This is a genomic window from Pseudomonas campi (assembly GCF_013200955.2).
In the GTDB taxonomy this organism is placed as follows: Bacteria; Pseudomonadota; Gammaproteobacteria; order Pseudomonadales; family Pseudomonadaceae; genus Aquipseudomonas; species Aquipseudomonas campi.
This window is the reverse complement of record NZ_CP053697.2, coordinates 3,513,324-3,972,431: the sequence shown is the minus strand read 5'-3', so window position 1 is coordinate 3,972,431 and position 459,108 is coordinate 3,513,324. Positions and strand designations below refer to the sequence as shown.

Here is a 459,108-nt window from a genome sequence, read left to right as displayed (position 1 = left end):
TGCCAGGTGCACGGCGCCATTGGCCTGTTTGCCTTCGAGGCTGACCAGAATGTCACCGGCCCAGGCTGGCGAGCTGACGAACAGCAGGCCTAACAGGCCTTGATAGCCGGCCCGGGTTACGGTTTGAAGAATTCGCTGTGGCATAATTCGGCCATTTTGCAGGGAATTCGCTCGCGATGCGCCAGGTTTTGGTGGTCCATTTTTCGCAAACCGGCCAGCTCGATCGGCTGGTGCAGTCGGTATGTGCGCCTTTGCAGGCGTGCAGCGATATCCAGGTGGACTTCCTCGCCTTGCAGCCGGCGCAGCCCTTTCCCTTCCCCTGGCCGTTCCTCGGTTTCTTCCGCATCTTCCCGGAAACCGTGCTGCAGCGTCCGCAGCCACTGCTGCCGCTGGCGGTGGATGCCGGCAAGCGTTACGACCTGGTGATCCTTGCCTACCAGGTGTGGTTCCTCTCACCGTCGCTGCCGTTGACCAGCTTCCTCGCCTCGCCCGAGGCCGCGCGCCTGCTCCAGGGCAGCCCGGTGGTGACCCTGATCGGCTGCCGCAACATGTGGCTGATGGCCCAGGAGAAGGTCAAGGTGCGGCTCGCCGAACTGGGCGCGCGGCTGGTCGACAACATCGCCCTGACCGACGCCTGCGGCACCGCGGCAAGCTTCCTGGCTACCCCGCTGTGGCTGTTCACCGGTCGGCAGAAATCTTACAGCTGGGTGCCGCGTGCCGGCATAGATCCGGCCGAGATCGCCGCCGCCAGCCGTTTCGGCGCGGCCATGGCGCAGCGCCTGACGCATGACGGGCTGCCGATCGAGCAGCCGATGCTCAAGGGCCTGGGCGCGGTGAAGATCGACGAGAAGCTGATTGCCAGCGAGAAGGTCGGCAACCGCAGCTTCCAGCTGTGGAGCCGCCTGCTCGCCGCCCTCGGCCCGCAGCAAAGCCGCCGGCGTAGCGTGGGCTTGGTTGTCTATATCGTTTTCCTGTTGTGCCTGATCGTCACCGTGGTGCCGCTCAGTGCCCTGTTGAAGAAGTTGCTGGCGCCGTTGTTCAAGGCGCGCATCCAGCGTGAGAAGGCCTACTTTGCCGGCCCGTCCGGCGAGTGAAGTGACCCGAGGAATGCCCGTGGTACAACCCGTATTCATCAACCGCATCAGCGCCTGCCTGCCGCACGACCCGGTGGACAACGAGCAGATGGAAGCGCGCCTGGGCCTGGTCGGCGGCCAGCCGTCGCGGGCGCGCAAACTGGTGCTGCGGCGCAACGGCATCCAGCAGCGCCACTATGTGATCGACCCCGTCAGTGGCGAGCCGAGCCTGAGCAATGCCCAGCTCAGCGCCGCTGCCGTGCGCGGCCTGATAGGTGGCGGCTTCGAGTTGGCCGATCTGGATTGCCTGGTGGCCAGCAGCTCCTCGCCGGACCAGGTGATGCCCAACCATGCGGTGATGGTCCAGGGCGAACTGGGCAACCCGCCGTGCGAGGTGGTCTCCACCGCCGGCATCTGTCTGTGCGGCATGACCGCGCTGAAGTACGCCTGGCTCAGCGTGGCCAGCGGCGAGAGCCGCAACGCCGTGGCCTGCGGCTCGGAAGTCGCCTCCAGCCTGATGCACGCGCGCAACTTCAATGCCGAATACGAAAGCCGCGTCGACGAGCTGGAACACCACCCGGAGATCGCCTTCGAGAAGGACTTCCTGCGCTGGATGCTCTCCGACGGTGCCGGTGCAGTACTGCTGCAGGGCCAGCCGAATACCAGTGGGCCGAGCCTGCGAATCGACTGGATCGACATTCTTTCCTTCGCCGACCAGATGCCGCCGTGCATGTACGCCGGCGCCGAAATGCAGGATGGCCAGCTGACCGGCTGGAGCCGTTACGATGGCGAAGAGCGCAACCGCCGCTCGGTGATGGCGATCAAGCAGGACGTCAAACTGCTCAACGACAACATCGTCAAATACACCGTGGAAGAAACGCTCAAACGCATCATGGCGCGCCGCGAGCTGCGCGTGGCGGAGATCGACTACTTCCTGCCGCACTACAGCTCGGAGTTCTTCCGCGAACCGCTGGCCGTGGGCCTGGCCAATGCCGATCTGCCGATACCGCAGGAGCGCTGGTTCACCAACCTGACCAGCAAAGGCAACACCGGCGCGGCCTCGATCTTCATCATCCTCGAAGAACTGTTCAATGGCGGCAGCCTGCGCAGCGGTCAGCGCCTGCTCTGCTATGTCCCGGAAAGCGGGCGTTTCTCCAGCGCCTTTATGCATCTGACGGTGGTCTAAGAACCTGTTCACGATTTCCCGACTGTCGGCCATACCGCGTTAAAAATGTCCTCGGAATGCTCATTTACAACTCGTAAACTGCGCTTCCTCGGCGCTTTGACCAGCCGGAGGCTGTTACTGGCGTAGCGCCTTGTCTGGCTCTAATTCAGAAAATCGTGAAAAGGTTCTAAACGATGAAGCTCGACGAAGTGCCCCAGGACCACAGCTCCACCTACGGCGGCCACAGCAAGCTGGTCTACGCGGTGGACGCCAGCGGCCATTACCAGCGCGCGCAGAGCGATGGCTGGGAGCCGGAGGCCTATGCCACTCAGCTTGCCGTGGCCGAGCTGCAGGAGCAGGAAGCCGCCGCCGAAGCCGCCTGGCAACGCGGCGAGCTGTCGCCACTGAAATGCCTGATGTACCGCTACCGCCTGGACGAGCCGGCGCTGGCGCAGATCACCGGGCTGTGGCAATGGCGCATTCGCCGGCATTTTCGCCCGGCCATCTATCGAAACCTGAGCGCCGCCATCCTGGCTCGTTACGCCGATGCGTTCGGCTTGCCCGTCGCGCAATTGATCGCTTACCAGAAGGCCCCGGCATGACCCGCTTCGAACCGCATTTCCAGCACCGCCAGAGCGCCCACTGCGAGAGCGGGGTGATGGCCAGCCTGCTGAGCCATGCAGGCCTGCCGATGAGCGAGCCGATGGCCTTCGGTCTGGCCTCGGGCCTGGCCTTCGCCTACCTGCCGATCGTCAAGCTCAGCGGTATGCCGCTGATTGCCTACCGCATGCCGCCCAAGCACCTGATCAAGACCCTCAGCAAGCGTCTCGGCGCGCGCCTGCACAGCCGCACCTTCGGCAACCCCGAGCAGGGTCGCCGTGAGCTCGACGCGCTGCTCGACAGCGGGCGTCTGGCCGGCCTGCAAAGCTCGGTGTTCTGGCTGCCGTACTTCCCGCCGGAGATGCGTTTCCACTTCAACGCGCACAACCTGCTGGCCTACGGCCGGGATGGCGACGAGTACCTGATCAGCGACCCGGTATTCGAGGAGCCGGTGCGCTGTGCCAGCGCCGACCTGCAGAAGGCGCGCTTCGCCAAGGGCGCACTGGCCGCCAAGGGCCTGATGTACTGGCTCGACGAGGTGCCGCTGGAGCAGGACTGGGACCAGCTGATCCGCCAGAGCGTGCTGTCGACCACGCGCATCCTCGACGGCATGCCGCTGCCGTGGATCGGCATTCGTGGCATCCAGCACCTGGCCAAGCAGATCGAGCAGCTCGACCCGGCGCAGGCCAAGTACAACCGCCTGTACCTGACCCATATCGTGCGCATGCAGGAAGAGATCGGCACCGGCGGCGCCGGCTTCCGCTTCATGTACGCCAGCTTCCTGCAGGAGGCCGGCGAGCTGATCGGCGCTGCCCCGCTGCAGCAGGCCTCGGCCCAGCTCACCGCCATCGGCGACGACTGGCGCCAGTTCGCCTCGGCCTGCGTACGCGCCAGCCGCAACAAGGGCGAGGCGCCGGACTTCCGCCCGATCGCCGAGATGCTGCGCGGCATTGCCGGGCAGGAACGGGTATTGATGAAAGAGCTGGGTGCCTGGGCCAAGCGCAAGGGCTGATGGCTCCCCTCTCCCACTTGTGGGAGAGGGGCCGGGGGAGAGGGCTACCGTAGGGTGGATCGCGCTTTATCGATCCACCGAGCGGGGCTGGTGGTGGATGAAAAGAGCGTCATCCACCCTACGGATCTGGGTGCCTGGGCTAAGCGCAGGGGAGAGGGTCACCGTAGCCCGGATGCAATCCGGGGAGCGCGTTACGGTCTGACTCCATTCCAGGATTGCATCCGGGCTACCCTATGGATCGCGCTTTATCGATCCACCGGGCGTGGCGGGTGGTGGATGAAAGGAACGTCATCCACCCTACAGGTCGAGGCGCCGTACCTCGATGCCGGCGGTCAGCGCGGTGAAGTCCGCGGCTGGCGCGCCAGGCTCATCTCCCTCCAGCAATACCGCCTGCACACGAAAATCTTTGCTTTCCTCGACCAACAACAACAGCGCCTGGCCGATCAGCCCATCCTGCAAGTCCAGCCCGGCCAGCGTCTGTAGCTGTGGCCATACGCGCGGCCCGGCGCCGATAAACAGGTTTGGCCCTTCCAGGCCCAGCTGCTGGGCGACATGGAAGCCGGCGGCATTGCTCACGCTGTTGACGAATTCAAAGGGCTTGGGCTGCTTGTGCTGCACGCACACCGCATCCAGCAGCGCACCCATGGTCGGTCGCGCCGGATGGCGTGAGGCCAGGTACAGACCGCAGTCGCTGCGCACCTGTGCCTTGAGCGCGGCGGCGCCGAGCAGGGCCTGGAAGATCAGGCGGTCGATGCGCCGGGGCGGACTGTCCAGCCACTGGCTCAGCGCGGCCTTGAGCTGCTTGTCGCTGGTGGCGGCGCGGCCGTGGATTTCACTGGCGGCGATCACCTTCATGCTTGACCTCCGTTGGCGCAGCCTTGCAGCACCAGGCTGGCATTGTTGCCGCCGAAACCGAAGAAGTTGGCCAGCAGCAGGGCATCCGTCGCCACGTCGAAGGGCTTGCCCGGCAGGGGCAGCAGCGCCTGGCTGGCGTAGTCGAGGCCGGGCAGGGCGCCCTGTTGCAGGCGTTGGGCCAGCAGCAGGGTCTCGCTCAGGCCGCAGGCGCCGAGGGTGTGGCCGAGCCAGGGCTTGAGCACGCACAGCGCCGGCAGTTGTGCGCCGAACAGGCGGCGCATGCCGTTGCTCTCCGCGTGGTCGTTGGCGCCGGTGGCGGTGCCGTGCAGCTTGACCAGGGCGACCTCTGCGGCGCTGTGTCCGGCGCTGCGCAGGGCCTGCTGCATCACCGCGTCGATATGGCTGCCGTCTTCGCGGGTGGTGGTCAGGCTGCTGGTGTCGCAGGCGCTGTAGCCGCCGAGCAGGCGCGCCAGGGGGGCGGGGCCAGGCTCCAGGCCAAGCAGGCAGGCGGCATAGCATTCGCCAAGGACCAGGCCGTCGCGCTCGGGATGGAACGGCCGGTACTGACCGCTGGCGCTGGTCAGCTCCAGCGCGCCGAAGCCTTGCATGGCCAGGGCGCTGGGCGTCTCGAAGGCCAGCACCACCCCCCGTTGGTACGCGCCTGCGGCGAGCAGACGGGCGCCATACAGCAGGCCGTTGGCCGCGCTGGTGCAGGCGGTGTTGAGGGTGAAGGCCTCGGCAAAGCCGCGGCGCTGGCTCAGTCGTTCGGCCAGCAGGTCGAGCGGCGTCGAGTGCTCCGGGCGAAAGCCCTGCTCGGCGCTGGCGCGGCTTTCCAGCTCGGTGATATCCAGGCTGGTGCTGGCGATGATCAGCAGGCAGTCGTCCAGGTCCTGAGAATCGGCGCCGAGCAGTTCATCGAGCAGGCGCTCCAGGCGCTGGTCGAGGTCGTCCGCGCTGGCGCCGGCGTACAGGTAGGGGCGTGGCTGGTGCTGTTCATGCAAAAGAAACTGCCCGGCCTGAGGCAGCGAGCGCTGGCCGAGCGCGTGGGCGGCGCTGGCCAGGTCGGCGCCCAGGCAGCTGTGCAACACACCGCGTTGCAAGTAGACCGGAATCACTTTGTGTTGCTGCGAATGTAGGCGGCGATGCTGGCAATGCTGCCGAGAATCTTGCGACCGTCCTTGGCGCCTTCGATACGCACGCGGTAGTGCTGCTGCAGGGCCAGCGACACCTGCAGGGCGTCCAGGCTGTCCATCGCAATGCGGCTCTTGCTGCCGAACAGCGGCTCGTCGTCGGCGATGCTCTGCCAGTCGATATCGTCTTCCTTGTCGCACTCGCGAATCAGCAGTTGCTTGAGTTGTTGTTCTAGTAGTGTGTGGTCCATTGCGTTTGCTGCACTCGGTGGCGGAACAGGAGCAGCCCGGCCACGCCGCACGCCGCTGCAAACAGCAGCAGGCGCGCGCAGTAGGGGGCGATGTCGAGCGATGAGCCGTGGCCCACCAGCAGGGTGAGGAAGGCGTCCAGCGCCCAGCTCATCGGAGAAACTTCGGCCAGCTGGGCCATGGCCGCCGGCATCACGCTTTTCGGCACCATGATCCCGCCGATGGCGGCGAGCAGGATATTCAGCCCGCCGCCGAGCAGCAGCGCCTGCTCGCTGCTGCGCGCCAGGGCGGCCAGCAACAGGCCGAGGCTGCAGGTGGCCAGGGCCACGCTGACCGCCAGCAGGGCATAGGCGCCAGCGCTGCCGGGCAGGCTCAGGGCCTGCAGGCCGATGGCGGGCAGGCCATAGACGCCGAGCGCCAGGAGCAGGACGAACTGCAGCAGGTTGAGGGCGAAGTAGGGCAGCAGCTTGCTCAGGGCCAGGGTGCCGAGGCTCAACCCCAGGCAGCGGAAACGCAGCAGGGTGCCGCTCTGCTGTTCGCGCTGGAAGCCGCCAGCCATCGGCAGGGTAATAAAGAACATGCCGAAGATCAGCCAGGCCGGCACGCTCAGCTGGCTGGCATTGGCGCGGCCACTGAGGTCGCCGCTGGCCAGCTGCTCCTGCTCGTCGATCCGGCTCTGGGTGCGTTGCTGCACCTGCTGCAGGCGCTCGTCCAGGCTCAGCGCCGGGTCGAGCATGCCGCTGTCGGCGAGGAAGGCCTGCAAGCGGGTTTGTGCCAGGGCGATGCTTACCGCGCTGTGCAGGCGCTGGCGCGCCAGCTTGTCGAACTGCGCGGGGAAACTCAGGCTGGGGCCCTGGTGCGGGCTGTCCAGCAGGGTGGCGGCGAACGCGGCGCTCAGGCGCACATGGGCCAGGGGTTCGCTGCTCTTAGCCAGCAGCTCGCTGCCAGGCAACTGCGCCTGCAGGGCGGCCTGGAAGAACTGGCTGGAGTCGCTGGCGCTGGGGACATTGAGCACCAGACGCAGGGCTGGCGGGCGATCCTGCAGGTAGCTGGACATGGCGCCGGCCATCAGCAGCAGAAACAGCGCCGGCATGATGAACAGCACGGCCAGTGCATGGGGGTCGCGCAGCAGCAGGCGGATTTCCTTGCGCACCAGGGCTTGCAGCCTCATAGCCGGCCTCCGTTGAGGCGCAGGTAGAGCTGCTCCAGCGACGGCCGGCCGAAGCGCAGCAGACTGGGCAGCTGTTTTTGCTCGGCGATGAACTGGCTGATCTGCAGCAGTTGTTGGCCATCCAGGTGGGGAATGCGCAGGCCGCCGGGCAGCACCTCGACCGTCAGCTGCAGGCGCGCGAGCAGCTCCTGCAGGCCCACCGGCGCGGCGTCCGGCCATTCCAGCAGCAGGCCGTGGTCGTCGCCGAGCAGCTGGCGCTTGTCCAGATCCAGGCGCACCTGACCTTCGTGCAGCAGGAGGATGCGCTGGGCGACGCGCTCGACTTCTTCCAGGTAGTGACTGGTGTAGATCACCGTCTTGCCGGCGGCGCTCAGCTGTTCGATGGCGCCGAGCAGGGCCTGGCGGTTTGCCGCATCGACGCCCACCGTGGCCTCGTCGAACAGGTACAGGTCGGCCGGCTGTAGCAGGCCGATGGCGAAGTTCAGGCGGCGCTGCTCGCCGCCGGAGAGGCCTTCGGCGCGGCGTGACAGCTTGTCTTCTAGAGCGCAGGTGGCGATGCACTGGTCGAGGCGCTGGCGGCGCTCGTCGCCGCTCAGGCGATAGAGGTCGGCGAACAGTTCGAGGTTCTCGCGCACCTTGAGCCCGGCGTAGAAGGCCAGTTGCTGCGGCACCAGGCCCAGGCGCGGGGTGGCGCTCCAGCGCAGCTCGCCCTGTTGCAGCGGCAGCACGCCGCTGAGCAGCGACAGCAGGGTGGTCTTGCCGGCGCCGTTACTGCCGAGCAGGCCCAGGCACTGGCCGGCCTGCAGCTGCAGGTTGATGCCATGCAGCGCCGCCCGTTCGCTGCCCGGGTAGCGGAAACCTAGGTCGCGCAACTCAAGCACGGACCAGCACCAGCAGCAGTTTGCCGTCGAGCAGCAGGCGCTCCTCGCTATGGATGGTGAAGGCGTACAGCGCGCCAGCCGGGCTCAAGGCCTCCTGGCTGGCGGCGACCCGCAACGCGCCCTGGCGCTGGCTCGGCTGGTGGTGCAGCTGCAGCTGCGAGAGCTTGCCGACCAGGGCCATTTCGATGGCACTATCGGCGCCGTATAGGGCACCATGCGCCGCGCACAATTGTGCCGCCGCCTCGAACAGCAGGCAGGGCGAGGCATCGACGCCGAAGGCGGCGAGATGCTGCCAGGCGCTGAGCCCTTCGATACGCTGGGCGTCGTGCGACAGCAGGCCATCCAGCCAGAGGGCGGGGCCTTGATGGGGCAGGAGCCTGTGCAGTTGGGTGCGATCCATTGCGGGCGGTCGAAACAGGTGGTCGGGCAGTGTAACAGAGGGCCTGCAGCAGGCGCAGCGCCTGGGCTGTGGCCTGCGGGCAGATTGAAAAAAGGAGTGCAAGGATGATGTGGCAGCAGTGGTTGGCATTTGCCCTGGGCTCGGTAGCCCTGATCGGTATTTCCTGGCGCGTGCTGCGCCGTCCGCAGTCCCATGGTTTCTACCGCTTCTTCGCCTGGGAGGTGATGCTGGCGCTGCTGGTGCTGAATGCGCCGCTCTGGTTCGAGGATCGCTACGCCCTGCACCAGAAGGTCTCCTGGGTGTTGCTGTTCACTTCGTTGCTGGTGCTGGTGCTGGGCATCTTCCAGCTGCACCGCGATGGCCGGCCGAGCGAGCAGCGCGTCGACGACGAACTGTATGCCTTCGAGCGCACCTCGCAGCTGGTCACCGGCGGCATCTACCGCTTCATCCGCCACCCGCTGTTCTGCTCGTTGCTGCTGCTGACCTGGGGCATCGCCTGCAAGCGAGTCGAGGCTCTGAGCTTTGCTCTGGGCCTGCTCGCCAGCGTGCTGTTGTACCTGGCGGCGCGGCGTGACGAGGTGGAATGCCTGGCCTACTTCGGCGACGCATACCGCGCCTACATGGCGCGCAGCAAGATGTTCGTGCCCTACCTGTTCTAGTGGCAGGTTGCAGCCTGTAGGAGCGAGCTCTGCTCGCGAAGGGGTTGCGAAAGTGCTTCGCGAGCAGAGCTCGCTTCTACGTTATTTCCTGCATACGCATTATTCCCAGTCGAGCTTGGCCAGGCGCCATTCGCCGTCTTCCAGCCACCACTCCAGTTTGACGCTGTAATGCCGGGCGCTGTCCGGAATCAGGCCCTCGGCGCCACTCATGGCGATCTGCGCCTCGGTGTAGCCCTTGCTGCTGTAGGTCGGGTCGATGTTGCTGCTCTTGCTCAGGGCCAGCACCTTGACCTGCTTGTGGCGCAGGAACAGCAGAGCCATGGTGCGCCCCGCCCATTCGCTGTCGTACTGCTGCTGGGCGCTGAACTGCGGGTGCAGCTGTTCCATGACCGTACTGGCTTTCTTGGCCTCCAGATTATCTTGCAGCTGCTGCACGGCCGCTTCCAGCGCCGCCTGCGGGTCGCTCTTGGTGCAGCCGCCGAGCAGGGTGAGCAAGACGAGGAAAGGCACAGCAAATAGCTTGGTAGGCATGCTCAACTCCGTTTTCATGGTTATGATGGCCGCCACCACAGATGTTCGGCACCTGATCAAAAGGGACCTTAAAGTCTGCGCGGGATGGCTGGCACATACGCCGCTACCGGGCAGTCTCTTTCGCACAGATTCGGGAGTGCAGCATGCAGACTTTGTATCCGGAGATTAAACCCTTTGCCCGCCACGAGTTGGCGGTGCAGGAACCGCACGTCCTCTATGTGGACGAAAGCGGCACTCCGGATGGGCTGACGGTGGTGTTCATCCATGGCGGCCCGGGTGCCGGCTGCGATGGCGCCAGTCGCCGCTACTTCGACCCCAACCTGTATCGCATCGTCACCTTCGACCAGCGCGGCTGCGGCCGCTCCACCCCGCACGCCAGCCTGGAAAACAACACCACCCAGGAGCTGGTGGCCGATATGGAGCGCATCCGCGAGCACCTCGGCATCGACAAGTGGGTGCTGTTCGGTGGTTCCTGGGGTTCGACCCTGGCGCTGGCCTATGCCCAGGCGCACCCCGAGCGAGTGCACGGGCTGATCCTGCGCGGCATCTTCCTGTGCCGCCCGCAGGACTTCCACTGGTTCTACCAGGAAGGCGCCAGTCGCCTGTTCCCGGACTTCTGGGAAGACTACCTGGCGCCGATTCCGGCCGATGAGCGGGGCGACCTGATGCAGGCGTTCTACAAGCGCCTCACTGGCCCCGACCAGATCGCCCAGATGCACGCGGCCAAGGCCTGGTCGACCTGGGAAGGGCGCACCGCCACCCTGCGCCCCAATCCGCAGGTGGTCGATCGTTTCAGCGAGCCGCACCGCGCCCTGTCGATCGCCCGCATCGAGTGCCACTATTTCGTCAACAATGCCTTCCTCGCCCCCGACCAGCTGCTGCGCGACATGCCGAAGATCGCCCATCTGCCGGGGGTGATCGTGCATGGTCGCTACGACCTGATCTGCCCGTTGGACAACGCCTGGGCGCTGCACCAGGCCTGGCCCAACAGCGAGCTGCAGATCATCCGCGATGCCGGTCACGCCGCCGCCGAAGTCGGCATCACCGACGCCCTGGTGCGCGCCGCCGACCAATTGGCGCGGCGCCTGCTCGACCTGCCCCTCGAAGAAGCATGAAGGCACTGATCCAGCGCGTGCGCGGCGCACGCGTCGAAGTGGCCGGCGAAATCGTCGGTGCCATCGACCAGGGCCTGCTCGCGCTGGTCGGCGTCGAGCCGCAAGACAACCTGGCCAGTGTCGCCAAACTGCTGCACAAGCTGCTCAATTACCGGGTGTTCAGCGATGCCGACGGCAAGATGAACCTGTCGCTCAAGGACGTCGGCGGCGGCCTGCTGCTGGTCTCGCAGTTCACCCTGGCGGCCGATACCAAAAGCGGCTTGCGCCCGAGCTTCTCCAGCGCCGCAGCCCCGGCGCTGGGCGCCGAACTGTTCGAGCAGCTGGTCGAGCTGGCCCGCCAGCAGCACCCACAGGTGGCCACCGGGCGTTTTGGTGCGGACATGCAGGTGCACCTGGTCAACGACGGGCCGGTGACCTTTCTGCTGGAAAGCTGAGTAATGCCGTAGCCCGGATGCAATCCGGGGACGGAGTTGCCTGATCCCGGATTGCATCCGGGCTACGCACTGGGTCTACGCACGCAGCTCCAGCTGATTCTCCGCCAGCCAGTCCAGCGCCAGCTCGCGCAGGCGTTCGGCCTCGAAGGCCTGCCAGGCGGATTGCACGTCGGGGAACTGCTTGAGGGCGTTGTGGAAGCTGCGCAGCGGCTTGCGACTGTCCAGGGCGGCTTGCAGGGCGGTGTAGGCAGCCAGCTGCTCGACTTCCGGGAGGAATTCGGCCATCAGTGCGAGCATCGCCCCGGGCGTCAGGCTGTCCACCGCCAGCAGGCGCTCGGGCTCTTCTTCCAGCAGCTGTTCGATTTGCGGGTCTTCGCCGGCGGGCGGGATGTCGAGGATCTTGCCGCTCAGCAGGTCGAGGCGAAAGTCGCTGTCGGCGCTGATGAAGGCGGCGGCCAGGCGGTCGAGGTCGATGGTCAGTGGGCGCATGACGGTCTCCGCAGTGGCTGGAGGTGTAGTCAGACTATGCCGAAATCGATGATCAGAACAACCGCGCCAGCAGCGCCGGCACTGCCGTTTCCACGCGCAGGATGCGTTCGCCCAGTTGCACTGGCGTAAGGCCCGCCTCGCGCAGCTTGTCGACCTCGTAGGAAATCCAGCCGCCTTCCGGGCCGATGGCCAGGGTCACCGCCTGCTCGACGGCCCGTGGGCAGGCGGGAAAGTCGCCGGGATGGCCGACCAGGCCGAGGCTGCCGGCGGTGATGCCTGGCAGCTGGTCTTCGACGAAGGGCTTGAAGCGTTTCTCGATGATCACTTCGGGCAGCACGGTGTCGCGTGCCTGCTCCAGACCGAGGATCAGTTGCTCGCGCAGCGCTTCCTCTTCTAGGAAGGGCGTCTGCCAGAAGCTCTTTTCCACCCGGTAGCTGTTGAGCAGGATCAGTCGCGGCACGCCCATGGCGCTCACCGTCTGCAGCACGCGCTTGAGCATCTTCGGCCGCGGCAGGGCCAGCAGCAGGGTCAGCGGCAGTTTGGCCGGCGGCGGCTGGTCCAGGCTGACCTGCAGCTCGGCGTGTTGCTCACTCAGTTGCAGCAGGGTGCCGCTGCCCATCAGGCCACCGAGGCGGCCGACCCGCAGGCTGTCGCCGACGGCAGCGCGGTGAACTTCCTGCAGGTGCTTGAGGCGCCGCCCGGCGAGGACGACGCGATCCGCCGCAACGAAGTCGGCGTCTTCCAGGAGCAGCAGGTTCACGGCAGCGTGGCGGGCGGCTGGTCGCCGGCGTCGTCGTCCGGTTCATGCTCGCTGCGCTTGCGCACCAGGCCGCCAAACAGCAGGCCTACCTCGAACAGCATCCACATCGGCACGGCCAGCAGGGTCTGCGAGAAGATGTCCGGCGGGGTGAGGATCATGCCGACCACGAAGCAGCCGACGATCACGTAGGGACGGCTCTTCTTCAGGGTGGCGATGTCGACCACGCCGACCCAGATCACCAGAAAGGTCGCCACCGGTATCTCGAACGCGACACCGAAGGCGAAGAACAGGGTGAGGACGAAGTCCAGGTACTCGTTGATGTCGGTCATCATCGCCACCCCTTCCGGGGTTACGCTGGCGAAGAAGTGGAAGATCAGCGGGAAGACCAGAAAGTAGGCGAAGGCCATGCCGCCGTAGAACAGCAGGATGCTGGAGACCAGCAAGGGCATGGCGATGCGCTTCTCGTGCTTGTACAGCCCCGGCGCGATAAAGCCCCAAACCTGATGCAGGATGATCGGGATGGCGAGGAACAACGCGCACCAGGCGGTCAGCTTGAACGGCGTGAGGAACGGCGAGGCGACGCCGGTGGCGATCATCGTCGCGCCTTCCGGCAGGTAGGCGCGCAGCGGCGCCGAGACGATGGTGTAGATGTCCTGGGCGAAGTAGAACAGCCCGGCGAAGACGATGAAGATCGCAATCACGCAGCGCAGCAGGCGCGAGCGCAGCTCGGTCAGGTGCGCCACCAGGGGCATCTCGGCATCCGGTTCGGCTTTGGATTCACTCATGGCAGGCGCGAAGGCTCCGAAGGCTGGACGGGGGCGCTGCTGACGGGACTCGGCGCGGGCTCTGTACCGGCGGTTGCGGGCGGCTCGGCGGGCGCAGCGTCAGCCGGAGCAATGGCCGGCGGCAGAATCGACTGCTTGAGCTCGCGCTCCATCTGCAGGATCTGTTCGTTATGCAGCTGGCGGCGGATCTCGTCGGCGCCGATCTCGCGCTCCACTTCGGCCTTGATCGCGCTGAAGCTACGCTTCAGCCGGCCGACCCACAGGCCGGCCGTGCGCGCGGCACCGGGCAAGCGCTCGGGACCGAAGACGATCAGCGCGACCAGGCCGACCAGCAGCAGTTCGGAAAAGCCGATATCGAACATGGCCGGGGGTCAGTCCTTGCGCGCAGGCTCTTCGACCCGCTGGGCCTGGGCGTCGATGGTCTGCGGCTTGTGCAGCTGCTCGCCGGCCGCGGGGGCGGCTTGTTGCTGCGGCTCGGCGGGCTTGTCGCCTTCTTCGGTGTTCATCGCCTTGCGGAAGCCCTTGATGGTCTCGCCCAGGTCGGAGCCGAGGTTTTTCAGGCGCTTGGTGCCAAACACCAGTACCACCACGATCAGAATGACGACCCAGTGTTTCCAGTCGAAAATGCCCATGTACTCAGTCCTCGCAAATGATCAGTCGGATGTGGGACGCGCCGCTTTTTCGACGTGCCCGGACAGGCCGAAACGCCGGTCCAGCTCGTCCAGCACGGCCTGCGGGTGCTGGCCGAGGGCGGCGAGCATGATCAGGCTGTGGAACCAGAGGTCCGCAGTTTCGTAGATCAGGTCGCTGCAATCGCCGTTGATGGCTGCGTCCTTGGCCGCAAGAATGGTTTCGATCGACTCTTCGCCGACCTTCTCCAGAATCTTGTTGAGGCCCTTGTGATACAGGCTGGCAACGTAGGAGCTGTCCGGCGCCGCGCCTTTGCGCGCCTCCAGCACCTCGGCCAGGCGGGTGAGGGTGTCACTCATGCTTGTGTTCCGTATGGTAGATGGCGTGCGGGTCTTTCAGTACCGGATCGACGGTGTGCCACGCGCCCTCTTGCCACACCCGATAGAAGCAACTTTCGCGCCCGGTATGGCAGGCGATGCCGCCGAGCTGTTCGACCAGCAGGATGATCACGTCGGCATCGCAGTCCAGGCGCAGTTCGTGGAGCTTCTGCACATGGCCGGATTCCTCGCCCTTGCGCCACAGCTTGCCACGCGAACGTGACCAGTAGATGGCACGCTGCTCCGCGGCGGTGAGGGCCAGGGCCTCGCGGTTCATCCAGGCCATCATCAGCACGCGCCCGGTCTTGTGATCCTGGGCGATGGCCGGCACCAGGCCGTCTTCGTTCCAGGTGATTTCGTCGAGCCAGTCAGTCATCGCTATTCCGCCCGTCCGGGCTTGTCTCATGCTGCGCTGGGCGCAGCCGGTAAATGCTGGGCGCTGTTGGTGCAGGTGCTGCACACAAATGGCGCTCGGCTAGTGTGCCAGCCGTAGCCGGCACTGGCTATCGACGCAGGATCAGCAGCAGACCGGCGCTCAGGCTGAGCCAGGCGGCCCAGCTGGCAACGGCCAGGCTCAGGCCCTGGCTGACGCCGCCGGCGATCAGCGCTGCGCCGATCAGGCGCAGTGGCCAGGCGTGCGTTGGTGCGGCCGCCACAGGGGCGGCGGCAGGCTGCTGGTTGAGGCGCTCCAGGGTGTCGCGGGCCATTTGCGACAGGTGCGGCACCTGCTCGGCCTGCTGCTGCAGGTTGCGCAGCAGGTGCAGCGGGCTGATGCGCTCACGCATCCAGCGTTCGAGGAACGGCTGCGCGGTGCTCCACAGGTCCAGGTCCGGGTACAGCTGGCGGCCCAGGCCTTCGATGTTGAGCAGGGTCTTCTGCAGCAGCACCAGCTGCGGCTGAACTTCCATGTTGAAGCGGCGTGCGGTCTGGAACAGGCGCAGCAGCAGCTGACCGAAGGAGATGTCCTTCAGCGGCTTCTCGAAGATCGGCTCGCAGACGGTGCGGATCGCCGCCTCGAAATCGTTGACCTTGGTTTCCGCCGGCACCCAGCCGGAGTCGATGTGCAGCTGCGCCACGCGGCGGTAGTCGCGCTTGAAGAAGGCGATCAGGTTGCGCGCCAGATAGTCCTGGTCCTCGGGGGTGAGGCTGCCGACGATGCCGCAGTCGATCGCAATGTACTGCGGGCTCCACGGCGTGCGGGTGCTGACGAAGATGTTGCCGGGGTGCATGTCGGCATGGAAGAAGCTGTCGCGGAACACCTGGGTGAAGAAAATTTCCACGCCGCGCTCGGCCAGCAGTTTCATGTTGGTGCGCTGGTCGGCCAGGGTGGCCATGTCGGTCACCGGCACGCCGTAGATGCGTTCCATCACCAGCACTTTCGGCCGGCACCAGTCCCAGTACACCTGCGGTACGTAGAGCAGGTCGGAACCCTCGAAGTTGCGCCGCAGCTGGCTGGCGTTGGCCGCCTCGCGCAGCAGGTCGAGTTCGTCGTAGATGGTCTTCTCGTAGTCGCTGACCACTTCCACCGGGCGCAGGCGACGGGCATCGGCCGAAGCTTTCTCGGCCAGGCGCGCGGCGAGGTACAGCCAGGCCAGGTCCGAGCGGATGATCGGCTTGAGCCCCGGGCGGATCACCTTGACCACCACTTCCTCGCCGCTCTTCAGCTGTGCGGCATGCACCTGGGCCACCGAGGCCGAGGCCAGCGGTTCGACCTCGAAGCGGGCGAACACTTCAGTGACGCTGGCACCGAGCTGCTCTTCGATGCGTGCCACCGACTCGGCGGCGGGGAAGGGCGGCACCTGGTCCTGCAGCTTGGCCAGTTCGTCGGCCATGTCCGGCGGCAGCAGGTCGCGACGGGTGGAGAGCAGTTGCCCGAACTTGATGAAGATCGGCCCGAGGTCTTCCAGGGCCAGGCGCAGGGCTTCGCCACGGCTCAGCTGGGACGGGCGGCGCGGCAGCCAGCGCCAGGGCAGGGCGAAGCGCAGCATGCGCATCCAGGTGGGCAACGGCAGGTGCAGCAGCTGGTCGTCGAGGCGGTAGCGAATCACCACGCGCAGGATGCGCAGCAGGCGGCGGGCGGCAAGCAGCTTCATTCGGAGGGTTTTACCTTGCGGGCGAGGTGCTCGATACGCGCGTCGAGGCGGTCGAGGGCGAGCTTGAGGTGGTCGAGTTCGGCGAAGCGCGCGTCGGCCTCGCGCTGGCCGACCAGGTGGCGCGATTCTTCGCTGAGGTAGTCGGCGAGGTTGTGGCGCAGGCTGTCCAGGCTGTTGCCGGCCCAGTTCGCCCGGCTACGCAGGTGGCCACTGAGCAACTGGCTGCCGACCGGACCGAGCCAGCGCGACAGCTCGTATTCCCAGTCCAGCTCGAGGTCCTGGAGGATCTGGGTCAGCTCCAGCAGGGCGGCGCTATCGCCGTCCAGTTCGACTTCCGGGCGGTGCAGGACGCTGGTCTTGTCCTTGGCCAGGGCCAGGCGCAGCAGGCTGGCCGCCGGCGCGCGCAGGGTGCAGTCGGCGCCACTCCACTGGCTGGCCAGCTGCAGGCCCTCGCCGCTGGGCAGGAGGAACAGTTGCAGTGCCGGGCTCTGGCAGTCGATGGCGATGACCTTGCCGTCCAGCCGGGCCAGGCGCGGCAGCGCGGTGCTGTCCATCGCCAGCACGCGGTTGAGGCCGTGTTCGACGCCGGCCAGTAGCCCACTCAGCAACATCAGGGCTTGATGCCGCGGTGCAGGGCGACGATGCCGCCGGTCATGTTGTGGTAGGTGACGCGCTCGAAACCGGCCTCGACCATCATCGCCTTGAGGGTGTCCTGGTCCGGGTGCATGCGGATCGATTCGGCCAGGTAGCGGTAGCTTTCCGAGTCGTTGGTGATCAGCTTGCCGGCCAGCGGCATGAAGGCGAACGAGTAGGCGTCGTAGGCCTTGGCCAGCAGTGGGCTGGCGGGCTTGGAGAACTCCAGCACCAGCAGGCGACCGCCCGGCTTGAGCACACGCAGCATCGAGCGCAGGGCGTCTTCCTTGTGGGTGACGTTGCGCAGGCCGAAGGCGATGGTGACCACGTCGAAGTGGTTGTCCGGGAACGGCAGTTTCTCTGCGTCAGCCTGGACGAACACCACGTTGCCGGCCACGCCCTTGTCGAGCAGGCGATCACGGCCGACTTTCAGCATCGACTCGTTGATGTCGGCCAGCACCACTTCGCCGGTCGGGCCGACCAGGCTGGAAAATTTGCGCGCCAGGTCGCCAGTGCCGCCGGCGATATCCAGCACGCGATTGCCCACGCGTACGCCGGATAGTTCGATGGTGAAGCGCTTCCACAGGCGGTGCATGCCGCCGGACAGCACGTCGTTCATCAGGTCGTATTTGGCCGCTACCGAGTGGAACACCTCGGCGACCTTCTCAGCCTTCTGGCTTTCCGGAACGTCCTGAAAGCCGAAGTGGGTGGTCGGTTCGCTGTCGTGGGCCTTGCGCGGGTCGTTCATGTCGCGGTCACCGGAATCAAAGTGGCGGCCATTCTAAACCCGTGGCCGGCCTTTGTCTTGGCGCCAGGCGGCGCGGTATAGTCGTGCGACACCAGGTCGCTGTCGGAGTTGTGCATGGCCCGTATTACCGTCGAACGTTCCCATTCCCTTGGCCGCGAAGCCGCTCGCGAGAAAGCCGAGATGCTCGCCGAGCGCCTGGCACGCGAATACGACGTGAAATACCGCTGGGCCGGCGACACCCTGGAGTTCAAGCGCAGCGGCGCCGACGGCACCATCGAAGTGAGTGCCGATCAGGTGCGCGTCAAACTCAACCTTGGCCTGCTGCTGTCGGCTCTGGGCGGCACCATCAAGCGCGAAATCGAAGACACCCTGGACAAGCATCTGCAGGCTTGAAAGCCGGGGTGGACAATCTATTTCGCGACCTAGTATGTGATTTCTAATTTTTCTCCCTACCTTGAGCTCAAGTCCTGCGAAAGGACCAACTTTCCATCACATTGAGCGTGAGGTGCCCCATGGCCACTAAAGCCGTCGTTAAGAAGAAAGCCGAAGTCGAAAGCAAAGCTACCGTCCTGACCGATGTGAAGGCCTACGCCCACAAGGTCTGGCTGGCCGGTCTGGGTGCCTATGTCAAGGCAGGCCAGGAAGGCGCTGACTACTTCAAAGAGCTGGTCAAGGCCGGCGAAGGCGTTGAGAAGCAAGGCAAGAAGCTGGTGAACGAGCAGGTCGAAGCTGCCAACAGCCAGATCACTACCCAGCTGGAAAGCGTCAAGACCAGCGTTTTCGGTGTTAAAGAGAAAGTTGAAGTGCAGCTCGATAAGGTCGAAAAAGCTTTCGACAATCGTGTTGCCAGCGCGCTGAACCGTATGGGCATTCCCTCCAAGCAAGACGTTGAGGCACTCTCTGCTAAGCTGGACGAGTTGAATGCATTGCTTGAACGTGTCGCGCGTACCCAATAAGGAGAGCAGGATGGCTGTTAAAAAACCTACCGCTGCAAAACCCGCAGCTAAGAAGCCAGTGGCGAAGAAGGAAACCAGTTCCTGGATCGGCGAGATCGAGAAGTACTCGCGGCAGATCTGGCTGGCCGGCCTCGGCGCCTATTCCAAAGTCAGCAAGGACGGCACCAAGCTGTTCGACGGCCTGGTCAAGGATGGCGAGAAAGCCGAGAAGCAAGCCAAGACTGAAGTCGACAAGCAGCTGGGCGCGGTGAAAACCACCGTTGACTCCACTGTTGGTTCGGCCAAGTCGAAAGTCGACGAAGTCAAAGACAAGGCCCTGGGCAAGTGGAACGAACTGGAAGAGGCTTTTGACAAGCGTCTGAACAGTGCGATCTCCCGCCTCGGTGTGCCGAGCCGCAACGAAGTGAAGGCGCTGCAGGCCAAGGTTGACACCCTGACCAAGCAGATCGAGAAGCTCACCGGTGTATCGGTGAAGTCGGTCGCCAAGCCAGCTGCCAAAGCTGCTGCCAAGCCTGCAGCTAAACCGGCCGCCAAGCCGGTTGCCAAAGCTGCCGCCAAGCCTGCGGCTAAACCGGCTGCCAAGCCGGTCGCCAAAGCTGCTGCTAAGCCTGTTGCGAAACCGGCTGCCAAGCCGGCTGCACCGAAAGCCGTAGCCAAGCCGGTCGCAGCTAAGCCGGCCGCTCCGGCCGCTGCACCCGCAGCCGCTCCGGCTCCGGTAGCTGCTCCGGTAGCACCTGCTACCCCGTCCTGAGTTTCCGCTCAGTACCACAAACGCCCGGCCTAGTGCCGGGCGTTTGCGTTTCAGAACCTGTTTACGACCTTCTGAATTAGAGCCAGACAAGGCAAAAACGGCCGAGGAAGCGCAGTTTACGAGCTGTAAATGAGCATTCCGAGGCCGTTTTTAACGCGGTATGGCCGCGAGTCAGGAGATCGTAAACAGGTTCTCAGGCCTGCAGGTAGCGCTGGGCAATGTGTTCGGCGGCGTGGCGTGAACCTGGGGTGAGGTGTGGGGCGACCAGCATCATGATCTGGTAGACCACCAGGCGCACTTCACCATCGGCACCGACGATGCGCTGGTAGTCGAGGGAGAACAGCAGGGTCAGGGTGATCTGTTCGACCAGTTGGCCGAGTGACTGGGTTTCGCTGAGCAGTTGGCCCTCGGCCTTGAGGCGGGCCAGCAGGGTGGCCAGGGTGCGCTTGAGCTGGTTGAGCCAGTGGCGAATGCCACGGGCCAACTTGGGCAGGCGTCCGGCCAGGTTGGACAGGTCCTGGAAGAGGAAGCGGTACTGCGCCAGGCGCTCCACGATCAGGTGCAGGAACAGCCAGTAGTCCTCGGCACCCAGTTCGACATCCAGCGGCGGATCCAGCAGCGGCGCCATATCGTTCTGGAAGCGCTCGAACAGCTCCAGAATCACCGGCTCCTTGCCATGGAAGTGGTAATACAGATTGCCTGGGCTGATGCCCATTTCATTGGCGATTTCGAGGGTGGAGACGTTGGGCTCGCCCTCCTGGTTGAACAGGATCAGGGCGCATTCGAGGATGCGGTCGCGAGTCTTCATTCCATGAGCATTTTATGGCCGCGGGGCTTTGACGATAACCGGCCGAGCGCTGCTCGGCCAGTCGTTTTCACTGAGCTTCAGCGTATATGCACATAGGTGCCGGGCGCGGCTTCCATGGCGGGGTATTTGCTGTTGCCGATGGCGACCTGCGTCTCGTGCCGCTCCCCCGAGCGCTGTTGAATCCACTCCAGCCACGCGGGCCACCAGCTGCCTTCAAGCTTCTTCGCGTCGTAGTACCAGGCGCGGTGGTCGGAGCTGAGCTTGCCGTTTTCCATGAAGGTGGCTTTGGGGTTGCCCGGCGGGTTGAGGATGCTCTGGATATGCCCGCTGTTGGACAGTACGAAGCGACGGTTGCCGCCCAGCAGCAAGGCCGAGCGATACACCGACTCCCAAGGCGTGATGTGGTCGTTGATGCCGGCCACACTGAAGCTGTCCAGGTTGACCTTGCTCATGTCGATGGGGCTGCCGCAGATTTCCATGGCGCCGCTGCGGGTCAGCGGGTTGTGCTTGAACAGCTCGAGCAGGTCGCCATGCAGGGCCGCCGGTAGGCGGGTGTTGTCGTTGTTCCAGAACAGGATGTCGAACGCCGGCGGCTCTTTGCCGAGCAGGTAGTTATTGACCCAGTAGTTCCAGATCAGGTCGTTGGGGCGCATCCAGGCAAACACCCGGGCCATGTCGCGACCATCCAGCACGCCGCTCTGGTAGGAGCGGCGCTTGGCCGACTCCAGGGTCTGTTCGTCGGCAAACAGCATCGCTGGGCTGTCGACCTGGCTGTCCAGCAGGCTGACTAGGTAAGTGGCGCAGCCGATCTTGCGCAGCTGCTTCTTGGCCTGCAGGTGGCCTTGCAGGGCCGCGATGGTGAGGCCGCCGGCACAGGCGCCGATCAGGTTGACTTCTTTGCTGCCGGTAATCGCGCGGCAGACTTCGCTGGCTTCTTCGAGGGCCTGCACGTAGCTCGACAGACCCCACTCGCGATGGCGCGCGTCCGGGTTGCGCCAGCTGATGGCGAAGGTTTGCAGGTCATTCTTCAGGCAGTACTGAATAAAGCTCTTTTCCGGACTGAGATCGAAAATGTAGTACTTGTTGATCTGCGGCGGGACGACCAGCAGCGGTGTGGCGAACTGCTTTTCACTCATCGGCTTGTAGTGGATCAGCTCCAGCATTTCACTGCGGAACACCACGGCGCCGGTTGTGGTGGCCAGGTTGCGCCCGACCTCGAAGGCCTGCTTGCTGACTTGGCTGGGTAGCCCGCTGTTGTGCAGCAGGTCGTCGAGCATATGCCGCGCACCGCGCAGCACGCTGCTGCCGCCGGTATTGAACAGCTCCTTGATCGCCTGCGGATTGAGCAGGCTATTGGAGGGGGCGATGGCGTCATTGAGCAGCGAGAACAGGAAGTGCGCGCGGGTCCGATCATCCGGCGACAGGTCGCTTTCGTCGATCCACGCCTTGAGCTGCTTCTGCCAGGTCAGATAGGCCTGCAGGCTGCGGCTGTAGAACGGGTTGAGCTGCCAGGTCGGATCGCTGAAGCGAGCATCCTGCGGGTTGGGTTTGTGCAGCGTGTCGCCCAGCATCACGCGGCCGAGTTGCTTGCCGAACGCAAAGGCGTGGCGGGCGCTGTGCACGGGTTGGCGCAAGCCCTGGAAAGCCAGGGTGCGCAGGGTGGAGAACAGATCACGGCCGCGCAGGCCAACCATGGCACTCTGCGCGTTCATGAAGTTTGCGGGTACCGGCAGGGATCCCGGTGCAGTCTTTTCACGCATGAGGCAGGCTCCGTCGTCAAACTGTCACGCAAATGACAGCAAGGCTTGTACCAAGGCGCGCCGGAAGGCATTCCAGACTGCCGCGCGAAAATCCATTTAGTCCGGCGGGGCCCTGTATGGGGGCAAGCCTGCCGGGGCAGCACTACAGTTGTGCGATCAGTGACCGCGAATAGGCATGGGTTGTGGGTGCATCACGGCACGGCGCCGTTCCTCCTCGAGGAACTTCATGATAATCGGCGCCACGGCCTCGGCACGGGTCACCAGGAACAGGTGCCCATCGTCGATGATGTGGAACTCGGAGTTGGGGATGCGCCACGCCAGCAGGCGCATGTTGACCAGTGGAATCAGCGGGTCATCATCGCCCGCCAGTACCAGCGTAGGCTGCTTGATTCGATGTAGCCAATGGATGCTGGTCCAGCCGAGGCCAGCAAACAGCTGCCAGTAGTAACCCATCTTGCCGCCCGAGCGGACCTTGCTGGCGTGCGCCAGGGCCAGTTTGGGGTCGCGGCGGAAGGCGCCACCGTAGATGTCCGGGGCGATATGCACGCCATATGACGGCTGGATATAACGACGCGGGCTGGCCATGCGCCAGAGCACCTTGGGCTTGCCCGGCACCATGATGGCGCCAGCGGAGGTGGCGGCGAGCACCAGTTTCTTGCAGCGCTCGGGGTAGTCGTGGGCAAACTGCTGAGCCAGTGCCCCGCCCCAGGACACGCCGATGGCATTGACCTGGCCGTAGTCCAGGTAGTCGAGCATGCGTGCGGCCAGCTTGGCCAGGCCGGGGAAGCGATAGGGCGTATTCGGTGTCGACGAGCCGCCGACGCCGGGGACATCGAAGGCGATGACTTCCAGTTCCGGGTCGAGGGCCTGGACGAAAGGCATGACCAACTCGAGGTTGGCACCAATGCCGTTGAAGATCAGCAGAGGTGTGAGCTTGCTGTTGCCGGGACGGACCGCCGTGCGGATGGTCTGGCCATCCAGTTCGATGGTACGGAATGCGAAAGGTTGCGGCATGCGCTGAGCCCTATGGTTTGATCCGTGGCGAGCCGACATCCAAAGCGGCTCTCCAGTGACCCACCGGGAGGGTGGGCAGGCACTGCTCCGGCCATACGGCTCCGGAGCGGTGAGCGGCACTTCCAAGTGCCGCGGGCAGTACTGCGCAAGGTGCAGCGGTGCAAATGGTGCTGTTGTTGGTTATGGCGTGGGGCAAATGCTTAGCGCTCGTGTACGTAAGTGCCGGGAGCGGCCTCGCCAGGCTGATAAGCCTTGTTGCCGAGGCTGGTGGGTGATTTCTTCAGTTTGCCCGAGCGATCAGCCAGCCAGGTCTGCCAGTGCAGCCACCAGGAGTCAGCGTGCTTGGTGGCGCTGGCCTGCCAGGCGCGCGGGTCAAGCGGCATCTCGGTGTTGGTCATGTAGCGTGCCTTGGGGTTGCCTGGCGGGTTGAGAATGCTCTGGATATGCCCGCTGTTGGACAGCACGAAGTCAACCTTGCCGCCGAACAGGTGCGCCGACTTGTAGCAGGCGTCCCACGGGGTGATGTGGTCGGTGGTGCCGGCCAGGCAGAACAGGTCGCAGGTGACCTGCTTGAGGTCGATCGGCGTACCGCAGACTTCCAGCGCACCGGCGCGGGTCAGCGGGTTGGTCTTGAACATCTCGATGAATTCGCCGTGCAGGGCGGCCGGCAGGCGCGTGGTGTCGTTGTTCCAGTAGAGGATGTCGAACACCGGCGGCTCGTTGCCGAGCAGGTAGTTGTTGACCCAGTAATTCCAGATCAGGTCGTTCGGGCGCATCCAGGCGAATACCTTGGCCATGTCGCTGCCTTCCAGTACGCCGGACTGATAGGAGCGGCGCTTGGCAGCCTCGAGGGTTTTCTCGTCGGCGAACAGGGCGACCTGGGTGTCGAGTTTGGTGTCGAGTACGCTGACCAGCAGGGTCAGGGCATGTACTTTCTGGTCGCCGATGGCGGCGTAGTGGCCGAGCAGGGAGGCTGTGGTCAGGCCGCCGGAGCAGGCGCCGAGCATGTTCAGGTCCTTGCTGCCGGTGATCGCCAGAACCACCTCGATGGCTTCCTTGAGCGCCTCGATGTAGCTCGACAGGCCCCACTCGCGCTGAGCCTTGGTCGGGTTGCGCCAGCTGACCACGAAGGTCTGGATGCCGTTGCGCAGGAGGAAGCGGGCGACGCTCTTTTCCTGCGACAGGTCGAAGACGTAGTACTTGTTGATCTGCGGCGGCACCACCAGCAGTGGGCGCTCCTGCACCTGCTCGGTGATCGGCTTGTACTGGATCAGTTCCAGCAGGTCATTGCGGAACACTACGGCACCATCGCTGGTGGCGAGGTTCTTGCCGACTTCGAAGGCATCCATGTTGACCTGGCTGGGCATGCCACCGTTGTGCACGATGTCCTTGGCCAGGTGCGACAGGCCGTCGAGCAGGCTCTTGCCGCCGGTTTCGAAGAAGCGTTTGACCGCGGCCGGGTTGGCCATGCTGTTGGTCGGCGCCATGGCTTCGGTCAACAGGTTGATGACGAAGTGACCGCGGCTGGTGTCCTGTTCGGTGAGGTTGCTGTCCTCGATCCACTCATGCAGTTCCTTGCGCCAGGCCAGGTAGGTCTGCAGGTAGCGGCGGTACAGCGGGTTCTGGCTCCATGCCGGGTCGGCGAAACGACGGTCGCCTTCCTCGGGGGTCAGTTCCGATTGTCCGAGCAGAACGTTCTTCAGCTCGAAGACGAAATGGGTGGCATGTTTGGCGCTGTGGAAGGGTTGCTTCAGTGCTTGGGCCAGCACCATGCGGGCAGAGCTCAGGATGTCCTTGCCACGCAAGCCAATAACCGGGTTGAGACCCAAGGTACTTTCCGAGGCCTGCTGCTTCAAATCTTCGTTGTTCTTGTTGGTCATCTTCTACGACGCTCCATTGTCCTGAGACGAATACCTGCACGCTGACACAGGGCGAGGGGCTGGTACTGCTCGGGTTACCGGTTGCGGAGGTTTTCCGCGATTTCTCAACATTTGGCTTTGCCAAATGCATGGAACTTGCCAGTTCCTTGGTTACCCGAGTTTCCGCTTTTGCGCAAGTTCGCTAATCCTGATTGCACAGCGCGCGGCAGTATGCCCGGGTGCATTAGAAAGTGCGCCCTAACCATGTAATGCGTATGACGGCAGGCGCAGGCTAGAGCATCAGCTTGACGATGGACTCGTTTGGGTCGCGGCCTTTTCCGGCCTTGGCCAGTTGCGCGAGGTAGTCGGCCCAGAGTTCGTCGTGGCGGGTCGCCAGTTGATAAAGATAGTCCCAAGTGAACAATCCGCTGTCATGACCGTCGTCGAAGCACAGTTTCAGTGCGTAGTTGCCGGCCGGCTCCAGGCTGTTCAGGCCGACGTGGAGCTTGCCCGTTTGCAGGATGGGCTTGCCGTGGCCCTGCACCTCGGCCGAGGGCGAGTGCACGCGGAGGAATTCGGCGCTGAGGGTATAGCTGTGCGCGTCGTACTGTAGCTCGAGGGTCTTCGACGCCTTGTGCAGTTTGATCGCGGTGGGCATGCGCATGGAGGGGCTTCCGGGTAACGGGTGGATAACGCTGGGCATTATCCACCCGCAACCTTAGAGGATATAGCGCGACAGGTCTTCGTTCTGTGCTAGCTCGCCGAGGTGGCTGTTGACGTAGGCGGCGTCGATGCGGATCGGCGCGCCGTTCTGCTGGCCGGCCAGGTCGCCGGCGCTGAAGGAGACTTCTTCGAGCAGGCGTTCGAGCAGGGTGTGCAGGCGGCGTGCACCGATGTTCTCGGTCTTCTCGTTGACCTGCCAGGCGATCTCGGCGATGCGCTTGATGCCGTCCTGGAGGAACTCGATCTGCAGTCCTTCGGTGTTCAGCAGCGCGGTGTACTGTTCGGTCAGCGCGGCGTGCGGCTCGGTGAGGATGCGTTCGAAGTCCTGCGGCGACAGGGCCTTGAGCTCGACGCGGATCGGCAGGCGGCCCTGCAGTTCGGGCACCAGGTCGCTCGGCTTGCTCAGGTGGAAGGCGCCGGAGGCGATGAACAGGATGTGGTCGGTCTTGACCATGCCCAGCTTGGTGTTGACCGTGCAGCCTTCGATCAACGGAAGCAGGTCGCGCTGCACGCCTTCGCGCGAGACATCGGCGCCGCCGACATTGCCGCGCTTGGCGACCTTGTCGATCTCGTCGATGAACACGATGCCGTTCTGTTCCACCGCTTCCAGGGCCTTGGCCTTGAGTTCTTCCTCGTTGACCAGGCGCGCGGCTTCCTCGTCGCGCACCAGTTTGAGCGCTTCCTTGACCTTGAGCTTGCGGCTCTTCTTCTTGCCCTTGCCGAGGTTGGCGAACAGGCTCTGCAGCTGGTTGGTCATCTCCTCCATGCCCGGCGGGGTCATGATCTCGACGCCGGCCGGCTGTTCGGCCACCTCGATGTCGATTTCCTTGTCGTCCAGTTGGCCTTCGCGCAGGCGCTTGCGGAACAGTTGGCGGGTGTTGGAGTCCTGGCTCGGCGCCGGGTCCTCATTGAAGCCGGTGCGCGCCGGTGGCAGCAGGGCATCGAGGATGCGTTCCTCGGCGGCGTCTTCGGCACGGTGCTGGACGCGGACGATTTCCTGCTCACGCAGCAGCTTGATGGCGGCGTCGGCGAGGTCACGAATGATCGACTCGACGTCACGGCCGACATAGCCCACCTCGGTGAACTTGGTCGCTTCTACCTTGATGAACGGTGCATTGGCCAGCTTGGCCAGGCGCCGGGCGATCTCGGTCTTGCCGACGCCGGTAGGACCGATCATCAGGATGTTCTTCGGTGTCACCTCGGCGCGCAGCTCGGCCGGCAGCTGCATGCGCCGCCAGCGGTTGCGCAGGGCGATAGCCACGGCGCGCTTGGCGTCGTCCTGGCCGATGATGTGGCGGTTGAGCTCGGAAACGATCTCGCGGGGAGTCATGGACATGCAGGTTTGCTCCAGAAAAAGACGCGCTTATTCAGCGCAGTCTTCTTCTTCGATAGTTAGATTCTGGTTAGTGAAGACACAGATGGAACCGGCAATGTTCAACGCGGTTTCGGTGATTTCACGGGCGCTCAAGTCGGTTTTCTGCAGCAGGGCCATTGCTGCGGCCTGGGCGAAGCCGCCGCCGGAGCCCATGGCGATCAGGCCCTGCTCGGGCTCAACCACGTCACCGTTGCCGGTAATGATCAGCGAGGCGTCCTTGTTGGCCACCGCCAGCATGGCTTCCAGGCGGCTCAGGCTGCGATCGGTACGCCAGTCCTTGGCCAGCTCGACGGCGGCACGCACCAGATGACCCTGGTGTTTCTCCAGCTGGCCTTCAAAGCGCTCGAACAGGGTGAAGGCGTCGGCGGTGGCGCCGGCGAAGCCGGCCAGCACCTGGCCGTGGTACAGGCGCCGGACTTTCTTGGCATTGCCTTTCATCACGGTATTGCCGAGCGATACCTGGCCGTCGCCGCCCATGACGACTTTGCCGTTGCGGCGCACTGAAACGATGGTGGTCAAGGGGAGAGTCTCCACACAGCGGGGCGAAGTTGCCCGGATGGAGAATCAGATGGGGTGAGCGGCCCGGCTTTTCAACCGGGCGGTCACAAATTGGCGATCAACGTGACTGGCGCTGCTGTAACAGCAGATTGCTGAAACCGCTGCCAGCCAGCTGTTTCTGCGCGCTGGCCAGCTGCTCGCGGTTGGCGTAGGGACCGACCAGCACGCGGTACCAGGTTTCCTCGCGCACGGTGCCGGACTCCACCTGCACGTTCTGGCCAAGCAGGATGATCTGCGCGCGCACCTTGTCGGCATCGTCCTGTTTGCGGAACGAGCCTGCCTGGAGGAAGAACAGGGTCCTGGCTGGTGCCTTGGCGATTACCGGCGGTGGCGGCGGGGTCTGGCCATTGAGCAGGGCCTCGGCGCGGGCGGCGTCGATCTTCGCTGCTTCTTCCGGGGTGACCGGCTTGCTTTCGGCGGCCTGTTTTTCGGTCGGCAAGGCCTCCGGCGGCACGATGACTTCGGATTCCGGCAACAGGGTGTAGAAGTCGTACTTGGGCTTGACCGCTTCTGGCTTGCTTTGTGGCTTGGCCTGAGTCGTGGCCGGCGCGCCGCTCGGGCGCTGGGCGTCTTCGGGCTTGGCGCGCTTGACGTCATCGCGGCCCGGTTCGAGGCTGAACAGGAACACCATGAAACCGCCGATCACCAGGCCGCAGGCCAGCCACACCCAACCTGGCACCGGGCTTTTCGCCGGGGCCTGGTAGCGACTGGCGCCGCGCTTGGGGGCTGGCTTCTTCTTCGCTGCCACTTACATGCGCTCCAGGGTGTCCAGGCCGAGCAGCTGCAGGCCCTGCTTGAGGGTGCGGCCGGTCAGCGCAGCAAGGCGCAGGCGGCTGTTGCGCACGGCCTCGTCTTCGGCACTGAGGATCGGGCAGTTCTCGTAGAAGCTGGAGAACAGCCCGGCCAGGTCGTACAGGTAGGCGCACAGCAGGTGCGGGGTGCCCTTGTCGGCGATGCCGTTGAGCACGTCGGCGAACTGCGCCAGCTTGCCGGCCAGGGCTTGTTCCTGCTCGGCGCCCAGGCTGATCTGTCCGCCGATTTCCTCGACGCTCTTGCCCAGCTTGCGGAACACGCTGGCCACGCGGGTGTAGGCGTACAGCAGGTAGGGCGCGGTGTTGCCCTCGAAGCTCAGCATCAGCTCGAAGTTGAAGCTGTAGTCGCTGGTGCGGTGCTTGGACAGGTCGGCGTATTTCACCGCACCCACGCCTACGGCGCGGGCGATCTGGCGCAGCTCGGCTTCGTCCAGCTCGGGGTTCTTGCCCTTGACCAGGGCGTAGGCGCGCTCTTCGGCTTCATTGATCAGGTCGACCAGCTTCACCGTGCCGCCGTCGCGGGTCTTGAACGGGCGGCCGTCGGCGCCGTTCATGGTGCCGAAGCCCATGTGCTCGAGCTGCATGTCGGCAGGCACGAAGCCGGCCAGGCGCGCGGCGCTGAAGACCATCTGGAAGTGCAGGGCCTGGCGCTGGTCGACAAAGTACAGGGCGCGGTCGGCTTTCAATACATTGGCGCGGTAGCGGGTGGCGGCCAGGTCGGTGGTGGCGTAGAGGTAGCCGCCGCCGGCCTTCTGCACGATCAGCGGCAGCGGGTTGCCTTCGGCGTTTTTGAACTCGTCCATGAACACGCACTGGGCGCCATCGCTTTCGCTGAGCAGGCCTTTGGCCTTGAGGTCGGCGACCACGTTGGCCAGGTCGTCGTTGTAGGCGCTCTCGCCCTTGACGTCGGCCATGGAGAGTTTAACCCCGAGGCGGTCGTACAGGGCCTGGCAGTGGCTCAGGGAAATATCGTTGAAGCGGTGCCACAGGCGCAGGCACTCGGCGTCGCCGGCTTGCAGCTGAACCACCAGCTCACGGGCGCGGTCGGCAAATTCGGGCGATTCGTCGAAGCGCTTCTTCGCCGCGCGGTAGAAGTTCTCCAGGTCGGCCAGCTCGCTTTCGGCCGCCGCCGGGTTTTCCTGCATATAGGCCAGGAGCATGCCGAACTGGGTACCCCAGTCGCCGACGTGGTTCTGCCGGATCACGGTGTCGCCGAGGAATTCCAGCACGCGCGCCACGCCGTCGCCGATGATGGTCGAGCGCAGATGGCCGACGTGCATTTCCTTGGCCAGGTTGGGCGCCGACAGGTCGACCACCACGCGCTGCGCCGGGCCGGCCTTGCGCACGCCGAGCTGGGCGTCGGCCAGCGCTGCTTCCAGGCGCTGGGCCAGGGCGTCGCTGTTCTGGAAGAAGTTGAGGAAGCCGGGGCCGGCGATATCCACTTTGCTCACCTCGGCATCGGCGGGCAGCGCGGCGACCAGTTTCTCGGCCAGCTCGCGCGGCTTCATGCCGGCCGGTTTGGCCAGCATCATGGCGATGTTGCTGGCGAAGTCGCCGTTGCTCTTGTCCTTGGTGTTCTCCACTTGGATCACCGGGCTCAGGCCCTCGGGCAGCACGCCCTCGGCGGTGAGGCGGGTCAAGGCTTGCTGGATCAGGTGGCGAATGTTGTCTTTCATGGTCTGCTCGGTCGGCCGTGGCGGGTCGAAAACTGGGCATTATCCGCGGCTGGAGGGCAGTGCTTCAAGCTTTGCCCGTAGCCCGGATGAAATCCGGGAGGTTTGTGCCCCGGATTTCATCCGGGCTACGGCCTGTCTGGCAGCACAAGATCCGGCCTCAGAACAGGTCGATCGGGTCGATATCCAGCGACCAGCGCACGGCGCGCCCACCGGGCATCGCTTCGAGAATCGGCAACCAGGCGGCCAGCAGCTTGTGCAGGGGCACGCGGCTGCTGGACTGCAGTAGCAGCTGGGCGCGATGGCGGCCGGCGCGGCGTTCCATCGGTGCCGGGACCGGGCCGAGCAGCTCGATGGCGGGCAGGCGTAGCTCCTGCTGCAGCTGTTCGGCGTAGCTGCAGGCCTCATCGAGAAAGCCTTCGGCCTGGCCCGGCTTGTGCGCTTCGGCGCGCAGCAGGGCGAGGTGGGCGAAGGGCGGCAGGCCGGCGCCACGGCGCTCGCTCAGCGCCTGCTCGGCGAAGGCCGGGTAACCCTGCTCGGTGAGCTGGACCAGCAGCGGGTGGTCGGCCAGATGCGACTGGATGATCACCTTGCCCGGTTCCTCGGCCCGTCCGGCGCGGCCGGCGACCTGGACGATCAGCTGGGCCATGCGCTCGCTGGCGCGAAAATCCGCGGAGTACAGGCCGCCGTCGGCGTCGAGGATTGCCACCAGGGTGACGCGCGGGAAGTGGTGGCCCTTGGCGAGCATCTGCGTGCCGACCAGGATGCACGGCTCGCCACGGGTGATGGTGCTGAACAGCTTGTCCATGGTGCCCTTGCGCGCCGTGGTGTCACGGTCGATGCGCAGCACTGGGAAGTTGGGGAAGAGGATGTTCAGGCGCTCCTCGGCGCGCTCGGTGCCGGCGCCGACCGGACGCAGGTCGACCTTGGCGCAGTCCGGGCACTGCCGTGGCGGGCGTTCGGCATGTCCGCAGTGGTGGCAGCGCAATTCGCCAGAGCGCTGGTGCAGGGTCATCCGTGCATCGCAGCGCTGACACTGGCTGATCCAGCCGCAATCGTGACACAGCAGGGTCGGGGCGAAACCGCGGCGGTTGAGGAACACCAGCACCTGCTGGCCGGCGGCCAAGGTCTGGCCGATGGCCTGTTGCAGCGGGCCGGAAATACCGGAGTCGAGCGGCAGGCTCTTCACGTCCAGGCGCAGGAAGCGCGGCGGCTGGGCACCGCCGGCGCGCTGGTTGAGCTTGAGCAGGGCGTAGCGGCCGGCGTGGGCGTTGTGCAGGCTTTCCAGCGATGGCGTGGCGGAGCCGAGGACGATCGGCAGGTTCTCCTGGCGGGCGCGCACCAGGGCCAGGTCGCGAGCGTGGTAGCGCAGGCCTTCCTGCTGCTTATAGGAGGCGTCGTGCTCCTCGTCGATGATGATCAGCCCCGGATTCTTTAGCGGGGTGAACAGCGCGGAACGGGTGCCGATGACGATATCCGCCTCGCCATCGCGCGCCGCCAGCCAGGCGTCCAGGCGCTCGCGGTCGTTGACTCCGGAGTGCAGCAGGGCGATGCGTGCATTGAAGCGCCGGGCGAAGCGTTCGAGGGTCTGCGGGCCGAGGTTGATCTCCGGGATCAGCACCAGCGCCTGCTTGCCGGCTTCCAGGCATTGGTGGATCAGCTGCAGGTAGACCTCGGTCTTGCCGCTGCCGGTGACGCCATAGAGCAGATAGGCGCCAAAGTCATACATGCCCGACTGGATGGCGGTGAAGGCGGCGCGCTGCTCGGCATTCAGCGGCAGCTCCGGCTGCGCCAGCCAGCCGCCGTGGCGCACCAGCGGGGCGCTGCGGCGCACTTCGACCTGCACCAGGCCCTTCTCCAGCAGCAGATCGAGGCTGTCCTTGTTCAGCAGCAACTTGCTCAGCAGGCTGTGCGCCACGCCATGCGGGTGCTGGGCCAGAGTGCGCAGGGCCTCGCGCTGGCGCGGTGCGCGGGCCAGGCGCGGGTCATTGAGGTCGGCGCCTGGGGCTGCGTGCCAGAAGCGCTCCTGGCGCGCTTCTGCCGGCTCGCCCTGGCGTAGCAACACCGGCAGGGCCCAGCTGAGGGTGTCACCGAGGCTGTGCTGGTAATACTGCGCGGTCCATAAACACAGCTTGAACAGTGCCGGCGGCAGCGGCGTGCGGCGGTCGAGCAGTTCCAGGGCCGGTTTGAGCTTGTCCAGGGGCACTTCGCTGTGTTCGACCACTTCGATCAGCACGCCGATCATCTCGCGGCGACCGAACGGCACGCGCAGGCGCATGCCCGGCTGCAGGGCGCTGCGCGGCACGCCGGCGGGGGCGCGGTAGTCGAACAGGCGGCGCAGTGGCGAGGGCAGGGCGAGGCGTAGAATGGTGTCGGGCACAGCAGGCTCCCAGTGAACGCGGCGATGCTAACACGGCCACACGTCGCCGAGATTTACCGGCGACTTGCGCAGATAACGCGCTCTGGTATGATCCGCGGCCTATTTCCGTGCGGTACTTGGCAACCAGCCAAGTGGCGGCACACCAACCGAGGAAAGTGCGATGAAAGCCGAAATCCATCCCCAGTACGAAGAAATGGTTGCAACCTGCAGCTGTGGCAACGTGATCAAGACCCGTTCCACCCTGTGCAAGCCGATGAGCCTGGACGTCTGCTCCGAGTGCCACCCGTTCTACACCGGCAAGCAGAAAATGCTGGATACCGGCGGCCGTGTTGACCGCTTCAAGCAGCGCTTCGGCATGTTCGGCGCCAAGTAAGCGGCCGAGCTGTCACGGAAGACCTGATGGGTTATTCCGCGCTGCTGAAAAAGGCGTCCCTAGTGGGCGCCTTTTTCGTTTCCGTCTTCCTGGTTGTCCCGGTATGGGCGTTGTGCCCTGCGCCAGGCAAGCTGCCGCAGGCCAAGGTCGAGCGGGTGGTGGACGGCGATACCCTGCGCCTGACCGATGGCCGCAGTGTGCGGCTGATCGGCCTGAATGCGCCCGAGCGCGCTCGCGACGGGCGTCCGGCCGAGCCTTTCGCCGAGGCGGCGCGTAAGCGTTTGCAGGCGTTGGTCGCGGCCAATGACGGGCGGGTCGGCCTGCGCCAGGGGGAACCGGCGCGCGATCACTACGGGCGTACCCTGGCCCATGCCTACGATGTCGCTGGGCGTAATCTGGAAGCGCAACTGCTGGCCGAGGGCCTGGCCTATCGGGTGGCGTTCGCTCCGGATAGCGGGTTGGTTGACTGTCAGCAGGTGGCTGAGCGCCAGGCACGCAGCGCGCGGCTCGGGCTGTGGCGGCAGACTCAGGTGGTCGCGCCTGCGGCAGTCAAGCGCGGCGGCTTCGCCCTGGTGCGCGGGCGCGTGGTGAGCGTGCAGCGTAATCGCGGCGGGCTGTGGCTCGAACTCGACGGCCCGTTGGTGCTGCGGGTGGCGCCCAAGCTGTTGCGCTACTTCGATGTCGACGCCCTGCAGCGCCTCGACGGGCGTCAGGTCGAGGTGCGCGGCTGGGTGGTTGACCGGGCGCGCCAGGGCGGCGTAAAACCGGGGCAGGCACGCTGGATGTTGTCGCTCAGCCATGCGGCCATGCTTGAGGTGTTTCCATGACTTTGCGTGTTGCGTTGCTGCTGTTGTTGCTGGGTCAGTTGGTCGGTTGTGCGGTCAATCCGGCGACCGGACGCAATGACTTCGTGATGATGAGTGAGCAGCAGGAAATCGAGCTGGGCCAGCGCTACAACGAAGAGATCCGCAAGCAGTACCCGCGCTACGCCGACGAGAAGCTGCAGGCCTATGTGCAGCAGGTCGGTGAGCGCGTCGCCCGCTACGGCCATCGCAGTCACCTGAAGTACAGCTTCACGGTGATCGACAGTCCGGACATCAATGCCTTCGCTCTGCCGGGCGGGCATATCTACATTCACCGCGGATTGATGGCCTATCTCAGTTCGGAAGCCGAACTGGCAGCCGTGCTCGGCCATGAAGTCGGCCATGTCACGGCGCGCCACAGTGTGCGCCAGCAGAGCCAGTCGACCGCCTGGGGGCTGCTCGGTCAGGCCGTGGCCATCGGCACCGGCGTCGGCGCCGCGGGCGATCTGACCAATGCCTTGGGCGGTGCCTTTGTCAGCGGTTACGGCCGCGACATGGAGCTGGAGGCCGACGGTCTCGGTGCCCAGTACCTGGCGCGCAGTGGCTATGACCCGCAGGCGATGATCGAAGTGGTCAAGGTGCTCAAGAGTCAGGAAGACTTCGCCCGCGACCAGGCTCAGGCCAAGGGGCAGGAGGTGCCAGCGGCTGGCTACCATGGTCTGTTCGACACTCACCCGGACAACGATACCCGCCTGCGCCAGGTGGTGGCCGCAGCCAGTCCGCTGGCCACCGGGCAGGGCGAAGTCGGTCGGGATGTCTACCTGAAGCATATCGACGGCATGCCCTTTGGCGATTCGGCCGAGGCCGGCGTGCGCCGCGGCCAGCATTTCTATCATTCGGGTCTGGATTTCACCCTGGCCTTCCCGCAGGGCTGGGAGCTGATCAATCGCGCCGATGCGCTGATCGTGCACAGTGCCGATCAGCAGGCGTTCGTGGTCATGAGTCTGGAGCCACTGCCCAAGACGCTGAGCGCCGAGCAGTACCTGCGGCAGCGGGCCGGGCGCCAGCAGCTGGTGCAGCAAGACAATTTCCGCCAGGCCGGCCTGGATGTCGCGACAGCCGTTGTGCCGGGCGCGGCAGCCAAGCGCGTGGCGGTGATCACCCGTGAGCGCCAGGCCTTCCTGTTTATCGGCGCGGTCAAGGGGCATGCCTCCCTGGAAAGCGAGGATGAGCGTTTCCTTGAGGTGGTGCGCAGCTTCCGTCCCCTGCGAGCGCAGGAGCGCGCCCTGAGCGAGCCGCGGCGACTGCGCCTGCTGCAGTTCAAGGCGGGTCAGAGTCTGGATGGGTTGAGCAAGCAGATGAGTGGTGAGGGCGATCAGCTGGTGCGCTTACGCCTGCTCAATGGCCTCTATCCCGAGGGGCAGCCGAGCCCGGGTGACTGGCTGAAGACGGTACGTTAGGCCGTTGTGGTCCCCGCTGGTCGGCTTGTGGGGTGGTGCCTTCTTGCGTATGCTCGCTCGCCTGCGTTTCATAGCAAAAGCGGAAATAGCCAACATGTCAGATCTGAAAACTGCCGCTCTCGAGTACCACGCTCACCCCCGTCCGGGCAAACTGAGTGTGGAACTGACCAAGCCTACTGCCACCGCCCGCGATTTGTCCCTGGCCTACAGCCCAGGTGTGGCTGAGCCAGTGCGCGAAATTGCCCGCGATGCCGAACTGGCTTATCGCTACACCGGCAAGGGTAACCTGGTGGCAGTGATTTCCGACGGCACCGCAATCCTTGGGCTGGGTAACCTTGGCCCGCTGGCCTCCAAGCCGGTGATGGAAGGCAAGGGTGTGTTGTTCAAGCGTTTCGCCGGCATTGACGTCTTCGATATCGAAGTCGACTCCGAGAGCCCGCAGGCGTTCATCGACACGGTCAAGCGCATCTCCATCACTTTCGGCGGCATCAACCTCGAAGACATCAAGGCACCCGAGTGCTTCGAGATCGAGCGTGCGCTGATCGAACAGTGTGACATCCCGGTATTCCACGATGACCAGCACGGTACCGCCATCGTCACCGCGGCCGGCATGCTCAACGCTCTGGAAATCGCTGGCAAGACTCTGCCGGAAGCCAAGATCGTCTGCCTCGGTGCTGGCGCTGCGGCTATTTCCTGCATGAAATTGCTGGTCAGCATGGGCGCCAAGGTCGAGAACATCTTCATGCTCGATCGCAAAGGTGTGATCCACGCCGCGCGCGACGACCTCAACCAGTACAAGGCGGTATTCGCCCACCAGACCGACAAGCGCACGCTGTCCGAGGCTCTGGATGGTGCGGACGTGTTCGTCGGTCTGTCCGGTGCCAACCTGCTCAGTCCTGAAGACCTCAAGCGCATGGCACGCGACCCGATCGTGTTTGCTTGCTCCAACCCGGATCCGGAAATCAAGCCGGAGCTGGCCCGCGAGGCGCGCCCGGATGTGATCATGGCCACCGGCCGTTCGGACTACCCGAACCAGGTCAACAACGTGCTTGGTTTCCCCTTCATTTTCCGGGGTGCCCTGGACGTTCGCGCGACCCGCATCAACGAAGAAATGAAGATCGCCGCCGCCCTGGCCCTGCGTGATCTGGCCAAACTGCCGGTGCCGCAGGACGTCTGTGACGCCTACGGTGGTATCTCACTGTCCTTCGGTCGTGAGTACATCATTCCGAAGCCGCTGGATGCCCGCCTGATCACCGTGATCGCCGATGCCGTGGCCAAAGCCGCGATCGAGAGCGGTGTGGCCAGTCTGCCGTATCCGAAGCACTATCCGCTGCAGTCGGTGGATGATGTGTTCAACGGCTGATTCTTCAGCCAATAAAAAGCCCCGCGATTGCGGGGCTTTTTATTGGGCGTCGGTTCGGTTTGTGGTGCTCAGTATGGTGAGTGCTTAGAACAGATCGATCGGCGCCGCTTCGTCTGCCGGCAGTGGGCTGCCGGGGATGGCCAGGCCATCCAGCTCGCTGGTGGGTGGCGGCGAGTCTTCACTCTTGAATAGCTCGAAGTAGGCGTCGGGCGCACCGGGTGAGGCGGCACGGCCACTCATTGGGTCGATGCGCAGGGTCAGCAGGCCAGCCGGCTCGGGTGGCAAGTGCTCCGGTTTGTCCTTGAGGGCTGCGCTCATGTAGCTCATCCAGATCGGCAGCGCCACGGTGCCGCCGTATTCATGGCGGCCGAGGCTCTCCGGCTGGTCGAAACCGGACCAGACAGTGGTGACATAGTCAGCGTTATAGCCGGAGAACCAGCTGTCCTTGGACTCGTTGGTGGTGCCGGTCTTGCCCGCCAGGTCGCCACGTCCCATAGCCAGCGCGCGGCGGCCGGTGCCGCGCTTGATCACGTCCTGCAGCATGTTGGTGAGGATGTAGGCAGTGCGCTCGTCGACGATCTGTTCGGCAATTACCGGTTTGACAATGTCGGCGTTGGGATCCTGCGACAGCGCGACAGCGTTCTGCTCTTCCAGGTTGTTTGCACTGATCGCCGTGCGCGGCGGGTTGGCGACAAACAATGCCTTGCCGTCGCGGCTGTCGATGCGTTCGATCAGGTAGGGCTGGATCTTGTAGCCACCATTGGCAAAAGCCGTCCAGCCGGTAGCGATTTCCAGCGGGGTAAGGTTGGCAGTACCGAGCGCCAGCGACAGGTTGCGTGGCAAGTCCTGCTTATTGAAGCCGAAGTTGCTGATGTAGTTGAGGGTGTAGTCGATACCGATGGTCTGCAGCAGGCGAATCGATACCAGGTTGCGCGACTTGTACAAAGCCTCGCGCAGGCGGATCGGGCCGAGGAAGGTGTTGTTGTCGTTCTTCGGGCGCCAGGCCTCATCCATGCCGGCTTCCTGGAACACGATGGGGGCATCGTTGACCAGGCTGGCGGCGGTGAAGCCGCTGTCGAGGGCGGCGCTATAGATGAAGGGTTTGAAGCTGGATCCAGGTTGGCGCTTGGCCTGGGCGGCGCGGTTGTAATTGCTCTGCTCGAAGGAGAAACCGCCGACTAGGGCGCGGATGGCGCCGTTCTGTGGGTCGAGGGAGACCAGTGCGCTCTGTGCGGCCGGAATCTGGCGGAACAGCAGATTGTTGTCTTTGGCTTCGCGCTCGACGCGCACCAAGTCGCCGATCTGTACCACGTCGGCTGGCTGCTGCGGGCGTGGCCCCAGGCTGTTGGTGTTGAGGAATTGGCGTGCCCATTTCATGCTATCCCAGGCGACAGGGGATTCCTGGCCGCTGCGGTCGAGCACCAGAATGCCACTCTTCTCGACCTGGCTAACGATCACCGGCTCCAGACCGCCAATGCTTTTGTGCTTGCTCAGTTCCTGAAGCCACGCCTCGCGGGTCAGGCCGGGTAGACGGGTTTCCGGACCTCGGTAGCCATGGCGCTGGTCATAGCTGATCAGGCCGTCATGCAGGGACTGGTTGGCGGCCTCTTGCAGTGCTGCGGGTGCGGTGGTGGTGACGCGGAAGCCTTCGGTATAGGCATCACTGCCATAGCGGCCGACCATTTCTGCGCGGGCCATTTCAGCAATATAGGGCGCGTTCAGTTCTGGCGGCTGGACATGGTGCCGCACAGCAACAGGCTCCGCGACGGCGGAGTCATGGCGGGCCTGATCAATGGCGCCGAGCTTGAGCATACGGCCGAGAATCCAGTCGCGCCGCTCCATGCTGCGCTCGGGATTGATCAGTGGGTTGTAGCGCGACGGAGCCTTGGGCAAGCCTGCAATCATGGCCATCTGGGCTAGGCTGGTTTCGCGGATCGACTTGCCATAGTAGACCTGGGCGGCGGCCTCGATGCCGTAGGCGCGGTTGCCCAGATAAATCTTGTTGACGTAGAGCTCGAAAATCTCGTTCTTGCTCAGCTCTCGCTCTATCTGAAGCGCCAGGAGGATTTCGCTGATCTTGCGCGAAAAGCTTCTTTCGTTGGTGAGGAAGAAGTTCTTCGCCACCTGCATGGTGATGGTACTGCCACCAGTCTGGATGTGTCCGCTCGACAATAACTGAGTGGCAGCGCGCATCAGGCTGGTGAAGTCGACGCCATAATGATTGGCGAAATTGTCGTCTTCGGCAGCCAGCAGCGCATGGATGAAATCCTGCGGGATGTCCTCGAAGCGGATAGGCGAGCGGCGCATCTCGCCGAACTCGGCAATCAGCTTGTTATCGCTGCTATAGACTCGGAGGGGAATCTGTAGCTGGATGCTGCGCAGTGACTCGACGGATGGCAGGCCGGGGCTAAGATAGAGGAAGGCGCCGCTGAAACTGAGCGTTAGCCCACAAAAAACGGCGACGCAAGACCACCAGAAAAACTTCAGCAGACGCATTAGGGCTCTTGGATTTCCAGATAAAAGAATGGGTTAAGCGCTGGTTGGTGCTAAAAGAGGAAAACTGTTCACATTATAAGCGGTTTTTTTGCAGGGTAGCCATTTGCGCTTCTGTCAAGACTGCTATTTAATGTGGAAAAACATAAATAGTCCGTAAGTCTCGGATGCAGATAGGAAATCGGTCGTGCTAGGGCTCTTCAATAAGAAAGCGAACACGCTTCTGGGGATCGACATCAGTTCGACCTCGGTCAAGCTCCTCGAATTGAGTCGCTCAGGAAGCCGCTACAAAGTAGAGGCCTACGCTGTCGAGCCGCTCCCCCCAAATGCTGTCGTCGAAAAGAACATTGCCGAACTGGAAGGTGTCGGGCAGGCGCTTTCACGGGTGCTGGCCAAGGCCAAGACCGGTGTGCGTTCGGTTGCCGTTGCCGTTGCCGGCTCTGCGGTGATCACCAAGACGATCGAGATGGAGTCCGGTCTCAACGATGACGAGCTGGAAAATCAGCTGAAGATCGAAGCAGACCAATACATCCCCTATCCGCTGGAAGAGGTTGCCATCGACTTCGAGGTTCAGGGTGCTTCTGCGCGTAACCCCGAACGCGTCGAAGTGCTGCTGGCGGCTTGCCGGAAAGAGAACGTCGAAGTTCGTGAGGCAGCCCTGGCTTTGTCGGGGCTTACTGCCAAGGTCGTCGATGTCGAGGCCTATGCGCTTGAACGTGCCTACGGTTTGCTTGCCGCTCAGTTGGGCAGTGGTCATGACGAGCTGACGGTTGCAGTAGTCGATATCGGCGCGACCATGACAACGCTGAGTGTTCTGCACAACGGACGCACCATCTACACCCGTGAGCAGATGTTTGGTGGTCGTCAGTTGACTGAAGAAATTCAGCGGCGCTACGGGCTGTCGGTAGAAGAGGCTGGCCTGGCCAAGAAGCAGGGTGGCCTGCCGGATGACTACGACAGTGAAGTGCTGCAGCCATTCAAGGAGGCTGTAGTGCAGCAGGTTTCTCGTTCGCTGCAGTTCTTTTTCGCTGCCGGGCAGTTCAATGATGTCGACTACATCCTGCTTGCAGGCGGGACGGCATCTATCCCAGATCTTGATCGACTGATTCAGCAAAAGATCGGTACTCCTACCCAGGTTGCCAACCCATTTGCCGATATGGCGCTGGGGGGCAAGGTCAATGCGGGTGCGCTGGCAAGTGACGCACCGTCCTTGATGATTGCCTGTGGTCTGGCGATGAGGAGTTTTGACTGATGGCACGGATCAACCTTCTTCCCTGGCGCGAACAGCTGCGAGAAGAGCGCAAACAGCGTTTTCTGGTGGCTCTTGGTGGTGTGCTTGTGGTTTCGGCGGGCGTGGTATTTCTCGCCGGTCAATATTTGAACTCGGCCATTGAGCAGCAGACTGCGCGTAACGAGTTTGTGCGCAAGGAAATTGCTGTGCTCGATGCTCGAATCAAAGAAATCAGCGAGCTGAAGACTCGTCGTGAGCAATTGCTGGAGCGGATGAAAATTATCCAGGATCTGCAGGGTAATCGTCCGATCATAGGTCGAGTTTTCGACCAGTTCGTGCGGACTCTGCCGGATGGGGTTTTCTTCACCAATCTGAAAATGACTGGTAAGTCGATCGCCATAACCGGCGCTGCAGAGTCGAATAACCGCGTATCCAACCTTATGCGTAACCTAGACTCTTCGGATTGGCTTAAAGAGCCGAATCTGACCGAGGTCAAGGCAATTACCGCTGGGGCGGTCGATCAGGCCAACGTATTCAAACTCACTGTCAAACAGACTCGGCCGGGTGAAGAGGCTAAGGAAGAGGCTGTTATCGAGACGGGCGGCAAGAAAAAGACACAGGGCAAAGCAGGAGGTAAAAAGTAATGAGCCTTTCTGAGTCTCTGGAGTCCTTGCGTAAGGTCGATCTGTCTGATCTTGATTTTAACAATGTTGGCTCCTGGCCTGTTGCGCTTAAGGGGATAGCCTGCATATTTCTGCTGATTGGTGCGGTTGCGTTTGGTTACTATTTTTACCTGCAGGATTTGCAGGGGCAGTTAGATGTCAAACGTGCCGAAGAGGGAACGCTGAAGCAGCAATTCTCCAGCAAGGCCTTTCAAGCCGCTAATTTGGATGCTTACAAAGTTCAGATGAAGGAAATGGAGGAGTCATTTGGTGCGTTGCTACGGCAGCTGCCCAGTGACACTGAAGTGCCGGGTTTGCTTGAGGACATTACTAGGACTGGTTTGGGCAGTGGCTTGGAGTTCGAAGAGATCAAGCTTCAGCCGGAAGTAATCCAGCAGTTTTATATCGAGCTCCCAATTCAAATATCGGTTGTTGGCAGTTATCACGATCTGGCTACATTTGTCAGTGGTGTTGCCAGTCTGCCGCGAATTGTGACGCTGCACGATTTCGAGATTAAACCAGCTGAGGCGGATAGTGTTTCGCGGTTGAGTATGAGTGTTCTTGCGAAAACCTATCGATACAACGACCAGGAGCTGAAGAAATGACTGCGGTTCGTTTGTTCTTTAGCGGTTTAGTGACTTTTACTCTGTCTGGTTGCATGGGCGGTAATGATTTTTCTGACCTGCAAACGTTTATGGATCAGGAACGTGCTCGCCCTAAAGGCTCCATTGAGCCTTTGCCAAAGTTTCAGCCCTATGAGGCTTTTACTTATGGTGCGGCTGCGCTCCGGAGTCCGTTCCAGCCGCCGATAAAAATTGATCTTGCTATGCAGCAAAAGGGCTCTAAGGACATCAAGCCGGATGAGGCTCGCGTTCGTCAGTTCCTAGAAGGCTTCAATATTGAAACTTTCGAGATGGTCGGAACCTTGGCCAATGATGGCGCCACCTATGCGCTGGTTCGCGGTGCGGGTGGCGTGCATCGAGTAAAGGTTGGTGACTATCTTGGGCGCAATCACGGTCGAGTGACCCTGATTGACGAGGCAAAAGTGGATGTGACTGAAATTGTTCCCGATGGTGAGGGTGGATGGCTCGAGCGTCCTCGCAGTCTAACTCTCAAAGAGCGCTCTTAATGGCGGGGTCAATCATGAAAAACAATTATAGATCTGCAGAATGGAACAGGCTGATGAATAGCTCTTTATCTCGTCTTGGCATTTCGCTTTTTGTTGCCATGTTTGCGCCTGCATTGCTGGCTGCAAACCTAGAAGCTCTAGATGTAGCTTCGCTACCTGGTGACAAGGTCGAGCTGAAACTCACATTCGACGAGCCTGTTGCCGCCCCGCGTGGCTACACCATTGAACAACCTGCTCGAATTGCACTGGATATGCCAGGTGTGGCCAATAAGCTGGGTACGAAGAATCGTGAACTCGGTGTGGGCAATGCGCGTAGCGTGACAGTGGTCGAGGCAAAAGATCGTACTCGCCTGATTATCAATCTTTCTACTCTCGTCCCATACAGCACCCGTGCCGATGGCAAGAATCTCTACGTGGTGGTTGGTGATACTGCGAATGTAAGTGCCGCGCAAAGTGCTTCAAGCGCGGTTCCCCAGTCTGTGCAGGCATATGCCCCCGTCGGTCGTGCAATCAAGGGCATTGACTTCCAGCGCGGCGAAATGGGAGAGGGGAATGTTGTTATCGATTTGTCCGATCCGACTGTGAGCCCTGACATTCAGGAGCAGGGTGGAAAAATTCGTTTGGACTTCGCCAAAACCCAGCTGCCGGAAGCGCTGCGTGCCCGCTTGGATGTGAAGGATTTCGCCACCCCTGTTCAGTTCGTTAATGCAGTGGCCAAGGGCGATGGCGCCACCGTAACTGTGGAGCCTACAGGCTTCTATGATTACCTAGTTTTCCAGGCGGATAACAAGCTGACCATCAGTATCAAGCCGCTAACTCAGGATGATGTCGAGAAGCGTAAGGCTGAACGTTTTGCCTACTCCGGCGAGAAGTTGTCGCTGAATTTTCAGGATATTGATGTTCGTTCGGTTCTGCAGCTGATTGCCGATTTCACCGATCTCAATCTGGTGGCTAGCGACACGGTGCAGGGCAACATCACTCTGCGTCTGCAGAATGTGCCGTGGGATCAGGCGCTGGATCTGGTACTGAAGACTCGTGGCCTCGACAAACGCAAGGTGGGCAATGTGCTGCTGGTGGCTCCTGCCGATGAGATTGCGGCACGGGAGCGTCAGGAGCTTGAAGCCAAGCAGCAGCTAGCTGAACTTGCTCCGCTGCGTCGGGAAGTTGTTCAGTTGAACTATGCCAAGGCTTCCGATATCGCCAAGCTGTTCGAAGATGCGGGCGAGCAAGGCTCTCTGGATAAAGACATGCGTGGCAAGATCATTTTCGATGATCGAACCAACAGCCTCATTGCTTATTTGACTCAGGAGCGCATAGACGAACTGCGTCGGATCGTGACTCAGCTCGATATTCCGGTGCGTCAGGTGATGATCGAGGCTCGCATCGTTGAGGCCAATGTGGATTTTAACAAAGAGCTGGGTGTCGAGTGGCGTGGTGTGGGCCTTGGAGATAACAATTGGGTAGCAGGTGGTACCAATAGTGTCGAGAAAGGCACAGATCCGCTTGAGTTTCAGGCCGGTAACTTTGTCGATCTTGGTGCAGCGGGTCGTACTGCTGGGCTGAACCTGGGCTTCATCACCGATAACACCTTGCTGGATCTTGAGCTGTCGGCCATGGAAAAGACCGGTAACGGTGAAGTCATTTCCCAGCCGAAAGTCGTTACCTCCGATAAAGAGACCGCCAAGATCCTCAAGGGTGCGAAAATTCCGTACCCGGAAGCCTCCTCCAGCGGTGCTGCGACTACGGCTTTCGCTGAAGCCAACTTGTCCTTGGAAGTCACCCCGCAGATTACCCCGGATAACCGGGTGATCATCGAAGTGAAGGTCAACAAGGATGCGGCAGACTTCTCCAATCAGGTGAATGGCACGCCATCCATCCTGACCAACGAAGTGAATGCCAAGGTACTGGTAAGCGATGGTGAGACCATCGTGATCGGCGGTATTTTCAGCAATACGCAGTCCACGGCTGTCGACAAGGTGCCGCTGCTGGGCGATATGCCTTACATCGGCCGCCTGTTCCGTCGCGATGTGGTTCAGGACTCCAAGTCTGAACTGCTGGTGTTCCTCACTCCGCGTATCATGAACAATCAAGCCATTGCAGTGAGCCCGTGATGCTGTGCGGAATTTGATACTGGTTGGCCCGATGGGGGCTGGTAAAAGCACCATCGGGCGATTGTTGGCGAAAGAATTGAAGCTGCAGTTCAAAGATTCAGACAAGGAAATCGAGCAACGTACCGGTGCCGATATTCCTTGGATCTTTGATGTGGAGGGCGAGCAAGGCTTTCGCGAGCGCGAGCAGTCGATGATCGCGGAGCTTTGCGAGCTTTCTGGTGCAGTGATCGCGACGGGTGGCGGTGTGGTGTTGCGGCCGGAGAATCGTCAGGCTCTCAGTTCCGGTGGTCGTGTTGTCTATCTGCATGCGTCAGTTGAGCAGCAGTTGGATCGCACTTCCCGTGATCGAAACCGTCCGCTTTTGCGCAATTCAGATCCCGCTAAAGTGCTCGGTAGTCTGATGGAGATTCGCGACCCGCTGTACCGCGAAATCGCTGATGTGATTGTCGAGACCGATGAGCGCCCGCCACGCATGGTGGTTCAGGAGATCATCGACCGACTCGATGCACTTGCTCCCCATTAAAGGACGGACCTAACTGCGCTATCCTAGGGCCCTTTCATAACGGGGGCGTCATGCGGACTCTTACAGTCGATCTAGGTGAGCGCAGTTATCCCATCTACATAGGGGCAGGTTTGCTGGCTCGTGCCGACCTGTTCAAGGCGCATCTGGCGGGTCGCCAGGTGGCCATTGTCACCAATGAAACCGTTGCCCCTCTCTATTTGAAGCAGCTTGAGGCCAGCTTGTCTGGCTGTGAACTGACGGCGATCGTGTTGCCCGATGGCGAGGCTTTCAAAACCTGGGAAACCCTTCAGCTGATTTTCAACGGCCTGTTGCAGGCTCGACATGATCGCCGTACTACTGTGATCGCCCTGGGCGGCGGTGTGATTGGTGATATGGCGGGCTTCGCTGCAGCCTGTTACCAGCGTGGGGTGGACTTCATTCAGGTGCCGACCACGCTGCTGTCCCAGGTCGACTCGTCGGTTGGCGGCAAAACCGGGATCAATCATCCGTTGGGCAAGAACATGGTAGGGGCTTTCTATCAGCCTCAGGCGGTGATTATTGATACCACGGTGCTGGCAACCCTGCCTGCGCGCGAGTTGTCCGCCGGCCTGGCTGAAGTGATTAAGTACGGCCTGATTTGCGATGAAGACTTTCTCGCCTGGCTTGAGCAGCACATCGATGCGCTGCGCGCTCTCGATGGCCAGGCGCTTATCGAGGCAATCGAACGCTCCTGTGCCGCCAAGGCGCGGGTTGTCGGGGCGGATGAGCGTGAGTCCGGGCTGCGTGCGATCCTTAATCTCGGCCATACATTTGGCCATGCCATAGAAACCCATATGGGCTATGGCGTCTGGCTACATGGCGAAGCGGTTGGCGCTGGAACTGCAATGGCGCTCGAGATGTCTACGCGCTTGGGGTGGATATCCTCTGATGAGCGAGATCGCGCGTTGCGGCTGCTGATCAAGGCCGGTCTGCCGGTGGTGCCGCCGGCTGAGATGACGCCCGAGCACTTCCTCGAACACATGGCGGTAGACAAGAAGGTTCTCGATGGCCGTCTGCGCCTGGTGTTGTTGCGCCGCATGGGTGATGCCACCGTGACCGATGAATTTCCGCGTGAAGTGTTGGATGCCACGCTGAGTGCTGATTACAGCGCTCTGGTGGCACAACTTGATCAATAACGAGAGCTCCATGACCAGTCTGCATGCCGATGAGGCCTATCTGGGCCATTACCAGTTCAGCCATGACCCGTTCGCTGCACGCGTTCCTGGTTTTCGTTTCTTCCCGGCGCAGCGCAAACCGGTGCTCGGGCAGCTGCATCATCTCGCGCGCTACAGCCAGCTACTGTTGGTGGTTACTGGCCCGCTCGGTAGCGGCAAGACACTGCTGCGTCAGGCGCTGGTTGCCAGTACCAACAAGCAGGCTGTGCATAGCGTGGTTGTCTCTGCGCGTGGCGCGGGAGATGTGGCCGGTGTTCTCCGCCAGGTTGCTCAGGGATTGGCAATTCAGCAGCTGGATGTGCGCAGTATCCTGGCGCACATTGCCCAGTTGGCGCTTACGGGTCAGGAAGTCTACCTGTTGGTCGACGATGCCGAGCTGTTGGCAGATGCTGCCATTGAAGGTCTGCTGACGCTGGCGGCGGGTACCGCCGAGGCTCGCCCGCATGTCTTCCTGTTTGCCGAGCCTGAGCTTGTCTCGCGTCTGGAGGCTCTGGCTGACGGTGAGGAGCGCTTCCATGCCATCGAGCTGCTGCCTTACAGCGAGGATGAAACTCGCGAATATCTGGCGCAGCGCCTGGATGGTGCAGGTCAGGGTATCGAGTTGCTTACCGATGACCAGGTCAGCGATATCCACATCAGCTCCGGCGGCTGGCCCGGCGGGATCAATCAGATTGCGCGCGATGTGCTGATCGAGGCGATGTTGGCGCAGCGCAGTGCAGCGAGTGCGGCAAGTGGTGCGCTGGGTTTGCCGAAGAAGCATCTGTTGGCGGTGGCAGTGGTGGTCCTTGGGCTGGGTGCCGCCTGGTTCATGCAGGGGCGCCAGGAGCTTGCGGCTGTAGATACGCCAGTCGCGGTGCTGCCTGATGCGGTGGCGCCCGTAGCGGCAACCGAGAGTGCCGCGTCGGCGCCAGCTACCAAGCCTGAGGGGGGCGCCGCTATAGAGTTCGCCGGCACCAGCCAGCCGTTGCCCTTGCCTCTTGTGGGTGAGGCGCAGCCGGTTATTCGTGAGCCCTTGGCGCAGGCATCCGGCATGGACGAAGGTGAAGAAGGCGGTGAGGCGGAAAGCCTGACGGCTTTGCCTTCTGCTCAGCCTATTGCCCAGGTGGATCCAGTCGCCACGCCAGCACCAGTCGCTCCGACTGCGCCTGCAGTGCCGGTTGCTCCAGTGCAGCCGGTCGCTGCGGTTGCTGCGGTTGCTCAGCCGGTGCGGCCTATTGCCGCGCCAGCTCCCGCTCCGGTGGTGGCGGCCAAGCCCGCTCCCGTAGTCAAGCCGGTAGAGGTCAAGCCTGCGCCAGTCGCGGTGGCCAAGGTTGGTTCTGCCAGTACCGGTTGGTACGGTGCGCAGCCAGCCAGTCAGTTTGCCCTGCAGATTCTCGGTACCCGTTCCGAGGCAGGTGCGCAGACCTTCGTGAGCAAGAACGGCGCCGAGTACCGCTACTTCAAGAAGATGCACCAGGGGCAGCCGCTGTATGTGGTGACCTACGGCAAGTTCTCCAGTCGGGCGGCGGCGCAAGCGGCGATCAAGTTGCTGCCGGCTAGCGTGCAGGCGGGCAAGCCGTGGCCACGCAGTTTTGCCAGTATCCAGCAAGAGGCGGTGCAGGCTCGTTAGAGCTTGCCTTGGATCTCTTGATCGTCGGCCATGCTGCGTTGCAGCGCAGTAACAGCCGCAGGCTGGTCAATTGGGTTCGGAAAGCCGCTTGGGGCTAACGCGCTTCAGCGCGGCCCGAAGGGCGAGTGCAGCGAGTACTGCTCATTTACAGCTCGTAAACTCCGCGCCCTCGCCCAATTGCGCCTTGCCCGGCTCTAGCTCAAAAGATCCCAGGCAGGTTCTAAGTGGCCTGTGATTTGCCTGTCATTTGGTGACCGGTCGGTGCTAGCACGAGCCGCCGGTCGCTGCCTTTCGCTAGTGCGACATAAGAATTCATCCCGCCGTCACGAAGATTTGTGACGTCAGGGGTGCGTATGTACAATGTCTGCCCTTTGCCTGCACCAAGCTGGAGCTTGCTCCTGCGCGCGTGGCAGGTAGGTCGATGAATTAGAAAGCAATTTGCCTTTAAAGGCAGCCTGGTGAGAGTCCCTATGAAAGCAGGTCTGTACCATCCTGATGAGTTCAAGGATAACTGCGGCTTCGGTTTGATCGCCCATATGCAGGGCGAGGCAAGCCATCACTTGCTGCAGACTGCCATTGAAGCCCTGACCTGTATGACCCACCGCGGCGGGATTAACGCCGACGGCAAGACCGGTGACGGTTGTGGTCTGCTGATCCAGAAGCCGGACCAGTTCCTGCGCGCCATGTCCGTGCAGCACTTCGGCGTCGAGCTGCCGCAGCAGTACGCCGTTGGCATGGTGTTCTTCAACCAGGACAACGCCAAGGCCGAAGCCGCACGCGAGAACATGAACCGCGAAATCCTCGCCGCCGGCCTGACCCTGGTCGGCTGGCGCAAGGTGCCGGTGGATACCAGCGTACTCGGCCGCCTGGCCCTGGAGCGCCTACCGCAGATCGAACAGGTGTTCATCGGCGGTGAAGGCCTGTCCGACCAGGAATTTGCCATCAAGCTGTTCAGCGCCCGTCGTCGTTCCTCGGTGGCCAACGCCGCCGACACCGACCACTACATCTGCAGCTTTTCGCCCAAGACCATCATCTATAAAGGCCTGATGATGCCGGCCGACCTGCAGCAGTTCTACCCGGACCTGGGTGACGAGCGCCTGCAGACTGCCATTTGCGTCTTCCACCAGCGCTTCTCCACCAACACCCTGCCGAAATGGCCGCTGGCGCAGCCGTTCCGCTTCCTCGCCCACAACGGCGAGATCAACACCATCACCGGCAACCGCAACTGGGCCCAGGCCCGTCGCACCAAGTTTGCCAACGAGCTGATCCCCGATCTGGAAGAGCTCGGCCCGCTGGTCAACCGCGTCGGTTCCGACTCCTCGAGCATGGACAACATGCTCGAGCTGATGGTCACCGGCGGCATCGACCTGTTCCGCGGCGTGCGCATGATCATCCCGCCGGCCTGGCAGAACATGGAGACCATGGACGCCGACCTGCGTGCGTTCTATGAGTACAACTCCATGCACATGGAGCCGTGGGACGGCCCGGCCGGTGTGGTGCTGACCGACGGTCGCTACGCGGTCTGCCTGCTCGACCGTAACGGCCTGCGCCCGGCGCGCTGGGTCACCACCAAGAACGGCTACATCACCCTCGCCTCGGAAATCGGCGTGTGGGATTACCAGCCGGAAGACGTGATCGCCAAGGGCCGTGTCGGTCCGGGGCAGATCCTCGCGGTGGATACCGAGACCGGCCAGGTGCTCAACACCGACGACATCGACAACCGCCTGAAGTCGCGCCACCCCTACAAGCAGTGGCTGCGTCAGGGGGCCGTGCGCATCCAGGCGACCCTGGCCGATGACCAGGGCGTGGCCAGCTACGACGCTGACCAGCTCAAGCAGTTCATGAAGATGTTCCAGGTCACCTTCGAGGAGCGTGACCAGGTGCTGCGTCCGCTGGCCGAACAGGGCCAGGAAGCGGTCGGTTCGATGGGCGATGACACGCCGATGGCCGTGCTGTCCAAGCGCGTGCGCTCGACCTACGATTACTTCCGTCAGCAGTTCGCCCAGGTCACCAACCCGCCGATCGACCCGCTGCGCGAAGCCATCGTCATGTCGCTGGAGATCTGCCTCGGTGCCGAGCGCAACATCTTCCAGGAGTCGCCTGCGCATGCCAGCCGCGTGATCCTCAGCTCGCCGGTGATCTCGCCGGCCAAGTGGCGTTCGCTGATGGCCCTGAACGAGCCGGACTTCGAGCGCCATGTTATCGACCTCAACTATGACGAGAGCATCGGTCTCGAAGCCGCGGTGCGCAATATTGCCGACCAGGCCGAAGAAGCCGTGCGTGCCGGCAAGGCGCTGCTGGTGCTGACCGACCGTCACATCGGCCCCGGCAAGCTGCCGGCGCACGCCTCGCTGGCGGTCGGTGCCGTGCACCACCGTCTGACCGAGACCGGCCTGCGTTGCGACAGCAACATCCTGGTTGAAACCGCCACTGCCCGTGACCCGCATCACTTCGCCGTGCTGCTCGGTTTCGGCGCTTCGGCGGTGTACCCGTACCTCGCCTACGAAGTGCTGGCCGACCTGATCCGCACCGGCGAAGTGCTCGGCGACTTGGACGAAGTGTTCAAGCACTACCGCAAGGGCATCTCCAAAGGCCTGCTGAAGATTCTCTCGAAGATGGGTATCTCCACGGTTGCTTCCTACCGCGGCGCGCAGCTGTTCGAAGCCGTTGGTCTGGCCGAAGAAGTGGTCGACCTGAGCTTTCGTGGTGTGGCCAGCCGCCTGAAAGGCGCGCGCTTCGTCGATATCGAGGCCGAGCAGAAACTGCTGGCCGCCGAGGCCTGGAACAACCGCAAGCCGATCCAGCAAGGCGGCCTGCTCAAGTTCGTCTACGGCGGCGAGTACCACGCCTACAACCCGGACGTGGTCAACACCTTGCAGGCCGCCGTGCAGCAGGGCAGCTACGACAAGTACAAGGAGTACGCATCGCTGGTTGATACCCGCCCGGTATCGATGCTGCGTGACCTGCTGCAGGTCAAGCTGGCCGAGCAGCCGCTGCCGCTCGATCAGGTCGAGCCGCTGCAGGCGATCTTCAAGCGATTCGATGCCGCCGGGATCTCCCTCGGGGCCCTGTCGCCGGAAGCCCACGAAGCCATCGCCGAGGCGATGAACCGCATCGGTGGTCGTTCCAACTCCGGTGAGGGCGGCGAAGACCCGGCCCGTTACGGCACCGTGCGCAGTTCGAAGATCAAGCAGGTGGCCACCGGCCGTTTCGGCGTGACCCCGGAATACCTGGTCAATGCCGAAGTGCTGCAGATCAAGGTGGCCCAGGGCGCCAAGCCCGGCGAGGGCGGCCAGCTGCCCGGCGGCAAGGTCAATGGCCTGATCGCCCGTCTGCGCTATGCGGTACCCGGCGTGACCCTGATCTCGCCGCCGCCGCACCACGACATTTACTCGATCGAAGACCTGTCGCAGCTGATTTTCGACCTCAAGCAGGTCAACCCGCAGGCGCTGGTCTCGGTCAAGCTGGTAGCGGAAGCCGGCGTCGGCACCATCGCCGCAGGTGTGGCCAAGGCCTATGCCGACCTGATCACCATCTCCGGCTATGACGGCGGCACCGGCGCTTCGCCGCTGAGCTCGATCAAGTACGCCGGCAGCCCGTGGGAACTCGGCCTGGCCGAAACCCACCAGACCCTGCGCGGCAACGATCTGCGCGGCAAGGTCCGGGTACAGACCGACGGCGGCCTGAAGACCGGCCTCGACGTGATCAAGGCCGCCATCCTCGGCGCCGAGAGCTTCGGCTTCGGTACCGGGCCGATGGTCGCCCTGGGCTGTAAATACCTGCGCATCTGCCACCTGAACAACTGCGCCACCGGCGTCGCCACGCAGAACGACAAGCTGCGCAAGGACCACTTCATCGGTACCGTCGAGATGGTGGTGAACTACTTCACCTACGTCGCCGAAGATACCCGCGAGTGGCTGGCCAAGCTGGGCGTGCCGAGCCTGGGCGAGCTGATCGGGCGTACCGACCTGCTGGAAATGCTGCCGGGTGAAACCGCCAAGCAGCAGCACCTCGACCTGTCGCCGCTGCTCGGCAGCGATCACGTACCGGCCGACAAGCCGCAGTTCTGCGAAGTCGACCGCAACCCGCCGTTCGACCAGGGCCTGCTGGCCGAGAAGATGGTCGAGCTGGCCAAGGCCGCCATCGCCGACAAGAGCGGCGGCGAGTACGAGCTGGATATCTGCAACTGCGACCGTTCGATCGGCGCGCGGATTTCCGGCGAGATCGCCAAGCAGCACGGCAACCAGGGCATGAAGGACGCACCGCTGACCTTCCGCTTCAAGGGCACCGCCGGGCAGAGCTTCGGCGTATGGAACGCCGGCGGCCTGCACATGTACCTCGAAGGCGACGCCAACGACTACGTCGGCAAGGGCATGACCGGCGGCAAGCTGGTGATCGTTCCGCCGCAAGGCAGCCCGTTCAAGACCCAGGAATCGGCGATCATCGGCAACACCTGCCTGTACGGCGCCACCGGCGGCAAGCTGTTCGCCGTCGGCACCGCGGGTGAGCGTTTCGCCGTGCGCAACTCCGGCGCTCACGCCGTGGTAGAAGGCACTGGCGACCACTGCTGCGAATACATGACCGGCGGTTTCGTTTGCGTGCTGGGCAAGACCGGGGTCAACTTCGGTTCCGGCATGACCGGCGGCTTCGCCTACGTGCTCGACCTGGACAACAGCTTCGTCGACCGCGTCAACCACGAGCTGGTGGAGATCCAACGCATCAACAACGAAGCCATGGAAGCCTACCGCAGTCACCTGCGCGGCGTGCTGGCCGAGTATGTGGCGGAGACTGCCAGCGAGTGGGGCAGCAACCTCCTGGAAAACCTGGACGACTACCTGCGCAAGTTCTGGCTGGTCAAACCGAAAGCGGCCAGCCTGGGCTCGTTGCTCAGCAGCACCCGTGCTAACCCGCAGTAATTGCGCCTGAAGTAGTTTGATGAGGTTTTGAAATGACTGAACGTCTGAATAACGACTTCCAGTTCATCGAAGTCGGGCGCAAGGATCCGAAGAAGAAGCTCCTGCGCCAGCGCAAGAAGGAGTTCGTGGAAATCTACGAACCCTTCAAGCCGGCCCAGGCCGCCGACCAGGCACACCGTTGCCTGGGCTGCGGCAACCCGTATTGCGAGTGGAAGTGCCCGGTGCACAACTTCATTCCCAACTGGTTGAAGCTGGTTTCCGAGGGCAACATCCTGGCTGCCGCCGAGCTGAGCCACCAGACCAACACCCTGCCGGAAGTCTGCGGCCGCGTGTGCCCGCAGGACCGTCTGTGCGAGGGTGCCTGCACCCTCAACGACGGCTTCGGCGCGGTGACCATCGGTTCGGTGGAGAAGTACATCACCGACACGGCCTTCGCCATGGGCTGGCGCCCGGACATGTCCAACGTCAAGCCAACCGGCAAGCGTGTCGCGGTGATCGGTGCCGGTCCGGCCGGTCTCGGCTGCGCCGACGTGCTGGTGCGCAACGGCGTGACCCCGGTGGTGTTCGACAAGAACCCGGAAATCGGTGGCCTGCTGACCTTCGGCATCCCCGAGTTCAAGCTGGAAAAGAGCGTACTCAGCCGCCGGCGTGACATCTTTACCGGCATGGGCATCGAGTTCCGCCTGAACACCGAGATCGGCAAGGACATCACCCTGCAGCAGTTGCTGGATGAGTACGATGCCGTGTTCATGGGCATGGGCACCTACACCTACATGAAGGGCGGCTTCCCCGGTGAAGACCTGCCGGGCGTCAGCGATGCCCTCGACTTCCTGATCGCCAACGTCAACCGCAACCTCGGTTTCGAGAAGTCCGCCGAGGACTTCATCGACATGAAGGGCAAGCGCGTGGTGGTACTCGGCGGCGGCGACACGGCGATGGACTGCAACCGCACCTCCATCCGTCAGGGCGCCAAGTCGGTCACCTGCGCCTACCGTCGTGACGAAGAGAACATGCCGGGCTCGCGCAAGGAAGTGAAGAACGCCAAGGAAGAGGGCGTGAAGTTCCTCTTCAACCGGCAGCCCATCGCCATCGTCGGCGAGGACAAGGTGGAAGGCGTCAAGGTGGTCGAGACCCGTCTCGGCGAACCGGACGCCCGTGGCCGTCGCAGCCCCGAGCCGATCCCCGGTTCCGAGGAAATCATCCCGGCCGACGCCGTGCTGATCGCCTTCGGTTTCCGCCCGAGCCCGGCGCCGTGGTTTGCCGACTTCCAGATCGCAACCGACAGCCAGGGCCGTGTCGTGGCCCCGGAGCAGAGCCAGTTCAAGCACCAGACCAGCAACCCGAAGATCTTCGCCGGTGGCGACATGGTCCGTGGTTCCGACCTGGTGGTGACGGCGATCTTCGAAGGCCGTAACGCCGCCGAAGGTATTCTCGACTACCTCGGCGTCTGATCCTCGACGCCCCATCCTGGGGCGTCTGCGCGGCTAGGCCCGCTAGCCGCGCGGATCAATCCTCTCTCTACACAAAGCCCCAAGGTCACCCGCTGCCCGTCCTCGGTGCGCTGCCCGCACGCGCTGTGCCTGGCCGTCGTCGGCCTGGTACGACTCCTGCTTCGTCTCTTCACACACCCTATCCGGCTCGCCGCCTGGCGATGCCCATGACCGTCGTGAAGGAGTTTTTCCATGGACAAGCAGCAGATGAGTGCGGCCATCATCGAGGCCCGCCAGCGTCTCGACCTCAGCTGGGCCGACCTGGCCCGCGCTATCGAGATGTCGCCGGTGTGGACCACTTCGGCCTGCCTGGGCATGAACAGCATGCCGGCCGACAAGGCCGAGGCCCTGTGCCACAGGCTGGGCCTGCCCGGCGAGGTCGCCCTGGCTCTGCAGGCTTTCCCGCACAAGCACTGGGACAAGAGCGTGCCGACCGACCCGCTGGTGTACCGCTTCTACGAGATGATCAATGTCTACGGCGACACCATCAAGGAGCTGATCAACGAGGAGTTCGGCGACGGCATCATGAGCGCCATCGACTTCAGCATGGACATCTCGCGGGTTGCCGATCCCAAGGGCGACCGCGTGCAGATCGTGCTCAACGGCAAGTTCCTGCCCTACAAGGCCTGGTGACACAGGCGCGGCATAAGGTCGCGAAAGACGAAAGGCACGGCACTCGCCGTGCCTTTTGTTTTGGGGTCTGCGAAAATGCGCGCACTTTTTCTGCGCCACGCTGCGCGGCGCGTCTGTACTCCAGGCGCCCGCCCGGAGGAGGGGGACGCCGCCGAGCGCTGCCGCCATACTCCTGCCGTGAAGTTTCCCAGCCGCATTTCCAGGAATCCTGCCGATGTCCGTCCTGAAGAACGACCGTTTCCTCCGTGCCCTGCTCAAGCAGCCAGTCGACGTCACCCCGGTGTGGATGATGCGCCAGGCCGGTCGTTACCTGCCGGAATACCGCGCCACCCGTGCCAAGGCCGGCAACTTCGTCAACCTGATGAAGAGCCCCGAGCTGGCCTGCGAGGTCACCATCCAGCCGCTGGACCGCTACCCGCAGCTGGACGCGGCGATCCTGTTCTCCGACATCCTCACCATCCCCGATGCCATGGGTCAGGGCCTGTACTTCGAGACTGGCGAAGGCCCGCGTTTCCAGAAAGTGATCAGCAGCCTGGCTGACATCGAGGCCCTGCCGATCCCCGACCCGGAACAGGACCTGGGCTACGTGATGGATGCCGTGCGCAATATCCGCCGCGAGCTGAACGGCCGTGTGCCGCTGATCGGCTTCTCCGGCAGCCCCTGGACCCTGGCCACCTACATGGTCGAGGGCGGCTCGTCGAAGGACTTCCGCAAGTCCAAGGCCATGCTCTACGACAACCCGCAGGCCATGCACGCGCTGCTCGACAAGCTGGCGCAGTCGGTCACCAGTTACCTCAACGGGCAGATCAAGGCCGGCGTCCAGGCCGTGCAGATCTTCGACTCCTGGGGTGGCAGCCTGTCCGCGGCGGCCTACCAGGAGTTCTCCCTGGCCTATATGAAGAAGATCGTCGACGGCCTGATCCGCGAACACGATGGTCGTCGTGTGCCGGTGATCCTGTTCACCAAGGGTGGCGGCCTATGGCTGGAGTCCATGGCCGACACCGGCGCCGAGGCCCTGGGCCTGGACTGGACCTGCGATATCGGCAGTGCCCGCGGCCGGGTCGGTAGCAAGGTGGCCCTGCAGGGCAACATGGACCCGAGCGTGCTGTACGCCAACCCGGCGGCGATCCGCGCCGAAGTCGGGCGCATCCTCGCCAGCTATGGCCAAGGCAGCGGCCAGGTGTTCAACCTTGGCCACGGCATCACCCCGGAAGTCGATCCGGAGCATGCCAAGGCCTTCTTCGAAGCGGTGCACGAGCTGTCGGCGCAGTACCACGGTTGATTATTAGCCAATAAGAAAGGGCCGCTACTGCGGCCCTTTTGGCTTACGGCGCGGCGCTGGGAACCTCGGCCAGCAACTGGTCGATCACCGGGGTCATCTTGGTTTCCGTACTCTGGTACTTCTTTACGGCAAGCATGCCGCGGCCGCGGAAGCGGTAGTAGGCGCTGGCCAGCATCTGCCCGCGCTGGTCGCGGATGGTCAGCTCGGCCAGGGACAGATAGGTCACCACCGACCAGGAGCGGCGCGCCGTGTAGGTGAGCACCATCGGGCAACTGCCATCGGCTGGCTGCTGGATGCGGCGGGTACTGATGCCGTGGCGGGCGAAGCCACGTTCCACCACGCCGAGGAAGTCGTCGACCTGGACAGCCGGGTTCTCCTGGATGCACATCGAGTCGCTCGGGGTTTTCAGGGGTTCGACGCGAATCACCGTGCAGGCGCTGCTCAGGCCGATCAGGGCCAGCAGCACGAGAAGGCGGGTGCGGTACAGGGGCAGAGCGGGCATGTGCAGCTTCCTTGGATGATCGCCTGACATGCCGCCGAACGGCCACTGCGCCAGTGACAACGCCTGGGCATTGCCAGCTAAAACGAAGCCCGCGTCACGCTCGGCCGTGCCGGGTGATGCGGGCTGGGGCGGGATGGCCGAGTGGGCCGCCGCGGGGCTTACTTGACGGTGGCCAGGTCACCCTTGAGTGCAACACCGGCCATGATCGCGCCGGCGTGGCATTCGTAGTTCTGCGCGTTCTTGTACTCGATGTTCTTGTAGTTGCTGGCCAGGTTGACCACGGCATTGGCACCGGCGGCCTTGGCGGCGTTCTGGAAGGTGATCAGCGCCGATTGCAGGGCCCAGGAGCAGGCACCTTCGTCGCTCTTGTTGAAGGCGTTGGTCTTCTTGCTGGTGGTCACGCCCGACTTGATCACGCTGACCTTGCCCGCAGGCTGGGTGCCGGCCAGGTAGAACTTCACGCTGCCATCCAGGCGTCCGGCGGCGGTGGCTTCCTGCACGGCGGCCTGGAAGTCCGGGAACAGGGTAGTGTCGCGGGCCTGGCTGACGCTCGGCAGGGTAGCGGCACACAGCAGGGCGGCCAGGGTCCAGTTCTTCATTGTTTTCATGCTTCTCTCCTTGATGAGGCGTGGTTAAAGCGGGTTCTGCGCAAGGTGTGGCTTTGTTGACCCAGCGATTGTAGTTGTAATGAATCCGACCGTCGTAGTCCCTGTTTACAGTCTTCCTTGCATCGATTTAGCGGCGCATAGAGGTAGATGCGGAGCGCTTCTGCCCCCTCTCCCGTTCACGGGAGAGGGTTGGGGAGAGGGGCGTTTCCGCGATCCTCAACAGGTTCTTAGCTCCAGCGCTTGAAAATCAGCGAAGTATTCACCCCGCCGAAGGCGAAGTTGTTGTTCATCACGTACTGGTTGCTCATCTGCCGGAACTCGCCGCGCAGGTAGTCCAGCTCGGCGCATTCCGGGTCGAGGTGGTCCAGGTTGAGGGTGTAGACGTAGCTGTCGCTGTTCATCATCTCGATGCTGAACCAGGACTCCAACGCGCCGCAGGCCCCCAGGGTGTGACCGAAGAAACTCTTCTGCGAGCTGATCGGCATGCGCGGGCCGAACAGGCTGCTGGTGGCCAGGCTCTCGGCCACGTCGCCCTGGGCGGTGGCGGTGCCGTGGCCGTTGACGTAGCCAATGGCCTCCGGTGCCAGGCCGGCATCGTCGAGGGCCAGCTGCATGGCGCCACGCATGGTTGCCTGTTCCGGCTTGGTCGCGTGAATACCATCGGAGTTGCAGCCGAAGCCGACGATCTCGGCATGGATGGTGGCGCCGCGCGCCAGCGCGTGTTCCAGCTCCTCCAGCACCAGGATGCCGGCGCCCTCGCCGATTACCAGGCCGTCGCGGCCGCTGTCGTAGGGGCGTGGCGACAGGTGCGGGGTGTCGTTCTTCAGGCTGGTGGCGTACAGCGCGTCGAACACCATGGCCTCGGTCGGGCACAGCTCCTCGGCGCCACCGGCCAGCATCATCTTCAGGCGGCCGAACTTGATCGCCTCGTAGGCGTAGCCGATGCCCTGGCTGCCGCTGGTGCAGGCGCTGGAGGTGGGGATCAGACGGCCCTTGAGGCCGAAGAAGATGCTGATATTGGCCGCCGTGGTGTGCGGCATCATGCGGATATAGGAGTTGGCGTTGAGGCCATCCGCGACGGAATTCAGCAGCATATTGCCGAACGCCTTGACCTCTTCGGTGCTGCCGGTGGACGAGCCGCAGGCCACGCCCATGCGCCCGTCCCGGATGCATTCGTCGCCGAGCAGGCCGGCGTGCTCCAGGGCGCATTCGGCGGCATACACCGCCAGCTTGGACACCCGGCCCATGCTGCGGGTCTGCTTGCGTGTCCAGTGCTTGGGCTGGACGAAATCGTCCACCGGGCCGCCGAGGCGGGTGTTCAGCTCGCCGAAGCGGTCCCACTCATGCATGTAGCGGATGCCGCTCTTGCCGGCCTTGAAGTTAGCCTCAATCGTCGGCCAGTCGCTGCCCAGCGAGGTCACCCCGGCCATGCCGGTGACTACAACCCGTTTACATCCGTTCATCAGCACAATCCACCATTCACGGCGAGAACCTGGCGGGTAATGTACGCCGCCTCTTCAGACATCAGGAAATTCACCGCGCCGGCGACTTCTTCCGGGGTGCCCATGCGCGCCGCCGGCACCATCTTGAGGATCTCCTCCACCGGCACCTGCTCGTCGAGGATCTCGGTGTCGATCAGCCCCGGCGCCACGCAGTTGACCGTGATCTTGCGCTTGCCCAGCTCGATCGCCAGGGCCTTGGCCGCGCCGATCACGCCGGCTTTGGAGGCGCTGTAGTTGACCTGGCCACGGTTGCCGATCAGCCCCGAAACCGAGGTGATGCAGACGATGCGCCCGGCCTTGCGGCGGCGGATCATCGGCATGCACAGCGGGTGCAGAACGTTGTAGAAACCGTCCAGGTTGGTGCGCAGAACTTGGTCCCAGTCGTCCTCGGTGAGTGCCGGGAAGGCGCCGTCGCGGGTCAGCCCGGCGTTGCACACCACGCCGTAGTAGGCGCCGTGCTGCTCGATGTCCGCTTCCAGGGCCTCGCGGCAGGCCGCACGGTCTGAGACGTCGAACTGCAGGATGCGCGCTTGCCGGCCCAGTTCGGCGATCTGCGCCTGCACCGCCTCGGCCTCATCGCGGCGCGAGCGGCAGTGCAGCACCAGATCGTAGCCGGAACGCGCCAGGCGCAGGGCGATGGCCCGGCCGATGCCGCGGCTGGAGCCGGTGACCAGAATGGTTTCGCTCATGACTGGGGTTCCTGAAATTGTTCCTGAAGATAACTGGCCACCTGCGGTGGGCGGAATACGTTGAGGCGGGCGAACACCTCGATGCCGGGGCCGCTCAGGCGGCATTCGAACACACCCATGCCGTTGTCGTCCTGCAGGGTGCGGGTGGCCTGGATATGCAGCTCGGCACCGAGCGGGAAGCACTCGACGTTGCACTCGTACTTGCGCGTGCCGAGGAGAAAGCCCAGCTCCACCGGCAGGCCAGCCTGGCGCGCCTGGCAGCCGGCGTAGGCGGCCACGCTCTGCGCCATCAGCTCGATGCCGACCCAGGCCGGCAGGCTGCCATCGGCCTGGTTGAACAGGCCACCGGGATGCACGGTCAGGCGGGTCTCGACGTCGTCGTCGCCGAAGCGCAGCACTTCGTCGATGAGGATCATGTTGCCGGCATGGGGGAGCAGCTCGGCGATCGGCCAGCGGCTCATGGCGTCTCTCCGGGTGCATCGCCGAGGATCAGGCTGACATTGCTGCCACCAAAGGCGAAGGAGTTGCTCATCAGCCGGCGGCCGCCGGTTTTGTCCAGGCGCGTGCCGCGCGCGACCAGCTGCAGGGCCGGCAGCTCCGGTTCGCCCTGGCCGTCCCACAGGTGCGGCGGCAACAGCGCGTCGGGGTTGTACTCGCTCAGGCTCAGCCAGCAGAACGCTGCTTCCAGCGCCCCGGCGGCGCCGAGGGTGTGCCCGGTCAGCGGTTTGCTCGAGGAGCAGGGCACTCCGGCGGGGAAGATCGCCGCGGTGGTCAGGCTTTCCATGGCGTCGTTGTGCGTGGTGGCCGTGCCATGCAGGTTGAGGTAGTCGATGTCGCTGGCCGCCAGGCCGGCACTGCGCAGCGCCTGGCGCATTGCCGCCTGGGCGCCGAGGCCTTGCGGGTGCGGCGCGGAAATATGGTGGGCGTCGGAGCTGGCGCCGCCGCCGTAGAAGGCAATCGGGGCCGGCTCTTTAGTCATCAACTCTTTAGTCATGAGGAAGAGCGCCGCACCCTCGCCGATATTGATGCCGTGGCGGTTGCGCGAGAACGGGTTGCACGGCTCGGCGGACACGGCTTCGAGCGCCGAGAAGCCGTTGAGGGTCAGCCGACAGAGGCTATCTACCCCGCCGCAGATCACCGCATCGCACAGCCCCTGTTGCAGCAGCCGATGGGCGCTGAGCAGGGCGCGGGCGCTGGAGGTGCAGGCGGTGGAGATGCTGTAGCACGGGCCGTCCAGGCCCAGCCACGCGGCGAGGAAGCTGGCCGGGGCGACCAGCTCCTGCTGGGCGTAGTGGTAGTGCGCCGGCAGCGCGCCCTGGTTGTAGTACTGGGCGATGCTCTGGCTGGCTTCGGCGATGCCCGAGGTGCTGGTGCCGAGCACCACGCCGACGCGAGTGGCGCCGTAGCGGGCGATGGCTTCGCGCAGCGGCGCTTCGATCTGCAGGGCGGCGGCCAGCAGCAGCTGGTTGTTGCGGCTCGGCGGCAGCGCCAGGTCGGGCAGCGCCGGCAGTGCGCCGCGCACGGCGCCGACGGTCAGCTCGCGTTCGGCGACCCAGCCGGGCTCAGCGCGCATGCCGCTGGCATCGCCGGCGAACAGCGCGTGGGCCACGGCTTGCTTGCCCTGGCCGAGGGCGCAGAGCAGGCCGAGGGCGTTGAGGTAACTGGGTATCAAGGGCTTTCTTCCGGTTGCAGCGGCGCGACCCGGTAGTGCAGGTCGGGCGGGGTGTTCAGGGTGAAGTGCAGCGGCGTGCGGTAGTCGATCTGCCAGTCTGGCTTGAGTCGGCGCTGGTCAGCGCCGGCCAGTTGCCAGTCGCCTTGCGGGTAGCGCTGCGCCAGCTCGGTGCTGGGTGTCAGGGCGAACAGCAGGGCGGCGAACAACTCGCGGGCCTCGGCATTCGGCGGCAGCAGGCCGTCATTGCGCCACTGGCCGTTATCCAGCAACTGACGCGCCAGCGGCACGCCGAGCGGGTCGAACAGCGACCAGCGCAGCGCCGTGCCCTCTGCCTGCACCACCAGCAGCCAGTCCGCACTCGTCCCGGCCTGCGCGCGCTGGATATGCAGCGACAGCGGCAGGCTCAGGCTGGGCGCGGATTCCGGCAACGGCGTGCGGCTGGCGCAGGCGCCGAGCAGCAGGCCGAGCAGGAGGACGAAGGAGCAGCGCAGCAGCGGCATGGTCGGCTCAGTTCATCGCACAGATTTCGGCGAGCACGCCGAGGCGGCGCTTGGGCTCGGCGACATAGGGGTTGTTCAGGTCCCAGGCGTAGCCGGCGAGGATCGAGCAGATCATCCGGCGGATTTCCGGCTGGGCCTTCTCGTAATAGATCACGTCCTGGAAGCTGCCGTCGTACCAGCCTTCGACATAGGCGCGGAAGGTGTCGACGCCGCGTTTCAGCGGGAGGGCGAAGTCCTGCTGCCAGTCCACCGCCTCGCCGCTCAGCTGGCGGTGCAGCAGGCCGGCGGCCATGCTCGCCGAGCGCATGGCGATGGTCACCCCGGAGCTGAACACCGGGTCGAGGAATTCGGCGGCGTTGCCCAGCAGGGCGAAGCCCGGGCCGTGCAGGCTCTTGACGTTGGCCGAGTAGCCTTTCAGCTCGCGCACCGGGGTGTCCCACACGGCGTCTTGCAGCACCTTGCCGAGCGATGGCGTTTCGGCGACGAACTGGCGCAGGCAGGCCTCCATGTCTTCGGGGTAGCCTTCGTAGCGCCCGGCTTCCGCAACCACGCCCAGCGAGCAGCGGCCGTTGCTGAACGGGATGGTCCAGAACCACACGTCGCGCAGGGTCGGGTGGGTGGTGATGAGGATTTTCTCGCGGTCGAAGCCGGCGTCGGCGGCGATGCGGTCCTCGACATGGGTGAACAGCGCGCGGCGCATCGGCATGTTGGACGGGGTGTCGAGGTCGAGCAGGCGCGGCAGCACGCGGCCGTAGCCGCTGCCGTCGAGGACGAAGGCGCACTCGACCTGATACTCGCCGCCATCGGCCAGGCGCCGCACGATCAGGCGCGGGCAGGCGCCACTGAAGTCGACGGCAGTGATCTCTTCCTCGTAGCGGATCTCCACGCCCTGGCGCTCGGCGTCATCGGCCAGCACCTTGTCGAAGCTGGCGCGCAGCACCTGGTAGGTGGAGCCTTTGCCCGGGGTGAACTTGTCGCGGAAGTCGAACTCGGTGTAGCGCTCGCCCCAGGCGAAGGCCGCGCCGTGCTTGGTCTGGAAACCGGCGGCCTGCACCGCGTCGAGCATCCCGGCTTCCTCGACGAAGTCCAGGCAGTGCGACAGCAGGCTCTCGCCGATGGAGAAGCGCGGGAAACGCTGGCGCTCCAGCACCAGTACGTCGTGGCCGTTGCGTTTGAGCAGGGCGGCGGCGATGGCGCCGGAGGGGCCGGCGCCGATTACCACGACCTGGCGTTGTTCGAGTTCAGGAGTGTTCATAGTGGCTTCTTGCCTCATGGGTCGTGGTGGCAGGACGAGGGTAGGCGCCGGTGAAGGCCGGCAGCAAGGTGGAGATCAGGCCCATCAGCATCAGGGCAAAGTACAGCTGGGTGCTGATCACCTGCTGGTGCAGCAGCAGGTTGAGGAAAACGATTTCGGTCAGGCCGCGGGTGTTCAGCAGCACGCTCTCACGCCACTGCCCGGGGCTCGGTGCCAGGCGCCCGGCCGCCCAGCTCAGGCCCAGCCAGTTGCCCAGCAGCTTGCTGGCGATCGGCAGCAGCAACAGCGCGCCGAACTGCAGCCAGGAATAGCCCAGCCAGGCATTCTGCCAGTCGATCTGCAGCAGACCGTAAGCCAGGATCAGCGGCACCGCCAGCCAGGTCTGCAGGGCGGCGAACACGCTGCTCGGCAGCGGCAGGCGCAGCGGCACACGCAGTACGGCGCTGCACAGCAGGTAGGCGATGCCGAACACCAGGGCATTCAGTTTGAGCTGCTGCATGACCAGCAGCAGCACCAGGAAACACAGGCCGTTGAAGCGCGCCGAACGACACGGCAGCAGCTTGAACAGCAGCGGCAGGCTGGCGGCCAGCAGCGGCCAGAGCAGGGTGGCCGGCTGGCTGCTGCCCTGGGCCAGGCCGAAGATCAGCCAGCACAGCAGGTCCATGAGGATCGCCGCCTGCAGCAACTGGCGGATGCGTGGGGCGGGATAGCGCAGGTGCTGCAGGTAGAGGAACAGCACCGGGATGGCGGTCAGGGCGAACAGCAGGCCGACGGCGATGCTGCCCAGCAGGCTCTGCGCCGGCAGCAGCCACAGCGCACAGGCCAGGCCGCAAAAGAACGGCAGGAAGAAGCTCGGCAAGGCGATCTTCACGCTGTCGGCCTGCAGGTCGAGGTCGATCACATCGCTGAGGATATGCCCCAGCAGCAGGGTGAAGGCCACGCCGTACAGCGGCTTGAGCCAGTCGGCGGCGAGCAGCTCGCTGGCGCCGAAACCCAGGGGCGCGCTCCACTGCATCAGCAGCGGCAGGCCGAGGGTGGCCAGCAGCAACTGGCTGACAATCGGGATCAGGCGCAGGCGGCTGCCCAGCCAGGTCGCGGCGGCGAACAGGCCGAGCAGGCCTAGCCAGAACAGCGCGATGCTCATGCCGGCACCGCCTTGGTCTGGGGCTCACGGGTGCCAGCCCAGGGCGCGAGGATGAAGCAGAACAGCAGGCCGAGGCTGATCGCCAGGCCGAAGTTGGCGATGGCCGGGGTGTCACTGACCAGCAGCAGGCCGAACGACAGCCAGCTGGTCAGCGCCGAGAGCAGGGTGCCGAGCAGGCTGACCGCGGCGCCGCCGATGTTCTCGCGCATAAGGATGGCGTAGTCGACACCGATGGCGGTGATCAGCAGCAGGCCGAACAGGCTGAACAGGGTCAGCGGCTGGCCCAGCCAGCCGAGCCCGGCCAGGGCGGCGAGGGCCGCCAGCAGCGGCAGGCAGACCACGCGCAGGGCGCCGGCCAGGCCGAAGGGGATGCACAGCAGCAAGAGAATTGCGGCGCTGGCGACCAGCTTGAGCTGCGCGGCGCTGAGCTGGGTGGCACTGAACAGACCGTTCAGCTCGCCGAGGCGGTCGACCAGCTGCACGCCGGGCAGGTACGCGCCGAGGCTGTGCAGCAGGGCACTGTCGGCCTGACCCTGCAGGCTGACCAGACCGGCCACGCCCTCGACGCCCGCGCCCAGCCACAGCGGCCGCCAGGCTTCGCCCAGCGGGCCGGCCAGGGCCTGATCGAGGTTGGGCGGCGCGCCGTCAGTCAATTCGTTCAGCTCGGCCTGCAGCGCGGCGGGCGGGATGCCCATGGCCAGCAGCGGCTGCCAGTGTTGCGGCAGGCGTTGCAGGGCGTCGCGCAGCGGTTGGCGCTGGCTGTCGGCGGCGACCAGCTGGCTGAGCGCGCGGTAACCGCGCAACTGGCCGGCGGCCACGGCCCGGTCGAGGCGCTGGGCGAGGGCGGCCTGGCGTTCGAGCAGCTGCGCCTCGTCGTCGGCGCGCACCAGGAAGAACTGGCTGGTGGGTTGCTGCCCGGTCTGCTCGGCGATGCGCTTGGCTTCGGCGAGCAGTTGCGGCTGCTGGCCCAGCCACTGGCGGATATCGTTCTGCGTGTGCAGCTGCCACAGGCCGCCGGCGCAGAACAGCAGCAACAGGGCCAGCAGCGGCAGGCTGCCGACGCGGCCCAGCAGGCGCGCGCGCAGGGCCAGCAGGGCGCTGCTGAAACCGAGCAGGCTGGGTGGCGGACGCAGGCGCAGGCCATTCAGCCAGGCCGGCAGCAGGCACACCGAGCAGAGGTAGGCGCCGATCAGCCCGGCGGCGGAGAACAGGGCGATCTGGGTCAGCGCCGGGAAGGGGGTAAAGGCCAGCGCCAGGTAGCCGACCAGGTTGGTGCCCAGGCTCAGGGTCAGCCCCGGCAGGGTGGCGCGCAGGGCGCCCCAGCTGGTCCACTCAGCGCTGCCCCAGCTCTTGCTCAGGTAGTGCTGCGGGTAGTCGGCGGCCACGCCGATCAGGCTGGCGCCGAGTACCAGGGTCAGCACGTTGATCTGGCCGAATACCAATACGCAGGCGGTGCAGCCGGCCAGCAGGGCGACTCCGATCGGCAGCAGGCTGACCAGCACGCGCGGGCGGCGGAAGGCCAGCAGCAATAGCAACAGGGTGCCGAGGGTGGCGCCACCACCGATCCAGCTGACTTCGCGGGTGGCCTTGGCCTGGCCGGCGGCGGCATACAGCACGCCGCCGGCGGCCAGCAGTTGACCGCCGGCGGCCGTCACCTCGGCCCGCGCCGCCGCCACGCTGGCGGCAATCGCCGGTGGCGCCTGCATGTCGAAGGCGCTGCCCAGGGTGCGCACGCGCAACAGAGCCCAGGTCATGCCCGGCTCTTCCAGCAGCAGGGCGCCGCTGCCGAGGTCGGCCTGAATGCGGCTGTTCGGGTTCAGCGCCTGCTGGGCGCGGGTGCCGATACCGAGCCAGTCCTGCTCGGGCGGCAGCAGGTTGAAGCCTGCGAAGGTGTCGAACAACTGGGCGCTGCGCTGCTGGATAAAGACGTCCGGCTGCTCGATCAGCAACTGGCGATCAGCCGCCGGCAGCAGCGCCAGGCGGTTGCCGCGCAGTTGTTGGCGCAGCGCGGCCAGGTCGCTGTCCAGGCTCCATTGCACCCGCTCGAAGCGCTGGCTGGCCTGCCACTGCTGGCCGAGTTGCTGGACCAGGGCAATCGCCTGCTGGCGCTGCGGATGGCCGACCAGCAACAGCAGGTCGCGATTCAGCGGCTCCTGCATGCGCTGTTCGGCCTGCTGCACCAGCTCGTCGCCGGCGCCCTTGGGCAGCAGGGCGAGCATGCTCGCCGCCACCGGCGGGCCGTTGCGCCACTGCCAGACGGCCAGGGCCAGCAGCGCCAGCAGCGCGACGCTGAACAGGCGCGGCAGGCTGCGCTGGGCGGCGAAGAGCTTAGCGGGCAAAGGCGTCTAGCTCCTGGGCGCTGAGGGCATCGCCCGCCTGGCTCTGTGGCATGCGCATGAGCGTGCGGTCACCCTGGGTCTCGTGCAGTTCGATGCGCTCGACCAGGGCGCCGCCGTCGATGCGGATACTGCTGAAGATCTGCTTGAGCAGCAGCGAATGCGGGATCAGGGTCAGTTGCCAGGCGGTGCTGCTGCCGCTCAGCTGCAGTTCGAAGTCGCGGGCCAGGCCCGAGTGGTCGCCCTTGAGTACGGCGAGGAACAGCCGGCTCTGCTGGGCGGCGACGTCCTGGCCAGGCTGCAGTTGCCAGCCCTGGGCGGTGCGGCGGGCGATGCCGGCGGCGTCGATGCGGTAGTCCTGGGTCAGCGGACTGCGCAGCTGCCAGAGCAGGCCGGCGTCGCGGCTGAGGACGAACTCGCCCTTGCTGGTCAGCGGCTGGGGCAGGGCGCGCAGGTGCTTTTCCTGGATGAACGGACCGCGGACTACGGCGGGTTTGGCCAGTTGGGCGCCGAGCTGGTCGAGGTCGAAGGCGTGGGCGGTCTGTGTTTGGGCTGCAAGTAGCAGGCACAGGGCTTTTAGTGTTTGGCTGATTGCCGAAGTGGCCTTGGCCTTTGGTTGCGCCCCCCCGGGCGCGTCACTTTTTCTTGCTTGCCCAAGAAAAAGTAACCAAAAAGAAGGGCCCCCCGACATGCGGGTCTCGCTGCGCTCGACTTCCCTCGCTCCGGCACTGCTCCGGGGGCCGTCACGAAGGGACATCCCTGTCCCATCGTGACTCGCTCGGCGTCCTGCCTCGGCTTTGGCTTCCTGCGTCGCTCTACCTCCTGCATCCATGCAGTCGTCGCGTCCCCCTACGCAGTGCCTGCACTCGGCCTCCTGACGGGGAGTCGGCGCGCCTGATACTGCTTTGAGGGGCACAGAGGTCGGCTGCGTCTGTAGGAGCGAGCCCTGCTCGCGAAAGCGGCCCTCTCCCCAACCCTCTCCCATAAATGGGAGAGGGGGCAGGCCGTGCAGGTTGAGACCTCGTAGCCCGGATGAAATCCGGGAAAGGTGGTTCAGGAAAGTTTCGTTCCCGGATTTCATCCGGGCTACTTGATGCCAGCTATTTACTCTTGATGGATTGCAACGGCTGGGGCCGGGATATGGGGTCCCCTCAGGAGGCCGAGTGGAGTTGGCCTGTAGGGGGATGAGCCGCATGGATGCGGCGAAAGGCGTAAAGGGCCAGGGATGGCCCTTGTACGCCGGCCCCCGGAAGGGTAACGGAGCGAGGGAAGTCGAGCGTAGCGAGACCCGGATGTGGGGTGTGCTTTCTCTTTGGTTACTTTCTCTTTGCACAAGCAAAGAGAAACGGAGCGAAGCAGAGTAACAGCCGAAGGCTGGCCCGAAGGGCGAGCGCAGCGAGTCAAGGACTCGCCCGGCGGGGCGAAATAAAACGCTAATGCAACGCAGAAAATCAGCCGAGCGCTGTTCGGCAGGCTTAAACAGAGCGCTCAGTAAACGTAGCAAGCCAGCCGGGCCAGAAAAAATCACGAAATCGCCCTCTCCACCGCGTCGACAAACACGCGAGGCGAAGCCAGCAGCATCTCCCGCGTGGCGATCTCCACCGCCACCTGCACGCTGCTGCCGCGGGTCATGCGTTCGCCGGTGGCGGCGTCGGTGATCAGGTAGTGGATCTTCAGGCGGTTCTCCCACTCGACCAGATCGGCGCGCACGATGATCCGCTGGCCGAACTGGGCGCCGCGGATGTAGCGCAGCTGCAGGTCGATCACCGGCCAGGCGTAGCCGGCCTCGCGCATGTGCCGATAGTTGTGGCCGAGCTTGTCGAGCAGGGCGCAGCGCGCTTCCTCGAAGTATTTGACGTAGTGGCCGTGCCAGACCACTTCCAGCATGTCGACGTCGAAGAAGGGAACGGCCAGTTCGATCTGGGCCTGCAGCACGCCTTCCTTACGCATGGGCAGTGACTCCAGGCGCATTGCGCTGTTGTAGGAGCCAGCTTGCTGGCGATCCGGGCTGGCACAAGAGCATCGCCAGCAAGCTGGCTCCTACAGGAGTTGGCCGTTGCTTACGCATACAGCCTCCAATGCTGGGCACGGATGCGCTCCAGGCACAGGCGCAGTTCGCCTTCCAGGGCGCGATCCTCGATCACCGGCGGGAAGTCGGCGGCCAGCAGCTCGCGCATGGCGGCAACCGGAGCAGGGATATCGATCTTGCCATCGCGCTGACGCAGCCAGACGCCCTGATTGGCGGCCAGCAGGGTGGCGGCGGCAACCTGTTCGCTCAGCTCCAGGCTGCGCAGGGCATCGCGCGCGGCGATGGTGCCCATGCTCACCTTGTCCTGGTTGTGGCATTCGGTGGAACGCGAGAACACGCTGGCCGGCATGGTGTTCTTCAAGGCTTCGGCGGTCCAGGCGCTGGTGCCGATCTGCACGGCCTTGAAGCCGTGGTTGATCATTGCGGTGACGCTCGGCGCGCCGGACAGGTTGCTCGGCAGGCCGTGGTTGTAGCGCACGTCGACCAGCAGGGCGAGCTGGCGGTCGAGCAGGTCGGCGACGTTGCCGACCAGGTTCTTCAGGCTGTCCATGGCGAAGGCGATATGCCCGCCGTAGAAGTGCCCGCCGTGCAGCACGCGCTCGGCCTCGGCGTCGATCAGCGGGTTGTCGTTGGCACTGTTCAGTTCGGTTTCGATGAACTGGCGCAGCAGGCCCAGGCTGTCGGCCAGCACGCCGAGCACATGCGGCGCGCAGCGCAGCGAGTAGCGGTCCTGCAGGCGGTGCAGCGGCGCGGTCGGCGCGTCGATGGCGAGGTCCTGGCGCAGCCAGGCGGCGACCTGCATCTGCCCGGGGTGCGGTTTGGCGGCAAACAGGCGCTCGTCGAAGTGTTCCGGGTTGCCTTCCAGCGCCACCACGTTGAGCGCGGTGATGCGGGTGGCCAGCTTGAGCAGGTAGTCGGCTCTGGAGAACGCCAGGCAGGCCAGGGCGGTCATCACCGCGGTGCCGTTCATCAGCGCCAGGGCTTCCTTGGGGCGCAGGGTCAGCGGCGTCCAGCCCAGTTCGTTGTGCACCTCGGCGGCGCTGCGGCGTTCGCCCTGGTACAGCACTTCACGTTCGCCACTGAGGGTGGCGGCGACGTAGGACAGCGGAGTCAGATCACCACTGGCGCCGACCGAGCCTTCTTCCGGGATCAGCGGCAGCACATCGTGATCGAGGAACGCCTGCAGGCGCTCCAGCAGCTCCACGCGCACGCCGGAAATGCCATAGCACAGCGACTGCAGGCGCGCGGCCAGCACGGCGCGGGTGCTGGCCGGATCGAGCAACTTGCCCAGGCCACAGCCGTGGAAAGTGAACAGGTGCTTGGGCAGCGCCTCGACCTGGTGCAGCGGCACGGCCACCACGCAGGAGTCACCGTAGCCGGTGGTGACGCCGTAGATCACGCCTTCCTTGTCCAGCAGGGTATCGAGGAAGCGCGCGCCCTTGGCGATCTTCTCGCGGTAGGCGGCGTCGTCCTGCAGCTGCGCGCGGGCCTGGCGCTGGGACAGGGCCACGACCTGCTCGATGGACAGGTGGGCTTCGCCGAAGATCACCGGGTCAGGCTGATGTGTCGTCATGTGCATTCCAGAACGGATAGAAGTTGAACCATTGCAACGGCGCGTCCAGGCAGCGTTGGCCCAGGCGCTCGGCATAGCGTTGTACCCACTGGCGGATCACCGCCTCGCGCTCGCTGCGCTTCCACTCGATGCGCTCGGCGAACGGCTCGATGATCACCTGGTAGCGGCCGTCGATCTTCAGGCAGTTGAGCAGGTTGACCGAGCAGTGCAGCAGCCCGGCCAGCAGCCAGGGCCCTTGCGGGAAGGCGGCGGGCTGACCGAGGAAGTCCACGTTGGTGTTGCGCCCGCCGTGCAGCGGCACACGGTCGCCGGCGATGGCCAGCCACTCGCCGCGCTCCAGGCGTTCGGACAATTGCAGCATGATCGCCGGGTCCAGTTCGCTGACCTGGATCAGCCGCAGGTGCGTGGCGCCGGCTTCACCGAGCAGGCGGTTGAACTGTTCGGCGTGCTTGGTGTGCACCAGCACGTTCATCGTCACATGCTCGCCGAGCTCGGCCAGGGCGCGACAGACCTCGAGGTTGCCCAGGTGCGCGCCGACCAGCATCTGCCCGCGCTCCTGGCGGTGCAGCTGGCCGCGCAGGTCATGCGGGTCGACCAGGGTGATCTGCTGCAGGCCGAGCTTGCCGTTCCACACATCAAGCTTGTCGAGCAGGGTGTCGGCGAAGCACATGAACTGGCGGAACACCCGGCGCCAGCTTGGGCGCAACTCGTCGCGGCCGCTCCAGGTGGCGAGGTGGCTCTGGTACTGCCAGATGCTGCGCCGCGCCTGGGCGCCGAAGACGAAAAAGTACAGCACGATGGCATAGATCAGCGGGCTGATCAGGCGCCGGCCGAGCAGGCGCGCCAGCACCGCGGTGAGCTTCATCAGCGCGTAGCTGCCGCGCTCGCGCTGGCCGGCCCAGTGGGCTGCCGGTTGCTGGCTCATGCCTGCCACCGCCGCCAGAGGATCGCCGGGGCGCGCAGCAACATGCCGAAGAACAGCTTGGCGTGCATCTTCGAGATCAGCGCGTTGTCCAGCCACAGGCGAAAGTGCGAGAGGCCGTCCAGCGGGTAGTGCACCTGGGTCGGCAGCCAGCGCATCGGCTGATTACGCCAGGCCAGGCGCACCAGAATCTCGGTGTCGAAGTCCATGCGCTTGCCGATGTTCACCGAGTCGATCAATGCCAGGGTGGCGGGCAGCGGGTAGACGCGAAAGCCGCACATGGAGTCGCGGATCGCCAGCGACAGGCTGTTGATCCACACCCACACGTGAGTCAGGTAGCGCGCGTACAGGCGGGTTTTCGGCACGCTGTCGTCGTACAGCGGATAGCCGCAGATCAGCGCCTGCGGGTGGACTCGGGATTCGGCGAGAAAACCGGCGACATCGCTCAGGTCGTGCTGGCCATCGGCGTCGACCTGCAGCGCGTGGCTGAAGCCCAGGCGCTGCGCTTCACGCAGGCCGGCCATCACCGCGCCGCCCTTGCCCTGGTTGACCGGCAGGCGCAACAGGAAGGTATCGGCCTGTTCGGCCAGCTGATCGATTACGGCGGCGCACGCGGGGCTGGAGGCGTCGTCGACCAGCACGCAGGGCAGGCCGGCGTCGCGCAGGGCGGCGACCACGATTGGCAGGGCGTGTTCGTGGTTGTACACCGGAATCACGGCACAAGCTTTATGCACCGGCGGCCTCCAGCAGGATGCGCCCGGAGGAGCAGGCCGCCTCGCCGTTGCGATAGGCGAAGTACAGTTTGCCGCGCTCGGCGTCGAAGCGCAGGCTCAGTTGCAGGCGGTCGCCGGGGCGTACCAGCTGCTGGAACTTCAGCACTTCCATGCCGCAGAAGCGTGGTGGCAGGTCGGCAATCAGCTCGCGGGCCAGCTGCTGGGCCCAGTCGACCTGGACCACGCCGGGCAGCACCGGGGTCTGCGGGAAGTGGCCGGTGAAGTGCGCCAGGTCCGGCGGTATGTCCAGCTCCAACTGCCATTCGCCGTCCTGCTCGATAGCCGAGCGCGGCGCCACGCGGGTCGGCCGCTCGCTGGCCAGCAGCTGTTCGACCTCGGCCTGGGCCAGCTTGCCCTGGCTGCTGTAGGGCAGCTCGGCGAGCAGGCGCCAGCGGCGTGGCAGGGCCAGCGCTTCGCAGTGCCCGGCCAGGTGCTGGCGCAAGGTTTCGATGAGGGTCTTGCGCCCCTGGTTGCGCAGGGCGTGCAGGCCGCTGGGGCTGAGGGCGAGCAGGGCGCCGAGGTAGGCACGGCCCTGCTGGATCACCCCCAGGCGCGCGTCGGCGACCCACTCGTGGCTGAGCAGGGCCTGTTCCAGCATGGGCAGGGAGATGCGTTTTTCTTCCAGTTTGACGATGCGGTCCAGGCGCCCGCGCAGGACGAAGCGACCATCGCTGCCGATCTCCACCGCGTCGGCGGTCTGTTCGCGCTGCCCGGCCGGCAGGTAGGGCGAGCTCAGGTTGAGCGCGCCGTCGGCATTCTGTCCCAGCTCGATGCCGACAAACGGCGTCCACAGCTCGCCACCCTGGCGCCAGGCGATCCCGCCGGTTTCCGAACTGCCATAGATTTCCGTCGGCCACTGGCCGAGCAGACCGTGCAGTTCGGTGGCGGTCTCGGCCGGCAGGGCGCCGCCGGAGGAGAACACTCGACGCACCTGGCGCAGGGCCGGCCAGTTGAGGTTATCGCCCATGCGTTTGAGCAAAGCCGGGCTGGCGATCCAGGCGAACGCTGGGTACTGCAGGCTTTCCCGTTGCAGATCCTCGGGAAACGGCTGGGCGCGGCGCAGGAATGGCCGGCCGGCGCACAGGGGCCAGAGCACGCGGAACAGCAGGCCGTAGATGTGCTGGGCGGCGACGCTGCCAAGAATGGTGGCACCGGCAAGCTCGGCGCCCCACAGCTGCTCCAGGGCGTCCACTTCATTGGCCAGTTGGCGCAGGGACTTGTCGATCAGCTTGGGCTCGCCGCTGGAGCCGGAGGTGCATAGGGTCAGGCGGCACTGGTCGAGATCGAGGGCGGCGGCGGGCAGTGGTTCGCCGTCCAGCGCAGCGTCGTCCAGATTGTCCAGCCACAGCTCGACCTGGGCGCCCAGGCGCTCGCGGGTCTGCGCCTGTGCATCGGCCGGCAGCAGCACCTGCACGCCGGCGCGCCAGGCGCCGAGCAGGGCGATGGCCAGCTCGCCGGCATCTTCGATATGCACGGCCAGGCGGCGCACGCCACGCGCCTGCAGGGCGCCGGCCAGTGCCAGGGCGCGCTGGCGCAGGGCGGCATGCTGCATATCCGGCGTCACCGCACGGCCCGGCTGAGCCTCCAGCAGCAGGTCGCTAAGGGGCAACCAGGTCATGCAACTCTCCTCGATCCGGCTCGAACGCGCTGGCGCACCAGCCACTCACCGGCAAACAGCAGGCCCATCAGGCCGTAGGCGATCAGCCCGGTATACAGGGTCCACCAGCTCAGCGGTGCCCACAGGTTGAGGGCGATCACCACCAGGCCGTTGGCCAGAAAGAACAGCGCCCACACCTGGGTCACGCGGCGCGTGTAGCGCACCGCCACGTCCGGCAGGTCGGGCTCGCTGAGGCGTGCCAGGCGCTCGATCAGCGGCGGGCCGAACTTCAGGCTGAGGCCGAACAGCGCCAGCAGCAGGCCGTTGAGCAGCACCGGGTACCAGCGCAGCAGCTCCGGCTCGCCGGCCAGGCCGAGCAGCAAGCAGAAGCCCAGGGCCACGCCGGCCATCCAGCGGTTGCCCGGCTTGCCGCGTTGCACCAAGGCGCGCGCCAGCCACAGGCCGCCGAGCAGCAGGGCAAACACGCGCGGCGACAGGTGCTCCATGCCGAAATAAACAGCAAACGGATAGAGCAGCCCCGCCACCACCAGCAGCAGGCCCAGCAACTTACTCATGTTCAGTCTGGCGCCGGGCGGCGTTAACCACCTGGTACACGGCCTCGACCACGTCGCCGACGGTGCGCACGGCCTTGAACTCCTCGGCGGCGATCTTCTTGCCGGTCTGGCGCTTGATATGGTCGATCAGGTCGACGGCGTCGATGCTGTCGATTTCCAGGTCCTGGTACAGGTTGGCGTCCAGGGTCACGCGCTCGGCGTCCAGCTCGAACAGCTCGACCAGAGCGTCCTGCAGGGTGACGAAAATCTCTTCACGGCTTTGCATCACGGCGTCCTCAGGCGACCTTTTTCGCGGCAACGAAGGCAGCCAGGCTGGCCACGTTGGCGAAATGTTGGCGGGTGTCCTTGGCTTCGGCGTCGATCTTGATGCCGAAACGTTTCTGGATCGCCAGGCCCAGCTCGAGGGCGTCCACCGAATCCAGGCCCAGGCCGTCACCGAACAGGGTCAGGTCGGCGGCGATGTCTTCGGCCACCATGTCTTCGAGGCCGAGGGCTTCGATGATCAGGTTCTTGATCTCAGTTTGCAGATCGCTCATCTGTTGCGAGCTCCTTCATAAAGTGTTGGTGCAGATGGTCGTTGAGTTTGCGCGAGGCGATGGGCAGCGGGGCCTGCGCGGTGAATTGCTGTGGGTCGATATCCTCGCCCACACGCAGGCGAAAGTGAAAACGGCGCGACGGAATGCTGTACCAGGGCTCGGCCTTGGTCAGGGTGGTCGGGCTGACGCTGATCACCACCGGGGTGACCAGGCGTGCGCCGCGCACGGCAATGGCCGCGGCGCCACGATGAAATTCCGGGGTGTGCCCCGGCGTGGTGCGCGTGCCTTCGGGGAAGATCACCAGGGTCTGGCCTTCCTGCAGGGCGCCGGCGGCCTCGTCGAGCATGTCCATGCTGCCGCTGTTGCTGATGAAACCGGCGGCGCGGATCGGTCCGCGCATGCTCGGGTTGTCCCACAGGCTCTGTTTGACCACGCAGTTGGCATCGCGGATGAAGGCGATCAGCACCACCACGTCGATCAACGAGGGGTGGTTGGCGATCACCATCTGCCCGGGGCGGCCGAGGCGTTCGATGCCTTCGACTTCGTAGGTCAGTACGCCGCTGTGGTACATGAAGCGCACGAACTTGTAGAAGGTCCAGCTGACCACGGCGCGCGCACGGGTGCGCCGGGTCAGGGCATCGCCGGGCAGCAAGCTGAGCAATGGGAATACCAGCACGCGCAGCAGTACGCCGCCGATGCCGAACAGGCTGAAGCTGGCGGCCGTGGCGAACAGGCGCCAGAGGTAGGGCGCGCTGCGCGGGCTCAGGCCGTGTTGCGAGACCATGTCCATTGCCTGTTCTTCCAGTGGTGGTGCAGGGAGGTTTGCCCGTTGCCCAGGGCGCGAACCAGTTCGAGCGCATGCGGCCAGGTGCTGCGCGGCCCGCTGCCGGGCTGCAGGCTCAGTTGCCAGTCGTTGCCGGGCGTCAGCAGCAGGGCGACGGCGTAGGAAAACGGCACGTCGTCGATAAAGGGGGCGTACAGCGCCGGCGGGGTTTCTTCGGCAACCACCAGCAGTACGGCGGGCGCACCGTCGCCGAGCAGGCTGGCGGCTTCCAGCAGGCCCTGTTCGAGGCCATCGCCTTCGCCGGCCAGGGCGCTCATTTCGCTGCTGTCGGCGCGCAGGATCGACCACAGGCCGATGATCGCGTTATGCACGGAGAGGCTGAACTGGGTCGGCGACAGCGGCTCGTTGCGCGCCAGGTCGGCGAGGATGTTCAGGGTGCGCGGGGTTTCCCCATGCCGGCTGACGAACACCAGCGGCAGCGGGCCCTGGGTTTCGGCGATGGGCCAGGACACATGGAACAGCATGCGCGCCAGACGGCTCAGGCGGCGGCGTTGCATGGCGGGGAGAAAGCTGACATCTGGCTGCTGGCCTTCATCGGCGGGCGCGAAAGGCGCCTGCTGCCAGGCCTGCCAGTCATCCACGGTGTCGAGGCTAGGTGCCCAGGCGCGCCATTGATCGATCTTGAAATAAGTCACGCGGCGCACTCTTCCCGGCCCCTTGCGGCCTTCCTTGTCTACGGCGAAACCCCCGCCGGCAGTGGAATTGCGGTCGGGGTCATGGCGAGGTGCCGGCATTATCCCGTCCCGGCCCGACCTGTGCAAACTTTGACACAATTGAGGCGCCAGGCGGTTTTTTGCCCGATTTTGCGATTTCCTCGCCCTTGTCATGCGCTTTGCATAGAATCCACCCCATTCGGGCTCAGGGAGGTGTGACATGCGGCGTGTTGTGTTTAATCAGAAAGGCGGTGTGGGCAAGTCGAGCATTGCCTGCAACCTGGCAGCGGTAAGCGCAGCGGAGGGCTATCGCACCCTGCTGGTCGACCTGGATGCCCAGGCCAACTCGACCCATTACCTGACCGGCCTGACTGGCGACGACATCCCCATGGGGATTGCCGAGTTCTTCAAGCAGTCGCTGTCGTCGTTTGCCAAGAAAGGTACGGTGGACATCTACGAGACGCCGTTCGACAACCTGCATGTGGTCACCGCCACCGCCGAGCTGGCCGATCTGCAGCCCAAGCTCGAGGCCAAACACAAGATCAACAAGCTGCGCAAACTGCTGGAAGAACTGGGCGAGGAATACGACCGGATCTACCTGGATACCCCGCCAGCGTTGAACTTCTATACCGTTTCCGCGCTGATCGCCGCCGACCGTGTGCTGATTCCTTTCGACTGCGACAGTTTTTCCCGCCAGGCCCTGTACGGCCTGCTGCGTGAGATCGAGGAGCTCAAGGCAGACCACAACGAGGGCCTGGAAGTCGAAGGCATCGTGGTCAACCAGTTCCAGCCCCGGGCGACCCTGCCGCAGCAACTGCTCGATGAGCTGATCGAGGAAGGTCTGCCGGTATTGCCGGTCAATTTGATGAGCTCGGTGCGCATGCGCGAGTCGCACCAGGCCTGCATTCCGCTGATCTACCTGGACCGCAGCCACAAGCTGACCCAGCAGTTTGTCGAACTGCACAAGCTGCTGGAAAACGGCGCCTGACGATAGGCCAAGAATGAACAAAGGCGCCCGAGGGCGCCTTTCTTGTTTCTGACTTGAAAGCCTGCGAGCTAGAGCCAGGCTAGGCGCAACGACCAGCGGGAGTAACAGCCGAAGGCTGGCCCGGAGGGTAAGCGCCAGCGAATAAATCGGGTGAGGGCGCGGAGTTTACGCCTGTAAATGAGCAGTACTCATTGCACTCGCCCTTCGGGCCGCGCTGAAGCGCGTTAGTCGCAAGCGACTTTCCGAACCCGATTGACCAACCTTCGGCTGTTACTGCGTTGCAACAACGCCTGGCCGACGCGCAGCTGGTTTTCAACGCACCACGAAGATGTCGCACGGTGCCTTGTGCAAAAAGTGCTGGGCCAGGCTGCCGAGCAGTGCCTGGGACAACGCGCCGCGGCCATGGCAACCGAGAGCCAGCAATTGCGGCTGGCGCGTATTGATGCATTCCTGCAGGCCGCGCAGGATGCTGCCCTGCTTGATTTCATAGGACAGGCTCGGGCTGCCCGGCGGCAGTTGCGCGGTCTCATCGGCAATCAGCTGATCGATCAGGGCGTGCTGGGTGGCTACCTGAGTGGCGCTATCGGCCTGCTTCTTCTGGGGTTCGAAGACGTGCAGGGCATGGATATTGGCCTCGGCCGGCAACAGCTGGCAGGCGCGGTTGAGTGCGGTGCAGGCACACAGGGAGAAATCCAGGGCCGATAGCGCGCTGCTGTAGGGCGTCGCTTCGTCACGGGCCACCAGCAACAGCGGCACCGTGCAGCGCCGGGCAATACGGTCGAGGGTGGTGCCGGAGAAGAACTCGTGGCGCTGGTGGTGGGCGCCCAGTACCAGCAGGTCGGCACCGAGCAGTTGCACCTGTTCCAGCACAGCATCGGATGGCTTGCCGTGGCAGAGTTTGAGCTCACTGCCGGGTGGGGCGAACTGGGTGAGGCTGTTGTCCAGGCTCTGTTGGACCTTCTCCTGTTCGGCTTGGCTGAGGCCACCGTCGAGGACATGCAGCAGGGTCAGGCGGGCATTGTGCTGGCGGGCCAGCTGCGTGGCGCGGCGTAGGGCGAGGTCGGCAGTGCTGCGCAGGTCATGGGCAATAAGGATGTGTCTGATCATCTGGTGTTCCCCTCTGCGTAGCGAACTCCCGCCACGCTGTAAAACCTCTATTGGGTTCTTAATCTGGCTCCCATTGATAGACCTGCTTTTGATTTACGGCAAGTCCCGTGCGTCTGGGTTTTTCAATTGTGCGGGGCTTTTCTCCGTGCGCTGCCGCGTTTTTGTCCTGCTGCAATCACTCGATGGTTTCCTGCCGGTCGAGGGTCTTCTGTCGCAGCCAGTCGTTGAAGGCGCGCAGCAACCCATCCAGCTCGTTGTCCAGCAGTTGCAGTTGCAGCTCGATCTGCGCCTGATCGCCGCGCTGGATGGCGTCCTCCAGGCGCAGGGTCAGGGGTGGCAAGCTGACCGCGCCGAGGCTGCCAAGGCTGCCGCGCAGGTTGTGGATCAGGCTGATGGCGTCGGCCTCGCGGCCTTCCTGCAGGGCGGTGGCGGTTTGCCGGAGCGGCTCGTTGCCACGGGCGATCAGTTCCTTCACCAGAGCACGCAGGGTCTGGTTCATCTGCGGGTTGACCGTGCAGAGCAGGTCGAGGGTGTCCACGGCCAGCAGCGTCGAGCTTTCGCCGGGCAGCGGCAGGTGGGTGCCGATTGCCTTGAGATCGCCAGGGGTATAACGCAGGCGTTTGAGGCTGCTCAGCAGGGCGCTGACATCCACTGGTTTGGCGATGAACAGGTCCATGCCGGCCTGCTCGCACTCGTCGCGTTCGGCAGGGCTGACGCCTGCGCTCATGGCCACCACCGGCAGGCGCAGGCGCAGATCCTGACGAATGATACGGGTGGCGGTGATGCCGTCCATTCCGGGCATCTGCACGTCCATCAAGATCAGGTCGAAGGCCTCGGGCTGTTGGCGCAGCAGATCGAGGGCATGGCGGCCATCGCTGGCCAGGGTCAGTCGGGCGCCCTGCTGTTCGAGGATGCCCTGGGTGACGATCTGATCCAGCAGGTTGTCTTCCACCAGCAGGATGCGCATGGCCTGCAATTCGCGCCGCGCCGCCGGTTCGCTGTTGCTGGCTGTCGTGTGTGGCTGGCTCAGGGTTTCCTGGAGTACGCCGAGCAGGCTGGAGCGGGTCACCGGCTTGAGCAGCAGGTCGTTGACCGGCAGCTGGCGGCCATTGGTGGTGAGGTGCTCGCGGGCGAAGGCGTTGACCATCAGCAGGCTGGGCGGCAGGGCTGTCGGCGAACTCTCGGCGAGCATGGCGAGGGTCTGCAGGCCGTTGAGCTCGGCCATGTTCCAGTCGACCAGCAGCAGGTCATAGGGCTGCTGTGCCGTGCCGGCCTGCTGGAACAGCAGTTGCGCCACCGAACCGGAGTCGGCCTGGTCGACCTGGCAGTGCAGGCTCTCGAGCAGTTGCTGGAGGATCTGCCGGCTTTTCTGGTTGTCGTCCACCAGCAACACGCGCAGGTCGTGCAAGGGTTCGGGCAGGTCCGGCAGGGGCGACTCGTCGAGTGTCGCGGCTAAAGGCAGGCTGAACTGGAATGCACTGCCCTGGCTGGGGGTGCTGCGCACATCCATGCGCCCGCCCATCAGCTCTACCAGGCGGGCACTGATTTCCAGTCCCAGGCCGACATCGGCGTGCCGGCGCGACTGGCTGGCGTCTTCCTGGGTGAAGACCTCGTGCAGGTTGTTCAGTTGGGCCTGGCTCATGCCGATGCCGCTATCGGTGACGCTGAACAGCAGCTGTTGCTCTTCGCCAGACGCTTGCCGCTCGATGCGCAGTTCGATCTCGCCCTGCTGGGTGTACTTGATGGCATTGGCGACCAGGTTGACCAGCACCTGTTGCAGACGTTGGCGATCGGCCTGCAGCTGTTGCGGCACGTCGGGCGCCACCTGGATGAGCAGTTCCACATCGCGATTGCCGGCCAGCAGGGTCATCAGCGAGGCCATCTGCCGCAGCAACTCTTGCAGTTCGAATTGCACCGGCTCCAGTTGCAGGCGCCCGGCTTCGATCTTGGAAAAGTCGAGGATGTCGCTGATCACCGCCAGCAGCGACTTGCCGGCATCGCGCAGCATGTCCAGGTACTTGCGTTGGGTGGCGTTGAGCTCGGTGTTGCCGAGCAGGTGGGCGATACCCAGTACGCCATTCATCGGGGTGCGGATCTCCCGGCTCATGTTGGCGAGGAACTCGCTCTTGGTGCGATTGGCCTTCTCCGCAGCGATGCGCAGCAGGTTGAGCTTGTGCTGGGCTTCGACCTTGTCGTTGATGTCGTCGATCTGCACGATCAGCTCGTCGGCGCCGGCATGGCCGGGCAGGTGCGCCACGGTGACATGGGCCCAGAACGGCTGGCCGTCGTGGCGCAGCAGGCGCTTGTCGAGGGCGTAGTAGGCAATCTCGCCGGCCAGTAGCTCCGCGAGCTTGTCGTGGCTGCTGGTGCGGTCATCGGGATGGCTGAGGTCGAGGTGGTGCATGCCGAGCAGCTGCGCGCGCGGGTAGCCGAACATCTCGCACAGGCGGCTGTTGGCTTCGCAGATCTGCCCCTGGGCATTGGCCAGGGCCACGCCGGTGCCGGCAAACGCCAGGGCGCCGCGGAAGCGTTGCTCGCTGATGCGAAAGTCGTTCTCGCGCTGGCGCGCCTGCTGCAGACTGCTGGCCAGCAGCAGGGCCGGCAGCATGACCAGCAGGATCGGCAGGTACAGCAGCAGGTTCTGCCATTGCGCAATGAACGGTGGCGGAAGGAAGTAGCCGAATGACAGCAGGGCGCTGACCAGCAGGGCCACGCAGAGGTTGAACAGGGCGACATTGATCACGTTCAGGTACAGCGCGGCGAGGATCAGCGGCACGCTCAGGTAAACGAACGGGAACGGCAGGAACAGCAGGGCCAGGATGCTCACGCCCATGCTCAGCATCAGCAGCGCCGGGGTCAGCAGTGGGTCCAGCGCTGCCAGCAAGGCGGCGCTGCCACGCTGGCGCCAGATCAGCGCCAACGGCAGCACGGCCACCGCGCCGGTGCAGGCGCTGGCGAACCAGCCCAGCCAGAGGTCGCGGTAGCTGCCCATGTGTCCCTGGCCGAGTAGCAGGGCGCCCAGGCTGGCGCTGGCGAGGACCGGCCAGAAGCAGCCATTGAGCAGTACGGCCAGCAGTGCCCGCGGGTTTTCAGTGAAGTTGTCGGCCATGCCGCAGCGTTGCACCAGCCAGGCGGCCAGGGTGGCTTCACAGAGGTTTGCCGCGGTGAAATACAGGGCAATGCGCAGGGGGTCGCCAAACAGCAACTCGCAGACGATGTTGGTCAGGGCTACGGCCAGCAGCAGCAATGGCCAGCGGCGCAGCGGATGCATCACCAGGAAGGCGCAGGCGATGGCGTTGGCGGGCCACAGGTTGGCCATGCTCGACGGTTGCCGGGTCAGGTACAGGGCCAACAGGGCGGCGCCGGTGTAGCACAGGGCCAGCAGCAGGGCTTCGCGCAGCAGAGATGGCTGGCGGCTGTTCATGATGGCTGTACGCGGCGTTGGCGCCGGTAGGCGAGGAAGGCCAGCAGGCCGGTGAGCGCCAGGAGGCCCAGGCCGACTGCGGCGAGCAGCAGGTAGCCGGGCTGTTTGCTGGTGCCCGGTAGTTGCTCCAACCAGGGCTGCATCAACTCTTCGCGTTCGGCCAGGCTGAGGGAGTGCAGGCCGGCTTCGAGGATGCGCCCCAGTTCGGGCCAGTCCTTGCGGTAGGCAAAACTCAGCGGGTAGTTGAAGCCGATCCCCGTGCCGATCTGCAGGCTCTGGAAGGCCTCTTCCTGGAGCAGGTAGCTGGCGCTGCCCAGGTCCATCACCACCGCGGCAACCTGGCGTTTCTGCAGGGCTTGCAGGCCGGCGCGATCGGTCGGCAGGGCCAGCCATTGCACCGTGGGATAGCTGTCGCGGACAAAACGCTCGACCGCATAGCCATCACCCACGGCCACGCGCATGCCGGCCAGTTGCTTGAGGGTCAGGCTGTTGCGCTGTTCGCCGCGCAGCACCAGCACCGTGGGGACCTCTACATAAGGTGAAGTGAAGGCCAGGTATTCGGCCCGCTCGGCGGTCGGGCGCAGCGAGGTGAGCAGGTCGAGATGGCCGCGCCGGGCCTGGTCGAGCAGTTCGTTCAGCGGCAGCGCCGGCTGTTGCTGCAGGGGCAGACCGAGGCGCTCCTGGAGGATGCGCAGCACATCATGGGAGAGGCCCTGGGCCTGACGCTGTGCGTCAACGAAGATGAACGGCGCGTAGTCGGCCTCGGCCGCCCAGTTGATTGTCGGGTGACTAGCCAGCCATTGCTGCAGCTCCGGCTCCAGTTGCAGCGGTGCGGCCGCCAGCCGGGTGCAGGCCAGTACGAGCAGAAGCAGAGGGAGGAGACGCCGCAAGCGTTGCATGTCCAGCCGGTCCTTCAGCGTCCTGCTGTGGTGGTTGAACGAGGATGGGGCCTACCGTGCGGGCGCTGTTCCATCAGGGTAGCTGCTCTGTCGGCGGTTGCAGAGTTGATCCGCTATCCCTGCATCAGTGGCGACGCAGCTGATAAAGCGCCTGGCTGATGGCGACCACCTCGCCGTTGCTATCGGTCAGTTGCAGTTCCAGGCGGTATTCGGCCTTGCCCTCGCGCTCGGCTGTGTCCTGGATGCTGGCGATCTGTTCGGCGCTCAGGCTGGCCTCGACCAGGATGTCGCTGCTGGCCGGGCGGCGAAAGCGCAGGTTGATTTCCTTGATCAGCGGATAGAAACGCTGCACGTCGAAGCTGGTGAGAAACAGTGCGCCGCCGGGGATTTCCGCCAGGGTGAACAGGGCGCCGGCGTACATGCTGCCGATATGGTTCTGGTTGCCCTGCAGCGGCATGCGCAGGCGCACATGGCCGGGTTCCAGCAGCTCGGCCTTCAGCCCGCTGCGTTTGACGAAGTCGATCTTCTCTTCGGTAAAGACACGGGCCATTTCGGCGGGCAGTGGCATGGGCGGCGTTCCTGCTGGGAGATGCCGCCAGCCTAGCGTCTGCCGGGGGCGCGGCAATGACAGCTGTGCTCGTCGGGGCTGACCGATTCGCTCAGATGCCCTGCTGGCGCAACCAGCCAAACAGTTGCGGCAGGGGCAGGGCACCGCTCTGCCGGGCCACCTCCACACCGCCCTTGAGCAGGATCAGCGTGGGGATCGAGCGGATGCCCATTTCTGCCGACAGTTGCGGATTGGCTTCGCTGTCCAGCTTGGCCAGGCGGCAGTGGCCCTGCAGCTGCGCGGCGGCCTGTTCATAGATGGGGGCAAAGCTGCGGCAGGGGCCGCACCAGCTGGCCCAGACATCGATCAGCAGCGGCAGGTCGCCCTTGTTCTGCGCGTCGAAGCTGGCCTGGGTCAGGTCGAAGGGCTTGCTCGGCAGCACCTCGGCCTTGCAGCGGCCGCAGCGTGGCGCATCGCTCAGGCGCTCGGCGGGAATGCGATTGAGGCCGTTGCAGTGCGGGCAGGGGATCAGCAGGGGATTGGACATGGGCGACTCCAGAGGCGGTATGCCTAATCTGGAGTCGCTTGCGCGGATATCAAGGGCGATCAGCCCGCCGCAGCGTCCAACGCCTGGGCCAGGTCGGCGAGGATGTCGTCGCTGTGCTCGATGCCGATCGACAGGCGCACCATGTCGCGCGGCACGCCGGCGCGCTCCAGCTCCTCGTCATTCAGCTGGCGGTGGGTGGTCGAGGCCGGGTGGCAGGCCAGTGACTTGGCGTCGCCGATATTGACCAGGCGCACCACCAGCTTCAGTGCGTCGATAAAGCGCGCGCCGGCTGCCTGGCCGCCGACGATACCGAAGGAGAGGATCGAGGCCGGTTTGCCGCCGGTGTAGCGCAGGGCCAGTGCATGCTCGGGGTGATCGGGCAGACCAGCGTATTTCACCCAGGCCACCTGCGGGTGGTTCTGCAGGTAGTGCGCCACCTTCAGCGCGTTCTCGCAATGGCGCTCCATGCGCAACGCCAGGGTCTCCAGGCCTTGCAGGATAAGGAAGGCATTGAACGGCGACAGCGCCGCGCCAGTGTTGCGCAGCGGCACCACGCGGCAGCGACCGATAAAGGCGGCGGGGCCGAAGGCCTCGGTGTAGGTCACGCCGTGGTAGGACGGGTCCGGGGTATTGAGGAGCGGGAAGCGCGCCTTGTGCTCGGCCCAGGGGAACTTGCCGGAGTCGACCACGATGCCACCGATGCTCGTGCCGTGGCCGCCGATGTATTTGGTCAGCGAGTGTACGACGATGTCGGCGCCATGCTCGAACGGCCGGCAGAGGATCGGTGTGGCCACGGTGTTGTCGACGATCAGCGGCACGCCGTGGCGGTGTGCGGCGTCGGCCAGGGCCTGCAGGTCGACGATATTGCCGGCCGGGTTGCCGATGGATTCGCAGAATACCGCCTTGGTTTTGTCATCGATCAGCGCTTCGAGGGCGGCGATGTCGTCATGGGCGGCGAAGCGGGTCTGGATGCCGAAGCGCGGCAGGGTGTGGGCCAGCAGGTTGTAGGTGCCGCCATACAGCTTGGCCACCGAAACAATGTTGTCGCCGACCTCGGCCAGGGTCTGGATGGCGTAGGTGATGGCCGCCATGCCGGAGGCCACGGCCAGCGCACCGACGCCGCCTTCCAGGGCCGCCACTCGCTCTTCGAGCACGGCATTGGTCGGGTTCATGATGCGTGAATAGATGTTGCCGGCGACCTTCAGGTCGAACAGGTCGGCACCATGCTGGGTGTCGTCGAAGGCAAAGGAGCTGGTCTGGTAGATCGGCACCGCCACCGCCTTGGTGGTCGGGTCGGGGCTGTAGCCGGCGTGGATGGCCAGGGTTTCCAGTTTCATGCGCGCGTTCCTTCAGGGCAGAGTGGAAGGTTCGCAGCATGGAGAAAGCAGCAAGGCCCGGTCAATGCGCGGGAGCAATGAAACGGGCCTTGGGTTAGATCGATATGTTCGCCGCTTATGCCGCTACACCGGCACCAGTGGCCAGAACCAGGGGATCACGAAGCTGGCCACCACCCAGAGAATCAGGTTGAGCGGAATACCGACCTTCATGAAGTCGGTAAAGCGGTAGCCGCCGGCGTTGTAGACGAAGGTGTTGGTCTGGTAACCGATAGGCGTGGCGAAGCTGGCGCTGGCGGCGAACATCACCGCGACCACAAAGGCGCGGGGGTCGACGCCCAGGTGCTGGGCCATGCCGATGGCAATCGGGGTGACCAGCACGGCGACTGCGTTGTTCGACAGCACTTCGGTGAGGATCGAGGTGAACAGGTAGATGAATGACAGCATCAGCAACGGCCCGGCCCACGGCAGCCAGCCCATGAGGTTCTCCACCATCAGCTTGACCAGACCGACCTTGTCCATGGCGATGCTGATGGCCAGCATGCCGAAGATCAGGCTGAGAATCTTCCAGTCCACCGCCTTGTAGGCGTCGTCCACATCCAGGCAGCGGGTGGCCAGTACGGTCACTGCGCCAATGATCGCCAGACCCTCGATAGGCATCACACCGAAGGCGGCCAGCAGCATCACGGCCAGGGTGGCAATGATCGCAATCGGCGCCTTCTCGCGGCGGAAGGAGCGCTCTTGCACGGTGTTGAGACTGATCAGCTCGCCGTTGTCGGCAAAGCGCTTGATCTGTGCCGGGGTGCCTTCGACCAGCATCACGTCACCGAACTGCAGCTGGAATTCGTCCAGGTTGCCAGAGACGTTTTCGTCCTGGCGATGCACGGCCAGCACGGCGATGCCGTAGCGCGCGGTGAGGTCGAGATCGCGCATGGGGCGGTTGCTGTAGCGCGAGTTGCGTCCGACGATGGCCTCGGCCAGCACTACATCGTGGCTGCTGATGGTCTCGAAGGCTTCGCTGCGGTTGAAGCTCAGGTGGCCGCTGCCGCGCAGCTCGACCACGTCCTTGACCTGGCCATGGATCACCAGTTGGTCGCCGGCGGCCAGCAGGGTGTCATGGGCCGGCTCGGTGAACTCTTCCTGGTCGCGGAAGATCTTCAGCACCTGCAGGCCGCTGCCGCCATTGAGGTTGGCCTCGCCGAGGGTCTTGCCGATCATCGGCGAGTCGTGCGGTACCAGCAGCTCGCTCATGAAGGTGCGATCCAGATCCGGGCGCAGCTGCTTGGACAGCGTCTCGCGCTCGGGCAGCAGGTGGCGGCCGATGGTCAGCAGGTAGGCCATGCCAGCGGCGGCGAGAATCAGGCCGGCACCGGTGATTTCGAAGATGCCGAAGGGTTCCAGGCCGGCCTTGCGCGCCACGCCGTCGACCAGAATGTTGGTCGAGGTGCCGATCATGGTCAGGGTGCCGCCGAGGATGGTGGCGTAGGACAGCGGGATCAGCAGTTTCGATGGCAGGGTGCCGGCCCGGCGCGCCAGGGAAATCGCCACCGGAGTGAGGATGGCCACCACCGGGGTGTTGTTGAGGAAAGCGGAGATCACCAGGGCGGTCAGGGTCAGCCCGGTGAGTACACGAATCGGGCTGGTGCCGACCAGGTCGCCGAGCCAGTTGCCCAGGGCGTCGATGCAGCCGGTGCGCTCCAGCGCGGCGGACAGCACGAACATGCAGGCGATGGTCACCGGCGCCGAGTTGCTCAGCACGCTGAGCACTTCCGCCGGGGTCAGCAGCTGGGTAATCAGCAGGGCGGCCACGGCGATGGCGGCGACAATGTCCGGACTCCATTTCTCACGGACAAAGGCAACCAGCACCCAAACCAGCAGGGCAGCGACGAAAATCAGGGGGAGTGAGTCCCAGGACATGGGCTTCCTTAAGCGTGCGAATCTCGTATGAGGTATCGGGCACGCGCTAGGCGGCCGCACAGGGGCGAAAAGATAATGGGCTTCGCTTAGATAGTCTAAGAATGTTTAAGCAGGTTTATATTCCAATATTTTTGGTTTAGTGTTCCTGGCTCACATTGCCCTAGCCGTTGAACGGGCATGTCGAGTCAGAATTTTTCAGCCAGGCAGGAGTGGTAATGAACAGGGTGGAACCCTCGATCGGCTCGATCAGTTTGTATGAGACGAATCCGTACCTTTCACCTGACGCGGGACTGTTAGATGAGGCTTCGTCAGTGCAGCCGGTGCCTCGGCTCTTCGATTTTTCCGGACGCTTGTCGCTTTCCCGGTTTTGGCTTTGGCACCTGATCTTTGCGGTCTGCATTCCTTGGACGCTTCTGTTCGTTTTGTATTTAGGGTTGCGGCACAATCTTTATGCACTGATAGGTGCCTGTTTGGCCGTAATTATCCCGAGTGCCCTGCTGGAACTTGGGCTGCTGATGAGGCGCGCTCGTGATGTGGCGATTCATCCAGGATGGGGAGCCTTTGCTCTGCTGGTTCCGCTGGTCGGCAGCCTGGTATGGCTTTTTCTGGGATTGATTCCAGGGGGTAAGCGGCAGAACCGCTATGGCGCCGCCAATCCCCCGTTGCCACTGTGGGCAAAGCTGCTTATTCCGATGCTTTTACTGGGGGTTCCCTGTGCAGGAATGATGGTTGGTCTTGCATATCCGGAGCTGATGAAGACTCTTCCGCTCGCGTTTTAATTGCTCAGAAGGCTGGCCCCTGTGGCCGGCTCACTGTTAGGCCGACTTTCCGAGTCACCTGTCAATGAAGCTTACCGATCGCCCCGGCAATGCCACCCTGGTTCTCCTCGCTTCCCTCTACTGTGCCCAGGGCTTGCCGTCCGGCCTGGTGGCGCATTCGCTGCCGGTGCTGCTACGCCAGCATGGCGTCGATCTGGGGCTGATCGGCCTGCTCAAGCTGCTGGCCTTGCCCTGGCTGCTCAAGGTGCTCTGGGCGCCGTGGGTCGACCGGATGGGTTCGTCGCGTCTGGGTCATCACCGCGGCTGGATCCTGCCCCTGCAGGGCACGGTGATCCTCTGCCTCGGTGGCTTGGCGCTGCTGGCGCCGCACTTGCTGTTCGGCAGTGCGTTCTGGTTGCTGCTCGGCTTGCTGCTGCTGATCAACCTGGCGGCCGCCAGCCAGGACGTGGCCACCGACGGTCTGGCGGTGCGCTTGCTGCCGGCGCGCTGGCGCGGCCTGGGCAACAGCCTGCAGGTGGGCGGCTACAAGGTCGGCATGCTCGCCAGCGGCAGCGGCCTGCTGTTGCTGATCGGCCCGCTGGGCTGGAACCTCAGCATCGCCCTGCTGGCCGTGGGTCTGTTGCTGCTGACCCTGCCGATCTGGCGCTTTCGCGAACGTCAGCTGCTGCCGCGCCACGCCGCCCTGGCTGAGCCGGCCGGCCCCGGCCTGCTGCTGCGCCACTACCGTGGCTTGCTGGCGCAGCCCGGCATGCTCGCCTGGTTGCTGGTGGTGCTGACCTTCAAGCTTGGCGATGCCCTCGGCTCGCCGATGATCAAGCCGATGCTGGTGGACCAGGGCTGGGATACCGCCGCGCTGGGCCAGCTGACCCTGATCAGCAGCCTCGCCGGGATCGGCGGCGCACTGCTCGGCGGCTTGCTGTATGCGCGGCTGGGCGCTTTGCGTTCGCTGCTGGCGTTCGGCGCGCTGCAGGCGCTGGGCCTCGCCGGCATGGCCCTGCTGGTCGGGGCGGGCGGCAAGCCGCTGCTGGTCTATGCGTTGTGCCTGTTCGAGCAGGCGGCCGATGGCATGTCCACGGTCGCCCTGTTCGCCGTGATGATGAGCATGTGCCGTGCCGAGCATGAAGGTGCGGACTTTACCCTGCAGGCCAGCACGCAGATTCTGCTGGCCGGCCTGGTGGGCGCCTGCAGCGGGGTACTGGCCAAACTGCTGGGTTATCAGGCGCTGTTTGTCGGCGCCGGGGTGCTGGCGGCGGCGATGCTGGGGCTGGTCCTGTGGTACTTCCTGCGGGTCAGGCAGACGGTGGTCGTTGCGTAGCGAGGCACGGACGTTGAGTCGGACGGGTGAAACCCGCGCCTGCCACACGCGGGTTTCACCCGCCCTACGGCTTCAGCCATGCAGCCTATGACGCAGATGCTTGCTCCATTGCGCTGCGCTAGAAATCGAGGGCCTGATCGGTTTGTTGCGGGGTCAGGTACTTGAGGTAGATGCCCCGGAGGGTGCCATCCGCTTTCATCTCGTCTACCACAGCTTTCATGTTCAGGTAGGCCTGTTCCGAGAAGTGCGCCTTGCTGAGGATCAGGCCGAGGGCAGTCGGCGGCTGTTCGGGCTCCCAGTCATGCACGATGACGCTGTCGGTGAGCCCCAGCTCATCCAGTTCTTTGACATAGAACACCGGCTGGGAAACGATGAGGCTGACTCGGTTGCCGGCTTTGAGCATGAGGAACAGATTGTGAGCCGTCAGCACTTCATTGACTCGGCCCCGGGCGCGAAGCCTGTCGATCAGGCCATCGAAATAGGCGCCGTGTTTGAACCCACGCACTACTGCAGCTGTGGCGGTTTCATCCTGTAGCAGAGTGGCGGCCGTGGTGTATTTGGCATCGGTCACCAAGGCCATGTTCTTCTGCGCGATATAGGGAATGAAAAAAGCGAACTCATCGCGCTCGGCCGTGCGCAGGCCGGAGACGCTCATGGGCAGCGTGCCCTCCTTCAGCTCCTTCCAGATCCGCGCGCGCGGTCGTTCGATGTAGGCGAAGCTGTAACCGCCGCGGTTCTTCAGCTCATCGACCACGTCCTTGTCGATGCCGGCGCCGTTTGAGTAAAGGTAGCCAGCCTCATAAAAGGCGACCTTGTAGGGGCTCCCCAGCAAGTCTTGCACGTTTGCCTGGCACAAGCCTGGCAGCAGGGCCAGGCAGCCGATCAGTAGCCTGCACCAGGTAAGGAGGATTTTCGGGGTAGCCATGCAAAATTCTTCCTTGGCGTACTCACGGCAGAGCTGCGAGCTGCGGGGGTGGCTGCAGTGTAGTTGGCCTAGGCACGCGGGTGTGGAGGCAGACTCTAGGACGAGCAACTGATTTCCAGGTGTTTGCCCCATTCCGGTGGGCGTTCGGCGTAGCGTTGCATGCCGTCTTGTTCCTCGAAGGGCCGGCTGAGTACCGCGTGCAGTTCGCGTACCGGGGCGTAGTCGCCGTTCTCCGCCGCCTCGATGGCCTGCTGGGCCAGGTAGTTGCGCAGCACATACAGCGGGTTGACCGCGTGCATGCGTGTGCGTCGCGCCTCCTGGCTGCCGTTCTCGCGGGCGCTGCGGGCGCAATAGCTCTCGGCCCAGGCGTCGAAGGCGCTGCGGTCGACGAAGTCGTCGCGCAGCAGGCGCACGACCGCTTCGGGCGCCTGCTCGCCCAGGCGGCGGAAGAACAGGCTGTAGTCCACTGCACCACTCTGCTGCATCAGTTGCAGCAGCTGTTGGATCAGTCCCTCGTCGCCGTCTTCGGCGCTGCTCAGGCCCAGGCGCTGGCGCATCAGGGCCAGGTAGTGCGCCTGGTACAGCGGCAGGAACAGTTCCAGGCTGGCGCGCAGCTGTTCGAGCTCGACCAGCGGCGTCAGCGCCTGGCCGAGGGCGGCCAGGTTCCACTGGGCGATCGGCACCTGGTTGCTGAAGCTGTAGCGGCCGCTGCCATCGGAGTGGTTGCAGATGTGGTTGGCGTCGAAGTCGTCGAGGAAGGCGTAGGGGCCGTAGTCGAAGGTGATGCCGAGGATCGACATGTTGTCGCTGTTCATCACCCCGTGGCAGAAGCCGTAGGCCTGCCAGTGGGCGATCAGCGCGGCGTTGCGCTCGACCACTTCCTGGAACAGTGCGGCAAAGGGCTGCGGTTGTGTTTGGCAGGTGGGGAAATGGCAGGCCAGCACATGCTCGCCGAGCTGGCGCAGTTGCTCGTGCTGGTTGGTGTAATAGAAGTACTCGAAGTGGCCGAAGCGCACATGGCTCTGCGCCAGGCGCAGGACCATGGCCGCGCTTTCGCGTTTCTCGCGCCATACCGGGGTGCTCGAACCGGTCACGCACAGCGCGCGGCTGGTGGGGATGGCCAGGGCGTGCAGGTATTCGCTGGCGAGGAACTCGCGGATCGAACTGCGCAGCACCGCGCGGCCATCGCCCATGCGTGACCAGGGCGTCAGCCCGGCGCCTTTCAGGTGCAGGTCCCAGTATTCGCCAGCCCCGTTGACCACCTCGCCCAGGAGCAGGCCGCGGCCATCCCCCAGGCGCGGGTTGTAGCTGCCGAACTGGTGCCCGGAATAGACCATGGCGCGCGGCTCGGCGTCGCTCCACAGCTTGTGTCCGGCGAAGACCTGGGCGAACACCTCGCTGTCGGCTTCGGCCGGATCCAGGTCGAGCAGGGCCATGGCTGCCGGGCTCGCCACCACCAGACGCGGCGCCTCGATCGGCTCGGGCAACACGTGGCTGGAGAAGGCGTCGCCCAGGCGGGCGTAGCGGTTATCGAAAACGAGGTCGGTGAGGGCTTTCACTGCAGGGCTCCGCGACAATTCCGAGCATTTTGCTTGGTTTTGTCGCGGAGCGTCCAGCCGACCAGTCACCCTGGCCGGTGGGCACACTTACTGCGGGTCGATGGAGGGTGCTGGCGGCGGCAGGGGTCTCTGTTGGGTGTCCGCAGCAGCCGTGGCCGCGACCATCTGCCCGGTGGTCAGGTTGAGCTCTTCGCCATGCAGGTTCTTGATCATCACCTCGACCTGGTTGAAGGCCATCTCCACCTTGTGCTCGCGGAAGGTCAGGGCGATGCGCGTGAGGATCTCGTCGGTGGCGGCGTTGCGGTCACCCAGCTCGCGCACGTGGAAGCGCAGTTCGTAGTCGAAGGTGCTGGCGCTGATGGTGAGGAAATACAGCAGCGGCTCGGGGTCGCGCAGCACCCGCGGGTTCTCGATGGCGGCCTGCATCATCAGCTTGCGCGCCAGCGGCAGGTCGGTCTCGTAGGCCACGCCGATCTTGATGATGACCCGCGTGACTGTGTCGTTGAGCGACCAGTTGACCAGCTGGTCGGTGACGAAGGTCTTGTTCGGCACGATGATTTCTTTGCGGTCGAAATCGGTGATGGTGGTCGCGCGGATGCGGATCTTGCTGACCGTGCCGGACAGGTTGCCGATGGTCACCACGTCGCCGATGCGCGCCGGGCGCTCGAACAGGATGATCAGGCCGGAGATGAAGTTGGCGAAGATCTCCTGCATGCCGAAACCGATACCCAGCGACAGTGCGGCCACCAGCCACTGCAGCTTGTCCCAGCTGACGCCGAGTACCGACAGGGTCATGACGAAGCCGATGCCGCTGATCGCATACGACAGCAGGGTGGTGGTGGCGTAGGCGCTGCCCTGGGCCAAAGACAGGCGCGACAGCACCAGCACTTCCAGCAGGCCGGGCAGGTTGCTGGCCAGGGCTACGGTGATGGCGACGATGATCAGGCCGCCGAGCAGGTCGAGCAGGCTGAGCGGCACCATGGTGGCCGCGTCGCCGCTGCCGCTGCTGTATTCGTAGAGGGTGATGTTGTCGAGGTAGGTGAACACGCTGAGCAGGTCGGCCCATACCCAGTACAGGCAGACCACGAAGCCGCTGAGCAGGGCCAGGCGGATCAGACGCATGGACTGCTGGTTGATCTGCTCGATGTCCAGGGTTGGCTCCTCGATCACCCCTTCGCTGCCGTCCAGGCCTTCCCTGGGTTGCGCCTGGCGCTGAGTCAGGGCGCGGGCGTAAGCCAGACGGCGCGCCGCAACGGCCATGCCGCGCTCGAAGGCCGCTTCGAGGATCATCCACAGCACCAGCAGGTAGAGGGTGTCGATCAGGCGGTCAGTCAGTTTCAGCGCGGTGTAGTAGTAGCCGAAGCACACCGCGACGAACAGGCCGACCGGCAGGGCGGTGAAGCTTACGCCGACCACCAGGCGAAAGGCGGTGGAGCGTTCGTGCATTGGTCCGGCCAGTAGCAGGCGGCCGAGCAGCCAGGCCATCAGGGCGTAGCAGCTGAGCACCACGGCAATGCCGATGACATCCTCGGCCAGCGCCGCCGGCTGATGCTCGGCTACCGCGACCACGCCGACCAGGGCCATGACCACCAGGCCCAGACGGCGCACCTGGGTGTTGAGGAAGGCCACCCGTGGTCGCTCCCAGCGGAAATGCAGTTCGCCAACGCCATGCGGCGCGACGATGCGATAGAGGGTGTAGAACACCAGCCAGGCCTGGGCCATTTCCAGCAGGGCGGTGCCCAGGTTGGCGTTCTGGCCACGCGCATCGATCAGCAGGGCCACACCGCAGAGGGTGAGGAACAGCGTGACCGGCAGGGCCAGAAGGATGTTGATGAAGATCGCCATCGGTGTGTGCAGCTGGCTGTCATGCTTGTAGTGGCCGATGTCCTGGTGCAGGCCGCGGAGTTTTTCGTACAGCCAGCTGCGCCGCCAGATCAGGGCGCCGATCAGCAGCAGCAGCGGAATGAACAGCCACGGCCGGTCGACCAGGCCGGCGCCCAGCTCGCGGGCGGCGGAGCCCCAGGGCACGGCATTCAGCTGGCGCTCCAGCAAGGTCGGTACCTGCTGCAGCCAGGCCAGGCTGAGTGGCTTGTTGCTGGGAATCCAGAACATCTGTTCTTCGAGGGTGTTGCGCAGGCTACTGGCCGTGGCCTGCAGCTGCTTCTGGTTGAGCTGCAGGGTGATCGATTCGTTGAGCAGGGCATTCAGCTCGCGGTTCAGCCGGTCGAGCAGCTCGCTGCGGGTGGTGACCAGCTCCAGCAGGGTCTGGCGCAGTTCCGCGGTGACCTGCTCCGGCGGCTGCTTGGCCAGCAGGCTGTCGACGTGCTCGGAGAGGTTGGTCAGGACATCGCGCTTCTGGTTCAACTCGAACTGGTACAGGCGTATGTCGGCGATCTGGTCGGCCAGGTTCTTGTCCAGCTGCAGTTGCGGCAGGGCCTGCTTCTGCTGGTAGAGGATCTTGGCCAGCAGCAGGCTGCCCCTGAGCACGTCGATCTGTTCTTCCAGGGCCTGGTCGGCCTGGTTGACGCTGTCCAGTTGCTGCTTGGTCTGCAGGTTGAGGCGGGTCAGTTCGTTGAGGCGGTCGGTGATGCGCAGCAGGTAGTCGGAGAGCTTGAGGTTTTCCGCACTTTCCTTGGCCAGCAGGCTGTCCGGGGTGGCTTTCTCGGCTTCACGCGACAGCTCGGCGACGGTCTGCTCCGAGCTTGCCCGGCGCTTGTCGTTGATCAGCGACTGCAGCTCGAGGCTTTCCTGTTCCAGGCGGCGGATGCGCTCGGTGAGCAAGTCGTGACGGCTGTTGCCGAGGTCCTGCAGCAGGCTGTTGCCGGCCAGTTCCTGGCGGCGCAACTCGGTCAGTGCGGCCAGCGCCGCCAATTCGGCATTGAGTTGGTCGCGCTGCTCGGGGCCGATCGGCTTGCCGGCATCCTTGCCGACCTTGAGCATGTTGTTGATCTTCATGGCGCGGGTCTGGTTGCTGCTGATCTCGGCCTGGGCGCGCTCCGGGCGGGTCTGCGCGGTGATCAGCAGGCTGTTGGCTTCGGCCAGTTCCTGTTGCCAGCCGGAGAGCTGGCTGGTGCGCTCACTGAGCAGCTTTTCCAGCTGGCTGGCGCTGGATTTGCCATGCCGCTCCGCGGCCGGTTTGACCGGGCTGGCCTTGAGCCGGGTGAATTCGCGCTGGGCTTCAGCGATCAGCCGCGGCGCATCATTGAGCTGGCGCTTGAGGTCGCTCAGGCGCTGCTCGCTGTCGGCCTGGTTGGCGAGGAAGGCCAGGGTCTGCTCCAGCGTCTGCTGTAGGGCCTTCTGTTCGGCTTCCGGCAACTTGCGCTCGGCCAAACCATCGAGGCTCTGCTGCACGGCCGTACGGCTCGGTGCCTGGGCGGCAACCTGGCCAGCGGAAAGAAGACACAAGCCCAACAGGGCGGCGGCGAGGTAGGGGCGTAATACAGGCATGGTCGCTTCGGGCGGCTCGGAAAATGATGCGGCTAATGATATGCCAGGCGGGCAGTCGCGTGGCGTGCGCGATTGCCAATTGCCGGTCAAGTGCTTAGAAACCGTCGACGATCAAGAGATCGTCGGCCAGGTTGTTACAGGAACAGCCCAGGGCCGGGCTTACCCTGGCCTTCGGGGAATCTGACGCCGACTTTGCGCACCTTGTTCCCTTCCATCACGGCCACGGTCCAGGTCAGGCCGTTCCATTCCACCTGGTCGCCGACCACCGGCTGGCCGCCGATCTGGTGGGCGATGAAGCGGCCCAGGTGCAGCTGGCCTTCGGCGCCTTCCAGTTTCAGGCCGTAGAGAGTGGCCACGGCGCTGAGCTGGGCATCGCCTTCGAGGATGAAGTCACCGAAGAAGCGCAGGTCCTGGGTGCGTGTCGGGGCCTCGATGAACAGTTTGCCGAGGGCCGGCAGGTCATGTTCATGACCGACCACGCAGAGCACGTCGCCGGCCTCCAGTTTGGTACTGCCGGAGGTGTGCAGCAGCTCGCGGCCACGGAACAGCGCAGCGATGCGCGTGCCTTCGGGCATCCTCAGGTCGCGCAGCGGTGCACCGATGCACCACTTTTCCGCGCCCAGGCGGTAGATGAACAGCTCCCACTCGCTGGTCGGGTGGGTTTCCAGGCCGGCGCGGGAAATCGGCGCCGGGTCCGGCGGTACGGTGACCTTCAGCAGCTTGGCCGCCCAAGGCAGGCTGGTGCCCTGCAGCAGCAGGGAGACCAGCACGATGAAGAAGGCCACGTTGAAGAACAGCTGGGCATTCGGCAGGCCGGCCATCAGCGGGAACACGGCGAGAATGATCGGCACCGCGCCACGCAGGCCGACCCAGGCGATAAAGGCCTTCTCGCGGTCGTGGAAGGCGCGGAACGGCAGCAGGCCGAGGAATACCGACAGCGGCCGGGCGAACAGGATCATCCACAGCGCCAGGCCGAGGGCCGGGAGGATGATCGGCAGCAGCTCGTGGGGCGTGACCAGCAGGCCGAGGACCAGGAACATGCCGATCTGCGCCAGCCAGGTGAGGCCGTCGAGGATATGCAGGATGCCGTGGCGCGAGCGGATCGGCCGGTTGCCCAGTAGCAGGCCGCACAGGTAGATGGCGAGAATGCCGCTGCCGCCAACGGCGTTGGTGATGGCGAAGATGATCAGTCCGCCACTCACCACCAGCAGCGGATAGAGGCCGTTGGCCAGGGTCATGCGGTTGACCACCTGCAGCAGCAACCAGCCACCGCCGAGGCCAAGCAGGCCGCCGATGCCGAACTGCTGGATCAGGTGCACGACGAAGGTCCAGCTGAAACCGGACTCGCCGCTGGCGAGCATCTCGATCAGGGTTACGGTGAGGAAGACCGCCATCGGGTCGTTGCTGCCCGATTCGATTTCCAGGGTGGCGCTGACCCGCTCGTTGAGCCCGCGCCCGCCGAGTAGGCTGAATACCGCTGCGGCGTCGGTGGAGCCGACGATGGCGCCGATCAGCAGACCCTCCAGCAGACTCAGGTTGAACAGCCAGGCGGCGGCCACACCGGTCAGCCCGGCGGTGACCAGCACGCCCAGGGTGGCCAGCGACAGTGAGGGCCAGAGTGCCACGCGAAAGCTCGATACGCGGGTGCGCATGCCGCCATCGAGGAGAATGATGGCCAGTGCCAGGTTGCCGACCAGATAGGCCTGCGAGTAGTCGTTGAAAACGATGCCGCCGGGGCCGTCGACACCGGCGAGCATGCCGACCGCGAGGAAAATCACCAGGATCGGGATGCCGAAGCGCGAGCCGAAGGCGCTGACCAGGATGCTCAGTGCTACCAGCAGCGCGCCAATCAGGAACAGGCTGTTGATGGTGCTGGCGTCCAAGGGCGTACTCCGGGCGAATGGGCGAGGGGCGCCGCTGCTATGCAGAGGTCATGCCGGATTCTAACCCGCGGCTTTGCCAGGCGCTCAAAAAAACGCCCCGCTCGTGCGGGGCATATTCTTGCCAGATAAATCAGATGGTTAGATGCCTCTGGCGGGGCTAGCCACTGCGTCGGGTGGATCAGGCGGAGCGCTGCCGTAGCCCTGATGCAATCCGGGAAGCAGGCAGCACCGCTCCCGGATTACAGCCGGGCTACAGACTTGAGGGCGCGGCGGGCTGCTTGTCTCCATACGCCGCTCAGGCGCTGCAGATAAGGTCGTAAACAGGCCTTTAGAACCAGGCGTCCTGCATGCTCAGGCAGGTGTCGTCGCGCGCCTCGAGGATGGCCAGGTCGTGGTGGCAGCTCGGCACTTCCCAGGTCAGGAAGTAGCGCGCGGCCTGCAGCTTGCCCTGATAGAAGTCGACATCGGCGGCGTTGCCCCCGCCTTTATGAATAAGCGCCAGGCCTTCCTCGGCGCGAATCGCCTGTTCCAGCCAGCGCCAGCCGATCACCATATGGCCGAACACCTTGAGGTACAGCGCCGAGTTGGCCAGGCCCTGGTTGACCTTGCCGGCCATCAGGTCGCCGAGCAGGGCCAGGGTCACCGTTTGCAGGCGGGCCAGCAATTGTTCCAGCGGCTGGCGCAGGGTATTGAGCGATGCGTACTCGGTGGCGCGCTGGCAGGTGCCGTGGATCAGCTTGAGCAGCTGTTTGAGCGCCGCGCCGCCATTCATCGACACCTTGCGCCCGAGCAGGTCGAGCGATTGGATACCGTGGGTGCCTTCATGGATCGGGTTGAGGCGGTTGTCGCGGTAGTACTGCTCCACCGGGTATTCGCGGGTGTAGCCGTGACCGCCGAGAATCTGGATGGCCAGTTCGTTGGCCTTCAGGCAGAACTCCGATGGCCAGGATTTGACGATCGGGGTGAGCAGGTCGAGCAGCTCCAGGGCGGTCTTGCGCTGCTCCTCGGTCTCCAGGGTCTGGGTGTCGTCGAACAGCCGCGCGGCATACAGGCCGAGGTCGAAGGCGCCTTCGACATAGGCCTTCTGGGTCAGCAGCATACGGCGCACGTCGGCATGCTCGATGATCGAGACCTGCTGCGAAGCCGGGTCCTTGCCATCCGGGTGACGGCCCTGCGGGCGGTTGCGGGCGTAGTCCAGCGAGTACAGGTAACCGGCATAGCCGAGCATGATCGCGCCCATGCCGACGCCGATGCGCGCTTCGTTCATCATCTGGAACATGTAGCTCAGGCCGTGATGCGGCTTGCCTACCAGATAGCCGACGCAGTTGTCGTTATCGCCGAAGTTCAGCGCGGTGGAGGTGGTGCCGCGCCAGCCCATCTTGTGGAACAGGCCGGCCAGCAGGGCGTCATTGCGCTGGCCCAGGCTGCCGTCATCGTTGACCAGGAACTTCGGCACGATAAACAGGCTGATGCCCTTCACCCCGGGCGGCGCGTCCGGCAGCTTGGCCAGCACCATGTGCACGATGTTCTCCGAGATCGGCTGGTCGCCGCCGGAGATGAAGATCTTGTTGCCCTTGATCCGGTAGCTGCCGTCGGCGTGCGGTTCGGCCTTGGTGCGGATGTCCGACAGCGAGGAGCCGGCGTGCGGTTCGGTCAGGGCCATGGTGCCGAAGAAGCGACCGTCGATGATCGGCTGCAGGTATTTGCTCTTCTGCTCGTCATTGCCGAAGGCTTCGATCAGGTTGGCCACGCCCATGGTCAGCATCGAGTAAGAGCTGGTGGCGATGTTGGCCGACTGGAAGTGGGCGAAGCAGGCCTGCGACAGCAGGTTGGGCAGCTGCATACCGCCGTGTTCGAAGTCGCGGGTGGCGTTGAGGAAACCCGCTTCGTGGAAGGCGCGCAGGGCCGGCTCGACTTCCGGAATCAGCACCGCGGCGCCGTCCACGTACTGCGGCTCGTGTTCGTCGTTCTTGCGGTTGTGCGGGGCGAACAGCTCTTCGGCAATGCTGCGCGCCGTGTCGATGGCCGCATCGAAGGTCTCGCGGTTGTGCTCGGCGAAACGCTCGCGCTGGGTCAGGGCTTGCGCATCCAGCACTTCGTAAAGCTCGAAGGCCAGGTTACGGGAACTGAGCAGAGTCTCGGACATGGGGCGTGCCTCCAGTGGAATGGCTGGAGTCTAGGTCGGTGAATGAAGGCTGCCTAGCAACATCCATAAGCGTGATAAAGCCGCCAAACCTTGTAGGAGCGAGCTCTGCTCGCGAAGCCGGCCGTGCAAAAGCTTCGCGAGCAGAGCTCGCTCCTACAGACGCCGGGCTGCCATGCGTCGTGGCGGGCATCCAGGCTACAATCCGCGCCTCGCGAGGATTTTTCCATGAACTACCGTCACGCCTTCCACGCCGGCAACCACGCCGACGTGCTCAAGCACATCACCCTGAGCCGCCTTATCGCCCTGCTGTCACGCAAGGAGGCGCCATTCGTCTGCCTCGACAGCCATGCCGGCGTCGGCCTCTATGACCTCAAGGGCGACCAGGCCAGCCGCACCGGCGAATGGCTGGAAGGCATCGCCCGCCTGTGGGATGCGCCGGATCTGCCCGAGCTGACCGCCGACTACTTCGGCGTGCTGCGCGCGCTTAATCCTGATGACCAGCTGCGCTACTACCCCGGCTCGCCCGAGCTGGCGCGCCAGCTGACGCGCATGCAGGACCGCGTGCTGCTCAACGAGAAGCACCCGGAAGACGGCCAACTGCTGAAAGACAACATGCGCGGCGACCGCCGCGTGGCCGTGCACTTGGGCGAAGGCTGGCACGTGCCGCGCGCCCTGCTGCCGGTGGCGGAAAAGCGTGCCCTGCTGCTGATCGATCCGCCATTCGAGCAGGCCGACGAACTGGAGCGCTGCATCACCGCGCTGAATGAAACCATCAGTCGCATGCGCCAGACCGTTGTGGCGATCTGGTACCCGATCAAGGACGAGCGTCAGCTCAAGCGCTTCTACCAGGGCCTGGAGAAGTCCAGCGCACCCAAGCTGCTGCGCGTCGAACTGTTCGTCCACAGTCCGGACGACGCCACCCGCCTGAGCGGCTCCGGACTGGCCATCGCCAACCCGCCATGGGGCCTGGAAGACGAGCTGAATCAGCTGCTGCCCTGGCTGGCGAGCAAGCTGGCACAGAGCCAGGGTGACTGGCGGCTGGATTGGTTGGTGCAGGAGAAGTAAGCGACACGGAGCCTGGCCCCGTGCCGCTCGGATCATGCATTACTCGGCGTTGCCGTTGACCGTCACGCTGACCTGATCCCCCGGATTGACCTGCAGGCCGGCCTGCTTGCAGTCGAACAGGGCAGCGCTGCTGCGACGGATCAGGCTCTGGCCGCTGGTGCGGTTCAGGCAGGTGTAGGTCTTCACCGCGACCCCGCTGGTGGTGACGCCCAGGGGTGTTTCCAGGTTGTAGCTGAGCTGGCCGCGCAGGGCCGGGGCGTTGCCCTCGCAATGCTGCTCGAAACTGGCATTCAGCGCCGTCACCACGCCATCGCTGCCGTAGGTCACTTCGAAGATATCGAAGCGGCCGGTCAGGCTGTTGCAGCCGCGGCCATCACCGGAAAAGCTCAGGCCCGGTTTGTCCGCTGTCTGAAAGGGGAAGCGCATTGCTCCCTCATAGGTGCCGGGTTGCAGGGTGGCATTGGCTGACGCGGCCAGATCCAGGTACCACCAGGTGTCGGGGGTGGTTACGGCCAGCGAGATGCCGTTGTCGTAGTTCTTGCTGTAGCGGAAGGTCGCGTTGGCGTCGGTATAGAGGTAGTTCTGGCCCTGGCCGATGTAGTCGCCGGCATCGCTTTTCAGGATCAGACGGGTTTCGGCGCTGGCGATGCAGCTGGCGGCCAGCAGCAGGCCGGCAACAAGAGGCTTGAGTGCGTTCATGCAATGTCCCTTTGCGGGTTGAGAGGATAGACGGTGGGGCTGCCCGACTCCTTTCTGGTGAGCCCGCACCGCAGCCAGCTTAGTCGCTCTTTGACCCTCTGCCTGCGAGGCAGTCCGCAGGGTTTTGCATCGCCCAGTAAGTGCTATCTACTGCGCTGGCGCGGGTCGACGTAGTAGCTCAGCTGCTGGCGCGGGTTGAGGTATTCGAGTGCCTCCGCCGGTAGCTGTGCGGGGCGCAGGCTGCGGGCGATGGCCAGGTTGGGTTCTTCTTCGAGGTTGACGATCAGCGCCTCTTCCTTGGGGATCTTCGGCTCGAACAGAATCAGCGTCGGCTTCAGCGGCAGGCTCGGGTGCATGCCCAGCACCAGCGCGTAACGCTCGTCCTCCAGCTGCACCAGGCTGCCCGGTGGGTAGACGCCCATGCTGCGGATAAAGGCTTTCAGTGCCACCTCGTCGAAGTACTCGCGCTGCTGCTTGAACATCTTCGCCAGGGCCTCATGGGGGCTGATGGCGTCACGCGGGTTGAGCGGGTTGCACAGGTTGTCGAAGTGGTTGGTGATGCACACCACCCGGCTCAACCGGCCAATCGCCGCTTCGCGCAGGCCGCGCGGGTAGCCACTGCCATCGCAGTGTTCATGGTGTTCGTGGATGATCCGCAGCACCTCGTCGTCGAGCATCAGCTGCTGGCCGCGGCGCAGGCCGAACTCTGTGTGCAGCTGGAAAAGCTGTTGTTCGGGACGGGTCAGCGGTTCGTTCTTCAGCAGCACCTTGCTCGGCACTTCCATCTTGCCGATGTCGTGCAGCAGCGCGCCGAGGCCCAGGCTGTGGCAGGCCTCGCTGTCGTAACCGAGCTGGCGGCCGAGCATCACCGACAGCACGGTGACGTTGAGCAGATGCGAGTAGGCATCGTCGGCGGCCTTGCCATTGATGCTGTGCAGGGCCGCGCCGTCTTCGCCGAGCAGCGCCGCGACCAGTTCGCGGACCACTTCGCCGGCCTGCTTGAGCGCCTCTTCCGGTTGATTGCGCAGGGTCTGGTTGAGCGTCTTCACGCGCTGGCTGGCCTGGACAAAGGTGCGATCGACTTCGGCCAGGCGTTTGCGCAGCACTCCGAGCTTGGCGGCACGGGCCTGGCGGGCGAGTTCCGCGGGGTCCGGCTTGGCCTGTTCGACGGGCTCGGGCGCCGGTTCGGCGACCAGTTCCAGCGGCGCGCAATCGCTGCGCGCCGGGTCATAGCGCAGGCGCTGCAGGCCCAGGGCACGCAGGGCCTTGAGCTGCGCCTCGTCCTTGATCTTGAAGTTGCTGAAGGTGAAATCGTGCTCCCACCAGCCGAGCTCGAGCTGCACATACAGGCCGATGCACAGTTGCTCGGGGGTGATGTAGACGGCGGGGGCTGCGGGCATGCTGGTGTCGAAGGCTGCTGGCTATTGGCTGGCAGTCTAGCGTTTCGCGCGCGAACTGGCAGTAGTGCGCGGGCCTGGCGCGTGGTTAATCCTGGGCGTCAGTTGTGCTGGATTACCGGCTGAGGTTTCAGTCGCGGGCGAGTTCCTGTTCGACTTCATCCGCCCAGGCCAGCCAGGACTGCTCGCCGAGGATGCCGCGGCGCAGGGTCAGGTAGGGCAGGCGCAGCGCCTGGCGTTGCTCCTCGGGCAAAGCCTGGTAGTCGCGCTCGATGCTGAGCAGGCTGTCCAGGGTCTTGCGGTGCACGGCCACGTGGCGCTGCATTTCCTCGCGCAGGTTGGCGGTCGAGGTATGGGCGCCGGCGTACAGCTTGACCAGCAGCGCATCGTTGATCTTGTTCGGCTGCACCGGCTCGCCCAGCCAGCGCAATAGCTCGGCGTGGCCGCTCGGGGTCAGGCGGTAGATCTTCTTGTCCGGGCGGGTGTCCTGGGCCTCGGCCTCGAACTCCAGCCAGCCGGCCTCGTTGAGCTTTTTCAGTTCCAGGTAGACCTGCTGGTGCTTGGCGTTCCAGAAATAGCCGAGGCCATCCTTGAAGCGCTTGAGCAGGTCGTAGCCGCTGCCGGGTTCGCTTTCCAGGAGGATGAGGATGGCGTGCTTGAGCGACATGGGCGGGTTTCACCGGCTGTTATGGAAGTGCGCCGCAGTATACGGATTATGCAAAAAGTTGCATGGATGGAGAATGCTGCCTAGTATGCAAAAAATTGCATAACAACAATAACGCAGGAGCCCTCCATGAAACGCACCGGTACCCGCTTCCGTCCGCGCCTGGTTCGCGATGACTACGACGCCATCATCATCGGCTCCGGCATCGGCGGCCTGACCACCGCCGCGCTGCTGGCCAAGCTCGGCAAGCGCGTGTGCGTGCTGGAACAGCACTACACCGCTGGCGGTTACACCCACAGCTACGAGCGCGAAGGCTACGAGTGGGACGTGGGTGTGCATTACATCGGCGAGGTGCACAAACCCTGGTCGGCGATCCGCCGGGTGTTCGATGTGATCAGCGACGGCAAGCTGGAATGGGCGCCGATGGATGCCCACTACGACCGCATCGTCATCGGCGAGCAGACCTACGACTACGTGGCCGGGCGCGAGGAATTCAAGGCGGAGATGGCGCGCCACTTCCCCGGGGAAGTGGCGGTGCTCGAGCGTTATGTCGACCTGCTCAGCGAGGTCAGCGCCAGGGTGCCGCGCTTCTTCGCCGGCCAGGCCCTGCCGCGCTCGCTGGGCATGCTCTACGGCAAGCTGCGCCGGTTGTGGCTGCCGGATTACTTCTTCAAGACCACCCGCGAAGTGCTCGAAGGCCTGACCAGCAATCAAGAGCTGATCGGCGTGCTGACCGCGCAGTGGGGCGACTACGGCCTGCCACCGGCCGAGGCCGCCTTCGTCATGCACGCCATGGTCGCCAAGCACTACATCACTGGCGGCAACTACCCGGTGGGCGGCGCGACGAAGATTTCCGAGACCATCATCCCGGTGATCGAGGCGGCCGGCGGCCATGTGTTCACCTATGCCGGGGTCGACAAGATCCTGGTGGAGAACGGTCGCGCGGTCGGCGTGCGCATGCAGAAGGATGGCTTCGAGATCCGCGCGCCACAGATCGTCAGCTGCGCCGGCCTGGTTCCGACCTATACCCGCCTGCTCGAACCACAGGTGGCCAGCGACTATGGCCTGCTGGAGCAGCTGCCCAAGGTCAAACTGTCGGCCGCCACCCTGTGCCTGTACGCCGGTTTCAAGGGCAGCGCCGCCGAGCTGAAGCTGCCGAAGACCAACTACTGGGTCTACCCGACCCATGATCACGATCACAACGTCAGCAGCTTTATGGCCGGGCAGAACCCGGCAATGCCGCTGATCTATATCAGCTTCCCCTCGGCCAAGGACCCGGCCTGGGATGCGCATTACCCGAACAAGGCCACGGTGGAAATCGTCGCGCCGACCCAGCCGCAGTGGTTCGCCCAGTGGAAGGGCACTACCTGGGGCAAGCGCGGCGCCGACTACGAGGCGTTCAAGGCCCAGCTCACTGAACAGCTGCTGGAAACCCTCTACCAGCATCAGCCGCAACTGCGCGGCGCGCTGGACTTCTGCGAGCTGGGTACGCCGCTGTCCACCGAGTGGTACCAGTGGAACGAGCAGGGCGAGATCTATGGCATCGACCACAGGGTAGAGCGCTTCGAGCAGCACTGGATTCACAGCCAGACGCCGATCAAGGGCCTCTATCTGACCGGAGCCGATACGGTGACTGCCGGGGTCGGCGGCGCGCTGATGGCCGGGGTGCTGACCGCCTCGCGCATGCTCGGCTGGCGCGGCTATCGGGTCGGCCAGTTGCTGAAGAGCTGGAAGCCGGAGAGCAAGGCCGAGGCGGGAGAGCCGACGCAGGCGCTGTAAGCGTTCGTCTTCCCTCTCCCACCAGTGGGAGAGGGGCCGGGGGAGAGGGCGCAACAGCTGCTTCGCTTCAACCCGGGTCCGTCGCCCGTTGCTGCAACTGCTCGGCCAGTTGCCCGAGTGCCTGGCCGTGTTGCTGCAGCTCAGTCATGGCGCTGGTATCCAGCGGCGGCAGGCTGATGGCGTTGGCCTGGTCGGCGCTGGTCTGCAGCAGTTGTTCCAGCTGAGCGGCGGCATCCAGGGCCTGGCTGTGCTGCTGGGCGAGCGTAGCGATGTGTTCGGCAATCTGCAGGCGGGCGCCCTCGACGGCCGACTGATCGGCCTCGGCCAGGCTGCAGGCGTGTTGGTCGGCGCGCTGCAGATCGTCGCGCATGCCGAGCACGGTACGGCGGATCTCCTGGGAGAAGTCGGCCGAACGGCTGGACAGGGCGCGCACCTCGTCGGCGACCACGGCGAAGCCGCGTCCGCTGTCGCCCGCTCGCGCGGCCTCGATGGCAGCATTCAGGGCGAGCAGGTTGGTCTGCTTGGCAATCGAGTCCATGTCATCGCTGGCACGCAGGATCGCTTCGGCCTGGGTGGTGACCTGGCGCATCTGGCTGGCCAGTTCGCCGGCCTGGTGGCGGCTTTGCTGCAGGCTGGCGGTCAGGCTGGCGAGTGCCGCCTCGCTGCCTGGCCGCGCGGCCTGGCTAGCGGTGGTCTGGATCGGCGCCAGCAGGTGGGCGGCGTGTGCACGTTGTTGTGCCAGCTGCTCGATCAGCATCTGCCAGTGCTGGTGCTGGACGGCGTCATGGGCGTGCAGCTGCTGTTGAAGGTGTTCGAGCTGCTGCAGCTGCGTGGCGCTATGACTGCTCAGGTCGGCGGCCAGTGGCGGCAGCCAGTCGGGCGTGGTGGCGATGCTCGGGCGCGGTTGTGTCAGTGCCTGCCAGTGGGTCGCAGTGGCCAGTGCCGGCAACAGGCCGAGGCTGAGGATGGCGCCGCAGGGCACGGCAATCCACAGCGGCAGACCACCCCAGAGCGCCGCGCCGATCAGCAGCCAGGGCACGATCTGCAACGCCAGGGCGGCCGGGCTGAAGGCTTTCGGTGGAATCTCGTGAATATCGGAAAAGCGCGTGCTGTGCATGGCTGGCCGTGAACACGGACTCCTGGCTGGAATGAGTGGCCCGCCATTTGGCGGGCGGGCTGCCAGTGAGTGTAAGCGTTCTCAGCCGGGCAGGCACACGCCCGTGCCCCCCAGCCCGCAATAGCCGCCCGGGTTCTTCGCCAGGTACTGCTGGTGGTAGGCCTCGGCGTAATAGAAGGTCGGTGCCGCGGCGATCTCGGTGGTGATGGGGCCGAAACCGGCGCGCTCCAGCTGGCCCTGGAACATGGCCTGGCTGACTTCCGCCGCCTGTAGTTGGGCATCGTCGTTGCAGTAGATGGCCGAGCGGTACTGGGTGCCGACATCGTTGCCCTGGCGCATGCCCTGGGTCGGGTTGTGCGCTTCCCAGAACACCTTGAGCAGGGCGTCATAGCTGGTCTGCTGCGGGTCGAAGACCACCAGCACCACTTCGGTATGCCCGGTCAGGCCGGAGCAGACTTCGTCGTAGCTCGGGTTCGGCGTATGTCCACCGGCATAGCCGACCGCCGTGCTCCAGACGCCCGGTTGCTGCCAGAAGCGTCGCTCGGCTCCCCAGAAGCAGCCGAGGGCAAATACCGCCTGCTGCAGGCCGGCGGGGAAGGGTGGCTTGAGCGGGTTGCCGTTGACGAAGTGTTGGGCCTGCACCGGCATGGGCGTGGCGCGACCGGGCAGGGCCTGTTCGGCCGTCGGCAATTCGAGCTTGTGGGCGAGGATTTGCGAGCGCAGGACCATGGGAGTTCCTCGGTGCGGCGGGGTGGATGGACACAGTCTACCCTCTGGCGCTGGACTGCCGGGGTTGTCTGATAGACGTTGCAGGGTGGCGGACGTTACAACCGGAACAGTCGTCGTGAACCCAGCCTCTCCCCCGGCCCCTCTCCCACAAGTGGGCGAGGGGGGGCTTACGCGCCCCGGCAGGGGTAGCGGCGCAGGCGCTCGATCAACTCGCGGCTGGAGATCGGTCGGTCGAACAGGTAGCCCTGACCGACATCGCACTTGTGCCGACGGAGGAAGGCCAGTTGGGCGGCAGTCTCGATGCCTTCGGCGACCACCTTGAGCTTGAGGTTGTGGGCCATGGCGATTACCGCCGAGGTGATCTCCATGTCGTCCTGGTTCTCGGGGATGTCCTTAATGAAGCTGCGGTCGATCTTGATCACGTCGATCGGGAACTTCTTCAGGTAACTCAGCGAGGAATAGCCGGTGCCGAAGTCGTCCATCGCCAGGGTCAGGCCCAGGGCCTTGAGGCGGGCCACCTGCTGGCGGGTGTCGTCAGTGCCTTCGAGCAGCAGGCTCTCGGTCAGCTCCAGCTCGAGCAGGTGCGGCGGCAGTTGTTCCTCATCGAGGATGGCAGCGATCGAGCCGACCAGGTCGGGGTCGGTGAACTGTTTGGGTGACAGGTTGATGGCCACCTGTACCTCGCCCATACCGAGGGCGGCCAGTTCCTGGCTGACACGGCAGGCCTGGCGTGCCACCCATTTGCCAATGGGAATGATCAGCCCGGTTTCCTCGGCGACGCTGATGAACTGGTCCGGATTGATCATGCCTTTTTCTGGATGCAGCCAGCGCAACAGGGCTTCGAGGCCGGTGAGCTGGCCGGTCTTGAGGCACAGCTTGGGCTGGTAGTAGACCTCCAGCTCGTTCTGGGTGAGGGCGCGGCGCAGGTTGTTCTCGACGAACAGCTTGTAGTGCGCCTCGGCATTCAGCGCCTCGGTGAAGATCTGCACCTGGTTCTTGCCGTTGGCCTTGGCCTTGTGCAAGGCCAGACCGGCGTGCTTCATGAGCACATGCGGGTCGTCGCCGTGGGCCGGCGCGCAGGCCAGGCCGACCGAGGCGGTGACGCTGATCAACTGGTTGTCGACGAACAGCGGCTTGTCCAGGGTCTGCAGGATTTCCGCGGCCAGCTGCAGGCCGCCCTGTTCATCGGCGCCATCCAGCAGCACGGCGAACTCGTTGCTGGCGAAACGCGCCAGGCTGGTGTGCTGGCTCAGGCTGTTGCGCAGGCGGCGGGCCAGGCTCGACAGCAGCTTGTCGCCGGTCTGGTGGCCGAGGCTGTCGTTGATCCGCTTGAAGTTGTCGATGTCGACCAGCAGCAGGTTGAACGGCCGGCCGTTGTTGCGCGCGAAGCGCTCTTCCAGGCTGCGGATGAAGTACGGCCGATTGCCCAGCCCGGTGAGGTTGTCGCTGTAGGCCAGGCGTTCGATGCGCTGCTGGGCCAGCTTGCCCTGGGTGATGTCTTCGTAGATGCCGATGTAGTGGGTCAGCTCGCCGTCGTCGTTGTACACCTTGGAGATCGACAGCTGCCCCCAGTAGGGCTCGAAGTTCTTCCGTCGGCTGCGGAACTCGCCCTGCCAGCTGCTGCGCTCGGCCAGCCCGGACTGCGGGTCGAACAGCACGTCGCCGAGGTTTTCCAGGGCCGGCAGATCGGAGATGCGCCGGCCGTGGACTTCCTCGCTGCTGTACTGGGTGATCGAGGTGAAGCTGGGGTTGACGTACTCCACCAGGCCGTCACGGTCGATCAGCAGGAAGGCGCTGGCGCTCTGCTCGACGGCGCGCTGGAACAGGTGCAGGGCGCTGGTGGCGTCACGTCGTTGCTGATGGCTCATGACCTGGGCGAACTGGTCGGCCAGCTCGCCGGCGAAGGCTACTTCGTCGCTCTGCCAGATCCGCGGCGCGCCGATATGCTCCAGGCACAGCACGCCGACCACCTCGCCACCTTGGCGCACACTGGCGTCAAGCATGGCGTTGATACCCAGCGGCTTCAGGTAGTCCTGCGCCAGCTCGGCGGTGCGCGGGTCGAGCTGGGCGTTGTGCGCATCGATGGCGCGGCCGCTGTGCAGGGCTTCGAGATACTGCGGGTAGGGCCGCGCATCGATACCGGCCGGTAGCTCGTGGCGATCAATATCGCGGCGGTACATGGCCACCGGCTGCAGGCTGTCGCCGTGCAACAGCCAGACACTGGCGCGGGCCACGTCGTAGGTTTCGCAGGCGGCCTGGGTGATCAGCTCGGCGGCTTCCTTGAGCGGATTCAGGGCGCTGTAGCGATGGCGCGCCAGGCGCACGATCAGGCTCTGTTGGGCGCGCGAGCGGATCAGGTGCTGCAGGTGCTCGTCCTGGGCGCGCTGGTACAGCTCCACGGAGGTCTGCAGCTTGACGTTATGGGCTTCGAGTTCCTGCAGGCGCTCGCCGGGGCTGTCGTCGTGACGGGCGGTGACCAGCAGATAGCCGCGCAGCAGCGGGCGGTTGTGCAGCAGATAGGGTTCGCCGATTTCCAGCAGGCTGAGGGTGCCGCGCGGCACGTGCAGGTTGTAGCGCACCGTATAGTGCTGACTGGCGGCCAGTTGCTGCTGGATGTCGTCATGCAGGCGGTAGCGTGCTTCCGGTTCCATCAGGCTGGCGAAGGGCGAGTCGATCAGCGCGCAGAGGTCGCTGGCGGCCACGCCCAGCTGACGCTCGCAGGTCGGGTCCAGGTAGAGCAAGGCCCAGCTGGCCTCGTTCAAACGCTCGAAGCGCAGCATTCCCAGGCGCGATGGCACTGGCAACTGCGTCACAACCTCGGCCGCCGTACGGCTGGCGGCATCGGGATGGCTTTTCATCAAGCGGTTGGCTTCCAGTATGCTGCTGGGGTTCAGGCCAAGAGCCTGTGTCATTAATCAAGTTCGGCAAGGGTGCATTATGCAGCTGGGACTGACAAGAAGACTTAGCGGGTTATTGCTGTTGCTCAGCCTGGGTGGCGCTGCCCCCGTGGCGGTAGCGGCCGAGGCTCAGCTGGGCGGGGATGAGCAGGCGCGGTACCTGGCCGAGCTCAAGCGCCTGTACCTGACCCAGGACGAACGCAAGGCGTTGCTGGCGCACAGCAATACCCTGCTGGATACCTATGCACTGCGCGCCGCCTACCAGGTGGGCCAGGCGCAGCGCAGTGACCTGCGTTACCAACTGAGCGTGCCGGCGCCCGGCGAGCTGCTGATACGCCAGGAGGTACGTGCCGAGAAGGGCATGGACTTGACCGTGAGCAACCAGCGTCTCTCGGTGTTCGGCCTCGATCCCTACATTCGCTACGAATGCCCGGCTACCGGCATCGTCTGCGTGCTGCAGAACCCGGCCGATGGCAGCCCCTGGTTGCGCGTGTTGCGCGATCACCAGGGCGCGGCTGAGCTGGCCAAGGCGATCAGTTTCCTGATTCGCAATATGCAGAAGAGCTGAGCCCGCACACGACAAGGCCCGGAAATCCGGGCCTTGTTGCATCTGCAGTCGTCAGAGGCAGGCGTCAGAGTACGGAGAAGGGTGCGGCATCATCGGCCTGCCCGACCCTGGCGCTGCTGAGCAGTACCTGGCGGAAGGGTTTGCGGTTGCTGAGGGCTGCCTTGTAGGCGGTTTCCTCGGCCTCGGCTGCGCTGTGGCAGACGATGAAGAAAGTGTTGAGGTAGACCCGCCAGATAGGCGGTTGGCTCTCGATGGCGACGATGCGAATGTCCACTGCTCTTCCACCACTGCTTTTGAGGTCAGGGAAACCTTAGCAGCCGCGGTGAATCCTGCAGGCGTAAAAAAGCCGCCAGGCCCGGTTGGGCATGGCGGCCTGGTTTACGGCGTTACAACAGCAGGGTGCGGATATCGCCGAGCACCTCGCCGAGGCGCTTGGTGAAGCGCGCGGCGGCGGCGCCGTTGATCACCCGGTGATCGTAGGACAGCGACAGCGGCAGGGTCAGGCGCGGCTGGAAGGCCTTGCCATCCCACACCGGCTGCATGGTCGCCTTGCTCACCCCGAGGATCGCCACTTCCGGCGCGTTGACGATCGGCGTGAAGCCGGTGCCGCCAATATGGCCGAGGCTGGAGATGGTGAAGCAGGCGCCCTGCATGGCATCCACCGAGAGCTTCTTGGTGCGTGCCTTCTCCGCCAGTTCGGCGGCCTCAGCGGCCAGCTGCAGCAGGCTTTTCTGGTCGACGTCACGGATTACCGGGACCAGCAGACCGTCCGGGGTGTCCACGGCGAAGCCGATGTGCACGTACTTCTTGCGGATCAGCGCCTTGCCCGATGGGGCCAGCGAGCTGTTGAAGTCCGGCAGTTCGCGCAGCAGGTAGGCGCAGGCCTTGAGCAGCAGCGGCAGCACGGTCAGCTTGACTCCGGCCTTCTCGGCCACGGCTTTCTGCGCCACGCGGAAGGCTTCCAGCTCGGTGATGTCGGCGTTGTCGAACTGGGTTACGTGCGGCACGTTGAGCCAGCTGCGGTGCAGATTGCTGGCACCGACCTGCATCAGGCGGGTCATCGGCACTTCTTCGATGGCGCCGAACTTGCTGAAGTCGACCTCCGGAATCGGCGGGATGCCGGCGCCGCCGGTAGTAGCGGCCGGCGCTTGCTTGGCCTTCTGCAACATGGCCTGTACATAGGCCTGTACGTCTTCCTTGAGGATGCGCCCTTTTGGCCCGCTGCCGCTGATGGCGGCCAGGTCGACGCCGAACTCGCGGGCAATCATGCGCACGGCGGGGCCGGCATGCACCTTGCTGCCGTCACGCACCGGTGCGGTGACCGCGGCGGCAGCTGCGGCCAGCGCGGCGATGGCGCCGACTTCCGCGGCCACGGCCGGGGCTGCGCCGGCTGGGGTGGTGTGCATCGGCGCCGAGGCAGCAGGTGCTGACGCTGGTGCGGCAGCGGCCGTCGGTGCAGCACCGGCCCCTTGCGGGGCGGATGATGACGCTGCTGAAGCAGCGCCTCCTGCCACGCGCAGCTTGATGATCAGGTCGCCGGTGCCGACATCGGCGCCCAGCTGCACCAGCACGGCTTCCACGGTGCCGGCAGCCGGCGCGGGGATTTCCATGCTGGCCTTGTCCGACTCCAGGGTGATCAGCGACTGCTCGGCGCTGATCACGTCGCCGGCCTTGACCAGTACCTCGATGACCTTGGCCTTGCCGGCCGAGCCGATGTCCGGCACATGGACGTCCTGCACGCTTTCGGCGGCGGGGGCTGTGGGTATCGGCGCGGCGGCAACGGGCGCGGGCTCGGGTGCGGTAGGCGCCGCCGCGGCTGCAGCCGGGGCCGTTTCGCCAGCGCCCTCGCTGTCCAGTTCCAGCAACTCGTCGCCGGTTTTCAGTTTGTCGCCCAGCTTGACCTTCAGGGCGGTGATGACCCCGGCGCGTGGCGCGGGGATTTCCATGCTGGCCTTGTCCGACTCCAGGGTCAGCAGGCTCTGGTCTGCTTCGATACGGTCGCCGACCTTGACCAGCAGTTCGATCACTTCACCCTCGCCACTGCCGATGTCGGGCACGCGAATCAATTCACTCATCGCTCAGCTCCTCAGCAATCCAGCGGGTTGGCTTTGTCGGGGTTGAACCCGAATTTGACGATGGCCTCGGCCACCACCTTGGCGTCGATCTCGCCGCGCTCGGCCAGGGCTTCCAGGGCGGTCAGCGCCACCCAGTAGCGGTCCACCTCGAAGAAGTGGCGCAGCTTCTGCCGCGAGTCGCTGCGGCCGAAGCCATCGGTGCCGAGCACCTTGTATTCCTTGCTCGGTACCCACTGGCGAATCTGCTCGGCGAACAGCTTCATGTAGTCGGTGCTGGCCACCACCGGGCCCTTGCGTCCGGACAGACACTGCTCGACATAGCTCTGCTGCGGCTTCTGCCCCGGGTGCAGGCGGTTCCAGCGCTCCACGGCCAGGCCGTCGCGGCGCAGCTCGTTGAAGCTCGGCACGCTCCACACGTCGGCGCCGATGTTGAACTCGTCACGGAGGATCTTCGCCGCCTCGCGCACTTCACGCAGGATGGTGCCGCTGCCCAGCAACTGCACGTGGTGGGCGGCCTCCTTCTTGTCCTCTTCGAGCAGGTACATGCCCTTGATGATGCCGTCCTCGACCCCTTCCGGCATGGCCGGCTGGGCGTAGGCCTCGTTCATCACGGTGATGTAGTAGAAGACGTTCTGCTGCTCCTCGGTCATCGCCTTGATGCCGTGACGGATGATCACCGCCAGCTCGTAGGCGTAGGTCGGATCGAAGGTGCGGCAGTTGGGGATGGTAGCGGCGAGGATGTGGCTGTGGCCGTCCTCGTGCTGCAGGCCTTCGCCGTTGAGGGTGGTGCGCCCGGCGGTGCCGCCGATTAGGAAGCCACGGGCGCGGCTGTCGCCGGCGGCCCAGGCCAGGTCGCCGATGCGCTGGAAGCCGAACATCGAATAGAAGATGTAGAACGGCAGCATCGGCTGGTTGTGCGTGGAGTACGAGGTGCCGGCGGCGATCCAGCTGGACATGGCGCCGGCCTCGTTGATGCCTTCCTCGAGGATCTGGCCCTTCTTGTCCTCGCGGTAGAACATCACCTGGTCTTTATCCACCGGCTCATACAGCTGGCCGACCGAGGAGTAGATGCCGAGTTGGCGGAACATGCCTTCCATGCCGAAGGTGCGCGCCTCGTCCGGCACGATGGGCACGATGCGCTGGCCCAGGTCCTTGTCCTTGACCAGCTGCGAGAGGATGCGCACGAAGGCCATGGTGGTGGAAATGTCGCGGTCGCCAGTGCCGTCGAGGAGTGCCTTGAGCGTTTCCAGCGGCGGGGTGGGAATGCTGAAACTCTCTGCTCGGCGCTGCGGCACGAAACCGCCGAGCTTGTCGCGGCGCTCCTGCAGGTAGCGCGCTTCGGCGCTGCCCGGCTCGGGTTTGACGAAGGGCAGGTTCTCCAGCTCTTCGTCCTTGACCGGGATGTCGAAGCGGTCGCGGAATTTCTTCAGGCTGTCGACATCGACCTTCTTGGTGTTGTGCGCGGTGTTCTTCGCTTCACCGGCGCCGGTGCCGTAACCCTTGATGGTCTTGGCCAGCACCACGGTCGGCTGGCCCTGATGGTTGACCGCCTGGTGGTAGGCCGCATACATCTTGTAGGGGTCGTGGCCGCCGCGGTTGAGGTTCCAGATTTCCTGGTCGGAAAGATCCTTGACCATCTCCTTCAGCTCGGGGCTGTTGAAGAAGTGTTCACGCACGAAGGCGCCGTCTTTGGCCTTGTAGTTCTGGTAGTCGCCGTCGACCACCTCATCCATCCGCCGTTGCAGGATGCCGTCGACGTCCTTGGCCAGCAGCGGGTCCCAGAAGCGGCCCCAGATCACCTTGTTGACGTTCCACTCGGCGCCACGGAACACGCCTTCCAGTTCCTGGATGATCTTGCCGTTGCCGCGCACCGGGCCGTCCAGGCGCTGCAGGTTGCAGTTGATCACGAAGATCAGGTTGTCCAGCTTCTCGCGGCCGGCCAGGGAGATGGCGCCGAGGGATTCCGGCTCGTCGCACTCGCCGTCGCCCATGAAGCACCAGACTTTCTGCTTGCCGGCGGGGATAAAGCCGCGGCTCTCCAGGTACTTCATGAAGCGCGCCTGGTAGATCGCCTGGATCGGGCCCAGGCCCATGGATACGGTGGGGAACTGCCAGAAGTCGGGCATCAGCCAGGGGTGCGGATAGGAGGACAGGCCCTTGCCGTCCACTTCCTGGCGGAAGTTGTTCATCTGTTCTTCGCTGATCCGCCCTTCCATGAAGGCGCGGGCGTAGACGCCGGGTGAGGCGTGGCCCTGGAAGAAGATCAGGTCGCCGCCGTGCTCGTCGGTCGGGGCCTGGAAGAAGTAGTTGAAGCCGATGTCGTACAGGGTGGCGCTGGAGGCGAAGCTGGAAATGTGGCCGCCCAGGTCCGGGTCTTTCAGGTTGGTGCGCATCACCATGGCCAGTGCGTTCCAGCGCACCAGCGAGCGGATCCGCCGCTCCATGAACAGGTCGCCGGGCATACGTGCCTCATGGCCGACCGGGATGGTGTTGCGGTAGGGCGTGGTGATCGCATACGGCAGCTGAGTGCCGCTGCGGGTGGCCAGTTCACCCATGCGGGTCAGCAGGTAGTGGGCGCGCTTCTCGCCCTCTTGGTCGAGAACGGATTCCAGGGCGTCCAGCCACTCCTGGGTTTCGACGGGATCAAGGTCTTGCATGGCTTGCTCCAGGGCGGAAAGGCTTCCAGAATCGGAAAGCCTGGGCTCGTGCACGCTTTTTGGGCGGGCTACGTGAAAGTCGTTATTGCCGGGATTAGACCGGCTGTCTGTAGTTTTACTACAAAATGACGGCTCGCGCAGCGCTTGAGACACAATCTTTAGTAGTAAAACTACAAGTATTCGATCATCGGAAAGCTGTCGAAACCCGCAGCTTTCCGCTCCCAAGGATAGACCATGAGCCTGCCTCCACTGGCTGCAGTTCCAGCCGCGCTCCAGCCCCTCGCCGACCGTGCCCGCAGCGTGCTGCCGGCGTCCTGGCCACCCCTGCGTCAGGAGACGCTGCAACGGGTCTGTGCCTGCAGTGATTTCGTTTATGAGCAGGCCGTACGCGACCCGCAGCTGTTGCCGGTGCTGGCCGACAGTGGCGAGCTGGAGCGGGCTTTTACCCCCGGTGAGCTACGCGGCCAGTTGCAGACGTTGCTGGCCGACTGTGCTGATGAGGACGAGCTGGGTCGCCGCCTGCGCCGCTTCCGCAATCGCCAGCAGGTGCGCATCGTCTGGCGCGACATCAGCCGCCAGGCCGACTTGGCGGAAACCTGCCGCGACCTCTCCGACCTGGCCGATGCCTGCATCGATCTGGCCTACCACTGGCTCTACCCGCGCCACTGCGAGCAGTTCGGCACGCCCATCGGTCGGCGTAGCGGCGAGGCGCAGCACATGGTCATCCTCGGCATGGGCAAGCTCGGTGCTCATGAGCTGAACCTGTCTTCCGACATCGACCTGATCTTCGGCTACCCGGAAGGCGGCGAGACCGAGGGCGTCAAGCGCTCGCTGGATAATCAAGAGTTCTTCATTCGCCTCGGTCAGCGGTTGATCAAGGCGCTGGACCCGATCACCGCCGAAGGCTTCGTCTTCCGCGTCGACATGCGTCTGCGCCCCTACGGCTCGGCCGGCGCCCTGGTGCTCAGCTTCAACGCCCTGGAGCAGTACTACCAGGACCAGGGCCGCGACTGGGAACGCTACGCGATGATCAAGGCGCGCGTGGTCGGTGGCGACCAGGCGGCTGGCAAGCAGCTGCTGGAGATGCTGCGACCGTTCGTCTACCGGCGTTACCTGGACTTCTCCGCCATCGAGGCGCTGCGCGCGATGAAGCTGCTGATCCAGCAGGAAGTGCGGCGCAAGGGCATGGCCGATAACATCAAGCTCGGCTCCGGCGGCATCCGCGAGATTGAATTCATCGCCCAGGCCTTCCAGCTGATCCACGGCGGGCGCGACCTCAGCCTGCAGCAGCGGCCGCTGCTCAAGGTGCTCGCGACGCTCGAAGGCCAGGGCTACCTGCCGGCGCCGATCATTGCCGAGATGCGCCAGGGCTACGAGTTCCTGCGTTACGTCGAGCACGCCCTGCAGGCCATCGGTGACCGGCAGACGCAGATGCTGCCCGACAACGACCAGGATCGCGCGCGGGTTGCGCTGATCATGGGCTGCGACTCCTGGACGGCGTTCCGCGAGCAGCTGCTGCACTGGCGTGGGCGTATCGAATGGCACTTCCGCCAGGTGATCGCCGATCCCGACGAAGAGGAGGGCGTCGAGGCCGAGCTGTGCGTCGGCAGCGAATGGCTGCCGCTGTGGGAAGAAGCGCTGGACGAGGAAATGGCCGGGCGCCAGCTGGCCGAAGCCGGTTTCAGCGAGCCGGCGGCCGCGCTCAAACGGCTGATCGACCTGCGTGGTGGCTCCCAGGTGCGCACCATGCAGCGCCTCGGTCGCGAGCGCCTGGATGCCTTTATCCCGCGTCTGCTGGCCCAGGCGGTGGAGCACGCTGATCCGGACTTGGTGCTGGAGCGTGTGCTGCCGCTGGTCGAGGCGGTGGCGCGGCGTTCGGCCTACCTGGTGCTGCTTACCGAGAACCCCTCGGCCCTGCAGCGTCTGCTTAACCTGTGCGCAGCCAGTCCGTGGATCGCCGAGCAGATCACTCGCTTCCCACTGTTGCTCGACGAACTGCTCAACGAGGGTCGACTGTTCAGTCCGCCGCTGGCGCCGGAGCTGGCCGCCGAGCTGCGCGAGCGCCTGACGCGGATTCCTGAGGGCGATCTGGAACAGCAGATGGAGGCCTTGCGCCACTTCAAGCTGGCTCACCGCCTGCGCGTGGCGGCTTCGGAAATCGCCGGCACCCTGCCGCTGATGAAGGTCAGCGATTATCTGACCTGGCTGGCCGAGGCCATGCTCGAGCAGGTGCTGGCCCTGGCCTGGCGCCACACCGTGGCCAAGCACGGTACGCCGAAGCGCGCCGATGGCAGTCTGTGCGACCCGGACTTCATCATCGTCGGTTACGGCAAGGTCGGCGGCCTGGAGTTGGGCCACGGCTCGGACCTGGATCTGGTGTTTATCCACGACGGCGACTCCCAGGCCGAGACCGATGGCGCCAAGCCGATCGACGGCGCGCAGTTCTTCGCCCGCCTGGGCCAGCGCATCATTCACCTGCTGACCACCCAGACCACCTCGGGACAGTTGTACGAGGTGGACATGCGCCTGCGTCCGTCCGGCGCCTCGGGGCTGCTGGTCAGCTCGCTCGGCGCCTTCGAGCGCTACCAGCAGAGCGAAGCCTGGACCTGGGAGCACCAGGCGCTGGTGCGTGCCCGTGTGTTGGTTGGCTGTGCACGGGTCGGTGCGGCCTTCGAGCAGGTGCGCGCCGCCGTGCTTGGTCGTGAGCGTGATTTGCCCACCCTGCAGGCGGAGGTCAGCGAGATGCGCGCGAAGATGCGCGATAACCTCGGTACCCCGTCAACCGCCGCCGGCCGGGGCGCGAATGCCTTCGACGCGGCGGCTTCCTTCGATCTGAAGCAGGACGCCGGAGGTATCGTCGATATTGAATTTATGGTGCAATACGCGGCCCTGGCGTGGTCGCGGCAGCACCCGCAACTGCACCGCTACACCGACAATATCCGCATCCTCGATGGCCTGCGCGATGCCGGGCTGATGCCCGCCGCCGACGTCGAACTGTTGCAGGAGGCTTACAAGGCCTACCGCGCCGCCGCCCACCGGCAGGCGTTGCAGAAGCAGCCGGGCAAGGTCGGTGGCGAGCAGTTTGCCGAGGAGCGCCGCAGCGTGATGCGCCTGTGGCGTGAGCTGGGCCTGAGCTAAGCGGTGCCTGTGGCACCCGACGAATTGATGACCGAGACGAACACTGAGGAGTAGGCAACGATGTCGATGGCCGATCGTGATGGCGTGATCTGGTATGACGGCAAGCTGGTGGAATGGCGCAGCGCGACCACCCACGTGCTGACCCACACCCTGCATTACGGCATGGGCGTGTTCGAGGGCGTACGCGCCTACAACACCCCGCAGGGCACTGCCATCTTCCGCCTGCAGGCGCACACCGACCGCCTGTTCGACTCGGCCCACATCATGGGCATGAAGATCCCGTTCAGCAAAGACGAGATCAACGAAGCCACCCGCGCCGCCGTGCGTGAGAACAACCTGGAAACCGCCTACATCCGGCCGATGGTGTTCTACGGATCGGAAGCCATGGGCCTGCGCGCCACCGGCCTGAAGACCCAGGTCATCGTCGGTGCCTGGCACTGGGGCGCCTACATGGGCGAAGAGGCGCTGCAGAAGGGCATCAAGGTGCGCACCAGCTCCTTCACCCGTCATCACGTCAATATCTCGATGACCCGCGCCAAGGCCAACGGCAACTACATCAACTCGATGCTGGCCCTGCAGGAAGCCATCTCCGGCGGTGCCGACGAGGCCATGCTGCTGGACCCGGAAGGCTACGTGGCCGAGGGCTCGGGCGAGAACATCTTCCTGGTCAAGAACGGCGTGGTGTACACCCCGGAAGTGACCTCGTGCCTGAACGGCATCACCCGCGACACCATCCTGACCCTGGCCGCCGAGCTGGGCATCAAAGTGATCGAGAAGCGCATCACCCGCGACGAGGTGTACATCGCCGACGAGGCCTTCTTCACCGGCACCGCCGCGGAAGTCACGCCGATCCGCGAAGTCGACGGTCGCAGCATCGGTATCGGCAGCCGTGGCCCGGTCACCGAGAAGCTGCAGAAGGCCTACTTCGACCTGGTCACCGGTAAGACCGATGCCCACCCCGAGTGGCGTACGCTGGTCAAATAAGCGGTTGTCGAGGCTGTGCTAGGGAGGCGTATGCCTCCCTGGTCGTTTCTGGAATGAGCATGAAAATACTGATCGTAGGCCCCAGCTGGGTCGGTGACATGGTGATGGCGCAGACCCTGTTCGTCTGCCTCAAACAGCGTCACCCGGACTGCGAGATCGACGTGTTGGCCCCCGAGTGGAGCCGGCCGATTCTCGAACGCATGCCCGAAGTGCGCGCGGCGCTGAGCTTCCCGCTCGGCCACGGCGTGCTGGATATCGCCAGCCGCCGGCGCATCGGCAAGTCCCTGGCCGGTCAGTACGATCAGGCGATCCTGTTGCCCAACTCGCTGAAGTCGGCCCTGGTGCCGTTCTTCGCCGACATCCCGCTGCGTACCGGCTGGAAGGGCGAGATGCGCTACGGCCTGCTCAACGATATCCGCAAGCTGGACAAGGACCGCCTGCCGCTGATGATCGAGCGCTTTATGGCGCTGGCCTTCGAGCCCGGCGCCGAACTGCCCAAGCCCTATCCGCAGCCGCGCCTGCAGATCGACGAAGCCAGCCGCAGCGCGGCGCTGGCCAAGTTCGGCCTGAGCCTGGATCGCCCGGTGCTGGCGCTGTGCCCCGGCGCCGAGTTTGGCGAGGCCAAGCGCTGGCCGGCCGAGCACTACGCCAAGGTCGCCGAAGTGAAGATCCGCGCCGGCTGGCAGGTATGGTTGTTCGGCTCGAAGAACGATCATCCGGGCGGTGAAGATATCCGCAATCGCCTGATTCCCGGCCTGCGCGAGGAAGTGGTCAACCTGGCCGGGGAAACCTCGCTGGCCGAGGCCATCGACCTGATGTCCGCTGCCGCGGCCGTGGTCTCCAACGACTCCGGGCTGATGCACGTGGCTGCCGCGCTGAACCGTCCGCTGGTGGGCGTGTATGGCTCCACCTCGCCGCAGTTCACCCCGCCGCTGGCCGACCAGGTGGAGATCGTCCGTCTCGGCCTGGACTGCAGCCCGTGCTTCGAGCGCACCTGCCGTTATGGCCACTACAACTGCCTGCGTGAGCTCAAGCCGCGCCCGGTGATCGAGGCGCTGGAGCGCCTGGTCGCCGATCCGGTCGAGGTGGAATAGTTTGCGGGTACTGCTGATTAAAACGTCTTCCCTCGGCGACGTGATCCACACCCTGCCGGCGCTGACCGATGCGGCGCGGGCCATTCCCGGCATCCAGTTCGACTGGGTGGTGGAGGAGGGTTTCGCCGAGATCCCGGCCTGGCACCCGGCCGTGGCCCAGGTGATTCCGGTGGCCATCCGTCGCTGGCGCAAGAACCTCTGGCAGACCCTGAAGAATGGTGACTGGCGCCGCTTCAAGGCGCGCCTGCGCGAGGCCGATTACGACCTGGTGATCGATGCCCAGGGCCTGCTGAAAAGCGCCTGGCTGACCCGTTATGTGAAGGCGCCGATTGCCGGTCTTGACCGTGAATCGGCGCGCGAGCCGATCTCCTGCCGCTTCTACGACCGCCTGTACCCGGTGGCGAAGAGCCAGCATGCGCTGGAGCGTACCCGCCAGCTGTTCGCCCAGGCACTCGGCTATCAACTGCCGGCCAGCATCGGCGACTACGGCCTGGATCGCGCGGCCATGGCCGATGCCTCGCAGGCGCCTTACCTGCTGTTCCTGCATGGCACCACCTGGGCCAGCAAGCACTGGCCGGAAGCCGACTGGCGCGCCCTGGCCGAGCGCATGGCCGGGCAGGGCTGGGCGGTGCGTCTGCCCTGGGGCAACGAGACCGAGAAGGCGCGTGCCGAACGCATCGTCGCCGGCATCGACGGGGCTGCCGTGCTACCGAAACTCAACCTGGCCGGCGTGGCCAAGGTGATCGCCGGCGCCAGCGCCTGCGTGGCGGTGGACACCGGGCTCGGCCATCTGGCGGCGGCGCTGGATGTGCCGAGCATTTCCCTGTACGGCCCGACCCTGCCGGGCCGCGTCGGCGCCTATGGGCGCGGCCAGGTGCACCTGTGCGCCAGCGGGCCGCATGCCGGCAGCGGTGATCGGCATAAACCTTGTTTCGAAGGCCTGGGCGCCGAGCGCGTGGGCAACGAGCTGAACGCCTTGCTCCTGGCGCAGCAGGAGGCGGTGTAATGCAGCTGGCGTTCGTGCTCTACAAGTATTTTCCCTATGGCGGCCTGCAGCGCGACTTCCTGCGCATCGCCCTGGAATGCCAGGCGCGTGGCCATGCCATCCGCGTCTACACGCCGATCTGGGAGGGCGAGGTGCCCGCCGGTTTCGATGTGCGCGTGGCGCCGGTCAAGGCGCTGTTCAACCACCACCGCAACGAGAAGTTCAGCGCCTGGCTGGCCGCCGACCTGGCCCGCGAGCCGGTGGGCCGGGTGATCGGCTTCAACAAGATGCCGGGCCTGGACGTGTACTACGCCGCTGATGGCTGCTTTGAGGACAAGGCGCAGACCCTGCGCAACCCGATCTACAAGCGCTGGGGCCGCTACAAGCATTTCGCCGACTACGAACGGGCGGTGTTCGCCCCCGAGTCGAAGACCGAAATCCTGATGATTTCCGAAGTGCAGCAGCCGCTGTTCATCAAGCACTACCAGACCCCGGAAGCGCGCTTCCATCTGCTGCCACCGGGCATCGCTGCCGACCGCCGCGCGCCGGCCAATGCCGCTGAGATCCGTGCCGAGTTCCGCCGCGAGTTCAAGCTGGGCGATAGCGACCTGCTGCTGGTGCAGATCGGCTCCGGCTTCAAGACCAAGGGCCTGGACCGCAGTCTCAAGGCCCTGGCCGCCCTGCCGCGCGAGCTTAAACAGCGCACCCGCCTGATTGCCATCGGCCAGGACGACCCGCGCTCGTTCCAGCTGCAGGCCAAGGCCCTGGGCGTGTCCGAACAGGTGCAGATCCTCAAGGGGCGCAGCGACATTCCGCGTTTCCTGCTCGGCGCCGACCTGCTGATCCACCCGGCCTACAACGAGAACACCGGCACCGTGCTGCTGGAGGCGCTGGTTTCCGGCCTGCCGGTGCTGGTCAGTGATGTCTGCGGCTATGCCCACTACATCGCCGAAGCCGATGCCGGGCGCGTGCTGCCCAGCCCGTTCCAGCAGGAGCGACTCAATAGCATGCTCACCGAGATGTTGACCGACGATGCGGCCAGGGCAAGCTGGGGCGCCAACGGCCTGGCCTTCGCCGATACGGCCGACCTGTATTCCATGCCGCAGCACGCGGCCGACGTGATCCTGGCGGAGCGGGCATGAAGCTGATCCTCACCGAACCGTTCAAGGGTCTGTGGACTGGCCAGGATCCCTTCGTCGCCGTGGAGGCGCTGCAGGGCCAGGTCTATCGCGAACTGGAAGGACGGCGCACGCTGCGCACCGAAGTCGCCGGGCGTGGTTATTTCGTCAAGATCCACCGCGGCATCGGCTGGGGCGAGATCGTCAAGAACCTGCTCAGCGCCAAGCTGCCGGTGCTCGGCGCGGCCCAGGAATGGCAGGCCATCCAGCGCCTGACCGAGGCCGGTGTGGCGACTATGACCGCCGTGGCCTATGGCGAGCGCGGCAGCAATCCGGCGGCGCAGCATTCCTTTATCGTCACCGAGGAACTGGCGCCGACCATCGATCTGGAGCAGCTGACGCTCGACTGGGCGCGCCAATCGCCCAGTCCGCGCCTCAAGCGTGCGCTGATCGCCGAAGTGGCGAAGATGACCGGTGCCATGCACCGCGCTGGGGTCAATCACCGCGACTGCTACATCTGCCACTTCCTGCTGCACACCGACACACCGGTGACGGCGGATAACCTGCGCCTGTCGCTGATCGACTTGCACCGCGCTCAGGTGCGCAGCGCCGTGCCCCTGCGCTGGCGCAACAAGGACCTGGCCGCGCTGTATTTCTCTGCGCTGAATATCGGCCTGACCCGCGCTGACAAGCTGCGTTTTCTGCGCGGCTATTTCAGCGCATTGCAAGGCGCTCAGCCGCTGCGCGCCATCCTGCGTGATGAGGCCCGGCTGCTGGCCTGGCTGGAGCGCAAGGCGGAGCGTTTGCTGCAGCGTTATGCCCGCAAATATGCGCCGGGAGCCGGGCAATGAGTGAGTGGCGGGTAACCGATCTTTGTCCCGCTGCATTGCGGGATGAGCTGGCTGATTTGCAGCGGGTGTTTGCCATCGAGGGCCATCGCCTGACCCGTGATCCGCTGTCGGAGGTGGTGCGTATCGAGCGTGATGGCGTGTGCTATTACGTCAAGCGCTACTGGGGCGCGGGCAAAGGTCTGCGTCGCTATATCGGGCGGCCGCGGGTCAAGGCCGAGTGGCAGAACCTCAAATATTTTGCCAAGTGGGGCATCCCCACGGCGCCCATCGTGGCCTATGGCCTGGAGCGCAAGGCGGGCGCCTTCGTGCGTGGCGCGCTGATCACTCGCGAGCTGCCCGACACCCAGGACCTGGCGCTGCTGGCGCGCCGCCAGGATCCGCGCTTGGCTGATCGTGCCTGGGTCGAGCAGGTCAGTGTGCAACTGGCTCGCGCGACTCGTACCCTGCATGACCACCACTTCACCCATAACGATTTGAAATGGCGCAACCTGCTGGTCAACGACCGGGCAGAGCTGTTCTTCATCGATTGCCCGACCGGGGCGTTCTGGTGGGGACCGCTGCTCAGCTACCGCATCGTCAAGGACCTGGCCTGCCTGGACAAGGTGGCCAAGTACCAGCTGAGCCGTACCCAACGCCTGCGTTTCTATCGGCAATACCGCGGCTGTGAGCGGTTGAGTGCGGCGGACAAGCGGGAAGTCCGGCGCATCGTCAAGTTCTTCGAGGGACGGGAATGAGAGACTTTATCGCGGCCGAGGATCGTGCCGTTCTCGAAGGCCACGGCCTGGCCAGTTTCGAGGCGCTGTGGGCGCTGCAGCTGGAGGCGGTGGATGAGCCCAATACCGAGCGCGGCGGTTGGAGCAGCGTGTATCGCCTGGAGCTGGGCGAGGCGGCCTTCTACCTCAAGCGGCAGAGCAATCACCTGACCCGCAGCCTGCGCCACCCCTTCGGCGAGCCGACCTTCACTCGCGAGTTTCGCAATATCCAGGCCTATCGCCGACTGGGCATTCCTGCACTGCAGGCGGCGTTCTTCGCCGAGCGGCGCTTGCCCGGTGAGCGACGCGCCATTCTGCTGACCCGTGCATTGGACGGCTGGCAGGATCTCGACCACTGGCTGCAAGGCTGGGAGGGCGTGCCTGGGCCTACTCGCCAGGCCATTTTGCGTGCCTGCGGCGAGCTGGCTCGGCGCCTGCACGATGCCGGGCAGATGCACGGTTGCTTCTACCCCAAGCATATTTTCCTCAAGGCCGCCGGCGAGGGTTTTGCCGCGCAGCTGATCGATCTGGAAAAGACCCGTCCGCTGCTGTTCGGCCAGCGCGACCGGATCAAGGACCTGGAGCCGTTGCTGCGTCGCGCCGGTGCCTGGAGCGAGGCCGAGGTGCGCGAGCTGCTGGCGACCTATCTGGGTGCGGCGGGGGATCTGGAGGGTTGGTGGCAGCGCCTGGGTGCCCGCCGTCGGCACAAGGAAGCACGCTGATGCGGCTTGCCCAGTTGGCCCAGGCCGGCCGTCAGCCGGCGCTGCCGCTGCGCATCGAACTGGCCGGCGAGGTGCTGGAGCTGCAACGCCTGTTGCGCGTGCTGCCGGGTCAGCGCTACGTCGGCCTCGCCCTGTGGCGCGGGCGCCCGGTGCTGGCCAAGCTGCTGGTCGGCGGCAAGGCCGAGCGGCACTTCCAGCGCGAGCTGCAGGGCGCGCGCCTGCTCGCCGAACAGGGTCTGCCAACTCCCGAGTTGCTGGCCCAGGGCTGGCAGGCAGGTGAGGGCGGCTGGCTGCTGTTCGACTATCTGGACGGTGCCGAAAGCCTGTGGGACGCCTGGCGTGCAGTGGAGCGTGAGCCGCTGCTCAGTGACGCGCAGCAGGTCGTGCTGGGCGAAGCCCTGACCGCGATCGCGCAGATGCACGCCAAGGGGCTGTGGCAATCCGACCTGCATCTGGACAACCTGCTGCGCCATGCCGGCAGCGTGTCGATCATCGATGGTGGCGGGGTGCAGGTCGAGGTCGCCGGCCAGCCGCTGTCGCGCGCCCGGGTACTGGCCAATCTGGGCATGTTCTTCGCCCAGCTGCCCGCCGAGCTTGCGCCCTTCATCGAGGAGCTGCTGGTGCACTACCTGTTGGCCAATGGTGAGCACGCCCTGCCACTGGAGGCCTTGCTGGTCGAAGTGGCCAAGGTGCGGCGCTGGCGCCTGCGCGACTATATGCAGAAAATTGCTCGTGATTGCAGCCTGTTCAGCGCCAGGATCGGCGCCTTCGGCTTGCGCGTGGTGCGGCGGGACTGTGCCGACGAACTGGCGTCTCTGCTCGCTCAGCCCGATGCGGTGCTCGCCGAGGGGCGCGCCTTGAAGCTGGGCGGCTCCGCCAGGGTTGCCCAGGTGAACCAGGGCGGGCGCGAACTGGTGGTCAAGCGCTACAACATCAAGGGCTTCGCCCACTGGCTGAAGCGCTTCTGGCGTCCCAGTCGCGCCTGGCACAGCTGGCGTGAGGGCCACCGCCTGGAACTGCTGGGCATCGCCACCCCGAGTCCGCTGGCTGTGCTGGAGCGGCGCTGGTGCTGGTTGCGCGGCCCGGCCTACCTGATTACCGAATACTGCGGCGGGCAGGATATAATCGCCCGTTTTCAGCCCTACCTGGCTCAGGATGGGCTGAGTTTGCCGCCTGAGTCCGACCTGTTGGCCCTGGATCGCCTGTTCGCCGCCCTGCTGCGCGAGCGCATCAGCCACGGGGATTTCAAGGGCACTAACCTGTTTTGGGATGAGGCGCGGGCGTGCTGGTCGCTGATCGACCTGGATGCCATGCAGCAGCACCGCAACACGCGCAGCTTCGCCAGGGCCTATGCCCGCGATCGCGCCCGCTTTCTGCGCAACTGGCCGGCTGACTCACAGCTGTTCAAGCTGCTCGACGAACGTTTACCGCAGGTGCCCGGCACCTGCCCTGAATAGAGGTTTTCCCTGTGGCACTGACGATTCTTGGCCTGTCCGGCGCCCTCAGTCACGATCCTTCCGCTGCCCTGTATATCGACGGCAAGCTGATCGCAGCGGCGGAAGAAGAGCGCTTCGTGCGCGACAAGCACGCGAAGAACCGCATGCCCTACGAGTCGGCCAAGTTCTGCCTGGAGCAGGCCGGGATCAAACCGGCTGACGTCGACGTGGTGGCCATCCCCTTCGCGCCCATCAGCATCTTCGAAAAAGCCCGCTGGCAGTACGCCAAGCGCTACTGGTACGCGCCGGACCGCGCCCTCGACGCGATCCTCATGGGCAACCGCCGCTACAAGCGCTACTACAAGCACATCCAGTGGTGCCTGCAGCAGCTGGGTTTCGACCTGAAGAAGATCAAGATCGAGCCGGTCGAGCACCACCTGGCCCACGCCGCCAGTGCCTACCACTGCTCGGGCTTCACCGAGAAGACGGCGATTCTTGGCATCGACGGCAAGGGCGAGTACGCCACCACCTTCTTCGGCTACGGCGAGAACGGCAAGATCCACAAGATCAAGGAATTCTTCGATCCGGACTCGCTCGGCGGCCTGTACGGCGCGATCACCGAATTCCTCGGCTTCGAGATGCTCGACGGCGAGTTCAAGGTGATGGGCATGGCGCCCTACGGCGACGCGGCCAAGTACGACTTCTCGCGCCTGGCCAAGTTCGAGAACGGCGAGCTGATCATCAATACCGACTACGCCAACGTCATCGGCTTCCGTCGCTACAAGGAAAACGGCAAGGGCTACTACTTCTCGCCCAAGCTGATCGAATGGCTGGGGCCGAAACGCCAGGGCGACATCGCCGACGATCCGTACATTCACTACGCCGCCAGCATGCAAGCGCTGTTCGAGAAGCTGGCGCTGGAAATGATGGATTACTACCTCGGTGACATCATCAAGGAAACCGGCAAGATCGCCTTTGCCGGCGGCTGCGCGCTGAACGTCAAGCTGAACCAGAAGATCATCGCCCGTCCGGAAGTGAAGGAGCTGTTCGTCCAGCCGGCTTCCGGCGACGCCGGTACCTCGGTCGGCGCTGCCGCCTACGTTTCGCACCAGCGTGGCGTGCCGGTGGAGAAGATGGAGCACGTCTACCTCGGCCCGTCCTACTCCAACGAAGACGTGATCGCCGCCTGCGCCCGTCACCCGAGCAAGCCGGTGTTCAAGCAGATCGACAACATGCCGCAGCGCATCGCCAAGATCATGGTCGACGCGAATCCAGTGGCCTGGTTCCAGGGCCGCATGGAGTTCGGCCCGCGCGCCCTCGGCGGTCGCTCGATCATCGGCTGCCCGAGCGTGGCTGGCGTGGCTGACCGGATTAACGAGCAAATCAAGTTCCGCGAGCGCTGGAGGCCGTTCTGCCCGTCGATGCTCGATACCGTCGGCCCGCAGATGCTCAAGGTCGACCACCCGAGCCCGTTCATGACCTTCACCTTCGAAGTCAACGAAGAGTGGAAGACCCGTGTCGGCGAAGTGGTGCACGAAGACGGCACCTCGCGCGCCCAGGTGCTCAAGCGCGAATACAACCCGCGCTACTACGATATGATGCTGGAGCTGGAGAAACTGACCGGCAACGGCGTGTCGCTGAACACCTCGCTGAATCGCCGTGGTGAGCCGATGATCTGCTCGCCGACCGACGCGCTGAACATGTTCTACGGCTCCGACCTGCAGTACCTGATCATGGAAGACATCCTCGTGGTCAAGGACGGCAAGGACTGGTATGACAACGTCTGAGGCGACTGGCCGTCGCCTGGCTGAGCGAGCTAGCGCAGGGCTAGGCGAGAGTCGCCGAGGAAGCGGAGTTTACTGTGGTAAATGAGCAATCCGAGGCGGCTCTCAACGACGCCCTGCCGACGCGCAGCCAGCCGGAACAGTGGATTTTGCAGTTCTGTCACGGTTATGACGGCCCCTTCCTCGATTGCGCGCGGCAGTACGCCGCGCTGTTTGCCGGTACGCCGTACAAAGTTTGTACGGTCTATCTGACTGGCAAGCCGAGTACGGAAGTCGAGCTAGGCTCGGCTTCCGACGAAGTGATTTTCCTCGATTACTCCAGTCGCGACGTACGCGGCCTCAAGCTCAAGGCGATTCGCGACCTCAAGCGCATCGCCGCTTCGCGGGACTTCAAACTGTGCATCGCCCATCGCTTCAAACCGATCTATATCGCCCTGCTCGGCAGTGATCTGCCGGTGCTCGGTGTGCAGCATGCCTTCGGCGTGTACCAGCGGCGTTCGCGCCAGTGGTTCGTCAATTGCTTCCGTCGCCGCCTGAGCCTGCTCGGGGTTTCCGATGCGGTGCGCGACGACATGCGCGCCTGCTTGCCGGGTTGGCCGGCCGAGCGCATCGAGACCCTGTACAACCGCATCGATATCACCGCCGTGCAGGCCGCCCAGTGCAGTCGTGCGGTTGCCCGCGAGGCCCTGGCCCTGCCGCAGGATGCCTGGGTGATCGGCAATGTCGGCCGCCTGCACCCGGACAAGGATCAGGCCACCCTGATCCGCGCTTTCGCCCAGGCCCTGCCTGCGCTGCCGTCTGGCAGCTTGCTGGCGATCATGGGTAGCGGCAGGTTGGAGGCGGCGCTGCAACGCCTCGCCAGCGAGTTGGGTGTCAGCCAGTCGGTGCGCTTTCTCGGACAGGTAGCGAATGGGCGCAACTACTTCAAGGCCTTCGATGTGTTCGCCCTGAGCTCCGACCACGAGCCGTTCGGCATGGTCCTGCTGGAGGCCATGGCCGCCGGTGTGCCGCTGATTGGTAGCGACTGTGGTGGTGGCCGCGAGGTAGTGGCCGGCTGTGGCCGGCTGTTCCCCCTCGGCGATGCTGCGGCGCTGGCCCAGGCCCTGGTGCTGCAGGCGCAGGAGCCTGCCGACCCGGCATTGCAGCAGCGGATGGCGCAGCGCTTGCTGGAGATGTTTTCCGATGCGGCGGTGCGGCAGTGCTTCTGGGCGCTGCCGCAACTGGCGGAGCTGAGGTCGGCATGAGTGCTGACGCCGTTGCTATGCAGTGGGCAAACAAGGCGACAGCTCTGGATCGCTATCGCTGGTTGCTGCTGCGCGAGCGGCACGGCTGGCTTGGCAGCGCATTACGCTTCCTGCGCGAGGCGCTGGGCGACACGCTGTTCGGTTTGCTCGCGCGCTTTCGTCTGGCGGCAGTGGCGGGTAACGAGCCCTGCGACTTCCTACTCCTGCAGTCGGCACCCAAGGTCATTACCTTCCAGCGCAAGAAGCTGCTGATCGAGGCCTTGCGCAGCCGTGGCCACGTCCTGATCGAAACGGCTCTGCCTGAGGCGAGAACCCTTCTGCGCGAACGCCTCCTGCGGCGGCCGCCCCAGCCCGTGCCGCTGCGTTACTTCGCTTATGCGGCGCATGCCGAGTGGCTGGTTGAGCATTACACACCGCAGGTCGTGCTGAATGATCGCAACGGTAGTTTGTATTCGCCGTTCCTGCGTCTGGCGCTGAACGCTCGTCAAGCTCTGCTGGTGCACCTGGCGCATGCCACCACGGTGGAGAGCTCACGGCGGCTGGGCATGAACGACTACGACTATTACTTCTTGTTCGGCCAAAGCTCGCTGGAAGCCTTGCAGGCGCGCGAGTTGCGTTTCGGTTGTTCCACCGCGCTGCTGGCTGGCTCGCACATGATCGATACGGCCTTCGACCTGGCCCCGGCCGATCCGGCGCGGCGGGTGTTGCTGGTGCTGGGTGTCGGGCCGGACAAGGAAAAGGAAGCCGGCTATCAGCGCACCTATCGGCTGTTGCGCGACTGGGCGGCGCGGAATCCCGACTATCAGGTGCTGGTCAAGGCGCATCCGCGCAGCCAGGTACCGTTCTGGCAGCAAGAGGCTTCGGTGTTGGATAACGTCGAGGTGCTGCCGCGCGAGTGTGGTCTGGCCGAGGCCTTGGCGCGCGCATCGCTGGTGGTCAATATCATGTCCAACGCGGTGATCGAAGCCGCCTTGGCGCGGCGCCCGCTGCTTTATGTGAATGCCAGCGATGATGCGGATATCTTCGCCCAGGAGCGCTTTCTGGGCCCCTGTGTTGCGAGCCTCGAAGGCTTGCAAGCAGCAGTCAGTGGCATTGAGCAGGATCATGCGGCGGCTTTGGCGCGCAGTGCCGATTTTGCCGAATATCATCTCGCCCATGGCTGTGCAGGGCTTACCTGGAATATCCAGGCGCTCACGAGCCTGCTGGAAGGTTGCCACCCATCGGGCGTGTCCGTAGCCCTCACATCCACCGTCGAGCAGTAACCGCATGCTGAAGGCCATCCTCTTCAACGACACGTCGCACAACAAGCATCATGGCTGCCAGATTGTCGTCAAGCAGATCTATGAACTCGCCGCTGCGGCGGGGATTCGTATCGTCAGGGCCTGTCCGATGCGCCACGATTGGCGCGACGACCCGCAGTTGCAGAGGGATATCGCCAGCGCCGATCTGTGCCTGATCAATGGCGAAGGCACGCTGCACGATGATGCACGCGCGGCGCAGATGCTGGTGGCGCTGGCGCCCTTCTGTCGCGAGCGTGGGGTGCCGTGTTTCCTGATCAATAGCGTATGGCAGCGCAATGCCAAACTGATCGAGCCGGCCCGGGCGTTTAGCGGGATCTATCTGCGCGATCACCGCAGCCAGGATGAATTGGCCGCCGCCGGGATCGCCAGCCGAGTGGTGCCCGACCTGACCCTGAGCATGATCCCGCCGCCCGCCCAGGCGCAGCGCCAGGGTTTCCTGGTCAATGGCAGCTTCTATGAGGAGCGCACCCAGGAAGCCTGGGCGGCGCTGCAACAGGTGGCCGACCCTGCGTTGGGCTACCTGAGTATCCAGGCGCTGCCGCTCATCCAGACCGGCAAGGGCTTTCCGGCTTACGTCTGGAAGAGTCTGCGCAGCCGTTTCAAGGCCTGGCGGGCGCGCCGCCAGGCGCAGCAAGCAACGCTGGGAAGTACCATCGAGCGCAAGCAAATCAAGCTGCTGCGTTGGAAGTACTGTGCGACCAGTGATGCCGCTTTCCTCGGGCGTCTGGCCGCTAGCCAGGGTGTCATCACGGGGCGTTTCCACTGCGTTACGCTCTGCCTGCTGACGGGCACGCCATTTTTCGCTATTGGCTCGAATACCCACAAGATTGAAGCACTGCTCGAGGCCTGCCAGTTGCAAGGCCGCGTCTACCCGGACTATGCCTCGGCGCTGGCAGCGCGTGCTCGTATTGCCTTCGACGACGCGGAGCGCCTGGCAGTGGCTAACTTCGTTAGTGGCAGTCGCCAGCAAGCGCAGCAGATGTTTGTTGAAATTACCGCGGCTGTTGTAGCTGCGCGCTCGCCGCAAGGGCGCCCCCAATAGCCTGACGGCGGCTCGGGGTTGCACGGCCCGGGTGAATGGAAGCTATCGAGATCAAGAGATGAACAAGGTTTTATTCTTCGCCCTGGCCAAGCATCAACGCCTGTATTTCCAGCGCCTGCTCGATGAAACGGCGCTTGAGGGCAAGGTGGTGGTTCCCGCCCAGATGCCTTGGCCAAGGCTTTGGCAATTGCCGCAGGTGGTCAAGCGTATCAATTGGCCGCAGCTGATCGAGGAGAAGTGCCACGAGCGGCGGGTCAAACGCAAGTACGAGGGCGGGCTGTACAAGCTGTTGCTGCGTCTGGAACTGGCCTGGGTGGCTCTGCGCGTGCAGGCTTTGCTGCTGCGCGAACAGCCCGTCAATGTGGCGATGTGGAACGGCTCGCACCGCTATTGTCAGCTGCTGTTGGCGCTGCTGCCGCAGGACTGCCAGACGTTCTTCTTCGAGAACGGCCTGCTGCCGAACACCACGACACTGGATACCAAGGGCGTCAACTACCGCAACTCGGTGCCGCGCGATGCCGCTTTCTTCCGCGACTACCAGGCGCCGGAGGGAGGGGCCAGTGCAGAGCTGGCGCTGGTGCCGCGCAAACCGCGCAATACCGGGCTGCCGGTGATCGAGCTGCCCGAGCGCTTCGTCTTTATCCCGTTCCAGGATGATCGCGACACCCAGGTGCGGCTGTTCTCCCCCTGGGTCGCGGACATGCGTCAGCTGTTTGCCCTGGGTGAGCGCCTGGCGGCCGAGACCGGCATGACTGTGGTGTTCAAGGAGCACCCGGCCAGCCGCGAGTCGTATCCGGAGCTGCATGCGCGCAGCAATGAGCGGCTGCTGTTCGCCAATGGCAACAATACTCAGGCGCTGATCCAGGCGAGCCAGTTCGTCATCACGCTGAACTCGACTGTGGGGCTGGAAAGCATCCTGCTCGGCAAGCCGGTGCTGACCCTCGGGCAGGCGTTTTTCAATATTCCGGGCCTGGTCGCCCATGCGGACTCCACGGGCGAGCTGATTGCACAGGCGCGTGCATTCCCCGACTGGTCGTTGGATGAGCGCATCCGCGAGAACTTCCTGCGCTACATGGCCGCCGAATACTGTGTCGAAGGTGGTTGGTTGGATGCCGATGTGGCGCAATTGCAGCGCGTGGCGAGTCGAATGCAAAGGTTGGGGCGATAACGTGCGATTGAGTGAATGGTTGTCGCCGCAGTTGTTGTCGCGCTGGGCTGCGCTGGGTTTGCTGGTGCTGCTGTGTGGCGCATGGGTGTTGCCAAGCAGCAAGCTTTATCATCAAGCCCTGATTTTCCTGTTGTGGCTGCCCGCACTGTTGGCCTTGTTCCTGTGCGATTTTCGCAAGCTGCTGAAACAGCCAGAGACGGTGCTGTTTATTGCCCTGTCTGTCTGGGTCATGGTCGTGCTGGGGGTGAAGGGGGCGCAGGATCCGCTGGGTGAAGCCAAGCGGCCGGTGTATGTCCTGCTTTCCCTACTCGGGGTGTTATTGGCTTCCAGGGGGCAGTGGTCTATCGAGGCGCTCCTGCGCCCTGCGGCTCTGCTCGGTGGTTTATTCGCACTGGCTTCCGTGCTGTATTTTCAGTTTTTCTCCCCGCATCCGGCGGGCTCGCGGCTGATTGCCATCGGCCTGTGGGATAAGGCAATCCTGGCCGCCCATGCGATTGGTGCACTGGCGGTCATTGGGGTCTTTCTCGGTCAGAAGCCGCGAAGTTTCCTCTGGTTGACGCTTTGTGCGGTAAGCGCGCTCGGCTATCTGACGTTCCTGGCTCTTAACCAGACGCGTGGTGTCTGGCTGGCATTGTTCATGGTGCCGCTGGCTATGGCTTTTGCCCGACCGACCCGCTACGGCGTGCTCGCGGCAGTAGCGGTAATTCTGCTCGGCGTGCTGGCTGCTCTTCTGATCCCCGAAGTCTTGATGCAGCGAGGCCTGTCCTACCGACCGGAGTTGTTGGCGGGAGGTATGCGTCATCTGCTGGAAAACTGGACGCTGGGATTTGGCTTCAATGCTTATGAAATCCTGGTGCCGAGCAGTGGGCAGGTGTTCAAACACCCGCACAATATGTACCTGGACTTGGCTATTCGCCTGGGCGTGCCCGGGCTATTGCTGTTCGCTCTGCTCTGGGGCTGTGTGGCCTGGCGCGCGTGGCAGAATAGGGCTGAGCCTTTGGGGCGGGCGTTACTGGCGCTGTGGGTGTTCTCCAGTATTGCCCTGCAAACGGATGGCATCGGTCTGTGGCTCAAGCCTAATGCCGACTGGCTGATTACCTGGCTACCCGTTGCGCTGAGCATGGTTCTCGCGGCAAGACAGTCGGCAAATGGCGGTATGAGTCCGCAAGCCTCAAGGGAAACATAGAGAAATGACTGGGGTAGGAAGCGGGACGCCGCTCAGGTCCTTTGCAAGCTTGCGTGGCTCCTGTCAGGGCGCACTGTTCATCATCGCGTCGGGGCCTTCGGTCAAAGACTTCCCAATGCAGCGCTATGCCAGTTATCCCATGCTGGCCATGAACGGCTCGATCAGCTGCTTCGCCGAGGCAGGGATTGCTCCGTATTTTTATCTCTGCGATGACAGCAGCTTCGTGCGCAATCGTTTACCGCTGCTGCTGCAGGCCACCGAGCTGGCAGCGAATCTGGCCCTGAGTCCGCGCGTTATCGAGAGTTTGCTGGAGCGTGAGCCGCACGCGCTGGACGGCCGCTCGGTATATGACTTTGAGCGAGTCAATCGTCCACCGGAAGGGGGCGAGGCGATGGGCGATCGGGCGTTTGCTCGCATGGCGCGACGTGATGCGGATTACGAGTGCAATTTTTCCTGGTTCCGCCAGAAGCCGAACCGCATTGGCTTCAGTCGTAACCTGGAGAAGGGTTATTTCAGTAGCAGGACCATACCCTACGCCGGCATCCAGATGGCCTATCACCTGGGGTTCAGCCAGGTTTTCGTGGTCGGCATGGACCTGGATTCCAGCAAGGGGCGCTTCTACGAGCAGGGCGGTGATGCTGTGCGCAGTCGCATTGATGGTGACTACGACGATTACATCCTGCCGTGCTTCGAATTGATGGCTGAGCGGGTGATCAAGCCGGACTTCCAAGTCTACAACCTGTCACTGCACAGCCGCCTGCCCGCGCAACTGGTACCCAAGCTCGGCCTGGATCAACTGGATCGCTTGCTAGCCAGCTCGTAGGCTGCCAACAGCTCGTTCCAGGGAAACAGTGGCACCTTGCGCCGCTGCAGGTAGCTATGCAGGTGACGGAAGTTGCGCCGAACCAGCATTCTTCCTAGCGGGCGTCCCTTGAAGCGCAGGTCGAGGAAATCGATAAGGCCGAAACCGCCATCCGGGGTGTGCAGGATGTTGCCCAAGTGCAGGGAGCGAAAATAGATACCGCGTTGATGCAGGCCATGAATATAGCCCGCCAGTTGCGGGAGCAAAGCGTCGAACTGGGGGCGTGAGTCACGAAACAGCTTGTCCAGTGGCTGACCTTCCAGCGGCTGGTAAATGCACGCACTGATCGCTTTCTTGCGCTCGATCCAGCCGAGTTCGAGTACCTGCGGGGTTTGGATGCCCAGGCTCTGCAGGCGGCTGGCATGTTCGCTGAAGCGGCTGGCGTCCGGGCGCAACCTGGCTATGAGCGGATGGCGGCGGCTGCGGAATATTTTCAGAATCCTGCCATCGGCAAGCCGCACGACCTTCACGCCGTGGCTGTCTTTTTCCAGCACCTCGCCTTGGCTCAACCAATCTTGCAATTCGTTCGCTGTTACAATCCGCATCTTGTCTCTCTAGTCGTCGTACGAGGCGTGCCGAATGGCCAATTCTAACCAGCAATCCGGTCTCAAGGTTTACTTGCGGTTGCTGAAATATGTCCTGCCCTATTCCGGGCTATTCGCGATCAGCCTGCTGGGCTTCCTGATTTTTGCATCAACCCAGCCGATGTTCGGCTACATCCTGAAGTACTTTGTCGATGGCCTGGCCAATCCGGATGCCAGCTTTTTTGCGGCCGTGCCGTATTTGCAGGACGTGCCGTTTCTCGTCGAGCTGAGACTGGTGCAGGTCGTGCCGCTGCTGATCGTGCTGATCGCCTTGTGGCAGGGTGTTGGCTCCTTTCTCGGTAACTACTTTCTGGCGCGGGTTTCGCTGGGGCTGGTGCATGATTTGCGCGTCGCCCTGTTCAACAATCTCCTGACCTTGCCGAACCGCTACCTCGACAACCACAACTCCGGCCACCTGATTTCACGTATCACCTACAACGTCACCATGGTCACCGGGGCCGCTACGGATGCGATCAAGGTAGTGGTGCGCGAAGGCATGACGGTGATCTTTCTCTTCGCGGCTCTGCTATGGATGAACTGGAAGCTGACCCTGGTTATGCTGGCAATTCTTCCGGTGATTGGACTTATGGTCACCAGTGCCAGCCGCAAGTTTCGCAAGCAAAGCAAGCAAATCCAGGTCGCCATGGGCGATGTCACTCATGTTGCCTCCGAAACCATTCAGGGCTATCGCGTGGTGCGCAGCTTTGGTGGTGAGGAGTACGAGCAGGCGCGGTTTCTGACGGTTACCGATGGTAATCGGCGCAAGCAACTGCGCATGGTCAAGACGGGCGCCGTCTATACCCCCATGCTGCAGCTGGTGATCTACAGCGCCATGGCGGTGCTGATGTTTCTGGTTCTGTATATGCGCGGTGATGCCTCGGCCGGCGACCTGATTGCCTATATTACCTTGGCCGGTTTGCTGCCCAAGCCGATTCGCCAGCTGTCTGAAGTGAGTTCCACCATCCAGCGCGGGGTGGCGGGTGCCGAGAGCATCTTCGAACAGCTCGACGAAGAGCAGGAGGTTGATCGGGGTACCGAGCAGCGCGAGCGGGTCAGTGGACGTCTCGAGGTGCGGGATCTGACCTTCCAGTACCCGGGGGCCGAGAAAGCAGTACTGAACAACATCTCTTTCGTTGTCGAGCCCGGGCAAATGGTGGCACTGGTAGGGCGCTCCGGTAGCGGCAAGTCGACCCTGGCCAGCCTGATTCCGCGTTTCTACCACCACGAACACGGGCAGATCCTGCTGGATGACCTGGATGTCGAGCAATACGTCTTGCGCAACCTGCGCCGGCATATCGCCCTGGTAACCCAGCACGTCACCCTGTTCAACGACACGGTGGCTAGCAATATCGCCTATGGCGATCTCGCCGGGGCGCCGCTGGAGGAAGTGCGCAAGGCTGCCGAGGCCGCCTTCGCTGCTGAGTTCATCGAGAAGTTGCCGCAGGGCTACGACACACTCGTTGGCGAGAACGGTGTGCTGCTCTCGGGCGGTCAGCGCCAGCGCCTGGCGATTGCCCGTGCGCTATTGAAGAATGCGCCGCTGCTGATTCTCGATGAGGCCACCTCGGCGCTGGATACCGAGTCCGAGCGGCATATCCAGGGCGCGCTGGATGAAGTGATGAAGGGGCGTACGACCCTGGTGATCGCTCATCGTCTGAGTACCATCGAGAAGGCCGATCTGATCCTGGTGATGGATCAGGGGCAGATCGTCGAGCGCGGGACGCATGCGCAGCTGCTGGCCATGAATGGCTACTATGCCCGCCTGCATGCCCGGCACTTCGAGGAGCCGGGAGAGCTAGCTGTCGAACAGGACGTCTGACGCAATCGGGCAACCCTGCAGTGCGCCATGTGGTGGGTTGTCACATGGCGCGCTGATATCGACTCGCGTGATCCAGTAACCACAGTCATTGCGCGTAATTCGCCTCTGGTCGGGTCGCTTCTGTCCACATGTTATGATCGCCGGCGATTTCGCCGCTCCGGAGTACCCCCATGAAGTTGTCCATGCCCCGTTACGATCAAGCCACCGTTCTGGTGGTGGGCGATGTCATGCTCGACCGTTACTGGCACGGTGGCACTTCGCGGATTTCCCCGGAGGCGCCGGTGCCGGTGGTCAAGGTCGAGCAGATCGAGGACCGTCCGGGCGGTGCCGCCAACGTTGCGCTGAACATCGCCGCTCTCGGCGCGCCGGCGCTGCTGGTCGGTGTTACCGGGCGCGACGAAGCGGCCCACAGCCTGACCGACAGCCTGCATGCCGCTGGCGTACAGGCGCACTTCCAGCGTATCGACGAGCAGCCGACCATCGTCAAGCTGCGCGTCATGAGCCGTCACCAGCAGCTGTTGCGCATGGACTTCGAAGAGCCGTTCAACACCGACGCCGAGGCCCTGGCTGCCGAAGTCGATGCCCTGCTCGACGGGGTCAAGGTGCTGGTGCTGTCGGACTACGGTAAAGGTGCGCTGAAGAATCATCAGGCCCTGGTGCAACTGGCGCGTGGCAAGGGTATTCCGGTGCTGGCCGATCCCAAGGGCAAGGATTTCTCGATTTATCGCGGCGCCAGCCTGATCACCCCCAATCTCAGCGAGTTCGAGGCCATCGTCGGTCATTGTGCCGATGAGGCCGAGCTGGTCAGTCGCGGCGCCAAGCTGATGCTGGAACTGGAGCTGGGCGCCTTGCTGGTGACCCGTGGCGAGCACGGCATGACCTTGCTGCGACCGGATCATGGGCCGTTGCACCTGCCGGCGCGCGCGCGCGAAGTGTTCGATGTGACCGGTGCCGGCGACACGGTAATCTCCACCCTGGCTGCCAGCCTGGCGGCCGGCGAGGAGCTGCCGCATGCGGTGGCGCTGGCCAACCTGGCCGCTGGCATCGTGGTGGGCAAGCTGGGTACGGCGGCTATCAGTGCTCCCGAACTGCGCCGAGCCGTGCAGCGCGAGCAGGGTTCCGAGCGCGGCGTGGTCAGTCTCGAACAGCTGCTGGTGGTGATCGAGGATGCGCGCGCCCATGGCGAGAAGATCGTCTTCACCAATGGCTGCTTCGACATCCTGCATGCCGGTCACGTGACCTACCTGGAACAGGCCCGTGCCCAGGGCGATCGCCTGGTGCTGGCGGTCAACGACGACGCCTCGGTCAGCCGCCTGAAAGGCCCAGGTCGGCCGATCAATGCGGTGGACCGGCGCATGGCCGTGCTGGCCGGCCTCGGTGCCGTGGACTGGGTGGTCAGCTTCAGTGAGGACACCCCGGAAAACCTGCTGCGTGCGGTCAAGCCGGACATCCTGGTCAAGGGTGGCGACTACGGCATCGAAGGCGTGGTCGGTGCCGATATCGTGCGTGCCTATGGTGGTGAGGTGCGGGTGCTGGGGCTGGTGGAAAACAGCTCGACCACCGCTATCGTCGAAAAAATCCGCAGCAGGTAAGGCTCGCTCCTACCGCGTTAGCCGGCCAGGCGGCCGGCTTCCTGTTCTTCCTGCGCCAGGCGTGCCAGCCAGTCCTTCCAGCGGATGCGCTCATCGCGCACCAGCCAGCCATCCTGTTCGGCAAAACTTTCCGATAGCCACAGGCCTCGGCAGCTTGCTGGCTGCAGCTGGCCCCGGCGCAGGGTGAACAGCTCGCCACTGGGGCGGCCCTGCCGCAGCGGCAGCAGGTACAGGTCGGGGCGACGCCGTTCCAGGCGGGCAATCAGCTGGCCGTCTTCCAGGCATTCGTCGACATGGAACAGGCTCGGCAGGCGGCAGTCCTTGGGTAGCTCCAGGCGCATGTCATAGACCAGCTGCAGCGATGCGGTGGGCAAGTGCACGTAGGCCTGCGGGCGCTCGAGCAGTGTCAGGTTGCCGCACTGTATCGGGCAGGCCGCGCCGGACAGCGGGCTGAGGCGGAAGTGGCAGGTCTCGCGGTAACGCAGCGGCTGGTACGGCGTGGGCAGCCAGGTATCACCGAAGCGCCCGCCCAGCCAGCCGTCGGCGGTCTCGATCAGGCACTCCTCGGCGACTTCCTGGATAGCGGTGAGCAGCGGCAGGTTCAGTTCGTGGGCCGGCACATACCCGGAGATCAGCTTGAGCACCACGTCGCCGCGGTCCGGGCGCCGCTGGCGTACCAGCAGCCAGTAGTCGCGGCCTTGCCAGTTGAGGGTCAAACGCACCGAGACGCCGAGGTTGGCCAGTTCGGTGGCGAACTGTTGGCTCTCGGCCACGGCTATCGGGCGACGGCGTTCCTGCATCTGTGCAAAGTTCAGCGGCAGGCCTTGGCTGCGGTAGTACAGGCCCTCTGCAGTGGCCTCGACATACAGCGGCAGGGTCTTGAAGGTGCTCGGGTCTTTGCAGGCGAGTTGTCTGGGCATGTGGGCTCCTGCGTGCTGCGCTTCGGCTCGATCCATGATCTTCCTCCGCACCTGCCGCCTGGGCGGGGCTTGTGGTGCGCGCGGCGCACCCTACGAGGTCTTGAACGCAGCGATCTATCGGAGCGGTGCAGTGTAGTCGCGGATCACGACGGCGGCGGTGGCGACGTTGGCCGCCAGGTGCTGCGGGTTGATGGTGCCGACGATGGCGCTGCTCACCCCGGGATGGCCGAACAGCAGCTCGAAGCTGGCACGCACCGGATCCTGCCCGGCGGCCAGGCAGACATGGCCGCTGGCCAGGGCTTTCTTGATCAGGATGCCCTTGCCATGGGCGGCGGCATGGTCGAGCACCGGCTTCTCGGTCTGTTCGGCGAGGTTGTAGGTGACCATCGCGCAGTCGCCCTGTTCGAGGGCCAGCAGGCCGCCTTCGACCGTCTTGCCGGACAGGCCGAAGGCGCGGATCTTGCCCTCGCGCTTGAGGTCGGCGAGGGTCTGGTAGATGCCACTGTCACGCAGGATGGCCACGTCATTGCCGTCCGAGTGCACCAGCAGCAGGTCGATGCAGTCGGTCTGCAGGCGCTGCAGGCTGCGCTCGACGGAGAAGCGCGCATGGGCCGGGCTGAAGTCGTAGTGGGACTGGCCGTTGTCGAATTCCTCGCCGACCTTGCTGACGATCAGCCAGTCCTGGCGTTGGCCGCGCAGCAGCGGGCCGAGGCGTTGCTCGCTGACGCCGTAGGCCGGTGCCGTGTCGATCAGGTTGATACCCAGGTCGCGGGCCTGGGCCAGCAGATTGCGCGCGGCCGCGTCATCGGGAATGGTGAAGCCGTTGGGGTACTTCACGCCCTGGTCGCGGCCGAGCTTGACCGTGCCCAGTCCCAGCGGCGAGACAAGCAGGCCGGTGCTGCCCAGCGGGCGATGCAGGTCGTGCAGGCTCATGGCAGCAGCTCCTCCCACACCGGACGGGCGACTGCCGGGCGCGGCAGTTCGGGCAGGGTAGGTGGCTGGCTGGGCTGGATGCCATCGCGCTCTAGGGCGGCCAGCACGCGGTCGCTGAAGTCCGGCGAGAGCGCCAGCTTGGTTGGCCAGCCGACCAGCAGCTTGCCCTGGTCGGCAAGGAAGGCGTTGTCCGGGCGCACCAGGCCGGATTGTGCCGGCTCGGCGCGGTCCACGCGCAGGGTAGCCCAGCGCGCACTGGAGAGGTCGACCCAGGGCAGCAGGTCGCCCAGTTCCTGCTGCGCCGCCTTGATCTGCGCGGCCTCGTCGCGGGCCACGCCAGCGGCTTCGGCGATATCGCCACCGAGGTACCAGACCCACTGGCCGTCGGCGGCCGGGTGAGTGGTCACGGTGACGCGCGGCTTCGGCCCGCCACCGAGGCAGTGGGCGTACAGCGGCTTCAGGCTCGGTCCCTTGACCAGCACCATATGCAGCGGGCGCAGCTGCTGGGTCGGCTGGCTGATGCCGAGGCTGGCGAGCAGGGCGGCATTGCCAGCGCCTGCGCTGAGCACCACGCGCTGGGCGCGGATCTCGCGGCCATCGACCCGCAGGCCGGCCAGTTGGTTGTTGTCGTGCAGCGGGGCGATCTCATGGCCGGCCAGCAGGCTGTCGCCGGCGAGCGTGGCCAGGCGGCTGATCAGGCTGGGCACGTCGAGCACCAGCTCGGCCAGGCGATAGACCTTGCCCTTGAATTTCGGGTGTTGCAGCGCGGGCGGCAGCTGCTCGCCCTTGACCTGATCGACCCGGCCACGCACCGCCTTGCTGGCGAAGAAACTGGTCAGGTTGCCGGCCAGGCTGCCCGGCGACCACAGGTAATGCGCTTCGGACAGCTGGCGTACGCCGGTCAGGTCCAGCTCGCCGTTGCCGGCCAGGGCATCGCGCCAGCGCCGCGGCATGTCGGCGATGGCTTCCGAGGCGCCGGTGAGGGCGCCGTGCAGGGCGTACTTGGCGCCGCCGTGGATGATGCCCTGGGATTTGACGCTCTGCCCGCCGCCGAGGCTGGCGTTTTCCACCAGCAGGGTGGAGTAGCCCAGCTGGCGCAGGCGGGCATTCAGCCAGAGGCCGGCGATACCGCCGCCGACGATCAGAACGTCAGTGCTCAGAGCTTGGGACATGCGCGCGCCTCGAAGGAAAACCGGCGCGCAGTATACCGCGAGCGGATTATATCGCTCGCCCGGTCAGTGGCCGATGGTGTTGGAGAACAGCTGGATCACCACCACGCCGGCGACGATCAGACCCATGCCGAGCATGGCCGGCAGATCCAGGCGCTGCTGATAGAGAAAGGTCGCGGCGATGCTCACCAGTACGATGCCCAGGCCCGCCCAGACCGCATAAGCCACGCCGACCGGGATGGTCTTCACCACCAGGCTGAGCATCCAGAAGGAGATCGCGTAGCCGACCACCACCAGCAGCAGTGGCAGCGGTTTGTTGAAACCGTCGAGCGCCTTCATCGAGGTGGTGGCGATCACTTCGGCGGTGATGGCGACGGCAAGGTAGAGATAGCCGGTCATGAGAGCCTCCTGTTGAGCTGCCGACCATTCTAGGGATCTGCCTGATGGGATAAAGTGATTACCTATCTGCTTTGGAGATGGCTATGCAGTGGAACCTAGAGCAGATCCGCCTGTTCGTCAGCGTCGCCGAGGGCCAGTCCTTTTCTGCGGTGGCGCGGCGCCTGCAGCGTGCGCAGTCGGCGGTGAGCAACGCCATCGCCATGCTGGAGACCGACCTGGGCGTATTGCTGTTCGAGCGCAGCAGCGGTCGCCAGCCACGACTGACCGCGGCGGGCTTGTCGTTGCTGGAAGAGGTGCGCGAAGTGCTGCGCCAGTGCGAGCGCCTCGAGGGGCGTGCGCTGGGCCTGGTGCGCGGTGAGGAAGTACGCCTGCGCCTGGCCCAGGATGAGGCCATGCCCTATCAGCCGGTGCTGGACAGCCTCGAGGCCCTGGCCAAGGCCTTCCCCTTGCTGGAGGTGCAGCTGGCCAGCGGCGCCCAGGGCGAGGTGGCGCGCAAGCTGCTGGAGCGCCGCGCAGATCTCGGCCTGCTGTTCCACCATGAGCAGATGCCTGACGCCCTGGAGCGTCAGCGCCTGGGCACCATCGAAATGGTCACCGTGTGCGGGGCTGGGCATCCGCTGGCCACGGCCGGGCCGGTCGACCGCCGCGAGCTGGCCCGCCATCGGCAATTGCTGATGGCGCCGCAGGACAGCCACTACCCCGGTGGCGAGCAGCTCAGCCCGGCGGTCTGGCGCACCGACAGCTTCTACGCCATGGCCGAGCTGCTGATGCGTAACCTCGGCTGGGCCTGGTTGCCGCGGCATGTGGTGCAGTATCCGACCTACCAGAATCAGCTGGTCGAGCTGAACTGTGACTGGACGCCGCCACCGCTGGTGGTGGAGCTGGTCTGCCGCCGCGATGAGGCGCTGGGGCCGGCGGCGCGGTGGCTGGCGGCCGCCTTTGCCCAGCACCTGCAGGCGCTGGGCTGATTTGCTTTAGAGCCTGTTCACAATCTCCTGACTGTCGGCCATACCGCGTTAAAAATGACCTCGGAAAGCCGCATGCGGCTAACGCGCTTCAGCGCGACCCAGAGGGCGACTGAAACGAGTCATGCTCATTTACAGCTCGTAAACTCCGCTCCCTCGGTCATTTTTGCCTTGTCTGGCTCTAATTCAAGAGGTCGTGAACAGGCTCTTGGCCGCTCTGCTAAGCTGCGCGCCCATGAATAGAGCCCTGTACAGCCTGTTGTTTCATCTGCTCCTGCCGATTATTGCCGGGCGCCTGGCCTGGCGTGCCTGGCGCGCGCCCGCCTATGGTCGGCGTATCGGCGAACGCTTCGCGCTGGGCCTGCCAGCCATGCGCCCGGGCGGCATCTGGGTGCATGCGGTGTCGCTGGGTGAGAGCATCGCTGCCGCCCCGCTGATCCGCGAGCTGCTGGCGCGCTACCCCGAATTGCCGATCACTGTCACCAGCATGACGCCGACCGGTTCGGAGCGGATCCAGGCCCTGTTCGGCGATCGCATCCAGCATTGCTATCTGCCCTATGACCTGCCCTGGGCCTGTGCGCGTTTCTACCGCCAGGTGCAGCCGCGCCTGGCGCTGATCATGGAAACCGAGCTGTGGCCCAACCATATCCACCAGTGCGCCAAGCACGGTGTGCCGGTGGTGCTGGCCAATGCGCGCCTCTCGGAGCGCTCGGCGCGCGGCTATGCCCGCTTCGCCAGGCTGACCGCGCCGATGCTCGCCGAGCTGAGCCTGATCGCCGTGCAGACCGAGGCCGAGGCCGAGCGCTTTCGCCGGCTCGGTGCGCGCCCCGGCTGTGTCGAGGTGACCGGCTCGATCAAGTTCGATCTGAGCGTGGATGCCGCCTTGCAGGTGCGTGCCAGCCAGCTGCGTGACCAGTGGGGCGCTGCGCAGCGCCCGCTGTGGATCGCCGCCAGCACCCATGCCGGCGAGGACGAGATCATTCTCGCCGCCCATCGTCAGTTGCTTGAGCAGTTCCCGCAGGCGCTGCTGATCCTGGTGCCGCGCCATCCGGAGCGTTTCGCCGGTGTCTTCGAACTGTGCAAACGGGAGGGATTTTCCACTGTTCGCCGTTCCCTAGACGAAACTGTGACGGCGGATACCCAGGTGTTGCTCGGCGATACCCTGGGCGAACTACTGTTTCTCTACGCTCTGGCCGACCTGGCTTTCGTCGGCGGCAGCCTGGTGCCGAACGGTGGGCATAACCTGCTGGAGCCGGCAGCGCTGGGCAAGCCGCTGCTGAGCGGGCCGCACCTGTTCAACTTCCTCGAGATCGCCGCGCAGTTGCGCAGCGCCGGTGACTTGCTGGAGGTGCAGGATGCCGCTGAGCTGCAGGCGCAGTTGCAGCAGCTGTTCGCCGAACCGCAGCAGGCGGCGCAGAGGGCGGCTGCAGGGCAGGCTGTGTTGCGCGCCAATCAGGGCGCCCTGGTGCGCCTGCTCGCCGGGCTAGCGCGCCTGTTGCCGCGAGCGTAGTGCCAGCAGCGCGCGCAGCAGCACCCCGCCAAGCGCGACCAGCAGGCACGGCAGCCACACCCAGCGCGCCTCGGAGGCCAGTACGGCGAGGCCGCGCTGGCTGAAGAAGCCGTTGATGAAGGGCGAGACTTCGATCGGCCGCCACGGCAGGAAGAAGCGCTGTTCACTCCATGGCCACAGCCAGGCCACGCCGAGGCCGCCATCGGTGGCAGCATCCAGCAGGCTGTGCGAGGCGGTCGCCAGGGCTATCAAGATAAAGGCCTTGAGCGGGCCGCAGCCGAGCAGGCGGCAAGCGAGGGCGGCGAGTATTCCGCTCAGGCCGGCGAATAACAGCGAATGGCTGAAGCCGCGATGGCCGAAGGCGTCGGCATAGGCGATGCCCAGCTTGAAGGCCAGCACATCGGCGTCCGGCAGCAGGGTGAACAGCAGACCGGCCAGCAGCAGACGCGGTGGAATAATCCGCGGGCCGAGGGCCAGGCCCACTGCCAGCAGCGGCAGCGGGTGGCTGATCAGGGTGGTCACGGCTGCGAGCGATGCTCGTGCATGCGCGCCAGCTGGCGTTCCAGCAGCGCCGGGTACGGCTCCAGCAGGCGCTCGACGCAGCTGGCGCCTTCCGGGCTGGCAATCGGCCGGATACGCGCACGCTGACGTACCAGCGGCTCATTGGCGATCGCCCGTTGCACCAGCAGCAGGTTGCGGCTGTGCTGCGACAGAGCCAGGGCATCCTGCGCCGCTTCGCTGAGCAGCAGTTCAGTCTGGCTGGGGGGGATTTGCTGATCGGTGCAGGTCAGGCCCAGTTGCAGTTGCAGGGTGATGCCGCTGTCGGCCACCTCGATCTGCAGGGCGTGACCGAGGGCGCGCAGCAGTTCACCGCAGCACAGGGCGTGGGTCAGGTAGTCCTCACCGCCGTATTCGCTGCTGAACAGCAACAGGCTGCTGCCATCGTTGAGTGTGTAGAGCCTGCCCTGGTACAGCGCCGCGGCCTGCTCCAGGCAGTCGCGATAACGTTGCAGCAGTTCCAGCAGGCGTGCCCGTGGCAGGTGGCGCAGCTGTTCCTGGGCCCCGAGCTGCACTGCCAGCACCGCGCTGAGTACCGGTTCGCTGGGCGCTGGTTCGGCATACACCACGGGTTCAGGTGTCGGCAGCGACTCGGGTTCATCGATTGGGCGCAAATCGGCAAAGGGGTCGTGCTCTGCCGGGCTGCTGCGCGGCAGGTCGTGGCCTTCTTCCAGGTAATCCTCGCCGCGTTCGTCGAAGTCCGGCTCACTCAGGTTGGGCATCTGGAATTCGTGGTCTTGCTCCGGTTCTTCGGCGTAGAACGCCTCGTCCTCGGCGAAGTCGTCAGCGGCGGGCGCCACTATCGACGGTTTTTCCGGTACCAGGCGGGCCTGCAGCTGGCGGGCCAGATCGCCGATCTCGTCCTGGCGACCGGCGCCGGGAGCCGGATCGTCCGGGTCGCGCAGCCACAGGCGCAGCTGCAGCAGCGGGGTGGAGATGTGCCGGCCGAGGCGCAGGCTCAGCGATATGGCCAGCGCCAGCAGGATCAGGCTGAGCAGGCCCATGCTCTGCAGGCTGATGGTCATCGGCTGCTGGAACTGCTGCATGTCCAGGCTGATGCGCAGTTGTCCGGCGATCACTTCCTGGAAGGTGATCGGCGTCGAGTAGAGACCTTCGGTATCGCCGAGCAGGCCCTGGGTCGGGCGCGAACCGGCCTCGGCGAGGATGCGATTGTCCACACTGTAGATGGCGGCGTGGGCCACCAGCGGGTTCTTCGCCAGGTTGCTGAGCAGCACGTTGAGGCTGAGGATGTCGTTGGACACCAGCAGCTCGGTGGCCGAGGCGGCCGTCTGCACGGTCAGGCTCTGGCCGAGGGCATCGGCCTGCTGCTGCATGGCCTGCTTGAACTGCATGCCCATGACCCAGGCGTAAATCACCAGCGCCAGGGCCACCAGCAGGATGCTGTGGCTGGCGATGCGCAGGGCCAGAGGCACGCGCCGCTGGCGCAGGGCGTGAAACAGCAGAAGGAAGAAGTTGTCGGGTTTAACCTGGGCAGGCCGATTCACAGGGCACGGCTCTTATCGGCGGAAATTGCCGCGCAGTATAACCATGCCCCCTAGGCGGGCAAAGCGCCGCGCGTGCCCCGGCAGCGCTGAAACTGGTTAGAATGTGCGCCTTTTCATGGGGCCGCCGGCCCTGTGCGGATCATCTGCCAAGCTGGGAGTGAACGCCTTGCGCGAAATCGTCCTGATCAACATCACCGGGGAAGATCGCCCGGGCCTGACCGCGGCCATTACCGGTGTCCTCGCCCAGGGCGGGGTGAATATCCTCGACATCGGTCAGGCGGTGATCCACGACACCCTGTCGTTCGGCATCCTGGTGGAGATCCCGGATACCGAACAGGCCTCCTCGGTGCTCAAGGACGTGCTGTTCACCGCCTACAAGCTGGATCAGCAGGTGCGTTTCACCCCGGTTTCCGAGTCCGACTACCAACAGTGGGTTGGTGGCCAGGGCAAGCCGCGTTATATCGTCACCCTGCTGACGCGCAAGGTCACCGCCGAGCAGCTGCAGCGGGTCAGCTCGATCACCGCCAAGTACGGCCTGAATATCGACCATATCGATCGCCTGTCCGGGCGTATGCCGCTGGATACCCCGGCTGACCAGGGCAAGGGCTGCATCGAGTTTTCCGTGCGCGGCGAGCCGGCCGATGCGGTGGCGCTGCGCGCCGAGTTCCTCAGCGTGGCTCAGGAACTGAACGTCGACATTGCCTTCCAGCGCGACTCGCTGTTCCGCCGCAACCGGCGTTTGGCGGTGTTCGACATGGATTCGACGCTGATCGAGGCCGAGGTGATCGACGAGCTGGCCAAGGCCGCCGGCGTCGGTGCGCAGGTGTCGGAAATCACCGAGCGGGCGATGCGCGGCGAGCTGGATTTCCGCGCTAGCTTCAAGGAGCGCATGGCCCTGCTGCAGGGCCTGCCGGAAAGCGTACTGGCCGAAGTCGGCGCCTCGCTGCGCCTGACCGAGGGCGCCGAAGTGCTGTTCGCCGAACTCAAGCGCCTGGGCTACAAGACCGCCATCCTCTCCGGCGGTTTCAGCTACTTCGCCAAGCAGCTGCAGGCCAAGCTGGGCATCGACTATGTGTTCGCCAACGAGCTGCAGATCGTCGATGGCAAGGTCACCGGCCAGGTGGTCGAGCCGATCGTCGATGCCCAGCGCAAGGCCGATCTGCTGCGTGAGCTGGCGGCGAAAGAGGGGCTGCGGCTAGAGCAGACCATTGCCGTCGGCGACGGCGCCAACGACCTGCCGATGCTCGGTCTGGCCGGCCTCGGCGTGGCCTTCCGCGCCAAGCCGCTGGTCAAACAGTCGGCCAAACAGGCGATCTCCACCCTGGGCCTGGATGGCATTCTCTATCTGCTGGGCTTTCGTGACCGTGACGGGCATGAGTGAGGTGTTTGTCCAGCCATAAAAAAACCGCCTTCCGGCGGTTTTTTTATGGCTGCAGAGCCGGTTATTCGTCGCCAGCAGAGAAGTCGTAGTCCATCGACTGGCTGGGGCCCTGCAGGTAGTGGCCCTGGATGTAGTTGACCCCGGCCTGCCAGAGGGTGGCCAGCACGCTGGCGCTCTCGACGAAGGGCACGATGGTCAGCTTGGCCTGGGCGTGCAGGCTGGCCAGCAAGGTTTTCAGGGCTTCCTGGTTCTCGGCCTTGGACAGGTCCTGGGCGAACGAGCCGTCGACCTTGACGAAATCCACGTTGAGGTACTTGAAGGTGTTGAACGGGTTCAGCGAGCAGCCGAACTGGCTCAGGGCGACTTTGCAGTGCAGTTCGGCCAGGCCTTGGGTCAGGGCCTTGGCCTGCTTGAGGAAAGCAATCGCATCCGGTTCGCCGATCTGGAACACCAAGGCGTCTGAGGGCAGGCGTGCGGCCTTGAGTGCCACGCTGAGCCAGGGCAGCAGGGTCTGATCCTGCAGGCTGCTGGCCGACAGGTGCACGAACAGGCGGGTGCTGTGGCCCTTGCTGCGGTGTTCGGCCAGCAGCTTGATCGAGTTGAGGATCACCCAGCGGTCGATCTTCTCGGCCAGCCCGGCTTCCTTGGCGGCGGCCAGGAAGTCGCCGGGCGGTACTTCCACGCCTTGCGGATTGAGCAGGCGTAGCAGTACTTCGTAGTGTTCGTCGCTGTCACCGCGCAGGCTGATGACCGGCTGGAACAGCAGGCGGAAGCTGTTGTTCTCCAGCGCCTGTTGCACCATGGCGACCAGATTGCCGCGGTTGGCTGCCGCGGCCAGCTCGTCGGCCGGGTTGTACAGTTTGAGGGCATTGCCGCCGTCGATCTCGTCGGCGCAGCGGTGGGCGCGATCAATCACGTCCTGGGCGCGCGCAGTCTTCTCGTTGAGCCCGGCAACGCCAATCGACAGGGTGGTCTGCACAGTGCGGCCGCTGACGTCGAACAGATGGCCTTCGACTTTTTTCAGCAGGTTGTGCAGCGCTTCGCGGGTTTGTTCTGGCGTCTGTGTGGGCAGCAGAACCGTGAACACGTCATCGGCGAAGCGCGCCAACTGGGCGTCAGTACCGAAGTGATTGCGCAGCAGGTTGGCAATGTCGGTGAGCAGCAGGTCGATGCCGGCCAGGCCGACTTCGCCGACCATGGCGGCATAGCGGTCGATACAGATATAAGCCAGGCTCGACACCACGCCGGCATTGACCGCGCGCTCGGCAGCGGCGTCCATCAGCTCGATGAAGTGAGTACGGTTGAACAGGCCGGTGACCAGATCCTGGCTGCTGATTTCGCGCAGTTTTTCTGCCAGCTCGGCGTTGTCGCTTTCCGCACGGATCACTACCTGGATGCACGGCTCGCCATCGTAGGTGGCCGGGGAGAAACCCATGCGTGCCTGGAAGCGCTGGCCGTCGGCCTTGACCCCGGTACAGGCCAGTTCGGCACTGCCATCGGCGCTGGAGTAGTTCTTCAGGAAGTCCTTGAACGCGCTTTGATCCTGCGCGGCGATCAGGTCGATCATCGGCATGCCTTCGAGTTCGTCGGCATCCTCGTAGGCGAACATCTGCAGGTAGGCGCGGTTGGCATAGATATGCATGCCGTCGTGGACGTAGGTGATGGCGTCCACGGAACTGTCGAGCAGCAACTGGCAGCGCTTCTCGGCTTCGCGCAGGGCCACTTCGGCGGCGCGGCGGGCGCGGCGTTCTTCGAGGTTGGCCAGCTCGCGATTGGCGACCAGGATCAGGCGCTCGTCTTCGCCCTGGGGCAGAGCATCCTGGGCGCCGAGCATCAGGGCTTCGGTGATGTTGTCGGAGTCGTTACCGTCGACCAGCAGGATGACCGGAATGTCCTTGGCCTGGCGGCGAATGGCGCCGATCACTTCGCTGGGTTCGAGGTGTTCACTGGTAGGCGCTGCAATCAGCAAGTCCCAGCTTTGCTGCAGGGCTTCTGCCAGATTGTCGCCCGAGGTGATGCGGTGAACGCGCGTGGCGCGCCCGGAATTGCGGAACAGGCTGACGAGTCGCTCGGCCTCGTTCTGCGAATCTTCAAGAATCAGCAGACGGATGGTTTTTTTTTCGATGGCCATGGTTTTTGCTTGGAAAGCGCCGAAGAACGGGCGCAAAAAGGCGACAAAAGGTGCGTTCTGGCAATCTACAGTGACTTCCAGAGCGAGTCAAAATCTTCCTCCCCGCTCTTGCCAGGGCGTTCTTGAGCTGTGACCGGGCTCCCGGCTGGAGCACTCTGCTGCTCCAGTTTGCGGTACTCGAACTGACTGAAACTACCTGTGCTGGTCTGTCGTCGGCTAAGAATGGCGCGCAGCTCCTGACCATTCAGGTTGACGCTGACCTTGTTGCTTTCCTGGAAGGGCAGGCGCGGGGTAATCAGGCTTGCCGGGCGCGAAATGGCACTGATTGCCGGCAGCAGCAGGGCGCGCAGGTAGTGGCTGCTCTGCTCGTTCTTGCGCAGCAGCTGCAGGCCACAGGGTTGGGCCTGCGGGGCGATCAGTTCGATGCCCATCTGCGTGCCGCCACCGCGAACCTGGCGAATCCAGCGCACGACCGCCACGCTCCAGTTGTGTCCGGGGGCATCCTGGATGCCGAGCAGTTCACCGGCCTGCATCTGCCCCGGCACTTCGCGCGGCCAGCTCAGGCAATAGCCGCCCGGGCTGTGGTTGATGATCGGCAGCTCGAAGGTCGGGTGGCTCTCTTCGACTCCGACAACAAGGTCGGCAGACTTGTGACTGCTGCTCTTGTATTCGATTTCCTCCATCGTCGAGTCCCAATGGCTTTCGCGCTTGGCATCGAAGGCGCCGGACCAAATGTCCGGACCGTCGCCGATTCTCTTCGAGTTGAACTTGGCGCTGCTGTGCGCCGCCTCCGGGCGTTGCAGGACATCGGCAAAGCTTTTCCGGCCGGCCAGGAAGAAATGTACGGCGGTCATGCCAATGCACAGGGTCAGGCTGCCCTTGCCCGGATTGCGCTGGAAGGTGCGCTCGGAAATATCGCCCCAGGCGGAACTGAGGTGCTGCAGCAAGTCCAGGCTGATCCCTTCGGGGACCGGGAATTTCTGTGGGTCGCGACTTTCTGCGGGCAGTAACAGGTATTCCTTGATCGAGTCGACCAGGCCATGGGGGTCGAGGCCGAGCAGGTTGGGCAGTTCGTTGTCACTGAACAGCGACTTGTAGCGGGGTGGGCCGTCCTGCCGCGAGGCAATCACGAACAGGCTGTGCGGCTGCTCGGCGCCCTGCAGTTCGACCCGGCTGCTCCAGCCTTCAAGAGCCTCTGCCAGGCGCGCGATGCTGCTCTGGCGCAGCTGGTTGCAGCGGGCACAGCCGAGCAGCAGGGCGGCCAGGTAGGTCTGTTCCTGGCTCAGGCTTTTGCTGCTGTGGGCCAGCGGATCACTGACCTGAGCGTGCTCCAGGCCGTGCTTGCGGGCAATCCGATGCAGTTGGTGCAGCTCCAGCCACAAGCCTTCCGGTACCGGACAATACAGCTGGCTGGCGCGCACCAGTGGGCCGTACAAGCTGTGGCTGGCGCGCTGCAGGGCGACTGCCAGCAGTTGACTGCGGTCTTTACTGAAACGCGGCACTTCCTGGGTGATGATCAGCTTGTAGCCGATGGCCAGGTGGTTCTGCAGGGCCTGGCAGAGGTTGGCGACCTTGCGCGGACGCTCGTCGAGGACAATGGACTGGTTGAGGAAGTGGCGCTCCAGGTGACGGCAGACGTAGTACACCTCGGGGCGGATCAGCTCCAGCATTTGCAGGCGATTGTCGGTGGGGGTAATCAGCTGGTTGAGCTCGACCAGGCTTTGATACAGCTGGCGTGCTGTCTCGCCGATGTTGGCCTTGGGCAGGCCGGCGATCCAGCGCTTGAGCTCGCGCGGGTTGGCTTCGCAGAAGGACAGGCCCTGCTTCTCCGGAACCGGAACACGCAAATGCAGATGAGGGCTCTGTTTATCCATTCTTGATGATTATCCGCAGGGCTCTGGCTGACACGGCCAGGCCCGGCTGCTTTTGTCTGTTGTTTCCGGAACTCTAGCAGCATCCCGTGGGCACTGCAGCCAGAGGATGACTGGGGTGTTATCGGTAATTGGGACCTTGTGCGCTGGCTCGTGTTCCCTTAGCTGTCCTGCTGCATGGCCGCTGCCGACTCGGCTGCGCCGCCGCGAATCCAGCCATCGCCCGCGCGCAGCACGGCACTGGCTGCCCAGTTGGCCAGGTCCTGGCGCCGGCATACGCCGGTATTGCCCATGCCGGAGCCGGCGATCACCTTGTAGATCACCTGATCGCGCAGACCGCGTCCGGGCTTGCCGGCGTCGATCACCTGGCGCACGGCCCAGGCATTGCCGGGCAGGGCATTGCTGTAGCAGGCGCCGAGCAGGATGTCGCTGGCTTCCAGGCGTCTGGCTTGGGCGTGTTGCTGGGCCAGCTGGATGATTTCCAGCAGGTCATCGAAACGGATATCCATATAGGAATCGACCTGGCGCAGGGCGTGGTAGAAGTCTTCCGCGCTGAGACCGCCGGGATTGCTGGCGGGTTGCTGCGGGGCCAGTGCCGCCGGATAGCGGCGCCAGGGAAACAGGCAGTTGAACAGTACGGCGACCAGCAGGATCACCGCGACATTGAGCAGAACCGGGCTGAGCACGAAGGCGAAACCCAGGTCATGGATTGCCGTACCACCGACGACCGCGCTGAGTGCCGTGGCGCCACCCGGTGGATGGATGCAGCGTGTGTACTGCATGGCCAGGATGGCCAGGGCCACGGCCAGCGCAGGAGTGAAGGGCGAGCCCGGCAGCAGTTTCTGGCAGATCACCCCGATCAGTGCCGACAGGCCATGTCCGCCAATCACCGCCCAGGGTTGCGACAGGGCGCCGTGTGGCACTACGAACAACAGCACGGCGCTGGCGCCCATCGAGGCGACCACCCAGAAAGCCGCTTCGCTGGGCAGCAGCCAGTGGGTGACTGCGTAGATCAGGCTAATGCCGACGAAGGCACCCAGGGTCGCCAGGTACTTTTCCAGGTGGCTGGTGGCATCCGTGCCCCAGCCCAGCAGACGCAGGCAGCGTTGCCAGAAACCGCTGTGCATGGCCAGGGGTTAGCTGCGTGGGTGCGCCAGCGCCTGGCCCATGCGCACCGGGCTGCCGGCGATCAGGCCCTCGGCCCACTGCACTTGTTGCGGGCCAAACAGCACGATGGCGGTGGAACCAAGCTTGAAGCGGCCCAGTTCGCCGCCCTTGATCAGTTCGATGGCGGCGCGCGCGGTTTCATCGTAACGGATGGTTTTCAGCTCGCGCTTCGGCGGGGTGATCAGCCCGGCCCACACCGTTTCGATGCTGGCGACGATCATGGCGCCGACCAGTACCACGGCCATTGGTCCGCGCTCGGTGTCGAACAGGCAGACCACGCGCTCGTTACGGGCGAACAGCTCGGGGACGTTTTCCGCGGTGGTCTGGTTGACCGAGAACAATCGGCCGGGCACATAGACCATTTCCTTCAGCGTGCCGCCCAGGGGCATGTGCACGCGGTGGTAGTCCTTGGGCGACAGGTAGATGGTGGCAAAGTCGCCGCCCATGAACGGTGCGGCGCGCTCGGCATCGCCACCGAGCAGTTCCAGCACGCTGTAGCTGTGGCCCTTGGCCTGGAAGATGCGGCCCTGTTCGATCGGGCCGAGCTGGCTGACCGCGCCGTCGGCCGGGCAGAGGGTGGCGCCCGGCGTTGCATCCAGCGGGCGGGCGCCGTCTTTCAGGGCGCGGGTGAAAAAGGCGTTGAAGTGTTCGTAGGCAGTCAGGTCTTCGACCTGGGCCTCGCTCATGTTGACCTGGTACTGCTTGGCGAACCAGCCGATCAGGCGATCCTTGAACCAGGCGGCGCGGCATTCGGCGGCGCAGCCGATCAGGCGCGACAGCAGGTGGTGTGGCAGCAGGTATTGGCTGAGGATGAACAGGCGCTGTTTCATGGGGATTCCTTGAAGGGTGGCAAGCCATTGCGCATCTGGCCGCCGTACGGCAGATCCGCGAAGTAGAGGGTTAACGCTCGACCGGTGTGTCGGGATGGTTGCCCCATTCCGACCAGGAGCCGGCATAGGCCTTGACCCGTGGGTAGCCGAGCGCCTTGGCGGCGAGATAGGTGAAGCCGGAGCGGCGGTGGGTCTGGCAGTGGGTGATCACTTCCTTGTCGGTCGTGATGCCCAGATCGGCCAGTACCTGCGCCAGGTCGCTGCGGATGCGCAGGCCGTGCTGGGCGTCCATGCCAGCGGTCCATTCGAAATTGATCGCCCCGGGAATATGCCCGTCCTTGGCGGCGAGGACTTTTTCGCCGCTGAACTCGGCCGGCGAGCGTGCGTCCCAGATCGCCAAGTCGGCCGCACCTAGGCGGCTCAGCAGGTATTCGCGGGAGGCCGTGGGCTCGTCATGCAGACTGAGCACCGGCGTGCCACTGGCGCTGGCAGTTGGCTCCGGGGTGACGTCGCGACCTTCGCTCAGCCAGGCCTGCAAACCGCCATTGAGGTAGTGGTAGCGAGCATGGCCGATCACGTCGAGCAGCCAGATGAAGCGCCCGGCCCAGCCACCACCCTCGTCGTCATAGACCACGTAGACCGCATCCGCGCGATGGCCCAACTCACCGAACAGGGCTTCCAGCTGGGTCTTTTCCGGCAGTAGGCCCGGCGCCGGCGGTTGGCCCAGCTGGGTGCGCTTGCTGTCGACCCAGTGTGCTCCGGCAATGTGCCCTTGTGCGTAACGGGCGGCGGTGCTGAGGTCGACCAGAATCAGTTCGGGTGCTTGCAGGCGGTCGGCCAGCTCGGCTGGTTCGATCACCAGCGGCAGGGAGGAAAAGGCAGACATGCAGGGCCTCGGGGTCGGTCAAAGGGCGCAATTGTAGCGGAAGACCAGGCGCCGCGGCGGGCAAAGCTGTCCCGATAACGTGGTAGGGCCGACAGTCAGGAGGTGGTAAACCGGTTCTAAGCGCCGCGGCGGGCAAAGCTGGTCAGGGCCCGTTCGATGCACTGGGCCGTCTTGCTGAAGACCTGCAGCTGGCCGTCGCTGATCGCGCCGCCGTTCTGGTCGGCGATCAGCAGCATCACTACCCGGCCATTGCTGGCCAGCGAGCGCAGCAGCAGGTGTTCGCCGGCGAACAGGGCCTTCAGGCTACCCGGCAGCAGCGCAGAGAATTGCGCCATGTTGGCGGGGCTCAGGCGCAGCTGTCCGGGCTGGGCGAGTAGGCGTTTGAGCACCTGGCTGTGCGCCGGTTCGAGGCGCAGTTGCCCGGCCTCCAGCGGCAGGCCCGCCGCCTGCTGGGTGATCAGGCGCGTGTGAGTGCGATCGGCCAGCAATAACAGCACGCGCGGGAAGCCGCTGGCGAGCAGGGCGGCGCGGGCACAATCGGTCAGCTGCAGGGTGTTGGCAAAGGACGAGGGGGTGGCCAGCAGGCGGGCACACTGGGTCTTCCACTCGTTCGGCTCGCTTTTGACGACAGCAGGGGGCGACTTCAACTGCAGGCGGCAGGCATTCCACGGCCACAGCAGTGCTTCGGCCGGATGCCAGAGATCAGCTTGGGCATGTTGCCAGGCGCTCTGCACGGCTTGCTGATGCACCAGTTGTTGTACTTCACCCAGCGTGCTGTGCAGGTACAGGCCGGTCAGGCGTTGCCAGCGCTGGCTATGCTGGCAGCTCCAGTTGTGGTGGGCAGACAGGGCCAGGCCGTTGGCCAGCAGGATGCTGTTGCCGGGCTGGGTCAGCCAGCGGCGCAGGTGCGGGTCGGCGTCGAGCATCTGTTGCTGGTGCAGGGGATGTTCATTGTCGTGGGCGATATGCAGTGCCTTGACCAGCAGGCGGCGATCCTCGACCAGCAGGCGATAGCCCTGCACGATCCAGTCTGGCAGGCGCCAGTGGCGGGCCAGCGCCAGGCACAGCTGCAGCAGCGGGACACCGAGCAGTTCGCGCTCGACGCGCGCCGCCGGCTCACCTTTGCCGAGCACCCGCTGTTCCCATTCGTTGAACAGCTGTGGGTGGTTGTATACCAGTGGCCACAACGGGGCGAAGAACAGCAGGCTGCCCCAGTGGATCTCCTGCCGCAGGCGTGCCAGGCGATTGGCGAACAGGCCATTGGCCTGTTGCGCGGCATGCAGGCTGATCAGTTGCAGCTGGCGCAGCTCACGCGGAATCTGTGCCACATCCAGTGCCGGAATCTGGTTCAGCAGGGCTTCGGTGCGGCTCAGGCCCAGGCGGGTGAGCGCCTGTTCCAGGCTTTCGGCCGGCTCGCTGAGGCTGCTGCCTTTGCGGTTGGCTTCGCGGATCAGGGTCAGGGCAATGGCTGGGCTATCCTGCATCAGCTCGGCGATTTCACGCAGCGAGCGGCGGCTGTCGAGCAAGGCTTTGCGCACGCGCTCGTGCTGTTCGCTGGCAACGGGTAGGCGAGCGCCGTCGAGCTGCTTGAGCCAGGCGTCGAGCGTTTGTGGAACGGGCTTTTGAGTGGGCATGCAGGTTGAGCCAAACTGGCTTTTCGCCTTTACTGCCTATAGTCTGGCGCAATACTTCCGATAAATAGAAGGGTTGTTTTACAGAACCCTTACGACTCACCTTTCAAGCTCATTTCCCCTATGGCAAAAATCCTCGGCATTTTGGTCGTACTCGGCAGCGTGCTCGGCGGCTTCATTCTGTCGGGCGGTAAGTTCATGGCGCTGATCCACCCCTTCGAGGTGATGATCATTGGCGGTGCAGCATTGGGTGCCTTTCTCCAGGCCAACCCCGGCAGCACCTTCATGCATGTGTTCAAGAAGTCGCTGAAGATGTTCAGCTCGCGCTTCACCCACACCTTCTATCTGGAGGTGCTGAAGCTGCTCTACGAGATCCTCAACAAGAGCCGTCGCGAAGGCATGATGGCCATCGAGGCGGATGTCGAGGAGCCCAACGCCAGCCCGATCTTCAGCAAGTACCCGGCCGTGCTCAAGGATGCGCATATGACGGCGTTCATCTGCGACTACCTGCGCATCATGTCCTCCGGCAACATGGCCCCGCATGAGCTGGAAGGCCTGTTCGACATGGAGCTCAATGGGCTCAAGGAAGAACTCGAACATCCCTCCCACGCCGTGGCTAAGGTGGCGGACGGCATGCCGGCCATGGGTATCGTCGCCGCGGTACTGGGTATCGTGATCACCATGTCGATCCTCGCTTCCGCGGACAACGCGCAGATCGGTGAAAAGGTGGGTACCGCACTGGTGGGTACCTTCCTCGGCATTCTCGCCTCCTACGGTTTCTTCGGCCCGCTGGCCGATGCCCTGGGGCACGATGCCAAGGAAGAGCTGAACCTTTACGAAGCGATCAAGGCAACCCTGGTGGCCTCGGCTTCCGGCATGCCGCCCACGCTGGCCGTGGAGTTCGGGCGCAAGGTGCTGTTTCCCGCGCATCGGCCGAGCTTCAGCGAGCTCGAACAGGCCATGCGCGGTAGCTAAGGGCCATGGAAAACAACCAGCCAATCATCGTCAAGCGGGTCAAGAAGGTCGCCGGCGGCCACCATGGTGGTGCCTGGAAGATTGCCTTTGCCGACTTTGCCACCGCGATGATGGCGTTTTTCCTGGTGATGTGGCTGATGAGCTCGGCTACGCCCGAACAGAAACGGGCGATTTCCGGCTACTTCCAGGACCCTATCGGCTTCACCGAAAGCGCCAGTCCTTACGTCATCGACCTCGGTGGTACGCCGACTCCGGCGCCGGATCGCACGCTCAATCCCGAGATGAAAGATGCCCCGGATGCTCTGGAGTCCACGGTGGATACCGAGGACACGCCTGAGGAGCTGGAGATCAAGCAGGCTGAGCAACTGGCCGAGCAGGTCGAGCAGGAGCGTCTGGAGATGCTGCTGCAGGAGTTGCAGACCAAGGTCGACGAGAATCCGCAGCTGCAGAAATTCAAGGACCAGATCCTCTTCGAGATCACCCAGGATGGCCTGCGTATCCAGATCATGGATGCCGAGAACCGGCCGATGTTCGCCCTCGGCAGCGCGCGCTTGCAGCCGTATTTCGAGGACATCCTGCTGATCCTCGCCGAGACCATCAAGGCGGTGCCGAACAAGATCAGCGTCAGCGGTCACACCGATGCCAAGCCCTTTGCCGGCGAAGGCGATTTCGGCAACTGGGAACTGTCGGCCAACCGTGCCAACGCCGCGCGCCGCACCCTGGTCGCCGGTGGCTATCCGGACGAGCGCGTCGCGCGGGTGGTGGGGTACGCCTCGTCAGCCTTGTTCGACCGCAATGATCCGTTCAATTCGGTCAACCGGCGCATCGATATCATCGTGCTGACCAAGAAGGCCCAGCGTGCTATCGAGGGTGAGCAGGACGGTGATGGTGAGGTCGCCCCGCCGGCCGATGCCCTGCCGGATCCGGGAATTGCTCCCTTCGGTGCCGAGCCGCCCGCGGCGGATGCGCCGGTGCCGGCGCCTGAGCTGCGCGAGAAGCTGAACATCTTCGAAGATGGTGCCCTGCAGTTCGACGAGCCCAGCGAGTAGTGGGTGTCGAAACAAGAAGGCCGCGAATTTCGCGGCCTTCTGCTTTTTGCGCTAGCGGAGATCAGTATTCAGCGGCTGGCAGGCTGGCCAGGATATGCCGGTAGCTGGCCATCCGGTTTGGCTGGATGCGGCCATCTTCCAAGGCCTTGAGCAGGGCGCAGCCAGGTTCGCGGTCGTGCTTGCAGTCGCGGAAGCGGCAGGTGCCGAGCAGGTCGCGGAACTCGATGAAGCCGGCTTCGACGTCGTCGCGGCTGACGTGGCCGAGGCCGAATTCGCGGATGCCGGGAGAGTCGATCAGCTCACCGCCGCCGGGGAAGTGGAACAGCCGCGCGGTGGTGGTGGTGTGAGTGCCCTTGCCGGTGACTTCCGACAGCGGGCCGACACGGGTGTCGACGCCGGGCAGCAGGCTGTTGACCAGGGAAGACTTGCCGACCCCGGACTGGCCGACGAACACGCTGACATGCCCATCCAGGCGCTTCTGCAGTTCATCCATGCCGCCACCTTCGTGGGCGGACACTTCCAGCAGCGGGTAACCCAGCTGGCGGTAGGTGGTCAGCAGGCCGTTGAGATGGGTTGAGTTCTCTTCATCGACCAGATCTGCCTTGTTCAGTAGCAGCTGCGGCTGGATGCCGGCGTGCTCGGCGGCGATCAGGTAACGGTCGATCAGGTTGGCGTGGGCGTGCGGCAGCGGGGCGAAGACGATGACGATCAGGTCGACGTTGGCGGCCACCGGCTTGAGCTGGCCACGCATGTCCGGGCGGCACAGCTCGGAGCTGCGCGGCAGCTGCGCGACGATCACGCCGATGCCCTGGTTGCCGGCACGCCAGACCACGCGGTCGCCGGTGACCAGGGTCGGCAGGTTGGTGCGCAGGTGGCAGCGGCAGACCTGGCCGGCCTGTTCGCCATCCAGTGCCTCGACCTCGACCTGAATGCCGAAGTGGGCGATTACCAGGCCGATCTGCTCCGGACCCAGGTCACCACCCTCGAGCTCGTCGAGCATGCGTGATTCGCGCTTGGCAGCGCGGGCGGCACGCTCTTCCTGAACTTTATCGATGCGCCAGGTTTGGCGGCGGGTGAGTTGGCGTTTGGCCATGACCTTTCCGGGGGAAGTGAAACGGCCGCGAGTTTAGCACGCGGCCCGGGTGCTGGCTGTGGAGACTCCTGAGCTGGTACAACAGGCGCAGCCTTCAACTACTGCCGGATGTCCGTCGCCCCATGTTCGATCTTCTGCGTAATCGCTACCCGGCCGTACTGGCGTTGCTCGCCCAGTTGCTGGCCCTGCTCGGCGTGGCGCTGTTGCTGGTGTTGCTCAAACAGCTGGCGGATTGGCGCCTGCCGCTGTGGCAGGCTGCCGTCTTGCAGGGCGGCCTGGCCGCGGCGCTGGGGCACTGGCTGGGTTTGCGCCGTTGGTGGTTGCCGCTCAACGTCGCCTTCGTGCCGGCGCTGCTGGCCCTGCAGGTGCGCGAGTTGCCGTCCTGGTGGTTCCTCGGTGCCTTCGTGTTGCTGCTGCTGGTCAACTGGAACAGCTTTCGCGAACAGGTGCCGCTGTACCTCAGTGGCGCGCGCACCCGCCAGCGCCTGAGCGAGCGCCTGGCCGGGCTGCCGGCGGACTTTCGCTTCATCGATCTGGGCTGCGGTCTGGCGGGCACCCTGGTGCAGCTGGCGCGTGACTACCCGCAGGCGCGTCTACACGGGGTGGAGACGGCGCCGCTGGTATTTCTCTGCGCCTGGTTGCGTTGCCTGCCGTACCGTAATTGCCGGGTGCGCTACCGCAGCCTGTGGCACGAGGCGCTGGGCTCGTACGACGTGGTCTATTGCTTCCTCTCGCCGGCCCCGATGGCGCAGCTGTGGCAGAAAGCACGCGAGGAAATGCGTCCTGGTGCCCTGCTGATCAGCAACAGTTTCGAGATTCCGCAGGTGCCGGCGCAGGAAATCATCGAGCTGCAGGATTGGCGCGACTCACGCCTGTTGCTCTGGCGGCTGTAGCCTGCTGCTAAACTGGCGCCTTGGACTCAGGAGTAATCGATATGCCGCAGAACCCCAACAACCTGATCTGGATCGACCTGGAAATGACCGGGCTGGAGCCGGAGCGGGACGTCATCATCGAGATGGCTACCATCGTCACCGACAGCGACCTCAACATCCTCGCCGAAGGCCCGGTGATCGCCGTGCACCAGAGTGATGAACTGCTGGCGAGCATGGACGAGTGGAACACCCGTACCCATGGCGAGAGCGGCCTGACCCAGCGCGTGCGCGAGAGCAAGGTCGGCCCGGCCGAGGCAGAGGCCATGACCATCGCCTTCCTCGAACAGTGGGTGCCGAAAGGCAAGTCGCCGATCTGCGGCAACAGCATCGGCCAGGATCGGCGCTTCCTCTATAAGTACATGCAGAACCTGGAAGCCTACTTCCACTACCGCTACCTGGACGTGTCGACCCTGAAGATCCTCGCCGGCATGTGGGCGCCGCAGGTCAAAGACTCGTTCCAGAAGCAGGGCACTCACCAGGCGTTGGACGATATCCGCGAGTCGATTGCCGAGCTGAAGCACTATCGTCAGCACTTCCTGAAAGTCTGAGAGACTGCCCACGACCTTCTGGCTGTCGGCCAGGCTGCGTTAGAAATGGCCTCGGAATGCTCATTTACAGCTCGTAAACTCCGCTTCCTCGGCCCTTTCTGCCTTGCCTGGCTCTAATCCAAAAGGTCGTGAACAGTCTCTGCGCCTCAAGGCCCGCTTACGCGGGCTTTTTCATGCTTGGGCGTGGCGCGCCAGCGCCCACTCGACATGCTCGCGCACCAGCTCAGAGGGATGTTCGCGGCGTGCCTTGAGCGCCTCCAGCACTGGGATGCTCGACGGCGCATTGCCCAGGCCCACGGCCAGGTTGCGTAGCCAGTTCTCATAGCCTGTGCGGCGCAGCGGCGAGCCTTCGGTGCGGCTGAGAAACTCCTCCTCACTCCACAGGAACAGCTCGGCCAGGCTGCTGTTGTCCAGGCCGTGGCGCGGCTGGAAGTCGCCCTGGCTGGTGGGGCGGGCGAAGCGGTTCCACGGGCAGACAATCTGGCAGTCGTCGCAGCCGAATACGCGGTTGCCGATCAGGCTGCGCAGCTCGACGGGAATCGCGCCTTTCAGTTCGATGGTCAGGTAGGAAATGCAGCGCCGCGCATCCAGCACATAGGGGCCGACGAAGGCGTTGGTCGGACAGATGTCCAGGCAGGCGCTGCAGCGCCCGCAGTGCTCGCTGGCATGGGGTTCGTCGACCGGCAAGGGCAGGTCGACGAACAGTTCGCCGAGGAAGAACCAGCTGCCGACCTTGCGGTTGAGCACCAGGGTGTTCTTGCCGATCCAGCCGAGCCCGGCTTTTTCCGCGATGGCCTTCTCCAGCACCGGTGCGCTGTCGACGAAGGCGCGGTAGCCGAACGGGCCGATGGTGGCCTGGATGCGCTCGGCTAACTGCTGCAGGCGCTTGCGGATCAGCTTGTGGTAGTCGCGGCCCAGTGCGTAGCGCGACACATAGGCGTGCTCGGGTTGGGCCAGGCGCTCGGCCATCTGCGTGTCGCCGGGCAGGTAGTCCATGCGCAGCGAGACCACCCGTAGGGTGCCCGGCACCAGTTCATCCGGGTGCGAGCGTTTGCTGCCGTGGGCGGCCATGTAGTCCATCTCGCCCTGGTAGCCGGCGTCCAGCCAGCGCTGCAGGTGCTGCTCATGCTCGCCCAGCTGCACGTCGGTGATGCCGACCTGCTGGAAGCCCAGCTCGCGGCCCCAGTCCTTGATGGACTGCGCCAGGTGCACGAGATCGGGAAGGGAGGTCGACATGCTGGAGTGGTAACCGGAGGGAGATGGGTATAATTCTGCCAGACCTCGCCGGAATCACCGAACCATGTCGCTTGCCCAAGACCTATTGCCCTTGCCGTTGTACACCGCCGCCCAGGCGCGCGAGCTGGATGCACGGCTGATCGCCGCCGGTACGCCCGGTTTCGAGCTGATGCAGTGCGCCGCCCATGCCGCCTGGCGCGCCCTGCGCCGGCGCTGGCCGCAGGCGGGGGAAGTCAGCGTGCTGGCCGGCGCGGGCAATAACGCCGGCGACGCTTATCTGCTGGCGGCGCTGGCGCACAAGGCCGGCTGGGCGGTGCGGGTGCTGGCGCTGGGCGAGCCGACGCGGCTGAGCGGCGACGCGGCCCTGGCCTGCGCCGAGGCGCGCGGTGCTGGGGTGGCGATCGAAGCCTGGCAGGGCGAGGCGCAATTGCGCGGCATTGTGGTTGATGGGCTGCTCGGCACCGGTTTCCACGGCGCGCTGCGTGCGCCCTATGCAGAAGCCATCGAGCAGATCAACGGCAGCGGCTTGCCGGTGCTGGCGCTGGATCTGCCCTCCGGGCTGCATGCCGATAGCGGCCAAGTCGCCGAACAGGCGGTGCGTGCCGACCTGACAGTGAGCTTTATCGGCCTCAAACTCGGCCTGTTCACCGGCGATGCGCCGGACTGGATTGGCGATCTGCAGTTCGACGACCTGCAAGCCGATCCGCAGCTGCTGGCGGCCCAGCCCTGCACGGCGCTGCGCCTGGCCGGCGCCCAGGTGCCGCGCCTGGCGCCGCGCTCGCGTACCGCACACAAGGGCCTGTTCGGTCATGTGCTGGTGGTGGCCGGTGATCGCGGTTTCGGTGGTGCGGCCCTGCTGGCGGCGGAAAGCGCCCTGCGCAGTGGGGCTGGCCTGGTGACACTGGCAACCCGCGGCGAACATGTGGCCGCCAGTCTGGCGCGGCGCCCGGAAGTCATGTGCATGGCAATCGACTCGACCTATCAGCTGCCGCGTCTGTGCGAACAGGCCGATGTGCTGGTGGTCGGCCCAGGCCTGGGTCGCCAGGCCTGGGGCCGTAGCCTGCTCAGTGCGGTGGCGGCCAGCCCGCGGCCGCAGGTGTGGGATGCCGATGCGCTCAACCTGCTGGCTGACGGGGCGGTCGAGTTGCCGGCCGACAGTGTGCTCACCCCGCACCCCGGCGAGGCGGCGCGCCTGCTCGGTTGCACTGCGGCCGAGGTGCAGGTCGATCGTCCGGCGGCGGCGCTGGCGTTGGCGCAGCGTTACCAGGCAGTGGTGGTGCTCAAGGGCGCCGGCAGCCTGATTGCCGCACCTGACGGCCGCTTGCTGCTGGCTGATCGTGGTCATCCGGCCATGGCCGGTGCCGGCCTCGGCGATGTCCTGGTCGGGCTGATCGGCGCCCTGCGCGGCCAGGGGCTGGGCGCCTTCGACGCCGCGGCGCTGGGCGTCTGGCTACACGCCAGCGCTGGACAGCTGCTTGGCGCTGGTGGTCGAGGTCTGGCGGCCAGCGATCTGATCCCTACCATTCGTCAGTTGCTTGAGGAGCATTGTGCATGCCTGCAGTAAGTCTTTATGCCGAGGGCGAGGAGGCCATGCTGGCCCTTGGCGCGCGCCTGGCAACACTGACCGAAGGGCAGGGCATCATCTATCTGCATGGCGATCTGGGGGCGGGCAAGACCACCCTCTCACGCGGCATCGTGCGCGGCTTTGGCCATGTCGGGGCGGTGAAGAGTCCGACCTTTACCCTGGTCGAGCCCTACGAGCTGGGTGACAAGCGCATCTTCCATTTCGACCTGTACCGCCTGGCCGATCCCGAGGAGCTGGAGTTTCTCGGCATCCGCGACTACTTCGACGGCGCTTCGCTGTGCCTCATCGAGTGGCCGCAGCGCGGCGCCGGCGTTTTGCCAAAGGCTGACCTGGACATTACCATTAGCCCGCAAGAGTCCGGTCGTGCGCTGCTGCTGCAGCCACACAGTGCGCGGGCCGAGGCGTGGTGCACGGCCTTATGTGCTGCCTAATAAGAGTTTGTCTATAAAAATGGGGAAGGCTATGCGCATGCGTGCGCTGTTTGGCGGAGTAGGGCTATTGTTGGCGGCATTGGCTGTCGACGTGCTGGCCGCGACGGAAGTGCGCAGTGTGCGCCTGTGGCGTGCGCCGGATAACACCCGCCTGGTCTTCGACCTGTCTGGTCCGGTGCAGCACAGTGTATTCACCCTGGCGGCGCCCAATCGCATCGTCATCGATGTCAGCGGCGCCACCCTGGCTGCCCGACTCGATCAACTGTCGCTGAGCAATACGCCGATTACCTCGGTGCGTTCGGCGCAGCGCTCGCCTACCGATCTGCGCCTGGTGCTCGACCTGTCGGCGGCGGTTTCGCCCAAGAGCTTCACCCTGGCACCCAATCAGCAGTACGGTCATCGCCTGGTCGTTGACCTGTTCGATGATGCGACAGGTGCGGCGCCGACTGCCCCGGTAGCCCCCCCTGCCTCTACCACGGGCAATCAAGCACCTGTCGCGGGAGCTGCCTTGCCGCCGGCGGTTGCGCCGAGTGCCTCGGCCAGCAGCTTGCCGCCGATTCCGGGTAGCAAGCGTGACATCGTAGTGGCTATCGATGCCGGTCATGGCGGTGAGGATCCTGGTGCCCTGGGCCCAGGCAAGAAGCTCTTCGAAAAGAACGTGACCCTGGCGATCTCCAAGGAGCTGCAGCGGCAGATCAACGCCGAGAAGGGCTTCCGCGCCGAGCTGGTGCGCACCGGTGACTATTTCATTCCGCTGCGTCGGCGCACCGAGATCGCCCGCAAGAAGGGCGCCGACCTGTTCGTCTCCATTCATGCCGATGCCGCACCACGGGCCGCCGCCTTTGGTGCGTCGGTGTTCGCCCTGTCGGATCGCGGCGCTACCTCGGAAACCGCACGCTGGTTGGCGGATAGCGAAAACCAGTCGGACCTGATCGGTGGTGCCGGTAACGTTAGCCTGGACGACAAGGACCGCATGCTCGCCGGTGTATTGCTCGATCTGTCGATGACCGCGTCGCTGTCTTCCAGCCTGAATGTCGGGCAGAAAGTGCTCAGCAACATGGGCAGCATCACCCCGCTGCACAAGCGCCGGGTCGAACAGGCCGGTTTCATGGTGCTGAAATCGCCGGATATTCCCTCGATCCTGGTCGAAACCGGCTTCATCTCCAATCCCAACGAGGCGCGCAAGCTGTCCAGCGGCAGCCACCAGCAGGCCCTGGCGCGCTCGATCACCACCGGGGTCAAGCAGTTCTTCCAGCAGAACCCGCCGCCCGGTACCTACGTTGCCTGGCTGCGCGATACCGGCAAAATCGCCCCGGGGCCGCGTGAGCATGTAGTCACCTCCGGCGAGAGTCTGGCGCTGATTGCCCAGCGTTATCAGGTCAGCCTGGCTGCGCTGCGCGGGGCCAACTCGCTGAAATCGGACACCATTAAGGTCGGCCAGACCCTGAGCATTCCGGCCACTGCGCTGGCGGCCCAGCCGTGAGTGGCGGGGCGCGCATCCAGCTGCTTAGCCCGCGGCTGGCGAACCAGATTGCTGCCGGCGAGGTGGTCGAACGGCCGGCCTCGGTGATCAAGGAGCTGCTGGAAAACAGTCTGGACGCCGGTGCGCGACGCATCGACGTGGAGGTCGAGCAGGGCGGTATCAAGCTGCTGCGCGTGCGCGATGACGGCGGTGGTATTCCCGCCGACGACCTGCCGCTGGCTCTGGCGCGGCATGCCACCAGCAAGATCCGCGAGCTGGAAGATCTGGAAAGCGTGATCAGCCTGGGCTTCCGTGGTGAAGCGCTGGCCTCGATCAGCTCGGTGGCACGCCTGACCATGACCTCGCGCACTGCCGACGCCGAGCAGGCCTGGCAGGTGGAAACCGAAGGTCGTGACATGGAGGCGCGAGTTCAGCCGGCGGCGCACCCGGTCGGTACTTCGGTGGAAGTGCGCGACCTGTTCTTCAACACCCCGGCGCGGCGCAAGTTCCTGCGCGCCGAGAAGACCGAATTCGATCACCTGCAGGAAGTCATCAAGCGCCTGGCTCTGGCCCGCTTCGATGTGGCCTTCCACCTGCGGCATAACGCCAAGACCGTATTCGCCCTGCACGAAGCGCCGGACGAGGTCAGTCGTGCCCGTCGCGTCGCCACCGTCTGTGGCCCGGCTTTCCTCGAGCAGGCTTTGCCTATCGAGATCGAGCGCAGCGGCCTGCGCCTGTGGGGCTGGGTCGGCCTGCCGACCTTCTCGCGCAGCCAGGCGGACCTGCAGTATTTCTACGTCAACGGCCGCATGGTGCGTGACAAGCTGGTCGCCCATGCCGTGCGCCAGGCCTACCGTGACGTGCTGTTCAACGGCCGCCATCCGACCTTCGTGCTGTTCCTCGAAATCGATCCGGCGGTAGTCGACGTCAACGTACACCCGACCAAGCATGAAGTGCGCTTCCGCGATGGCCGCATGGTGCATGACTTCCTCTACGGCACCCTGCACCGCGCCCTCGGCGAGGTGCGTCCGGAAGATCAGCTGGCGGCCCCGGCAGCGGTCAGTCAGATGGTGCGTCCGAGCGGACAGGCGGCTGGTGAGTTCGGCCCGCAGGGCGAGATGGGGTTGGCGGCGAATATGCTCGAGCAGCCTGTTGCACAGGGCTCGGTCTGGCGCTCGCCGGGTGCTGGCTACCAGGCGCCGCGTACCGAGTCGGCCGTGCCGGCTGCCGAGGCGCAGGGCGCCTATCGCGAGTATTTTGCCCCGCTGCCCGAAGCGGCGCCGGTTGGTTTGCCGCAGGCCCAGGGCGATATTCCGCCGCTGGGTTACGCCCTGGCTCAGCTCAAGGGCGTGTATATCCTCGCCGAGAACGCCCAGGGCATGGTGCTGGTGGATATGCATGCGGCCCATGAGCGCATCACCTACGAACGGCTGAAGACCGCCATGGCCTGCGAAGGGCTGCGCGGCCAGCCCTTGCTGGTGCCGGAGTCCATCGCCTTGAGCCAGCGCGAGGCCGATTGCGCCGAGGAGCATGGCAGCTGGTTCCAGCGCCTGGGCTTCGAGCTGCAGCGCCTGGGCCCGGAAAGCCTGGCGATCCGGCAGATCCCGGCCCTGCTCAAACAGGCCGAGGCGACCCAACTGGTGCGTGACGTGCTGGCTGATCTGCTCGAATACGGCACCAGTGACCGCATACAGGCCCATCTCAACGAGCTGCTGGCGACCATGGCCTGCCATGGTGCGGTGCGCGCCAATCGGCGCCTGACCCTGCCCGAGATGAACGGTCTGTTGCGCGACATGGAGCACACCGAGCGCAGTGGCCAGTGCAACCACGGTCGGCCGACCTGGACCCAGTTGGGCATGGACGATCTAGACAAGCTGTTCCTGCGCGGCCGCTGAAATTACTCCCTAAGCTGCTGCGCTTGCTCATGCGGCGTTAAAAATCGGTTCGGAATGCTCATTTACAATCGTAAACTGCGCTTCCTCACCGATTTTTGCCTTGCCTGAGCTGCGCTCGCGACGCTTAGAGAGCGATTTGAAACCATGACTGAGCGCTTGCCTCCCGCAATTTTCCTGATGGGCCCGACCGCTGCCGGCAAGACTGATCTGGCCCTGGCGCTGGCTGATGTCTTGCCCTGTGAGCTGATCAGCGTCGACTCGGCCTTGATCTACCGGGGCATGGACATCGGTACCGCCAAGCCGGATCGCGCCACCCTGGAGCGTTACCCGCATCGGCTGATCGATATTCGTGACCCCGCCGAAAGCTATTCCGCTGCCGAATTCCGTGCCGATGCTCTGGCGGCGATGGCCGAAATCACGGCGCGTGGGCGTATTCCCCTGCTGGTTGGCGGCACCATGCTGTATTTCAAGGCGCTGCTCGAAGGCCTGGCCGATATGCCCGGCGCCGATCCGGCTGTGCGCGCCGAGCTGGAGGCGCGCGCGGCCGTCGAAGGTTGGCAGACCCTGCACCGCGAGCTGGCTGCGGTCGATCCGGAGTCGGCCGCGCGCATCCATCCGAATGATCCGCAGCGCCTCACCCGTGCGCTGGAGGTTTATCGGGTCAGTGGCCTGAGCATGACGGCGCATAGGCAGCAGCAAGCCGCTGAAAATAGCGGCTCTAGAGCTCCCGGAATGGCACATTTGCCTTATACTGTGGCACACCTCGCCATTGCGCCGGAGCAGCGACAAGTGTTGCACGCCCGGATTGCCCAGCGTTTTCATCTGATGCTGGAACAAGGCTTTGTCGAAGAGGTCGAAGCGTTGCGCCAGCGTGGTGATCTGCACGCTGGCTTGCCGTCGATTCGTGCAGTCGGTTACCGCCAGGCGTGGGATTATCTGGATGGCAAGCTGGATCGCGACGAAATGACGCAGCGGGGGATCATTGCCACGCGTCAGCTGGCCAAGCGGCAGTTTACGTGGCTGCGCAGCTGGGAAAACCTGCATTGGCTGGACAGTCTGGCCAGTGACAATCTTTCTTGTGCCTTGAAATACCTGAACTCGGTCTCCATATTGAAGTGAGACCTTTTCGGCGGCCGTCTATCCTCGCTTATTGAGCGTGATACGGCATAAGCCACCTTTGCTTTACTACATTTGACCCTACAGGAGTGCGGCACATGTCAAAAGGGCATTCGCTACAAGACCCTTACCTGAATACCTTGCGTAAGGAACGCGTACCGGTTTCCATCTATCTGGTGAACGGCATCAAGCTGCAAGGCCAGATCGAATCCTTCGACCAGTTCGTCATTCTGCTGAAGAACACTGTCAGTCAGATGGTCTACAAACACGCTATCTCGACCGTCGTGCCGAGCCGCCCAGTCCGCCTGCCGAGCGCAACCGAAGGCGAGCAGACCGAGCCGGGCAACATTTGACGGGAGTCTGCCTTGTTTTTTGAGCGCCACGGTGGTGGTGAGCGGGCCATCCTCGTTCACCTGGATGGCCAGAATCCCGAGGCGCGTGAAGACCCGCAGGAGTTCCGCGAGCTGGCGTTGTCTGCCGGTGCGGATGTGGCAGTTTTCGTCAACGTGCCGCGTCACCAGCCCACTGCCAAGTTTCTGGTTGGCAGTGGCAAGGTCGAGGAGCTGCGTGACCTGGTCCAGACCGAAGAAGTCGACCTGGTCATCTTCAACCATACCCTCACACCCAGCCAGGAGCGCAACCTCGAGCGCGTCTTCGAGTGCCGGGTGCTCGATCGTACGGGGCTGATCCTCGATATCTTCGCCCAGCGCGCGCGTACCCATGAAGGCAAGCTGCAGGTCGAGCTGGCTCAGCTGGATCACATGAGCACCCGTCTGGTGCGCGGCTGGACCCACCTTGAGCGGCAGAAAGGTGGTATCGGTCTGCGCGGGCCGGGTGAAACCCAGCTGGAAACCGACCGCCGCCTGCTGCGTGTGCGCATTCGCCAGATCAAGCAGAAACTCGAGAAGGTGCGCAGCCAGCGGGAGCAGGCGCGGCGCGGGCGCAAGCGCGCGGACATTCCCTCGGTATCGCTGGTCGGCTATACCAACGCCGGCAAGTCCACGCTGTTCAATGCGCTGACCACCTCCGAGGTGTATGCCGCCGACCAGCTGTTCGCCACCCTCGATCCAACCCTGCGTCGTCTCGAGCTGGATGATCTGGGGCCGGTGGTGCTGGCCGATACCGTGGGTTTTATCCGTCACTTGCCGCACAAGCTGGTCGAGGCGTTTCGCGCCACTCTCGAAGAGTCGAGCAACTCCGACCTGCTACTGCATGTGATTGATGCCTACGAGCCGGAGCGTGACCAGCAGATCGAGCAGGTCATGGCCGTGCTGGGCGAGATCGGTGCCAACGAGCTGCCGATGCTCGAGGTGTACAACAAGATCGACCTGCTGGAGCACGTCGAGCCGCAAATCCAGCGTGACGGCGACGGCAAGCCGCTGCGCGTGTGGCTGTCGGCGCGTGATGGCAAGGGTCTGGAATTGCTGCGCCAGGCTGTGGCAGAGCTGCTCGGTGAGGATCTGTTTGTCGGCACCTTGCGTTTGCCGCAGCGCCTGGGGCGTTTGCGGGCGCAATTCTTTGCGTTGAACGCCGTGCAAAGCGAAGAGCATGACGAAGAGGGCGATATTCTCTTGGCCATCCGCCTGCCGCGTGTAGAGTTGAATCGGCTGGTCAGTCGGGAAGGCTGGAAGCCTCAGGAATTCCTCGAGCAACACACTTTGCAATAAAGCCTGCCACATCGTTTTTGCGGCAAGCGGCGGGCATTCTGTAGCATTGGGCGGCGCGCCGTGGGCGCGTCTTTGCTTTATCAGATGGAGAGCGCTATGGCTTGGAATGAGCCGGGTGGCAATTCGAACAATCAGGATCCCTGGGGTGGCCGCAAAGGCGGTGGCCGGCAGGGGCCGCCGGATCTCGATGAGGCCTTCCGCAAGCTACAGGAGAGCCTTAACGGCATCTTTGGTGGTGGCAAGAAACGCAGTGGCAATGGCGAAGGTGGTGGCGGCTTCGGCCTGCTGGGCATCGGCCTGGGTCTGCTGTTCCTGGTCTGGCTGTGGAATGCCGTGTATATCGTCGATGCTCAGGAGCAGGCGGTGGTCCTGCGTCTCGGCAAATATCACGAGACGGTTGGGCAGGGGCTGAATATCTATTTCCCGCCCTTCGACAAGAAATTCCAGGAGAACGTGACGCGCGAGCGGACCTTCTCCGTGCAGGGGCAGATGCTCACCGAGGACGAGAATATCGTCGAGGTACCGCTGACCGTGCAGTACAAGATCAGCAATCTTGAAGACTTCGTGCTGAATGTCGATCAGCCGGAGATCAGCCTGCAGCACGCCACCGAGAGTGCTCTGCGGCATGTTGCCGGTTCCACCTCGATGGATGAGGTGATTACCCTTGGCCGTGAGCAGATGTCTATGGAGGTTAGCACGCGTCTGCAGACCTTCCTCAACAACTACGGCACCGGCATCACGGTTACTCAGGTCAACATCCAGCGTGCCACGGCACCGGCTGAGGTCAAGGATGCTTTCGACGACGTGATCCGTGCCCGTGAAGACGAGCAGCGCGAGAAGAATCAGGCGGAAACCTATGCCAATGGCGTGGTGCCTGAGGCGCGTGGTCAGGCCCAGCGCATCATCGAGGATGCCAACGGTTACCGTGATGAAGTGGTTTCCCGAGCCCAGGGTGAGGCGGATCGCTTCAGTAAGCTGGTGGCCGAGTACCGCAAGGCGCCGGAAATTACCCGTCAACGCCTGTACCTGGACACCATGCAGGAGGTCTATCGCAACACCAGCAAGGTGCTGGTGACCGGTAAGGACGGTCAGAGCAACCTGCTCTATCTGCCCCTGGACAAAATGATCGAAGGTCGTGGCGCCGCAGGTGCTGCCAGCGCCGCCCCGGCGGCCAGCAGTGAAACGGCAACCCGGATCATCAGTGATCTGGAGCGTCGTGACCTGCGCGCAAGGGAGAGCCGCTGATGAGCAATAAATCGCTGTTTGCCCTGATCGCGGGCCTGGTCCTGGCTGTGGTGGCCTGGAACAGTTTCTACATCGTTACCCAGACGGAAAAGGCCGTGCTCCTGCAGTTCGGTAAGATCCAGGTGGCCGATGTGCAGCCCGGTCTGCATGTGAAAATGCCGATCGTCAACCAGGTGCGCAAGTTCGATGGTCGTCTGCTGACTCTGGAGTCGCCGATCCAGCGTGTTCTGACTCTGGAGAAAAAGGCGGTCATGGTCGACGCCTACGCCAAGTGGCGGGTGGCTGATGCCGAGCGCTTCTACACCGCTACCTCGGGTCAGAAGCAGATTGCCGATGATCGCCTGTCGCAGCGTCTGGTCTCCGCACTGTCCAACCAGTTCGGTACGCGCTCGCTGCATGAGGTGGTGTCCGGTGAGCGCGATGCGCTGATGGCGGCGATCACCAAGTCGCTCAATGGCATGGCGCAGAAAGAGTTGGGTATCGAGGTGGTCGACGTGCGCGTCAAGGCCATCGATCTGCCCAAAGAGGTCTATCGCAGTGTGTTCGATCGCATGGCGTCCGAGCGTGAGCGCGAGGCCCGTGAGCATCGGGCCAAGGGCAAGGAGCTGGCCGAAGGTATTCGCGCCGATGCCGACCGGCAGAAGCGCGTGCTGCTGGCTGAAGCCTACCGCGAGTCCGAGGAAGTGCGCGGTGATGGTGATGCCAAGGCGGCGTCCATCTACGCCGCGGCTTACGGCCAGGACCAGGAGTTCTACGCGTTCTATCGCAGCCTGGGTGCCTACCGTGACAGCTTCTCCAGCAAGAATGATGTGCTGGTGCTGGATCCGGATAGCGAGTTCTTCCGCTACATGCAGCAATCTAAGCCTTGATCCAGGGATCCCCGGCGCGGCCATTCGGCCCGTCGGGGTGACCATCGGGGAAAACGTGTTATCATGGGCCAGCCGGGTAAAAAGCCCGGCTTTTTTGCGTCTGCAGGAATCATGTGGCAGGAATTTGGCATCGCGTTGTGTCTGATGTTGGTGCTGGAAGGCGTCTTGCCCTTCCTCTATCCGCGACGCTGGCGCGATGCACTCGCGCAGTTGGTGCAGCTGTCTGATCGGCAGCTGCGTCTGATGGGGCTGGCCAGCATGCTGCTGGGAACCACCCTCCTGTATCTGCTTCACTGAAGGCTTGCCGCCCGGACCGAGAGGGGAATGGCGAAATGGCAACGGTAGACCGCTGGCTGCTGCCAGATGGCATCGAAGAAGTACTGCCGCCAGAAGCGGCGCGTATCGAGGCGGCCCGCCGCCAGGTGCTGGATCTGTTCCAATGCTGGGGTTACGAATTTGTCGTGACGCCGCACATCGAATACCTCGAATCCCTGCTCACCGGAGCTGGCCAGGATCTGGATCTGCGCACCTTCAAGGTGACCGATCCGCAATCCGGCCGCCTGATGGGCTTTCGTGCTGACATCACGCCGCAAGTGGCGCGCATCGATGCGCACACCCTGCGCCGCGAAGGGCCGAGCCGTCTGTGCTATGCCGGCAGTGTGCTGCATGCGCAGCCGCGTGCACTGTCCACCTCGCGTAGCCCGATCCAGCTGGGCGCCGAGTTGTATGGCGATGCCAGTCCGGCCAGCGATGTGGAAGTCATCAGCCTGATGCTCGACATGCTCGAGCTGGCCCGCGTGCCGGATGTGCACATGGATCTCGGTCATGTCGGCATCTACCGTGGTCTGGCGCGCGCCGCCGAGCTGTCTGGCGAGGTCGAGCAGCAGCTGTTCGACGCCCTGCAGCGCAAGGCCGTGGATGAAGTGGCGGCGTTGACCGACAACCTGCCGGCCGCGTTGGCCTCCATGTTGCGCGCGCTGGCCGAGCTGTGTGGCGGGCGCGAAGTGCTGGAGCTGGCCCAGGCTTGCCTGGTCGATGCGCCGGCCGACGTGCATGCGGCGCTCGATGAGCTGGTGTCCATCGCCGACGAGCTGGAGTTGCGTTATCCCGAGTTGCCGCTGTACTTCGACCTGGGCGAGTTGCGCGGTTACCGCTATCACACGGGTGCGGTGTTCGCCGCGTTCGTACCGGGTGTCGGCCAGTCGATCGCCCAGGGTGGTCGTTATGACGATATCGGCGCTGATTTCGGTCGCGCCCGCCCGGCTACCGGTTTTTCCACCGACCTGAAAACCCTGGTTAGCCTCGGCGACATGCAGGTCGATGAGCCGGCGCCGGGTGTGTGGGCGCCGGACAGCCACGATATCTACCTGTGGCAAGCCGTGCAGCGCCTGCGTCGTGAGGGTGTGCGCGTGGTGCAGGCTCTGCCCGGTCAGGAAATTGCTGCTGCCGCCGAGGCCGCCTGTGATCGTCAGTTGCAGCTGTGTGACGGTCGTTGGCAGGTCGCGCCCCTGGCGTTCTGAATGATTTTCCGCCGGCTGCGGCCGGCATCGAGCTTCCGCAAAGAGGAAAAGTGTTATGGGTAAGAATGTCGTGGTCCTGGGCACCCAGTGGGGTGATGAGGGCAAGGGCAAGATCGTCGACCTGCTGACCGAGCACGTAGCGGCCGTTGTGCGCTACCAGGGCGGCCACAATGCCGGCCACACGCTGGTCATCGACGGCGAGAAAACCGTGCTGCATCTGATCCCGTCCGGCATCCTGCGCGAAGGCGTGCAGTGCCTGATCGGTAACGGTGTGGTGGTTGCTCCCGACGCCCTGATGCGCGAGATCACCAAGCTGGAAGAGAAGGGTGTGCCGGTGCGCGAGCGCCTGCGTATCAGTCCGTCCTGCCCGCTGATCCTTTCCTACCATGTAGCTCTCGACCAGGCCCGTGAAAAAGCCCGTGGCGCTGCCAAGATCGGCACCACCGGCCGCGGCATTGGCCCTGCTTACGAAGACAAAGTGGCGCGTCGCGGCCTGCGCGTTGGTGACCTGTTCCACCGTGAGCGTTTCGCCGCCAAGCTCGGTGAGCTGCTGGACTACCACAACTTCGTGCTGGTCAATTATTACAAAGAGCCGGCGGTGGATTTCCAGACCACGCTCGACGAGTGCATGGCTTACGCCGAGCTGCTGCGTCCGATGATGGCGGATGTGACCGCCACCCTGCATGACCTGCGTCGCGCCGAAAAGGACATCATGTTCGAAGGTGCTCAGGGTTCGCTGCTGGATATCGACCATGGCACCTATCCCTACGTCACCAGCTCCAATACCACGGCGGGCGGTACGGCCACCGGCTCCGGTTTTGGTCCCCTGTATCTGGACTACATCCTCGGTATCACCAAGGCCTACACCACCCGTGTCGGCTCTGGTCCGTTCCCGACCGAACTGTTCGACGAGACGGGTGCCTTCCTCGCCAAGCGCGGCCATGAGTTTGGTTCGACCACCGGTCGCGCCCGTCGCTGCGGCTGGTTCGATGCCGTGATCCTGCGTCGCGCCATCGAGATCAACAGCATCTCCGGCTTGTGCCTGACCAAACTGGACGTGCTGGATGGTCTGGAGTCGCTGCTGATCTGTACCGGCTACAAGGATGCCCAGGGCGTGCTGCTGGTCGATGCGCCGACCGATGCCGACAGCTACATCGGCCTGCAGCCGGTGTACGAGGAAATGCCGGGCTGGAGCGAGTCGACTCTGGGCGCCAAGAGCCTGGAAGAGCTGCCTCCGGCTGCGCGTGCTTACATCAAGCGCGTCGAGGAGCTGGTCGGTGCGCCGATCGACATCATCTCCACCGGCCCGGATCGCAACGAGACCATCGTCCTGCGTCATCCCTTCGCCTGATCGCTGTTGCGTTGACAGAAAGGCCGCTCTCGAGCGGCCTTTTTGCTTTTCGGCGCAAGCGGCCGGGCTGGCCTATACCTTGCTTTGGGGTACAGCTTTATTGCCCGCGGCCGATGCAGTGGCGTGGACATCTCTGGCGTAAGGAGTTGAGTCGTGTCCGTTCTTTTTTCGTTGTTGCGTAGCCGACTGCTGCGTCCGGTGTTCATTGCGCTCGGTGTCGCCATGCTGGTGCAGGTAGGGCTGGCCGTGTGGCTGACGCATGCCACGGTCGATGGACTGGTGCGTGAGCTGACTCAGCGCCTGGGTGGTGAGAGTCAGCGCCTGGCGGGTGAGCTGGGCAAGGCCGAGGAGGAGATGCGCGCTGGCATGGCGGCGCTTTCGGTCAATACACGGGAGCGCCTGGGCAGTGGTCTGTCGAGCCAGCTGAAAAGTGAGCAGGCGCAGTTGCGCCAGGTGCTGGAGGAGAGTCTCAAGCAGTCCGGCAATTCCATGGCGCAGCTCTTGGCTGGTGTGGCACCCAAGGCCATCTGGGATAACGATGCGCCGGCCCTGACCGCGTTCACGCGCATCGCCCAGCGCGATCCCGCCGTGTTGTTCGCTGTCTACTACGACGCGCAAGGCCAACGCCTGACCCGCAATTTCAATCGCAGCAGTGAACAGGTGCGCGAGCTGGTGGCAACCGGGCAGGGCAAGACACCGCTGGAGCGCCTGGTGGATGCCGCGTCGCGGGATCCGCGAGTACACATGGTTGAGGTCGATATCAATCCGATGGGGGCATCTATCGGCAAGATCCAGCTGGGCCTTTCCCTGGATGCGACTGAAAAGGAGCTGACGGCTCTGGATGGTCGTTTTGCTGCCTTGGTCGGGAATGCCGGCGAGCTGGTCGACAGCAGCCTGGCGGGCGCGGCGCAGGAGAGTGCTCAGGCCTTGCAGCAGCGCCTGCAGTTGGCCGAACAGGCGACTCAGGATATGGCGCGCAATGGCGGTGAAACGGTGCGGGCGGCTGCGGAAACCCTGCGCTGGCGCATCGCGGTGGGTCTGTTGGTGGTCGGTCTGCTGATGTTGGTGGTAGTGGCGCTGGTGCTCGGCTGGCGAGTGCTGAGCCGACTGCAGTTGCTGATTGCGGCGTTGCGGGATCTGGCGGCAGGCGAGGGTGATCTGACGCGGCGCGTGCAACTCGACAGTGCCGACGAGGTCGGTGATATGGCGGATGCGGTCAATCGCTTTATCGCCAAGCTGCAACCCATCGTGCGTGAGGCGGGCGAGGTGGCGCAGCGTACCGGCGAGGAAATCCGCAGTCTGACCCTGCGCAGTGCGTCCGCCGAGGCGGCGTCTGTCCGTCAGCGTGACGAAGTGGCGGGCAGCCTGCAGGCGTTGGAGGAAATGGCGGGTGACGCTCAGGCGGAAAGTCGGGCCATGCATGATGCCCAGCAGCGGGTGCTGGCGATCCGCCAGGCGGCCCATGAAAATGCCGCCATTGCCAGGAAAGTCGGCGGCTTGATCGAGGCGCTGGTGGCGCGGGTGGATAGCGGCTCAGCGGTGATCGAGCGTCTGGCCCAGCAGAGCGAGCAGATCGAGGTGGTGCTGACGGTCATACGCTCGATTGCCGAGCAGACCAATCTGCTGGCGCTGAACGCGGCCATCGAGGCGGCGCGTGCTGGCGAGAGTGGTCGCGGCTTTGCCGTGGTGGCGGACGAAGTGCGCGCGCTGGCCAGCAAGACCCAGCAGTCCACCGGTGATATCCAGGCGCACATCACCGCGCTGCAGCAGGGGGCGCGTGAGGCGGTGGCGGTGATTGGTCAGGCGGGTGAGCAGGCGGCTGAAGGGTTGCAGGCGCTGCGCGACAGTGCGCGCCTGCAGCAATCGGTGCAGGCCTCGGTGGATGAGGTGCACGGCGCCATCGATACCGCTACCCGTGCGGCAGCGCATCAGGCTGATGGTGCCAGTGCGGTGCGTGGTCGCGTCGAGGTGATTCATAGCGAGGCGCAGCGGGCGGCGGGAGAGGTCAGTGCGGCGGCGGCCAGTGGCCGGGTGCTGGAAGGCCTGGTCAATCAGCTCAAGGCCAGCTTCGCCCAGTTCAAGGTCTGACAACCGGCTGCGCGTCGGAAAAGCTGTGTTGGAAGAGGCTTCAGAATGCTCATTGACTGCAGTCAACTCCGCTTCTTCAGCCTCTCCCGCCTTGCTTTTCTCTAGCTCGCGCGGTTGTGTGAGGCGTGTCGGTGATTTCCGGAGGCCAGAAAAGACAAAACCGAGCCAGTGGCTCGGTTTTGTTTTGAAGAGTGGTGCCCAGGAGAAGACTCGAACTTCCACGGTGTTGCCACCGCTAGGACCTGAACCTAGTGCGTCTACCAATTCCGCCACCTGGGCACATTGCGATGATTGCTCATCGACTTCTTGCAGCGGCTACCGATTGGTCGGTACGGCTTTGCTGCTCCGTAAAAACGAAACCGAGCCAGCGGCTCGGTTGCTGAATAGTGGTGCCCAGGAGAAGACTCGAACTTCCACGGTGTTGCCACCGCTAGGACCTGAACCTAGTGCGTCTACCAATTCCGCCACCTGGGCACAAGAAACAATGATTGCTCAACGTTTCCGTGGTACAACGTCTCAGCAACGTTGTGGGCGCGAATAATACGGGCGGTGTTTTTTCTTGTAAACCCCTGACAGCAAAAAAATTATTGTCGATTGAAAAGCTGACCCCCGATGCGTTTTCGCGCTTCAATAGGCACATGGCAAACACATCTATATATGCGTAAAGGTAATTTCATTTAATGGCCGATTGGCAATCCCTCGACCCCGAGGCCGCCCGCGAGGCGGAAAAATACGATAACCCCATCCCCAGCCGTGAGCTGATCCTGCAGCACCTGTCCGAGCGCGGTTCGCCCGCTGCCCGTGAGGAGCTGATGGCAGAGCTGGGACTGACCACGGAAGACCAGGAAGAAGCGTTGCGTCGCCGCCTGCGTGCGATGGAGCGCGATGGCCAGCTGATCTATACGCGCCGCGGCACCTATGCCCCGGTCGACAAGCTCGACCTGATTCGTGGTCGCGTCAGCGGTCACCGGGACGGCTTCGGTTTCCTGGTGCCGGACGATGGCAGCGATGACCTGTTCCTCAGTCCGGCACAGATGCGCCTGGTCTTCGACGGCGACCGCGCACTGGCGCGAGTTTCCGGCCTCGATCGGCGTGGCCGCCGTGAAGGCGCCATCGTCGAAGTGATCGAACGCGCCCACGAGACCATCGTTGGCCGTTACTTCGAGGAGGCCGGCATCGGCTACGTCGAGGCCGACAACCCGAAGATCCAGCAGGAAGTGCTGGTTACCCCGGGGCGTCATGGCGAGGCCAAGGTCGGTCAGTTCGTCGCGATCAAGATCACCCACTGGCCGACGGCGCGTTTCCAGCCGCAGGGCGACATCATCGAAGTGGTCGGCAACTACATGGCGCCGGGCATGGAAATCGATGTGGCGCTGCGCAGCTACGACATCCCGCATGTCTGGCCGGAAGCCGTGGTCAAGGAAGCACACAAGCTCAAGCCTGAAGTGGAAGAGGCGGACAAGGAAAAGCGCGTCGACCTGCGTCATCTGCCGTTCGTCACCATCGACGGCGAAGATGCCCGCGACTTCGACGATGCCGTCTACTGCGAAAAGAACAGCAGTGCCTGGAAGCTGTTTTCCGGCGGCTGGAAGCTCTATGTGGCCATCGCCGACGTGTCGCACTACGTCAAGGTCGGCTCGGCGCTGGACGACGAAGCGCAGAAGCGTGGCAACTCGGTGTACTTCCCCGAGCGCGTGATTCCGATGCTGCCGGAAGAGTTGTCCAACGGCCTGTGTTCGCTGAACCCGCATGTCGATCGCCTGGCCATGGTCTGCGAGATGACCATGTCCAAGGCCGGCAAATTGGTCGATTACCAGTTCTACGAAGCGGTGATCCACTCCCATGCGCGCCTGACCTACAACAAGGTCAGCGCCATGCTGGAACAGCCGAAAGGCAGCGAAGGCAAAGCCCTGCGTACGGAATACAAGGAAGTCCTGCCGCACCTCAAGCAGCTTTATTCCCTGTATCAGGTGCTGCTGGCTGCTCGCCATGAGCGCGGCGCCATCGATTTCGAGACTCAGGAAACCCGCATCATCTTCGGTGCCGGGCGCAAGATCGCGGAGATCCGCCCGACCCAGCGCAACGATGCGCACAAGCTGATCGAGGAATGCATGCTGGCGGCCAACGTGGCCACCGCGCAGTTCATGCAGAAGCATGAAATCCCCTCGCTGTACCGTGTGCACGACGGTCCGCCGCCGGAGCGCCTGGAAAAGCTCAAGGCCTTCCTCACCGAGCTGGGTCTGGGGCTACACAAAGGCAAGGATGGTCCGTCGCCGAAGGACTATCAGAAGCTGCTGCAAAGTATCCAGGGTCGTCCGGACTTCCACCTGATCCAGACCGTGATGCTGCGCTCGCTGAGTCAGGCGGTGTACAGCGCCGACAATCATGGCCACTTCGGTCTGAATTACGAGGCCTACACCCACTTCACTTCGCCGATCCGCCGTTACCCGGATCTGCTGGTGCATCGTGCCATTCGCAGTGTCGTGCGCTCCAAGCTGGATACTCCGCACGTGCGCCGTGCCGGCGCCACCAGCATGCCGCGTGCGCGTATCTATCCGTACGACGAGCCGGCCCTGGAGCAGTTCGGTGAACAGTGCTCGATGACCGAGCGGCGCGCCGACGAGGCCACCCGTGACGTGGTCAATTGGCTCAAGTGCGAGTTCATGAAGGATCGCGTCGGCGAGACCTTCGAGGGGTTGATCACCGCGGTGACCGGTTTCGGCCTGTTCGTCGAGCTGAAGGACATCTACGTCGAAGGCCTGGTGCATGTCACCGCGCTGCCGGGCGACTACTACCACTTCGACCCTGTGCATCACCGCCTGGCCGGTGAGCGCAGTGGGCGCAGCTTCCGCCTCGGCGACAGCGTTGAAGTGAAGGTCATGCGCGTCGACCTCGACGAGCGCAAGATCGACTTCGAACTGTCCGAAGGTGCTGCCAATGCGCCAGTCGGGCGCAAGCGCAGCGGTGTGCGTGGTGAGGCTGGTGCCGACAAGGCGTCCGGCTCTCGTCGTGGCAAGGGCGAGTCGGCTGGCGGCGTTGCCGGCAATGCCGATGTGCAGAAGAGTCGCGACCTGAAAAAGGCGCTGCTCTCCGGGGCCAAGGCTGGCGGCAAGCCGGCAGCCGGTCGCGGTGGCGATGGTGCGGCGAAAAAGCCGGCGTCCAACCATCGCAAGGGCGCGCCCAAGGCGGGTGCCGCCCCCGCGCCTGCCGGCAAGCCACGTAAGCGCAAGGCCAAGTCATGAGTCAGCTGGAGAAGGTCTACGGCGTTCACGCCGTAGAGGCGCTGCTGCGTCACCACCCGAAGCGGGTCAAGCAGCTGTGGCTGGCGGAAAGTCGGCATGACCCGCGGGTGCAGACCCTGGTCGAGCTGGCTGGGCAGAACCGTGTGCCGGTCGGGCAGAAGGATCGCCGCGAGCTCGACGAGTGGGCCGAAGGCGTGCATCAGGGTGTGGTGGCAGAAGTCAGCCCCAGCCAGGTGTGGGGTGAGGCCATGCTCGAAGAGCTGCTCGACCGTCGTGAAGGGCCGCCGCTGCTGCTGGTGCTGGACGGCGTGACCGATCCGCACAACCTCGGCGCCTGCCTGCGCACCGCCGATGCGGCAGGTGCACTGGCGGTAATTGTGCCCAAGGACAAATCGGCCACCCTTAATGCCACGGTGCGCAAGGTCGCCTGCGGTGCTGCCGAGGTGATCCCGCTGGTCGCCGTGACCAACCTGGCGCGCACCCTGGAAAAGCTCCAGCAGCGCGGCCTGTGGTTGGTCGGTACGGCCGGCGAGGCCGAGCGGGAGTTGTACCAGCAGGACCTGACCGGGCCGACCGTGCTGATCATGGGTGCGGAAGGCAAGGGCATGCGCCGCCTGACCCGCGATCACTGTGATTACCTGGTCAAGCTGCCGATGTCGGGTAGCGTCAGCAGCCTCAATGTCTCGGTCGCCACCGGCGTCTGCCTGTTCGAGGCGGTGCGTCAGCGCCAGGCCAAGCGCTAGTCCGCAATCTGTTCCATGCTCAGAAAACCGGCGCCGTGAGGCGCCGTTTTTCGTTGGGCATGGAGCGGCTCGGTCGGCTCGGGCTGTTCAAATAATCGCCAGTTTGCCTTGCGCCTGGCAGGGGGCTTCTCTAGAATGTCGCCCCTTGCCGTGACGGCAGGCGTTTGCGCGCCCTCCGCCCGGCAAGACCAACTAGTGATATTCACTCCTTGCCTGACCGCATCCAGTGGCAGGCTTCAACCCGTAAGGAGCATTTATGCGTCATTACGAAATCATCTTTCTGGTTCACCCGGACCAGAGCGAGCAAGTCGGCGGCATGGTTGAGCGTTACACCAAGCTGATCGAAGAAGACGGCGGCAAAGTACATCGTCTGGAAGATTGGGGTCGTCGTCAGCTGGCTTACGCCATCAACAACGTCCACAAGGCTCACTACGTCATGCTGAACGTAGAGTGCAGCGGCAAGGCCCTGGCTGAGCTGGAAGACAACTTCCGTTACAACGATGCCGTGATCCGTAACCTGGTCATCCGTCGCGACGAAGCCGTTACCGGCCAGTCCGAGATGCTCAAGGCTGAAGAAAACCGCAGCGAGCGCCGTGAGCGTCGTGACCGTCCTGATAACGCTGACTCCGCCGATGGCGATGACAGCGATAGCAGCGACAGCGACAACGCTGACGAGTAATCCACGGATCTATTGAGGAGCCAATTACATGGCACGTTTCTTCCGTCGTCGTAAGTTCTGCCGTTTCACCGCTGAAGAGGTGAAAGAGATCGACTTCAAAGATCTCAACACCCTGAAAGCCTACATCTCGGAAACCGGCAAAATCGTTCCTAGCCGTATCACCGGTACCAAGGCTCGTTATCAGCGTCAGCTGGCCACCGCTATCAAGCGCGCCCGCTTCCTGGCCCTGCTGCCCTACACCGACAGCCACGGCCGTTGATATCGGGTTGCATCTGATAGCTGAGAGATAGATCGCATGCGTGCTTTGGCTGAGTTCATTATGCGCGGCCGCATGCAGGCCACCCTGGTGGTGGTCGGTTCGGCAATATTGCCGTTGTTGTTCTGGTTGACTGCCTCTGCGAGCGCCCTGGTGCTGCTGCGAAGGGGCTTTAACGATGCAGTTGGCATCCTGATCTGGGCGTGTTTGCCTGCCTTTGTCTGGTGGTATCTCGGTGATCCGGGGATCGCACTGACGCTGGCTGGCACACTGGTGATGGCGCAGGTTTTGCGCTCCACCTCGTCCTGGACCTGGGTGCTGGCGGTCAGTGTGGTGCTGGGCGTGATGTTCGCTTTGTTGCTGAGCGTCACCTCTCCCGAGCTTGTCGAGTCGCTTGCGGAAGCTTTCCGTGGAGCGTCCAAGCAGTTCTGGAGTGAGGCGAAATTGCCCGCTGAGCAACTGGCTGACATGCAGGCATCGCTGGTTCCGACCCTGACCGGGTTGCTCGCCTCTTCTTTTCAGGCGACGAGCATTCTCTGTCTGGTGTTGGCGCGGTACTGGCAGGCCTCGTTGTACAACCCGGGTGGCTTCGGTAAAGAGTTTCGCGCCGTGCGCCTCCCGCCAGCACTTGCCATTGTGCTGCTGGCTGGAGTGCTGATGCCGCTGCAAGGTACCGATGTACCGATGCTGGCGACCATTTGCGCGGTGCCGTTGCTGGTTGCAGGGCTAGCCCTGGGGCACGGTCTGATCGAAATGAAGGGGCTCTCGAGCTTCTGGAAAATCGGTCTGTATGTGGCGGTGCTGCTGGGCGGTAATTTGATCTGTCTGTTGGCTGTTCTGGATGGCCTGTTTGATTTTCGTGGTCGCCTGGCGCGCAAGAACGGCGCCGGCCCCGCGAACGGTGAAGGTTAAAAGTTAAGAGGTAAGACCCAAATGGAAGTTATCCTGCTGGAAAAAATCGCCAACCTGGGCAACCTGGGCGACAAGGTCAACGTTAAAGCCGGTTACGGCCGTAACTACCTGCTGCCGCAAGGCAAAGCTACTGCTGCCACCGCCGAGAACGTTGCTGCGTTCGAAGCGCGTCGCGCCGAGCTGGAAAAAGCTGCTGCTGACAAGAAAGCTTCTGCCGAAGCTCGCGCTGCCCAACTGGCCGAACTGGAAGTGACCATCACTGCCAGCGCTGGCGACGAAGGCAAGCTGTTCGGCTCGATCGGTACCCACGACATCGCTGATGCCCTGACCGCCTCCGGCGTTGAAGTGGCTAAGTCTGAAGTGCGTCTGCCGAACGGCACCATTCGCCACATCGGCGAATTCGACGTAGCTGTGCACCTGCACACCGACGTTGAAGCAACCGTTAAGGTTGTGGTCGTAGCTGCCTAAGTCAGCCGGCTTGCGGGCTTGCGCTCCGGCGCAGGCCTGCTGACAATCGGGCGCGACATTGCATTAGCAGTGTCGTGCCCGTTGTTTTTTCAGCAGAGCCTTTTGCAAAACATGCGTTTGTAAAAGCCTCCACGCTTTGGAAGTACAGGTGCCATGAACGACATCAGCGTCCCTCAACAGTACGATCTGGAAACCGCCGCACTCAAGGTGCCGCCGCATTCCATCGAGGCCGAGCAGGCCGTGCTGGGCGGCCTGATGCTGGACAACAACGCCTGGGAGCGAGTGCTCGACCAGGTCTCCGATGGCGACTTCTACCGGCATGACCATCGCCTGATCTTCCGTGCCATCTTCAAGCTGGCCGAGCGCAACTCACCGTTCGACGTGGTGACCCTGTCCGAGCAACTGGACAAGGAAGGCCAGTTGTCACAGGTCGGCGGCCTGGCCTATCTCGGTGAGCTGGCGAAGAACACGCCGTCGGTGGCCAACATCAAGGCCTATGCGCAGATCATTCGCGAACGTGCGACCCTGCGCCAACTGATCGGCATCAGCTCGGAGATCGCCGACAGTGCCTATGCGCCGCAAGGCCGTACCGGCGAGGAAATCCTCGACGAGGCCGAACGCCTGATCTTCCAGATTGCCGAGGCGCGGCCGAAGACCGGCGGCCCGGTGGGCATCAACGAAATCCTGGTCAAGGCCATCGACCGTATCGACTCGCTGTTCAATGCCGGCGACGCGATCACCGGCCTGTCCACCGGCTTCAACGACCTGGACAACTTGACCAGCGGCCTGCAGCCGGCCGACATGGTCATCGTCGCCGGCCGTCCGTCCATGGGTAAGACCACCTTCGCCATGAACCTGGTGGAGAACGCCCTGATGCGCAGCGACAAGGCGATCCTGGTCTACTCCCTGGAAATGCCCTCTGAATCCATCGTCATTCGTATGCTCGCCTCGCTGGGGCGCATCGACCAGACCAAGGTGCGCGCCGGCCGCCTGGACGACGACGATTGGCCGCGCCTGACCTCGGCGGTCAACCTGCTCAACGACCGCAAGCTGTTCATCGACGATACCGCCGGCATCAGCCCCTCGGAAATGCGCGCGCGTACCCGCCGCCTGGCCCGCGAGCACGGCGAGATCGGCCTGATCATGGTCGACTACCTGCAGCTGATGCAGATCCCCGGTTCCAGCGGCGACAACCGGGTCAACGAGATCTCCGAGATCTCGCGCTCGCTCAAGGGCCTGGCCAAGGAATTCAACTGCCCGGTGATTGCCCTGTCGCAGCTCAACCGGGGCCTCGAACAGCGGCCGAACAAGCGCCCGATCAACTCCGACTTGCGCGAATCCGGAGCGATCGAGCAGGACGCCGACATCATCATGTTCGTCTACCGCGACGAGGTCTATCACCCGGAGACCGAGTACAAGGGCGTGGCCGAGATCATCATCGGCAAGCAGCGTAACGGCCCCCTGGGTACGGCGCGGCTGGCCTTCCTCGGCAAGTACTCGCGCTTCGAGAATCTGGCACCGGGTAGCTACCAGTTCGACGACGAGTAATCTGCCTTTTCTAGGTCGCGACCTTCAGGCGTTTAGCTCTTGTACAGCGGTGCATTAGCCTGCTCGCCTAGATAAGGTTTGAGGTAGTCCTCCAGGCGTTGGCCTTCAACCTGTGCAAAGGTTTCCGCGCGGTCCTGCAGCTGCTCCACTCGGTCGATGCGGAAGTTGCGAAAGTCGTTGCGTAGCTCACACCAGCTGCACAAGGTCCAGGTTTGCCCCCAGAAGAACAGCCCTAGCGGCCAGATGCAGCGTTGACTGGTTTCTCCGCGTTCATCGCGGTAATTGATCAGCAGTTTGTGACGCTGGCGAATGGCCTGGCGCAGTTGGCCGAGCCAGTGCACCGGATACGGATTGGTTTCGGGGGCAAACAGCTGGTTGCGATTGAGCTCATCGCGCAGCTCGTTGGGTAGCACGCTGTGGATCTTCGCCAGTGCCGACTCGGCAGCCCGCTGCAGTTGTGGATCCGCCCAGGCTTTGACCATGCGTGCGCCCACGAGCAACGCTTCTATCTCCTCGCGCTCGAACATCAAGGGTGGCAAATCCATCGGTTGGCGCAGCACGTAGCCGACACCGGCTTCACCTTCCAGCGGGACTCCGGAAAGGGAGAGATCCTGGATGTCGCGATAAATCGTGCGCACCGATACTTGCAGGCGCTCGGCCAGCCACTGGGCGGTGGTCAGGCGGCGGCTGCGCAGAAACTGCACGATCTGAAATAGACGGTCGGCGCGCCTCATGTTGCCTCAGGTGCTCTCGCTCTGGATTGCCGGGCGTGCTGACGCCCGCCCGGACTGGCGGGTTTAGGACATGCTGTGCAGGCCCACTTCATTACCTTCGCTGTCTTTTATCACAGCGATAAAGCCATGCGGCGCGATGGACATCTTGCTATGGATGATCACGCCCCCGGCCGAGGGCACCCGATTCACCACGGCATCCAGTTGACCCTCGACGTTCAGGTAGATGCGGGTTCCGCCAATGCCACTTTGTTGCTCGGCTGACTCGCTCAGGCAGCCACCGACACCGCTTTCCTGTGCATGGGGGAACAGAGCCATGCGGCCGCCCATGCCCTCCATTACCTCCAGCGGCGTTGCCAGGGCGCGTTCATAGAAGCCACGGGCGCGCTCGAAGTTACTGACAAATAGTTCGAACCAGTTGATCGCATTCATTTTCTCTCTCCTTGAAGGTCGGGGTGCGACAGGCAACGGCAGTATCTGACGGCGCGTTTCAGCCTGTGGAACCCACTCTAGGGGAGTGCTACTGACAGCTTATTGTCAGTAGCTTTTGCCTCGCTGCGATTAAATCTGAGTCGCCAACCGCAGTGTCGCAGGTGTGTGGGTTTGGCTGGACTGGCTGGCGCTTACAGCCCGGGAGCTGCGGGTTAAGATGTTCGGCTTTAGCCTGCTGTGGAGCCCCGTCATGCGTCCTCTAGTTGCCACCATCGATCTGGCCGCCATCCGTCATAACTATGCCCTGGCCAAGCGCTGTGCACCGGGGCGTGAGGCGTTTGCCGTGGTCAAGGCGAATGCCTATGGGCATGGCGTGCGCGAGGTGGTCACGGCCCTGCATGACGTGGCCGACGGCTTTGCCGTCGCCAGCCTGGAAGAGGCTGCCGAGGTGCGTGCCATGCATGGCGAGGCGCGCATCCTGTTGCTGGAGGGCTGCTTTGCCGCCGAGGAGCTGCCGATTGCCGCACAGCTGCGCCTGGATCTGGTGGTGCAGGGTGAAGAACAAATCGCCGCGCTATTGGCCGCCCAGTTGCCGCGGCCGTTGAATGTCTGGCTCAAGCTGGATAGCGGCATGCATCGCCTGGGGCTGACGCCGGCGGCCGTGCGTGCTGCCCATGCACGCCTGCGCGGCGCGGCGCAGGTGGCCGAGCTGAACCTGCTCAGCCACTTCGCCTGTGCCGATGAGCGTGGCCATCCGCTGATCGAGCAGCAGGTCGAGACCTTCCTCGAGCTGCTCGATCTCGACTTCGACCAGCGCAGCCTGGCCAACTCGGCGGCCCTGCTGACCATTCCAGCAGCGCACATGGACTGGCTGCGCCCCGGCATCATGCTCTATGGCGCCACCCCGTTTGCCGATCTGAGCGCCGCCGAGCTGGGGCTCAAACCGGTGATGACGCTGAGTGCGCAACTGATCGGCGTGCGCGAGGTGGCGGTCGGCGAAAGCGTCGGCTATGGCGCCAGCTGGGTTGCCGAACGGCCGTCGCGGATTGGTACGGTCAGCTGCGGCTATGCCGATGGCTATCCGCGCCATGCACCGAGCGGCACGCCGCTACTGGTGGGCGGCCAGCGCGCGGCGCTGGTCGGGCGGGTGTCGATGGATATGCTGGCGGTCGACCTGACCGATCTGCCTGAGGCGCAGGTCGGTGACGCAGTGGAGTTGTGGGGCGCGCAGTTGCCGGTCGACGAAGTGGCCCAGGCCGCCGGCACCATTGGTTACGAGCTGCTGACCAAGGTCACCGCGCGGGTGCCACGCCGTTATCTGGGCTGATCAGCCTCAGAGCAGCCCGCTGGGCACCTTGAGTACGTCCAGCTGCAGGCACTCCTGCTGGCTCAGGTTGCCGTCACCGCCCTGCATGACGAAGCCCGAGCGGCCCTGCTGCTTGGCCTTGTACAGGGCTTCGTCGGCGGACTTGTACAACCCGGCGAACTGCTCGGCGTGCTGCGGATAGAGCGCCGCGCCGATGCTGATGGTCACGGCCAGGCGATTGGCCCCATAAAGCACCGGCCTGGCCAATTCATCGAGCAGGCGTGCGGCGATTTCCTGGGTGTGGGCTTCGGCATCGGCCCCGCAGATCAGTACGGCGAACTCATCGCCACCCAGGCGCGCGACCATGTCATTGGTGCGCACATGCTCGCGCAGGCGCTGGCCGATGCTGCGCAGCATCAGGTCGCCGGCGTCGTGGCCGTAGCTGTCATTGATCGGCTTGAAGTGATCGAGGTCGACCAGCATCAGGGCGACCGACTCGCCGCGGCGCTGGGCGTCGGCCAGGGCGGTATCGACTTTTTCGATCAGGTAGCGCCGATTGGGCAGCTCGGTCAGCGGGTCGTGGAAAGCCGCATGCTGGAGCGCATGTTCACGCTCGCAGAGCTGCTGGTTGGCTTGCGCCAGTTCGGCCGTGCGCAGCTCGACAGCGCTTTTCAGCTCTTCGCTACTGGCCTGGATATGTGCCAGGCGCGCGGTCTTTTCACGATCGGCCTGCTCCAGGGCGCGGGCGCGCTCCTGCTTGAGGGTCTGGATGCGGTAGGCCAGGGCGAAGGAGAACAGGATCGATTCGGCGGCTACCGACAACGGGAAGACGTAGGCATTCCACGCGGCTGGCTGCACCAGGCCGGTGGCGCGCATCAGCGCCAGGCTGATGCTGCCGAGGATCAGGCCGTAGCCGCAGAGGTAGAGCAGGGCGGGGAAGTAGCCCTGGCGCCAGCGAATCACTGCCGAACCAAGGGCTGCCGGAATGCTGGTCAGGGACAGCAGGGCGATTAGCCAGGCGGCGCTATGGCGTTGCCCCAGGCCTTCAAGGGTAATCGCCAGGACATAGCAGATGCAGGCAAAGCTCAGCAGGTAATGGGCCCAGCGCACATGGCTGCGGGTCTGCAGCAGGGTCTGGGTAAAGCGACAGGCGCAGAAGCCCCAGATCGAGGGCAGGGTGATGCGGTCCAGCCAGAAAGGCACCGGATGGTTCGGCCAGAGGTACTGGAAGCCGTGGCCGCTCATGCTGAGGATCATCAGCAGGGCGCCGGCGGTGGTCAGCACATACCAGAAGTAGGCCGAGTCGCGCAGGCTGAAGAAGATGAACAGGTTGTACAGCAGCAGGGCGGCGATGATGCCGTAGACCACGCCGAGGGCCAGGTTTTCTTCGGTCGCCAGCTGGGTCAGGTCATCCAGTTGCCAGGCGCGCAGGGGAAATGAGTTGCCGGCCGGGTCGTAGCTGCGCAGATAGAGCGTCAGTGGCTCCTGGCCCAGCTCCGGTAGCTTGAACAGCATGTGCCGGTAGTCGTGGTCGCGTCCGCGCTGATAGTTGACGCGCTGGCCGGACTCACGCACCTGCCAGGCGCCCGTGCCGTTCGGCAGGTAGAGGCGCAGATCGAGCTGGGTGACCGAGCCGACCTCCAGCCACCACTGGCGTGGCGCATCGCTAGCAGCCTGCAGGCTGACCTTGATCCACCAGGGGTGGCGGCTCTGGCCGACGCTGGCCTTGCCCGCCGCAGGCACGAAGCGCTGTTGCACGGCCGGGTCGGCCATGTCGGCAATGCGCAGCTGGCCGCCGGCATCCTCCAGCAGCTCGATCTGCCCGTTCAGTTGCTGTCCGCTGCTGCTGGCCTGCAGCAGAATCGGTGCCGCCATCAGCTGGCCGCCAAGGCTCGCCAGGCAGGCCCACAGGAATACTTGCAAGACTGTGCGCCGCACCGTTTACGCTCCTTGAGCCCGGGCGCTCAGGCCGGGCTGTGAAAGTCTTTGCCCGAGTATAGGCGTAAGCTGTTGGTGATCACAAAACCGACCAGTCAAACGCTTGTTGCAGATTGCCGTTAACCTGAGTCCGGGGCTCGGTCTCTGTACGTTTTTTGTGCTATATTCCGCGCCCCTGAAAATCCCTGCTGGTCATCCCGATGCAAGCTGCCAAGCCGCTGTTCGACTATCCCAAGTACTGGGCCGAGTGTTTCGGTCCTGCACCTTTCCTGCCCATGAGCCGGGAAGAGATGGATCAGCTCGGCTGGGACAGTTGCGACATCATCATCGTCACCGGTGACGCTTATGTGGATCATCCGTCGTTCGGCATGGCCATCATCGGCCGTCTGCTCGAAGCCCAGGGTTTTCGCGTGGGCATCATCGCCCAGCCGAACTGGCAGTCGAAAGACGATTTCATGAAGCTTGGCGAGCCCAACCTGTTCTTCGGCGTTGCGGCCGGCAACATGGACTCGATGATCAACCGCTACACCGCCGACAAGAAGATCCGCTCCGACGACGCCTACACCCCCGGCGGCCTGGCCGGCTCGCGTCCGGATCGCGCCAGCCTGGTGTACAGCCAGCGCTGCAAGGAAGCCTACAAGCACGTACCGATCGTGCTCGGCGGCATCGAGGCTTCGCTGCGCCGCATCGCCCACTACGATTACTGGCAGGACAAGGTGCGCAACTCGATTCTGATCGATGCCTGCGCCGATATCCTGCTGTACGGCAACGCCGAGCGGGCCATCGTCGAAGTGGCTCAGCGCCTGTCATTCGGCCAGAAGATCGAAGAGATCACCGATGTGCGCGGCACCGCATTCATTCGCCGCGATACGCCGCAGGGCTGGTACGAGGTGGACTCCACCCGTATCGACCGCCCGGGCAAGGTCGACAAGATCATCAACCCCTACGTCAACACCCAGGACACCCAGGCCTGCGCCATCGAGCAGGAAAAGGGCCCGGTCGAAGACCCGAACGAGGCCAAGGTCGTCGACCTGCTGCCCAGCCCGCGGATGACCCGGGCCAAGACCGTGATCCGCCTGCCGTCGATGGAAAAGGTGCGCAACGACCCGGTCCTCTACGCCCACGCCAACCGCGTGCTGCACCTGGAAACCAACCCGGGCAACGCCCGCGCGCTGGTGCAGAAGCATGGCGAGGTGGACGTGTGGTTCAACCCGCCACCCATCCCGATGACCACCGAAGAGATGGACTACGTGTTCGGCATGCCCTATCAGCGCATTCCGCACCCGGCGTATGGCAAGGAAAAGATCCCGGCCTACGAGATGATCCGTTTCTCGGTCAACATCATGCGTGGCTGCTTCGGCGGCTGCACCTTCTGTTCGATCACCGAGCACGAAGGCCGCATCATCCAGAACCGCTCGGAAGAGTCGATCATCCGCGAGATCGAAGAAATCCGCGACAAGGTACCGGGCTTCACCGGGGTGATTTCCGACCTCGGCGGGCCAACCGCCAACATGTACCGCATCGCCTGCAAGAGCCCGGAAATCGAGTCCGCGTGCCGCAAGCCGTCCTGCGTGTTCCCTGGCATCTGCCCGAACCTGAACACCGATCACTCCAGCCTGATCCAGCTGTATCGCAGTGCTCGTGCGCTGCCGGGGGTGAAGAAGATCCTCATCGCCTCGGGCCTGCGCTACGACCTCGCCGTCGAGTCGCCGGAGTATGTGAAGGAGCTGGTCACCCACCACGTCGGTGGCTACCTGAAGATCGCCCCGGAACACACCGAGGAAGGCCCGCTGAATCAGATGATGAAGCCGGGCATTGGCAGCTATGACAAGTTCAAGCGCATGTTCGAGAAGTACTCGAAAGAGGCGGGCAAAGAGCAGTACCTGATCCCGTACTTCATCGCCGCGCACCCGGGCACCACCGACGAAGACATGATGAACCTGGCCCTGTGGCTCAAGGGCAACGGCTTCCGCGCCGACCAGGTGCAGGCCTTCTACCCCTCGCCAATGGCCACCGCCACGGCCATGTACCACTCGGGCAAGAACCCGCTGCGCAAGGTCAGCTACAAGAGCGACGGCGTGACCATCGTCAAGAGTGAGGAGCAGCGCCGCCTGCACAAGGCCTTCCTGCGCTATCACGATCCGAAGGGCTGGCCGATGCTGCGCGAGGCGCTGACCCGCATGGGCCGCGCCGACCTGATCGGGCCGGGCAAGAATCAGCTGATTCCGCTGCACCAGCCGGCGACCGACAGCTACCAGAGCGCACGGCGCAAGAACTCGACGCCGGCCGGTAGCCACAAGGTGGCCAAGGACACCAGCAAGAGCAAGCCGCTGCTGACCCAGCACACCGGCTTGCCGCCGCGCGACACCGGTGCTGCGGGTGGTAACCCGTGGGACAAGCGCGAAGAGGCCAAGGCCGCCGCGCAGGCACGCAACAAGGCCGCGGCCAAGGAGCGTGCGGACGTGAAGAAGGGCGGCAAGAAACCCGTTAAGCGCCCAGCCGTACCGCGCTAACGAGGCGTAGCCCGGATGCAATCCGGAATCGGAGCGGCCTGCTTCCCGGATTGCATCCGGGCTACTGGGGCAGGCTTTTCTCCCCTCTCCCACTTGTGGGAGAGGGGCCGGGGGAGAGGGGCGGGGCTCACCCTCTCCCCAGCCCTCTCCCGTAAACGGGAGAGGGGGGCGGTTCGTGCGCTGCGAAGCCTCTATAGTCGCCGACGCTCATCTTCGTCTCGGCGCGTAGCCCGGATGCAATCCGGGATCGGAGTGGGCTGCTTCCCGGATTGCATCCGGGCTACGGGGGCAGGTCCCCTCTCCCTCGACCCTGGCGCCTTTTCCGTGCAGCGCAGCGCCCGTCGTGCACTCGCCGCCCCGTTCTGGTGCTGCCGCCTGCCGGCAGCCCCCGGAAACCGCACTCAAGCCGCTGGCATAACTCTTGCGCAGCCCAGGTATCGCCCAGGCTCGCAGGAGGCCCGCCGTGTCGATTCATGTCGCACTGCACCATGTCACTCATTACCGCTACGACCGCCTGGTCAACCTCGGCCCGCAGATCGTCCGTCTGCGCCCGGCGCCGCACAGTCGCACGCGCATCCTCTCCTATGCCCTGAAAGTCGAACCGGGCGAGCACTTCATCAATTGGCAGCAGGACCCCCAGGGCAACTACCTGGCGCGTCTGGTGTTTCCGGAAAAGACCGACGAACTGAAGATCGCCGTCGACCTGGTCGCCGAGATGGCGGTGTTCAATCCCTTCGACTTCTTCCTCGAGCCCTACGCCGAGCAGATTCCCTTTAGCTACACCGCCGGAGAGCGTCGCGAGCTGGCGCCCTATCTGGTCAAGCTGCCGGCGGGCGCGCTGTTCGCCGACTACCTGGCCGGCGTCGAGCGCAAGCCGACCGCCAGCGTCGACTTTCTGGTGGCGCTGAACCAGAAGCTGTCGGCCGACATCGGCTACCTGATCCGCTTGGAACCGGGCGTGCAGACCCCCGAGGAAACCCTGGAGAAGGCCTCCGGCTCCTGCCGCGATTCGGCCTGGCTGCTGGTGCAGTTGTTCCGTCACCTGGGCCTGGCCGCGCGCTTCGTCTCCGGTTACCTGATCCAGCTCACCGCCGATGTGAAGGCCCTCGACGGCCCCAGCGGCACCGAAGTGGATTTCACCGATCTGCACGCCTGGTGCGAGGTGTACCTGCCCGGCGCCGGCTGGATCGGCCTCGACCCGACCAGTGGATTGTTCGCCGGCGAAGGCCACATTCCCCTGGCCTGCAGCCCCGAGCCGTCCTCGGCGGCGCCGATCACCGGGGCGGTGGACGACTGTGAGTGCGAGTTCGAGCACGAGATGCGCATCGAGCGGGTCTGGGAGGCGCCACGGGTAACCAAGCCCTACAGCGAGGAGCAGTGGCAGGCGATCGTCGACCTCGGCCAGCAGATCGATGCCGACCTTGAGCGCAATGACGTGCGCCTGACCATGGGCGGCGAGCCGACCTTCGTCGCCCTCGATTGCCCCGATGATGAAGAGTGGAACACCGCCGCCATGGGGCCGAACAAGCGGCGCCTGGCGGGCGAGCTGTTCCATCGTCTGCGTGAACATTACGCACCGCAGGCGCTGATGCACTTCGGCCAGGGCAAGTGGTACCCCGGCGAGCAGTTGCCGCGCTGGTCGCTGAACTGCTTCTGGCGCAAGGACGGCGAACCGATCTGGCAGGATGCGGCGCTGTACGCCGACGAAAGCCGTTACTACGGTGCGGACGCGCGCCTGGCCGGGCGCTTCCTGAATACTCTCGCCGGCCATCTGGGGTTGTGCGCCGAGCACGTCTTCCCGGCCTACGAGGACTGGCTCTATTACCTGTGGCGGGAGCGCCGGCTGCCGGCCAACGTCACCCCGGACGACCCGCGCCTGGCCGACCCGCTGGAGCGTGAGCGTCTGCGCAAGGTGTTCAACCGCGGCGTGGGCGAGGTGGTCGGGCATATCCTGCCGCTGGCACGCAGCGAGGACGGCGCGCACTGGCACAGCGGTCCCTGGTTCCTGCGCGATGAATACTGCCGGCTGATTCCCGGCGACTCGCCGCTGGGTTACCGCCTGCCGCTGGACTCGCAACCCTGGGTCAGCGAGTTCGACTACCCCTACGTGCAGCCGCAGGACCCCAACCAGACGTTCGCCCCGCTGCCCAAGCGCCAGCAGATCCAGCAGACCCTGCATCAGCCGCTGTACCCCAATAGCCGGCAGAAAATCCAGGAGCAGCGGGCGCCCGAGCCGTTCGAGTCGGCGCGTGAAGTGGTGCGTACCGCCCTCTGCGCCGAACCGCGCGATGGCCGGCTGTACCTGTTCATGCCGCCGCTGGCTGAGCTGGAGCATTACCTGGAGCTGGTCGCCGCCATCGAGGCCACGGCCGCCGAGCTGCGTTGCCCGGTGGTGATGGAGGGCTACGAGCCGCCCAGCGATCCGCGCCTGAGCTATTTCCGCGTCACCCCGGACCCCGGTGTGATCGAGGTCAACATCCATCCGGCGGCCAGTTGGGATGAGCTGGTCGAGCGCACCGAGTTTCTCTACGAGGCGGCGCGGCAGACCCGCCTGACCAGTGAGAAGTTCATGGTCGACGGCCGCCACACCGGCACCGGCGGCGGCAACCACTTTGTCCTCGGTGGCGCCACGCCGGGCGACTCGCCGTTCCTGCGTCGCCCGGACCTGCTGCGCAGCCTGATCAGCTACTGGCACAACCACCCGTCGCTGTCCTACCTGTTCAGCGGCCTGTTTGTCGGCCCGACCTCGCAGGCGCCGCGCGTCGACGAGGCGCGCAACGATGCCCTCTACGAGCTGGAGATTGCCTTTGCGCAGATGCCCGAGCCGGGTCAGGACTGCCCGCCCTGGCTGGTCGATCGCCTGCTGCGCAATCTGCTGGTGGATGTCACCGGCAACACCCACCGCGCCGAGTTCTGCATCGACAAGCTGTACTCGCCGGATACCGCCAGCGGCCGCCTCGGCCTGCTCGAACTGCGCGCCTTCGAGATGCCGCCCCATGCACGCATGAGCCTGGCTCAGCAGGTGCTGCTGCGCGGCCTGGTCGCGCGTTTCTGGGACGAGCCTTACCGCCCGGCCAAGCTGGCGCGCTGGGGTACCGAGCTGCACGACCGCTTCCTCCTGCCGCACTTCGTCGAGCAGGACTTCCACGACGTGCTGCACGAGCTGAATGCCTTTGGCTATCCCGCGCGCGCCGAATGGTTCGCCCCGCACTTCGAGTTCCGTTTCCCCAAGGTCGGCGACTACCAGGTCAAGGGCATCGACCTGGAACTGCGTCAGGCCCTGGAGCCCTGGCATGTGCTGGGCGAGGAGGGTGCGCCGGGCGGCACCGTGCGTTACGTGGATTCCTCGCTGGAGCGCCTGCAGGTGCGCCTAGACGGCCTGGCGCCGGATCGCTACGTGCTGACCTGCAACGGCGTGCCGGTGCCGCTGCGCGCCACCGGCAAGGTTGGCGAGTTCGTCGGCGGTGTGCGCTACCGTGCCTGGCAGCCACCGAACTGCCTGCAGCCGACCATTGGCGTGCATGCGCCGCTGGTGTTCGACCTGGTCGATACCTGGATGCAGCGCTCGCTGGGCGGTTGCCAGTACCATGTCGCCCATCCGGGCGGGCGCAACTATGCCAGCTTACCGGTCAACGCCTACGAGGCCGAGAGTCGGCGCCTGGCGCGCTTCTTCCGCCACGGCCACACTCCGGGTGAGCTGACGACTGCGCTGCCGATCAACAATAATGAACTGCCGATGACCCTGGACTTGCGCCGCGTTTAACCCCCTCGCCCGCAAGCGTGAGACGACTGCATGGATGCAGGAGCTAGAGCGACGCAGGAAGCCAAAGCCGAGGGTTGGAGAGCGGTGCCGACTGTTGCCCTCTCCCCCGGCCCCTCTCCCATGAATGGGAGAGGGGAGTCCCGTGCCTGATAGAGCCTGCCATGCCTGACCTGCTTGCCGACTACCCGCTCAACGATGCGGCCTACCATGAACTGCTCGACGCCAAGGGCGGCCTCCGCCCGCACTGGCGGCGGCTGTTCGAGCAGCTGCAGCGCAGCAGCCCGGCGCAGCTGCAGCAGCGCCAGGCCCTGCTGACCCGGCAGATCCAGGAAAACGGCGTGACCTACAACGTCTATGCCGACCCGGATGGCGCCGACCGCCCCTGGGAGCTGGACCTGCTGCCCAATGTGATCCCCGCCGAGGAATGGCAGACCATCGCCGCCGGCGTGGCTCAGCGTGCGACTCTGCTGAATGCCGTGCTGGCCGATCTGTATGGCCCGCAGCAACTGCTCAGCGACGGCCTGCTGCCGGCTGAGCTGGTGTTCGGCCACGACAACTTCCTCTGGCCGTGCCAGGGTATCCAGCCGCCTGGCGGCACCTTTCTGCATCTTTATGCGGTGGACCTGGCGCGGGCGCCGGATGGCCGCTGGTGGGTCACCGCCGACCGTACCCAGGCGCCTTCCGGTGCCGGCTATGCCCTGGAGAACCGGCAGATCATCTCGCGCGCCTTTCCCGAGCTGTACCGCGACCTGCGCGTGCAGTACCTGGCCGGCTTCTTCCGCACCCTGCAGGACACCCTGGCGCGCCAGGCGCCGGTGGACGGTGGTGAAACGCCGCTGGTGGTGCTGCTGACCCCGGGGCGCTTCAACGAAAGCTATTTCGAGCACCTCTATCTGGCCCGTCAGCTCGGCTATCCGCTGGTCGAAGGCAGCGACCTGACCGTGCGCGATGCCTGTGTCTACCTCAAGACCCTGGCCGGCCTGCGCCGCGTGCATGCCGTGCTGCGCCGCCTGGACGACGACTTCTGCGACCCGCTGGAGCTGCGCACCGACTCCGCCCTCGGCGTGCCCGGCCTGCTCGAGGCGGTGCGCCAGGGCAATGTGCTGGTGGCCAATGCCCTCGGCAGCGGCGTGCTGGAGTCGCCCGGTTTGCCCGGCTTCCTGCCGGCGATCAGCGCGAAGCTGCTCGGCGAGGAACTGCTGCTGCCGTCCATCGCCAGTTGGTGGTGCGGCGAACCGCCGGTGCTGGACGAGGCCCTGGAAAAGCTCGACGAATTGCTGGTGCGCCCCAGCTTCCCCTCGCAGAGTTTCGCCCCGCTGTTCGGTCGCGATCTGGATAGCGAGCAGCGCGCCGCCCTGGCCGAACGTCTCAAGGCGCGGCCCTATGCCTACGTGGCCCAGGCCCTGGCGCAGCTGTCGCAGGCGCCGGTCTGGCAAGGTGAGGAGGGCACGCTGGCGCCGCGAGCGATCGGCATGCGCGTATTCGCCGTGGCCAGCGCCGACGGCTATCGGGTGCTGCCCGGCGGCCTGACTCGGGTGGCGGCCGAGGCCGACGCCGAAGTGGTGTCGATGCAGCGTGGCGGGGCGAGCAAGGACACCTGGGTGCTCGGCGAACGCCACGCCGGTGGCGAGCCCTGGCAGTGGCTACGGCCGCTCGGCGTGGCCGACCTGGTGCGCAGCGACCCCTACCTGCCCTCAAGGGTGGTGGAAAACCTGTTCTGGTTCGGCCGCTACAGCTCGCGCTGCGAAGATGGCGCGCGCCTGCTGCGGATCATGCTGGCGCGCTACGTCGACGATGACGACGACCCGCAGGCCCTGCAGACCGCCCTGGCCCTGGGTGAAAGCCTGGGTCTGCTGCCCGGTGCTGCAGAGGGCTCGCTGGAGGAGCGTCTGCTGCAAGCCGTGCTCGGCGCCGACTGGCCGGCCAGCCTGCGCGCCAACCTGCAGCGCCTGCAGTGGGCGGCGGGCAGCGTGCGCGGCAAGCTGTCACGGGAGAACTGGCAGGCGCTGATCGAGCTGCAGCGCGAGGCCCAGGCCCTGGAAGCGCAGCAGGCCGATTTCGGCGAGCTGCTGGAATTCCTCAATCGCCTGCTGATGTCGCTGGCAGCGCTGTCCGGCTTCGCCCTCGACGACATGACCCGCGACGACGGCTGGCGCTTCCTCATGCTCGGTCGCTGCATCGAGCGCCTGCAGTTCCTCGCCGAGAGCATCGCCGAGTTCCTCCGCAGCCTGGCCGTGCATGACCAGTCCGCGCTGGAGTGGCTGCTGGAGCTGGGCAACAGCAGCATCACCTACCGCACCCGCTACCTGGCCTCGGCGCAGCTGATCCCGGTGCTCGACCTGCTCCTGCTCGACGAGCAGAATCCGCATGCCGTGTTGTTCCAGCTGCGCACCCTGCTGCGCTCGCTGGAGCGCCTGCAGCACAGTTTCGGCTTCAGTGCCGACAGTCGCCTGGTCGAGCTGGAGCAGAAGCTGGCCGGCTTCAACCTGGCCAGCCTGGAGAATCCGCTGTTCGGCCAGTCCGGGGTGCGTGCCGTGCTCGGCGGTCTGGCCGATCTGCTGCTGCAGATAGTCGGTGCGGCCGGACAGGTTTCCGATCAGCTCGGCCTGCGCTTCTTCGTGCATGTCGATGCCAGCCGCGGGACCCAGTCGTCATGAGCCCGAGCAGCGCCCACTACCAGATTCTCCACGACACCCATTACCGCTATTCGGCGCCGGTGTCCCTGGCCCAGCAACTGGCGCACCTGTGGCCGCGCGACTGCCCCTGGCAACGTTGCCTGGAGCGCCACCTGACCATTACTCCGTACCCGACGCGGCGTCTGGATGGCCTCGATGTGTTCGGCAACCCGCTGACCCGTCTGGCCTTCGAGCACCCGCACGCCGAGCTGCGGGTGATCGCCTGCCTGCGCGTCGAGGTGCAGGCCCGCGCAGCGCTGGATCTGGAGGACTCGCCGGCCTGGGAAGCGGCCTGCGCGGCGCTCGGCTACTCCGGCCAGGCCTTGCCTGGTGAGCGGCTGGAGGCCATGCGCTACCGCTTCCAGTCACCCTATGTGCACCTCAAACAGGCCTTCGTCGCCTTCGCCGCCGACTGCTTCCCGCCGGGGCGGCCACTGCTGCTGGCGGTGCGCGCGCTGATGCAGAAGATCTTCGACGAATTCACCTTCGACGGCGAAGCTACCCAGGTGGCGACACCGTTGCTGCAGGTGCTGGAAGAGCGCCGCGGCGTGTGCCAGGACTTCGCCCACCTGATGCTGGCCTGCCTGCGCTCGCACGGTCTGGCCGCGCGCTATGTCAGTGGCTACCTGCTGACCCAGCCGCCGCCCGGTCAGCCGCGGCTGATCGGCGCCGACGCCTCGCACGCCTGGGTTTCGGTGTACTGCCCGCGCCACGGCTGGGTGGACTTCGATCCGACCAACAACCTGCTGCCGGCGCTGGAACACATCACCCTCGGCTGGGGCCGCGATTTCGCCGATGTTTCACCGCTGCGCGGAGTGATTCTCGGCGGCGGCAGCCACGACCCGGAGGTGCAGGTGACAGTAACGCCGCTGCACGAGTTGCACGGCGCCACGGCCTAAGTCGCGGCTTGCGGCTTTTCTGGCCGCCGCTGATGGCTCCTGCGTAGGGCGCACCCTGCGCGGCGCTGAGGGCGCTCGATCCATCCCTTGACTGAATCCCTGCACTGCCTGCGGTGCGCCTGCCGACGCCGGTCGGGGCTACTTGCCCAATACCCGTCGCGGGGCTATGCCATACAGGTGGGCGCAACCCATTGGCCGGTGAATTCCCCGGAGCAGTGCGCTACCAGTTGCAGGTGGGTGCAACCGGCTCGTGGCACGGTTCGCCTGTCATATGGCAGGTGCGGGGTGCTGGGTTGCACTCCTGCAGGTCTTTATTCCAGAGGGCTCTGGTTGTTTGGTGGGCGTTGTGACCAATTAGTCTAAAGTGCGGTTGCACAAGGTTGCACCTTTGTTTGTTTGGGGGTTACTCTTTCGCCACGCGCCAGCAGCGCACTACCCCAGATAGGAAAACCAATGGCCACCACTACCCTTGGCGTAAAACTCGACGACGCCACCCGCGAGCGTCTCAAGCAAGCTGCCCAATCCCTCGACCGCACCCCGCACTGGCTGATCAAGCAGGCGATCTTCAACTATCTGGAGCAGGTCGAAGGTGGTCTGACCCCGGCCGAGCATTCCGGCCTGGCCGCTGCGGCCGGTGAAGAGTCTGTCGACGCGCTGAGCGAGCAGGGCCTGCAGGTTTTCCTCGATTTCGCCGAAAGCATCCTGCCGCAGTCGGTGCTGCGCGCCGCCATCACCTCCGCCTATCGCCGCCCGGAAACCGAGGCGCTGCCGATGCTGCTGGAGCAGGCGCGACTGCCGAAAGAGCAGGCCGACGCGACCCAGAAGATGGCCCTCGGCATCGCCGAGAAGCTGCGCAACCAGAAGACCGCCAGCGGCCGTCAGGGCCTGGTGCAGGGCCTGCTGCAGGAGTTCTCGCTGTCGTCCCAGGAAGGTGTGGCGCTGATGTGCCTGGCCGAAGCGCTGCTGCGCATTCCGGACAAGGCCACCCGTGACGCGCTGATCCGCGACAAGATCGCCAACGGCAACTGGAGCCAGCATCTCGGCCAGAGCGCGTCGATGTTCGTCAACGCGGCGAGCTGGGGTCTGCTGATCACCGGCAAGCTGGTCGCCACCCATAACGAAGCTGGCCTGTCGTCCTCGCTCAATCGCCTGATCGGCAAGAGCGGCGAGCCGGTGATCCGCAAGGGCGTGGACATGGCCATGCGCTTGATGGGCGAGCAGTTCGTCACCGGCGAAACCATCGGCGAGGCCCTGGCCAACGCCAACAGCATGGAAAGCAAAGGCTTCCGCTACTCCTACGACATGCTCGGCGAAGCCGCGCTGACCGAGGCAGACGCCAAGCGTTACCTGGCTTCCTACGAGCAGGCTATCCACGCCATCGGCAAGGCCTCCCACGGCCGTGGCATCTACGAAGGTCCGGGCATCTCGATCAAACTCTCGGCCCTGCATCCGCGCTACAGCCGCGCCCAGTACGACCGCGTGATGGACGAGCTGTACCCGATCCTGCTGGGCCTGACCAAGCTGGCCAAGCAGTACGACATCGGCCTGAATATCGACGCCGAAGAAGCCGACCGCCTGGAAATCTCCCTCGATCTGCTCGAGCGCCTGTGCTTCGCCCCGGAGCTGGCCGGCTGGAACGGTATCGGCTTCGTCATCCAGGCCTACCAGAAGCGCTGCCCGTATGTGATCGACTACGTCATCGACCTGGCCAAGCGCAGCCGTCACCGCCTGATGATCCGCCTGGTGAAAGGCGCCTACTGGGACAGCGAAATCAAGCTGGCCCAGGTCAACGGCCTGGAAGGCTACCCGGTGTACACCCGCAAGCCGTATACCGATATTTCCTACATCGCCTGTGCGCGCAAGCTGCTGGCCGTGCCGGAAGCCATCTACCCGCAATTCGCCACCCACAACGCCCACTCGCTGTCGGCCATCTACCAGATCGCCGGGCAGAACTACTACCCCGGCCAGTACGAGTTCCAGTGCCTGCATGGCATGGGCGAGCCGCTGTACGAGCAAGTGGTGGGCAAGGTCGCCGACGGCAAGTTCAACCGTCCGTGCCGCATCTACGCACCCGTAGGCAGTCATGAAACGCTGCTCGCCTACCTGGTCCGTCGCCTGCTGGAAAACGGCGCCAACACCTCGTTCGTCAACCGCATCGCCGACCACAGCATCTCGCTGAAGGAACTGGTGCTCGACCCGGTCGAGCAGGTCGAGCAGATGGCCGCCCAGGAAGGCGCCGTCGGCCTGCCACACCCGCGCATCCCGCTGCCGCGTGATCTGTATGGCAGCGCCCGCGCCAACTCCAGCGGCATCGACCTGGCCAACGAGCACCGTCTGGGTTCGTTGTCCTCGGCGCTGCTGTCCTCCACCAACACCACTTATGTGGCCCAGCCGATGCTTGGCGGCGATGCGCCCAACCCCGGCCCGGCCGAGCCGGTGCGCAACCCGGCCGATCACCGCGACCTGGTCGGCCATGTGCATGAAGCCAGCGAAGCCGATGTGAAGAGCGCGATCCTCTGCGCTCAGGCCAGCGGGCAGATCTGGCAGTCGACCCTGCCGGCCGAGCGTGCCGCCGTACTGGATCGTGCCGCCGACCAGATGGAGGCGGAAATCCAGCAACTGATGGGTCTGCTGGTGCGCGAGTCGGGCAAGACCTTCGCCAACGCCATCGCCGAAGTGCGCGAGGCGGTGGACTTCCTGCGCTACTACGCGGCGCAGGCGCGGGAGCATTTCAGCAACGACAACTACCGCCCGCTGGGGCCGGTGGTGTGCATCAGCCCGTGGAACTTCCCGCTGGCGATCTTCAGCGGTCAGGTAGCCGCGGCCCTGGCTGCCGGCAACACCGTGCTGGCCAAGCCGGCCGAGCAGACCCCGCTGATCGCCGCCCAGGCCGTGCGCATTCTTCTCGAAGCCGGCGTGCCGGCCGGTGCCGTGCAGCTGCTGCCGGGCCGTGGCGAGACCGTCGGTGCGCGCCTGGTGGGTGACGAGCGCGTGCGTGGGGTGATGTTCACCGGCTCCACCGAGGTCGCCGGCATCCTCCAGCGCAATATCGCCGGGCGCCTCGACGCCCAGGGCCGCACCATCCCGCTGATCGCCGAGACCGGTGGCCTCAACGCGATGATCGTCGACTCTTCGGCACTGGCCGAACAGGTGGTGGTCGACGTGGTCAACTCCGCCTTCGACAGCGCCGGCCAGCGCTGCTCGGCCCTGCGCGTGCTGTGCGTGCAGGAAGATGTGGCCGACCGCGTGATCGAGATGCTCAAGGGCGCCATGGCCGAATACCGCATGGGCTCGCCGGAGCGCCTGCGCACCGACATCGGTCCGGTGATCGATGGCGAAGCCAAGGGCAATATCGAGCAGCACATCGAGAAGATGCGCGAGAAGGGCCGCAAGGTGTTCCAGAGTGCCCGCGCCAGCGGCGACGAGATCAAGCGCGGCACCTTCGTCATGCCGACCCTGATCGAGCTGGACAGCTTCGCCGAGATGCAGCGCGAGATCTTCGGCCCGGTACTGCACCTGGTGCGCTACCAGCGCAGTGACCTCGGCAACCTGCTGCAGCAGATCAACGACAGCGGCTACGGCCTGACCCTCGGCGTGCATACGCGCATCGACGAGACCATCGCCCAGGTGGTGGACAACGCCCACGTCGGCAACCTGTACGTGAACCGCAACATCGTTGGTGCCGTGGTCGGCGTGCAGCCGTTCGGCGGCGAAGGCCTGTCCGGCACTGGCCCGAAAGCCGGCGGCCCGCTGTACCTCTATCGCCTGCTGTCGACCCGGCCGCAGGACGCGGTGGCCGAGCAACTCAAGGGCGACAATGTGCAGCCGCTGCCACGTCCGGCCGAGCAGGAGAAAGCCCTGCACGCGCTGAACGAGTGGGCCGGCAAGCACGACCAGGCATTGGCCGCACTGTGCGCCCAGTACGCCGGGCTGGCGCAGAGCTACACCTGCCACGTGCTGAATGGCCCGACCGGCGAGCGCAACACCTACAGCCTGCTGCCGCGTGAGCGCGTGCTGGGCCTGGCCGAGGAGCGCGGCGACCTGCTCGCGCAACTGGCCGCGACCCTGGCCGTGGGCAGCCGCGCACTGTGGCTGGAAAGCCAGCGCGAGCTGTTCGCCAGCCTGCCGAAAGAGGTGCAGAAACGCATCGGTTTGGTGGCCGACTGGACCAGCGTGGACGCCGAGTTCGACGCCATCCTGCATCACGGTGATTCCGACCAGCTGCGCGAGGTTAGCCAACAGGCGGCCCAGCGCAAGGGCGCGATCATCGGCGTGCACGGCCTGAACAAGGGCGAAACGGATATCCCGCTGGAGCGCCTGCTGATCGAGCATGCCTTGAGCGTGAACACTGCGGCGGCCGGCGGTAACGCCAGCCTGATGACCATCGGCTAAGTCGTTGGCTGATGGCGGTGGAAAATGCTCCGCAGTTTTCCACCCTACTCGGACGTGACTGCCGTGTAGGGTGGATAACGCTCTGCTTATCCACCGTTGCCGTTGCCCGGCAAGCAGCCGGATGACGTCACGGAAAGTGGGTCGAAAGGTTGCCGATGCATGCTGTAACGGATTTGCCGCAGCGGACAGGGTTCTGCTCGCTGCGTTGCTACAAGCGGCTGACCGCCGTTTTCAGGTGCTTGCTGAAGGTATCTGAACGGATGTGCGACCAGCCCGGCTGGTCGCCCGCCACACTTGGCGCACCTGCCCAGGGGGCTTACCCGCCCGGCGTCGAGTGATTTCCCTTCTGGCGGCTTGCCGCCACCCGCGCCGACCTACCCGGTTGGCGCACCAACGGGGTTATCCATCCCGTTATTTTTTGCGGAAACGGCCTGCCCAGATGCAGGCCGTTTTCGTTTGTCTGTGGTTACTTGGGCGGCGGTCTGCGAAGCATCGCTCCGGCGCTGTCAACACTGTGCGGAGGCGCCCTGGAGTGCAGCCGATCTACGTGGTGCTCAGCGCTCAGCTGGAAAAGAACAAAGCGGCCGGCGCAGCTTTCGAGCAGGAGGTTACGGGGGCTTTTTCGATGGCTCTCGGACCGCTTCGGTTGCAGTGTGTCGACGGGGCTCCGAGAAAAACGCCAGCCGGGTTGAATCCACAGCCGAAAGCAGTCACTCGACACCTGCATCAGTAAGGGCGATCAGTTTAGGGCAGTAGTCGATCCGTTTCCTTCTTGACCACGGCATAGCACTCGCAGCTCAGCTGTTCGAGTTTGGGCCGATCTAACACGCAGATATGCCCGCGGCAGTATTCGATGACACCCTGTCGTTGCAGCTTGCGGGCAGCTTCAGTGATCCCTTCGCGACGTACACCCAGGTTGTTGGCGATCAGCTCCTGGGTCATGTTCAGCTGGTTGCTGGGCACCCGGTCGAGTGACAGCAAGAGCCACCGGCACAACTGTTGCCCGATCGAGTGGTGGCGATTGCACACCGCCGTTTGCGACGTCTGGGTGATCAGCGCTTGGGTGTACCGCATTATCAACTTCAGCAGCTCACCGTGGCGATTGAACTCTTCCTTGAAGCGCGGCCCAGGTAAGCGATAGGCATAGCCACCGCTTTGTACAACCGCCTGGCCGGGCATGCTTTCGCCGCTCATGCACAATTCGATGCCGATCACTCCTTCGTTACCGACTACCGAGATTTCAGTCGAAGCACCACTCTCCGTCATATAGAGCATCGAGATGATGGCGTCGGTCGGGAAGTAGACATGGTGTACCGCATCACCCGACTCATAGATGACTTCTCCCAAGGGCAGCTCTACGCATTCCAGGTGTTGGAACAGGCGCCCTTGAGCGTCCTTGGACAGGGCCGACAACAGGATATTTTGCTGGGGAATGTACGTTGTCATTTCGGTATCTCCCTTTTTGAATTCAGGGTGGATCCGTCATCAGCGACCCAAATATTGAGGCTGATAAGGCAATGAAGATGGCCGAGCAGACAAAGGTCTAAACAGCGTCATCGACAACCGTATGACTAGGTGGGGGGATAAGTCGCAGGCAGTAGTGGTTAGGGCGACAATCGCATCCAAGGCAGCACGCTAGGTCACAGGATGTTGGTGTTGTGCTTGCGATGAAATGTTCCCCAAAACCGACGGATGACCATTTCCCGGATGCCGTGATCAGTACTGTTGCGCAGTGCCTTGATCTGCTCGTGATTGCGCCGCGCCCCGCATACTGGTGTTGCAGCAGTTCGCGAGCGTTGGCCGGCAGCTCATTTTTCCGGGCCCCCGAATAGCGCTGCTTGGCTACGTCCTTACTGCGCTCGCACTCATTGAATCCCACAGTTTGGTGGTGGATTTTACGGATGCGCTTAGGCTGTCTTGGGGTGGATAGTAGGTCTTGAGGCCTGTATTTTCTGGGTTTGCAGATGTTTTTGGATTTCTTCGGGCAATAAAAAGGCCGGCTTGTGGCCGGCCTTCAGGGGGTGGTATTGGCTTATTTTTGGTAAGCCGCAACCGCCTTCAGAATTGCAGCACGGGCTTCGTCAGCGTTGCCCCAGCCTTCGACCTTGACCCATTTGCCTTTCTCGAGATCCTTGTAGTTCTCGAAGAAGTGCTTGATCTGCTCGATCAGCAGCGGCGGCAGGTCGGTGTATTCCTGTACGTCTTTGTAGATGACGCTCAGCTTGTCGTGCGGTACGGCGATCAGCTTGGCGTCGCCGCCGGCTTCGTCGGTCATGTTCAGCACGCCAACCGGACGGCAGCGGATGACCGAGCCCGGGGCGACCGGATACGGGGTCACGACCAGCACGTCGAGCGGGTCGCCGTCGTCGGCCAGGGTGTGCGGGATGAAACCGTAGTTGGCCGGGTAGAACATCGGGGTGGCCATGAAGCGATCGACGAACAGGCAGTCGGTGTCGTGATCGATTTCGTATTTGATCGGCGCGTGGTTGGCCGGAATCTCGATGGCGACGTAGATGTCGTTCGGCACGTCTTTGCCGGCCGGGACTTTGCTGTAGCTCATGGTGGACACCCCAGGGTTGGGCCAAAAAAGTGGCGGGATTATAGGCAGATTCTCCCGGCGTTACTACGCCCAGTTGCTCAGCCTTTGGTCGGGGATTGGTTTTCCCGATAGTCCGGGTGGCCGGTCTGCAGCTGCTGCAGGCGGGTCAGCGGGTCCTGACGGTAGAAGGCCTGGAGTTGCGCGTAGACCGCTGGGAAGGCCTCGGCCAGCAGATCCGGGGCGCTGAAGAAGTATTCGCTGGTGACGGCGAAGAACTCCGCCGGATTTTCCGCGGCATAGGGGTCGATGGCGGTTGGCGCGTGCGGATCGGCATCGAGAATGGCGTTCATCTGCTCGTAGGCGGCCTGCATGGCGGCCGCCCAGGCGTCAACGCGCATGCTGCGGTGCAGCGGTGGCAGGCCGTTGGCGTCGCCGTTGAGCATGTCCAGCTTGTGCGCCAGCTCGTGGATCACCAGGTTGTAGCCGTCCCAACCGCCGCTGGCCTGCACGCCGGGCCAGGCGAGGATCACCGGGCCGCGGTGCCAGGCCTCGCCGCTGTGTTCGGCATCCCATTCATGCTCCACGCCGCTGGCGTCGCGGTGGCGCTGCGGGCTGACGAAGTCATCCGGGTACAGCACGATCTCGTGGAAACCCTGATACCAGTCGAGGTCAGCCAGGTGCAGCAGCGGCAGTTCGGCCAGGGCGGCGAGGGTCAGGCGATCCACCAGGCTCAGCTCGACGCCGGGCAGGGCGCTGAGGTGCTTGTGGTGGAGGAACAGTACGGCGCGACGGAACAGGCGCTGCTCCTCGGCTTCGCTGAGCCCGTCGAGCAAGGCCAGGCGCTGGCGTACCTGCTGCCAGTGCTGGGTGGTGTAGGGCGCTCGCGCGAGGATGCGGCGCTGGCGCCAGGCACGAAATGACCACATGGATAAGGCTTCGCGAGCTGGGGGCGACCACCTTATGCAGCCTGCACGACAGCTGCAAGTCGGCGCTCGGCACAAAGGCTGCAAAGCAACAGGATCAGCCTGGCGGTGGAGCGGCGCGATGTCGTTGCAGTGGATAGAACAGCCAATCGCTGGCCTGGCGCTGGGCCAGGGCATCGACCTGCCCGGTCAGGCCGCGCGCTGCCGGGCGGCCTGGATCAGCACTCGCCAGGGCGATGCGCCGCTGTTGCTGGTTGCACTGCTCTGGGCTCGCCAGTGCGCGGATGTGGTGCAGGTTCTCGAGGAGCAGCTCGACGCGCTGTTCGCCGACTTCCTTTGCACTCCGCAGGGCTGGAGTGATACCCAGGCTGCCCGCCAGGTGCTGTCCGCGCTCAACCTGCGCCTGTTTCGTCAGCGCCAGGCGCATGCGTCGCCCGCCGAGCTGAGTGCCGGACTATTGCTGGTGCAGGCGGGCGAGGTGCACTTCCTGCAGGCCGGCAATATCGGGCTGTTGCGTTATCAGCAAGGCGTCTTGCAGAGCTTGGTCGGGCGTGCGGAACAGTATCTCGGGGTGCAGGCCGAACTGGCGCTGGTGCAGCATCACTTGCCGAGTGAAGCGGGCACGGCCTTGCTCCTGGGGCCGCAGCAGCTGTTCGAGGTGGCGGATCTGCAGGCGTTCCGCTCCGCTTGTACAGACTTGCCGGGCAACGCCGTAAGCGCGGCGCTGTCACCGCTGCTGCAGGCGCCGGGTGCGGCGGTATTGTTGCTGCCGGAAGCCCTGCCCGCAGCGATGTCGCATGGGGACTGGCAGCCGCTGCCGTGCGTGGCCCAGGCGCGGGTCGGCATGCGTCTGGATGGCTGGCTGCTGCGGGCCGAATGTCCCTATGGGCCCGCCGGGCGAGTGTTCCAGGCGTGCGCAGAGGATGGCCGTGAGGCGCTGTTGTGGTTGGCGGCGACTGAGGCCGATGAGGCCTTCTGGCAGCGCGAGTGGGTGTTGCGCCGCAGCAGCCTGGCGGCATTGCCTCAGGTCGTGTCGCCCCGCCAGCCGCGCCGCTTTTCCTATCTGTTGTTGGAGCCGCCGGCCCCGGACATGTGCAGCCTGAGCGAGTGGCGGAGCGCACGCGGCAATCTGGATGCGGCCACGCTGCTGCCCCTGCTCGGGCAACTGATCGATGCCGTGCGCGCGTTGCAACGCCGCGGCATGCAGGGCTTGTGGTTGAGCCCGCGGCAGATTCTGCTCAACGAGCAGGGTCGCTTGCTGCTATTACCGGAGCTGGCGGCGATCCTTCCAGGTGTGCCGCGCCAGCTGCTGCCGGCCGAGGCCTTGCCCCTGGCGCCGGAAATGCGCGCTGCGCAGGCAGTGGATGGGCGGGCCGACCAGTTCGCCGTGGCGGCGCTGGCGTACTGGCTGCTCTGTGGGCAATGGCCGGAAGCGGCACGCGCGGCGGTCAATGGCGGCAGTCGCTATGTGCCGCTGGCGCGCCTGCTCGAGACGGTGCCGCAGGGCTGGGATGGTGTGCTCGCCCGCGCGCTGGCGCCCCAGGCAGGGCGGCGTTACGAGGCGTTGTCGGAGTTGCAGTTCAACCTGCAGCAGTTGTTCGAGCAGGCTGCCGGCGCGCGGCGTGCAACGGGCTGGCTGGGACGCTGGCGGCGCTTGTGGCGCCGGCGCTGAGTGAAGCGGCCCCCAGCCTTGCGCTGGGGGCTGTGCGGCTCAGTCTTCGTCGAGGGGCAGGACGAAGTTCTTGAACTCGGTGTCTTCGCGAAAACCGATCGACTGGTAGGTCTTGTGCGCAGTATCGAAGTTGACGCTGGAGGCGACACGCATGCGCACGGCGTTGGTGCTCTTGGCCATCTGCTTGGCTGTCTGCAGCAGGCGGTCGGCGACCAGCATGCGGCGGGCGTCCTCGGCGACGAAGATGTCGTTGAGGATCCACACGCGCTTGAGCGACAGCGAGGAGAAGCTGGGGAACAGCTGGCAGTAGCCAAGCGCCCTGTCCTCGTCGTCGGCCAGGGCCAGGTAGATCACCGACTCCTTGCGGGTGAGACGGTTCTCCAGGAACTTGCGCGACGAGTCCGGCAGCGGCAGCTCGCCATAGAACTCACGGTACTTGATGAACAACGGGGTCAGCAGGTCCAGGTGCTCCAGGGTGGCTTGGACGATGCGCATAGCGGGCCTCGGCTTTTGTGGAGTGGCGTGGCTGGCAATGCAGATGCTGTGCCAGTGGTCAGACTTGATCCTGCCTAATGCAACTGGAAAGCGCAATCCAAGCAAACGTTTGATTTAACTCGGCTTGCCCCGCAGAAGGTCGGCGGGCGCTGTTTGCAGCACTTTCCAGGCTGGGCCGCTCGCTCTCGTCCTTGAGGTTGACTGCGCAGTGCAGGCGACGATCAACACTGCGCCTCAGGTACAGCAAACGGTGGGCGCGCGGTGCTCTAGCTGAGGCTTGCTAGGTCTCCGTTGAAGAGGTCGTCGTGGCAAGCGTTTGTCAGGCCTGCACAGGGAGCGTAGGTGAAAAAGGGCCATGGCCCCGCCTTGCTCCTGGATACCGCCGAGCGCTGCGCTCGGATCTAAGCTCTGGAGATGCGTGTGGGCAGACTCCCGTGCCGCTGCACATCTCGGCATCCCTTGCCATACTCTGTCCCGCAGCCGCCCATGCCTGCGAACAGCTGGGGCTGTCTTAGCCGGCATAAGCCGACGAGCGGCCCCTCGCGGGCATGGTTGTGAGTGGCGGAGTGATCGAATAATCGAGTAGAAATGCTGGCAGATTGCCATTTTGCTCATGGCTTTTGCCTGTGCCAAGGGATAGGCTCGGATAAAAGATTTTTGGCGCCAGTTTTGGCGTCACGACATGTCACCGTTCAAGTTTGTCTGCCAAGAGCAGATATCTAACGGTAGAGGTGCCAGCCAGACCCCGTTGCGACAAGCGCGTTGAACAAGTGTTCAGGGTGCAGGACACAGGTGGTACAGGGGCGATGTCAGGCTGGGGTGGTCGGCGGTTTCTTGCGCCGAACGTGACTGAATGCATTTGTCGAGATCATCTATGTCGTTGTCGCTCAGCGCTCCCTGCTTCTGCCTCCAGCCATTGAACAACATGGTTGGCACCCTTGCCGTTACCGGCTCCAGCGTCACGGGGGAGAGTTCCCCGTTCGGTGTGATCACCCTGGTTTTGCTATTGCTGGTCGCTGGCGTCGGCTTCTGGTTGCTGCGGGCCAAGCATGCGCGGGCGCTGGAAACCTTGCAGCAGGCCCTGGCCGACAGCGAAGCGCAACGCCGCAACATGCTGCTGCCTGAGGTGCTCGAGCAGCATCAGCAGCAGAGCCGCGAAGAACTCGATGCACTCCGGCAAACCCTGGCGCAGAGCCAGCAGCAGGCCCAGCAGGAGCTCTATGCCCTGCAGCAGGAGTCCGAGCACACCCGCCAGGCGCTGGAGCAGGAAATCGGTCAGATGCGGGGCGCGCGCCAGGTCATCCTGCAAGAGATGGCCGGCAAGATGGTGCAAATTGAAACCGCGGTGCAGGAGTTGCTGGATATCACCGCGACCATCGATCGCTGGCATGAAGGCATGAACGGCATCATGGTGCACAACAAGATCATGCAGAAACAGATCGGCGACTTTAAGGGCATCGTCGGCCAGATCGCCATTCTGTCGCTCAATGCGGCTATCGAGGCGGCACGCGCGGGTGAGTCCGGGCGTGGCTTTGCGGTGGTTGCCGACGAGGTGCGCAAGCTCTCGACCAGCGCCGAAACGCTTAACGAAGACTACCGCACCAACCTGAACAAGAACGCCCTGATCGCCACCCTGGCGTTTCAGGATGTGCAGGCCGGCGGCAATATGATCGTCACCGCCATTCATGGCGTGCAGAGCCGGATCAGCAGCCTCGGGCAGACCCTGGAAGGTGCCAACTAAGCCATGCGCACAGCCAATTACGAGCTCGATGCGACGCTGTACAAGTTGCTGCAGGTGGCGTTGGAGCAAACCCTGAAGGCCTGCGCGCCCTCCGTGCCCTGGGTCACCAGCAAGGTCGAGACGCTGGATGAGCTGCGCCATGAGCACTGCATAGTCCTGACCATTTCCTCGTTCAAGTTCAAGATCATGTGCCTGCTGCATCATTCCATGGATGCGGCCAATCGCACCTTCGTGGCAGAGGCGACCGCCACCAAGCTCGAAGACCTCGAGGAGTCGGTGTACACCGACTACCTGATGGAAATGAGCAACAGCTTCTGCGGTACGTTCAAGCGTCACTTGCAGGGCAGCTGCCCGCCGCTGGGGATGTCCACGCCGAACTTCCTGGAGAGCGCCAGCCTCAATTTCGACCACATCAAGCTTGCGCACTGTGTGCATGTGCGCGCTCAGTCAGCTAGCGGCGCCTCCTCGCTATTCGCTGCCAGCGCGCTGGTCATTGCCCGCGACGAAGGCGATTTTACCCTGCTGCCGTATCAGGATTATGCCAGCGAGATGGATAGCGCCGCCGACAGCTCAGGAGAGCTGGAACTCTTTTAAAAGCCCCGTTTTCTATTGCAGAGGGTCGCGCTCGTATGATCGGTTTTGAGAAACAGCTCGTCAGCAAGGTGTTGATCTTCGAGGATGCTGCCGTCGCCCAGGGTCAGTTGAAGGCTTTTTGCAGCGAACATGGCCTGATCGGCCTCAAGCAGGCCAACCATTCGGCCATGAAGATGCTGCAAGCCAATATCGATCTGGGGGCGGTGCTGATTTCCGAAGGCTGCACCGACAGCGCCGAGGGGATAAGCAACGGCTTCGAGCTGGCCCGACGTGTTCATCAGCTGCGCCGGGAATTGCCGATTTTCATTCGTCGTGATGGCCGTGCCGACCTGGATGATCTGGCTCCCGAGCAACGAGCCGGGATTGCTGGTGCCTACGATATCGAACGCCCGGAAACCCTCAAGCTGTTGCTCGACCAGTACCTGGCCGACACCGAGTACCCCATCTCGCTGATTCGGCGCATTGAAGAAGTGACCCATAGCTCCCTGACGGCGCTTTTTCGTGATATCGAGGTGAGCAACGAGCTGCCTTACCTGGTCAAGGACAAGCTCACCTACGGCGATATCCTCAGCCTGCTGCCGGTGGAGTCGCCCTGGTTCAGCGGCTACATGATGGTGCAGAGTGAAGAACAGCCGATGATCGAACTGATCAAGGCGGGCCGTACCGCCATCGATGGCCGGGCGGTGGATTTCCGTGATGTCATGGGTATGCTCAGCGAAATCACCAACCTGGCCTGGGGTGGCTTGAGAACCCGTTTGCTGGCGCTGCACCCGCCGACCGTGGACGACAGCACGCGGATCAGCGTGCCGATCACGGTCAACCAGTACAAGGAATACATCTCCTTTGGCACGGATCGCTCGCAGCTGTGCTTCAAGTACACACTGCGTGACGTGCATGGCCAGTTGCCGCCGGTCACCCTGTTCCAGAAATTCATTTTCAATATTCGCTGGTCGCCCGAGGAGTACCTGCAGGCCGACGAAAACAAAGTGGAAGATTTGGTTGAAAGTGGTTGCCTCGAATTGTTTTGAGTCAACGACCGTACTGCCGAAAAGATGGTTAATAGCAGTTTGGGCTGCATAGAAAAGATAAGGCTGAATTCAATGGCACAAATACTCGTAGTAGATGACAGCGCCGCGATCCGTAACGAAGTCGCAGCGTTCCTCAAATCCAATAATTTCACGGTGGAAACCGCCGTCGACGGCAAGGATGGGCTGGTCAAACTCAAGGCCGATCGAGCCATCAAACTGGTCATCTCGGACGTCAACATGCCGAACATGGACGGCCTGACCATGGCCGAGAAAGTGCGCAGCGAGCTGGGCAACCAGACCGTCAACATCATCATGCTGACCACCGAGAACGACCCCAACATGAAAAACCGCGGCAAGGCGGCGGGCGTCAAGGGTTGGATCGTCAAGCCGTTCAACGGCGCCAATGCATTGGGCGCCATCCAGAAGCTGGTGGCCGGTTAAAGGCGTAGCGCTACGTTGTTGCGGCTGGTGAGTCGGCCATAGGCTGCCGATGGGGATGCCTAGTTTCATCGCGGGAATATAAAAATAAAGAGTCCACTATGGTGATTGCATGCCAACGCTCAAGCTCAGTTTCAATCAAAAGGTAGCCCTTGGGTTCGCCGTCATCCTGCTGTTGTTGACCATCTCTGGCGCCATGTCCCTGTGGACTCTTAGCGACATCAGCAGCTCCAACGAGCGCGTTCACGAAACGGCCGTCCCGGTGGTCAGCGAGGTCAACAAGGTGCAGATTCGCCTGTTGAAGCTGGCCAACCTCAGTGCGCTGGGGTTCAACGCCCTGAGCGAGGATGACATCCGCCCCTATCGCGACGACTTCGAAAAAGGCGCCGCAGAGTTCGCCGAGGGCTTCAAGACCCTTGAAGCGCTGGCCCAGGCCGATCCGCAGCGCGCCGCCCTGGTTGCCGACATCAAGAGTAACTACGACACCTACACCATCGCCGTACGCAAGATGTTCGACGCCAAACTGGCCGTGCTGATCGCCAAGCAGCAGGTCGAGGACGAAGTCGGCGTAGTGATGGAGCGCTCCGACGACGTCGGCTTCGCCTTCCTGGAAATCGTCAACTTCCGTGCCCCGAGCAAGGCGCTGGAAAAGGACCTGACCCTGGCCCAGGGCTTCGCCAACCAGGCCGATGCCCTGATGGCGGGTGTGGCCAAGGCGGCCCAGGAAATTCAGAACGGCGAGGATCTCGAGCGCCTGGATAGCGCCCAGGATGACTTCGAATTCATCATCAACGGGGCGATGTTCTGGTTCGACAAAGCCATTCCCTTGTTCCAGCCGATGGACGACGCCGACATCATCGGCACCGCCCAGACCAGCGTCGAAGCTCTGCGCGCGCGGCTCAAAACCCAGCCCAACCTGGTCGACTACAAACGCGAGCAACTGACCCAGGCGCAAACTGCGCGGGAGCAGCTGAGTGCTTCCAAGACGGCCGTAGCGAAGTCGGTGGCGGGTCTGGACGAGGTGCTGGTGTCCGCGGACGCCCAGTTCAATCGCCTGCAAACCGAGCTGGGTGACAGCGTCAGCTTCGGCTTCAAAAGCACCATCGTGATCCTGATTATCCTGCTGGGTCTGGCGACGCAGAACTTCAACTCCATGCGCCTGGCCATTCGCAAGAAGATGATCGACCTGGCCAAGCTCAACGGCATTGGCGGCACCCTGGCCGCGGCGCGCGATCAGGACACCGCGCTGGAGCTGGTGCTGCATGCCATGTACGAGAAGATCGGCATCGAGCGTGGCTCGGTGTACCTGTTCAACAAGGACAACGAGCTGGAGGCCAAGGCCTTCCTGCCGCCCAAGCAGATGGACGGCGCGCCGTCGGCGATCACCTTCACCATGGGCGAGGGCGTTATCGGTCGCGCAGCTGCCTCCAAGCAGGCGCTGTTCGTCCCGGATACCAGCCGTGACCAGTCCTATGTGGGTGGTGAGGGCGAGAAAGCCAAGGCTTTGCTCTGCGTACCGCTGGTCGACAAGGACATCCTGATCGGTGTGATGAACTTCTCCGGCGAAGTGAACAAGGTGGCCTTCGCCGACAGCGACTACGAGTTCGTTGCGTCGGTGGCGCGTTCCCTGGTCACCACCATCAAGAACATTCGCATGGTCGAGGTGATCGAGGAACATAACCGTACCCTGGAACGCAAGGTTGAAGAGCGTACGGCGGCGTTGAAACAGAAGAACGAAGACATCGCCAACATGTTCTCCAACATGCACCAGGGGCTGTTCACCATCGTCGATGGTGGGTTGATCCACCCCGAGTATGCGGCGTACCTGGAGACCATCTTCGAGACCAAGGAAATCGCCAACCGCAACGTCGTCGACTTCATGTTCAAGCGCTCGACTCTGAGTTCCGACGTTATCGACGCCGCCTCCACTGCGGTGGCGTCCATCGTCGGCGAAGACGCGATGATGTACGAGTTCAACTCGCACCTGCTGGTGACCGAGCTGACCCTCGAGTTCCCAGACAAGCCGAACAAGCTGATCGAGCTGGACTGGGACCCGATCATTGATGATCAGGATGTGATCACCAAGCTGATGGTCACCGTGCGTGACGTCACTGCGCTGAAAGCGCTGCAAGCCGAGGCTGAAGGGCAGAAGCAGGAACTGATGATCATCGGCGAGATCCTCTCGGTGGATGCCGACAAGTTCAGTGACTTCATCGAGGGCTCGGCCTCCTTCGTCGACAAGTGCCGGACCATCATCGAGCAGACCGAACAGAAGGATCTCGGCAAGCTGGCCGAGCTGTTCCGTAACATCCATACGGTCAAGGGCAATGCCCGTACCTATGGCCTCAAGCACATCACCGATACAGTGCATCGGATTGAAAATACCTACGACCAGCTGCGCAAGAACGAGGACATGCAGTGGCAGCCTCAGGAACTGCTGGGCGAGCTGGCCTTCGCCGAGCAGGCGATCAAGGTCTACAGCAGTATTTTCAAGGACAAGCTGGGTCGTGATGGCAAGCAGGGGATCGCGGGGGCGCAGGTCGACCGCGAGCAGATCAACCGGCTGATGGATAGCATCGCCGCGCTGTCTGATACCGAGTTGCCGGCCAGTGTGATCAATATCGTGCGCGACACCTATCACTCCCTGGCGACCATCGATGCCGAGCCACTGGAGACGGTGATTGCCGATGTGCTCAAGTCGGTGCAGTCGCTGGCCGAGGAGCTGGGCAAGCCGGCACCGGTCGTGGTGATCGAAGATCACGATATCTACACGCGCAAGGCGGCGCACGCCATGCTCAACAACATCTTCATGCATGTGCTGCGCAATGCCGTGGATCATGGCATCGAAGCGCCGGCCGAACGTCGCGAGAAGGGCAAGGCCGAGCAGGGCAGTATCCGTATCGATGCGGTGGAAGACGATGGTGCTGTCAGTTTCGTGGTACGCGATGATGGCCGTGGCATCGCCCTAGGCAAGATTTTCGCCAAGGCCGTCGACATGGGGCTGTACCCGGCAGGTGCGGCGCGTCCTGCGGCCAGCGAGATTGCCAACCTGATCTTCACCTCCGGCTTCTCCACCGCCGATGAAGTCACCGAAGTGTCGGGGCGTGGCGTTGGTATGGATGCCGTGCGCGAGTTCCTTGAGTCCGAAGGTGGCAGTATCGAGATCAAACTCGATACCGGTGACGAGAGTGCCGATTTCCGCGGCTTCAGCACACTGATCCACCTGCCGGCCTCGCTCTGCGTGATTCCGCCGGAGTTCGCCCGGGCCAGTTGAGTCGCATCCGGGGCGCTCACTGTCTGCCGGTGAGTGACCCCGCAGCGCCTGCGGATGGCCATTCGACTGCCTACCGTGTGCTTTCCCGCCCAGCCGATCTGTGCCCGCACCGTTGTAGGTGCGGCGCACGCTCTGCCGCTAGCCGCTGTGCTAACCTGCGGCAAATTCTTCCAGGCCTTTATCCGGCCATGTGAGCGCCCCCTTAAGCGTTGTCGCGTAGGTATCTGTCACCTGCTCGACTGCAGTCGCTGCTGCGATCGGGCAATCCGTCGTCAGTGACGCGGCGCTTTCACAGGGTGGTGGCGGTCGTTCTTGGGGTTATCCATGCATATCCATATTCTCGGCATCTGCGGCACTTTCATGGGCTCCCTGGCGGTCCTGGCGAAAGAGCTGGGTCATCGCGTCACCGGTTCTGATGCCAACGTCTATCCACCCATGAGCACCCAGCTCGAAGCCCAGGGCATCGAGCTGATGCAGGGCTATGAACCGGCCCACCTGCAGCCGGCACCCGACCTGGTGGTGGTCGGTAACGCCCTGAGCCGCGGCAACCCGGCCGTCGAGTATGTGCTGAACAAGGGCCTGCCCTACGTGTCCGGCCCGCAGTGGCTGGCCGACCATGTGCTGCAGGGGCGCTGGGTGCTGGCCGCTGCCGGTACCCACGGCAAGACCACCACCAGCAGCATGCTGGCCTGGGTGCTGGAGCATGCCGGCATGAGCCCGGGCTTTTTGATCGGCGGCGTGCCGCAGAACTTCGGCGTGTCGGCGCGCCTGGGTGGCACGCCGTTCTTCGTGGTCGAGGCCGACGAGTACGACAGCGCTTTCTTCGACAAGCGCAGCAAGTTCGTCCACTACCGCCCGCGCACCGCGATCCTGAATAACCTGGAGTTCGATCACGCGGATATCTTCCCGGATCTGGCGGCCATCGAGCGGCAGTTCCACCACCTGGTGCGCACCGTGCCGGGCGAGGGGCTGATCATCCATCCGCAGGCCGAACAGGCCCTGCAGCGGGTCATCGAGATGGGCTGCTGGACTCCGGTGCAGACCACCGGTGACGGCGGCCAGTGGCAGGCCAAACTGCTCAGCGCCGATGGCTCGCGCTTCGAGGTGTGGTTCGACGAGGCCCTGATGGGCGTGGTCGAGTGGGCGCTGACCGGCCAGCACAACGTCGCCAACGCCCTGGCCACCCTGGCTGCGGCACGCCATGTCGGCGTGGTGCCGGAACTGGGCATCGCCGGCCTGTCCAGCTTCAAGAGCGTCAAGCGGCGCATGGAGAAGGTCGCCGAGGTCAAGGGCGTGACCATCTACGACGACTTCGCCCACCACCCGACCGCCATCGCCACCACCCTGGACGGCCTGCGCAAGCAGATCGGCGATGCGCCGCTGATCGCGGTGATCGAACCGCGTTCCAACTCGATGAAGCTCGGCGCCCACCGCGACGGCCTGCCGGCGTCCGTGGTGCAGGCCGATCGCGTCTACTGGTATGCGCCGGCCAACCTGGGCTGGGATCTGGCCGCCAGCGTGGCCTCGTCCAGCGTGCCGACCGAAGTCTGCGACTCGCTTGAAGCGATCATTGCCGGGGTCAAGGCCCACGCCACGCCCGGCACTCAGGTGGTGGTGATGAGTAACGGTGGCTTTGGTGGCCTGCATGGCAAGCTGGCCAAAGCGCTGGAGGAATAACATGTCGGGTCCCGAACGCATCACCCTGGCCATGACCGGCGCCTCCGGTGCCCAGTACGGCCTGCGCCTGCTCGACTGCCTGGTGCAGGAGGAGCGCGAGGTGCACTTCCTGATCTCCAAGGCCGCGCAGTTGGTGATGGCCACCGAGACCGACGTGACCCTGCCGGCCAAACCGCAGGCCATGCAGGCTTTCCTCAGCGAATACACCGGCGCCGCGGCCGGGCAGATCCGCGTGTACGGCAAGGAAGACTGGATGGCGCCGGTGGCCTCCGGCTCCGGTGCGCCGGCGGCGATGGTGGTTGTGCCCTGCTCGACCGGCACCCTCTCGGCCATCGCCACGGGTGCCTGCAACAACCTGATCGAACGCGCCGCTGACGTCGCCTTGAAGGAGCGTCGCCAACTGATCCTGGTACCGCGTGAGGCGCCGTACTCCAGCATCCACCTGGAGAACATGCTCAAGCTGTCCAACCTCGGCGCGGTGATCGTGCCCGCTTCGCCGGGCTTCTATCACCAACCGCAGACCATCGACGACCTGATCGATTTCGTCGTCGCGCGCATCCTCAATCTGCTGAATATTCCCCAGGACATGCTGCCGCGTTGGGGTGAGCATCATCTGAGCAGTGATGACTGACTGTGTAGGAGCGAGCTCTGCTCGCGAACGGTGGCCGCATAGAGGCTTCGCGAGCAGAGCTCGCTCCTACGTGGTCGGCCTGAGCCTGCTGCTGGTGCTGCCTGGCTGCGCCAGCGTGCGCACCCTGGATGCGGCCAAACCGGGGGCGCCGATCATCTACTCGGGGACGCGCCTGGACTGGTATGCGCTGCAGGGTGGTTGCTGCCCACTGGACCGTTTTGGCGCCGAGGCGCCCAAGTATGCCGGTCTGGATCTACCGGCCAGTGCCCTGCTGGACACCGTGTTGCTGCCATTCGCCGTGGCTGCCGAGCTCGGTGTGGGGCTCGGCGTCACGGGCGGTCACTGAAACGACGCGGGCCTTGCGCCCGCGTCGATCTGCTTAGAACCTGTTTATGATCTTTTGAGCTAGAGCCAGGCAAGGCGAAATTGGGCGAGGGCGCGGAGTTTACAAGCCGTAAATGAGCAGCCCGAGCCCGATTTCAACGCAGCATGGCCGACGATCAAGAGATCGTAGACTGGCTCTTAGGTGCGCTCGACCGCCAGGGCCACGCCCTGACCGCCACCGATGCACAGGGTGGCCAGACCTTTCTTGGCGTCGCGGCGCTGCATCTCGTGCAGCAGGGTCACCAGCACGCGGCAGCCGGAAGCACCGATCGGGTGGCCGAGGGCGATGGCGCCGCCGTTGACGTTGACCTTGTCCAGGCTCCAGCCCAGCTCCTTGGCCACCGACAGGGCCTGGGCGGCGAAGGCTTCGTTGGCTTCCACCAGATCCAGATCCTCGACGCTCCAGCCGGCCTTGCTCAGTGCGCGGCGAGTGGCAGAGACCGGGCCGATGCCCATGATCGCCGGGTCGACACCCGAACCTGCCGCAGCAGCGATGCGCGCCAGCACCGGCAACTTCAACTCGGCAGCCTTCTCGGCGCTCATCAGCAGCACGGCGGCAGCGCCGTCGTTGAGGGTGGAGGCGTTGCCGGCGGTGACGCTGCCGTCTTTCTGGAAGGCTGGCTTGAGCTTGCCCAGGGATTCGGCAGTGGTGCCGGCGCGCGGTTGTTCGTCACGGGCGAAAGCTACGGGTTCGCCTTTGCGCTGCGGGATCAGCACCGGGGTGATCTCGCCGTCGAAGCGACCGGCTTCCTGGGCGGCGCTGGCGCGCTGCTGCGAGGTGGCGGCGAAGGCGTCCTGCTGCTCGCGGCTGATCTGGTACTTGGCTGCCAGGTTCTCTGCGGTGATGCCCATGTGGTAGTCGTTGAAGGCGTCCCACAGGCCGTCCTGGATCATCGTGTCGAGCAGCTTGCCGTGGCCCATGCGCATACCGGTGCGGGCCTGCTGCATGACATAGGGCGCCAGGCTCATGTTCTCCTGACCGCCAGCGATGATCACCTCGGCATCGCCACAGGCGATGGCCTGGTAACCCAGTTGCACGGCCTTGAGGCCCGAACCGCAGACCTTGTTCAGGGTGAAGGCCGGCACCGTGTGCGGCAGACCGGCCTTGATCACGCTCTGCCGCGCCGGGTTCTGTCCGGCACCGGCGGTGAGGACCTGGCCGAGGATCACTTCATCGATTTGCTCGGCACTGACGCCGCTCTGCGCCAGCAGACTGCGGATCACCGTGGCGCCCAACTCGACGGCGGGAATGGCGCTCAGCGCGCCCTGAAAGGCGCCGATGGCGGTACGGGTGGCGGCGACAATCACGACTTCGCGCATAAGTTCTCCGGTGTCTGGCTGTGGGTATGGTCCTGCGTGTGGGCAGGGTGGGCCTGTGCGTGGATGAGTGCGCGGGCAGGCCGGGGAGGGCCGAGTTTAAAGCGCCGGCAAGGCAGTGAACAGCGCGGCGGATGGCCGGCGAGGCTTAGCTGGCCCGTTGCGAGTGGCGCTATTGGTGGATAGGTACAGCGTTATCCACCCTACAAAGCTTGCCAGTGCGCATGGGCTGAGAAGCGGCGCAGCATTTCCACCGATGAGCCAAGGCAGTAAGCGGTCTTGTGAGGGGTTGTGCGGGGGGGCTTAGCGGCCGAGACGACGCAGCTGGTGGGATTCGACGATGCGCACGCCATCGCTTTCTTCCAGGGCCAGGCGCCACAGCGCACGGGCCAGGGCGGCGGCCTGAATGCCGCGGTACTTGCCGGGCAACCAGCGCATGAAGGGCGCGGCCAGTTGTTCGCCGAGGCGGAACTCACTGCGCGCGCCGAGCAGCAGCGAGGGCCGGGCGAGGGTCAGCTGGGGCCAGTCCTGGGCGATCAGCGCCTGCTCCATCTCGCCTTTGACGCGGTTGTAGAACACGCCGGATTTGGCGTCGGCGCCCAGGGCGCTGATCACCAGCAGATGCCGCGCACCCAGTTCGCGAGCGCGCTGGGCGAAGGCCAGGACCAGGTCGTGGTCGATGGCGCGGAAGGCCTCCTGCGAACCGGCCTGCTTGATGGTGCTGCCCAGGCAGCAGAAGGCGACATCGACACGGCCTTGCAGCTGCGGCAGCAGGTCGCCCAGTTCGCCGACCGGGTTGTCCAGGTGCGCATGCTCGGCCAGCGGGCGGCGGCTGGGAGCCAGCACGCGATTGATGGTCGGCTCGCTAAGCAGGCGGTCGAGCAAATGTTCACCGGTAAGTCCGGTGGCTCCGGCGAGCAGGATGTGCTGAGGCGTCAGGTACATGCTGGGCTACTCCACTGATACAACCAGCTTAGAAGTTTTTGCTCGCACAGGTATGAGTGCTATGCCGCTTTATTCGGTTTTCTTCACAGTCGCGCTCTCCAGCGCCAGCTTGGCCTGGCTTTCGCGCAGGGTCTTCCACTGTTTGAGCACGGCGGGCGGTGCCCACAGTTGTGGCTCGGAGGCTTGGAAATCTTCGGCCTTCTCCCGTTCGGCAACTTTTGTCTTGGCCAGTTCGAAGGCGCGCTGCAAATCATCGGTTTCGTTGAGCGCCTCGGCGAACAGGGCGCGGCCAAAGTAGGTGAAGTCGTTTTCCTCGGAGCAGCCGAAGGACACCCGGTCGGCGCGCGCGGCGGTCATCACCAGGGTCTTGTCGTCTTTCAGCAGGGGGATGAAACCGCCGGAGTAGCAGGCCGAGATCACCACCACCTTGTGCCGCTCGCGCAAGGGTTGCAGCAGCGCCGCCAGCTCGCTGGCGGGCAGGTTTTCCAGCTGCAGGCGTGGCTGGTCGATGCTCAGTTGGTGGTCACGCGAGCCGTGGCTGGTCAGGTAGAGGAACACCAGATCTTCCGGGCCGCTGCGTTCGGCCAGGGCGCGCACCGCGCGGGTCAGGCTCTCGCGGGTGGCCAGCGGGCGGTCGGCAAGATGGTCACGGTGGTTGATCAGGCTGATGTTGCCGCGCGCATTGAAGCGCTCACCGAGCAGCTTGCTGACGTAGTCGGCCTCGCGCAGGAACACGCTCTGCTTGCCGTCGCCAGCCAGGGTCAGGCTGTACAGCTCGGTGCTCGGGGTGGAGGCGGGTAGGGCGGCGATGGCCTGGTCGAGCAGTTTGCCCTGCTCCAGCAGGCCCAACTCCAGCGCGTCTGGCAGTGCAGCACCCTGGCCGTCGCGGATCAGTTCGCCATTCTGCCAGGTGCCGCTGCGCTGCTTGCCATCGGCGAGTGTCAGGGTGCCATCGCCGGCGTACTCGTTGTTGACGAAGCGGCCGCGGTAGACACTGCCGTCGGCGAGGGTCAGCTCACCCTCGCCGTGGAAGCGCCAGTAACGCAGCTGCCCCAGATAATGACGGCCATCGGCGCCCTTGAATTCGCCCTTGCCCTCCAGTGAGCCATCTGCAAAGCGGCCCAGCCAGACATCGCCATCGGCATTCTGGAAGCGCCCCTGGCCATGGAAACTGTCGTCGCGGAAGCCACCGCTGTAGCGCTCACCGTCCACACCCTGGTAGCTGCCTTCGCCATTCAGCACGCCATCCTTGAAGATGCCGCTGTACTGGCTGCCGCCCTCGCTACGGGTGCCCGGGCCATTCAGCTCGCCACGGGCGAAACGCCCCTGGTAGCGGGTGCCGTCCGGCCATTCGAGCAGGCCGAGGCCGTGGTATTTGTCATTGCGGAAGCCGCCGCGGTAGCTCATCTCGCCCTGCTGCAGATGACCTTCGCCATGCAGGCGGCCCTGTTTGAAACCGCCTTTATAGATGCTGCCGTCGCCGTAGGTCAGCGTACCCTGGCCATCGAACAGGCCCTGGCGGAACTGGCCGACATAGCGCTCGCCGCTGGCGCCGCGCCATTCGCCCTGGCCGTCGCTCTGGCCGTCCTTGAAATTGCCGGCGTACCAGCTGCCGTTGGCGTAGTCGAGGCGCCCTTCACCTTGCAGCAGGCCATTGATGACCTCGCCGCGATAGCGACCGCCGTCGGGCAGTACGGCATCGGGTGGCAGCAGGGGTTCACCGTCACCGCAGGCGGCGAGCAGCAGAGCGAGGGTCAGAGGAGCAAGGAGGCGGGGCATGGTGGACGTCCTGGTCGGTGCATGCTTCGAGTATGCCGCAGCAGATGTGCAGCACCAATGCGAACGGGGCGCCTGGGCGCCCCGTTCAGTCACTTCGTATCGGCGGGGCGGGGCCGCGTCAGACGAAGCACAGGCTCAGTTGCTCGGCGATATAAGCCGGTTTTTCTTCGCCTTCGATTTCCAGGGTCGCCTGGGTCTTGATCAGCCACTGGCCGGCACGTTTCTCGGTGATCTCGAGAACGCTCATGGCCAGGCGCACACGCGAGTTGACCTTCACCGGCTGGATGAAGCGCACGCTGTCGAGGCCGTAGTTGACGGCCATTTTCAGGCCCTCGGGCATGATCATCAGGCCTTCCATCAGCTTGGGGATCAGTGACAGGGAGAGGAAGCCGTGGGCAATGGTGCCGCCGAACGGGGTGTGCTTGGCCTTGACCGGATCAACATGAATGAACTGGTGGTCGCCGGTGCATTCGGCGAACTGGTTGATGCGTTCTTGGTCGATGGTCATCCATTCCGAGCGTCCAAGCTCTTTGCCTACATAGTCTTGCAGTTGCGATACGGGTACTAACGGCATAGATCCTCCTTGAAGGATGCTGGCTACTTGTTGTTTTTGCTGATGAACCTAGCTGGCCCTAGATCATCATGACTCGGCACGAGGGTCAAGCCGAAAGTCGCGGTATATAGCGCTGCTGTGGGCGTGTTTATAATGGCCGCGCCATCCCGTCGGAGACTTCCCCATGCTGCTGCGCGGCCTGACCTGGCTGGTGCTGTTCCAGCTGCTCGGCACTGCCCTCAATGTGCTGGTCCTGCCCATGCTGCCAGGGCCGATCATCGGCATGCTGCTGCTGTTCGTGTTCCTCCTGCTGCGGGGTGAAGTGGGCGAGCCGCTCAGCCAGGCCGCCAGCGGCTTGTTGCGCTACCTGCCGTTGCTGCTGGTGCCGCCTGCGGTAGGGGTGATGGTCTATGCCGAACAGATCGCCGCCGACTTCTGGGCGCTGGCCGGGGCGCTGGGGCTGTCGTTGCTGCTCTCGCTACTGTTCGCCGGCTGGCTCATGCAGAAATTGATCGAGCGCCAGGTACGCCGCGAGGATCAGGCATGACGCTGGATTGGCAGGGCGCCGTGCAGGCAGTCATTCATCACCCGCTGTTCGGTATCGGTATCACCCTGGCGGTGTACCAGCTGTCACTGGCCGCCTATGAAAAGACCCGCTGGGTGTTCCTGCAGCCGGTGCTGGTGTCGATGGCCGTGCTGATCGGTGTGCTGCTGGCCTGCGGCCTGAGTTACGCCGAGTACCGCGACAGCACCTTCCTTCTCAGTGTGTTGCTGGGGCCGACTACTGTGGCCCTGGCCGTACCCTTGTTCCTCAATCTGCGGCGTATTCGCCAGCTGTTCTGGCCGGTACTGATCACCCTGCTGGTTGCCGGCGTGCTGGCGACCGCGCTGGGTGTGTTGCTGGCCTGGCTGTTCGGGGCCGAGCGAATGATGCTGATGACCCTGGCGCCGAAGTCGGTGACCTCGCCGATCGCCATGCTGGTAGCCGAGCAGATCGGTGGCGTGGCCGCGTTGGCGGCGGTGTTCGTGCTGATTACCGGCGTACTCGGTGCCATCTGCGGGCCCGAGCTGCTGCGCCGCATTGGCGTGCATCATCCTGCTGCGCAGGGCATGGCGCTGGGCCTGACTGCCCATGCGGTGGGCACGGCGCGGGCGCTGCAGGAGAGTGAAGAAAGCGGGGCCTTCGCCGCCCTGGCCATGAGCCTGATGGGCGTAGTCACTGCAATTGCCCTACCCTTGGTGGTAGCGCTGATCGCTTGAGAACCTGCCTGCGATCTCCTGACTGTCAGCCATACTGCGTTGAAAATGACCTCGGAATGCTCATTTACAACTCGTAAACTCCGCTTCCTCGGCCATCTTCGCCTTGTCTGGCTTTAATTCAGAAGATCGCAAACAGGTTCTGAGGATGGCTGCATGAATTTTCCGCTGTTCCCGCTCAATACCGTGCTGTTCCCCGGCTGCATGCTCGATTTGCAGATCTTCGAGGCGCGCTACCTGGATATGGTCAGCGCCTGCATGCGCCGTGGCGAAGGATTCGGCGTGGTCGGTATTTTCGCGGGGCGCGAGGTCGGTGTGGCGGCCGAGCGTTTTGCTGCGGTGGGTTGCGAGGCGCTGATTCGTGACTTCCAGCAGCGCCCCAATGGTCTGCTGGGGATTCGGGTCGAGGGTGTGCGGCGCTTTCATGTGGAGCAGATCGAGGTGCAGGCCGACCAGCTGACCCTGGCCGAGGTCACTTGGCTGGATGAGGCGGCCGATGCGCCGCTGTTGGCCGAGCATGCCGACCTCGCCGCGCTGCTCAATGCCCTGGTCGAACACCCGCTGGTCGCCGGGTTGGGCATGGGTGGGGCGGTCGCCAGCCAGCAGGCGTTGGCCAATCAATTGGCCTACCTGCTGCCGTTCAGTGTCGAGCAGAAGCTGCAGGCGCTGCAGCAGGCTGATCCGGGACAGCGCCTGGCTTATATCCAGAGCCTGCTGGATGAGTTGCAGGGCGAGATGATCGCCTGAGAACCTGTCTAGGTTCTCTTGATCGTCGGCCATGCTGCGTTGCAACGCAGTAACAGCCGCAGGCTGGTCAAGTGGGCTCGGCAAGTCGCTTGCGACTAACGCGCTGCAGCGCGGCCCGTAGGGCGAGTGAAGCGAGTACTGCTCATTTACAGCTCGTAAACTCCGCGTCCTCGCCCGCTTGATTCGCTGGCGCTCACCCTTCGGGCCAGCCTGCGGCTGTTACTTCCGCTGGTCGTTGCGCCTTGCCTGGCTCTAGCTCAAAAGACCCTAAACAGGTTCTGAGCAGGCTGACCTCAATAACGATATTGCTGCAGCGCCTCTGGCAAGGACCAGGCGCTGACGGCGCCGAGCAGGGCCAGGCTGGCTGGCAGGATCAGCCACCAGATGCGCGCACTGAGCGGCGCCAGGACTGCGCGCCGCTGCAGAAAGGCCAGCCAGGCTGCGCACACGCTGCCCGCGAGCAAGGCGCCGGCCAACACGTCCGTAGGCCAGTGCACCCCCAGATAAACCCGCGACAGGGCGATGGCCAGGGCTGGCAGGCTGGCCAGCAGCAGCCAGGTCAGGCGGGTGCGCGCTGGTGTGCCGCGGCCGGCGAGGATGCCCAGGGCCAGAAAGAAGGCGAAGGCCGCCGAGCTGTGCCCGCTGGGTAGGCTGAAGGTGTCCAGCGGCTGCAGCAGCACTTCGGGCCGAGCGCGGGCGAACAGGTGCTTGAGGCCGGTGTTGGTCAGGGCGGTGAACAGCATGCAGCCTGCCACCAGGGCGGCCGCAGCATAGCGCCGGCTGAGCAGGAGCAGGCCGGTGAGCAGCACGCCCGCAGCAACCTGGGTGGTGAAGTCGCCGAGGCCGGTGATCAGCAGGGCGATGCTGTCCAGGGTGCTGTTGCGTTGCTCCTGCACCAGTGTCATCAAACCCTGGTCGAGGGGGCTCAGGTAGGGCACGCCGAGGAGCAGGGCTGCCAGCAGGGTGGCGCTCAGGCCGGCCGCTACGGCCGTCGCCCAGCGCAGTTCGCGCAGGCTGCTGAGAATCACCACCAGCAGCATCAGCGCGATGGCGCCGGCAACTGTCCCGGCGGCGCTCCAGAAGCCTTCCGGCAGCGGCAGGCGCAGGGCGGCGCCAGTGGCCCAGCCGGGCAGCATGTAGGCCACTGCCCAGCCAGCGGCGGCCAGCATGCTGACCAGGATGAAACGCACGAACGGCATGTCGAGCATGCCCGCCACCAAGGGCAGCATGGGGCGCAGCGGGCCGATGTAGCGGCCGACCAGCAGGCTGACCACGCCATAGCGCTGGAAGTAGTTTTCCGCGCGGGCCAGCCATTCGGGGTGGTCGCGCAGCACCGGCAGGCGGCGGATGCCCTGGTGGAAGTGGCGGCCCAGGCCGTAGGAGATCGCATCGCCGAGCAGGCCGCCGGCGTAGGCCAGCGCTATGGTTTCCCACAGCGTCAGGGCGCCGCTGCCGGCCAGCACGGCTAGGGTGAACAGCACCACGGTGCCGGGAATGAGGATGCCGGCTATGGCGAGGCACTCCAGGCAGGCGACGAGGAAGATGGTCAGGCCCAACCACTCCGGGTTGGTTTCCAGCCAGAGAGTCATGGTGTCGAACCATTGGCTCATGGGTACAGCTCCTTGGGGGTTAGCAAGAGATAGTCACGGCCTTCGACCTGCCCGCGGCGCAATGGGTTGCGTGTGCACTGGCGGGCGAAGGTGGCGTCGACGAAACGATAGGGCAGGTGCTCGTCACGTCCGCTGGGGATGCCCAAGCGGGTAGTTTGAACGATCTGCGCCGGCATTTCGCCGACATCCTCGACAAACAGGCGCTGCGGGTCGAAGCGGCGGGCGTCCCAGTCCGGCACCTTGAGGCCGAGACTGCGACACAGCAGGGTCTGGCCGGCGCACAGTCTGGCGACGGGGCGCGGGCTGCCATCGGCGGCCGGATTGTTGGCCTGCATGCGCGCCAGGGCGTCGGCTGCGCAGTGCCGATCCAGCCAGGGCGCGGCCGCTTTGATCAGCACCGCATTGCCCGGCCCCTGGGCGCTGAAGTTCAGCGAGTCGCCGCCACGGGCGTAGTACATGTAGATGTGCCCGCCATCGAGAAACAGCGCGCGGCGTTTCTCTGTGTAGCCGAGCGAAGCATGGCTGCCCTTCTCGGCGGCGTAGTAGGCCTCGGTCTCGATGATCCGGGCGGCCAGCCAGTGGCCCTGATGGCGGTGACGAATGACTTTGCCGAGCAGGGCGCGGGCCAGGGTCTGCGCGTCGCGATCGAAGAATGCGGCGGGCAGCGGGCGGGCTTCGGGCCAGGGCAGTGACGCTGGGGTGGCGGGCATCGGGGCGCCTGTGGCGAGGGTGGCGGGCGCGATCATAGCAACAAGCTCCGGCTAAAGTGACCATCCGCCCGACGCTGCTGGGCTTGAGGGCGCGCTATCGCTATAATCAGCCCCTTTTTCCAACTGCCAGACATTCCGAGACCATGACCGAGTCCGTGCTCGACTACATGACCCGCCTGGGCCGCGCCGCGCGCGATGCCTCGCGGGTGCTCGCCCGCGCCAGCACCGCGCAGAAGAACAGCGCCCTGCAGGCTGCCGCCAATGCCCTCGACGCCGCCCGCGCCGAGCTGACCGCCGCCAATGAGCTGGACCTGGCCGCCGCCCGCGCCAGCGGCCTGGAACCGGCCATGGTCGACCGCCTGGCGCTGACCCCGGGCGTGATCGACAGCATGATCGAAGGCCTGCGCCAGGTTGCCACCCTGCCCGACCCGATCGGCGAGATCCAGGGCATGCGCTATATGCCGTCCGGTATCCAGGTCGGCAAGATGCGCGTGCCGCTGGGCGTGATCGGCATCATCTATGAGTCGCGGCCGAACGTGACCATCGACGCCGCCAGCCTGTGCCTGAAGTCCGGCAACGCCACCATCCTGCGTGGCGGCTCGGAAGCCATTCATTCCAACCAGGCGATTGCCCGCTGCATCCAGCTCGGCCTGGCCGAAGCCGGCCTGCCCGCCAGCGCCGTGCAGGTGGTGGAAACCACCGACCGCGCGGCCGTCGGCGCGCTGATCAGCATGCCGGAGTTCGTCGACGTGATCGTGCCGCGTGGCGGCAAGGGCCTGATCGAACGCATCAGTCGCGACGCCAAGGTGCCGGTGATCAAGCACCTGGACGGCGTGTGCCACGTCTATATTGACGTCGCCGCCGACCTCGACAAGGCCATCCGCGTTGCCGACAACGCCAAGACCCAGCGCTATTCGCCGTGCAACGCCATGGAAACCCTGCTGGTGCATGCCGCCGTTGCCGCCCAGGTGCTGCCGCCGCTGGCTGCCATCTACCGCGACAAGGGCGTCGAGCTGCGTGGCGACGCCGCGACCCGTGCGCTGCTGGGTAGTGATGTGCTGGAGGCGAGCGAGGAAGACTGGTTCGCCGAATACAACGCGCCGATCCTGGCGATTCGCATTGTCGACTCGCTGGAAGCGGCCATCGAGCACATCAATAAATACGGTTCGCAGCACACCGACGCGATCATCACCGAGAACTTCAGCGATGCGCGGCGCTTCCTCACCGAGGTGGATTCCGCTTCGGTGATGGTCAATGCCTCGACCCGTTTCGCCGACGGCTTCGAGTACGGCCTGGGCGCGGAGATCGGCATCTCCACCGACAAGCTGCACGCCCGCGGCCCGGTCGGCCTGATCGGTCTGACCAGCGAGAAGTACGTGGTGTTCGGCGACGGGCACATTCGTACCTGATGGGGCGTACCTGATGGCGCGGCGTATCGGGATACTGGGGGGCACCTTCAATCCCGTGCATATCGCCCATCTGCGCGGCGCCCTCGAGGTGGCCGAGCAGCTGGCGCTGGACGAGCTGCGGCTGATCCCCAGCGCGCGGCCGCCGCACCGCACGGCACCGCAGGCGACTGCCGAGCAACGCCTGGCCATGGTGCAACTGGCGGTAGAGCGTGAGCCACGGCTGGCGGTCGATGACCGCGAGCTGCGGCGTGACAAGCCGTCGTTCACCATCGACACCCTGGAGTCGTTGCGCGGTGAACTGGCGGCGGATGATCAGCTGTTTCTCCTGCTGGGCTGGGATGCCTTCTGCGGGTTGCCGACCTGGCAGCGCTGGGCAGAACTGCTGCAGCACTGCCATATCCTCGTGCTGCAGCGGCCGGATGCCGACAGCGAGGCGCCGGAAGCGCTGCGTGACCTGCTCGCGGCGCGCAGTGTGAATGATCCGCAAGGCCTGGTCGGGCCGAGCGGACAGATTGCTTTTGTCTGGCAGACGCCGCTGGCGGTGTCTGCCACACAGATTCGCCATTTGCTGGCAGAAGGGCGTTCGGTACGTTTTCTGGTACCCGACGCCGTGCTGGCCTATATCCAAACCCACGGGCTGTACCGTGGGCAAACCGATTCATGAGGTAACGATGCAAAACGAACAACTGGTCAAGGTCGCCGTTGCGGCCCTGGAAGACATGAAAGCCACCGATATCACCACCATCGATGTGCGCGGCAAGACCAGCGTCACCGACTTCATGGTGATCGCCAGCGGTACCTCCAGCCGTCACGTCAAGTCGATGGCCAACGAAGTGCTGGACAAGGTCCGCGAGCAGGGCGTGCGCCCGATCGGCAGCGAAGGCCTGGACGGCGGCGAGTGGGCCCTGCTCGATCTCGGCGATGTCGTGGTGCACGTGATGCAGGTTGCCACCCGCCAGTTCTACGACCTCGAACGTCTGTGGCAGGGCGCCGAGCAGAGCCGCGCGCAGCACCAAGATCTGCCGGAGTAAGTTCGCGCCGTGCGTATCAAGCTGATTGCGGTCGGCTCACGCATGCCGCGCTGGGTGGAGGATGGCTGGCAGGAATATGCCAAGCGTCTGCCGCCCGAGCTGGGACTCGACCTGGTTGAGGTTCCGCTGACCACTCGCGGCAAGAATGCCGATGTGGCGCGGATGATCCGTCAGGAAGGCGAGGCGATGCTGAGCAAGGTGCAGCCGGGGGAACGCATCGTCACCCTCGAGGTCCATGGCAAGCCGTGGAGCACCGAGCAGCTGGCGGCTGAGCTGGAGCGCTGGCGCCTGGATGCGCGCACCGTCAATCTGATGGTCGGCGGCCCCGAAGGGCTGGCGCCTGAGGTGTGCGCGCGCAGCGAGCAACGCTGGTCACTGTCGCCGCTGACCTTGCCGCATCCGCTGGTACGCATCCTCATCGGCGAACAGATCTACCGGGCCTGGACCGTGTTGTCCGGGCACCCGTACCACAAATAACGTTGCCTATAAAAAGCCGCCCATTTAAGTAGTCGCAGATGCCGCAACCGATCCGCCTCAAGGACCACGAAAAAGACGCCCGTCTGGTACGCCGGCGTGTGGTGGTCGGCGCTGTGGTGGTGCTGCTGCTGACCTGTGTGCTGATCGCGCGCCTGTACTACCTGCAGGTGATCCAGTACGAGCACCACACCACCCTGGCGGAAAACAACCGCATCCATGTGCAGCCGATCCCGCCGACCCGCGGGCTGATCTTCGACCGTAACGGGGTGATCATCGCCGACAACCGCCCCAGCTTCAGCCTGACCGTGACCCGCGAGCGCGCGGGAGACTGGCAGCAGGTGCTGGATGTGGTGGTCGAGGCGCTGGAGCTGACGGCGGAAGATCGCGCCCTGTTCGAGAAGCGCATGCGCCAGGGGCGGCGGCCCTTCGAGCCGGTGCCAATTCTGTTCGAACTGTCCGAAGAGCAGATCGCGCGCATCGCGGTGAATCAGTTCCGCCTGCCTGGCGTCGACGTGGTGGCCCAGCTGGTGCGGCACTATCCGCAGAAGGGGCACTTCGCCCACTCGGTCGGTTATGTCGGGCGGATCAACGAGAAAGAGCTGAAGGAGCTGGATCCGGTCAACTACAGCGGCACCCACCATATCGGCAAGACCGGTGTCGAGCGTTTCTACGAAGACCTGCTGCACGGTGAGGTGGGCTACGAGGAAGTCGAGACCAACGCCCGTGGTCGCGTGCTGCGCGTGCTCAAGCGTACCGATCCGAAGCCGGGTACGGATCTCACCCTGAGCCTGGATGTGAAACTGCAGGAGGCTGCCGAGCAGGCCCTGGGCGGCCGCCGTGGCGCGGTGGTGGCGATCGAGCCGAGCACCGGCGAGGTGCTGGCGATGGTCAGCCAGCCGAGCTTCGACCCCAACCCCTTTGTCACCGGTATCGGCTTCAAGGCCTATGCCGAGCTGCGCGATTCGATCGACCGGCCGCTGTACAACCGCGTGCTGCGCGGCTTGTATCCGCCAGGCTCGACGATCAAGCCGATGGTCGCGGTGGCAGGCCTGGACGCCGGTGTGGTGACCCCGCAATCGCGGGTGTTCGATCCCGGTTTCTATCAGTTGCCCGGCCACAGCCACAAATACCGCAACTGGAACCGCACCGGTGACGGTTCGGTGAACCTGGAATACGCGATCATGCGTTCCAACGACACCTACTTTTACGACCTCGCGCACAAGATGGGCGTGGATCGCATGCACCGCTACATGAGCCTGTTTGGCCTGGGGCAGAAGGTTTCCCTAGACATGTTCGAGGAAGCCGCCGGGCTGATGCCTTCGCGCGAATGGAAGCGTGCACGCTACCGCCAGCCCTGGTATCCCGGCGAGACGCTGATTCTTGGCATCGGCCAGGGCTATATGCAGACTACGCCGCTGCAGCTGGCCCAGGCGGTGACACTGATGGCCACCCGCGGCAAGTGGATTCGTCCGCACCTGCTGCGCAGTGCCGAAGGCAAGACCCCGCAGCAGCTGATGGCCGAAGAGGTCATCGAAGCGATGGAGACCCCGCCGGACATTGTCCTGCGCGACCCCAAGTTCTGGGATTACGGCCGCTTTGGCATGGAACAGGTGATGCACGGCCCCCGCGGCACGGCGCGCAAGGTCGGCGATCTGGCGCTGTATCGCATCGCTGGCAAGAGCGGCACGGCGCAGGTGGTGGCGATCAAGCAGGGCGAGAAGTATGACCGCTCCAAGGTGCAGGAACGCCATCGCGACCATGCGCTGTTCGTCGCCTTCGCTCCGGCGGCCGATCCGAAGATCGCCGTTGCGGTGATGGTAGAAAATGGCGAGTCGGGCTCCGGTGTGGCCGCACCGGTGGTCAAGCAGGTGATCGATGCCTGGTTGCTGGGTGAGGATGGCCAGCTCAAACCGGAGTATCGTCCGCCGGTGCCCGTGGTCGAGGAAGCGAGCGTCAGCCCATGAACAGCAATTTCGACCGCAGTATTTCCGACGAGGACGTGTTCAAGCGCCGGGCAACCCTGTTGCAGCGTTTGCACATCGACGGCTGGCTGCTGCTGATCCTTCTGGCGCTGGCAGCCGGCAGCCTTTTCGTCCTGTATTCGGCCAGCGGCAAGAACTGGGACCTGCTGATCAAGCAGGGTTCCTCCTTTGCACTGGGCATGGTCGGCATGCTGGTGATTGCCCAGTTCGAGCCGCGCTTCATGGCTCGCTGGGTGCCGCTGGCCTACATATTCGGTGTTGGCTTACTGGTGGCAGTCGAGGTGATGGGGCATACGGCCATGGGCGCCACGCGCTGGATCAACATTCCCGGGGTGATTCGCTTCCAGCCCTCCGAGTTCATGAAGATCATCATGCCGGCGACCATCGCCTGGTACCTGGCCCGGCACAACCTGCCGCCCAAGCTCAGGCATATCGCGGTCAGCCTGGTGCTGATCCTGGTGCCTTTCGTGCTGATCCTCAAGCAGCCGGACCTGGGCACCTCGTTGCTGATCCTCGCTTCCGGTGCCTTCGTGCTGTTCATGGCCGGGCTGCAGTGGCGCTGGATTATCGGCGCGGTAGCCGCGGTGGTGCCGATTGCGGTGGCCATGTGGTTCTTTGTCTTGCGCGAATACCAGAAGCAGCGCGTGCTGACCTTCCTCGACCCGGAAAGCGATCCGCTGGGCACCGGTTGGAACATCATCCAGTCCAAGGCGGCTATCGGTTCGGGCGGTGTGCTGGGCAAGGGCTGGCTGCTGGGCACCCAGTCGCACCTGGATTTTTTGCCGGAAAGCCACACGGACTTTATCATTGCGGTCCTGAGCGAAGAGTTCGGCCTGGTCGGGGTGTGTATCCTGCTGCTGGTCTACCTGCTGCTGATCGGTCGCGGCCTGTTCATCACGGCCCAGGCGCAGACCCTGTTCGGCAAGTTGCTGGCCGGTAGCCTGACCATGACCTTCTTCGTCTACGTATTCGTTAACATCGGCATGGTCAGTGGGCTGTTGCCGGTGGTGGGGGTGCCTCTGCCCTTCATTAGTTATGGCGGAACTCACTTGGTGACGCTGTTGTCAGGGTTTGGGATTTTGATGGCGATCCACACCCATCGAAAATGGATCGCACAGGTTTGATAAGAGTGAAGAATTTGAAACAGGCATGGCGTGACTGGATGGTTCGTGGCACTCATTGGCTTGGTCTGGCGGTGTTCGCCATGAGTGGCACGGCAGTGGCGGGTGACTACGACGGCTCGCCGCAGGTGGCCGAGTTCATCGCCGAGATGACCCGCGACCATGGCTTTGCCGGTGAGCAGCTGGTCAGCCTGTTCAGCCAGGCCGAGCGCAAGCAGGCGATTCTCGATGCCATCTCGCGTCCGGCGGAGAAGGTCAAGCCGTGGAAAGACTACCGGCCGATCTTCATTACCGAGGCGCGCATCAGCAAGGGCGTGGATTTCTGGAACCAGAATGCCGAGGCCCTGGCCCGTGCCGAGAAGGAGTACGGGGTGCCGGCCCAGGTGATCGTGGCGATCATCGGTGTGGAAACCTTCTATGGTGGTAACACCGGCAGCTGGCGCGGTATCGATGCATTGTCCACACTGTGCTTCGATTATCCGCCACGCGCCGAGTTCTTCTGCCAGCAGCTCCGCGAGCTGCTCCTGCTGAGCCGTGAGGAACAGATCGACCCGATCACGTTGACCGGCTCCTATGCCGGCGCCATGGGCCTGCCGCAGTTCATGCCGGGCAGCTTCCGCGCTTACGCAGTGGACTTCGATGGCGATAGCCACATCAACATCTGGAGTAACCCGGTGGATGCAATTGGCAGCGTTGCCAGCTACTTCAAGCGCCATGGCTGGGTCGCCGGTGAGCCGGTGGTCAGCCGTGCCCAGGTCAAGGGCGAGCTGGCCGACAGCGGCCTGACCCAGGGCCTGGATCCGGTGAAAAATGTCGGTGAGCTGCGTGCCCTGGGCTGGTCGAGCGCCGATGTGCTGCGCGACGATATCCCGGTAACCGCTTTCCGTTTTGAAGGTGCCGAGGGTGAGGAGTACTGGATGGGGCTGCCCAACTTCTATGTGATCACCCGTTACAACCGCAGCACTATGTACTCCATGGCCGTGCATCAGCTTTCCGAGCTGCTGCTGGCCAAGCGGGGCGGGCAATGAGCTGCAGGCAGTTCGCGGTGCGCAGTCTGGCCTTCGCGGCCCTGGGCCTGGCCTTGGCCAGCTGCTCGACCAGCAAACCCACGCCGACCGCGCCGGTGCCCGCCGGGGGTTCCATCTCCGGTCCGATGGACTACAGCCGCCCGCATCGCGATGGCGCGCCCTGGTGGGATGTCGACGTGTCGCGCATTCCCGATGCCGTGCCGATGCCGCACTACGGCCGTTTCAAGGCCAATCCATACACCGTGCTGGGCAAGACCTACTACCCGATCAACGATGCCCGGCGCTATCACGCCACCGGCACCGCATCCTGGTACGGCACCAAGTTCCACGGGCAGGCTACCGCCAATGGCGAGGCCTATGACCTGTACGGCATGACCGCCGCGCACAAGACCCTGCCGTTGCCGAGCTACGTGCGGGTGACCAACCTGGACAACGGACGCACGGTGATCCTGCGGGTCAACGACCGCGGTCCGTTCTACTCCGATCGCATCATCGACCTGTCCTTCGCCGCGGCGAAGAAGCTCGGTTACGCCGAAAGCGGCACCGCGCGGGTCAAGGTCGAAGGTATCGATCCGCATCAGTGGTGGGCCCAGCAGGGCCGGCCGGTGCCGATGGTACTGGCGCAGCCGAAGATGGCCGATCCTTCGGCGGCACAGTCGGTGGCCGTAGCGCAGCCGGTCAGCCAGCCGATCGAACAGTACACGCCACCGCCCCAGCAGCACGCGGCGGCCGTGCTGCCAGTGCAGATCGACGCAAAAAAAAACGATTCAGTCGCAGCCTCTGGCCTGTATCTCCAGGTGGCCGCCTTCGCCAATCCGGACGCTGCGGAGCTCCTCAAGGCGAAGCTGAGCGAGACAGTGCCTGCCAAGGTGTTTATCAGCTCGGTGGTGCGCAACCAGCAGATCTTCCATCGGGTGCGCCTGGGGCCGATGGGAACGCCGGGTGAGGTGCAGCAGGTGCAGGACACTGTGCGCCTGGCCAATCTCGGCCAGCCCACGCTGGTACGCCCCGACTAGAGTCTTTTCGTCCATTGCCCGAGCAGTTCAAGGGTGATGGGGAATGCAGGCGAGCCTCCGGCTCGTCTGTGCCATTGTTGAATAGCCATTTTAGAGAGACGGATGAATATCTCCCGCTTTGCCCGCTGCCTTTCCCTGTTCACCCTGCTGCTCGGCGCGCCACTCACTCAGGCCGCCCAGGACACCGCCATCCCTTCGCCGCCGCAACTGGCAGCCAAGTCCTACGTGCTGCTGGACGCTGCCAGCGGCAAGGTGCTGGTGGAAAACAACGGCGATCAGCGCCTGCCTCCGGCCAGCCTGACCAAGCTGATGACCGCCTATATCGCCACCCTGGAAATTCGCAAGGGCAAGATCGGCGAGCAGGACATGGTGCCCGTCAGCGAGCATGCCTGGCGTACCGGTGGTGCTGCCTCTGGGGGCTCCACCATGTTCCTGCCGCTGAATAGCCAGGCTTCGGTGGATGATCTGCTGCACGGTGTCATCATCCAGTCCGGCAACGACGCCAGCATTGCCCTGGCCGAGTACATCGCCGGCAGCGAAGACGCCTTCGCCGACATGATGAACGAAACCGCCGAGCGCCTGGGCATGAAGAACTCCCACTTCATGAACGCCACCGGCCTGCCGCATCCGGAGCACTACTCCAGTGCTCACGATATGGCCATCCTGGCCCGCGCCATCATCAACGAGGATAAGGAACACTATGCGATCTACTCGCAGAAGGAGTTCCACTGGAACAACATCAAGCAGGGCAACCGCAACCTGCTGCTGTGGCGCGACAGCACAGTGGACGGTCTGAAGACTGGTCACACCGAAGAAGCCGGTTACTGCCTGGTCGCCTCTGCCGTGCGCGAAGGCGCACGCATGATCACCTCGGTGTTCGGTACCGACAGTGAAAAGGTTCGCGCCGCTGAGACGCAGAAGCTGCTGACCTACGGTTTCCGCTTCTTCGAAACCCAGACCTTCTACAAGCAGGGCGAAGAGCTGGCTCAGGCGCAGGTCTGGAAAGGCATCACTCGCCAGGTCAAGGCCGGCCTGGCCCAGGACCTGACCATGACCCTGCCGAAAGGCCAGGTCAAAAAGCTGCAGGCCAGCATGGTCCTCGAACCGCAGCTGCAGGCGCCGCTCAAGCAGGGCGACGTGATCGGCAAGGTCGAAGTCAAGCTGGGTGAAGAAGTGCTGCACACCGCCGACCTGATTGCCCTCGAGGCCGTCGAGGAGGGTGGTTTCTTCCGCCGCCTGTGGGATAGCATTCGTTTGTTCTTCTACGGACTGTTCAACTGAGAACCGGCAGGGAGCGCAGCTAGCGCTCCGCTCAGGTTCTGACCAAGGGCGCCCCTCACCGGGGCGTTCCTGCTTTCTCGGAGCCCGCCCCCCGGCGATGTGGGTTCAGGGCCATAAGCCCGGAGCAATGCGATGACCGATACCGACGTACAAGCCCCGAAAATCGAATTCCCCTGCGAGCGCTACCCGATCAAGGTGATCGGCGAGGCCGGCGACGGCTTCACCGATCTGGTGATCGAAGTGATGCAGCGCCATGCGCCAGGCTTCGACTCCACCAGCCTGGTGGTGCGCGACAGCCGCAACGGCCGCTTCCTTTCCGTGCAGGTGCATATCACCGCCACCGGCGTGGAGCAGCTGCAGGCGATCCATCTCGACCTGAAAGCCAGCGGCCGCGTGCACATGGTGCTCTAGTGGCAGCGCTTGTCGTGCGTCACCTGGGGGTGGTGGAGTACCTGCCGACCCTGGAAGCCATGCGCAGCTTCACCGCCGAGCGCAATGAGTCGACCCCCGACGAAATCTGGCTGCTGCAGCATCCGCAGGTATTCACCCAGGGGCAGGCCGGCAAGCCGGAGCATCTGTTGGCCCCTGGTGATATTCCGGTGGTGCAGGTCGAGCGCGGTGGCCAGGTCACTTACCACGGCCCCGGCCAGTTGGTGGCCTACCTGATGCTGAATCTGCGTCGGCAGAAGCTGGGGGTGCGCGAGCTGGTCACCGCCATGGAGCGGGCGCTGGTCGATGTGCTGGCCAGCTATGGCGTCGAGGCGGCGCCGAAGGCCGACGCCCCGGGCGTCTACGTCAAGGGTGAGAAGATCGCCTCGTTGGGCCTGCGGGTGCGCAATGGCTGCTCATTCCACGGCCTGGCGCTGAATGTCGACATGGATATGTCGCCGTTCCAGCGCATCAACCCGTGCGGCTATAGTGGTTTGAAGATGATCCAGCTCAGGGATCTGCTCGACACTTCGCCTGCGCTCGACGAGGTGGCGCAGCGCCTGGAGCAGGCATTGCGCCAGCGTCTGGGTTACGCGTAGTCGGCCGCCATAGCCCGGGTTAGCCAGCGGCGTACCCGGGCCATCCTCAGTTCAAGTTGAGCGTCGGAATCAGGCTGTCGTTCTGCTGCTGGCCGGGCACCTGCACGGGAGCGGCCAGGCCCAGGTTGTTCTTCTCGAACACCCGGTCGGCACGGTAGCTGGAGCGTACCAGCGGGCCGGCGGCGACTTCCATGAAGCCTTTTTCCAGGCCGATGTCACGCAAGCGGTTGAACTCCTCGGGGCTGACCCAGCGCTGCACCTTCAGGTGGTTGCGGGTGGGTTGCAGGTACTGGCCGAGGGTGAGGATGTCGACGCCGATGGCGCGCAGGTCATCCATGGTCTGCAGGATTTCCTCGTCGGTTTCACCCAGGCCCAGCATCAGGCTGGTCTTGGTGATGACGCTGGGTCGATGGCGCTTGGCGTGCTCCAGTACCTTCAACGTCTTCTCGTAACCGGCGCGTGGATCACGTACCTCATAGGTCAGGCGCTTGACCGTCTCGACGTTCTGCGCGAAGACCTCCAGACCGGAGTCCACCACGCGGGCGATGGCCGCGTGATCGCCGTCGAAGTCCGGGGTCAGGGCCTCCACCACCACCTGCGGCGTATTGGCCTTGATCGCCTGCACGCAGGCGGCGTAGTGGGCGGCGCCGCCATCGGGCAGGTCATCGCGGTCTACCGAAGTCAGGACGATGTAGCGCAGGCCCATCAGTTCCACCGACTTGGCGGTGTTCTGCGGTTCTTCCTGGTCCAGCCAGCCATTCGGGTTGCCGGTGTCGACCGCACAGAAGCGGCAGGCACGGGTGCAGACCGAACCCATCAACATGATGGTGGCGGTGCCGTTGGACCAGCATTCACCGATGTTCGGGCAGTGGGATTCCTGGCAGACGGTGCTCAGGCGATGCTCGCTGACGTTGCGTTTGACCGCATCGAAGCGGCTGCCGCTCGGCGCCTTGACCCGCAACCAGCTCGGCTTGGGTTCGAAGGGCTGGGGTTCGGCCGAAGCGCGGCGCTTCTGGCCATCCTTGATCGCGGTAATTCCCTGGGGGGTGCGAAATTTTTCGCCGCTGGATACGGGCTTGGGCGGGGCAGTGTCGGACATCGAGATCTCGGCTCCGGTAGGAGGCTGCGGTAGCGGGGCTTTTGGCCGGTGGGCAGTCTACCATAGAGGGCTTACGGCGACTGCCAGCGGCTGTCGGCGCAACGGACGACAGCTACCGTGCCCGCTGTTGTTGCGCTCCGCGAGCCGCCAGCGCTTTTTCGGCGGCGTGCTTTGTCAGGTCTTGAGCTGGCTGGCGAACTGCTCCACGGCCTGCACCACTTGCTTGGCACCCTCCTGAATCTCCACGATCACTGCGCCGGCCTCGCTGGCCAGGTTCAGCCCCTGCTCGGCCTGCTGGCTGCTGCTGGCCATGCTGGCCACCGCGTTCTGGGCCAGGCTCTGGTTCTTCTGCGCCACTTCGACGATTTCCTCGGTGGCCTGGCTGGTGCGTCCAGCCAGCTGGCGCACCTCGTCGGCCACCACGGCGAAGCCGCGGCCCTGCTCGCCGGCGCGTGCCGCCTCGATAGCGGCGTTGAGCGCCAGCAGGTTGGTCTGGTCGGCGATGCCGCGAATGGTCTGCATGATGGTGCTGATCAGTTGCGACTGCTTGTCCAGCGCCTCGATGCCATCGCTCGCCTCCTGCACCTGACGGGCAATGCGCTGCATCACTTCGACCGTCTGGCGTACCACGGCGGCGCCCTTGTTGGCGCTGTCGTCGGTCTGCTGGGAGATGCTGTAGGCGATGTTCGCCGCTTCGGCCACAGCCTGTTCCTGGTTGACCTGGTCGGTGATCACGGTGGCAAACTTGACCACCTTGTACAGGCGCTCGTGGTGGTCGCGCACTGGGTTGTAGGAGGCTTCCAGCCAGACCGTGCGGCCGTGGCTGTCGATGCGCTTGAAGCGTCCGGCGACGAACTCGCCACGATTGAGACGGGCCCAGAAGTCGCGGTAAGCCTGCGAGTTGTACTCCTCCGCCTCGCAGAACATGCGGTGGTGTTTGCCCTGGATCTGCTCCAGGCGATAACCCATGCCGCCGAGGAAACGCTCATTGGCGGTCAGCACTTCGCCGGCCAGGTTGAACTCGATCACCGCGGTGGAGCGCAGCAGGGCGCCGATCAGTCCCTCGTGTTCCTTGGAGGTGCTGATGGTGCGGGTCAGGTCTTTGGCGCAGAGGGCGAAATAGGCCAGCTCGCCACGGCTGTGCACCGGCTGCCATATGCAGCGCAGCCAGGCTTCCTCGCCATTGCCACGTAGCAGGCGGAAGGCGCCGCTGAGGTGTTCGCGGGCGCGCAGGGCCTGCTGCAGCCTCGGGTAGTTGGCTTCGTGGCGGAAGGAGTCGGGAATCAGCGAGTCCAACTGGCGGCCGACCAGGGCATTGCTTTGGTAGAGCATTTCACTTAGGAAGTTGTCGTTGGCGTAGCGGATGCTGCCATCGGGTTCGATTTCTAACACCAGTGACTCGTTGTAGAACGAGTCCTTGATCTGGCGCATGCTGGTCAGCTCGTTGCGTAAGCGGGCCAGTTCCTCTTTCAGTTTGTTGTTGAACATTGGGAAGGGCACCTTAGGGATTGAATGCTGGGCAATCCATGACGGTTTTCAGGCGGTGCTTCCTCGCTCGCCTATCAACCGTATTGATCGCTGTCGCCAAGGCCACAGTCCATGCAGTGTAGTCTTGGTCTTCCGACCGCCCAGGCGGAGTTTTCATCAGCTGTGTGTAGATATTTCCATGAGTTCTCTCGACTGTATCCTTGAGCTGCCCACGGATTACCGGGTGGCCGATCTGCTGGCGTTCCACCGTCGCGATGGGCAGGCCCTGGCCGAGCGGGTGCAGGTCGATGGCCTGGACAAGGGCGTGCTCTGGCAGGGGCTGCCGGCCTGCCTGAGCATCCGTTTCGAAGCGGCCCGCGTCAGTGCTCGCCTGGAGGTGGACGGCCCGGAGGCGGAGGATGCCGGGCCGTTGCGTGCGCTGGTCGCCCACATGCTGGGCCTGACCCAGCCGGTGCGGGACTTCGAGACGGTGCACGCCGGGCATCCGCAGCTGGGGCCTTTGCTCGCCCGTCACGCCGGTCTGCGCGTGCCACAGGCGGCCACCCCGTTCGAGGCGCTGAGCTGGGCGATCAGCGGCCAGCAGATCAGCCTACCGGTGGCGATCAGCCTGCGCCGCAAGCTGATCCAGCTGGCCGGGCGAGCACACTCCAGTGGCCTGCTCTGCTATCCGGATGCCCAGGCGGTGGCTGCCCTGCAGGAGTCGCAGCTGCGCGCCGCTGGTTTCTCCCAGGCCAAGGCGCAGGCGCTGCTCTTGCTCAGTCGCGAGATTGTGGCCGGCAATCTGCCACTAGATACCTGGTTGGTTGGTGAGCCGGCCGAGGCCATCGCCGAGCGCCTGCTGGCGCTGCGTGGCATCGGTCCGTGGACGGTGGATTACGCCTTGCTGCGCGGTTTTGCCCGTTTGGATGGCTCGTTGCATGGCGATGCCGCGGTGCGCCGCCAGCTGCAGCGCCTGCTGGGTAGCGCGGACAAGCTCAGCCAGCCCTTCACCCGCGACTGGCTGGCGCCGTTCTCGCCCTGGCGCGCACTGGTCGCCGCCCATCTGTGGGCGATGCCGTAGGAGCGAGCTCTGCTCGCGAACCAGGCCGCGGGGGGATTCGCGAGCAGAGCTCGCTCCTACAAAAGCCTCTCAGCGCAACCGTTGCAGCAACGCCGGGGTCGGGTAGCCGTCGGCGGGCAGGCCCAGGCTCTGCTGGTAGGCGCGAATCGCCTTGCGCGTATTGGCGCCGATGATGCCGTCGGCCGGGCCGGGGTTGTAACCCTGAGTCGCCAGGCCTTCCTGCAGTTCGATGCGCTCGCTGCGGCTCAATGGGCGATCGCTGCGCGGCCACTCGGCGAGAATCTGTCCGCCACCGCCGAAGCGCTGGCCGAGCAGGCCCACGGCCAGGGCGTAGGACGAGGAGTTGTTGTACTTGAGGATGGCGTTGAAGTTGCGGAACACCAGGAAGGCCGGGCCGCGGTGGCCGGCCGGTAGCAGCAGGTAACCGGTTTGCTGCGGGTCGAGGTTGCCGGGCTGGCCTTTGACGCCGTACTCGATCCATTGCGCGTAGGTCTTGCGGATCTCGCTATCGGCCAGGGCGTAATCGAAACCGCTGGGCAGGGCGACTTCCATGCCCCAGGGCTGGCCGAACTGCCAGCCGGAGGCCTGCAGGTAGTGGGCGGCCGAGGCCAGGGCGTCGGCGCTGGAGTTCCAGATATCGCGGCGGCCATCGCCATCGAAGTCCACGGCGTGGGTCAGGTAGGTGGTGGGGATGAACTGGGTCTGGCCCATGGCCCCGGCCCAGGAACCGCGCATGCTGCCAGGCTGGATATCACCGTTGTGCAAGATTTGCAGGGCGGCCAGCAGCTGCTCTTCGGCCCACTGCGGGCGGCGGCCTTCGTAGGCCAGGGTGGCCAGCGAGCGGATCACCGACTGTTCACCCATGAACTGGCCGAAGCTGCTTTCCATGCCCCAGATCGCCACCAGGGTTTCCCGGTCGACGCCATAACGCTGTTCGATGGCGGCCAGGGTTGCGGCGTGTTCGGCGAGCAGGGCCTGGCCCTTGCGCAGGCGGATCGGCGAAGTGGCGCCTTCGATGTATTCCCACACCGGGCGGGTGAATTCGGGTTGGCTGTGGTCGGCGCGGACCACGCTCATGTCCGGGTCGATGCCGTTAAAGGCGCGGTCGAACAGCTCGGCAGGGATGCCGGCACGCAGGGCCTTGATGCGGAACTGCCCGCGCCAGGCGCTGAAACTGATGGCTGGTGCAGGCGCAACCTGCGCCTTTACCTGGGGCGCTGCGGCGGGGGCTGCGGGCGTGCTGGCGGAGGGGCTGGCTACAGCGGGTTGGGCGTCGCGGGTGGGCGACTCGACGCAGGCACTGAGCAGCAGGGTGGTGCCGGCGAGCAGGCAGCACAGGCGGCCGGTGGCGAGGTGGGGCATTGCACGAATCTCGGGTCTGAGCGAACGAAGCGCGACCTTAACATTTCATGCCGCCATAAAGCACGAAGCCTCCCAGTTTTGCTGGGAGGCTTCGCGGCGGTAGCTGCCTTTGCCTTTCTTCGCCTGTTCCTGGCGGCAGCGGAACAGGGGTTGGGCGACTAGGGATTTGGCCTTGTTCGGCCGCTTGGCATTCTTCGCCATGGCATGTCCTCGGTTGTGGCCCGCAGGGTGCGAGCGCGCCGAGGATGCGCCGTTGTACAAAAAATGTCCAGATTGTGGTGGGGCGGATTGATGTGACACATATGAAAAAGCCCGGCAGATGCCGGGCCTCTTCATGCGTCAGTGAGTTACTGCCAATTGGCAGCAAGCACCACATCCAACTGCTGTCGTTGCTCCGCTGTCAGGTTGCCTTCACTTCCTGCAGGCACACCAAAGGCAGCCATGGCATTCACCAGGTTTTGCACCTGGCTATCCATTAACGATTCTCCGTCAGCCGTCTTGAACTGCTCGACGCGGTAAGCGTTGCCGGAATACCAGTTGTTGATCGTGACCTTGTCTGCTGTACCAATGATGCTGACTTCGAGACTCGAGCCTGCTTGGCGGAACCAAAGTTGTTCCGGTGCAACTTCATCTCCGAAGCGCAGCACGTCGGTGTAGACGGTGCTGGTGCCGCTGTTCACCGTCTCGGTGATGGTGTCGACGCCATCGCCCAGGTTGAACAGGTAGGTGTCGGCGTAATAACCGCCGTTCAGGGTGTCGGTGCCGGTCCCGCCCGAGAGCAGGTTGCCGTTCGAGGTGTTGGCGACTCTGAGGGTGTCATTGCCGGCTTCGCCGTACAGGCTGTTGCTGCCGGTGCCGCCGTCGAGGGTGTCGTTGCCGGCGCCGCCGTGGATAAAGTCGTTGCCGTTCCAGCCGTAGATGGTGTCTGCCGCCGTGCTGCCGACTTGGGTGAGGCCGCCCTGCGTCATCTGGGCCCAGGTCCACACGGTGCCATCGGCGAACTCGATCTTCTCGATTGTCCTGGCCGCGACGATGTCTGCCCCTGAAGTGGTGGTGGTGAAGACGTCCTTGAGCATCACCTTGTCCACACCATTGCTGTGGGCGAAGACCAAGTCGGTGCCGACGCGCTGGACCTTGATATCTGTAGCCGCGATCCCCGTGCCGAAGCGCAGCACGTCGGTGTAGACGGTGCTGATGCTGCTGTTCACCGTCTCGGTGATGGTGTCGACGCCATCGCCCAGGTTGAACAGGTAGGTGTCGGCGTAATAGCCGCCGTTCAGGGTGTCGTTGCCGGTGCCGCCCGAGAGCAGGTTACCGTTCGAGGTGTTGGCTACTCTGAGGGTGTCGCTGCCGGCGTCGCCGTACAGGCTGTTGCTGCCGGTGCCGCCGTCGAGGGTGTCGTTGCCATCTCCGCCGCTGATGAGGTCGTTGCCGTTCCAGCCGTAGATGGTGTCTGCGGCCGCGCTGCCGACTTGGGTGAGGCCGCCCTGCGTCAGCTGGGCCCAGGTCCACACGGTGCCATCGGCGAACTCGATCTTCTCGATTGTCCTGGCCGCGACGATGTCTGCCCCTGAAGTGGTGGTGGTGAAGACGTCCTTGAGCATCACCTTGTCCACACCATTGCTGTGGGCGAAGACCAAGTCGGTGCCGACGCGCTGGACCTTGATATCTGTAGCCGCGATCCCCGTGCCGAAGCGCAGCACGTCGGTGTAGACGGTGCTGATGCTGCTGTTCACCGTCTCGGTGATGGTGTCGACGCCATCGCCCAGGTTGAACAGGTAGGTGTCGGCGTAATAGCCGCCGTTCAGGGTGTCGTTGCCGGTGCCGCCCGAGAGCAGGTTACCGTTCGAGGTGTTGGCTACTCTGAGGGTGTCGCTGCCGGCGTCGCCGTACAGGCTGTTGCTGCCGGTGCCGCCGTCGAGGGTGTCGTTGCCGGCGCCGCCGTGGATAAAGTCGTTGCCGTTCCAGCCGTAGATGGTGTCTGCCGCCGTGCTGCCGACTTGGGTGAGGCCGCCCTGCGTCATCTGGGCCCAGGTCCACACGGTGCCATCGGCGAACTCGATCTTCTCGATTGTCCTGGCCGCGACGATGTCTGCCCCTGAAGTGGTGGTGGTGAAGACGTCCTTGAGCATCACCTTGTCCACACCATTGCTGTGGGCGAAGACCAAGTCGGTGCCGACGCGCTGGACCTTGATATCTGTAGCCGCGATCCCCGTGCCGAAGCGCAGCACGTCGGTGTAGACGGTGCTGATGCTGCTGTTCACCGTCTCGGTGATGGTGTCGACGCCATCGCCCAGGTTGAACAGGTAGGTGTCGGCGTAATAACCGCCGTTCAGGGTGTCGGTGCCGGTCCCGCCCGAGAGCAGGTTGCCGTTCGAGGTGTTGGCGACTCTGAGGGTGTCATTGCCGGCTTCGCCGTACAGGCTGTTGCTGCCGGTGCCGCCGTCGAGGGTGTCGTTGCCGGCGCCGCCGTGGATAAAGTCGTTGCCGTTCCAGCCGTAGATGGTGTCTGCCGCCGTGCTGCCGACTTGGGTGAGGCCGCCCTGCGTCATCTGGGCCCAGGTCCACACGGTGCCATCGGCGAACTCGATCTTCTCGATTGTCCTGGCCGCGACGATGTCTGCCCCTGAAGTGGTGGTGGTGAAGACGTCCTTGAGCATCACCTTGTCCACACCATTGCTGTGGGCGAAGACCAAGTCGGTGCCGACGCGCTGGACCTTGATATCTGTAGCCGCGATCCCCGTGCCGAAGCGCAGCACGTCGGTGTAGACGGTGCTGATGCTGCTGTTCACCGTCTCGGTGATGGTGTCGACGCCATCGCCCAGGTTGAACAGGTAGGTGTCGGCGTAATAGCCGCCGTTCAGGGTGTCGTTGCCGGTGCCGCCCGAGAGCAGGTTACCGTTCGAGGTGTTGGCTACTCTGAGGGTGTCGCTGCCGGCGTCGCCGTACAGGCTGTTGCTGCCGGTGCCGCCGTCGAGGGTGTCGTTGCCATCTCCGCCGCTGATGAGGTCGTTGCCGTTCCAGCCGTAGATGGTGTCTGCGGCCGCGCTGCCGACTTGGGTGAGGCCGCCCTGCGTCAGCTGGGCCCAGGTCCACACGGTGCCATCGGCGAACTCGATCTTCTCGATTGTCCTGGCCGCGACGATGTCTGCCCCTGAAGTGGTGGTGGTGAAGACGTCCTTGAGCATCACCTTGTCCACACCATTGCTGTGGGCGAAGACCAAGTCGGTGCCGACGCGCTGGACCTTGATATCTGTAGCCGCGATCCCCGTGCCGAAGCGCAGCACGTCGGTGTAGACGGTGCTGATGCTGCTGTTCACCGTCTCGGTGATGGTGTCGACGCCATCGCCCAGGTTGAACAGGTAGGTGTCGGCGTAATAGCCGCCGTTCAGGGTGTCGTTGCCGGTGCCGCCCGAGAGCAGGTTACCGTTCGAGGTGTTGGCTACTCTGAGGGTGTCGCTGCCGGCGTCGCCGTACAGGCTGTTGCTGCCGGTGCCGCCGTCGAGGGTGTCGTTGCCATCTCCGCCGCTGATGAGGTCGTTGCCGTTCCAGCCGTAGATGGTGTCTGCGGCCGCGCTGCCGACTTGGGTGAGGCCGCCCTGCGTCAGCTGGGCCCAGGTCCACACGGTGCCATCGGCGAACTCGATCTTCTCGATGGTCCTGGCCGCGACGATGTCTGCCCCTGAAGTGGTGGTGGTGAAGACGTCCTTGAGCATCACCTTGTCCACACCATTGCTGTGGGCGAAGACCAAGTCGGTGCCGACGCGCTGGACCTTGATATCTGTAGCCGCGATCCCCGTGCCGAAGCGCAGCACGTCGGTGTAGACGGTGCTGATGCTGCTGTTCACCGTCTCGGTGATGGTGTCGACGCCATCGCCCAGGTTGAACAGGTAGGTGTCGGCGTAATAACCGCCGTTCAGGGTGTCGGTGCCGGTCCCGCCCGAGAGCAGGTTACCGTTCGAGGTGTTGGCTACTCTGAGGGTGTCGCTGCCGGCGTCGCCGTACAGGCTGTTGCTGCCGGTGCCGCCGTCGAGGGTGTCGTTGCCGGCGCCGCCGTGGATGAAGTCGTTGCCGTCATCACCGTTGAGGATGTCGTTTCCATCCGTTCCCCCTGTCGCATTCAGTCCCATTGTGGCCAGTAAGAAGGGAAATCCTTGTCCATTTATGTCGCCTTGAGCTACCAGCAACTCACTCAGATTTTCACTAATTGGATCTCCATACGATCCTAGGACTTTAAGGGCGGCGCCAAGCTCACTAATGAGAACGGTAGCGCTGGCGGGATTCTCTACATATTTAGCCTGAAGCTCAGCAACCAGCGTGCTGACATCCAGTGTAATAGTGTCAGTCTCTGAGTCCCAGTTTACTTGAACTCCTCCAAGTGTCGCGTATAAGTGTGTTTGCACCATTAGTTGAGAGTACACATAAGAGGCTAACGTATCGTAAGCATCCATGAGCTTCTGAGCTGCATTAGGTCCCGGATTTGGCAAACCTGCATTCGTGCCGCTGTCCTGAACAAAGTTGTCGACCATAAATGCCTCTAAGGCGTACAACTTTCGACCATCGTCTAAGTAAGTGCCGCGACTATTAATCGCGTACTGGTCGGCACCTGTCCAATGCAAGATGATTTGATCAAGCAGTGCTTTACGGTTAGAAACATCGGTTTCCTGCGTAAACTGGCTAACCAGCGCTTGTAGCTGGCCGCTACTGTCTAGCGCCATCGCCTGATGCAAGCTGTGCACATTACCGAAGCCTATAACCTCTGGTAGAGCGGCAATCTCATCGCTGACAGCAACCTGGTTTAGCTCTTGGCTGCGCGCTGCATCTACACTAAACCAGACATCATCCATATCCCGTATTGCCCCATCTGCGGTAGTGTAGCTGCCGCTCTGCAACACAAGATTTCCCTGTGCGTCGTAGTGATTCTGATTGGTAAAAGAAGTATTCAAGCTAGCGACATTGGCGTCACTGAGATTGAGAAATTCGCCGCCGTCAACTTGGGCGTCGCTGTCTACATCCCGCCACACTAGCAGCTGGCTGAAGGCTGCATCATTGGCATCAATCTTTCCGTCGTGGTTACTGTCCAAGTCAGCCAGCGCAGCAAAACCATTAGCGGCACTCTGCCCATTGCTGAGCTGGGTATAGTTACCAAACAGCTCGCTGCCATCATCAATCTGGCCGTTGCCGTTACGATCCCACACCAGTAGACCATCGTCCTTGCCTACCCAGCCGGTGGTTTCTGCGAAACCATTACCATCATGGTCGAAGTAGATGCCCTCGCTTTTACTGATAGTCTCAACACCATCGCCATCGAGGTCTAGAATCAGGGGGGATACGGTTTGCTCCGCACTATTGTAATCAGCAGCAACATCTTTAAGTGCCTGATTGCGCACATTAACCTTACCAACTGTATCCCCCACACCCAAATAGCCATCAGTAAATGCTTCAGCTGTTTCTTGGGCGCCCGCTTGATTTTCAGGGCTCCACGGCTCGCCTCCTGATTGCCAGGCGTAATAGGCGGCTTTCACAGCATTCGTAACAGCATCCCCTGCATATTTATTTCGTCCAGTTTCATGTGGTGCATCTTGCGTGCCTTGTTGTGACATAAAAAATTTCCTTATATTTAATATTTAAATTTACCTAAAAGATATTGGGGTCTTTCAGGTGGGCCAATTTGCAATTGGTCTTGAGTGCCAAGTCGCGTGATTAAAAGATAAATATGGATCAGGATCAGTTAGGTCACTTTTCTCATATCTGTCTTTAGTCCTGCCTACATCGCTACACCCGGCGATAGTTCGACGCTGTTCTCGTCGACCTAGATGCTGTTTTCATCCGAAGAATCTGCGCGCTGTACACCAGGCCGAACTTCTCGCCTTTGATGGTCTCATTGGTGATGATCAGCACAGTATCGTGCTCGCCCCCCGTACTTGATGAAGGTCTCGATCTTCTGGGCCTCGGAGGGCCTGCTACTGTCCGGTACTGCCTGCCGGGTAGATAAGGCGCATCAGGCCGTTACACCCAGTTCGCCGCCAACACCATATCGAGCTGTTGCTGCTGCCCGGCACTCAAGCTGACGGTTTCTCCCGGGGCCACCCCGAAACTGGCCATGGCATCGACCAAGGATTGAACCTGGCTTTCCAGCAGCTGCTTGCCATCGACCAACTGGATGACTTCCACCTTCGCCGAAGTGCGGCTGTACCAGTCGGCGATGCTGACCTGATCACTCCCATCCAGGGAACGGATTACCAGATCGTTGGCGGAGCGCTCGAACCACAGATCGCCCTCGTCAATGCCGGCGCCAAACTGGATATAGTCAACCGTTCCGCTGTTGCTCCCCAGCTCTTTGATCACATCCACGGCACTGCCCGCGTCGAACACATAGGTGTCGCTGTTACGGCTGCCGATGAGGGTGTCATTGCCGGCGCCACCCTCGAAGTAGTTGTCCGTGGCGGCGGCACTGACCTTCAGTAGGTCATTCCCTTCACCGCCGAACAGGGCGTTGCGGCCCGAGCCGGCATCCAGCACATCGTTGCCGTCTTCGCCGTGCATGTGGTCGTTGCCCAGCCAGCCCCTCAGCGTGTCATCGCCCTCGCTGCCCCGGCTGACCACGCCCATTTCGGCGATGTTCTGCAGGGTCCATTCGCGCTGTTGGGTCCAGTCGCTGCCTGAGTTAGTGAAAACGATCCGTTCCAGGGTGCTGGTGGTGGAGAAGCCTGCGGCAGAGCCGGTGCTGGTGAACCAGTTGCTCACCACCATCTTGTCCGTGCCATTGCTGTGGACGATTTCCAGATTCTGCCCCACCTTGCGCAGCTCGATATCCCAGGGCTCGTAGATGCTGGAGTCCAGCAGCAGCACATCCTCTGCGCCGCTGTTGTTGCCCGACTCCTTGATCACGTCCACACCGCTGCCGACACCGAACACATAGGTGTCGTTGTTGTGGCTGCCGATGAGGGTGTCATTGCCGGCGCCACCCTCGAAGTAGTTGTCCGCAGCGGCGGTGCTGACCTTCAGCAGGTCGTCGCCGTCGCCGCCGAACAGGGAGTTACGGCCCGAGCCGGCATCCAGCAGATCATTGCCAGCCTCACCAAACATGTGGTCGTTGCCCAGCCAGCCCCTCAGCGTGTCATCGCCCTCGCTGCCCCGGCTGACCACGCCCATTTCGGCGATGTTCTGCAGGGTCCATTCGCGCTGTTGGGTCCAGTCGCTGCCTGAGTTAGTGAAAACGATCCGTTCCAGGGTGCTGGTGGTGGAGAAGCCTGCGGCAGAGCCGGTGCTGGTGAACCAGTTGCTCACCACCATCTTGTCCGTGCCATTGCTGTGGACGATTTCCAGATTCTGCCCCACCTTGCGCAGCTCGATATCCCAGGGCTCGTAGATGCTGGAATCCAGCAGCAGCACATCCTCTGCGCCGCTGTTGTTGCCCGACTCCTTGATCACGTCCACGCCGCTGCCGACACCGAACACATAGGTGTCGTTGTTGTGGCTGCCGATGAGGGTGTCATTGCCGGCGCCACCCTCGAAGTAGTTGTCCGCAGCGGCGGTGCTGACCTTCAGCAGGTCGTCGCCTGCACCGCCATAGAGGTCGTTACGGCCCGAGCCGGCATCCAGCACATCGTTGCCAGCCTCACCAAACATATGGTCGTTGCCCGACCAGCCCATCAGCGTGTCATCGCCCTCGCTGCCGCGGCTGACCACGCCCATTTCGGCGATGTTCTGCAGGGTCCATTCTTGTTGTTGGGGCCATTCGCTGCCTGGGTTAGCGAACATGATCCGCTCCAGGGTGCTGGTGGTGGAGAAGGCAGCGGCAGAGCCGGTGCTGCTGAACCAGTTGCTCACTACGACCTTGTCCGCGCCATTGTGGTGGACGATTTCCAGATTCTGCCCCACCTTGCGCAGCTCGATATCCCCGGGGGTAATATCTGGGCCGAGAAACAGCGTATCCACTGCGTCGGTGTTGCTGCCGAGCTCCTTGATCACATCGACGCCGTCGCCCAGGTTGAACACATAGGTGTCGCTGTTGTGGCTGCCGATGAGGGTGTCGTTGCCGGTTCCGCCCTCCAGCGAGTTGTAGGTCGCCGTTGCGCTGACCTTCAATACGTCATTGCCGGCGCCACCGTACAAACGGTTGCTGCCTGCGCCGGCATCCAGCACATCATTGCCGCCTTCACCAAACATATGGTCGTTGCCCGACCAGCCTGAAAGCCTGTCGGCGGCCTCGCTTCCCCGGCTAGTCACGCCCAATAGCGCAATGTCGGACGGTGTCCAGAGCCAGCCATCAAAAAACTCGATGCGTTCCAGCGTGCTATCGGTAGAGAAAGTCGCCGATGCGTCAGTGCTGCTAAACCAGTTGCGAACCACCACGCTGTCGGTGCCATTGATATGCACAAGATGCAGATCAAGCCCCTGCCGCCGCACTTCCAACTCCCAAGGCAAGATACCCTCGCCGAAGCGCAGGACATCTTCTGCGCCGGGATTGTTGCTCACCTCATCGATGACCAGTTCGCCATCGCCCAGGTTGAACTGGTAGTTGTCACTGTCTGCACTGCCCTGAACTGTCTCTACGTATGACATCGCTCTTCTCCTTGGCTCTTATTATCTTTCCGACAGGCTCTCGTCCTGGTACTCCTTGAGCGGGCTCAGGAAGTAGTCGATCACCTTGCGTTTATTCGTCTTCACTTCCGCGCGCACCGCCATGCCCGGCGACAGTTCGATGCGGTTTTCACCGACCTGGATGCTGTTTTCCTTGAGCTGGATGCGCGCGCTGTACACCAGGCCGAGTTTCTCGTCCTCGATGGCATCGTTGGAGATGCTGATCACGGTGCCGTGCACCACGCCGTACTTGGTGAAGGTGAAGGTCTCGACCTTGATCTCCACTTCCTGGCCGGGGCGGACGAAGCCGATGTCTTTGTTCTCCAGCATGGCCTCCACTTCCACCGGCTGGCCCGTGGGCACGATGACCATCAGCGGCTGAGCCTCGGTGACCACCCCGCCGTTGGTGTGAATGGCCAGCTGCTGCACGGTGCCGGCGACCGGGGCGGTGAGCTGCATCAGGCGGTTGCGCTGCTCGGCCTTTTTCAGCTCCTGGGCCAGGGCGGCGGCGCGTTGTTCCGACTCGTGTTGCAGATCGAGCATGGCCCGCCGGGTCTGGGCCAACACGCTCTGCCGACGGCTTTCGGCCTCCAGCTTGGCGGCTTTCAGTTCCAGCACCTTGGCCTGCTGCATGGCCAGCTCGCGCTCTTGGTCCAGGCGCAGTTGCTCCTTTTCCAGGTAGGCGTGCTTGCCGACGATGGCTTTGTCCAGCAGACGCTTGTAGTCGGCGACCAGTTGCCGGGTGATTGGCAGGGACTCTTGCAGCGTGCTGACCCAGGCCTGCGCCGCCTGGATCTCCGCCAGCCGTTGCTCGATCTCGGCATCGCTCTGTTCGAGGGTGCTGTGCAGTTCCAGGTACTGGCCGTGCAGCCAGGTCTGTGCGGCTTGCTGTTGTTCCGCTGTGGCCTGGGGAATCTGCTCGATCAGCGAGGACGGGGCGCGGTTGTGCTGGATGGCGTCGAGCAAGGCGCGGGCGCGGGCGCCGTCGACCTGCGCAGCGAGCAGGTCGTTCTTCAGGCGTTCGACATCGGCGCCGGTGATCTGCGCATCCAGTTCGACCAGCAGTTCGCCCGCCTTGACCTGCTGGCCGTCATAGACGTGGATGGCTTTGACCACGGCCACTTCGCTGGGCTGGATGATCTTGGTCTTGCCGTTGGGCACGATCTTGCCGGAGGCGGTGGCGACCACGTCGATCTCGCCGAGGCAGGCCCAGAGCAAGGCCAAAGCAGCGAAGCCCATGATGGTCCACTGGATGTAGCGTGGCGCGGGGTGCACCGGTTGTTCCTGCAGGGCCAGGGCGGCGGGGAGAAACTGCACTTCATGGTTCAGCCGTGGTGGCGCATCCATGCTCTGGCGCTGTCGCCAGGAGTGGCGCCAGGCGCTGCGGTAGCGGTTGAGCAGATCACGTTTGGCGCTCATGCGGCACCGCCTTGCTGCAGGCGATGCAGGCGCGAGTAATGCCCGGCCTGATGGGCCAGCAGTTCGCTGTGGCTGCCTTGCTCGACGATCTGCCCGCGGTCCATGACCAGGATGCGGTTGGCATCGCGCACCGCAGACAGGCGGTGGGCGATGATGATCACCGTGCGGCCTTTGCAGATGGCCTGCATGTTCTGCTGGATGACCCGTTCGGACTCGTAGTCGAGGGCGCTGGTGGCCTCGTCGAAGATCAGGATGCGCGGGTTGCCGATCAGCGCGCGGGCGATGGCGATGCGCTGGCGCTGGCCGCCGGAGAGCGAGGCGCCGTGTTCGCCGACCACGGTGTCGTAGCCTTCCGGCAGCTCGAGGATGAATTCATGGGCGCCGGCCATCTTGGCCGCCTGCATCACCGACTCGATCGGTGCGCCGGGATCGGTCAGGGCGATGTTCTCGCGGATGCTGCGGGCGAACAGCATGTTGTCCTGCAGCACCACGCCGATCTGCCGGCGCAGTGAGGAGACATCGGCCAGGGCCAGGTCCATGCCGTCGACCAGGACGCGGCCGCGCTCCGGGGTATACAGGCGCTGCAGCAGGCGAGTCAGGGTGCTTTTGCCGGAGCCGGAGCGACCGACCACGCCGATCACTTCGCCCGCCTTGATGCTCAGGCTGATGCCGCGCAGTACTTCCGAACCGTCGGGGCGGTAGCGGAAATGCACCTGGTCGAACTCGACCTGGCCCTTGAGCGGCGGCAGGGCGCTGCGGGTGGCCTGGGACAGCTCGGTACGGGTGTTGAGGATGTCGCCGAGGCGCTGCACCGATACGCCGGTCTGCTGGAAACTGGTCCACAGCTGGGCCAGGCGCATGATCGGCTGTGACACGCGCCCGGCCAACATGTTGAAGGCGATCAACTGGCCGACCGAGAGGTCACCGTTGATGACCAGCTGTGCGCCCAGCCACAGGGTGGCCACCGTGACCAGCTTGCCGACCAGGCCGACGCCTTCGTTGGCGATGGTCGACAGGGTCTGGGTCTTGAAACTGGCAGCCACATAACCGGCCAACTGGTTGTCCCATTTGCGGGTGATCTGCGGCTCCACCGCCATGGCTTTGAGGGTGTCGATGCCGTTGACCGTCTCGACCAGAAAGGCCTGATTCTCGGCGCCGCGGGAAAAGCTCTCGTTGAGGCGAGCGCGCAGCACCGGGGTGATCAGGAAGGAGATCAGGAAATACAGCGGCAGCGAGAGCAGCACCACCAGCGTCAGCCAACCGCTGTAGACGAACATCACGGCGATGAACACCACCGAGAACAGCACATCGAGAATCAAGGTGATGGCGTTGCCGGTAAGAAAGCTGCGGATGTTTTCCAGCTCGCGTACCCGCGCTACCGAGTCACCGACGCGGCGTGCCTGGAAGTAGGCCAGCGGCAGGGTCACCAAATGACGGAACAACCGCGAGCCCAGCTCGACGTCGATGCGACTGGCGGTATGGGCAAACACATAGCTGCGCAGCCCACTCAAGGCGGTCTCGAACAGCATGATGCCAAGCAGGCCGATGGCGATCACGTCCAGGGTCGACAGGCCGCGGTGCACCAGGACCTTGTCCATCACCACCTGGAAGAACAGTGGCGTGAGCAGGGCAAAAATCTGCAGCACGAACGACACCAGCAGCACTTCGCCGAGCAGCTTGCGGTATTTGACGATGGCCGGAATGAACCAGGTGAAGTCGAACTTGCTCAGTTCGCCGGCCAAGGATGACTCGGAGCGAATCAGCAGCAAATCGCCAGTCCAGCGCTGCGCCAGCTCCTCGAAGGTCAGGACTTCCGGACGCTGCGCCTGCGGGTCATGGATCAGCGCCTTACCGTCATCCAGGCGGGCGATGATAAAGAAGCGACCATCATGAGCGGCGGCAATCGCCGGCAGAGGGACGTGTGCCAGGCGCTCAAGTTTGCTACGCACGCTCTTGGCCTTGAGACCCAGCTGCTTGGCGGCAAGAAGGAGTTCGGGGCGGCCAAACGGGCGGCCATCCTCGGCGAATTCATGGGCGAGTTGTTCGGTAGAGGCGGCGACGTTATGGAAGCGGGCCAGCATGACCAGGCAGGCCAGGCCACTGTCAACGGCAGGTGAAGCACCCACTCCTTGGTGTGCATCCAACATTCAACTTCCCTTTATGCACGTCCACTAGCGCCGATTGATGCCCAGAAAAGGGCAGCAGGCAAGGGATGTATTGGGACGTGCAACGACAGGCATTCCCTTGCCTCAAGTGCTGGCAATTAACCATCACCCCATGGGGGAGATCAAGATGCTGTGCGGAGAATTGCTAGCAATTCCGCCAAACGACGATTTTCAGTCAATCGCCTATTGAGGTTGCAGCGGTTTTCTATGTAGACGAGGTCTCCTGCTCGGTTTGGCTATCGGCAGGATGGGGGGGCGACAAAAGGGTTGCCGCCAGCAGGGCTAGGCGTTACTCGCTGAGCGGCAGGCGCTGGCCGGCCATCAGCAGCACCAGGCGGCCCAGGCTGCTCCAGGCGTCTCCAGGGGCTTGGCCCTTGACCTGGGCGTCGATGCGCTGGGCGTCGATCAGCAGCTGGTTCCAGCGTGCGGCAGAGTGGCGTTGCAGGGCTTTGCTGACCAGCGGCCGGCGCTTGTCCCAGATTGGCGGGCGGGCAGATGCGAAGGCTTTGTCCTGGGGCACGCCTTGGCTGATCTGCTGGGCCAGGCCGGCCAGCTGGCGCAGTTCGCGGGCCAGCATGACCAGGATGAACAGCGCTTCCTGGCCTTCGCCACGCAGCCCTTCGAGCATGCGCAGGGCGTGTGTGGCGTCGCCGCCAAGCACCGCTTCGATCAGACCGAACACGTCATAGCGGGCGCTGTCGGCCACCGCCGCCTGCACGGTGCTGGCGTCGATCTGGTTGCCATCGGCGAGCAGTTTGAGCTTCTCGATTTCCTGTGCGGCGGCCAGCAGGTTGCCTTCCACGCGGGCGGCGATCAGCTCCAGGGCTTCCTGGCTGGCGCTCATGCCGCTTTGCGCCAGGCGCTGGCGAATCCACTGCGGCAACTGGCTGGCTTCCACCGGCCAGATCTGCAGGAACTGGCTGTTGGGCCCTTCGATCAGTGCCTTGGCCCACTTGGTCTTCTGCGTGCTGCCGTCGAGCTTGGGCAGGCTGATCAGCAGCAGGGTGTCTTCCGGCGGGCGGCCGAGGTATTCGAGGATTGCCGCGGTGCCCTTGTCGCCGGGCTTGCCGTTGGCGATGCGCAGCTCGATCACGCGCTTCTCGGCGAACAGCGACATGCTGGCACCGGCTTCGTAGAGCAGGCCCCAGTCGAAGTTGGCTTCGGCATGGAACACCTCGCGCTCGCTGAAACCCTGGGCGCGGGTGGCGGCGCGAATGGCGTCGGCGGCTTCCTGGCACAGCAGCGGTTCGTCACCACTGATCACGTAGACCGGGGCGAGGCTGCCTTGCAGGTGTTTGCCGAGTTGGGCGCTATTCAGTTTCATCGAAAGCCCAGTTTCATCGCGGATCGAACTTCATCACTTGCGAAAAGGGCCGGTTACCCGGCCCTTGTCTGCTTACTGGCTGATCGGCAGCTGGATCGGCGACTGCAGCGGTGCCGACTCCTGCTCCGCGCGGCGCGCTGCGGCGGCGGCTTCCGCTTCGGCCTGGGCCTTGGCTTCGGCTTCCTGCTGCAGTTGCTCAAGCCGGGCCGGGGTGACCAGCTGCAGGCGCAGGACCATCTGCTGTACCAGTTCGCGGCGCATTTCCTGGCGCAGCTGGGCGGATTCCTGGTCGGAGCCGATCAGGTTGTTCTCGTCATGCACGAAAGTGCTCTGCACTTCCAGCTGGTCGCTGAGCAGCAGCAGGTCCTTCTGGCCACGGATCTCGTAGTCGAGCGTGGTGGTCAGCTCGTACTCGGCGCTGCGCGCGTTGCCGGTGTAGCTGGCGGTGCGCTGGGTTTCTTTTTCGTTGGCCAGGCTCAGCTTGTAAGGCGCGCCGGTGTGCACCTTGACGCCGCTGTTGTCGAGCACCTGGCGCACTTGCTTGACCGTGTCGCCATAGGCGTTGCGCGCCTGCAGGTCGATTTCCTTGAGGGCGAAGTCGGCGCTACCGGTGCCACGCAGCTGGAAGCCGCAGGCGCTAAGCAGAACAGCCAGGCCGATTACCATCAGATTCCGTTTCATCATTCTCTTCTATCCCCTTGGAGAGTCACGGCGCCATGCAGGCATGGCGCCGAGCTTAATCAGTTGGCAACCGTTTTCAATTAGCCACGATGTTGACCAGCTTGCCTGGTACCACGATGACCTTGCGGATGGTCACGCCTTCGGTGAAGCGCAGCACGTTCTCGTTGGCACGGGCGGCGGCTTCGACTTCCTCGCGGCTGGCGCTGGCCGGCACTTCGATCTGCCCGCGCAGCTTGCCGTTGACCTGGATCACCAGGGTCAGGCTGTCCTGCACCAGAGCCGATTCGTCGACCTGCGGCCACTGCGCGTCGATGATCGCGCCATTGTGGCCCAGGCTGCGCCAGATCTCATGGCTGATGTGCGGCGTGATCGGCGCCAGCAGCAGGGCTACGGTCTGCAGACCTTCGTGCAGCAGGCTGCGATCCAGAGCGGTTTCGCTCGGGGCTTTTTCCAGCACGTTCATCAGAGTCATCACCTGGGCGATGGCGGTGTTGAACTTGTGGTGCAGGCCGATATCGCTGCTGGCCTGCTTAATGGCCAGGTGAATGGCGCGGCGCACGGCTTTCTGCCCGTCATTCAATTCGTGCTTGCCGAGGGCGCTCGGCAGGCCGCCGCTGACGTGGCTGTGGGCCAGGCGCCAGACGCGACGCAGGAAGCGGTTGGCACCTTCGACGCCGGAATCGGACCATTCCAGGCTCATGTCGGGCGGCGAGGCGAACATCATGAACAGGCGGCAGGTGTCGGCGCCGTAGGCATCGATCATCGACTGCGGGTCGACGCCGTTGTTCTTCGATTTGGACATCTTCTCGGTGCCGCCGATTTCCACCGGCAGGCCGTCGGTCTTCAGTTTGGCACTGATGACCTTGGCCTTGGCGTCGCGCTCCAGCTCGACATCGGCCGGGTTGAACCAGTCCTTGCCGCCGTTATCCAGGGTGCGGTAGTAGGTTTCGGCGACCACCATGCCTTGGGTCAGCAGGTTCTTGAACGGCTCATTCGAGCTGACCAGGCCTTCGTCGCGCATCAGCTTGTGGAAGAAGCGCGCGTAGAGCAGGTGCAGGATCGCGTGCTCGATACCGCCGATGTACTGATCGACCGGCAGCCAGTGGTTGGCTGCAGCCGGGTCGACCATGCCGGCGGTGTACTGCGGCGAGGCGTAGCGGGCGTAGTACCACGACGACTCGACGAAGGTGTCCATGGTGTCGGTTTCGCGCTTGGCTGCAGCGCCGCATTTCGGGCAGGTGCAGCTGTAGAACTCGGGCATGCGCGCCAGCGGCGAACCGGCGCCGTCCGGCACCACGTCTTCCGGCAGCACGACCGGCAGCTGGTCTTCCGGTACCGGCACATCGCCACAGGCGTCGCAATGGATGATCGGGATCGGGCAGCCCCAGTAACGCTGGCGGCTGATGCCCCAGTCGCGCAGGCGGAACTGGGTCTTGCGTGCGCCGTGGGCGCAGGCTTCGAGGTCAGCGACTATGGCGTCGAAGGCCGCGGTGAAGTCTTTGCCGTCGTACTTGCCGGAGTTGAGCGTGGTCAGGCCGGCTTTGTCGCCGTACCAGTCCTGCCATTGGCTGGCGTCGTAGTCCTTGCCTTCCGCAGCGTAGACCTGCTTGATCGGCAGCTCGTACTTGCTGGCGAATTCGAAGTCGCGCTCATCGTGCGCCGGCACAGCCATCACCGCGCCTTCGCCATAGCCCCACAGCACGTAGTTGGCGACGAACACCGGCAGCTTGTCGCCGGTCAGCGGGTGGATGACGAACTGGCCGGTGGCCAGGCCTTTCTTCTCCATGGTGGCCATATCGGCCTCGGCCACGGAGCCGGCCTTGCATTCGGCGATAAAGGCGGCGATGGCCGGATTGCTCTCGGCGGCGCGCTGCGACAACGGGTGCTCGGCGGCGACGGCGACGTAGGTGGCGCCCATCAGGGTGTCCGGGCGGGTGGTGTAGACCTTGAGCTGCCCGTCGATGCCGACGCTGGCCTGGTCATAGTCGAACACCACGTCGGCGCCGAAGCTCTTGCCGATCCAGTTGCGCTGCATGGTCTTGACCTGTTCCGGCCAGCCATCCAGTTCGTCCAGGCTACTCAGCAGCTCTTCCGCGTAGGCGGTGATCTTGAAGTAGTACATGGGGATTTCGCGCTTTTCGATCAGCGCGCCGGAACGCCAGCCGCGGCCGTCGATGACCTGTTCGTTGGCCAGCACGGTCTGGTCGACCGGGTCCCAGTTGACGGTACCGTTCTTGCGGTAGATCACGCCCTTCTCGAACAGCTTGGTGAACAGCCACTGTTCCCAGCGGTAGTAATCCGGCTTGCAGGTGGTGACTTCGCGGGTCCAGTCGATGGCCAGGCCCAGCGATTTCAGCTGGGTCTTCATGTAATCGATGTTTTCGTAAGTCCACTTGGCGGGCGCGACCTTGTTCTTCATCGCGGCGTTCTCGGCCGGCATACCGAAGGCGTCCCAACCCATCGGCTGCAGCACGTTCTTGCCCTGCATACGCTGGTAGCGGGCGATCACGTCACCGATGGTGTAGTTGCGCACGTGCCCCATGTGCAGCTTGCCGCTGGGGTAGGGGAACATCGACAGGCAATAGAAGGTTTCTTTGCCCGGCTGCTCACTCACGACAAAGGATTTCTGCGCGTCCCAGTGGGACTGCGCGGCGGCTTCGATATCACGGGGCGAATACTGTTCGTGCATGGCTACTTGGCTGGCAAAAAGGGGGCTTACAGGAAACGCGGTAGCATACATGACCCCTCGCGACCTAGGGAAACCCAGATTGTGCGCGGCGGCCAGCCTGCTCCGCCGTTTGTCGCGGCGGGCCGCCTGGGCCGGGGGTGACGCTAAGCTTGCCTTAGGGGCGAGACGCTAGCGCCCGGCAGAGGTGATGGATGGCAGAGATGCGGCGGGCTGAGGCGGGAGGAGGGCTTTACGAGCGCTTGCTGCAACGGCTTGCGCTGGCTCTGGATGAGGCCGACACCGCGGGCCGCCTGCGTGATGCGCCGCCTTCCGAGCTGGAGTTGCGTGGTCTGACGCCTGCCGAGCTGGAGTTGATCCGCGCGTATCTGGATCGTGACCTCAACTGGCTGCGTGGCTGGCATGCGGCGGCCGAAGAATTGGCGCTGATCGAGCAGATGCCGCCGGCGAAAGCCAGCAAGGCGGTGCGGCCACCGGGTGCCAGCAAGACGGTCTTGAAAGCCCAGGCCAAGGTCAAACCACTGCTCAAACGCCGCCAGCAGCTGTGCTGTGCGCTGTGCGGCAATGCGGCCGAATGGCAGCGCGGCGAGGGCGTATTGCCCTGCGTTTCCTGCGGCTCCAAGCTGTTCCGCACGGCCGCGCCGCGCTGACGGCTGTCTGCTAGTCTGCGCGGGCACTCGGAGGTGCCCATGGAACTGCGCTTTCTCCTCAAACAACTGATTCTGCCGCCTGGCGGGCTGCTCCTGCTGATCCTGCTGGCGTGGCTGTGCTGGTCGTCGCGGCCGCGCCTGGCACTGCTGTTGCTCCTGCTCGGGCTCGGCGGTCTGTGGCTGATGAGCCTGCCGGTGGTGGTCGAGCAGGCGGCGCGCGTGCTGGAGCGCGAGCCGGCACTGGCCGAGGCGCAATGGGCGAGCCTGGCGCAGCGCGGCGAGGTGATAGTCGTGCTCGGCTCCGGGCGCGAGGAAGCCGATCCCGCCTGGGGCAGCGACCAGCCCAGTGTCACGGCTATCGAGCGCTTGCGCTATGCCGCGCGCCTGCATCGCGCCTCCGGATTGCCTGTGCTGATCAGCGGCGGCCTGCACTATGGCGAGCCGCCCAGCGAAGCCGGGTTGATGGCCGACGCGCTGCAGCGTGACTTCGGCGTGGCGACCCGCTGGCGCGAGGAGCGTAGCCGCACCACCTGGGAGAATGCGCAATTCAGCGCCGAACTGCTGCGCGAGCAGGGCATTCGTCGGGTCGTGCTGGTGACCCAGGCGGCGCACATGCCGCGTTCGCGCTGGTGTTTCGAGCGTGCCGGGCTGGAAGTGGTGGCGGCGCCGCTGGGTTTTCTCGGCGTAGCCAATGCGCGCCCACTGGGCGGCTGGCTGCCGGAAGGCAAGGCGCTGTGGCAGAGCACGCGCCTGCTCAACGAGGCGTTGGGGCAGGTGGTTTACCCACTGCTGTATCGCTGATGCCTTGGCGTAGGAGCGAGCTCTGCTCGCGAATACCGGCAGCCGCGATACCCTTCGCGAGCAGAGCTCGCTCCTACATGTGTGGGCTTAGGCGGCCTGCATGGCGATGCTGCGCGCCTCGCGGCGGCGGCTGACGACTGCCCAGCCCAGCAGCAAGGCGCACAGTCCGGCCAGAGGCCAGCCGCGCCAGATCAGGTAGGGCGTCAGGCCTTGCATAGCCTGTACTTCGCCATACAGCACGGCCTGCTGGAACTGCGGAATCTGCGTGGTGATGCGGCCTTGTGGGTCGATCAGCGCGGTGACGCCGTTGTTGGTGGCGCGGATCATCCAGCGTCCGGCTTCGAGGGCGCGCATCTGCGCCATCTGCAGGTGCTGCAGCGGGCCGAGCGAGGTGCCGAACCAAGTGTCGTTGCTAATGGTCAGCAGCAGGTCGCTCTGTGCGGCCAGGCCGGCGGCGAACTCCGGATAGACCACCTCGTAGCAGATGAACGGCGCGATCTGCAGGCCCTTGGCTTGCAGCAGTTGCTGGTCGGCCGGGCCGCGGGCGAAGTCGGACATTGGCAGGTCGAAGAAGGCGATCAGTCCGCGCAGCACTTCCTGCAGTGGCACATATTCGCCGAAGGGCACCAGCTTCTGCTTGAGGTAGGTGCCCTCGCCGTCGCCAACCACGGTGATGCCGTTGTAGTAGCGTTTCTCGCCCAGTTCGTTGGGCTGGCGGATCGGTACGCCAGTGATCAGTGCGGCCTGGCGCTCCTGGGCGACGCGGCCCATGAACTGCAGATAGCCTTCGGCGAACTCCTTGAGCACCGGTACCGCGGTTTCCGGCCAGACGATCAAGTCGGCGGGCTGGCTGTTCAGGGTCAGGTCGCGGTACAGCTCCAGCTGGGCTTGCAGTTGGGCCGGGTCCCACTTGAGGTTCTGTTCGACATTGCCCTGCATGACGGCAACCTTGAGCGGCGTGCCCTTGGCCTGGGTCCAGCTGTGGCCGTGCAGTGCCAGGGCGGCGATCCAGGGCGCCAGCAGCAAGGCCTGGGCGCTGAGCCACTGCCACTTGTGCGGGCGCAGGCGCGGCAGATTGAGCGCCAGTGTGGCGGTGAGGGCCAGGCTCAGGGATATCAGCCACATGCCACCAACCGGGGCGAGGGCGGCCAGCGGACCATGCAGTTGGCTGTAGCCGGCGTACAGCCAGGGAAAGCCGGTAAGGAACCAGCTGCGGAAGGCTTCCTGGGCCAGCCACAGGGCGGCGAAGGCCAGGGCGTCGGCCAGGGGAGCGTCGCTGCGACGCAACCAGCGCGCCCACAACCAACTGCTCAGGGCGAACAGCAGGCCGAGGCCGCCGACGAAGCCGAGGGTCAGCGCTGCGGCCAGTGGCGGTGAGGCCGCGCCGTAGTCATGGATGCTGACGTAGACCCAGCTGGTGCCGCTGAGGAACAGGCCGAAGCCGTAGCTCCAGCCACGTAGCAGCGCCTGGCGTGGGTTGAGCTCGCGCAGGCCGAGGTAGAGCAGGGCGATGGAGATGATCGCCAGCGGCCACAGGTCGTAGGGGGCCAGTGCCAGGGTGGTGAGGGCACCGGCAGCCATGGCCAGCAGATTGCCCGGCCAGCCGGGTTGGGTGATCCAGCGCATCATGCGTCCTTGATCGAGAAATCAGGCGGGCAAGGGTACTGGAAGGCGCGGGAGGCAGGAAGCGGGGTGAGCTTAGTGTTGCAGTGGGGGTGTAGCCCGGATGCAATCCGGGGGAGGGCGGCTGGTTTTCCCGGATTGCATCCGGGCTACCAGCTGAAGGCTTTTGTAGGAGCCAGCTTGCTGGCGATCAGCGGCACGGATCGCCAGCAAGCTGGCTCCTACAGCAGGGGGGGGCTAGCGATCCACCGGTGTCAGGCGCAGCAGGTGCAGGCGGCGGCTGTCGGCGTTGAGGACGCGGAAGCGGTATTCGCCGATCTCGGTGACTTCGTTGCGTTTGGGCAGGTGGCCGAAGGCGTTCATCACCAGGCCGCCGACGGTGTCGAACTCGTCATCGGGGAATTCGGTGTCGAAGGCTTCGTTGAAGTTGTCGATCGGCGTCAGTGCCTTGATCAGGAAGTCGCCGCTGGGCAGCGGCTTGATGTAGCTGTCTTCCTCGACGTCATGCTCGTCCTCGATCTCGCCGACGATCTGCTCGAGCACGTCTTCGATGGTCACCAGGCCGGCCACGCCGCCGTATTCGTCGATGACCACGGCCATGTGGTTGTGGTTGGCGCGGAATTCGCGCAGCAGCACGTTGAGGCGCTTGGACTCGGGCACGAAGGTGGCCGGGCGCAGCAGATCCTTGATGTTGAACGGCTTGCTGCCGTTCTCCAGGATCAGCGGCAGCAGATCCTTGGCCAGCAGGATGCCGATCACGTCATCGATGCTTTCGCCGATCACCGGGTAGCGCGAGTGGGCGGAATCGATGATTGCCGGGAGGAATTCCTGTGGCGTTTGGGCGGCCTTGATGCTGACCATCTGGGAACGCGGCACCATGATGTCGCGTACCTGCAGGTCGGCGACCTGAATGGCACCCTCGACGATGGCCAGGGCTTCGCTGTCGAGCAGCTTGTTCTGGTGGGCTTCACGCAGCACCTCCAGCAGTTCCTGGCGGTTTCTCGGCTCATGAGCAAAAGCCTGGGTCAGCTTGTTCAGCCAGGACTTTTGCTCGTTGCTCGATCGGTCTTCGCTCATGGTGTGTTTCTCAGGGCCTTCTTCGTTATGGGTGGTTAGCGGGTGTTGGCACTTATTCGTCGGCGGCGTACGGGTCCGGGTGGCCCAGTTCAGCCAGCAATTCCCGTTCCAGGGCTTCCATTTCCTCGGCTTCCGCATCGTCGATGTGGTCGTAGCCGAGCAGGTGCAGGCAGCCGTGGATCACCAGGTGCGCCCAGTGCGCCTCGCTGGTCTTGCTTTGTTCGCGGGCTTCGCGCTCGACCACGGGCACGCAGATCACCAGGTCGCCGAGCAGCGGAATATCCAGCAGGCCGTCGGGAATGTCGGCGGGGAAGGACAGCACGTTGGTGGCGTAGTCCTTGTGCCGCCAGGTGTGGTTCAGTTCGCGGGCTTCGCCTTCATCGACCAGGCGGATGGTCAGCTCGGAGTCGGCCGTGCGCTGGCGCAGGGCCAGTTCACACCAGCGGCGAAATTGCTCCTCGCTCGGCAGCGCGGTGGCGGCCGAGGCGTTCTGCAGATCGAGTTCAAGCATCGTCGCGCGCGTCCCTGCCTTCCGGCTTGCCCTGCTGGCGGTCTTCGAAGCGCTCGTAGGCCTCGACGATACGCTGCACCAAGGGGTGGCGCACCACGTCCTTGGGCTTGAAGTGGGTGAAGGTGATGCCGGGCACGTCGCGCAGCACTTCGATGACGTGGGCCAGGCCGGACTTGGTGCCGCGGGGCAGGTCGACCTGGGTGATGTCGCCGGTGATCACCGCGGTCGAGCCGAAACCGATACGGGTGAGGAACATCTTCATCTGCTCGAGGGTGGTGTTCTGACTCTCGTCGAGAATGATGAAGCTGTTGTTAAGGGTGCGCCCGCGCATGTAGGCCAGCGGGGCGATTTCGATCACCTGTTTCTCGATCAGCTTGGCTACCTGTTCGAAGCCGAGCATCTCGTAGAGGGCGTCGTACAGCGGGCGCAGGTAGGGGTCAATCTTCTGCGCCAGGTCGCCGGGGAGGAAGCCGAGCTTCTCGCCGGCCTCGACCGCCGGACGCACCAGGAGGATGCGTCGCACCTGTTCGCGCTCCAGCGCGTCCACCGCGCAGGCCACGGCCAGATAGGTCTTGCCGGTACCGGCCGGGCCGACGCCGAAGTTGATGTCGTTGTCGAGGATCGCCTTCACGTAGCGCTGCTGGTTGGCGCCGCGCGGCTTGATCACGCCCTTCTTGGTGCGCAGGGTGACGCCGCTGGTGTTGCGTGGGTCGCTGTTGAGTTCCTCAATGCCCGATTCCTGCAGGTACAGGTGCACCAGGTCCGGCGACAGCTCGGCGCCCTTGGTTTCGCGGTACAGGCGACGCAGCAGGTTTTCTGCGGAGTGGGTGTGCTGGGGCTCACCGACCAGTTCGAACTGGTTGCCGCGGTTGCGGATTTCGATGGCCAGGCGTTGTTCGATCAGGCGCAGATGCTCGTCGAATTGCCCGCAGAGGTTGGCGAAGCGGCGTGCTTCGAAGGGTTCGAGGGTGAAGCGATGCGGTTCTATGGGCGCGTTCAATGTGGTTTTTTGGCCGCCAGTCGGCTGGGATGATGATCGAAGGATAACCCCGCACGCCTCAGGGTGAAAGCATGGGCATGCGGGGACAGGGTAGCCATTAGTCGAGCAGGCTGCCGCGCAGGGAGTGGGGCAGGGCGTCGTCGATATGCACGTCGACGAGCTGGCCGATCAGGCCCGGGTTGGCGCTGCGGAAGTTGACCACGCGGTTGCTCTCGGTGCGGCCCTGGAGCATGCCCGGGTCCTTCTTCGAGTAGTCGCTGACCAGGATGCGCTGCACGGTGCCGACCATCCGTCGGCTGTTCTCGAAGCCCTGCTGGCTGATTTTGTGCTGCAGGCGCGCCAGGCGCTCGCGCTTGGTTTCCTGCGGGGTATCGTCGCTCAGGTCGGCGGCCGGGGTGCCGGGGCGCGAGCTGTAGACGAAGGAGTAGGAGAAGTCGAAGCCGACGTCTTCGATCAGCTTCATGGTCTGCTCGAAATCCTTCTCGGTCTCGCCGGGGAAGCCGACGATAAAGTCCGAACTGATCAGGATGTCCGGCACCGCGGCCTTCAGCTTGCGGATGCGCGACTTGTATTCCAGCGCGGTGTGGTTGCGCTTCATTGCCGCGAGGATGCGGTCGGAGCCGGACTGCACCGGCAGGTGCAGGTGCTTGACCAGCTCCGGGATCTCCGCGTGGGCCTGGATCAGCGCGTCGGAGAACTCCAGCGGGTGGCTGGTGGTGTAGCGGATACGGTCGATGCCATCGATGGCGGCCACCAGGTAGAGCAGTTCGGCGAAGTCGGCGATGTTGCCGTCGCGGGTCGCGCCGCGGTAGCCGTTGACGTTCTGCCCGAGCAGGGTGACTTCCTTCACGCCGTGTTCGGCGAGGTGGATGATCTCGGCCAGCACGTCATCCAGCGGGCGGCTGACTTCTTCGCCGCGGGTATAGGGCACCACGCAGAAGGTGCAGTACTTGCTGCAGCCTTCCATGATCGAGACGAAGGCACTGGGGCCGTCGATGCGCGGCTCGGGCAGGCGGTCGAATTTCTCGATCTCGGGGAAACTGATGTCGACCTGGGCGGTCTTGGTCGCGCGCGCGGCGTCGATCATTTCCGGCAGGCGGTGCAGAGTCTGCGGGCCGAAGACCACGTCGACATAGGGCGCGCGGTCGCGGATGGCGGCGCCTTCCTGGCTGGCCACACAGCCGCCGACGCCGATCACCAGGTTGGGGTTTTCCAGTTTCAGCTCGCGCCAGCGGCCCAGCTGGGAAAAAACCCGGTCCTGGGCTTTTTCGCGGATCGAGCAGGTATTGAGGAGGATAACGTCGGCTTCTGCCGGGTTCTCCGTGACTTCCAGGGCCTGATGTTCGCCCAGCAGATCAACCATGCGCGAGCTGTCGTACTCGTTCATCTGGCAACCGTGGGTTTCGATATAGAGCTTCTTGGCCATGGGTCTTCGTCGCGGGTGGTTCGAATGAACCGCGCATTATAGGGTGCGCGCGGCGCGCTTCCTAGGCTTGCCTGTCAGGCGGCTATGCTATGATTCGCGCCCCCTTAATTCCCGGTATCTTCCTGTCGTCCATGAGCAAGCGTGAACCGATCTACAAGGTGATTTTCCTCAACCAGGGCCAGGTGTACGAGATGTACGCCAAGCAGATCTATCAAAGTGATCTGTGGGGCTTCCTGGAGGTCGAGGAGTTCGTCTTCGGTGAGCGCACCCAGGTGGTGGTCGATCCCAGCGAGGAAAAACTCAAGGCGCAGTTCGACGGCGTGGTGCGCAGCTTCGTGCCCATGCACGCGATCATCCGCATCGATGAAGTCGAGCGCCTGGGTACGCCGAAGATCAGTGAGGCCAGGGGTGGCGGCAACGTGATGCCGTTCCCCATGCCGATGCCGGATAAATAAGCGGCAAGCCTCCAGTTAGAAGCTCAAGCCAAAAAATCTGAAGAGCTGCGCTGTCCGGCGTGCCCTTAGGGCGCTGGTGCCAATGCGGGTGTCGGGCTGCTGCCAATGTTCTGCAGTTCCAGCAGGTAGCTGCGGAAGATCTGGCCCAGCACCTGGCTGGCGATCTGTAGTTCTTCGCGGCCCATCTGGGCGGCAACCTGATCGGCGCTGTCCATCGCCTCGTCCGAGCCGTTGATCGCGGCCATCTTCAGCACGATATAGGCTTGCACATTGTTGGCCTGCACGCCTTCACCGCGGAAGAACATGCTGCCCAGGCGCAATTGGGCCTGGGCGTTGCCTTGCAGCGAGGCCTGTTCGAACCAGTGCAGGGCTTGCGGCAGGTCGCGCGGGGTGCGCTGGCCGTCGTAATAGTATTCGCCGAGTTCGTACTGCGCCGCTGCGTCGCCGCGCTGGGCGTTTTCCTGACAGGTGGTCAGGGCTTGCGGCAGGTCTTCCGGTGCGGTGTTCAGCGAGCAGCGGCCGGTTGCAGGAACCAGCAGGGAATTGCCGCCCGCATGCGCCAGCATGGGGGGGAGGAGCAACAGGCAGCCCAGGAGCAGGGTGCGGCCGGTGCATTTCATGAAAATCACAGTGCCTCGCGAAACCGACGGGCTCCTAGCCCGGCCGACAGAACGTGTCGGCTAGCACATTATGGGATAAGCGGTGGCTTTCTTACAAAGTCTTTACCGGTATTTCTGCCCGGGCGCAGCCCTGCAGGCGCAGCAGCAGCCAGGCCAGCAGCGGGTAGGCGAGGCTCAGCAAGCCGTGGAACAGGTCGACGCGGCGTAACGGGCCGATAAAACCTTCGGTGCCAACCACCAGGCCTGCCAGCAGGAACAGCGTGACCACGCTTACTGCCGTCAGTGTTGGTGCGACGTGGCGCCAATGCAGCGCGCCGGCATACAGGATCAGCAGCAGGGTCAGCAGGCCGAGTAGCAGGCGGTAAGTGAGTTGCAGATCGAACCAGTGGCTGGCGGAGTTCAGCAAAACCAGCCCGACCATCAGCAGTGTCCAGGTTCTGCGTGGCCAGTCCTGGCCGCGGCTCAGGCTGACGGAGGCCATCCCCAGCAGCGGCAGGCCGAGATAGCTGCTGAGCTGGCTGAAGGTGCGATGCCAGTTGCTCCAGTCCGGGTCGAGGCCGTAGCGCACCATGCCGCAGAAGGCGGCGCTGAGCGGCAGGCCGAAACCGAGCAGCAGGGCGCGTTGCACCGTGCGCCAGCGAAATGCCGGGCGCAGCCACAGGGTGCTGGCCAGGCAGGCCAGGGCCAACAGGCCGTCGCTGAGTGCGGTGCTGTACTGCATCACTCCAACTCTCTTTCGTTCATATAACTTTCGTTCATAAAAACTTGTCGGCTGCGCTACGCCGCTCCTCGCCGTACTGCTTGTACTGTCTCGTCGCGGCTTGCTTGCCTTCGCGTTCTATTTCCGAAATAGAGCTGGATTAAGCTTTTTTCAGGGCCGCGAAGGCGCGCTCGGCGGCGTCCAGGGTCAGCTGCAGCTCGGTCTCGCCGTGGGCGATGGAGGTGAAGCCGGCCTCGAAGGCGCTCGGTGCCAGGTACACGCCGCCTTCCAGCATCAGGTGGAAGAACTGCTTGAAGCGCTCGGCATCGCTGGCCATCACGTCGTCGAAGGTGACGATATCGTCGGCACCGCTGAAATACAGGCCGAACATGCCGCCGGCCTGGGTGGTGACGAACGGGATGCCCGCGGCATCGGCACGCTCCTGCAGGCCGGCCAGCAGGCGGCTGGTAAAGTCGGAGAGTTCCTGGTGGAAGCCCGGGCGGCTGATCAGCTTGAGGGTGGTCAGGCCGGCGGCCATGGCCAGCGGGTTACCCGACAGGGTGCCGGCCTGGTACACCGGACCCAGCGGGGCGATGCAGCCCATGATCGCGCGCTTGCCGCCGAAGCAGCCGACCGGCATGCCGCCGCCGACGATCTTGCCGAAGGTCGACAGGTCCGGCGTTACGCCGTAGTAGGCCTGGGCGCCGCCGAGGGCGACGCGGAAGCCGGTCATCACTTCGTCGAAGATCAGCACCACGCCGTGCTGGTCGCACAGGGCGCGCAGACCCTGGAGGAAACCCGGCGCCGGTGGCACGCAGTTCATGTTGCCGGCCACCGGCTCGACGATGATGCAGGCCACGGTTGAACCGACTTCGCCGAGCATCTGCTCGACCGCTTTGAGGTCGTTGAACGGCAGGGTCAGGGTGTGTTTGGCGAAGTCCGCCGGCACGCCCGCCGAGCTCGGCACGCCCTGGGTCAGCAGGCCTGAGCCGGCTTTAACTAACAAACTGTCGGAATGCCCGTGGTAGCAGCCTTCGAACTTGATGATCGCGTCGCGGCCGGTGTAACCACGGGCCAGGCGGATGGCGCTCATGGTCGCCTCGGTGCCGGAGCTGACCATGCGCACCATCTCCATCGACGGCACGATGCTGCACACCAGGTCGGCCATCTCGGTTTCCATGGCGGTCGGTGCGCCGTAGGACAGGCCGTGCTGCAGCTGGTTGCGCACCGCGTCGAGCACCTCCGGATGGCCGTGGCCGAGGATCATCGGGCCCCAGGAACCGACGTAATCCACATAGCGCTTGTCGTCTTCGTCGGTGACGTAGGCGCCTTCGGCATGCTTGAAGAACAGCGGGGTGCCGCCGACGCTCTTGAACGCGCGCACCGGCGAGTTGACGCCGCCGGGGATGTGTTTCTGGGCGTTGGCGAACAGGGTTTCGGAACGGGACATGACAGCTCTCTCTCGAATCAGGATGACGGGAACAGCACGCTGAACGCGCGCGCGCGCCTCTCCACCTCGGCGGCGGAGGGGGCGGAAAACAGGCTGTGGACCACGGCCAGCAGGTCGGCGCCGGCGCTAATCAGCTGGCCGGCGTTGTCCAGGTCGATGCCGCCGATGGCCGCCAGTGGCAGGTTGAAGTGGGCGCGGGCCTGGGTCAGCAAATCAGTAGTGGCGGCCGGTGCGCCGGGCTTGGTGTTGGAGTTGAAGAAGCGGCCAAAGGCCAGGTAGCTGGCGCCTTCGCGATTGGCATCCGCGGCCAGTGCCAGCTGGGCGTGGCAGGTGGCGCCGATGATCGCCTGGCGTCCGAGCAGGGCGCGGGCGGCGGCCAGCGAACCATCGCCCTGGCCCAGGTGCAGACCGACGCCGAGGCGGGCGGCCAGCTCGGCGTCATCGTTGATGATCAGCTCGGCGCCATAGCGCGTGCACAGCTCACGCAGGGCTTCGGCCTCGCGCAGGCGGCGGGCGCTATCGGCGGTCTTGTCGCGGTATTGCAGCAATCGCGCGCCACCTTTCAGGGCGGCTTCCACATAGGGCAGCAGCTTGCCATCGGCGAGCAGTTGGCTATCGGTGATGGCGTACAGGCCGCGTAGCTTGGTTTTCACGGGCGGCTCTTCATCAAGTTGTTCATAAGGAGAAGTCCAGCGGCAGGCGGCGCGGCACGAACTGGCCACGGCCCGGCTGCTCGGCGTCACGCAGGGTGCGCCAGGTGTAGTCGAGGGCCGAACGCACTGCGCTGCTCAGCTCTTCGCCGAGGGCCAGGCGCCCGGCCAGGGTGCTGGCCAGGGTGCAGCCGGAACCGTGGTAGCTGCCGGGCAGGCGCTGGCAGGTGAAGATGTGGTGGCTGCCGTCACGCGAGTACAGGCGGTTGTGCACTTCACTCTCGTCGCCATGGCCGCCGGTGATCAGCAGGTGCTGGATCTTCGGCAGCAGCTTCTCGGCGCACTCATCGGCCGTGCCTTCGGGCAGTTCGGCGAGGATGCGTGCTTCCGGCAGGTTCGGCGTGGCGATGGCAGCGATCGGCAGCAGGCGTTCGCGCATGGCGTAGCCGACATCGTCCTTACCTAGCGAACCGCCACCACCGGCGCGCAGCACCGGGTCGCAGACCAGCGGAATGCCGGGCAGCAGCTGCATGATTTCGACCACGGTATCGACCATCTCGACCGAGCCGAGCATGCCCAGCTTGACCGCCGCGACGGGCAGATCAGCGATCACCGCCCGGGCCTGGGCCAGCACCCATTCGCGGTCGAGCACGCGGAAGTCGGAGACGTTCACCGTGTCCTGCACGGTCAGCGCGGTGACGGCCGGAGCGGCGTGGCAACCCTGGGCGAGCAGGGCTTCGATATCGGCCTGCAGGCCGGCGCCACCACTCGGGTCGTGGCCGGACAAGCAGAGGACAACGGGGCGGGAAGTAGGTCTGTTCATGGCCGGCGAGCTTACCACCAAACCAGGCTGCGGAGCCCTAGGCCTGACGCCGGCGTGGCAGTTTGCCGCTCTGGATGTAAAGCCGGCAGGGGGAGGCTGGGCGCCTATTCGCTCCGTTGCCGTGGTCTGTCCGCCGTCTGGCAAAGCTGCTCTGGTGGAAAGGGGCAGTTCCGGCAGGCGACAAAACCCAGCGGGCAAAGGACGGCGAGCGACTTGATCGTCCGGCTCTCCTGGCCTTGGGCGGTATGCCCGTCCGCTGTGAGTAACTGGGACTTCAGTACTAGCGCCTTTTCAGGCGTGTCTGCGGGCTGCTAGAGTGCGGCAAATCAATCAATGAGTGCCTGGATGGCGCCTACGGGCGGGGTCGCCCAGGCGTGGTCGTGGGCTTTGGCGGAGCGGCATGCGCTGCATATTTTTCTGGCTGCTATGCCTGTTGCCGGCCTTGGCGGGCGCTGTCGAGTTCGACGAAACCACCACGCGCCTGCCGCTGGGTGCCAGCATGCACGTGTTCGAAGACATGCGCGGCGACACCCGCATCGTCGATGTCACTTCGCCGGCCCTGCAGGGCAGCTTCCGCCCGCATCGCCAGGCTGTGCTCAATGCCGGCTATTCGCGCTCGGTGTTCTGGCTGCGCCTGGATCTGCAATACAGCCCGCGCAGCGCGGCGGGTGCTGCGCATCCCTGGTACCTGGAACTGGCCTACCCGCCACTCGATCATCTGGAACTCTATCTGCCTGACGCCGCAGGCGGTTATCACCTGGCCCAGCGCACCGGTGACGCCTTGCCGTTCAGCAGCCGGCAGATCAAGCAGAACAACTACCTGTTCGAACTCGACCTGCCGCCGGGGCAGAGCCAGCGCATTTACCTGCGCCTGGAAAGCCAGGGCTCGATGCAGGCACCGCTGACCCTGTGGTCGCCCCAGGCCTACCTCGAATACCAACCCAAGCGCATCTATGTGCTCGGCATCATCTACGGCGTGCTGCTGGTGATGCTGATCTACAACCTGTTCATCTACCTCAGCGTGCGCGACACCAGTTACCTCTACTACATCCTCTACATCGCCTCGTTCGGCCTCTACCAAGTCTCGGTGAATGGGGCCGGCATCGAGTACTTCTGGCCGGACAACCCCTGGTGGGCCAACGCGGCCACGCCATTCCTGATCGGCTCGGCGGCGTTCTTCGGTTGCCAGTTCGCCCGCAGCTTCCTGCACACCGCCGAGCACAGCCTCTGGGTCGATCGCGTGCTGCGGGTGATGATGGCCTGTGGTGCGCTGGTGATGGCCCTGGCGCTGACTGCCAGCTATGGCGTGGCCCTGCGCATGGCCACCTATCTGGCACTGCTGTTCACCGTGGTGATCTTCAGTGCCGGCATGCTCGCTTGGATGCGTGGCATGCGCGTGGCGCGCTACTTCATCTTTGCCTGGAGTGCCTTCCTGGTTGGCGGCATCACCAACACCCTGATGGTGCTGGGTTACCTGCCCAACCTGTTCCTCACCATGTACGCCAGCCAGATCGGCTCGGCGTTGGAGGTGGGCCTGCTGTCCCTGGCCCTGGCCGACCGCATCAATGCGATGAAGGAAGACCGCGCGCGCATCCTGCAACAGGCCAGCAGCGAGCTGGAGGCCCTGAACCGTGAGCTGGCCGACAACAACCGCCTGAAGGACGAGTTCCTCGCCACCGTGACCCATGAACTGCGCACGCCGATGAACGGGGTGATTGGTTCGCTGGAACTGATGCAGACCCTCAAGCTGGATGTCGAACTGGAGCAGTACCAGAAGACCGCCGCCGGCTCGGCGCGCGACATGATGCGCATGGTCAACGACATCCTCGCCCTTACCGAACTGCAGGCCGGCAAGCTCTACCCACGCCGCGAACCGTTCAGCCTGCGCGGACTGTTCGACGGTCTACGCGCGCAATACTCGCCGCGCGCCACGGAGAAAGGCCTGGAGTTCCTCGTCGAGCTCGATGACAGCCTGCCCGACACCCTCGAGGGCGATGCCAGCAAGCTGGCGCAGAGCATCGGTTACCTGCTCGATAACGCCATCAAGTTCACCCACCAGGGCCATGTGACCCTGCGTGTCAGCGCGGGGGGGCCGCTCACGGCGAACATGCCACTGCGCATCGAGGTGCTCGACAGCGGCATCGGCTTCAGCGTGCCGGCCGGTGGCAGCCTCTACCAGCGCTTCAAGCAGCTGGACGGCTCGATGACCCGCCAGTACGGCGGTCTGGGCATCGGGCTGGCGATCTGCCGACAGCTGGTGGATCTGTTGGGTGGCAGCCTGCGCCACCAGTCGAAGCCGGGGCAGGGCAGCAGCTTCGAACTCGACGTGCAGCTCAACCTGCCGGTGCAGACGCGTGAGCCGAGTGGGACGCGCCGGCGTATCGGCGGGCTGCCGCAGCGGCGTCCGGAGCAGTGCACCGTGCTGATCGTCGAGGACAACGCGATCAACCAGCTGGTCACCCGCGGCATGCTGCTCAAGCTCGGCTACCGCGTGCGCACCGCCGACAATGGCGTCGAGGCCCTGGAAATGCTGCGCAGCGAACCCATCGATGCCGTACTGCTGGACTGCCAGATGCCGGTGATGGATGGTTTCGCCACCTGCCGTGCGCTGCGTGGGTTGCCGGGCTGCGCCGAGCTGCCGGTGCTGGCGATCACCGCCCACAGCCACAGTGGCGATCGCGAGCGCTGCCTGGCGGCCGGCATGAGCGACTACCTGGCCAAGCCGGTGAAGTTCACCGAACTGCAGACGCTGCTGCATGACTGGGTGCTCTGCCAGGCACCAGCCGACTCTGCCACTCAAGATATCTGAGTGATTTTGCGCCGGACATTTTCGGCGCATGTTTGGCCAGGACCCCATCTTCTGCAAAATGCTGAATCGTGATTCACTGTTTGCAATTGGTGAATCCGGATTCAGCTCATGGCCTATCGTGCTTCCGCCCAACGCCTCGACCGTGACCAGGGCATGCGCCAGCGCATTCTTGCCTGCGCCCAGGCGCGGGTCAGCGAAGGTGGTTTCGCCGCGCTGACCATGCAGGCCCTGGCCGAGGATGTCGGCATTGCCACCGGCAGCCTGTACCGCCACTTCAGCGGCAAGGGCGAGTTGGCGGCGCAGGTGTTCAGCGCGGCCAGTCGCATCGAGGTCGAGGCCCTCGGCGCCATCCTGCGCGGCCCCGGCAGCGCCGCCCAGCGCCTGGCCGCCGGCCTCGAGCAGTTTGCCGCGCGCGCCTGGCACAGCCGGCGCCTGGCCTTCGCCCTGATTGCCGAACCGGTAGAGCCGGAAGTCGACGAGCAGCGCCTGCTGTTTCGCGAAGCCTATGCCGAGCTGTTCGTCGAGCTGCTGGAGGAGGGCGTGCGCAGTGGCGAGTTTCACGTCAGCCAGCTCAACCTGGTCGCCGCCTGCCTGGTCGGCGCCATCGCCGAGGCGCTGGTCGGCCCGTTGTCGCCAACCGCGTGTGCGGCGCGCGCCGCGGGTGCTGCGACGCTGGACCTGGCCACCGTCAGCCAATCCCTGATCACTTTCTGTCTGCGCGCCGTCGGCGCCCTGGAGTCCTGATATGTCCCTGCACGAGTTCGCCGAAACCCACGAAGTGTTCAATCAGGTGCCGTCGCTGGACGGCGCCAACCTGTATCGGGTCGACCTGCCGCTGCAGGAGTGGACGCGGCGCTTCGGTGGCGGCTGGGCCGAGGGCCAGCTGGATGCCTACGGCGCCCTGGCCGGCGGCCCGCTGATGCAGGCCGGCTTCCTGGCCAACGAGAACAAACCGGTGTTCAAGAGCCACGACCGCTACGGCAACCGCGTCGACCTGGTGGAGTTCCACCCGGCCTACCACGAGCTGATGCGCACGGCCGTCGAGCATGGCATTCCCTCGCTGCCCTGGACCGACCCGCGCCAAGGCGCCCAGGTCGCCCGCGCCGCGCTGAACTACCTGCACAACCAGCCGGAGGCCGGCAACGCCTGCCCGCTGACCATGACCTACGCCGCTGTGCCGGCGCTCAAGCTGCAGCCGGAGCTGGCCGAGATCTGGCTGCCGAAGATCCTCGCCACCGAGTACGACCCGCGCAATGTCGGCATCGAACAGAAGGCCGGGGTCACCATCGGCATGGCCATGACCGAGAAGCAGGGCGGCACCGACGTGCGCGCCAACACCACCAAGGCCCATGCGGTGGGCATGGGCGGTCCGGGCCAGGCCTACGAACTGGTCGGCCACAAGTGGTTCTGCTCGGCGCCGATGTGCGACGCTTTCCTCACCCTGGCCTACACCGACAAGGGCCTGAGCTGCTTCCTGCTGCCGCGCCATCGCCCGGACGGCAGCCGCAACCAGTTCTATATCCAGCGCCTGAAGAACAAGCTGGGCAACTGGGCCAACGCCTCCAGCGAAGTTGAATTCCGTGGCGCCCTGGCCTGGATGGTCGGCGAGGAAGGCCGCGGCGTGCCGACCATCATCGAGATGGTCTCGCTGACCCGCTTCGACTGCATGATCGGCTCCAGCAGCCTGATGCGTCAGGCCCTGACCCAGGCCGCGCACCACTGCGCGCACCGCAAGGTCGGCGGCCGGGTGCTGGCCGAGCAGCCGCTGATGCAGAACGTGCTGGCCGACCTGGCCCTGGAAAGCGAGGCGGCCCTGGCCCTGACCATGCGCATGGGCAAGGCGCTGGACAACCCGCACGACGAGCAGGAAGACAAGTTCGCCCGTCTGGTCACCGCCATCGGCAAATATTGGATCTGCAAACGTGCCCCGGCCATGATCAACGAAGCCCAGGAGTGCATGGGCGGCGCCGGCTACGTCGAGGAAACCATCCTCCCGCGGCTGTACCGCGAGGCGCCGGTCAACTCGATCTGGGAAGGCTCGGGCAACGTGCAGTGCCTGGACGTGCTGCGCGCCCTGTCCAAGGAAGCCGGGGTGCTCGACGCGCTGTTCGCCGAGCTGGGCGACGGCCACGGCGATGCCCGCCTGAAGACGCATATCCAGCGCTTGCAGGCGGACTTCCGCGACACCGCCGACATCCAGTACCGCGCCCGCCAGCTCACCGAGGATGTGGCCGTAGCCCTGCAGGCCAAGCTGCTGCTGGAAGCTGGCAATGCCACTGTCTCCGATGCCTTTATCGCCAGCCGTCTGGGCGAGGGTGGGCGGGTCTATGGCACCCTGCCGCGTGGCGTGGATGCCGAAGCGCTGGTGGCGCGCAGTACCCCGCACCTGATCTGAGGCCGGGCAGCGCCTGTCGCGCTCGCGGCAGGGCACCCGCGTCGCTATGACCAACAGGCGGGCCACCCGGCGCAGGGTCACCTGCGCTGGCTCCTGCCCATGCTCGGCCCGCCCACGGATACGGCAACGCTCAGGGCGGCGAGAGTTCCCAGGATTCCATCGCAATAGGCCTGCCCAGCGTGACATGGCCGAAGGTGCAGGCATGGCAATCGAGCCCCGATGGGCGCGCCGGGGTTGCGGGGGAAGTAAGGCCAGGGGCCTCTGGCACGGGGCTATCGCCGGCGCAGGAGCGGCAGCGGGCACTGTCTTTTCGTGGGCGAGGCGGGTAAGGTGGCCGCCGATGGTTCCGGTCCGCTTTGTGCGGCCGGATGAAAAGGGAACAGGGTGCGGCGCTCGTCGCCAATGCCCTGGCTGCCCCCGCAACTGTAAGCGGCGAACGACGCCCACACGCCACTGGCCTTATCGGCTGGGAAGGCGGGCGAAGTAGCAAGCCGTGAGCCAGGAGACCTGCCATCGCTATTGGGCATTCTGCCCCTTTCCCTCAATCCGGATCGTCGCGCGGTGGGCGCGGCCAAGGAACCCTAATGCACATCGAACCTGACGTCGTTGCCGGCGCCAAGATTTTCCTCAGCTATGCAACCGCCGCTGGCGCCTTCGCGCTCACGGTCAAACTCGCCCGCGACAGTCTGCGCGACAACGGCGGCCTGCTCGCCCTGGCCCTGCGCAGCCTGCTGACCACCGCCCTGGTGTTCTGCTTCTTCGAGGTCCTGCCGCACCATCCGGTGGGCGTTTCGGAAGTTCACCTGATTCTCGGTTCGACCCTGTTACTGCTGTTCGGCGCCGGTGCCGCGGCCATCGGCCTGGCCGCCGGCCTGCTGCTGCAGGGGCTGTTCTTCGCCCAGTTCGACCTGCCGCAGTACGGCATGAACGTCACCACCCTGCTGCTGCCGCTGTGGGCCATTCACCTGCTGGCCAAGCGCCTGATCCCGGCGCGCACGGCCTATGTGGACACCAGCTACAAGCAGGCCCTGGCCCTGTCGACCGCCTACCAGGGCGGCATCGTCGCCTGGGTGGCCTTCTGGGCCGTCTACGGTCACGGCTTCTCCAGCGCAAACCTGGCCTCCGTCGGCAGCTTCGGCCTGGCCTACATGAGCGTGATCCTGCTCGAGCCGCTGATCGACCTGGGCGTGCTGGCCGCCGCCAAGGCGCTGTCGCGTTACAGCCAGGGCCCGCTGTTCAACGTGCGCCTGCACCAGCCGGCCTGACCCCGCCCCACGCCAGACCGGCAAAGCGGTCTGGCGCTTTCACTCGAGTGTCCGCCGTCTGATCATCCTCGCGCCTGCGTGGGGATGTGGCGCTTGGCGCGCGTCCCAATGCTCTCAACGGCGCTGCCAGATCATCTTGCCGGTATTGCTCTCGGTCACCAGGTACGGCTCGCTGAAGTGATAGCGCGCCGCAGGCTGGTAATCGAGCGCGCCCTCCAGCTGCACCAGTAACAGGCCGTTGTCGCTGCGCCAGCTGCCGCTGTACTGCAGCTCGCCGGGGCGGTCGTAACTCCAGTCGCTGCCGCCGGCCACCGTGCGCCGCCATTGCCCGATGCTGCCGTCGGCGCGGATACGCAGGGTGGTGACCAGGTTCAGCGAGGCGAACTCGACCCCGCTGCTGTTGCTGATCTGCTCATGCACCCAGGTGCCGATCAGGGCTGGGTCCTGGGCCGGGTTGACGGGCGTGGTGGCCGGCGCGGCAGCCACCCGCTGGAACAGCGCCTCGCGCAGCAGGGTGGCGCCGTTGTTCGGGTCGCGGGCGGCCAGGCTGGCGTTGAGCATGTCGTTGGCATAGCTGGCGTTCATGTTGGCCAGCACCTGGCCGCTGGCCGGATCGCTGATCTGTGCTTGCAGCAACTGGCCGTCGAAGCTGCCGCTGAGCTTGAGGCGCAATTGTCGGCCTTCCACGTATTCCCCCTCTACCTGGGTGCCCTGGCTGCGCAGGATCAGCTCGGTCGGCTGGTTGTCCAGGGTGGTCTGGTAGTGGCCATCCAGTTCGGCGGCCAGGCTGGTACCCGACAGCAGCACCAGCAGGCAGATGATCGGCAGGTTGGGCAAGGCAGGCTCCTTCTCCGTGGAGGTGACAGCACTAAGCCTAGATCGCCGTATGCGGTCTTGCCGAACGCTGGCGGGCGAGGCTGGCGAAGGCGCAAGATAGGGCGGTGTTCCCAGCCAGGAAGCTGCCCGTGTCTGCTATTTCTTCCAGTGAATTCGTCGTCGCCGCCACTGCCGAGGAGGCCGTCGAGCGCCTCGCGGACCTGCATCGCCAGGCGGTCAATGCGCTGAGCCAGGCGCTCAAGCATTACCTCAAGGAGCGCGCCCAGCCCGGCGAGACCGAGCGTGCGCTGTTCCGCTACCCCGAGCTGCGCCTGACCTACCTGTGCCAGGGTGAGGTACCGAGTACCGTGCGCGCCTACGCCAAGGTGCAGGTGCCGGGTACCTACCGGGTCACCGTGACCCAGCCGGATGCCTTTCGCGGCTATCTGCTCGATCAGTTGCGGCCGCTGATGGAGGACTTCACCGTCACCGTCGAGGTCGGCTTCAGCCAGCAGAACATTCCCTATCCCTATGTGGTCGAGCAGGGCGACGAGCTGGCCGGCTCCGGGGTGACCGCCGCCGAGCTGGCGCGGGTATTCCCCAGCACCGACCTGTCCGCCGCCACCGACTCGGTGGCCGACGGCCTGTATGGCTGGGGCGACAGCAGCGACCTGCCGCTGGCGCTGTTCGACGCGGCGCGCACTGACTTCTCGCTCAAGCGCATCCAGCACTACACCGGCAGCGACTGGCGCCATGTGCAGCCATGGATTCTGCTGACCAACTATCACCGCTATGTCGACCAGTTCATCCGCCACGGCCTGGAGCGCCTGCGCGAGGACCCGCGCTTCGTGCGCATGGTGCTGCCGGGTAACGTGATCATCGAACGCGGCACGTCCGAGGAGGATGCCCAGGCGGTGGCCGATGCGATGGTCTGGCACCGTTACCAGATGCCGGCCTATCACCTGATCGCCAATGACGGCCATGGCATCACCCTGGTGAATATCGGTGTCGGCCCGTCCAACGCGAAGAACATCACCGACCACCTGGCCGTGCTGCGTCCGCACTGCTGGCTGATGATCGGCCACTGTGGCGGCCTGCGCCAATCGCAGACCATCGGCGACTACGTGCTGGCCCATGCCTATATGCGCAGGGACGGAATACTGGACCGGGTGCTGCCGCCGCACATCCCCATCCCGGCCCTGGCCGAAGTGCAGCAGGCCTTGCAGGAAGCAGCGGCCGCCGTCACCGGCGAGCGTGGCGAGACCCTGAAGAAACGCCTGCGCACCGGCACCGTGCTGACCTACGACGACCGCAACTGGGAGCTGCACTGGGCTCACGAGCGGCCGCTGATCAACCTGGCCCGCGCGGTGGCGGTGGACATGGAGAGCGGCACCATCGCCGCCCAGGGTTATCGCCTGCGCGTGCCCTACGGCACCCTGCTGTGCGTGTCGGACAAGCCGCTGCACAGCGAGATCAAGCTGCCCGGCTCGGCCAGCGGTTTCTACCAGCGCGCGGTCAGCCAGCACCTGTCGATCGGCATCGCCGCCCTCGACCTGCTGCGCTGCCAGCTCGACTCGTTGCATTCGCGCAAGCTGCGCAGTTTCGACGAGCCGCCGTTCCGCTGAGAACCTAAACAGGTTCTAAGAGGTTCGTTTGCGGCGGGGCAGCGGAGCCTAAACAGCCTTCGTCGGCCTTTGTGGCCTTGCGCACAGCCTGAGCGCTTGCAGCAGTGGCAGGAGCGCCGCTGAGTTAGGCTGTGCGCCCGAAAAAAGATGACAAGGAGTGTTGCTTTCATGGACCAGGCTCAGGTTCTGCTCGACGGATTGTGGGAGCCCTTCAGCTTCCTTTCCCTGTTCGGCTATATCTGCCTCGGCATTCTGCTGGGGTCGTTCATCGGTCTGCTGCTGGCGCTGTTCCTGCAGCGCCGGGGCTGGTTGGCGCGGCGCAAGCGTTGGCACCACTGGCTGCTCAAGTTGCATTTCCTCCTGCTGCCGCTTGGCGGTGCCGTGCTCGGCTCCCAGGGCGGCATGCTGTACGGCGGGCAGCAGCAGGTGCATCGCCATCTGGAGTCCTACGCGCCGCTGGTGCAGGTGGTTGCCGGAGGGGTATGGCTGGAGTTCGAGCGTTTCTTCGCGGAGCAGGACCAGCACGCGCTGGGGCAACAGCTGCAACGCATGAGCGTGCAGGAGGTGCTCAACCAGCTGGCCGCGCAGTACGTGCAGGAGCAGTTGCTGGCCCATGCGCCGCAGCTGGATGGCGCCTCGCTGAGTGAGCGGGTCGGCCTCAAGCTGTACGAGCAGCTGCAACAGCAACTGCTGAGCGTGGCGGTCAGGGATATGGCGGTGGAGCAGGCCGGAAAATACAGCGGAGTGAAGCCGCAGGTGATCCTCGATGTGCTGGATGCGCGGGTCGAGCAGCTGTTCCATGCCGACTTCCTGCTGGGCCTGCTCAAGCAGCAGCTCAGCCAGGTACTCAAGCCGTTCTACCTGACCCTGCTGGTGTTGCTGGCGCTGATGCTCGGCCTGGTCGCTGCCGAGGTGTTGCTGTCGCGTTACCTGGGGCAGTGGCGGGTAGAGGGCGCGGCGCCCGCGCTCGCTTCAGCCGAGCCGCAGGTGCAGTAGCGGGAAGGGCCGGTCGGCACCATCCCGCGGCGAACGGCCGATGGGGTGGAAGCCCTGGCTGAGATAGAAGGCGACCGCTTTGGGGTTCTGCTCGTTGACGTCGACCAGGCGCGCGCCCTCACGCTCGATGGCGTAGTGCAGCAGGGTCTTGCCGATGCCCTGGCCATGCTGCTGCGGGTCGACGAAGAGCATTTCCAGGCGATCCTCGGCGGTGCCGGCAAAGCCCATCAAGCGCCCCTGCACGTCCCGCAGGCAGGTCAGTTTGACCAGGCGCAGATACTCCTCGCGCAGCATGCGCCGATAGAACTGGATGTCCGCTTCGTCGAGGAAGTGATGGGTCGCGCGCACCGCCGCCTCCCACACCTCGAGCAGGCGGGGCATATCGGCGGCGAGCGGTTGGTCGATGCGGTATTGCATGGCGAACAAGACGTGTGGGGTGATGGGCCGATCATGCTGCCGATCGGCCCGGTTTGTCACTGGCTGGCGTCGAGCACCACGCGGTAGCGGGCTTTGCCGGCGCGCAGGTGGTCGATGGCGGCGTTGACCTGGCTCATCGGGAAGTGCTCGACCTGCGGCAGGATCTGATGGCGGGCGCAGAACTCGAGCATGGTCGCCATGCTCGCAGGTGAGCCGACCGGCGAGCCGGACAGGCTCTTCTGCTGCGGAATCAGGCTGAACACATGCACCGGGATGGCGCTCGGCGCGATCCCGACGAAGTGCAGGCGGCCCTTGCCGCGCAGGGTGCCGAGCAGGGCGTTCCAGTCCAGGTCGGCGCTGGCAGTGATCAACAGGAAGTCCAGGCTGCCGGCAATCGCCTTCAGCGCGGCGCTGTCGGTGGACGCCACCACCTTGTGCGCACCGAGGCGCTGGGCCTCTTCCTGCTTGCTCAGCGAGGAGGTGAAGGCGGTGACTTCGCAGCCCCAGGCATTCAGGAAGCGCAGGGCCAGGTGGCCGAGGCCGCCGATGCCGACCACGCCGACCCGGTCGGTGGGTTTCACGTTGAATTCCAGCAGCGGACTGAACACCGTCGAACCGGCGCAGAACAGCGGACCGACCAGCGCCGGTTCGAGGTTATCCGGCAGGGCAATGGCCCAGGCCCAGTGCGCGCGCAGGCGGTCGGCGAAACCGCCGTTGCTGCCGACTATGGTCGGTTTTACCGTGCGGCACAGCTGGTGCGCGCCTTCCATGCACGAGCCACAGTGCATGCAGCTGCCCTTGTACCAGCCGATGCCGACCCGCTGGCCGAGCTTGAGGCCGCGCACCTGGTCGCCCAGGCGGACGATGGTGCCGACCACTTCATGGCCGGGAATGAACGGGTAGCGCGCATTGCCCCACTCGTTGTCGATCATTGACTGATCCGAGTGGCAGATGCCGCAGTATTCCACGGCCACTTCCACCTCTTCGGCGCCCAGCGGGCCCGGATCGTACTGGTGGCGTTCGAGCGGAGCGCCCGGTGCAGTGGCGGCCCAGCCGGTGAAGGTGGTGAGTTCGGTGCTCATGTGGGATTCCTTCAGGCAGATAAATCGACCTGAGCAGCTTAGCCGCTGTCATCGCCGAACGGAGGCACCATCAGCCAGGCTGATGATGAAGGGTGCGCCTCGGGTAAACTGACGGCTTTCTCCTGCGCCTGGAATCCGCATGCCGCGTCCTCCTCGTCCCAACGTCCCGCATCGCCCCGCCGGCAAACCGGCTCCGCGCCGGGTGGCCAAGGCGCCGCCGGCCGAGCCGCGGCTGCTGATGCTGAACAAGCCCTTCGATGTGCTGACCCAGTTCAACGACGAGCAGGGCCGCGCCACCCTCAAGGATTTCGTCGCCGTGCCCGGCGTCTACCCGGCCGGGCGCCTGGATCGGGACAGCGAAGGTTTGTTATTGCTGACCAACGACGGGCGCCTGCAGGCGCAGATCGCCGACCCCAAGCACAAGCTGGCCAAGACCTACTGGGTGCAGGTGGAGGGCGAGCCGAATGCGGAGCAGCTGCGCCAGCTGCGCGAGGGCGTGCAGCTCAACGACGGGCCGACCCTGCCGGCCGAGGCGCGCCTGCTGGAGGAACCGCAGCTGTGGGAGCGCAACCCGCCGGTGCGCTTTCGCAAGAGCGTGCCGACCGCCTGGCTGGAGCTGGTGATCCGCGAGGGGCGCAACCGTCAGGTGCGGCGCATGACCGCCGCCGTGGGCCTGCCGACCCTGCGCCTGGTGCGCGTGCGTATCGGTCCCTGGAGCCTGGATGGCTTGCCGCCAGGGCAGTGGCGCGAGCTGCCGCCGCAGTTGTAAAAGTGGGGTTGAGCGCGTGCGCAGGCCGGTGCGCACGGTGCACCCTACGACCGCCGTGTGGCCGTAGCCCGGATGCAATCCGGGGGCGATGTGCTCGGTGTTCAGGCCAGGCCCATGCCCCACTTGATGGCATACGCGAGCAGGCTGACCGCCGCCACGCCGCCCAGCCACAGGATGGCGAACCAGGCCAGGCGCTTGGCCAGCGGTTGTTTGATTTCGTCCATCAGTGATAGCCCTCGCCGACCTTCACCTTGCCGCGGAACACCCAGTAGCTGTAGGCGGTGTAGATGAGGATGATCGGCACCATGATGGTCACCCCGACCAGGGCGAAGGCCTGGCTGCTGTGCGGCGCCGAGGCGTCCCAGATGCTCAGCGACGGCGGCACGATGTTCGGCCACATGCTGATGGCCAGGCCCGCGTAGGCCAGGGCGATCAGCGCCAGGGTCAGCACGAAGGGCTGCTTGTCCTTCTTCAGCTGAATGGCGCGGACGATGCCGAGCACGGTCACCGCCACCAGGGTCGGTACCGGGATGAAGTAGAACAGATTGGGCAGGGTGAACCAGCGCTGGGCAATCGCCGGCTGGGTCAGCGGCGTCCAGATGCTCACCGCGCTGATGAACAGCAGCAGCAGGCAGGTCAGCGGCAGCATCAGCTTGTACATCTTGCGCTGCAGACGGCCCTCGGTCTTCATCAGCAGCCAGGCGCAGCCGAGCATGGCGTAACCGGCTACCAGGCCGGCGCCGCAGAACAGCGGGAAGGGCGCCAGCCAGTCGAAGGCGCCGCCGACGAACTGCCGGTCGGCGACCTTGATCCCTTCGACAAAGGCGCCGAGCACCACGCCTTGGGCGAAGGTGGCCACCAGCGAGCCACCGATAAAGGCCGCATCCCACACGTAGCGGGTGCGCTTGGCCTTGAAGCGGAATTCGAAGGCCACGCCACGGAAGATCAGGGCGATCAGCATGATGATCAGCGGCAGGTACAGCGCCGTCAGCACCACCGAGTAGGCCAGCGGGAAGGCGGCGAACAGGCCGGCGCCGCCCAGCACCAGCCAGGTTTCGTTACCGTCCCAGATCGGCGCCACGGTGTTCATCATGGCGTCGCGCTCGTCCTTGTCGCGGATGAACGGGAAGAGGATGCCGATACCGAGGTCGAAACCGTCCATCACCACGTACATGAAGATGCCGAAGGCGATCACCCCGGCCCAGATCAGCGGCAGGTCGATAGTCATGGGCGTGTCTCCTGTTGGTTTTCGACACTGTCGTCGTCGACGCTTTCGTCAGCGGCAGACAGTGGCCGCGATGGCGTGCGCTGGTGGCCGGGGCCGGCGTCTTCTTCCACCGCATGGCTATGCAGCAGGCCAAGTACCGGGCCTTTGCGCATCATGCGCAGCAGGTAGGTGATGCCGACGCCGAACACAGCGAGGTAGACCACCACGAAGATGCTCAGGGTCGCGCCCATCTGCCCGGCGCTGTGGTTGGACACCGCATCCGAGGTACGCAGCAGACCGTAGATCACCCAGGGCTGGCGGCCGACTTCGGTGGTGACCCAGCCGGCGAGCAGGGCGATCAATCCGGCCGGGCCCATCAGCAGCATGAAGCGCTGCAGCCCCGGCGACTCGTACAGCCGCCCGCGCAGGCGCAGCCACAGGCCGAGCACGCCGGCGAGGATCATCAGCAGGCCGAGGCCGATCATCACGCGGAAGCTCCAGAACACGATGGACACGTTGGGCCGGTCTTCTGGTGCCCACTCCTTGAGGCCCTTGATCTCGCCATCAAGGTCGTGGGTGAGGATCAGGCTGGCCAGACGCGGGATGCCGATGGCGTACTTGGTGGTTTCCGCCTCCATGTCGGGGATGCCGAACAGCAGCAGCGGCACGCCTTTTTCGGTGTCCCAGTGGCCTTCCATGGCGGCCACCTTGGCCGGCTGGTACTTGAGGGTGTTGAGGCCGTGCAGGTCGCCGATGAAGGCCTGGATCGGCGCCACTAACAAGGCCATCCACAGCGCCATGGAGAACATCATGCGGGTGGCCGGGTCGCGCTTACCCTTGAGCAGGTGCCAGGCCGCAGTGCCGCCAACGATGAAGGCGGTGCTGAGGAACGCCGCCACCGCCATGTGCGCCAGGCGGTAGGGGAAGGACGGGTTGAACACGATGTCCCACCAGCTTTCCGGGTAGAAGATCCCGTCGACGATGCTGTAGCCCTGCGGCGTCTGCATCCAGCTGTTGGAGGAGAGAATCCAGAAGGTCGAGATCAGCGTGCCGATTGCCACCATCAGGGTGGCGAAGAAGTGCAGGCCCTTACCGACCTTGTTCAGGCCGAACAGCATGATGCCGAGGAAGCCGGCCTCGAGGAAGAAGGCGGTGAGTACCTCGTAGGTCAGCAGCGGCCCCATGATGCTGCCCGCGGCGGTGGAGAGCTGGCTCCAGTTGGTGCCGAACTGGTAGCTCATCACCACCCCGGAAACCACGCCCATGCCGAAGGCCACGGCGAAGATCTGCAGCCAGAAGCGGAACAGGTCGTAGTAGACCTCGTTCTTGGTCTTCAGCCACAGCCCTTCGAGCACGGCCAGATAGCTGGCCAGCCCGATACTGATGGCAGGGAAGACGATGTGGAAGGAGATGGTGAAGGCGAACTGGATTCGAGCCAGTTCCAACGCGTCCAGGCCGAACATAGAGGGCCCCTCGATAAATTGATCTGGATCAATCATCCGCCTTTTTCGCTGGGCGCGAACTCGACCGATTGTCGCACTGGGCAATTTGTCGCAGGGCTAGGGGCTGCAGGCGGATACGGCAGAAGCTCCCCTCTCCCACTTGTGGGAGAGGGGCCGGGGGAGAGGGTGTTGGCCAGCTCGGCCTCTCCTTGTGCGTAGCCCGGATGCAATCCGGGAGGCGAACGGCTCCGATCCCGGATTGCATCCGGGCTACAGGTGTTCTTACAGCTGGCCCTTGAGCGCTGCGGTAAATAGCGCGGCGCAGTCCGCCTCGCTGAGCGGACGCGGGTTGCCGCCGGCGGAGGGGTCGACCACGGCCATCTGCGCGATCAGCGCGGTCTGGCGGTCATCGACGCCGAGTTCGGCCAGGCTGTGCGGCACGCCGGTGTCGCTGCGCAGGCGCATGACCAGGTCGAGGAAGCTGTCGAAACCGGGATTGGCCAGGCCCAGGTAGGCGGCCAGGCGGGTGATGCGTTCCTCGATGACGCTGCGGTTGAACTTCAGCACATAGGGCATCAGGGTCGCGTTGGTCATGCCGTGGTGGGTGTCGTACAGCGCGCCGATCGGGTGGGCCAGGGCGTGCATGCCACCGAGCCCCTTCTGGAAGGCGGTGGCGCCCATGGCCGCAGCGGCGAGCATGTCGGCGCGGGCGTCGAGGTCGTCCGGCGTCTTTACCGCGCGCACCAGGGCGCCGGTCACCAGGCGCATGCCCTCCACCGCGATGCCGTCGGCCAGCGGGTGAAAGCCCGGCGCGCAGTAGGCTTCCAGACAGTGGGAAAAGGCGTCCATGCCGGTGCCGGCGGTGATGAAGGCCGGCATGCCGACGGAGAGCGCCGGGTCGCTGATGACGATCCTCGGCATCATCTGCGGGTGGAAGATGATGCGCTTGGTGTGCGTGCGTTCGTCGGTGAGGATGCCGGCGCGGCCGACTTCCGAGCCGGTGCCGGCGGTGGTCGGCACGGCGATGATCGGTGCGATGCCGCGCGGGTCGGCGCGGGTCCACCAGTCGCCGACATCCTCGAAGTCCCACACCGGCCGGGACTGGCCGCTCATGAAGGCGATCAGCTTGCCCATGTCCAGGCCGCTGCCGCCGCCGAAGGCGACCACGCCATCGTGCTGGCCGGCGTGGTAGGCGGCCAGGCCGGCGGTCAGGTTGCTTTCCACCGGGTTGGGTTTCAGCTCGCAGAACAGCGCGGCGCCCAGGCCGGCGGCCTTGAGTGAGTCGAGGGCGGCGAGGGTGATGGGTGCGCTGCCCAGGCCACGGTCGGTGACCAGCAGCGGGCGCAATATGCCCAGGCTCTGGCACAGCTCGGGCAGCTCCTGGATGCGGCCGGCGCCGAAGCGCACCGAGGTCGGGTAGTTCCAGTTGGCGGTCTTGCTCATGGCGAGCCTCCTTGTTCGGTTTGTAGCCCGGATGCAATCCGGGGCATGGTCCTCCCGGATTGCATCCGGGCTACAGGGTTGTGGCGCCTACAAAAAATGGCCGGTGCTCGCCATGGCGTCAGAGTTGATGACGCAGATGGAAGGACTTGGGCCGGGTCAGGTGTTCGTAGCCGAGGCTGGACAGCGTGGCGCCACGGCCGCTGTGCTTGACCCCGGTCCAGGCCAGGGCCGGATCGAGGTAGTCGCAGCGGTTCATGAACACCGTGCCGGTGTCGAGTTGCTCGCCGATATATTCGGCGGCGTCCAGGTCGGCGCTCCAGATGGCCGCGCTGAGGCCGTAGGGGCTGTCGTTCATCAGGCTGATGGCCTCGGCGTCGCCCGCTACCGGCATGATGCCGACCACCGGGCCGAAGCTTTCCTGGCGCATCACGGCCATGTCGTGATTGACCTGCACCAGCACCTGCGGGGCCATGTAGGCACTGCCGGGCGCATCGGCGGCGAAGGCTTTGGCATCGATCAGCGACTTGGCGCCCTTGGCCTTGGCCTCGGCGATCTGCCCACGGACGAATTCGGCCGCGCGGGCATGCACCAGCGGGCCGAGGGTGGTGGCCTCCTGCAGCGGGTTGCCCAGCACGTACTGCTTGGTCAGCTCGACGAAGCCCTCGACAAAGGCTGGATAGAGGGCCTGGTCCACATAGATGCGCTCGATGCCGCAGCAGCTCTGCCCGGAGTTGAAGAAGCTGCCGTCGACCAGGTTCTCCACCGCGTGCGCCAGGTTGGCATCGCTGCGTACATAGGCCGGGTCCTTGCCGCCCAGCTCCAGGCCGACGCCGATGAAGTGGCCGGCGGCAGCACTCTCCATCAGCCGGCCACCTTCCACCGAACCGGTGAAATTGACCTGCTGAACATGCCCGGAGGCGATCAGGGCGGCCGTCTGGCCGTGGTCCAGCACCAGGTTGCGGAACAGCCCGTGCGGCAGGCCGGCGCGCTCGAAGGCCAGGGCGAAGCGCTCGCCGACCAGCAGGGTCTGGCTGGCATGCTTGAGCAGCACGGCGTTGCCAGCCATCAGTGCCGGAATGATGGCGTTCACCGCGGTCAGGTAGGGGTAGTTCCACGGCGCGATGACCAGCACCGTGCCCAATGGCTCGCGGCGGACATAGCGGAGGAAACCCTCCTTCGGTAGCGGCGCCACGTCGGCCAGGGCGCGGGCGGCGATGCTGATCATGTAACGCGCGCGCTCCTCGAAGCCGCGCAGCTCGCCGGCGCCGTAGCGCACCGGACGGCCCATCTGCCAGGCCAGCTCGGGGACTATCTCGTCGGCCATGGCCAGCATGGCTTCCACGGCTTTCAGGCAGTAGCTGGCACGCTGCTCGATGCGCAGTTCGCGCCAGAGACGCTGGGCTTCACGGGCGCTGCTCAGGGCCTGTTCCAGCTGGCTGGAGCTGGCGTAGGGACGTTCGGCATAGAGACTGCCGTCGACCGGGGAAATCAGGCGAATCGAGTTCATCGGACCTCCTTTGCAAAGCTGTTCTTGTAGGAGCGAGCTCTGCTCGCGAAGCTTTCGCAGTGGTTCGGTTCGCGAGCAGAGCTCGCTCCTACGGACGGTGATGGGCGATGACCTGCTAGTAACGCTCGAAGCCGCGGTGCAGTTCCCAGTCGGTTACCCGGCGGTCGTACTCCGATTGCTCCCAGCGCGCGGTGTGCAGGTAGTGCTCGACTACTTCGTCACCGAGGGCCGCGCGCAGCATGGTCGAGCGGGCCAGGGCATCGGTGGCGCCACGCAGGGTCTTGGCCACTTCGGGCAGCTCCTCGTGTTCGTAGGCGTCGCCGGAGAAGGGCGGCGGCAGTTCCAGCTGCTCGTCGATGCCGGCCAGGCCTGCGGCGATCAATGCAGCGAAGGCCAGGTAGGGGTTGAGGTCGGCGCCACCGATGCGGCATTCGATGCGGATGCCCTTGCCGCCTTCGCCGCACAGGCGAAAGCCGGCGGTGCGGTTGTCATTGCTCCACACGGCGCGGGTGGGGGCGAAGGTGCCGGTCTGGAAGCGCTTGTAGGAGTTGATGTAGGGGGCGAGGAAGTAGGTGATGTCGCTGGCGTACTTGAGCTGGCCGGCGACCCACTGGCGCATCAGCTTGGACATGCCGAACTCGGCCTTGGCATCAAAGAACAGCGGCTTGTTGCCCTTCAGGCTCCACAGCGAGTTGTGCACGTGGCTGCTGGAACCGGCCAGGTTGTAGTTCCACTTGGCCATGAAGGTGATGGCCTTGCCCTGCTGCATGGCGATTTCCTTGCAGGCGTGTTTGATCAGGCTGTGGTTGTCGGCCATGGTCAGCGCCTCGGCGTAGCGCACGTTGATCTCTTCCTGGCCGGGGCCCCATTCGCCCTTGGAGTTCTCCACGGCGATGCCGGATGCCTGCAGGTGCTTGCGGATGGCGCGCAGCACCGGCTCGTCGCGGATGGTCTGCAGGATGCCGTAGTCCTCGATGTGGTAGTTGGCCGTGCGTGGCTCGCGGTAGTGCTGGGCGTGGATGCTCTCGTAGCTCTGGTCGAACAGGTAGAACTCCAGCTCCGAGGCGAACATGCCCTTGTAGCCGCGCTCGCTGAGGCGGGCGATCTGCCGCTTGAGGATGCCGCGCGGGCTGTGCGGCAGGTCCTGGTGGTGATGGTCCTGCACGTCGCACAGCACCAGGGCCGCACCCTCCAGCCAGGGCACCAGGCGCAGGGTAGAGAGGTCAGGCTTGAACACGAAGTCGCCGTAGCCGCGCTTCCAGCTGGCCGCTGCGTAGCCGGGCACCGGCTCCATGTCGATGTCGTCGGCCAGCAGGTAGTCGCAGCCGTGGGTCTCTTCATGGGCGCTGTCGAGGAAGAACTCGACCTGAAAGCGTTTGCCGATCAGGCGTCCCTGCATGTCGACCATGCAGGCCAGGACCGTATCGACAGTGCCGGCTTCGGCGTGCTGGCGCAGCTGGGCCAGGGTGAGAGGGGCAGTCATCGCAGATCTCCGCATGCGTGGCCGCTGTGGCGGCCTGTTGTTTTTGTGCTGTGCGTGAGCGAGTCCCGCAGGGCGGGATGCCTCTGACTCTAGCAGGCCGTTGAAAAACGTTTGCGAGGCAGCCAGCGCAAGGCAAAAACAGGCGAAAAAGCGCAATTTACAAGTGTAAATGAGCATTTGATTCGCTTCGCTCACCCCTTCGGGGCCGCGCTAAAGCGCGTTCAGCTTCCAGCTGTGAGCCTGTTTTTAACGCCGCGATGGCAACGCAGGTAGTTTTTCAACAGCCTGCTAGTCGATTATTTGCGGCTGTCCGGGCGGTCAGGTTGGCAAGTGACGAAGCTGGTCTAGGCTGTGCGAGGTAGGGAAAACTTGGCAGGCAGGCTCATGCACAAGGCAATCCGCGGGTATGTGCGCGTGGTAGAGCGGATCAACCGTTGGGTCGGTCGCTGCGCCATGTATCTGATCTTCGCCATCCTCGGCGTGCTGTTTTATTCCTCGCTGAGCAAGGTGGCGTTCGAGCCGGCGATCTGGACCCTGGAGCTCGCGCAGTTCCTCATGGTCGCCTACTTCCTGCTGGGCGGCGCCTACTCCATGCAGCTCGACGGCCATGTGCGCATGGACCTGCTGTACAGCCGCTGGACGCCGCGCACCCGCGCCTGGGTCGATCTGCTGACCGTGGGCTTTCTGCTGTTCTATCTGGTGTTGCTGCTGTACGGCGGCATCTCCTCGACCTGGTATGCCTTCGAGTACAACGAGACCAGCTACTCGGCCTGGTCGCCGCGCATGGCGCCGATCAAGGTGCTGATGTGCATCGGCGTGACGCTGATGCTGCTGCAAACGATTGCCATGCTGTTCCGCGACCTGGCGCTGATCCGCGGGGAGCCTATCGAATGAGCGAGTCGCCCATCGCCCTGCTGATGTTCTCCTCGATGATGCTGTTGCTGCTCACCGGCAAGCGGGTGTTCGGCGCCATCGGTTTCGTCGCGGCGGCGGCGGCCTTGCTGCTGTGGGGTGACGGCGGGGTGGAGCTGCCGTTCAGCGCGGCGATGAAGCTGATGAAGTGGTACCCACTGCTGACCCTGCCGCTGTTCGTGTTCATGGGCTACATGCTGTCCGAGTCGGGCATCGCCGAAGACCTCTACCGCATGTTCCATGTGTGGATGGGACCGCTGCATGGCGGGCTGGCCATCGGCACCATCCTGCTGATGGTGGTGATCTCGGCGATGAACGGCCTGAGCGTGGCCGGCATGGCCATCGGCGCGAGCATCGCCCTGCCCGAGCTGCTCCGGCGCGGCTACGACAAGATCATGGTCACTGGGGTGATCCAGGCCGGCAGTGCGCTGGGCATCCTGATCCCGCCCAGCGTGGTGCTGGTGCTGTACGGCATGATCGCGCGCCAGCCGGTCGGCCAGCTGTGGCTGGCCGGGGTGTTTCCCGGCCTGCTGATGGCCGGCCTGTTCATTCTCTACATCGTCATTCGCTGCTGGATCAAACCGAGCATGGGCCCGGCGCTGCCGGCCGAGGAGCGCGCGCAGATCAGTCTGGGCGACAAGGTGCGCCTGCTGCGCGCCGGGCTGATTCCGCTGTTCATCTTCTTCGCCATGACCGGCCTGTTCGTGCTCGGCTACACCAGCCTGGTGGAAAGCTCGGCGGTGGGCGCGGTGTCGGCGTTGCTGGCGGCGCTGGTCAAGGGCCGGCTGAACCGCCGGGTGATGGAAGACACCCTGCGCAAGACCCTGGTCATCACCTGCATGTTCATGTGGATCATCCTCGCCGCCCTGTGCTTCGGCGCGGTGTTCGACGGCCTCGGTGCGGTCAAGGCGATCGAGGACCTGTTCGTCGGCAGCCTGGGCCTGGGGCCCTGGGAAATCCTTATCCTCATGCAGCTGTCGTTCATCCTGATGGGCATGTTCCTCGACGACACCGCCATGCTGGTGATCGTCGCGCCGCTGTATATCCCCCTGGTGGGCAGCCTGGGTTTCGACCTGGTGTGGTACGGCGTGCTTTACACCATCACCTGCCAGATGGCCTACATGACCCCGCCATTCGGCTACAACCTGTTTCTCATGCGGGCCATGGCCCCGCCGGAAATCAGCCTGCGTGACATCTATGCGTCGGTAACCCCCTTCGTATTGGTCATGGCGCTGACCCTGGTGCTGGTGATGGTCTTTCCGCAAATCGCCCTGTGGCTGCCGCAGTTGCACTACGGGCGTTGAACGCTTTCTAGCTTTCGGGGCGGCGCCTCCGGTTGTTTCTTGTGCGCGCGCTGACCTGGAAAACGGGACGGGCCCTGCCGGCCGGCCCGCAACGATGCGCAGGCTTGGCATCTGAGTCGACAGCCTTGGAGATGACAGCATGACTACGAGACGCAACTTCCTGAAGACCGCCGCCGTCACGGGGGGCGCGGTCGGTACCGCCGCCCTGGGCTCGGCGCATATCTATGCCGACGAGCCGAAGAAGATCACCTGGCGCCTGCAGACCTATGCCGGTGCGGCGCTGGCCGAGCATGTGATCAAACCTTCGATCGAGGCCTTCAACAAGGTCGCCGAGGGGCAGATGGAGATCCAGCTGTACTTCGCCGACCAACTGGTGCCCACCGGCGAGCTGTTCCGCGCCATGCAGAAGGGCACCATCGATGCGGTGCAGAGCGACGACGACTCGATCGCCGCGCCGGTGGATATCGCCGTGTTCGGCGGTTATTTCCCCTTCGCCAGCCGCTACAGCCTGGATGTGCCGGTGCTGTTCGAGCAGTACGGCCTGCGCAAGATCTGGGAGGAGGCCTATGCCGAGGTCAAGGGCGTGACCTGGCTCGGTGCCGGTGCCTGGGACCCTTGCAACTTCGCTACCGTGGAGCCGGTCAAGTCGCTGGCCGACCTCAAGGGCAAGCGCATTTTCACCTTCCCCACCGCCGGCAAGTTCCTCACCCGTTTCGGCATCATTCCGGTGACCCTGCCCTGGGAGGACGTCGAAGTGGCGATCCAGACCGGCGAGCTGGACGGCATCGCCTGGTCCGGCATCACCGAGGACTACACGGTGGGCTGGGCCAACGTCACCAAGTACTTCCTTACCAACAACATCTCCGGCGCCTGGATCGGCTCCTACTTCGCCAACTCCGAACGCTGGGCCGAAGTGCCCGAGCAGCTCAAGGCCCTGTTCAAGCTGTGCATGGACAGCTCGCACTACTACCGCCAGCACTGGTACTGGGGCGGCGAGGCCAAGCTGCGGGTGGAGGGCGACAAGCTCAAGCTGACCACCATCCCCGCCGAGGAGTGGAAGACGGTGGAAGACGAGGCGCACAAGTTCTGGGAAGAAATCGCCAAGACCAGCCCGCGCTGCGCCAAGGTGGTGGAGATCTTCAAGCAGTACAACGCCCTGATGGAGAAGGCCGGACCGCCCTATCGTTACTGAAGGCAGCGACGCCGCAGGCAGCCCGGTGCTGCCTGCGGCGTTTTGCTATCCGGCGCCGTAACTCCCCTCTCCCACTTGTGGGAGAGGGGCAGGGGGAGAGGGCGTTGGCCCATTCATTCTTTCCCGTGAACGGAAATTCGTATCGGCCTGGACTCAATGGTGGAAAACGCTACGCGGTTTTCCACCCTACGCGCTGCCCAAAGTCTCGCGAGCTAGAGTCAGGCAAGGCGAAATTGGGCGAGGACGCGGAGTTTACAAGCCGTAAATGAGCAGTCCGAGCCCGATTTCAACGCAGCATGGCCGACGCGCAGCAGACTTTGAAAAGGCTCTCAGCGCGTCGCCTTGAGAATCACAAACTTGGGTGTGGCCGCCACCTGCTCCACGCCGCGGAACAGGCGCTTGAGCTTGGTGTGGTAGCCGAGGTGACGGTTGCCGACTATCCACAACTCGCCGCCGGTCACCAGCGCCGCGCGGGCCTGCTGGAACATGCGCCAGGCGAGGAAGTCGCCGACCACCTGCTGCTGGTGGAAGGGCGGGTTGCACAGCACCAGATCCAGCGATTGTTCCGGCTGCTCGGCCAGGCCATCGTCGGCACGGAGGGTCACCGCGCGCTCGCCCAGCGCCGCGCGCCAGTTGTCGGCCGCCGACTGCACGGCCATGTACGACTCGTCGACCAGGGTCAGCTGCGCCTCGGGATTGCCCAGGGCGTAGACGATGCCGAGCACGCCGTTGCCGCAGCCGAGGTCGGCCACGCGCAGCGGCAGCAGGCTCTTGGGCAGGTGCGGGAGGAAGGCGCGGGTGCCGATGTCCAGGCCTTCGCGGCAGAACAGGTTGGCCTGGTTGCTCAGCTCCAGCTTGGGCTTTTCCAGCAGGTAACGTGTCGGGTAAGGCGACGTCGGTGCCGGTTTGGTCTGCGGCGTGGCGCTCAGCAGGCGCGCCTTCTTCACCGCCAGCGAAGCCTGCACCGGGCCGATGTACTGCTCCAGCAGATCGCCGGCGCTGCGCGGCAGGTGCTTGAGCATGGCTCCGGCGATCACCCTTGCGCCGGGGGCGAGCTGGCCGTGCAGGCGGATCAGCTGCTCTTCCAGCAGGGCGAGGGTCTTCGGCACGCGGATCAGCACCAGATCGAACGGTCCTGCGGCCACCTCGCTGGCCGGCACGAAGCGCACGGCATCGGCGGCCAGATTGTTGCGCGCCAGGTTCTTCTGCAGGGCCAGCTGGCCCAGGTGCGAGTCACCGCTGCTGGTCACCCGGCAGTGCGGCGCCAGGCTGGCGGCCAGCGCGCCGAAGCCATCGTTGAGCAGCAGCACGCGGGTGTCGGCGCTCAAACCCTGCTCGTGCAGGTGGTTGAGCAGGTACTCGTCGGCCGCATCGAAGGCCTGCAACGACTCGTTGGGCATCTCGGGCTGGCGGAGCAGGTCGAGCTGGGCGAAGGGGGTAGCGAGAATAGGCATGGAAACCGTCGGTGTTTGTCCGCCGCGCTTTGCGCGAGACTGGCGGCAGGTGTGCGAATCGAGGCCGCAAGTATGACTGCCAGTGCAGACAAGTTCACCCGCCAGCTGCTCAGCGAGGTACGCGTCTGGTCGCCGACCCTGTTCAGCCTGCGCTGTTCACGCGACCCCAGCCTGCGCTTCCGCGCCGGCCAGTTCGCCCGCCTGGGCGTGCGCAAGGCCGATGGTTCGGTGGTCTGGCGCGCCTATTCGATGGTGTCGGCGCCCCATGACGAGTTTCTCGAATTCTTCTCCATCGTCGTCCCCGGCGGCGAGTTCACCAGCGAGCTGAGCCGGCTCAAGGTCGGCGATGAGCTGCTGGTGGAGCGCCAGGCCATCGGCTACCTGACCCTCGACCGTTTCCCCGATGGCCGTGACCTGTGGCTGATCGGCACCGGCACCGGGCTGGCACCCTTCCTCTCGATCCTGCAGGACTTCGAGGCCTGGCAGCGTTTCGAACGCATCGTCCTGGTCTACAGCGCGCGCACGCAGGGCGAACTGGCCTACCAGCAACTGATCGCGGAACTGCCGCAGCGCGACTACCTGGCCGAGCACGGGCACAAGCTGACCTACCTGCCGATCGTCACCCGCGAGCAGCTGCCGGGCGCCCTGCATGGCCGGGTCACCGCGCTGATTGAAAACGGCGAGCTGGAACGCGCCGCCGGCCTGGCGCTGGACCCGGCGCATTCGCGCATCATGCTCTGCGGCAACCCGCAGATGATCGAGGACACCCGCGCGGTGCTGAAAACCCGTGGCCTGCAACTGAGCCTGAGCCGGCGGCCGGGGCAGGTGGCGGTGGAGAACTATTGGTAAGCGAGCCGTCTACGTGATCGCTCCCAGGCTCTGCATGGGAACCTGCGCGGGTGGTGTAGTGCCAGGCAGGACAAACGAAAACGGCGGCGAAGGGCGCCGTTTGGGGCTTGCAGGCAGGACTTACTTGTCCTGTTGGGCCTTGAGCAGATCGCGGATTTCGCTGAGCAGTTCCTGCTCCTTGGTCGGTGCCGCTGGGGCTTCCGGGGCGGCGGCTTCTTCGCGCTTGAGGCGGTTGATGGCCTTGACGCCCATGAAGATGGCGAAGGCGACGATGATGAAGTCGAGAATGGTCTGGATGAACTTGCCGTAGCTCATGACCACGGCCGGCAGGTCACCTTCGGCGGCCTTGAGGGTCACGGCCAGGTCGGTGAAGTCGACCCCGCCGATCAGCAGGCCAATCGGCGGCATGATCACGTCGCCGACGAACGAGCTGACGATCTTGCCGAAGGCGGCACCGATGATGATGCCCACGGCCATGTCGACCACGTTGCCCTTCATGGCGAAGGCTTTGAATTCGCTGACGATGCTCATGTGTTACTCCCTGAGATTGCTGGTTTTGCAGCGAGTTTACTGCACTCTCCCGGCGCTGCCAGCTACTGCGGATAGTTAACATCCGGCAGGGTTTCGAAGCCGGGTTTGGCCAGCAGATAGCCCTGAAACAGCTCGACGCCCATGTGCTGCAGGGTCTGCAGTTCGGCCTGGGTCTCGATGCCTTCGGCAATCACCCGCACCTTGAGCTTGCGGCACATGTCCAGGGTCGACTCGACGAGGATCTGCCGCACGTTGTCGCGGTCGATGTTGCGGATCAGGTCCATGTCCAGCTTGATCAGGTCAGGTTGGAAATCGGCGAGCAGGTTGAGCCCGGCATAGCCCGCACCAAAGTCGTCGATGGCGGTCATGAACCCCCGCTGGCGGTAAGCCTTGAGGATGCCGCTGAGGTGGTCGATATCCAGCACCTGCTCCTGCTCGGTGACTTCGAAGATGATTTTGTCGAGGGGCAGGTTGAAGCGCTGCGCGGCTTCCAGGGTAGCGCGGATGCAGGTTTCGGCTTGGTAAACGGCATTGGGCATGAAGTTGATCGAGACCATGGTCGGCACCTGCAGGCGCGCGGCCAGCTCTACCGCCTTGATTCGGCAGCTCTGGTCGAAGGCGTAGAGGTTTTCCGTCGTGACTCTGGCCAGCAGGCTGCCGGCTGACTCGCCGTTGACCCCGCGCACCAGGGCCTCATGGGCGAAGACCTGGCGCCGGGCGACGTCGACGATGGGCTGGAAGGCCATGCTGATTGGGAAGTCCAGTCCCTTGCCATCACGGCAAGCAGAACAGCCTGGAGAGTTCTTCATGGGTGGTTCTCATGCTGGAGTCCAACCAAGATAAGCAAAAAATCCAGCGGCTGTCTCGTTCAGCACGGCACTCGGCAAGTGCACTGCCGACGGCCTGGCGGCGAGCTTTGCGCTTGCCCGCCTAGCTCGATTTACCGTTGGCCTTGTGCAGGCGCTCGGCGATCTGGTCCTTGAGCAGTACCCGTTCGCTCTTCAGTGCTTGCAGGGCCAGGGCATCCACGGCCTGGCGGCCGTCCTCCGCTTCATAGATGCGTTTGTCCAGGCTCTCGTAGTTCTGCGCCATCTGGGCGAAGTGGGGGTCGCTGGCGTGCAGGGTCTGCAGCTTCTGGCGGTATTCAGGAAATTCGCGGGTCAGCGGATGGTGTTCGAGGGGCATGGCGGTGGCTCCCGGTTGCGGACGTGTCTTCTCAGACTAGCTCAGTGACCGGATCGCGAGCGGCCGCTTGGCAGACGGTCACCTTGTCGTTGATCGGCGTCAATGATGCTGCGGGCCTGGCCCGTTAGGGTGGGCGCACTTAACCCAGAGGATCTTTCCCATGCATGTCGACCATCACCCGCTGATCCAGGACTTTCCCGAGCTGCGCAGTGAGCTGCAGCGCCTGCGCCAGGAAGATCAGCACTTCGCCAAGCAGAGCGACGAGTACGAGGCGCTGGACAAGCGGATCTGCCGCATCGAAGACGGTATCGAGCTGCTTGACGATGTTGCGCTGGCCCAGCTCAAGCAGAACCGCGTAGCGCTCAAGGATGACCTGGCCCGTCAGCTGAAGATCGCCGCCGGGCAATGCTGTGGGTGCGGCAGTAGTTGCGGCGCCTGAGAACCTGTTCAAAGCCTGCTGCGCGTCGGCCATGCTGCGTTGAAATCGGGCTCAGAATGCTCATTTACAACTCGTAAACTGCGCTTCTTCGCCCGATTTCGCCTTGCCTGGCTCTAGCTCGCGAGACTTTGAACAGGTTCTGATTCAGCCGGTATGACGGATCAATGCGTCTGCTGATCGAGTCGATAGGTCAGAAGGCCGGGTTGCTCCGGGTCTGTCAGCTGCTCCACGACGCGCAGCGGCAGCTCGGCCAGTAGGCGCTGCCAGAACTGCCGGGCCAGGTTGTCCTGTTCATAGAAACTGACCACCCAGCGCCCACCGCCCGCGACCATCACCTGCTCCACCAGGGCCCGGCCGATGCCCAGACGCCGGTATTTCTTGAGGATGAACAGGTCGGCGAACTCCAGGGCATCGACGCCCGGCAGCTCGCTGCGCTCGATCAGTAGGAAACCGGCGATAAAACCATCGACCAGCACCAGGCTGGCGCTCCAGTCCGGCTCCTGCCAGTAGCGCTGCAGGTGCGGCGCATGGATATAGAAGCGGCCGTCGACCTCGACATCCTCCTGCTCCCAGTCCGACGACTCGTAGGCATAGAACTGGTAGAGGTTGGCGATCAGTGCTTGCTGGTCGGCGCTGGTGGGGAGCAATTCGATCTGCATGGTGGGGCGACTCTCGGTAGGCCAGGGCGCTATTATCGCCCTCTTTTGCGAGAGGGAGACTGTCATGGCCAAGGCCAAGCGCATGTATGGCTGCACCGAGTGCGGTGCCACCTTTCCCAAGTGGGCCGGGCAGTGCGGCGAGTGCGGCGCGTGGAACACCCTGACCGAGACCATGCTCGAAGCCGGCGCGGCTACCCCCAGCGGTCGTGGCGGTTGGGCTGGGCAGCAGGCGCAGGTGAAAACCCTGGCCGAGGTCAGCGTCGAGGAAGTGCCGCGTTTCTCCACCGTTTCCGGCGAGCTGGACCGCGTGCTCGGCGGCGGCCTGGTGGATGGTTCGGTGGTGCTGATCGGCGGCGACCCCGGCATCGGCAAGTCGACCATCCTGCTGCAGACCCTGTGCAATATCGCCCAGCGCCTGCCGGCGCTGTACGTCACCGGCGAGGAATCCCAGCAGCAGGTGGCCATGCGCGCGCGCCGTCTGGAGCTGCCGCAGGACAAGCTCAAGGTGATGACCGAGACCTGCATCGAGTCGATCATCGAGGTGGCCCGTCGCGAGCAGCCCAAGGTGATGGTGATCGACTCGATCCAGACCATCTTCACCGAGCAGCTGCAGTCCGCCCCCGGCGGCGTGGCCCAGGTGCGCGAGAGCGCGGCGCTGCTGGTGCGCTACGCCAAGCAGAGCGGCACGGCGATCTTCCTGGTCGGCCATGTGACCAAGGAAGGCGCCCTGGCCGGGCCACGGGTGCTGGAGCACATGGTCGATACGGTTCTCTACTTCGAGGGCGAGTCCGATGGCCGTCTGCGCCTGCTGCGCGCGGTGAAGAACCGTTTCGGCGCGGTCAACGAGCTGGGCGTGTTCGGCATGACCGACAAGGGCCTCAAGGAAGTCACCAACCCCTCGGCGATCTTCCTCACTCGGGCCCAGGAGGAAGTGCCGGGCAGCGTGGTGATGGCCACCTGGGAAGGCACCCGGCCGATGCTGGTGGAGGTGCAGGCACTGGTCGATACCAGCCATATGGCCAACCCGCGCCGGGTCACCCTGGGCCTGGACCAGAACCGCCTGGCCATGCTGCTGGCCGTCTTGCACCGGCATGGTGGCATCCCGACTTATGACCAGGACGTGTTCCTCAACGTGGTCGGCGGGGTCAAGGTGCTGGAGACCGCATCGGACCTGGCGCTGATGGCTGCAGTGATTTCCAGCCTGCGCAACAAGCCGCTGCCGCACGACCTGCTGGTGTTCGGCGAGATCGGCCTGTCCGGTGAGATCCGTCCGGTGCCGAGCGGCCAGGAGCGTTTGAAGGAGGCGGCCAAGCACGGCTTCAAACGCGCCATCGTGCCCAAGGGCAATGCACCCAAGGAGGCGCCGCCGGGCCTGCAGGTGATAGCGGTGACGCGCCTGGAGCAGGCGCTGGATGCGTTGTTCGAGTAGCCCGGATGCAATCCGGGAAGGCTGCCCCGGATTGCATCCGGGCTACATAAGCAAAGGGCGCCGATTGGCGCCCCGCTGTGGTGATCGGTAGGAGCGAGCTCTGCTCGCGAAGCTTTTATCGGGGCTGGTTCGCGAGCAGAGCTCGCTCCTACGCGCTCTCAGTCTTCCTCGCCGAGCGCGGCCAGCTCCCGTTCCAGCAGGCTCTCGTCACCGAGGTTGAGCTCTACCAGGCGGCGCAGGTGGCTGATCGACTCCAGATCGATATGCCGGCAGACGAAGCCGAGCAGCTCGTCGCGGGTGCGGGTCAGCACCACTTCCAGATGCAGGCGGGTGTCGCTGTCGAGGGTGATGGTGGCGTTGAACGGCTGGTCCGGGTCACCGTTCCAGTCGCGCGGGCGCTTGACCAGCAGGCCCTTGAGCGACAGGTCATGCAGCTCCACCGACCAGCGGCGCTCGCCTTGGGCAAGCTCGGTGGCGGCGTCGAAGGCGATGCGCTGGAAGCGCCGACGCTCGGAGGTCGTGTCACTCATTGCAAGATTCCTCTGCGGTTTTGTCCACTATAGCCAAGCGCGCGGCAGAACGCTGCCCATAGATGCGTCAGGCGGTGGCGCCCGTGCGTGGGCGATCAGATGAGTGGCTAGGTGTGCGCTCTGCGATGGGCTGCATGCGACCGGTGCGGATGCTGCTCGCGATGCGATGTAGCAGGTGTCCGTGGGCGGTCGTGGCCGTGAACCCAAGGGCAAAAGCCCCTAGACCAAGGTCGCATAGAGCTTTGCCGAGTACGGACTAAGCTTGTGCGGCAGCTTGTCTGTCCATGAATTGGGAGTGCCTATGAACAATAATAATAGCCTGCTGCGCCACCTGCCCTGGGCAGTGCTGGCAGTGGTGGGTGCCTGTGCCTTGGGGGTCGTGGCCTTGCGCCGTGGCGAAGCCATCAACGCCTTGTGGATAGTGGTGGCCGCGGTAGCCCTCTATCTGGTCGCTTACCGTTACTACAGCCTGTTTATCGCCACCCAGGTGATGCAGCTGGACCCGCGCCGGGCCACGCCGGCGGTGCTGAATAATGACGGTCTGGACTTTGTGCCGACCAACAAGCATGTGCTATTCGGTCACCACTTCGCCGCCATCGCCGGTGCCGGCCCGCTGGTCGGCCCGGTGCTCGCCGCCCAGATGGGCTATTTGCCCGGCACGCTGTGGCTGATTGCCGGGGTGGTGCTGGCCGGTGCCGTGCAGGACTTTATGGTGCTGTTCATTTCCACCCGCCGTAACGCCCGCTCGCTGGGCGACATGGTGCGTGAGGAGATGGGGCGCATTCCGGGCACCATTGCCCTGTTCGGCTGCTTCCTGATCATGATCATCATCCTCGCGGTGCTCTCGCTGATCGTGGTCAAGGCCCTGGCGCACAGCCCGTGGGGCATGTTCACGGTGATGGCGACCATCCCGATTGCGATGTTTATGGGCATCTACATGCGCTACCTGCGCCCCGGTCGGATTGGCGAAATTTCGCTGATCGGCGTGGTCCTGCTGTTGGCGTCGATCTGGCTGGGCGGGGTGATTTCCCTCGATCCGTACTGGTCGGTGGTGTTCACCTTCACCGGCGAGCAGATCACCTGGATGCTGGTCGGCTACGGCTTCGTCGCCGCCGTGCTGCCGGTATGGCTGATCCTCGCGCCGCGCGATTACCTGTCGACCTTCCTCAAGATCGGCACCATTGTCGCCCTGGCCATCGGCATCCTGATTCTCGCCCCCGAGCTGAAAATGCCAGCGCTGACCCAGTTCACTGACGGCACCGGCCCGGTGTGGAAAGGTGCGCTGTTCCCCTTCCTGTTTATCACCATCGCCTGTGGCGCGGTGTCCGGCTTCCATGCGCTGATCAGCTCAGGCACCACGCCCAAACTGCTGGCTAACGAATCCCACGCGCGCTACATCGGTTACGGCGGCATGCTGATGGAGTCGATGGTGGCGATCATGGCCATGGTCGCGGCATCGGTGATTGAGCCGGGCGTGTACTTCGCCATGAACAGCCCGCCCGCTGTGGTCGGCACCGATGTCGTCAGCGTGGCCGCAGCGGTCAGCAGCTGGGGCTTTGCCATTACCCCGGATGCGCTGGAAGCTGTCGCCCGTGATATCGGTGAGAGCTCGATCCTCAACCGTGCCGGTGGGGCGCCGACCCTGGCCGTGGGTATCGCACAGATCCTCCATCAGGTGCTGCCAGGGCAGAACACCATGGCGTTCTGGTACCACTTCGCCATTTTGTTCGAGGCGCTGTTTATCCTCACTGCCGTGGATGCAGGGACGAGGGCCGGGCGCTTTATGCTGCAGGATTTGCTCGGCACCTTCGTGCCTTCGCTCAAGCGCACCGAGTCGTGGGGCGCCAACGTGCTGGCCACGGCCGGCTGCGTGGCGCTGTGGGGCTACCTGCTGTACCAGGGCGTGATCGATCCGCTGGGTGGCATCAATACCCTGTGGCCGCTGTTCGGCATCTCCAACCAGATGCTCGCCGGTATCGCGTTGATGCTCTGCAGCGTGGTGCTGATCAAGATGAAGCGTCAGCAGTACGTCTGGGTCACCTTGTTGCCGGCGGTGTGGCTGCTGATCTGCACCACCACGGCGAGCCTGATCAAACTGTTCGACGCCAACCCGGCCGTCGGCTTCCTCGCCCTGGCGAAGAAGTACCAAACCGCCCTGGATGCGGGCCAGATCCTCGCACCGGCCAAGGACCTCGGGCAGATGCAGAACGTGATCATGAACGCCTACACCAACGCCACGCTCAGCGTGCTGTTCCTGGTGGTGGTGTTCAGCATCCTGTTCTACGCGATCAAGGTTGGCCGCGCCGCCTGGGTGCGCAGCGAGCGTACGGACAAGGAAACCCCGTTCCAGGTTATGCCTGACGCGTGAATGCGTTGCCTGCCGGGCCTGTGTTGCAGGCCCGGCTTTGTCATAAGGAGAACCGCGTGTTCAATGATCTCAGCCGCATGGGCAAGTACCTCGGGCAGGCCGCACGCATGCTGGTCGGCATGCCTGACTACGATACTTATGTCGAACACATGGGCAACAAGCACCCTGATCTGCCGGTGATGAGCTACGAGGCGTTCTTCCGCGAGCGCCAGGAAGCCCGTTATGGTGGCGGCAAGGGGCGTCCCGTTCGTTGCTGTTGATACTCTTCGCTTGCAATACCTCACGCCACGCTCGCCGTGGCGTGTCTCTTTGTAGGGTGGATGACACTTTATTCATCCACCGCTAACCCGCACGGTGGATCGATAAGACGTGATCCACCCTACGCAGGACGACTTCATGACCCATGAGCCCATTCCCGTCACCGTGCTCAGCGGCTTTCTCGGTGCCGGCAAGACCACTCTGCTCAAGCACATGTTGCACGCCGAACACGGCCTCAAGCTGGCGGTGATCGAGAACGAATTCAGTGATACGCCGATTGACGGCCAGTTGCTCGGCAGCGCGCCGGTCGAGGTCATGACTCTGGCCAATGGCTGCGTCTGCTGCTCGATCCATGTCGAGCTGGAAAAAGCCCTGTGCTTGCTGCTAGACAAGCTGGATGCCGGCGAACTGGCCTTCGACCGCCTGGTGATCGAGTGCACCGGCCTGGCCGACCCGGCACCGGTGGCGCAAACCTTCTTCGCCGGTGACGAGCTGTGCGAGCGCTATGTGCTGGACGGCATCATCACCCTGGTGGACGCGGCCAACGCCGAGCGCCATCTGCAGGAAACCATCGCCCAGGCCCAGGTCGGTTTCGCCGACCGCATCCTGTTAAGCAAGACCGATCTGGTCGATGCCGCTCATGTCGAGGCGCTGAGTCAGCGGCTGCAGCGGATCAACCGCCGCGCGCCGATCCGCATGGTCGAGCACGGCCGCATCGACCTGGCCGAGCTGCTGGATATCCGCGGCTTCAACCTGAATGCCGATCTCAGTCCGGCTTTACGCCTGACGCCGCTGGCGCCGGCCAACTCGCTCGACCGCATCACCACCCTGGTGCTGAAGGCCGAGCAGCCGCTGGATCTCGATCGGCTCAGTGCCTTCATGGAACAACTGCTGGAGAGCCACGGCAACTCGCTGCTGCGCTACAAGGGCGTGCTCAATGTTGCCGGGGAAGAGCGGCGCATGGTGTTCCAGGGTGTGCTGCGCTTGTACGGCTTCGACTTCGACAGCGAGTGGGGCGTGGACGAGAAGCGTGAGAGCGTGTTGGTGCTGATCGGTGACAACCTGCCGGAAGATGAGATTCGCGCGGGATTTTCCCAGGTAGAGGCTGATCGATAAGTCACCCCTCTCCCGTTCACGGGAGAGGGGCCGGGGAGAGGGTGTTCTGGGTCAGCCTCTCCCTCTCCCATAAATGGGCGAGGGGACTGATCCGTGTCGCTGGCGCAGTTCGTCGTCTGGCGTAGCCCGGATGCAATCCGGGAAGCCAGCAACCTCGACCCCGGATTACCTCCGGGCTACCGCACAGAAACGAAAAAGCCCGGCAGATGCCGGGCTTTTTCATGCAGCGAGAACGCTGACGCTTAGTTGCCGTAAACCGGCAGCTTGGCGCAGACGGCCTTGACCTTCTCGCGTACGGCGTCGACTACCGACTCGTCGCCCATGTTCTGCAGGATGTCGCAGATCCAGCCGGCCAGTTCCTGGCACTCGGTTTCCTTGAAGCCGCGGGTGGTGACGGCCGGGGTGCCGATGCGCAGACCGGAGGTGACGAACGGCGAACGCGGGTCGTTCGGCACGCTGTTCTTGTTCACGGTGATAAAGGCGCGACCCAGAGCAGCGTCGGCGTCTTTACCGGTGATGTCCTGCTTGATCAGCGACAGCAGGAACAGGTGGTTCTGCGTACCGCCGGAGACTACGTCGAAACCGCGGGCGATGAATACGCTGGCCATGGCCTGGGCGTTCTTCACCACCTGCTGCTGGTAGGTCTTGAACTCAGGCTGCAGGGCTTCCTTGAAGCACACGGCCTTGGCCGCGATGACGTGCTCCAGCGGGCCACCCTGGGCGCCCGGGAAGACGGCGGAGTTGAGCTTCTTCTCGATCTCCTCGTTCTTGCGCGCGAGGATCAGGCCGCCGCGCGGGCCGCGCAGGGTCTTGTGGGTGGTGGTGGTGACCACGTCGGCGAACGGCACCGGGTTCGGGTACACGCCGGCGGCGACCAGACCGGCCACGTGGGCCATGTCGACGAACAGGTAGGCACCCACTTTGTCGGCGATGGCGCGGAAGCGCGGGAAGTCGAGGATCTGCGAGTAGGCGGAGAAGCCGGCGATGATCATCTTCGGCTTGTGCTCGACGGCCAGGCGCTCGACTTCGTCGTAGTCGATCAGGCCGGCATCGGTGATGCCGTACTGCACGGCGTTGTACAGCTTGCCGGAGGACGAAACGCTGGCGCCGTGGGTCAGGTGACCACCGTGGGCCAGGCTCATGCCGAGGATGGTGTCACCGGCTTGCAGCAGGGCGAGGAACACCGCGCTGTTGGCTTGGCTGCCTGCGTGCGGCTGGACGTTGGCATAGTCGGCACCGAACAGCTCTTTGGCGCGGTCGATGGCCAGCTGCTCGACGATGTCGACGTACTCGCAACCGCCGTAGTAGCGCTTGCCTGGGTAGCCTTCGGCGTACTTGTTGGTCAGTACCGAACCCTGGGCTTCCATCACCGCCGGGCTGGTGTAGTTCTCCGAGGCGATCAGCTCGATGTGATGTTCCTGGCGCTGGGCTTCTTGCTCCATGGCGGCAAACAGGTCGGCGTCGAAACGGGCGAGGGTCAAATCACGGCTGAACATGGCAGTCCTCTACGGAGCGGTGCGGGAAAAAGGCGCGCATTCTAACCCATACGCCGGGTACTGGCATATGAAAGGCAGTCATGTGGCGGACAAGTGGTGCTCACGCGAGGTGGCGCGCGGGTTTTCTAGCTGAGCATGAACAGCGCCGCGCCGCTGAACTGGGCCTCGAACTGCGCGGCGGGCATCGGTTTGCCTAACAGGTAGCCCTGCACCTCGTCGCAGCCATGCTCGCGCAGGAAGTCGAGCTGGGGCTGGGTTTCCACGCCTTCGGCGATCACCGCCAGGCCCAGGCTGTGGGCCATGGCGATGATGGCGCGGGCGATCTGCCCGTCCTGCTCGCCCTCGGGCAGGCCGTCGACGAAGCTGCGGTCGATCTTCAGTACGTCGATGGGGAACTGCTTGAGGTAGTTCAGCGAGGAGTAGCCGGTACCGAAGTCGTCCACCGCGATGCACAGGCCGAGTTTCTTCAGGCTGGCGAGAATCTGCAGGGTTTCGTCGACGTCGCGCATCAGGATGCTCTCGGTCAGTTCCAGCTCCAGGCAGGCCGAGGGCACGCCACTGGCTTCGAGCATGTGCGAGATGCGCATGGCCAGCTGGCCATCGGCGAACTGGCGGGCGGACAGGTTGACCGAGATTTTCGGCACGCGCACCTTGCTGGCGTGCCAGCTCTTGAGCTGGCGGCAGGCCTCCTCGATCACCCAGTCGCCGACCTGTACCACCAGGCCGAGCTCTTCCAGCACCGGAATGAATTCGCCGGGCGCGACCAGCCCACGTACCGGGTGCTGCCAGCGCAGCAGCGCTTCGACTCCGGTCAGGCGCTTGCCATCGCCGCTGAACTGCGGCTGGTAGTAGAGCAGGAACTGATTCAGATCGAGGGCATGGCGCAGGTCGCTTTCCAGCTCCAGGCGCTGCAGCGCGGTGGCGTTCATGTCCGCCTGGTAGAACTGGAAGTTGTTCTTGCCGCGTTCCTTGGCGTGGTACATGGCGGTGTCGGAGTTCTTCATCAACTGGCTCAGCTCGTTGCCGTCCTGCGGCGCCAAGGCGATGCCGATACTGGCGGTGACGAAGAACTCGCGGCCCTGCAGGACGAACGGCTGGGCCAGACTGGCGAGAATCTGCTCGGCCACATGGATGGCACGGTTCAGCGCGCTCTCACGGGTTTCGCGGGGTTGCAGGAGCAGGGTGAATTCGTCGCCGCCCATGCGCGCCACGGTGTCGTCTTCGTCGACGCAGGCGGCTAGGCGTACGGCCACATCCTTGAGCATGCGGTCGCCGGCGGCGTGGCCCAGGGAGTCGTTGATCGGTTTGAAACGGTCGAGGTCGAGGAACATCAGCACCACCCACTCCGCATGCCGTTCGGCATGTTGCAGGGCAGTGTGTAGGCGGTCCTGGAACAGGGTGCGGTTGGGTAGCAGGGTCAGGGCGTCGTAGTAGGCCAGGCGGTGGATGCGCTGTTCGCTGGCCTTGCGCTCGCTGATGTCGTTGAAGAAACACACGTAGCTGACCAGGTCGCCTTCGTCATCCTGCACCGCGGTGATGCCGACCCAGGCCGGATACTGCTCGCCGTTCTTGCGTTTGAGCCACAGCTCGCCCTCCCAGCTGCCGTGCTGGTTGAGCTGGTTGAGGATATAGGTGAGCTGCTCGGCCTGCTGGCGGTCGGCGGTGAGCATGCTGGGCAACTGGTCGAGCACTTCCTCGGTGGCGAAGCCGCTGATGCGCTGGAAGGTCTCGTTGGTGCGCACGATATAGCCGGCCGGGTCGGTGACCATGATCGCCGCGGTGGAGTGTTCGAATACCGTGGCGGCCATGCGCAGGTCGCGCTCGGCACGGCGCTGCTGGCTGATGTCGCGGCCGATGCCGAGCACGCCTTCGAAGCGGTTCTGCTCGTCCCACATCAGCATCACGCGCATTTCCACGCTGATCTTGCGCCCGTCGGCGCGCAGGCAGTCGAAGACGAACGGCTTGCTGCTCAACTGAGTCTGCAGCTGGTTCAGCTGCGCCGTATCGCCCAGCTCCTGCTTGACCTGTTCCAGCAGACCCTGCAGTTCGGTCAGCTGGCGCGGGTTGGTGACGGTGCTGAGCAGGCCGTTCTGCAGGATCCACTCCGGGCTGTAGCCGAAGAAGTTCTGCGCCGAAGGGCTGACATAGTTCAGCTGCAGCTTGCTGTCGGAGGAAATGATCACGTCACTGATGCTTTCCGCCAGCAGGCGGTAGCGCCGCTCGCTGTCGCGCAGGCTGAGCTGGGCGTTGATCTCGTGGGTGATGTCCTTGGCCACGCCGATCAGGCGGCTGACCCGCCCGTGGGCGTCGCGGCTGAGGGCGTGTTCGCGGATGTCGAACCAGTGCCAGCTGCCGTCGCGGTGCCGCCAGCGCAGTTGGCAGTTGAGCAGCAGGCCGTTGCCCACCACTTTCTGCAGGTTGCGCACGCGCTGGTACAGCTCGACATCGTCGGGGTGGAGGATCTTTTCCCACAGCTTGTCGCCCAGCTGCAGCATTTCTTCCCGGCTGTAGCCCAGATCCGGGCCCAGGCGGTTGTTGCTGAACAGCACGCGCTGGTTGCTCATGTCGTGCACATAGAGCGTATCGGGCACGGCGCGCAGCACCTCGGACCAGAAGCGCTCGCGCTCGACCAGCGACAGTTCGACGCGCTTGCGGCTGGTGATGTCGTGGATGCTCAGGGTGACGGCCTTGAACTCGTTGGCCCGGCGCGGTAGCTGCAGGGTCAGCCACAGGTAGCGCTCATGGCCATGCGGCGTGCGCATGCGGCCCTCGACCATCATGTCCTGCTCGCCATCGATCAGCGCGGTAATCAGAGCATGGCGAGAGCTGCCCGGGCGTAACGGGCGATTGCCGATCAGGTGGTCCCAGGCCTGTTTCGGCGAATCGACGCCGAGCAGTTGCATGGCCACCCGATTCAACTCGGTGATGCGTAGCTGCTTCAGCAGCAGTTGATTGTTTTCCGGGGCTTGTTGCAGCCAGCCAGCCAATTGGCTGCTGTGGCGCAGGCCCTGCTGGTCGAGGAAGTCTTTCATGCCGCTGAGATCGAACACGCAGAGGGCGATGCCGCTGCCCTCGAAGATGCCCTGGTAGCGCCGTCGGGTGTCCTGCAGTACCTCCACGGCTTTCTGCTGCTCGGTCACGTCGCGCAGCACCCAGACCGTACGGTCCTGGCGGCTCTCGGCGGCCAGCTTGTGATGGGTCACGGCATACAGACGGGGGTGTCCGTCCTGGAGGATTTCGATCGGTTGTGCCGGCGGCGTATCGCCTTCCAGCCAGGGGCCGAGGGCCGGCAGCAGATTGAGCAGGTGGCGACTACTGGCTTCGGCGCTGCTCAAGCCGAACATCTGCTCGGCGCGCGGGTTGAGGTAGCTGATCTGGCCATCGGCCTGGGTCACCAGGACGCGCTCTTCGATGGCGCCCAGGGCAGCGATGGCGTCGTTGAGCGAGCGGCGTGACAGCGCATGGGATTCACGCAGGCTGCGCTGCTCGCGCAGCAGACCGAACAGGGCGAGCAGGGCCAGGGTGGAACAGAGGATGAACAGCAGCAGCTTGCCGGCCTGCACGGGCAGCAGTTCGGCGCGCACCTGCTCGGCATCGAACAGGGCGTGCACCTGCCAGTCGCTACCCGCCAATGGCAGCTGGAGAATGCTCAGGCGCTGTTCCGCTTCGCTCAGTTGTGGGGAGGGCGGCACTTGCGGGTCGGGCGGCAGGCGCAACATGACCAGGCCGCTGCGTTGGTCCTGCAGCAGCCAGGGTTGCAGGTCGCGGGTCTGCGGCAGCCAGTTGTGCAGGGCGGCCGGACGCAGGCGCAGCAGCCAGCCGCCAGCGGCCGTGGGTTTGGCCAGTGTCAGATAGAGCAGGCCCTGCTCGCGCGGGCCGTAGGCGAAATGGTAGGGGCGCGGGTGTGCCTGGCTCAGCTGGCTGAGCAGCGCGCTGTCGGCCGCGGGTGCGCTGTCGGCCAGCACCTGGCCATTGGCGTCGAACCAGGCCAGGCTGTGCAGGGCCGGGTAGATGCCGCGCAGGCTGTCGAGCAGCGCGCTCAGGTCGTTGCCGGTCACCGGGGTTGGCGCGTTATGCAGCAGGAAGGTCTGGCCGGCTTCGGCCTTGAGCCTCATCGCCAGGGCCAGATGCTCGCTCAGCTGGGTGCTGTAGGCCAGGTTGCGGTCGCGCTGGTTAGCTTCCAGTTGCTGGAATTCCTGCTGCAATTGCCACAGCAGCAGGCCCAACATTAATGCCACCAGCAGCCCCAGAGCCCCTTTCAGCGAGCCACGTGAGGGGCTGGCGAATGGGTCGCGCAGGGAACGGTGGGAGCGGTGGCGGGGGAGTTTAGGCACGCAACGGAATCCTGCTAATACAACTGCCTGTCTTATGGACTGTAAGCCAGGCAAGCACAGCCGGCTAGCATGCCTTGAAGTGCGGCAAAGTGCCATCACTGCCCGTCGCGGTGGTTTGCCCGCCCCGGCGCATTTCGGTAGTTTTGCCGCACGCGCGCGGGCCTAGCGGCTATCATGCACATTCGCTGGAAAGTTTTGCTGCGGTCGATCGGCCGGCGGCGCTGTTTCTCCTCTTCTTAATACAGAACCAAGGTCATCCATGGCTCAATACGTCTACACCATGCATCGGCTCGGCAAGGTCGTGCCGCCGAAGCGGGAAATCCTCAAAAACATCTCCCTGTCGTTCTTCCCGGGCGCCAAGATCGGCGTACTCGGCCTCAACGGCGCTGGTAAGTCGACCCTGCTGCGCATCATGGCCGGCGTCGATACCGAGTTCGACGGCGAAGCTCGCGCCATGCCCGGCATCAATGTCGGCTACCTGCCGCAGGAGCCGCAGCTCGACCCGAGCAAGAGTGTGCGCGAGATTGTCGAAGAGGCCGTAGGCCAGATCAAGCAGGCCCAGGCCCGCCTGGACGAGGTGTACGCCGCCTATGCCGAGCCGGATGCCGACTTCGACGCCCTGGCCGCCGAGCAGGCCAAGCTGGAAGCCATCCTGCAGGCCAGCGATGGCCACAACCTGGAGCGCCAGCTGGAAGTCGCCGCCGATGCCCTGCGCCTGCCGGCCTGGGACGCGCGCATCGAACACCTCTCCGGTGGGGAGAAGCGCCGCGTGGCGCTGTGCCGCCTGCTGCTGTCGGCCCCCGACATGCTGCTGCTGGACGAACCGACCAACCACCTGGACGCCGACTCGGTGGCCTGGCTGGAGCACTTCCTCCACGACTTCCCGGGCACCGTGGTGGCGATCACCCACGATCGCTACTTCCTCGACAACGTCGCCGGCTGGATTCTCGAACTCGACCGCGGCGCGGGCATCCCGTACGAAGGCAACTATTCCGGCTGGCTGGAGGCGAAATCCAACCGCCTGGCCCAGGAATCCAAGCAGCAGTCGGCCCATGAAAAGGCCATGAAGGAAGAACTGGAGTGGGTGCGCAAAGGCGCCAAGGCTCGCCAGTCCAAGTCCAAGGCGCGTCTGCAGCGTTTCGAGGAAATGCAGTCGCAGGAATTCCAGAAGCGCAGCGAGACCAACGAGATCTACATCCCGGCTGGTCAGCGCCTGGGCGACAAGGTCATCGACTTCGTCAACGTCAGCAAGGGCTACGGCGACCGCGCGCTGATCGACAACCTGTCGTTCAGCATGCCCAAGGGCGCCATCGTCGGCGTGATCGGCGGTAACGGCGCCGGTAAGTCGACCCTGTTCCGCATGCTGATGGGCAAGGAGCAGCCGGACTCGGGCAGCATCGAGATTGGCGACACCGTGCAGCTTGCTTGTGTGGATCAGAGCCGCGAAGACCTCGACGGCAGCAAGACCGTGTGGGAAGCCGTGTCCGGCGGTTCCGACATGATCAAGATTGGCAACTACGAGGTGCCGTCGCGCGGTTACGTCGGTCGCTTCAACTTCAAGGGTGGCGACCAGCAGAAGTTCGTCAAGGACCTCTCCGGTGGTGAGCGCGGCCGTCTGCACCTGGCGCTGACCCTGAAAGAGGGCGCCAACGTGTTGCTGCTGGACGAACCGTCCAACGACCTCGACGTGGAAACCCTGCGTTCGCTGGAAGAAGCGCTGCTCGATTTCCCTGGCGCCGCCATTGTGATCTCTCACGATCGCTGGTTCCTCGATCGCGTGGCCACGCACATCCTGGCGTACGAAGACGACTCGCACATCGAGTTCTTCGAAGGCAACTACACCGAGTACGAAGCCGATCGCAAGAAACGCCTGGGCGATGCCGCCGCGCAGCCGCACCGCGTGCGTTACAAGAAGCTGGCGCAGTAACTCGCGCTGCAATGAAAAAAACGGAGCCGCAAGGCTCCGTTTTCATTTGTTCTGCGGCAAAGCGCCAGGCCGTTGGCAGCAGCGCCCCCGCGTCATGGCGATAATCCACCCGCTTGGGTCATTGGTGTCTGCAAGGAGAAGGACATGCTCAGAAGGCAAGGAATACGCGCTGCCCTGCTGGCGACAATCTGCTGGGTCGGCCAGGTAGCGGCGCTGGAGGTGCGCGAAGGCGACATCATCTTCCACCCGTCGCGTTCGACGCAGAGCCTGGCGATTCAGCTGGCGACCCAATCGCGCTACAGCCACATGGGCCTGGTGCTCTTGCGTGATGGCCAGCCGCAGGTTTACGAGGCCAGTGCGCGGGTCAAGTACACGCCGCTGGCCGAGTGGATCGCCCGCGGCGAAGGGGGGCACTATGTGCTCAAGCGGCTGCGCGAGGCCGATCGCCTGCTCGATGAGCCAGCCCTGCGCCGACTGCGGGCCGAGGCGGCGCCGTTTGCCGGGCGCCGCTACGACCTGACGTTCGAATGGTCGGACCAGCGCCTGTACTGCTCCGAGCTGGTGTGGAAAATCTACCAGCGCGCCCTGGGGCTGGAAATCGGCGCTCTGCAGCAGATCCGCGACTTCGATCTGAGTTCGGCTGCGGTGCGCAGCAAGATGCGCGAACGCTATGGCGAGCAGGTGCCACTGGATGAACAGGTGATCTCGCCGGCGGCGATGTTTGATTCACCTCTGCTGGTGCAGGTCCACGCGCAGTAAGCGAGGTGTGCAGAGGCAATGCGGGTAGGGGCGCCGTGCGCACCGGGGCGAATAGGTTCTGCCGGCGGGCGCATGGCGCACCCTACGGCGACAGCTATAACAACCAGAACAATCAGAAAAACCACGGCCCCGGCACGGGAGTGACGGCGCCGTGGCCGCGCCTCAGCGGTAGGTCACACCGGGTTGTGCGGTGCTGATGCGGGTGCCGGCCTTGCCCTGAACGATGGCCTCGATGTCCGGCAGCGAGCCGATCACCGCCACCTTGCCGGTGTCGCGGGCGAACTCGCAGGCAGCCTGGACTTTCGGCCCCATGGAGCCAGCGGCAAAACCGAGGCGTTCCAGTTCGTCCGGGTGCGCCTGGGCGATGGCCTTCTGCGTCGGCTTGCCCCAGTCGATATAGGCAGCGTCGACATCGGTGGCGATCACCAGCAGGTCGGCTTGCAGTTCGGTGGCCAGGAAGGCCGAGCAGAGATCCTTGTCGATCACCGCTTCCACCCCGACCAGCTTGCCATCCTTGTACATGGTCGGGATGCCGCCACCACCCGCGGCAATCACGATGGTGCCCTTTTCCAGCAGCCACTTGAGTGGACGAATCTCGAAAATGCGCTTGGGTCGTGGGCTGGCGACGACGCGGCGGAACTTGTCGCCATCCGGGGCGATGACCCAGCCCTTTTCGGCGGCCAGTTGCTCGGCTTCTGCCTTGGGGTAGACCGGGCCGATGGGCTTGGTCATGTGCTGGAAGGCCGGGTCGTTGGGATCGACCTCGACCTGGGTGAGCAGGGTGGCGAAGGGCACTTCGACGGGCAGCAGGTTGCCCAGCTCCTGTTCGATCATGTAGCCGATCATGCCTTCGGTTTCGGCCCCGAGCACGTCCAGCGGGTAGGGGTTCTTGGCATCGTAGGCGTTGCCTTGCAGGGCCAGCAGGCCGACTTGCGGACCGTTGCCGTGGGCTACCACCAACTCGTTGCCGGTGGCGATCTTGGCGATCTGCTCGCAGGCGATGCGCACGTTCTCGCGTTGGTTCTCGGCGGTCATGGCTTCGCCGCGCCGCAGTAGGGCGTTGCCGCCCAGGGCGATGACTAGTCGCATGTTGTTCTCCTTGTTCGTAGCCCGGGTTGATGCACGATCGGCCCCCTCTCCCATTCATGGAAGAGGGCTGGGGAGAGGGGGATCAGGCGACTCGGAATTGTCGGATAGACCCTCTCCCCCAGCCCCTCTCCCGCAAGCGGGAGAGGGGAGACAAGCGCGCAGCTTTTTTGGGGGTCAGATGTCGGCCAGGGTCGAGACCAGAATCGCCTTGATGGTGTGCATGCGGTTTTCCGCCTGCTCGAAGGCGATGCACCACGGTGACTCGAACACATCCTCGGTCACTTCGATGCCGTTCTTCAGGTGCGGGTACTTCTCGGCGATCTGCTTGCCGACCTTGGTGTCGCTGTTGTGGAAGGCGGGCAGGCAGTGCATGAACTTGACCCGCGGGTTGCCGGCAGCCTGCATCAGCGCACTGTTGACCTGGTAGGGCAGCAGTTGCTCGATACGCTCGGCCCAGGCTTCAACCGGCTCGCCCATGGACACCCAGACATCGGTATGGACGAAGTCGACGCCCTTGACCGCAGCCTTGGGGTCTTCGGTGAGGGTGATGCGGGCGCCGCTTTCCTCGGCGAATTTCTTGCAGGCGGCGACATGTTCGTCGGTCGGCCATAGCGCCTTGGGTGCGGCGATACGCACATCCATGCCGAGCTTGGCGCCGATCAGCAGCAGCGAGTTGCCCATGTTGTTGCGCGCGTCGCCCAGGTAGGCGTAGCTGATCTCGTGCAGCGGCTTGTCGCTGAACTCACGCATGGTCAGTACATCGGCGAGCATCTGGGTCGGGTGGTATTCGTCGGTCAGGCCATTGAACACCGGCACGCCGGCATAGCTGGCCAGTTCCTCAACGATTTCCTGCTTGAAGCCGCGGTATTCGATGGCGTCGTACATGCGGCCGAGCACGCGGGCGGTGTCTTTCATCGACTCCTTGTGGCCGATCTGCGAGGAGCCCGGGTCGATGTAGGTGACGTTGGCGCCCTGGTCATAGGCGGCCACCTCGAAGGCGCAGCGGGTGCGGGTCGAGGTCTTCTCGAAGATCAGTGCGATGTTCTTGCGCAGCAGGTGCGGTTGCTCGGTGCCAGTGTATTTGGCGCGCTTGAGGTCGCGGGACAGATCAAGCAGATAACGCAGCTCGCGAGTGCTGTGGTGCATCAGGCTGAGCAGATTGCGGTTGTGCATGTTGAACGCCATGACGGTTTCCCTCTTCGTTGCATGGGGCCTGTGCAGACAGGCGGGTAGTCGGGTGGGGAATCGAGTCAGGATCGTCGCGAGCGATGCTCAGGCAAGGCGAAAACAGGCGAGGGCGCGGAGTTTACGAGCTGTAAATGAGCAGCCCGAGCCTGTTTTCAACACAGCCTGAGTGAGCGCAGCTGATCCTGGCCGATTCTTAGTAGTCGATCGGGTCGCGAATGATCGGGCAGGTCATGCAGTGGCCACCGCCACGGCCGCGGCCGAGTTCGCTGGCGCTGATGGTGACGACCTCGACACCGGCCTTGCGCAGCAGGGTGTTGGTGTAGGTGTTGCGGTCATAGCCGACCACCACGCCTGGCTCCAGGCAGACCACGTTGTTGCCGTCGTCCCACTGCTCGCGCTCGGCCTCGAAGCTGTCGCCGCCGGTCTCCACCACGCGCAATTTCTTCAGGTTGAGGGATTCGGCGACCACGTCGATGAAGGATTTCTCCTCGCGGCGCACGTCGATACCGCCGGGCTTGCTCTCGTCCGGACGGAGCACGAAGGGCACGATGTTGTAGGCCACTTCCGGGAAGACAGTCACCAGGTCGCGGTCGCAGAAGCTGAACACGGTGTCCAGGTGCATGGCCGCCCGCGACTTGCCGAGGCCCGCGACTACCACCCTGTCGGCGGCGCCTTTGTCGAACAGGGCCTTGGCCACCTGGCCGATGGCCTGGTGCGAGCTGCGCTCACCCATGCCGATCAGCACGGTGCCGTTGCCGATAGGCATCACGTCGCCACCTTCGAGGGTGGCGGCGCCGTGGTCCTTGTCCGGGTCGCCGTACCAGACCTCATATTCTTCGTTGATGAAGTCCGGGTGGAATTTGTAGATGGCACTGGCCAGCAGGGTTTCCTGGCGGCGGGCTGGCCAGTACATGGGGTTGAGGGTCACACCGCCATAGATCCAGCAGGTGGTGTCACGGGTGAACTGGGTATTGGGCAGCGGCGGGAAGAGGAAGCTCGACTCGCCCTGGTAAGCGGCGAACATCTTCGCCGCCTCGGAGTCCTTGTACTTCACCAGGTCAGAGCCGGCCACGCCACCAATGAGGAATTCGGCGATGCGCCGCGACTCCAGACTCTCGATGAAGTCGCGGACCTCGCTCTGCAGGCCGAGGCCGACGCTGTTGGCGGTAATCTTGCGGTCGAGAACCCACTTCAGGGCTTCGGGGTTCTTGATCGTCTCTTCGAGCAGGTTGTGCATCTCCACTACGTCGATGCCACGCTCGCGCATCTTGGTCATGAAGTCGAAGTGGTCGCGCTTGGCCTGGGAAACCCAGATCACGTCGTCGAACAGCAGCTCATCGCAGTTGTTCGGGGTCAGGCGCAGGTGCGCCAGGCCCGGCGAGCAGACCATCACCTTGTGCAGTTTGCCGGCTTCGGAATGGACGCCTAGTTTCTTCTTGCTCATGTTCGAACTCCTTCTCTTAAAGGCTGAGGAAGCCGTCGTAGAGACCGTAGGCGGCAATGCCTGCGCCGATCAAAACGACAACGAAGATCACTTTCTCGATGGTGGTGAACACCGGCTGGCCCAGTTCGCGCTTGGCCTTGGCGAACAGGATGGCGCCCGGTGCGTAGAGCAGTGCAGAAAGCAGCAGGTACTGCACGCCCGCGGCGTACACCAGCCACACCGCGTATATGGTGGAAATCAGGGCGATCAGCAGGTCCTTGTTACGTTGACCGCCGGCGTTCTCATAGGTCTCACCGCGCACCGCCAGCAGCACCGCGTAGGCGCTGGACCAGAAGTACGGCACCAGGATCATCGAAGTGGCCAGGTACAGCAGCTTCAGGTAGGTGGCGTCGTTGAACAGGGTGATGACGAGGAACAATTGGATCAGGCCGTTGGACAGCCATAGGGCATTGACCGGTACGTGGTTGACGTTCTCCTTGCGCAGGAACTCCGGCATGGTGTGGTCCTTGGCCGAGGAGAAGATGATCTCCGCGCAGAGCAGGGTCCACGACAGCAGGGCCCCGGCCAGCGAGACGATCAGGCCAATGCTGATCAGCATGGCGCCCCAAGGGCCGACCACATGCTCCAGTACGCCGGCCATCGACGGGTTCTTCAGCCCGGACAGCTGGGCTTGGGCCAGGATGCCCTGGGACAGCAGGTTGACCAGTACCAGCAGCAGCAACACGCCAACGAAACCGACTACGGTGGCCTTGCCTACGTCGCTGCGCTTCTCGGCGCGGGCGGAGAAGATGCTCGCACCTTCGATGCCGATGAACACCCACACGGTGACCAGCATCATGTTGCGCACCTGGTCCATCACGCTGCCCAGCTCGGTGTTGCTTTCACCCCAGAAGTCGCTGGTGAACACGTCCAGCTTGAAGGCGATGACGCCTATGATGATAAACAGCGCCAGCGGCACCATCTTGGCGATGGTGGTGACGGTGTTGATGAACGCCGCTTCTTTGATCCCGCGCAGCACCAAAAAATGCAGCATCCACAGCAACGCCGAGGCGCAGATGATCGCTGTGAGGGTGTTGCCCTCGCCGAAGCCGGCATTCGGGAAGATGTAACCCAGGGTGGAGAACAGCAGCACCATGTAGCTGACGTTGCCGATCCAGGCGCTGATCCAGTAACCCCAGGCCGAGGAGAAGCCCATGTAGTCGCCGAAGCCGGCCTTGGCGTAGACATACACGCCGCCGTCCAGTTGCGGTTTGCGGTTGGCCAGGGTCTGGAACACGAAGGCCAGGGTCAACATGCCGACACCGGTGATCAGCCAGCCGATCAGGGTGGCGCCGGCGCTGGCGCTGGCGGCGATGTTCTGCGGCAGGGAGAAGATCCCGCCACCGACCATGGAACCGACGACCAGGGCGACCAGTGCGCCGAGTTTTAGTTTGTTGCTGGAGTCCGTCATGTTGCCTCCTGGCTGTATTGGCAGCGTTTTTTATTAGGCAGTGGTGCTGATGACCAACGTATGACCGTGTGCTCCGGCCATGCAGTGCAGATTGCCGAGCGCTGTGCAGCGTGGCGCGTTGTTCAAATCCATCTGTCCTCTTTGAAGGCTGCTGTGGCGACGTGCTGAGAGCCAGTGCATCTCGGATGTGCTGGTCAATCGAGCGCTACTGCAAGCTCACAGGCCATCTTTCTCGAGGTGATCAAAGTCGACCGGTTCACCCGGCTTCGCCCCCAGCTGCTCGCGGATGTCCTTGAACATGGCGTCGTATTCGGCATGTCCGCGCATGATTGGGCTGGAGTTGGGTGACAAGCCGTGTTTGACCACTGCCTTGGTGATCAGGCTGGCAAAGTTGAAGGCGGTATCGCGGTGCATGTCGAACTCTTCGCAGAACTCGCGGCCTTCGATGGTGCCTGTCACCTTGAAGTGCATCAGCATGCCTTCGACCGCATCGCGGCGGACCTCGTAGAACACGTCGATCTCGAACTTCGGCATGTGCGGCATGTTGAGTGGCGTGGTGCGGTGAAGATGACCTGGTTTGAACATGCTAGCCCCCATGGCCTTGCAGAACGGTCTGATATTGGTGTCTCGGCGGGGCGCTGCTTATTGGTACGGGCGTCCCTTCCCCCTTGAAATGTAGTGCGCAATTTCTAACTAGCAAGCGCTCGGAAATCTATTGGAGCTTGGGTTGACTTGCGTCATGTCGACTCTGTGGCTGCCACCTGTATTGCTCGCCGTGCGGCGGCTGGGCTGCTAGCCTCAGGCGCGTGTAAGCGTGCTAATAACTGGGGGCAGGGAGATGCTGGACTACGCGGCTCTGGGGATTCTGATTTTCGTCGGCATCGTGCTGTTCTATGGGGTGATCGTGATTCATGACATTCCTTACGAGATAGCCGTACACCGCAAGCATCCGCAGCAGGATGCGATTCTGGTGGCGGGCTGGGTCAGCCTGTTCACCTTGCATGTGATCTGGCCGTTCCTGTGGATCTGGGCAACCTTGTACCGGGAAGATCGCGGCTGGGGTTTTTCCACGGGGGAGTCCGGGCAAAGCCCGCGTTTGCAGGCGCTGGAACAGCAGGTTGGCGAGCTGCAGCAGCGCCTCGATGCGCTCGTCAGCAGTGCCGTGCCGAGCGTGGTCGAAGCCCCCGCGGCACCGGCTGCAGCCACGCCGCCGCAGGAGGGTTGAGCCATGGATTTATTACTGATCCTGACTTACACCGCCATCTGCGTCGTCATCTTCAAGGTCTTCAAAATTCCGCTGAACAAGTGGACCGTGCCGACGGCCATGCTCGGTGGCATCGTGCTGATCGGCAGCCTGATCTTCCTGATGAACTACAACCATCCCTATTCCGAGGTGTCACGCAGCTACTTCGTCAGTACGCCGATCGTGCCGGCAGTCAGCGGCCAGGTGATCGAGGTGCCGGTGCAAGGCAATCGGATCATGGAAAAGGGTGAGGTGCTGTTTCGCATCGATCCGACACCGTTCGACAACCGGGTGAAGTCGCTCAAGGCGCAACTGGTCTCGGCTCGTGCGGATCAGTTCCGCGCCCGCGAGCTGGCCAAACGCAACCTGGGTAATCGGCGCGACGTCGATGTGACCACGGCGCGGGTCGATGATCTGCAGGCGCAACTCAATATTGCCCAGTTCGACTTGGACAATACCGTCGTGCGTGCGCCCTCGCGCGGCTATGTCACTCAGGTGACGCTGCGTCCCGGGATCTACGCGGTGAAGATGCCGCTACGCCCGGCGATGATCTTCGTGCCCCATGAGGATTACTCCTATGTGGCCTGGATGCGGCAGAACAGCCAGTTGCGCCTGAGCATGGGCGATGACGCCGAGATCGCTTTCGACGGCCTGCCGGGGCAGGTGTTCAAGGCGCGGGTGAAAATGGTGCTGCCGGTGATTGCCGAAGGCCAGGTGCAGCCCTCGGGCAACCTGATAGGTTTCACCGGATCGCCACCCGCCGGCCGGGTGCCGGTGGTGCTGGAGGTGATCGATCCGGCCTTCGAGCCTTACCGCGACCTGATGCCGGGCGGCTCTTATGGGCAGGCTGCGCTCTATACCAAGCACTTCCACCATGTGGCGGTGATGCGCAAGATTCTGCTGCGCATGTCGTCCTGGATGAACTACTTCTTCCCGTTCCACTAAGTGCAAAGGCCCCGTAGTCAGTTATGCCGTGTCTGGCATATCCGGCTACGAGGCCTTTTGCTTTGTCGGCGTGTCGCTTTCAGCGCGCCAGCATGGCTTGCGCCAGTTGCATGTCGCTAGCGTCTCCAGTCGGGTAGTGGGCGCGGGCATGGCTGAGAGCGGTTTCCAGGAAGGCGCCGCGTATTTCGCCCTGGCTGGCCACGAAACTGGCCGCGTCGTCCTGTGCCTGCAGGATGATCTTGTCATCCTTGAACGACGATGACGTGGCGTCGCTGGTGCCGCCAATCGACTCAATCGTGGTGTCGGTAGTGACCACGAAGCTGGTGGCCATGGCCAGCGGGCTGCAGAGCAGGCCCAGGATGGTTAGGTAGCGTGCGGTTTTAAGGCGCATGGTGGTTCTCCTTGCCGTTGTTTAGGGCTCCGCCCACTTTCAGAATGAGCGGAGTGCGTTTCAGCGTTTGGCGCGCAGCTGTTCGAGAGACAGGCGCATGTCGCTGGCCCAGCCATCAATGACCGGCTTCACATCGTTGGCGCTGAGCACCTGCTTGCTGTTTTCCAGGTTGGTGCCTGCGCCCTTGCGTACTACTTCGGCAACCACCTTGCTGCTGCCTCCGTCGACGAAGGAGGCTTCGGTGGCGATTTCCACTTGCTGGTCACGCTGGCCGGCGGCGGTTGTCGCGGCGGCCAGTACCAGGGCAATCGGGATTACTTCATAGGGTTGCAGGCCTTCGGTTTCGGCCGACACGGCGGTGATGGCCGGGCGAATGACCAGCGCGCTGCTGCTTGGCGAATCGGCGATGCTGATGACCTTGCTCAGTTCGCGCCTCAGGGCCTGGTCGTAGTAGCTGGTGACGTCGTTCAGGGTGGCCTGCGGGATGCGCGAGTTAGGCTGCGGGCGCGGATGGAACTGGCTGGGCTCGATATACACCTGGGTATAGCGGCTGATGTCCAGATTCGGATCGACCCAGCGCGCCACCTTGACTCCGCTCGGGCTGGTCTGCTCGCTCAGGCGACTGTAGTCCTGCAGAAAACCCGAGTACTGGGTGGGCTCCACCAGCGTGCTGGCGCAGCCGGAAAGCAGCAGGCTGGCGGCTAGCAGGGGTGTAGCAAAGCATTTGGTCATGTAGGGCTCCTGAGAGTGGTTATGTAATCGTGATTCCTGAGGGCCTTGCTGCCTTGGCTTGAAAAGCTCGAAGCGATATTGCTGCAAGCATAGTGAGCTGTGCGGGCAACGCCAGGTTTCAGCGCTAGCCTGACGCGCTGAGATGACACTGGAGTTGACGACTATCAATAGCCTCTAAAACCAGTAGGGCGGCATTTGACGGGTGTCAGTGCAAGCCCGACAGAAGTGGCCACACTGGAGAAAACTACCATGGAGTCTGTCATGAGCACTTTCGACCCGCGCGCCGCCCTGGATCAACTGTTTGCTGAGTACAGCAAGCGCGCCAACTCGATTCGCCGGGATCTCGGCCTGCCTCATCAGGCGGATTTTGCCGAGCAGGCCCAGGAGCGGCAGAACGATGAAGTGCTGGAGGCCCTGCTCGCCGAGGCCGAGGCCGGTTTGCGCCAGGTTGGTCTGGCGCGCCAGCGTCTCGACGAAGGGCGCTATGGTGACTGCCAGCGTTGTGGCGAACCGATCAATCCGGCGCGCCTGGCTGTGTTACCGACTGCCGAGTGCTGCCTGGCTTGTGCGGAAAAACCGCCAACTTGATGCCTTGCCAGCAGCGTCGGGGCGGCGCCAGAATGAGTCCAACTTTCCGCGGTATAGCACCGCCCGATAAGGACTTCCGATGCCCGAATCCTTCGCTGCTGGCCTGCACCTGGCGCCTGATGACCTGACCCGCCCCTTCGCTCCCGAACAGTTCAACTTCACCACCACCGACGATCTGGAATTCTTCCGCGGCGTGCTCGGCCAGGAGCGCGCGGTCGAGGCCCTGCAGTTCGGCGTGGCGATGCCGCGCCCTGGCTACAACGTGTTCGTCATGGGCGAGCCGGGCACGGGGCGCTTCTCCTTCGTCAAACGCTACCTCAAGGCCGAGGGCAAGCGCCTGGCCACCCCGGTCGACCGGGTCTACGTCAACCACTTCGACGAGCCGCGCGAGCCGCGTGCGCTGGAGCTGCCGCCGGGCACGGCGGGTACCTTTATCAGCGACATCGGCCACCTGCTCGACAACCTGCTGTCGACCTTCCCGGCGGTGTTCGAGACGCCGACCTACCAGCAGAAGAAGAGCGCCATCGACCGGGTGTTCAACCAGCGCTACGACAAGGCCCTGGACGTGGTCGAGCGCCTGGCCCTGGAAAAGGACGTGGCGCTGTACCGCGACAGCAGCAATATCGCCTTCACCCCGATGAAGGACGGCAAGGCGCTCGACGAAGCCGAGTTCGCTCAACTGCCGGAAGCCGAGCGCGAACGCTTCCATACCGATATCGCGGCCCTGGAAGAACGCCTGAATGAAGAGCTGACCGGTCTGCCGCAGTGGAAGCGCGAGCTGAGCAACCAGCTGCGCCAGCTCAACGAGGAAACCATCACCCTGGCCCTGCAGCCGCTGCTGGCGCCGCTGTCGGAGCAGTACGCGGAAAACGCCGGGGTCTGCGCCTACCTGCAGGCGGTGCAGGTCAACCTGCTGAAGACCGTGGTCGATCAACTGGTCGACGAGAAACCCGACGGCCAGCGCCGGGAAGTGCTCGAAGAACATTATTCCCCGAGCCTGGTGGTCGACCATCACGCCGACGGCGGCGCGCCGGTGGTGTTCGAGTCGCACCCGACCTACGACAACCTGTTCGGCCGCATCGAATACAGCACCGACCAGGGCGCGCTCTACACCAGCTACCGGCAGCTGCGTCCGGGCGCCTTGCACCGCGCCAACGGCGGTTTCCTGATTCTCGAAGCGGAGAAAATGCTCGGCGAGCCGTTCGTCTGGGATGCGCTCAAGCGCGCCCTGCAATCGCGCCAGCTGAAGATGGAGTCGCCACTCGGCGACCTCGGCCGCATCGCCACCGTGACCCTGACGCCGCAAGTGATCCCGCTGCACCTCAAGGTGGTGATCATCGGCTCGCGCCAGCTGTACTACACCCTGCAGGACCTCGATCCGGACTTCCAGGAGATGTTCCGCGTGCTGGTCGACTTCGACGAGGATATCCCGCTGGCCGACGACAGCCTGGAGCAGTTTGCCCAGCTGATGAAGACCCGCACCTCGGAAGAGGGTATGGCGCCACTCAGCGCCGCCGCCGTGGCGCGCCTGGCGACCTACAGCGCGCGCCTGGCCGAACACCAGGGGCGCCTGTCGGCGCGGATCGGCGACTTGTTCCAGCTGGTCAGCGAGGCGGACTTCATCCGTAATCTGGCCGGAGATGCGGTAACCGACGCCGGCCATATCGAGCGCGCGCTGAAGGCCAAGGCCACCCGTACCGGGCGGGTCTCGGCGCGGATCATCGACGACATGCTGGCCGGCATCATCCTGATCGACACCGCCGGCGCCGCCGTGGGCAAGTGCAATGGCCTGACCGTGCTGGAAGTCGGCGACTCGGCCTTCGGGGTGCCGGCGCGCATCTCCGCCACGGTCTATCCGGGCGGCAGCGGCATCGTCGACATCGAGCGCGAGGTCAATCTCGGCCAGCCGATCCACTCCAAGGGGGTGATGATCCTCACGGGTTACCTAGGCAGTCGCTACGCCCAGGAATTCCCCCTGGAAATCTCCGCGAGCATCGCCCTGGAACAGTCCTACGGCTATGTCGACGGCGACAGCGCCTCGCTGGGCGAGGTGTGCACGCTGATCTCCGCCCTGTCGCGCACGCCGCTCAAACAGTGCTTCGCCATCACCGGTTCGATCAACCAGTTCGGCGAGGTGCAGGCGGTCGGTGGGGTCAACGAGAAGATCGAAGGCTTCTTCCGCCTGTGCGAGGCCCGCGGCCTGACCGGCGAGCAGGGGGTGATCATCCCGCACTCCAACGTGACCACCCTGATGCTCGATGAGCGGGTGCTGCAGGCCGTGCGCAGCGGTATGTTCCACGTCTATGCCGTGCGCCAGGTCGACGAGGCGCTCAGCCTGCTGGTTGGCGAGGCGGCTGGCAGCCCAGACGAGCAGGGCCAGTTCCCCGCCGGCAGCGTCAATGCCCGGGTGGTCGAGCGCCTGCGCAGCATCGCCGAGATGGGCATGGAAGAAGAGGAAAAACCGGTGGAAGAGGCCAAGCCCAGGGAAACCAAGGCCAAGGCCAAAACGGCAGCGAAAAAGCCCAAGGAATGACCTGGCGGGCTGTGCACGAAACGGCAACAGCTCCCAGCGGCCTGCCGACAACTGGTCAGTCACTGACCAGTCTGGCGGCGGCCACGGCGCGCGCTGTTCGGGGCTGCTTTCCCCCGCTCCATCCACAGAGTTATCCACAGTGCGCGGGGATAACTTTTACCTTTCCCGAGCGTGGGGCGGGGTGTAGGCTGAAAGCCAGACCTTGCGAGGATCGCCGCCATGCCGCGCAGCCTCTGCCTCACCCGTCAGTGGTTGGGCCTAACCACCCGTATCGAGTGCGTGATTCGTCCGCTGGCCGGTGAGCGTGGCTTGTGGACGTTGCTCTGTGCGGCCGGAATGTCGGGCGCCCAACCTTCCGCGATCAAGGCGCAGGGCCCATTTCACGGGCCTTTCGTGGCCGAAGCAGTGCTTGACTCGATTGCCCAGTGCCTGGCAGTGCAAGGCTATGTCGAGTGCACGGAACCGCATATCTGGCGCCTGCACCTGCAAGCCGAACTGCGCCGTTTGAATGGCGAGCATTGCCCTCATGTCGGCGATTACCAGTTCCGTCCGGAAAGCTGAGCACCCAGCTGCACGCTTTTTGCCCAATGTACGCCAGGTGGCATATGGGCTGGCCTGCAGCCATCCACCCCAACCTTGCGCACAAGGTTATCCACAGCAACCGGGGATAAACCCTGCAACGCTTTAGCGCCTTTGTCCGGCAGGGTCGGCTGGGTATACTCGCGGCCGGATTTTCTGACTTGGTGAGAGCTCATGGAACGCTTTATCGAGAACGCGATGTACGCGTCGCGCTGGCTGTTGGCCCCCATCTATTTTGGCCTGTCGCTGGGGCTGCTGGTTTTGGCGCTGAAGTTCTTTCAGGAAGTTTTCCACATTATCCCCAACGTGTTTTCCATGGCTGAGGCCGATCTGATTCTGGTGATCCTGTCACTGATCGACATGGCCCTGGTCGGCGGCCTGCTGGTGATGGTGATGATTTCCGGCTACGAGAACTTCGTCTCCCAGCTGGACATCGACGACGGCAAGGAGAAGCTCAGCTGGTTGGGCAAGATGGACTCCGGCTCGCTGAAGATGAAGGTGGCCGCCTCCATCGTGGCGATTTCCTCGATTCACCTGCTCAAGGTGTTCATGAATGCCGAGAACATCGAGCCCATCTATTTGAAGTGGTACGTGATCATCCATATGGCCTTTGTGGTGTCGGCCTTCGCCATGGGCTATCTGGACAAGCTGACCAAGCACGTCCACTGATCCACTGCTTGCGCGTCAATCGCCGCCCGGCCGTTGCATAACGGACGGGCGGTTTCGTTTCTGCCTTGCGTTAGTGCGTAGCTGTACAAGAATTGTATTTGTACATATTTTTGTATAGCTTTGCCGGCGAGGTGAACCCCATGAATTTGCACGACCTGCTAGCCCATGCCCACGCCGGGCATATCGATGAGCTCAATCTGATTTCCCTGGAAGGCGGCATCTATGTGCTGGAAGTGCGCATGGATGGCCAATCGCTGCCGGTCAAGGACGAGCACGGCAAGACCCTGCACCTGCGCTCCGTGGAGCATGCCCGCGAAGTTTTGCGCGAGCTGCCGCGGTTGCCTTTCCATCTGGTGCACGCCGAGGTGCATGACGAGATGTGCGGCATGCCGCCTGCCGCCAGCGAGCCGCTGCGGGTACCGATCTCGATGAACAACGCCTGGTGAGTGGTCCGCGTCTCGCTCTGGTGCTGGGCGATCAACTGTCCTTCGACCTGGCTTGCCTGGCGGCGTTGGACCCGGCGCAAGATGCCGTGCTGCTGGCCGAGGTGATGGAGGAGGCCAGTCATGTTGCCCATCACCCACAGAAAATCGCGCTGATCTTCAGTGCCATGCGTCACTTCGCCGAGGCGTTGCGCGAGCTCGGCTGGTGCGTGCATTACGTGCGCCTGGATGATCCGGGCAACAGCGGCTCGATCGCGGCTGAGCTGCGCCGTTGGGCGACGCAGCTGCAATCTGTCGAGGTGCATGTCACTGAATGTGGCGATTGGCGGCTGGAGCAGTCGCTGCGTGACAGCGGCCTGCCGCTGGTGTGGCATGCGGACGTGCGCTTTCTCTGTGGTCGAGGCGAGTTCGCCGACTGGGCCAGGGGCAAGAAGCAGCTGCGCATGGAGTACTTCTACCGCGAGATGCGCCGTAAGGGTGGTTGGCTGCTGAATGGCGATGGTAGCCCGGTGGGCGGTGCGTGGAGTTTCGATGCGGAGAACCGCAAGGCGCTGCCAAAGCGGCTCAAGGCGCCCATGGTGGCGCACTTTGCGCGGGATCCGATCACCTGCGAGGTGCTGGAGCTGGTGGCGCTGCGCTTCGGCCATCACTACGGCAGCCTGGAGCGCTTCGATTACCCGGTAACCCATGCCGAAGCCGAGGCGCTGTGGTTGCACTTTCTCGATTTCGCCCTGCCGGCTTTTGGCGACTATCAGGATGCGATGGCTGCGGGCGAGCCCTTTCTGTTCCACGCGCGCATCAGTGCGGCACTGAATATCGGCCTGCTCGATCTGCGTCGCCTCTGTGCGGATGTCGAGTCTGCCTATTGGTCGGGGCGCGTGCCCCTGAATGCCGCGGAAGGGTTCATTCGCCAGCTGATCGGCTGGCGCGAATATGTGCGGGGCATCTACTGGCTACACATGCCTGGCTATGCCCAGCGCAATGCCTTCGGCAACACTCGGCCACTGCCGGAGTTCTACTGGACCGGCCAGACCCGAATGAAGTGCATGAGCCAGGCCATTGGCCAGACTCTGGAGCATGCCTATGCCCACCATATCCAGCGGCTGATGGTGACCGGCAACTTCGCCTTGCTCGCGGGCATCGCTCCGCAGCAGGTCTGCGACTGGTACCTGGCGGTCTACATGGATGCCTTCGACTGGGTCGAGTTGCCCAATACCCTGGGCATGGTCATGCATGCCGACGGGGGCTATCTGGGCTCCAAGCCCTATTGCGCCAGTGGCCAGTACATCAAGCGGATGTCCGATTACTGCGGCAGCTGTGCCTACAAGGTGACGGAAAGTACCGGCGAGCAGGCGTGTCCGTTCAACGCCCTGTACTGGCACTTCCTGATGCGTCATCGCGAACAGTTGGGCGGCAACCAGCGCCTGGGCATGGTCTACAAGAACCTCGAACGCATGCCCGAGGCCAAGCAGCAGGCGTTATGGCAGCGCGGCGAGCAGTTGCTGGCGCAGCTGGATGCGGGGGAAGTGCTGTGAAGAAGGCCGCATTGCCGGTGAAGCACTGTGCGGTGTGCGGCTTACCCTTCAACTGGCGCAAGAAGTGGAGCCGTTGTTGGGCTGAGGTGCGTTACTGCTCCGAGCGTTGCCGACGAAATCGAGTCGCCGGGGGCGGGCCATGAATAGCGGCCTGTGCTAGGCTGGCCGCCCTTTTTTGTCCGCTAGTGGAGCTCGGCCATGTCCGAAGTCAATCTGTCCAACGATCTGTCCACCGACGAAGGCCGCGTTAGCTACGGCATCGGCCGTCAGCTGGGTGACCAGCTGCGCGACAACCCGCCGCCGGGCGTGAGCCTGAATGCGGTGATTGCCGGTCTGCGTGACGCCTTCGATGGCCAGCCAAGCCAGGTCTCCTCGGAAGAACTGAATGCCAGCTTCCGGGTGATCCGCGAAATCATGCAGGCCGAAGCTGCCGCCAAAGCCGAAGCGGCTGCCGGCGCCGGGCGTGCCTACCTGGTCGAGAACGCCAAGCGTGATGGCGTGACCGTGCTGGAATCTGGCCTGCAGTACGAAGTGCTGGTCGCCGGCGAGGGCGCCAAGCCATCCCGCGAAGACCATGTGCGCACCCACTACCATGGCACCCTGACCGACGGCACCGTATTCGACAGCTCCTACGAGCGTGGCGAGCCGGCTGAGTTCCCGGTAGGCGGCGTGATCGCCGGCTGGATCGAGGCCCTGCAGTTGATGAATACCGGCAGCAAGTGGCGCCTGCACGTGCCGAGCGAGTTGGCCTACGGCGGTCAGGCCGTTGGCAACATCCCGCCGCACAGCGTGCTGGTGTTTGACGTCGAGCTGCTCGAGATCCTGTAAGAACCTATCTCGGATCTCTTGATCGTCGGCCATGCTGCGTTGCAATTGGGCTCGGACCTGCTCATTTACACCTCGTAAACTCCGCGTCCTCGCCCAATTGCGCCTTGCCTGGCTTTAGCTCAAAAGATCCGCAACAGGTTCAGGGTCAATGATCGGTAAAAGCGATGCCCGGCTGGTCGTCCTGACCGGCCGGGCATCAGCAGGGGCGCCGTTGCTCCTGCGGCATGACTAACCTGCGCGGTGGTCAGCCATCTGCCTGGCGCGTCCTTGTGCCAGTCTGTTGCTCAATGCAGTTCCTCATGTGGTCGCAATGCCCGGGCGTAACAGAACAGGAACAGGCTGCGGACCAGCTCCTTGAGCACCAGCGGTTCGTTGGAGTTGAGGCTGCTCAGGTCCAGATCACCCTGGTCGCGCAGTTCGCCGATGGCTTCCTCTTCCAGCACCGCACAAACCGCCCCGGTCTCCCGATTGAGAATACGCAGGTAAGGATGCGGGCGATCCAGCCAGGCATCGATCAAATAGGTCATGGCTCATCTCCTTGTCGCGAAACATCGGATGAGAATAATTCCTATTCAAATAATAGCAAGTCTCAATTGCAGCCTTTTGTCGCCCAATAAAAAGCCCGTCACGTGGACGGGCTTTTTTACTGCGCTTGCCCGTTAGTGGGTGCGGGCTACGGCGAAGCGGCACAGCTCGATCAGGGCGGTCCGGTATTCGTTATCTGGTAGGTCGTCGAGGCAGGCAATCGCCTGGTCGGCATGCTCGCGGGCGAGCTGGGCGGTGTAGGCCAGGGCGCCGGAGGCTTCGACGGCGGCGCGAATGCTTTCCAGGTCGTCGAGACCGCCTTTCTGGATCGCCGTACGCACCAGGCTGGCCTGTTCGGCAGAGCCTTCGCGCATGGTGTAGATCAGCGGCAGAGTCGGCTTGCCTTCGGCCAGGTCGTCGCCGACGTTCTTGCCCAGGGTGGCGGCATCACCCTGGTAGTCGAGCAGGTCGTCGACCAGCTGGAAGGCGATGCCAAGGTGGTCGCCAAAGCGGCTCAGGGCCTCGCTCTGCGCCTGGCTGGCACCGGCCAGGGCGGCGGCGCTGTGGGTCGAGGCCTCGAAGAGCATGGCGGTCTTGCCGCGGATGACTTCCATGTAGGTCTCTTCCGTGGTGCTGGCATCACGGATCTTCGACAGCTGCAGCACTTCGCCTTCGGCGATCACCCGGGTGGCGCGCGAGAGGATCTTCATCACCGGCATGCAGCCGAGCTCGACCATCATTTCGAACGAGCGCGAATAAAGGAAGTCGCCGACCAGCACGCTCGGCGCGTTGCCCCACTGCGCATTGGCGGTGGCGCGGCCGCGGCGCATGCCGGACATGTCGACCACGTCGTCATGCAGCAGGGTGGCGGTGTGCAGGAATTCGATGGTCGCGGCCAGCAGGCGCAGATCGTCGGCCTGATAACCCAGGGCCTTGCCGCTGAGCAGCACCAGCAGCGGGCGCAGGCGCTTGCCGCCGGCGGAGATGATGTAGTCGCCGATCTTTTCCACCAGGGGCACGCGCGATACCAGCTGGCGGCGGATGATCCCGTCGACGGCGGCGAAATCGTCCGCCACCACGCTGTAGAAGGCCTGGGGTTGCATCGTTGACGGGGGCTCCTGGAAATTGTGCCGGTGTAGGTCACCGCAAGGATGACGGGCAAAAGCTATGCCGAACCGGGCGCTAGCGGGCTGCGCGGCATGCTAGGGGGCGGGGTAGGGGCTGTCAAGGCAAGTGCTGGCGGGGCTTGCCTCGCCATCGGGCTTTCCGTACAATCGCGGCCCCTAACTTCTTTGGGCACTCCCTGCCTTACGCAATTGCTAGGGTTTGACACTGACCCAAGCAGCCATGCCGGCCAATAACTCTTCCTATAAAGAGTCGGGTGAGCAGGTTTAACGGAGAGATATCCATGTACGCAGTAATTGTTACCGGTGGCAAGCAGTACAAAGTCGCCGAAGGTGAATTCCTCAAGATCGAAAAGCTGGAAATCGCCACTGGCGAATCCGTGACTTTCGACCGCGTTCTGCTGATCGGCAACGGTGATGACGTCAAAATCGGCGCCCCGGTAGTAGAAGGTGCGAAGGTTGTTGCTGAAGTGACCGCTCAAGGCCGTCATGACAAAGTGACCATCATCAAGTTCCGCCGTCGTAAGCACCACATGAAGCGTCAGGGCCACCGTCAGTGGTTCACCGAAATCAAGATCACTGGCATCCAAGCCTGATCCCAGTCTGGAGTATTTGACTCATGGCACACAAAAAAGCTGGCGGTAGTACTCGTAACGGCCGCGACTCAGAAAGCAAACGCCTTGGCGTGAAGATGTATGGCAGCCAGGCTATCAAAGCCGGCAACATCATCGTGCGTCAGCGCGGCACCCAATTCCACGCTGGCTACGGCGTTGGCATGGGCAAAGACCACACCCTGTTCGCTAAAGTTGACGGCGTGGTCAAGTTCGAAGTTAAAGGCGCCTTCGGTCGTCGTTACGTGAGTGTCGTGGCCGCCTAAGCCCGCGCTTGCTGAAAAAGCCCTGTCTCGCGACGGGGCTTTTTTGTTTCTGTATATCCTGTATCCCGTGTTCCATTAGCCCGTCGCCGAGACGGGAGGCGTACCCATGAAATTCGTCGATGAAGTTTCGATTTTTGTAAAAGCCGGCGACGGCGGTAACGGCATGATGAGCTTTCGTCGTGAGAAGTTCATCGAGAAGGGTGGCCCCAACGGCGGCGATGGCGGTGATGGCGGCTCCATCTTCATGGAGGCCGATCCGAACCTGAATACCCTGGTCGACTATCGCTACACGCGCCGTTTCAATGCGCGCAATGGCGAGAAGGGCGGCAGCACCGAATGTACCGGCGCCAAGGGTGAGGATCTGATCCTGCCCGTGCCGGTCGGCACCACGGTGATCGATGCCAGTACCCAGGAGATCATTGGCGACCTGACCAAGCCGGGTCAGCGCCTGATGGTGGCGCAGGGTGGTTGGCACGGGCTGGGCAACACCCGCTTCAAGTCCAGCACCAACCGCGCGCCGCGCCAGACCACGCCGGGCAAGCCGGGCGAGTCGCGCGACCTCAAGCTGGAGCTGAAGGTGCTGGCCGATGTCGGTTTGCTGGGTCTGCCGAACGCTGGCAAGAGTACGTTTATTCGCTCGGTGTCGGCGGCCAAGCCGAAGGTGGCGGATTATCCCTTCACCACCCTGGTGCCTAACCTGGGTGTGGTCAGTGTCGGGCGCTACAAGAGCTTCGTGGTCGCCGATATCCCGGGCCTGATCGAAGGGGCTTCCGAGGGTGCGGGGCTGGGGATTCGCTTCCTCAAGCACCTGGCGCGGACCCGTCTGTTGCTGCATCTGGTCGACATGGCGCCGCTGGATCAGAGCGATCCGGCCGAGGCGGCCGCGGTGATTATTCATGAGCTGGAGAAATTCAGCCCGGCTCTGGCCGATCGCGATCGCTGGCTGGTGCTGAACAAGGCCGATCAGCTGCTCGACGACGAGCGCGAAGAGCGCATGCGTGCGGTGGTCGATCATCTGGACTGGGATGGCCCGGTCTTTGTCATCTCCGCCCTGGAGAGCGAAGGCACCGAGGCGCTGAGTCAGGCGATCATGCGCTATCTCGACGAGCGCGAGCTGCGCAAGGTCGAGGAGCCGGCCTATGCCGAAGCGCTGGCTGAGCTGGATCGGCGTATCGAGGGCGAGGCGCGTGCCCGTCTGCAGGCGTTGGACGACAAGCGTGCGCTGCGCAAGGCGGGGCTGAAAAGTGTCGATGACATCAGCGATGACGATGTCTGGGATGATGACTTTGAAGATGACGAAGATGGTCCGGAGATCATCTACGTTCGCGATTGAGGTATCGTACAGCGCCGCTAGATAGCGGCGTTGTGCTGACTGGCCAGTAGGATTTGACGACATGCGGGACAAGGTGACTGGCGCCCAGCGCTGGGTGGTGAAGATCGGTAGTGCACTGCTGACGGCGGACGGGCGTGGCCTGGATCGTGCGGCCATGGCGGTGTGGGTCGAGCAGATGGTGGCGCTGCGCGAGGTGGGCGTCGAGCTGGTGCTGGTGTCCTCCGGGGCTGTCGCCGCGGGCATGAGCCGCCTGGGCTGGGCGTCGCGCCCGAGTGCCATCCATGAATTGCAGGCTGCTGCAGCGGTGGGGCAAATGGGGCTGGTGCAGGCCTGGGAGTCCAGCTTTGCCGAGCATGGCAAGCACACGGCGCAGGTGCTGCTGACTCATGACGACTTGTCGGATCGCAAGCGCTACCTGAATGCGCGCAGCACCCTGCGCACCCTGGTCGAGCTCGGCACCATCCCGGTGATCAACGAGAACGATACCGTTGTCACCGACGAGATCCGTTTTGGGGACAACGACACCCTGGCGGCGCTGGTGGCCAACCTGGTCGAGGCCGATCTGCTGGTGATCCTTACCGATCGCGACGGCATGTTCGATGCCGACCCGCGGCACAATCCCGATGCTCAGCTGATTTTCGAGGCGCGTGCCGATGATCCGTCGCTGGATGCGGTGGCGGGCGGCACCGGTGGTGCGTTGGGGCGCGGCGGCATGCAGACCAAGCTGCGTGCGGCGCGTCTGGCGGCGCGTTCCGGGGCTTATACGGTGATTGTCGGTGGGCGTATCGAGCGCGTGCTCGATCGGCTCAAGGCGGGCGAGCGTCTTGGTACCTTGCTGGCGCCCGAGCGTGGCCTGTTGGCGGCGCGCAAGCAGTGGTTGGCTGGGCATCTGCAGACCCGTGGCACCCTGGTGCTGGATGCGGGGGCGGTCAAGGCGCTGTTGCAGGATCGCAAAAGCCTGTTGCCGGTCGGGGTCAAGGAAGTGCAAGGCAGCTTCCGTCGTGGCGAGATGGTGGTGTGCGTCGGTCCGGATGGTCGCGAGATTGCCCGTGGCCTGGCCAACTACAGCGCCCTGGAGGCGCAGAAGATTGTCGGGCAGCCGTCGGATGCCATCGAGAAATTACTGGGTTATGTCGATGAGCCCGAGCTGGTGCATCGGGATAATCTGATTCTGGTTTGAGGAGATTGCCAATGCGTACCGTTAAAGGATTGCTAGGGTGCCTGTTGGCGCTGCCGTTGCTGGTGAGTGCGGAGGAGATTGGTGAGGTCTCCACGGTGTTCAAGTGGGTCGGGCCGAACGACAAGATCGTGGTCGAGGCCTTCGATGATCCGAAGGTGGAGGGCGTGACCTGCTACCTGTCGCGGGCCAAGACTGGTGGCGTAAAGGGTGGTCTGGGCTTGGCCGAGGATCGGGCTGAGGCGTCCATCGCTTGCCGTCAGGTCGGAGCTATCCGCTTCTCCGGCAAGCTCGAGGATGGCGAGGAGGTGTTCAAGGAGCGCACTTCGCTGGTGTTCAAGACCATGCAGGTGGTGCGTTTCTTCGACGAGAAGCGCAATACCCTGGTTTACCTGGTGTATAGCGACCGCATCATCGAGGGCAGTCCGCAGAACGCGGTCACCGCCATTCCGATCCTGCCCTGGGCGGGGCAGTAATCGGATAAAAACAACCGGAGCTGGGCTCCGGTTTTTTATGTCCAGTAAATAGCGGGCAATAAAAAACCGGCCGAAGCCGGTTTTTTAGGAGCGGTACATCTTAGGCGGCGGTAGCCATTGCCTTGATGTGACCGTTCAGGCGGCTCTTGTGACGAGCTGCTTTGTTCTTGTGGATGATGCCTTTGTCGGCCATGCGGTCGATTACAGGCACAGCCAGAACGTAAGCGGTTTGCGCTTTTTCCAGGTCTTTGGCGTCGATAGCCTTGACCACGTTCTTGATGTAGGTACGAACCATGGAGCGCAGGCTGGCGTTATGGCTACGACGCTTCTCAGCCTGTTTGGCGCGTTTTTTGGCAGAAGGTGTATTGGCCACCGTCAAGCTCCTCGAAAAAATCTGGGGGGATAGCAACAAATAAGGCCGCGAATCATGCCGAGGCGTTCGGCATCTGTCAAGTGTATTAGCACTCTGCTCTGCTGGCCTGACCAGTGGCTGGCCGTTACACTCGTTGCCTTTCTAGGCCAGCGGGCAAACCCTGGCTATGCCCGTTAGCGGAAGTCGAAGTATCCCATGAATCTGCTCAAGTCGCTGGCTGCTGTCAGCTCACTGACCATGCTGTCCCGCGTGCTGGGCTTCGTGCGCGATACCCTGATCGCGCGGATATTCGGTGCCGGGGTGGCGTCCGATGCCTGGGTGGTGGCGTTCAAGCTGCCCAACCTGCTGCGCCGGATATTTGCCGAGGGGGCATTTTCCCAGGCTTTCGTGCCGATTCTGGCGGAGTACAAGACCCAGCAGGGCGACGAAGCGGCGCGAACCTTTGTCGCTTATGTCTCGGGTCTGCTGACCCTGGTGCTGGCGCTGGTCACCCTGCTCGGCATCCTGGCGGCGCCCTGGATCGTGTGGATTTCGGCGCCGGGCTTTGCCGATGAGGTGGATCGCTTCGGGCTGACGGTCGATCTGTTGCAGGTGACCTTTCCTTACATCCTGCTGATCTCGCTGTCGTCGCTGGCCGGGGCGATACTGAACACCTGGAACCGCTTCTCGGTGCCGGCCTTCGTGCCGACCTTGCTGAATGTCAGCATGATCCTCTTCATGCTGTTTCTCGCGCCCTATTTCGATCCGCCGATCATGGCGCTGGCCTGGGCTGTGCTGGTGGGTGGTCTGCTGCAACTGCTCTATCAGCTGCCGCACCTGAAGAAGATCGGCATGCTCGTGCTGCCGCGCCTGAGCCTTCGCGATACGGGCGTGTGGCGGGTGCTCAAGCAGATGGGGCCGGCGATTTTCGGCGTGTCGGTCAGCCAGATTTCGCTGATCATCAATACGATCTTTGCGTCTTTTCTGGTCGCCGGCTCGGTGTCCTGGATGTACTACGCCGACCGCCTGATGGAGCTGCCTTCCGGGGTGCTGGGTGTGGCCCTGGGCACCATCCTGTTGCCGGCCTTGTCGAAAACCTACGCCAGCGCCAATCGTGAGGATTACTCGCAGTTGCTCGACTGGGGGTTGCGCCTGTGTTTCCTGCTGGTGCTGCCGGCTGCGCTGGCGCTGGCGGTGCTGGCCGAGCCGCTGACCGTTTCGCTGTTCCAGTACGGCAAGTTCACGGCCAGCGATGCCGACATGACGCAGCGGGCGCTGATCGCCTACTCGGTCGGTCTGCTGGGTATCACGCTGATAAAAATCCTGGCGCCCGGCTTCTATGCCCAGCAGAACATCAGGACGCCAGTAAAGATTGCCGTTGTCAGTCTGCTGGCCACGCAATTGATGAATGTGCTGTTCGTCTTCGTGATTCCCCTGGCGCACGCCGGCCTGGCGCTGTCGATCAGCCTGGCGGCCTGTTTGAATGCCGGGTTGTTGTATTGGCAATTGCGCAAAGGCGGGCTGTATCAGCCGCAGGCCGGCTGGTGGGTGTTCCTCGGCAAACTTTTGCTGGCCCTGTTGAGCATGGTCGCGGTGCTGCTGCTGGTCATGCACTTCATGCCGCCCTGGGCTGATGACGGCATGCTCATGCGTCTGTTGCGCCTTGTTGCGTTGGTGGCGGTTGGCGGGCTGGTCTATTTCGGCGTGCTGCTGCTGCTGGGCTTCCGTTTGCGTGATTTTGCCCGGCGCGCGGCACAGTAAGGGCTGGCTGGTGGACGTGCTGCCTGTTGCCCGCTGCCGCCTGTGCGTATAATCGACCACTTTGTAAGCAAGAAGCGCGCTATGCAGCTGGTCCGAGGTCTCCACAATCTGCTACCCCTGACCCAGGGATGCGTTGCCACCATCGGCAACTTCGATGGCGTGCATCGTGGTCACCAGGCCATCCTGGCGCGCCTGCGCGAGCGTGCCATCGAGCTGGGCGTGCCCAGTTGCGTGGTGATCTTCGAACCACAGCCACGGGAGTACTTCGCCCCGGATACCGCGCCGGCACGCCTGACCCGCTTGCGTGAGAAACTCGAATTGCTGGCTGCCGAGGGCGTCGACCGGGTCTTGTGCCTGGCCTTCAATCGCCGTCTGCGTGAGCTGTCGGCCGCCGAGTTCGTCCGTCAGGTATTGGTGGAAGGGCTGCGCATCAAGCATCTGGAAGTAGGCGATGACTTCCGCTTCGGCTGCGACCGTTCCGGGGATTTCGCTTTTCTGGTGCAGGCCGGTGAGCAGCAAGGCTTCACAGTCGAGGCGGCATTGACCGTCGAGCTGGATGGCGACCGGGTCAGCAGCACGCGCGTGCGCCAGGCGCTGCAGGCGGGCGAGCTGGAGCTGGTCGAGCGACTGCTGGGACGCCCCTATGCGCTGGCCGGACGAGTCCTGCATGGGCAGAAGCTGGCGCGTCAGCTGGGCAGTCCGACCGCCAATGTGCAGCTGAAAAGGCGTAAAGCGCCGCTCACGGGCGTGTTCCTGGTGCGCGCGCAGTGTCAGGGCAAGAGTTTTCAGGGCGTGGCCAATATCGGCCAGCGGCCTACGGTAGCGGGCGATGGAAGCCCGCACCTGGAAGTGCATCTGCTGCAGTTCGCTGGCGATCTATACGGCCAGCGCCTGACGGTGCAGTTCCACCACAAGCTGCGCGATGAGCAGCGATTTGCCTCCCTGGAGGCGCTGAAGACGGCGATAGACGCGGATGTCGCCGCCGCCCGGGCCTACTGGCTTGGCCAACCGCTTGACTGATCGAAGAGCCTGAGATGACCGACTACAAAGCCACGCTGAACCTCCCGGATACTGCCTTCCCGATGAAAGCCGGCCTGCCCCAGCGCGAGCCGCAAACCCTGGCGCACTGGGACAGCATTGACCTGTACCAGAAGCTGCGCCAGCTCGGCGAAGGCCGGCCGAAGTTCGTCCTGCACGATGGCCCGCCCTATGCCAACGGCAGCATCCACATCGGTCACGCGGTCAACAAGATCCTCAAGGACATGATCATCCGTTCCAAGACCCTGGCTGGCTTCGACGCCCCCTACGTGCCGGGCTGGGACTGTCATGGCCTGCCGATCGAGCACAAGGTCGAAACCACCTTCGGCAAGAATCAGCCGTCCGATCTGACCCGCGAACGCTGCCGCACTTATGCCGGCGAGCAGATCGAAGGGCAGAAGGCCGACTTCATCCGTCTGGGCGTGCTCGGCGAATGGGACAACCCGTACAAGACCATGGCCTTCGCCAACGAAGCCGGGGAAATCCGCGCCCTGGCCGAGATGGTCAAGCAAGGCTTCGTGTTCAAGGGCCTCAAGCCGGTGAACTGGTGCTTCGATTGCGGCTCGGCCCTGGCCGAAGCGGAAGTCGAATACCAGGACAAGAAGTCCGATGCCATCGACGTGGCTTTTGCCGTCGAAGATGCCGCCAAACTGGCTGCCGCCTTCAGCCTGACCGACTTGAGCAAGCCGGCCAGCATCGTGATCTGGACCACCACACCCTGGACCATCCCAGCCAACCAGGCGCTCAACGTCCACCCCGAATTCACCTACGCCCTGGTCGACACCGGTGAGCGTCTGCTGCTGCTGGCCGAAGAACTGGTCGAAAGCTGCCTGGCCCGCTACGGCCTGCAAGGCGAAGTGATCGCCACCGCGGCTGGTGCCGCGCTGGAAAGCATCCGCTTCCGTCACCCGTTCTACGAGCGTTTCGCCCCGGTCTACCTGGCCGAGTACGTCGAGCTGGGCGCCGGTACCGGCATAGTCCACTCGGCCCCGGCTTACGGCGAAGACGACTTCCGCTCGTGCAAGCAATACGGCATGAGCAACGACGACATCCTCAGCCCGGTGCAGAGTAACGGCGTGTATGTCAGCGACCTGCCGTTCTTCGGCGGCCAGTTCATCTGGAAGGCCAACCCGGCCATCGTCGCCAAGCTCGACGAAGTCGGCGCACTGCTCAAGCACGAAGCCATCCAGCACAGCTACATGCACTGCTGGCGGCACAAGACCCCGCTGATCTACCGCGCCACGGCGCAGTGGTTCGTCGGCATGGACAAGCAGCCGGAGCAGGGCGCTACCCTGCGTGAGCGTGCCCTGTCGGCCATCGAGCAGACCGAATTCGTTCCGGCCTGGGGCCAGGCGCGCCTGCACAGCATGATCGCCGGGCGCCCGGACTGGTGCATCTCGCGCCAGCGCAACTGGGGCGTGCCGATCCCGTTCTTCCTGCACAAGGAAAGCGGTGAGCTGCACCCGCGCACCGTCGAGCTGATGGAGCAGGTGGCCGCGCGTGTCGAGGAGCAGGGCATCGAAGCCTGGTTCAAGCTCGACGCTGCCGAGCTGCTCGGCGCCGAGGCGGCGCAGTACGACAAGATCAGCGACACCCTGGACGTCTGGTTCGACTCCGGCACCACCCACTGGCACGTGCTGCGCGGCTCGCACCCGCTGGGCCATGAGCAGGGACCGCGCGCCGACCTCTATCTGGAAGGCTCGGACCAGCATCGCGGCTGGTTCCACTCGTCCTTGCTGACCGGTTGCGCCATCGACGGCCATGCGCCGTACAAGGCCCTGCTGACCCACGGTTTCGTGGTCGACGAGAACGGCCGCAAGATGTCCAAGTCCCTCGGCAACGTGGTCGCCCCGCAGGAGGTCAACGACAGTCTGGGCGCCGACATCATGCGCCTGTGGGTCGCCTCGACCGATTACTCGGGCGAGATGGCCGTGTCCAAGGTCATCCTGCAGCGCAGCGCCGACGCCTACCGGCGTATCCGCAACACCACGCGCTTCCTGCTTTCCAACCTGAATGGCTTCGATCCGGCCAAGGACCTGCTGCCGGTCGAGCAGATGCTCGATCTGGATCGCTGGGCCCTGGACGCCGCAGCGCGCCTGCAGGAAGAGATCATCGAGGCCTACGGCGAGTACCGTTTCTGGAACGTCTACTCCAAGGTGCACAACTTCTGCGTACAGGAGCTGGGCGGCTTCTACCTCGACATCATCAAGGACCGCCAGTACACCACTCAGGCCGACAGCATCGCCCGGCGTTCCTGCCAGACCGCGCTGTTCCATATCGCCGAGGCGCTGGTGCGCTGGATCGCGCCGATCCTGGCATTCACCGCCGACGAGATCTGGCAGTTCCTGCCGGGCGAGCGTAACGAGTCGGTGCTGCTGAACACTTGGTACGACGGCCTGAATCGTCTGCCGGAAGGCTTCGAGCTGGATCGCGCCTACTGGGAGCAATTCACTGAGGTCCGGGCCGCTCTTAACAAGGAGCTGGAGAACTTGCGCGCGGCCAAGGCCATTGGCGGCAATCTGCAGGCGGAAGTCACCCTATTCGGTGATGAGTCCTTGCAGCAGTCTCTGGCCAAGCTCGGCGATGAGCTGCGCTTTGCTTTGATCACCTCCGCCGCCAGCGTTGCGCCGCTGAGCGAGGCGCCAGCCGATGCGGTGGTTACTGAGGTGGCGGGGCTCAAGCTGAAGATCGTCAAGTCGACTCACGCCAAGTGTGGTCGTTGCTGGCACTTCCGCGCCGACGTTGGCAGCAATGCTGCCCACCCGGAGCTGTGCGAGCGCTGCGTGAGTAACGTCGAAGGTGCAGGCGAGGTGCGCAAGCATGTCTGACGTCAGTCGTTTCGGTCGTTTGACCTGGTTGTGGTTGGCGCTGCTGGTGTTCGTGCTGGATCAGGGTAGCAAGCAGGTCGTGCTGCAGCTCCTCGAATACGGCCAGCGCGTGGTGGTGCTCGATGGGTACTTCGACTGGGTCCATGTGTACAACCGTGGCGCGGCGTTCAGCTTCCTGGCCGGCGAGTCGGGCTGGCAGCGCTGGTTCTTTGCCGCTATCGCGCTAGGCGTTAGCGCTGTGCTGGTGGTCTGGCTCAAGCGCCTGAAGGCCGACGAAACCTGGTTGGCCATCGCCCTGGCGATGGTGCTGGGTGGCGCGCTGGGCAACCTGTACGACCGCATGGTGCTCGGCCACGTGGTCGACTTCATCCTGCTGCACTGGCAGGACCGCTACCGTTTTCCCGCCTTCAACCTGGCGGACAGCGCCATTACCGTCGGTGCGGTAATGCTGGCGCTGGATATGTTCAAGAGCAAGAAGTCCGGAGAACCTGCCCATGACTGAGCAACGTATTGGCCCGGACAAGGAAGTCACCCTGCATTTCGCCCTCAAGCTGGCCAATGGCGATGTGGTCGACAGTACTTTCGACAAGAGCCCGGCGACCTTCAAGGTCGGTGACGGCAACCTGCTGCCGGGTTTCGAGGCAGCGCTGTTCGGCTTCAAGGCTGGTGACAAGCGCAGCCTGCAGATCGAGCCGGAAAATGCCTTCGGTCAGCCCAACCCGCAGAACGTGCAGGTTATGCCGCGCTCGCAGTTCGCTGACATGGAGTTGTCTGAAGGTTTGCTGGTGATCTTCAACGATGCCGCCAATGCCGAGTTGCCGGGGGTGGTCAAGGCCTTCGACGACAGCCAGGTGACCATCGATTTCAATCATCCGCTGTCGGGCAAGACGCTGAGTTTCGATGTGGAAATCATCGAGGTTCGCTCGGCCTGATCTGCTACACGGGGAGAGGCGTACACTCTTCCCATCGCCTCCTTCGTGCGCCGAGATTCCCAGCATGCAAATCAAACTCGCCAACCCCCGCGGTTTCTGCGCCGGCGTCGACCGCGCCATCGAGATCGTCAACCGTGCCCTGGAAGTGTTCGGCGCGCCGATCTATGTACGGCACGAAGTGGTGCACAACAAGTTCGTGGTCGAGGACCTGCGTGCGCGCGGCGCGATCTTCGTCGAAGAGCTGGATCAGGTGCCGGATAACGTCATCGTCATCTTCAGCGCCCACGGCGTCTCCCAGGCCGTGCGTCAGGAGGCTGAGGCACGTGGCCTCAAGGTGTTCGACGCGACCTGCCCGCTGGTGACCAAGGTGCATATGGAAGTGGCGCGCTACAGCCGCGACGGCCGCGAATGCATCCTCATTGGTCATGAAGGACACCCGGAAGTCGAAGGCACCATGGGCCAGTACGACGAGCGCAACGGCGGCAGCATCTACCTGGTCGAGGACGAGGCGGATGTGGCCGCGTTGCAGGTGCGCAATCCCGAGTCCCTGGCTTTTGTCACCCAGACCACCCTGTCCATGGACGACACCAGCAAGGTGATCGACGCCCTGCGCGCCAAGTACCCGAGCATCGGCGGCCCGCGCAAGGACGACATCTGCTACGCCACGCAGAACCGCCAGGATGCGGTCAAACAGTTGGCTAGCGAGTGCGATGTGGTGCTGGTGGTGGGTAGTCCGAACAGCTCCAACTCCAACCGCCTGCGCGAACTGGCAGAGCGGCTGGATACTCCGGCCTATCTGATCGATGGCGCTGAGGATCTAAAGCCGGAGTGGTTTGCCAATGCTGAGCGTATTGGCATCACGGCCGGTGCTTCGGCGCCTGAAGTGCTGGTGCTTGGCGTAGTCGAGCGTCTGCGCAGTTGGGGCGCCGTCGGCGCGGAGGAGCTGGATGGCAGGCCGGAGAATGTGACCTTCTCGATGCCCAAGGAGCTGCGGCTCAAGAGCGTTTAATTGCACAAATGAAAACGGGGCCTTTCGGCCCCGTTGTTATTTATATGCCAGAGCAACTGCCCCAGGCATTGGCCAGCGCTCCAGTCCCACCCCGGACGCCAGCCGAACTCAAGGTCAGTGTGCCAAGGCCATTCAGGCGGCCTGTGGCTATTGGCGTCGCTGTCAGCGAATAGCCGGTAGCGGTCGGGTTGACAATTACGATATCGGTTTGTTTGCTATTACTGTCCACCGGACTTTGCGCATATGCGCCTAATGTTGCTTGTGTTGCAGTCGCATATGTATTGTTTTGCGCTCTGAAGCGCTCCATCAAATTAGCTGCCCCAACCATTGTCGCTTTGGCGTCTTCACAGGCAGCCCTCCTCAGGTAACCCTGGTAGCTGGGTATGGCAATGGCTGCAAGGATGCCCAGGATAGCAAGCACAATCATCATCTCGATCAATGTGAAGCCAAAGTGCTTTCTATTCATTATTAGAGCTCATCAATCCAGTAGGTCGGGCCGACAGTGTTATCGATCTTCAGTTCCGCACATTCGGTACCAACGCACTGCACCGGTGGCGGGGCGCCGCTACCTTCGGGGAATAGGATAATACCTTTGGGTGGAATTCCCGCAGTCAGAAGCTCTTGGCTTCTGTCTGCACGATCCGGTGTGCCAGAAACTGTCTGGGTCATGGGCGTAGCGTCGAAGAGGTTGACCGCATAGGCACGCCCTACACCTTGTACCGCCTTGCACGAGTTGTTGGCTGAACTGGCATTGGGTTCGTAGGTGCTAAAGTACACCTTGCCGCCAAAGGTTGTGGACTCTGCGAGAACCTTCTCTCCGTCATTCTCCAGGCGGATATACCAGCCACCGCTGTTCTTGGCGAACTCGGTGGCGGCCGCCGCCTGTTGGGCTGCAGAGCCTTCCTGTACCAGGTTCAGCGTTGCGTCGTACATGGAATCTTCGGTTATGACGGTATGAGCGGCATTGCTGTCGATGATTGGGGTTCTGAATGAATAGAAACGATCATCTGCACCAGTGTCCAGCGGGTGCCCGCGGTAGCCAGATCCGATGTTCACAACTAGTGCCTTGCCTGCGTTGACAGTTAGCAGGGCAATGTCGGGCTCGTTGTAGAAGCGGCGTAGCTTGCCTTTCAATTCAGCAGTTGTCTCGCCGCCAGTGTTGGCTGGAATCACATTAGCGAAAACACCATCGCCAGTGGTGCCTGCGCCACTATCGAGCGGGCTGACAAGGCTGCTGGTGCTGTTGCCGTTGTTGATGAAGAAACGCCAGACTTGCCCGCCCATGTCGCCAACAAAGAACTGGTCGGCATAGCCATCGCGGTTGATATCGATTGCCCGCAAGCTGCTGGGGATGCTGTAAGTCATCTTGCTCAGCTGTTGGTGGGCCTGGGCGGAGACGTTGGTCGCTTCATTGCTGCCGGACCAGATCAGGGTGCCTGTCAGGGCGTTAACGATATAGATGGAATTGCCCTGGCTATCTTGCGTGCGCGCAGAACCGTCCTTGTTCTGGTTGAGAATACTGATGTCGTCCTGTGTTTCGTCATATCCGCCAGCGAACATGAGAACTGGTGTGCTGGTGCCGTTTATGTCGATTTTGGTTACAACTGGAGTCGACCAAGTCTGGCCAAGTTTGGCGAAGCCAGGAGTGCTGGGGGTAATGAACCAGCGCATTTTCGGGTTGTTGATGTCCGTCACGTCCAGCGAGTACAGATTGCGTCCGCCGCGGCCCATGGTGGCGTAGGCGTAGACAAATTCGCCGCTATTAAGCCCTGATGGCAGCAAAGTCGGCACAGGGTTGGATGGATCGCGTCCGCCATAGATGACGCCATTGCCGTTGACATCATTGACCCAAGTGACCACGGTATTGTCCATGCCATATTTGCGTGGGGCCAGGGTGGTCGATTCCTCATTGGCTTTGAGCGCCTTGATGTTGCCCAGCAGTGCTTCCGGCATGAACGCCATCTGCTCAACACCGGTATTGGTGTTGAACGCCTGCACGAAGCCTTCGTTGGTGCCAACGAACACGCTTTGCTTCTCACTGGCGCAAGCGGTCAGGGTGCTGTCAGTGAAGCTGCTGCACTCATAGGTCACCAGGCGTGGAACAGAATGTAACGGATCGCCGATAGCGTTACGCTGGCTGCCGTCATCGTTGCGGCCCCGAATCCAGTTGATCAGTGAGGTCCGCTCGGCCGCGCTGCTGGCACCTAGAATCGCCTGGGTGACGTTGCTGTTGGCGTCATTCAGCAGATAGGCTCCAGCGTTCAGCGCAACTGCAGCAGCTGGGGAGTTGCCGGTGTAGGTGTAGACCTTGCGAGTAGCATAAGCCGGCAGTTTGTTTGCTACACCACCAAGTGCGGTGTTGTTGCCATCGCTGCCAGTGGTCCAGAAGCTGCGTGCAGTAGACTTGAAGAACCCAGTGTTGGTATCAATGGCGCCAACGTTGTCAGCATCAATGATGATGTCGCCGGAGTTGCTATTCAAACCATAACGCTTGAGGTTGCCGACCCAGCTATTGGTTTCCGACGGTTTGAACAGGGCGAAGTACACCTCGTTCTTGTTGCTCTGCCGGTTGAACTGGTTGGCCGTGGCGCCAGGGCTGACGAAGGTGGTGTCGGTACTCAGCACATCCTGGAGAATCTTGCTGAACGCCGTGCTCAGTTCTGAAGCATTCTCGGCTGTATAAGCTTTGCCCTTGCCATTGTTGGCCATGTCCGTCAGGAAGGTTTGTGGGCCGGTGTTGGGGGCCAATGCGCCCAGGGCGAAACCAATGGTATGGGTGGTGATGAAATTGTCGTCGGCGATGCTGGATTGATCGTTTGTCGCCATCCAGGTTGCCAGCCGGCGTCCGCATTGCTCGTCAGACAGGCTCGCATCCCCTGTGCAACTGCTACCGGTCAGGGTACCGATCGAGCTTTGTGCGCCGTTCCCATTGGCCTGGCCATCCGTCAATACGACCAGGTGCGTGGATTGGCAAGTGCTGGTAATCGGGCTGCTATAACCTGCGCGTTCCCCGCGCAAGTAACGAGCTGCCTCGTTCATGGTGGGAACTATCGGTGTGCCATCGCTGGCATTCATGGCCTGTACTAGGGCGTTCAGATGATTGCGTACGGTATAGGTGGATGAAGCTAAGCCGCCGTTGGCAACCTTGATCCTCAGCTTGATCGCTTCGGCTGGGTTGCTTTCATAGGCCTGGACTTCCAGCGTGGAGTTGCTGCCTTGCACCGACATCACCGTGAGTGCATTGCCTGGTGACCAGCCGCCGCGGTTTACGACACTTTGCAGGCCTGAGCGAAGGGTTGTGTTGGTACAGGTGACTGGCGTGCTGGCGACCCAGCTGTTCAGTGTGCAACTGCTGTCGGTCGTGTCATTACGGTCGGTAATGTCGTCGTCGGTGGCGGTGAAGGGGGCCGAGTTGTCGGCATTCTCAAAGCGCACAGTGGTGGTGACGTTGGCAGTGGGGACAGTGTTAGCTGGGGTAAAAATCACTTGGGCGTCCAGAATGGTTGCGCCATTAATCAGCGGAACACCTTCGAAGCGAGCAGCGAAGCGACTCTGATCAACCGGTAGGGTATCTCCGCCCAGAACCATGTCGTCATCCGACTCTTCATAAGCATCGTTCTTCGGGTTATTGACCGTGGCTTCGAGTATTGGGTTGAGGCACCCGGTTTCACCACCGGTATAGGTAACCGTCAGGGTGGGTTGCAGGCCAGGCGCTCCGTCGATGCTGTGGGCCGTGCGAGTACCGACTCCGCTGGTCGGGCTCAGGTAGAAACCCATGGAGTTATTGCCACACCAGGTGGGCAGGTTCACGACTTCTTGAACCAGTGCCCTGACGTCGGGCCCTTCAATTGCTACGGGTGGCGAGCTGGTCGACCAGGCTGGTGCATCCCAGGTGGTTATGGCGGTGGTAGGCAGCCTTGCGCCCATGTTGGTGGTGCCCGTGAAAATGGCGGCATCAGCCACTTTCTCGGCTGTCACTGCAAAGCGTACGGCGTCGCTGTTACTAGAGGCAGGTGTAAAGGAAAGGTAGGCGGCGGTAATGGTCGCCCCTTGGGGAATGCCGACATCCTGGAAGCGCAAGCCACCTTTACGTGCTTCGATCTGGGAGCTGATATCGTCATAGTTGATCACGATGCGCGGCATCACCGCGGCAGTACCGCCCTGTGCGGCGAAGGTGTAGTCGCGGTTCTGCTGAGCGCGGAATCTCATGACCAAGTCGCCGATCGGATCAGCATCATTATCCAGCAGATTACGAAGCTCACTGGTGATATCGAATCGCGCCGTGCCGCCATCTTGCCAACTGCTGGCTCTTGGGTCGCTATAGATGAAGCTGCGAGGGGCGGCGGCTGGGTTGAGCAGGCCGCTGTCATCGAGAGCAGCCGGTACCTTGGCGTTCTCTATGTAGAGATCAAGTCGCGGACGATTGCTATTGTTTTGATCATTAGTTGGGGTTAGCTCCAGATAGGCGCTGGTAATGGTTCTATCTGCCGGTTGACTGATGCCACGAAAATGAAACAGAGCTGTGCTGCCGGAGCTGTTATTGCGCAGGTTTATGGTAGAGAGTGCTGAGGCGTTCGGGCAGTTGGTACTTGGGCGCCCAGCAACCGGATCTAGGGCGTTGGGGTTGAGGGCGCAGGAATAGCCAGTCGAAGTCAGGTAGTAGGCACCATCGTTTTTCAGGGTGTTGGTGTTGGTGGTGCCCACCATAATCGGCGTGGAGATATTGCCCATGACCAGGGATGTAGCGTTGATGACGGCGGTGCTACTCAGCGAGCTCTGAGTGGCATCGTCGCCACTCGCGCGAATTTCTGGAGTGCTGGCCACCAGCTGAACCGATGAGGGCAGAGGGTCATCGATGTTGCTGACTGGGTAGACCATGCGGGTATTGTCATAGGCGCTACGACTATTGAGCACCATGATGCCCGCATTGATGGCGCCAGCATTGTTGATGATGGTCGAGAATGAGTCCTTGAGAATCTGCATGCGCGACTGCTGCGAGCCCGACGGGTTGCTGTTGCTGTCTGTACGCCAGGCCATGGAGCCCGAGTTGTCTAGCACGAACAATACGTTCGGGCGAACGCTGTCATCGATGGCGGCACCACCGAAGAAAATTTCGGTGTCGTCGGCATGGCTGACTGCGCTATGCAGCACCAGGATGCTGGAAACCGTGCAGAGAGCCAGGCGATGAAGTGCGGAGAGGCGCTTGTTCATTATTTAGTCCTCGGATGCATCACTGGATGATGCGTTCGCGATGGCCCTGCAGGTGGCGGGCATTGGTATTGTCGTCGGTGATTGCTGCGGCCGTTGTGGCGGATGCGTCAAGCGTCGCGCTGCTTGTGAAGTCGTGGATGAGGATTATGGGGGTGCCTGAACCTTCACCGGCTTCCAGGCTGGAGCCTTCGGCGTAGCGTGAGGCGGCCTGCATGCGCGCGCGAACGGTTCGAGTTGGGTAGGTCAAGGCCAGCACGCTGTCAGCGACAGGAGTAGTGCCATTTTCGACCTGGCTGCTGAGGTTGGCCAGTGCGCTTTCAGCTGCCTGGAACGCCACGTTGTTTTCCTGGGCATTGCTGGCCATGCGCTCTTGCAGCGAGGAGCTGGTCGAGGCACTGATGGCCAGAATGGTTAGCAGCAACAGCAGAGTTAGGCTGACGACGAGCACCATGCCGCGCTGCTGGTTTTGGCGATGTAGAGTTTTCATGGTCGGCGGTTCCTTACGTCTACGACAGTATTCAGTACGCGGCGTAGGCGACGATCTGCGATGGCGTCGAGCTGCGTGTCGGTGCCAATATTGGCAATGGCAAACGACTGCGTATTGGCTGCGTCGCTAACTTCGTCAGGGCTGGATATCACCAGGCTGATCTGCAGGCGGCTGACGTCCTCGCGTTGAGCGTTGGTGAGGTCTTCGCCATTTACCCAACTGGTCTGAGTGCCGCTGGTGACCCCATAGAGCACCTGGAAGTTATCGACGTTGGCAATCATTGGCTCGCCGTTCTTGTAGAGGGTCGATATTTCATTGCCGGCGCTGTCGAGGTTGCTAGGGTCGCCCTCAAGGGTGTAGGTATTTTCAATCACTTGGAGAAATTGCGAGCCTTCACCTAGGGGGATGCCGTACAGGCTTGGCGGCGTGCCACTGTTGGCGCCTTGCAGGCTGGTGAGGGTGTATCGATTGGGCATCGAACTTGTGAGGTCTGGATTAGCGCTGCGTGCTGAAGCAACCCCAGTGAAGATTGCAACCTCCTCGCAGTTGGTCAGGATAAATTCGTAGCGCTCACCTTCCGTGAAGTTAATGTTGTTGCCGCTGACAAAGGTGACCTGGGTATTACTGATATTGGTTGCGCGCATCATCATCGGTCTGGCATGGCGCATGATCAGGCTATCGCTGGCGGTCGCGGCCCCTTCGATGAGCTCTGTGCCTTGCTCACCCATGGCGTCCAGCGGGAAAGTGCGGCTGGAGTTTACGCGGCTGGTTACCTTGGGAGAGGCGCAGCCCTGGTAGCCTGTTCTACGCAGATCCTGCTTGAGCATGTCCAGGGCAATGCGGCCGTTCTCTTGCAATCTGGCAAGAGAAGCGTTGGCTCTATCGGTGCTGTTGGTGCTGATGAATATCTGCAGAATGCCGAGTAGCAAGAAGGAGCTGAGCAGCAAGGTCACCATCAGCTCGATCAGGGTAAGGCCCTGCTGCTTGGCCATCGCTTGTGAACAGACGCTCATAGGTCAGCCCTCAAAACAAAGGAGCATTGGTTGGCAGGGCAGGCCGTGGAGCTGTCTTCTTGCCAGAAGATTGACACGGTGTAAGCGTTGCCGGTCCGCGTTACGGACCCAGTAAGGCCCGATTGAACCAGTTGCGTCTTCCACTCGAATAAATCCTGTACGGCGACATTGGTTTCCGAGCAACCACTGGTTTTGCAATTAGGGTCCGTGGGTGCTGCGGCATTGGTGGCGATAACATAGCTGCTGGAACTGGTGGCAACGTCGCTGTTCAAGCGCATGCGCTCGAATATGTCATAAGCGAGCCAGCTGGCTTGGCTGCGCATCGAAGCGCTCTGGTTGGACTTCATGCTGGTCATCATCAGGCTGGCCATCCCGAATAGTCCGATGGCCAGAATCAGTAAGGCGATCAATACCTCAATCAGACTGAAACCGTTCTGTTTTCTTGCGATCATGGGCATGTGACGTCTCCCGGATTACCTTTGCTGATACGGCTTTGCCCGGCGGTGTTGAGTCGAACTTGGCGAGAGCTTTCTGCGCCACGGGTATCGCAAATACGCAACATGGCTGCCGAGGCCAGTGTGCCGTCAGCCAGAAAGCTGATAGCGCCAGTGACGCCACGAATAGTGTTGCCATTGGTGACTGCCGGCATTACCCGCACCAGTTCTGCCGTCGATGCACTGCCGTTGTTATCACGGTCGCGAAACAAAATGGCGCCGCCCTCCCAATTGTTGGTGTTGCACGTGGCTTGATCGGTGCTGCCGCAGATGCGAGTGACTACGCGATTGGTCGCTGCTTCGCTGCGGGCCAACTGCATCAGCCCTTGCAGCTCATTGACTTGTGTGGAAAGACGGCCGTTCTGCATCATGCTGTTGAACTGCGGGATGCCATAGCTGGCGATTACCGCGACGATGGCGATCACGATCATCATTTCTATCAGGGTAAATCCACTACTTTTACGCATGGCACAGGTTTCCCTTTTTTCCTGTTGTAAACCTACAGGAGGTGACAGAGAAGAACAGTCTTGTGGGATAGGCGTGCCAGATGTCGCGACGAGTAGCACTTAACTGCAGCGTGCCTGAGGTGTGGGTGGCTGGACGCGCGGTCGGCCTGTGACGCTCACCACAATTTGCCGGGTAGGGGTGGTTTTGTGGCAGAGGGTGAATGTGCCATTGAGGGCCAGGGTGGTGCCGTCGTTGGCGAAGCTGATGCGGGTGCGGCTGCGAAAGCTGGACCAGCGCCAGGAGTAGTCTTCTGGAATGGCCAGCTTCTGCAGCAAGACCTCTCCGGCATCCAGTTGGCCGTTAGCGTTCGGGTCGGAGAAAACCAGGAGGCCATTTTGCCAGGTCGTGCTGCTCGAACAGCTCAGTTCTCCGTTGCACAGGCTGGTGCTGGTCCGCGAGAAAACTGCCTGGCTACGGGCATAATGCAGCGCGCCAAGCATGTTGTTGGTTGTTGTGCGCTGAATCATTTGTTGGTGTGTCTGGATCAGGCGGGGTACGCCGATACTGGCTAGGCAGATGAGAACTGCCATGCAAACGAGTAGCTCAATCAGGGTGTGGCCATGGGTATTTTTCATATACAGCGTCCTTGCTGTAAGTGGGTGAGTCGGTGAGTGTAGTTCGGCAGGCTGTATTGCAAGGCCGCTCCGAGAGCAATGTACTAATCGTCGGTGGTGGGATTATCGGCGCCCTGAGTGCGCTGTTTTTGGCGCAGTCGGGGCTGCAGGTGAGCCTGCTTGATCGGCGCTTTATGGGGCAGGAGTCTTCCTGGGCCGGGGGCGGTATCATTTCACCGCTCTATCCCTGGCGTTACAGCTCCGCTGTGACGGCACTCGCGGGTTGGTCGCAGGGTTTTTATCCCGATCTGGGCGTTAGTCTGGAACGCGAGACGGGGATCGATCCACAGGTTCATGCCACCGGGCTGTACTGGCTGGATTTGGAAGATGAAGCACTGGCGTTGGCCTGGGCGGGACGTGAGGGGCGAGTGTTGTTGCAACCCGGCATGGCAGAGGTTCACAAGACGTTGCCGGTACTGGGTGATGGCTTCGCCAAGGCGTTGCATATGCCTGGGGTGGCCAATGTGCGCAATCCGCGCCTGCTCAAGGCTCTACGCTGCGCCTTGGCGCAAAAAGCCAATGTCACGGTGCATGAAGGATCGGAGGTTACCGGTTTTATTCAGCAGGGAGGGCGTGTCTGCGGAGTGCGCACAGGTCAGGGGGAGTTGCGTGCTGAGCGTGTTCTCCTCGCATCCGGCGCCTGGAGTGGCGAGTTGCTGGCCACGCTTGGGCTCAACCTTCCAGTGGTGCCGGTCAAGGGCCAGATGATCCTTTACAAGTGCGCCGAGGACTTCCTCCCGGCCATGGTGCTTGCCAAGGGCCGTTATGCCATTCCGCGCAAGGATGGCCACATCCTGATTGGTAGCACGCTGGAGCATGCCGGATTCGACAAGACGCCCACCGAGGTTGCGTTGGCCAGCTTGAAAACCTCTGCGCAGGAGCTGTTGCCGGCACTGGCTGATGCCGAGGTCGTCGGGCACTGGGCCGGGCTGCGTCCCGGGTCGCCGGAAGGTATTCCCTTTATCGGTGAGGTCCCCGAGTATCCGGGGTTGTGGCTGAACTGCGGGCACTACCGCAATGGTCTGGTGCTTGCGCCAGCTTCCTGCGAGCTGCTGAAAAATCTGATGCTGGGCGAAAGTCCGATTGTCGATCCGGCGCCCTATGCGCCGGCTGGGCGCCTGGGCTGAGGATCAATCGATCCCCAGCTTCTTCAGGCGATAGCGCATCGAGCGGAAGGTCAGGCCCAGGCGCTGGGCTGCCGCCGTGCGGTTCCAGCGGGTTTCTTCGAGGGCTTGCATGATCAGCTTGCGCTCGATGTCTTCCAGGTAGTCTTCCAGGTTGTCGATTTGCGCCAGTGAGGCCTCGCCGGCTTCGGTCGAGCAGGGGGTGTCGGCAAGACGCAGGTCGCTGGCCTTGATCTGTTCGTCTTCGCACAGGGTGTGTGCGCGCTCCAGCATGTTCTCCAACTCGCGGACGTTGCCGGGGAAGCGGTAGCTTTTCAGCTTGTCCAGGGCGTCGTCGGTCAGGCGGGTTGGGGCAATGCCGGTTCCTTCGCTGAGGCGGCGCAGCATGGTTTCGGCCAGGAGCGGAATGTCTTCGCGGCGCTCGCGCAGGGGCGGGACGCGCAGTTCGATGACGTTGAGACGGTAGAACAGATCCTGACGGAAGCGCTCGGCCGCCACTTCGGCGGCCAGGTCCTTGTGGGTGGCGCAGAGAATCCGCACATCGACGATCAGTTCCTGCTGGCCGCCCACGGCCCGCACGGCTTTCTCTTGGATCGCACGGAGCAGCTTGACCTGCATGGCCAGCGGCAGGTCTGCCACTTCGTCGAGGAACAGGGTGCCGCCGTTGGCCGCCTGGAACAGGCCCTGCTTGTCCTCGATGGCGCCGGTGAAACTGCCTTTCTTGTGGCCGAAGAACTCGCTTTCCATCAGCTCGGACGGGATCGCCCCGCAGTTGACCGGAATGAACGGCTGCTCGCCACGCGGGCCCTGTTCGTGGATCAGGCGGGCGACCAGTTCCTTGCCGCTGCCGGACTCGCCGCTGATGTAGACCGGCGCCTGGCTGCGCGCCAGTTTCTGGATCTGACTGCGCAGGGCGCGCATAGGCGGCGAGTCGCCGAGCAGGCGTGTATCGACCGGGCCTTCGGCATCATTGGCGCTGCGGATGCGCAGTGCGGTGGCTACCAGTTCGCGCAAGCGGCCGAGGTCGACCGGTTTGGTGAGGAAATCGAAGGCACCAGCCTTGAGGGCATTGATCGCGGTGTCCAGGCTGCCGTAGGCGGTGATCATCGCCACCGGTACCTGCGGGTGGCGCTGCTGGATGTGCTGCACCAGCTCCAGCCCGGTGCCGTCGGGCAGGCGCATGTCGGTCAGACAGAGGTCGAATGGCTCGCGGGCCAGCCATTCGCGGGCTTCCTTGACGTTGCGGGCGCTGCGAGTGTCGAGCTTCATCCGGCCCAGGGTGATTTCCAGGAGTTCGCGGATATCGGGCTCGTCGTCGACGATCAGGGCTCTTTGCCGGGTGCTCATGGTCAGCTCAGTTTGCGTGAGTGGGCGAAGGTGATGCGGAAGCAGCTGCCGCCACCTTCACGCGGTTTGTAGTCGAGGCGCGCCTGGTTGCTTTCGCACAGCTCGCGGGAAATATACAGGCCCAGCCCCGTGCCCTTGTTATCGGTGGTGTAGAAGGGCTCGAAGATATGTTGTAGCTGCTCGGCGGGAATGCCGGGGCCATCGTCGAGCACTTCGAGGACGGGCAGGTCGCTGTCCGGGTCGCGAAATAGCTTGAGCCAGACCTGACCGAGCTGGTGCACCTGGGCGCTGTAGCGCATGCCGTTCTGTACCAGGTTGGTCAGCACCTGGGTCAGCTGGTGCGGGTCCATGCGGGTCTGCAGGCCGCTGCCGGAGGTTTCCAGGTGCAGGGTCTGCTCCAGGGCCGCCGAACTGCGAAATTCGCTGGCGAAGCGGTGCAGCCAGTATTTCAGATCCAGCAACTGGGGTTCGGCCTGGCGCCTGCGCGACAGTTGCAGGACGTTCTCGATGACCAGGTTCATCCGCCGCGAGTGGTCCTGAATGATCTGGGCCAGGCGCCTGTCAGGCCCCTCGAGGATTTCCGACTCCTGCAGCAGTTGCGCGGCGTGGCTGATGGCGCCGAGCGGGTTGCGGATTTCATGGGCGATGCCGGCAGTCAGGCGGCCCAGCGAGGCCAGTTTGAGTTGCTGGGCCTGTTGGGTGATCTGCGAGATATCTTCGAGAAACACCAGCGTGTGCGTTTCCTCGCCACGGTGCAGGGGAATGAAGCTGGGCTGCAGCAGCGCTCCATCAGGAATGGCCTGCAGGCTCTGCGGGCGCAAGGTGGGGTTGTGCAGCCATTGCTGCAGGCGGCGAACCAGTTCCGGGCAGTGCGGGTCGAGGATCTTGCCCGTCAGCTCGGTGCGCCCGAGCAGGGTCAGGGCGCCCTGATTGGCCAGTACCACGCGGTGCTGATCGTCCAGCACCAGGATGCCGGTGCGCATGCGCTGCAGGATCAGGGCGTTGAGGGCTTCCAGGCTGGCGACATCGACCGCCCGTTGTTCGGCGAGTTGTTCGCTTTGCTGCAGGCGGCGACTCAAACCCTGTAGAAAAATCGCGGCGGCAAAGCACAGGGCACCAAGAGCCCCTGCTTGAACGTACTGGCTGGCAGCGGCAGGGCGGCTGAAGCTCAGGTAAAAAGTCAGGTAGATCATGCCGATGGCCGCTACAGCCGCAATCAGCAGGCCGACCCGGCCGCGTAGCAAGATGTTGGCGATGGCCACTGAAACGATCAGCAGGTTACCGATGCCGCTGGGTGTCCCTCCCGCCGCGTAGAACAGCGCCACCAGCAGGATGACGTCTGCCAGCGCCAGGCTGAACACCTGCAGCAGATGGCGTGGCCGCTGCATCAGAACGGCGATCAGGATGTTGATGATCAGATAGGCCCAGCTGCCATCGCGGAACAGTCCCGCGTGGGCCAGGTTGAGCAGATCCTCGTCCAGGTCGCTGGAGATCAACAGCACCAGGGCCAGGCCAACGGTTACCCGGTAAAGGTGGTACAGGCGCAGGACGCGGCGGCCATGGACGCCTTCGAGGGTCATTGCATCAGCGTTCACCTGAGTGGGCGTCCTGCTCTAGGTGGGCTTGGCTGCAATACCAGCGCTGCGCGTCGGCCAGCGCGGTATCGCGCGGGACATGCACGCCGCATTGCGCGCAGCGCACCATCGGCGGCGCACTAGGTTCTGCCGTGTCAGCTTGAGGCTTGGCGCTGGCGGGGCGATTGAAACGCCGCCACAGCCAGACGGCAGCGGCAATCAGGGCAATCCAGAACAACAGACGAAACATGGCGCACTCTTCTTGTTGGCAGGCGGCCAGTGTAGCCAAGGTCAATACCCGGGCGCAGCAGATAAAGCGTGCCTGTGGCGAGCAAGAAAGTGCTGTCGGTTTCGTTTCGGAGGGAAATAGCCGGCAATGGCGCCGAGCGGATACTGATCCATGCGCTGACTGCCGCCCCTGACGCGCGGCGCCTGGTTAGCAGGCTAGGGGTAGGATTTTTTCGCCAGCAACAAAAAACCCGCCGAAGCGGGTTTTTCTCAGACCATTCCGACATCCTGTCAGCTGCCTTCTTGGCGATGGTCGATCATCCTTGATCCTGCTGCGCGTCCTGCGCAGCAGTGATGTGGCTAGATTAGTGACTGCCGGAGACTTACAACAGGGCGGATCGCAGCTTGCCCGTGTAAGCCTTTGGCTATTCGCGGCTCGGCAGAGACGTGTTGCCGCTGCATGCCGTGGTGCGACTAAGCGCAGCGAATACTCAGCTGTGCCAGTAGAATTGCGCCGTGAAACAGACTTCCGAGGTTGCAGGCGTGGAACTACAGCAGGGCTTTGTCCTGACCCGGCACTGGCGCGATACGCCGGCCGGTACGCAGGTCGAGTTCTGGCTGGCGACCGACACCGGCCCGCGCCTGGTGCGCCTGCCGTATCAGCCCTCGGTGGCCTTCATTCCGGCTGAGCAACGCGCGCGCGCCGAAACGGTACTGCAAGGCACACGCGGTGCGGAGCTGCGCGAGCTGGGCCTGTGCGATTTCCACCATCGCCCGGTGCTCGGCCTGTACTGCCAGCAGCACCGGCAGCTGATCAATCTCGACAAGCAGTTGCGCAAGGCCGGCGTCGACGTCTACGAGGCCGATGTGCGCCCGCCGGAGCGCTACCTGATGGAGCGCTTCATCACCGCGCCGCTGCTGTTCGGCGGTACGCCCGGGGAGGGCGGCATCCTGCTCGAAGCGCAACTCAAGCCCGTCGCGGATTACCGCCCGCCATTGCGCCTGGTCTCCCTCGATATCGAAACCACCGAACATGGCGAGCTGTACTCCATCGCCCTGGAAGGCTGCGGCCAGCGCCAGGTGTACATGCTCGGCCCGGCCAATGGCGACGACAGCGCCGTGGACTTTCAGCTCGACTACTGCGACAGCCGTGCGCAGTTGCTGGAACGATTGAACGAATGGCTGGCCCGGCATGACCCCGATGCGATCATCGGCTGGAACCTGGTGCAGTTCGACCTGCGCGTGCTGCACGAACATGCCCAGCGTCTCAAGGTGCCGCTGCGCCTGGGGCGTGGCGGTGACGAGATGGGCTGGCGCGAGCACGGCAGCGGCAAGCACTACTTCGCCGCGGCCGCCGGCCGCTTGATCATCGACGGCATCGAGGCGCTGCGCTCGGCGACCTGGAGCTTTCCCTCGTTCAGCCTGGAATACGTCGCGCAGACCCTGCTCGGCGAGGGCAAATCGATCGATACACCCTACCAGCGCATGGACGAGATCAACCGCATGTTCGCCGAGGACAAGCCCGCCTTGGCGCGCTACAACCTCAAGGACTGCGAGCTGGTGACGCGGATCTTCGTCAAGACCGAATTGCTCACCTTCCTTCTCGAGCGCGCCGCCGTCACCGGCCTGCCGATCGACCGCAGCGGCGGCTCGGTAGCGGCCTTCACCCACCTCTATATGCCGCTGATGCACCGCCAGGGCTTCGTCGCGCCCAACCTCGGCGAGAAAATCCCGCAGGCCAGTCCCGGTGGCTTCGTCATGGAGTCGCGCCCTGGCCTGTACGAGTCGGTGCTGGTGCTCGACTACAAGAGCCTGTATCCCTCGATTATCCGTACCTTCCTGATCGACCCGGTGGGCCTGGTAGAGGGCCTGCGTCATCCCGACGACAGCCAGTCGATCCCCGGTTTTCGCGGCGCGCGCTTCTCGCGTAGCAAGCATTGCCTGCCGGCCATCGTCGAGCGGGTCTGGCAGGGCCGCGAGGCCGCCAAGCGCGAGCGCAATCAGCCGTTATCGCAGGCCCTGAAAATCATTATGAACGCCTTCTACGGCGTGCTCGGCTCCAGCGGTTGCCGTTTCTTCGATACCCGCCTGGCTTCGTCGATCACCCTGCGCGGCCACGAGATCATGCGCCGCACGCGCGAGCTGATCGAAGCCGAAGGCCATGGGGTGATCTATGGCGACACCGACTCCACCTTCGTCTGGCTCGGCCATGAACATGCGGAAGAAGATGCAGCGCGTATCGGCCGGGCGCTGGTGCAGCGGGTCAACCAGTGGTGGCGCGAACACCTGCAGCAGGAATACGGCCTGCACAGCGCGCTGGAGCTGCAGTTCGAGACGCACTACCGGCGCTTCCTGATGCCGACCATTCGCGGCGCGGAGGAGGGCAGCAAGAAGCGCTATGCCGGCCTGGTCCAGCGTGGCGACGGCCAGGAGGATATGGTCTACAAGGGCCTGGAAACGGTGCGCAGCGACTGGTCGCCGCTGGCCCAGCAGTTCCAGCAGGAACTCTATCGGCGCATCTTCCACCGCCAGCCCTATCAGGACTACGTGCGCGAATACGTGCGGCGCACCCTGGAAGGCGAGCTGGATGAGTTGCTGATCTACCGCAAACGCCTGCGCCGCCAGCTTGGCGACTACCAGCGCAACGTGCCACCGCATGTACGTGCAGCGCGCCTGGCCGACGATTACAACGAGCGCCAGGGCCGGCCGCGGCAGTACCAGAACGGTGGCTGGATCAGCTACGTGATGACCCTCGCCGGGCCGGAACCGCTGGAAACCCGCAGTTCCCTGATCGACTACGAGCACTACCTGTCACGTCAGCTGCAGCCGGTGGCCGATGCGATCCTGCCGTTCGTGGATGACGACTTCAGTCGTCTGGTCGACCGGCAGCTGGGGTTGTTCTGAGTCGGCGCCGAGCCGTTATCTCTTCAGCTCGTACGCGCACATATTGACCGTCGTCGCCAGGTTCAGCGACTCGATGGCGCCACAGCCGGCAATCGTGAACGGCTGGGCATTCAGCGCGATCAGCTGCTCGCGGGGTACGCCGCGGGCCTCGTTGCCGAACAGGTAGCAATCGAAGGCCTTGAAGCCGGCCGACTGCACCGGCTCGCCCTGCATATCCAGGCAGGCGATGTGCGCGAAGCGCGTACGCAAGGAGTCCAGCTGCACATCCAGCTCCAGCGGTGCATGAAAAATGGCGCCCATGCTGGAGCGCACGACCTTGGGGTTGTAGGGGTCGACGCTGCCGGGACTTAGCAAGCAGCGAAAGCCGCCGAACCAGGCCAGGGTGCGCAGGATGGTGCCGAGGTTGCCCGGGTCCTGGATCTCGTGCAGATAGATGGCGCGCTCGCCGGCAACAGCCGGCGCAGCACTTTCCAGCATGGGCACCACGGCCAGAATGCCCTGCGGCGTCTGTGTGTCGGCTATCTGCGCCATCTGCCGGTCGCTGATCACCTGGGTCTTGAACGGGCTCTGCCAGTGCTCGTAGGCGCTGGTCACATACAGCTGGCTGCGCTGCAGCAGCGGGTTGTGCAAGGCCGCTTTCTGCAGTTCCAGCAGCAGATGCTCGCCCTCCACCAGAAAATGACCGAGCTCGGCGCGGTACTTTTTCTGCTGCAGCTTCTTGATGTCGTCGAGTTTCATCAGTGGCTCTGCTCGGCCAGGATCGACTTGGCCACCGCCTCGGCGACCTTGATGCCGTCCACGCCCGCCGAGAGGATGCCGCCAGCATAACCGGCGCCTTCACCGGCCGGGTACAGGCCTTTCAGGTTGAGGCTTTGCAGGGTTTCGTGGTCGCGGGTGATGCGCACCGGGGAGCTGGTGCGGGTTTCGATACCGGTGAGCACCGCGTCGTCGCGATCGAAGCCGCGAATCTGCTTGCCGAATGCCGGCAGTGCCTCGCGAATGGCCTCAATCGCATAGGCCGGCAGCGAGAGCGCCAGGTCGCCCAGGCGCACGCCGGGCTTGTAGGAAGGCTCCACTTCGCCCAGCTCGCTCGACGGCACGCCGCGAATGAAATCACCGACCAATTGCGCCGGCGCACAGTAATCGCTGCCGCCCAGCTTGTACGCGACCGACTCCAGGCGCTCCTGGAACTCCACGCCGGCCAGCGGGCCGCCGGGGAAATCCTGCTCCGGGTTGATGCCGACGACGATGCCGGCATTGGCGTTGCGCTCGTTGCGCGAGTACTGGCTCATGCCGTTGGTCACCACGCGCTCCGGCTCGGAGGTGGCGGCCACCACGGTGCCGCCGGGGCACATGCAGAAGCTGTAAACGGCGCGGCCATTCTTGGCGTGATGCACCAGCTTGTAGTCGGCGGCGCCCAGTTCCGGGTGACCCGCGTATTTGCCCAGGCGCGCCTGGTCGATCAGGCCTTGCGGGTGTTCGATGCGGAAGCCCACAGCAAAGGGCTTGGCCTCGATGAACACGCCCTGGCGGTGCAGCATGCGGAAGGTATCGCGCGAGCTGTGGCCCAGTGCGAGCACCACATGGCGACTGCGCAGGGTCTCGCCACTGGCCAGCACCACACCCTCCAGCTGACCATCGTTGATCAGCAGGTCGGTCACCTTGCTCTCGAAGCGCACTTCACCACCGAGGGCGATGATCTCCTCGCGCATGGCCGCGACCACGCCGGTGAGGCGGAAGGTGCCGATGTGCGGCTTGCTCACGAACATGATCTCGTCCGGCGCGCCAGCGCGGACAAACTCATGCATCACCTTGCGGGCGTAGAACTTCGGGTCCTTGATCTGGCTGTACAGCTTGCCGTCGGAGAACAGGCCGGCGCCGCCCTCGCCGAACTGCACGTTGGACTCCGGGGTCAGGACCTTCTTGCGCCACAGGGCCCAGGTGTCCTTGGTGCGGCTGCGCACATCCTTGCCGCGCTCCAGCACAATCGGCTTGAAGCCCATCTGCGCGAGCAGCAGCGCGGCGAACAGGCCGCAGGGGCCAAAGCCCACCACCAGCGGTCGTTCGCTCAGATCGTCCGGCGCCTGACCTACCGGGTAGTAGTGGGTGTCTGGCGAGGGGCGGATATGCTGGTCATCGGCAAAGCGCGCCAGGGTGGCCGCCTCGTCACGGACTTCAAGATCGACGATATAGATGAACAGGATGACGCTGTTCTTCTTGCGCGCATCGTAGCTGCGCTTGAACACGCTGAAGTTCAGCAGGTCGGCGTCGCTGATGTTCAGGCGGTTGACGATGGCCTGGCGCAACTCATCGGCGGAGTGATCGAGGGGCAGAGACAGTTCGTTGATGCGAATCATGACGGTAATCCTGGCCGGTGACTCCGGCAAAGGAAGCAATAAAAGAGGAAGTAAGGTGCGAATTGTAGCCGCCGCAGCCCATCCCTGTCAGGCCGGCCTGACAGGGCCGCACCCCGTGGATTTAACCTCAACAGCACTATCGGCTTATACTTGCCGCCACTTTGCGTCCCTTTGCCCTAGGCCTTGGTTCGCGCCCCACCTTGATCCTCCTTGCTTGGCTCCCTTATGAAACGCTCCAAAAGCAGCGCCCGCTGGCTGAATGAACACGTCAACGACCCCTACGTCAAACAGGCGCAGAAGGATGGCTTGCGCTCGCGCTCCAGCTACAAGCTGATCGAGCTGAACGAGAAGGACAAGCTGATCCGCCCCGGCATGCTGCTCATGGACCTTGGCTCCGCGCCGGGCGGCTGGTCGCAGGTGGCCGGCAAGTTAGTGGGTGAGAAGGGGCGGGTTATCGCCACCGACATTCTGCCGATGGACCCGCTGGATAACGTCGACTTCATTCAGGGCGACTTTACCGAGGACGGCGTGTTCCAGCAGCTTCTCGCCAAGCTCGATGGCCGACAGCCCGATCTGATCGTCTCCGACATCGCCCCCAACCTCAGCGGCGTCGCTGTTGCCGACCAGGCGTCTTCGATGTATCTGGTTGAACTCACCCTCGATATGGTCCGCAAAGTGCTCAAGCCTGGTGGCAACTATGTGGTCAAGGTCTTTCAGGGCGAGGGCTCCGACGAGTTTCTGCGTGACGTGCGCACCTCATTCGAGAAGGTGGTCGTACGCAAACCAGCAGCATCGCGGCCGCGCTCGAATGAGGTTTATTTGATGGCCAAGGGCTTCAAGGGATAAGGCGTCCGCTGCTGGCGATGGCGCTGAAGGTCCCGTACTTATTGGGTTTCAGACACAAAAAAAAGACGTCCTAGGACGTCTTTTTTGTGTATTTGGTGGGCCGGGGTCGTTTGAACATGGCTATTAACGCTTTGATTTTAAAGAATTGTCCTTTGTCGATGGCTTTGTGGGATACATGCTGGGATACAGCCTGTAGGCCGCTGGGGTGCTCCTGAGAGAGCCTTAAATCAACCCCAAGGATTCCTTCCTGCTTCACGTTCTGCTTGATGCTCATACGAGCCAGCTAAGCCCCGAAGCGCTGTAGCTAGGCGAGTAAACCCACAGGTCGAGATCATCACGCTGATCTGCTTGGCTACTGGTGCGCGCTGGTCAGAAGCCGAGAAACTGAAACCGACCGGGCTGCGTAACTCGGTGAGCACCTTCAGCGGAACCAAGAGCGGCAAGGTGAATCGCCCCTAGTTTCGTAGACACCTCCAAGCCTCATAATGAGGCCCATTAGGAGGTGCCATGAGCAACCAGCGTTACCCCGAAGAATTCAAGATCGAAGCGGTCAAGCATATTACCGAGCGCGGCTTGCGCGTTGCCGATGTGGCCGAGCGTCTAGGCGTGTCCGCACACAGCCTGTACGCCTGGGTAAAGCGCTACAGCAAGCCGCAAGCACAGCGGCAGCAGGTAGATGATCAGCAGGCCGAACTGCGTCGCCTGCGTGCCGAACTCAAGCGAGTGACTGAAGAGCGAGACATCCTAAAAAAGGCCGCCGCGTACTTTGCCAAGGAGTCCGGCTGAAGTACGCCGTTATCAGAAAGCTGTCGGTGGAGTACCCGGTGCGGCGCCTCTGCCAGACCCTCAAGGTGCATCCCAGCGGTTACTACGCCTGGCTGGCCGAGCCGAAATCCGCGCGTGCCAAGGAAGATCAGCGTCTGCTGGGCTTGATCAAGCATGCCTGGTTGGAAAGCGGCGGGGTCTACGGCTACCGCAAGATCCACGACGACCTGCGTGAGCTGGGCGAGTCTTGTGGCCGGCACCGTGTGGCTCGCCTGATGAGGAGAGAGGGACTGCGCTCGCAGACCGGTTATCGCCGGCGCCCCGGGTACTACGGTGGCAAGCCGACGGTGGCCTCGCCCAACCGTCTGGAGCGGCAGTTCAATGTCAGTGAACCGAACAAGGTCTGGGTCACCGACATCACTTACATCCGCACGTATGAGGGCTGGTTGTACTTGGCGGTGGTGCTGGATCTGTTTTCTCGCCAAGTGATCGGCTGGTCGATGAAGCCTCGGATGTGCAGCGACCTGGCCATCGATGCGTTGCTGATGGCGGTGTGGCGGCGCAAGCCCAAGCAGGAAGTGATGATCCATTCCGACCAGGGCAGCCAGTTCAGCAGCTCGGACTGGCAGAGTTTCCTCAAGGCCAACAACCTGATCAGCAGCATGAGCCGACGCGGTAACTGTCACGACAACGCGGTCGCGGAAAGCTTTTTCCAGTTGCTGAAGCGGGAACGCATCCGACGGAAAACCTACGGAACCCGTGAAGAAGCCCGCAGTGATGTGTTCGATTACATCGAGATGTTCTATAACCCCAAGCGCCGGCACAGCAGCGCTATGCAGCTATCGCCAGTGGAGTTTGAAAAGCGCTATTTCCAGAGCTTGGAGAGTGTCTAGGAAAGCTGGGGCGATTCAGTGACTAGTCGATGTCACACCTGCCGAAAATGGCAGGCCAAGACAGCGCAAAGCCCCGGAGTACGGGGCTCTGTGCATTTGATGGTGGAGCCGGGGGGATTTGAACCCCCGTCCGCCAGTTCTCCACTTTCGGTACTACATGCTTAGCCGTGTCTATTGAGTTAATCCGTAGCCGCCCGACGGGCAGGGTGCTTTGGACGAGTTGTGTAAGTTTTAGCCACTTTGTCCACAACGTACTACGCGGCGATCCTGTTCTGCATGACAATCACTTCAGGTTTACAGGCATCCCCTAGTGATCGCTGGAGCCGAAGCTACCAGAAGGACTAGTCGCGCCGCTTACGCAGCGAGAGCGTAGCCCTCGTAGTTTTCGTCATTGGCAACTATAGAAAGTTGCAACAGTGGATTTACGACTTCTGTTACCAAGTCGGCATGCACCTAGAGCTTCGCTACCGGCGTCGAATCCTAATCGGCCCCAAAACTCTCCTACATGAGTAGGACACGCAGTTTACGGTAAAGGTTCCCCAGCGTCGACCTGCGATCTGGCTTTAGAATGCTGGCCGGATTTCTGTAGCTGTCGACTCGCTCTGGCGCTGCCATGTGCCATCATTCCCCTGTCCTGATTTTGGAGCGTCGGCATGCCGTCCGCACAGCACAAACCTCTGCGCCGCTGGATATGGCAGGCTTTTCTGCAGAGCGCGTTGATTCCCCTGGTCTTGGTCGAGTCGGTGCTGATTGGCATGTACCTGTACACCAACGAGTCGATCCGCGACTCCCAGGTGGGCTATCTGCAGAGCAGTGCCCTGCAGGACCTGGCCAGTGCGGTGCAGCGCGAAGGGCAGGTGATAGACAGTCGCCTGCGCGCCATCGAGGCTCAGGTCAGTATTTTTCGCGATGCAGTAGGCGAGACCTTGCAGGACCGCCGCTATCAGCCGGATGAGCTGGAGCATGCGCGCCATGTGCAGGCGCCCGATGGCGTATTTCACAGTCGCAGTGACGATGGCCGTGCGGCTTCCTTTTATGCCAACAGCACGCCGCCGGCGCGCCAGGACCGCGACAAGGCGTTGCGTCTGTCGCGTGTCGATCCCTTGATGCGTTCGATCAAGCAGGCCGACCCGCTGGTGGCCGCCGTGTATTTCAATGCGTGGGACAGCTACAACCGCATCTATCCGTATTTCGATGTGCTGCAGCAATATCCCCATGACATGGTCATCCCGCAGTACAACTTCTATTACCTGGCCAATGCCGAGCACAACCCGCAGCGCAAGACGGCCTGGACTGATGTCTACCTCGATCCGGCCGGCCTGGGCTGGATGATGTCGGCGGTGGCGCCGGTCTATCGCGGTGATTTTCTCGAAGGTGTGGTGGGCCTGGATGTCACGGTCGGCCAGATGCTTGCCGAGATCGGCAGCCTGCAGGTGCCCTGGCAAGGCTATGCCCTGCTGGTTAGCCGCGACAACGGCATCATGGCGCTACCGGCCACCGGTGAGCACGATTTCGGCCTGCGCGAGCTGACGCAGTACTCCTATGCCGAAGCGGTCAGGCGCGAGGTGCTCAAGCCGGAAGACTTCAAACTCGATCGCCAGGCGGGGCTGAAGCCGCTGCTGACTGCCATGGCCACGGCCACCCATGGTGTGGCGGAGGTGCAGCTGGGTGGCCGTAACCAGCTGATGGCCTGGAGCGAGATCCCGCAGACCGGCTGGCGCCTGCTGCTGGTGGTGGATGAGGCGAATATCTTTCGCGAGACCAACCGCCTGGCCGAGCAATACCTGCAGATCGGCTACCTGCTGATCGCCGGCTTGGTGTTCTTCTATCTACTGTTCGGTAGCTGGATGTGGCTGCGTTCGCGGCATCTGAGCAATGAGCTGGCCGAGCCCATCGCCGGGATCGTCGGGATGATGCGCAGCCTGGCGGTGGGCGAGCGCAAGCCGGCGGCGCCGGAGACGGCGATTCTGGAGATGGCCGAGATGGCCGAGGAAGTGCAGCATGCTGGCCAGCAATTGCAGGCCAGTGAGGCGCAGCGCGTGCAGGTGCAGCGCACCCTCGAGCTGGTGCTGGAAAGCACCACGGAAAGCCTTTGGGAAGTGGAGGCGGCGAGCCTCAGCATCTGTGTCAGCGAGCGCTTCGTCAAACGCTTCGGGCTGCGCGAGAGCTGCCTGCCGTTTGCCGAATTCAACCAGCGCGTACACCCGGATGATCTGCAGCGTATTCGTCATCTGCGTCTGAGCCTGGCAGACGCCGTCGAGGATTTCTTCGAGGCGGAATATCGCTATGCCGATGCCATGGGTAACTACGTCTGGTTGCTCAGCCGCGGCAAGGTCATCGAGCGCGACGAGCAGGGCAGTGCCGTGCGCGCGGCCGGTACGCATGTCGATATCACCGGCCTCAAGCTGGTGCAGGAGGAGTTGCGCCATGCCAGCTTGGAGGCACAGGCCGCCAGCCAGGCCAAGAGCCGCTTCCTCTCCAGCATGAGCCACGAGCTGCGCACGCCGCTCAATGCTATCCATGGTTTCGCCCAACTGATCGAGCTGGAAGCCCAGGAGCGGCCAGAGGCTCGCCAGGAGCTGGAGTACGCCCGCGAGATCGTCCTGGCCAGCCGCCATCTGACATCCCTGGTCGACGATATTCTCGATCTCTCCAGCATCGAGAGTCGTCGCCAGCATCTGCAGCTCAAACCGGTGGAAGTCAGCGCGCTGCTCACCAGTTGCGCCGAACTGGTCCAGCCGGAAGTGCAGCAGCGCGGCCAGCAGCTGCGGGTGACGCCTGGCATCGTCGGCGAGTTGTATGTACTGGCGGATGTGCGCCGGGTGCGCCAGGTGCTGCTCAACCTGCTGTCCAACGCGCTCAAGTACAACAGCCCTCAGGGGTTGGTCTGCCTGGGTTATGAGCTGCGCCCGGCGGGTGTGCGGTTGTGGGTTGAGGACAGCGGTCCGGGGCTCAGCGAGCCGCAGCAGGCGCAGCTGTTCCAGCCATTCCAGCGCCTCGGCCGGGAGAGTTCGAATATCCCGGGTACCGGTATCGGCCTGGTGTTGTGCAAGGAACTGGCGGCGCTGATGGATGGCGAGATCGGTTTCAGCAGTGCGCCGGGTGCTGGTAGTCGTTTCTGGATCGACTTGCCGAGCGCGGCCTGCCCGCAGGACTTGCTGAGCCATGTCGGCTCGGCCGGCGCTGGCGAAGTCGCGCTGCCGTTGGCCCAGGTGCTCTGTGTCGAGGACCATCCAGCATGCCTGCGGGTGCTGCAGGAAGGTTTGCGCGATATGGCCGAGGTGCAGGGCGTTGGCTCGCTGCGGCGCGCCCAGCTGCTGCTGGTCGAGCAGGTTCCAGCGCTGGTGCTGCTGGATCTCGATCTGCCCGACGGCAATGGCCTGGAGCTGCTGGAGTGGATGCGCAACCAGCCGCGCCTGGTCGATGTGCCGGTGCTGGTGGTCAGTGCGGCCGTCGACGAGGTGCAGAAAGCAGAGGCACGCCGACAGGGGGCTCAGGCCTGCCTGCTGAAGCCGGTGGATCTGCAGCAGCTGCGGCAGATGGCGCTGTCGCTGCTGGGTGAAGTGGTTTAGCCGGTTGTTGCAGAGCTTCCGGCATTGCCACTGCGCAGTTGAGCGGCTGCTGGTTACTCGCTGGCCTGCAACAGGCTCATGGCCTCTTCCAGTACCTTGACCGACTCGGCGTGGTCGCCGGCCTTGTGCAGGGCTTCGCCTTCGGCACGCAGGCGCTGCACTTCGGCGAGTACTTCGGTGTCGGCCGGTGGATCGCTTTGCAGCAGCTTATCGATCTTGGCCATCTCGGCCGGGCAGTGCATGGCCATCAGCGGGGTGCAGAGCAGGGCAGTAGCGAGAAACAGGGCTGTGCGGCGCATGACAGGGCTCCTCCAGTGGGCGGTGTCAGCAGTATAGGAGCCATGCAGCGATCTGCTGGGCTGGCGATTGCCGAGGCCAGCCACAGCGCGGTGCTGCTGCACACCATTCGCGGCCTGTTCGACCTGCTCCAGCGCAACGTGGTGACCAATATCGGCGGCATGTATGCCCAGCGCGAAGAGACCCGCAGCATGCTGATCAGTCAGCACCGGGCGCTGTTCGAGGTAATCATGGCGGGGGCGGGTGCGCGCGACGCACCCTGCGGACGGCTTAGTCGTCCTTGCCCTTGGTGCGCATGGCGCGCTGCACTTCGCGGTCGGCGTCGCGTTCTTTCTCGGTATGACGCTTGTCGAAGTCCTTCTTGCCTTTGGCCAGGGCGATCTCGCACTTGATCAGGTGCGCCTTCCAGTAGATCGACAGGGCCACGCAGGTGTAGCCCTTCTGCTGTACCGAGCCGAACAGCTTGTCCAGCTCGCGCTTGTTCAGCAGCAGCTTGCGCGTGCGCGTCGGGTCGGCGATGACGTGGGTGCTGGCGGTCTTCAATGGGGTGATGTGGCAACCCATCAGCCAGGCTTCGTCATCCTTGAGCAGCACGTAACTATCGACCAATTGCGCCTTGCCGGCGCGCAGGCTCTTCACTTCCCAGCCGGACAGGACCAGGCCGGCCTCGAACTTGTGTTCGACGAAATAGTCATGCAGCGCTTTTTTATTCTGCGCGATGGTCCCCGTAGGGTGTTTCTTTTGCTTAGCCATAGGCGCGGCATTATAGGGAGTCGGCGCGGTGCTGGCGACAGCCTGTGCTTGAGGGGGCAGGGTGAATTCCGCACAATGCGCGCTTTCCGGCGGCTGGCCAGGCATTTTGTCGTGACCTGCCGCGATGCAGTACTCCAAGTGAGAGTCGATGAGCACGCGAATCCAACGCTCGGCGCTGCTGCCTTACCCGGCGCAGGCGCTTTACGATCTGGTCAACGATGTGGCCAGTTATCCGCAGTTCCTGCCCTGGTGCTCGGCCTCCGAAGTGCTGCTCGCCAGCGACAGCGAGATGCGTGCGAGCCTGACGGTGGCCAAGGGTTCGCTGAGTCAGCGTTTCATGACCCGCAACAATCTGGTGCCGGGCAAGTCCATCGAGATGCAGCTGGAAGAAGGGCCGTTTACCCAGTTGCAGGGCGTGTGGGAGTTCAAGTCGCTGGGCGACAAGGCCTGCAAGATCAGCCTGGACATGACCTTCGATTACGCCGGGCCGCTGGTGCGGGCTACCCTTGGGCCATTGTTCAATCAGGCGGCCAATACCCTGGTCGATGCCTTCTGCCAGCGAGCCAAGCAACTCTATGGATAAGCCGAATATCTTCGTTGAAGTGGTGTATGCCCTGGCGGACAAGCAGAAACTGCTGCGCCTGAGCGTGCCGGCCGGCACTACGGTGCGTGAGGTGGCATTGCGTTCGGGGCTGGATGCGCACTTTGCCGATCTGGACCTGGCCACTAGCCCGCTGGGTATCTTCGGCAAGGCCGTGGCCAAGCCGGAAGAGCGTTTGATCGAGGAGGGGGAGCGGGTGGAAATCTATCGCCCCCTGATTGCCGACCCGAAAGAGGTGCGCAAGCAGCGTGCGGCCAAGGCAGCACAGGCCAAGGCGGCCGAGCAGGGCGAATAGTTTCGCGCAGATATGAAAAAGCCCGGTCAGACCGGGCTTTTTTGTGTCTGCAGATTACTGCGGCGAGGCTTCCAGTGGCTCCGGGATTGGCACCGGTACCGGTTCGGCGGCATCCACTTCGCGCTGGATCTGTTCCAGCAGCGAGCCGGGCTTGGCCGGTTCTTCGTTCTGGGTTTGTGGCGTGGCGGTAGTGCTCGGTTCGCCGTCTTCACCGAGGATCGCCTGATCACGGCTGACGCCTGGCATGAAGTCACCGGCCAGACCGATCAGTTGATCATCGCTGCCGAACACCAGGCTGACCCGCTCCTGATAACGCTGGCGGCCACCCGGCTGGATGCTGTACAGGTAGTCCCAGCGGCTGGCGTGGAAGGTGTCGGTGATCAGCGGGTTGCCCATGATAAACCGCACTTGTCGGCGGGTCATTCCGGGCTTCAACTGGTCTATCATGTCCTGCGTTACGACATTGCCCTGCTGGATGTCGATTTTATAAACCCCGGGAAATGAACAACCGGCGAGTGCGAGCAGACTCACGAGGGTGAGGCTGGACAGCAAGAGCTTGGTGTTTTGCATCGGTGGGTGACTTCCACTATCTTGGCTGGGCAAAGTAAACCCCGATCATACCCGCATAAACGGAAGCTGCGAAGCAGCAACCTAGAGAAAGCTGACCATGGTTGAAAATAGCGAACTGCGCAAAGCCGGCCTCAAAGTAACCCTGCCGCGCGTGAAGATCCTGCAAATGCTCGACTCGGCCACGTCCGGCCAGCGGCACATGAGTGCGGAAGATGTCTACAAGGCGCTGATGGAGGCGGGCGAGGACGTCGGTCTGGCGACCGTGTACCGGGTGCTGACCCAGTTCGAGGCCGCAGGCCTGGTCGAGCGTCACAATTTCGACGGCGGTCATGCCGTGTTCGAGCTGGCCGATGGCGGCCATCACGACCACATGGTCTGCGTCGACAGTGGCGAGGTCATCGAGTTCTTCGATCCGGAGATCGAGAAGCTGCAGAAAGAGATCGTCAAGCAGCATGGCTTCGAGCTGGTCGATCACAACCTGGTGCTGTACGTACGCAAGAAGAAGTAAGTCCGCCAGAGTCGACAAAAAAGGCGCCCCACGGGGCGCCTTTTTCATGCGCGCGATATTCAGCTCTGCGCGCTGGCGACCATCTTGCGCGCGTGCTGCAGGGACTCCTCGGTGAGGTCGAGGCCGCCGAGCATGCGCGCCACTTCCTCGACCCGCTGGGCGGTATCCAGGGTCGCTACAGCGGTGCGGGTTTCTTCGCTGCCGCGCTGCTTGTGCACGAACAGGTGCTGGTGCCCCTGTGCCGCTACTTGCGGCAGGTGGGTGACGGTCAGTACCTGGCCGCGCTCGCCGAGGCGGCGCAGCAGCTGGCCAACCACTTCGGCCGTGGGGCCGCCGATGCCGACGTCGACTTCGTCGAATACCAGGGTCGGCACCCGTGAGGTCTGCGCAGTGATCACCTGGATGGCCAGGCTGATGCGCGACAGTTCACCGCCGGAGGCGACCTTGGCCAGCGACTTCAACGGTTGGCCGGGGTTGGCGCTGACCAGGAATTCGACCTGCTCCAGGCCATAGGGCTGCGGCTCTTCGGCGCTGCTGCCCTGCAACTGAATACTGAAACGTCCGCCGGGCATGCCCAGGCTCTGCATCTCGATCTGCACGGCATCGGCCAGGCGCTTGGCGGCCTGCTGGCGCAGTTCGCTCAGCTCACTGGCCTTTTCCTGGTAATGACGGGCGTAGGCCGCCAGCTCCTCGGTCAGGCGTTCGCTGGCCTGGTCGTCGGCATTCAGGCCTTCCAGTTCTTCCAGCAGGCGCTGCTGCAGCTCGCCGAGCTCGGTGGGCTGGATGCGGTGCTTGCGTGCCAGGGTGTAGATGGCGTCGAGGCGTTCTTCGAGGATCTGCTGGCGCTGCGGGTCGGCGTCGAAGTGGTCGATGAAACGGTTCAGCTCGCCGACCGCTTCCTCGACCTGGATCTGCGCGCTGGCCAGCAGGTTGCTGGCCTCGCCGAGCGCGCCGGGCTGGCTGCTGAACGCGCCGAGGCGGTTGAGGCTGGCGGTCAGTGCCGACAGCACGTTGCCGGCGTCGCTCTCGCTGCATAGGTCGAGCACCTGGCGGCAGGCGCCGAGTAGCTGTTCGGCGTTGCTCAGGGTCTTGTGTTCCTGCTCCAGCTGCTGCAGTTCGTTGTCGCCGAGGGTCAGATTTTCCAACTCTTCCAGCTGATAGCTGAGCAGCTGGTGGCGGGCGCGTTGTTCGTCGCTGGTCGAGGTCAGACGCTGCAATTCCTGGCGGGTCTGGCGCCAGCGCTGGGCGGCCAGTTGCACCTGGCGGGCCAGCTCCTGGCTACCGGCGTACTCGTCGAGCAGGCGGCGGTGGGTGTCCGGCTTGAGCAGCGACTGGTGCTCGTGCTGGCTGTGGATATCGATCAGCAGCTCGCCGAGAGCCTTGAGGTCGCCCAGTGGGCAGGGTGCACCATTGATATAGCCACGCGAGCGGCCTTCGCTGGTGATCACCCGTCGGAGGATGCATGGCCCGTCGTTGTCCAGGTCGCGCTCGCTGAGCCAGGTGCGGGCTTCCGGAATGTCGTCCAGATCGAAGCTGGCGAGGATGTCCGCCTTGTCTGCGCCGGGGCGCACTACGCCGCTGTCGGCGCGATCGCCAAGGGCCAGGCCGAGGGCGTCGAGCATGATCGACTTGCCGGCGCCGGTCTCGCCGGTGATCACCGACATGCCACGGGCCAGTTCCAGATCCAGATGTTCGACGATGGCGTAGTTGTGTACGGACAGGTGCGCCAGCATGGAGATCACTCCCAAAAAATTGTGCTGGCTATTTATACAGTGTTTTGTTTTGTCCTGACAATAACCCTTGAAAGCCTGTGTTTGGGCCCCATATAGGCGGAAGAAACGCGGGCCATGACCCGCTGGCGTATTGATAGGAGGACCCAATGGCTGACGAACAGACTCTCGATCCACAGAATCCGCAGGACAATCCGGCGCCCGAGGGGGCGTTTGGTGAGGATCTGATTGCCCGTGTGCAATCGCTCGAAGAGCAGCTGGCCGCTGCGCAGGATCAGTCCCTGCGCGTGGCTGCTGATCTGCAGAACGTGCGCCGGCGTGCCGAGCAGGATGTCGAGAAGGCGCACAAGTTCGCCCTGGAAAAATTCGCCAATGACCTGCTGCCGGTAGTCGACAGCCTGGAGCGCGGCCTGGAGCTGTCCAGCCCCAACGACGAGGCGATCAAGGCCGTGCGTGAAGGCATGGAGCTGACCCTCAAGCTGTTCCACGACACCCTCAAGCGTTATCAGCTGGAAGCGGTCGATCCGCATGGTGTGCCGTTCAATCCGGAGCACCACCAGGCGATGGCCATGGAAGAAAGCACCCATGTCGAGCCGAACTCCGTGCTCAAGGTGTTCCAGAAGGGCTACCTGCTCAATGGTCGCCTGCTGCGCCCGGCCATGGTCGTGGTCAGTAAGGCGCCGAGCGCGCCGCTGCCGTCGATTGACGAGCAGGCTTGAAATCGGCGCTACAGCCCCCATCTATTAGTACAAGCGATTTAGTGCTGGCGCGGCCAATCCAATCTACGGGCCGCGCAACCAAGGTTAAAGACACAGTTTTTGGAGAGTAAAAATGGGCAGAATCATCGGTATCGACCTGGGGACTACCAACTCCTGCGTCGCCATTCTGGAAAACGGTAGCGTCAAGGTCATCGAAAACGCCGAAGGCGCGCGTACTACGCCGTCCATCATCGCCTACGCCAACGACGGCGAGATCCTGGTCGGTCAGGCCGCCAAGCGCCAGGCCGTGACCAACCCGCACAACACCCTGTACGCGGTGAAGCGCCTGATCGGTCGTCGCTTCGACGAAGACGTGGTGCAGAAAGATATCAAGATGGTCCCGTACAAAATCGCCAAGGCCGACAACGGTGACGCCTGGGTCGAAGTGAAGGGCCAGAAAATGGCACCGCCGCAGATCTCCGCGGAAGTGCTGAAGAAGATGAAGAAGACCGCCGAAGACTACCTCGGCGAGCCAGTCACCGAGGCGGTCATCACCGTTCCGGCCTACTTCAACGACAGCCAGCGCCAGGCCACCAAAGACGCCGGCCGCATCGCCGGTCTCGAGGTCAAGCGCATCATCAACGAGCCGACCGCGGCTGCGCTGGCTTATGGCATGGACAAGGGCAAGGGCGACCACACCGTGATCGTCTATGACCTGGGTGGTGGTACTTTCGACGTGTCGGTGATCGAGATCGCCGAAGTCGACGGTGAGCACCAGTTCGAAGTGCTGGCCACCAACGGTGACACCTTCCTCGGTGGTGAGGACTTCGACATTCGTCTGATCGACTACCTCGTCGACGAATTCAAGAAAGAGTCCGGCATCGACCTGAAAGGCGATCCGCTGGCCATGCAGCGCCTGAAAGAGTCTGCCGAGAAGGCCAAGATCGAGCTGTCGTCCGCGCAGCAGACCGACGTCAACCTGCCGTACATCACTGCCGACGCCACGGGGCCTAAGCACCTCAACGTGAAGATTTCCCGCGCCAAGCTGGAAGCCCTGGTTGAAGAGCTGGTCACCCGTACCATCGAGCCGTGCCGCATTGCTCTGAAAGACTCCGGTCTGGACGTTAGCAGCATCGACGAAGTGATCCTGGTCGGCGGTCAGACTCGCATGCCGCTGGTGCAGCAGAAAGTCGCCGAGTTCTTCGGCAAAGAAGCGCGCAAGGACGTCAACCCGGACGAAGCCGTAGCCATCGGTGCTGCGATTCAGGGCGCCGTGCTGGCGGGCGACGTGAAAGACGTGCTGCTGCTCGACGTATCGCCGCTGACCCTGGGTATCGAAACCATGGGTGGCGTGATGACCGCGCTGATCGAAAAGAACACCACCATCCCGACCAAGAAGTCGCAGGTGTTCTCGACTGCCGACGACAACCAGGGCGCGGTGACCATTCATGTGCTGCAGGGCGAGCGCAAGCAAGCCGCGCAGAACAAGTCGCTGGGCAAGTTCGACCTGGCCGAGATCCCGCCGGCTCCGCGTGGCGTGCCGCAGATCGAAGTGACCTTCGACATCGACGCCAACGGCATCCTGCACGTCGGCGCCAAAGACAAGGCCACCGGCAAGCAGCAGTCCATCGTGATCAAGGCCAACTCCGGTCTGTCCGAGGAAGAAATCGAGCAGATGGTGCGTGACGCCGAGGCCAACGCCGAGGAAGACCGCAAGTTCGAGGAGCTGGTCACTGCCCGCAACCAGGGCGACGGTCTGGTGCATGCCACCCGCAAGATGATCACCGAAGCCGGCGACAAGGCCACGGCTGACGAGAAGGCGGCCATTGAGAAGGCGCTGGGCGAGCTGGAAGTTGCCGTCAAGGGCGACGACAAGGCAGTCATCGAAGCGAAGATGAATGCGCTGTCCGAAGTCACTGCCCCGCTGGCGCAGAAGATGTACGCCGAGCAGCCGCAGCCGGGCGCTGCCGCTCAGGGTGCAGACCAGGCTCAGGACGCGGCCGACGATGTCGTCGATGCCGAGTTCGAAGAGGTCAAGGACAACAAGTAAGCTTCGGCTTGCCTTAGTTCCTGCCCGCCGAAGCTTGGCTTCGGCAGGTGCGATTCGCCGCGCGGGAGCTTGCTCCCGCGTTGGCGTGTCTGGAGCAGACGAATTTAAAGGTGTTGATGTATGGCCAAACGTGACTATTACGAAGTGCTCGGTGTGGAGCGCGGTGTCAGCGAGGCGGAGCTGAAAAAGGCTTACCGGCGCCTGGCGATGAAGCACCACCCGGACCGTAATCCGGATGACAAAGCCTCGGAAGAGAAATTCAAGGAGGCCAACGAGGCCTACGAAGTGCTCTCCGATGCGAGCAAACGCTCGGCCTATGACCAGTACGGGCATGCCGGCGTCGACCCGCAGATGGGTGGCGGTGGCGGCTTCGGTGGTGGGGCGAACTTCTCCGACATTTTCGGTGACGTGTTCAGCGACTTCTTCGGTGGCGGTCGCGGCGGTTCCCGTGGCGGCGCCCAGCGTGGCAGCGACCTGCGCTACACCCTGGAGCTGGATCTGGAAGAGGCGGTGCGCGGCACCACCGTGACCATTCGCGTGCCGACCCTGGTCAACTGCAAACCGTGCGATGGCTCCGGGGCGAAGAAGGGCACCAGTCCGGTGACCTGTACGACCTGCGGTGGCATCGGTCAGGTGCGCATGCAGCAGGGCTTCTTCTCGGTGCAGCAGACCTGCCCGCGTTGCCACGGCAACGGCAAGATGATCACCGACCCCTGTGGCAGCTGCCATGGCCAGGGCCGTGTGGAAGAGAGCAAGACCCTGTCGGTCAAGGTGCCGGCCGGTGTCGATACCGGTGACCGCATCCGCCTGTCTGGCGAAGGCGAGGCCGGCAGCATGGGCGGCCCGGCGGGCGACCTGTACGTGGTGGTCAATGTGCGCGAGCACGCGATCTTCCAGCGCGACGGCAAGCACCTGTACTGCGAAGTGCCGATCAGCTTCGCTGACGCGGCGCTGGGCGGCGAGCTGGAAGTGCCGACCCTGGATGGCCGGGTCAAACTGAAGATTCCGGAAGGCACGCAGACCGGTAAGCTGTTCCGCCTGCGTGGCAAGGGTGTGGCTCCGGTGCGCGGCGGCGGTGCCGGCGACCTGCTGTGCAAGGTGGCGGTGGAAACTCCGGTCAACCTGGGCAAGCGCCAGCGCGAGCTGCTGGAAGAGTTCCGCAAGTCGCTGGAAGGCGACAGCTCCCACTCGCCCAAGGCCAGTGGCTGGTTCGACGGCGTGAAGCGGTTCTTCGGCGATATCTAAGGAATTGGCTATGCGACGTATTGCAGTGATGGGCGCCGCCGGGCGCATGGGCAAGATCCTGATCGAGGCGGTCGAGCAGGCGGATGGCGCCAAACTGACCGCGGCGGTGGATCGTCCGGACAGCAGCCTGATCGGCGCCGATGCTGGCGAACTGGCGGCGCTGGGCAAGATCGGTGTGGTGCTGGCGGGTGATTTGGGTGCGGTGCTCGATCAGTTCGATGTACTGATCGATTTCACCCACCCGTCCGTGACCCTCAAAAACCTGGAAGTCTGCCGCCAGGCCGGCAAGGCCATGGTCATCGGCACCACCGGCTTCAGCGTGGAAGAGAAACAGTTGCTGGCGGAAGCGGCCAAGCAGATTCCGATCGTCTTCGCCGCCAACTACAGCGTCGGCGTCAACCTGTGCCTGAAGCTACTGGATACAGCCGCCCGCGTGCTGGGCGATGAGGTCGATATCGAGATCATCGAGGCGCACCATCGGCACAAGGTCGATGCGCCTTCCGGCACCGCGCTGCGCATGGGTGAAGTGGTGGCCAATGCCCTGGGGCGTGACCTCCAGAAGGTTGCGGTCTATGGGCGCGAAGGCCAGACCGGTGCTCGCGAGCGCGAAACCATAGGTTTTGCCACCGTGCGCGCTGGCGATGTGGTCGGCGATCACACGGTATTGTTCGCTGCCGACGGCGAACGGGTGGAGATCACCCACAAGGCCTCCAGTCGGATGACCTTCGCCAAGGGTGCGGTGCGTGCGGCGCTGTGGCTGCAGAGCCAGCCGGCCGGGCTGTATGACATGCAGGATGTGCTTGGGCTGAGCTGAGATAGCTTTTCGGTCCATCCTGGCGGTGGACCGAAAAGGCGTTTTCCTGTAAGCTTCCTGCTTTAGTGTGTCCACTAAAAGTAACGCAGAATGAATCAGATAAAGAAGCGGGGTGACGGTCAATACGTCATCCCGCTTTTTTACAACCTGCGTTTGTGCAAGTTTCAGATCTAAGGGAGGTCTTCTTGACTAAGCCAGCCATACTCGCCCTTGCCGACGGCAGCATTTTCCGCGGTGAAGCAATCGGGGCCGACGGCCATACCATCGGTGAAGTGGTGTTCAACACCGCCATGACCGGCTATCAGGAAATCCTTACCGATCCTTCCTATGCCCAGCAAATCGTCACGCTGACCTACCCGCACATCGGCAACACCGGCACCACGCCGGAAGATGCCGAGTCCAACCGCGTGTGGGCCGCCGGTCTGATCATTCGCGATCTGCCGCTGACCTCCAGCAACTGGCGCAACAAGCAGCCGCTGGACGAGTACCTCAAGGAAAACGGTACTGTCGCCATTGCCGGCATCGATACCCGCCGCCTGACCCGCATCCTGCGTGAGAAAGGCTCGCAGAATGGTTGCATCCTGGCTGGCGAAGACGCCACCGAGGAAAAGGCCCTGGAACTGGCGCGCAGCTTCCCCGGCCTGAAAGGCATGGATCTGGCCAAAGTGGTCAGCTGCACCGAGCGCTACGAGTGGCGCTCCAGTGTGTGGGAGCTGAAAACCGACAGCCATCCGGAAATCGCCGCCAGCGAGTTGCCCTACCATGTGGTCGCCTATGACTACGGGGTCAAGGTCAACATCCTGCGCATGCTGGTCGAGCGCGGTTGCCGCCTGACCGTGGTGCCGGCACAGACCCCGGCCGGCGACGTGCTGGCGCTGAACCCGGACGGCGTGTTCCTCTCCAACGGCCCTGGCGACCCCGAGCCGTGCGATTACGCCATCCAGGCGATCAAGGAAGTGCTCAACACCGAGATTCCGCTGTTCGGCATCTGCCTCGGCCACCAGCTGCTGGCCCTGGCCTCCGGCGCCAAGACCGTGAAGATGGGCACCGGCCACCACGGCGCCAACCACCCGGTGCAGGACCTCGACAGTGGCGTGGTGATGATCACCAGCCAGAACCACGGCTTTGCCGTGGACGAGCCGAGCCTGCCGGCCAACCTGCGCGCCACCCACAAGTCGCTGTTCGACGGCACCCTGCAGGGTATCGAGCGCACCGACAAGGACGCGTTCAGCTTCCAGGGGCACCCCGAGGCGAGCCCCGGCCCGCACGATGTGGCCCCGCTGTTCGACCGCTTCATCGAAGCCATGGCCAAGCGCCGTTAAGCCAGCCGACTGACCCAAGGATTCGAGTAAGAAACATGCCAAAACGTACAGACATCAAAAGCATCCTGATCCTCGGCGCCGGCCCCATCGTTATCGGCCAGGCCTGCGAGTTCGACTATTCCGGTGCCCAGGCCTGTAAAGCCCTGAAAGAAGAGGGCTACCGCGTCATTCTGGTGAACTCCAACCCGGCCACCATCATGACCGACCCGGCCATGGCCGATGCTACCTACATCGAGCCGATCAAGTGGTCCACCGTGGCCAAGATCATCGAGAAGGAGCGCCCGGACGCCCTGCTGCCGACCATGGGCGGCCAGACCGCGCTGAACTGCGCGCTGGACCTGGAAAAGCACGGCATCCTGGAAAAATTCGGCGTCGAAATGATCGGCGCCAATGCCGACACCATCGACAAGGCCGAAGACCGTTCGCGCTTCGACAAGGCGATGAAGGACATCGGCCTGGCCTGCCCGGTTTCCGGCATTGCGCACAACATGGAAGAGGCCTACGGCGTGCTGGAGAAGGTCGGCTTCCCCTGCATCATCCGTCCGTCCTTCACCATGGGCGGCACCGGCGGCGGCATCGCCTACAACCGGGAAGAGTTCGAAGAAATCTGCGCCCGCGGCCTGGATCTGTCGCCGACCAGCGAGCTGCTGATCGACGAATCGCTGATCGGCTGGAAGGAATACGAGATGGAGGTGGTCCGTGACAAGAAGGACAACTGCATCATCGTCTGCGCCATCGAGAACTTCGACCCGATGGGCGTGCACACCGGTGACTCGATCACCGTGGCCCCGGCGCAAACCCTGACCGACAAGGAATACCAGATCCTGCGTAACGCATCGCTTGCGGTGCTGCGCGAGATCGGCGTGGAAACCGGCGGCTCCAACGTGCAGTTCGGCATCTGCCCGAACACTGGCCGCATGGTAGTGATCGAGATGAACCCGCGCGTGTCGCGTTCCTCGGCGCTGGCCTCCAAGGCCACCGGCTTCCCGATCGCCAAGATCGCCGCCAAGCTGGCCGTGGGTTACACCCTCGACGAGCTGAGCAACGACATCACCGGTGGGCGTACCCCGGCCTCGTTCGAGCCGGCCATCGACTACGTCGTGACCAAGATCCCGCGTTTTGCCTTCGAGAAGTTCCCGAAAGCTGACGCCCGCCTGACCACCCAGATGAAGTCGGTCGGTGAAGTCATGGCCATCGGTCGTACCTTCCAGGAGTCCCTGCAGAAAGCCCTGCGCGGTCTGGAAGTGGGTGTGTCAGGTTTTGATGAAAAGCTCGATCTGGCCGATCCGGAAGCTGAAAGCACCCTGCGCCGTGAGCTGACCGTGCCCAGCGCTGACCGTATCTGGTACATCGCCGATGCCTTCCGTGCTGGCAAGACGGTTGCGGAAATCTTCGAGCTGACCAATATCGATGAATGGTTCCTGGTACAGATTGAAGATCTGATTAAGGACGAAGAGCGGATCAAGAAGCTGGCACTGTCGAGCATCGACCGTGACGCGATGTACAAGCTCAAGCGCAAAGGTTTCTCCGATATTCGCCTGGCCAAGCTGTTGGGCGTGACCGAGAAGACCCTGCGTAGTCAGCGTCACAAGCTGAAAGTGCTGCCGGTGTACAAGCGCGTCGACACCTGCGCCGCCGAGTTCGCCACCGACACCGCCTACATGTACTCGACCTATGAGGAAGAGTGCGAGGCCAATCCGTCGACCCGCGACAAGATCATGATTCTTGGTGGCGGCCCCAACCGTATCGGTCAGGGTATCGAGTTCGACTACTGCTGCGTACACGCCGCGCTGGCGCTGCGTGAAGACGGGTACGAGACCATCATGGTCAACTGCAACCCGGAAACCGTCTCCACCGACTACGACACTTCCGATCGCCTGTACTTCGAGCCGGTAACCCTGGAAGACGTGCTGGAAATCGTCCGCGTCGAGCAGCCGAAAGGCGTGATCGTGCAGTACGGCGGGCAGACCCCGCTGAAAATCTGCCGCGCCCTGGAAGAAGCCGGCGTACCGATCATCGGTACCTCGCCGGACGCCATCGACCGCGCTGAAGACCGCGAGCGTTTCCAGCAGATGGTTCAGCGCCTCGGCCTGCGCCAGCCGGCCAACGCCACCGCGCGCAGCGAAGACGAGGCCCTGGCCCACTCCAAGGTCATCGGCTACCCGCTGGTGGTGCGCCCGTCCTACGTGCTGGGTGGTCGCGCCATGGAGATCGTCTACCAGGAAGACGAGCTCAAGCGTTACATGCGTGAAGCGGTGAAAGTCTCCAACGACAGCCCGGTGCTGCTCGACCACTTCCTCAACTGCGCCATCGAAGTCGACATCGACGCGGTGTGCGACGGCGAGAGCGTGGTGATCGGCGCGATCATGCAGCACATCGAACAGGCTGGCGTGCACTCGGGTGACTCGGCCTGCTCGCTGCCGCCGTACTCGCTGCCGATGCATATCCAGGACGAGATCCGCGAACAGGTCAAGAAAATGGCCCTGGAACTCGGCGTGGTCGGCCTGATGAACGTGCAGATGGCCGTGCAGGGCGAGGATATCTTCGTCATCGAAGTGAACCCGCGCGCCTCGCGTACCGTGCCGTTCGTGTCCAAGTGCGTCGGCGTCTCGCTGGCCAAGGTGGCTGCCCGCGTCATGGCTGGCAAGTCGTTGGCCGATGCCGGCTACACCAAGGAAATCATCCCGCCGTACTTCAGCGTCAAGGAAGCGGTGTTCCCGTTCGCCAAGTTCCCAGGCGTCGACCCGATCCTCGGCCCAGAGATGAAGTCCACCGGTGAAGTGATGGGCGTGGGCGATACCTTCGGCGAGGCCTTTGCCAAGGCGCAGCTGGGTGCCAGCGAGATTTTGCCGAACTCCGGGTGTGCCTTCATCAGTGTGCGCGAAGACGACAAGCCGTTCGTCGAGCAGGTCGCTCGCGATTTGGTCGCCCTCGGTTTCGAAGTGGTCGCCACCGCTGGTACCGCCCGCGTTATCGAGGCCGCCGGCCTGCCGGTACGCCGGGTGAACAAGGTGACCGAAGGCCGCCCACACGTGGTCGACATGATCAAGAACGACGAAGTCACCTTGATCATCAACACCACTGAAGGCCGTCAGTCGATTGCTGACTCCTACTCCATCCGTCGTAACGCTCTGCAGCACAAGATCTACTGCACCACCACCATCGCGGCGGGTCAGGCGATCTGCGAGGCGCTCAAGTTCGGTCCCGAGAAGACCGTGCGCCGGCTGCAGGATCTGCATGCAGGAATCAAGGCATGACCAAATACCCCATGACCGTCCAGGGCGCTCGCGCCCTGGAGGAAGAGCACGCTCATCTGACCAAGGTGGTGCGCCCCAAGCTCAGTCAGGATATCGGCACCGCGCGTGAGCTCGGTGACCTCAAGGAAAACGCCGAATACCACGCCGCGCGCGAGCAGCAAGGCATGGTCGAGGCGCGTATTCGTGATATCGAAGGTCGTCTGCAGAATGCGGTGATCATTGATGTCACTACCATCGCCCACACCGGCAAGGTGATCTTTGGCACCACCGTCGAGATCGCCAACTGCGAGACCGACGAGAGCGTCACTTACCAGATCGTTGGCGAGGATGAGGCTGACATCAAGCTGAGCAAGATCTCTGTCGGTTCGCCCATCGCCCGTGCCTTGATTGGCAAGGAAGAGGGTGATGTGGTCACGGTGAAGACGCCGAGCGGTGTGGTCGAGTACGAGATTGTCGAAGTCCGCCATATTTAAGCGTCAGCCGCCGCGTGCGGGGGCGATCAGTTGGCAGCTGGCCCAGACATTCTGGGTCGGCGGCCTGTGGCTGTTGCACTTCGTCATGCTGCCGGCGCTGGAGAAGATCGGTCTGGCGCCGCTGCTGATCGAGACGATCGGCGCGACCCTCAATCCCTTGTTGATCGGTTTCGCTGCATTCTGTGCGTTATTGCAGGCGGCAGTGCTGATGCAGGCCGAAGGCGTGCGCAGCCTCTGGCGTGATATGCGCGGGCAGTTGCTGTTGGCGGTGCTGGGGATGGCGCTGGCGTACTTTGCGGTGCGCGAGTGGCAGCCGGATGCAGCGCGCTGGCTGCTGTTCAACTACCTGGTGCTGGCGTTGTGCGGAGTGCTGTTGGTGTTGCAGCCGCTGCCGGGGCAGCGGGCGGGGCGCTGACTGCCGCTATCAGGCCTGATAGCGGTGGATGTTGGACAGGTTCTTGTTGGCCTTGGGGTTCTTGCGGTAGACCAGGGCCATCTTGCCGATGATCTGCACCACTTCACAGCGGCCGACCTTGCTCAGTTCCTCGATCAGGGCGCGGCGATCGTCACGCTCGGTGATGCGGAACTGCACCTTGATCAATTCGTGATCACTCAGTGCGCGCTCCAGTTCGGCCTGTACGCCTTCGGTCAGGCCGTTCTCGGCGACAATCAATACCGGTTTCAAGTGGTGGCCGATAGACTTGAAGTGTTTCTTCTGCTCGTTGGTAAGCGCCATAATCTGATCCTGCGACGGGGAAACTGCCGGAAACGGAATGCGTTTGCGCTGCTTGGGCGAAAGCTGGAAGGTGCGCAGGGCGCAGTTTTCCAGCCTGTTTTGCCAAGTCTGGCCTCGCGTTCCGAGGTTCCAGGCTGCTTCTGAATTGTAAAAACGGCGTAGTTTACCCGAGCGTGCTGGAGTGCGCCCAGCTAATCACTATCTGTGGCTTATGGGATGCCCGGTGGTCTCCTTCAAGACGTCGTTGACGGTGGCTGGAAAGAGCGCTTGGCTGAGCCGGTCGTCAAAATGACGCAAGAAGACGATTGTCGCTTCGGTGCTGGGCGGCAGCGGGAGCTGGATCGTCTCGGGGATCCTGAAGAGGGTTGGCGTCCCGGTGTCGCCTTTGTTCCGCGGGGCTTCACCGAAAGGAGTTGTTCGCCGGATGGTCGAGGTTGTCAGCGGCCATTCGGTAGACCTTGTGATTTTCGATATGGCCCCAATATGAGTTAAGTGACACCGGATGTTCAGGCGCTGCGCCCCGACGCCGGTGTCCTGCTCAAGTGCTTTCAGGCGTAAGGTTTCTGCGTGTACCCCAGGTGGGTGTGCGAGCAGTTTGACAAGATGCAGGTGCGCAAGCCCCTGTCGGTGTGCGACTCGTTCCCGCGAGTAATACCTGCTCGTGTGGGGTTGTCGCGGGGTCTAGACTGGGCGGTAACTGCGGATGGAGCGCGGGTGAGCCGCGCCACAGTGCTCATAAAGGGTTACAGACGGCACCTGCCAGGGGCAGGGTTGTGTAGTAAGTTAGACGGGTATATCTCAAGCCGTTTTGCGAAGCGCGTTTCAGGACGGGGCTCGCTTCAGAGGGTAGCTAATTGAACGACATGGCAAAGAACCTGATCCTGTGGCTGATCATCGCGGCCGTTCTGGTCACGGTGATGAACAACTTCTCCACGCCCAGTGAGTCCGGCAAGCTGAACTATTCCGAGTTCATCCAGCAGGTGCAGGAAGGCCGGGTCAAGCAGGTCACGGTGGATGGCTACATTATCAGCGGCAAGAACGCTGATGGCACCACCTTCGAGACCGTGCGTCCGGCTATCGAAGACCGTGGGTTGATCAAGGATCTGATCGACAACAACGTCGAGATCGTCGGCAAGCAGCCGGAGCGCCAGAGCATCTGGACCCAGTTGCTGGTGGCCAGTTTCCCGATCCTGGTGATCATCGCCGTGTTCATGTTCTTCATGCGCCAGATGCAGGGCGGTGGCGGTGGCAAGGGCGGGCCGATGAGCTTCGGCAAGTCCAAGGCGCGTCTGCTCTCGGAAGATCAGGTCAAAACCACCTTCGCTGACGTCGCCGGTTGCGACGAGGCCAAGGAAGAAGTCGGTGAGCTGGTTGAGTTCCTGCGCGACCCGGGCAAGTTCCAGCGCCTGGGTGGCCGTATCCCGCGTGGCGTGCTGATGGTTGGTTCGCCGGGTACCGGTAAGACCTTGCTGGCCAAGGCGGTTGCTGGTGAGGCCAAGGTGCCGTTCTTCACCATTTCCGGTTCAGACTTCGTCGAGATGTTTGTCGGTGTCGGCGCATCCCGTGTGCGCGACATGTTCGAACAGGCCAAGAAGCACGCGCCCTGCATCATCTTTATCGATGAAATCGACGCCGTTGGCCGTCATCGTGGGGCTGGCATGGGTGGCGGTCACGACGAACGCGAGCAGACGCTCAACCAGCTGCTGGTGGAGATGGATGGTTTCGAAATGAACGATGGCATCATCGTCATCGCTGCGACTAACCGCCCCGATGTGCTGGATCCGGCGCTGCTGCGCCCGGGCCGCTTCGATCGCCAGGTGGTGGTGGGCTTGCCGGACATTCGCGGTCGCGAGCAGATCCTCAAAGTGCACATGCGCAAAGTGCCGATGGGCGAGGACGTTGTACCGGCGGTCATAGCGCGCGGCACGCCAGGCTTCTCCGGTGCCGATCTGGCCAATCTGGTCAACGAGGCGTCGTTGTTTGCGGCTCGTGCCGGTAAGCGTGTGGTCGAGATGAAGGAGTTCGAGCTGGCCAAAGACAAGATCATGATGGGTGCCGAGCGCAAGACTATGGTCATGTCGGACAAGGAGAAGCTCAATACTGCGTTCCACGAGGCAGGTCACGCCATTGTCGGGCGTCTGGTGCCTGAGCATGATCCGGTCTACAAGGTGTCGATCATTCCGCGCGGGCGCGCCCTGGGTGTGACCATGTTCCTCCCGGAGGAAGATCGTTACAGCCTGAGCAAGCGCGCCCTGACCAGTCAGATCTGCTCGCTATTCGGCGGTCGTATTGCCGAGGAGATGACGCTGGGCTTCGATGGTGTCACTACTGGCGCCTCCAACGACATTATGCGCGCCACCCAGTTGGCCAAGAATATGGTCACCAAGTGGGGCTTGTCGGAAAAGCTCGGCCCGCTGATGTATGCCGAAGAAGAGGGTGAAGTGTTCCTCGGTCGTAGCATGGGTAGTCAGCACAGCAATGTCTCTGCTGATACCGCCAAGCTGATTGATCAAGAGGTGCGCAGCATCATCGATCAGTGCTATGCCACCGCCAAGCGCCTGTTGCAGGACAATCGCGACAAGCTTGATGCGATGGCTGAGGCGCTGATGAAGTACGAAACCATCGATGCCGATCAGATCGATGACATCATGAACGGCCGCGCCCCGCGCGAGCCGAAAGGATGGCAAGGTGGTGGCGACAATAACGGCACGCCTACCGCGCCCGTTGAAGTTGCGGAGTCCGCGGAAAAGCCCATTGGTGGCCCTGCCGCCGAGCACTAAGGTTACCAATGTCTGTTGTGCCAACCTTTGACCGGCTGCCCTGTGGCAGCCGGTTTCTTGATTTAAGCCGTCCGCAAGTGATGGGCATCCTCAATGTGACCCCTGACTCCTTCTCCGATGGCGGTCGCTTTGCGGCGCGCGATGCGGCACTGCGCCATGCGGAGGAAATGCTGGCTGCCGGCGCTACCTTGATTGATGTGGGTGGGGAGTCGACTCGGCCGGGTGCGCGGCCTGTCTCGCCACTCGAGGAGATGGAGCGCGTGGCTCCGGTGGTCGAGGCTGTCGCCGCCAATCTGGACGTGATTATTTCCCTGGATACCTCAACCCCTGCGGTCATGCGTGAGGGTGCGCGGTTGGGCGCAGGGCTGATCAATGATGTGCGCGCGCTGCGTCGCGAGGGTGCCTTGCAGGCGGCGGCGGATACGGGTTTGCCGGTTTGTCTCATGCACATGCAAGGCGAGCCTGGGGTGATGCAGCAGGATCCGCAGTACCAGAATGTGGTGGCTGAAGTGCGCGAATTCCTGGCGCAGCGAATGGCGGCATGCACTGAGGCGGGCATCGCACTCGAGCGGATTGTGCTGGATCCCGGTTTTGGTTTTGCCAAGACCCTGGCGCACAATCTCAGCTTATTCCGTCATATGCAGGAGCTTTATGCACTCGGTCGGCCTTTGCTGGTGGGTGTGTCGCGCAAGAGCATGATCGGTCAGGCCTTGGGGCGCGAGGTTGGCGACCGGCTGTATGGTGGTCTGGCGCTGGCGGCGTTGGCTGCCAGTCAGGGCGTCAGTATCCTGCGAGTGCATGATGTGGCTGAAACGATTGATGTCGTACGCATGATTGATGCTGTGCAGTCGGCGCAATAAGAACAATGGAGTTCGCATGAGTAGAAAGTATTTCGGGACCGACGGTATTCGTGGGTATGTTGGGCAATTTCCCATTACCCCGGAGTTCATGCTCAAGCTTGGTTGGGCGGCCGGTATGGCGTTTCGCAAGCAGGGCAAGTGCCGCATTCTGATCGGCAAAGACACGCGCATTTCTGGCTATATGTTCGAGTCGGCCCTTGAGGCCGGGCTTGTGGCGTCAGGAGCTGATGTCATGCTGCTTGGGCCCATGCCCACTCCGGCCATTGCTTACCTGACTCGCACCTTCCAGGCCGAGGCCGGGATCGTCATCAGTGCGTCGCACAATCCGCATTATGACAATGGCATCAAGTTCTTTTCCGGCAAGGGCACCAAGCTGCCGGATGAAGTCGAGTTGATGATCGAGGAGCTACTTGATCAGCCGATGACCGTGGTCGAGTCGGCGCAGCTCGGCAAGGTTTCCCGCATTAATGATGCGGCTGGGCGCTATATCGAATTCTGCAAGAGCAGTGTGCCCACCAGTACCAGTTTTGCCGGGCTCAAGCTGGTGATCGATTGTGCCCATGGCGCCACCTATAAAGTTGCGCCCAGTGTTTTCCGTGAGTTGGGTGCGCAGGTCTCGACCCTGGCGGTGCAGCCTAACGGCCTCAACATCAATGATGATTGTGGTTCGACCCATGTTGCTGGGTTGCAGGCGGAAGTGCTGGCGCAGCAGGCTGATCTGGGAATTGCCTTCGATGGTGATGGTGATCGCGTATTGATGGTCGATCACGCCGGTACCGTGGTGGATGGCGATGAGTTGCTGTTCATCATCGCGCGTGATTTGCAGGAGCGCGGCAAGCTCGGTGGCGGCGTGGTGGGGACGCTGATGAGCAACCTGGGGCTGGAGCTGGCGTTGGCCGAGCAGGGTATTCCCTTCTCGCGAGCCAAGGTGGGTGACCGCTATGTGATGGCCGAGCTGCAGGAGCGTGACTGGCAGCTGGGCGGAGAAAACTCGGGGCACCTGGTGTGTTTCCAGCACACCACCACCGGTGATGCGATCATTGCTGCTCTGCAGGTACTGATGGCGCTCAAGCGTAATGGTCAGACCCTGGCTGAAGCGCGTCAGGCTTTGCATAAGTGCCCGCAGGTGCTGATCAACGTGCGGTTTGCCGGCGGTGTCGACCCAATCGAGCATCCGGCGGTCAAGGATGCCTGTGCGCGGGTGACCGAGCGCATGGCGGGGCGTGGGCGGGTCTTGCTGCGCAAGTCCGGTACCGAGCCGTTGGTGCGGGTGATGGTCGAGGGTGAGGATGAGGCGCAGGTGCGCGGTTATGCCGAAGAGTTGGCGAAAGTAGTCACTGAAGTCTGTGCCTGATTGGCTTGCCAGTGTGGGTGCTCTTGGGTAACATCTGCGCCCACTTTGATCGACGAGGTCTGGCATGCGTCGCCCCCTGGTAGCTGGTAACTGGAAAATGCACGGTACCCGCGCCAGCGTCGCAGAGCTGATCAAGGGCCTTCGTCAGCTTGCATTGCCGAGTGGTGTGGAGGTTGCGGTTTTTCCGCCCTGCCTTTACATCAATCAGGTGATTGCAGGTCTGGAAGGCAAGTCGATCGCCGTTGGTGCTCAAAATTGTGCTGTAGAGCCGATGCAGGGTGCTTTGACGGGAGAGGTAGCGCCAAGCCAGTTGGCAGATGCGGGTTGTTCGTTGGTGCTGGTTGGGCATTCCGAGCGTCGCCAGATTCTCGGTGAGCGCGACGATATCCTCAGTCGCAAATTTGCTGCAGCGCAGTCCTGTGGTTTGGTGCCTGTGCTGTGTGTGGGTGAAACGCTGGAGCAGCGTCAGGCTGGCAAGACCCTTGAGGTGGTTGCTGGTCAGCTCGGTAGCGTGATTGAAGAGTTGGGCGTGGGGGCTTTCGCTCGCGCTGTGGTTGCGTATGAGCCGGTCTGGGCCATTGGTACTGGGCTGACCGCATCGCCACAGCAGGCGCAGGATGTCCATGCAGCCATACGTGCGCAGCTGGCGGCGGAGAATGCCGAAGTGGCGCGCGAAGTTAGGATTTTGTACGGTGGCAGCGTGAAAGCTGCGAATGCTGCCGAACTGTTCGGCATGCCGGATATCGATGGGGGGCTCATTGGTGGGGCCTCTCTGAATGCAGATGAGTTTGGTGCGATCTGTCGCGCTGCAGGAAACTGAAAAATGCTGGAAACAGTCGTAATTGTTGTCCATCTGCTGGTTGCCATTGGTGTGGTTGCACTGGTGTTGCTGCAGCAGGGTAAGGGTGCCGATGCAGGTGCTTCGTTTGGTGCTGGTGCTTCGGCTACCGTATTCGGTAGTCAGGGTTCGGCTACCTTTCTGAGTCGCTTTACCGGTATACTCGCTGCGATTTTTTTCATTACCAGCTTGGGTTTAGCGTTCTTTGCTAAAGAAAAGTCTGATATGCTGACGCAAGCAGGCCTGCCGGATCCGGCGGTGCTTGAAGTGCAACAGGAAAAGCCGGCTGTCGAAGATGTGCCGGTGCTCGAAGAGCAGGCTCCAGCTGTTGAGGCAGCTGATGTGCCGAGCTCTCCGGAGCAGAAGTAACACCCGTTTTTGCCGAGGTGGTGGAATTGGTAGACACGCTACCTTGAGGTGGTAGTGGCCATAGGCTGTAGGGGTTCGAGTCCCCTCCTCGGTACCAAATCAACAGGGCCCGCTTTGTGCGGGCTCTGTTGTTTCTGGTGGTTCGGTTGACCCGGAAGGGGTGTCAGCCGTATACTTTCGCCCCAGCTTTGACGCGGGGTGGAGCAGTCTGGTAGCTCGTCGGGCTCATAACCCGAAGGTCGTTGGTTCAAATCCAGCCCCCGCAACCAGTGGTATAGAAGCCCCTTTTCAGGGGCTTTTTGCTAGCTGGACAGTCCGCCGCCAGTTTTCTGAGTGGCTCGATGATGGGCGTTTCGCCCATTTTTTATTTGTACGACATGCACGGAGGGGTTCAGGTGTCGAGCAAGCTAGAGCAGTTGCAGGCCTTGTTGGCCCCGGTAGTGGAGTCGCTTGGCTACGAGTGCTGGGGTGTCGAGTTCCTGTCTCAGGGTCGGCATTCCGTGCTCCGGGTCTATATCGATCAGGCAGATGGTGTGCTGGTTGAGGATTGTGAAAAGGTCAGTCGGCAGATCGGCGGTGTGCTGGATGTCGAGGATCCGATTGCCAGCGAGTACACCCTCGAGGTGTCGTCGCCGGGTATGGATCGGCCGTTGTTCAGTCTTGAACAGTTTGCCAAGCACGTTGGTGAGCAAGTGAAAATCAAGTTGCGTTCGCCGTTTGATGGGCGGCGCAATTTCCAGGGCCTTCTCCGCGGTGTGGAGGAGCAGGACGTGGTGGTGCTGGTGGATGACCACGAATACCTGTTGCCGATCGACCTGATCGACAAGGCCAACATAATCCCCCGTTTTGACTGAGGCGCGGATCCCGCGGAGTACGCGGAGTGCGCAGTTAGCGCGGATTGCGTGGCTCCAATGGATTGCGAAAGGCGAGGCGTACGATGAGTAAAGAAGTACTGCTGGTAGTAGAGTCGGTATCCAACGAAAAAGGCGTACCGGCCAGTGTAATTTTTGAAGCGCTGGAGCTGGCTCTGGCGACGGCGACCAAGAAGCGTTTTGACGACGAGGTCGAGCTGCGTGTGGAGATCAATCGCCACACCGGTAATTATGAAACTTTCCGCTGCTGGAATGTGGTCGAAGAAGACGACCTGGAAAACCCGGCAGCCGAGCTGACTGTCGAACAAGCCCAAGAGCAGAAGCCAGGTGCCAAGGCCGGCGACATTGTTGAAGAGCCGGTCGATTCGATCGAGTTCGGCCGCATTGCTGCGCAAACTGCCAAGCAGGTCATCGTGCAGAAAGTACGCGAGGCCGAGCGTGCCCAGGTGGTTGACGCCTACCGCGAGCGTGTTGGCGAGATCATCTCCGGTACCGTGAAGAAAGTGACCCGCGACAGTGTGATTGTCGATCTGGGTAACAATGCCGAAGCGTTGCTGGCTCGCGAAGACATCATCCCGCGTGAAACCTTCCGTGTCGGTGCCCGTCTGCGTGCCCTGCTCAAGGAAATCCGCACCGAGAACCGCGGTCCGCAGCTGATTCTGTCGCGTACTGCGCCGCAGATGCTGATCGAGCTGTTCCGCATCGAAGTGCCGGAAATCGCTGAAGAGCTGATCGAAGTGATGGCCGCCTCCCGTGACCCGGGCTCGCGCGCCAAGATCGCCGTGCGTTCCAAAGACAAGCGTATTGATCCGCAAGGTGCCTGTATTGGCATGCGCGGTTCGCGTGTGCAGGCCGTTTCCGGTGAGTTGGGTGGCGAGCGCGTGGACATCGTGCTGTGGGACGACAACGTCGCGCAGTTCGTGATCAACGCCATGGCCCCGGCCGAAGTGGCTGCGATCATCGTCGACGAAGACACCCATGCCATGGATATCGCCGTTGGTGAAGACAACCTGGCCCAGGCCATCGGTCGTGGTGGCCAGAACGTGCGCCTGGCCAGTCAGCTGACCGGCTGGACACTCAACGTGATGACCGAGGCCGACATCCAGGCCAAGCAGCAAGCCGAGACCGGCGACATCCTGCAGAACTTCATCGACGAGCTGGAAGTCGACGAAGAGCTGGCCCAGGTGCTGGTCGAAGAAGGCTTCACCAGCCTGGAAGAAATCGCCTACGTACCGATGGAAGAGATGCTCAGCATCGACGGTTTCGACGAGGACATCGTCAACGAGCTGCGTGCTCGTGCCAAGGACCGTCTGCTGACCAAGGCCATCGCCAACGAAGAGAAGCTGGCCGATGCCCAGCCTGCCGAGGACTTGCTGTCCCTGGAAGGCATGGACAAGAACCTGGCGCAAGAACTGGCAGTACGCGGTGTTGTTACCCGCGAAGACCTGGCCGAGCAGTCGATTGACGACTTGCTCGACATCGACGGCATCGACCAAGAGCGTGCCGGCAAGCTGATCATGGCCGCCCGAGCCCATTGGTTCGAGTAAGTTTTACGGCCTGAGGAGAGAAGTGCATGACGCAAGTCACGGTGAAAGAACTGGCCCAAGTGGTCGACACACCGGTAGAGCGCCTGCTGCAGCAGATGCGTGAGGCGGGTCTGCCGCACACCAGTGCCGAGCAAGTTGTGACCGACAATGAGAAGCAAGCCCTGCTTGCCCACCTCAAGAGCAGCCACGGCGAGAAACTGGAAGAGCCGCGCAAGATCACCTTGCAACGCAAAACCACTACCACCCTGAAAGTCGCTGGTAGCAAGACCATCAGCGTGGAAGTGCGTAAGAAGAAAACCTACGTCAAGCGCAGCCCTGACGAGATCGAAGCCGAGAAGCAGCGCGAGCTCGAAGAGCAGCGCGTCGCTCAGGAAGCGACTCGTCTGAAGACCGAGCAGGAAGCTGCTCGCCGCGCCGAGGAAGAGGCTCGCAAGCAGCCGGCTGCTGCGGGCGCTGTAGCTGATGCAGTGGCTGCTCCGGCAGCGGCTCCGGTCATTGCTCCGGTCGAGGCCGCTGCGGCAATCGACCTGGCTGCGGCTGAGCGCAAGAAAGAAGAACAGCGCCGTCCGGAAAAAGCGCGCAGCGACGATGCCGATCGTCGCGGTGGTGATCGCAAGACCACCCAGCATCGCCCGACCGTTAAGGAAAAGGCACCGGCTCCGCGTGTTGCTCCGCGTACCGTCGACGAAGAGACCGATGGTTTCCGTCGTGGTGGCCGTGGCAAAGGCAAGTTGAAGAAGCGTAACCAACATGGGTTCCAGAGCCCAACGGGGCCGATCGTGCGTGATGTAAATATTGGCGAGACCATCACCGTGGCTGACCTGGCCGCACAGATGGCGGTCAAGGGCGCGGAAATCGTCAAGTTCATGTTCAAGCTGGGCACTCCGGTGACCATCAACCAGGTGCTGGACCAGGAAACAGCCCAGCTGATCGCCGAAGAGTTTGGCCACAAGGTCAAACTGGTCAGCGACAACGTCCTGGAAGAGCAACTGGCGGAATCGCTGAAGTTCGAAGGTGAGACCTTCCATCGGGCGCCGGTCGTGACCGTAATGGGCCACGTCGACCACGGTAAGACTTCGCTGCTCGACTATATCCGTCGTGCCAAGGTGGCAGCCGGTGAAGCCGGTGGCATCACCCAGCACATCGGTGCCTACCACGTCGAAACCGACCGTGGCATGGTCACCTTCCTCGATACCCCGGGTCACGCTGCGTTCACCCAGATGCGTGCTCGTGGTGCCAAGGCGACCGACATCGTCATCCTCGTGGTGGCTGCGGACGACGGCGTGATGCCGCAGACCCAGGAAGCCGTGCAGCATGCGAAAGCGGCCGGTGTACCGATCGTGGTTGCAGTGAACAAGATCGACAAGCCGGGCGCCAACCTGGACAACATCAAGAACGGCCTGGCCGCGCTGGATGTGATTCCGGAAGAGTGGGGCGGCGACACGCCGTTCGTGAATGTCTCGGCGAAAATGGGTACCGGTGTCGACGAACTGCTCGAAGCCGTACTGCTGCAAGCCGAAGTTCTGGAACTCAAAGCTACTCCGTCGGCTCCGGGTCGCGGCGTTGTGGTCGAGTCCCGCCTGGACAAGGGCCGTGGCTCGGTAGCCACCGTGCTGGTACAGGACGGTACCCTGCGTCAGGGCGATATGGTCCTGGTCGGCGTCAACTATGGCCGCGTGCGTGCCATGCTCGACGAGAACGGTAAGCCGATCAAGGAAGCCGGTCCGTCGATTCCAGTCGAGATCCTCGGCCTGGACGGCACCCCGGATGCGGGTGACGACATGACCGTGGTCGCCGACGAGAAGAAGGCCCGTGAAGTGGCCCTGTTCCGTCAAGGCAAGTTCCGCGAAGTCAAACTGGCTCGCGCACATGCCGGCAAGCTGGAAAACATCTTCGAGAACATGGGCCAGGCAGAGAAGAAGACGCTCAACATCGTCCTCAAGTCCGACGTCCGTGGTTCGCTGGAAGCGCTGCAGGGTTCGCTCAGCGGCCTGGGCAACGACGAAGTGCAAGTGCGTGTGGTCGGTGGCGGCGTCGGTGGCATCACCGAATCCGATGCCAACCTGGCGCTGGCCTCCAACGCGGTGCTGTTCGGCTTCAACGTGCGTGCCGACGCCGGTGCGCGCAAGATCGTCGAGGCCGAAGGCCTGGACATGCGTTACTACAACGTGATCTACGACATCATCGAAGACGTCAAGAAAGCCCTGACCGGCATGCTCGGCAGCGATGTTCGCGAGAACATCCTGGGTATCGCCGAAGTACGTGACGTGTTCCGTTCGCCGAAGTTTGGCGCGGTCGCCGGTTGTATGGTGGTCGAAGGTGTTGTGCACCGTAACCGTCCGATTCGCGTCCTGCGCGAAGACGTGGTGATCTTCGAAGGCGAGCTGGAATCCCTGCGCCGCTTCAAGGACGACATGTCCGAAGTGCGTAACGGCATGGAGTGCGGTATCGCGGTGAAGAGCTACAACGACGTTAAGGTCGGCGACAAGATCGAAGTGTTCGAGAAGGTCCAGGTGGCTCGTACGCTGTAACGCGCGAGCTGCAATACGCAACGCCCGGCCCCGCATAGCGCGGCCGGGCGTTTGCCGCTTTTGTACCCGCTGGCAGTGCCGGCGGGAGAGGTAAGGAAAATGGCCAAGATATACAGCCGTACCCAGCGTATCGGCGACCAGATCCAGCGCGAGCTGGCGCAGATGATTCCGCGTGAGGTCAAGGACCCGCGCCTGGGTTTCGTCACCGTCACCGCCGTGGAAGTCAGCCGCGATGTCGGTCACGCCAAGGTGTTCATCACCGTGATGGGCGAGAACGACCTGGATAAGATCAAGCAGAACGTGCGCGTCCTGAATGACGCCGCCGGTTACCTGCGCATGCTGCTGGGCAAGGCGATGAAACTGCGCAGCGTGCCGCAGCTGCATTTCCACTATGACGAAAGCATCTCCCGCGGTGTGCACCTGTCCTCGTTGATCGAGCGTGCCGTTGCCGAAGACAGCAAGCATCAGGACGATTGACGTGGCTCAGGTCAAACGTATCCGCCGCAATGTCAGTGGCATCATCCTGCTCGACAAGCCGCACGGCTTCAGCTCCAACGCCGCGCTGCAAAAGGTGCGCTGGCTGCTGAATGCCGAGAAGGCCGGCCACACCGGCAGCCTCGACCCGTTGGCCACCGGCGTGCTGCCGCTGTGTTTCGGTGAGGCGACCAAGTTCTCCCAGTATCTTCTGGATGCCGACAAGGGTTACGAGACCCTGGCCCAGCTCGGCGTGACCACCACCACCGGCGATGCCGAGGGTGATGTGTTGGAGCGCCGTGAGGTGACCGTCGGTCGGGACGATGTGGAAGTGCTGCTGCCGCGTTTTCGCGGTGAAATCAGCCAGATACCACCGATGTACTCGGCCCTGAAGAAGGATGGCCAGCCGTTGTACAAGCTGGCGCGAGCCGGTGAAGTAGTGGAGCGTGAGGCGCGTTCTGTTACTATTGCGCGCCTGGAATTACTCAGCCTCGAACAGTCGCACCTGCGCTTGAGCGTGGCCTGCAGCAAAGGCACCTATATTCGTACCCTGGTCGAGGATATCGGCCAGTTGCTCGGTTGCGGTGCTCATGTTGCCGAATTGCGGCGTACTCAGGCCGGTCCGTTCAGCCTGGCGCAGACGGTAACCCTGGAAGAGCTGGAACGGGCCCATGCCGAAGGTGGCAACGAGGCCGTGGACCGCTTCCTGCTGCCGTCCGATAGTGGCCTGCAACACTGGCCACTGCTGCAGTTCAGCGAGCACAGCGCCTACTACTGGCTGCATGGGCAGCCGGTACGCGCACCGGAAGCGCCGAAGTTCGGCATGGTGCGGGTGCAAGATCACAATGGCCGCTTCATCGGTATCGGTGAAGTGAGCGAAGACGGGCGCATTGCGCCGCGTCGACTGATTCGGTCGGAATGACCGAAACCGTCAGCGGATTCGTTCGCGGGCGGTGAGACACAGGCGGATTTATTCGTCTGCAAGCGCAGGCGAATTTATCCGCATGCAGGCGTTAGCGGGTTACCCGCTGGCGTACGAGGATGGCTGTCAACAGGCACGGTCACCCCTCACTTTTAAATACAGGGAATAGTCCCTGGCCTGTTCACTCTAGGAGCCCATTACCATGGCACTGAGCGTTGAAGAAAAAGCCCAAATCGTAACCGACTACAAGCAAGCTGAAGGCGACACCGGTTCGCCGGAAGTGCAGGTTGCTCTGTTGACTTTCAACATCAACAAGCTGCAAGGCCACTTCAAGGCCAACGGCAAAGACCACCACTCCCGTCGTGGCCTGATCCGTATGGTTAACCAGCGTCGTAAGCTGCTGGATTACCTGAAGGGCAAAGATGCCTCGCGTTACAGCGCCCTTATCGGTCGCCTGGGTCTGCGTCGTTAAGACGTACACCTGAAGTGAGAAGCTGGAAGTCAAAAGTCGCAGTCGGTTCAACCGACCGGGGCTTGGGGCTTCCAGCTTCTGGCTTTCTGCAACAAGGATTTAGAGCCTGTCCACAATCCGCTTCACCGAGCCGGATTCTGAACAGACTTTCAGAGGGGTAATCCCTCGTGCCACCCGTTCCCCCAAGGCAACAAGAGAAGGAAAACACCGTGAACCCGGTAATCAAGAAGTTCCAGTTCGGTCAATCGACCGTAACCCTCGAGACTGGCCGTATCGCCCGTCAAGCCTCCGGCGCCGTGCTGGTCACCGTTGACGACGACGTCACCGTACTGGTCGCCGTAACCGGCGCCAAGACTGCCGACCCAAGCAAAGGCTTCTTCCCGCTCTCCGTGCACTACCAGGAAAAAACCTACGCTGCGGGCAAGATCCCCGGTGGTTTCTTCAAGCGTGAAGCGCGTCCTTCGGAAAAAGAAACCCTGACCTCGCGCCTGATCGACCGTCCGATCCGTCCGCTGTTCCCGGAAGGTTTCCAGAACGAAGTGCAGGTCATCTGCACCGTGGTTTCCACCAGCAAGAAGACCGATCCGGACATCGCAGCGATGATCGGTACCTCGGCTGCCCTGGCCATCTCCGGCATCCCGTTCAACGGCCCGATCGGTGCCGCGCGCGTCGCCTTCCACCCGGAAACCGGCTACCTGCTGAACCCGACCTACGAGCAGCTCAAGGCCTCCAGCCTGGACATGGTCGTAGCCGGTACCAAAGACGCCGTGCTGATGGTTGAATCGGAAGCCAAAGAGCTGACCGAAGACCAGATGCTGGGCGCCGTGCTGTTCGCCCACGACGAATTCCAGGCCGTGATCCAGGCCGTTACCGAGCTGGCTGCCGAAGCCGCCAAGCCGACCTGGGACTGGCAGCCGAAAGCGGAAAACACCGCTCTGCTCAATGCCATTCGCAGCGAGTTCGGTGAAGCGATCTCCCAGGCCTACACCATCATCATCAAGCAGGACCGCTACGCGCGTCTGGGCGAGCTGAAAGATCAGGTGGTGGCCAAGTTCTCCGGTGAGGAAGGTCAGCCATCCGCCGGTGAAGTCAAAGACGCTTTCGGCGAAATCGAATACCGCACCGTGCGCGAGAACATCGTCAACGGCAAGCCGCGTATCGACGGCCGTGACACCCGCACCGTGCGTGGCCTGAACATCGAAGTCGGTGTACTGGACAAGACCCACGGTTCGGCCCTGTTCACCCGTGGCGAAACCCAGGCCCTGGTCGTTGCCACCCTCGGTACCGCCCGCGACGCACAGCTGCTCGACACCCTCGAAGGCGAGCGCAAAGACCCCTTCATGCTGCACTACAACTTCCCGCCGTACTCGGTCGGTGAGTGTGGCCGCATGGGCGCCACCGGCCGCCGCGAAATCGGTCACGGCCGTCTGGCCCGCCGTTCGGTCCAGGCCATGCTGCCGGCCGCCGACGTGTTCCCGTACACCATCCGCGTGGTCTCGGAAATCACCGAATCCAACGGTTCGTCCTCGATGGCTTCCGTGTGCGGCGCTTCCCTGGCCCTGATGGACGCCGGTGTGCCGATGAAGGCCCCGGTTGCCGGTATCGCCATGGGTCTGGTCAAGGAAGGCGAGAAGTTCGCCGTTCTGACCGACATCCTCGGCGACGAAGATCACCTGGGCGACATGGACTTCAAGGTTGCCGGTACCGCCAATGGCGTCACCGCACTGCAGATGGACATCAAGATCCAGGGCATCACCGAAGAAATCATGGAAATTGCTCTGGGCCAGGCCCTGGAAGCGCGCCTGAACATTCTCGGCCAGATGAACCAGGTCATTGCCCAGTCGCGTAGCGAGCTGTCGGCTAACGCCCCGACCATGATCGCGATGAAGATCGACCAGGACAAAATCCGCGACGTCATCGGCAAGGGTGGCGCGACCATCCGTGGTATCTGCGAAGAGACCAAGGCCTCGATCGACATCGAAGACGACGGCTCGATCAAGATCTTCGGCGAAACCAAGGAAGCGGCCGAGGCCGCGCGTCAGCGCGTACTGGGTATCACCGCGGAAGCCGAGATCGGCAAGATCTACGTCGGCAAGGTCGAGCGCATCGTCGACTTCGGCGCCTTCGTCAACATCCTGCCGGGCAAGGACGGTCTGGTGCACATCTCCATGCTGAGCGACGCTCGCGTTGAGAAAGTGACCGACATTCTGAAAGAAGGTCAGGAAGTTGAAGTACTGGTACTGGACGTGGACAACCGCGGCCGTATCAAGCTGTCGATCAAAGACGTTGCTGCAGCCAAGGCTTCCGGTGTCTAAACCGTAGCCAGGTAATAAAAGGAGGGCCCGCTTGCGGGCCCTCTTTTTTTGCCTGCGATTTGCCGGGACAATGGCGGCTCGCGTAGTACCCACAAGGATGTTTGGCGATGGATATCACCTACTGCCGTTACCACCCGGCACAACCCGCTACCTGGCAGTGCGCACCCTGCGAACGGGACTACGGCGATTGCTGCATCCCGCTCAATGCCGATGCCCCTGAGCAGGAGCCGGTGTGCCCGCTGTGCCGCCAGCGGCTGAGCTTTCTCGGGGCCGCGAATACCGCCCAGCCTTTCTGGGAACGCATTCCGCAATTCTTCCTCTATGGCTTACAGCAGGGGCCCTTGCTGTTTGCCGTGGCGTTGGCCCTGGCCAGTCTGTTCATGCCGGGTTGGAAGTTGCTCTGGCTGGCGCTGTTCTGTGTGGCCTGCAAATACCTGCAGACGGTGATCGAGACGGCCAGCCAGGGTGGTCGCGATGCGCCCGCGTTGCGCACGGCCTTCGATATCGAAGGTTTTGGCCTGTTCTGGCGTTTGCTGGTGATCTTCTTCATCGCCTTCGGTGCGCAGTGGCTGGCAGCCGACTTCGACAGTGAGGCTCTGTTCTGGGCGGTCAGTCTAGGTGTGCAGTTGGTGATCCCGGCCTGCATCATCCGCCTGGCGCTGGACAAGACCCTGGGCGCAGCGTTGAACCCGGACGAAATCGGCCAGGTGATCAAGGCCATGGGCTGGCGCTACCTGATCCTCTGGGTGTTCCTGTTCATTCTCTGGCAGTCGCCGGACTGGGTCACCTACATGCTCTCGAACGGCTTGCCGAGGGTGGTGCTGATGCCGATTGCCACCCTGCTGTTCGGTTATTTCAGCGTGGTGATGTGCGCCATGATGGGCTATGCGGTGTTCCAGTATCAGGGCGCGCTGGGTTTTGCCGTGGCCGAGGAGGGCAGCACTGCGGGTTTCCCTGTCGAGGAGTACCAGCGGCGGCGGGCCCTGGCCGAAGCGGAAATTCGCCTCAAGGAAGGTCAGAGCGGCCCGGCCTTGGAAATACTGACCCAGGCTTTGGAGCGCCTGCCCAATGACCTCAAGCTGAACGAGCGTTTCCATCAGTTGCTCTATGGCCTGAATGCCACTGAGCGCTGCCTGCGCCATCTGGCCCATTACTTGCCGTTGGCGGCGCGGCTGAATCCGCCCCTGGCGGCCACGGCGTTGCTCAATGCGCGCCGATTGCAGGCTGATTACCTGCCGGACGATGCCCAGGTCTGTGAGCGGGTGGCACAGGCCCTGATCGAACGACACAAGATCCGCGAAGGGCTCAGCCTGTTGCGCAACCTGCACCAGCGCTTCCCCGAGTACCCGTTCATTGCCCGTGCCTACCTGCTGGCCGCACGTGGTTTTGCCGAGGGCCTGGGGCAGCTCGAGCCGGCGCAGAAGCTGCTCGGTTTCATCCGCGCGCGTTACCCGCAGTCACCGCTGCTGGCTGAGGTCACTGTGTTGGAAGCGACTATCCAGCGTTTGGCCGAGCGCAGCTGAGGGCCTGTAGCCCGGATGCAATCCGGGGGGGGGCAATCCCGGATTGCATCCGGGCTACGTTCAGCGCGCCAGGTGTTGCTGGTACAGGGCCAGTTGCTGGGTCTGTTCGGCTTCCGGGAAGGCTTGGCGCAGGAAGCGGCTCAGCTCGCTGACGCCACTCAGATCCTGACGCTGGCCGAGCTGGCGAGCCAGCTGCAGGGTCAGTGCGGGAAACTGCGACGGCAGTTGTGGGCTGCGGCTCAGGCGGCGCCAGGCGCCTAGGGCGCGCTGTCCTTCGCCAGCGCGGATCAGCGGTGACAGCAGGTGCAGTTGCACGGCCGGGTGCTGCAGCAGGCGTTGCTCCATTTCGCCGCTGTCATCGGCAATCCTCCGTAGCAGGACCAGACTCTCACTGTGCTCGGGCAGGGCAAACAGTTGCTTGAGCACGCCACTGAGCAGGGCCTTGTCCTGGCGTCCGCGGGCTACCGCGTAGAGGCGTTCCAGCAGTGCTGGGCGGCCGGGATAGCGCGCCAGTAGGTCCGGCCCGCGGCTGGCGGCCTGGTCCAGGGCGAACTGGCTGAGCAGTTGGTCGAGGGCGGCCAGTTCACGCTTGAATGGCGCGTCGGGGTCTTCCTTGTGCAGGTAGGCCTCGTCGACCTTGAGGCGCCCGCCCAGGCGCGGCAGCCACACGGCGAGGAAACCGGCACCTAGGCCACCGAGGTGGGCGTAGTAGTTGGTGTTGCCCTCGGCCAGCAGCAGGCCGTAGAGCTCCTTGCCCATCCACACCGGCAGAATCCACAGCGCCGGCGCCTTGAAGTAGCCGAACAGCGGGCCGAGCCAGTAGAAGAAGTTGATCTTGCGCAGGCCGTAGACGCCCAGGTACATGCCCATTAGCCCGGAGATCGCCCCGGAGGCGCCGACCCCGCTGACCCAGACCGGATCCACCGCCCACCAGAGCAGGTGCGAGGCCACGCCGCTGAGCAGGTACAGGCCCAGATAGACGGCGCGGCCCAGGGCGATTTCCAGGGCGAAGCCGAAGATGAACAGGAACAGCATGTTGCCCAGCAGGTGGTCGAAGCTGCCATGCAGGAACATCGCACCGAACAGACCTTCAACCGTGAACCTGGCCGGGATAAAGCCGAAGCGCATGCTGCTGATCTGGTCGCGCGCCGCTTCGGCTTGCTGCCGCGCCGCTTGCCAGGCGTTGTCCGCGCGATACTCCGCGCGCTGGTGCAGGCCGTGCTCGAACTCCAGGTCATGCAGGATCAGCGCCGCCAGGTCCTGGCGGCGCATGCCGTCGAGGTATTCGCGTTCGTCCCGATCCAGTTCCCGGCGCTGGCTGAAGTCCTCGGTGAAGAGTGCCCGCTCGCGATTGAGCAGGCCGCCGTCGAGGTAGGTGCGCACCGCTGTTTCCTCGCGCGCCTGATCGCCACCCTGGTAGCCAAAGTAGATCAGGGTGTTGAGCAGGATCAGCAGCAAGGTGATGACGGGCGGACGTTTCCAGTCCAGCGGGTGTTCGGCCGGGATGATCAGCATGACTTACTTCCGTGTCGCGAGGGTTTACTGGCCGCGCTTGCTCTCGATGCTCTTCAGGCGCTCCGCCTCGAACATCAGGAAGTAGTACATGCCGTTGCGCGGGCCGTAGACCCACTCTTCCTGTTTGAACTCCTGCTCGCCCTGCTCATTGAGGGTGTAGCCGATCACGCTCTGGCTGGCCGGGGCACCGCACTTCATGCGCACCTCGCTGCTGCGATCACCTTCGCTGGCGATACCGCTGTCGCAGCGCATGGAGGCCGAAGCCGAAAAACTGCAGACAGCCAGCAGGGCACCGATAACGAGAGTTTTCATTTAGAGCATCCTTGTTCATGGGAGAGTAACGCGGAGGTTGGCGGCTCAGTCGCCGCGTTTGCTGTCGATCTTGATCAGGCGATTGCCTTCCAGACGCAGGAAATAAAGCATGCCGTTGCGCGGGCCATAGATCCACTCCTCGATGGCCACTTCGCTGGCGTAGCCGTAGTAATCGACCACTTCGCGGTAACCGAGGAAGTCGCGGCTGACTGGCTCGCCACACTTGTCCAGCACCTCGCCTGCCAGGTCGCCGGTGCTGATCAGTTTGCTGCCGCAGCGCAGGGTGGAGCTGGCCTGTGCAGCACCAGCGAACAGCAGGCCAAGGACGATCAGCAGGGCGTTGCGCATCGAGAGTTCCACACCGCAGGGGGCTATTGGCCGGCAGCCTACACTGGCTTTTGTCGGCTGTCAGCGGCCGCGACGGGTTTCGATGCGGATCAGGCGATTGCCTTCGAAGGTGAGGATGCTGAGCATGCCGTTGTTCGGCCCGTAGACCCATTCCTCGATCTTGAACTCGCGCCGGTCGTAGCTGCCCAGGGTGTAGCCGACCAGGTCGCGGTAGGTCGGCTCACCGCACTTGCGCTCGACCTCGAAGGCGCGGTCACCCTCGCTGACCAGTTGCGTGCCGCAGCGCATGCTGCCGGCCTGGACCAGGCCGCTGCAGAGTGTCAGCAGGGCCAGGCAGAGCAGTTGGCGTGGCATAGTCTTACTCACTGCCCAGGTGCAGGGTGGTGGCGACCTTGCCGTCGGCCAGGGCCTCGCTGCTGCTGACGTCGAGCAGGTAGATACGCTGATCGGCCAGGCCGCCGCGCTCCACCAGATAGTCCTTGATGCTGGCGGCGCGGGCCTGGGCCAGCTGGCGCAGGAGCAGCTCGCTTTGCCCCCAGGATTGCAGCACGGCGTCTTTCAGCTTGGCGCCACGCTCCTCATCCGGTAGCTCGGCCCATTCGGCCGGTGGCTGCTGCTTGAGACGGGTGCGGTAGATGCCTTCCAGCAGCACCGCCTTGTCGTCCTCATCGACCACCAGCTGCTCCGGTTCGGCGGGCACCGCATCGCCGCGGCGCTGCAGCATTTTGTACCAGGTGTTCTGGTATTCGCGCTCCAGGCGCGCGGCGGCGAGCGGCGGGCCGTCGCTGCTCTGGGCGCTCATGCCTTCGACTTCCAGGCGCAATGCCGGGCGCTCCTTGAGGGCGGCGGCCAGGGTGTCCAGGGCCTTCTGTGCCGCGCCGTCCAGCTCATCGCTGCCGGCGGTGAACTGCACCTGGCTGAGATCGACCTCGCTGCCGCCGACCAGGCCGGCGATGAACTTGAAGGGCGCCTGGGCGGCGCGCAGCACCAGATTGCGCAGGGTCTGCCAGACGATCGGCATCACGCTGAATTCCGGGCTGTTGAGGTTGCCCTGCACCGGCAGCGCGATCTCGATATTGCCGTTGGTGTCCTTGAGCAGGGCCACGGCCAGGCGGATCGGCAGGTCCACGGCGTCCTTGCTGTCGACCTGTTCGCCCAGTTGCAGGTCCTCCACCAGCACCTTGTTCTCGGCATTGAGCTGGCCTTTCTCGATCTGGTAGTGCAGGTCGAGGTTGAGCCGGCCCTTGCGGATGCGGTAGCCGGCGAACTTGCCGGAGTAAGGGGTGAGGGTGGTCAGTTCGACATTCTTGAAGCTGGTGGCGATATCCAGGCTGTTCATCGGGTCGAACGGCGTCAGCTTGCCCTTGATGGTGACCGGTGCGTACTTGTCGACCTTGCCCTTGATATCCACGCTGGCGGTTTTCGGGCTCTGGTTGTCGAGGGTGCCGATCTTGCCGTTGAGCTGCTGGATGGCCGTGGCGAAGTTGGGGGTCAGGCTGAAGTCGGCGAAGTTGGCCGAGCCATCCGCGATGCTGATGCCGCCAATGCGGATCGGCATCGGCTCGCCGGCCGGTTCTGGCTTGGCATTCGGTTCGGCCGGCTGGGCGATGATCAGGTCGTTGACGTTGGTGGTCAGGTCTTCATTGATGATGAAGCGGGTATAGGGCTGCTGCAGGCTGACCTGCTGGATCGCCAGGCCTTCGCCGTGGCGATAGTCGAGTCCGTCCACCACCAGCTGCTGCCACTTGAGGAAGTCGCGCTCCTTGAGCGTGTCGAGGGTGTGTAGTTGGTTGACCTCGGCGCGTCCGCCGATGCTGAACGCCAGCGGCTCGACGCTTTTCAGGTCGACGGCCAGGTCGCTGCCGAGCAGGCCGCTGCGCAGCTCCAGGCGCATCAGCGGGGTGATGTAGGCCTGGGCCAGGCGCAGGTCGATATCGCGGGTGGCCACCTGCAGTTTGGCCGTGGTCGGGGTCAGTTGCACCTGGCCGTCGACCTTGAGCTGGCCTTTCTGGTTCAGGCCGGTATCGAGTTTGAGGGCAAAAGGCGAGGTGCCCAGGCTGTCGAAGTCCTTGAGGTCGAGGTTGAGCGGGCCCAGCTCGACCTTGACCTCCTGGCCTGGAGCGCGATCGGCCAGGTGGACCTGGTAGTCGCGCAGCTGCACGTCACGCAGGATCACTTGCCAGGGTTTCCCCGGCTCGGTGGCAGTTGCAGGCGCTGCAGGCGCCGGCTCGGTGGCTGCGCCTGGCGCTGCCGGGGGTGTTTCGCCGGCCGCTACGGCAGCGCTTGCGTTGTCATCTGAGGTGGTTGGTGTGGAGCCTGCGCCACCCTCGTTCGGAGCCGGAGCCGGAGCCGGAGCCGGAGCTGGAGCTGGAGCTGGAGCTGGAGCCGAGGCAGGCGCCGGTGTGGGTTTGCTCGGCTGGCTGGCCAGCAGTTTCTGCCAGTCCAGTTGGCCATCCTTCTCGCGGGCGGCCCAGGTTTCCAGCTTCTGGCTGCGAATCTTGCCGACTATGACCTGTTGCTTGGCCAGATCCAGGCTGGTCTCGGTGATGTTCAGGCTGGCCAGGCGCAGCAGGGGTTTGTCCTGCGGGCTCTTGATGGCGAAGTTGCGCAAGTCGATCGCGGTGTTGCTCAGCAGCAGCTCGCTGCCCTTGGCCAGGCTCATGCGGTAGTCGGTGCTCAGGCTGACCACGCCATCCTCCAGCACCAGTGGCAGGGCATCGCGCACATAGGGCCAGACGCCTTTCAACTTGCCATCGGTGATTTTCAGCTGGCCGCTGGAGCTGATCGGGCTGAGGCTGATCTGCCCTTGCCAATCGAGGCGGCCGCCGTTGGGGCCGACCGCGATCAGGTTCATCTCGGCATTGTCATCGGGCAGGGTGCTGAGGTTCTTCAGCTCCAGGTTGAGCGAGTCATAGACGAACTCGACCGGCTCGCTGGGGCGCAAGTCGCGGAAGTGCAGGCCATTCTCGATCAGCTCGATGCGCTGGATACGCAGCGGGAAGGGCTCACTCGGTTCTGTCGCAGCCGGTTGCTCCGGGCTGGCGGGCAGCTTGAACAGCTGGGTCAGATTGAGCGTACCGTCCTTGGCGAACAGCAGTTCGCTGCGGGCCTTCTCCAACTCGATATCGGACAGGTGCAGGGCGCCGCCCCACAGGCTATCGAGTTGCAGGTTGGCGTACAGGCGATCGAAGGCAATCTGTTCCTTGTCCGTCTCGCCAATATGCAGGCCCCAGAGACTCAGCTCCAAGCTGAAGGGATTGAGCTCGATACGCTCCAGGCGCGCCGGCACGTTGGCCAGTTGCGTCAACTGCTGATTGGCGATGCGCAGGGCGATGCCGGGCAGGATCAGGAAACCGAGCAGGCTGTAGAGGGCAATGGCGATCAGCAGTGCGCTCGTGGCGCGTTTCAATCCTTTGGGCATGGTGCGACTTCAACTTCCAGGCGAGATGCCCGGAAGTATGGCATGGCTATTTTAAAGTGGCGCCCTCGCCGTGCGGGCCTAGGGTCTGTTCCCGTTTCGTTCACGGCCGCGACGGAGCCCGTTTTTGCGCGGAGCTAGGCGCGAGACGCGAGGTTTGGTCGTCCAAATGAGCCGTCGAGTAACGACGTTCCGCGCAAAAACGGGCCCGTCCCTGCGGGTTGCGCGCAAAATCGCGCCATGCGTCGTTGCGGGACTTGGCAAGGGAATGACCATTGCCTGCGTCCCGCGCCTAGTCTGGCGCGATTTTGCGCAGCAACGCGGTTCGCGAACGAAACGGGAGCAGACCCTAGCAACTCAGAAATGCAGGATCAGGGTCTTCAGCGGTGGCTGGCCATCGTGCGAGGGGAAGTCCGCCGCCGGCGGCAGCACCTGCCAGTCGCGTACCGGCCGGCCGAGCTTCTCCGCACAGCGCAGCACCTGCTCGCGCCAGTCGTCCATGGCCACGCGCGCCAGGTTGTTGCAGCAGATCAGCGTACCGTTGGCTGCCGTGGCGAGGATCGCCGGCTTGAGCAGGCTCTGGTAGTCGCGCTGCAGGTCGACGGTGCCGAAGGCGCTCTTGGCCCAGGCCGGCGGGTCGAGCAGCACCAGGTCGAATTGACGCTGCGCCAGGCGCGGATAGTGCGGCAGCTTGTGCCCGCGCCGCGCACTGATCGGCAGGCCGGCCAGTTGGCGGATGGCCGGGAAGTAGTCGGACTGGATGAACTGCATGGGTGGCAGTTGCGGGTTGAGCAGGCCATTCTCGCGGCCGACCGCCAGGTTGCCTTCGGCGAAGTCGAGGTTGACCACCTCGCTGGCACCGCCCGCCGCGGCGCACAGGCCGACGCCACAGGTGTAGGCGAACAGGTTGAGTACCGACTTGCCGGCGCTGTGCGCCTTGACCCAGCCGCGGGCGTTGCGCAGGTCGAGGAACAGCAGCGGGTCCTGCCCCGGATGGCGGCCGCGCACGCGGTAGTTGAGGCCCCACTCGTGACCGATCTGATCTTCCAGGGCGGCAGGTTCGGCCTGGTACACCGGGTCGCTGCGGTCGATGCGCGAATTGCCTTGCGAGCGGTCGTTGTAAACCAGCTGCAGCTCCTGGCCGAGCTGCTGCTGGATGGTTGCATGCAGGTCGAGCAGGGCATCGCGCTCGAGCGTTTGGTGGAAACTCTGCACCAGCAGCTGTGGGCCGTAACGGTCAGCGGTGAGGCCGGGGGCGCCTTCCTGGCTGCCGTGGAACAGGCGGTAGCAGTCAGTGCCCTGCTCGTGCAGTTCACCGAGCAGGTCCTGGCGCTGGGCGAGAGCGGCGCGCAGCGCCTGATTGATAGAGGACATGCGCGGCGTCTCGAAATAAGGGGCGGGCAGTTTACCAGTCCGACTCCGGCGGCGGGCGGCTCAGAACCTGTTTACGATCTCCTGTCCGTCGGCCATACGGCGTTGAAAACAGTCTCGGAATGCTCATTTACAGCTCGTAAACTCCGCTTCCTCGACTGTTTTCGCCTTGCCTGGCTCTAGTCCAGAAAATCGTAAACAGGTTCTCAACGGCGAATGGCCAGGCCCAGACGCTTATGCGCGCGGTGCACGGCGGCGCCGCGCACAGCCCAGCGCAGCAGGCGCGCGACCCGGCCGACGGCTATCCGGATCAGGCGGCTGCGCCAGGGGCCGAAGGAGCGGCCGAACTGCTGTTGGGCCCAGTCCGGGAGCAGGTCGTAACCGGCCTGCAGCATCAGCTTGCCCATGGGCGCGGCAATCGCGCTGGGCGCCGGGGCGGCCTGCAGGATGCGCAGGATTTCCCGCGAGCGCTCATCGCACAGCAGCTGCGGGCGGATGGCGGCCAGGTACTGCTCGACCTCGGCGCAGGAGTGCGGCACGTCTGCGGCGCCGAGGCGCTCGGCGATGCTGGCCACTTCGGCGTAGTAGCGATCCTGCTCGGTGACGCTCAGCAGCGGGTCGCGGTAGCGCAGGTGAGCCTTGAGAAAGCAGGAGACTTCGGCCACATGCACCCAGGTCAGCAGCTGTGGGTCGCTGGCGGCATAGGCGCGGCCATCCGGCGCGGTGCCGACCACCTGCAGGTGGATGGTGCGCACCTTGTCGATCAGCCAGTCGGCATCGCGCCGGCTGCCGTAGGTGGTGCCGGAGATGAACTGGCCGGTGCGGCGCAGGCGCCCGAGCAGATCATCGCGAAAATTCGAGTGGTCCCACACCCCGGCCAGGGCCAGGGGGTGCAGGGCTTGCAGGAGCAGGGCACTGATGCCGCCGATCATCATGCTGGTGAAGTCGCCATGCACTTTCCAGCACGCCGAGTCGGGGCCAAACAGGCCGGGATCGCCAGGGGGTTGCTCGAAGTCGATCTGGCCCAGGGCCAGGCCGGTGAGGCTGAGTACCTGGCTTTCGATAGAGCGGCGAATCAGTTCCAACAGCGTACTTCCTTGTCGCGGCCCCTCCATTACGGCAGGGGCCGCTGCGTTTCAGCGGTTCAGGCGCTTGTCGATCAGGCCGTCGACCACACTGGGGTCGGCCAGGGTCGAGGTGTCGCCCATGTTGTCCAGCTCGTTGCAGGCGATCTTGCGCAGGATGCGCCGCATGATCTTGCCCGAGCGGGTCTTCGGCAGGCCCGGCGCCCACTGGATCAGCTCCGGCTTGGCGAAGCTGCCGATCTCCTTGCTGACCAGCGCGAGCAGTTCGGCCTTGAGCGCGTCGTTGAGCTGCGCGCCGATCACCGGGGTGACGAAGGCATAGATGCCCTGGCCCTTGATGTCGTGCGGGTAGCCGACCACGGCGGCCTCGGCGATGGCGTCGTGCAGGACCAGGGCGCTTTCCACTTCGGCGGTGCCGATACGGTGGCCGGAGACGTTGATCACGTCGTCCACCCGTCCGGTGATCCAGTAGTAGCCGTCCTCGTCGCGGCGCGCGCCGTCGCCGGTGAAGTAGTAGCCGGGATAGGGCTTGAAGTAGGTGTCGATCATGCGCTGGTGATCGCCGTAGACGCTGCGGATCTGGCTCGGCCAGCTGGCCTTGATCGCCAGTACGCCGGCGCCCGGGCCGTCGATCTCCAGGCCCTGGTCGTCCAGCAGCACCGGTTGCACGCCGAAGAACGGGCGGGTTGCCGAGCCGGGCTTCAGATCCGTAGCGCCGGGCAGCGGAGTGATCAGGATGCTGCCAGTCTCGGTCTGCCACCAGGTGTCGACGATCGGACAGCGGCATTCGCCGACCACGTGGTAGTACCACTCCCAGGCTTCCGGGTTGATCGGTTCACCGACCGAGCCGAGCAGGCGCAGGCTCGAGCGGTCAGTCTGCTTGACCGGGTCTTCGCCTTCGCGCATCAGCGCGCGCAGGGCGGTCGGTGCGGTGTAGAAGATATTGACCTGATGCTTGTCGATCACCCGCCAGAAGCGCGAGGCGTCCGGGTAGTTCGGCACGCCCTCGAACATCAGAGTGGTGGCGCCGTTGGCCAGCGGGCCGTAGACGATGTAGCTGTGGCCGGTGACCCAGCCGACGTCGGCGGTGCACCAGTAGATATCGCCTTCGTGGTAGTCGAACACGTACTTGTGGGTCATCGCCGCGCCGAGCAGGTAGCCGCCGGTGCTGTGCAGCACACCCTTGGGTTTGCCGGTGCTGCCTGAGGTGTAGAGGATAAACAGCGGGTCTTCGGCGTCCATCGGCTCGGCCGGGCAGTCGCCGGACACTTCACGCAGCGCCTCGTGGTACCAGAGGTCGCGGCCTTCAACCCACGCCACCTCGCCCTGGGTGCGTTCGACCACCACCACGGTGCTGACGGCCGGGCAGCTCTGCAGGGCTTTGTCGACGTTGGCCTTGAGCGGGACGTACTTGCCGCCGCGCACGCCTTCGTCGGCGGTGATCACGGTGCGGCAGTCGGCATCGAGGATGCGGTCACGCAGGGCGTCCGGGGAAAAACCACCGAACACCACCGAGTGCACTGCGCCGATGCGCGTGCAAGCGAGCATGGCGTAGGCCGCCTCGGGGATCATCGGCATGTAGATGCACACCCGGTCGCCTTTCTTCACCCCGCGCTGCTTGAGCACATTGGCCAGGCGGCTGACATGGCTGTGCAGCTTGTTGTAGGTGATGTGGGCCGATTCGCTGGGGTTGTCGCCTTCCCAGATGATGGCGATCTGTTCGCCGCGCTCGGCCAGGTGGCGATCGATGCAGTTGTGCGCCACGTTGAGCTGGCCGCCCTTGAACCATTCGGCCTGGCCCTGGCTCAGGTCACTGCTGTGCACCTGGTCCCAGGGCTTGGACCAGTCGAGGAGCTGCCTGGCCTGTTCGCCCCAGAAGGCATCGGGTTGCTCGATGGACTGGCGGTAGAGACGCAGATAGGCGTCGTTATCCAGGTGGGCGCGCTGGCGCACGTCATCCTTGACCGGGTGGAGGCTGATCTCGAACATGGCGGGGTCCTTGCTTTTGTTTGGCCGCGATGCCCGCTAGGGTGCACCCAGGCCCTTGCCGGGTTCAAGTGCCGGGTGGCTTTCCTTCACCGCTGTGCTGACGTAGCCCGGATGCAATCCGGGAAGCAGGCGGCCCCGATCCCGGATTGCATCCGGGCTACAGAATGCACAAGCCCGGCGCAGGGCCGGGCTTGCGGGGATCAACCGCGGTGACGACCGCGGAAGAACTCGATCAGGCCCTGGGTCGAGGCGTCATCGGCCGGTGCGGCGTCCCAGGCGGTAAGACGCTGATAGACGCCCTTGCCAAGGTCTTTGCCCAGCTCCACACCCCACTGATCGAAGGCGTTGATGCCCCAGATCACGCTCTGCACGAACACCTTGTGCTCATACATCGCCACCAGCGCGCCGAGGCGCCGCGGGCTGATGCGTTCCAGCACCAGGGTGTTGCTCGGGCGGTTGCCCGGGATCACCTTGTGCGGCGCCAGGCGTTGCACTTCGTCTTCGCTCAGGCCGTTGGCGCGCAGCTCGGCCTCGGCCTCGTTGCGGCATTTACCGAGCATCAGCGCCTGGCTCTGCGACAGGCAGTTGGCATACAGCCACTGGTGGTGATCGGCCACCGGGTTGTAGCTGACCACCGGCACGATGAAGTCGGCCGGAATCAGCTGGGTGCCCTGGTGCAGCAACTGGTGGTAGGCATGCTGGCCGTTGCAGCCGACGCCGCCCCAGATCACCGGGCCGGTGTCGGTGCTGACCGGGCTGCCGTCCTGGCGCACGCGCTTGCCGTTGGACTCCATGTCCAGCTGTTGCAGGTGTTTGGTGATGTTGCGCAGGTAATGGTCGTACGGCAGGATCGCGTGGCTCTGCGCGCCCCAGAAGTTGCCGTACCAGACGCCGAGCAGGGCCAGCAGTACCGGCATGTTCTTGTCGAAGCTGGTGGTACGGAAATGCGTGTCCATGCTGTGGGCACCGGACAGCAGCTCCTTGAAGTTGGACATGCCGATGGCCAGGGCGATTGGCAGGCCGATGGCCGACCACAGCGAGTAGCGCCCGCCGACCCAGTCCCACATCGGGAAAATGTTCTTCTCGCGGATGCCGAAGGCGATCGCTGCTTCCTTGTTGCTGGTGACAGCGATGAAGTGGCGATAGAGCTTTTCCTCGGTACCGCCACGGGCCAGATACCAGGTGCGCGCGGCCTGGGCATTCTTCAGGGTTTCCAGGGTGCTGAAGGACTTGCTGGAAACGATGAACAGGGTGGTTTCGGCGTTCAGTTTGGCAGTCAGCTCATGGAACTCGCTGCCGTCGATATTGGCCAGGTAGTGGCAGCGCACCCCATGTTGGGTGAACGGCAGCAGCGCTTCGGAGACCAGCTGCGGGCCCAGGAAGGAGCCGCCAATGCCGATATTGACCACGTCGGTGATGCTCTTATCGCTGTAGCCGCGCCACATGTTGCTGTGGATGCGCCCGACGATATCGGTCATCTGGTGCAGCACGCGGTGCACGTCGGGCATGACGTTGACCCCGTCGACCTTGACGCAGTCGCCGATCGGCCGGCGCAGGGCGGTGTGCAGGGCTGGGCGGCCTTCTGAGGCGTTCAGCTGTTCACCGTTGAACAGCCCCTCGATGGCCTGTTCGAGACCGGCTTCCCTGGCCAGGTTGACCAGCAGGTCGCGGGTCTGCGGGCTGATCAGGTTCTTCGAGTAGTCAAGGAACAGGCCGCAGGTGCTCATGGAAAAGCGCTCGAAACGCTTGGCGTCGCCGGCGAAGGCATCGCGCATGCTGAACTGCTGCATGTCCTCGCGGTGCTGGCGCAGGGCCTGCCAGGCGGGCAGGGTGGTGACGTCGAGCGGGTGCTGGTGATACGCCATGGGCAGCTGTTTCCTTGTTATGCGGCCGGTGTGCTGTCGAGCATTTACAGACCATTGAAAACTATCTGCGTTGCCGATTCGTCGTTGAGAGCGACCTCAAAATGCTCATTTACAGCTCGTAAACTGCGCTTTTTCGGTCGTTCTCGCCTAGCCTCGGCTGCCTCGCCAACGTTTTCAATGGCCTGTAAAAAAGCCCGGAAGGTTCCGGGCTTGCAGTGTAGCGGTACGGCTCGCGATCAGGCGACCTGTACGGGAATCGCGTTGCTGGTGTGGCTCAACTCGCCATCGGCGCCCATATAGAGAACGCGCGGCTGGAAGTTGGCCAGCTCGGCCTCGTTGTAGTGGGCGTAGGCGCAGATGATCAGGCGGTGGCCGACGCCGGCCTTGTGCGCGGCGGCACCGTTGACCGAGATGATCTTCGAACCTTCTTCGCCGCGGATGGCGTAGGTGGTGAAGCGTTCGCCGTTGTCCACGTTGTACAGCTGGATCTGCTCGTATTCGCGGATGCCGGAGAGGTCCAGCCATTCGCCGTCGATGGCGCAGGAGCCTTCGTAGTCGAGCACCGCATGGGTGACGATGGCGCGGTGCAGTTTGGCCTTGAGCATGATGGCGTGCATGGCAATTTCCTCGTCAGTACCTCGGGCGGCGGCAGAGTTTGCCCGAACCCCGGACAGTGTTCAAGGTCACAGATCGCCTGGCTTCAGAGCTCGAAAGCCAGGTTGTCGATCAGCCGTGTAGCGCCCATGAACGCCGCGCCGAGAATGACCAGCTGGCTGTCCGTGGTGCTGGCTGGGCGCAGGCTGCCGGCTTCACGGATTTCCAGGTAATCGGGGCGAAAGCCCGCATCGCTGAGGGCGGCTTTGCCTTCACTTTCCAGCTGGGCGAAGTCGCGCCGGCCGCCGCGGATGGCGTCCGCGAGCTGGTTCAGGGTGCGGTACAGAGCGGGTGCGCTGGCGCGCTGCTGTTCGTTCAGATAGCCATTGCGCGACGACAGGGCCAGGCCATCGGTGGCGCGTACGGTCGCTTCGCCCATGATCTGGATCGGCATGTTGAGGTCGCGCACCAGGGTGCGGATCACCGCCAGCTGCTGGAAGTCCTTCTCGCCGAAGATCGCCAGATCCGGCTGGACCATGTTGAACAGCTTGGTCACCACGGTGGCCACGCCATCGAAGTGGCCGGGGCGACTGCCGCCACACAGGCCTTCGGAAACCCCGCGCACGCTGACCAGGGTCTGGCCGTCCATGCCGTTGGGGTACATCTCTTCGACATCCGGGTGGAACAGCAGGTGGCAGCCGGCGGCGACCAGTTTTTCCTGGTCGGCGAGCAGGGTGCGCGGGTACTTGGCCAGGTCTTCGTTGGGGCCGAACTGCAGCGGGTTGACGAAGATGCTGGCGACCACGAAGTCGGCGCGCTGGCCGGCCTTCTCCACCAGGGCGATATGGCCCTCGTGCAGGTTGCCCATGGTCGGGACGAAGGCGATGCGCTTGCCTTCGCCACGCGCGCGCGCCACGGCGGCGCGCAGTTCGAGTACGGTCTTGACGGTGTTCATGCGGAGAATCCGTGTTCCTCGGCGGGGAAGCTGACGTCTTTCACGGCCTGTACGTAGGCGGCGAGGGCGGCCTGGATGGTTGCCTGGCCGGCCATGAAGTTCTTCACGAACTTCGGTGCGCGACCGGTCAGGGACAGGCCGAGCATGTCGTGCAGCACCAGGACCTGGCCGTCGGTGGCCGCGCCTGCGCCGATGCCGATCACCGGGATCTTCAGGGACTGACTGATCTCGGCGGCCAGTTCGCTGGGCACGCACTCGAGCAGGACCATGGCGGCACCGGCCTGCTCCAGGGCCATGGCGTCGGCACGCAACTGGCGCGCGGCGGCGTCACCGCGGCCCTGCACCTTGTAACCGCCGAACACGTTGACCGCCTGCGGGGTGAGGCCCAGGTGGGCGCACACCGGTACGCCACGTTCGGCCAGCTGACGGATCGGCTCGGCCAGCCAGGCCGCGCCTTCCAGCTTGACCATATGCGCACCGGCCTGCATCAGGGCGGCGCAGCTGGCGAAGGTCTGTTCCAGCGTGGCGTAGGCCATGAACGGCAGATCACTGAGAATCAGCGCGCCCTGGTTGCCGCGTTTGACGGCGGCGGTGTGGTAGGCCATGTCGGCGACACTGACCGGCAGGGTGCTGTCATGGCCCTGCAGAACCATGCCGAGGGAGTCGCCGACCAGCAGCACGTCCACGCCGGCCTGGCAGGCTGCCTGGGCGAAGGTGGCATCGTAGGCGGTCAGCATGGCGATCTTCTCGCCCTTCTGCTTGAGGCCCAGCAGGGTGCTTACGGTTGTATCAGGCATCAACGATTCCTCATCAGCAGGCCGGGTGAAACGGGGCGCTTGTGGCGCGGGTTCACGGCCTGATAAGCAGCGGTTCTGCACCGCCTCAGGGCAACGGGACGCCTATAGTCCCGATGGGGGTGCGTGAAGTCAATCGTGGGGTGTTACCGCCGTGTTACGGCGTTACCTGTGGCGCGGCTAGCCGCTCTAGGCCCGTGTAGGGGCAGGCCGCCAGCAAGTCGCGCAGGTGGCGGCCATCGGGCAGCTGCAGGTCGGCGGCGATTTCTGCCAGCGGATAGAGCACGAAGGCGCGCGCGTGCATGTGGTAATGCGGCACGGTCAGACGCTCTTCGGCGAGGCGACGTTGGCCGAACAGCAGGATGTCGAGGTCGAGGGTGCGCGGGCCCCAGCGTTCGTCCTTGCGCACGCGGCCCTGGTTCAGTTCGATGGCTTGCAGGGCGTCGAGCAGCTCCAGCGGCGTCAGGCCGGTATCCAGCGCGGCCACGGCATTCACGTAGCGCGGCTGGTCGGGCGGACCCAGTGGGTCGCTGGCATAGAAGGAGGAGACCGCCGCCAACTGGCTGCCCGGCAAGCGGGCGATGGCTGCCAGGGCGGCGTGCAGTTGCTGCAGTGGCTCGGCGAGGTTGCTGCCGAGCCCGAGGTAGACCCGTTCCACCTTAGTCGCCAGCAGGCGCGTCGGTGCTTGGGCCGCGGCGCTTGTTGCGTCCGCCACGGCGGCGCTTTTTGGCTGGGCCGTCACCGGCTTCTTCCTGGCGATTGGCGAGGTCGCGGATCATGCTGCGCCGTTCGCTGTCAGTGGCATCCTGATAGTCGGTCCACCAGTCGCCCAGGCCACCGGTTTCTTCCCCGGCATCTTCGCGCAGCAGCAGGAAGTCGTAACCGGCGCGGAAGCGTGGGTTCTCCAGCAGCAGGTCGGCACGCTTGCCGCTGCGTCGCGGCAGACGCTCCTGCATGTCCCAGATCTCGCGGATCGGCAGGGTGAAGCGCTTGGGAATGGCGATGCGCTGGCACTGCTCGGTGATCAGGTCGTGAGCGGCTTCCTGCATCGCCGGAATCGGCGGCATGCCGCGCTCCTGTAGGTGCAGCACGCGGGCCGGCAGGGCCGGCCAGAGCAGGGCGGCAAACAGGAAGGCCGGAGTGACTGGCTTGCCCTGGGCGATGCGCTCGTCGGTATTGGCCAGGGCCTGGCGGATCAGCGTGCCGGTGTAGTCCGGGTTGCGCTTGAGCGCAGCGGCACTGGCCGGGAACAGCGGAGCGAACAGGTCGTACTCGACCAGCAGATCGAAGGTGTGCTCGGCGTAACCGGCAAGGAACAGCTTGAGCACTTCGTCGAACAGGCGTGCCGAAGGGATGTCGCGCAGTTTCGAGGCCAGCTGGCGAATCGGTGCGGCGCTGTGCTTCTCGATATCGAAGTCGAGCTTGGCGGCGAAGCGCACGGCGCGCAGCATGCGCACCGGGTCTTCCAGGTAGCGCTGCTCGGGGTCGCCAATCAGGCGGATCAGGCGGTTGCGGATGTCATGTACGCCGTGGGCGTAATCGAGGATGCGCTCGCCGGTGACGTCGAAATACAGGGCGTTGATGGTGAAGTCGCGGCGCTGGGCGTCGTCCTCCAGGCTGCCATAGACGTTGTCACGCAGGATCCGTCCGCTCTCGTTGCGCGAAGACAGGTGGCTGTCTTCCTCGTCGTCACCCTGGGGGTGGTTGGCGCGGAAGGTAGCGACTTCGATGATCTCGCGGCCGAAGTGTACGTGCGCCAGCTTGAAGCGGCGGCCGATCACCCGGGCGTTGCGGAACTCGGCGCGAACCTGCTCTGGGGTGGCGCTGGTGGCGACGTCAAAGTCCTTGGGCTGCAGGCCGAGCAGCAAGTCGCGTACACAACCGCCGACCAGGTAGGCCTGGTAGCCAGCATGCTGCAGGCGCTCCACCACGTTCACCGCATTGCGGCTGAACTTCGCCCGTTGCAAGGCGTGCTGGCGGTTGCTCAGAACCTCGGGGGTACTGCGTGGATGGGCTTTGCGCTTCAGGGGCAAGCGGAAGGACTTGAACAGCTTTTTCAGCATGGGGAGCACTGTGTAATGAAGAAGACGGTCGTTTCAGGGCGTCGTAAAGCGTCTGCGTGAAAAGATGAGACGTAAAGCGACGGGCTGAAAAATGCATTAGAACGCACGGCTGGCGCGGATTCTAGCATTGGGGAGGGGGATGGTGAATTAAATGGCGAGCCGGGGAGGGTAAAGCTACTGGGGGAGCCGAGGCTCCCCCCCAAGTAGGTGCGTGCTTTGTTTTTGTTATTATTGCGGGCCTGTTGTTTTTGTTGGTTGGCCCGTTTTTGGTAGCCCAACTGGGGTACCAGGAGCAAACGGATTACTTTGGATGCTGATATTGCCTTGATCAATCCTTGATCCAACCAGTTCAGGTGCTGCCTCAAGGCAGTTTTATTGTTCTCAGTCTGGCTGTGGGGCGAACCCCAAGGGCAAATCCTCTCCAAAATGATCAGTTAGCTGCGCCTCCGCCTTGTTGTTTTTGTTGTGCTGGAGTCGTTCTGTCTTATTTTTATTGTGGTGTTTCTGGTTTGTTATTGTTGTTGTGCCAGAGATAAAGCAGAAGCCGTGCCAGTTTTTGCAAATCCTTATATATCAGTAACTTAGTGATTTGCTGTCTGGCTTTGTGCACAAAAAAAGCCGGGTTCTCGTTACCGATGAACCCGGCTTTTGTTACGCGATGTTTGTGTGGGTAACAACCGGCGGAACCTTTGTCCCTGTAGCCGGTCGCCGCAGGTAACGCTTCAGGAGCCGGTCGCGGCTCCCGATTTGCGCCGCGGGATGCCCAGGCGCTGGCGGCGTTCCCACAGGCACTTGCGGCTGATGCCGAGCTTGCGGGCCAGTTCGGTCTCGGTCATGTGGTCCTGGTGCTCGAGGACGAAGTGCTGGAAGTAGTCTTCCAGGGACAGGTCTTCGGTCGGTTCGTGGTTGCTGCTGGCGGAGCCGCTGCTGCCCGGTTCGTTGAAGTAAGCGTCTGCCAGATCATCCAGCTCGATATCGATGCCCAACAGCTCGGCGGATATCTCCGCGCTCTCGCAGAGGATCACCGCCCGCTCGATGGCGTTTTCCAGTTCACGCACGTTGCCCGGCCAGGGGTAGTGACGGATCGCCTGTTCGGCGTCGCTGGCAAAGCGCAGGTCTTCGCGCCCCATGCGCGTGCACTGGCGCAGCAGGAAGGCCTTGGCGATCTCGTTGACGTCGGCGCCGCGCTCGCGCAGCGGCGGCAGCTTGAGGGCGATGACATGCAGGCGGTAATAGAGGTCTTCGCGGAACTGGCCGATCTTGGCCAAGGTCTTCAGGTCGCGGTGGGTGGCGGCGATCAGGCGCACGTCGACCTTCTGTGACTGTACCGAGCCGACCCGGCGGATCTCGCCTTCCTGCAGCACGCGCAGCAGGCGCGCTTGAGCTTCCAGCGGCAGCTCGCCGATTTCGTCGAGGAACAGGGTGCCGCCGTCGGCCGCTTCGACCAGGCCGGCGCGGCCGGCGCTGGCCCCGGTGAAGGCGCCTTTCTCGTGGCCGAACAGTTCCGACTCGATCAGGGTTTCCGGAATCGCCGCGCAGTTGACCGAAATCAGTGGCGCCTTGGCGCGTCGCGACAGATTGTGCAGGGCGCGCGCAACCAGCTCCTTGCCGGTGCCGGACTCGCCCTGGATCAGTACGTTGGAATCGGTTGGCGCGACCTTGCGAATCTTGCCGTAGAGATCCTGCATGACGGCGCAGGAGCCGATGATGCCGATATCACCATCCGCGTTGGCGGCCGGCTTGCCGGCATTCTTGCTCGGGCTTTCCGCTGGCTTGCTGCGCGCCTCCTGGTGATCGCGCAGGATGCGCGCCACGGCCTGGAGCATTTCGTCGTGGTCGAAGGGCTTGGCGATGTAGTCGACCGCGCCCATCTTCATCGAGTCCACCGCCGAGCGCAGGCTGGCGTAGCTGGTCATGATCAGCACCGGGGTGCCTTCGGCCAGCTTGATCAGCTCGGTGCCGGGCGCGCCGGGCAGGCGCAGGTCGCTGACGATCAGGTCGAAGCCGGGGATGCTGTAGCGCTCCTGGGCCTCCTGCACCGATCCGGCTTCGCTGACCTGATACTGGTTGCGTTCCAGCAGGCGGCGCAGCGCCGAGCGGATGATGGTTTCGTCTTCGACGATGAGGATGTGAGGCATTGATTCTCTCTCGACGGTCTCGAATCTGTTCAGGGTCTGCAGCCTGTCTTGCTCTGGCTCGTACAGCCTGGAACAGGCTCATAGTTCACTGCTTAGGTCGCTACGGACGTCGCTTCGATATAGCGCGGCAGCGTCACGCGGAAACGGGTTCCGAGTTGGCGTTCGGGGTTGGCCGGGCTGTCGATGGTGATCTGCCCATAATGCTCTTCCACGATGGAATAGACCAGTGCAAGACCCAGCCCGGTGCCCTTGCCCGGATCCTTGGTGGTGAAGAACGGCTCGAACAGGCGATCCATGATCGCCTTGGGAATGCCGCTGCCCTCGTCTTCGACAATCAGCAACACGCTCTGCTCGCTGGCCTCGCTGCTGACCCGAATGGCGCCGCCGGTCAGTGAGGCATCGCGGGCGTTGGACAGCAGATTGATCAGCACTTGGGCCAGGCGTTGTGGATCGCCCTTGGCCAGGTGATCGGGGTCGCAGAGGTTGAAGAACTGCACGTCGGTGGCGTTGCGATTGAGCGACAAAAGGCTGATTGCATCCTGCGCCACGGCCGCCAGACTGACCGGGTACTCGGCGCGTTGCTGGGCGCCGGCATGGGCGAAGTTCATCAGCGACTGGACGATGCGCGAGATGCGCTTGGTCTGGTCGATGATCTGCGAGCTGAGTTCGGCGACCTCATCGTCGTCCTCGCGCTCCTCGCGCAGGTTCTGCGCCAGGCAGGCGATGCCGGTGACCGGGTTGCCGATCTCGTGGGCCACTCCGGCGGCCAGGCGGCCGATGCTGGCCAGGCGCTCGGAGTGCACCAGTTGGTCTTCCAGCACGCGGGTCTCGGTGACGTCTTCGATCAGCAGCACCAGGCCGCTGTTGCCCGGCGCCAGCGGCTCGTCGATGGCCGCCTTGTGCAGGTTGATCCAGCGCTCTTCGCCGTCCAGGGTCAGTTGCTGTTTATGCAGGTGTTCGTCGTCCTGCTGGATGAAGCTGCTCAGCATGCTTTGCCAGGGTTCGTCGAGAGCCTCGAGGCGCGAGCCGACCACGCGCAGGGCGGGGATCTCCGTGAGGTCCTCGAGGGCGCGGTTCCACATGAGGATCTCCTGGTCCTTGGCCAGCGAGCAGACGCCCATCGGCAGTTCCTGCAGGGTCTGCCGGTGGAAACGACGCAGGGCGTCCAGCTCGGCGGCCAGGCCGGTGAGGCGCGACTGGTAATCCTCCAGGCGGCTCTCGATGAAGTGGATGTCTTCGCTGACATAGCCTTCGCTGCCGCTCTTGTACGGCAGGAAGGTCTCGACGATGTCCTGCGCCACGCTGGGGCCCATCAGGCCGGAGAGGTTGGCCTCGATGCGGTCGCGCAGGCGGCGCAGGGCGTAGGGGCGACGCTCGTCGAACGGCAGATGCAGATCACGCAGGGCCTGCTCGATTTCCTTCTGCGCGGTCTTCGCGCCAAGCGGCTTGGCCAGCTGGGCGGCGAAGTCCTGTGGCGAGGTGGCCAGCAGCTCACGCCGTTGGGGGCGCCGCACGTTGTCCACGGTGCAGGCTTCGGCCGCGCTTTTTTCCTCGGGGCTGGCTTCGGTGAACAGCGAGATCAGGGTGAACACCAGCACGTTGGCCGCCAGCGAGCCGATGGCTGCCAGGTGCCAGCTGGTGTCGTCGAGGGTGTAGATGACATTGAACAGCGGCAGCTGCATGCCCTGCAGGTTGCTCACCAGCGGCAGCAGCATGCTTACCGCCCAGACCAGCGCCCCGGTCAGCAGGCCGGCGATGAAGCCGCGGCGGTTGGCGGTCGGCCAGTACAGCACCGACAGCGCGCCCGGGAGGAACTGCAGGGTGGCGACGAAGGCGACGATGCCCAGGTTGGCCAGGTCCTGCTCGGCGCCGAGCAGCAGGTAGAAACCGTAGGCGGCCATGATGATGGCGATGATCAGCGCGCGCCGCGTCCACTTCAGCCAACGGTAGATGTTGCCCTCGGCCGGCGGCTGGTACAGCGGCAGCACCAGGTGGTTGAGGGCCATGCCGGACAGCGCCAGGGTGGTGACGATGATCAGCCCGCTGGAGGCCGACAGCCCGCCGATATAGGCGACCAGGGCCAGGGTCGGGCTGTTCACCGCGATACCCAGGCCGAGGGTGAAGTATTCCGGGTTGGTGGTGGCGCCCAGCTTGAGGCCGGCCCAGAGGATCAGCGGCACCGACAGGCTCATCAGCAGGAGGAACAGCGGCAGGCCCCAGCTGGCGCTGACGATGGCGCGCGGGTTGAGGTTCTCGGTGAAGGTCATGTGGTACATGTGCGGCATGACGATGGCCGAGGCGAAGAACACCAGCAGCAGGGTGCGCCACGGACCTTCCTGCAGCGGCGTGTGCAGGGCGGTGAGCGAGGCCTGGTTCTGCAGCAGCCACAGCTCCAGCTCGCCGGGCCCGCCAAACACCCCGTAAAGCGCATACAGGCCGATGCCGCCGAGGGCCAGCAGCTTGACCACCGACTCGAAGGCGATGGCGAACACCAGGCCCTCGTGCTTCTCGCGGGTGGCGATATGGCGGGCGCCGAAGAGGATGGTGAACAGCGTGATCAGGGCGCAGAAGCCCAGGGCAAAGCGGTTCTGCAGCGGCTCGCGGGTGAGGATGCCGATCGAGTCGGCCACCGCCTGGATCTGCAGGGCCAACAGCGGCAGTACGCCGATCAGCATGAACAGGGTGGTCAGCGCGCCGGCCCAGCTGCTGCGGAAACGAAAGGCGAACAGGTCGGCCAGCGAGGACAGCTGGTAGGTGCGGGTGATGCGCAGGATCGGGTAGAGCAGCACCGGGGCAAGCAGGAAGGCGCCGGTGATGCCCAGGTAGCTGGCGAGGAAGCCGAAGCCGTACTGGTAGGCCAGGCCGACCGTGCCGTAGAAGGCCCAGGCGCTGGCATACACGCCCAGCGACAGGGTGTAGGTCAGCGGGTGGCGGATGATCCAGCGCGGGATCAGGCCCTTCTCGCTGATCCAGGCCACGCCGAACAGCAGCAGTAGATAGGTGGCGCTGATCAGGATCAGCTGACTCAGGTCAAAGCTCGTCAGCATCTCGTTGGCTCAGCGAGTGAAGATAAAGGGCGGTCACCGGGATTTCTCCGGCACGGCTCAGAGTTCATCGGCATCTCGTTGGCTCAGCGAGTGAAGATAAAGGGCGGTCACCGGGATTTCTCCGACACGGCTCAGAGTTCATCGGCATCACGCTGGCTCAGCGAGTGAAGATAAAGGGCGGGCACCGGGATCTCTCCGATACAGCTCAAAGTTCATCGGCATCACGCTGACTCTGCAGAATAAAGGTCACCACGATCAGGATCAGCCACAGCAGGTAGGGCCGATACCAGGCGCCATTGGGGTCAATCCACCAGTCCATGATGGCCGGGGAAAACAGGTAGATCCCCACCACCAGGAGCAGGACCAATCGGTAGATGTACATGCCGGGTCTCGTGTCGAAAGTGCGCCGATGGTAACGGATTAGGTCGACAGGCGGCAGCACTGCGCCTGTGCTTTAGGGTCTGTTGACGTTGCGGCGTGCGCCGCAGCGTCAACAGACCCTAGCGTAGCTGGGCTTCGGCCAGGGTCGGGCTGCGCGGGATGCGCGTGGCGTCCCAGTTGGCGCTGCCCCAGGCCAGCAGTTCACGGGCACTGGCACCGGCCAGCTCGCCTGGCGGTTGCTGGCCGAGGGTGCGCAGGGCGCGTAGCAGCAGGGCCGGGGCCTGGTCGGCGGGCAGTGGTGGCGAACGGTAGCTCTTGCCCAGCTTGTGGCCGTCCGGCTGGATGATCAGTGGCACGTGCAGGTAGCGCGGCTGGCGCAGGCCAAGCAGTTCCTGCAGGTACAGCTGGCGCGGCGTGGAGTCGAGCAGGTCGGCGCCGCGCACGATATCGGTGATGCCTTGCCAGGCGTCATCCAGCACCACGGCCAGTTGATAGGCATACAGGCCGTCGCGGCGGCGGATGACGAAATCGCCGACCTCATGGCCCAGGTGCTGGCGGAACTCGCCCTGCACGCGGTCGCAGAAGTGGTATGCCAGTTCCGGCACGCGCAGACGGATCGCCGCATCCTCACTGGCATGCCCGGCATTGCGGCACAGGCCGGGATAGATGCCGCCGTAGGCTTCCAGCTGCTTGCGCGAGCAGGTGCAGGCGTAGGCCAGGCCCTGGCTGAACAGGCGTTCGAGCAGTGCGGCGTATGCGTCATGACGCTCGCTCTGGCGCACCAGCGGGCCGTCCCATTCGAAGCCGTAGGTTTCCAGGGTGCGCAGGATGGCGTCCTGGGCGCCAGGTTCCTCGCGCGGCGGGTCGAGGTCTTCCATGCGCAGCAGCCATTGTCCGCCGACGCTGCGGGCATCGAGGTAGGAGGCGAGGGCGGCGACCAGTGAACCGAAATGCAGGTAGCCACTGGGCGTGGGGGCGAAACGGCCGATGTAGGCGGGAGAAGTCATGGCGAACAGGCTATCCGCAGCAGGCGGCAGAGGCCAGTGCAGTTATCGGCAGGCAGGAACTATCGACAGGCAGAAACGAAACGGGGCGCTTGCGCGCCCCGTGCGGGATCAGGAACCGATCTGTTTTTCCTTGATTTCCGCCAGCGTCTTGCAGTCGATGCACAGGGTCGCAGTCGGGCGGGCTTCGAGGCGGCGGATGCCGATCTCGACGCCGCAGGAATCACACCAGCCGTATTCGTTGTCTTCGATCAGCTGCAGGGTTTCGTCGATCTTCTTGATCAGCTTGCGCTCGCGGTCACGGGCGCGCAGTTCCAGGCTGAACTCTTCTTCCTGGCTGGCGCGGTCGGCCGGGTCCGGGAAGTTGGCAGCTTCGTCCTGCATGTGGTGCACGGTGCGATCCACTTCCTGCATCAGCTCCAGCTTCCACTTGTTGAGGATGCCGGTGAAGTGAGCGCGCATCGGGTCGCTCATGTATTCCTCGCCCTTTTTCTCTTTATAGGGCTCGAAACCACGGGCCAGCTGGCTACTGCTTGGTTTTGCTTTGGTGGGCATGGATGGCCGCCTCTCACTCTCTCTGATCCATTGGCGCAGGATCTGTTCCTTTACCGGCAGGGCCGGGCCTGCGGCTGCAAGCGGGCGAACTTACCAGATCAATTCGGGCGATGCTACTCCCGGTTGTCCATGTTGCTACAGCCTGGTCGGGCAGTTAGTTAGAATCCCCCCTTTGTTCAATTAAAGGAAGGCCAATGGCCCAGCCCTTCAGTGCGCGCAGTCGCGCCATCGAACCGTTCCACGTCATGGCCCTGCTGGCCCGCGCCAACGAGCTGCAGGCGGCCGGCCATGATGTGATCCATCTGGAGATCGGCGAGCCGGACTTCACCACCGCCGCGCCCATCGTTGCCGCCGGCCAGGCCGCGCTGGCCAATGGGCATACCCGCTACACCGCGGCGCGCGGTATTCCGCCGCTGCGCGAGGCGATTGCCGGCTTCTATGCCAGTCGCTATGGCCTGAGTGTCGACCCCGCACGCATCCTGATCACCCCCGGTGGTTCCGGCGCCTTGCTGCTGGTCACCAGCCTGCTGGTCGATCCGGGCAAGCACTGGCTGCTGGCCGACCCCGGCTACCCGTGCAACCGCCACTTCCTGCGCCTGGTCGAAGGCGCCGCGCAGCTGGTGCCGGTCGGCCCCGACAGCCGTTACCAGCTGACTCCGCAGCTGGTCGAGCGGCACTGGGATCAGGATAGCGTCGGCGCCCTGGTCGCCTCGCCGGCCAACCCGACCGGCACCCTGCTGCACCAGGACGAACTGGCCGCCCTGTCGTCCTCGTTGAAAGAACGTGGCGGCCATCTGGTGGTCGACGAGATCTACCACGGTCTGACCTACGGTTGCGACGCGAGCAGCGTGCTGGCCGTGGATGACGAGGCCTTCGTCCTCAACAGCTTCTCCAAGTATTACGGCATGACCGGCTGGCGCCTGGGTTGGCTGGTGGCGCCGGCGAACGCGGTGAGCGAGCTGGAGAAACTGGCGCAGAACCTCTATATCAGCGCGCCCTCGATGGCCCAGCATGCTGCGCTGGCCTGCTTCGAGCCGGCCACCCTGGCGATCTTCGAGGAGCGGCGGCACGAGTTCCAGCGCCGCCGCGACTACTTGCTGCCGGCCCTGCGCGAGCTGGGCTTCAAGATTGCGGTAGAGCCGGAAGGGGCCTTCTATCTGTATGCCGACATTTCCGCCTTCGGCGGCGATGCCTACGCCTTCTGCCAGCATTTCATCGAAACCGAGCACGTGGCCTTCACCCCGGGCCTGGACTTCGGTCGTCACCAGGCCGGGCACCATGTGCGCTTCGCCTACACGCAGACCATCGAGCGCCTGCAACAGGCGGTCGAGCGGATCGCCCGTGGCCTGAAGACCTGGCGCCCCGATGCAGTTTGATCCGCCGCTGGAAGAAGGCCGCCTGCTGCGCCGCTACAAGCGTTTCCTCGCCGATATCGAGACCGCCAGCGGTGAGCAGCTGACCATCCACTGTCCCAATACCGGCTCGATGCTCAACTGCATGAGCGAGGGTTGCCGGGTCTGGTTCAGCCGCTCCAACGACCCCAAGCGCAAGCTGCCGGGCACCTGGGAGCTGGGCGAGACACCGCAGGGGCGCCTGGCCTGCATCAACACCGCGCGGGCCAATGCCCTAGTCGAGGAAGCCCTGCGGGGCGGGGTGATCGGCGAGCTGGCCGGCTTCACCGGGCTCAAGCGCGAGGTGCGTTTTGGCGAGGAGAACAGCCGGGCGGATTTTCGTCTCGATTACGCCAATGGTCCGGCCTGGGTCGAGGTGAAGAGCGTGACCCTGGGCTTCCCCGATACGGCCGTGGCGGCCTTCCCCGATGCCCGTACCGAGCGCGGCGCCAAGCACCTGCGCGAGCTGGCGAACCTGGCGCGCCAGGGCGTGAGGGCGGTGCAGCTGTATTGTGTGAACCTGACGGGGATCGAGGCGGTGCGCGCGGCGGCGGAAATCGACCCGGCCTATGCGGCGGGCCTGCGCGAAGCCAGGGCGGCGGGTGTCGAGGTGCTGGCCTATGGTGCGGAGATCACTCCACAGGGCATGCGCCTGGTGCGCCGTCTGGAAGTGCTGTTGTAGCCCGGATGCAATCCGGGGCTGGAAGCGCTCCCGGATTGCATCCGGGCTACACCGCTGGACGTGCTTTTGTAGGGTGGATGACGCTCTGCTCATCCACCAGGGTGGCGGGTGGGCTGGTGGAAAACGCTGCGCGGTTTTCCACCCTACGGCTTGATCCAGATACCGTCGTGGTCTTCCCGGCACTCCACCGCCTGCAACGCCTGCCCCGCACAGGGCCCGGTCAGGCATTCGCCACTTTCTATAAGGAATAGCGCGCCGTGGTGGGCGCACTGGAGCAGGCTGCCGCTGGCGTCGAGAAAATCGTCGGCGCGCCATTCCAGGTTCAGGCCGCGGTGCGGGCAGCGGTTGCGATAGACATAGACGCGGCCGTCGCGGCGTACCGCCAGCAATGCCAGTCCATCAATCGAAAAGCCCCGGCTCTGGCCTTCGGCCAGCTCATGCGGGGCGCATAGAAGTTTCATGGGGATCTCCACGCCAAGGCGGGGATTATCCCGCATGGGCGTGGCGATGGGGTAGGGCGCGCGTCCTTGCGCGAACAGCTGGGCTTTTAATCCCCTCTCCCGTTTACGGGAGAGGGTTAGGGAGAGGGTATGGCCCTTGTTTCCTTTGGCCCGGCCCTCTCCCCCGGCCCCTCTCCCATGAATGGGAGAGGGGAGCAAAGCGCGCTTTAGCGTGCCTGCTACTCAGTACTGCCAGGACGCCGAGACGCGGAAGCTGCGACCGGCTTCGCTGTAGTAGTCGTCCGGCTGGGTCAGGCTGCCGGTCGGTACGTTCAGCGCGTTCCAGTACTGCTTGTCGAGCAGGTTGAACAGGCCGGCCTGGAACTTCACGCCATCCAGTTCGGCCGGCTGCCAGTAGCCGCTCAGGTCGACCACGCCATAGCCGGGCGCCTTGAAGTCGCCGTCGTTCTCGACCTGGTTGCGTGCGGCCGCCGCGCGCAGCATCAGGTCGGCGCCGTAGCGTTCCTGTTCGTAGCTCAGGCCGAGCAGGCTGGTGAGCGGTGCCACCGAGCTGAGGCGCTGGTTGCTTTCACGGTCCTCGCCGTTGGCCCAGGCCAGCGAGCCCCAGACTTTCCAGTGCGGCACGAACTCCCAGTGGGCGGTGGCTTCGGCGCCGTAGATCTGCACCTTGGCGCGGTTCTCGGTACGGGTCACGCCGTAGGGGTAGTTGGCCGGATCCAGGCCGAGCCTGGCGATGGTCGCGGCGTCCAGGGTGACGTCGTCATCGATGAAGTTCTTGTAGTGGTTGTCGAACAGACTCAGCGAGCCGCCCAGTTTGTCGTTGCCCAGCTGCGCACCGATCTCGTAGCCGTTGCTTTCCTCGGGCTTGAGGTCGGCGTTGCCGACGCGCAGGTAGCTGCCTTCGGCGCCGTAGTTCATGTACAGCTGGGTCGCGTCGGGGGCCTTGAAGCCCTGCGCCCACTGGGCGTACAGCAGCACTTCGTCAGCCGCCTGCCAGGTAGTCAGCAGGCTGGCGGAGAGTTTGTGGTCCTTGCTGGTCTGCAGGGTGCCGCTGTTCGCCGGGTTGATGTTGTTGCTGAAGTCGCGGGTCGCCTGCGGGTCCTGCTGATAGGCGTCGTAGCGCAGACCCGGAGTCACCTTGACGCGGCCGTCGGCCAGGCTGATTTCATCGCTGACATAGAGTGCCCACTGGCTGCCCTCGGCCTTGGGCATGTCGGCCTGGTTGGTGTGCAGGAAGTCGCAGGCGGTCGGCCCCATGTACATCGGATGACTGGGGTCGATGGTGAAGCCCGGGCAGTTGTCGTAACCCTCGGAGACCTGTTCGGTGTTGATCTGGTACAGCTCGCCGCCGAGGGTCAGCTTGTTCGCCAGGCCGGCGATTTCGAGGGTCTTGCCGATGTCGCCGGATACCCCGTACAGCTCCTTCTCGATCTGGTTGTCGCGGCCGAAGGCGCCGCTCGGGTATTTGTACGGGTTGCCCGGCAGGCCGAAGAACAGGAAGTCGGGAATCCCTGCACGCGAATCGCTGAGGCTGCGGATGCCGGTCTGGTCGTCATGGCGGCGCAGCTTCTGCCAGTAGGCGATGGCATGGGCGCTGTCGATCAGGCCGTTGCTATCTTCGGCCAGGTACTCGTAGTCGGCGGACAGGCGCTGGCGCTTGTTGTGCTCGACGGTACTGTTCTCACCCTCCAGGTAGGTGCTGCCCTGGTTGGTGCGGCTGTCGATGTCGTTCTCGCGCTGGAATATCTCGCCGGTGAAACCGAGCTTGTGGCCGCCGTCGAAGCGCTGCTGCAGTTTGATCAGCAGGCTCTGCTGCTCGGTGTCGGCCGGGTTGGCAGCGGTGCGCGCGGTGCCGTAGAGGTTGTCGTCGCCACTGCTTTCCAGTTCATGGCCTTGGCGCTGGCCAGCCTGCAGCAGCCAGGCGGTGTCCTGCACACGGCCGGCGACGGCGGCATTCAGGCCCCAGCTGTCATCGACGCTGTCGTAGTCGCTCTTGATCAGGCTGCCGAAGTTCTTGCCGCCCTGCAGCAGGTCGTCCGGGTTGAGGGTGAACAGCTGCACCGCGCCACCGAGAGCGCCTGAACCGGCCTGGCTGGAGTTGGCGCCGCGCACGATATCCACCGAGGACAGGCCGTTGAAGTCGATCGAGTCGAGGCCGCCCTGGGCGCCGCCGGTCGGGCCCTGGCTGCGTGCGCCATCGGTCAGCCAGGGTACGCGGATGCCGTCGAGGGTGGTCAGCACGCGGTCGCGATCCAGGCCGCGGATGTTGATGCTTTCCGTGGTGCGGCTGTAGTTCACCCCAGGCTCGGCGCGCCGCCCGAGGTCATCGAAGCTGCGGATCTGCCGCTCTTCGAGGGTTGCGGCGCTGGTGCTGGTGGTGGTCGGCAGGCTCTCTTGCACGGCCGCGCCGGTGATCCGGGTGGCTGCCAGTTCGGTGCTGCTGTCCTGCTTGCCGGTGGTCTGTGCCAGCGCTAGGGCCGGGCTTAGCAACAGCAGCGCCATCCATGGGCGCAGGGCGAAGGGTGGGGTGGACATGCGATTACTCCCGCTGAGTGGCTCTTGATGGCCAGGTGATTTGGCGGGCTGCAAGGTAATGGAAATTCATTATTGAATGCAAATAGTTATCAATAACATTGGAGTTTCATTCTTGTTGGTGTAGTCTGCGCCGACCTGGCGGGTTACCCCTTGCCCGACCATTGCGGTCGGGAGGGGTGGTGCTGCCCCCGCCGTGAACAGACTTCAGATCGAGAAGGACTCGCCATGAACATTGCCAATTCCACTCCTCACACTTCGCCGGCCTCGCTGTATCAGGCCTGGCAGCGCCTGCGCGCCGAGCAAGCCGGCCTGCGTGCCCGCGACGCGGCCGCCAAGCTGGGTGTCAGCGAAGGTGAGCTGACCGCCTGCCGCCTGGGTATCGATGCCGTGCGCCTGCGTACCGACTGGGCCGCGCTGCTGCCGGCGCTCGGTGAGTTGGGCTACATCATGGCGCTGACCCGCAACGAGCATTGCGTGCATGAGCGCAAGGGCAATTACCGCGAGGTGTCGGTGATGGCGAACGGGCAGATGGGCCTGGTGGTATCGGCCGATATCGACCTGCGCCTGTTCCTCGGCGGCTGGGCCAGCGTGTTCGCCGTCGCCGAAGACACCGCGCGTGGCACCCAGCGCAGCATTCAGGTGTTCGACCGCCAGGGCCTGGCCGTACACAAGGTGTTTCTCACCGAACGGAGTGAACTGAGCGCCTGGGCGCCGCTGGTCGAGCGTTTCCGCGCCGAGCAGCAGAGCGCCGAATTGGATCTGCAGGCGCTGGCTGAACGTGCCGCACCGCGTGCCGATGTCGAGGTGGATGTATCCGCCCTGCGTACCGACTGGGCCGCGCTGCAGGACACTCACCACTTCTTCGCCATGCTCAAGCGCCATACGCTGACCCGCACCCAGGCCCTGCGCCTGGCTGGTCGCGAATGGGCCGAACCGCTGGACTGCGCTGAGCTGCCCAAGCTGCTGGAGGGCGCCGCCAGTGGCGAGGTGCCGATCATGGTGTTCGTCGGCAACCAGCACTGCATCCAGATCCACTCCGGGCCGGTGAACAACCTGCGCTGGATGGGCAGCTGGTTCAACGTGCTCGACCCGGAGTTCAACCTGCACCTGAAAACCACCGGTGTGGTCGAACTGTGGCGCGTACGCAAGCCGAGCAGTGATGGGGTGATCACTAGCTGGGAAGCCTTCGATGCCGACGGTGAGCTGGTGCTGCAGCTGTTCGGTGCGCGCAAGCCGGGCATCCCCGAACTTACCGACTGGCGTGCCCTGGCGGAACTCGCCGTGGCCCTGAGCGAATAGGGGGAAGACCAATGTATCCAGGCAAATTCATGGTCGGCGCCTGTGCTGGCCTGCTGTTCAGCTCGGCGCTGGCAGCCGCCGAAGTCTTGCCGCAACGCTGGGTCAGTGCCGGTGGCTCGCTCAGCGAGTGGGTGGTGGCCCTGGGTGGTGAAAGCAAGCTGGTCGGGGTCGACAGCACCAGCCAGTACCCGCAGTCCCTGCGCCAGTTGCCGGGGGTTGGCTATCAGCGTCAGCTGGCTGCCGAAGGCGTATTGGCCCTGCGTCCGGATCTGCTGCTCGGCAGCGAGGAAATGGGCCCGCCACCGGTGTTGGAGCAACTCAAGGCGGCTGGTGTGCAAGTCGAGCTGCTTTCGGCGCAGGCCAGCCTGAACACCCTCGAGCACAACCTGCAGCGACTGGGACAACTGCTCGGTACGCCGCAGCAGGCGCAGGCCAGCATGGATACCTACCGTAAGCGCCTGCAGCGTCAGGCCGCCTGGGTCAATCAGGCGCAACGTCAGCAGCAGGCGCCGCGGGTGCTGATGCTGCTCGGCCATGTCGGCAGCAACACCCTGATGGCCGGTAAGGACACCCTGGCCGCCTGGCTGATTACCCAGGCCGGCGGGCACAACCTCGGCGAGCATCAGGGCTACAAGCCGATCTCCAGCGAAGCGCTGCTGGCGCTGGACCCGCAGGTGGTGATCTTCGCTGACCGCAGTCTTGCCGGGGAGGCTGCGCGTGCCGCCCTGCTCGAACAGAACCCAGCCCTGGCGCAGACCCAGGCCGGCCGTGACGGGCGCCTTCTCGATCTCGACCCGACCCTGTTGGTCGGTGGCCTGGGGCCGCGAGTGCCGGATGCGCTGGCGGTACTGGCGGCAGCCTTTTATCCTTCCGCGCACCCCCTGACTGCCGAAAACCGCCCATGACCGCCATTGTTCGACCCCGTCCACTGCTGATCGGCCTGGGCTTGTTGCTGCTGTTGGCGCTGTGGCTGTCCCTGGCACTGGGCCCGGTCAGCCTGCCGCTGGCCGATACCCTGTACGCGGCGCTGCGCCTGCTCGGCGTGCCGCTGGAGGGCGAGGGTTTGCAGCAGGCCGAGCTGATCCTCGGGCAGATCCGCCTGCCGCGTAGCCTGCTCGGTCTGGCCGTGGGCGCCGTGCTGGCGCTGTCCGGGGTGGCTATGCAGGGCCTATTCCGCAACCCGCTGGCCGATCCCGGTCTGGTCGGGGTGTCGGGTGGCGCTGCCTTGGGCGCGGCCATCGCGATTGTCGGTGGCAGCTACCTGGGCGGCCTGTCGCCAGCTTTCGCGCCCTATCTGCTGTCGGTCTGCGCTTTTGCCGGCGGGCTGGCGGTGACTGCGGTGGTCTACCGCTTCGGTCGCCGCGACGGGCAGACCCATGTCGCCACCATGCTCCTGGCCGGGGTGGCGATGACCGCCATGGCCGGCGCCGGCGTGGGTCTGTTCACCTACCTGGCCGATGACGCCACCCTGCGCAGCCTGACTTTCTGGAACCTCGGCAGCCTCAACGGCGCCAGCTATTCGCGGCTGTGGCCGCTGCTGCTGGTGACGGTCGGCGTGGCCCTGTGGCTGCCGCGCCGGGCGGCGGCGCTGAATGCGCTGCTGCTTGGCGAGTCGGAGGCGCGCCACCTGGGCTTCGAGGTCGAGCGGATCAAGCTGGAGCTGGTGCTGTGTACGGCTCTGGGCGTCGGTGCTGCCGTGGCCGCGGCCGGGCTGATCGGTTTCATCGGCCTGGTGGTGCCGCACCTGATGCGCCTGTTGGTCGGCCCCGATCACCGTGTGCTGCTGCCGGCTTCGCTGCTGGCCGGCGCCAGCCTGTTGCTGCTGGCCGATCTGGTCGCGCGTCTGTTGCTGGCCCCGGCGGAGTTGCCGATCGGCATCGTCACCGCGCTGCTCGGCGCGCCGTTCTTTCTCTATCTACTGGTACGGGGGCGCACCTGATGCTGCAGGCCAACAACCTGGCGGTCCAGCGCGGTCCTTGCACGGTGCTGGCGGATATCGACCTGCAGCTGCGCCCCGGCGAAGTGCTCGGCGTGCTCGGCCCCAACGGCGCCGGCAAGAGCACCCTGCTCGGCGCCCTGTGTGGTGAGCTGGCGGCGGCCCGCGGCGAGGTCAGCCTGGATGGCCGGCGCCTGGCTGACTGGTCCGGGCAGGCACGGGCGCAGCGGTTGGCCGTGCTGCCGCAAAGCTCGACGCTGAACTTCGCCTTCGCGGTGGAGCAGGTGGTCGCCATGGGCCGTCTGCCCCACGCCAGTGGTCGTGTGCGCGATGCCGAGATCGTCGCGGCCGCGCTGCAGGCGGCAGATGCCGCGCACCTGGCGGGGCGCAGCTACCTGGCGTTGTCCGGCGGTGAGCGCCAGCGCGTACACCTGGCGCGGGTGCTGGCGCAGTTGTGGCCGGGCGCGGCGGGGCAGACCCTGCTGCTCGACGAGCCGACTTCGATGCTCGATCCGTTGCACCAGCACACCACCCTGCAGGCGGTGCGCGACTTTGCCGGGCGTGGCGCGGCGGTCATGGTGATCCTGCATGACCTCAACCTGGCGGCGCGCTACTGCGACCGGCTGCTCCTGCTGCAAGGCGGGCGCCCGCATGTGCTGGGCACGCCGGATGAGGTGCTGAACGCCGTCGCCCTGGAGGCGGTATTCGGACTGCAGGTGCTGATCCAGCGTCACCCCGAACGCGGCCATCCGCTGATCGTGGCGCGCTGACTATTTATGTAGCCCGGATGTAATCCGGGAACGGCCCTCCCGGATTGCATCCGGGCTACGACTGGCGATCGGATTGCACCCCGCTGATCGCCAGCAAGCTGGCTCCTACAGTTGTCGATTTGATGAGGGACGAATGATGCGAATCCTGTTGCTCTGCTGTATGGCCCTGCTGGCAGCCTGCCAGTCCCGTGGCGTGCCGCCGCCCGCGCCGATTGCCCCCGAGGGGCGTGATCATCTCCAGCTGGGCCAGATCGCCGATCTTGCCAGTGGCGCGCGGCTGACACCCGAACAGCTGGTCGAGCGCCTGGCCAAGGCGCCGCGGCTGCTGGTCGGCGAACAGCACGACAATCCGGACCACCATGCCCTGCAACTCTGGCTGCTGCGTGAGCTGGCCGCGCGCCGCGAGCAAGGCAGCCTGCTGCTGGAAATGCTCACGCCCAGCCAGCAGGCGCGGGTGGCGGACGTGCAGGCGCAGAGCCGCGCCGGTAACGCGCCGCGCGACCTGATCGGCGCACTGGCCTGGCAGCCAGGCTGGGACTGGTCGCTGTATGGACCGCTGGTCAGTGAGGCGCTGCGCCAGCCCTATCCGCTGCTGGCGGCCAACCTCGAACGCAGCGAGATCATGGCCATCTACCAGCAACGGCCGACGCTGCCGAGCGGTATGGCCACCACCCCGGCGGTGCAGGATGCACTGTTCGCCGATATCCGCGAATCGCATTGCGGCCTGCTGCCGGAAAGCCAGCTGCCAGCCATGCTCGCCGTGCAGCAGCAGCGCGACCGGCGCATGGCCGAGCGCCTGCTGGCCGCGCCGCAACCGGCGGTGTTGCTGGCCGGGGCCTTCCATGTGCGCAAGGATCTGGGTGTACCGCTGCACCTGAGCGACCTGGGCACCGCGCAGGGCAATGCGGTGCTGGTGCTGGCCGAAGTCGGCAAGACGGTGGCGGCGGACAGCGCCGACTATGTCTGGTACACCGCCGCCATGCCGGCGCAGGATCACTGCGCCAAGCTGCGCCGTTAAGCGCGCTGGCTCGTACGCCGCGGCGTTGTGGCGAATGGCCCAAGAAAAAGCCCGGCATTTGCCGGGCTTTTTCTTTATTCGTTGCTTTGCGGGGGGCGCACGCCGATCTCGGCGGTCAGCTCCAGGGTTTCGCCACCGCGCAGCACGCCGATGGCCACCTTCTCACCGGGCTTGGCACGCGCCACCTGGTTCATCGAGCGGCGCCCGTCGATGGCCGCTTCACCGTCGATGGTCAGGATCAGGTCGCCTGGCTGCAGGCCGGCCTTCTGCGCCGGGCCGTCGCGGTAGATACCGGCGACCAGGATGCCCGAGTGGCTGCCGAGGCCGAAGGATTCTGCCAGCTCCGGGGTCAGCGGTTGCACCTCGATGCCCAGCCAGCCGCGGATCACCTGGCCCTGTTCGATGATCGCCTTCATCACCTCGGTGGCCAGCTTCACCGGAATGGCGAAACCAATGCCCTGGGAGCCGCCAGACTTGGAGAAAATCGCGGTGTTGATGCCGATCAGGTTGCCGTGCGCATCGACCAGCGCGCCACCGGAGTTGCCGGGGTTGATCGCCGCGTCGGTCTGGATGAAGTCCTCGTAGGTGTTCAGGCCCAGCTGGTTGCGCCCGGTGGCGCTGATGATGCCCATGGTCACGGTCTGGCCCACGCCGAAGGGGTTGCCGATGGCCAGGGTGACGTCGCCGATGTTGATCTGGTCGGAGCGGCCGAGGGTGATCGCCGGCAGATTCTTCAGGTCGATCTTGAGCACCGCCAGGTCGGTCTCCGGGTCGCTGCCGATCACCCGTGCCAGGGTCTCGCGGCCGTCCTTGAGCGCAACGATGATCTGGTCGGCCCCTGCGGTGACATGGTTGTTGGTCAGCAGATAGCCTTCCGGGCTCATGATCACCGCCGAGCCCAGGCTCGACTCCATGCGCCGCTGCTTGGGCAGGTTGTCGCCAAAGAAGCGCCGGAAGGTCGGGTCGTCGAGCAGCGGGTGGCTGGCTTTGCTCACCACTTTGGTGGTGTACAGGTTGGCCACGGCCGGCGCGGCCAGGCCCACGGCCTCGGCGTAGGACACCGGGCCTTCCTGGGCGATGCTGTAGCGCGGCGCCTGGCGCAGGTTGACGTCCTGGCTGGGCAGGCCGACCCATTGTGGGTAGCGCTGGATGATCAGCAGCGCCAGCAGCAGGCCAACCACCAGGGGCCAGCCATAGAAACGCAGGGCCTTGAGCATTGAGGGAAAATCCTGAGGGTTGCGAGGGCCTGGGGCGGCCCTTAAGGTGGCGGCATTATAGAGGGGTGCTGCGCCAGAAAGCAGTGCCCGCAACAGCTTGTGAGGATTAACCGATGGCCATCGCACTGCGTACCCTGGTCGAGGAAGCCGACCGCTTCCTGAATGCCGCACGGATCAGTGATTACTGCCCCAACGGCCTGCAGGTCGAGGGCCGACCGCAGGTGCGCCGTATCGTCAGTGGGGTCACCGCCAGCCAGGCGTTACTGGATGCTGCGGTGGAGGCCGAGGCCGACGTGGTGCTGGTGCATCACGGCTACTTCTGGAAGGGCGAGGATGCCTGCATCACCGGGATCAAGCGCCGCCGCCTGCAGACCCTGCTGAGCAATGACATCAGCCTGCTGGCCTACCACCTGCCGCTGGACCTGCATGCCGAGGTCGGCAACAACGTGCAGCTGGCGCGACAGCTCGACATCACCATCGAAGGCCCGCTCGATGCGGATAACCCGAAGATTGTCGGTTTGCTCGGCTCGCTGGCCGAGCCCATGAGTGCGCGCGACTTCGCCCGCCGGGTGCAGGAAGTGCTGGGCCGCGAGCCATTGCTGGTGGAAGGCGCGGGGATGATCCGCAAGATCGGCTGGTGCACCGGCGGCGGCCAGGGCTATATCGACAACGCCATCGCCGCCGGGGTCGACCTGTACCTGACCGGCGAGGCCTCTGAGCAGACTTTCCACAGCGCCCGCGAGAATGGTATCGGCTTTATCGCCGCCGGCCACCACGCCACCGAGCGCTACGGCATACAGGCGCTAGGCGACTACCTGGCACGGCGGTTTGCCGTGGAACACCTGTTTATCGATTGCCCAAACCCCATTTAAAGCGCTGATTCTTCGGGCATAAAACTAGAACCTTTCGATCTAAGTAGCCGCCTGAATAGAAGATGGCGCTGTGCTAGAGTGCGCCCTCGTCCACGGCCCGCCGGCCGTTCACTCCCAGATCTGTGATTAGCCATGCTCGATAAACTGACGCACCTGAAACAGCTCGAGGCGGAAAGTATCCACATCATTCGTGAAGTGGCCGCCGAATTCGACAACCCGGTGATGCTGTATTCCATCGGTAAAGATTCTGCCGTGATGCTGCACCTGGCACGCAAGGCGTTCTTCCCCGGCAAGCTGCCGTTCCCGGTGATGCACGTCGATACGCGCTGGAAATTCCAGGAGATGTACAGCTTCCGCGAGAAGATGGTCAAAGAGTACGGCCTGGACTTGATTACCCACACCAATCCGGACGGCGTGGCGCAGGACATGAACCCCTTCACCTACGGCAGTGCCAAGCACACTGACGTGATGAAGACCGAGGGTCTCAAGCAGGCGCTGGACAAGTACGGTTTCGATGCCGCCTTCGGTGGCGCGCGCCGCGACGAAGAGAAGTCGCGTGCTAAAGAGCGCGTGTACTCCTTCCGCGACAGCAAGCACCGCTGGGACCCGAAGAACCAGCGTCCCGAGCTGTGGAACGTGTACAACGGCAACGTCAAAAAAGGCGAGTCGATCCGTGTATTCCCGCTGTCCAACTGGACCGAGCTGGATATCTGGCAGTACATCTATCTGGAAAGCATCCCGATTGTGCCGCTGTACTTCGCCGAAGAGCGCGAAGTGATCGAGATGAACGGCGCGCTGATCATGATCGACGACGAGCGCATCCTCGAACACCTTACCCCTGAGCAAAAAGCCAGCATTCATAAAAAGATGGTGCGCTTCCGCACCCTGGGTTGCTACCCGCTGACTGGCGCGGTGGAATCCACCGCCAGCACCCTGCCGGAAATCATTCAGGAAATGCTGCTAGCCAAGACCTCTGAGCGCCAAGGCCGAGTTATCGACCATGACTCCTCCGGCTCGATGGAAGAGAAGAAACGTCAGGGGTACTTTTAATATGTCGCACCAATCCGAACTGATCAGCGAGGACATCCTCGCCTACCTGGCCCAGCACGAGCGTAAAGAGCTGCTGCGCTTTCTGACCTGCGGCAACGTCGATGACGGCAAAAGCACGCTGATCGGCCGCCTGCTGCATGACTCCAAGATGATCTATGAAGACCACTTGGATGCCATCACCAAAGACTCGAAAAAAGTCGGCACCACTGGTGAAGACATCGATCTGGCGCTGCTGGTCGACGGTCTGCAAGCCGAGCGCGAGCAAGGCATCACCATCGATGTGGCGTACCGCTATTTCAGCACCACCAAACGCAAGTTCATCATTGCCGACACCCCTGGCCATGAGCAGTACACCCGCAACATGGCGACCGGCGCGTCCAACTGCGACCTGGCGATCATCCTGATCGACGCGCGTTATGGCGTGCAGACCCAGACCAAGCGCCACAGCTTTATTGCTTCGCTGTTGGGCATCAAGCACATCGTCATCGCCGTCAACAAGATGGACCTCAAAGGCTTCGATCAAGGCGTGTTTGAGCAGATCAAGAGCGATTACCTGACGTTTGTTGAAGGCATTGCTTTCAAGCCAAGCTCGATGCACTTCGTGCCGATGTCGGCGCTGAAAGGCGACAACGTGGTCAACAAGAGCGAGCAGTCGCCCTGGTACACCGGCCAGTCGCTGATGGAAATCCTCGAGACTGTGGAAGTCGCCGGCGATCGCAACTTCGACGACCTGCGCTTCCCGGTGCAGTACGTCAACCGTCCGAACCTGAACTTCCGCGGTTTTGCCGGCACCCTGGCCAGCGGCATCGTGCGCAAGGGCGACGAAATCATCGCCCTGCCGTCGGGCAAGGGCAGCAAGGTCAAATCCATCGTCACCTTTGAAGGCGAGCTGGAACAGGCCGGTCCGGGCCAGGCGATTACCATCACCCTGGAAGACGAAATCGATGTCTCCCGTGGTGACATGCTGGTGCATGCCGACAACCGTCCGCAGGTGGTCGACAGCTTCGACGCCATGCTGGTGTGGATGGCCGAAGAGCCGATGCTGCCGGGCAAGAAATACGACATCAAGCGTGCCACCAGCTACGTGCCGGGCTCGATTGCCGGCATCGCTCACCGCGTCGATGTGAACACCCTGGAAGAAGGCCCGGCGAGCAGCCTGCAGCTCAACGAGATCGGCAAGGTCAAGATCGCCCTCGACGCGCCGATTGCCCTCGATGGCTACGCGCAGAACCGCACCACCGGCGCCTTCATCGTCATCGACCGCCTGACCAACGGCACTGTCGGTGCCGGCATGATCGTCGCGGCGCCGCAAGCTCATCAGGCCGGTGGTCACCACGGCAAGCTGGCGCATGTGTCGACCGAAGAGCGCGCTACCCGCTTCGGCCAGCAACCGGCCACCGTGCTGTTCAGCGGCCTGTCCGGCGCCGGCAAGAGCACCCTGGCTTACGCCGTGGAGCGCAAGCTGTTCGACATGGGCCGTGCCGTGTACGTGCTGGATGGCCAGAACCTGCGCCATGACCTGAACAAGGGCCTGCCGCAGGACCGCGCCGGGCGTACCGAGAACTGGCGACGTGCCGCCCACGTGGCACGTCAGTTCAACGAAGCCGGCCTGCTGACCCTGGCCGCCTTCGTCGCCCCGGATGCCGAAGGCCGCGAACAGGCCAAGGCGCTGATCGGCAATGAGCGTCTGCTCACCGTCTACGTGCAGGCCTCGCCGGACGCGTGCCGCGAGCGTGATCCGCAGGGCCTGTATGCCGCCGGTGGCGACAATATCCCCGGTGAGTCCTTCCCGTACGACATCCCGCTGAATGCCGATCTGGTGATCGACACCCAGAGCCTGTCGGTGGAAGAGAGCGTCAAGCAGGTGCTCGATCTGCTGCGTAGCCGCGGCGCGATCTAAGCCTCTGCACTCAAAAAATCCCCGCCTGGTGTGGGGCTTTTTTGTGCGCGCTCGCTCAGCCCGTGCTTGGTGTGGGACGACCGCGTCCGGTGTCTGTCGCCCGATGCGTGTTCTGTAGGAGCCAGCTTGCTGGCGATCAGCTCTACACGTCGATCAATCGCCAGCAAGCTGGCTCCTACAAGAGCGATCTCGCAGGTTTATAGCTATAAAAAAGCCCCGCACTGGGCGGGGCTTTTTCGCGGCGGTTAAGCGCAGATCAACGCTTGAGGCCGAAGGTCTCGTCCAGCGTGCCCGGCGCATCCGGCGCTTTCGGTGCGTAGTCCTTGGGCATTTCGTTGTTCTTCGGCGGGGTCAGGCGTTCGCGTTTCTCGCCACCTTCGTCGGTTTGCAGGGCGGCGAGCAGGCGCTGGCGGGTCAGTTCGTCGAGGGCCAGGCGGTTGGCGCCTTCGGACAGGTGCTCCTGCACTTCCTGGTAGCTCTGAGTGAGCTTCTTCACCAGGCTGGCGGTGGTGTTGAAGTGGGTCACCACTTCGCTCTGGTAGGAGTCGAAGCGCTGCTGCATGTCATCCAGCTGGCGCTGGGTGCGATTGGGCGCGGCGTTGGGCAGCAGGCGCGCCACCAGAAAGCCGACGGCGATGCCCGCCAGCAGGGCGATGGCGGGGAGCAACCAGGGCGTGATTGTCTGTTCCACGAGTCCTTCCTCTCTATACGGCTTTGCTTTACGGTAGCGGCTCCAAACCGCGCTGTATACCGCTTGCGAGCCGTGTTGTGCGTTGTGCCTATCCAAGACGTGTCGACCCGATCCGGGGTCACGGAGTTCCCGCAGTTGATCCGCGAAACCCCTCTTTCCCTCGACGGCCCCTGCGGCCCACTGGAAGCCCTCTACCTCGAAGTGCCGGATGCCAGGGGGCTGGCGCTGATCTGCCATCCCAACCCGGTGCAGGGTGGCACCATGCTCAACAAGGTGGTCTCCACACTGCAGCGCGCGGTGCGCGACATGGGTTACAGCACCCTGCGCTTCAATTACCGCGGTGTCGGTGCCAGCGCGGGCAGCCATGACATGGGCAGCGGCGAAGTGGATGACGCCGAAGCGGCAGCGCACTGGCTGCACGCGCAGCAGCCGCAGTTGCCGCTGACGCTGTGCGGCTTCTCCTTCGGCGGCTTCGTCGCTGCGGCGACCGCTGGGCGCCTGGAACAGCAGGGCATTGCCGTCGAGCGACTGTTCATTGTCGCCCCGGCGGTGCAGCGCCTGGAGGCGCCGGAGCGTCTGCCGGACGGCGGCGAGCTGGTGGTGATCCAGCCCGAGCAGGACGAAGTAATCGATCCCGAGGTGGTGTACGCCTGGTCCACCGCCCTGCCACGTGCCCACGAGCTGCTGAAAGTGGCAGAATGCGGCCACTTTTTTCACGGCAAGCTGCCTGAACTGAAAGATCTGGTGCAGCCACGTCTTTGAGCCTGTTGATGATTTGCTGCGCGTCGGCCATGCGGCGTTAAAAACAGGCTCGGAATGCTCATTTACCACTAGTAAACTCCGCTTCCTCGCCTGTTTTTGCCTTGCCTGGCTCTAGCTCGCGAAATCCTAAACAGGCTCAAGTACGGCGATATTCGAACATGACCACCCGAATCCTGACTGGCATCACCACCACCGGTACCCCGCACCTGGGCAACTACGCGGGCGCCATTCGCCCGGCCATCGTCGCCAGCCGCGCGGCCGATGCCGACTCGTTCTACTTCCTCGCCGACTACCACGCGCTGATCAAGTGCGACGAGCCGGCGCGTATCCAGCGTTCGCGCCTGGAGATCGCCGCCACCTGGCTGGCCTGCGGCCTGGACGTGAACCGGGCGACCTTCTATCGCCAGTCCGATATTCCCGAGATTCCCGAGCTGTGCTGGCTGCTCACCTGCGTTGCCGGCAAGGGCCTGCTTAACCGCGCCCACGCCTACAAGGCCTCGGTGGACAAGAACGTCGAGCAGGGCGAAGACCCGGATGCCGGCATCACCATGGGCCTGTTCAGCTACCCGGTGCTGATGGCGGCGGACATCCTGATGTTCAACGCGCACAAGGTGCCGGTCGGTCGTGACCAGATCCAGCACGTGGAGATGGCCCGCGACATCGGCCAGCGCTTCAATCACCTGTTTGGCCAAGGCAAGGAGCTGTTCACCCTGCCGGAAGCGGTGATCGAGGAAGAAGTGGCGACCCTGCCCGGCCTCGACGGGCGCAAGATGAGCAAGAGCTACGACAACACCATCCCGCTGTTCGGCTCGGCCAAGCAGCTCAAGGACGCCATCGCCCGCATCGTCACCGACTCCAAGCTGCCGGGCGAATCCAAGGACCCGGACAACTCGCACCTGTTCACCCTGTTCCAGGCCTTCGCCACGCCGGCCCAGCAGGCCGAGTTCCGTAGCGAGCTGCTGTCCGGTCTGGCCTGGGGCGAGGCCAAGCAGCGCCTGTTCCAGCTGCTCGACAACGAGCTGGGCGAGGCCCGCGAGCGTTATCACGCACTGATCGAGCGCCCGGCCGATCTGGAGGACATCCTGCTCGACGGTGCGGCCAAGGCGCGCAAGACCGCCACCCCGTTCCTCGGCGAGCTGCGCGAGGCTGTGGGTCTGCGTTCGTTCCGCAGCCAGGCGCAAAGCGCCGAAGGCGGCAAGAAGAAGGCGGCCAAGAGCGCACGCTTCGTCAGCTTCCGCGACGAAGACGGCAGCTTCCGCTTCCGCCTGCTGGACGCCGCTGGCGAGCAGCTGCTGTTGTCCAAGTCCTTTGCCGATGGCAAGGCGGCGGGCCAGGCGAGCAAGCGTCTGCAGTCCGGCGAGGCGCTGGATGTGCGCGAGCAGGGCGAGGCTTTCGCCCTGTGGCTGGATGGCGAATTGATCGGCGAAAGCCCGGCCTTCGCCGATGCCGGCGCACGTGACGCAGGCATTGCCCGTCTGCGTGAGGCGCTGGCACCACAGGAATAAGTGCGGTGTAGGAGCGAGCTCTGCTCGCGAAAAGTCCTACGCCGATGTCTTTCGCGAGCAGAGCTCGCTCCTACAGATTGCCAAGCACGGGGTGCGTCGCTAAAGTGACCGCCCCGTTTTTGTTACCGAATTTCCCATCATGACTCCTCTTGCGCGCTACCAGGCCGACCTGCAACGGCCGGACTTCTTCCACGACGCCGCCCAGGAAACTGCCGTGCGTCATCTGCAGCGCCTGTACGACGATCTGGTAGCCGACTCGAAGAGCAAGCCGGGTCTGTTCGGTGGCCTGTTCGCCAAGAAGCGTCAGGAGCCGATCAAGGGCCTGTACTTCTGGGGTGGGGTCGGCCGCGGCAAGACCTATCTGGTCGACACCTTCTTCGAGGCGCTACCGTTTCCGCAGAAGATGCGCACGCACTTCCACCGCTTCATGAAGCGCGTGCACGAGGAAATGAAGACCCTCAAGGGCGAGAAAAACCCGCTGACCATCATCGGCAAGCGCTTCGCCGACGAGGCGCGGGTGATCTGCTTCGACGAATTCTTCGTATCCGACATTACCGACGCGATGATCCTCGCCACCCTGCTGGACGAGCTGTTCAAGAACGGCGTGACCCTGGTGGCGACCTCCAACATCGTCCCGGACGGCCTGTACAAGGACGGCCTGCAGCGAGCGCGTTTCCTGCCGGCGATCGCCCTGGTCAAGCAGTACACCGACGTGGTCAACGTCGACAGTGGCGTGGATTACCGCCTGCGCGCCCTGGAGCAGGCCGAGCTGTTCCACTGGCCGCTGGATGCCGAGGCAGAGGTCAGCCTGGACAAGAGCTTCCGCAGCCTGCTGCCGGAGCACTGCGTGGTGGAAGAGAACAAGGCGCTGATGATCGAGAACCGCGCGATCATGGCGCGCAAGGAAGGCGACGACGTGGCCTGGTTCGAGTTCCGCGAGCTGTGCGACGGCCCGCGCAGCCAGAACGACTACATCGAACTGGGCAAGATCTACCACGCGGTGATCCTGGCCAACGTCGAGCAGATGAGTGTGGCCAAGGACGACATGGCGCGCCGCTTCATCAACCTGGTGGACGAGTTCTACGACCGCAACGTCAAGCTGATCATCTCTGCCGAAGTGGAGCTGAAGGACCTGTACAGCGGTGGGCGCCTGAACTTCGAGTTCCAGCGCACCCTGAGCCGCCTGCTGGAGATGCAGTCCCACGAATTCCTGTCGAGGGCGCACAAACCCTAAGTTGGCCTGTGCCGATGTGAAAAAAGGGGTTGCCAGTCGGCAACCCCTTTTTCGTTTCAGAGCCTGTCTTTAGCGCCGGATTGCCGGCGCGCAGCAGATCCTAGGCCGGCTCTCCTCAGGCGCCGTCCTTTTGCAAGAACTGGCGGCGGTACTGGTTGGGCGACAGCTCGGCGTGCTGGCGGAACAGGCGGGCGAAGAAGCTGGCGTCGTCGTAGCCAACTTCGTAGCTGATGGTCTTGATGCTCTTGCGCGTCGAGCTGAGCAGGCTCTTGGCGGTCTCGATGCGCAGGCGTTGCAGGTAGTGCAACGGCTTGTCGCCAGTAGCCGCCTGAAAGCGGCGCATGAAGTTGCGGATGCTCATGCCATGCTCGCGGGCCACGTCTTCGATGCGGAATTTCTCCGCGAAGTGCTCTTCCAGCCACTGCTGCACCTGCAGGATGGCCACGTCCTGGTGCAGCTTCTGCCCGCCGAAACCGATGCGACCCGGGCTGTAGGTGCGCTGGGTTTCGTAGAAGATGTCGCGGGCCACGCCCTGGGCTATGGAGGCGCCGCAGAAGCGTTCGATCAGGTAGACGTACATGTCGCAGGCCGAAGTGAAGCCGCTGGCGCAGTACAGGTTGTCGGCGTCCGACAGGTGCTTGTCCTGGTTGAGCAGCACCTTGGGGAAGCGCTCGGCAAATTCGCGGAAGAAGCGCCAGTAGGTGGTCGCCTCCTTGCCATCGAGCAGCCCGGCCTCGGCCATCCAGAACACCCCGGTGGCTTCGCCGCACAGGGCGGCGCCGGCGGCATGCTGCTCGCGCAGCCAGGCAATGATCTGCGGGTAGCGCTGGCGCAGCGCGTCGAAGTCGCCCCAGAAGGCTGGCAGGATGATCACGTCAGCCGCTTCCAGAGCGCCATCCACCTGGACATTGGTCTGGCTGAAGCTGGTCACGTCCTGGCCGTCCGGACTGATTACGCGGATCTGGAAATTGGTGGTCAGCTCCAGGCCCTGCTGCTTGCTGTAGCGCAGGCCGGCCATGTGGAAGAAGTCGCACGCCTGCATCAGGGTGGCGGCGAACACACCTTCGGTGGCGAGGATGCAGATACGGGTCAGGGCGGTTGTCGCAGGCATGGCAATTATTCTTATTGGTGGTGAAACGGTCATTCAGTGGCTGGATCGTCTTATTTTTTGTCGCATGTGTCCAGTGTCTAGTCCTTCTGGCCTGGCCTAGAGTGTTGCTCACTCAATGACCACTCAGATGCAGGTGCAACAATGATTCCAAGAACCCTGTTCAGTCACGAGCACGAGCAGTTTCGCGAGTCCGTGCGTAAATTCTTCGAGCAGGAGGCGGTGCCGTTTCACGCCCAGTGGGAGAAGGACGGCCATATCGATCGTGCCCTGTGGAACAAGGCCGGTGAGGCCGGCATGCTCTGCTCGCACATCCCGGAAGAATACGGCGGCATGAGCGCCGACTTCCTCTACAGCGCCGTGGTGATCGAGGAGCAGTCGCGCCTGGGGCTGTCCGGCGTCGGCTTCTCCCTGCACTCGGACATCGTTGCACCGTACATCCTGCATTACGGCTCCGAGGAGCAGAAACACAAGTACCTGCCGAAGCTGGTCAGCGGCGAGCTGGTCACCGCCATCGCCATGACTGAGCCGGGTACCGGCTCCGACCTGCAAGGCGTGAAGACCACCGCGGTGCTGGATGGCGACGAGTACGTGATCAACGGCTCGAAGACCTTCATCACCAACGGCTTCCTCGCCGATCTGGTGATCGTGGTTGCCAAGACCGACGCCAAGGCTGGCGCCAAGGGCATCAGCCTGTTCCTGGTCGAGGCCAATACTCCGGGCTTCGCCAAGGGCAAGCGCCTGGAAAAGGTCGGCATGAAGGCCCAGGACACCTCTGAGCTGTTCTTCCAGGACGTGCGCGTACCCAAGGAAAACCTGCTGGGCAAGGAGGGCATGGGCTTCGTCTACCTGATGCAGGAACTGCCGCAGGAGCGCCTGACCGTGGGCTTGCTGGCCATTTCCTCGGCTGAGGCGGCGCTGGAGTGGACCAAGGACTACACCCGCGAGCGCAAGGCTTTTGGCCGTCCGGTGGCGGATTTCCAGAACACCCGCTTCAAGCTGGCCGAGATGGCCACCGAGATCCAGATTGGTCGGGTATTCGTCGATCGCTGCCTGGAGCTGCACCTGCAGAAAAAACTCGATGTGCCGACCGCGGCGATGCTCAAGTACTGGAGTACCGATCTGCAGTGCAAGGTGATCGACGAGTGCGTGCAGTTGCATGGCGGCTACGGCTACATGCTGGAGTACCCGATTGCCCGCGCCTGGGCCGACTCGCGGGTACAGCGCATCTACGCCGGCACCAACGAGATCATGAAGGAAATCATCAGTCGCGCCCTGTAAGGTGCAGCTGAGATGAAAAAGCCCGGCGGATTGCCGGGCTTTTTCGTTTTCGCGTGGCGCTGGTCGGGTGGATGCCGCTTCAGTCGCGATTTGCTGTCGGTTGTCTCAGGGCGCCGGGTTGGGCTGTTCGCGCTGGATGGCCTCGATCCCTGCCAGTACCTCCGGGCTGAGCTTGAGGTCGATGCTGCGCAGGTTGCACTCCAGCTGCTCCAGGCTGGTGGCGCCGATGATGTTGCTGGTGACAAAGGGCTGGGCGGTGACGAAGGCCAGGGCCATCTGCGCCGGGTTGAGCGCGTGCTTGCGCGCCAGGTGCACGTAGCGGGCGCAGGCGGCCAGGGCTTGTGGGTTGGTGTAGCGGGTGAAGCGGCTGAACAGGGTAAGGCGCCCGGTGATTGGGCGCGCGCCATGGTCGTATTTACCGGACAGCATGCCGAACGCCAATGGCGAATAGGCCAGCAGGCCGCACTGCTCGCGCATTGCCACTTCCGCCATGCCGACTTCGAAACTGCGGTTGAGCAGGTTGTAGGGGTTTTGCACCGAGACCATGCGCGGCAGACCGAGGCGGTCGGCCAGCTGCAGGTACTGCATGGTGCCCCAGGGCGTTTCGTTGGACAGGCCGATATGGCGGATCTTGCCGGCCCTGACCTGTTCGCCGAGGACTTCCAGGGTTTCCTGCAGAGGGGTGAAGTCCTGCTGCTGGTGGCGGTAGCCGAGCTGGCCGAAGTAGTTGGTGCTGCGCTCTGGCCAGTGCAGCTGGTACAGGTCGATCCAGTCGGTTTGCAGGCGCTGCAGGCTGGCGTCGAGGGCGGCGACTAGGTGTGCGCGGTTGTGCTTGAGCTGGCCATCGCGAATGTAGTCGATGCCGTTGCCGGGGCCGGCGATCTTGCTGGCGATGATCCAGTCGCCACGATTGCCGCGTGCCTTGAAATAGTTGCCGATGATCCGCTCGGTGGCGCCGTAGGTCTCGGCGCGCGGCGGTACCGGGTACATCTCGGCCGTGTCGATGAAATTGATCCCGGCGGCGCTGGCGCGATCAATCTGCGCGAAGGCGTCGGCCTCATTGTTCTGCTCGCCCCAGGTCATGCTGCCCAGGCACAGTGCGCTGACGTTGAGATCACTGCGGCCCAGTTGACGATGTTCCATGCGCTGCTCCTTGGCGGTGGCGAAAGCACTGAGCATAAAGCAGGTTGCTATTTTTGTAGTAATCGGCATAATTCCGCGGCTTTCTCAGCGGGGATGCCTAGCCTGTTGGGAACGAAGGTGGGGATGCCTAGCCCGCCGAAACCCCCGCCGTAGCGGACGCGCTGACCCGAGCCCCCGATAGCGTCTGTTTCCGGCCGTCTTTGACTTGTCAAAGCAAGTACTATTCAGTAAGATCCGCCGTCTTATTTTTCAGGGCGGCCCCTGAGGCTATAGCGAATGAAGACTTTTACTGCAAAACCGGAAACTGTTAAGCGCGACTGGTACGTCGTCGACGCTGCTGGCAAGACCCTGGGTCGTCTGGCCACTGAAATTGCAAGCCGTCTGCGTGGCAAGCACAAGCCGGAATACACCCCGCACGTTGATACCGGCGACTACATTGTCGTGATCAACGCCGAGCAGGTGCGTGTAACTGGTGCCAAGACCACCGACAAAATGTACTACTCGCACTCCGGTTTCCCGGGTGGCATCAAGGAAATCAACTTCGAGAAGCTGATTGCCAAGGCCCCCGAGCGCGTGATCGAGACCGCGGTCAAGGGCATGCTGCCGAAAAACCCGCTGGGTCGCGACATGTACCGCAAGCTGAAGGTGTATAAGGGTGCTGTTCACCCGCACACCGCTCAGCAGCCCCAAGAACTGAAGATTTAACGGAATAGTTCATTATGTCGGCGACTCAAAATTACGGCACTGGCCGTCGCAAGACTGCAACTGCACGCGTCTTCCTGCGTGCGGGTACTGGCAAGATCTCCATCAACAACCGCACCCTGGATAACTTCTTCGGTCGCGAAACCGCTCGCATGGTCGTGCGTCAGCCGCTGGAGCTGACCGAGACCACTGAGAAGTTCGACATCTACGTCACCGTTCTCGGTGGTGGTGTCAGCGGTCAAGCGGGTGCAATCCGTCACGGCATCACCCGTGCCCTGATGGATTACGACGAAACTCTGCGTCCTGCCCTGCGCAAGGCCGGCTTCGTTACCCGCGATGCTCGTGAAGTTGAGCGTAAGAAAGTGGGTCTGCGTAAAGCGCGTAAGCGTCCGCAGTACTCCAAGCGTTAATCGCTGCTACGTTCAAAAGCGCCCAGTTTCCTTACGGAGCTGGGCGTTTTTTATGGGCGTCTGTTTACCCTGCGACAACGTGCCGCATTGGTGAATGCCGCGTCGGGCAAGGCTTCGGAGCAATTTGTATCCGGTAATTACCTTGTCAGAAAAGGGGCTTTTCTTTACCATTCGGCAAATTTTGTGCGGCTAGATATTTACCTAGTAGAGGCCTGACCACAGGCCACAAAGCTGATGGGAGACGACTGAATGAGCAATGACGGCGTGAATGCAGGCCGGCGTCGCTTCCTGGTAGCGGCCACCTCTGTGGTGGGCGCTGCAGGAGCGGTGGGTGCTGCGACTCCGTTCGTGGGGTCATGGTTCCCCAGTGCCAAGGCCAAGGCCGCTGGTGCACCGGTGAAAGTGAATATCGGCAAGGTCGAAGCCGGCCAGCAGATGGTTGCCGAATGGCGTGGCCAGCCGGTGTTCATCGTGCGCCGTACCGAAGAGATCCTGGCCAACCTGGGCAAGCTCGAAGGTAGCGTGGCTGACCCTGAGTCTGCTGCTTCCGTGCAGCCCGAGTACGTGGACAAGAAGACCCGCTCGATCAAACCGGAGATTCTGGTTCTGGTGGGTCTGTGTACGCACCTGGGTTGCGCACCGTCCTTCCGTCCGGAAGTGGCCCCGGCTGACTTGGGGGCTGATTGGGTAGGTGGTTATTTCTGCCCTTGCCACGGTTCCCGTTACGATCTCGCAGGTCGTGTCTACAAGGCACAGCCCGCCCCCTTGAACCTGCCGGTGCCGCCGTACACGTACGAGTCGGATGACGTCATCATCGTCGGCGTGGACCAGGAGAAGGCATGATGAGTAAATTCATGGAATGGGTCGATGCACGCTTCCCCGCGACCAAGATGTGGGAAGACCATCTGTCCAAGTACTACGCACCGAAGAACTTCAACTTCTTCTATTTCTTCGGCTCTCTGGCGCTGCTGGTGCTGGTCAATCAGATCATCACCGGTATCTGGCTGACCATGAGCTTCACCCCGTCCGCCGAAGAAGCCTTCGCCTCCGTCGAATACATCATGCGTGATGTGGAGTTCGGCTGGCTGATTCGCTACCTGCACTCCACCGGCGCTTCGGCGTTCTTCGTGGTGGTCTACCTGCACATGTTCCGCGGTCTGCTCTACGGCTCCTACCAGAAGCCGCGTGAGCTGGTGTGGATCTTCGGCATGCTGATCTATCTGTGCCTGATGGCTGAAGCCTTCATGGGTTACCTGCTGCCGTGGGGCCAGATGTCCTACTGGGGTGCCCAGGTGATCATCTCGCTGTTCGGCGCCATCCCCGTAATCGGTGCTGACCTGACGCAGTGGATCCGTGGTGACTACCTGATCTCCGGGATTACCCTGAACCGCTTCTTTGCCTTACACGTGATCGCCCTGCCAATCGTCCTGCTCGGTCTGGTGGTGCTGCACATCCTGGCGCTGCACGAAGTGGGTTCGAACAACCCGGACGGCGTCGACATCAAGAAGAAGAAGGACGAGAACGGTATTCCGCTCGACGGTATCGCGTTCCATCCCTACTACACCGTGAAAGATATCGTCGGCGTGGTGGTGTTCCTGTTCGTCTTCTGCGCCATCGTGTTCTTCTTCCCGGAGATGGGTGGCTACTTCCTTGAGAAGCCCAACTTCGAGGAAGCCAACGCCCTGAAGACGCCGGCGCACATTGCCCCGGTGTGGTACTTCACCCCGTACTACGCGATCCTGCGTGCCGTTCCGGACAAGCTGCTCGGCGTTATCGCCATGGGCGCTGCGATTGCCGTGCTGTTCGTCCTGCCGTGGCTGGACCGTAGCCCGGTCAAGTCGATGCGCTACAAGGGCTGGCTGAGCAAGATCTGGCTGCTGGTGTTCTGCGTGTCCTTCGTGATCCTGGGCGTGCTGGGCGTGCTGGCGCCGACTCCGGGTCGTACCCTGCTGTCGCAGATCTGCACCGCGCTGTACTTCGCCTACTTCATCCTGATGCCGTTCTACACCCGGATGGAGAAGACTAAACCGGTTCCGGAAAGGGTGACTGGCTGATGAAAAAGCTATTTGCTGCATTTGTTATTGCTGCGCTGCCGGCCATCGCTTTCGGCGCAGGCGCGGAAGTTGAACTGGACAAGGTCGACATCGACCTGACCGACAAAGCTGCCCTGCAGGATGGCGCGCGTACGTTCGCCAACTACTGCATGGGTTGCCACAGTGCCAAGTTCCAGCGTTACGAGCGCGTTGCCGATGACCTCGGTATCCCGCACGAGCTGATGATGGAAAACCTGGTCTTCACCGGTGCCAAGATTGGCGAGCACATGAAGATCGGCATGCAGCCGAGTGATGCCAAGACCTGGTTCGGTGCTGCGCCGCCTGATCTGACCCTGGTGGCCCGTGTGCGTGGTACAGACTGGCTGTATACCTATCTGCGTACGTTCTACGAAGACCCGACTCGCCCTTATGGGGTGAACAACAAGGTCTTCCCGAACGTCGGCATGCCCAACGTACTGGTCGGCCTGCAGGGTCGCCAGGTCGTCGGTTGCAAGCAGGTTCAGGTGGTCGAAGACGGTAAGAAGCAGTACGACCCGCTGACCGGTTCGCCGATCACCCATGAAGCCTGTGATCAGCTGACCATCGTGCCGAAGTCCGGCAAGCTGAGCGAAGCCGAGTTTGACCAGAAGATCCATAATCTGGTGACTTTCCTGGCTTACTCGGCCAACCCGATCAAGCTCGAAAGCCAGCGTATCGGCACCTACGTGCTGCTCTATCTGGCCTTCTTCTTCGTATTTGCCTATCTGCTCAAGCGCGAATACTGGAAGGACGTGCACTGATCCCTCGCGTTACCGCTGTAGACGCACGCGCCCATAATGGGCGCGTGCGTTTTTCTGTTTCTGTAATCTGGTTTTTTAAGGAGGGGCATCATGGCCGCACCGAATAAGTTGGCCTGCTATTCCGACCCCACCGATCACTACTCCCATCGCGTGCGCCTGGTGCTGGCCGAGAAGGGCGTGAGTGCCGAGATCATCGATGTTGCGCCTGGCCGTTGCCCGCCGAATCTGGCCGAGGTCAATCCCTACGGCAGCGTACCGACCCTGGTTGATCGCGACCTGGCGTTGTACGAGTCGACCGTGGTCATGGAATATCTGGATGAGCGTTATCCGCACCCACCACTGTTGCCGGTCTATCCGGTGGCGCGGGCCAATAGCCGCCTGCTGATCCATCGCATTCAACGCGACTGGTGCAAGCTGGTCGACCTGATCCTCGATTCGCGCAGCAAGGAGCCGGCTCGTGTGCAGGCGCGCAAGGAGCTGCGTGAGAGCCTGACCGGGGTTTCTCCGCTGTTTGCCGATAAGCCGTTTTTTCTGAGTGAAGAACTGAGTCTGGTAGATTGCTGTTTGCTGCCCATTCTGTGGCGCTTGCCGCTGCTGGGTATCGAGCTGCCGAAACCGGCCAAGCCGTTGCTGGACTATATGGAGCGTCAGTTCGCTCGTGAGGGCTTCAAGGCCAGCCTGTCCGGCGCCGAGCGCGACATGCGCTAATACAGGAGGTCGTCCTTGATGAATTCCAGTCGTCCCTACCTGGTGCGAGCACTCTACGAGTGGATCGTCGACAACGATTGCACGCCGCACCTGCTGGTGAATGCCGAGTTTCCCGGTGTGCGGGTTCCGCCTGGCTTTGCCAGTGATGGGCAGATTGTCTTAAACGTGTCGCCCAGCGCCGTGCGCAACATGCACATGGACAACGAGGCGGTCAGCTTCGAAGGGCGTTTCGGTGGTGTGGCGCATTCACTGTTCGTTCCGGCGGGTGCCATGCTGGCCATCTACGCGCGGGAGAACGGTCAGGGTATGGTCTTCGAGCTCGAGCCGCCGGTCGACGAAGACGAAGCTGGAGAGGGGCCGGATGACGATGGTCCGTCGGGTGATGAGCCGCCGCGTCCGAGTGGTCGGCCCAGTCTGAAAGTGGTCAAGTAACCCCTGCAGCTGTCACCAGCTGTTGTGAGTACCAACAAAAAGGGCGCCATTGGCGCCCTTTCTGTATCTGTGGATCACACCGTCAGTTGGTGTACTGGAACAGCTTGATGACTTTCTGCACTCCGGCTACCCCGGCCACTACATTGGTCGCGCTGGCGCCTTCGGCGCGGGTCACCAGGCCCATCAGGTAGACGATGCCGTTTTCGGTGATCACCTTGATCTTGGTGCTGGGCACTGTGCTATCGGCCAGCATCAGGGTCTTGATCTTCGAGGTCATCAACGCGTCGTTGCTACGAACCAGGGCCGAGGTTGGCTTGAGGATCTGCAGTTCATTGTAAACCTTGGTCACGCCCTGAACATTGCGCGCCGCCTGGGCGGCCTTCTCCTTGAGCTCCGTGCTTGGGGTCTGCCCGGCCAGCAGGATCACGCCGTTGTAGCTGGTCACCACGACGTGCGAGGTCGGGCTGCTCAGGTTCGGGTGGGCGCGCGATACGGCAGAGCTGACATTGGGGCCGAGGAACTGGTCGTCGATCTTGTTGCCGATGCTGCGGTTGCTGCAGGCGCCCAGCAGCAGGCTGAGGGCGAGGGTGGCAAGGATCAGCGGATTGCGGGTCATTCTTCACTCCCGAACAGTTGGCGGTCGATCAGGTCGCACAGGCAGTGGATGGCCAGCAGGTGCACTTCCTGAATGCGTGCAGTGACCTTGGAAGGCACGCGAATCTCTACATCTTCCGGCAGCAGCAGCGAGGCCATGCCCCCGCCATCGCGGCCGGTCAGTGCTACGACCACCATTTCGCGATCATGTGCGGCCTGGATGGCCTGGATCACGTTGGCCGAGTTACCGCTGGTGGAAATCGCCAGCAGCACGTCACCGGGTTGACCGAGGGCGCGAATTTGCTTGGAGAAGATTTCGTTGTAGCTGTAGTCGTTGGCGATCGAGGTGATGGTCGAGCTGTCGGTGGTCAGGGCGATGGCCGGCAGGCTCGGGCGCTCGCGCTCGAAGCGGTTGAGCAGCTCGGAGGAGAAGTGCTGGGCGTCGCCTGCAGAGCCACCGTTGCCGCAGCTGAGAATTTTGCCCTCGTTGAGCAGCGCGTTGACCATCACCTGGCTGCCGTGTTCGATGAACGGCACCAGCACTTCCATGGCCTGTTGCTTGGTATCGATGCTGGCCTGGAACATCTGACGAATTCGGGATTGCATGTCCATCGGATAAGACCTTCAGTGTGCGGGCTGATTCAGCCTCTACGGTGAGGGAGTGCCACGAGTCGGGCGAATTATAATGACTCGCATCTGGCCTGATGTCCGGCTTTTTACCTGACTTGCCGTGTGCGGGTCGACTAGAAAGAGTTGATCGGGCTTATTCACGTCTCAAAAGCGTTCTTCAGCCAGTCCAGTTGGGTGGGGCTCAGGGCTACCACGTCGAAGCGGCAAGGGTGCTTGGACCAGCGGCTTTCCTTTTGCAGGAACTGCTGCGCGGCGAGGATCAGGCGTTGCTGCTTGCGTCCGTCGATGCTCTCCAGGGCGCCGCCCCACGCCACATGCCGGCGGTAGCGCACTTCGACGAATACTACTGTATCGCCGTCGAGCATGACCAGATCGAGCTCGCCGCCGCGACACAGCCAGTTCTGCGCCAGCAGGCGCAGACCCTGTTGCTGCAGGTGCTCGCGCGCCTGGACTTCGGCGGCGCGCCCGGTTTCCCCGGTCGGCTTAATTGCTGCTGTCCGGCAGGCGCTGGACCTGGCCGTTGCGGAACTCGGCCCACGGCAGCTGGCGTTCGATGCGCTGGGCGGTGCTCAGGCTGAGGTTGCCGGACAGGCCCTCGACCTGGCTGTCGGGCATGGCCTGCAGCTGGCTCAGGCGCGGCGCCAGGCGGTAGGCGTCGACGCCCATGGCGTACAGGCGACCGAGACTGCCGGCGGCTTGTGGCCATTGACCATCGACCTGCTGGCGCAGCGGGTCATTGGCATCCAGCAGCCAGGGGGTTTCGCAGAAGCGGATGCCTTCCAGGTCCTGGTACTGGGCCGGGTTGCTGCCGCCGGTGTAGAGGTGCGAGGTGGCGTATACCGGCACATCGCCGGCGTACTGGAAGGCCAGGGTCGGCTTGATCTGCTGGGCCTGCTGCGGGGTGGCGGCAAGGAAGATGAAGTCGACGTCCTGGCGGCGTGCCGGCACGGCGGCGACGGCGCCACCCAGGGTGTTCTGCAGGCGCTTGGCGCGGGCTTCGCTTTCGCGCAGCTGGAACAGGTCGGCGATCTGCTGGGCCAGCTCTACCGGCTGGTCGACGTGTTCGGCGGCGATCAGGGTGCCGCCGGCGGCTTGCCAGCTCTGCTGGAAGGCACTGAGAACGCGGTTGCCCCACTCGCCACTGGGCACCAGGGCTACGGCGCGGCGCATGCCGTCCGCCCAGGCGCGGCGGGCCACTTCGCGGGCTTCGTCTTCGGCGGCCAGGCCGAACTGGAACAGTTGCGCCGGTGCTTCGCTGCCGGCATCGCTGTAGTTCAGGGCCAGGGTAGTGATAGGCAGCTGCGGACGTTCGCTGAGTTGCTTGACCAGCGGCTTCTCCAGTGGACCGATCACCAGTTGCGCGCCGTCTGCCTGGGCCTGGCGGTAGAAGTCATCCAGCGAGGCCAGTCGCGAGCTGTCATAGAGCATGACTTCGGGTGGGTTCTGTCCGGCCTGCTGGGCTTGGTAGTGGGCAGCCATGAAGCCGTCACGCAGGGCGCGGGCGACCGCAGCCAGCTGTCCTTCCTGGGGCAGCAGCAGGGCCACTTTCTGCAGTGGCTGGCCGGCCAGGCTTTTCAGCTTGTCCAGGCCCGCAGGCAGTTGTTGTGCGGCGGGGTGTTGCGGGTGCTGTTGACGCCAGGCGTCGATGGCTGCCAGTTGCTGATCCGGGGTGCCGGCGCTCTTGGTGGCCAGGGCCAGACTCAGCCAGCCATCCAGGTCGCTGTCGCCGGAAGATTGCAGCTGGCTTTGCGGTAGGCTGGCGACCAGAGTCCAGATCGCTTCGTGGTTGGCGCTGGCGCTCGCCCCGTTGAGCAGTGGGGCGATGAACACCCGCTCACGGGCGGCGGCCAGGGTCTGGCCGTCGGCCTGCAGGGCGCTGGCACGGACCAGTTGAGTGCGTACCTGCTGCTCGACCGGCAGTTCGCCCAGACGCTCCAGGCTCGGGTGGGCGAGCGCCTTGAGTGCGCTTTTCGGCTTGTTACGGGTCATCGCCAGTTCGGCGGCGAGGGTGCTGGCGAAGATCTGCTGGGCCGGCTTCAGGCTGTCCAGGGAGATCTCGTCGAGGATGCGTGTGGCGCGGCCCAGGTCTTTCTGCTGATAGGCCTGGTCGGCGGCGGACAGGCGCAGCAGGGCGCCTTCCTCCGGAGTACTGGCAGCGCCGGCTTGCTGCAGCAATTGCTCGATGCTGGCTTGCGGGGTGCGCGGCAGCTCGCCCAGGTTGGACGACGGCGTGCTGGCACAGGCGGCCAGCAGGCCGGCGAGGCAGAGGGCGGAAAGCGGGCGCAGGCGAGCGATCATCGAAACGTTCCTGGTACTTGATCAAATGAGTGCGCGATTGTACCCAAGGCCCGCAGCCGGTGCGATGTCGAAGCGGCGAAACGGGCTACAATGCGCGCTTTCCGCTGTCATCGAGGGCCGCCCGTGAGCGTTTCCGCTGCATCTGTAACCGCCACCGGCACGCTTTACGTGGTTGCCACCCCGATCGGCAACCTGGATGACATCAGTGCCCGTGCCTTGCGCATCCTGCGCGAGGTGGCGCTGATTGCGGCCGAGGACACGCGTCACTCCATTCGTCTGCTGCAGCATTTCGGTATCGCCACCCCGCTTGCGGCCTGCCATGAGCACAACGAGCGCGACGAGGGTGGGCGTTTCCTTACGCGCTTGCTGGCGGGTGAGGATGTTGCGTTGATTTCCGATGCGGGTACGCCGCTGATCTCCGATCCAGGCTTTCATCTGGTGCGCCAGGCGCGCGCGGCAGGTGTGCGGGTGGTGCCTGTGCCGGGTGCCTGTGCGCTGATCGCGGCGTTGTCGGCTGCCGGCCTGCCGTCTGATCGCTTCAGTTTCGAGGGCTTTCTGCCGGCCAAGACTGTCGGGCGCCAGGCGCGCCTGCAGCAGGTGGCCGAAGACTCGCGCACACTGATTTTCTATGAGGCGCCCCATCGCATTCTCGAATGCCTGGCCGATATGCGCGAGGTGTTTGGCGCCGATCGGCCGGCCGTGCTGGGGCGCGAGCTGACCAAAACCTTCGAGACCCTCAAGGGCTTGCCGCTGGGCGAGTTGCACGACTGGGTGGCGGCCGACAGCAACCAGCAGCGCGGCGAGTGTGTGGTGCTGGTGGCGGGTTGGCAGGCGCCCGAAGGCGACGAAGCGATCAGTGGCGAGGCGCTGCGGGTGCTCGATCTGCTGCTCGGCGAGATGCCGCTCAAGCGCGCGGCAGCGCTGGCGGCGGAGATCACCGGGGTGCGCAAGAATCTGCTGTATCAGGTGGCGCTGGAGCGGCAAAAGGACGCGTGAGCTCTGTCCCGAGCTTGTTCTATGAGTGCCGGCTGGTTACCCTTGGCACTGGAGAGTCGATCGGACAGTCGCTGCCTTCGCAAGAAGGGGGAGGAAAGTCCGGGCTCCATAGGGCGGAGTGCCAGGTAATGCCTGGGAGGCGTGAGCCTACGGAAAGTGCCACAGAAAATAACCGCCTAAGCGCGCAAGCGCCGGTAAGGGTGAAAAGGTGCGGTAAGAGCGCACCGCACGGCTGGCAACAGTCCGTGGCTAGGTAAACCCCACTCGGAGCAAGACCAAATAGGGTTCCATTGGCGTGGCCCGCGCTGGAACCGGGTAGGTTGCTAAAGGCGTGCAGTGATGTACGTCGTAGAGGAATGACTGTCCTCGACAGAACCCGGCTTACAGATCGACTCTCCTCCTTTTTCTCCCTCCTGCTTCACCTCAATATCCCGCCTTTGTAATACCGAAAAAATCTTACTCTTAAGAAGTTACTTTAAGTTTGAAGTTCAGCCTCATGAGCCGGCTGATATTCGTCTGCAAAAAGCCCTCGTTTTACCCCGCAAAACTCCCCGCAAAGTTCGCTAAATCTCCGTCCCATAAGGATTTTTCCTAGTTTCTGCGCCTTGACGCTGGGGGCGCTGCATTCCTATAGTGTGCCGAAGTGGCACAAAGTGGCACGAAGTGGGTCATATGGGCATGGAAAGCTAATTACAGTGGGGAAGCGCAGCCTTGTTTCGCGGAGCTAACGCCATCAGTCTCGACGCCAAAGGGCGACTCGCGATGCCGAGCCGGTATCGTGACGAGCTCGTTTCGCGTTGTGCCGGCCAGCTCATCGTCACCATTGATGCCGTCGACCCCTGCCTGTGTGTGTATCCGCTGCCCGAGTGGGAGCTGATCGAAGCCAAACTCCGTGAATTGCCCTCCCTGCGTGAAGAAACCCGTCGCCTGCAACGCCTGCTGATCGGCAACGCCGTGGATATCGAGCTGGACGGCAGCGGCCGTTTCCTCGTGCCGCCGCGTCTGCGCGCCCACGCCGGCCTGGACAAGCACGCGATGCTGGTGGGTGTGCTGAACAAGTTTCAACTGTGGAACGAGGACGCCTGGAACGCACTTGCCGATGCCGACCTGGCTGCCATCAAACAACCCGGTGCTCTGCCGGACGACCTGCGTGATCTGATCCTGTGACCATGACCAATAGCTTCCGCCATATCACCGTGCTGCTCGACGAAGCCGTCGACGGCCTCGCCGTGCGTGCGGATGGCTGCTACCTGGATGGCACCTTCGGCAGAGGAGGGCACAGTCGGCTGATCCTCGAAAGGCTCGGGCCAGACGGTCGCCTGCTGGGTTTCGACAAGGACCCACTGGCGATTGCCACGGGAAATGCACTGGCGGCCGAAGACGGCCGCTTCGTCGTTGTGCAGCGCAGCTTTGCCGAGCTGGGTGCTGAAGTGACGGTGCGTGGTCTGGCCGGTCAGGTTGCTGGCATCCTGCTCGACCTCGGCGTGTCCTCGCCGCAGCTGGACGATGCCGAACGCGGCTTCAGCTTCCTCAATGACGGCCCGCTGGACATGCGCATGAACCCGGATGCCGGCCTCAGCGCCGCCGAGTTCATCGCCAGCGCCAGCGCCGAGGAAATCGCCCGGGTGTTCAAAGAATACGGCGAAGAGCGTTTCGCCAAGCGCATGGCCCGCGCCGTGGTCGAGCGCCGTGCGCTTAAGCCGTTTGAGCGTACCGCCGACCTGGCGGCCGTGCTCACCGAGGCCAATCCGGCCTGGGAGAAGGGCAAGAACCCGGCGACCCGAGCCTTCCAGGGCCTGCGCATCTATATCAACAACGAGCTGGGCGATCTCGAACAGGGCCTCGACGCCGCGCTGGAAAGCCTGGCCGTCGGTGGGCGCCTGGTGGTGATCAGCTTCCACTCGCTGGAAGACCGCATCGTCAAACAGTTCATGCGTCGTCACGCCAAGGGCGAGGTGGACACTCTGCCGCGCGACCTGCCGATCATCCCCAAGGCCTTCGAGCCACGCCTCAAGCTGCACGGCAAGCCGCAGTTCGCCTCCGAGGCCGAACTCAAGGCCAACCCGCGCTCGCGCAGTGCGGTCATGCGTGTGGCGGAGAAGCTGCGATGAGCCGCCTGTTCGCCAAGCCCATGCCGCCAGGCAGCCTGTTGCTGCTGATGCTGTTTATCAGCGTGCTGCTGTCGGCGATTGCCGTGTCCTACAGCGCGCACTGGAACCGTCAGCTGCTCAACGCCCTGTACGCCGAACTCAGCGTGCGCGACAAGGCGCAGGCCGAGTGGGGTCGGCTGATCCTCGAGCAGAGCACCTGGACCGCGCACAACCGCATCGAGACGCTGGCCAGCGAGCAGCTGCACATGCGCATCCCGCAGGCCGCCGAAGTACAGATGGTGGCGCCATGATCGGCCTCGAAGGCGCCCTCTATCCCTGGCGCTTCCGCCTGGTGCTGGCGCTGCTGGCGCTGATGGTGGGTGCCATCGCCTGGCGCATCATCGACCTGCATGTGATCGATCACGATTTCCTCCAGGCCCATGGCGACGCGCGCAGCGTGCGCCACATCCCGATCCCGGCCCATCGCGGCCTGATCACCGATCGCAATGGCGAACCGCTGGCGGTCAGTACGCCGGTCACCACCCTGTGGGCCAACGGCAAGGAACTGGCCAAGGCGCCGGCGCGCTGGGCCGATCTGGCCGCCGCCCTGGGTCAGGAGCCGAAAGCCTTTGCCCAGCGTCTGCAGCAGGCCAGCTCGCGCGAGTTCATGTACCTGGTGCGCGGCCTGACCCCGGAGCAGGGCCAGGCCATTCTCGATCTCAAGGTGCCGGGCGTGTATGGCCTGGAAGAGTTCCGCCGTTTCTACCCGGCCGGCGAAGTGACCGCCCACGTGATCGGCTTCACCGACGTCGATGACCGTGGCCGCGAGGGCATGGAACTGGCGTTCGACGAGTGGCTGGCCGGTGTGCCGGGCAAGCGCCAGGTGCTCAAGGATCGCCGTGGTCGCCTGATCAAGGACGTCCAGGTTGCCCAGAACGCCAAGGCCGGCAAGGCCCTGGCGCTGTCCATCGACCTGCGCCTGCAGTACCTGGCCCACCGCGAGCTGCGCAATGCGCTGGTCGAGAACGGTGCCAAGGCCGGCAGCCTGGTGATCATCGATGTGAAGACCGGCGAAGTGCTGGCCATGGCCAACCAGCCGACCTACAACCCGAACAACCGCCGCAGCCTGGATCCGGCGGCCATGCGCAATCGCGCCATGATCGACGTGTTCGAGCCAGGCTCCACGGTCAAGCCGCTGTCGATGAGCGCCGCCCTGCAGAGCGGGCGCTGGAAGCCGGAAAACATTGTCGAAGTCTGGCCCGGCTCCCTGCAGATCGGTCGCTACACCATCAAGGACGTGTCCAAGACCCAGGGCCGCGAACTCGATCTGACCGGCATCCTGATCAATTCCAGCAACGTCGGCATGAGCAAGATCGCCTTCGACATCGGCGGCGAGTCCATCTACACCATGATGCAGCAGCTCGGCCTCGGCCAGGACACCGGCCTGGGCTTCCCCGGCGAGCGCGTCGGCGAGCTGCCCAATCACCGCAAGTGGCCGAAGGCGGAAACCGCCACCCTGTCCTATGGCTACGGCCTGTCGGTGACCGCGGTGCAACTGGTGCATGCCTATGCCGTGCTGGCCAACAACGGTGTCAGCGTGCCGCTGACCATGACCCGCGCCGACCGTATTCCCGATGGCGTGCAGGTGATGTCGGCGGACGTGGCGAAAACCATGCAAGGCATGCTGCAGCAGGTGATCGAAGCGCCGCGCGGTGTGTTCCGCGCCCAGGTCCCCGGTTACCACGTGTCCGGCAAGAGCGGCACGGCGCGCAAGGCCAGCGTCGGAACCAAGGGCTACACGGCTAACGCCTATCGCTCGATGTTTGCCGGCTTCGCGCCGAGCAGCAACCCGCGCATCGCCATGGTTGTGGTAATCGACGAGCCGAGCAAGGCCGGCTACTTCGGTGGCCTGGTCTCCGCACCGGTGTTCAGCCGGGTCATGGCCGGCTCCCTGCGCCTGATGAACATTACTCCGGACAACCTGCCGCCGCCGGTCGCGCCAACTCCCGTCGCGCCACAAACCGCCGATGCTGGCAGCAGCAATGGAGGGCGCATCTGATGCCCATGCCACTCAATCAACTGTTGCCCCAGGCCCAGTCGGCCACGCTGATTCGCGAACTGACCCTGGACAGCCGCAAGGTGCGTCCCGGCGACCTGTTCCTCGCCGTGCCCGGTACTGCCCAGGATGGTCGCCTGCATATCGCCGATGCCGTGGCGCGCGGTGCCGCGGCCGTGGCCTACGAGGCCGAAGGCGCACCGAAAATGACCGCGCACAGCGCCGAGCTGCTGCCGATCAAGGGCCTGGTCGGCCAGCTGTCGGCCATCGCCGGGCGCTTCTACGGTGAGCCGAGTCGTGCCCTGCGCCTGGTCGGCGTCACCGGCACCAACGGCAAGACCAGCGTCAGCCAGTTGCTGGCCCAGGCGCTGGACCAGCTCGGCGAGCCGTGCGGCATCGTCGGCACCCTCGGCACCGGTTTCTACGAGTCCCTGGAAAGTGGTCGTCACACCACACCCGATCCGGTGGCGGTGCAGGCCATCCTCGCCGACCTCAAACAGGCCGGTGCCCGCGCCAT

Annotated in this window: 397 protein-coding genes, 4 tRNA genes, 2 other RNA genes, 2 pseudogenes and 1 riboswitch (2 of these 406 running past the window's edge); of the genes and pseudogenes, 209 read left to right on the top strand and 196 right to left on the bottom strand. The window is 63.9% G+C overall.

Translation table 11 applies throughout. The features are described from left to right. A protein-coding gene (locus tag HNE05_RS18305; RefSeq protein WP_173210010.1) for a DUF2141 domain-containing protein crosses the window boundary here: on the bottom strand, nt 1–144 show its start. The gene continues 303 nt to the left of window position 1, outside the view; only the first 144 of its 447 coding nucleotides appear in the window; its start codon is at nt 142–144; the stop codon falls past the left edge of the window. Between the two features lie 32 nt (nt 145–176). Here HNE05_RS18305 and HNE05_RS18300 point away from each other — a divergent pair, with 32 nt between their 5' ends. From HNE05_RS18300 to darH, 4 genes are all read left to right on the top strand, one after another. Continuing rightward, on the top strand, nt 177–1,094 hold the full coding sequence (locus HNE05_RS18300; protein ID WP_173210008.1) for a dialkylrecorsinol condensing enzyme: 918 nt from the start codon (nt 177–179) through the stop codon (nt 1,092–1,094). 19 nt (nt 1,095–1,113) lie between these two features. Beyond that, on the top strand, nt 1,114–2,259 hold the full coding sequence (locus HNE05_RS18295; protein WP_173210006.1) for a beta-ketoacyl-ACP synthase III: 1,146 nt from the start codon (nt 1,114–1,116) through the stop codon (nt 2,257–2,259). Between the two features lie 173 nt (nt 2,260–2,432). Then, entirely contained in the window at nt 2,433–2,840 is a 408-nt protein-coding gene (locus HNE05_RS18290; protein ID WP_173210004.1) for a DarG family dialkylresorcinol biosynthesis protein, read from the top strand. Next, a complete protein-coding gene (darH, locus tag HNE05_RS18285; protein WP_173210002.1) occupies nt 2,837–3,850 on the top strand; it encodes a BtrH-related acyltransferase DarH in 1,014 nt (337 codons plus the stop codon). The genes HNE05_RS18290 and darH overlap by 4 nt, the downstream gene beginning before the upstream one ends. Before the next feature lie 297 nt (nt 3,851–4,147). Here darH and HNE05_RS18280 read toward each other — a convergent pair whose 3' ends face one another. The 6 genes from HNE05_RS18280 to HNE05_RS18255 are packed head-to-tail and all read right to left on the bottom strand — an operon-like array spanning nt 4,148 to nt 8,536. Beyond that, nucleotides 4,148–4,705, bottom strand: coding sequence for a hypothetical protein (locus HNE05_RS18280; protein ID WP_173210000.1), 558 nt, complete (start codon nt 4,703–4,705; stop codon nt 4,148–4,150). Further along, nucleotides 4,702–5,820 carry a beta-ketoacyl synthase N-terminal-like domain-containing protein gene (locus HNE05_RS18275; protein ID WP_173209998.1) on the bottom strand — a complete coding sequence of 373 codons (1,119 nt, stop codon included), beginning with the start codon at nt 5,818–5,820 and terminating at the stop codon, nt 4,702–4,704. Before HNE05_RS18275 ends, HNE05_RS18280 begins: the two co-directional genes overlap by 4 nt. Then, the gene (locus HNE05_RS18270) at nt 5,817–6,086 is read right to left on the bottom strand and encodes an acyl carrier protein (protein ID WP_173209996.1); all 270 of its coding nucleotides are present in this window, start codon (nt 6,084–6,086) and stop codon (nt 5,817–5,819) included. Before HNE05_RS18270 ends, HNE05_RS18275 begins: the two co-directional genes overlap by 4 nt. Then, complete coding sequence (locus HNE05_RS18265; RefSeq protein WP_173209994.1) at nt 6,068–7,255, bottom strand: ABC transporter permease; 1,188 nt, start codon at nt 7,253–7,255, stop codon at nt 6,068–6,070. Before HNE05_RS18265 ends, HNE05_RS18270 begins: the two co-directional genes overlap by 19 nt. Continuing rightward, nucleotides 7,252–8,136: an ABC transporter ATP-binding protein gene (locus tag HNE05_RS18260; protein WP_173209992.1), complete on the bottom strand. Its 885-nt coding sequence runs from the start codon at nt 8,134–8,136 to the stop codon at nt 7,252–7,254. The genes HNE05_RS18265 and HNE05_RS18260 overlap by 4 nt, the downstream gene beginning before the upstream one ends. Further along, complete coding sequence (locus HNE05_RS18255; protein WP_173209990.1) at nt 8,129–8,536, bottom strand: hotdog family protein; 408 nt, start codon at nt 8,534–8,536, stop codon at nt 8,129–8,131. The genes HNE05_RS18260 and HNE05_RS18255 overlap by 8 nt, the downstream gene beginning before the upstream one ends. Nucleotides 8,537–8,640: 104 nt before the next feature. On the opposite strand from HNE05_RS18255, the gene HNE05_RS18250 reads away from it, so the two are divergent. Continuing rightward, the gene (locus tag HNE05_RS18250; protein ID WP_173209988.1) at nt 8,641–9,195 is read left to right on the top strand and encodes a methyltransferase family protein; all 555 of its coding nucleotides are present in this window, start codon (nt 8,641–8,643) and stop codon (nt 9,193–9,195) included. A 99-nt stretch (nt 9,196–9,294) separates the two neighbouring features. Here the strand turns inward: HNE05_RS18250 and HNE05_RS18245 are convergent, their stop codons facing one another. Next, nucleotides 9,295–9,726, bottom strand: coding sequence for a hypothetical protein (locus HNE05_RS18245; RefSeq protein WP_173209986.1), 432 nt, complete (start codon nt 9,724–9,726; stop codon nt 9,295–9,297). Nucleotides 9,727–9,869: 143 nt separating this feature from the next. Between HNE05_RS18245 and pip the strand changes: the two genes are divergently transcribed. Further along, complete coding sequence (pip, locus tag HNE05_RS18240; protein ID WP_173209984.1) at nt 9,870–10,841, top strand: prolyl aminopeptidase; 972 nt, start codon at nt 9,870–9,872, stop codon at nt 10,839–10,841. Further along, nucleotides 10,838–11,275, top strand: a complete 438-nt coding sequence (gene dtd / locus HNE05_RS18235) for a D-aminoacyl-tRNA deacylase (RefSeq protein WP_173209982.1) — start codon at nt 10,838–10,840, stop codon at nt 11,273–11,275. Before pip ends, dtd begins: the two co-directional genes overlap by 4 nt. 75 nt (nt 11,276–11,350) lie before the next feature. On the opposite strand, the gene HNE05_RS18230 is transcribed toward dtd, so the two are convergent. From HNE05_RS18230 to ubiE, 10 genes are all read right to left on the bottom strand, one after another. Beyond that, the gene (locus tag HNE05_RS18230) at nt 11,351–11,764 is read right to left on the bottom strand and encodes a UPF0158 family protein (protein WP_173209980.1); all 414 of its coding nucleotides are present in this window, start codon (nt 11,762–11,764) and stop codon (nt 11,351–11,353) included. 52 nt (nt 11,765–11,816) lie between these two features. After that, entirely contained in the window at nt 11,817–12,524 is a 708-nt protein-coding gene (locus HNE05_RS18225; protein WP_173209978.1) for a 16S rRNA (uracil(1498)-N(3))-methyltransferase, read from the bottom strand. Then, the gene (gene tatC / locus HNE05_RS18220; RefSeq protein WP_173209976.1) at nt 12,521–13,309 is read right to left on the bottom strand and encodes a twin-arginine translocase subunit TatC; all 789 of its coding nucleotides are present in this window, start codon (nt 13,307–13,309) and stop codon (nt 12,521–12,523) included. The genes HNE05_RS18225 and tatC overlap by 4 nt, the downstream gene beginning before the upstream one ends. Then, complete coding sequence (tatB, locus tag HNE05_RS18215; RefSeq protein WP_173209974.1) at nt 13,306–13,671, bottom strand: Sec-independent protein translocase protein TatB; 366 nt, start codon at nt 13,669–13,671, stop codon at nt 13,306–13,308. Before tatB ends, tatC begins: the two co-directional genes overlap by 4 nt. Nucleotides 13,672–13,680: 9 nt before the next feature. Continuing rightward, on the bottom strand, nt 13,681–13,941 hold the full coding sequence (locus HNE05_RS18210; protein ID WP_173209972.1) for a twin-arginine translocase TatA/TatE family subunit: 261 nt from the start codon (nt 13,939–13,941) through the stop codon (nt 13,681–13,683). 21 nt (nt 13,942–13,962) lie between these two features. Continuing rightward, a complete protein-coding gene (locus HNE05_RS18205; protein ID WP_173209970.1) occupies nt 13,963–14,298 on the bottom strand; it encodes a phosphoribosyl-ATP diphosphatase in 336 nt (111 codons plus the stop codon). Further along, entirely contained in the window at nt 14,291–14,692 is a 402-nt protein-coding gene (gene hisI, locus HNE05_RS18200; protein WP_173209968.1) for a phosphoribosyl-AMP cyclohydrolase, read from the bottom strand. The genes HNE05_RS18205 and hisI overlap by 8 nt, the downstream gene beginning before the upstream one ends. A 127-nt stretch (nt 14,693–14,819) precedes the next feature. Continuing rightward, nucleotides 14,820–16,409 carry a ubiquinone biosynthesis regulatory protein kinase UbiB gene (gene ubiB, locus HNE05_RS18195; protein WP_173209966.1) on the bottom strand — a complete coding sequence of 530 codons (1,590 nt, stop codon included), beginning with the start codon at nt 16,407–16,409 and terminating at the stop codon, nt 14,820–14,822. Beyond that, nucleotides 16,406–17,020, bottom strand: coding sequence for a ubiquinone biosynthesis accessory factor UbiJ (locus HNE05_RS18190; protein ID WP_173209964.1), 615 nt, complete (start codon nt 17,018–17,020; stop codon nt 16,406–16,408). The genes ubiB and HNE05_RS18190 overlap by 4 nt, the downstream gene beginning before the upstream one ends. Continuing rightward, on the bottom strand, nt 17,020–17,790 hold the full coding sequence (gene ubiE / locus HNE05_RS18185; protein ID WP_173209962.1) for a bifunctional demethylmenaquinone methyltransferase/2-methoxy-6-polyprenyl-1,4-benzoquinol methylase UbiE: 771 nt from the start codon (nt 17,788–17,790) through the stop codon (nt 17,020–17,022). The genes HNE05_RS18190 and ubiE overlap by 1 nt, the downstream gene beginning before the upstream one ends. 114 nt (nt 17,791–17,904) lie before the next feature. Here ubiE and HNE05_RS18180 point away from each other — a divergent pair, with 114 nt between their 5' ends. From HNE05_RS18180 to HNE05_RS18170, 3 genes and pseudogenes are all read left to right on the top strand, one after another. Beyond that, entirely contained in the window at nt 17,905–18,183 is a 279-nt protein-coding gene (locus HNE05_RS18180; protein ID WP_160078213.1) for a polyhydroxyalkanoic acid system family protein, read from the top strand. Nucleotides 18,184–18,302: 119 nt separating this feature from the next. Beyond that, nucleotides 18,303–18,746, top strand: a complete 444-nt coding sequence (locus HNE05_RS18175) for a phasin family protein (RefSeq protein WP_173209960.1) — start codon at nt 18,303–18,305, stop codon at nt 18,744–18,746. Nucleotides 18,747–18,756: 10 nt separating this feature from the next. After that, nucleotides 18,757–19,494 (top strand): annotated as a pseudogene (locus HNE05_RS18170) (phasin family protein); the annotation flags it as partial. A 196-nt stretch (nt 19,495–19,690) separates the two neighbouring features. On the opposite strand, the gene HNE05_RS18165 reads toward HNE05_RS18170, so the two are convergent. The 10 genes from HNE05_RS18165 to HNE05_RS18120 all read right to left on the bottom strand — a co-directional run bounded on the left by HNE05_RS18165 (nt 19,691) and on the right by HNE05_RS18120 (nt 32,459). Beyond that, entirely contained in the window at nt 19,691–20,305 is a 615-nt protein-coding gene (locus tag HNE05_RS18165) for a TetR/AcrR family transcriptional regulator (protein WP_173209956.1), read from the bottom strand. A 77-nt stretch (nt 20,306–20,382) separates the two neighbouring features. Beyond that, complete coding sequence (gene phaC / locus HNE05_RS18160) at nt 20,383–22,065, bottom strand: class II poly(R)-hydroxyalkanoic acid synthase (RefSeq protein WP_173209954.1); 1,683 nt, start codon at nt 22,063–22,065, stop codon at nt 20,383–20,385. A gap of 156 nt (nt 22,066–22,221) precedes the next feature. Further along, on the bottom strand, nt 22,222–23,079 hold the full coding sequence (gene phaZ, locus HNE05_RS18155; RefSeq protein WP_173209952.1) for a poly(3-hydroxyalkanoate) depolymerase: 858 nt from the start codon (nt 23,077–23,079) through the stop codon (nt 22,222–22,224). A gap of 200 nt (nt 23,080–23,279) precedes the next feature. Then, complete coding sequence (gene phaC / locus HNE05_RS18150; RefSeq protein WP_173209950.1) at nt 23,280–24,959, bottom strand: class II poly(R)-hydroxyalkanoic acid synthase; 1,680 nt, start codon at nt 24,957–24,959, stop codon at nt 23,280–23,282. Nucleotides 24,960–25,230: 271 nt separating this feature from the next. Beyond that, nucleotides 25,231–25,602: a gamma-butyrobetaine hydroxylase family protein gene (locus HNE05_RS18145; protein ID WP_173209948.1), complete on the bottom strand. Its 372-nt coding sequence runs from the start codon at nt 25,600–25,602 to the stop codon at nt 25,231–25,233. Nucleotides 25,603–25,656: 54 nt separating this feature from the next. Then, entirely contained in the window at nt 25,657–26,997 is a 1,341-nt protein-coding gene (hslU, locus tag HNE05_RS18140) for an HslU--HslV peptidase ATPase subunit (RefSeq protein WP_173209946.1), read from the bottom strand. A 27-nt stretch (nt 26,998–27,024) separates the two neighbouring features. Then, nucleotides 27,025–27,555: an ATP-dependent protease subunit HslV gene (gene hslV / locus HNE05_RS18135; RefSeq protein WP_160489431.1), complete on the bottom strand. Its 531-nt coding sequence runs from the start codon at nt 27,553–27,555 to the stop codon at nt 27,025–27,027. 97 nt (nt 27,556–27,652) lie between these two features. Continuing rightward, complete coding sequence (locus HNE05_RS18130; protein WP_173209943.1) at nt 27,653–28,342, bottom strand: SPOR domain-containing protein; 690 nt, start codon at nt 28,340–28,342, stop codon at nt 27,653–27,655. Beyond that, nucleotides 28,343–30,082: an arginine--tRNA ligase gene (gene argS, locus HNE05_RS18125; RefSeq protein WP_173209941.1), complete on the bottom strand. Its 1,740-nt coding sequence runs from the start codon at nt 30,080–30,082 to the stop codon at nt 28,343–28,345. Between the two features lie 157 nt (nt 30,083–30,239). After that, nucleotides 30,240–32,459, bottom strand: coding sequence for a primosomal protein N' (locus HNE05_RS18120; protein ID WP_173209939.1), 2,220 nt, complete (start codon nt 32,457–32,459; stop codon nt 30,240–30,242). Nucleotides 32,460–32,619: 160 nt separating this feature from the next. Between HNE05_RS18120 and rpmE the strand changes: the two genes are divergently transcribed. The 4 genes from rpmE to HNE05_RS18100 all read left to right on the top strand — a co-directional run bounded on the left by rpmE (nt 32,620) and on the right by HNE05_RS18100 (nt 36,458). After that, nucleotides 32,620–32,832: a 50S ribosomal protein L31 gene (rpmE, locus tag HNE05_RS18115; protein ID WP_173209937.1), complete on the top strand. Its 213-nt coding sequence runs from the start codon at nt 32,620–32,622 to the stop codon at nt 32,830–32,832. A gap of 26 nt (nt 32,833–32,858) precedes the next feature. After that, nucleotides 32,859–33,659 carry a thermonuclease family protein gene (locus HNE05_RS18110; protein WP_173209935.1) on the top strand — a complete coding sequence of 267 codons (801 nt, stop codon included), beginning with the start codon at nt 32,859–32,861 and terminating at the stop codon, nt 33,657–33,659. Between the two features lie 2 nt (nt 33,660–33,661). Then, nucleotides 33,662–35,095, top strand: coding sequence for a M48 family metalloprotease (locus HNE05_RS18105; RefSeq protein WP_240008868.1), 1,434 nt, complete (start codon nt 33,662–33,664; stop codon nt 35,093–35,095). A gap of 94 nt (nt 35,096–35,189) precedes the next feature. Then, the gene (locus tag HNE05_RS18100; protein ID WP_173209931.1) at nt 35,190–36,458 is read left to right on the top strand and encodes a malic enzyme-like NAD(P)-binding protein; all 1,269 of its coding nucleotides are present in this window, start codon (nt 35,190–35,192) and stop codon (nt 36,456–36,458) included. Between the two features lie 84 nt (nt 36,459–36,542). On the opposite strand, the gene HNE05_RS18095 is transcribed toward HNE05_RS18100, so the two are convergent. Next, nucleotides 36,543–38,954 (bottom strand): penicillin-binding protein 1A, encoded by a 2,412-nt coding sequence (locus tag HNE05_RS18095; protein WP_173209929.1) that lies wholly within the window; start codon nt 38,952–38,954, stop codon nt 36,543–36,545. Nucleotides 38,955–39,138: 184 nt separating this feature from the next. On the opposite strand from HNE05_RS18095, the gene HNE05_RS18090 reads away from it, so the two are divergent. The 12 genes from HNE05_RS18090 (at nt 39,139) to hemE (ending at nt 55,730) form a co-directional block, all read left to right on the top strand. Then, nucleotides 39,139–40,203: a pilus assembly protein PilM gene (locus HNE05_RS18090; protein ID WP_173209927.1), complete on the top strand. Its 1,065-nt coding sequence runs from the start codon at nt 39,139–39,141 to the stop codon at nt 40,201–40,203. Continuing rightward, nucleotides 40,203–40,826, top strand: coding sequence for a PilN domain-containing protein (locus HNE05_RS18085; protein WP_173209925.1), 624 nt, complete (start codon nt 40,203–40,205; stop codon nt 40,824–40,826). The genes HNE05_RS18090 and HNE05_RS18085 overlap by 1 nt, the downstream gene beginning before the upstream one ends. Further along, nucleotides 40,826–41,449 (top strand): type 4a pilus biogenesis protein PilO, encoded by a 624-nt coding sequence (pilO, locus tag HNE05_RS18080; protein ID WP_173209923.1) that lies wholly within the window; start codon nt 40,826–40,828, stop codon nt 41,447–41,449. The genes HNE05_RS18085 and pilO overlap by 1 nt, the downstream gene beginning before the upstream one ends. Next, nucleotides 41,446–41,973: a type 4a pilus biogenesis lipoprotein PilP gene (gene pilP / locus HNE05_RS18075; RefSeq protein WP_173209921.1), complete on the top strand. Its 528-nt coding sequence runs from the start codon at nt 41,446–41,448 to the stop codon at nt 41,971–41,973. The genes pilO and pilP overlap by 4 nt, the downstream gene beginning before the upstream one ends. Before the next feature lie 53 nt (nt 41,974–42,026). Then, entirely contained in the window at nt 42,027–44,084 is a 2,058-nt protein-coding gene (locus tag HNE05_RS18070; RefSeq protein WP_173209919.1) for a type IV pilus secretin PilQ, read from the top strand. A 4-nt stretch (nt 44,085–44,088) separates the two neighbouring features. Further along, nucleotides 44,089–44,607 (top strand): shikimate kinase AroK, encoded by a 519-nt coding sequence (gene aroK, locus HNE05_RS18065; RefSeq protein ID WP_173209917.1) that lies wholly within the window; start codon nt 44,089–44,091, stop codon nt 44,605–44,607. 50 nt (nt 44,608–44,657) lie between these two features. Continuing rightward, on the top strand, nt 44,658–45,761 hold the full coding sequence (gene aroB, locus HNE05_RS18060) for a 3-dehydroquinate synthase (protein WP_173209915.1): 1,104 nt from the start codon (nt 44,658–44,660) through the stop codon (nt 45,759–45,761). A gap of 10 nt (nt 45,762–45,771) precedes the next feature. Beyond that, the gene (locus HNE05_RS18055; RefSeq protein WP_173209913.1) at nt 45,772–47,409 is read left to right on the top strand and encodes an AAA family ATPase; all 1,638 of its coding nucleotides are present in this window, start codon (nt 45,772–45,774) and stop codon (nt 47,407–47,409) included. Between the two features lie 470 nt (nt 47,410–47,879). Continuing rightward, nucleotides 47,880–52,325, top strand: a complete 4,446-nt coding sequence (gene gltB / locus HNE05_RS18050; protein ID WP_173209911.1) for a glutamate synthase large subunit — start codon at nt 47,880–47,882, stop codon at nt 52,323–52,325. A 32-nt stretch (nt 52,326–52,357) separates the two neighbouring features. Next, nucleotides 52,358–53,776 (top strand): FAD-dependent oxidoreductase, encoded by a 1,419-nt coding sequence (locus HNE05_RS18045; protein WP_173209909.1) that lies wholly within the window; start codon nt 52,358–52,360, stop codon nt 53,774–53,776. 231 nt (nt 53,777–54,007) lie between these two features. Then, nucleotides 54,008–54,448, top strand: coding sequence for a cyanase (gene cynS / locus HNE05_RS18040; RefSeq protein WP_173209907.1), 441 nt, complete (start codon nt 54,008–54,010; stop codon nt 54,446–54,448). Nucleotides 54,449–54,662: 214 nt separating this feature from the next. Next, a complete protein-coding gene (gene hemE / locus HNE05_RS18035; protein ID WP_173209905.1) occupies nt 54,663–55,730 on the top strand; it encodes a uroporphyrinogen decarboxylase in 1,068 nt (355 codons plus the stop codon). A 43-nt stretch (nt 55,731–55,773) separates the two neighbouring features. Here hemE and HNE05_RS18030 read toward each other — a convergent pair whose 3' ends face one another. The 21 genes from HNE05_RS18030 to HNE05_RS17930 form a co-directional block, all read right to left on the bottom strand. Continuing rightward, on the bottom strand, nt 55,774–56,232 hold the full coding sequence (locus HNE05_RS18030) for an Sbal_3080 family lipoprotein (RefSeq protein WP_173209903.1): 459 nt from the start codon (nt 56,230–56,232) through the stop codon (nt 55,774–55,776). A gap of 158 nt (nt 56,233–56,390) precedes the next feature. Next, nucleotides 56,391–56,840: an excinuclease gene (locus HNE05_RS18025; RefSeq protein WP_173209901.1), complete on the bottom strand. Its 450-nt coding sequence runs from the start codon at nt 56,838–56,840 to the stop codon at nt 56,391–56,393. Nucleotides 56,841–57,067: 227 nt separating this feature from the next. Next, nucleotides 57,068–58,303: a beta-ketoacyl-ACP synthase gene (locus HNE05_RS18020; RefSeq protein WP_173209899.1), complete on the bottom strand. Its 1,236-nt coding sequence runs from the start codon at nt 58,301–58,303 to the stop codon at nt 57,068–57,070. Further along, nucleotides 58,303–59,031, bottom strand: coding sequence for a 3-oxoacyl-ACP reductase FabG (fabG, locus tag HNE05_RS18015; RefSeq protein ID WP_173209897.1), 729 nt, complete (start codon nt 59,029–59,031; stop codon nt 58,303–58,305). The genes HNE05_RS18020 and fabG overlap by 1 nt, the downstream gene beginning before the upstream one ends. Next, on the bottom strand, nt 59,028–59,492 hold the full coding sequence (locus HNE05_RS18010; RefSeq protein WP_173209895.1) for a hotdog family protein: 465 nt from the start codon (nt 59,490–59,492) through the stop codon (nt 59,028–59,030). The genes fabG and HNE05_RS18010 overlap by 4 nt, the downstream gene beginning before the upstream one ends. Next, nucleotides 59,489–60,700: a beta-ketoacyl-[acyl-carrier-protein] synthase family protein gene (locus tag HNE05_RS18005; RefSeq protein WP_173211729.1), complete on the bottom strand. Its 1,212-nt coding sequence runs from the start codon at nt 60,698–60,700 to the stop codon at nt 59,489–59,491. Before HNE05_RS18005 ends, HNE05_RS18010 begins: the two co-directional genes overlap by 4 nt. Then, complete coding sequence (locus HNE05_RS18000) at nt 60,700–61,203, bottom strand: DUF3261 domain-containing protein (RefSeq protein WP_173209893.1); 504 nt, start codon at nt 61,201–61,203, stop codon at nt 60,700–60,702. The genes HNE05_RS18005 and HNE05_RS18000 overlap by 1 nt, the downstream gene beginning before the upstream one ends. 7 nt (nt 61,204–61,210) lie before the next feature. Next, complete coding sequence (locus HNE05_RS17995) at nt 61,211–62,458, bottom strand: NAD(P)/FAD-dependent oxidoreductase (protein ID WP_173209891.1); 1,248 nt, start codon at nt 62,456–62,458, stop codon at nt 61,211–61,213. Then, complete coding sequence (locus tag HNE05_RS17990) at nt 62,445–63,602, bottom strand: cation:proton antiporter (RefSeq protein WP_173209889.1); 1,158 nt, start codon at nt 63,600–63,602, stop codon at nt 62,445–62,447. The genes HNE05_RS17995 and HNE05_RS17990 overlap by 14 nt, the downstream gene beginning before the upstream one ends. Further along, complete coding sequence (locus HNE05_RS17985) at nt 63,599–65,941, bottom strand: MMPL family transporter (RefSeq protein ID WP_173209887.1); 2,343 nt, start codon at nt 65,939–65,941, stop codon at nt 63,599–63,601. The genes HNE05_RS17990 and HNE05_RS17985 overlap by 4 nt, the downstream gene beginning before the upstream one ends. After that, entirely contained in the window at nt 65,931–66,629 is a 699-nt protein-coding gene (locus HNE05_RS17980) for an outer membrane lipoprotein carrier protein LolA (protein ID WP_219637208.1), read from the bottom strand. The genes HNE05_RS17985 and HNE05_RS17980 overlap by 11 nt, the downstream gene beginning before the upstream one ends. Before the next feature lie 833 nt (nt 66,630–67,462). After that, nucleotides 67,463–67,888, bottom strand: a complete 426-nt coding sequence (locus HNE05_RS17975) for an acyl-CoA thioesterase (protein ID WP_173209885.1) — start codon at nt 67,886–67,888, stop codon at nt 67,463–67,465. A 110-nt stretch (nt 67,889–67,998) separates the two neighbouring features. After that, entirely contained in the window at nt 67,999–69,540 is a 1,542-nt protein-coding gene (locus tag HNE05_RS17970) for an HAL/PAL/TAL family ammonia-lyase (protein ID WP_173209883.1), read from the bottom strand. Next, nucleotides 69,521–70,465 carry an LpxL/LpxP family acyltransferase gene (locus HNE05_RS17965; RefSeq protein WP_173209881.1) on the bottom strand — a complete coding sequence of 315 codons (945 nt, stop codon included), beginning with the start codon at nt 70,463–70,465 and terminating at the stop codon, nt 69,521–69,523. The genes HNE05_RS17970 and HNE05_RS17965 overlap by 20 nt, the downstream gene beginning before the upstream one ends. Continuing rightward, nucleotides 70,462–71,196 carry a glycosyltransferase family 2 protein gene (locus tag HNE05_RS17960; protein WP_173209879.1) on the bottom strand — a complete coding sequence of 245 codons (735 nt, stop codon included), beginning with the start codon at nt 71,194–71,196 and terminating at the stop codon, nt 70,462–70,464. The genes HNE05_RS17965 and HNE05_RS17960 overlap by 4 nt, the downstream gene beginning before the upstream one ends. Next, nucleotides 71,189–72,853 carry an acyl-CoA synthetase family protein gene (locus HNE05_RS17955; protein ID WP_173209877.1) on the bottom strand — a complete coding sequence of 555 codons (1,665 nt, stop codon included), beginning with the start codon at nt 72,851–72,853 and terminating at the stop codon, nt 71,189–71,191. Before HNE05_RS17955 ends, HNE05_RS17960 begins: the two co-directional genes overlap by 8 nt. After that, the gene (locus HNE05_RS17950) at nt 72,850–73,407 is read right to left on the bottom strand and encodes a COG4648 family protein (protein ID WP_173209875.1); all 558 of its coding nucleotides are present in this window, start codon (nt 73,405–73,407) and stop codon (nt 72,850–72,852) included. Before HNE05_RS17950 ends, HNE05_RS17955 begins: the two co-directional genes overlap by 4 nt. After that, on the bottom strand, nt 73,400–73,672 hold the full coding sequence (locus tag HNE05_RS17945; RefSeq protein ID WP_173209873.1) for an acyl carrier protein: 273 nt from the start codon (nt 73,670–73,672) through the stop codon (nt 73,400–73,402). The genes HNE05_RS17950 and HNE05_RS17945 overlap by 8 nt, the downstream gene beginning before the upstream one ends. A 10-nt stretch (nt 73,673–73,682) precedes the next feature. Then, entirely contained in the window at nt 73,683–73,943 is a 261-nt protein-coding gene (locus HNE05_RS17940; RefSeq protein ID WP_173209871.1) for a phosphopantetheine-binding protein, read from the bottom strand. After that, the gene (locus HNE05_RS17935; protein WP_173209869.1) at nt 73,924–74,733 is read right to left on the bottom strand and encodes a lysophospholipid acyltransferase family protein; all 810 of its coding nucleotides are present in this window, start codon (nt 74,731–74,733) and stop codon (nt 73,924–73,926) included. Before HNE05_RS17935 ends, HNE05_RS17940 begins: the two co-directional genes overlap by 20 nt. After that, entirely contained in the window at nt 74,706–75,422 is a 717-nt protein-coding gene (locus HNE05_RS17930; protein WP_240008775.1) for a beta-ketoacyl synthase chain length factor, read from the bottom strand. The genes HNE05_RS17935 and HNE05_RS17930 overlap by 28 nt, the downstream gene beginning before the upstream one ends. 238 nt (nt 75,423–75,660) lie before the next feature. On the opposite strand from HNE05_RS17930, the gene HNE05_RS17925 reads away from it, so the two are divergent. Next, entirely contained in the window at nt 75,661–76,428 is a 768-nt protein-coding gene (locus HNE05_RS17925) for a ParA family protein (protein WP_173209865.1), read from the top strand. Between the two features lie 312 nt (nt 76,429–76,740). On the opposite strand, the gene HNE05_RS17920 is transcribed toward HNE05_RS17925, so the two are convergent. From HNE05_RS17920 to HNE05_RS17890, 7 genes are all read right to left on the bottom strand, one after another. Next, complete coding sequence (locus tag HNE05_RS17920) at nt 76,741–77,535, bottom strand: universal stress protein (RefSeq protein ID WP_173209863.1); 795 nt, start codon at nt 77,533–77,535, stop codon at nt 76,741–76,743. A gap of 175 nt (nt 77,536–77,710) precedes the next feature. Continuing rightward, nucleotides 77,711–80,959 (bottom strand): response regulator, encoded by a 3,249-nt coding sequence (locus tag HNE05_RS17915; protein WP_173209859.1) that lies wholly within the window; start codon nt 80,957–80,959, stop codon nt 77,711–77,713. Further along, the gene (locus tag HNE05_RS17910; RefSeq protein WP_173209857.1) at nt 80,956–81,858 is read right to left on the bottom strand and encodes a transporter substrate-binding domain-containing protein; all 903 of its coding nucleotides are present in this window, start codon (nt 81,856–81,858) and stop codon (nt 80,956–80,958) included. Before HNE05_RS17910 ends, HNE05_RS17915 begins: the two co-directional genes overlap by 4 nt. 124 nt (nt 81,859–81,982) lie before the next feature. Beyond that, on the bottom strand, nt 81,983–82,426 hold the full coding sequence (locus tag HNE05_RS17905; protein WP_173209855.1) for a YiiD C-terminal domain-containing protein: 444 nt from the start codon (nt 82,424–82,426) through the stop codon (nt 81,983–81,985). A 91-nt stretch (nt 82,427–82,517) separates the two neighbouring features. Next, nucleotides 82,518–82,952: a thioredoxin TrxC gene (gene trxC, locus HNE05_RS17900; protein ID WP_173209853.1), complete on the bottom strand. Its 435-nt coding sequence runs from the start codon at nt 82,950–82,952 to the stop codon at nt 82,518–82,520. Between the two features lie 59 nt (nt 82,953–83,011). Next, complete coding sequence (locus tag HNE05_RS17895; protein WP_173209851.1) at nt 83,012–84,289, bottom strand: bifunctional O-acetylhomoserine aminocarboxypropyltransferase/cysteine synthase; 1,278 nt, start codon at nt 84,287–84,289, stop codon at nt 83,012–83,014. A gap of 123 nt (nt 84,290–84,412) precedes the next feature. Continuing rightward, on the bottom strand, nt 84,413–86,203 hold the full coding sequence (locus tag HNE05_RS17890) for an SLC13 family permease (RefSeq protein ID WP_173209849.1): 1,791 nt from the start codon (nt 86,201–86,203) through the stop codon (nt 84,413–84,415). 215 nt (nt 86,204–86,418) lie between these two features. Between HNE05_RS17890 and HNE05_RS17885 the strand changes: the two genes are divergently transcribed. After that, nucleotides 86,419–86,982, top strand: coding sequence for a DUF805 domain-containing protein (locus HNE05_RS17885; RefSeq protein WP_173209847.1), 564 nt, complete (start codon nt 86,419–86,421; stop codon nt 86,980–86,982). Between the two features lie 64 nt (nt 86,983–87,046). Next, the gene (locus HNE05_RS17880; protein ID WP_173209845.1) at nt 87,047–88,297 is read left to right on the top strand and encodes an MFS transporter; all 1,251 of its coding nucleotides are present in this window, start codon (nt 87,047–87,049) and stop codon (nt 88,295–88,297) included. A 118-nt stretch (nt 88,298–88,415) separates the two neighbouring features. Here the strand turns inward: HNE05_RS17880 and HNE05_RS17875 are convergent, their stop codons facing one another. The 5 genes from HNE05_RS17875 to HNE05_RS17855 all read right to left on the bottom strand — a co-directional run bounded on the left by HNE05_RS17875 (nt 88,416) and on the right by HNE05_RS17855 (nt 98,257). After that, nucleotides 88,416–89,222: a substrate-binding periplasmic protein gene (locus HNE05_RS17875; protein WP_173209843.1), complete on the bottom strand. Its 807-nt coding sequence runs from the start codon at nt 89,220–89,222 to the stop codon at nt 88,416–88,418. 95 nt (nt 89,223–89,317) lie between these two features. Beyond that, nucleotides 89,318–90,781: a protein adenylyltransferase SelO gene (selO, locus tag HNE05_RS17870; protein WP_173209841.1), complete on the bottom strand. Its 1,464-nt coding sequence runs from the start codon at nt 90,779–90,781 to the stop codon at nt 89,318–89,320. An 87-nt stretch (nt 90,782–90,868) separates the two neighbouring features. Beyond that, nucleotides 90,869–94,228 (bottom strand): mechanosensitive channel MscK, encoded by a 3,360-nt coding sequence (gene mscK / locus HNE05_RS17865; protein ID WP_173209839.1) that lies wholly within the window; start codon nt 94,226–94,228, stop codon nt 90,869–90,871. A 134-nt stretch (nt 94,229–94,362) separates the two neighbouring features. Beyond that, a complete protein-coding gene (locus tag HNE05_RS17860) occupies nt 94,363–96,111 on the bottom strand; it encodes a potassium/proton antiporter (protein ID WP_173209836.1) in 1,749 nt (582 codons plus the stop codon). A 328-nt stretch (nt 96,112–96,439) separates the two neighbouring features. After that, a complete protein-coding gene (locus HNE05_RS17855) occupies nt 96,440–98,257 on the bottom strand; it encodes an acyl-CoA dehydrogenase (protein WP_173209834.1) in 1,818 nt (605 codons plus the stop codon). Between the two features lie 225 nt (nt 98,258–98,482). Between HNE05_RS17855 and HNE05_RS17850 the strand changes: the two genes are divergently transcribed. Continuing rightward, a complete protein-coding gene (locus tag HNE05_RS17850) occupies nt 98,483–99,322 on the top strand; it encodes a 23S rRNA (adenine(2030)-N(6))-methyltransferase RlmJ (protein WP_173209832.1) in 840 nt (279 codons plus the stop codon). 39 nt (nt 99,323–99,361) lie between these two features. Here HNE05_RS17850 and HNE05_RS17845 read toward each other — a convergent pair whose 3' ends face one another. The 3 genes from HNE05_RS17845 to HNE05_RS17835 all read right to left on the bottom strand — a co-directional run bounded on the left by HNE05_RS17845 (nt 99,362) and on the right by HNE05_RS17835 (nt 102,085). Further along, entirely contained in the window at nt 99,362–100,021 is a 660-nt protein-coding gene (locus tag HNE05_RS17845; RefSeq protein WP_173209830.1) for a hypothetical protein, read from the bottom strand. Between the two features lie 143 nt (nt 100,022–100,164). After that, nucleotides 100,165–101,421, bottom strand: coding sequence for a cyclic di-GMP phosphodiesterase (locus tag HNE05_RS17840; RefSeq protein WP_173209828.1), 1,257 nt, complete (start codon nt 101,419–101,421; stop codon nt 100,165–100,167). 127 nt (nt 101,422–101,548) lie between these two features. Beyond that, on the bottom strand, nt 101,549–102,085 hold the full coding sequence (locus HNE05_RS17835) for a PadR family transcriptional regulator (RefSeq protein WP_173209826.1): 537 nt from the start codon (nt 102,083–102,085) through the stop codon (nt 101,549–101,551). 126 nt (nt 102,086–102,211) lie between these two features. On the opposite strand from HNE05_RS17835, the gene HNE05_RS17830 reads away from it, so the two are divergent. Continuing rightward, on the top strand, nt 102,212–103,861 hold the full coding sequence (locus HNE05_RS17830; RefSeq protein WP_173209824.1) for a phytoene desaturase family protein: 1,650 nt from the start codon (nt 102,212–102,214) through the stop codon (nt 103,859–103,861). Between the two features lie 67 nt (nt 103,862–103,928). Here HNE05_RS17830 and HNE05_RS17825 read toward each other — a convergent pair whose 3' ends face one another. The 3 genes from HNE05_RS17825 to HNE05_RS17815 form a co-directional block, all read right to left on the bottom strand. Further along, nucleotides 103,929–104,618, bottom strand: a complete 690-nt coding sequence (locus HNE05_RS17825) for a methyl-accepting chemotaxis protein (RefSeq protein WP_420827013.1) — start codon at nt 104,616–104,618, stop codon at nt 103,929–103,931. Nucleotides 104,619–105,059: 441 nt separating this feature from the next. Continuing rightward, nucleotides 105,060–105,707 (bottom strand): peptide-methionine (S)-S-oxide reductase MsrA, encoded by a 648-nt coding sequence (msrA, locus tag HNE05_RS17820; RefSeq protein ID WP_173209822.1) that lies wholly within the window; start codon nt 105,705–105,707, stop codon nt 105,060–105,062. A 167-nt stretch (nt 105,708–105,874) separates the two neighbouring features. Then, nucleotides 105,875–108,565: a putative bifunctional diguanylate cyclase/phosphodiesterase gene (locus HNE05_RS17815; protein WP_173209820.1), complete on the bottom strand. Its 2,691-nt coding sequence runs from the start codon at nt 108,563–108,565 to the stop codon at nt 105,875–105,877. A gap of 79 nt (nt 108,566–108,644) precedes the next feature. Between HNE05_RS17815 and HNE05_RS17810 the strand changes: the two genes are divergently transcribed. Further along, on the top strand, nt 108,645–109,172 hold the full coding sequence (locus HNE05_RS17810; protein WP_173209818.1) for a hypothetical protein: 528 nt from the start codon (nt 108,645–108,647) through the stop codon (nt 109,170–109,172). A 64-nt stretch (nt 109,173–109,236) separates the two neighbouring features. Here HNE05_RS17810 and HNE05_RS17805 read toward each other — a convergent pair whose 3' ends face one another. The 3 genes from HNE05_RS17805 to aceE form a co-directional block, all read right to left on the bottom strand. Continuing rightward, a complete protein-coding gene (locus HNE05_RS17805) occupies nt 109,237–109,446 on the bottom strand; it encodes a hypothetical protein (RefSeq protein ID WP_173209816.1) in 210 nt (69 codons plus the stop codon). 112 nt (nt 109,447–109,558) lie between these two features. Continuing rightward, a complete protein-coding gene (aceF, locus tag HNE05_RS17800) occupies nt 109,559–111,247 on the bottom strand; it encodes a dihydrolipoyllysine-residue acetyltransferase (protein ID WP_173209814.1) in 1,689 nt (562 codons plus the stop codon). An 11-nt stretch (nt 111,248–111,258) separates the two neighbouring features. Beyond that, nucleotides 111,259–113,904: a pyruvate dehydrogenase (acetyl-transferring), homodimeric type gene (gene aceE, locus HNE05_RS17795; RefSeq protein ID WP_173209812.1), complete on the bottom strand. Its 2,646-nt coding sequence runs from the start codon at nt 113,902–113,904 to the stop codon at nt 111,259–111,261. A gap of 234 nt (nt 113,905–114,138) precedes the next feature. Between aceE and glnE the strand changes: the two genes are divergently transcribed. The 16 genes from glnE (at nt 114,139) to HNE05_RS17715 (ending at nt 133,532) form a co-directional block, all read left to right on the top strand. Next, nucleotides 114,139–117,042, top strand: coding sequence for a bifunctional [glutamate--ammonia ligase]-adenylyl-L-tyrosine phosphorylase/[glutamate--ammonia-ligase] adenylyltransferase (gene glnE, locus HNE05_RS17790; RefSeq protein ID WP_173209810.1), 2,904 nt, complete (start codon nt 114,139–114,141; stop codon nt 117,040–117,042). A gap of 60 nt (nt 117,043–117,102) precedes the next feature. Then, nucleotides 117,103–118,026, top strand: coding sequence for a branched-chain amino acid transaminase (locus HNE05_RS17785; RefSeq protein ID WP_173209808.1), 924 nt, complete (start codon nt 117,103–117,105; stop codon nt 118,024–118,026). A 59-nt stretch (nt 118,027–118,085) separates the two neighbouring features. Beyond that, nucleotides 118,086–119,120, top strand: a complete 1,035-nt coding sequence (waaF, locus tag HNE05_RS17780) for a lipopolysaccharide heptosyltransferase II (protein ID WP_173209805.1) — start codon at nt 118,086–118,088, stop codon at nt 119,118–119,120. Between the two features lies 1 nt (nt 119,121). After that, complete coding sequence (gene waaC / locus HNE05_RS17775; RefSeq protein WP_173209803.1) at nt 119,122–120,126, top strand: lipopolysaccharide heptosyltransferase I; 1,005 nt, start codon at nt 119,122–119,124, stop codon at nt 120,124–120,126. Continuing rightward, nucleotides 120,126–121,247: a glycosyltransferase family 4 protein gene (locus tag HNE05_RS17770; protein ID WP_173209801.1), complete on the top strand. Its 1,122-nt coding sequence runs from the start codon at nt 120,126–120,128 to the stop codon at nt 121,245–121,247. The genes waaC and HNE05_RS17770 overlap by 1 nt, the downstream gene beginning before the upstream one ends. Further along, entirely contained in the window at nt 121,244–122,074 is an 831-nt protein-coding gene (gene rfaP, locus HNE05_RS17765; RefSeq protein WP_173209799.1) for a lipopolysaccharide core heptose(I) kinase RfaP, read from the top strand. The genes HNE05_RS17770 and rfaP overlap by 4 nt, the downstream gene beginning before the upstream one ends. Further along, nucleotides 122,071–122,808 (top strand): lipopolysaccharide kinase InaA family protein, encoded by a 738-nt coding sequence (locus tag HNE05_RS17760; protein WP_173209797.1) that lies wholly within the window; start codon nt 122,071–122,073, stop codon nt 122,806–122,808. Before rfaP ends, HNE05_RS17760 begins: the two co-directional genes overlap by 4 nt. Then, nucleotides 122,805–123,548, top strand: coding sequence for a lipopolysaccharide kinase InaA family protein (locus tag HNE05_RS17755; RefSeq protein WP_173209795.1), 744 nt, complete (start codon nt 122,805–122,807; stop codon nt 123,546–123,548). The genes HNE05_RS17760 and HNE05_RS17755 overlap by 4 nt, the downstream gene beginning before the upstream one ends. Further along, nucleotides 123,548–125,005: a lipopolysaccharide kinase InaA family protein gene (locus tag HNE05_RS17750; RefSeq protein WP_173209793.1), complete on the top strand. Its 1,458-nt coding sequence runs from the start codon at nt 123,548–123,550 to the stop codon at nt 125,003–125,005. Before HNE05_RS17755 ends, HNE05_RS17750 begins: the two co-directional genes overlap by 1 nt. 11 nt (nt 125,006–125,016) lie before the next feature. After that, nucleotides 125,017–126,771, top strand: a complete 1,755-nt coding sequence (locus tag HNE05_RS17745) for a carbamoyltransferase family protein (RefSeq protein WP_173209791.1) — start codon at nt 125,017–125,019, stop codon at nt 126,769–126,771. A 113-nt stretch (nt 126,772–126,884) separates the two neighbouring features. Continuing rightward, the gene (locus HNE05_RS17740) at nt 126,885–128,012 is read left to right on the top strand and encodes a glycosyltransferase (protein ID WP_240008867.1); all 1,128 of its coding nucleotides are present in this window, start codon (nt 126,885–126,887) and stop codon (nt 128,010–128,012) included. Further along, complete coding sequence (locus HNE05_RS17735) at nt 128,009–129,274, top strand: capsule biosynthesis protein (RefSeq protein WP_173209789.1); 1,266 nt, start codon at nt 128,009–128,011, stop codon at nt 129,272–129,274. Before HNE05_RS17740 ends, HNE05_RS17735 begins: the two co-directional genes overlap by 4 nt. A gap of 4 nt (nt 129,275–129,278) precedes the next feature. Next, nucleotides 129,279–130,355 carry a polysaccharide pyruvyl transferase family protein gene (locus HNE05_RS17730; RefSeq protein WP_173209787.1) on the top strand — a complete coding sequence of 359 codons (1,077 nt, stop codon included), beginning with the start codon at nt 129,279–129,281 and terminating at the stop codon, nt 130,353–130,355. A gap of 58 nt (nt 130,356–130,413) precedes the next feature. Next, nucleotides 130,414–131,523: a capsular polysaccharide export protein, LipB/KpsS family gene (locus HNE05_RS17725; RefSeq protein WP_173209785.1), complete on the top strand. Its 1,110-nt coding sequence runs from the start codon at nt 130,414–130,416 to the stop codon at nt 131,521–131,523. Next, nucleotides 131,465–132,709 (top strand): O-antigen ligase family protein, encoded by a 1,245-nt coding sequence (locus tag HNE05_RS17720; protein WP_173209783.1) that lies wholly within the window; start codon nt 131,465–131,467, stop codon nt 132,707–132,709. Before HNE05_RS17725 ends, HNE05_RS17720 begins: the two co-directional genes overlap by 59 nt. Nucleotides 132,710–132,824: 115 nt before the next feature. Then, complete coding sequence (locus HNE05_RS17715; protein WP_173209781.1) at nt 132,825–133,532, top strand: lipopolysaccharide core biosynthesis protein; 708 nt, start codon at nt 132,825–132,827, stop codon at nt 133,530–133,532. On the opposite strand, the gene HNE05_RS17710 is transcribed toward HNE05_RS17715, so the two are convergent. Continuing rightward, a complete protein-coding gene (locus HNE05_RS17710) occupies nt 133,502–134,080 on the bottom strand; it encodes a BUD32 family EKC/KEOPS complex subunit (protein ID WP_338053194.1) in 579 nt (192 codons plus the stop codon). The two genes, HNE05_RS17715 and HNE05_RS17710, sit on opposite strands and share 31 nt — an antisense overlap. A 70-nt stretch (nt 134,081–134,150) precedes the next feature. Here HNE05_RS17710 and msbA point away from each other — a divergent pair, with 70 nt between their 5' ends. Together msbA and hldE are read left to right on the top strand one after the other, a co-directional pair. After that, nucleotides 134,151–135,974, top strand: coding sequence for a lipid A export permease/ATP-binding protein MsbA (msbA, locus tag HNE05_RS17705; RefSeq protein WP_173209776.1), 1,824 nt, complete (start codon nt 134,151–134,153; stop codon nt 135,972–135,974). A gap of 170 nt (nt 135,975–136,144) precedes the next feature. Beyond that, nucleotides 136,145–137,566, top strand: a complete 1,422-nt coding sequence (gene hldE, locus HNE05_RS17700) for a bifunctional D-glycero-beta-D-manno-heptose-7-phosphate kinase/D-glycero-beta-D-manno-heptose 1-phosphate adenylyltransferase HldE (RefSeq protein WP_173209775.1) — start codon at nt 136,145–136,147, stop codon at nt 137,564–137,566. A 17-nt stretch (nt 137,567–137,583) separates the two neighbouring features. On the opposite strand, the gene HNE05_RS17695 is transcribed toward hldE, so the two are convergent. From HNE05_RS17695 to HNE05_RS17680, 4 genes are all read right to left on the bottom strand, one after another. After that, entirely contained in the window at nt 137,584–138,486 is a 903-nt protein-coding gene (locus HNE05_RS17695) for a metal ABC transporter ATPase (RefSeq protein WP_173209773.1), read from the bottom strand. Between the two features lie 114 nt (nt 138,487–138,600). Beyond that, nucleotides 138,601–139,419 (bottom strand): aldo/keto reductase, encoded by an 819-nt coding sequence (locus HNE05_RS17690; protein ID WP_173209771.1) that lies wholly within the window; start codon nt 139,417–139,419, stop codon nt 138,601–138,603. After that, entirely contained in the window at nt 139,416–140,591 is a 1,176-nt protein-coding gene (locus tag HNE05_RS17685; protein WP_173209769.1) for an FAD-dependent oxidoreductase, read from the bottom strand. Before HNE05_RS17685 ends, HNE05_RS17690 begins: the two co-directional genes overlap by 4 nt. A 63-nt stretch (nt 140,592–140,654) precedes the next feature. Then, nucleotides 140,655–140,987 carry a DMT family transporter gene (locus HNE05_RS17680; protein ID WP_173209767.1) on the bottom strand — a complete coding sequence of 111 codons (333 nt, stop codon included), beginning with the start codon at nt 140,985–140,987 and terminating at the stop codon, nt 140,655–140,657. Between the two features lie 83 nt (nt 140,988–141,070). Here HNE05_RS17680 and HNE05_RS17675 point away from each other — a divergent pair, with 83 nt between their 5' ends. Both HNE05_RS17675 and waaA read left to right on the top strand, forming a co-directional pair. After that, nucleotides 141,071–141,955 carry a LysR family transcriptional regulator gene (locus tag HNE05_RS17675; protein ID WP_173209765.1) on the top strand — a complete coding sequence of 295 codons (885 nt, stop codon included), beginning with the start codon at nt 141,071–141,073 and terminating at the stop codon, nt 141,953–141,955. Between the two features lie 232 nt (nt 141,956–142,187). Next, a complete protein-coding gene (gene waaA, locus HNE05_RS17670; RefSeq protein WP_173209763.1) occupies nt 142,188–143,462 on the top strand; it encodes a lipid IV(A) 3-deoxy-D-manno-octulosonic acid transferase in 1,275 nt (424 codons plus the stop codon). On the opposite strand, the gene HNE05_RS17665 is transcribed toward waaA, so the two are convergent. Further along, nucleotides 143,436–143,984, bottom strand: coding sequence for a metal-dependent hydrolase (locus HNE05_RS17665; RefSeq protein ID WP_173209761.1), 549 nt, complete (start codon nt 143,982–143,984; stop codon nt 143,436–143,438). The genes waaA and HNE05_RS17665 overlap by 27 nt on opposite strands. Further along, nucleotides 143,981–145,525 (bottom strand): AhpA/YtjB family protein, encoded by a 1,545-nt coding sequence (locus HNE05_RS17660; protein WP_173209759.1) that lies wholly within the window; start codon nt 145,523–145,525, stop codon nt 143,981–143,983. Before HNE05_RS17660 ends, HNE05_RS17665 begins: the two co-directional genes overlap by 4 nt. A 166-nt stretch (nt 145,526–145,691) precedes the next feature. On the opposite strand from HNE05_RS17660, the gene serB reads away from it, so the two are divergent. Continuing rightward, nucleotides 145,692–146,906, top strand: coding sequence for a phosphoserine phosphatase SerB (gene serB, locus HNE05_RS17655; protein WP_173209757.1), 1,215 nt, complete (start codon nt 145,692–145,694; stop codon nt 146,904–146,906). 61 nt (nt 146,907–146,967) lie between these two features. Here serB and HNE05_RS17650 read toward each other — a convergent pair whose 3' ends face one another. From HNE05_RS17650 to HNE05_RS17625, 6 genes are all read right to left on the bottom strand, one after another. Continuing rightward, nucleotides 146,968–149,037, bottom strand: a complete 2,070-nt coding sequence (locus HNE05_RS17650; protein ID WP_173209755.1) for an EAL domain-containing response regulator — start codon at nt 149,035–149,037, stop codon at nt 146,968–146,970. A gap of 65 nt (nt 149,038–149,102) precedes the next feature. Beyond that, the gene (locus HNE05_RS17645; RefSeq protein ID WP_173209753.1) at nt 149,103–150,911 is read right to left on the bottom strand and encodes a molecular chaperone; all 1,809 of its coding nucleotides are present in this window, start codon (nt 150,909–150,911) and stop codon (nt 149,103–149,105) included. 158 nt (nt 150,912–151,069) lie between these two features. After that, nucleotides 151,070–152,035 carry an HPP family protein gene (locus HNE05_RS17640; RefSeq protein WP_240008774.1) on the bottom strand — a complete coding sequence of 322 codons (966 nt, stop codon included), beginning with the start codon at nt 152,033–152,035 and terminating at the stop codon, nt 151,070–151,072. Between the two features lie 9 nt (nt 152,036–152,044). Then, nucleotides 152,045–152,905 carry an archaetidylserine decarboxylase gene (gene asd / locus HNE05_RS17635; protein ID WP_420826978.1) on the bottom strand — a complete coding sequence of 287 codons (861 nt, stop codon included), beginning with the start codon at nt 152,903–152,905 and terminating at the stop codon, nt 152,045–152,047. Between the two features lie 70 nt (nt 152,906–152,975). Further along, complete coding sequence (locus HNE05_RS17630; RefSeq protein ID WP_173209752.1) at nt 152,976–153,791, bottom strand: rhodanese-like domain-containing protein; 816 nt, start codon at nt 153,789–153,791, stop codon at nt 152,976–152,978. A 116-nt stretch (nt 153,792–153,907) separates the two neighbouring features. Further along, nucleotides 153,908–155,425, bottom strand: coding sequence for an HDOD domain-containing protein (locus HNE05_RS17625; RefSeq protein WP_173209750.1), 1,518 nt, complete (start codon nt 155,423–155,425; stop codon nt 153,908–153,910). A 120-nt stretch (nt 155,426–155,545) separates the two neighbouring features. On the opposite strand from HNE05_RS17625, the gene motA reads away from it, so the two are divergent. Both motA and motB read left to right on the top strand, forming a co-directional pair. Then, nucleotides 155,546–156,397, top strand: a complete 852-nt coding sequence (gene motA, locus HNE05_RS17620) for a flagellar motor stator protein MotA (protein ID WP_173209748.1) — start codon at nt 155,546–155,548, stop codon at nt 156,395–156,397. 5 nt (nt 156,398–156,402) lie between these two features. Further along, entirely contained in the window at nt 156,403–157,446 is a 1,044-nt protein-coding gene (gene motB / locus HNE05_RS17615) for a flagellar motor protein MotB (RefSeq protein WP_173209746.1), read from the top strand. 61 nt (nt 157,447–157,507) lie between these two features. Here motB and rsgA read toward each other — a convergent pair whose 3' ends face one another. Beyond that, nucleotides 157,508–158,539 carry a small ribosomal subunit biogenesis GTPase RsgA gene (rsgA, locus tag HNE05_RS17610; RefSeq protein WP_173209744.1) on the bottom strand — a complete coding sequence of 344 codons (1,032 nt, stop codon included), beginning with the start codon at nt 158,537–158,539 and terminating at the stop codon, nt 157,508–157,510. 122 nt (nt 158,540–158,661) lie between these two features. Between rsgA and HNE05_RS17605 the strand changes: the two genes are divergently transcribed. Together HNE05_RS17605 and orn are read left to right on the top strand one after the other, a co-directional pair. After that, on the top strand, nt 158,662–159,432 hold the full coding sequence (locus HNE05_RS17605) for a class I SAM-dependent methyltransferase (protein ID WP_173209742.1): 771 nt from the start codon (nt 158,662–158,664) through the stop codon (nt 159,430–159,432). 41 nt (nt 159,433–159,473) lie between these two features. Then, complete coding sequence (orn, locus tag HNE05_RS17600) at nt 159,474–160,019, top strand: oligoribonuclease (protein WP_173209740.1); 546 nt, start codon at nt 159,474–159,476, stop codon at nt 160,017–160,019. Nucleotides 160,020–160,190: 171 nt separating this feature from the next. Here the strand turns inward: orn and queG are convergent, their stop codons facing one another. Next, nucleotides 160,191–161,255 (bottom strand): tRNA epoxyqueuosine(34) reductase QueG, encoded by a 1,065-nt coding sequence (gene queG / locus HNE05_RS17595; protein ID WP_173209738.1) that lies wholly within the window; start codon nt 161,253–161,255, stop codon nt 160,191–160,193. Between the two features lie 64 nt (nt 161,256–161,319). On the opposite strand from queG, the gene HNE05_RS17590 reads away from it, so the two are divergent. The 13 genes from HNE05_RS17590 to HNE05_RS17530 all read left to right on the top strand — a co-directional run bounded on the left by HNE05_RS17590 (nt 161,320) and on the right by HNE05_RS17530 (nt 176,484). Then, entirely contained in the window at nt 161,320–162,819 is a 1,500-nt protein-coding gene (locus HNE05_RS17590) for an NAD(P)H-hydrate dehydratase (RefSeq protein ID WP_173209736.1), read from the top strand. Beyond that, nucleotides 162,807–163,271, top strand: a complete 465-nt coding sequence (gene tsaE, locus HNE05_RS17585; protein WP_173209734.1) for a tRNA (adenosine(37)-N6)-threonylcarbamoyltransferase complex ATPase subunit type 1 TsaE — start codon at nt 162,807–162,809, stop codon at nt 163,269–163,271. Before HNE05_RS17590 ends, tsaE begins: the two co-directional genes overlap by 13 nt. Nucleotides 163,272–163,290: 19 nt before the next feature. Then, nucleotides 163,291–164,754, top strand: a complete 1,464-nt coding sequence (locus HNE05_RS17580; RefSeq protein WP_219637207.1) for an N-acetylmuramoyl-L-alanine amidase — start codon at nt 163,291–163,293, stop codon at nt 164,752–164,754. Further along, nucleotides 164,751–166,628 carry a DNA mismatch repair endonuclease MutL gene (mutL, locus tag HNE05_RS17575; RefSeq protein ID WP_173209730.1) on the top strand — a complete coding sequence of 626 codons (1,878 nt, stop codon included), beginning with the start codon at nt 164,751–164,753 and terminating at the stop codon, nt 166,626–166,628. Before HNE05_RS17580 ends, mutL begins: the two co-directional genes overlap by 4 nt. A gap of 144 nt (nt 166,629–166,772) precedes the next feature. After that, a complete protein-coding gene (miaA, locus tag HNE05_RS17570; protein ID WP_173209728.1) occupies nt 166,773–167,747 on the top strand; it encodes a tRNA (adenosine(37)-N6)-dimethylallyltransferase MiaA in 975 nt (324 codons plus the stop codon). A gap of 95 nt (nt 167,748–167,842) precedes the next feature. Beyond that, nucleotides 167,843–168,097 (top strand): RNA chaperone Hfq, encoded by a 255-nt coding sequence (gene hfq, locus HNE05_RS17565; protein ID WP_173209726.1) that lies wholly within the window; start codon nt 167,843–167,845, stop codon nt 168,095–168,097. Nucleotides 168,098–168,109: 12 nt separating this feature from the next. After that, nucleotides 168,110–169,411 (top strand): ribosome rescue GTPase HflX, encoded by a 1,302-nt coding sequence (gene hflX, locus HNE05_RS17560; RefSeq protein ID WP_173209724.1) that lies wholly within the window; start codon nt 168,110–168,112, stop codon nt 169,409–169,411. A gap of 96 nt (nt 169,412–169,507) precedes the next feature. After that, nucleotides 169,508–170,656 carry an FtsH protease activity modulator HflK gene (hflK, locus tag HNE05_RS17555; RefSeq protein ID WP_173209722.1) on the top strand — a complete coding sequence of 383 codons (1,149 nt, stop codon included), beginning with the start codon at nt 169,508–169,510 and terminating at the stop codon, nt 170,654–170,656. After that, a complete protein-coding gene (gene hflC / locus HNE05_RS17550) occupies nt 170,656–171,525 on the top strand; it encodes a protease modulator HflC (RefSeq protein ID WP_173209720.1) in 870 nt (289 codons plus the stop codon). Before hflK ends, hflC begins: the two co-directional genes overlap by 1 nt. A gap of 111 nt (nt 171,526–171,636) precedes the next feature. Continuing rightward, the gene (locus tag HNE05_RS17545) at nt 171,637–171,822 is read left to right on the top strand and encodes a DUF2065 domain-containing protein (RefSeq protein ID WP_173211724.1); all 186 of its coding nucleotides are present in this window, start codon (nt 171,637–171,639) and stop codon (nt 171,820–171,822) included. 35 nt (nt 171,823–171,857) lie between these two features. After that, complete coding sequence (locus tag HNE05_RS17540) at nt 171,858–173,045, top strand: ATP phosphoribosyltransferase regulatory subunit (RefSeq protein WP_173209718.1); 1,188 nt, start codon at nt 171,858–171,860, stop codon at nt 173,043–173,045. A gap of 55 nt (nt 173,046–173,100) precedes the next feature. Further along, entirely contained in the window at nt 173,101–174,396 is a 1,296-nt protein-coding gene (locus HNE05_RS17535) for an adenylosuccinate synthase (protein ID WP_173209716.1), read from the top strand. 153 nt (nt 174,397–174,549) lie between these two features. Further along, on the top strand, nt 174,550–176,484 hold the full coding sequence (locus HNE05_RS17530) for a methyl-accepting chemotaxis protein (protein WP_173209714.1): 1,935 nt from the start codon (nt 174,550–174,552) through the stop codon (nt 176,482–176,484). A 192-nt stretch (nt 176,485–176,676) separates the two neighbouring features. Here the strand turns inward: HNE05_RS17530 and HNE05_RS17525 are convergent. Together HNE05_RS17525 and HNE05_RS17520 are read right to left on the bottom strand one after the other, a co-directional pair. Beyond that, nucleotides 176,677–176,763: transfer RNA gene (locus tag HNE05_RS17525), tRNA-Leu, on the bottom strand. A 108-nt stretch (nt 176,764–176,871) separates the two neighbouring features. Next, a tRNA-Leu gene (locus HNE05_RS17520) sits at nt 176,872–176,958 on the bottom strand. Nucleotides 176,959–177,164: 206 nt separating this feature from the next. On the opposite strand from HNE05_RS17520, the gene rnr reads away from it, so the two are divergent. The 7 genes from rnr (at nt 177,165) to dnaB (ending at nt 184,332) form a co-directional block, all read left to right on the top strand. Then, nucleotides 177,165–179,726 carry a ribonuclease R gene (gene rnr, locus HNE05_RS17515; RefSeq protein ID WP_173209712.1) on the top strand — a complete coding sequence of 854 codons (2,562 nt, stop codon included), beginning with the start codon at nt 177,165–177,167 and terminating at the stop codon, nt 179,724–179,726. Beyond that, on the top strand, nt 179,723–180,469 hold the full coding sequence (gene rlmB, locus HNE05_RS17510) for a 23S rRNA (guanosine(2251)-2'-O)-methyltransferase RlmB (RefSeq protein WP_173209710.1): 747 nt from the start codon (nt 179,723–179,725) through the stop codon (nt 180,467–180,469). The genes rnr and rlmB overlap by 4 nt, the downstream gene beginning before the upstream one ends. A 256-nt stretch (nt 180,470–180,725) precedes the next feature. Then, nucleotides 180,726–181,148 (top strand): 30S ribosomal protein S6, encoded by a 423-nt coding sequence (rpsF, locus tag HNE05_RS17505; protein ID WP_173209708.1) that lies wholly within the window; start codon nt 180,726–180,728, stop codon nt 181,146–181,148. 28 nt (nt 181,149–181,176) lie between these two features. Next, the gene (rpsR, locus tag HNE05_RS17500) at nt 181,177–181,407 is read left to right on the top strand and encodes a 30S ribosomal protein S18 (RefSeq protein WP_069519637.1); all 231 of its coding nucleotides are present in this window, start codon (nt 181,177–181,179) and stop codon (nt 181,405–181,407) included. A 36-nt stretch (nt 181,408–181,443) separates the two neighbouring features. Beyond that, on the top strand, nt 181,444–182,316 hold the full coding sequence (locus HNE05_RS17495) for a YybS family protein (RefSeq protein ID WP_173209706.1): 873 nt from the start codon (nt 181,444–181,446) through the stop codon (nt 182,314–182,316). Nucleotides 182,317–182,337: 21 nt separating this feature from the next. Next, nucleotides 182,338–182,784, top strand: coding sequence for a 50S ribosomal protein L9 (gene rplI, locus HNE05_RS17490; protein ID WP_160082675.1), 447 nt, complete (start codon nt 182,338–182,340; stop codon nt 182,782–182,784). Between the two features lie 153 nt (nt 182,785–182,937). Further along, nucleotides 182,938–184,332 (top strand): replicative DNA helicase, encoded by a 1,395-nt coding sequence (dnaB, locus tag HNE05_RS17485; protein WP_173209704.1) that lies wholly within the window; start codon nt 182,938–182,940, stop codon nt 184,330–184,332. A 32-nt stretch (nt 184,333–184,364) separates the two neighbouring features. On the opposite strand, the gene HNE05_RS17480 is transcribed toward dnaB, so the two are convergent. Continuing rightward, nucleotides 184,365–185,066 carry a helix-turn-helix transcriptional regulator gene (locus tag HNE05_RS17480; protein WP_173209702.1) on the bottom strand — a complete coding sequence of 234 codons (702 nt, stop codon included), beginning with the start codon at nt 185,064–185,066 and terminating at the stop codon, nt 184,365–184,367. A gap of 63 nt (nt 185,067–185,129) precedes the next feature. Continuing rightward, nucleotides 185,130–185,495, bottom strand: coding sequence for a VOC family protein (locus tag HNE05_RS17475; protein ID WP_173209701.1), 366 nt, complete (start codon nt 185,493–185,495; stop codon nt 185,130–185,132). A gap of 250 nt (nt 185,496–185,745) precedes the next feature. On the opposite strand from HNE05_RS17475, the gene alr reads away from it, so the two are divergent. Next, nucleotides 185,746–186,822, top strand: coding sequence for an alanine racemase (gene alr / locus HNE05_RS17470; RefSeq protein WP_173209699.1), 1,077 nt, complete (start codon nt 185,746–185,748; stop codon nt 186,820–186,822). A gap of 6 nt (nt 186,823–186,828) precedes the next feature. On the opposite strand, the gene HNE05_RS17465 is transcribed toward alr, so the two are convergent. Then, nucleotides 186,829–188,724: a diguanylate cyclase domain-containing protein gene (locus HNE05_RS17465; RefSeq protein ID WP_420827012.1), complete on the bottom strand. Its 1,896-nt coding sequence runs from the start codon at nt 188,722–188,724 to the stop codon at nt 186,829–186,831. 215 nt (nt 188,725–188,939) lie between these two features. Here HNE05_RS17465 and HNE05_RS17460 point away from each other — a divergent pair, with 215 nt between their 5' ends. The 5 genes from HNE05_RS17460 to putA all read left to right on the top strand — a co-directional run bounded on the left by HNE05_RS17460 (nt 188,940) and on the right by putA (nt 202,981). Then, complete coding sequence (locus tag HNE05_RS17460; protein ID WP_173209697.1) at nt 188,940–191,252, top strand: YgiQ family radical SAM protein; 2,313 nt, start codon at nt 188,940–188,942, stop codon at nt 191,250–191,252. Nucleotides 191,253–191,715: 463 nt separating this feature from the next. Further along, nucleotides 191,716–195,015: a transglutaminase family protein gene (locus tag HNE05_RS17455; protein WP_173209694.1), complete on the top strand. Its 3,300-nt coding sequence runs from the start codon at nt 191,716–191,718 to the stop codon at nt 195,013–195,015. Nucleotides 195,016–195,176: 161 nt separating this feature from the next. Next, a complete protein-coding gene (locus HNE05_RS17450; protein WP_173209693.1) occupies nt 195,177–197,672 on the top strand; it encodes a circularly permuted type 2 ATP-grasp protein in 2,496 nt (831 codons plus the stop codon). After that, a complete protein-coding gene (locus HNE05_RS17445; protein WP_173209691.1) occupies nt 197,669–198,589 on the top strand; it encodes a transglutaminase family protein in 921 nt (306 codons plus the stop codon). The genes HNE05_RS17450 and HNE05_RS17445 overlap by 4 nt, the downstream gene beginning before the upstream one ends. Before the next feature lie 453 nt (nt 198,590–199,042). Continuing rightward, on the top strand, nt 199,043–202,981 hold the full coding sequence (gene putA, locus HNE05_RS17440) for a trifunctional transcriptional regulator/proline dehydrogenase/L-glutamate gamma-semialdehyde dehydrogenase (protein ID WP_173209689.1): 3,939 nt from the start codon (nt 199,043–199,045) through the stop codon (nt 202,979–202,981). A gap of 744 nt (nt 202,982–203,725) precedes the next feature. On the opposite strand, the gene HNE05_RS17435 is transcribed toward putA, so the two are convergent. The 3 genes from HNE05_RS17435 to HNE05_RS17425 form a co-directional block, all read right to left on the bottom strand. Continuing rightward, nucleotides 203,726–204,427 (bottom strand): Crp/Fnr family transcriptional regulator, encoded by a 702-nt coding sequence (locus HNE05_RS17435; protein WP_173209687.1) that lies wholly within the window; start codon nt 204,425–204,427, stop codon nt 203,726–203,728. 586 nt (nt 204,428–205,013) lie between these two features. Further along, nucleotides 205,014–205,541 (bottom strand): inorganic diphosphatase, encoded by a 528-nt coding sequence (ppa, locus tag HNE05_RS17430; RefSeq protein WP_173209685.1) that lies wholly within the window; start codon nt 205,539–205,541, stop codon nt 205,014–205,016. Between the two features lie 77 nt (nt 205,542–205,618). Beyond that, on the bottom strand, nt 205,619–206,446 hold the full coding sequence (locus tag HNE05_RS17425) for a M90 family metallopeptidase (RefSeq protein WP_173209683.1): 828 nt from the start codon (nt 206,444–206,446) through the stop codon (nt 205,619–205,621). Between the two features lie 118 nt (nt 206,447–206,564). Between HNE05_RS17425 and HNE05_RS17420 the strand changes: the two genes are divergently transcribed. Beyond that, nucleotides 206,565–208,115: a serine/threonine-protein kinase gene (locus tag HNE05_RS17420; RefSeq protein WP_180889166.1), complete on the top strand. Its 1,551-nt coding sequence runs from the start codon at nt 206,565–206,567 to the stop codon at nt 208,113–208,115. Nucleotides 208,116–208,154: 39 nt separating this feature from the next. Here the strand turns inward: HNE05_RS17420 and HNE05_RS17415 are convergent, their stop codons facing one another. Then, the gene (locus HNE05_RS17415; protein ID WP_173209678.1) at nt 208,155–208,610 is read right to left on the bottom strand and encodes a GNAT family N-acetyltransferase; all 456 of its coding nucleotides are present in this window, start codon (nt 208,608–208,610) and stop codon (nt 208,155–208,157) included. A 925-nt stretch (nt 208,611–209,535) separates the two neighbouring features. On the opposite strand from HNE05_RS17415, the gene HNE05_RS17410 reads away from it, so the two are divergent. The 8 genes from HNE05_RS17410 (at nt 209,536) to HNE05_RS17375 (ending at nt 218,339) form a co-directional block, all read left to right on the top strand. Then, nucleotides 209,536–210,351: a methyl-accepting chemotaxis protein gene (locus tag HNE05_RS17410; RefSeq protein WP_219637206.1), complete on the top strand. Its 816-nt coding sequence runs from the start codon at nt 209,536–209,538 to the stop codon at nt 210,349–210,351. A 3-nt stretch (nt 210,352–210,354) separates the two neighbouring features. Beyond that, nucleotides 210,355–210,945 (top strand): hypothetical protein, encoded by a 591-nt coding sequence (locus tag HNE05_RS17405; RefSeq protein ID WP_173209674.1) that lies wholly within the window; start codon nt 210,355–210,357, stop codon nt 210,943–210,945. A gap of 35 nt (nt 210,946–210,980) precedes the next feature. After that, nucleotides 210,981–211,973 carry a chemotaxis protein CheX gene (locus HNE05_RS17400; RefSeq protein ID WP_173209672.1) on the top strand — a complete coding sequence of 331 codons (993 nt, stop codon included), beginning with the start codon at nt 210,981–210,983 and terminating at the stop codon, nt 211,971–211,973. A gap of 72 nt (nt 211,974–212,045) precedes the next feature. Continuing rightward, nucleotides 212,046–212,414: a response regulator gene (locus HNE05_RS17395; RefSeq protein ID WP_173209670.1), complete on the top strand. Its 369-nt coding sequence runs from the start codon at nt 212,046–212,048 to the stop codon at nt 212,412–212,414. Between the two features lie 109 nt (nt 212,415–212,523). Then, nucleotides 212,524–215,685: a GAF domain-containing protein gene (locus HNE05_RS17390; RefSeq protein WP_173209668.1), complete on the top strand. Its 3,162-nt coding sequence runs from the start codon at nt 212,524–212,526 to the stop codon at nt 215,683–215,685. Between the two features lie 324 nt (nt 215,686–216,009). Next, complete coding sequence (gene mpl / locus HNE05_RS17385) at nt 216,010–217,362, top strand: UDP-N-acetylmuramate:L-alanyl-gamma-D-glutamyl-meso-diaminopimelate ligase (RefSeq protein WP_173209666.1); 1,353 nt, start codon at nt 216,010–216,012, stop codon at nt 217,360–217,362. A 1-nt stretch (nt 217,363) separates the two neighbouring features. Next, nucleotides 217,364–217,993, top strand: a complete 630-nt coding sequence (gene ubiX, locus HNE05_RS17380) for a flavin prenyltransferase UbiX (protein WP_173209664.1) — start codon at nt 217,364–217,366, stop codon at nt 217,991–217,993. Nucleotides 217,994–218,063: 70 nt separating this feature from the next. Further along, nucleotides 218,064–218,339: a YceK/YidQ family lipoprotein gene (locus tag HNE05_RS17375; protein WP_173209662.1), complete on the top strand. Its 276-nt coding sequence runs from the start codon at nt 218,064–218,066 to the stop codon at nt 218,337–218,339. A 176-nt stretch (nt 218,340–218,515) separates the two neighbouring features. Here HNE05_RS17375 and HNE05_RS17370 read toward each other — a convergent pair whose 3' ends face one another. From HNE05_RS17370 to HNE05_RS17355, 4 genes are all read right to left on the bottom strand, one after another. Then, the gene (locus HNE05_RS17370; protein ID WP_173209660.1) at nt 218,516–219,697 is read right to left on the bottom strand and encodes an acetyl-CoA C-acetyltransferase; all 1,182 of its coding nucleotides are present in this window, start codon (nt 219,695–219,697) and stop codon (nt 218,516–218,518) included. 300 nt (nt 219,698–219,997) lie between these two features. After that, a complete protein-coding gene (locus HNE05_RS17365; RefSeq protein ID WP_173209658.1) occupies nt 219,998–220,639 on the bottom strand; it encodes a Rossmann-fold NAD(P)-binding domain-containing protein in 642 nt (213 codons plus the stop codon). 69 nt (nt 220,640–220,708) lie between these two features. After that, nucleotides 220,709–222,418 carry a C13 family peptidase gene (locus tag HNE05_RS17360; RefSeq protein WP_173209657.1) on the bottom strand — a complete coding sequence of 570 codons (1,710 nt, stop codon included), beginning with the start codon at nt 222,416–222,418 and terminating at the stop codon, nt 220,709–220,711. 118 nt (nt 222,419–222,536) lie between these two features. Continuing rightward, a complete protein-coding gene (locus tag HNE05_RS17355; protein WP_173209655.1) occupies nt 222,537–222,992 on the bottom strand; it encodes a MaoC family dehydratase in 456 nt (151 codons plus the stop codon). 163 nt (nt 222,993–223,155) lie between these two features. Between HNE05_RS17355 and HNE05_RS17350 the strand changes: the two genes are divergently transcribed. From HNE05_RS17350 to HNE05_RS17340, 3 genes are all read left to right on the top strand, one after another. Further along, on the top strand, nt 223,156–223,518 hold the full coding sequence (locus tag HNE05_RS17350; protein WP_173209653.1) for a CidA/LrgA family protein: 363 nt from the start codon (nt 223,156–223,158) through the stop codon (nt 223,516–223,518). Continuing rightward, the gene (locus HNE05_RS17345) at nt 223,515–224,231 is read left to right on the top strand and encodes an LrgB family protein (RefSeq protein WP_420826977.1); all 717 of its coding nucleotides are present in this window, start codon (nt 223,515–223,517) and stop codon (nt 224,229–224,231) included. Before HNE05_RS17350 ends, HNE05_RS17345 begins: the two co-directional genes overlap by 4 nt. Nucleotides 224,232–224,384: 153 nt before the next feature. Beyond that, complete coding sequence (locus HNE05_RS17340; RefSeq protein ID WP_173209651.1) at nt 224,385–224,975, top strand: LON peptidase substrate-binding domain-containing protein; 591 nt, start codon at nt 224,385–224,387, stop codon at nt 224,973–224,975. 293 nt (nt 224,976–225,268) lie between these two features. Here HNE05_RS17340 and HNE05_RS17335 read toward each other — a convergent pair whose 3' ends face one another. Continuing rightward, nucleotides 225,269–226,585, bottom strand: coding sequence for a bifunctional DedA family/phosphatase PAP2 family protein (locus tag HNE05_RS17335; RefSeq protein WP_173209649.1), 1,317 nt, complete (start codon nt 226,583–226,585; stop codon nt 225,269–225,271). Further along, the gene (locus tag HNE05_RS17330; protein WP_173211721.1) at nt 226,582–227,295 is read right to left on the bottom strand and encodes a DNA-3-methyladenine glycosylase; all 714 of its coding nucleotides are present in this window, start codon (nt 227,293–227,295) and stop codon (nt 226,582–226,584) included. The genes HNE05_RS17335 and HNE05_RS17330 overlap by 4 nt, the downstream gene beginning before the upstream one ends. A 143-nt stretch (nt 227,296–227,438) precedes the next feature. Between HNE05_RS17330 and HNE05_RS17325 the strand changes: the two genes are divergently transcribed. The 11 genes from HNE05_RS17325 (at nt 227,439) to lipB (ending at nt 237,668) form a co-directional block, all read left to right on the top strand. Beyond that, on the top strand, nt 227,439–228,704 hold the full coding sequence (locus HNE05_RS17325) for a glutamate-5-semialdehyde dehydrogenase (protein WP_173209647.1): 1,266 nt from the start codon (nt 227,439–227,441) through the stop codon (nt 228,702–228,704). Nucleotides 228,705–228,717: 13 nt separating this feature from the next. Further along, complete coding sequence (nadD, locus tag HNE05_RS17320) at nt 228,718–229,368, top strand: nicotinate-nucleotide adenylyltransferase (RefSeq protein WP_173209645.1); 651 nt, start codon at nt 228,718–228,720, stop codon at nt 229,366–229,368. 7 nt (nt 229,369–229,375) lie between these two features. Then, entirely contained in the window at nt 229,376–229,735 is a 360-nt protein-coding gene (gene rsfS, locus HNE05_RS17315) for a ribosome silencing factor (protein WP_173209643.1), read from the top strand. Nucleotides 229,736–229,744: 9 nt separating this feature from the next. Continuing rightward, nucleotides 229,745–230,212, top strand: coding sequence for a 23S rRNA (pseudouridine(1915)-N(3))-methyltransferase RlmH (gene rlmH / locus HNE05_RS17310; protein WP_173209641.1), 468 nt, complete (start codon nt 229,745–229,747; stop codon nt 230,210–230,212). 38 nt (nt 230,213–230,250) lie between these two features. Next, nucleotides 230,251–232,176: a penicillin-binding protein 2 gene (gene mrdA, locus HNE05_RS17305; RefSeq protein ID WP_173209639.1), complete on the top strand. Its 1,926-nt coding sequence runs from the start codon at nt 230,251–230,253 to the stop codon at nt 232,174–232,176. Further along, on the top strand, nt 232,173–233,318 hold the full coding sequence (gene rodA, locus HNE05_RS17300) for a rod shape-determining protein RodA (RefSeq protein ID WP_173209637.1): 1,146 nt from the start codon (nt 232,173–232,175) through the stop codon (nt 233,316–233,318). The genes mrdA and rodA overlap by 4 nt, the downstream gene beginning before the upstream one ends. Before the next feature lie 38 nt (nt 233,319–233,356). Then, nucleotides 233,357–234,343: a lytic murein transglycosylase B gene (mltB, locus tag HNE05_RS17295; RefSeq protein WP_173209635.1), complete on the top strand. Its 987-nt coding sequence runs from the start codon at nt 233,357–233,359 to the stop codon at nt 234,341–234,343. Continuing rightward, a complete protein-coding gene (locus HNE05_RS17290; RefSeq protein ID WP_173209633.1) occupies nt 234,340–235,359 on the top strand; it encodes a septal ring lytic transglycosylase RlpA family protein in 1,020 nt (339 codons plus the stop codon). The genes mltB and HNE05_RS17290 overlap by 4 nt, the downstream gene beginning before the upstream one ends. A gap of 102 nt (nt 235,360–235,461) precedes the next feature. After that, the gene (locus HNE05_RS17285) at nt 235,462–236,640 is read left to right on the top strand and encodes a D-alanyl-D-alanine carboxypeptidase family protein (protein WP_173209631.1); all 1,179 of its coding nucleotides are present in this window, start codon (nt 235,462–235,464) and stop codon (nt 236,638–236,640) included. Nucleotides 236,641–236,772: 132 nt separating this feature from the next. Beyond that, complete coding sequence (locus tag HNE05_RS17280) at nt 236,773–237,051, top strand: DUF493 domain-containing protein (protein WP_173209629.1); 279 nt, start codon at nt 236,773–236,775, stop codon at nt 237,049–237,051. After that, nucleotides 237,051–237,668, top strand: a complete 618-nt coding sequence (lipB, locus tag HNE05_RS17275; RefSeq protein ID WP_173209627.1) for a lipoyl(octanoyl) transferase LipB — start codon at nt 237,051–237,053, stop codon at nt 237,666–237,668. Before HNE05_RS17280 ends, lipB begins: the two co-directional genes overlap by 1 nt. A 46-nt stretch (nt 237,669–237,714) precedes the next feature. Here lipB and lipA read toward each other — a convergent pair whose 3' ends face one another. Both lipA and HNE05_RS17265 read right to left on the bottom strand, forming a co-directional pair. Continuing rightward, nucleotides 237,715–238,767, bottom strand: a complete 1,053-nt coding sequence (gene lipA / locus HNE05_RS17270; protein ID WP_173209625.1) for a lipoyl synthase — start codon at nt 238,765–238,767, stop codon at nt 237,715–237,717. 174 nt (nt 238,768–238,941) lie between these two features. Next, a complete protein-coding gene (locus tag HNE05_RS17265) occupies nt 238,942–240,255 on the bottom strand; it encodes a methyl-accepting chemotaxis protein (protein WP_173209623.1) in 1,314 nt (437 codons plus the stop codon). Between the two features lie 178 nt (nt 240,256–240,433). Here HNE05_RS17265 and HNE05_RS17260 point away from each other — a divergent pair, with 178 nt between their 5' ends. Beyond that, the gene (locus tag HNE05_RS17260) at nt 240,434–241,315 is read left to right on the top strand and encodes a DNA-3-methyladenine glycosylase family protein (protein WP_173209621.1); all 882 of its coding nucleotides are present in this window, start codon (nt 240,434–240,436) and stop codon (nt 241,313–241,315) included. A gap of 69 nt (nt 241,316–241,384) precedes the next feature. On the opposite strand, the gene HNE05_RS17255 is transcribed toward HNE05_RS17260, so the two are convergent. The 9 genes from HNE05_RS17255 to leuS all read right to left on the bottom strand — a co-directional run bounded on the left by HNE05_RS17255 (nt 241,385) and on the right by leuS (nt 259,541). Next, nucleotides 241,385–242,677, bottom strand: a complete 1,293-nt coding sequence (locus HNE05_RS17255) for a lytic murein transglycosylase (protein WP_173209619.1) — start codon at nt 242,675–242,677, stop codon at nt 241,385–241,387. A 45-nt stretch (nt 242,678–242,722) separates the two neighbouring features. Beyond that, the gene (arfA, locus tag HNE05_RS17250) at nt 242,723–242,878 is read right to left on the bottom strand and encodes an alternative ribosome rescue factor ArfA (protein WP_160078460.1); all 156 of its coding nucleotides are present in this window, start codon (nt 242,876–242,878) and stop codon (nt 242,723–242,725) included. A 146-nt stretch (nt 242,879–243,024) separates the two neighbouring features. Further along, the gene (locus HNE05_RS17245) at nt 243,025–246,807 is read right to left on the bottom strand and encodes a calcium-binding protein (RefSeq protein WP_173209617.1); all 3,783 of its coding nucleotides are present in this window, start codon (nt 246,805–246,807) and stop codon (nt 243,025–243,027) included. A 1,879-nt stretch (nt 246,808–248,686) separates the two neighbouring features. Further along, nucleotides 248,687–251,245, bottom strand: coding sequence for a calcium-binding protein (locus tag HNE05_RS17240; protein ID WP_173209615.1), 2,559 nt, complete (start codon nt 251,243–251,245; stop codon nt 248,687–248,689). A gap of 21 nt (nt 251,246–251,266) precedes the next feature. Then, entirely contained in the window at nt 251,267–252,682 is a 1,416-nt protein-coding gene (locus HNE05_RS17235) for an HlyD family type I secretion periplasmic adaptor subunit (RefSeq protein WP_173209613.1), read from the bottom strand. Further along, nucleotides 252,679–254,829, bottom strand: a complete 2,151-nt coding sequence (locus HNE05_RS17230; protein WP_173209611.1) for a type I secretion system permease/ATPase — start codon at nt 254,827–254,829, stop codon at nt 252,679–252,681. Before HNE05_RS17230 ends, HNE05_RS17235 begins: the two co-directional genes overlap by 4 nt. Nucleotides 254,830–255,136: 307 nt before the next feature. Then, nucleotides 255,137–256,171: a DNA polymerase III subunit delta gene (holA, locus tag HNE05_RS17225; protein WP_173209609.1), complete on the bottom strand. Its 1,035-nt coding sequence runs from the start codon at nt 256,169–256,171 to the stop codon at nt 255,137–255,139. A 72-nt stretch (nt 256,172–256,243) separates the two neighbouring features. Continuing rightward, complete coding sequence (locus tag HNE05_RS17220) at nt 256,244–256,855, bottom strand: LPS-assembly lipoprotein LptE (RefSeq protein WP_173209608.1); 612 nt, start codon at nt 256,853–256,855, stop codon at nt 256,244–256,246. 73 nt (nt 256,856–256,928) lie between these two features. Beyond that, complete coding sequence (leuS, locus tag HNE05_RS17215) at nt 256,929–259,541, bottom strand: leucine--tRNA ligase (protein WP_173209606.1); 2,613 nt, start codon at nt 259,539–259,541, stop codon at nt 256,929–256,931. Nucleotides 259,542–259,732: 191 nt separating this feature from the next. On the opposite strand from leuS, the gene HNE05_RS17210 reads away from it, so the two are divergent. Both HNE05_RS17210 and HNE05_RS17205 read left to right on the top strand, forming a co-directional pair. Next, nucleotides 259,733–260,188, top strand: coding sequence for a hypothetical protein (locus HNE05_RS17210; protein ID WP_173209604.1), 456 nt, complete (start codon nt 259,733–259,735; stop codon nt 260,186–260,188). 39 nt (nt 260,189–260,227) lie between these two features. After that, entirely contained in the window at nt 260,228–260,989 is a 762-nt protein-coding gene (locus HNE05_RS17205) for a YdcF family protein (RefSeq protein ID WP_173209601.1), read from the top strand. A gap of 87 nt (nt 260,990–261,076) precedes the next feature. Here HNE05_RS17205 and lnt read toward each other — a convergent pair whose 3' ends face one another. The 5 genes from lnt to miaB all read right to left on the bottom strand — a co-directional run bounded on the left by lnt (nt 261,077) and on the right by miaB (nt 266,626). Then, nucleotides 261,077–262,615 (bottom strand): apolipoprotein N-acyltransferase, encoded by a 1,539-nt coding sequence (gene lnt, locus HNE05_RS17200; RefSeq protein WP_173209599.1) that lies wholly within the window; start codon nt 262,613–262,615, stop codon nt 261,077–261,079. Between the two features lie 234 nt (nt 262,616–262,849). Then, nucleotides 262,850–263,689 carry an HlyC/CorC family transporter gene (locus HNE05_RS17195; protein WP_173209597.1) on the bottom strand — a complete coding sequence of 280 codons (840 nt, stop codon included), beginning with the start codon at nt 263,687–263,689 and terminating at the stop codon, nt 262,850–262,852. 52 nt (nt 263,690–263,741) lie between these two features. Then, nucleotides 263,742–264,200 carry an rRNA maturation RNase YbeY gene (ybeY, locus tag HNE05_RS17190; RefSeq protein WP_173209595.1) on the bottom strand — a complete coding sequence of 153 codons (459 nt, stop codon included), beginning with the start codon at nt 264,198–264,200 and terminating at the stop codon, nt 263,742–263,744. Next, complete coding sequence (locus tag HNE05_RS17185) at nt 264,193–265,200, bottom strand: PhoH family protein (RefSeq protein WP_173209593.1); 1,008 nt, start codon at nt 265,198–265,200, stop codon at nt 264,193–264,195. The genes ybeY and HNE05_RS17185 overlap by 8 nt, the downstream gene beginning before the upstream one ends. A gap of 97 nt (nt 265,201–265,297) precedes the next feature. Continuing rightward, nucleotides 265,298–266,626 (bottom strand): tRNA (N6-isopentenyl adenosine(37)-C2)-methylthiotransferase MiaB, encoded by a 1,329-nt coding sequence (gene miaB / locus HNE05_RS17180; protein ID WP_173209591.1) that lies wholly within the window; start codon nt 266,624–266,626, stop codon nt 265,298–265,300. A 131-nt stretch (nt 266,627–266,757) separates the two neighbouring features. On the opposite strand from miaB, the gene HNE05_RS17175 reads away from it, so the two are divergent. Continuing rightward, on the top strand, nt 266,758–267,081 hold the full coding sequence (locus tag HNE05_RS17175; RefSeq protein ID WP_173211720.1) for a DUF1820 family protein: 324 nt from the start codon (nt 266,758–266,760) through the stop codon (nt 267,079–267,081). A 65-nt stretch (nt 267,082–267,146) separates the two neighbouring features. Here the strand turns inward: HNE05_RS17175 and HNE05_RS17170 are convergent, their stop codons facing one another. From HNE05_RS17170 to HNE05_RS17150, 5 genes are all read right to left on the bottom strand, one after another. Next, nucleotides 267,147–267,701 (bottom strand): tetratricopeptide repeat protein, encoded by a 555-nt coding sequence (locus HNE05_RS17170; RefSeq protein ID WP_173209589.1) that lies wholly within the window; start codon nt 267,699–267,701, stop codon nt 267,147–267,149. A 91-nt stretch (nt 267,702–267,792) separates the two neighbouring features. Next, entirely contained in the window at nt 267,793–268,422 is a 630-nt protein-coding gene (locus tag HNE05_RS17165) for a DUF6962 family protein (protein ID WP_173209587.1), read from the bottom strand. A gap of 139 nt (nt 268,423–268,561) precedes the next feature. Next, nucleotides 268,562–269,851: a glutamate-1-semialdehyde 2,1-aminomutase gene (hemL, locus tag HNE05_RS17160; RefSeq protein ID WP_173209585.1), complete on the bottom strand. Its 1,290-nt coding sequence runs from the start codon at nt 269,849–269,851 to the stop codon at nt 268,562–268,564. A gap of 17 nt (nt 269,852–269,868) precedes the next feature. After that, nucleotides 269,869–270,504 carry a thiamine phosphate synthase gene (gene thiE, locus HNE05_RS17155; RefSeq protein WP_173209584.1) on the bottom strand — a complete coding sequence of 212 codons (636 nt, stop codon included), beginning with the start codon at nt 270,502–270,504 and terminating at the stop codon, nt 269,869–269,871. 22 nt (nt 270,505–270,526) lie between these two features. After that, entirely contained in the window at nt 270,527–271,324 is a 798-nt protein-coding gene (locus tag HNE05_RS17150) for a hydroxymethylpyrimidine/phosphomethylpyrimidine kinase (RefSeq protein ID WP_173209582.1), read from the bottom strand. 400 nt (nt 271,325–271,724) lie between these two features. On the opposite strand from HNE05_RS17150, the gene HNE05_RS17145 reads away from it, so the two are divergent. From HNE05_RS17145 to HNE05_RS17130, 4 genes are all read left to right on the top strand, one after another. Further along, nucleotides 271,725–274,133, top strand: a complete 2,409-nt coding sequence (locus tag HNE05_RS17145) for a hybrid sensor histidine kinase/response regulator (RefSeq protein WP_173209580.1) — start codon at nt 271,725–271,727, stop codon at nt 274,131–274,133. A 108-nt stretch (nt 274,134–274,241) separates the two neighbouring features. Then, nucleotides 274,242–274,877: a TetR/AcrR family transcriptional regulator gene (locus HNE05_RS17140; protein ID WP_173209578.1), complete on the top strand. Its 636-nt coding sequence runs from the start codon at nt 274,242–274,244 to the stop codon at nt 274,875–274,877. Between the two features lies 1 nt (nt 274,878). After that, nucleotides 274,879–276,528: an acyl-CoA dehydrogenase family protein gene (locus tag HNE05_RS17135; protein ID WP_173209576.1), complete on the top strand. Its 1,650-nt coding sequence runs from the start codon at nt 274,879–274,881 to the stop codon at nt 276,526–276,528. A 324-nt stretch (nt 276,529–276,852) separates the two neighbouring features. Beyond that, nucleotides 276,853–277,057: riboswitch (cobalamin riboswitch) on the top strand. A gap of 55 nt (nt 277,058–277,112) precedes the next feature. Beyond that, nucleotides 277,113–277,793 (top strand): energy-coupling factor ABC transporter permease, encoded by a 681-nt coding sequence (locus HNE05_RS17130; RefSeq protein WP_173209574.1) that lies wholly within the window; start codon nt 277,113–277,115, stop codon nt 277,791–277,793. A gap of 114 nt (nt 277,794–277,907) precedes the next feature. Here HNE05_RS17130 and HNE05_RS17125 read toward each other — a convergent pair whose 3' ends face one another. Continuing rightward, nucleotides 277,908–278,630, bottom strand: a complete 723-nt coding sequence (locus HNE05_RS17125) for a hypothetical protein (RefSeq protein ID WP_173209572.1) — start codon at nt 278,628–278,630, stop codon at nt 277,908–277,910. Between the two features lie 128 nt (nt 278,631–278,758). Here HNE05_RS17125 and amn point away from each other — a divergent pair, with 128 nt between their 5' ends. Next, entirely contained in the window at nt 278,759–280,234 is a 1,476-nt protein-coding gene (gene amn / locus HNE05_RS17120) for an AMP nucleosidase (protein ID WP_240008773.1), read from the top strand. A 168-nt stretch (nt 280,235–280,402) separates the two neighbouring features. After that, nucleotides 280,403–281,230, top strand: a complete 828-nt coding sequence (locus tag HNE05_RS17115) for a hypothetical protein (RefSeq protein WP_173209568.1) — start codon at nt 280,403–280,405, stop codon at nt 281,228–281,230. On the opposite strand, the gene HNE05_RS17110 is transcribed toward HNE05_RS17115, so the two are convergent. Then, nucleotides 281,207–281,647, bottom strand: coding sequence for a GNAT family N-acetyltransferase (locus tag HNE05_RS17110; protein WP_173209566.1), 441 nt, complete (start codon nt 281,645–281,647; stop codon nt 281,207–281,209). The two genes, HNE05_RS17115 and HNE05_RS17110, sit on opposite strands and share 24 nt — an antisense overlap. Before the next feature lie 56 nt (nt 281,648–281,703). Continuing rightward, entirely contained in the window at nt 281,704–282,729 is a 1,026-nt protein-coding gene (ahr, locus tag HNE05_RS17105; protein WP_173209564.1) for an NADPH-dependent aldehyde reductase Ahr, read from the bottom strand. A 139-nt stretch (nt 282,730–282,868) separates the two neighbouring features. On the opposite strand from ahr, the gene HNE05_RS17100 reads away from it, so the two are divergent. Beyond that, the gene (locus HNE05_RS17100) at nt 282,869–283,498 is read left to right on the top strand and encodes a pseudouridine synthase (RefSeq protein WP_420826976.1); all 630 of its coding nucleotides are present in this window, start codon (nt 282,869–282,871) and stop codon (nt 283,496–283,498) included. A gap of 101 nt (nt 283,499–283,599) precedes the next feature. On the opposite strand, the gene HNE05_RS20400 is transcribed toward HNE05_RS17100, so the two are convergent. From HNE05_RS20400 to HNE05_RS17075, 6 genes are all read right to left on the bottom strand, one after another. Continuing rightward, nucleotides 283,600–283,722, bottom strand: coding sequence for a DUF2474 domain-containing protein (locus tag HNE05_RS20400; RefSeq protein ID WP_219637205.1), 123 nt, complete (start codon nt 283,720–283,722; stop codon nt 283,600–283,602). Continuing rightward, nucleotides 283,722–284,726 (bottom strand): cytochrome d ubiquinol oxidase subunit II, encoded by a 1,005-nt coding sequence (gene cydB, locus HNE05_RS17095; RefSeq protein WP_173209562.1) that lies wholly within the window; start codon nt 284,724–284,726, stop codon nt 283,722–283,724. Before cydB ends, HNE05_RS20400 begins: the two co-directional genes overlap by 1 nt. After that, entirely contained in the window at nt 284,723–286,168 is a 1,446-nt protein-coding gene (locus HNE05_RS17090; protein WP_173209560.1) for a cytochrome ubiquinol oxidase subunit I, read from the bottom strand. Before HNE05_RS17090 ends, cydB begins: the two co-directional genes overlap by 4 nt. A gap of 261 nt (nt 286,169–286,429) precedes the next feature. Beyond that, nucleotides 286,430–287,590 (bottom strand): iron-containing alcohol dehydrogenase, encoded by a 1,161-nt coding sequence (locus HNE05_RS17085; RefSeq protein WP_173209558.1) that lies wholly within the window; start codon nt 287,588–287,590, stop codon nt 286,430–286,432. A 118-nt stretch (nt 287,591–287,708) separates the two neighbouring features. Next, nucleotides 287,709–289,097 carry an aldehyde dehydrogenase family protein gene (locus HNE05_RS17080; RefSeq protein ID WP_173209556.1) on the bottom strand — a complete coding sequence of 463 codons (1,389 nt, stop codon included), beginning with the start codon at nt 289,095–289,097 and terminating at the stop codon, nt 287,709–287,711. Nucleotides 289,098–289,212: 115 nt separating this feature from the next. Beyond that, nucleotides 289,213–290,580: a glutamine synthetase family protein gene (locus HNE05_RS17075; protein ID WP_173209554.1), complete on the bottom strand. Its 1,368-nt coding sequence runs from the start codon at nt 290,578–290,580 to the stop codon at nt 289,213–289,215. Between the two features lie 384 nt (nt 290,581–290,964). On the opposite strand from HNE05_RS17075, the gene HNE05_RS17070 reads away from it, so the two are divergent. The 3 genes from HNE05_RS17070 to dctP all read left to right on the top strand — a co-directional run bounded on the left by HNE05_RS17070 (nt 290,965) and on the right by dctP (nt 293,988). Continuing rightward, entirely contained in the window at nt 290,965–291,474 is a 510-nt protein-coding gene (locus tag HNE05_RS17070) for a TRAP transporter small permease subunit (RefSeq protein ID WP_173209551.1), read from the top strand. Then, a complete protein-coding gene (locus tag HNE05_RS17065) occupies nt 291,471–292,796 on the top strand; it encodes a TRAP transporter large permease (protein WP_173209549.1) in 1,326 nt (441 codons plus the stop codon). The genes HNE05_RS17070 and HNE05_RS17065 overlap by 4 nt, the downstream gene beginning before the upstream one ends. Before the next feature lie 139 nt (nt 292,797–292,935). Further along, entirely contained in the window at nt 292,936–293,988 is a 1,053-nt protein-coding gene (gene dctP, locus HNE05_RS17060; RefSeq protein WP_173209547.1) for a TRAP transporter substrate-binding protein DctP, read from the top strand. Between the two features lie 329 nt (nt 293,989–294,317). Here dctP and HNE05_RS17055 read toward each other — a convergent pair whose 3' ends face one another. Then, entirely contained in the window at nt 294,318–295,442 is a 1,125-nt protein-coding gene (locus HNE05_RS17055; RefSeq protein WP_173209545.1) for a methyltransferase, read from the bottom strand. Nucleotides 295,443–295,514: 72 nt separating this feature from the next. Between HNE05_RS17055 and HNE05_RS17050 the strand changes: the two genes are divergently transcribed. Next, nucleotides 295,515–296,291: a ferredoxin--NADP reductase gene (locus HNE05_RS17050; protein ID WP_173209543.1), complete on the top strand. Its 777-nt coding sequence runs from the start codon at nt 295,515–295,517 to the stop codon at nt 296,289–296,291. 120 nt (nt 296,292–296,411) lie between these two features. Here the strand turns inward: HNE05_RS17050 and mscL are convergent, their stop codons facing one another. From mscL to HNE05_RS17035, 3 genes are all read right to left on the bottom strand, one after another. Further along, the gene (gene mscL / locus HNE05_RS17045; RefSeq protein WP_173209541.1) at nt 296,412–296,822 is read right to left on the bottom strand and encodes a large-conductance mechanosensitive channel protein MscL; all 411 of its coding nucleotides are present in this window, start codon (nt 296,820–296,822) and stop codon (nt 296,412–296,414) included. 62 nt (nt 296,823–296,884) lie between these two features. Next, nucleotides 296,885–297,631 (bottom strand): EAL domain-containing protein, encoded by a 747-nt coding sequence (locus HNE05_RS17040; protein WP_173209539.1) that lies wholly within the window; start codon nt 297,629–297,631, stop codon nt 296,885–296,887. A gap of 121 nt (nt 297,632–297,752) precedes the next feature. After that, the gene (locus tag HNE05_RS17035; RefSeq protein WP_173209537.1) at nt 297,753–298,007 is read right to left on the bottom strand and encodes an HP1242/YdcH family protein; all 255 of its coding nucleotides are present in this window, start codon (nt 298,005–298,007) and stop codon (nt 297,753–297,755) included. A 160-nt stretch (nt 298,008–298,167) separates the two neighbouring features. Here HNE05_RS17035 and HNE05_RS17030 point away from each other — a divergent pair, with 160 nt between their 5' ends. Beyond that, nucleotides 298,168–298,446, top strand: a complete 279-nt coding sequence (locus tag HNE05_RS17030) for an HP1242/YdcH family protein (protein ID WP_173209535.1) — start codon at nt 298,168–298,170, stop codon at nt 298,444–298,446. Nucleotides 298,447–298,607: 161 nt separating this feature from the next. Here the strand turns inward: HNE05_RS17030 and HNE05_RS17025 are convergent, their stop codons facing one another. Then, a complete protein-coding gene (locus tag HNE05_RS17025) occupies nt 298,608–299,105 on the bottom strand; it encodes a GNAT family N-acetyltransferase (protein WP_173209533.1) in 498 nt (165 codons plus the stop codon). A gap of 64 nt (nt 299,106–299,169) precedes the next feature. Between HNE05_RS17025 and radA the strand changes: the two genes are divergently transcribed. Continuing rightward, nucleotides 299,170–300,534, top strand: a complete 1,365-nt coding sequence (gene radA, locus HNE05_RS17020) for a DNA repair protein RadA (protein ID WP_173209531.1) — start codon at nt 299,170–299,172, stop codon at nt 300,532–300,534. Nucleotides 300,535–300,692: 158 nt separating this feature from the next. Here radA and HNE05_RS17015 read toward each other — a convergent pair whose 3' ends face one another. Next, entirely contained in the window at nt 300,693–301,064 is a 372-nt protein-coding gene (locus HNE05_RS17015) for a PilZ domain-containing protein (RefSeq protein WP_173209529.1), read from the bottom strand. A 301-nt stretch (nt 301,065–301,365) separates the two neighbouring features. Between HNE05_RS17015 and HNE05_RS17010 the strand changes: the two genes are divergently transcribed. The 3 genes from HNE05_RS17010 (at nt 301,366) to yjiA (ending at nt 304,806) form a co-directional block, all read left to right on the top strand. Further along, entirely contained in the window at nt 301,366–303,432 is a 2,067-nt protein-coding gene (locus HNE05_RS17010) for a carbon starvation CstA family protein (protein WP_173209528.1), read from the top strand. Nucleotides 303,433–303,488: 56 nt separating this feature from the next. Beyond that, complete coding sequence (locus tag HNE05_RS17005; protein ID WP_173209526.1) at nt 303,489–303,692, top strand: YbdD/YjiX family protein; 204 nt, start codon at nt 303,489–303,491, stop codon at nt 303,690–303,692. 136 nt (nt 303,693–303,828) lie between these two features. Beyond that, complete coding sequence (gene yjiA / locus HNE05_RS17000; RefSeq protein WP_173209524.1) at nt 303,829–304,806, top strand: GTPase; 978 nt, start codon at nt 303,829–303,831, stop codon at nt 304,804–304,806. Between the two features lie 242 nt (nt 304,807–305,048). Here the strand turns inward: yjiA and glyA are convergent, their stop codons facing one another. Next, a complete protein-coding gene (gene glyA / locus HNE05_RS16995) occupies nt 305,049–306,302 on the bottom strand; it encodes a serine hydroxymethyltransferase (protein ID WP_173209522.1) in 1,254 nt (417 codons plus the stop codon). Nucleotides 306,303–306,427: 125 nt separating this feature from the next. Then, nucleotides 306,428–310,531 (bottom strand): bifunctional diguanylate cyclase/phosphodiesterase, encoded by a 4,104-nt coding sequence (locus tag HNE05_RS16990; RefSeq protein ID WP_173211718.1) that lies wholly within the window; start codon nt 310,529–310,531, stop codon nt 306,428–306,430. A gap of 364 nt (nt 310,532–310,895) precedes the next feature. Here HNE05_RS16990 and ettA point away from each other — a divergent pair, with 364 nt between their 5' ends. Together ettA and HNE05_RS16980 are read left to right on the top strand one after the other, a co-directional pair. Then, a complete protein-coding gene (gene ettA / locus HNE05_RS16985) occupies nt 310,896–312,563 on the top strand; it encodes an energy-dependent translational throttle protein EttA (RefSeq protein WP_173209520.1) in 1,668 nt (555 codons plus the stop codon). 144 nt (nt 312,564–312,707) lie between these two features. After that, on the top strand, nt 312,708–313,322 hold the full coding sequence (locus HNE05_RS16980) for a YiiX family permuted papain-like enzyme (protein WP_173209518.1): 615 nt from the start codon (nt 312,708–312,710) through the stop codon (nt 313,320–313,322). A 162-nt stretch (nt 313,323–313,484) separates the two neighbouring features. Here the strand turns inward: HNE05_RS16980 and arcC are convergent, their stop codons facing one another. The 5 genes from arcC to HNE05_RS16955 all read right to left on the bottom strand — a co-directional run bounded on the left by arcC (nt 313,485) and on the right by HNE05_RS16955 (nt 319,078). Beyond that, nucleotides 313,485–314,411 (bottom strand): carbamate kinase, encoded by a 927-nt coding sequence (arcC, locus tag HNE05_RS16975; RefSeq protein ID WP_173209516.1) that lies wholly within the window; start codon nt 314,409–314,411, stop codon nt 313,485–313,487. 174 nt (nt 314,412–314,585) lie between these two features. Then, nucleotides 314,586–315,596, bottom strand: coding sequence for an ornithine carbamoyltransferase (locus HNE05_RS16970; RefSeq protein WP_173209514.1), 1,011 nt, complete (start codon nt 315,594–315,596; stop codon nt 314,586–314,588). 196 nt (nt 315,597–315,792) lie between these two features. Next, complete coding sequence (gene arcA / locus HNE05_RS16965) at nt 315,793–317,043, bottom strand: arginine deiminase (protein WP_173209512.1); 1,251 nt, start codon at nt 317,041–317,043, stop codon at nt 315,793–315,795. 16 nt (nt 317,044–317,059) lie between these two features. Next, nucleotides 317,060–318,493 carry an arginine-ornithine antiporter gene (gene arcD, locus HNE05_RS16960; RefSeq protein WP_173209510.1) on the bottom strand — a complete coding sequence of 478 codons (1,434 nt, stop codon included), beginning with the start codon at nt 318,491–318,493 and terminating at the stop codon, nt 317,060–317,062. Between the two features lie 216 nt (nt 318,494–318,709). Then, nucleotides 318,710–319,078 (bottom strand): DUF5064 family protein, encoded by a 369-nt coding sequence (locus HNE05_RS16955; protein WP_173209508.1) that lies wholly within the window; start codon nt 319,076–319,078, stop codon nt 318,710–318,712. Between the two features lie 253 nt (nt 319,079–319,331). On the opposite strand from HNE05_RS16955, the gene HNE05_RS16950 reads away from it, so the two are divergent. Together HNE05_RS16950 and HNE05_RS16945 are read left to right on the top strand one after the other, a co-directional pair. Next, nucleotides 319,332–319,718 carry a DUF3302 domain-containing protein gene (locus HNE05_RS16950; RefSeq protein WP_173209506.1) on the top strand — a complete coding sequence of 129 codons (387 nt, stop codon included), beginning with the start codon at nt 319,332–319,334 and terminating at the stop codon, nt 319,716–319,718. A gap of 3 nt (nt 319,719–319,721) precedes the next feature. Then, nucleotides 319,722–320,681 carry an HlyD family secretion protein gene (locus tag HNE05_RS16945; protein ID WP_173209504.1) on the top strand — a complete coding sequence of 320 codons (960 nt, stop codon included), beginning with the start codon at nt 319,722–319,724 and terminating at the stop codon, nt 320,679–320,681. Nucleotides 320,682–320,760: 79 nt separating this feature from the next. Here the strand turns inward: HNE05_RS16945 and HNE05_RS16940 are convergent, their stop codons facing one another. Further along, on the bottom strand, nt 320,761–321,072 hold the full coding sequence (locus HNE05_RS16940; protein ID WP_173209502.1) for a DUF2388 domain-containing protein: 312 nt from the start codon (nt 321,070–321,072) through the stop codon (nt 320,761–320,763). Between the two features lie 60 nt (nt 321,073–321,132). Continuing rightward, nucleotides 321,133–321,804, bottom strand: coding sequence for a DUF3313 domain-containing protein (locus HNE05_RS16935; RefSeq protein WP_173209500.1), 672 nt, complete (start codon nt 321,802–321,804; stop codon nt 321,133–321,135). Between the two features lie 261 nt (nt 321,805–322,065). Here HNE05_RS16935 and HNE05_RS16930 point away from each other — a divergent pair, with 261 nt between their 5' ends. The 8 genes from HNE05_RS16930 (at nt 322,066) to HNE05_RS16895 (ending at nt 328,979) form a co-directional block, all read left to right on the top strand. Next, nucleotides 322,066–322,392 (top strand): TraR/DksA family transcriptional regulator, encoded by a 327-nt coding sequence (locus HNE05_RS16930; RefSeq protein WP_173209498.1) that lies wholly within the window; start codon nt 322,066–322,068, stop codon nt 322,390–322,392. A gap of 79 nt (nt 322,393–322,471) precedes the next feature. Continuing rightward, nucleotides 322,472–324,925 (top strand): Lon protease family protein, encoded by a 2,454-nt coding sequence (locus HNE05_RS16925; RefSeq protein WP_173209497.1) that lies wholly within the window; start codon nt 322,472–322,474, stop codon nt 324,923–324,925. Between the two features lie 219 nt (nt 324,926–325,144). Then, nucleotides 325,145–325,486: a PA4575 family protein gene (locus tag HNE05_RS16920; protein ID WP_173209495.1), complete on the top strand. Its 342-nt coding sequence runs from the start codon at nt 325,145–325,147 to the stop codon at nt 325,484–325,486. A gap of 192 nt (nt 325,487–325,678) precedes the next feature. Next, on the top strand, nt 325,679–326,173 hold the full coding sequence (locus tag HNE05_RS16915) for a TIGR00645 family protein (protein WP_173209493.1): 495 nt from the start codon (nt 325,679–325,681) through the stop codon (nt 326,171–326,173). A 140-nt stretch (nt 326,174–326,313) separates the two neighbouring features. Next, complete coding sequence (locus HNE05_RS16910; protein WP_173209491.1) at nt 326,314–326,619, top strand: DUF6482 family protein; 306 nt, start codon at nt 326,314–326,316, stop codon at nt 326,617–326,619. Then, nucleotides 326,613–328,151, top strand: a complete 1,539-nt coding sequence (locus tag HNE05_RS16905) for a cryptochrome/photolyase family protein (protein ID WP_173211717.1) — start codon at nt 326,613–326,615, stop codon at nt 328,149–328,151. The genes HNE05_RS16910 and HNE05_RS16905 overlap by 7 nt, the downstream gene beginning before the upstream one ends. Continuing rightward, nucleotides 328,148–328,294 (top strand): DUF2256 domain-containing protein, encoded by a 147-nt coding sequence (locus HNE05_RS16900; RefSeq protein ID WP_173209489.1) that lies wholly within the window; start codon nt 328,148–328,150, stop codon nt 328,292–328,294. The genes HNE05_RS16905 and HNE05_RS16900 overlap by 4 nt, the downstream gene beginning before the upstream one ends. A gap of 55 nt (nt 328,295–328,349) precedes the next feature. Further along, entirely contained in the window at nt 328,350–328,979 is a 630-nt protein-coding gene (locus HNE05_RS16895; protein WP_173209487.1) for a BamJ family beta-barrel-assembly machinery protein, read from the top strand. A 284-nt stretch (nt 328,980–329,263) separates the two neighbouring features. Here the strand turns inward: HNE05_RS16895 and HNE05_RS16890 are convergent, their stop codons facing one another. After that, complete coding sequence (locus tag HNE05_RS16890) at nt 329,264–329,506, bottom strand: PA4570 family protein (protein WP_173209485.1); 243 nt, start codon at nt 329,504–329,506, stop codon at nt 329,264–329,266. Nucleotides 329,507–329,638: 132 nt separating this feature from the next. Next, complete coding sequence (locus HNE05_RS16885; RefSeq protein ID WP_173209483.1) at nt 329,639–330,607, bottom strand: polyprenyl synthetase family protein; 969 nt, start codon at nt 330,605–330,607, stop codon at nt 329,639–329,641. A gap of 305 nt (nt 330,608–330,912) precedes the next feature. On the opposite strand from HNE05_RS16885, the gene rplU reads away from it, so the two are divergent. The 5 genes from rplU to HNE05_RS16860 all read left to right on the top strand — a co-directional run bounded on the left by rplU (nt 330,913) and on the right by HNE05_RS16860 (nt 334,491). Then, nucleotides 330,913–331,224, top strand: coding sequence for a 50S ribosomal protein L21 (gene rplU / locus HNE05_RS16880; RefSeq protein WP_173209481.1), 312 nt, complete (start codon nt 330,913–330,915; stop codon nt 331,222–331,224). 23 nt (nt 331,225–331,247) lie between these two features. Further along, nucleotides 331,248–331,505 (top strand): 50S ribosomal protein L27, encoded by a 258-nt coding sequence (gene rpmA, locus HNE05_RS16875; RefSeq protein ID WP_160488875.1) that lies wholly within the window; start codon nt 331,248–331,250, stop codon nt 331,503–331,505. Between the two features lie 106 nt (nt 331,506–331,611). Then, nucleotides 331,612–332,838 (top strand): Obg family GTPase CgtA, encoded by a 1,227-nt coding sequence (cgtA, locus tag HNE05_RS16870; protein WP_173209479.1) that lies wholly within the window; start codon nt 331,612–331,614, stop codon nt 332,836–332,838. A gap of 61 nt (nt 332,839–332,899) precedes the next feature. After that, on the top strand, nt 332,900–334,018 hold the full coding sequence (proB, locus tag HNE05_RS16865) for a glutamate 5-kinase (protein WP_173209477.1): 1,119 nt from the start codon (nt 332,900–332,902) through the stop codon (nt 334,016–334,018). An 11-nt stretch (nt 334,019–334,029) separates the two neighbouring features. Next, the gene (locus HNE05_RS16860) at nt 334,030–334,491 is read left to right on the top strand and encodes a CreA family protein (protein WP_173209475.1); all 462 of its coding nucleotides are present in this window, start codon (nt 334,030–334,032) and stop codon (nt 334,489–334,491) included. A 100-nt stretch (nt 334,492–334,591) separates the two neighbouring features. On the opposite strand, the gene rpsT is transcribed toward HNE05_RS16860, so the two are convergent. After that, nucleotides 334,592–334,864: a 30S ribosomal protein S20 gene (rpsT, locus tag HNE05_RS16855; RefSeq protein ID WP_173209473.1), complete on the bottom strand. Its 273-nt coding sequence runs from the start codon at nt 334,862–334,864 to the stop codon at nt 334,592–334,594. A gap of 195 nt (nt 334,865–335,059) precedes the next feature. On the opposite strand from rpsT, the gene murJ reads away from it, so the two are divergent. The 6 genes from murJ to ispH all read left to right on the top strand — a co-directional run bounded on the left by murJ (nt 335,060) and on the right by ispH (nt 342,411). Then, complete coding sequence (murJ, locus tag HNE05_RS16850) at nt 335,060–336,604, top strand: murein biosynthesis integral membrane protein MurJ (RefSeq protein ID WP_173209471.1); 1,545 nt, start codon at nt 335,060–335,062, stop codon at nt 336,602–336,604. Between the two features lie 81 nt (nt 336,605–336,685). Continuing rightward, the gene (ribF, locus tag HNE05_RS16845; RefSeq protein ID WP_173209469.1) at nt 336,686–337,624 is read left to right on the top strand and encodes a bifunctional riboflavin kinase/FAD synthetase; all 939 of its coding nucleotides are present in this window, start codon (nt 336,686–336,688) and stop codon (nt 337,622–337,624) included. Between the two features lie 14 nt (nt 337,625–337,638). Continuing rightward, nucleotides 337,639–340,470: an isoleucine--tRNA ligase gene (gene ileS, locus HNE05_RS16840; RefSeq protein ID WP_173209468.1), complete on the top strand. Its 2,832-nt coding sequence runs from the start codon at nt 337,639–337,641 to the stop codon at nt 340,468–340,470. Then, complete coding sequence (gene lspA / locus HNE05_RS16835) at nt 340,463–340,972, top strand: signal peptidase II (RefSeq protein ID WP_173209466.1); 510 nt, start codon at nt 340,463–340,465, stop codon at nt 340,970–340,972. Before ileS ends, lspA begins: the two co-directional genes overlap by 8 nt. After that, a complete protein-coding gene (gene fkpB, locus HNE05_RS16830) occupies nt 340,965–341,402 on the top strand; it encodes an FKBP-type peptidyl-prolyl cis-trans isomerase (RefSeq protein ID WP_173209464.1) in 438 nt (145 codons plus the stop codon). The genes lspA and fkpB overlap by 8 nt, the downstream gene beginning before the upstream one ends. A gap of 64 nt (nt 341,403–341,466) precedes the next feature. Continuing rightward, nucleotides 341,467–342,411: a 4-hydroxy-3-methylbut-2-enyl diphosphate reductase gene (gene ispH / locus HNE05_RS16825; protein WP_173209462.1), complete on the top strand. Its 945-nt coding sequence runs from the start codon at nt 341,467–341,469 to the stop codon at nt 342,409–342,411. 40 nt (nt 342,412–342,451) lie between these two features. Here the strand turns inward: ispH and HNE05_RS16820 are convergent, their stop codons facing one another. From HNE05_RS16820 to HNE05_RS16790, 7 genes are all read right to left on the bottom strand, one after another. Then, nucleotides 342,452–342,877 (bottom strand): type IV pilin protein, encoded by a 426-nt coding sequence (locus HNE05_RS16820; protein WP_173209460.1) that lies wholly within the window; start codon nt 342,875–342,877, stop codon nt 342,452–342,454. A gap of 2 nt (nt 342,878–342,879) precedes the next feature. After that, a complete protein-coding gene (locus HNE05_RS16815; protein ID WP_173209458.1) occupies nt 342,880–347,622 on the bottom strand; it encodes a pilus assembly protein in 4,743 nt (1,580 codons plus the stop codon). 19 nt (nt 347,623–347,641) lie between these two features. Further along, the gene (locus HNE05_RS16810; RefSeq protein ID WP_173209457.1) at nt 347,642–348,109 is read right to left on the bottom strand and encodes a pilus assembly PilX family protein; all 468 of its coding nucleotides are present in this window, start codon (nt 348,107–348,109) and stop codon (nt 347,642–347,644) included. Continuing rightward, nucleotides 348,106–349,122 carry a PilW family protein gene (locus tag HNE05_RS16805; RefSeq protein WP_173209454.1) on the bottom strand — a complete coding sequence of 339 codons (1,017 nt, stop codon included), beginning with the start codon at nt 349,120–349,122 and terminating at the stop codon, nt 348,106–348,108. The genes HNE05_RS16810 and HNE05_RS16805 overlap by 4 nt, the downstream gene beginning before the upstream one ends. Further along, complete coding sequence (gene pilV / locus HNE05_RS16800; protein WP_173209452.1) at nt 349,119–349,580, bottom strand: type IV pilus modification protein PilV; 462 nt, start codon at nt 349,578–349,580, stop codon at nt 349,119–349,121. Before pilV ends, HNE05_RS16805 begins: the two co-directional genes overlap by 4 nt. Beyond that, nucleotides 349,571–350,083: a GspH/FimT family pseudopilin gene (locus HNE05_RS16795; RefSeq protein ID WP_173209450.1), complete on the bottom strand. Its 513-nt coding sequence runs from the start codon at nt 350,081–350,083 to the stop codon at nt 349,571–349,573. The genes pilV and HNE05_RS16795 overlap by 10 nt, the downstream gene beginning before the upstream one ends. 99 nt (nt 350,084–350,182) lie before the next feature. Next, entirely contained in the window at nt 350,183–350,698 is a 516-nt protein-coding gene (locus tag HNE05_RS16790) for a GspH/FimT family pseudopilin (RefSeq protein WP_173209448.1), read from the bottom strand. Nucleotides 350,699–350,754: 56 nt separating this feature from the next. Here HNE05_RS16790 and thiO point away from each other — a divergent pair, with 56 nt between their 5' ends. After that, nucleotides 350,755–351,864 carry a glycine oxidase ThiO gene (gene thiO, locus HNE05_RS16785; RefSeq protein WP_173209446.1) on the top strand — a complete coding sequence of 370 codons (1,110 nt, stop codon included), beginning with the start codon at nt 350,755–350,757 and terminating at the stop codon, nt 351,862–351,864. A 3-nt stretch (nt 351,865–351,867) separates the two neighbouring features. Here thiO and HNE05_RS16780 read toward each other — a convergent pair whose 3' ends face one another. From HNE05_RS16780 to HNE05_RS16770, 3 genes are read right to left on the bottom strand one after another with little or no spacing between them, the layout of a single operon-like run. Next, nucleotides 351,868–353,208, bottom strand: coding sequence for a sigma-54-dependent transcriptional regulator (locus HNE05_RS16780; RefSeq protein WP_173209444.1), 1,341 nt, complete (start codon nt 353,206–353,208; stop codon nt 351,868–351,870). Between the two features lie 2 nt (nt 353,209–353,210). After that, the gene (locus HNE05_RS16775; protein WP_173211716.1) at nt 353,211–354,788 is read right to left on the bottom strand and encodes a sensor histidine kinase; all 1,578 of its coding nucleotides are present in this window, start codon (nt 354,786–354,788) and stop codon (nt 353,211–353,213) included. A gap of 4 nt (nt 354,789–354,792) precedes the next feature. Further along, complete coding sequence (locus tag HNE05_RS16770; protein ID WP_173209442.1) at nt 354,793–355,032, bottom strand: PP0621 family protein; 240 nt, start codon at nt 355,030–355,032, stop codon at nt 354,793–354,795. Nucleotides 355,033–355,553: 521 nt separating this feature from the next. On the opposite strand from HNE05_RS16770, the gene HNE05_RS16765 reads away from it, so the two are divergent. Further along, a complete protein-coding gene (locus HNE05_RS16765; protein ID WP_173211715.1) occupies nt 355,554–357,914 on the top strand; it encodes a DNA polymerase II in 2,361 nt (786 codons plus the stop codon). Nucleotides 357,915–357,929: 15 nt separating this feature from the next. On the opposite strand, the gene HNE05_RS16760 is transcribed toward HNE05_RS16765, so the two are convergent. Together HNE05_RS16760 and HNE05_RS16755 are read right to left on the bottom strand one after the other, a co-directional pair. After that, nucleotides 357,930–358,652, bottom strand: a complete 723-nt coding sequence (locus tag HNE05_RS16760) for a TrmH family RNA methyltransferase (protein ID WP_173209440.1) — start codon at nt 358,650–358,652, stop codon at nt 357,930–357,932. Further along, complete coding sequence (locus HNE05_RS16755; RefSeq protein WP_173209438.1) at nt 358,652–360,271, bottom strand: NAD(P)/FAD-dependent oxidoreductase; 1,620 nt, start codon at nt 360,269–360,271, stop codon at nt 358,652–358,654. Before HNE05_RS16755 ends, HNE05_RS16760 begins: the two co-directional genes overlap by 1 nt. A gap of 225 nt (nt 360,272–360,496) precedes the next feature. On the opposite strand from HNE05_RS16755, the gene rlmE reads away from it, so the two are divergent. Together rlmE and HNE05_RS16745 are read left to right on the top strand one after the other, a co-directional pair. Then, nucleotides 360,497–361,117 carry a 23S rRNA (uridine(2552)-2'-O)-methyltransferase RlmE gene (gene rlmE, locus HNE05_RS16750; protein ID WP_173209436.1) on the top strand — a complete coding sequence of 207 codons (621 nt, stop codon included), beginning with the start codon at nt 360,497–360,499 and terminating at the stop codon, nt 361,115–361,117. A 507-nt stretch (nt 361,118–361,624) separates the two neighbouring features. Beyond that, nucleotides 361,625–362,775 (top strand): IS3 family transposase gene (locus HNE05_RS16745; protein WP_173203138.1). Its coding sequence is split into 2 segments (ribosomal slippage): nt 361,625–361,862 and nt 361,862–362,775, totalling 1,152 coding nucleotides; the frame shifts between segments, so codons are not numbered across the junction. A 100-nt stretch (nt 362,776–362,875) separates the two neighbouring features. Here the strand turns inward: HNE05_RS16745 and ssrA are convergent. Further along, nucleotides 362,876–363,267, bottom strand: a transfer-messenger RNA (tmRNA) gene (ssrA, locus tag HNE05_RS16740). Between the two features lie 161 nt (nt 363,268–363,428). Between ssrA and HNE05_RS16735 the strand changes: the two genes are divergently transcribed. After that, the gene (locus HNE05_RS16735; RefSeq protein ID WP_173209434.1) at nt 363,429–366,347 is read left to right on the top strand and encodes a hybrid sensor histidine kinase/response regulator; all 2,919 of its coding nucleotides are present in this window, start codon (nt 363,429–363,431) and stop codon (nt 366,345–366,347) included. Nucleotides 366,348–366,400: 53 nt separating this feature from the next. Here HNE05_RS16735 and HNE05_RS16730 read toward each other — a convergent pair whose 3' ends face one another. Then, nucleotides 366,401–366,646, bottom strand: a complete 246-nt coding sequence (locus HNE05_RS16730) for a hypothetical protein (protein WP_173209432.1) — start codon at nt 366,644–366,646, stop codon at nt 366,401–366,403. 36 nt (nt 366,647–366,682) lie between these two features. On the opposite strand from HNE05_RS16730, the pseudogene HNE05_RS16725 reads away from it, so the two are divergent. Further along, nucleotides 366,683–366,880 (top strand): annotated as a pseudogene (locus tag HNE05_RS16725) (FCD domain-containing protein); the annotation flags it as partial. Between the two features lie 34 nt (nt 366,881–366,914). Here the strand turns inward: HNE05_RS16725 and smpB are convergent. Further along, the gene (smpB, locus tag HNE05_RS16720) at nt 366,915–367,397 is read right to left on the bottom strand and encodes an SsrA-binding protein SmpB (RefSeq protein WP_173209429.1); all 483 of its coding nucleotides are present in this window, start codon (nt 367,395–367,397) and stop codon (nt 366,915–366,917) included. A gap of 148 nt (nt 367,398–367,545) precedes the next feature. Here smpB and HNE05_RS16715 point away from each other — a divergent pair, with 148 nt between their 5' ends. Both HNE05_RS16715 and HNE05_RS16710 read left to right on the top strand, forming a co-directional pair. Continuing rightward, a complete protein-coding gene (locus HNE05_RS16715; protein ID WP_173209427.1) occupies nt 367,546–367,980 on the top strand; it encodes a type II toxin-antitoxin system RatA family toxin in 435 nt (144 codons plus the stop codon). After that, the gene (locus tag HNE05_RS16710; RefSeq protein WP_173209425.1) at nt 367,973–368,293 is read left to right on the top strand and encodes an RnfH family protein; all 321 of its coding nucleotides are present in this window, start codon (nt 367,973–367,975) and stop codon (nt 368,291–368,293) included. Before HNE05_RS16715 ends, HNE05_RS16710 begins: the two co-directional genes overlap by 8 nt. A gap of 54 nt (nt 368,294–368,347) precedes the next feature. On the opposite strand, the gene HNE05_RS16705 is transcribed toward HNE05_RS16710, so the two are convergent. Next, nucleotides 368,348–368,863, bottom strand: coding sequence for an outer membrane protein assembly factor BamE (locus HNE05_RS16705; RefSeq protein ID WP_173209423.1), 516 nt, complete (start codon nt 368,861–368,863; stop codon nt 368,348–368,350). Nucleotides 368,864–368,960: 97 nt separating this feature from the next. On the opposite strand from HNE05_RS16705, the gene fur reads away from it, so the two are divergent. Continuing rightward, entirely contained in the window at nt 368,961–369,371 is a 411-nt protein-coding gene (fur, locus tag HNE05_RS16700; protein ID WP_173209422.1) for a ferric iron uptake transcriptional regulator, read from the top strand. Between the two features lie 59 nt (nt 369,372–369,430). Here fur and recN read toward each other — a convergent pair whose 3' ends face one another. Further along, nucleotides 369,431–371,104: a DNA repair protein RecN gene (gene recN / locus HNE05_RS16695; protein WP_173209420.1), complete on the bottom strand. Its 1,674-nt coding sequence runs from the start codon at nt 371,102–371,104 to the stop codon at nt 369,431–369,433. 146 nt (nt 371,105–371,250) lie between these two features. Here recN and grpE point away from each other — a divergent pair, with 146 nt between their 5' ends. The 8 genes from grpE to HNE05_RS16655 all read left to right on the top strand — a co-directional run bounded on the left by grpE (nt 371,251) and on the right by HNE05_RS16655 (nt 381,375). Next, nucleotides 371,251–371,820, top strand: a complete 570-nt coding sequence (gene grpE / locus HNE05_RS16690; RefSeq protein ID WP_173209418.1) for a nucleotide exchange factor GrpE — start codon at nt 371,251–371,253, stop codon at nt 371,818–371,820. A gap of 112 nt (nt 371,821–371,932) precedes the next feature. Next, the gene (gene dnaK / locus HNE05_RS16685) at nt 371,933–373,849 is read left to right on the top strand and encodes a molecular chaperone DnaK (protein ID WP_173209416.1); all 1,917 of its coding nucleotides are present in this window, start codon (nt 371,933–371,935) and stop codon (nt 373,847–373,849) included. Between the two features lie 120 nt (nt 373,850–373,969). Beyond that, nucleotides 373,970–375,094 (top strand): molecular chaperone DnaJ, encoded by a 1,125-nt coding sequence (gene dnaJ / locus HNE05_RS16680; protein ID WP_173209414.1) that lies wholly within the window; start codon nt 373,970–373,972, stop codon nt 375,092–375,094. 10 nt (nt 375,095–375,104) lie between these two features. Next, nucleotides 375,105–375,908: a 4-hydroxy-tetrahydrodipicolinate reductase gene (dapB, locus tag HNE05_RS16675; protein WP_173209412.1), complete on the top strand. Its 804-nt coding sequence runs from the start codon at nt 375,105–375,107 to the stop codon at nt 375,906–375,908. A gap of 185 nt (nt 375,909–376,093) precedes the next feature. Further along, nucleotides 376,094–377,230 carry a glutamine-hydrolyzing carbamoyl-phosphate synthase small subunit gene (carA, locus tag HNE05_RS16670; RefSeq protein WP_173209410.1) on the top strand — a complete coding sequence of 379 codons (1,137 nt, stop codon included), beginning with the start codon at nt 376,094–376,096 and terminating at the stop codon, nt 377,228–377,230. A 35-nt stretch (nt 377,231–377,265) separates the two neighbouring features. After that, nucleotides 377,266–380,487, top strand: a complete 3,222-nt coding sequence (gene carB / locus HNE05_RS16665) for a carbamoyl-phosphate synthase large subunit (protein WP_173209408.1) — start codon at nt 377,266–377,268, stop codon at nt 380,485–380,487. After that, nucleotides 380,484–380,960 (top strand): transcription elongation factor GreA, encoded by a 477-nt coding sequence (gene greA, locus HNE05_RS16660; protein WP_173209406.1) that lies wholly within the window; start codon nt 380,484–380,486, stop codon nt 380,958–380,960. Before carB ends, greA begins: the two co-directional genes overlap by 4 nt. Then, the gene (locus HNE05_RS16655) at nt 380,938–381,375 is read left to right on the top strand and encodes a DUF4149 domain-containing protein (RefSeq protein WP_240008772.1); all 438 of its coding nucleotides are present in this window, start codon (nt 380,938–380,940) and stop codon (nt 381,373–381,375) included. The genes greA and HNE05_RS16655 overlap by 23 nt, the downstream gene beginning before the upstream one ends. Before the next feature lie 9 nt (nt 381,376–381,384). Here the strand turns inward: HNE05_RS16655 and yhbY are convergent, their stop codons facing one another. Then, a complete protein-coding gene (yhbY, locus tag HNE05_RS16650) occupies nt 381,385–381,696 on the bottom strand; it encodes a ribosome assembly RNA-binding protein YhbY (RefSeq protein WP_173209404.1) in 312 nt (103 codons plus the stop codon). A gap of 854 nt (nt 381,697–382,550) precedes the next feature. Here yhbY and ftsH point away from each other — a divergent pair. The 15 genes from ftsH to HNE05_RS16575 all read left to right on the top strand — a co-directional run bounded on the left by ftsH (nt 382,551) and on the right by HNE05_RS16575 (nt 398,553). After that, entirely contained in the window at nt 382,551–384,476 is a 1,926-nt protein-coding gene (ftsH, locus tag HNE05_RS16645; protein ID WP_420826975.1) for an ATP-dependent zinc metalloprotease FtsH, read from the top strand. Nucleotides 384,477–384,484: 8 nt separating this feature from the next. After that, a complete protein-coding gene (folP, locus tag HNE05_RS16640; protein ID WP_173209401.1) occupies nt 384,485–385,336 on the top strand; it encodes a dihydropteroate synthase in 852 nt (283 codons plus the stop codon). A 16-nt stretch (nt 385,337–385,352) separates the two neighbouring features. Beyond that, the gene (gene glmM / locus HNE05_RS16635; protein WP_173209399.1) at nt 385,353–386,690 is read left to right on the top strand and encodes a phosphoglucosamine mutase; all 1,338 of its coding nucleotides are present in this window, start codon (nt 385,353–385,355) and stop codon (nt 386,688–386,690) included. A gap of 64 nt (nt 386,691–386,754) precedes the next feature. Beyond that, nucleotides 386,755–387,510, top strand: coding sequence for a triose-phosphate isomerase (gene tpiA / locus HNE05_RS16630; protein ID WP_173209397.1), 756 nt, complete (start codon nt 386,755–386,757; stop codon nt 387,508–387,510). 3 nt (nt 387,511–387,513) lie between these two features. Next, the gene (gene secG, locus HNE05_RS16625; protein ID WP_173209395.1) at nt 387,514–387,897 is read left to right on the top strand and encodes a preprotein translocase subunit SecG; all 384 of its coding nucleotides are present in this window, start codon (nt 387,514–387,516) and stop codon (nt 387,895–387,897) included. A gap of 11 nt (nt 387,898–387,908) precedes the next feature. Next, nucleotides 387,909–387,994 (top strand) — tRNA-Leu (locus HNE05_RS16620). A 95-nt stretch (nt 387,995–388,089) separates the two neighbouring features. After that, nucleotides 388,090–388,166: transfer RNA gene (locus HNE05_RS16615), tRNA-Met, on the top strand. 126 nt (nt 388,167–388,292) lie between these two features. After that, nucleotides 388,293–388,751: a ribosome maturation factor RimP gene (gene rimP, locus HNE05_RS16610; RefSeq protein WP_173209393.1), complete on the top strand. Its 459-nt coding sequence runs from the start codon at nt 388,293–388,295 to the stop codon at nt 388,749–388,751. An 83-nt stretch (nt 388,752–388,834) separates the two neighbouring features. Further along, entirely contained in the window at nt 388,835–390,316 is a 1,482-nt protein-coding gene (gene nusA, locus HNE05_RS16605; RefSeq protein WP_173209391.1) for a transcription termination factor NusA, read from the top strand. A 26-nt stretch (nt 390,317–390,342) separates the two neighbouring features. Continuing rightward, nucleotides 390,343–392,847 carry a translation initiation factor IF-2 gene (gene infB / locus HNE05_RS16600; protein WP_173209389.1) on the top strand — a complete coding sequence of 835 codons (2,505 nt, stop codon included), beginning with the start codon at nt 390,343–390,345 and terminating at the stop codon, nt 392,845–392,847. Nucleotides 392,848–392,946: 99 nt separating this feature from the next. Continuing rightward, a complete protein-coding gene (gene rbfA / locus HNE05_RS16595) occupies nt 392,947–393,324 on the top strand; it encodes a 30S ribosome-binding factor RbfA (protein ID WP_173209387.1) in 378 nt (125 codons plus the stop codon). 1 nt (nt 393,325) lies between these two features. Next, a complete protein-coding gene (truB, locus tag HNE05_RS16590; RefSeq protein ID WP_173209385.1) occupies nt 393,326–394,243 on the top strand; it encodes a tRNA pseudouridine(55) synthase TruB in 918 nt (305 codons plus the stop codon). Between the two features lie 202 nt (nt 394,244–394,445). Then, nucleotides 394,446–394,715 carry a 30S ribosomal protein S15 gene (gene rpsO, locus HNE05_RS16585; RefSeq protein ID WP_173209383.1) on the top strand — a complete coding sequence of 90 codons (270 nt, stop codon included), beginning with the start codon at nt 394,446–394,448 and terminating at the stop codon, nt 394,713–394,715. A 209-nt stretch (nt 394,716–394,924) separates the two neighbouring features. Next, on the top strand, nt 394,925–397,030 hold the full coding sequence (gene pnp, locus HNE05_RS16580) for a polyribonucleotide nucleotidyltransferase (RefSeq protein ID WP_173209381.1): 2,106 nt from the start codon (nt 394,925–394,927) through the stop codon (nt 397,028–397,030). Nucleotides 397,031–397,137: 107 nt separating this feature from the next. Beyond that, complete coding sequence (locus tag HNE05_RS16575; protein ID WP_173209379.1) at nt 397,138–398,553, top strand: DUF4013 domain-containing protein; 1,416 nt, start codon at nt 397,138–397,140, stop codon at nt 398,551–398,553. Between the two features lie 60 nt (nt 398,554–398,613). Here the strand turns inward: HNE05_RS16575 and HNE05_RS16570 are convergent, their stop codons facing one another. The 19 genes from HNE05_RS16570 to dksA all read right to left on the bottom strand — a co-directional run bounded on the left by HNE05_RS16570 (nt 398,614) and on the right by dksA (nt 421,987). Then, nucleotides 398,614–400,068, bottom strand: coding sequence for a rhomboid family intramembrane serine protease (locus HNE05_RS16570; RefSeq protein WP_173209377.1), 1,455 nt, complete (start codon nt 400,066–400,068; stop codon nt 398,614–398,616). A gap of 24 nt (nt 400,069–400,092) precedes the next feature. Further along, on the bottom strand, nt 400,093–400,380 hold the full coding sequence (locus HNE05_RS16565) for a DUF2845 domain-containing protein (RefSeq protein ID WP_173209375.1): 288 nt from the start codon (nt 400,378–400,380) through the stop codon (nt 400,093–400,095). A gap of 45 nt (nt 400,381–400,425) precedes the next feature. Continuing rightward, the gene (locus tag HNE05_RS16560) at nt 400,426–400,728 is read right to left on the bottom strand and encodes a DUF2845 domain-containing protein (RefSeq protein ID WP_173209373.1); all 303 of its coding nucleotides are present in this window, start codon (nt 400,726–400,728) and stop codon (nt 400,426–400,428) included. 60 nt (nt 400,729–400,788) lie between these two features. Next, nucleotides 400,789–401,082, bottom strand: a complete 294-nt coding sequence (locus HNE05_RS16555; RefSeq protein WP_173209371.1) for a DUF2845 domain-containing protein — start codon at nt 401,080–401,082, stop codon at nt 400,789–400,791. A 4-nt stretch (nt 401,083–401,086) separates the two neighbouring features. Further along, complete coding sequence (locus tag HNE05_RS16550; protein WP_173209369.1) at nt 401,087–404,149, bottom strand: DUF748 domain-containing protein; 3,063 nt, start codon at nt 404,147–404,149, stop codon at nt 401,087–401,089. Between the two features lie 354 nt (nt 404,150–404,503). Next, a complete protein-coding gene (locus HNE05_RS16545) occupies nt 404,504–405,520 on the bottom strand; it encodes a class I SAM-dependent rRNA methyltransferase (RefSeq protein ID WP_173209367.1) in 1,017 nt (338 codons plus the stop codon). Nucleotides 405,521–405,723: 203 nt separating this feature from the next. Further along, nucleotides 405,724–406,602: an oxygenase MpaB family protein gene (locus tag HNE05_RS16540; protein ID WP_173209365.1), complete on the bottom strand. Its 879-nt coding sequence runs from the start codon at nt 406,600–406,602 to the stop codon at nt 405,724–405,726. 51 nt (nt 406,603–406,653) lie between these two features. Further along, entirely contained in the window at nt 406,654–408,591 is a 1,938-nt protein-coding gene (gene acs, locus HNE05_RS16535) for an acetate--CoA ligase (RefSeq protein WP_173209363.1), read from the bottom strand. Nucleotides 408,592–408,791: 200 nt separating this feature from the next. Beyond that, nucleotides 408,792–410,456: a glucose-6-phosphate isomerase gene (gene pgi, locus HNE05_RS16530; protein ID WP_173209361.1), complete on the bottom strand. Its 1,665-nt coding sequence runs from the start codon at nt 410,454–410,456 to the stop codon at nt 408,792–408,794. A 236-nt stretch (nt 410,457–410,692) separates the two neighbouring features. Continuing rightward, a complete protein-coding gene (panD, locus tag HNE05_RS16525) occupies nt 410,693–411,073 on the bottom strand; it encodes an aspartate 1-decarboxylase (protein WP_173209359.1) in 381 nt (126 codons plus the stop codon). Between the two features lie 83 nt (nt 411,074–411,156). After that, on the bottom strand, nt 411,157–412,005 hold the full coding sequence (panC, locus tag HNE05_RS16520) for a pantoate--beta-alanine ligase (protein ID WP_173209357.1): 849 nt from the start codon (nt 412,003–412,005) through the stop codon (nt 411,157–411,159). After that, complete coding sequence (panB, locus tag HNE05_RS16515) at nt 412,002–412,802, bottom strand: 3-methyl-2-oxobutanoate hydroxymethyltransferase (RefSeq protein ID WP_173209355.1); 801 nt, start codon at nt 412,800–412,802, stop codon at nt 412,002–412,004. Before panB ends, panC begins: the two co-directional genes overlap by 4 nt. 154 nt (nt 412,803–412,956) lie before the next feature. Beyond that, a complete protein-coding gene (gene folK / locus HNE05_RS16510) occupies nt 412,957–413,457 on the bottom strand; it encodes a 2-amino-4-hydroxy-6-hydroxymethyldihydropteridine diphosphokinase (protein WP_173209353.1) in 501 nt (166 codons plus the stop codon). 1 nt (nt 413,458) lies between these two features. Next, the gene (locus HNE05_RS16505; RefSeq protein WP_173209352.1) at nt 413,459–414,862 is read right to left on the bottom strand and encodes a polynucleotide adenylyltransferase PcnB; all 1,404 of its coding nucleotides are present in this window, start codon (nt 414,860–414,862) and stop codon (nt 413,459–413,461) included. Nucleotides 414,863–415,584: 722 nt separating this feature from the next. Then, a complete protein-coding gene (locus tag HNE05_RS16500) occupies nt 415,585–417,000 on the bottom strand; it encodes a sigma-54-dependent transcriptional regulator (RefSeq protein WP_173209349.1) in 1,416 nt (471 codons plus the stop codon). A gap of 92 nt (nt 417,001–417,092) precedes the next feature. Further along, nucleotides 417,093–420,047 carry a sensor histidine kinase gene (locus tag HNE05_RS16495; RefSeq protein ID WP_173209347.1) on the bottom strand — a complete coding sequence of 985 codons (2,955 nt, stop codon included), beginning with the start codon at nt 420,045–420,047 and terminating at the stop codon, nt 417,093–417,095. Nucleotides 420,048–420,252: 205 nt separating this feature from the next. Beyond that, a complete protein-coding gene (locus HNE05_RS16490; RefSeq protein WP_003095129.1) occupies nt 420,253–420,429 on the bottom strand; it encodes a hypothetical protein in 177 nt (58 codons plus the stop codon). A 118-nt stretch (nt 420,430–420,547) separates the two neighbouring features. Then, nucleotides 420,548–421,435: a tRNA glutamyl-Q(34) synthetase GluQRS gene (gene gluQRS / locus HNE05_RS16485; protein WP_173209345.1), complete on the bottom strand. Its 888-nt coding sequence runs from the start codon at nt 421,433–421,435 to the stop codon at nt 420,548–420,550. 108 nt (nt 421,436–421,543) lie between these two features. Beyond that, nucleotides 421,544–421,987, bottom strand: coding sequence for an RNA polymerase-binding protein DksA (dksA, locus tag HNE05_RS16480; protein ID WP_173209343.1), 444 nt, complete (start codon nt 421,985–421,987; stop codon nt 421,544–421,546). A 194-nt stretch (nt 421,988–422,181) separates the two neighbouring features. Between dksA and HNE05_RS16475 the strand changes: the two genes are divergently transcribed. Then, nucleotides 422,182–423,363 carry a pyridoxal phosphate-dependent aminotransferase gene (locus tag HNE05_RS16475; protein WP_173209341.1) on the top strand — a complete coding sequence of 394 codons (1,182 nt, stop codon included), beginning with the start codon at nt 422,182–422,184 and terminating at the stop codon, nt 423,361–423,363. Further along, nucleotides 423,353–424,060 carry a DNA/RNA nuclease SfsA gene (gene sfsA / locus HNE05_RS16470; protein ID WP_173209339.1) on the top strand — a complete coding sequence of 236 codons (708 nt, stop codon included), beginning with the start codon at nt 423,353–423,355 and terminating at the stop codon, nt 424,058–424,060. The genes HNE05_RS16475 and sfsA overlap by 11 nt, the downstream gene beginning before the upstream one ends. Before the next feature lie 143 nt (nt 424,061–424,203). On the opposite strand, the gene HNE05_RS16465 is transcribed toward sfsA, so the two are convergent. Further along, entirely contained in the window at nt 424,204–424,521 is a 318-nt protein-coding gene (locus HNE05_RS16465) for a Rieske (2Fe-2S) protein (protein WP_173209337.1), read from the bottom strand. A 222-nt stretch (nt 424,522–424,743) separates the two neighbouring features. Beyond that, complete coding sequence (locus HNE05_RS16460; protein ID WP_173209335.1) at nt 424,744–427,056, bottom strand: TonB-dependent hemoglobin/transferrin/lactoferrin family receptor; 2,313 nt, start codon at nt 427,054–427,056, stop codon at nt 424,744–424,746. A 225-nt stretch (nt 427,057–427,281) separates the two neighbouring features. On the opposite strand from HNE05_RS16460, the gene HNE05_RS16455 reads away from it, so the two are divergent. The 5 genes from HNE05_RS16455 (at nt 427,282) to HNE05_RS16435 (ending at nt 432,079) form a co-directional block, all read left to right on the top strand. Then, a complete protein-coding gene (locus tag HNE05_RS16455) occupies nt 427,282–428,355 on the top strand; it encodes a hemin-degrading factor (protein ID WP_173209334.1) in 1,074 nt (357 codons plus the stop codon). A gap of 11 nt (nt 428,356–428,366) precedes the next feature. Then, on the top strand, nt 428,367–429,260 hold the full coding sequence (locus HNE05_RS16450; protein WP_173209332.1) for a heme/hemin ABC transporter substrate-binding protein: 894 nt from the start codon (nt 428,367–428,369) through the stop codon (nt 429,258–429,260). After that, on the top strand, nt 429,257–430,294 hold the full coding sequence (locus HNE05_RS16445; protein WP_420826974.1) for a FecCD family ABC transporter permease: 1,038 nt from the start codon (nt 429,257–429,259) through the stop codon (nt 430,292–430,294). The genes HNE05_RS16450 and HNE05_RS16445 overlap by 4 nt, the downstream gene beginning before the upstream one ends. Then, a complete protein-coding gene (locus tag HNE05_RS16440) occupies nt 430,294–431,061 on the top strand; it encodes a heme ABC transporter ATP-binding protein (protein ID WP_173209330.1) in 768 nt (255 codons plus the stop codon). Before HNE05_RS16445 ends, HNE05_RS16440 begins: the two co-directional genes overlap by 1 nt. 136 nt (nt 431,062–431,197) lie before the next feature. Further along, nucleotides 431,198–432,079 (top strand): ChaN family lipoprotein, encoded by an 882-nt coding sequence (locus tag HNE05_RS16435; protein WP_173211711.1) that lies wholly within the window; start codon nt 431,198–431,200, stop codon nt 432,077–432,079. A gap of 74 nt (nt 432,080–432,153) precedes the next feature. Here the strand turns inward: HNE05_RS16435 and algW are convergent, their stop codons facing one another. Further along, nucleotides 432,154–433,296 carry a Do family serine endopeptidase AlgW gene (gene algW, locus HNE05_RS16430; protein ID WP_173209328.1) on the bottom strand — a complete coding sequence of 381 codons (1,143 nt, stop codon included), beginning with the start codon at nt 433,294–433,296 and terminating at the stop codon, nt 432,154–432,156. A 113-nt stretch (nt 433,297–433,409) separates the two neighbouring features. On the opposite strand from algW, the gene HNE05_RS16425 reads away from it, so the two are divergent. From HNE05_RS16425 to cysN, 3 genes are all read left to right on the top strand, one after another. Continuing rightward, nucleotides 433,410–434,168, top strand: a complete 759-nt coding sequence (locus HNE05_RS16425) for a Nif3-like dinuclear metal center hexameric protein (protein WP_173209325.1) — start codon at nt 433,410–433,412, stop codon at nt 434,166–434,168. Between the two features lie 132 nt (nt 434,169–434,300). After that, nucleotides 434,301–435,218 carry a sulfate adenylyltransferase subunit CysD gene (gene cysD, locus HNE05_RS16420; protein WP_173209323.1) on the top strand — a complete coding sequence of 306 codons (918 nt, stop codon included), beginning with the start codon at nt 434,301–434,303 and terminating at the stop codon, nt 435,216–435,218. A 1-nt stretch (nt 435,219) separates the two neighbouring features. Further along, nucleotides 435,220–437,118: a sulfate adenylyltransferase subunit CysN gene (gene cysN, locus HNE05_RS16415; protein ID WP_173209320.1), complete on the top strand. Its 1,899-nt coding sequence runs from the start codon at nt 435,220–435,222 to the stop codon at nt 437,116–437,118. A 256-nt stretch (nt 437,119–437,374) separates the two neighbouring features. Here the strand turns inward: cysN and HNE05_RS16410 are convergent, their stop codons facing one another. Beyond that, on the bottom strand, nt 437,375–437,809 hold the full coding sequence (locus tag HNE05_RS16410) for a Z-ring associated ZapG family protein (protein WP_173209318.1): 435 nt from the start codon (nt 437,807–437,809) through the stop codon (nt 437,375–437,377). A gap of 138 nt (nt 437,810–437,947) precedes the next feature. Here HNE05_RS16410 and HNE05_RS16405 point away from each other — a divergent pair, with 138 nt between their 5' ends. From HNE05_RS16405 to zapE, 3 genes are all read left to right on the top strand, one after another. Then, nucleotides 437,948–438,571, top strand: coding sequence for an alpha/beta hydrolase (locus tag HNE05_RS16405; RefSeq protein ID WP_173211710.1), 624 nt, complete (start codon nt 437,948–437,950; stop codon nt 438,569–438,571). Between the two features lie 158 nt (nt 438,572–438,729). Continuing rightward, nucleotides 438,730–440,076, top strand: coding sequence for a tryptophan--tRNA ligase (locus tag HNE05_RS16400; protein ID WP_173209316.1), 1,347 nt, complete (start codon nt 438,730–438,732; stop codon nt 440,074–440,076). Nucleotides 440,077–440,215: 139 nt separating this feature from the next. Next, nucleotides 440,216–441,310 carry a cell division protein ZapE gene (gene zapE / locus HNE05_RS16395; RefSeq protein WP_173209314.1) on the top strand — a complete coding sequence of 365 codons (1,095 nt, stop codon included), beginning with the start codon at nt 440,216–440,218 and terminating at the stop codon, nt 441,308–441,310. A 115-nt stretch (nt 441,311–441,425) separates the two neighbouring features. Here the strand turns inward: zapE and HNE05_RS16390 are convergent, their stop codons facing one another. Continuing rightward, nucleotides 441,426–442,421, bottom strand: a complete 996-nt coding sequence (locus HNE05_RS16390) for a GlxA family transcriptional regulator (protein WP_420826973.1) — start codon at nt 442,419–442,421, stop codon at nt 441,426–441,428. A 141-nt stretch (nt 442,422–442,562) separates the two neighbouring features. Here HNE05_RS16390 and HNE05_RS16385 point away from each other — a divergent pair, with 141 nt between their 5' ends. Then, nucleotides 442,563–443,699 carry an acyl-CoA dehydrogenase family protein gene (locus HNE05_RS16385; protein WP_173209312.1) on the top strand — a complete coding sequence of 379 codons (1,137 nt, stop codon included), beginning with the start codon at nt 442,563–442,565 and terminating at the stop codon, nt 443,697–443,699. Between the two features lie 105 nt (nt 443,700–443,804). On the opposite strand, the gene HNE05_RS16380 is transcribed toward HNE05_RS16385, so the two are convergent. Then, nucleotides 443,805–444,842, bottom strand: coding sequence for an NADP(H)-dependent aldo-keto reductase (locus tag HNE05_RS16380; RefSeq protein ID WP_173209310.1), 1,038 nt, complete (start codon nt 444,840–444,842; stop codon nt 443,805–443,807). Between the two features lie 276 nt (nt 444,843–445,118). Between HNE05_RS16380 and rplM the strand changes: the two genes are divergently transcribed. The 7 genes from rplM (at nt 445,119) to HNE05_RS16345 (ending at nt 449,927) form a co-directional block, all read left to right on the top strand. Next, a complete protein-coding gene (gene rplM / locus HNE05_RS16375; protein ID WP_173209308.1) occupies nt 445,119–445,547 on the top strand; it encodes a 50S ribosomal protein L13 in 429 nt (142 codons plus the stop codon). A gap of 14 nt (nt 445,548–445,561) precedes the next feature. After that, entirely contained in the window at nt 445,562–445,954 is a 393-nt protein-coding gene (gene rpsI / locus HNE05_RS16370) for a 30S ribosomal protein S9 (RefSeq protein ID WP_173209306.1), read from the top strand. Nucleotides 445,955–446,203: 249 nt separating this feature from the next. Then, nucleotides 446,204–446,797 carry a ubiquinol-cytochrome c reductase iron-sulfur subunit gene (gene petA / locus HNE05_RS16365; RefSeq protein ID WP_173209304.1) on the top strand — a complete coding sequence of 198 codons (594 nt, stop codon included), beginning with the start codon at nt 446,204–446,206 and terminating at the stop codon, nt 446,795–446,797. After that, nucleotides 446,797–448,008 (top strand): cytochrome b, encoded by a 1,212-nt coding sequence (locus HNE05_RS16360; RefSeq protein WP_173211708.1) that lies wholly within the window; start codon nt 446,797–446,799, stop codon nt 448,006–448,008. The genes petA and HNE05_RS16360 overlap by 1 nt, the downstream gene beginning before the upstream one ends. Then, nucleotides 448,008–448,787 carry a cytochrome c1 gene (locus tag HNE05_RS16355; RefSeq protein ID WP_173209302.1) on the top strand — a complete coding sequence of 260 codons (780 nt, stop codon included), beginning with the start codon at nt 448,008–448,010 and terminating at the stop codon, nt 448,785–448,787. Before HNE05_RS16360 ends, HNE05_RS16355 begins: the two co-directional genes overlap by 1 nt. Nucleotides 448,788–448,877: 90 nt before the next feature. Further along, nucleotides 448,878–449,495 carry a glutathione S-transferase N-terminal domain-containing protein gene (locus HNE05_RS16350; protein ID WP_173209300.1) on the top strand — a complete coding sequence of 206 codons (618 nt, stop codon included), beginning with the start codon at nt 448,878–448,880 and terminating at the stop codon, nt 449,493–449,495. Between the two features lie 18 nt (nt 449,496–449,513). After that, nucleotides 449,514–449,927, top strand: coding sequence for a ClpXP protease specificity-enhancing factor (locus HNE05_RS16345; protein WP_173209298.1), 414 nt, complete (start codon nt 449,514–449,516; stop codon nt 449,925–449,927). A gap of 82 nt (nt 449,928–450,009) precedes the next feature. On the opposite strand, the gene HNE05_RS16340 is transcribed toward HNE05_RS16345, so the two are convergent. From HNE05_RS16340 to HNE05_RS16325, 4 genes are all read right to left on the bottom strand, one after another. Then, nucleotides 450,010–450,543: a BON domain-containing protein gene (locus HNE05_RS16340; protein WP_173209296.1), complete on the bottom strand. Its 534-nt coding sequence runs from the start codon at nt 450,541–450,543 to the stop codon at nt 450,010–450,012. Beyond that, nucleotides 450,540–451,133 carry a phosphoheptose isomerase gene (locus HNE05_RS16335; protein WP_173209294.1) on the bottom strand — a complete coding sequence of 198 codons (594 nt, stop codon included), beginning with the start codon at nt 451,131–451,133 and terminating at the stop codon, nt 450,540–450,542. The genes HNE05_RS16340 and HNE05_RS16335 overlap by 4 nt, the downstream gene beginning before the upstream one ends. Before the next feature lie 155 nt (nt 451,134–451,288). Further along, nucleotides 451,289–451,639: a YraN family protein gene (locus HNE05_RS16330; RefSeq protein ID WP_173211707.1), complete on the bottom strand. Its 351-nt coding sequence runs from the start codon at nt 451,637–451,639 to the stop codon at nt 451,289–451,291. Next, entirely contained in the window at nt 451,635–453,449 is a 1,815-nt protein-coding gene (locus tag HNE05_RS16325) for a penicillin-binding protein activator (RefSeq protein ID WP_173209292.1), read from the bottom strand. Before HNE05_RS16325 ends, HNE05_RS16330 begins: the two co-directional genes overlap by 5 nt. A gap of 90 nt (nt 453,450–453,539) precedes the next feature. On the opposite strand from HNE05_RS16325, the gene rsmI reads away from it, so the two are divergent. From rsmI to HNE05_RS16290, 7 genes are all read left to right on the top strand, one after another. Further along, a complete protein-coding gene (gene rsmI / locus HNE05_RS16320; RefSeq protein ID WP_173209289.1) occupies nt 453,540–454,445 on the top strand; it encodes a 16S rRNA (cytidine(1402)-2'-O)-methyltransferase in 906 nt (301 codons plus the stop codon). Between the two features lie 52 nt (nt 454,446–454,497). Further along, nucleotides 454,498–454,845: RNase P RNA component class A (gene rnpB, locus HNE05_RS16315), an RNA gene on the top strand. Between the two features lie 311 nt (nt 454,846–455,156). After that, nucleotides 455,157–455,612 carry a division/cell wall cluster transcriptional repressor MraZ gene (gene mraZ, locus HNE05_RS16310; protein WP_173209287.1) on the top strand — a complete coding sequence of 152 codons (456 nt, stop codon included), beginning with the start codon at nt 455,157–455,159 and terminating at the stop codon, nt 455,610–455,612. Between the two features lie 2 nt (nt 455,613–455,614). Next, nucleotides 455,615–456,556, top strand: a complete 942-nt coding sequence (rsmH, locus tag HNE05_RS16305; protein ID WP_173209285.1) for a 16S rRNA (cytosine(1402)-N(4))-methyltransferase RsmH — start codon at nt 455,615–455,617, stop codon at nt 456,554–456,556. Then, nucleotides 456,553–456,846 carry a cell division protein FtsL gene (ftsL, locus tag HNE05_RS16300; RefSeq protein ID WP_173209283.1) on the top strand — a complete coding sequence of 98 codons (294 nt, stop codon included), beginning with the start codon at nt 456,553–456,555 and terminating at the stop codon, nt 456,844–456,846. The genes rsmH and ftsL overlap by 4 nt, the downstream gene beginning before the upstream one ends. Further along, entirely contained in the window at nt 456,843–458,594 is a 1,752-nt protein-coding gene (locus HNE05_RS16295; protein WP_173209281.1) for a peptidoglycan D,D-transpeptidase FtsI family protein, read from the top strand. The genes ftsL and HNE05_RS16295 overlap by 4 nt, the downstream gene beginning before the upstream one ends. Continuing rightward, nucleotides 458,594–459,108, top strand: the beginning of a protein-coding gene (locus tag HNE05_RS16290) for a UDP-N-acetylmuramoyl-L-alanyl-D-glutamate--2,6-diaminopimelate ligase (protein ID WP_173209279.1). Its footprint extends 949 nt past the window's final position; only the first 515 of its 1,464 coding nucleotides appear in the window; its start codon is at nt 458,594–458,596; its stop codon lies beyond the right edge, outside the window. The genes HNE05_RS16295 and HNE05_RS16290 overlap by 1 nt, the downstream gene beginning before the upstream one ends.

Coding starts and splice junctions, on each gene's coding strand:
- HNE05_RS18300 (WP_173210008.1), top strand. CDS start 177: ATGCGCCAGGTTTTGGTGGTCCATTTTTCGCAAACCGGCCAGCTCGAT.
- HNE05_RS18290 (WP_173210004.1), top strand. CDS start 2,433: ATGAAGCTCGACGAAGTGCCCCAGGACCACAGCTCCACCTACGGCGGC.
- darH (WP_173210002.1), top strand. CDS start 2,837: ATGACCCGCTTCGAACCGCATTTCCAGCACCGCCAGAGCGCCCACTGC.
- HNE05_RS18280 (WP_173210000.1), bottom strand. CDS start 4,705: ATGAAGGTGATCGCCGCCAGTGAAATCCACGGCCGCGCCGCCACCAGC.
- HNE05_RS18270 (WP_173209996.1), bottom strand. CDS start 6,086: ATGGACCACACACTACTAGAACAACAACTCAAGCAACTGCTGATTCGC.
- HNE05_RS18265 (WP_173209994.1), bottom strand. CDS start 7,255: ATGAGGCTGCAAGCCCTGGTGCGCAAGGAAATCCGCCTGCTGCTGCGC.
- HNE05_RS18255 (WP_173209990.1), bottom strand. CDS start 8,536: ATGGATCGCACCCAACTGCACAGGCTCCTGCCCCATCAAGGCCCCGCC.
- HNE05_RS18250 (WP_173209988.1), top strand. CDS start 8,641: ATGATGTGGCAGCAGTGGTTGGCATTTGCCCTGGGCTCGGTAGCCCTG.
- HNE05_RS18245 (WP_173209986.1), bottom strand. CDS start 9,726: ATGCCTACCAAGCTATTTGCTGTGCCTTTCCTCGTCTTGCTCACCCTG.
- pip (WP_173209984.1), top strand. CDS start 9,870: ATGCAGACTTTGTATCCGGAGATTAAACCCTTTGCCCGCCACGAGTTG.
- dtd (WP_173209982.1), top strand. CDS start 10,838: ATGAAGGCACTGATCCAGCGCGTGCGCGGCGCACGCGTCGAAGTGGCC.
- HNE05_RS18230 (WP_173209980.1), bottom strand. CDS start 11,764: ATGCGCCCACTGACCATCGACCTCGACCGCCTGGCCGCCGCCTTCATC.
- tatC (WP_173209976.1), bottom strand. CDS start 13,309: ATGAGTGAATCCAAAGCCGAACCGGATGCCGAGATGCCCCTGGTGGCG.
- tatB (WP_173209974.1), bottom strand. CDS start 13,671: ATGTTCGATATCGGCTTTTCCGAACTGCTGCTGGTCGGCCTGGTCGCG.
- HNE05_RS18210 (WP_173209972.1), bottom strand. CDS start 13,941: ATGGGCATTTTCGACTGGAAACACTGGGTCGTCATTCTGATCGTGGTG.
- HNE05_RS18205 (WP_173209970.1), bottom strand. CDS start 14,298: ATGAGTGACACCCTCACCCGCCTGGCCGAGGTGCTGGAGGCGCGCAAA.
- hisI (WP_173209968.1), bottom strand. CDS start 14,692: ATGACTGACTGGCTCGACGAAATCACCTGGAACGAAGACGGCCTGGTG.
- ubiB (WP_173209966.1), bottom strand. CDS start 16,409: ATGAAGCTGCTTGCCGCCCGCCGCCTGCTGCGCATCCTGCGCGTGGTG.
- HNE05_RS18190 (WP_173209964.1), bottom strand. CDS start 17,020: ATGTTGCTGAGTGGGCTACTGGCCGGCGTCGAACACGGCCTCAACCGC.
- ubiE (WP_173209962.1), bottom strand. CDS start 17,790: ATGAACGACCCGCGCAAGGCCCACGACAGCGAACCGACCACCCACTTC.
- HNE05_RS18180 (WP_160078213.1), top strand. CDS start 17,905: ATGGCCCGTATTACCGTCGAACGTTCCCATTCCCTTGGCCGCGAAGCC.
- HNE05_RS18175 (WP_173209960.1), top strand. CDS start 18,303: ATGGCCACTAAAGCCGTCGTTAAGAAGAAAGCCGAAGTCGAAAGCAAA.
- HNE05_RS18165 (WP_173209956.1), bottom strand. CDS start 20,305: ATGAAGACTCGCGACCGCATCCTCGAATGCGCCCTGATCCTGTTCAAC.
- phaC (WP_173209954.1), bottom strand. CDS start 22,065: ATGCGTGAAAAGACTGCACCGGGATCCCTGCCGGTACCCGCAAACTTC.
- phaZ (WP_173209952.1), bottom strand. CDS start 23,079: ATGCCGCAACCTTTCGCATTCCGTACCATCGAACTGGATGGCCAGACC.
- phaC (WP_173209950.1), bottom strand. CDS start 24,959: ATGACCAACAAGAACAACGAAGATTTGAAGCAGCAGGCCTCGGAAAGT.
- HNE05_RS18145 (WP_173209948.1), bottom strand. CDS start 25,602: ATGCGCATGCCCACCGCGATCAAACTGCACAAGGCGTCGAAGACCCTC.
- hslU (WP_173209946.1), bottom strand. CDS start 26,997: ATGTCCATGACTCCCCGCGAGATCGTTTCCGAGCTCAACCGCCACATC.
- argS (WP_173209941.1), bottom strand. CDS start 30,082: ATGAAAGACAACATTCGCCACCTGATCCAGCAAGCCTTGACCCGCCTC.
- rpmE (WP_173209937.1), top strand. CDS start 32,620: ATGAAAGCCGAAATCCATCCCCAGTACGAAGAAATGGTTGCAACCTGC.
- HNE05_RS18110 (WP_173209935.1), top strand. CDS start 32,859: ATGGGTTATTCCGCGCTGCTGAAAAAGGCGTCCCTAGTGGGCGCCTTT.
- HNE05_RS18100 (WP_173209931.1), top strand. CDS start 35,190: ATGTCAGATCTGAAAACTGCCGCTCTCGAGTACCACGCTCACCCCCGT.
- HNE05_RS18095 (WP_173209929.1), bottom strand. CDS start 38,954: ATGCGTCTGCTGAAGTTTTTCTGGTGGTCTTGCGTCGCCGTTTTTTGT.
- HNE05_RS18085 (WP_173209925.1), top strand. CDS start 40,203: ATGGCACGGATCAACCTTCTTCCCTGGCGCGAACAGCTGCGAGAAGAG.
- pilO (WP_173209923.1), top strand. CDS start 40,826: ATGAGCCTTTCTGAGTCTCTGGAGTCCTTGCGTAAGGTCGATCTGTCT.
- pilP (WP_173209921.1), top strand. CDS start 41,446: ATGACTGCGGTTCGTTTGTTCTTTAGCGGTTTAGTGACTTTTACTCTG.
- HNE05_RS18070 (WP_173209919.1), top strand. CDS start 42,027: ATGAATAGCTCTTTATCTCGTCTTGGCATTTCGCTTTTTGTTGCCATG.
- aroB (WP_173209915.1), top strand. CDS start 44,658: ATGCGGACTCTTACAGTCGATCTAGGTGAGCGCAGTTATCCCATCTAC.
- HNE05_RS18055 (WP_173209913.1), top strand. CDS start 45,772: ATGACCAGTCTGCATGCCGATGAGGCCTATCTGGGCCATTACCAGTTC.
- gltB (WP_173209911.1), top strand. CDS start 47,880: ATGAAAGCAGGTCTGTACCATCCTGATGAGTTCAAGGATAACTGCGGC.
- HNE05_RS18045 (WP_173209909.1), top strand. CDS start 52,358: ATGACTGAACGTCTGAATAACGACTTCCAGTTCATCGAAGTCGGGCGC.
- cynS (WP_173209907.1), top strand. CDS start 54,008: ATGGACAAGCAGCAGATGAGTGCGGCCATCATCGAGGCCCGCCAGCGT.
- hemE (WP_173209905.1), top strand. CDS start 54,663: ATGTCCGTCCTGAAGAACGACCGTTTCCTCCGTGCCCTGCTCAAGCAG.
- HNE05_RS18030 (WP_173209903.1), bottom strand. CDS start 56,232: ATGCCCGCTCTGCCCCTGTACCGCACCCGCCTTCTCGTGCTGCTGGCC.
- HNE05_RS18025 (WP_173209901.1), bottom strand. CDS start 56,840: ATGAAAACAATGAAGAACTGGACCCTGGCCGCCCTGCTGTGTGCCGCT.
- HNE05_RS18020 (WP_173209899.1), bottom strand. CDS start 58,303: ATGAACGGATGTAAACGGGTTGTAGTCACCGGCATGGCCGGGGTGACC.
- fabG (WP_173209897.1), bottom strand. CDS start 59,031: ATGAGCGAAACCATTCTGGTCACCGGCTCCAGCCGCGGCATCGGCCGG.
- HNE05_RS18010 (WP_173209895.1), bottom strand. CDS start 59,492: ATGAGCCGCTGGCCGATCGCCGAGCTGCTCCCCCATGCCGGCAACATG.
- HNE05_RS18000 (WP_173209893.1), bottom strand. CDS start 61,203: ATGCCGCTGCTGCGCTGCTCCTTCGTCCTCCTGCTCGGCCTGCTGCTC.
- HNE05_RS17995 (WP_173209891.1), bottom strand. CDS start 62,458: ATGAACACTCCTGAACTCGAACAACGCCAGGTCGTGGTAATCGGCGCC.
- HNE05_RS17990 (WP_173209889.1), bottom strand. CDS start 63,602: ATGAGCATCGCGCTGTTCTGGCTAGGCCTGCTCGGCCTGTTCGCCGCC.
- HNE05_RS17980 (WP_219637208.1), bottom strand. CDS start 66,629: ATGTCGGGGGGCCCTTCTTTTTGGTTACTTTTTCTTGGGCAAGCAAGA.
- HNE05_RS17975 (WP_173209885.1), bottom strand. CDS start 67,888: ATGCGTAAGGAAGGCGTGCTGCAGGCCCAGATCGAACTGGCCGTTCCC.
- HNE05_RS17970 (WP_173209883.1), bottom strand. CDS start 69,540: ATGACGACACATCAGCCTGACCCGGTGATCTTCGGCGAAGCCCACCTG.
- HNE05_RS17965 (WP_173209881.1), bottom strand. CDS start 70,465: ATGAGCCAGCAACCGGCAGCCCACTGGGCCGGCCAGCGCGAGCGCGGC.
- HNE05_RS17955 (WP_173209877.1), bottom strand. CDS start 72,853: ATGACCTGGTTGCCCCTTAGCGACCTGCTGCTGGAGGCTCAGCCGGGC.
- HNE05_RS17950 (WP_173209875.1), bottom strand. CDS start 73,407: ATGAGTAAGTTGCTGGGCCTGCTGCTGGTGGTGGCGGGGCTGCTCTAT.
- HNE05_RS17945 (WP_173209873.1), bottom strand. CDS start 73,672: ATGCAAAGCCGTGAAGAGATTTTCGTCACCCTGCAGGACGCTCTGGTC.
- HNE05_RS17940 (WP_173209871.1), bottom strand. CDS start 73,943: ATGAGCGATCTGCAAACTGAGATCAAGAACCTGATCATCGAAGCCCTC.
- HNE05_RS17935 (WP_173209869.1), bottom strand. CDS start 74,733: ATGGACATGGTCTCGCAACACGGCCTGAGCCCGCGCAGCGCGCCCTAC.
- HNE05_RS17925 (WP_173209865.1), top strand. CDS start 75,661: ATGCGGCGTGTTGTGTTTAATCAGAAAGGCGGTGTGGGCAAGTCGAGC.
- HNE05_RS17920 (WP_173209863.1), bottom strand. CDS start 77,535: ATGATCAGACACATCCTTATTGCCCATGACCTGCGCAGCACTGCCGAC.
- HNE05_RS17915 (WP_173209859.1), bottom strand. CDS start 80,959: ATGAACAGCCGCCAGCCATCTCTGCTGCGCGAAGCCCTGCTGCTGGCC.
- HNE05_RS17910 (WP_173209857.1), bottom strand. CDS start 81,858: ATGCAACGCTTGCGGCGTCTCCTCCCTCTGCTTCTGCTCGTACTGGCC.
- HNE05_RS17905 (WP_173209855.1), bottom strand. CDS start 82,426: ATGCCACTGCCCGCCGAAATGGCCCGTGTCTTTACCGAAGAGAAGATC.
- trxC (WP_173209853.1), bottom strand. CDS start 82,952: ATGTCCAATCCCCTGCTGATCCCCTGCCCGCACTGCAACGGCCTCAAT.
- HNE05_RS17895 (WP_173209851.1), bottom strand. CDS start 84,289: ATGAAACTGGAAACCCTGGCCATCCACGCCGGCTACAGCCCCGACCCG.
- HNE05_RS17890 (WP_173209849.1), bottom strand. CDS start 86,203: ATGTCCTGGGACTCACTCCCCCTGATTTTCGTCGCTGCCCTGCTGGTT.
- HNE05_RS17885 (WP_173209847.1), top strand. CDS start 86,419: ATGAACAGGGTGGAACCCTCGATCGGCTCGATCAGTTTGTATGAGACG.
- HNE05_RS17880 (WP_173209845.1), top strand. CDS start 87,047: ATGAAGCTTACCGATCGCCCCGGCAATGCCACCCTGGTTCTCCTCGCT.
- HNE05_RS17875 (WP_173209843.1), bottom strand. CDS start 89,222: ATGGCTACCCCGAAAATCCTCCTTACCTGGTGCAGGCTACTGATCGGC.
- mscK (WP_173209839.1), bottom strand. CDS start 94,228: ATGCCTGTATTACGCCCCTACCTCGCCGCCGCCCTGTTGGGCTTGTGT.
- HNE05_RS17855 (WP_173209834.1), bottom strand. CDS start 98,257: ATGTCCGAGACTCTGCTCAGTTCCCGTAACCTGGCCTTCGAGCTTTAC.
- HNE05_RS17850 (WP_173209832.1), top strand. CDS start 98,483: ATGAACTACCGTCACGCCTTCCACGCCGGCAACCACGCCGACGTGCTC.
- HNE05_RS17845 (WP_173209830.1), bottom strand. CDS start 100,021: ATGAACGCACTCAAGCCTCTTGTTGCCGGCCTGCTGCTGGCCGCCAGC.
- HNE05_RS17840 (WP_173209828.1), bottom strand. CDS start 101,421: ATGCCCGCAGCCCCCGCCGTCTACATCACCCCCGAGCAACTGTGCATC.
- HNE05_RS17835 (WP_173209826.1), bottom strand. CDS start 102,085: ATGTCGCTCAAGCACGCCATCCTCATCCTCCTGGAAAGCGAACCCGGC.
- HNE05_RS17830 (WP_173209824.1), top strand. CDS start 102,212: ATGAAACGCACCGGTACCCGCTTCCGTCCGCGCCTGGTTCGCGATGAC.
- HNE05_RS17825 (WP_420827013.1), bottom strand. CDS start 104,618: ATGCTGATCGAGCAGCTGGCACAACAACGTGCACACGCCGCCCACCTG.
- msrA (WP_173209822.1), bottom strand. CDS start 105,707: ATGGTCCTGCGCTCGCAAATCCTCGCCCACAAGCTCGAATTGCCGACG.
- HNE05_RS17815 (WP_173209820.1), bottom strand. CDS start 108,565: ATGAAAAGCCATCCCGATGCCGCCAGCCGTACGGCGGCCGAGGTTGTG.
- HNE05_RS17810 (WP_173209818.1), top strand. CDS start 108,645: ATGCAGCTGGGACTGACAAGAAGACTTAGCGGGTTATTGCTGTTGCTC.
- aceF (WP_173209814.1), bottom strand. CDS start 111,247: ATGAGTGAATTGATTCGCGTGCCCGACATCGGCAGTGGCGAGGGTGAA.
- aceE (WP_173209812.1), bottom strand. CDS start 113,904: ATGCAAGACCTTGATCCCGTCGAAACCCAGGAGTGGCTGGACGCCCTG.
- glnE (WP_173209810.1), top strand. CDS start 114,139: ATGAGCCTGCCTCCACTGGCTGCAGTTCCAGCCGCGCTCCAGCCCCTC.
- HNE05_RS17785 (WP_173209808.1), top strand. CDS start 117,103: ATGTCGATGGCCGATCGTGATGGCGTGATCTGGTATGACGGCAAGCTG.
- waaF (WP_173209805.1), top strand. CDS start 118,086: ATGAAAATACTGATCGTAGGCCCCAGCTGGGTCGGTGACATGGTGATG.
- HNE05_RS17770 (WP_173209801.1), top strand. CDS start 120,126: ATGCAGCTGGCGTTCGTGCTCTACAAGTATTTTCCCTATGGCGGCCTG.
- rfaP (WP_173209799.1), top strand. CDS start 121,244: ATGAAGCTGATCCTCACCGAACCGTTCAAGGGTCTGTGGACTGGCCAG.
- HNE05_RS17760 (WP_173209797.1), top strand. CDS start 122,071: ATGAGTGAGTGGCGGGTAACCGATCTTTGTCCCGCTGCATTGCGGGAT.
- HNE05_RS17755 (WP_173209795.1), top strand. CDS start 122,805: ATGAGAGACTTTATCGCGGCCGAGGATCGTGCCGTTCTCGAAGGCCAC.
- HNE05_RS17750 (WP_173209793.1), top strand. CDS start 123,548: ATGCGGCTTGCCCAGTTGGCCCAGGCCGGCCGTCAGCCGGCGCTGCCG.
- HNE05_RS17735 (WP_173209789.1), top strand. CDS start 128,009: ATGAGTGCTGACGCCGTTGCTATGCAGTGGGCAAACAAGGCGACAGCT.
- HNE05_RS17730 (WP_173209787.1), top strand. CDS start 129,279: ATGCTGAAGGCCATCCTCTTCAACGACACGTCGCACAACAAGCATCAT.
- HNE05_RS17725 (WP_173209785.1), top strand. CDS start 130,414: ATGAACAAGGTTTTATTCTTCGCCCTGGCCAAGCATCAACGCCTGTAT.
- HNE05_RS17720 (WP_173209783.1), top strand. CDS start 131,465: ATGCCGATGTGGCGCAATTGCAGCGCGTGGCGAGTCGAATGCAAAGGT.
- HNE05_RS17715 (WP_173209781.1), top strand. CDS start 132,825: ATGCAGCGCTATGCCAGTTATCCCATGCTGGCCATGAACGGCTCGATC.
- msbA (WP_173209776.1), top strand. CDS start 134,151: ATGGCCAATTCTAACCAGCAATCCGGTCTCAAGGTTTACTTGCGGTTG.
- hldE (WP_173209775.1), top strand. CDS start 136,145: ATGAAGTTGTCCATGCCCCGTTACGATCAAGCCACCGTTCTGGTGGTG.
- HNE05_RS17695 (WP_173209773.1), bottom strand. CDS start 138,486: ATGCCCAGACAACTCGCCTGCAAAGACCCGAGCACCTTCAAGACCCTG.
- HNE05_RS17690 (WP_173209771.1), bottom strand. CDS start 139,419: ATGAGCCTGCACGACCTGCATCGCCCGCTGGGCAGCACCGGCCTGCTT.
- HNE05_RS17685 (WP_173209769.1), bottom strand. CDS start 140,591: ATGTCCCAAGCTCTGAGCACTGACGTTCTGATCGTCGGCGGCGGTATC.
- HNE05_RS17680 (WP_173209767.1), bottom strand. CDS start 140,987: ATGACCGGCTATCTCTACCTTGCCGTCGCCATCACCGCCGAAGTGATC.
- HNE05_RS17675 (WP_173209765.1), top strand. CDS start 141,071: ATGCAGTGGAACCTAGAGCAGATCCGCCTGTTCGTCAGCGTCGCCGAG.
- waaA (WP_173209763.1), top strand. CDS start 142,188: ATGAATAGAGCCCTGTACAGCCTGTTGTTTCATCTGCTCCTGCCGATT.
- HNE05_RS17650 (WP_173209755.1), bottom strand. CDS start 149,037: ATGGCCATCGAAAAAAAAACCATCCGTCTGCTGATTCTTGAAGATTCG.
- HNE05_RS17645 (WP_173209753.1), bottom strand. CDS start 150,911: ATGGATAAACAGAGCCCTCATCTGCATTTGCGTGTTCCGGTTCCGGAG.
- HNE05_RS17640 (WP_240008774.1), bottom strand. CDS start 152,035: ATGCACAGCGGTTTCTGGCAACGCTGCCTGCGTCTGCTGGGCTGGGGC.
- asd (WP_420826978.1), bottom strand. CDS start 152,905: ATGAAACAGCGCCTGTTCATCCTCAGCCAATACCTGCTGCCACACCAC.
- HNE05_RS17630 (WP_173209752.1), bottom strand. CDS start 153,791: ATGTCTGCCTTTTCCTCCCTGCCGCTGGTGATCGAACCAGCCGAGCTG.
- HNE05_RS17625 (WP_173209750.1), bottom strand. CDS start 155,425: ATGCCCACTCAAAAGCCCGTTCCACAAACGCTCGACGCCTGGCTCAAG.
- motA (WP_173209748.1), top strand. CDS start 155,546: ATGGCAAAAATCCTCGGCATTTTGGTCGTACTCGGCAGCGTGCTCGGC.
- motB (WP_173209746.1), top strand. CDS start 156,403: ATGGAAAACAACCAGCCAATCATCGTCAAGCGGGTCAAGAAGGTCGCC.
- rsgA (WP_173209744.1), bottom strand. CDS start 158,539: ATGGCCAAACGCCAACTCACCCGCCGCCAAACCTGGCGCATCGATAAA.
- HNE05_RS17605 (WP_173209742.1), top strand. CDS start 158,662: ATGTTCGATCTTCTGCGTAATCGCTACCCGGCCGTACTGGCGTTGCTC.
- orn (WP_173209740.1), top strand. CDS start 159,474: ATGCCGCAGAACCCCAACAACCTGATCTGGATCGACCTGGAAATGACC.
- queG (WP_173209738.1), bottom strand. CDS start 161,255: ATGTCGACCTCCCTTCCCGATCTCGTGCACCTGGCGCAGTCCATCAAG.
- HNE05_RS17590 (WP_173209736.1), top strand. CDS start 161,320: ATGTCGCTTGCCCAAGACCTATTGCCCTTGCCGTTGTACACCGCCGCC.
- tsaE (WP_173209734.1), top strand. CDS start 162,807: ATGCCTGCAGTAAGTCTTTATGCCGAGGGCGAGGAGGCCATGCTGGCC.
- HNE05_RS17580 (WP_219637207.1), top strand. CDS start 163,291: ATGGGGAAGGCTATGCGCATGCGTGCGCTGTTTGGCGGAGTAGGGCTA.
- miaA (WP_173209728.1), top strand. CDS start 166,773: ATGACTGAGCGCTTGCCTCCCGCAATTTTCCTGATGGGCCCGACCGCT.
- hfq (WP_173209726.1), top strand. CDS start 167,843: ATGTCAAAAGGGCATTCGCTACAAGACCCTTACCTGAATACCTTGCGT.
- hflK (WP_173209722.1), top strand. CDS start 169,508: ATGGCTTGGAATGAGCCGGGTGGCAATTCGAACAATCAGGATCCCTGG.
- hflC (WP_173209720.1), top strand. CDS start 170,656: ATGAGCAATAAATCGCTGTTTGCCCTGATCGCGGGCCTGGTCCTGGCT.
- HNE05_RS17545 (WP_173211724.1), top strand. CDS start 171,637: ATGTGGCAGGAATTTGGCATCGCGTTGTGTCTGATGTTGGTGCTGGAA.
- HNE05_RS17540 (WP_173209718.1), top strand. CDS start 171,858: ATGGCAACGGTAGACCGCTGGCTGCTGCCAGATGGCATCGAAGAAGTA.
- HNE05_RS17535 (WP_173209716.1), top strand. CDS start 173,101: ATGGGTAAGAATGTCGTGGTCCTGGGCACCCAGTGGGGTGATGAGGGC.
- rnr (WP_173209712.1), top strand. CDS start 177,165: ATGGCCGATTGGCAATCCCTCGACCCCGAGGCCGCCCGCGAGGCGGAA.
- rlmB (WP_173209710.1), top strand. CDS start 179,723: ATGAGTCAGCTGGAGAAGGTCTACGGCGTTCACGCCGTAGAGGCGCTG.
- rpsF (WP_173209708.1), top strand. CDS start 180,726: ATGCGTCATTACGAAATCATCTTTCTGGTTCACCCGGACCAGAGCGAG.
- rpsR (WP_069519637.1), top strand. CDS start 181,177: ATGGCACGTTTCTTCCGTCGTCGTAAGTTCTGCCGTTTCACCGCTGAA.
- HNE05_RS17495 (WP_173209706.1), top strand. CDS start 181,444: ATGCGTGCTTTGGCTGAGTTCATTATGCGCGGCCGCATGCAGGCCACC.
- rplI (WP_160082675.1), top strand. CDS start 182,338: ATGGAAGTTATCCTGCTGGAAAAAATCGCCAACCTGGGCAACCTGGGC.
- dnaB (WP_173209704.1), top strand. CDS start 182,938: ATGAACGACATCAGCGTCCCTCAACAGTACGATCTGGAAACCGCCGCA.
- HNE05_RS17480 (WP_173209702.1), bottom strand. CDS start 185,066: ATGAGGCGCGCCGACCGTCTATTTCAGATCGTGCAGTTTCTGCGCAGC.
- HNE05_RS17475 (WP_173209701.1), bottom strand. CDS start 185,495: ATGAATGCGATCAACTGGTTCGAACTATTTGTCAGTAACTTCGAGCGC.
- alr (WP_173209699.1), top strand. CDS start 185,746: ATGCGTCCTCTAGTTGCCACCATCGATCTGGCCGCCATCCGTCATAAC.
- HNE05_RS17460 (WP_173209697.1), top strand. CDS start 188,940: ATGCAAGCTGCCAAGCCGCTGTTCGACTATCCCAAGTACTGGGCCGAG.
- HNE05_RS17450 (WP_173209693.1), top strand. CDS start 195,177: ATGCCTGACCTGCTTGCCGACTACCCGCTCAACGATGCGGCCTACCAT.
- HNE05_RS17445 (WP_173209691.1), top strand. CDS start 197,669: ATGAGCCCGAGCAGCGCCCACTACCAGATTCTCCACGACACCCATTAC.
- putA (WP_173209689.1), top strand. CDS start 199,043: ATGGCCACCACTACCCTTGGCGTAAAACTCGACGACGCCACCCGCGAG.
- HNE05_RS17435 (WP_173209687.1), bottom strand. CDS start 204,427: ATGACAACGTACATTCCCCAGCAAAATATCCTGTTGTCGGCCCTGTCC.
- ppa (WP_173209685.1), bottom strand. CDS start 205,541: ATGAGCTACAGCAAAGTCCCGGCCGGCAAAGACGTGCCGAACGACATC.
- HNE05_RS17425 (WP_173209683.1), bottom strand. CDS start 206,446: ATGTGGTCATTTCGTGCCTGGCGCCAGCGCCGCATCCTCGCGCGAGCG.
- HNE05_RS17420 (WP_180889166.1), top strand. CDS start 206,565: ATGTCGTTGCAGTGGATAGAACAGCCAATCGCTGGCCTGGCGCTGGGC.
- HNE05_RS17415 (WP_173209678.1), bottom strand. CDS start 208,610: ATGCGCATCGTCCAAGCCACCCTGGAGCACCTGGACCTGCTGACCCCG.
- HNE05_RS17410 (WP_219637206.1), top strand. CDS start 209,536: ATGGTTGGCACCCTTGCCGTTACCGGCTCCAGCGTCACGGGGGAGAGT.
- HNE05_RS17405 (WP_173209674.1), top strand. CDS start 210,355: ATGCGCACAGCCAATTACGAGCTCGATGCGACGCTGTACAAGTTGCTG.
- HNE05_RS17400 (WP_173209672.1), top strand. CDS start 210,981: ATGATCGGTTTTGAGAAACAGCTCGTCAGCAAGGTGTTGATCTTCGAG.
- HNE05_RS17395 (WP_173209670.1), top strand. CDS start 212,046: ATGGCACAAATACTCGTAGTAGATGACAGCGCCGCGATCCGTAACGAA.
- HNE05_RS17390 (WP_173209668.1), top strand. CDS start 212,524: ATGCCAACGCTCAAGCTCAGTTTCAATCAAAAGGTAGCCCTTGGGTTC.
- mpl (WP_173209666.1), top strand. CDS start 216,010: ATGCATATCCATATTCTCGGCATCTGCGGCACTTTCATGGGCTCCCTG.
- ubiX (WP_173209664.1), top strand. CDS start 217,364: ATGTCGGGTCCCGAACGCATCACCCTGGCCATGACCGGCGCCTCCGGT.
- HNE05_RS17370 (WP_173209660.1), bottom strand. CDS start 219,697: ATGCGCGAAGTCGTGATTGTCGCCGCCACCCGTACCGCCATCGGCGCC.
- HNE05_RS17365 (WP_173209658.1), bottom strand. CDS start 220,639: ATGTACCTGACGCCTCAGCACATCCTGCTCGCCGGAGCCACCGGACTT.
- HNE05_RS17360 (WP_173209657.1), bottom strand. CDS start 222,418: ATGCCCCGCCTCCTTGCTCCTCTGACCCTCGCTCTGCTGCTCGCCGCC.
- HNE05_RS17355 (WP_173209655.1), bottom strand. CDS start 222,992: ATGCCGTTAGTACCCGTATCGCAACTGCAAGACTATGTAGGCAAAGAG.
- HNE05_RS17350 (WP_173209653.1), top strand. CDS start 223,156: ATGCTGCTGCGCGGCCTGACCTGGCTGGTGCTGTTCCAGCTGCTCGGC.
- HNE05_RS17345 (WP_420826977.1), top strand. CDS start 223,515: ATGACGCTGGATTGGCAGGGCGCCGTGCAGGCAGTCATTCATCACCCG.
- HNE05_RS17340 (WP_173209651.1), top strand. CDS start 224,385: ATGAATTTTCCGCTGTTCCCGCTCAATACCGTGCTGTTCCCCGGCTGC.
- HNE05_RS17335 (WP_173209649.1), bottom strand. CDS start 226,585: ATGAGCCAATGGTTCGACACCATGACTCTCTGGCTGGAAACCAACCCG.
- HNE05_RS17330 (WP_173211721.1), bottom strand. CDS start 227,295: ATGCCCGCCACCCCAGCGTCACTGCCCTGGCCCGAAGCCCGCCCGCTG.
- HNE05_RS17325 (WP_173209647.1), top strand. CDS start 227,439: ATGACCGAGTCCGTGCTCGACTACATGACCCGCCTGGGCCGCGCCGCG.
- nadD (WP_173209645.1), top strand. CDS start 228,718: ATGGCGCGGCGTATCGGGATACTGGGGGGCACCTTCAATCCCGTGCAT.
- rsfS (WP_173209643.1), top strand. CDS start 229,376: ATGCAAAACGAACAACTGGTCAAGGTCGCCGTTGCGGCCCTGGAAGAC.
- mrdA (WP_173209639.1), top strand. CDS start 230,251: ATGCCGCAACCGATCCGCCTCAAGGACCACGAAAAAGACGCCCGTCTG.
- rodA (WP_173209637.1), top strand. CDS start 232,173: ATGAACAGCAATTTCGACCGCAGTATTTCCGACGAGGACGTGTTCAAG.
- mltB (WP_173209635.1), top strand. CDS start 233,357: ATGGTTCGTGGCACTCATTGGCTTGGTCTGGCGGTGTTCGCCATGAGT.
- HNE05_RS17290 (WP_173209633.1), top strand. CDS start 234,340: ATGAGCTGCAGGCAGTTCGCGGTGCGCAGTCTGGCCTTCGCGGCCCTG.
- HNE05_RS17285 (WP_173209631.1), top strand. CDS start 235,462: ATGAATATCTCCCGCTTTGCCCGCTGCCTTTCCCTGTTCACCCTGCTG.
- HNE05_RS17280 (WP_173209629.1), top strand. CDS start 236,773: ATGACCGATACCGACGTACAAGCCCCGAAAATCGAATTCCCCTGCGAG.
- lipA (WP_173209625.1), bottom strand. CDS start 238,767: ATGTCCGACACTGCCCCGCCCAAGCCCGTATCCAGCGGCGAAAAATTT.
- HNE05_RS17265 (WP_173209623.1), bottom strand. CDS start 240,255: ATGTTCAACAACAAACTGAAAGAGGAACTGGCCCGCTTACGCAACGAG.
- HNE05_RS17260 (WP_173209621.1), top strand. CDS start 240,434: ATGAGTTCTCTCGACTGTATCCTTGAGCTGCCCACGGATTACCGGGTG.
- HNE05_RS17255 (WP_173209619.1), bottom strand. CDS start 242,677: ATGCCCCACCTCGCCACCGGCCGCCTGTGCTGCCTGCTCGCCGGCACC.
- arfA (WP_160078460.1), bottom strand. CDS start 242,878: ATGGCGAAGAATGCCAAGCGGCCGAACAAGGCCAAATCCCTAGTCGCC.
- HNE05_RS17245 (WP_173209617.1), bottom strand. CDS start 246,807: ATGGGACTGAATGCGACAGGGGGAACGGATGGAAACGACATCCTCAAC.
- HNE05_RS17240 (WP_173209615.1), bottom strand. CDS start 251,245: ATGTCATACGTAGAGACAGTTCAGGGCAGTGCAGACAGTGACAACTAC.
- HNE05_RS17235 (WP_173209613.1), bottom strand. CDS start 252,682: ATGAGCGCCAAACGTGATCTGCTCAACCGCTACCGCAGCGCCTGGCGC.
- HNE05_RS17230 (WP_173209611.1), bottom strand. CDS start 254,829: ATGTTGGATGCACACCAAGGAGTGGGTGCTTCACCTGCCGTTGACAGT.
- holA (WP_173209609.1), bottom strand. CDS start 256,171: ATGAAACTGAATAGCGCCCAACTCGGCAAACACCTGCAAGGCAGCCTC.
- HNE05_RS17220 (WP_173209608.1), bottom strand. CDS start 256,855: ATGATGAAACGGAATCTGATGGTAATCGGCCTGGCTGTTCTGCTTAGC.
- leuS (WP_173209606.1), bottom strand. CDS start 259,541: ATGCACGAACAGTATTCGCCCCGTGATATCGAAGCCGCCGCGCAGTCC.
- HNE05_RS17210 (WP_173209604.1), top strand. CDS start 259,733: ATGGCAGAGATGCGGCGGGCTGAGGCGGGAGGAGGGCTTTACGAGCGC.
- HNE05_RS17205 (WP_173209601.1), top strand. CDS start 260,228: ATGGAACTGCGCTTTCTCCTCAAACAACTGATTCTGCCGCCTGGCGGG.
- lnt (WP_173209599.1), bottom strand. CDS start 262,615: ATGCGCTGGATCACCCAACCCGGCTGGCCGGGCAATCTGCTGGCCATG.
- HNE05_RS17195 (WP_173209597.1), bottom strand. CDS start 263,689: ATGAGCGAAGACCGATCGAGCAACGAGCAAAAGTCCTGGCTGAACAAG.
- ybeY (WP_173209595.1), bottom strand. CDS start 264,200: ATGCTTGAACTCGATCTGCAGAACGCCTCGGCCGCCACCGCGCTGCCG.
- miaB (WP_173209591.1), bottom strand. CDS start 266,626: ATGGCCAAGAAGCTCTATATCGAAACCCACGGTTGCCAGATGAACGAG.
- HNE05_RS17175 (WP_173211720.1), top strand. CDS start 266,758: ATGAGCAAGCGTGAACCGATCTACAAGGTGATTTTCCTCAACCAGGGC.
- HNE05_RS17170 (WP_173209589.1), bottom strand. CDS start 267,701: ATGAAATGCACCGGCCGCACCCTGCTCCTGGGCTGCCTGTTGCTCCTC.
- HNE05_RS17165 (WP_173209587.1), bottom strand. CDS start 268,422: ATGCAGTACAGCACCGCACTCAGCGACGGCCTGTTGGCCCTGGCCTGC.
- hemL (WP_173209585.1), bottom strand. CDS start 269,851: ATGTCCCGTTCCGAAACCCTGTTCGCCAACGCCCAGAAACACATCCCC.
- HNE05_RS17150 (WP_173209582.1), bottom strand. CDS start 271,324: ATGAACAGACCTACTTCCCGCCCCGTTGTCCTCTGCTTGTCCGGCCAC.
- HNE05_RS17145 (WP_173209580.1), top strand. CDS start 271,725: ATGCGCTGCATATTTTTCTGGCTGCTATGCCTGTTGCCGGCCTTGGCG.
- HNE05_RS17140 (WP_173209578.1), top strand. CDS start 274,242: ATGGCCTATCGTGCTTCCGCCCAACGCCTCGACCGTGACCAGGGCATG.
- HNE05_RS17135 (WP_173209576.1), top strand. CDS start 274,879: ATGTCCCTGCACGAGTTCGCCGAAACCCACGAAGTGTTCAATCAGGTG.
- HNE05_RS17130 (WP_173209574.1), top strand. CDS start 277,113: ATGCACATCGAACCTGACGTCGTTGCCGGCGCCAAGATTTTCCTCAGC.
- HNE05_RS17115 (WP_173209568.1), top strand. CDS start 280,403: ATGGACCAGGCTCAGGTTCTGCTCGACGGATTGTGGGAGCCCTTCAGC.
- HNE05_RS17110 (WP_173209566.1), bottom strand. CDS start 281,647: ATGCAATACCGCATCGACCAACCGCTCGCCGCCGATATGCCCCGCCTG.
- ahr (WP_173209564.1), bottom strand. CDS start 282,729: ATGAGCACCGAACTCACCACCTTCACCGGCTGGGCCGCCACTGCACCG.
- HNE05_RS17100 (WP_420826976.1), top strand. CDS start 282,869: ATGCCGCGTCCTCCTCGTCCCAACGTCCCGCATCGCCCCGCCGGCAAA.
- HNE05_RS20400 (WP_219637205.1), bottom strand. CDS start 283,722: ATGGACGAAATCAAACAACCGCTGGCCAAGCGCCTGGCCTGGTTCGCC.
- cydB (WP_173209562.1), bottom strand. CDS start 284,726: ATGACTATCGACCTGCCGCTGATCTGGGCCGGGGTGATCGCCTTCGGC.
- HNE05_RS17090 (WP_173209560.1), bottom strand. CDS start 286,168: ATGTTCGGCCTGGACGCGTTGGAACTGGCTCGAATCCAGTTCGCCTTC.
- HNE05_RS17085 (WP_173209558.1), bottom strand. CDS start 287,590: ATGAGCAAGACCGCCAACTGGAACTACCCGACCTCGGTGCGCTTCGGC.
- HNE05_RS17080 (WP_173209556.1), bottom strand. CDS start 289,097: ATGAACTCGATTCGCCTGATTTCCCCGGTCGACGGCAGTCTCTATGCC.
- HNE05_RS17075 (WP_173209554.1), bottom strand. CDS start 290,580: ATGACTGCCCCTCTCACCCTGGCCCAGCTGCGCCAGCACGCCGAAGCC.
- HNE05_RS17070 (WP_173209551.1), top strand. CDS start 290,965: ATGCACAAGGCAATCCGCGGGTATGTGCGCGTGGTAGAGCGGATCAAC.
- HNE05_RS17065 (WP_173209549.1), top strand. CDS start 291,471: ATGAGCGAGTCGCCCATCGCCCTGCTGATGTTCTCCTCGATGATGCTG.
- dctP (WP_173209547.1), top strand. CDS start 292,936: ATGACTACGAGACGCAACTTCCTGAAGACCGCCGCCGTCACGGGGGGC.
- HNE05_RS17055 (WP_173209545.1), bottom strand. CDS start 295,442: ATGCCTATTCTCGCTACCCCCTTCGCCCAGCTCGACCTGCTCCGCCAG.
- HNE05_RS17050 (WP_173209543.1), top strand. CDS start 295,515: ATGACTGCCAGTGCAGACAAGTTCACCCGCCAGCTGCTCAGCGAGGTA.
- mscL (WP_173209541.1), bottom strand. CDS start 296,822: ATGAGCATCGTCAGCGAATTCAAAGCCTTCGCCATGAAGGGCAACGTG.
- HNE05_RS17040 (WP_173209539.1), bottom strand. CDS start 297,631: ATGAAGAACTCTCCAGGCTGTTCTGCTTGCCGTGATGGCAAGGGACTG.
- HNE05_RS17035 (WP_173209537.1), bottom strand. CDS start 298,007: ATGCCCCTCGAACACCATCCGCTGACCCGCGAATTTCCTGAATACCGC.
- HNE05_RS17030 (WP_173209535.1), top strand. CDS start 298,168: ATGCATGTCGACCATCACCCGCTGATCCAGGACTTTCCCGAGCTGCGC.
- HNE05_RS17025 (WP_173209533.1), bottom strand. CDS start 299,105: ATGCAGATCGAATTGCTCCCCACCAGCGCCGACCAGCAAGCACTGATC.
- radA (WP_173209531.1), top strand. CDS start 299,170: ATGGCCAAGGCCAAGCGCATGTATGGCTGCACCGAGTGCGGTGCCACC.
- HNE05_RS17015 (WP_173209529.1), bottom strand. CDS start 301,064: ATGAGTGACACGACCTCCGAGCGTCGGCGCTTCCAGCGCATCGCCTTC.
- HNE05_RS17010 (WP_173209528.1), top strand. CDS start 301,366: ATGAACAATAATAATAGCCTGCTGCGCCACCTGCCCTGGGCAGTGCTG.
- yjiA (WP_173209524.1), top strand. CDS start 303,829: ATGACCCATGAGCCCATTCCCGTCACCGTGCTCAGCGGCTTTCTCGGT.
- glyA (WP_173209522.1), bottom strand. CDS start 306,302: ATGTTCAGCCGTGATTTGACCCTCGCCCGTTTCGACGCCGACCTGTTT.
- HNE05_RS16990 (WP_173211718.1), bottom strand. CDS start 310,531: ATGTTGGGCCTGCTGCTGTGGCAATTGCAGCAGGAATTCCAGCAACTG.
- ettA (WP_173209520.1), top strand. CDS start 310,896: ATGGCTCAATACGTCTACACCATGCATCGGCTCGGCAAGGTCGTGCCG.
- HNE05_RS16980 (WP_173209518.1), top strand. CDS start 312,708: ATGCTCAGAAGGCAAGGAATACGCGCTGCCCTGCTGGCGACAATCTGC.
- arcC (WP_173209516.1), bottom strand. CDS start 314,411: ATGCGACTAGTCATCGCCCTGGGCGGCAACGCCCTACTGCGGCGCGGC.
- HNE05_RS16970 (WP_173209514.1), bottom strand. CDS start 315,596: ATGGCGTTCAACATGCACAACCGCAATCTGCTCAGCCTGATGCACCAC.
- arcA (WP_173209512.1), bottom strand. CDS start 317,043: ATGAGCAAGAAGAAACTAGGCGTCCATTCCGAAGCCGGCAAACTGCAC.
- arcD (WP_173209510.1), bottom strand. CDS start 318,493: ATGACGGACTCCAGCAACAAACTAAAACTCGGCGCACTGGTCGCCCTG.
- HNE05_RS16955 (WP_173209508.1), bottom strand. CDS start 319,078: ATGTTCAAACCAGGTCATCTTCACCGCACCACGCCACTCAACATGCCG.
- HNE05_RS16950 (WP_173209506.1), top strand. CDS start 319,332: ATGCTGGACTACGCGGCTCTGGGGATTCTGATTTTCGTCGGCATCGTG.
- HNE05_RS16945 (WP_173209504.1), top strand. CDS start 319,722: ATGGATTTATTACTGATCCTGACTTACACCGCCATCTGCGTCGTCATC.
- HNE05_RS16940 (WP_173209502.1), bottom strand. CDS start 321,072: ATGCGCCTTAAAACCGCACGCTACCTAACCATCCTGGGCCTGCTCTGC.
- HNE05_RS16935 (WP_173209500.1), bottom strand. CDS start 321,804: ATGACCAAATGCTTTGCTACACCCCTGCTAGCCGCCAGCCTGCTGCTT.
- HNE05_RS16930 (WP_173209498.1), top strand. CDS start 322,066: ATGAGCACTTTCGACCCGCGCGCCGCCCTGGATCAACTGTTTGCTGAG.
- HNE05_RS16925 (WP_173209497.1), top strand. CDS start 322,472: ATGCCCGAATCCTTCGCTGCTGGCCTGCACCTGGCGCCTGATGACCTG.
- HNE05_RS16920 (WP_173209495.1), top strand. CDS start 325,145: ATGCCGCGCAGCCTCTGCCTCACCCGTCAGTGGTTGGGCCTAACCACC.
- HNE05_RS16915 (WP_173209493.1), top strand. CDS start 325,679: ATGGAACGCTTTATCGAGAACGCGATGTACGCGTCGCGCTGGCTGTTG.
- HNE05_RS16910 (WP_173209491.1), top strand. CDS start 326,314: ATGAATTTGCACGACCTGCTAGCCCATGCCCACGCCGGGCATATCGAT.
- HNE05_RS16895 (WP_173209487.1), top strand. CDS start 328,350: ATGTCCGAAGTCAATCTGTCCAACGATCTGTCCACCGACGAAGGCCGC.
- HNE05_RS16890 (WP_173209485.1), bottom strand. CDS start 329,506: ATGACCTATTTGATCGATGCCTGGCTGGATCGCCCGCATCCTTACCTG.
- HNE05_RS16885 (WP_173209483.1), bottom strand. CDS start 330,607: ATGCAACCCCAGGCCTTCTACAGCGTGGTGGCGGACGATTTCGCCGCC.
- rplU (WP_173209481.1), top strand. CDS start 330,913: ATGTACGCAGTAATTGTTACCGGTGGCAAGCAGTACAAAGTCGCCGAA.
- rpmA (WP_160488875.1), top strand. CDS start 331,248: ATGGCACACAAAAAAGCTGGCGGTAGTACTCGTAACGGCCGCGACTCA.
- cgtA (WP_173209479.1), top strand. CDS start 331,612: ATGAAATTCGTCGATGAAGTTTCGATTTTTGTAAAAGCCGGCGACGGC.
- proB (WP_173209477.1), top strand. CDS start 332,900: ATGCGGGACAAGGTGACTGGCGCCCAGCGCTGGGTGGTGAAGATCGGT.
- HNE05_RS16860 (WP_173209475.1), top strand. CDS start 334,030: ATGCGTACCGTTAAAGGATTGCTAGGGTGCCTGTTGGCGCTGCCGTTG.
- murJ (WP_173209471.1), top strand. CDS start 335,060: ATGAATCTGCTCAAGTCGCTGGCTGCTGTCAGCTCACTGACCATGCTG.
- ribF (WP_173209469.1), top strand. CDS start 336,686: ATGCAGCTGGTCCGAGGTCTCCACAATCTGCTACCCCTGACCCAGGGA.
- ileS (WP_173209468.1), top strand. CDS start 337,639: ATGACCGACTACAAAGCCACGCTGAACCTCCCGGATACTGCCTTCCCG.
- lspA (WP_173209466.1), top strand. CDS start 340,463: ATGTCTGACGTCAGTCGTTTCGGTCGTTTGACCTGGTTGTGGTTGGCG.
- fkpB (WP_173209464.1), top strand. CDS start 340,965: ATGACTGAGCAACGTATTGGCCCGGACAAGGAAGTCACCCTGCATTTC.
- ispH (WP_173209462.1), top strand. CDS start 341,467: ATGCAAATCAAACTCGCCAACCCCCGCGGTTTCTGCGCCGGCGTCGAC.
- HNE05_RS16820 (WP_173209460.1), bottom strand. CDS start 342,877: ATGAATAGAAAGCACTTTGGCTTCACATTGATCGAGATGATGATTGTG.
- HNE05_RS16815 (WP_173209458.1), bottom strand. CDS start 347,622: ATGAACAAGCGCCTCTCCGCACTTCATCGCCTGGCTCTCTGCACGGTT.
- HNE05_RS16810 (WP_173209457.1), bottom strand. CDS start 348,109: ATGAAAACTCTACATCGCCAAAACCAGCAGCGCGGCATGGTGCTCGTC.
- HNE05_RS16805 (WP_173209454.1), bottom strand. CDS start 349,122: ATGAGCGTCTGTTCACAAGCGATGGCCAAGCAGCAGGGCCTTACCCTG.
- pilV (WP_173209452.1), bottom strand. CDS start 349,580: ATGCCCATGATCGCAAGAAAACAGAACGGTTTCAGTCTGATTGAGGTA.
- HNE05_RS16795 (WP_173209450.1), bottom strand. CDS start 350,083: ATGCGTAAAAGTAGTGGATTTACCCTGATAGAAATGATGATCGTGATC.
- HNE05_RS16790 (WP_173209448.1), bottom strand. CDS start 350,698: ATGAAAAATACCCATGGCCACACCCTGATTGAGCTACTCGTTTGCATG.
- HNE05_RS16780 (WP_173209444.1), bottom strand. CDS start 353,208: ATGAGCACCCGGCAAAGAGCCCTGATCGTCGACGACGAGCCCGATATC.
- HNE05_RS16775 (WP_173211716.1), bottom strand. CDS start 354,788: ATGACCCTCGAAGGCGTCCATGGCCGCCGCGTCCTGCGCCTGTACCAC.
- HNE05_RS16770 (WP_173209442.1), bottom strand. CDS start 355,032: ATGTTTCGTCTGTTGTTCTGGATTGCCCTGATTGCCGCTGCCGTCTGG.
- HNE05_RS16760 (WP_173209440.1), bottom strand. CDS start 358,652: ATGAAACTCGACGACATCAAGAAGCTGCAGCAGAAAAAGTACCGCGCC.
- HNE05_RS16755 (WP_173209438.1), bottom strand. CDS start 360,271: ATGATTCGCATCAACGAACTGTCTCTGCCCCTCGATCACTCCGCCGAT.
- rlmE (WP_173209436.1), top strand. CDS start 360,497: ATGAAACGCTCCAAAAGCAGCGCCCGCTGGCTGAATGAACACGTCAAC.
- HNE05_RS16735 (WP_173209434.1), top strand. CDS start 363,429: ATGCCGTCCGCACAGCACAAACCTCTGCGCCGCTGGATATGGCAGGCT.
- HNE05_RS16730 (WP_173209432.1), bottom strand. CDS start 366,646: ATGCGCCGCACAGCCCTGTTTCTCGCTACTGCCCTGCTCTGCACCCCG.
- smpB (WP_173209429.1), bottom strand. CDS start 367,397: ATGGCTAAGCAAAAGAAACACCCTACGGGGACCATCGCGCAGAATAAA.
- HNE05_RS16715 (WP_173209427.1), top strand. CDS start 367,546: ATGAGCACGCGAATCCAACGCTCGGCGCTGCTGCCTTACCCGGCGCAG.
- HNE05_RS16710 (WP_173209425.1), top strand. CDS start 367,973: ATGGATAAGCCGAATATCTTCGTTGAAGTGGTGTATGCCCTGGCGGAC.
- HNE05_RS16705 (WP_173209423.1), bottom strand. CDS start 368,863: ATGCAAAACACCAAGCTCTTGCTGTCCAGCCTCACCCTCGTGAGTCTG.
- fur (WP_173209422.1), top strand. CDS start 368,961: ATGGTTGAAAATAGCGAACTGCGCAAAGCCGGCCTCAAAGTAACCCTG.
- recN (WP_173209420.1), bottom strand. CDS start 371,104: ATGCTGGCGCACCTGTCCGTACACAACTACGCCATCGTCGAACATCTG.
- grpE (WP_173209418.1), top strand. CDS start 371,251: ATGGCTGACGAACAGACTCTCGATCCACAGAATCCGCAGGACAATCCG.
- dnaK (WP_173209416.1), top strand. CDS start 371,933: ATGGGCAGAATCATCGGTATCGACCTGGGGACTACCAACTCCTGCGTC.
- dnaJ (WP_173209414.1), top strand. CDS start 373,970: ATGGCCAAACGTGACTATTACGAAGTGCTCGGTGTGGAGCGCGGTGTC.
- dapB (WP_173209412.1), top strand. CDS start 375,105: ATGCGACGTATTGCAGTGATGGGCGCCGCCGGGCGCATGGGCAAGATC.
- carB (WP_173209408.1), top strand. CDS start 377,266: ATGCCAAAACGTACAGACATCAAAAGCATCCTGATCCTCGGCGCCGGC.
- greA (WP_173209406.1), top strand. CDS start 380,484: ATGACCAAATACCCCATGACCGTCCAGGGCGCTCGCGCCCTGGAGGAA.
- yhbY (WP_173209404.1), bottom strand. CDS start 381,696: ATGGCGCTTACCAACGAGCAGAAGAAACACTTCAAGTCTATCGGCCAC.
- folP (WP_173209401.1), top strand. CDS start 384,485: ATGTCTGTTGTGCCAACCTTTGACCGGCTGCCCTGTGGCAGCCGGTTT.
- glmM (WP_173209399.1), top strand. CDS start 385,353: ATGAGTAGAAAGTATTTCGGGACCGACGGTATTCGTGGGTATGTTGGG.
- tpiA (WP_173209397.1), top strand. CDS start 386,755: ATGCGTCGCCCCCTGGTAGCTGGTAACTGGAAAATGCACGGTACCCGC.
- secG (WP_173209395.1), top strand. CDS start 387,514: ATGCTGGAAACAGTCGTAATTGTTGTCCATCTGCTGGTTGCCATTGGT.
- nusA (WP_173209391.1), top strand. CDS start 388,835: ATGAGTAAAGAAGTACTGCTGGTAGTAGAGTCGGTATCCAACGAAAAA.
- infB (WP_173209389.1), top strand. CDS start 390,343: ATGACGCAAGTCACGGTGAAAGAACTGGCCCAAGTGGTCGACACACCG.
- rbfA (WP_173209387.1), top strand. CDS start 392,947: ATGGCCAAGATATACAGCCGTACCCAGCGTATCGGCGACCAGATCCAG.
- rpsO (WP_173209383.1), top strand. CDS start 394,446: ATGGCACTGAGCGTTGAAGAAAAAGCCCAAATCGTAACCGACTACAAG.
- HNE05_RS16575 (WP_173209379.1), top strand. CDS start 397,138: ATGGATATCACCTACTGCCGTTACCACCCGGCACAACCCGCTACCTGG.
- HNE05_RS16570 (WP_173209377.1), bottom strand. CDS start 400,068: ATGCTGATCATCCCGGCCGAACACCCGCTGGACTGGAAACGTCCGCCC.
- HNE05_RS16565 (WP_173209375.1), bottom strand. CDS start 400,380: ATGAAAACTCTCGTTATCGGTGCCCTGCTGGCTGTCTGCAGTTTTTCG.
- HNE05_RS16560 (WP_173209373.1), bottom strand. CDS start 400,728: ATGCGCAACGCCCTGCTGATCGTCCTTGGCCTGCTGTTCGCTGGTGCT.
- HNE05_RS16555 (WP_173209371.1), bottom strand. CDS start 401,082: ATGCCACGCCAACTGCTCTGCCTGGCCCTGCTGACACTCTGCAGCGGC.
- HNE05_RS16550 (WP_173209369.1), bottom strand. CDS start 404,149: ATGCCCAAAGGATTGAAACGCGCCACGAGCGCACTGCTGATCGCCATT.
- HNE05_RS16545 (WP_173209367.1), bottom strand. CDS start 405,520: ATGTCCTCTATCAATCAGGCGCTGCGCGCCGCTCTCGCCCAGCGCCAG.
- acs (WP_173209363.1), bottom strand. CDS start 408,591: ATGTTCGAGATCAGCCTCCACCCGGTCAAGGATGACGTGCGCCAGCGC.
- pgi (WP_173209361.1), bottom strand. CDS start 410,456: ATGGCGTATCACCAGCACCCGCTCGACGTCACCACCCTGCCCGCCTGG.
- panD (WP_173209359.1), bottom strand. CDS start 411,073: ATGCACGCCATCATGCTCAAGGCCAAACTGCACCGCGCCATCGTCACC.
- panC (WP_173209357.1), bottom strand. CDS start 412,005: ATGAACACCGTCAAGACCGTACTCGAACTGCGCGCCGCCGTGGCGCGC.
- panB (WP_173209355.1), bottom strand. CDS start 412,802: ATGCCTGATACAACCGTAAGCACCCTGCTGGGCCTCAAGCAGAAGGGC.
- HNE05_RS16505 (WP_173209352.1), bottom strand. CDS start 414,862: ATGCTGAAAAAGCTGTTCAAGTCCTTCCGCTTGCCCCTGAAGCGCAAA.
- HNE05_RS16500 (WP_173209349.1), bottom strand. CDS start 417,000: ATGCCTCACATCCTCATCGTCGAAGACGAAACCATCATCCGCTCGGCG.
- HNE05_RS16495 (WP_173209347.1), bottom strand. CDS start 420,047: ATGCTGACGAGCTTTGACCTGAGTCAGCTGATCCTGATCAGCGCCACC.
- HNE05_RS16490 (WP_003095129.1), bottom strand. CDS start 420,429: ATGTACATCTACCGATTGGTCCTGCTCCTGGTGGTGGGGATCTACCTG.
- gluQRS (WP_173209345.1), bottom strand. CDS start 421,435: ATGACTTCTCCCGCCTACATCGGCCGTTTCGCCCCCACGCCCAGTGGC.
- dksA (WP_173209343.1), bottom strand. CDS start 421,987: ATGCCCACCAAAGCAAAACCAAGCAGTAGCCAGCTGGCCCGTGGTTTC.
- HNE05_RS16475 (WP_173209341.1), top strand. CDS start 422,182: ATGGCCCAGCCCTTCAGTGCGCGCAGTCGCGCCATCGAACCGTTCCAC.
- sfsA (WP_173209339.1), top strand. CDS start 423,353: ATGCAGTTTGATCCGCCGCTGGAAGAAGGCCGCCTGCTGCGCCGCTAC.
- HNE05_RS16465 (WP_173209337.1), bottom strand. CDS start 424,521: ATGAAACTTCTATGCGCCCCGCATGAGCTGGCCGAAGGCCAGAGCCGG.
- HNE05_RS16460 (WP_173209335.1), bottom strand. CDS start 427,056: ATGTCCACCCCACCCTTCGCCCTGCGCCCATGGATGGCGCTGCTGTTG.
- HNE05_RS16455 (WP_173209334.1), top strand. CDS start 427,282: ATGAACATTGCCAATTCCACTCCTCACACTTCGCCGGCCTCGCTGTAT.
- HNE05_RS16450 (WP_173209332.1), top strand. CDS start 428,367: ATGTATCCAGGCAAATTCATGGTCGGCGCCTGTGCTGGCCTGCTGTTC.
- HNE05_RS16445 (WP_420826974.1), top strand. CDS start 429,257: ATGACCGCCATTGTTCGACCCCGTCCACTGCTGATCGGCCTGGGCTTG.
- HNE05_RS16440 (WP_173209330.1), top strand. CDS start 430,294: ATGCTGCAGGCCAACAACCTGGCGGTCCAGCGCGGTCCTTGCACGGTG.
- HNE05_RS16435 (WP_173211711.1), top strand. CDS start 431,198: ATGCGAATCCTGTTGCTCTGCTGTATGGCCCTGCTGGCAGCCTGCCAG.
- algW (WP_173209328.1), bottom strand. CDS start 433,296: ATGCTCAAGGCCCTGCGTTTCTATGGCTGGCCCCTGGTGGTTGGCCTG.
- HNE05_RS16425 (WP_173209325.1), top strand. CDS start 433,410: ATGGCCATCGCACTGCGTACCCTGGTCGAGGAAGCCGACCGCTTCCTG.
- cysD (WP_173209323.1), top strand. CDS start 434,301: ATGCTCGATAAACTGACGCACCTGAAACAGCTCGAGGCGGAAAGTATC.
- cysN (WP_173209320.1), top strand. CDS start 435,220: ATGTCGCACCAATCCGAACTGATCAGCGAGGACATCCTCGCCTACCTG.
- HNE05_RS16400 (WP_173209316.1), top strand. CDS start 438,730: ATGACCACCCGAATCCTGACTGGCATCACCACCACCGGTACCCCGCAC.
- zapE (WP_173209314.1), top strand. CDS start 440,216: ATGACTCCTCTTGCGCGCTACCAGGCCGACCTGCAACGGCCGGACTTC.
- HNE05_RS16390 (WP_420826973.1), bottom strand. CDS start 442,421: ATGCCTGCGACAACCGCCCTGACCCGTATCTGCATCCTCGCCACCGAA.
- HNE05_RS16385 (WP_173209312.1), top strand. CDS start 442,563: ATGATTCCAAGAACCCTGTTCAGTCACGAGCACGAGCAGTTTCGCGAG.
- HNE05_RS16380 (WP_173209310.1), bottom strand. CDS start 444,842: ATGGAACATCGTCAACTGGGCCGCAGTGATCTCAACGTCAGCGCACTG.
- rplM (WP_173209308.1), top strand. CDS start 445,119: ATGAAGACTTTTACTGCAAAACCGGAAACTGTTAAGCGCGACTGGTAC.
- rpsI (WP_173209306.1), top strand. CDS start 445,562: ATGTCGGCGACTCAAAATTACGGCACTGGCCGTCGCAAGACTGCAACT.
- petA (WP_173209304.1), top strand. CDS start 446,204: ATGAGCAATGACGGCGTGAATGCAGGCCGGCGTCGCTTCCTGGTAGCG.
- HNE05_RS16360 (WP_173211708.1), top strand. CDS start 446,797: ATGAGTAAATTCATGGAATGGGTCGATGCACGCTTCCCCGCGACCAAG.
- HNE05_RS16355 (WP_173209302.1), top strand. CDS start 448,008: ATGAAAAAGCTATTTGCTGCATTTGTTATTGCTGCGCTGCCGGCCATC.
- HNE05_RS16350 (WP_173209300.1), top strand. CDS start 448,878: ATGGCCGCACCGAATAAGTTGGCCTGCTATTCCGACCCCACCGATCAC.
- HNE05_RS16345 (WP_173209298.1), top strand. CDS start 449,514: ATGAATTCCAGTCGTCCCTACCTGGTGCGAGCACTCTACGAGTGGATC.
- HNE05_RS16340 (WP_173209296.1), bottom strand. CDS start 450,543: ATGACCCGCAATCCGCTGATCCTTGCCACCCTCGCCCTCAGCCTGCTG.
- HNE05_RS16335 (WP_173209294.1), bottom strand. CDS start 451,133: ATGGACATGCAATCCCGAATTCGTCAGATGTTCCAGGCCAGCATCGAT.
- HNE05_RS16325 (WP_173209292.1), bottom strand. CDS start 453,449: ATGATCGCTCGCCTGCGCCCGCTTTCCGCCCTCTGCCTCGCCGGCCTG.
- rsmI (WP_173209289.1), top strand. CDS start 453,540: ATGCGCGCTTTCCGCTGTCATCGAGGGCCGCCCGTGAGCGTTTCCGCT.
- rsmH (WP_173209285.1), top strand. CDS start 455,615: ATGACCAATAGCTTCCGCCATATCACCGTGCTGCTCGACGAAGCCGTC.
- ftsL (WP_173209283.1), top strand. CDS start 456,553: ATGAGCCGCCTGTTCGCCAAGCCCATGCCGCCAGGCAGCCTGTTGCTG.
- HNE05_RS16295 (WP_173209281.1), top strand. CDS start 456,843: ATGATCGGCCTCGAAGGCGCCCTCTATCCCTGGCGCTTCCGCCTGGTG.